This window comes from Promicromonospora iranensis (assembly GCF_028994805.1).
GTDB classification, from domain to species: Bacteria; Actinomycetota; Actinomycetes; order Actinomycetales; family Cellulomonadaceae; genus Promicromonospora; species Promicromonospora iranensis.
The window spans coordinates 1-397,760 of the sequence record NZ_JAJQQP010000006.1; the positions used below are offsets into that span (position 1 = coordinate 1).

The 397,760-nt window shown below is 72.0% G+C and carries 357 protein-coding genes, 2 pseudogenes and 2 riboswitches; of the genes and pseudogenes, 246 read left to right on the top strand and 113 right to left on the bottom strand.

Features of this window, described 5'->3' with window-relative positions:
• The coding region (locus LUM46_RS11030; RefSeq protein ID WP_274993949.1) for an RNA polymerase sigma factor at positions 1 to 513 on the bottom strand (513 nt) is incomplete at its 3' end.
• 463 nt (positions 514 to 976) lie between these two features.
• Between LUM46_RS11030 and LUM46_RS11035 the strand changes: the two genes are divergently transcribed.
• Together LUM46_RS11035 and LUM46_RS11040 are read left to right on the top strand one after the other, a co-directional pair.
• Positions 977 to 3,433: a hypothetical protein gene (locus tag LUM46_RS11035; RefSeq protein ID WP_274993950.1), complete on the top strand. Its 2,457-nt coding sequence runs from the start codon at positions 977 to 979 to the stop codon at positions 3,431 to 3,433.
• A 123-nt stretch (positions 3,434 to 3,556) separates the two neighbouring features.
• Positions 3,557 to 5,707, top strand: a complete 2,151-nt coding sequence (locus LUM46_RS11040; RefSeq protein ID WP_274993951.1) for a hypothetical protein — start codon at positions 3,557 to 3,559, stop codon at positions 5,705 to 5,707.
• A 13-nt stretch (positions 5,708 to 5,720) separates the two neighbouring features.
• On the opposite strand, the gene LUM46_RS11045 is transcribed toward LUM46_RS11040, so the two are convergent.
• Positions 5,721 to 6,059: a DUF192 domain-containing protein gene (locus tag LUM46_RS11045; protein ID WP_274993952.1), complete on the bottom strand. Its 339-nt coding sequence runs from the start codon at positions 6,057 to 6,059 to the stop codon at positions 5,721 to 5,723.
• Positions 6,060 to 6,242: 183 nt separating this feature from the next.
• On the opposite strand from LUM46_RS11045, the gene LUM46_RS11050 reads away from it, so the two are divergent.
• Genes LUM46_RS11050 through LUM46_RS11105 form a run of 12 tightly spaced genes read left to right on the top strand, consistent with a single transcriptional unit; the run spans position 6,243 to position 17,352 of the window.
• Positions 6,243 to 7,055, top strand: coding sequence for a hypothetical protein (locus tag LUM46_RS11050; protein ID WP_274993954.1), 813 nt, complete (start codon positions 6,243 to 6,245; stop codon positions 7,053 to 7,055).
• Positions 7,052 to 7,756 carry a Flp pilus assembly protein CpaB gene (gene cpaB, locus LUM46_RS11055; protein ID WP_274993955.1) on the top strand — a complete coding sequence of 235 codons (705 nt, stop codon included), beginning with the start codon at positions 7,052 to 7,054 and terminating at the stop codon, positions 7,754 to 7,756. Before LUM46_RS11050 ends, cpaB begins: the two co-directional genes overlap by 4 nt.
• A gap of 2 nt (positions 7,757 to 7,758) precedes the next feature.
• Positions 7,759 to 9,372, top strand: coding sequence for a hypothetical protein (locus tag LUM46_RS11060; protein WP_274993956.1), 1,614 nt, complete (start codon positions 7,759 to 7,761; stop codon positions 9,370 to 9,372).
• A 1-nt stretch (position 9,373) separates the two neighbouring features.
• The gene (locus LUM46_RS11065; protein ID WP_274993958.1) at positions 9,374 to 9,730 is read left to right on the top strand and encodes a TadE/TadG family type IV pilus assembly protein; all 357 of its coding nucleotides are present in this window, start codon (positions 9,374 to 9,376) and stop codon (positions 9,728 to 9,730) included.
• A gap of 18 nt (positions 9,731 to 9,748) precedes the next feature.
• Complete coding sequence (locus LUM46_RS11070; protein WP_274993959.1) at positions 9,749 to 11,077, top strand: TadA family conjugal transfer-associated ATPase; 1,329 nt, start codon at positions 9,749 to 9,751, stop codon at positions 11,075 to 11,077.
• A complete protein-coding gene (locus tag LUM46_RS11075; protein WP_274993960.1) occupies positions 11,074 to 11,997 on the top strand; it encodes a type II secretion system F family protein in 924 nt (307 codons plus the stop codon). The genes LUM46_RS11070 and LUM46_RS11075 overlap by 4 nt, the downstream gene beginning before the upstream one ends.
• A gap of 1 nt (position 11,998) precedes the next feature.
• Positions 11,999 to 12,880 carry a type II secretion system F family protein gene (locus LUM46_RS11080; RefSeq protein WP_274993961.1) on the top strand — a complete coding sequence of 294 codons (882 nt, stop codon included), beginning with the start codon at positions 11,999 to 12,001 and terminating at the stop codon, positions 12,878 to 12,880.
• Positions 12,867 to 14,114 (top strand): sensor histidine kinase, encoded by a 1,248-nt coding sequence (locus LUM46_RS11085; RefSeq protein ID WP_274993962.1) that lies wholly within the window; start codon positions 12,867 to 12,869, stop codon positions 14,112 to 14,114. Before LUM46_RS11080 ends, LUM46_RS11085 begins: the two co-directional genes overlap by 14 nt.
• Positions 14,114 to 14,797 (top strand): response regulator transcription factor, encoded by a 684-nt coding sequence (locus LUM46_RS11090; protein WP_274993963.1) that lies wholly within the window; start codon positions 14,114 to 14,116, stop codon positions 14,795 to 14,797. The genes LUM46_RS11085 and LUM46_RS11090 overlap by 1 nt, the downstream gene beginning before the upstream one ends.
• Before the next feature lie 10 nt (positions 14,798 to 14,807).
• Positions 14,808 to 15,119, top strand: a complete 312-nt coding sequence (locus tag LUM46_RS11095; RefSeq protein ID WP_274993964.1) for a hypothetical protein — start codon at positions 14,808 to 14,810, stop codon at positions 15,117 to 15,119.
• A gap of 35 nt (positions 15,120 to 15,154) precedes the next feature.
• A complete protein-coding gene (locus tag LUM46_RS11100; RefSeq protein WP_274993965.1) occupies positions 15,155 to 16,714 on the top strand; it encodes an OmpA family protein in 1,560 nt (519 codons plus the stop codon).
• A gap of 2 nt (positions 16,715 to 16,716) precedes the next feature.
• Entirely contained in the window at positions 16,717 to 17,352 is a 636-nt protein-coding gene (locus tag LUM46_RS11105) for a pilus assembly protein TadG-related protein (RefSeq protein ID WP_274993966.1), read from the top strand.
• Between the two features lie 9 nt (positions 17,353 to 17,361).
• Here LUM46_RS11105 and LUM46_RS11110 read toward each other — a convergent pair whose 3' ends face one another.
• On the bottom strand, positions 17,362 to 18,402 hold the full coding sequence (locus LUM46_RS11110; protein ID WP_274993967.1) for an alpha/beta fold hydrolase: 1,041 nt from the start codon (positions 18,400 to 18,402) through the stop codon (positions 17,362 to 17,364).
• A gap of 97 nt (positions 18,403 to 18,499) precedes the next feature.
• On the opposite strand from LUM46_RS11110, the gene LUM46_RS11115 reads away from it, so the two are divergent.
• Positions 18,500 to 18,973 (top strand): MerR family transcriptional regulator, encoded by a 474-nt coding sequence (locus tag LUM46_RS11115; RefSeq protein WP_274993968.1) that lies wholly within the window; start codon positions 18,500 to 18,502, stop codon positions 18,971 to 18,973.
• A 45-nt stretch (positions 18,974 to 19,018) separates the two neighbouring features.
• Here the strand turns inward: LUM46_RS11115 and LUM46_RS11120 are convergent, their stop codons facing one another.
• Positions 19,019 to 20,278, bottom strand: a complete 1,260-nt coding sequence (locus tag LUM46_RS11120; RefSeq protein WP_274993969.1) for a nucleotide disphospho-sugar-binding domain-containing protein — start codon at positions 20,276 to 20,278, stop codon at positions 19,019 to 19,021.
• Positions 20,279 to 20,417: 139 nt separating this feature from the next.
• Between LUM46_RS11120 and LUM46_RS11125 the strand changes: the two genes are divergently transcribed.
• Both LUM46_RS11125 and LUM46_RS11130 read left to right on the top strand, forming a co-directional pair.
• A complete protein-coding gene (locus LUM46_RS11125) occupies positions 20,418 to 21,578 on the top strand; it encodes an alpha/beta hydrolase family protein (protein ID WP_274993970.1) in 1,161 nt (386 codons plus the stop codon).
• 161 nt (positions 21,579 to 21,739) lie between these two features.
• A complete protein-coding gene (locus tag LUM46_RS11130; protein WP_274993971.1) occupies positions 21,740 to 22,189 on the top strand; it encodes a YbaK/EbsC family protein in 450 nt (149 codons plus the stop codon).
• 13 nt (positions 22,190 to 22,202) lie between these two features.
• Here LUM46_RS11130 and LUM46_RS11135 read toward each other — a convergent pair whose 3' ends face one another.
• The 5 genes from LUM46_RS11135 to LUM46_RS11155 form a co-directional block, all read right to left on the bottom strand.
• A complete protein-coding gene (locus tag LUM46_RS11135) occupies positions 22,203 to 23,096 on the bottom strand; it encodes an SMP-30/gluconolactonase/LRE family protein (protein ID WP_274993972.1) in 894 nt (297 codons plus the stop codon).
• 353 nt (positions 23,097 to 23,449) lie between these two features.
• Positions 23,450 to 24,001 carry a cysteine hydrolase family protein gene (locus tag LUM46_RS11140; protein ID WP_274993973.1) on the bottom strand — a complete coding sequence of 184 codons (552 nt, stop codon included), beginning with the start codon at positions 23,999 to 24,001 and terminating at the stop codon, positions 23,450 to 23,452.
• Entirely contained in the window at positions 23,998 to 25,422 is a 1,425-nt protein-coding gene (locus tag LUM46_RS11145; RefSeq protein WP_274993974.1) for a purine-cytosine permease family protein, read from the bottom strand. The genes LUM46_RS11140 and LUM46_RS11145 overlap by 4 nt, the downstream gene beginning before the upstream one ends.
• A gap of 121 nt (positions 25,423 to 25,543) precedes the next feature.
• Positions 25,544 to 26,350, bottom strand: coding sequence for a C40 family peptidase (locus tag LUM46_RS11150; protein ID WP_274993975.1), 807 nt, complete (start codon positions 26,348 to 26,350; stop codon positions 25,544 to 25,546).
• Positions 26,350 to 26,506: riboswitch (cyclic di-AMP (ydaO/yuaA leader) on the bottom strand. It overlaps the preceding gene by 1 nt.
• Before the next feature lie 232 nt (positions 26,507 to 26,738).
• Complete coding sequence (locus LUM46_RS11155) at positions 26,739 to 27,269, bottom strand: peptidoglycan-binding domain-containing protein (RefSeq protein ID WP_274993976.1); 531 nt, start codon at positions 27,267 to 27,269, stop codon at positions 26,739 to 26,741.
• A 273-nt stretch (positions 27,270 to 27,542) separates the two neighbouring features.
• Here LUM46_RS11155 and LUM46_RS11160 point away from each other — a divergent pair, with 273 nt between their 5' ends.
• The 3 genes from LUM46_RS11160 to LUM46_RS11170 are packed head-to-tail and all read left to right on the top strand — an operon-like array spanning position 27,543 to position 31,629.
• On the top strand, positions 27,543 to 29,573 hold the full coding sequence (locus tag LUM46_RS11160) for a serine hydrolase domain-containing protein (protein ID WP_274993977.1): 2,031 nt from the start codon (positions 27,543 to 27,545) through the stop codon (positions 29,571 to 29,573).
• Between the two features lie 2 nt (positions 29,574 to 29,575).
• Positions 29,576 to 30,967 carry a sensor histidine kinase gene (locus LUM46_RS11165; protein ID WP_274993978.1) on the top strand — a complete coding sequence of 464 codons (1,392 nt, stop codon included), beginning with the start codon at positions 29,576 to 29,578 and terminating at the stop codon, positions 30,965 to 30,967.
• Complete coding sequence (locus LUM46_RS11170; protein WP_274993979.1) at positions 30,964 to 31,629, top strand: response regulator; 666 nt, start codon at positions 30,964 to 30,966, stop codon at positions 31,627 to 31,629. Before LUM46_RS11165 ends, LUM46_RS11170 begins: the two co-directional genes overlap by 4 nt.
• On the opposite strand, the gene LUM46_RS11175 is transcribed toward LUM46_RS11170, so the two are convergent.
• Entirely contained in the window at positions 31,605 to 33,125 is a 1,521-nt protein-coding gene (locus LUM46_RS11175; protein ID WP_274993980.1) for a flavin-containing monooxygenase, read from the bottom strand. The genes LUM46_RS11170 and LUM46_RS11175 overlap by 25 nt on opposite strands.
• Positions 33,122 to 35,551, bottom strand: coding sequence for a 7,8-didemethyl-8-hydroxy-5-deazariboflavin synthase CofG (cofG, locus tag LUM46_RS11180; protein ID WP_274993981.1), 2,430 nt, complete (start codon positions 35,549 to 35,551; stop codon positions 33,122 to 33,124). The genes LUM46_RS11175 and cofG overlap by 4 nt, the downstream gene beginning before the upstream one ends.
• Before the next feature lie 212 nt (positions 35,552 to 35,763).
• Between cofG and LUM46_RS11185 the strand changes: the two genes are divergently transcribed.
• Positions 35,764 to 37,026 carry a cellulase family glycosylhydrolase gene (locus LUM46_RS11185; RefSeq protein ID WP_274993982.1) on the top strand — a complete coding sequence of 421 codons (1,263 nt, stop codon included), beginning with the start codon at positions 35,764 to 35,766 and terminating at the stop codon, positions 37,024 to 37,026.
• A gap of 266 nt (positions 37,027 to 37,292) precedes the next feature.
• On the opposite strand, the gene LUM46_RS11190 is transcribed toward LUM46_RS11185, so the two are convergent.
• Genes LUM46_RS11190 through LUM46_RS11205 form a run of 4 tightly spaced genes read right to left on the bottom strand, consistent with a single transcriptional unit; the run spans position 37,293 to position 41,757 of the window.
• Entirely contained in the window at positions 37,293 to 38,006 is a 714-nt protein-coding gene (locus LUM46_RS11190; RefSeq protein ID WP_274993983.1) for an ABC transporter ATP-binding protein, read from the bottom strand.
• 1 nt (position 38,007) lies between these two features.
• Entirely contained in the window at positions 38,008 to 39,702 is a 1,695-nt protein-coding gene (locus tag LUM46_RS11195; protein ID WP_274993984.1) for a branched-chain amino acid ABC transporter ATP-binding protein/permease, read from the bottom strand.
• A complete protein-coding gene (locus LUM46_RS11200; RefSeq protein WP_274993985.1) occupies positions 39,702 to 40,577 on the bottom strand; it encodes a branched-chain amino acid ABC transporter permease in 876 nt (291 codons plus the stop codon). Before LUM46_RS11200 ends, LUM46_RS11195 begins: the two co-directional genes overlap by 1 nt.
• Positions 40,578 to 40,587: 10 nt before the next feature.
• Positions 40,588 to 41,757: an ABC transporter substrate-binding protein gene (locus LUM46_RS11205; protein WP_274993986.1), complete on the bottom strand. Its 1,170-nt coding sequence runs from the start codon at positions 41,755 to 41,757 to the stop codon at positions 40,588 to 40,590.
• 210 nt (positions 41,758 to 41,967) lie between these two features.
• On the opposite strand from LUM46_RS11205, the gene LUM46_RS11210 reads away from it, so the two are divergent.
• The 7 genes from LUM46_RS11210 (at position 41,968) to clpX (ending at position 49,758) form a co-directional block, all read left to right on the top strand.
• Positions 41,968 to 43,245, top strand: a complete 1,278-nt coding sequence (locus tag LUM46_RS11210) for an ABC transporter substrate-binding protein (RefSeq protein ID WP_274993988.1) — start codon at positions 41,968 to 41,970, stop codon at positions 43,243 to 43,245.
• Positions 43,242 to 44,162 carry a carbohydrate ABC transporter permease gene (locus tag LUM46_RS11215; RefSeq protein ID WP_274993990.1) on the top strand — a complete coding sequence of 307 codons (921 nt, stop codon included), beginning with the start codon at positions 43,242 to 43,244 and terminating at the stop codon, positions 44,160 to 44,162. Before LUM46_RS11210 ends, LUM46_RS11215 begins: the two co-directional genes overlap by 4 nt.
• Entirely contained in the window at positions 44,159 to 44,968 is an 810-nt protein-coding gene (locus tag LUM46_RS11220; protein WP_274993992.1) for a carbohydrate ABC transporter permease, read from the top strand. Before LUM46_RS11215 ends, LUM46_RS11220 begins: the two co-directional genes overlap by 4 nt.
• Before the next feature lie 189 nt (positions 44,969 to 45,157).
• On the top strand, positions 45,158 to 46,558 hold the full coding sequence (gene tig, locus LUM46_RS11225) for a trigger factor (protein ID WP_274994377.1): 1,401 nt from the start codon (positions 45,158 to 45,160) through the stop codon (positions 46,556 to 46,558).
• Between the two features lie 231 nt (positions 46,559 to 46,789).
• Positions 46,790 to 47,425 (top strand): ATP-dependent Clp protease proteolytic subunit, encoded by a 636-nt coding sequence (locus tag LUM46_RS11230; protein ID WP_374726936.1) that lies wholly within the window; start codon positions 46,790 to 46,792, stop codon positions 47,423 to 47,425.
• A 43-nt stretch (positions 47,426 to 47,468) separates the two neighbouring features.
• Positions 47,469 to 48,188 (top strand): ATP-dependent Clp protease proteolytic subunit, encoded by a 720-nt coding sequence (locus LUM46_RS11235; protein WP_274993993.1) that lies wholly within the window; start codon positions 47,469 to 47,471, stop codon positions 48,186 to 48,188.
• 280 nt (positions 48,189 to 48,468) lie between these two features.
• Positions 48,469 to 49,758: an ATP-dependent Clp protease ATP-binding subunit ClpX gene (gene clpX / locus LUM46_RS11240; protein WP_274993995.1), complete on the top strand. Its 1,290-nt coding sequence runs from the start codon at positions 48,469 to 48,471 to the stop codon at positions 49,756 to 49,758.
• 150 nt (positions 49,759 to 49,908) lie between these two features.
• Here the strand turns inward: clpX and LUM46_RS11245 are convergent, their stop codons facing one another.
• Entirely contained in the window at positions 49,909 to 51,738 is a 1,830-nt protein-coding gene (locus LUM46_RS11245) for an AMP-dependent synthetase/ligase (protein ID WP_274993996.1), read from the bottom strand.
• A 152-nt stretch (positions 51,739 to 51,890) separates the two neighbouring features.
• On the opposite strand from LUM46_RS11245, the gene LUM46_RS11250 reads away from it, so the two are divergent.
• From LUM46_RS11250 to LUM46_RS11260, 3 genes are all read left to right on the top strand, one after another.
• Positions 51,891 to 52,238 (top strand): chorismate mutase, encoded by a 348-nt coding sequence (locus tag LUM46_RS11250; protein ID WP_274993997.1) that lies wholly within the window; start codon positions 51,891 to 51,893, stop codon positions 52,236 to 52,238.
• A 201-nt stretch (positions 52,239 to 52,439) separates the two neighbouring features.
• Positions 52,440 to 53,621 (top strand): baeRF2 domain-containing protein, encoded by a 1,182-nt coding sequence (locus LUM46_RS11255; protein WP_274993998.1) that lies wholly within the window; start codon positions 52,440 to 52,442, stop codon positions 53,619 to 53,621.
• A 174-nt stretch (positions 53,622 to 53,795) separates the two neighbouring features.
• On the top strand, positions 53,796 to 54,302 hold the full coding sequence (locus LUM46_RS11260) for a DUF1877 family protein (RefSeq protein WP_274993999.1): 507 nt from the start codon (positions 53,796 to 53,798) through the stop codon (positions 54,300 to 54,302).
• Positions 54,303 to 54,420: 118 nt separating this feature from the next.
• On the opposite strand, the gene valS is transcribed toward LUM46_RS11260, so the two are convergent.
• Positions 54,421 to 57,174, bottom strand: a complete 2,754-nt coding sequence (gene valS, locus LUM46_RS11265) for a valine--tRNA ligase (protein ID WP_274994000.1) — start codon at positions 57,172 to 57,174, stop codon at positions 54,421 to 54,423.
• Positions 57,175 to 57,245: 71 nt separating this feature from the next.
• The gene (locus LUM46_RS11270; protein WP_274994001.1) at positions 57,246 to 60,776 is read right to left on the bottom strand and encodes an ATP-binding cassette domain-containing protein; all 3,531 of its coding nucleotides are present in this window, start codon (positions 60,774 to 60,776) and stop codon (positions 57,246 to 57,248) included.
• Between the two features lie 135 nt (positions 60,777 to 60,911).
• Here LUM46_RS11270 and LUM46_RS11275 point away from each other — a divergent pair, with 135 nt between their 5' ends.
• Together LUM46_RS11275 and LUM46_RS11280 are read left to right on the top strand one after the other, a co-directional pair.
• The gene (locus LUM46_RS11275; RefSeq protein ID WP_274994002.1) at positions 60,912 to 61,640 is read left to right on the top strand and encodes a DUF6597 domain-containing transcriptional factor; all 729 of its coding nucleotides are present in this window, start codon (positions 60,912 to 60,914) and stop codon (positions 61,638 to 61,640) included.
• A gap of 10 nt (positions 61,641 to 61,650) precedes the next feature.
• Positions 61,651 to 62,538, top strand: a complete 888-nt coding sequence (locus LUM46_RS11280; protein WP_274994004.1) for a hypothetical protein — start codon at positions 61,651 to 61,653, stop codon at positions 62,536 to 62,538.
• On the opposite strand, the gene LUM46_RS11285 is transcribed toward LUM46_RS11280, so the two are convergent.
• On the bottom strand, positions 62,480 to 63,415 hold the full coding sequence (locus LUM46_RS11285; RefSeq protein ID WP_274994005.1) for a LysR family transcriptional regulator: 936 nt from the start codon (positions 63,413 to 63,415) through the stop codon (positions 62,480 to 62,482). The two genes, LUM46_RS11280 and LUM46_RS11285, sit on opposite strands and share 59 nt — an antisense overlap.
• Positions 63,416 to 63,559: 144 nt before the next feature.
• Here LUM46_RS11285 and LUM46_RS11290 point away from each other — a divergent pair, with 144 nt between their 5' ends.
• Positions 63,560 to 64,399 (top strand): SDR family NAD(P)-dependent oxidoreductase, encoded by an 840-nt coding sequence (locus tag LUM46_RS11290; protein WP_274994006.1) that lies wholly within the window; start codon positions 63,560 to 63,562, stop codon positions 64,397 to 64,399.
• 30 nt (positions 64,400 to 64,429) lie between these two features.
• On the top strand, positions 64,430 to 65,422 hold the full coding sequence (locus LUM46_RS11295) for a TIGR03557 family F420-dependent LLM class oxidoreductase (RefSeq protein WP_374726935.1): 993 nt from the start codon (positions 64,430 to 64,432) through the stop codon (positions 65,420 to 65,422).
• Positions 65,423 to 65,435: 13 nt separating this feature from the next.
• On the opposite strand, the gene LUM46_RS11300 is transcribed toward LUM46_RS11295, so the two are convergent.
• Positions 65,436 to 66,968: a serine/threonine-protein kinase gene (locus LUM46_RS11300; RefSeq protein WP_274994007.1), complete on the bottom strand. Its 1,533-nt coding sequence runs from the start codon at positions 66,966 to 66,968 to the stop codon at positions 65,436 to 65,438.
• A 107-nt stretch (positions 66,969 to 67,075) separates the two neighbouring features.
• On the opposite strand from LUM46_RS11300, the gene cofE reads away from it, so the two are divergent.
• Complete coding sequence (gene cofE / locus LUM46_RS11305) at positions 67,076 to 67,924, top strand: coenzyme F420-0:L-glutamate ligase (protein ID WP_274994008.1); 849 nt, start codon at positions 67,076 to 67,078, stop codon at positions 67,922 to 67,924.
• On the opposite strand, the gene LUM46_RS11310 is transcribed toward cofE, so the two are convergent.
• From LUM46_RS11310 to LUM46_RS11320, 3 genes are read right to left on the bottom strand one after another with little or no spacing between them, the layout of a single operon-like run.
• Positions 67,883 to 71,794, bottom strand: a complete 3,912-nt coding sequence (locus LUM46_RS11310; protein WP_274994009.1) for an ATP-binding protein — start codon at positions 71,792 to 71,794, stop codon at positions 67,883 to 67,885. The two genes, cofE and LUM46_RS11310, sit on opposite strands and share 42 nt — an antisense overlap.
• On the bottom strand, positions 71,791 to 72,513 hold the full coding sequence (locus LUM46_RS11315) for a DUF4194 domain-containing protein (RefSeq protein ID WP_274994010.1): 723 nt from the start codon (positions 72,511 to 72,513) through the stop codon (positions 71,791 to 71,793). Before LUM46_RS11315 ends, LUM46_RS11310 begins: the two co-directional genes overlap by 4 nt.
• Positions 72,510 to 74,024, bottom strand: a complete 1,515-nt coding sequence (locus LUM46_RS11320) for a DUF3375 domain-containing protein (protein WP_274994011.1) — start codon at positions 74,022 to 74,024, stop codon at positions 72,510 to 72,512. The genes LUM46_RS11315 and LUM46_RS11320 overlap by 4 nt, the downstream gene beginning before the upstream one ends.
• 178 nt (positions 74,025 to 74,202) lie before the next feature.
• Between LUM46_RS11320 and LUM46_RS11325 the strand changes: the two genes are divergently transcribed.
• The 6 genes from LUM46_RS11325 (at position 74,203) to LUM46_RS11350 (ending at position 81,670) form a co-directional block, all read left to right on the top strand.
• Positions 74,203 to 74,514, top strand: a complete 312-nt coding sequence (locus LUM46_RS11325) for a helix-turn-helix domain-containing protein (protein ID WP_274994012.1) — start codon at positions 74,203 to 74,205, stop codon at positions 74,512 to 74,514.
• Positions 74,515 to 74,616: 102 nt separating this feature from the next.
• On the top strand, positions 74,617 to 75,300 hold the full coding sequence (locus LUM46_RS11330; protein ID WP_274994014.1) for a YdcF family protein: 684 nt from the start codon (positions 74,617 to 74,619) through the stop codon (positions 75,298 to 75,300).
• A 118-nt stretch (positions 75,301 to 75,418) separates the two neighbouring features.
• Positions 75,419 to 79,177, top strand: a complete 3,759-nt coding sequence (locus LUM46_RS11335) for a S8 family serine peptidase (protein ID WP_274994015.1) — start codon at positions 75,419 to 75,421, stop codon at positions 79,175 to 79,177.
• Between the two features lie 93 nt (positions 79,178 to 79,270).
• Positions 79,271 to 79,666: a DUF1232 domain-containing protein gene (locus LUM46_RS11340; protein WP_274994016.1), complete on the top strand. Its 396-nt coding sequence runs from the start codon at positions 79,271 to 79,273 to the stop codon at positions 79,664 to 79,666.
• 51 nt (positions 79,667 to 79,717) lie between these two features.
• Complete coding sequence (locus LUM46_RS11345; RefSeq protein ID WP_274994017.1) at positions 79,718 to 81,001, top strand: NAD(P)/FAD-dependent oxidoreductase; 1,284 nt, start codon at positions 79,718 to 79,720, stop codon at positions 80,999 to 81,001.
• An 81-nt stretch (positions 81,002 to 81,082) separates the two neighbouring features.
• Positions 81,083 to 81,670: a 1-acyl-sn-glycerol-3-phosphate acyltransferase gene (locus tag LUM46_RS11350; protein ID WP_274994019.1), complete on the top strand. Its 588-nt coding sequence runs from the start codon at positions 81,083 to 81,085 to the stop codon at positions 81,668 to 81,670.
• 63 nt (positions 81,671 to 81,733) lie between these two features.
• Here LUM46_RS11350 and LUM46_RS11355 read toward each other — a convergent pair whose 3' ends face one another.
• Both LUM46_RS11355 and LUM46_RS11360 read right to left on the bottom strand, forming a co-directional pair.
• Positions 81,734 to 82,297: a redoxin domain-containing protein gene (locus LUM46_RS11355; RefSeq protein WP_274994020.1), complete on the bottom strand. Its 564-nt coding sequence runs from the start codon at positions 82,295 to 82,297 to the stop codon at positions 81,734 to 81,736.
• Positions 82,298 to 82,356: 59 nt separating this feature from the next.
• Entirely contained in the window at positions 82,357 to 83,088 is a 732-nt protein-coding gene (locus LUM46_RS11360; protein WP_274994021.1) for a TetR/AcrR family transcriptional regulator, read from the bottom strand.
• A gap of 93 nt (positions 83,089 to 83,181) precedes the next feature.
• Here LUM46_RS11360 and LUM46_RS11365 point away from each other — a divergent pair, with 93 nt between their 5' ends.
• Positions 83,182 to 83,559, top strand: a complete 378-nt coding sequence (locus tag LUM46_RS11365; RefSeq protein ID WP_274994022.1) for a VOC family protein — start codon at positions 83,182 to 83,184, stop codon at positions 83,557 to 83,559.
• A 107-nt stretch (positions 83,560 to 83,666) separates the two neighbouring features.
• Here LUM46_RS11365 and LUM46_RS11370 read toward each other — a convergent pair whose 3' ends face one another.
• Positions 83,667 to 84,143, bottom strand: coding sequence for a TIGR03668 family PPOX class F420-dependent oxidoreductase (locus tag LUM46_RS11370; RefSeq protein ID WP_274994023.1), 477 nt, complete (start codon positions 84,141 to 84,143; stop codon positions 83,667 to 83,669).
• Between the two features lie 33 nt (positions 84,144 to 84,176).
• On the opposite strand from LUM46_RS11370, the gene LUM46_RS11375 reads away from it, so the two are divergent.
• Positions 84,177 to 85,298 (top strand): P1 family peptidase, encoded by a 1,122-nt coding sequence (locus LUM46_RS11375; protein WP_274994024.1) that lies wholly within the window; start codon positions 84,177 to 84,179, stop codon positions 85,296 to 85,298.
• On the opposite strand, the gene LUM46_RS11380 is transcribed toward LUM46_RS11375, so the two are convergent.
• The 3 genes from LUM46_RS11380 to LUM46_RS11390 are packed head-to-tail and all read right to left on the bottom strand — an operon-like array spanning position 85,268 to position 87,702.
• Positions 85,268 to 85,954, bottom strand: coding sequence for an SIMPL domain-containing protein (locus LUM46_RS11380; protein WP_274994025.1), 687 nt, complete (start codon positions 85,952 to 85,954; stop codon positions 85,268 to 85,270). The two genes, LUM46_RS11375 and LUM46_RS11380, sit on opposite strands and share 31 nt — an antisense overlap.
• A gap of 52 nt (positions 85,955 to 86,006) precedes the next feature.
• Entirely contained in the window at positions 86,007 to 87,095 is a 1,089-nt protein-coding gene (locus LUM46_RS11385; protein WP_274994027.1) for a winged helix DNA-binding domain-containing protein, read from the bottom strand.
• Positions 87,079 to 87,702 (bottom strand): DUF4126 domain-containing protein, encoded by a 624-nt coding sequence (locus tag LUM46_RS11390; protein ID WP_274994028.1) that lies wholly within the window; start codon positions 87,700 to 87,702, stop codon positions 87,079 to 87,081. The genes LUM46_RS11385 and LUM46_RS11390 overlap by 17 nt, the downstream gene beginning before the upstream one ends.
• A 201-nt stretch (positions 87,703 to 87,903) precedes the next feature.
• Here LUM46_RS11390 and LUM46_RS11395 point away from each other — a divergent pair, with 201 nt between their 5' ends.
• Genes LUM46_RS11395 through LUM46_RS11405 form a run of 3 tightly spaced genes read left to right on the top strand, consistent with a single transcriptional unit; the run spans position 87,904 to position 90,384 of the window.
• Positions 87,904 to 88,359, top strand: coding sequence for an anthrone oxygenase family protein (locus tag LUM46_RS11395; RefSeq protein ID WP_274994029.1), 456 nt, complete (start codon positions 87,904 to 87,906; stop codon positions 88,357 to 88,359).
• A gap of 41 nt (positions 88,360 to 88,400) precedes the next feature.
• A complete protein-coding gene (locus LUM46_RS11400; RefSeq protein ID WP_274994030.1) occupies positions 88,401 to 89,456 on the top strand; it encodes a diaminopropionate ammonia-lyase in 1,056 nt (351 codons plus the stop codon).
• 37 nt (positions 89,457 to 89,493) lie between these two features.
• Positions 89,494 to 90,384: a methyltransferase domain-containing protein gene (locus tag LUM46_RS11405; protein ID WP_274994032.1), complete on the top strand. Its 891-nt coding sequence runs from the start codon at positions 89,494 to 89,496 to the stop codon at positions 90,382 to 90,384.
• A 96-nt stretch (positions 90,385 to 90,480) separates the two neighbouring features.
• On the opposite strand, the gene LUM46_RS11410 is transcribed toward LUM46_RS11405, so the two are convergent.
• On the bottom strand, positions 90,481 to 91,071 hold the full coding sequence (locus tag LUM46_RS11410) for an HhH-GPD-type base excision DNA repair protein (RefSeq protein WP_274994034.1): 591 nt from the start codon (positions 91,069 to 91,071) through the stop codon (positions 90,481 to 90,483).
• Between the two features lie 95 nt (positions 91,072 to 91,166).
• Between LUM46_RS11410 and LUM46_RS11415 the strand changes: the two genes are divergently transcribed.
• Positions 91,167 to 91,826, top strand: a complete 660-nt coding sequence (locus LUM46_RS11415; protein ID WP_274994035.1) for a hypothetical protein — start codon at positions 91,167 to 91,169, stop codon at positions 91,824 to 91,826.
• Positions 91,823 to 92,596: a hypothetical protein gene (locus LUM46_RS11420; RefSeq protein WP_274994036.1), complete on the top strand. Its 774-nt coding sequence runs from the start codon at positions 91,823 to 91,825 to the stop codon at positions 92,594 to 92,596. Before LUM46_RS11415 ends, LUM46_RS11420 begins: the two co-directional genes overlap by 4 nt.
• Before the next feature lie 38 nt (positions 92,597 to 92,634).
• Here the strand turns inward: LUM46_RS11420 and LUM46_RS11425 are convergent, their stop codons facing one another.
• The 8 genes from LUM46_RS11425 to LUM46_RS11460 form a co-directional block, all read right to left on the bottom strand.
• Positions 92,635 to 93,156 carry an alpha/beta fold hydrolase gene (locus LUM46_RS11425; protein ID WP_274994037.1) on the bottom strand — a complete coding sequence of 174 codons (522 nt, stop codon included), beginning with the start codon at positions 93,154 to 93,156 and terminating at the stop codon, positions 92,635 to 92,637.
• Entirely contained in the window at positions 93,156 to 94,121 is a 966-nt protein-coding gene (locus LUM46_RS11430; protein WP_274994038.1) for a GNAT family N-acetyltransferase, read from the bottom strand. The genes LUM46_RS11425 and LUM46_RS11430 overlap by 1 nt, the downstream gene beginning before the upstream one ends.
• A gap of 142 nt (positions 94,122 to 94,263) precedes the next feature.
• Entirely contained in the window at positions 94,264 to 94,752 is a 489-nt protein-coding gene (locus tag LUM46_RS11435; protein WP_274994039.1) for a GNAT family N-acetyltransferase, read from the bottom strand.
• Positions 94,753 to 94,771: 19 nt separating this feature from the next.
• Positions 94,772 to 95,254 carry a GNAT family N-acetyltransferase gene (locus LUM46_RS11440; protein ID WP_274994040.1) on the bottom strand — a complete coding sequence of 161 codons (483 nt, stop codon included), beginning with the start codon at positions 95,252 to 95,254 and terminating at the stop codon, positions 94,772 to 94,774.
• Between the two features lie 81 nt (positions 95,255 to 95,335).
• Positions 95,336 to 95,731, bottom strand: a complete 396-nt coding sequence (locus LUM46_RS11445; RefSeq protein ID WP_274994041.1) for a nitroreductase family deazaflavin-dependent oxidoreductase — start codon at positions 95,729 to 95,731, stop codon at positions 95,336 to 95,338.
• A 79-nt stretch (positions 95,732 to 95,810) separates the two neighbouring features.
• Positions 95,811 to 96,620 (bottom strand): ATP-binding cassette domain-containing protein, encoded by an 810-nt coding sequence (locus LUM46_RS11450; RefSeq protein WP_274994042.1) that lies wholly within the window; start codon positions 96,618 to 96,620, stop codon positions 95,811 to 95,813.
• A gap of 41 nt (positions 96,621 to 96,661) precedes the next feature.
• On the bottom strand, positions 96,662 to 97,696 hold the full coding sequence (locus tag LUM46_RS11455; protein WP_274994380.1) for a putative F420-0 ABC transporter permease subunit: 1,035 nt from the start codon (positions 97,694 to 97,696) through the stop codon (positions 96,662 to 96,664).
• Between the two features lie 23 nt (positions 97,697 to 97,719).
• Entirely contained in the window at positions 97,720 to 98,721 is a 1,002-nt protein-coding gene (locus LUM46_RS11460) for a putative F420-0 ABC transporter substrate-binding protein (RefSeq protein ID WP_274994043.1), read from the bottom strand.
• Between the two features lie 331 nt (positions 98,722 to 99,052).
• On the opposite strand from LUM46_RS11460, the gene LUM46_RS11465 reads away from it, so the two are divergent.
• From LUM46_RS11465 to LUM46_RS11475, 3 genes are all read left to right on the top strand, one after another.
• Positions 99,053 to 99,304: a DUF6480 family protein gene (locus tag LUM46_RS11465; protein ID WP_274994044.1), complete on the top strand. Its 252-nt coding sequence runs from the start codon at positions 99,053 to 99,055 to the stop codon at positions 99,302 to 99,304.
• Positions 99,305 to 99,328: 24 nt separating this feature from the next.
• Positions 99,329 to 100,132 carry an SDR family oxidoreductase gene (locus LUM46_RS11470; RefSeq protein WP_274994046.1) on the top strand — a complete coding sequence of 268 codons (804 nt, stop codon included), beginning with the start codon at positions 99,329 to 99,331 and terminating at the stop codon, positions 100,130 to 100,132.
• A 235-nt stretch (positions 100,133 to 100,367) separates the two neighbouring features.
• The gene (locus tag LUM46_RS11475) at positions 100,368 to 101,939 is read left to right on the top strand and encodes a molybdopterin-dependent oxidoreductase (protein ID WP_274994047.1); all 1,572 of its coding nucleotides are present in this window, start codon (positions 100,368 to 100,370) and stop codon (positions 101,937 to 101,939) included.
• Between the two features lie 156 nt (positions 101,940 to 102,095).
• On the opposite strand, the pseudogene LUM46_RS26625 reads toward LUM46_RS11475, so the two are convergent.
• Positions 102,096 to 102,320, bottom strand: a pseudogene (locus LUM46_RS26625) (hypothetical protein); the annotation flags it as partial.
• Here LUM46_RS26625 and LUM46_RS11485 point away from each other — a divergent pair.
• A complete protein-coding gene (locus tag LUM46_RS11485) occupies positions 102,319 to 102,645 on the top strand; it encodes a hypothetical protein (protein ID WP_274994048.1) in 327 nt (108 codons plus the stop codon). The pseudogene LUM46_RS26625 and the gene LUM46_RS11485 overlap by 2 nt on opposite strands.
• Before the next feature lie 4 nt (positions 102,646 to 102,649).
• Here LUM46_RS11485 and LUM46_RS11490 read toward each other — a convergent pair whose 3' ends face one another.
• The 4 genes from LUM46_RS11490 to LUM46_RS11505 form a co-directional block, all read right to left on the bottom strand.
• Positions 102,650 to 103,102 (bottom strand): MarR family winged helix-turn-helix transcriptional regulator, encoded by a 453-nt coding sequence (locus LUM46_RS11490; protein WP_274994049.1) that lies wholly within the window; start codon positions 103,100 to 103,102, stop codon positions 102,650 to 102,652.
• Between the two features lie 87 nt (positions 103,103 to 103,189).
• The gene (locus LUM46_RS11495) at positions 103,190 to 103,837 is read right to left on the bottom strand and encodes an FMN-dependent NADH-azoreductase (RefSeq protein WP_274994050.1); all 648 of its coding nucleotides are present in this window, start codon (positions 103,835 to 103,837) and stop codon (positions 103,190 to 103,192) included.
• Positions 103,838 to 104,027: 190 nt separating this feature from the next.
• Positions 104,028 to 104,822: a hypothetical protein gene (locus tag LUM46_RS11500; RefSeq protein WP_274994051.1), complete on the bottom strand. Its 795-nt coding sequence runs from the start codon at positions 104,820 to 104,822 to the stop codon at positions 104,028 to 104,030.
• Positions 104,819 to 105,415 carry a SigE family RNA polymerase sigma factor gene (locus LUM46_RS11505; protein WP_274994052.1) on the bottom strand — a complete coding sequence of 199 codons (597 nt, stop codon included), beginning with the start codon at positions 105,413 to 105,415 and terminating at the stop codon, positions 104,819 to 104,821. The genes LUM46_RS11500 and LUM46_RS11505 overlap by 4 nt, the downstream gene beginning before the upstream one ends.
• Positions 105,416 to 105,744: 329 nt before the next feature.
• Between LUM46_RS11505 and ileS the strand changes: the two genes are divergently transcribed.
• A complete protein-coding gene (ileS, locus tag LUM46_RS11510; protein ID WP_274994054.1) occupies positions 105,745 to 109,077 on the top strand; it encodes an isoleucine--tRNA ligase in 3,333 nt (1,110 codons plus the stop codon).
• Between the two features lie 90 nt (positions 109,078 to 109,167).
• On the opposite strand, the gene LUM46_RS11515 is transcribed toward ileS, so the two are convergent.
• The 4 genes from LUM46_RS11515 to LUM46_RS11530 form a co-directional block, all read right to left on the bottom strand.
• On the bottom strand, positions 109,168 to 110,427 hold the full coding sequence (locus LUM46_RS11515; RefSeq protein ID WP_274994055.1) for a chymotrypsin family serine protease: 1,260 nt from the start codon (positions 110,425 to 110,427) through the stop codon (positions 109,168 to 109,170).
• A 51-nt stretch (positions 110,428 to 110,478) separates the two neighbouring features.
• Positions 110,479 to 111,147, bottom strand: a complete 669-nt coding sequence (locus tag LUM46_RS11520) for a hypothetical protein (RefSeq protein WP_274994056.1) — start codon at positions 111,145 to 111,147, stop codon at positions 110,479 to 110,481.
• 120 nt (positions 111,148 to 111,267) lie between these two features.
• Positions 111,268 to 112,533, bottom strand: coding sequence for a folylpolyglutamate synthase/dihydrofolate synthase family protein (locus LUM46_RS11525; protein WP_274994058.1), 1,266 nt, complete (start codon positions 112,531 to 112,533; stop codon positions 111,268 to 111,270).
• Between the two features lie 12 nt (positions 112,534 to 112,545).
• On the bottom strand, positions 112,546 to 114,417 hold the full coding sequence (locus tag LUM46_RS11530; RefSeq protein WP_274994059.1) for a hypothetical protein: 1,872 nt from the start codon (positions 114,415 to 114,417) through the stop codon (positions 112,546 to 112,548).
• 84 nt (positions 114,418 to 114,501) lie between these two features.
• On the opposite strand from LUM46_RS11530, the gene LUM46_RS11535 reads away from it, so the two are divergent.
• The 28 genes from LUM46_RS11535 to dprA all read left to right on the top strand — a co-directional run bounded on the left by LUM46_RS11535 (position 114,502) and on the right by dprA (position 143,894).
• The gene (locus tag LUM46_RS11535; protein ID WP_274994060.1) at positions 114,502 to 115,845 is read left to right on the top strand and encodes a bifunctional folylpolyglutamate synthase/dihydrofolate synthase; all 1,344 of its coding nucleotides are present in this window, start codon (positions 114,502 to 114,504) and stop codon (positions 115,843 to 115,845) included.
• A 140-nt stretch (positions 115,846 to 115,985) separates the two neighbouring features.
• On the top strand, positions 115,986 to 116,981 hold the full coding sequence (gene dhaK / locus LUM46_RS11540) for a dihydroxyacetone kinase subunit DhaK (RefSeq protein WP_274994061.1): 996 nt from the start codon (positions 115,986 to 115,988) through the stop codon (positions 116,979 to 116,981).
• 33 nt (positions 116,982 to 117,014) lie between these two features.
• A complete protein-coding gene (gene dhaL, locus LUM46_RS11545) occupies positions 117,015 to 117,698 on the top strand; it encodes a dihydroxyacetone kinase subunit DhaL (RefSeq protein ID WP_274994063.1) in 684 nt (227 codons plus the stop codon).
• Positions 117,695 to 118,471: an HPr family phosphocarrier protein gene (locus LUM46_RS11550; RefSeq protein ID WP_274994064.1), complete on the top strand. Its 777-nt coding sequence runs from the start codon at positions 117,695 to 117,697 to the stop codon at positions 118,469 to 118,471. The genes dhaL and LUM46_RS11550 overlap by 4 nt, the downstream gene beginning before the upstream one ends.
• Positions 118,472 to 118,529: 58 nt before the next feature.
• Positions 118,530 to 119,198 (top strand): TetR/AcrR family transcriptional regulator, encoded by a 669-nt coding sequence (locus LUM46_RS11555; protein ID WP_274994065.1) that lies wholly within the window; start codon positions 118,530 to 118,532, stop codon positions 119,196 to 119,198.
• 56 nt (positions 119,199 to 119,254) lie between these two features.
• A complete protein-coding gene (locus tag LUM46_RS11560; RefSeq protein WP_274994067.1) occupies positions 119,255 to 120,868 on the top strand; it encodes an MDR family MFS transporter in 1,614 nt (537 codons plus the stop codon).
• A complete protein-coding gene (locus LUM46_RS11565; protein WP_274994068.1) occupies positions 120,865 to 121,305 on the top strand; it encodes a DUF4233 domain-containing protein in 441 nt (146 codons plus the stop codon). Before LUM46_RS11560 ends, LUM46_RS11565 begins: the two co-directional genes overlap by 4 nt.
• A gap of 60 nt (positions 121,306 to 121,365) precedes the next feature.
• On the top strand, positions 121,366 to 121,839 hold the full coding sequence (gene ndk, locus LUM46_RS11570; RefSeq protein WP_274994069.1) for a nucleoside-diphosphate kinase: 474 nt from the start codon (positions 121,366 to 121,368) through the stop codon (positions 121,837 to 121,839).
• 176 nt (positions 121,840 to 122,015) lie between these two features.
• Positions 122,016 to 125,852 carry a chromosome segregation protein SMC gene (gene smc / locus LUM46_RS11575; RefSeq protein WP_274994070.1) on the top strand — a complete coding sequence of 1,279 codons (3,837 nt, stop codon included), beginning with the start codon at positions 122,016 to 122,018 and terminating at the stop codon, positions 125,850 to 125,852.
• A 194-nt stretch (positions 125,853 to 126,046) separates the two neighbouring features.
• Positions 126,047 to 126,586, top strand: a complete 540-nt coding sequence (locus LUM46_RS11580; protein WP_274994071.1) for a hypothetical protein — start codon at positions 126,047 to 126,049, stop codon at positions 126,584 to 126,586.
• 51 nt (positions 126,587 to 126,637) lie between these two features.
• Positions 126,638 to 127,813 (top strand): signal recognition particle-docking protein FtsY, encoded by a 1,176-nt coding sequence (ftsY, locus tag LUM46_RS11585; protein WP_274994072.1) that lies wholly within the window; start codon positions 126,638 to 126,640, stop codon positions 127,811 to 127,813.
• 173 nt (positions 127,814 to 127,986) lie between these two features.
• Positions 127,987 to 129,249 (top strand): ammonium transporter, encoded by a 1,263-nt coding sequence (locus LUM46_RS11590; protein WP_274994074.1) that lies wholly within the window; start codon positions 127,987 to 127,989, stop codon positions 129,247 to 129,249.
• Positions 129,250 to 129,292: 43 nt separating this feature from the next.
• Positions 129,293 to 129,631 (top strand): P-II family nitrogen regulator, encoded by a 339-nt coding sequence (locus tag LUM46_RS11595; protein WP_274994075.1) that lies wholly within the window; start codon positions 129,293 to 129,295, stop codon positions 129,629 to 129,631.
• Between the two features lie 20 nt (positions 129,632 to 129,651).
• Positions 129,652 to 131,469, top strand: a complete 1,818-nt coding sequence (locus LUM46_RS11600; RefSeq protein WP_274994076.1) for a [protein-PII] uridylyltransferase family protein — start codon at positions 129,652 to 129,654, stop codon at positions 131,467 to 131,469.
• Positions 131,470 to 131,503: 34 nt separating this feature from the next.
• Complete coding sequence (gene ffh, locus LUM46_RS11605) at positions 131,504 to 133,141, top strand: signal recognition particle protein (protein ID WP_274994077.1); 1,638 nt, start codon at positions 131,504 to 131,506, stop codon at positions 133,139 to 133,141.
• A gap of 134 nt (positions 133,142 to 133,275) precedes the next feature.
• A complete protein-coding gene (locus LUM46_RS11610) occupies positions 133,276 to 134,400 on the top strand; it encodes an amidohydrolase family protein (protein ID WP_274994078.1) in 1,125 nt (374 codons plus the stop codon).
• 166 nt (positions 134,401 to 134,566) lie between these two features.
• Positions 134,567 to 134,992 (top strand): 30S ribosomal protein S16, encoded by a 426-nt coding sequence (gene rpsP, locus LUM46_RS11615; RefSeq protein WP_274994079.1) that lies wholly within the window; start codon positions 134,567 to 134,569, stop codon positions 134,990 to 134,992.
• The gene (locus LUM46_RS11620) at positions 134,992 to 135,231 is read left to right on the top strand and encodes an RNA-binding protein (RefSeq protein WP_274994080.1); all 240 of its coding nucleotides are present in this window, start codon (positions 134,992 to 134,994) and stop codon (positions 135,229 to 135,231) included. The genes rpsP and LUM46_RS11620 overlap by 1 nt, the downstream gene beginning before the upstream one ends.
• Positions 135,232 to 135,397: 166 nt before the next feature.
• Positions 135,398 to 136,000 carry a ribosome maturation factor RimM gene (gene rimM, locus LUM46_RS11625; RefSeq protein WP_274994081.1) on the top strand — a complete coding sequence of 201 codons (603 nt, stop codon included), beginning with the start codon at positions 135,398 to 135,400 and terminating at the stop codon, positions 135,998 to 136,000.
• A 1-nt stretch (position 136,001) separates the two neighbouring features.
• Positions 136,002 to 136,793, top strand: a complete 792-nt coding sequence (trmD, locus tag LUM46_RS11630; RefSeq protein ID WP_274994381.1) for a tRNA (guanosine(37)-N1)-methyltransferase TrmD — start codon at positions 136,002 to 136,004, stop codon at positions 136,791 to 136,793.
• Positions 136,794 to 137,041: 248 nt separating this feature from the next.
• Positions 137,042 to 137,389 (top strand): 50S ribosomal protein L19, encoded by a 348-nt coding sequence (gene rplS, locus LUM46_RS11635; RefSeq protein ID WP_274994083.1) that lies wholly within the window; start codon positions 137,042 to 137,044, stop codon positions 137,387 to 137,389.
• A 224-nt stretch (positions 137,390 to 137,613) separates the two neighbouring features.
• Positions 137,614 to 138,381 carry a signal peptidase I gene (gene lepB, locus LUM46_RS11640; protein ID WP_274994084.1) on the top strand — a complete coding sequence of 256 codons (768 nt, stop codon included), beginning with the start codon at positions 137,614 to 137,616 and terminating at the stop codon, positions 138,379 to 138,381.
• Complete coding sequence (locus tag LUM46_RS11645) at positions 138,382 to 139,074, top strand: ribonuclease HII (protein ID WP_274994086.1); 693 nt, start codon at positions 138,382 to 138,384, stop codon at positions 139,072 to 139,074.
• Between the two features lie 7 nt (positions 139,075 to 139,081).
• The gene (locus LUM46_RS11650; protein WP_274994087.1) at positions 139,082 to 139,381 is read left to right on the top strand and encodes a DUF2469 domain-containing protein; all 300 of its coding nucleotides are present in this window, start codon (positions 139,082 to 139,084) and stop codon (positions 139,379 to 139,381) included.
• A gap of 130 nt (positions 139,382 to 139,511) precedes the next feature.
• Positions 139,512 to 140,399 (top strand): glycoside hydrolase family 16 protein, encoded by an 888-nt coding sequence (locus LUM46_RS11655; RefSeq protein ID WP_274994089.1) that lies wholly within the window; start codon positions 139,512 to 139,514, stop codon positions 140,397 to 140,399.
• Between the two features lie 201 nt (positions 140,400 to 140,600).
• The gene (locus LUM46_RS11660; RefSeq protein WP_274994092.1) at positions 140,601 to 141,032 is read left to right on the top strand and encodes a YraN family protein; all 432 of its coding nucleotides are present in this window, start codon (positions 140,601 to 140,603) and stop codon (positions 141,030 to 141,032) included.
• The gene (locus LUM46_RS11665; protein ID WP_274994093.1) at positions 141,032 to 142,579 is read left to right on the top strand and encodes a YifB family Mg chelatase-like AAA ATPase; all 1,548 of its coding nucleotides are present in this window, start codon (positions 141,032 to 141,034) and stop codon (positions 142,577 to 142,579) included. The genes LUM46_RS11660 and LUM46_RS11665 overlap by 1 nt, the downstream gene beginning before the upstream one ends.
• Complete coding sequence (gene dprA, locus LUM46_RS11670) at positions 142,572 to 143,894, top strand: DNA-processing protein DprA (protein ID WP_274994094.1); 1,323 nt, start codon at positions 142,572 to 142,574, stop codon at positions 143,892 to 143,894. Before LUM46_RS11665 ends, dprA begins: the two co-directional genes overlap by 8 nt.
• Before the next feature lie 56 nt (positions 143,895 to 143,950).
• Here dprA and LUM46_RS11675 read toward each other — a convergent pair whose 3' ends face one another.
• Positions 143,951 to 144,292 (bottom strand): zinc-binding dehydrogenase, encoded by a 342-nt coding sequence (locus LUM46_RS11675; protein WP_274994095.1) that lies wholly within the window; start codon positions 144,290 to 144,292, stop codon positions 143,951 to 143,953.
• A gap of 89 nt (positions 144,293 to 144,381) precedes the next feature.
• A pseudogene (locus LUM46_RS26630) lies at positions 144,382 to 144,939 on the bottom strand (quinone oxidoreductase family protein); the annotation flags it as partial.
• A gap of 127 nt (positions 144,940 to 145,066) precedes the next feature.
• Here LUM46_RS26630 and LUM46_RS11680 point away from each other — a divergent pair.
• Positions 145,067 to 145,975 (top strand): tyrosine recombinase XerC, encoded by a 909-nt coding sequence (locus LUM46_RS11680; RefSeq protein ID WP_274994382.1) that lies wholly within the window; start codon positions 145,067 to 145,069, stop codon positions 145,973 to 145,975.
• Positions 145,976 to 145,994: 19 nt separating this feature from the next.
• Here LUM46_RS11680 and LUM46_RS11685 read toward each other — a convergent pair whose 3' ends face one another.
• Complete coding sequence (locus LUM46_RS11685) at positions 145,995 to 146,705, bottom strand: M23 family metallopeptidase (protein ID WP_274994096.1); 711 nt, start codon at positions 146,703 to 146,705, stop codon at positions 145,995 to 145,997.
• 522 nt (positions 146,706 to 147,227) lie between these two features.
• Between LUM46_RS11685 and rpsB the strand changes: the two genes are divergently transcribed.
• The 7 genes from rpsB (at position 147,228) to LUM46_RS11720 (ending at position 153,530) form a co-directional block, all read left to right on the top strand.
• Positions 147,228 to 148,262, top strand: a complete 1,035-nt coding sequence (gene rpsB, locus LUM46_RS11690) for a 30S ribosomal protein S2 (RefSeq protein WP_274994097.1) — start codon at positions 147,228 to 147,230, stop codon at positions 148,260 to 148,262.
• Positions 148,263 to 148,367: 105 nt separating this feature from the next.
• Positions 148,368 to 149,207: a translation elongation factor Ts gene (gene tsf / locus LUM46_RS11695; protein ID WP_274994099.1), complete on the top strand. Its 840-nt coding sequence runs from the start codon at positions 148,368 to 148,370 to the stop codon at positions 149,205 to 149,207.
• A gap of 321 nt (positions 149,208 to 149,528) precedes the next feature.
• Positions 149,529 to 150,248: a UMP kinase gene (gene pyrH, locus LUM46_RS11700; protein WP_274994383.1), complete on the top strand. Its 720-nt coding sequence runs from the start codon at positions 149,529 to 149,531 to the stop codon at positions 150,246 to 150,248.
• Between the two features lie 123 nt (positions 150,249 to 150,371).
• Entirely contained in the window at positions 150,372 to 150,929 is a 558-nt protein-coding gene (frr, locus tag LUM46_RS11705) for a ribosome recycling factor (RefSeq protein WP_274994100.1), read from the top strand.
• 50 nt (positions 150,930 to 150,979) lie between these two features.
• Positions 150,980 to 151,822 (top strand): phosphatidate cytidylyltransferase, encoded by an 843-nt coding sequence (locus tag LUM46_RS11710; protein WP_274994101.1) that lies wholly within the window; start codon positions 150,980 to 150,982, stop codon positions 151,820 to 151,822.
• Positions 151,822 to 152,982: a dual-specificity RNA methyltransferase RlmN gene (gene rlmN / locus LUM46_RS11715; RefSeq protein ID WP_274994103.1), complete on the top strand. Its 1,161-nt coding sequence runs from the start codon at positions 151,822 to 151,824 to the stop codon at positions 152,980 to 152,982. The genes LUM46_RS11710 and rlmN overlap by 1 nt, the downstream gene beginning before the upstream one ends.
• Before the next feature lie 5 nt (positions 152,983 to 152,987).
• Positions 152,988 to 153,530 carry a DivIVA domain-containing protein gene (locus tag LUM46_RS11720; protein WP_274994384.1) on the top strand — a complete coding sequence of 181 codons (543 nt, stop codon included), beginning with the start codon at positions 152,988 to 152,990 and terminating at the stop codon, positions 153,528 to 153,530.
• Between the two features lie 113 nt (positions 153,531 to 153,643).
• Here the strand turns inward: LUM46_RS11720 and LUM46_RS11725 are convergent, their stop codons facing one another.
• Positions 153,644 to 154,066, bottom strand: coding sequence for a MerR family transcriptional regulator (locus LUM46_RS11725; RefSeq protein WP_274994104.1), 423 nt, complete (start codon positions 154,064 to 154,066; stop codon positions 153,644 to 153,646).
• A 32-nt stretch (positions 154,067 to 154,098) separates the two neighbouring features.
• On the opposite strand from LUM46_RS11725, the gene LUM46_RS11730 reads away from it, so the two are divergent.
• Complete coding sequence (locus tag LUM46_RS11730) at positions 154,099 to 155,385, top strand: MFS transporter (protein WP_274994105.1); 1,287 nt, start codon at positions 154,099 to 154,101, stop codon at positions 155,383 to 155,385.
• Positions 155,386 to 155,477: 92 nt separating this feature from the next.
• Here the strand turns inward: LUM46_RS11730 and LUM46_RS11735 are convergent, their stop codons facing one another.
• Positions 155,478 to 156,776: a hypothetical protein gene (locus LUM46_RS11735; RefSeq protein ID WP_274994106.1), complete on the bottom strand. Its 1,299-nt coding sequence runs from the start codon at positions 156,774 to 156,776 to the stop codon at positions 155,478 to 155,480.
• 154 nt (positions 156,777 to 156,930) lie between these two features.
• Between LUM46_RS11735 and LUM46_RS11740 the strand changes: the two genes are divergently transcribed.
• A complete protein-coding gene (locus LUM46_RS11740; RefSeq protein WP_274994107.1) occupies positions 156,931 to 157,203 on the top strand; it encodes a hypothetical protein in 273 nt (90 codons plus the stop codon).
• A 34-nt stretch (positions 157,204 to 157,237) separates the two neighbouring features.
• Here LUM46_RS11740 and LUM46_RS11745 read toward each other — a convergent pair whose 3' ends face one another.
• Positions 157,238 to 158,521: a DUF418 domain-containing protein gene (locus LUM46_RS11745; RefSeq protein ID WP_274994108.1), complete on the bottom strand. Its 1,284-nt coding sequence runs from the start codon at positions 158,519 to 158,521 to the stop codon at positions 157,238 to 157,240.
• A gap of 55 nt (positions 158,522 to 158,576) precedes the next feature.
• Positions 158,577 to 160,727: a DEAD/DEAH box helicase gene (locus LUM46_RS11750; RefSeq protein ID WP_274994109.1), complete on the bottom strand. Its 2,151-nt coding sequence runs from the start codon at positions 160,725 to 160,727 to the stop codon at positions 158,577 to 158,579.
• Between the two features lie 129 nt (positions 160,728 to 160,856).
• On the opposite strand from LUM46_RS11750, the gene LUM46_RS11755 reads away from it, so the two are divergent.
• Entirely contained in the window at positions 160,857 to 161,567 is a 711-nt protein-coding gene (locus LUM46_RS11755; RefSeq protein WP_274994110.1) for a hypothetical protein, read from the top strand.
• A 107-nt stretch (positions 161,568 to 161,674) separates the two neighbouring features.
• Positions 161,675 to 162,844, top strand: coding sequence for a 1-deoxy-D-xylulose-5-phosphate reductoisomerase (gene dxr / locus LUM46_RS11760; protein ID WP_274994112.1), 1,170 nt, complete (start codon positions 161,675 to 161,677; stop codon positions 162,842 to 162,844).
• 189 nt (positions 162,845 to 163,033) lie between these two features.
• Here the strand turns inward: dxr and thiD are convergent, their stop codons facing one another.
• Both thiD and LUM46_RS11770 read right to left on the bottom strand, forming a co-directional pair.
• Positions 163,034 to 163,963, bottom strand: a complete 930-nt coding sequence (thiD, locus tag LUM46_RS11765; protein ID WP_274994113.1) for a bifunctional hydroxymethylpyrimidine kinase/phosphomethylpyrimidine kinase — start codon at positions 163,961 to 163,963, stop codon at positions 163,034 to 163,036.
• Positions 163,953 to 164,050, bottom strand: a riboswitch (TPP riboswitch). Its footprint overlaps the gene before it by 11 nt.
• Before the next feature lie 151 nt (positions 164,051 to 164,201).
• Complete coding sequence (locus LUM46_RS11770; protein WP_274994114.1) at positions 164,202 to 164,789, bottom strand: TetR/AcrR family transcriptional regulator; 588 nt, start codon at positions 164,787 to 164,789, stop codon at positions 164,202 to 164,204.
• 122 nt (positions 164,790 to 164,911) lie between these two features.
• Here LUM46_RS11770 and LUM46_RS11775 point away from each other — a divergent pair, with 122 nt between their 5' ends.
• Positions 164,912 to 165,940 (top strand): aldo/keto reductase, encoded by a 1,029-nt coding sequence (locus LUM46_RS11775; RefSeq protein WP_274994115.1) that lies wholly within the window; start codon positions 164,912 to 164,914, stop codon positions 165,938 to 165,940.
• Between the two features lie 41 nt (positions 165,941 to 165,981).
• The gene (locus LUM46_RS11780) at positions 165,982 to 166,977 is read left to right on the top strand and encodes an SDR family NAD(P)-dependent oxidoreductase (protein WP_274994116.1); all 996 of its coding nucleotides are present in this window, start codon (positions 165,982 to 165,984) and stop codon (positions 166,975 to 166,977) included.
• Here the strand turns inward: LUM46_RS11780 and LUM46_RS11785 are convergent.
• Positions 166,955 to 169,261: a hypothetical protein gene (locus LUM46_RS11785; RefSeq protein ID WP_274994117.1), complete on the bottom strand. Its 2,307-nt coding sequence runs from the start codon at positions 169,259 to 169,261 to the stop codon at positions 166,955 to 166,957. The genes LUM46_RS11780 and LUM46_RS11785 overlap by 23 nt on opposite strands.
• Before the next feature lie 137 nt (positions 169,262 to 169,398).
• On the opposite strand from LUM46_RS11785, the gene LUM46_RS11790 reads away from it, so the two are divergent.
• From LUM46_RS11790 to LUM46_RS11800, 3 genes are all read left to right on the top strand, one after another.
• Positions 169,399 to 170,721 (top strand): M50 family metallopeptidase, encoded by a 1,323-nt coding sequence (locus LUM46_RS11790; RefSeq protein ID WP_274994118.1) that lies wholly within the window; start codon positions 169,399 to 169,401, stop codon positions 170,719 to 170,721.
• Positions 170,722 to 170,793: 72 nt separating this feature from the next.
• Positions 170,794 to 171,936, top strand: coding sequence for a flavodoxin-dependent (E)-4-hydroxy-3-methylbut-2-enyl-diphosphate synthase (gene ispG, locus LUM46_RS11795; protein ID WP_274994385.1), 1,143 nt, complete (start codon positions 170,794 to 170,796; stop codon positions 171,934 to 171,936).
• A gap of 26 nt (positions 171,937 to 171,962) precedes the next feature.
• A complete protein-coding gene (locus LUM46_RS11800; RefSeq protein ID WP_274994119.1) occupies positions 171,963 to 172,922 on the top strand; it encodes a GNAT family N-acetyltransferase in 960 nt (319 codons plus the stop codon).
• A gap of 169 nt (positions 172,923 to 173,091) precedes the next feature.
• Here the strand turns inward: LUM46_RS11800 and LUM46_RS11805 are convergent, their stop codons facing one another.
• The gene (locus LUM46_RS11805) at positions 173,092 to 174,015 is read right to left on the bottom strand and encodes a DNA-formamidopyrimidine glycosylase family protein (protein WP_274994121.1); all 924 of its coding nucleotides are present in this window, start codon (positions 174,013 to 174,015) and stop codon (positions 173,092 to 173,094) included.
• Positions 174,016 to 174,128: 113 nt separating this feature from the next.
• Between LUM46_RS11805 and LUM46_RS11810 the strand changes: the two genes are divergently transcribed.
• Positions 174,129 to 175,955 carry a proline--tRNA ligase gene (locus LUM46_RS11810; protein WP_274994122.1) on the top strand — a complete coding sequence of 609 codons (1,827 nt, stop codon included), beginning with the start codon at positions 174,129 to 174,131 and terminating at the stop codon, positions 175,953 to 175,955.
• 78 nt (positions 175,956 to 176,033) lie between these two features.
• Here LUM46_RS11810 and LUM46_RS11815 read toward each other — a convergent pair whose 3' ends face one another.
• Entirely contained in the window at positions 176,034 to 176,999 is a 966-nt protein-coding gene (locus tag LUM46_RS11815; protein ID WP_274994123.1) for a DUF4439 domain-containing protein, read from the bottom strand.
• Positions 177,000 to 177,291: 292 nt separating this feature from the next.
• Here LUM46_RS11815 and LUM46_RS11820 point away from each other — a divergent pair, with 292 nt between their 5' ends.
• The 10 genes from LUM46_RS11820 (at position 177,292) to LUM46_RS11865 (ending at position 187,706) form a co-directional block, all read left to right on the top strand.
• A complete protein-coding gene (locus tag LUM46_RS11820; RefSeq protein ID WP_274994124.1) occupies positions 177,292 to 177,885 on the top strand; it encodes a ribosome maturation factor RimP in 594 nt (197 codons plus the stop codon).
• Position 177,886: 1 nt separating this feature from the next.
• Positions 177,887 to 178,936, top strand: coding sequence for a transcription termination factor NusA (nusA, locus tag LUM46_RS11825; RefSeq protein WP_274994125.1), 1,050 nt, complete (start codon positions 177,887 to 177,889; stop codon positions 178,934 to 178,936).
• A 144-nt stretch (positions 178,937 to 179,080) separates the two neighbouring features.
• A complete protein-coding gene (locus tag LUM46_RS26635) occupies positions 179,081 to 179,290 on the top strand; it encodes a YlxR family protein (RefSeq protein WP_338109891.1) in 210 nt (69 codons plus the stop codon).
• Between the two features lie 177 nt (positions 179,291 to 179,467).
• Positions 179,468 to 182,512, top strand: a complete 3,045-nt coding sequence (gene infB, locus LUM46_RS11835) for a translation initiation factor IF-2 (protein WP_274994126.1) — start codon at positions 179,468 to 179,470, stop codon at positions 182,510 to 182,512.
• A gap of 92 nt (positions 182,513 to 182,604) precedes the next feature.
• Positions 182,605 to 183,045, top strand: a complete 441-nt coding sequence (rbfA, locus tag LUM46_RS11840; protein ID WP_274994127.1) for a 30S ribosome-binding factor RbfA — start codon at positions 182,605 to 182,607, stop codon at positions 183,043 to 183,045.
• Positions 183,042 to 183,221 (top strand): hypothetical protein, encoded by a 180-nt coding sequence (locus LUM46_RS11845; protein WP_274994129.1) that lies wholly within the window; start codon positions 183,042 to 183,044, stop codon positions 183,219 to 183,221. Before rbfA ends, LUM46_RS11845 begins: the two co-directional genes overlap by 4 nt.
• Before the next feature lie 20 nt (positions 183,222 to 183,241).
• Positions 183,242 to 184,318: a tRNA pseudouridine(55) synthase TruB gene (gene truB / locus LUM46_RS11850; protein WP_274994130.1), complete on the top strand. Its 1,077-nt coding sequence runs from the start codon at positions 183,242 to 183,244 to the stop codon at positions 184,316 to 184,318.
• Positions 184,319 to 184,421: 103 nt separating this feature from the next.
• On the top strand, positions 184,422 to 185,444 hold the full coding sequence (locus tag LUM46_RS11855; protein WP_274994131.1) for a bifunctional riboflavin kinase/FAD synthetase: 1,023 nt from the start codon (positions 184,422 to 184,424) through the stop codon (positions 185,442 to 185,444).
• A 43-nt stretch (positions 185,445 to 185,487) separates the two neighbouring features.
• Positions 185,488 to 186,168, top strand: coding sequence for an ABC transporter ATP-binding protein (locus tag LUM46_RS11860; RefSeq protein WP_274994132.1), 681 nt, complete (start codon positions 185,488 to 185,490; stop codon positions 186,166 to 186,168).
• Positions 186,165 to 187,706 (top strand): DUF6297 family protein, encoded by a 1,542-nt coding sequence (locus LUM46_RS11865; protein WP_274994134.1) that lies wholly within the window; start codon positions 186,165 to 186,167, stop codon positions 187,704 to 187,706. The genes LUM46_RS11860 and LUM46_RS11865 overlap by 4 nt, the downstream gene beginning before the upstream one ends.
• Positions 187,707 to 187,769: 63 nt before the next feature.
• On the opposite strand, the gene LUM46_RS11870 is transcribed toward LUM46_RS11865, so the two are convergent.
• Entirely contained in the window at positions 187,770 to 188,570 is an 801-nt protein-coding gene (locus LUM46_RS11870; RefSeq protein WP_274994135.1) for a class I SAM-dependent methyltransferase, read from the bottom strand.
• A gap of 208 nt (positions 188,571 to 188,778) precedes the next feature.
• Between LUM46_RS11870 and rpsO the strand changes: the two genes are divergently transcribed.
• The 5 genes from rpsO to LUM46_RS11895 all read left to right on the top strand — a co-directional run bounded on the left by rpsO (position 188,779) and on the right by LUM46_RS11895 (position 194,261).
• Positions 188,779 to 189,048: a 30S ribosomal protein S15 gene (gene rpsO, locus LUM46_RS11875; RefSeq protein WP_020016810.1), complete on the top strand. Its 270-nt coding sequence runs from the start codon at positions 188,779 to 188,781 to the stop codon at positions 189,046 to 189,048.
• A 212-nt stretch (positions 189,049 to 189,260) separates the two neighbouring features.
• Entirely contained in the window at positions 189,261 to 191,522 is a 2,262-nt protein-coding gene (locus LUM46_RS11880) for a polyribonucleotide nucleotidyltransferase (RefSeq protein WP_274994137.1), read from the top strand.
• A gap of 1 nt (position 191,523) precedes the next feature.
• Positions 191,524 to 192,852 carry a M16 family metallopeptidase gene (locus LUM46_RS11885; RefSeq protein ID WP_274994138.1) on the top strand — a complete coding sequence of 443 codons (1,329 nt, stop codon included), beginning with the start codon at positions 191,524 to 191,526 and terminating at the stop codon, positions 192,850 to 192,852.
• Positions 192,853 to 192,942: 90 nt separating this feature from the next.
• The gene (dapB, locus tag LUM46_RS11890; protein WP_274994139.1) at positions 192,943 to 193,716 is read left to right on the top strand and encodes a 4-hydroxy-tetrahydrodipicolinate reductase; all 774 of its coding nucleotides are present in this window, start codon (positions 192,943 to 192,945) and stop codon (positions 193,714 to 193,716) included.
• A gap of 86 nt (positions 193,717 to 193,802) precedes the next feature.
• Positions 193,803 to 194,261 carry a tetratricopeptide repeat protein gene (locus LUM46_RS11895; protein ID WP_274994387.1) on the top strand — a complete coding sequence of 153 codons (459 nt, stop codon included), beginning with the start codon at positions 193,803 to 193,805 and terminating at the stop codon, positions 194,259 to 194,261.
• A gap of 79 nt (positions 194,262 to 194,340) precedes the next feature.
• Here LUM46_RS11895 and LUM46_RS11900 read toward each other — a convergent pair whose 3' ends face one another.
• Positions 194,341 to 195,303 carry a TIGR03557 family F420-dependent LLM class oxidoreductase gene (locus LUM46_RS11900; RefSeq protein WP_274994140.1) on the bottom strand — a complete coding sequence of 321 codons (963 nt, stop codon included), beginning with the start codon at positions 195,301 to 195,303 and terminating at the stop codon, positions 194,341 to 194,343.
• A gap of 149 nt (positions 195,304 to 195,452) precedes the next feature.
• Between LUM46_RS11900 and LUM46_RS11905 the strand changes: the two genes are divergently transcribed.
• The 6 genes from LUM46_RS11905 (at position 195,453) to LUM46_RS11930 (ending at position 201,276) form a co-directional block, all read left to right on the top strand.
• Positions 195,453 to 195,980 (top strand): hypothetical protein, encoded by a 528-nt coding sequence (locus LUM46_RS11905; protein ID WP_274994141.1) that lies wholly within the window; start codon positions 195,453 to 195,455, stop codon positions 195,978 to 195,980.
• A complete protein-coding gene (locus LUM46_RS11910; RefSeq protein ID WP_274994142.1) occupies positions 195,977 to 197,206 on the top strand; it encodes an Nramp family divalent metal transporter in 1,230 nt (409 codons plus the stop codon). Before LUM46_RS11905 ends, LUM46_RS11910 begins: the two co-directional genes overlap by 4 nt.
• Complete coding sequence (locus tag LUM46_RS11915; RefSeq protein WP_274994143.1) at positions 197,203 to 197,646, top strand: hypothetical protein; 444 nt, start codon at positions 197,203 to 197,205, stop codon at positions 197,644 to 197,646. Before LUM46_RS11910 ends, LUM46_RS11915 begins: the two co-directional genes overlap by 4 nt.
• Before the next feature lie 10 nt (positions 197,647 to 197,656).
• Positions 197,657 to 198,016, top strand: coding sequence for a PRC-barrel domain containing protein (locus LUM46_RS11920; protein ID WP_274994144.1), 360 nt, complete (start codon positions 197,657 to 197,659; stop codon positions 198,014 to 198,016).
• A gap of 69 nt (positions 198,017 to 198,085) precedes the next feature.
• Positions 198,086 to 199,432, top strand: a complete 1,347-nt coding sequence (locus tag LUM46_RS11925; protein ID WP_274994146.1) for an APC family permease — start codon at positions 198,086 to 198,088, stop codon at positions 199,430 to 199,432.
• A gap of 221 nt (positions 199,433 to 199,653) precedes the next feature.
• Positions 199,654 to 201,276 carry an MFS transporter gene (locus LUM46_RS11930; protein WP_274994147.1) on the top strand — a complete coding sequence of 541 codons (1,623 nt, stop codon included), beginning with the start codon at positions 199,654 to 199,656 and terminating at the stop codon, positions 201,274 to 201,276.
• A gap of 25 nt (positions 201,277 to 201,301) precedes the next feature.
• On the opposite strand, the gene LUM46_RS11935 is transcribed toward LUM46_RS11930, so the two are convergent.
• The 7 genes from LUM46_RS11935 to LUM46_RS11965 all read right to left on the bottom strand — a co-directional run bounded on the left by LUM46_RS11935 (position 201,302) and on the right by LUM46_RS11965 (position 206,975).
• Positions 201,302 to 202,597: an MFS transporter gene (locus LUM46_RS11935; protein WP_274994148.1), complete on the bottom strand. Its 1,296-nt coding sequence runs from the start codon at positions 202,595 to 202,597 to the stop codon at positions 201,302 to 201,304.
• Between the two features lie 83 nt (positions 202,598 to 202,680).
• Entirely contained in the window at positions 202,681 to 203,220 is a 540-nt protein-coding gene (locus tag LUM46_RS11940) for a GNAT family N-acetyltransferase (RefSeq protein WP_274994150.1), read from the bottom strand.
• 22 nt (positions 203,221 to 203,242) lie between these two features.
• Positions 203,243 to 203,710: a hypothetical protein gene (locus LUM46_RS11945; RefSeq protein ID WP_274994151.1), complete on the bottom strand. Its 468-nt coding sequence runs from the start codon at positions 203,708 to 203,710 to the stop codon at positions 203,243 to 203,245.
• A 101-nt stretch (positions 203,711 to 203,811) separates the two neighbouring features.
• A complete protein-coding gene (locus LUM46_RS11950; RefSeq protein ID WP_274994152.1) occupies positions 203,812 to 204,315 on the bottom strand; it encodes a GNAT family N-acetyltransferase in 504 nt (167 codons plus the stop codon).
• Positions 204,316 to 204,375: 60 nt separating this feature from the next.
• A complete protein-coding gene (locus LUM46_RS11955) occupies positions 204,376 to 204,696 on the bottom strand; it encodes an AzlD domain-containing protein (RefSeq protein ID WP_274994153.1) in 321 nt (106 codons plus the stop codon).
• The gene (locus LUM46_RS11960; RefSeq protein WP_274994155.1) at positions 204,693 to 205,430 is read right to left on the bottom strand and encodes an AzlC family ABC transporter permease; all 738 of its coding nucleotides are present in this window, start codon (positions 205,428 to 205,430) and stop codon (positions 204,693 to 204,695) included. Before LUM46_RS11960 ends, LUM46_RS11955 begins: the two co-directional genes overlap by 4 nt.
• Before the next feature lie 72 nt (positions 205,431 to 205,502).
• Positions 205,503 to 206,975, bottom strand: coding sequence for an NAD-dependent succinate-semialdehyde dehydrogenase (locus LUM46_RS11965; RefSeq protein WP_274994156.1), 1,473 nt, complete (start codon positions 206,973 to 206,975; stop codon positions 205,503 to 205,505).
• 87 nt (positions 206,976 to 207,062) lie between these two features.
• Here LUM46_RS11965 and rraA point away from each other — a divergent pair, with 87 nt between their 5' ends.
• The 5 genes from rraA (at position 207,063) to LUM46_RS11990 (ending at position 211,310) form a co-directional block, all read left to right on the top strand.
• A complete protein-coding gene (rraA, locus tag LUM46_RS11970; protein ID WP_274994157.1) occupies positions 207,063 to 207,527 on the top strand; it encodes a ribonuclease E activity regulator RraA in 465 nt (154 codons plus the stop codon).
• Positions 207,524 to 208,066, top strand: a complete 543-nt coding sequence (locus tag LUM46_RS11975) for a P-loop nucleotide/nucleoside kinase family protein (protein WP_274994158.1) — start codon at positions 207,524 to 207,526, stop codon at positions 208,064 to 208,066. The genes rraA and LUM46_RS11975 overlap by 4 nt, the downstream gene beginning before the upstream one ends.
• Before the next feature lie 36 nt (positions 208,067 to 208,102).
• Positions 208,103 to 209,098 carry a 4-hydroxy-tetrahydrodipicolinate synthase gene (gene dapA, locus LUM46_RS11980; RefSeq protein WP_374726934.1) on the top strand — a complete coding sequence of 332 codons (996 nt, stop codon included), beginning with the start codon at positions 208,103 to 208,105 and terminating at the stop codon, positions 209,096 to 209,098.
• A gap of 37 nt (positions 209,099 to 209,135) precedes the next feature.
• The gene (locus LUM46_RS11985) at positions 209,136 to 210,821 is read left to right on the top strand and encodes a ribonuclease J (protein WP_274994161.1); all 1,686 of its coding nucleotides are present in this window, start codon (positions 209,136 to 209,138) and stop codon (positions 210,819 to 210,821) included.
• Positions 210,822 to 210,944: 123 nt separating this feature from the next.
• Complete coding sequence (locus tag LUM46_RS11990; RefSeq protein WP_274994162.1) at positions 210,945 to 211,310, top strand: DUF998 domain-containing protein; 366 nt, start codon at positions 210,945 to 210,947, stop codon at positions 211,308 to 211,310.
• A gap of 48 nt (positions 211,311 to 211,358) precedes the next feature.
• Here the strand turns inward: LUM46_RS11990 and LUM46_RS11995 are convergent, their stop codons facing one another.
• Entirely contained in the window at positions 211,359 to 213,647 is a 2,289-nt protein-coding gene (locus LUM46_RS11995; RefSeq protein WP_274994163.1) for a tetratricopeptide repeat protein, read from the bottom strand.
• The gene (locus LUM46_RS12000) at positions 213,644 to 215,494 is read right to left on the bottom strand and encodes an HSP90 family protein (protein ID WP_274994164.1); all 1,851 of its coding nucleotides are present in this window, start codon (positions 215,492 to 215,494) and stop codon (positions 213,644 to 213,646) included. The genes LUM46_RS11995 and LUM46_RS12000 overlap by 4 nt, the downstream gene beginning before the upstream one ends.
• Before the next feature lie 155 nt (positions 215,495 to 215,649).
• Here LUM46_RS12000 and LUM46_RS12005 point away from each other — a divergent pair, with 155 nt between their 5' ends.
• The gene (locus LUM46_RS12005) at positions 215,650 to 216,483 is read left to right on the top strand and encodes a DUF4328 domain-containing protein (RefSeq protein WP_274994165.1); all 834 of its coding nucleotides are present in this window, start codon (positions 215,650 to 215,652) and stop codon (positions 216,481 to 216,483) included.
• Positions 216,484 to 216,515: 32 nt separating this feature from the next.
• Positions 216,516 to 217,529 carry an adenosine deaminase gene (add, locus tag LUM46_RS12010; RefSeq protein WP_274994167.1) on the top strand — a complete coding sequence of 338 codons (1,014 nt, stop codon included), beginning with the start codon at positions 216,516 to 216,518 and terminating at the stop codon, positions 217,527 to 217,529.
• 28 nt (positions 217,530 to 217,557) lie between these two features.
• Here the strand turns inward: add and LUM46_RS12015 are convergent, their stop codons facing one another.
• Entirely contained in the window at positions 217,558 to 218,145 is a 588-nt protein-coding gene (locus LUM46_RS12015) for a TetR/AcrR family transcriptional regulator (RefSeq protein WP_274994168.1), read from the bottom strand.
• Between the two features lie 92 nt (positions 218,146 to 218,237).
• Here LUM46_RS12015 and LUM46_RS12020 point away from each other — a divergent pair, with 92 nt between their 5' ends.
• Together LUM46_RS12020 and LUM46_RS12025 are read left to right on the top strand one after the other, a co-directional pair.
• Positions 218,238 to 218,648 carry a hypothetical protein gene (locus LUM46_RS12020; RefSeq protein ID WP_274994169.1) on the top strand — a complete coding sequence of 137 codons (411 nt, stop codon included), beginning with the start codon at positions 218,238 to 218,240 and terminating at the stop codon, positions 218,646 to 218,648.
• A gap of 334 nt (positions 218,649 to 218,982) precedes the next feature.
• Positions 218,983 to 221,595, top strand: a complete 2,613-nt coding sequence (locus tag LUM46_RS12025; protein ID WP_310242949.1) for an FtsK/SpoIIIE family DNA translocase — start codon at positions 218,983 to 218,985, stop codon at positions 221,593 to 221,595.
• 4 nt (positions 221,596 to 221,599) lie between these two features.
• Here LUM46_RS12025 and LUM46_RS12030 read toward each other — a convergent pair whose 3' ends face one another.
• Positions 221,600 to 222,877 carry a CapA family protein gene (locus tag LUM46_RS12030; RefSeq protein ID WP_274994171.1) on the bottom strand — a complete coding sequence of 426 codons (1,278 nt, stop codon included), beginning with the start codon at positions 222,875 to 222,877 and terminating at the stop codon, positions 221,600 to 221,602.
• A 91-nt stretch (positions 222,878 to 222,968) separates the two neighbouring features.
• Between LUM46_RS12030 and pgsA the strand changes: the two genes are divergently transcribed.
• From pgsA to LUM46_RS12045, 3 genes are all read left to right on the top strand, one after another.
• Positions 222,969 to 223,559 carry a CDP-diacylglycerol--glycerol-3-phosphate 3-phosphatidyltransferase gene (gene pgsA, locus LUM46_RS12035; protein ID WP_274994172.1) on the top strand — a complete coding sequence of 197 codons (591 nt, stop codon included), beginning with the start codon at positions 222,969 to 222,971 and terminating at the stop codon, positions 223,557 to 223,559.
• Complete coding sequence (locus LUM46_RS12040; protein ID WP_274994173.1) at positions 223,556 to 224,077, top strand: CinA family protein; 522 nt, start codon at positions 223,556 to 223,558, stop codon at positions 224,075 to 224,077. The genes pgsA and LUM46_RS12040 overlap by 4 nt, the downstream gene beginning before the upstream one ends.
• A gap of 246 nt (positions 224,078 to 224,323) precedes the next feature.
• Complete coding sequence (locus LUM46_RS12045) at positions 224,324 to 224,677, top strand: helix-turn-helix domain-containing protein (protein ID WP_129783430.1); 354 nt, start codon at positions 224,324 to 224,326, stop codon at positions 224,675 to 224,677.
• 148 nt (positions 224,678 to 224,825) lie between these two features.
• Here the strand turns inward: LUM46_RS12045 and LUM46_RS12050 are convergent, their stop codons facing one another.
• Positions 224,826 to 225,623 carry a DNA-formamidopyrimidine glycosylase family protein gene (locus LUM46_RS12050; RefSeq protein WP_274994175.1) on the bottom strand — a complete coding sequence of 266 codons (798 nt, stop codon included), beginning with the start codon at positions 225,621 to 225,623 and terminating at the stop codon, positions 224,826 to 224,828.
• Positions 225,624 to 225,833: 210 nt separating this feature from the next.
• Between LUM46_RS12050 and LUM46_RS12055 the strand changes: the two genes are divergently transcribed.
• Positions 225,834 to 226,589 (top strand): DUF998 domain-containing protein, encoded by a 756-nt coding sequence (locus LUM46_RS12055; protein ID WP_274994176.1) that lies wholly within the window; start codon positions 225,834 to 225,836, stop codon positions 226,587 to 226,589.
• Here the strand turns inward: LUM46_RS12055 and LUM46_RS12060 are convergent.
• Entirely contained in the window at positions 226,555 to 231,672 is a 5,118-nt protein-coding gene (locus LUM46_RS12060) for an Lhr family helicase (RefSeq protein ID WP_274994177.1), read from the bottom strand. The two genes, LUM46_RS12055 and LUM46_RS12060, sit on opposite strands and share 35 nt — an antisense overlap.
• Before the next feature lie 73 nt (positions 231,673 to 231,745).
• Here LUM46_RS12060 and LUM46_RS12065 point away from each other — a divergent pair, with 73 nt between their 5' ends.
• The 3 genes from LUM46_RS12065 to LUM46_RS12075 all read left to right on the top strand — a co-directional run bounded on the left by LUM46_RS12065 (position 231,746) and on the right by LUM46_RS12075 (position 234,130).
• Positions 231,746 to 231,982, top strand: coding sequence for a DUF3046 domain-containing protein (locus tag LUM46_RS12065; RefSeq protein ID WP_274994178.1), 237 nt, complete (start codon positions 231,746 to 231,748; stop codon positions 231,980 to 231,982).
• Between the two features lie 260 nt (positions 231,983 to 232,242).
• Positions 232,243 to 233,463 carry a recombinase RecA gene (gene recA / locus LUM46_RS12070; RefSeq protein ID WP_274994179.1) on the top strand — a complete coding sequence of 407 codons (1,221 nt, stop codon included), beginning with the start codon at positions 232,243 to 232,245 and terminating at the stop codon, positions 233,461 to 233,463.
• A 34-nt stretch (positions 233,464 to 233,497) separates the two neighbouring features.
• Complete coding sequence (locus LUM46_RS12075) at positions 233,498 to 234,130, top strand: regulatory protein RecX (RefSeq protein ID WP_274994180.1); 633 nt, start codon at positions 233,498 to 233,500, stop codon at positions 234,128 to 234,130.
• A 130-nt stretch (positions 234,131 to 234,260) separates the two neighbouring features.
• On the opposite strand, the gene LUM46_RS12080 is transcribed toward LUM46_RS12075, so the two are convergent.
• The 4 genes from LUM46_RS12080 to LUM46_RS12095 form a co-directional block, all read right to left on the bottom strand.
• Complete coding sequence (locus tag LUM46_RS12080) at positions 234,261 to 235,136, bottom strand: amino acid ABC transporter permease (protein WP_274994181.1); 876 nt, start codon at positions 235,134 to 235,136, stop codon at positions 234,261 to 234,263.
• Positions 235,133 to 235,822 (bottom strand): amino acid ABC transporter permease, encoded by a 690-nt coding sequence (locus LUM46_RS12085; RefSeq protein ID WP_274994182.1) that lies wholly within the window; start codon positions 235,820 to 235,822, stop codon positions 235,133 to 235,135. The genes LUM46_RS12080 and LUM46_RS12085 overlap by 4 nt, the downstream gene beginning before the upstream one ends.
• A gap of 142 nt (positions 235,823 to 235,964) precedes the next feature.
• Positions 235,965 to 236,813 carry a glutamate ABC transporter substrate-binding protein gene (locus LUM46_RS12090; protein WP_274994184.1) on the bottom strand — a complete coding sequence of 283 codons (849 nt, stop codon included), beginning with the start codon at positions 236,811 to 236,813 and terminating at the stop codon, positions 235,965 to 235,967.
• Positions 236,814 to 236,872: 59 nt separating this feature from the next.
• Positions 236,873 to 237,688 (bottom strand): amino acid ABC transporter ATP-binding protein, encoded by an 816-nt coding sequence (locus LUM46_RS12095; RefSeq protein ID WP_274994186.1) that lies wholly within the window; start codon positions 237,686 to 237,688, stop codon positions 236,873 to 236,875.
• Positions 237,689 to 237,837: 149 nt separating this feature from the next.
• Between LUM46_RS12095 and miaB the strand changes: the two genes are divergently transcribed.
• Positions 237,838 to 239,496, top strand: coding sequence for a tRNA (N6-isopentenyl adenosine(37)-C2)-methylthiotransferase MiaB (gene miaB, locus LUM46_RS12100; protein WP_274994187.1), 1,659 nt, complete (start codon positions 237,838 to 237,840; stop codon positions 239,494 to 239,496).
• Positions 239,497 to 239,531: 35 nt separating this feature from the next.
• Here the strand turns inward: miaB and LUM46_RS12105 are convergent, their stop codons facing one another.
• Together LUM46_RS12105 and LUM46_RS12110 are read right to left on the bottom strand one after the other, a co-directional pair.
• Positions 239,532 to 240,116: a type III secretion system chaperone family protein gene (locus tag LUM46_RS12105; protein WP_274994188.1), complete on the bottom strand. Its 585-nt coding sequence runs from the start codon at positions 240,114 to 240,116 to the stop codon at positions 239,532 to 239,534.
• Positions 240,113 to 240,712, bottom strand: a complete 600-nt coding sequence (locus LUM46_RS12110) for a type III secretion system chaperone family protein (protein ID WP_274994189.1) — start codon at positions 240,710 to 240,712, stop codon at positions 240,113 to 240,115. Before LUM46_RS12110 ends, LUM46_RS12105 begins: the two co-directional genes overlap by 4 nt.
• A 111-nt stretch (positions 240,713 to 240,823) precedes the next feature.
• Between LUM46_RS12110 and LUM46_RS12115 the strand changes: the two genes are divergently transcribed.
• The 3 genes from LUM46_RS12115 (at position 240,824) to dapF (ending at position 243,485) form a co-directional block, all read left to right on the top strand.
• A complete protein-coding gene (locus LUM46_RS12115) occupies positions 240,824 to 241,435 on the top strand; it encodes a hypothetical protein (RefSeq protein ID WP_274994190.1) in 612 nt (203 codons plus the stop codon).
• A 68-nt stretch (positions 241,436 to 241,503) separates the two neighbouring features.
• Entirely contained in the window at positions 241,504 to 242,523 is a 1,020-nt protein-coding gene (miaA, locus tag LUM46_RS12120) for a tRNA (adenosine(37)-N6)-dimethylallyltransferase MiaA (protein ID WP_274994191.1), read from the top strand.
• Positions 242,520 to 243,485 (top strand): diaminopimelate epimerase, encoded by a 966-nt coding sequence (gene dapF, locus LUM46_RS12125; RefSeq protein ID WP_274994192.1) that lies wholly within the window; start codon positions 242,520 to 242,522, stop codon positions 243,483 to 243,485. Before miaA ends, dapF begins: the two co-directional genes overlap by 4 nt.
• 67 nt (positions 243,486 to 243,552) lie before the next feature.
• On the opposite strand, the gene LUM46_RS12130 is transcribed toward dapF, so the two are convergent.
• Both LUM46_RS12130 and LUM46_RS12135 read right to left on the bottom strand, forming a co-directional pair.
• The gene (locus tag LUM46_RS12130; RefSeq protein WP_274994193.1) at positions 243,553 to 244,152 is read right to left on the bottom strand and encodes a class I SAM-dependent methyltransferase; all 600 of its coding nucleotides are present in this window, start codon (positions 244,150 to 244,152) and stop codon (positions 243,553 to 243,555) included.
• 239 nt (positions 244,153 to 244,391) lie between these two features.
• Complete coding sequence (locus LUM46_RS12135; protein WP_274994194.1) at positions 244,392 to 244,808, bottom strand: hypothetical protein; 417 nt, start codon at positions 244,806 to 244,808, stop codon at positions 244,392 to 244,394.
• Between the two features lie 188 nt (positions 244,809 to 244,996).
• Here LUM46_RS12135 and hflX point away from each other — a divergent pair, with 188 nt between their 5' ends.
• The 8 genes from hflX (at position 244,997) to LUM46_RS12175 (ending at position 255,968) form a co-directional block, all read left to right on the top strand.
• Positions 244,997 to 246,538 (top strand): GTPase HflX, encoded by a 1,542-nt coding sequence (gene hflX, locus LUM46_RS12140; RefSeq protein ID WP_274994195.1) that lies wholly within the window; start codon positions 244,997 to 244,999, stop codon positions 246,536 to 246,538.
• Positions 246,539 to 246,640: 102 nt separating this feature from the next.
• Positions 246,641 to 247,660 (top strand): LacI family DNA-binding transcriptional regulator, encoded by a 1,020-nt coding sequence (locus tag LUM46_RS12145; RefSeq protein WP_274994196.1) that lies wholly within the window; start codon positions 246,641 to 246,643, stop codon positions 247,658 to 247,660.
• A gap of 53 nt (positions 247,661 to 247,713) precedes the next feature.
• The gene (locus tag LUM46_RS12150) at positions 247,714 to 249,390 is read left to right on the top strand and encodes a glycoside hydrolase family 13 protein (protein WP_274994197.1); all 1,677 of its coding nucleotides are present in this window, start codon (positions 247,714 to 247,716) and stop codon (positions 249,388 to 249,390) included.
• Between the two features lie 87 nt (positions 249,391 to 249,477).
• Positions 249,478 to 250,851: an ABC transporter substrate-binding protein gene (locus tag LUM46_RS12155; protein ID WP_274994198.1), complete on the top strand. Its 1,374-nt coding sequence runs from the start codon at positions 249,478 to 249,480 to the stop codon at positions 250,849 to 250,851.
• Positions 250,852 to 250,912: 61 nt separating this feature from the next.
• Positions 250,913 to 251,887, top strand: a complete 975-nt coding sequence (locus tag LUM46_RS12160; protein ID WP_274994199.1) for a carbohydrate ABC transporter permease — start codon at positions 250,913 to 250,915, stop codon at positions 251,885 to 251,887.
• Position 251,888: 1 nt separating this feature from the next.
• Positions 251,889 to 252,824 (top strand): carbohydrate ABC transporter permease, encoded by a 936-nt coding sequence (locus LUM46_RS12165; protein WP_274994200.1) that lies wholly within the window; start codon positions 251,889 to 251,891, stop codon positions 252,822 to 252,824.
• A gap of 69 nt (positions 252,825 to 252,893) precedes the next feature.
• Positions 252,894 to 254,969, top strand: coding sequence for an ATP-dependent DNA helicase (locus tag LUM46_RS12170; protein WP_274994202.1), 2,076 nt, complete (start codon positions 252,894 to 252,896; stop codon positions 254,967 to 254,969).
• Between the two features lie 9 nt (positions 254,970 to 254,978).
• Positions 254,979 to 255,968 (top strand): L-lactate dehydrogenase, encoded by a 990-nt coding sequence (locus LUM46_RS12175; protein ID WP_274994204.1) that lies wholly within the window; start codon positions 254,979 to 254,981, stop codon positions 255,966 to 255,968.
• 123 nt (positions 255,969 to 256,091) lie between these two features.
• On the opposite strand, the gene lexA is transcribed toward LUM46_RS12175, so the two are convergent.
• The gene (gene lexA / locus LUM46_RS12180; protein WP_274994206.1) at positions 256,092 to 256,865 is read right to left on the bottom strand and encodes a transcriptional repressor LexA; all 774 of its coding nucleotides are present in this window, start codon (positions 256,863 to 256,865) and stop codon (positions 256,092 to 256,094) included.
• Positions 256,866 to 257,115: 250 nt separating this feature from the next.
• On the opposite strand from lexA, the gene LUM46_RS12185 reads away from it, so the two are divergent.
• From LUM46_RS12185 to LUM46_RS12195, 3 genes are all read left to right on the top strand, one after another.
• Positions 257,116 to 257,574 carry a LysM peptidoglycan-binding domain-containing protein gene (locus LUM46_RS12185; protein WP_274994207.1) on the top strand — a complete coding sequence of 153 codons (459 nt, stop codon included), beginning with the start codon at positions 257,116 to 257,118 and terminating at the stop codon, positions 257,572 to 257,574.
• A 119-nt stretch (positions 257,575 to 257,693) separates the two neighbouring features.
• Complete coding sequence (gene nrdR / locus LUM46_RS12190; RefSeq protein WP_274994208.1) at positions 257,694 to 258,164, top strand: transcriptional regulator NrdR; 471 nt, start codon at positions 257,694 to 257,696, stop codon at positions 258,162 to 258,164.
• A 147-nt stretch (positions 258,165 to 258,311) separates the two neighbouring features.
• Positions 258,312 to 258,539 carry a DUF5302 domain-containing protein gene (locus LUM46_RS12195; RefSeq protein ID WP_274994209.1) on the top strand — a complete coding sequence of 76 codons (228 nt, stop codon included), beginning with the start codon at positions 258,312 to 258,314 and terminating at the stop codon, positions 258,537 to 258,539.
• 75 nt (positions 258,540 to 258,614) lie between these two features.
• Here the strand turns inward: LUM46_RS12195 and LUM46_RS12200 are convergent, their stop codons facing one another.
• Complete coding sequence (locus LUM46_RS12200; protein ID WP_274994210.1) at positions 258,615 to 259,544, bottom strand: cold-shock protein; 930 nt, start codon at positions 259,542 to 259,544, stop codon at positions 258,615 to 258,617.
• Positions 259,545 to 259,731: 187 nt separating this feature from the next.
• On the opposite strand from LUM46_RS12200, the gene LUM46_RS12205 reads away from it, so the two are divergent.
• The 4 genes from LUM46_RS12205 (at position 259,732) to LUM46_RS12220 (ending at position 263,771) form a co-directional block, all read left to right on the top strand.
• On the top strand, positions 259,732 to 260,532 hold the full coding sequence (locus LUM46_RS12205; RefSeq protein ID WP_274994211.1) for an alpha/beta fold hydrolase: 801 nt from the start codon (positions 259,732 to 259,734) through the stop codon (positions 260,530 to 260,532).
• The gene (locus LUM46_RS12210; RefSeq protein ID WP_274994212.1) at positions 260,529 to 262,193 is read left to right on the top strand and encodes a PP2C family protein-serine/threonine phosphatase; all 1,665 of its coding nucleotides are present in this window, start codon (positions 260,529 to 260,531) and stop codon (positions 262,191 to 262,193) included. Before LUM46_RS12205 ends, LUM46_RS12210 begins: the two co-directional genes overlap by 4 nt.
• 99 nt (positions 262,194 to 262,292) lie before the next feature.
• On the top strand, positions 262,293 to 262,979 hold the full coding sequence (locus LUM46_RS12215; RefSeq protein ID WP_274994214.1) for a PAS and ANTAR domain-containing protein: 687 nt from the start codon (positions 262,293 to 262,295) through the stop codon (positions 262,977 to 262,979).
• A 132-nt stretch (positions 262,980 to 263,111) separates the two neighbouring features.
• The gene (locus LUM46_RS12220) at positions 263,112 to 263,771 is read left to right on the top strand and encodes a GAF domain-containing protein (RefSeq protein WP_274994216.1); all 660 of its coding nucleotides are present in this window, start codon (positions 263,112 to 263,114) and stop codon (positions 263,769 to 263,771) included.
• A 16-nt stretch (positions 263,772 to 263,787) separates the two neighbouring features.
• Here LUM46_RS12220 and LUM46_RS12225 read toward each other — a convergent pair whose 3' ends face one another.
• A complete protein-coding gene (locus tag LUM46_RS12225) occupies positions 263,788 to 264,813 on the bottom strand; it encodes a fatty acid desaturase family protein (RefSeq protein WP_274994217.1) in 1,026 nt (341 codons plus the stop codon).
• A gap of 153 nt (positions 264,814 to 264,966) precedes the next feature.
• On the opposite strand from LUM46_RS12225, the gene LUM46_RS12230 reads away from it, so the two are divergent.
• Both LUM46_RS12230 and LUM46_RS12235 read left to right on the top strand, forming a co-directional pair.
• Entirely contained in the window at positions 264,967 to 265,326 is a 360-nt protein-coding gene (locus LUM46_RS12230; protein ID WP_274994218.1) for a hypothetical protein, read from the top strand.
• The gene (locus tag LUM46_RS12235; RefSeq protein WP_274994219.1) at positions 265,311 to 265,466 is read left to right on the top strand and encodes a hypothetical protein; all 156 of its coding nucleotides are present in this window, start codon (positions 265,311 to 265,313) and stop codon (positions 265,464 to 265,466) included. Before LUM46_RS12230 ends, LUM46_RS12235 begins: the two co-directional genes overlap by 16 nt.
• A 105-nt stretch (positions 265,467 to 265,571) precedes the next feature.
• Here the strand turns inward: LUM46_RS12235 and LUM46_RS12240 are convergent, their stop codons facing one another.
• From LUM46_RS12240 to LUM46_RS12255, 4 genes are all read right to left on the bottom strand, one after another.
• Positions 265,572 to 266,456, bottom strand: a complete 885-nt coding sequence (locus LUM46_RS12240; RefSeq protein ID WP_274994221.1) for a PhzF family phenazine biosynthesis protein — start codon at positions 266,454 to 266,456, stop codon at positions 265,572 to 265,574.
• A gap of 151 nt (positions 266,457 to 266,607) precedes the next feature.
• On the bottom strand, positions 266,608 to 267,354 hold the full coding sequence (locus LUM46_RS12245) for an ABC transporter permease (RefSeq protein ID WP_274994223.1): 747 nt from the start codon (positions 267,352 to 267,354) through the stop codon (positions 266,608 to 266,610).
• A gap of 4 nt (positions 267,355 to 267,358) precedes the next feature.
• Positions 267,359 to 268,111, bottom strand: coding sequence for an ABC-2 family transporter permease (locus LUM46_RS12250; protein ID WP_274994225.1), 753 nt, complete (start codon positions 268,109 to 268,111; stop codon positions 267,359 to 267,361).
• Positions 268,108 to 269,007 carry an ABC transporter ATP-binding protein gene (locus tag LUM46_RS12255; RefSeq protein WP_274994226.1) on the bottom strand — a complete coding sequence of 300 codons (900 nt, stop codon included), beginning with the start codon at positions 269,005 to 269,007 and terminating at the stop codon, positions 268,108 to 268,110. The genes LUM46_RS12250 and LUM46_RS12255 overlap by 4 nt, the downstream gene beginning before the upstream one ends.
• Before the next feature lie 134 nt (positions 269,008 to 269,141).
• Between LUM46_RS12255 and LUM46_RS12260 the strand changes: the two genes are divergently transcribed.
• The gene (locus LUM46_RS12260; RefSeq protein WP_274994228.1) at positions 269,142 to 270,341 is read left to right on the top strand and encodes a sensor histidine kinase; all 1,200 of its coding nucleotides are present in this window, start codon (positions 269,142 to 269,144) and stop codon (positions 270,339 to 270,341) included.
• Positions 270,338 to 271,036: a response regulator gene (locus LUM46_RS12265; protein ID WP_274994229.1), complete on the top strand. Its 699-nt coding sequence runs from the start codon at positions 270,338 to 270,340 to the stop codon at positions 271,034 to 271,036. Before LUM46_RS12260 ends, LUM46_RS12265 begins: the two co-directional genes overlap by 4 nt.
• Before the next feature lie 19 nt (positions 271,037 to 271,055).
• Here the strand turns inward: LUM46_RS12265 and LUM46_RS12270 are convergent, their stop codons facing one another.
• On the bottom strand, positions 271,056 to 271,463 hold the full coding sequence (locus tag LUM46_RS12270) for a VOC family protein (RefSeq protein WP_274994230.1): 408 nt from the start codon (positions 271,461 to 271,463) through the stop codon (positions 271,056 to 271,058).
• A 72-nt stretch (positions 271,464 to 271,535) separates the two neighbouring features.
• Between LUM46_RS12270 and LUM46_RS12275 the strand changes: the two genes are divergently transcribed.
• From LUM46_RS12275 to LUM46_RS12285, 3 genes are all read left to right on the top strand, one after another.
• Positions 271,536 to 272,114, top strand: a complete 579-nt coding sequence (locus LUM46_RS12275; protein ID WP_274994231.1) for a TetR/AcrR family transcriptional regulator — start codon at positions 271,536 to 271,538, stop codon at positions 272,112 to 272,114.
• A gap of 154 nt (positions 272,115 to 272,268) precedes the next feature.
• Entirely contained in the window at positions 272,269 to 273,720 is a 1,452-nt protein-coding gene (locus tag LUM46_RS12280; RefSeq protein ID WP_274994233.1) for a GntP family permease, read from the top strand.
• The gene (locus LUM46_RS12285; protein ID WP_274994234.1) at positions 273,717 to 274,223 is read left to right on the top strand and encodes a gluconokinase; all 507 of its coding nucleotides are present in this window, start codon (positions 273,717 to 273,719) and stop codon (positions 274,221 to 274,223) included. Before LUM46_RS12280 ends, LUM46_RS12285 begins: the two co-directional genes overlap by 4 nt.
• Before the next feature lie 24 nt (positions 274,224 to 274,247).
• On the opposite strand, the gene LUM46_RS12290 is transcribed toward LUM46_RS12285, so the two are convergent.
• Positions 274,248 to 275,543, bottom strand: coding sequence for a cytochrome P450 (locus LUM46_RS12290; protein ID WP_274994235.1), 1,296 nt, complete (start codon positions 275,541 to 275,543; stop codon positions 274,248 to 274,250).
• Between the two features lie 170 nt (positions 275,544 to 275,713).
• Between LUM46_RS12290 and LUM46_RS12295 the strand changes: the two genes are divergently transcribed.
• A complete protein-coding gene (locus tag LUM46_RS12295) occupies positions 275,714 to 276,913 on the top strand; it encodes a sulfotransferase family protein (RefSeq protein ID WP_274994236.1) in 1,200 nt (399 codons plus the stop codon).
• A 75-nt stretch (positions 276,914 to 276,988) separates the two neighbouring features.
• On the opposite strand, the gene serA is transcribed toward LUM46_RS12295, so the two are convergent.
• Complete coding sequence (gene serA, locus LUM46_RS12300) at positions 276,989 to 278,227, bottom strand: phosphoglycerate dehydrogenase (RefSeq protein ID WP_274994237.1); 1,239 nt, start codon at positions 278,225 to 278,227, stop codon at positions 276,989 to 276,991.
• A 147-nt stretch (positions 278,228 to 278,374) separates the two neighbouring features.
• Positions 278,375 to 280,645 (bottom strand): HelD family protein, encoded by a 2,271-nt coding sequence (locus LUM46_RS12305; protein ID WP_274994238.1) that lies wholly within the window; start codon positions 280,643 to 280,645, stop codon positions 278,375 to 278,377.
• A 121-nt stretch (positions 280,646 to 280,766) separates the two neighbouring features.
• Between LUM46_RS12305 and LUM46_RS12310 the strand changes: the two genes are divergently transcribed.
• The 5 genes from LUM46_RS12310 (at position 280,767) to LUM46_RS12330 (ending at position 285,893) form a co-directional block, all read left to right on the top strand.
• Entirely contained in the window at positions 280,767 to 282,149 is a 1,383-nt protein-coding gene (locus LUM46_RS12310; RefSeq protein ID WP_274994239.1) for a PP2C family protein-serine/threonine phosphatase, read from the top strand.
• A complete protein-coding gene (locus tag LUM46_RS12315; protein ID WP_274994241.1) occupies positions 282,146 to 283,795 on the top strand; it encodes a sensor histidine kinase in 1,650 nt (549 codons plus the stop codon). The genes LUM46_RS12310 and LUM46_RS12315 overlap by 4 nt, the downstream gene beginning before the upstream one ends.
• A gap of 94 nt (positions 283,796 to 283,889) precedes the next feature.
• Positions 283,890 to 284,309: a response regulator gene (locus LUM46_RS12320; protein ID WP_274994388.1), complete on the top strand. Its 420-nt coding sequence runs from the start codon at positions 283,890 to 283,892 to the stop codon at positions 284,307 to 284,309.
• A gap of 119 nt (positions 284,310 to 284,428) precedes the next feature.
• Positions 284,429 to 285,358: a proteasome assembly chaperone family protein gene (locus LUM46_RS12325; protein ID WP_274994242.1), complete on the top strand. Its 930-nt coding sequence runs from the start codon at positions 284,429 to 284,431 to the stop codon at positions 285,356 to 285,358.
• A gap of 331 nt (positions 285,359 to 285,689) precedes the next feature.
• Complete coding sequence (locus LUM46_RS12330; RefSeq protein WP_116674592.1) at positions 285,690 to 285,893, top strand: cold-shock protein; 204 nt, start codon at positions 285,690 to 285,692, stop codon at positions 285,891 to 285,893.
• A gap of 125 nt (positions 285,894 to 286,018) precedes the next feature.
• On the opposite strand, the gene LUM46_RS12335 is transcribed toward LUM46_RS12330, so the two are convergent.
• A complete protein-coding gene (locus LUM46_RS12335; protein WP_274994245.1) occupies positions 286,019 to 287,008 on the bottom strand; it encodes a spermidine synthase in 990 nt (329 codons plus the stop codon).
• Between the two features lie 139 nt (positions 287,009 to 287,147).
• Here LUM46_RS12335 and LUM46_RS12340 point away from each other — a divergent pair, with 139 nt between their 5' ends.
• The 3 genes from LUM46_RS12340 to LUM46_RS12350 all read left to right on the top strand — a co-directional run bounded on the left by LUM46_RS12340 (position 287,148) and on the right by LUM46_RS12350 (position 289,429).
• Complete coding sequence (locus LUM46_RS12340) at positions 287,148 to 287,576, top strand: SAV_6107 family HEPN domain-containing protein (RefSeq protein WP_274994248.1); 429 nt, start codon at positions 287,148 to 287,150, stop codon at positions 287,574 to 287,576.
• Positions 287,577 to 287,658: 82 nt separating this feature from the next.
• Positions 287,659 to 288,900: a DNA polymerase IV gene (dinB, locus tag LUM46_RS12345; RefSeq protein WP_274994249.1), complete on the top strand. Its 1,242-nt coding sequence runs from the start codon at positions 287,659 to 287,661 to the stop codon at positions 288,898 to 288,900.
• 106 nt (positions 288,901 to 289,006) lie between these two features.
• Positions 289,007 to 289,429 (top strand): DUF3040 domain-containing protein, encoded by a 423-nt coding sequence (locus LUM46_RS12350; RefSeq protein ID WP_274994252.1) that lies wholly within the window; start codon positions 289,007 to 289,009, stop codon positions 289,427 to 289,429.
• 170 nt (positions 289,430 to 289,599) lie between these two features.
• Here LUM46_RS12350 and LUM46_RS12355 read toward each other — a convergent pair whose 3' ends face one another.
• The 3 genes from LUM46_RS12355 to LUM46_RS12365 are packed head-to-tail and all read right to left on the bottom strand — an operon-like array spanning position 289,600 to position 294,274.
• Positions 289,600 to 291,894: a transglutaminaseTgpA domain-containing protein gene (locus tag LUM46_RS12355; protein ID WP_274994253.1), complete on the bottom strand. Its 2,295-nt coding sequence runs from the start codon at positions 291,892 to 291,894 to the stop codon at positions 289,600 to 289,602.
• Positions 291,891 to 293,204: a DUF58 domain-containing protein gene (locus tag LUM46_RS12360; RefSeq protein ID WP_274994254.1), complete on the bottom strand. Its 1,314-nt coding sequence runs from the start codon at positions 293,202 to 293,204 to the stop codon at positions 291,891 to 291,893. The genes LUM46_RS12355 and LUM46_RS12360 overlap by 4 nt, the downstream gene beginning before the upstream one ends.
• 20 nt (positions 293,205 to 293,224) lie before the next feature.
• Complete coding sequence (locus LUM46_RS12365; protein WP_274994255.1) at positions 293,225 to 294,274, bottom strand: AAA family ATPase; 1,050 nt, start codon at positions 294,272 to 294,274, stop codon at positions 293,225 to 293,227.
• Between the two features lie 401 nt (positions 294,275 to 294,675).
• On the opposite strand from LUM46_RS12365, the gene mraZ reads away from it, so the two are divergent.
• The 4 genes from mraZ (at position 294,676) to LUM46_RS12385 (ending at position 298,969) form a co-directional block, all read left to right on the top strand.
• Positions 294,676 to 295,146 (top strand): division/cell wall cluster transcriptional repressor MraZ, encoded by a 471-nt coding sequence (mraZ, locus tag LUM46_RS12370; RefSeq protein ID WP_274994256.1) that lies wholly within the window; start codon positions 294,676 to 294,678, stop codon positions 295,144 to 295,146.
• Positions 295,147 to 295,356: 210 nt separating this feature from the next.
• Complete coding sequence (rsmH, locus tag LUM46_RS12375; protein WP_274994257.1) at positions 295,357 to 296,400, top strand: 16S rRNA (cytosine(1402)-N(4))-methyltransferase RsmH; 1,044 nt, start codon at positions 295,357 to 295,359, stop codon at positions 296,398 to 296,400.
• Positions 296,397 to 296,825: a cell division protein FtsL gene (gene ftsL, locus LUM46_RS12380; RefSeq protein ID WP_274994258.1), complete on the top strand. Its 429-nt coding sequence runs from the start codon at positions 296,397 to 296,399 to the stop codon at positions 296,823 to 296,825. The genes rsmH and ftsL overlap by 4 nt, the downstream gene beginning before the upstream one ends.
• Complete coding sequence (locus LUM46_RS12385; RefSeq protein WP_274994260.1) at positions 296,822 to 298,969, top strand: peptidoglycan D,D-transpeptidase FtsI family protein; 2,148 nt, start codon at positions 296,822 to 296,824, stop codon at positions 298,967 to 298,969. The genes ftsL and LUM46_RS12385 overlap by 4 nt, the downstream gene beginning before the upstream one ends.
• A gap of 21 nt (positions 298,970 to 298,990) precedes the next feature.
• On the opposite strand, the gene LUM46_RS12390 is transcribed toward LUM46_RS12385, so the two are convergent.
• Positions 298,991 to 299,638 carry a TetR/AcrR family transcriptional regulator gene (locus LUM46_RS12390; RefSeq protein WP_274994261.1) on the bottom strand — a complete coding sequence of 216 codons (648 nt, stop codon included), beginning with the start codon at positions 299,636 to 299,638 and terminating at the stop codon, positions 298,991 to 298,993.
• Between the two features lie 91 nt (positions 299,639 to 299,729).
• Here LUM46_RS12390 and LUM46_RS12395 point away from each other — a divergent pair, with 91 nt between their 5' ends.
• From LUM46_RS12395 to LUM46_RS12520, 26 genes are all read left to right on the top strand, one after another.
• Positions 299,730 to 302,363 carry a beta-d-glucosidase gene (locus LUM46_RS12395; RefSeq protein WP_274994262.1) on the top strand — a complete coding sequence of 878 codons (2,634 nt, stop codon included), beginning with the start codon at positions 299,730 to 299,732 and terminating at the stop codon, positions 302,361 to 302,363.
• Positions 302,364 to 302,413: 50 nt separating this feature from the next.
• On the top strand, positions 302,414 to 304,087 hold the full coding sequence (locus LUM46_RS12400) for an ABC transporter substrate-binding protein (protein ID WP_274994263.1): 1,674 nt from the start codon (positions 302,414 to 302,416) through the stop codon (positions 304,085 to 304,087).
• Complete coding sequence (locus LUM46_RS12405; RefSeq protein ID WP_274994264.1) at positions 304,087 to 305,175, top strand: ABC transporter ATP-binding protein; 1,089 nt, start codon at positions 304,087 to 304,089, stop codon at positions 305,173 to 305,175. The genes LUM46_RS12400 and LUM46_RS12405 overlap by 1 nt, the downstream gene beginning before the upstream one ends.
• Positions 305,172 to 306,155, top strand: a complete 984-nt coding sequence (locus LUM46_RS12410) for an ABC transporter permease (protein WP_274994267.1) — start codon at positions 305,172 to 305,174, stop codon at positions 306,153 to 306,155. The genes LUM46_RS12405 and LUM46_RS12410 overlap by 4 nt, the downstream gene beginning before the upstream one ends.
• The gene (locus LUM46_RS12415) at positions 306,152 to 307,069 is read left to right on the top strand and encodes an ABC transporter permease (RefSeq protein WP_274994269.1); all 918 of its coding nucleotides are present in this window, start codon (positions 306,152 to 306,154) and stop codon (positions 307,067 to 307,069) included. Before LUM46_RS12410 ends, LUM46_RS12415 begins: the two co-directional genes overlap by 4 nt.
• Positions 307,066 to 308,145, top strand: a complete 1,080-nt coding sequence (locus LUM46_RS12420; protein ID WP_274994270.1) for an ABC transporter ATP-binding protein — start codon at positions 307,066 to 307,068, stop codon at positions 308,143 to 308,145. The genes LUM46_RS12415 and LUM46_RS12420 overlap by 4 nt, the downstream gene beginning before the upstream one ends.
• Before the next feature lie 219 nt (positions 308,146 to 308,364).
• Positions 308,365 to 308,733, top strand: coding sequence for a hypothetical protein (locus LUM46_RS12425; protein WP_274994273.1), 369 nt, complete (start codon positions 308,365 to 308,367; stop codon positions 308,731 to 308,733).
• A 197-nt stretch (positions 308,734 to 308,930) separates the two neighbouring features.
• On the top strand, positions 308,931 to 310,532 hold the full coding sequence (locus LUM46_RS12430; RefSeq protein ID WP_274994275.1) for a UDP-N-acetylmuramoyl-L-alanyl-D-glutamate--2,6-diaminopimelate ligase: 1,602 nt from the start codon (positions 308,931 to 308,933) through the stop codon (positions 310,530 to 310,532).
• A 77-nt stretch (positions 310,533 to 310,609) separates the two neighbouring features.
• Positions 310,610 to 312,070 carry a UDP-N-acetylmuramoyl-tripeptide--D-alanyl-D-alanine ligase gene (locus LUM46_RS12435; RefSeq protein ID WP_274994277.1) on the top strand — a complete coding sequence of 487 codons (1,461 nt, stop codon included), beginning with the start codon at positions 310,610 to 310,612 and terminating at the stop codon, positions 312,068 to 312,070.
• Positions 312,067 to 313,149: a phospho-N-acetylmuramoyl-pentapeptide-transferase gene (mraY, locus tag LUM46_RS12440; protein ID WP_274994279.1), complete on the top strand. Its 1,083-nt coding sequence runs from the start codon at positions 312,067 to 312,069 to the stop codon at positions 313,147 to 313,149. The genes LUM46_RS12435 and mraY overlap by 4 nt, the downstream gene beginning before the upstream one ends.
• Entirely contained in the window at positions 313,146 to 314,636 is a 1,491-nt protein-coding gene (gene murD, locus LUM46_RS12445; protein WP_274994280.1) for a UDP-N-acetylmuramoyl-L-alanine--D-glutamate ligase, read from the top strand. Before mraY ends, murD begins: the two co-directional genes overlap by 4 nt.
• 55 nt (positions 314,637 to 314,691) lie before the next feature.
• Positions 314,692 to 315,924 carry a putative lipid II flippase FtsW gene (gene ftsW, locus LUM46_RS12450; RefSeq protein ID WP_274994390.1) on the top strand — a complete coding sequence of 411 codons (1,233 nt, stop codon included), beginning with the start codon at positions 314,692 to 314,694 and terminating at the stop codon, positions 315,922 to 315,924.
• Positions 315,925 to 316,038: 114 nt separating this feature from the next.
• Positions 316,039 to 317,202 (top strand): undecaprenyldiphospho-muramoylpentapeptide beta-N-acetylglucosaminyltransferase, encoded by a 1,164-nt coding sequence (gene murG, locus LUM46_RS12455; RefSeq protein WP_374726932.1) that lies wholly within the window; start codon positions 316,039 to 316,041, stop codon positions 317,200 to 317,202.
• Positions 317,199 to 318,710, top strand: a complete 1,512-nt coding sequence (gene murC / locus LUM46_RS12460; protein ID WP_274994282.1) for a UDP-N-acetylmuramate--L-alanine ligase — start codon at positions 317,199 to 317,201, stop codon at positions 318,708 to 318,710. The genes murG and murC overlap by 4 nt, the downstream gene beginning before the upstream one ends.
• Complete coding sequence (locus tag LUM46_RS12465; RefSeq protein WP_274994283.1) at positions 318,710 to 319,771, top strand: cell division protein FtsQ/DivIB; 1,062 nt, start codon at positions 318,710 to 318,712, stop codon at positions 319,769 to 319,771. Before murC ends, LUM46_RS12465 begins: the two co-directional genes overlap by 1 nt.
• Positions 319,772 to 320,066: 295 nt before the next feature.
• Positions 320,067 to 321,416 carry a cell division protein FtsZ gene (gene ftsZ / locus LUM46_RS12470; RefSeq protein WP_274994285.1) on the top strand — a complete coding sequence of 450 codons (1,350 nt, stop codon included), beginning with the start codon at positions 320,067 to 320,069 and terminating at the stop codon, positions 321,414 to 321,416.
• A gap of 37 nt (positions 321,417 to 321,453) precedes the next feature.
• The gene (gene pgeF / locus LUM46_RS12475) at positions 321,454 to 322,245 is read left to right on the top strand and encodes a peptidoglycan editing factor PgeF (RefSeq protein WP_274994287.1); all 792 of its coding nucleotides are present in this window, start codon (positions 321,454 to 321,456) and stop codon (positions 322,243 to 322,245) included.
• Positions 322,246 to 322,512: 267 nt separating this feature from the next.
• Entirely contained in the window at positions 322,513 to 322,983 is a 471-nt protein-coding gene (locus tag LUM46_RS12480; RefSeq protein WP_274994289.1) for a cell division protein SepF, read from the top strand.
• 179 nt (positions 322,984 to 323,162) lie between these two features.
• Entirely contained in the window at positions 323,163 to 323,444 is a 282-nt protein-coding gene (locus LUM46_RS12485; protein WP_374726931.1) for a YggT family protein, read from the top strand.
• A 263-nt stretch (positions 323,445 to 323,707) separates the two neighbouring features.
• Complete coding sequence (locus LUM46_RS12490; RefSeq protein WP_274994292.1) at positions 323,708 to 324,352, top strand: DivIVA domain-containing protein; 645 nt, start codon at positions 323,708 to 323,710, stop codon at positions 324,350 to 324,352.
• A 181-nt stretch (positions 324,353 to 324,533) separates the two neighbouring features.
• On the top strand, positions 324,534 to 325,001 hold the full coding sequence (locus LUM46_RS12495; protein ID WP_274994294.1) for a TraR/DksA family transcriptional regulator: 468 nt from the start codon (positions 324,534 to 324,536) through the stop codon (positions 324,999 to 325,001).
• Between the two features lie 295 nt (positions 325,002 to 325,296).
• Positions 325,297 to 325,824, top strand: coding sequence for a hypothetical protein (locus LUM46_RS12500; RefSeq protein ID WP_274994295.1), 528 nt, complete (start codon positions 325,297 to 325,299; stop codon positions 325,822 to 325,824).
• A 233-nt stretch (positions 325,825 to 326,057) separates the two neighbouring features.
• Positions 326,058 to 326,750 carry a signal peptidase II gene (locus tag LUM46_RS12505; RefSeq protein WP_274994297.1) on the top strand — a complete coding sequence of 231 codons (693 nt, stop codon included), beginning with the start codon at positions 326,058 to 326,060 and terminating at the stop codon, positions 326,748 to 326,750.
• On the top strand, positions 326,750 to 327,679 hold the full coding sequence (locus LUM46_RS12510) for an RluA family pseudouridine synthase (protein WP_274994299.1): 930 nt from the start codon (positions 326,750 to 326,752) through the stop codon (positions 327,677 to 327,679). Before LUM46_RS12505 ends, LUM46_RS12510 begins: the two co-directional genes overlap by 1 nt.
• A 61-nt stretch (positions 327,680 to 327,740) precedes the next feature.
• Entirely contained in the window at positions 327,741 to 331,292 is a 3,552-nt protein-coding gene (gene dnaE / locus LUM46_RS12515; protein WP_274994301.1) for a DNA polymerase III subunit alpha, read from the top strand.
• Positions 331,289 to 331,804 (top strand): NUDIX hydrolase, encoded by a 516-nt coding sequence (locus tag LUM46_RS12520; RefSeq protein WP_274994303.1) that lies wholly within the window; start codon positions 331,289 to 331,291, stop codon positions 331,802 to 331,804. The genes dnaE and LUM46_RS12520 overlap by 4 nt, the downstream gene beginning before the upstream one ends.
• A 156-nt stretch (positions 331,805 to 331,960) precedes the next feature.
• On the opposite strand, the gene hisD is transcribed toward LUM46_RS12520, so the two are convergent.
• On the bottom strand, positions 331,961 to 333,286 hold the full coding sequence (gene hisD, locus LUM46_RS12525) for a histidinol dehydrogenase (protein ID WP_274994305.1): 1,326 nt from the start codon (positions 333,284 to 333,286) through the stop codon (positions 331,961 to 331,963).
• 36 nt (positions 333,287 to 333,322) lie between these two features.
• On the opposite strand from hisD, the gene LUM46_RS12530 reads away from it, so the two are divergent.
• Entirely contained in the window at positions 333,323 to 333,586 is a 264-nt protein-coding gene (locus LUM46_RS12530) for an RNA-binding S4 domain-containing protein (protein ID WP_374726930.1), read from the top strand.
• Positions 333,587 to 333,608: 22 nt separating this feature from the next.
• Here LUM46_RS12530 and LUM46_RS12535 read toward each other — a convergent pair whose 3' ends face one another.
• Complete coding sequence (locus tag LUM46_RS12535) at positions 333,609 to 334,013, bottom strand: pyridoxamine 5'-phosphate oxidase family protein (RefSeq protein WP_274994309.1); 405 nt, start codon at positions 334,011 to 334,013, stop codon at positions 333,609 to 333,611.
• 130 nt (positions 334,014 to 334,143) lie between these two features.
• On the opposite strand from LUM46_RS12535, the gene LUM46_RS12540 reads away from it, so the two are divergent.
• Positions 334,144 to 335,469 carry a carbohydrate-binding protein gene (locus tag LUM46_RS12540; RefSeq protein WP_274994310.1) on the top strand — a complete coding sequence of 442 codons (1,326 nt, stop codon included), beginning with the start codon at positions 334,144 to 334,146 and terminating at the stop codon, positions 335,467 to 335,469.
• Between the two features lie 92 nt (positions 335,470 to 335,561).
• Here LUM46_RS12540 and LUM46_RS12545 read toward each other — a convergent pair whose 3' ends face one another.
• Positions 335,562 to 336,236: a class I SAM-dependent methyltransferase gene (locus LUM46_RS12545; protein WP_274994311.1), complete on the bottom strand. Its 675-nt coding sequence runs from the start codon at positions 336,234 to 336,236 to the stop codon at positions 335,562 to 335,564.
• An 83-nt stretch (positions 336,237 to 336,319) separates the two neighbouring features.
• Here LUM46_RS12545 and LUM46_RS12550 point away from each other — a divergent pair, with 83 nt between their 5' ends.
• From LUM46_RS12550 to LUM46_RS12580, 7 genes are all read left to right on the top strand, one after another.
• A complete protein-coding gene (locus LUM46_RS12550) occupies positions 336,320 to 338,902 on the top strand; it encodes a RecQ family ATP-dependent DNA helicase (RefSeq protein ID WP_274994313.1) in 2,583 nt (860 codons plus the stop codon).
• Between the two features lie 81 nt (positions 338,903 to 338,983).
• The gene (locus tag LUM46_RS12555) at positions 338,984 to 340,171 is read left to right on the top strand and encodes a histidinol-phosphate transaminase (protein WP_274994392.1); all 1,188 of its coding nucleotides are present in this window, start codon (positions 338,984 to 338,986) and stop codon (positions 340,169 to 340,171) included.
• Entirely contained in the window at positions 340,168 to 340,767 is a 600-nt protein-coding gene (gene hisB, locus LUM46_RS12560) for an imidazoleglycerol-phosphate dehydratase HisB (protein ID WP_274994314.1), read from the top strand. The genes LUM46_RS12555 and hisB overlap by 4 nt, the downstream gene beginning before the upstream one ends.
• Positions 340,768 to 340,772: 5 nt before the next feature.
• Positions 340,773 to 341,375: a hypothetical protein gene (locus LUM46_RS12565; RefSeq protein WP_274994315.1), complete on the top strand. Its 603-nt coding sequence runs from the start codon at positions 340,773 to 340,775 to the stop codon at positions 341,373 to 341,375.
• Positions 341,376 to 341,377: 2 nt separating this feature from the next.
• Entirely contained in the window at positions 341,378 to 342,022 is a 645-nt protein-coding gene (hisH, locus tag LUM46_RS12570; RefSeq protein WP_274994316.1) for an imidazole glycerol phosphate synthase subunit HisH, read from the top strand.
• A 125-nt stretch (positions 342,023 to 342,147) separates the two neighbouring features.
• On the top strand, positions 342,148 to 342,891 hold the full coding sequence (priA, locus tag LUM46_RS12575) for a bifunctional 1-(5-phosphoribosyl)-5-((5-phosphoribosylamino)methylideneamino)imidazole-4-carboxamide isomerase/phosphoribosylanthranilate isomerase PriA (protein ID WP_274994317.1): 744 nt from the start codon (positions 342,148 to 342,150) through the stop codon (positions 342,889 to 342,891).
• Positions 342,888 to 343,616 carry an SseB family protein gene (locus LUM46_RS12580; protein ID WP_274994318.1) on the top strand — a complete coding sequence of 243 codons (729 nt, stop codon included), beginning with the start codon at positions 342,888 to 342,890 and terminating at the stop codon, positions 343,614 to 343,616. The genes priA and LUM46_RS12580 overlap by 4 nt, the downstream gene beginning before the upstream one ends.
• Before the next feature lie 25 nt (positions 343,617 to 343,641).
• On the opposite strand, the gene LUM46_RS12585 is transcribed toward LUM46_RS12580, so the two are convergent.
• The 3 genes from LUM46_RS12585 to LUM46_RS12595 are packed head-to-tail and all read right to left on the bottom strand — an operon-like array spanning position 343,642 to position 345,313.
• Positions 343,642 to 344,391: a S1C family serine protease gene (locus LUM46_RS12585; protein ID WP_274994319.1), complete on the bottom strand. Its 750-nt coding sequence runs from the start codon at positions 344,389 to 344,391 to the stop codon at positions 343,642 to 343,644.
• Positions 344,388 to 344,936, bottom strand: a complete 549-nt coding sequence (locus LUM46_RS12590) for a hypothetical protein (RefSeq protein WP_274994320.1) — start codon at positions 344,934 to 344,936, stop codon at positions 344,388 to 344,390. Before LUM46_RS12590 ends, LUM46_RS12585 begins: the two co-directional genes overlap by 4 nt.
• Entirely contained in the window at positions 344,936 to 345,313 is a 378-nt protein-coding gene (locus LUM46_RS12595) for a DUF1844 domain-containing protein (protein WP_274994321.1), read from the bottom strand. The genes LUM46_RS12590 and LUM46_RS12595 overlap by 1 nt, the downstream gene beginning before the upstream one ends.
• 94 nt (positions 345,314 to 345,407) lie before the next feature.
• Between LUM46_RS12595 and LUM46_RS12600 the strand changes: the two genes are divergently transcribed.
• From LUM46_RS12600 to LUM46_RS12620, 5 genes are all read left to right on the top strand, one after another.
• On the top strand, positions 345,408 to 348,467 hold the full coding sequence (locus tag LUM46_RS12600; RefSeq protein ID WP_274994322.1) for an alpha-mannosidase: 3,060 nt from the start codon (positions 345,408 to 345,410) through the stop codon (positions 348,465 to 348,467).
• A gap of 201 nt (positions 348,468 to 348,668) precedes the next feature.
• Positions 348,669 to 349,961, top strand: coding sequence for an ABC transporter substrate-binding protein (locus LUM46_RS12605; RefSeq protein WP_274994323.1), 1,293 nt, complete (start codon positions 348,669 to 348,671; stop codon positions 349,959 to 349,961).
• Positions 349,958 to 351,007, top strand: a complete 1,050-nt coding sequence (locus tag LUM46_RS12610) for a LacI family DNA-binding transcriptional regulator (protein WP_274994325.1) — start codon at positions 349,958 to 349,960, stop codon at positions 351,005 to 351,007. Before LUM46_RS12605 ends, LUM46_RS12610 begins: the two co-directional genes overlap by 4 nt.
• A complete protein-coding gene (locus LUM46_RS12615) occupies positions 351,004 to 354,177 on the top strand; it encodes a GH92 family glycosyl hydrolase (protein WP_274994326.1) in 3,174 nt (1,057 codons plus the stop codon). Before LUM46_RS12610 ends, LUM46_RS12615 begins: the two co-directional genes overlap by 4 nt.
• A gap of 49 nt (positions 354,178 to 354,226) precedes the next feature.
• Positions 354,227 to 354,733 (top strand): RDD family protein, encoded by a 507-nt coding sequence (locus LUM46_RS12620; RefSeq protein WP_274994328.1) that lies wholly within the window; start codon positions 354,227 to 354,229, stop codon positions 354,731 to 354,733.
• Positions 354,734 to 354,749: 16 nt separating this feature from the next.
• Here LUM46_RS12620 and LUM46_RS12625 read toward each other — a convergent pair whose 3' ends face one another.
• The 3 genes from LUM46_RS12625 to LUM46_RS12635 form a co-directional block, all read right to left on the bottom strand.
• A complete protein-coding gene (locus LUM46_RS12625) occupies positions 354,750 to 355,703 on the bottom strand; it encodes a glycoside hydrolase family 18 protein (protein WP_274994330.1) in 954 nt (317 codons plus the stop codon).
• A 206-nt stretch (positions 355,704 to 355,909) separates the two neighbouring features.
• The gene (locus LUM46_RS12630; protein ID WP_274994331.1) at positions 355,910 to 357,358 is read right to left on the bottom strand and encodes a catalase; all 1,449 of its coding nucleotides are present in this window, start codon (positions 357,356 to 357,358) and stop codon (positions 355,910 to 355,912) included.
• Between the two features lie 90 nt (positions 357,359 to 357,448).
• On the bottom strand, positions 357,449 to 357,880 hold the full coding sequence (locus LUM46_RS12635) for a Fur family transcriptional regulator (RefSeq protein WP_274994332.1): 432 nt from the start codon (positions 357,878 to 357,880) through the stop codon (positions 357,449 to 357,451).
• Between the two features lie 323 nt (positions 357,881 to 358,203).
• Between LUM46_RS12635 and infC the strand changes: the two genes are divergently transcribed.
• The 13 genes from infC (at position 358,204) to LUM46_RS12700 (ending at position 371,696) form a co-directional block, all read left to right on the top strand.
• The gene (gene infC / locus LUM46_RS12640) at positions 358,204 to 359,346 is read left to right on the top strand and encodes a translation initiation factor IF-3 (RefSeq protein ID WP_274994333.1); all 1,143 of its coding nucleotides are present in this window, start codon (positions 358,204 to 358,206) and stop codon (positions 359,344 to 359,346) included.
• Positions 359,347 to 359,450: 104 nt separating this feature from the next.
• Complete coding sequence (gene rpmI, locus LUM46_RS12645; RefSeq protein ID WP_274994335.1) at positions 359,451 to 359,645, top strand: 50S ribosomal protein L35; 195 nt, start codon at positions 359,451 to 359,453, stop codon at positions 359,643 to 359,645.
• A gap of 68 nt (positions 359,646 to 359,713) precedes the next feature.
• On the top strand, positions 359,714 to 360,097 hold the full coding sequence (gene rplT, locus LUM46_RS12650) for a 50S ribosomal protein L20 (protein WP_274994336.1): 384 nt from the start codon (positions 359,714 to 359,716) through the stop codon (positions 360,095 to 360,097).
• A 62-nt stretch (positions 360,098 to 360,159) separates the two neighbouring features.
• On the top strand, positions 360,160 to 360,996 hold the full coding sequence (locus LUM46_RS12655) for a TrmH family RNA methyltransferase (RefSeq protein ID WP_374726929.1): 837 nt from the start codon (positions 360,160 to 360,162) through the stop codon (positions 360,994 to 360,996).
• Positions 360,997 to 361,015: 19 nt separating this feature from the next.
• The gene (locus LUM46_RS12660) at positions 361,016 to 361,576 is read left to right on the top strand and encodes a VanZ family protein (RefSeq protein ID WP_274994338.1); all 561 of its coding nucleotides are present in this window, start codon (positions 361,016 to 361,018) and stop codon (positions 361,574 to 361,576) included.
• Complete coding sequence (locus tag LUM46_RS12665; RefSeq protein WP_274994339.1) at positions 361,577 to 361,738, top strand: hypothetical protein; 162 nt, start codon at positions 361,577 to 361,579, stop codon at positions 361,736 to 361,738. It begins immediately after the preceding gene.
• Between the two features lie 9 nt (positions 361,739 to 361,747).
• Positions 361,748 to 362,344 (top strand): RNA 2',3'-cyclic phosphodiesterase, encoded by a 597-nt coding sequence (thpR, locus tag LUM46_RS12670; protein ID WP_274994340.1) that lies wholly within the window; start codon positions 361,748 to 361,750, stop codon positions 362,342 to 362,344.
• 500 nt (positions 362,345 to 362,844) lie between these two features.
• The gene (gene pheS, locus LUM46_RS12675; RefSeq protein WP_274994341.1) at positions 362,845 to 363,912 is read left to right on the top strand and encodes a phenylalanine--tRNA ligase subunit alpha; all 1,068 of its coding nucleotides are present in this window, start codon (positions 362,845 to 362,847) and stop codon (positions 363,910 to 363,912) included.
• 1 nt (position 363,913) lies between these two features.
• Entirely contained in the window at positions 363,914 to 366,490 is a 2,577-nt protein-coding gene (gene pheT / locus LUM46_RS12680) for a phenylalanine--tRNA ligase subunit beta (RefSeq protein WP_274994342.1), read from the top strand.
• A complete protein-coding gene (locus tag LUM46_RS12685; protein ID WP_274994343.1) occupies positions 366,483 to 367,355 on the top strand; it encodes an SDR family NAD(P)-dependent oxidoreductase in 873 nt (290 codons plus the stop codon). Before pheT ends, LUM46_RS12685 begins: the two co-directional genes overlap by 8 nt.
• A 98-nt stretch (positions 367,356 to 367,453) precedes the next feature.
• Positions 367,454 to 368,701 (top strand): hypothetical protein, encoded by a 1,248-nt coding sequence (locus LUM46_RS12690; RefSeq protein WP_274994344.1) that lies wholly within the window; start codon positions 367,454 to 367,456, stop codon positions 368,699 to 368,701.
• Positions 368,702 to 368,763: 62 nt separating this feature from the next.
• Positions 368,764 to 370,650, top strand: a complete 1,887-nt coding sequence (locus LUM46_RS12695; protein ID WP_274994345.1) for a glycoside hydrolase family 15 protein — start codon at positions 368,764 to 368,766, stop codon at positions 370,648 to 370,650.
• Positions 370,650 to 371,696 carry a glucose 1-dehydrogenase gene (locus LUM46_RS12700; protein ID WP_274994346.1) on the top strand — a complete coding sequence of 349 codons (1,047 nt, stop codon included), beginning with the start codon at positions 370,650 to 370,652 and terminating at the stop codon, positions 371,694 to 371,696. Before LUM46_RS12695 ends, LUM46_RS12700 begins: the two co-directional genes overlap by 1 nt.
• 35 nt (positions 371,697 to 371,731) lie before the next feature.
• On the opposite strand, the gene LUM46_RS12705 is transcribed toward LUM46_RS12700, so the two are convergent.
• Positions 371,732 to 372,511 carry an LLM class F420-dependent oxidoreductase gene (locus LUM46_RS12705; RefSeq protein WP_274994347.1) on the bottom strand — a complete coding sequence of 260 codons (780 nt, stop codon included), beginning with the start codon at positions 372,509 to 372,511 and terminating at the stop codon, positions 371,732 to 371,734.
• A gap of 151 nt (positions 372,512 to 372,662) precedes the next feature.
• Between LUM46_RS12705 and LUM46_RS12710 the strand changes: the two genes are divergently transcribed.
• The gene (locus tag LUM46_RS12710) at positions 372,663 to 373,088 is read left to right on the top strand and encodes an SRPBCC family protein (RefSeq protein WP_274994348.1); all 426 of its coding nucleotides are present in this window, start codon (positions 372,663 to 372,665) and stop codon (positions 373,086 to 373,088) included.
• A 42-nt stretch (positions 373,089 to 373,130) separates the two neighbouring features.
• On the opposite strand, the gene LUM46_RS12715 is transcribed toward LUM46_RS12710, so the two are convergent.
• The 3 genes from LUM46_RS12715 to LUM46_RS12725 form a co-directional block, all read right to left on the bottom strand.
• Positions 373,131 to 373,889: a methyltransferase domain-containing protein gene (locus LUM46_RS12715; protein ID WP_274994349.1), complete on the bottom strand. Its 759-nt coding sequence runs from the start codon at positions 373,887 to 373,889 to the stop codon at positions 373,131 to 373,133.
• A 168-nt stretch (positions 373,890 to 374,057) separates the two neighbouring features.
• A complete protein-coding gene (locus LUM46_RS12720) occupies positions 374,058 to 375,503 on the bottom strand; it encodes a family 43 glycosylhydrolase (RefSeq protein WP_274994351.1) in 1,446 nt (481 codons plus the stop codon).
• Between the two features lie 431 nt (positions 375,504 to 375,934).
• Positions 375,935 to 376,918, bottom strand: a complete 984-nt coding sequence (locus LUM46_RS12725) for a quinone oxidoreductase family protein (protein ID WP_274994353.1) — start codon at positions 376,916 to 376,918, stop codon at positions 375,935 to 375,937.
• A gap of 81 nt (positions 376,919 to 376,999) precedes the next feature.
• On the opposite strand from LUM46_RS12725, the gene argC reads away from it, so the two are divergent.
• The 12 genes from argC to LUM46_RS12785 all read left to right on the top strand — a co-directional run bounded on the left by argC (position 377,000) and on the right by LUM46_RS12785 (position 388,906).
• Positions 377,000 to 378,082 carry an N-acetyl-gamma-glutamyl-phosphate reductase gene (argC, locus tag LUM46_RS12730; RefSeq protein WP_274994354.1) on the top strand — a complete coding sequence of 361 codons (1,083 nt, stop codon included), beginning with the start codon at positions 377,000 to 377,002 and terminating at the stop codon, positions 378,080 to 378,082.
• On the top strand, positions 378,079 to 379,275 hold the full coding sequence (argJ, locus tag LUM46_RS12735) for a bifunctional glutamate N-acetyltransferase/amino-acid acetyltransferase ArgJ (protein WP_274994355.1): 1,197 nt from the start codon (positions 378,079 to 378,081) through the stop codon (positions 379,273 to 379,275). The genes argC and argJ overlap by 4 nt, the downstream gene beginning before the upstream one ends.
• A complete protein-coding gene (argB, locus tag LUM46_RS12740; RefSeq protein WP_274994356.1) occupies positions 379,272 to 380,186 on the top strand; it encodes an acetylglutamate kinase in 915 nt (304 codons plus the stop codon). The genes argJ and argB overlap by 4 nt, the downstream gene beginning before the upstream one ends.
• A complete protein-coding gene (locus tag LUM46_RS12745) occupies positions 380,183 to 381,496 on the top strand; it encodes an acetylornithine transaminase (protein ID WP_274994357.1) in 1,314 nt (437 codons plus the stop codon). Before argB ends, LUM46_RS12745 begins: the two co-directional genes overlap by 4 nt.
• Positions 381,493 to 382,440, top strand: coding sequence for an ornithine carbamoyltransferase (argF, locus tag LUM46_RS12750; RefSeq protein WP_274994358.1), 948 nt, complete (start codon positions 381,493 to 381,495; stop codon positions 382,438 to 382,440). Before LUM46_RS12745 ends, argF begins: the two co-directional genes overlap by 4 nt.
• Entirely contained in the window at positions 382,440 to 382,949 is a 510-nt protein-coding gene (locus LUM46_RS12755) for an arginine repressor (protein WP_274994359.1), read from the top strand. The genes argF and LUM46_RS12755 overlap by 1 nt, the downstream gene beginning before the upstream one ends.
• Before the next feature lie 50 nt (positions 382,950 to 382,999).
• Positions 383,000 to 384,229 carry an argininosuccinate synthase gene (locus LUM46_RS12760; RefSeq protein WP_274994360.1) on the top strand — a complete coding sequence of 410 codons (1,230 nt, stop codon included), beginning with the start codon at positions 383,000 to 383,002 and terminating at the stop codon, positions 384,227 to 384,229.
• A gap of 65 nt (positions 384,230 to 384,294) precedes the next feature.
• A complete protein-coding gene (gene argH / locus LUM46_RS12765; protein WP_274994393.1) occupies positions 384,295 to 385,722 on the top strand; it encodes an argininosuccinate lyase in 1,428 nt (475 codons plus the stop codon).
• A gap of 105 nt (positions 385,723 to 385,827) precedes the next feature.
• Positions 385,828 to 386,388, top strand: coding sequence for a uridine kinase family protein (locus tag LUM46_RS12770; RefSeq protein WP_274994361.1), 561 nt, complete (start codon positions 385,828 to 385,830; stop codon positions 386,386 to 386,388).
• A gap of 73 nt (positions 386,389 to 386,461) precedes the next feature.
• Positions 386,462 to 386,824 (top strand): PadR family transcriptional regulator, encoded by a 363-nt coding sequence (locus LUM46_RS12775; protein ID WP_274994363.1) that lies wholly within the window; start codon positions 386,462 to 386,464, stop codon positions 386,822 to 386,824.
• Positions 386,824 to 388,170, top strand: coding sequence for a permease prefix domain 1-containing protein (locus LUM46_RS12780; protein ID WP_274994364.1), 1,347 nt, complete (start codon positions 386,824 to 386,826; stop codon positions 388,168 to 388,170). Before LUM46_RS12775 ends, LUM46_RS12780 begins: the two co-directional genes overlap by 1 nt.
• 22 nt (positions 388,171 to 388,192) lie before the next feature.
• Entirely contained in the window at positions 388,193 to 388,906 is a 714-nt protein-coding gene (locus LUM46_RS12785; RefSeq protein WP_274994366.1) for a DNA-3-methyladenine glycosylase, read from the top strand.
• A 71-nt stretch (positions 388,907 to 388,977) separates the two neighbouring features.
• Here the strand turns inward: LUM46_RS12785 and LUM46_RS12790 are convergent, their stop codons facing one another.
• Both LUM46_RS12790 and LUM46_RS12795 read right to left on the bottom strand, forming a co-directional pair.
• Complete coding sequence (locus LUM46_RS12790) at positions 388,978 to 389,955, bottom strand: ATP-grasp domain-containing protein (RefSeq protein WP_274994368.1); 978 nt, start codon at positions 389,953 to 389,955, stop codon at positions 388,978 to 388,980.
• A 166-nt stretch (positions 389,956 to 390,121) separates the two neighbouring features.
• Complete coding sequence (locus tag LUM46_RS12795) at positions 390,122 to 391,510, bottom strand: MFS transporter (RefSeq protein ID WP_274994371.1); 1,389 nt, start codon at positions 391,508 to 391,510, stop codon at positions 390,122 to 390,124.
• 129 nt (positions 391,511 to 391,639) lie between these two features.
• Here LUM46_RS12795 and LUM46_RS12800 point away from each other — a divergent pair, with 129 nt between their 5' ends.
• The 4 genes from LUM46_RS12800 (at position 391,640) to glmS (ending at position 397,028) form a co-directional block, all read left to right on the top strand.
• On the top strand, positions 391,640 to 393,322 hold the full coding sequence (locus LUM46_RS12800) for a PP2C family protein-serine/threonine phosphatase (RefSeq protein ID WP_274994373.1): 1,683 nt from the start codon (positions 391,640 to 391,642) through the stop codon (positions 393,320 to 393,322).
• 165 nt (positions 393,323 to 393,487) lie between these two features.
• Complete coding sequence (gene tyrS, locus LUM46_RS12805) at positions 393,488 to 394,747, top strand: tyrosine--tRNA ligase (protein ID WP_274994394.1); 1,260 nt, start codon at positions 393,488 to 393,490, stop codon at positions 394,745 to 394,747.
• Between the two features lie 155 nt (positions 394,748 to 394,902).
• A complete protein-coding gene (locus LUM46_RS12810; RefSeq protein ID WP_274994374.1) occupies positions 394,903 to 395,166 on the top strand; it encodes a hypothetical protein in 264 nt (87 codons plus the stop codon).
• A 38-nt stretch (positions 395,167 to 395,204) separates the two neighbouring features.
• Positions 395,205 to 397,028, top strand: a complete 1,824-nt coding sequence (gene glmS, locus LUM46_RS12815) for a glutamine--fructose-6-phosphate transaminase (isomerizing) (RefSeq protein WP_274994376.1) — start codon at positions 395,205 to 395,207, stop codon at positions 397,026 to 397,028.
• Positions 397,029 to 397,760: the final 732 nt, after the last annotated feature.

Below are 397,760 nucleotides of genomic sequence, written 5' to 3' on the forward strand. Positions count from 1 at the left end.
GACGGTTTGGGCGTGGGCGGCGGCGAAGGCGCCGGCGAGGCGTTCCTCGGCGCGGCGTAGTCGCATGGTCACGGCGTGGGGGCGTACGCCCAGGCTGGTGGCGATGTCGGCGACGGCGCGGTCGTGGACGTGGCGTTCCAGCAGGAGCTGGCGGTCGTCGTCGGCCAGGTCGGACAGGGCGGTGCGGAGCATGGTGACGTCGGCCTGGCGTTCGGCGTCGAGCTCGGCGCCGGCGACGGGGGGTGTCAGGGCGGCGAGGGTGTCGTCCTGGACGGGGTGGGCGCGGCCGGTCTCGCGGGTCATGGAGATGGCTTCGTTGACCGCGGCACGTCGCCAGTAGGGGGCGGGGTCGGTGATGGTGCCGCCGGTGGACACGATGCGGACCATCTTCTCCAGCGCGCGGCTGGTGGCTTCCTCGGCATCGATCCCGGGCACGCGGGCCGCGACCGAACGCACGACGTTGGGACGATGCACCACCCAGCCCTCGGCGCCCTGGCTCCCGCTGGTGGTCACGCGGTCCTGCCTCTCTCTGTCGCGCACGTTTGTGTGCTTTCCCATCGGAGATCACCCGAAGAGCCGTGATGAGGCGCAGCCGTCCGGGCCCAAAGGTCAAAGGCGTCTATTGCTCGCGCGGCATTTATCCGGAATATCCTTAAAGGTGATCCGGTGCGCCTGCCCGGTGTGCTCAGCATACGAAAGAGCGGTACGTGCTCCTACTCCTGGCGCGAGGAGGTGGTCCGGGGTCGCCCGTGATATTGCGCACCGGTGTTCAGGCCCACGAGGTGGGCGTAAGACATTCTGCTCGTCTGCGGGAATACCTCTCGTGACCCGCGGGCACAGCTGGTGATTCCGCACGGGGAAATTGCCGGACGCCGGTGTCGGCGGGTCCGAACGGGCCCGTGGGCCCAGCGTCCTGGGTGCACAGCTGGGTCGCCGGGCCGTCGTGGCCTGCGGCGTCGCTCTCTAGGTTGGCTGGGTGACCAGCATCGACCTCCGTACCCGCCGTCGCGGCACGGTGACGCCGCGCTCCGTCCGGTCGCGTCGTGACGGTGAGGCCGGGCAGGCACTGACCGAGTACGTGGCGGTCATCGGCGTGCTCCTGCTCGTGGTCGGTGTGGTGTTCGCCGCGGCGACGCCGGTCGCGGCGGACGTGAGCGAGCAGCTGCTGTGTGCGGTGGACCCCATCGTCAAGGAGGATGGGGCGCAGGCCTGCGGCGAGCCGGACGGCGGGTCCGAAGGCCCTGGGGGTGAGGACAACCCTGGCGACGGATACGAACCGCCGTCGGGCGACTGCGAGCAGGACGTCACCTTCGACTCCGTGGACAACCCGGACTCGGAGTCGGACACCTCCGTGGTGCAGATCGACTGCGTCTGGTACCCCGGTCCGAGCAGCTGCTTCGCGGACAACCTGCCCGAGGGGCACGCCGACCGGAGCGCCGGCGACCGCGTGTATCTCGAGACGGAGATCCAGGACTTCGTCGACTGCGTGCTCGACGGGCAAGGTGGTCCGAAGGACGACCCGAACGACGAGAGCTGTGTCAACGCGATGCCGACCAGCGGGGAGCTCGACGAGGACGCGCCCCCCAAGGTGCAGGTGGGCTGCCGTGAGCTGCCGGTGCCCAAGGGCTGCGAGAAGGAGTGGAAGGCCTACGAGGACGCCGCGCCCGGCAAGGACCGCGCGGCCCGCTCGGGCGAGCTGGCCAACTGCATCACCACGAAGTACACCAGCATGGAGCCGCCGTGCGTGATCGAGGCCACGGGCCATGTCGAGAGCGAGAACGTCCAGTTCCTGTTCTTCCGCTGGGGAGACAGCAACGGCACGCTGATCGAGAAGCTCGGCGACGGGCGCATCCGCATCCACATCCTGAGCGGCGTCGAGATGGGGGCCGGGGTGAGCGGTAGCGACGTGGGCGGTACGCCCGTGGCGTTCGACATCGCCGGTATCACGGGCTACGCCAAGGACAAGACCTACGAGTTCACGGACATGCAGAAAGCTCAGGACTGGATCGACTGGTACAAGAAGTACGACGAGGTCAACGGCAAGCAGAACACCTGCTCCGCAGCCAGGCAGAACTGGACCGGCGGCTGTGGCAGGAACCCTTACTTCGAGCAGGCCGAGGAGCTCCGGGGCCAGGAGCCCGACCACCACGAGCTGGCCGAGGCCGACAGCAGCATCAAGAGGGTCAAGCTCAAGGGAGGCCTGAAGTGGGGCCCGCAGACCGGTGCCACCGCGCTGAAGGGCGCGGTCGAGGGTGGCTACGAGGGCGAGGTCCAGGTCGAGGACCGCCGGTGGTCAGACGGGAGCCGGCAGGCGACGTACACGTCGTCCGACATCGGTGGATTCCTGATCGGCGCCGAGCTGTCCGGCAAGCAGCCGTTCACCAAGAACAGCAACGGCGCGGGCAAGGGCAAGGGGCAGGTCGGCGCCGAGTGGAAGGGCACCACCAGCACCTCGGTGGTGTGGAACAAGGACGGCGAGCTGTCCCGCCTCATCATCGCCATGGACGACCAGGTCATGCGCACCCTCTACAAGGCAGGCGTCGACGTCGACGTCGTGCTGCCGTACGGCTTCAAGGTCACCGGCGGGTACAGCAGCCAGGGCGAGGAGGGCACGCTCTCCAAGCGCGAGCTGATCATCGACTTCAACCAGTACCCGGAGCTGCGCGAGAAGCTCGGCCCCAAGATCGACGAGGTCTTCCCCCGCGACCGCGAGGGCAACCTCATCAAGGGCGACGTCGAGATCAACGGTCAGGACGGGGAGGGCGGCGAGCTGTACGAGGCCGCCGAGGACCACGCCAACGTCCGCAAGCTGACGTACGACATGGACCGGGTCACCGGGAGCGGCGGGTTCGGACTCAAGTGGCAGGGCCTGGACCTGTTCAAGGTCGACTTCACGACGGTCGACGAGAACCGCAAGCTGTCGGAGTCGTCGTTCGAGGTGACCGACGTGGACGGCAACCGGCAGACGACATCGCCCGCACCACAGTGCCGGGCCAAGGACTTCGAGCAGCCTGAGGGGTACTACAGCAACGACTTCTCCGACCCGCACACCAGCCGTGCCGACTCCCGGCACGACATCGGTGCGCAGTACGTCGACAACGAGACGCCGCAGTACACCGAGGGCACCTACCCGGGCACCGACTACTCCGGCGACGTGCCCGGTGACCGTGCCGACCGGGTGCGCTCCCTGCTGGACGAGTACGGCAAGGCGTTCCCTGACAAGAACATCCTGGTCGTCAAGGACTTCGAGAAGTTCTCCTTCAGCAACCTGTTCGGGTTCGTCCACCTGGCCACCGTCGACGGGATGGACGTGATCGCCATGAACTCCGGCACGGTCAAGAACAAGGGCGACGGCGGCTGGATCAACTGGGGCTTCAGCGGCAGCTACGACTACGACCCCGAGACCAAGATCGTGAAGTTCAAGCAGAAGTGAGGTGCGGGCGCCGCACAGCGGACGAGGCGATGCGTCGGTAGGCCCGGGGGCCTACCCGTTCTGGGCGCACAGTTGGGTCGCCGGACCGTCGTGACCTGCGGTTCTGCTCCCTAGGTTGGCCTGGTGACCCATGCCGAGGCCCCCAGCCGCCGTAGCGCCGCGTCGCCGCGTGCCCGCAGGCCGAGGCCGGACGGTGAGGCCGGGCAGGCGCTGACCGAGTACGTGGCGGTCATCGGTCTGCTCCTGCTCGTGGTCGGTGTGGTGTTCGCCGCGGCGACGCCGGTCGCGGCGGACGTGAGCGAGCAGCTGCTGTGTGCGGTGGACCCCATCGTCAAGGAGGAGGGGGCGCAGGCCTGCGGCGAGCCGGACGGCGGGTCCGAAGGGCCGGGTGGTGGGGACGGTCCAGGCGACGGGTACGGCCCGCCGGCGGGCGACTGCGAGCAGGACGTCACCTTCGACTTCGTGGACAAGCCCGATTCCCAGTGGGACACCGCCGTGGTGCAGATCGACTGCGTCTGGTACCCCGGGCCGACGATCTGCTTCTCGGCGAACATGCCGGACGGGCACCTGGCCCGGGACCGCGACGACCGCGTGTATCTCGAGACGGAGATCCAGGACTTCGTCGACTGCGTGCTCGACGGGCAAGGTGGTCCGAAGGACGACCCGAACGACGAGAGCTGCGCCAACGCGATGCCGACCAGCGGGGAGCTCGACGAGGACGCGCCTCCCAAGGTGCAGGTGGGCTGCCGTGAGCTGCCGGTGCCCAAGGGCTGCGAGACGGAGTGGGCCGCGTACGAGGACGCGGCGCCCGGCAAGGAACGGGCCGCGAGGTCCGGGGACCTGGCCAACTGCATCGCGGAGAAGTACGCCTCGATGGAGCTGCCGTGCGTCGTGGAAGCCACCGGGCACGTGGACAGCACGAACGTCCAGTTCCTCTTCTTCCGCTGGGGAGACAGCAACGGCACGCTGATCGAGAAGCTCGGCGACGGGCGCATCCGCATCCACATCCTCAAGGGTGTCGAGTTCGGCGTGGGCGCCAGCGGCAGCGACGTGGGCGGTACGCCCATCGCGTTCGACATCGCCGGCATCACCGGCTACGCCGAGGACTACACCTACGAGTTCACGGACATGCAGAAGGCTCAGGACTGGATCGACTGGTACAAGAAATACAGCATGTCCGCTGAGATCGTGGCCAGCGGCGGCGGCCGGAACTGTCCGCCCCCGATGATGACCAGCTACTGTCCGCCGCCGCCCGACCACATGCCCGACGTCGGCGACGTGATGCAGCTCCAGGACGACGAGCCCGACCACCATCTGGTCGCCACCTCGACGAGCGACATCAAGAAGGTCAAGTTCAAGGGCGGCCTCAAGTGGGGCCCCCAGACCGGTGCCGTCGAGCTGAAGGGCAGCGTCGAGGGCGGCTACGAGGGCGAGATCCAGGTCGAGGACCGGCAGTGGTCGGACGGCAGCATGACGGCCACGTACACGTCGTCGGACATCGGTGGGTTCCTCATCGGGGCGGAGCTCAGCGGCAAGCAGCCGTTCACCAAGGACAAGAAGGGCAAGGGAGACAGCTCGGGCAAGGGGAAGGGCAAGGGGCAGCTCGGCGCCGAGTGGAAGGGCACCACCAGCACCTCGGTGATCTGGGACAAGGACGGCAAGCTGTCCAAGCTCACCATCGCCATGGACGACCAGGTCATGAAGACGCTCTCCAAGGCGGGGATCGACCTCGACCTGGTGCTGCCCTACGGCTTCAAGGCCACCGGCGGGTACAGCAAGCAGGAGGAGGAGGGCACGCTCTCGAAGACGGAGCTGATCATCGACTTCAACCAGTACCCGGAGCTGCGCGAGAAGCTCGGCCCCAAGATCGACCAGATCTTTCCTCGCAACGACGACGGCACCCTGAAGAAGGGCGACGTCGAGATCAACGGGGAGGACTCCGAGGGCGGCGAGCTGTACGAGGCGGCCCAGGACCACGCCAACGTGCGCCGGCTCGACTACGACATGGACCGGGTCACCGAGGGGGGCGGGCACGGGCTCAAGTGGGAGGGCCTGGACCTGTTCAAGGTCGACTTCACGTCGGTCGACGAGACCAGGACCCTGTCGGAGTCGTCGTTCGAGGTGACCGACGTGGACGGCGACAGGCAGACGACGTCGCCGTCTCCGCAGTGCCGGGCCAAGGACTTCGAGGCGCCCGACGACTACTACAGCACCGACTTCTCCGCCCCGCCGACCCCGACGTTCCGTGGGGGTCAGAGCTACGGGGTGCCATGACCCGGCCGGCGCGCTACTCGTGGACCAGGGCGACCTGGCTGTCCGGCCGGAGCCCCCAGCGGGCGAAGCTCCCTGCCGGCGCCTCCAGCACCTGGGTGACCCCTCGGCGGGGCGCGGTCATGCCCCACGGGCGCAGCACCTGCGTGTGCACGACCCGCAGGTCCGCGGAGAGCAGGGCGACGTCGAGCGGTACCCGCATCCACGCGCCGTGCACCGACGTGCACGGTCGCAGCAGCAGGGCCTCCGGCAGCACGCGGCGGAACAGCAGCCCGCGCGCTCGGGTGAGAACGGTGTCGGCGACGACGGCCTCGGCGGCGGGACGTCCGTCCACCACGAGCCTGACCTGCTGCATGGTGATGCTCCCCTCGGTGGTGGTTTCGGGCCTGGGAGCGAGGTTCACCCGCTCGGGTGAACGGCTTGGGAACTTTCCCCCAAGCCATGGCCAATATGAGGTGATTTACGCCATTTGGGTGTGAGGATCGCAGGAACGAGTTGCTCCTGGTTGCTTTCGAGCCGTTCGAAGAGAGGAACGTCCTTGCAGGTCATCGCGATCGGTGGGCCGGAGGGTGTGCACCCGGCCGTACATCGGGCGGAGCGCGCGCTAGGCGCTGTCGTCGACGCCGTGGCCGAGCTCCCGGCCGACGACGTGGTGCTCGCCACGCGGGACGAGCAGGCTCGGAAGATTGCCCGGGCCGCCCGTCTGGTGCTCGGGCCGGAACGGGTAGGTGTGCTCCACGTCGACGCCCCCTGCACGGCGTGGGCAGTGATGCTGGCGGGCATCTCGGCGCCGGGCCTGACCGCGTCGTCCGCCCGCGCGGTGGCCGACGAGGTGCTCGCCCGCACCACGACGCGAGCCCTCGTGTCGAGCGTCGCCTCGCTGCACCGCCCCGCGCCGACCTTCCGCCAGCACGCGGGCAGCTACCTGCCGGGCACGGCGTTCGTGGTCGACGCCGGCCGGGCCACGGTCGGCCGGTTCCGCGGGAGCCTCGGGGTACCGGACGGCGGCGACGTGCTCGTCGTGGCCCGCTCCGCCCGGCCGGTGGTGCGGGAGGAGGACGGCGCGCTGCTGCCCCGTACGCCGGACACCGAGCTGACCGGCGTCGGCGACGGTTGGCCCGCGGCGCGCTGGCTGGAGGCGTCGACGATCGACGGCTCGCTGGGCACGGCGGTGACGACCGCCCTGTCCCGCTCGTACCTGTGGGGTGCGTGCGATGCCTGTGGCCGCGCAGTCACCGCGGCCTGCATCTTCTGCGACATCGGGGAACGCCGTCCCCGAGCGGCACGACCCGACATCCAGCCCGAGACCCAGCCCGACATCCAGCCCGACCCCCAGGGAGCGATCAGTTGAACCCGCGTCAGCGCCGGGGAGTGCTCTTCCTCGTCGTCACCTCGATCCTCGCGGTCGCCGTCTTCGTCGGCGTCCTCTCCTACGTCAGGACCGTGAGCTCCCAGGTGGGGCCCATGGTGACCGTGCTCCAGCTCAACCGGTCGGTGGATGCCCTGGAGCCCGTCGACGAGTCCATGCTGGACCGGGTGACGGTCCCGGAGCGCTGGGTGCCGCGGAGCGCCGTGCGGGACGTGGCGGACGTCGACGACCTGGTGGCGGCGACCGAGTACGAGAAGGGCTCGCTGCTGCAGGGCGGCATGCTGGTCGAGCGGCCGGGCGTGCAGCCGGGGTTCCGCGAGGTGGCGATCATCGTGGACGCCGAGACCGGCGTGGCCGGCAAGGTGGCGCCGGGCGACCACGTCGACATCATCGCCACCATGGGTGGCACTGGTGACGTGAAGCCGGTCTCCCGGGTGTGGGTCTCGAACGTGCTGGTCCTCGAGGTCGGCCTGCCGCGGACGCTGGAGGACCCGGACGACCTGTCCACCAGCAGCGGCCTGCCGGTGACGTTCGCGCTCAGCACCGAGGACGCGCTGACGCTCGCGTACGTCGAGTCCTTCTCCGTGAAGATGCGCCTCGCCCTACGGGGTGCGGGCGACGAGGACATGCTCCCGGCCGAGCAGCGGGTCTATGACGGATCGACTCCGAAGGGACAGGGCTGAACATGGCGACCAAGGTGCTGCTCGCGACGCCGTCGCCCGAGGTCAGGGACCACATCGGCCACGTGTTCGCCGAGTCCGACGGCTTCGAGCTCGCCGCGGCGGTCTCCGACGGCGCGGGCGTGCTGACGGCGCTGGACCGGCAGCCAGACATCGGGATCGTGGTCGTCGACGAGGCCGCCGACGACGGGCACGGGCACGCGGTGGCCCGCGCCGTCGGTCTGGCCACGCCGCTCACCGGCATCGTCATGGTCGTGGACGCCCACGGCCCGGCCGAGATGAGCCGGGCCATGGCCGCCGCCATGGAGGTCGGGGCTCGCTCGGTGATCGCCCGGAACGCGGGGCTGGAGGAGGTGCTGACCCGGCTCGAGGCCGTGGCGTCGTGGTCGGCCATGGCCCGCGCCTCGATCGCCGCGGAGCGCAACGGCGGACGCAGCGGCCAGGTGGTGGCGATCGCCGGGGCGAAGGGTGGCGTCGGGACGTCGGTGCTGGCCCTGCTGCTCGCCCGGGCAGGGCGCGCCGGCGACACCGTGCTCGTGGACCTCGACCTGGGCGCGGGCGACCTCACCGCCTATACGGGGGTCCGCACCCGCCGTTCCGTGGTGGACCTCGCCGCGGTGGAGGGCGAGATCACCGGGCGCATGCTCCGTGAGACCACGTACGAGGTGCCCGGAGGCCTGCGGCTGCTGTCCGCCCCGAGCGAGGGCGAGCGCGGCGAGGAGATGACGGCGGTGGCGGCCCGGTCCGTCGTGAGCGCCCTGCGGTTCGAGTCCGGCCTCGCGGTGATCGACGTGGGCACCCACCTGGACGAGCCCCGCGCCACGGCCCTGGAGTTCGCGGACCGGGTGCTGCTGGTCACCACGCCGGACCTCCCGGCGCTGCGGGCCGCACGCCGCAGCCTGGCGCAGTGGGACAGGCTGGCGATCCGGCGCCCGTCGACGGTGGAGCTGGTGCTCAACCGCCGCACCTCGCGCGACGAGGTGACGCCCGCGCTGGTGGAGCGGATCGTGGAGCGCCCGGTCGCGTTCACCGTGCCCGACGGCGGCCCGGCGTTCTCCGGCGCGGTCAACACCGCGACGCTGCTGGAGACGCCGACCGCCGTGCACACGGCGGTGGCCAAGGTCGGCGTCGCGGCGCTCCGGACGGAGCAGGGCTCCACCCAGGCGGGCGGTGCTGACGGCCCCACGGAGGTGGAGGCGCTGGTCACCGGGTCGTCCCGCCGGACGGGCCGGCGCAAGGGCGCGGACCCCGAGGCGGGCCAGTCCACCGTCGAGCTGCCCGTGATGATCCTGCTGGTGCTCATGGCGCTCGTGCTCTGCGTGCAGGGCATCGGATGGGCGTCGGGCCTGCTGGCGGCACGGGCCGCGGCGCAGGAGGGCGCGCGGACGGTCGGCGTCATGGGGTACTACGACGACGGCGGCCGGCCCCGCGACGACGTCGTCGACCAGGTGCGGGACGACGTGCGCGAGCGTCTGCCGGACGCCTTCCGTTCCGCCGTCGCCCCGACGGACATCGAGGTCTCGCCCGAGACCGTGAGCGTGCGGGTGACGGTCTCGACGATCCTGCCCGGTGTCGACCTGTCGGCGTCCTCCTCTGCCGCCGTGTTCCGGGAGGGTTGAGGTGCCCGGGCAGTCCCGCCGCGAGTGCGGGCAGGCGTCCGTCGAGCTGGTCGGCCTGGTGTTCGCGATGCTGCTCGTGGCGCTCCTGGCGATCCAGGGCATCACCGTGGCGCAGACCGCGTCGATCGCGCAGGAGGCTGCCCGCAACGGGGCCCGCGCGCTGAGCCTGGGCCAGGACTGGGAGGCAGCGGTGGAGCTGACGATCCCCGACGGGCTGAGCCTGCTGGACAAGACCCCCCACGTCGACGACGGGACCGCACGCGTGCGGGTCGAGGTGTCGGCGCCGCTGGGCCTCGCAGGCATGGAGATCGTCGACGTCGCACTGACCCGGACCGCCGCGTTCCCGGTGGAGGACTGATCTTGGTGGAGGACCGACATGGCGCTACGTGACCGGCTGGCCGCCGACCAGCGGCACGACGAGGACAACGACCTCGCGAAGGTGTACCGCGAGCGGCTGCTGGAAGAGATCGACGTCGACGAGCTCGCCCGGCTCTCGCCGTCCCAGCGGCGCGTGCGGCTGGAGCGGGTCCTGTCCCGGATCCTCTCCGTCGACGGGCCCGTGCTGTCGGCGCGCGAGCGCAGCGCGCTGGTGCAGCGGATCACCGACGACGCGCTCGGGCTGGGCGTGCTGGAACCGCTGCTCGCCGACGAGTCCGTCACCGAGATCATGGTGAACGGGCCGCAGGACGTGTTCGTCGAGCGCTACGGCAAGGTCGAGCGGGTCCACGCGCGGTTCGCGTCCGTCGAGCAGCTGTACCAGACGATCGACCGCATCGTGTCCCAGGTGAACCGCCGCGTGGACGAGTCCTCGCCGATGGTGGACGCGCGGCTGCCCAGCGGCGAGCGCGTGAACGTGATCATCCCGCCGCTGGCCCTGGACGGGCCCACCCTGACGATCCGCCGGTTCCCCACGCCGTTCCGGATGGGCGAGCTGGTGGACCGCGGCACGCTGGACCTGACCACGGCGAGCCTGCTGGGCGCGTGCGTGCGGGCGCGGCTGAACATCGTGGTGTCCGGCGGGACGGGCTCCGGCAAGACGACATTCCTGAACGCGCTGTCCGGCCTCATCCCGGACCACGAGCGGATCGTCACGATCGAGGACGCCGCCGAGCTGTCCCTCCAGCAGGGGCACGTGGTGCGGCTGGAGTCCCGTCCGGCGAACGTGGAGGGCCGGGGCGCCGTCGCCATCCGTGACCTGGTGCGCAACGCACTACGCATGCGCCCCGACCGCATCATCGTGGGCGAGGTGCGCGGCGGCGAGACGCTGGACATGCTGCAGGCGATGAACACCGGCCACGACGGCTCGGTCGCCACCGTGCACGCGAACACGGCGCGGGACGCGCTGGGCCGGCTGGAGACGCTCGCGTCGATGAGCGAGCTCGACCTGCCGGCCGCGACCCTCCGCGACCAGATCAACTCGGCGATCGACCTGGTGGTGCACCTGGAGCGGGCGCAGGACGGGTCCCGCCGGGTCACCGAGGTGCAGGCGGTCACCTCGCAGCGGCGCGAGGAGTACGCGCTGACCCCGCTGATGGAGTTCGTCCCCGACCTCATCGGCCCCGACCGCTCCGTGACCGGCCGGTTCGTCGCCTCCGCCCCGCCGCCGGAGCTGCTGGACCGGCTGCACCGGGCGGGCGAGACGGCGCCCACGGTGGCCGCGGCCCCGGTGGCCGTGCCGGCCGAGACCCGTGGTGAGGTCCGATGACGTTCCTGCTCATCGCGCTCGGCCTGCTCCTGACGCTGCTGATGGCCGCCGCCACGGTGGCGACCATGGTCAGCAACGCCGAGACCGAACGCCGCATGGTCGAGACCGCCGACCTGGACCAGCCGCCCGGCGTACCCGTCTTCGCCCGGCTCGACGAACGGCTGGTCCGCCTCCCGTGGGGGCAGCGCCTCGTGGCGCTCCTGGCCGGGGCGGGCCTGCCGACGTGGTCGCCCTCCCTGTTCCTCAGCGGGTCGTGCGCCGCGGCGGTCGCGGCAGGGCTGGTCGTCCTGCCGCTCTTCGGCTGGGCGACGGCGGCGCTCGCGGTGCTGATCGTCGCGGTGGGCGCCCGGCGCTGGCTGGACCGACGGCGCACGCAGCGCGTGGACAGGTTCGTGGCGCAGCTGCCGGAGCTGGCCCGGCTGCTGGCCAACGGTGCGTCGGCCGGGCTGGCGGTGCGCCGGTCGCTGGAGATGGCGGCGGAGGAGATGACCGAGCCCGCGGCGTCCGAGGTGGCACAGATCGGCGCCGAGATGGCGGTGGGCCGGTCCCTCCAGGACGCCCTGGCGAGCCTCACCGAACGACTGCCCTCCCGGGAGCTGTCGGTGCTGGTGCAGACCCTGGCGATCCAGGGCCGCTCGGGTGGTGAGCTGGTGACCGCCCTGGCGGGGATCGGCCAGACGCTGGAGGAGCGGCGGCGGCTGCGGCGCGAGGTGGTTACGTCGACGATGGGGGCCCAGTTCTCGGGGTACACGGTGATCTTCCTGGCGTTCGGCGCGGTGGCGCTGATGAACGCCTTCAGCCCCGGCGTGGTGGACGAGATGATCACCAACTTCGCCGGCCAGGTGGTCCTGCTCGTCGCGACCGGGCTGTTCACCATCGGGTACCTGCTGGTCCGCCGGCTGTCGAGGGTGGAGGTGTGACGTGCTGGAGCTGCTGATCGCGGCGGGCGCCGCGCTGCTGGCGGTGCTGGGGATGGTCGCCGGGCGGCTGCTGACCAGTACCGGCCTGGAGGACATCGAGGCGGAGTACGCGCCGGAGGAGGAGCCGCGGCAGCGCGGGTTCGTCGCCGTGCTCGACCGCGTGGGCGCGCCGCTGCTCCCGCTGGCGGTGCGGCTGCACGGGCGGCAACGGCTGCAGCGGCTCGACACCGTCATCCGGCGCGCGGGCCGTCCCGAGGGCGTGACCCTGACGATGTTCGTGCGGCGGGAGTCAGGGCTCGTGCTGTTCGGCGTCGTCTTCGGTCTCCTGTTCACGCTTCAGGACCTCTGGACGGTCGGCGCGCCGATGGCCGTGGTGCTGTGCGGGTGGATGCGCCTGTGGCTGTACACCGAGGCCGCCAAGCGGCGCCGGCAGATCGACGCCGAGCTGCCCGACTTCCTCGACGTGCTGGCCGTGACCGTGACGGCCGGGCTGGGCTTCCGCCAGGCCCTGGAGCGGGTGTGCGAGTTCCACGGCGGTGCGCTGGCCGCCGAGATGCGCACCGCGCTGCAGGAGATGAACGTCGGCGCCTCCCGGCGGCAGACCTTCGTGGCGCTGCGCGAGCGCAGCCGGTCCGCCGCGGTCGGCACGTTCGTGACGGCGCTGCTGCAGGCCGAGGAGCTCGGTGTGCCGCTGGCGGACGCCCTCACGGGCATCGCGTCGGACGTGCGCCGCGAGCACGCCGAGAACGTGCGTCAGCGTGCGGCGCGCGCGGTGCCCATGGTGTCGCTCGCGGTGACGATGACGATCCTGCCGGGTGCGCTGATCCTGATCGTGTCGGCAGTGCTCGTCGCGAACGCGGGGGTGCTCGGTGGGCTTTTCTGAGCGGCTGAGCCCGCCCCGCGCGATGGACGCGCTGACGCAGCGCGCCATCGGCCCCGCAGTGCGCCTGCTGTGCCAGGTCCGGCTGGTGATCCTGGCGTTCGCGCTGGTGCTGGCCCTGCTCGACGGCGCGGGCTGGCTCGGCGTGTTCCTGGTGGTGCTCGCGGCGCCGTTCTCGTTCGTGCCCGCGCTGAACTGGGACACCCGGGGCCGGTTCTACGCCCGCAACGGGATCCTGCTGGCGGGCGACACCGCCGTCGCCGTCATCGCGCTGCTGCCGCTGGCCGGGTCGCCGCTCATGGCGGTGTACGCCGCTGCGACCGCCGCGCTGTGGGGCCTGTTCGCCGGCCTGCGGCTCGCGCTCGTGATGGCGGCGCCCCTGTGCCTGTACCAGCTCACGGCGTACAGCGACGGCTGGCGCGGCATGGTCACCGGTGCGGCCGGTGCGGCGCTCACCGTCATCATGGCCTGGACCGGCACCCACCTGGGCCGCCGGCTGCGGCGCCAGGCCGTCCAGTCGGCCCAGCTCGCGGCCGCCCGCGCCGACCAGGCGGCCCTCGCCGAACGGCTGAGCCTGGCCCGCGACCTGCACGACACGGTGGCGGGCGACCTGGCGGGGCTCGCCCTGGCCACGCGCGGGCTGGCCGACCGGCTGGAGCGGGAGGGAGCGGCGCCGGGCACGGTCGGGCTGGCGCGCGACCTGGGCGTCGCCGTCCGGACGACGCACGACCACACCCGCCGCGCCCTCGGCGAGCTGCGCGACGACCCCGACGGCGTGGCGGCCCAGGTGACCGAGGTCGCGCGGCGCTGGACCGAGCGCACGGGGATCCCCACCGCCGTCGACATCGCTCCCGAGGTCGACGAGGTGGCCGGAGCGGGCCGTGCCCGGCACGTCCGGGCCATGGTGACCGAGCTGCTGGAGAACGTGCGCAAGCACGCGCACGCCTCCCGGGTCGGGCTGGTCGTGTCGGCGGCGGGCGACGTCGTCGAGCTGGTCGTGTCCGACGACGGCACCGGGCTCGGTCCCGCGGTGCCCGGCGGCGGCCGGTACGGGATGCGCGGCGTCCGCGAACGCGCGGAGCTGTGCGGCGGCGAGGCCGGGTGGACTCCAGGACCGGACGGCGGGACCACCGTTCGCGTCGTGCTGCCCGCGGAGCCGTCCGGCGAGGCCGCGCGGGCGCCGCGTCCGGGAAGGGCACGGACCGAGGACCGCGCGACGACAGCTGAGGTGGCCTGATGCGGATACTCGCCGTGGACGACAACCCCATCATCCGGATGGGCCTGCGGACGCTGCTGGACGGGACGCCCGGTGTCACGTCCGTGATCGACACGGGCGACCCCGACGAGGCGGTGGCGTACGTGCGCGCCGGGCAGGTCGACGTCGTGCTGCTGGACGTCCGGATGCCCCGCATGAGCGGGCTGGAGCTGCTGCCCCGGCTGTCCGGCGCCACGGTCGTGATGCTGACCCACACCGACGACCCGGCGACCGTGTCCGAGGCGATCGCCGCCGGTGCGGCCGGCTACCTCGTGCACGGTGCGCTGGAGCCGGCGGCGATGGTCGACGCCATCCGGCTCTGCCGGAACGGCAGCCAGGTGGTCTCCGGGGTCGCCGCGGCCCCCGCCGTGCGCGACCGGGGACCGTCGGTGCGCGAGCTCCTGTCGCGGCGCGAGGCCGAGGTGATGGACCTCGTGGCCGAGGGCCTCTCGAACGGCGAGGTGGCGGCACGGCTGTTCATCTCCGAGAAGACCGTGAAGAACCACGTGAACAGCCTCTTCGCCAAGCTTGGCGTGACCACGCGGAGCCAGGCCATCGTGCGCTGGCTCCACGAGGGCCCGAACCGCGGTAGTGCCACGGGCCCAGGCAGAAACGGGCCTGCACCGGGTCCCCGCGCCCTGGGACCGGCCACCGCGGCTCCGTAGGTTTGCAGGCGTGGTCGAGGTCCGCAGGGCCCACGGCCGGCACCCGGACACCAACGTGGAGGTCACCATGAACAAGCTGATGCACAAGGCAGTCGCGGCCAGGACCGCGCTCGTGAACGTCGTCGAGCGTGCGGCGCGCCAGGCACACGACGACGAGCGCGGACAGGGCACCGTGGAGTACGTCGGCGCCGTCCTGCTGGTGGTCGCCGTCGTCGGTATCGTCATCGCCGCGGCGAGCGACGTCGGCGACGCGATCGTCCAGCAGCTCACCGACGCCGTCAACGACATCGCCGGCGCGGGCGGTGGCGGTGGCGGCGAGTAAGGCCACGCCCACCTGAACCACGACGGAGGTACTGGATGCGTCAGGCACACCGGGCGGCGCTCGCCGTCGGTCTCGTCGGCCTGCTGGCCGGCTGCGGGCCCATCGGGCCCGACCGGACCGATGCGGTGACGCCGTCCCCGCCCGACGCGTCGGCATCCTCCACCTCGTCCGGAGGCACCACGCCTCCGGACGAGGTCGTCTCCGTGGAGCGGGAGTGGCACGAGGCGCGGGTGCGCTTCGACCTGCGCCCGGTCGAGGTCGACGACGACCTGGCCGTGCTGCGGTACGAGTTCACCGCGGAGCCGGCCGGTGACGACCGGCTGCGCTTCTCGACGGTCACGCTCAGCCTCGGCGGGCTCGGCAAGTCGGTCACCGACGGTCGCGGCGTCCGTCTCGTCGACACCGCCGCCGGCGTCGTGCACCCCGTGGCCACGGCGGCCGACGGATCCGCCGCCGCGCTGATCGAGCAGGTCGGGCGCGGGTCGGGCGACGAGACGCTGCGCGGCTCCGCTGTCGCCGTCTTCGCGGCGCCCGCCGGCGACTCGGTGGACGTGCTGCTGCCCGGGTACGGCGCCGTCACGCTGCCCGTCGCCGCTGCAGGTGACGACCTCGCCGAAGCCGTCGAGCAGGTCGGCGGTGTCGAGCAGACGACGACGAAGCCGCTGCGCGCCTTCACCCAGGGATACGACGCCGAGTCGGCGACGTCCGCCGAGGAGGAGGACGTGACCGTCACGCTGGCCTCCGACGTCCTGTTCGCGACCGACGAGCACACGATGTCGCGCGCCGCGCGGGGCGTGGTCGAACGGGCCGCCGCGTCGATCGTCGAGCAGGCCGACGCCGGCGAGGTGCACGTCGTGGGGCACACCGACGACGTCGACACCGACGCGTACAACCAGGCCCTGTCCGAGCGCCGGGCCCGGTCCGTCGCCGAACGCCTGCGCGCCGACCTGGGCGACGGGTTCACCGTGACCGAGGAGGGCCGCGGCGAGTCGGAGCCCGTCGCGGAGGGAACGGGCGACGAGGCGCGGGCCGCCAACCGGCGCGTCGAGATCCACTTCGAGGGGCACCTCGTGATCGAGTCCGAGGAGGCCCGGAACGATCTCCCGGGGACCGACGCCCCGACGGCACGGAGCGCCGCCGTCACCATCGCGACGGACGACGGCGAGTACACGGTCGAGGTCGAGTCCATGGTGCGTCGCCCCGGGGCGATCGTCGGCACGCTCGTCGCGGAGCGAGCCACGGGCACCGCCGTCGACCCGGCCTGGTTCCTCCCCGCTCATCTCAAGCTGTTCGGCGACCGGAAGTTCGGCACCCTGGCCGAGGTGGCCGGGCCGCACAACCTCTCCCTGCTCGCCCCGCAGGAGCGGGTGCTGCCGTTCGACTACGTGGCCGAGACGAGGTCCGGCGGGTTCGTGCTGCGCCGGCTGGCCGGGGACGAGGAGGTCCAGACCCTGGACCGGGGCCAGTCGACGGCGATCACCGTGGTGTGGCCGGACACCGGGCAGGACACCGTGACCGTCGACGGGCCGGACCGGTTCCGTATCACCGACGTGCCCGTCACCGACCCACCCGTCACCGACCAGGCGGGGGAGTGACCATGACACGCCGGCCGGCCAGGATGCGCCCAACGGCCGACGACCGTGAGCGCGGCTCGATGCACGTGATGACGATCCCGATCGCCGTCGGCATGCTGACCGCCGCGGTGCTGGTCGTCACGATGCTGGGCTCGGCGACCAACGACCGCCGCCAGGCCGGGACGGCCGCCGACGCCGCGGCGCTCGCCGCCGCCCAGGAGTGGAACGAGCACCTGGGCCTGCTCCACGGGCTGCACCTCGGGATCTCCGAGCCGGACGCGTTCTGGGGGATCGCCGAGCAGGCCCTGCTCGGCCCGGACCTCGAGGACGAGATGAACGAGGCGGCCCGGGCGTACGCCGAGCGCAACGGGGCGGAGCTGGTGGGGGAGGTCAGCATCGACCCGGAACTTCTGCAGGTGACCGCGCACGTGCGGCACGACGAGAGCGTGCCGGGCACCGAGTTCCGCTCGGAGGCGACGGCGACGGCGGGCATCACGCTGCGCGGTGGGCTGTGCCTGGGCGACGACGGCCTGGGCTGGCTGATCGACGGGCTGTGCCGCACCGAGCCGGAGCCGGAGGACCCGCGGGACGATGACGAGCCCGCCTGGACGCCGCCCGACGTCGACGGCTACTCCGGCGCCGTCGTGCTGGTGGACTGACGCCGCTCGTCATTCATCGAGGAAGCCCAGCAGCTCGGTCGTGACGAACCCGGGGTTCTCCTCGACGAGCCAGTGCCCGGCGTGCGGCACGTCCACGGCGCGCACGATGTTGGTCATGCGTGGCGCTGCCGTGCCCCGGACGGCGTCGAGCTGCCCCTCGGCGGACATGAGCAGGGTCGGGACGTTCACCGGGTCCGCCGCCGTGGCGTCCCGCACGTCCTGGTCCAGGGCTCGGTAGAGCTCGAAGCCGCCGGTCAGGGCCTCGGGCCTGCTGTAGGTCCGCGCGTACTCGTCGACCTCGGCGTCGGTGAACGGGGAGCGCTCCGAGGTGCCGCCGAACGCCGTCCCGCCGAACGCCACCTGGGGGTAGAACATCGCCAGGTACTCGCGGACGTCGTCATCGACCAGCGCCTCGGGGACGTCTCGCTGGGAGTGGAAGGCGATGTGCCAGCTCAGTGAGCGATAGGTGGGTGCGTCGAGGGCAGGTCCCGGGAGCGGGAGGTCGAGGTACCCGAGGCGTGCGGTGTCCGCGGGGAACTGGGCGGCGTACTGGAACGCCACCGCCGCGCCCAGGTCGTGCCCGACGACCTGGGCGTCGCGCACCCCGAGCTGCTCGGCGACGAGGCCGTGCACGTACCGCGCGAGGGTCGCCTTGTCGTAACCGTCGGGTACCCCCGTGCTGTCGCCCAGCCCGGGCAGGTCGACGGCGTACACCGTGTGGTGTTCGGCGAGCTCCGGCATGATCGACCACCAGCTGAACCACGTCTGCGGCCAGCCGTGGAGCAGGACCACCGGCGAGCCGCTCCCACCGGTCACGTAGTGCATCCGGACTCCGTCGACGGTCGCGAACTCGTGCCGGAAGCTGTCCTGGAACTCGGGGTCGTCCTGCGTCGCGGCGACATGAGCCGGAGGGTCGGCGACGTGCGTGGCGTCGGCTTGCGGAGTGCACGCGGCGAGACCGACGGTCAGGAGCAGGGCGAGCGTGGCGGTCGCCGCTGCCTGCGGGCGGTGGGAAGCGTGGCGTGGGGCGCGTCCTGGTGCGGAGGTCATGGGGTTCCTGTCCTGGCGAGGCGTGGTCGGCACCCGGTCGGGGCGTCCGGCCCGTCGGGGCTTGCGGGCAGCGCCCAGCCTGTGACTTCATGTCCACATGAAGTCAACCCTCGTGTCCGGAGACGAGTCGGTCTGGTCGGTCGGCGACCTCGCCGCGCGGTTCGGCCTGGAGACGCACGTGCTGCGCCACTGGGAGGCCATGGGCCTGCTCAGCCCGACGCGTGACGGTGCCGGACGGCGCCGCTACGGCACCGACGACGCCTTCCGGGTCGCCACGATCATCCGCAGCAAGGCCGCGGGCATGAGCCTGGAGCAGATCCGTGTGCTGCTCGACGGCGGCGCGTACGACCGCCACGTCATCCTCGAGGCGCACATCGCGGACCTGGAGCAACGGATGGCCGAGATGGAGCTGTCCCGCGAGATGACGCGCCATGCCCTCGAGTGCCGCGCCCACGACATCACCGCGTGCCCGAACTTCCGTGCGCACGTCCAGGACATCGTCGACGGGAAGGTCGGCCAGGGACCGACCCTGGCGGAAGCGCTGCGCAGCGGCCACAGGCAGCCGTTCTGAGCGGGGGATCCACCTGACGCGGCTATTCCGCGTAATGTCCGACGGTCAGTCGGTGAACCGCTCCAGCTCCGTGACGAGGAGCCCGCCCTCAGCGTCGCGTCGTGCTGCCACGCCGAGCGCCTCCGCCGCCCGTGCATAGGCCGGATCCTCCACGACCTGCCGGACGGCGCGCGCGACCGCCGAGGACGGTGCCGTGCGGCGTACGGCGACACCGGCACCCCTGGTGGTCACGCGCACCGCGTTGTCCGCCTGGTCACGCCCGTGGTGCAGCACGACGGCAGGGAGCCCGGCCGCGAACGCCTTGACGAGGGTGCCGTGCCCGCCGTGGGTCACGACGAGAGCGGCCTGCCGCATCACGTCGCGGTGCGGCGCGGAGGCGACGACGGTCACGTTCGACGGTGCGCGCAGGTCGGTCGGCGAGAGCGCCGGCCCGGTCGTGACCAACCCGCGGACCGGGAGGCTGCCGAGAGCGTCGATGATGCGCTGCAGGCACGCGGCCTGGTCCTGGAAGGTCGACGAGAGCGCGACGAGGACCAGGGGAGCGTCGCCGGGCGGTGCGGACCAGGCGGTGTCGACGGCCCAGGCCGGGTCGTCGAGCACGGGGCCGACGTACCGTGCGTTCGAAGGGAGCTGGGCCGGGAAGTCGAACTCCTCGCTGGTCAGGAGCAGCAGACGCCGAGCTCGGCGCACCTGGTCCCAGGTGTGGTCCACCGGTGCCAGCCCGTACTCACCGCGCACGGCATTGAGCCGGGGGAGCACGTACTTGTCGACGAGGCGCGTGCTGGCACCGTTCACCAGCCGGTCCCGGAGCCTGCCCAGGGGCCCGCTGGCCGGTCGTAGCCCCATGCCCATCGGCGGCATCCCCGGGGCAGGCATGGTGTAGATGTTGGGCAGCAGGACGTCGAACGGGATGCCCTCCGCGTCGGCGGCGAGCATCGCGCCCAGCGCGACGAACGACGTGACGACCAGATCGGGCCGCTGCCGCTCGACGGCCGCCGTCACGTCGAGCGCCTGGCCCGCCGCGGGGCCGACCAGCATGTGGTCGGCCATCCCGCGGGCCTGAGCGAGCGGGCTCCTGATCTCCCAGTCACGGTAGCGGGTGCCGTCCGGGCTTCGGTCGGACCGGTTGGGGGCGGCTTGCCAGGGCATGAACGCAGCACCGGCGGCGGCGACCTCCGGGGCCATGGAGTCCTCGCCCAGGACCGTCACGCGATGCCCCCGCTCGACCAGGCGCCGCGCCGCACCGAGCTCGGGTGGGACGGTCCCGCCCCCGTCGGTCAGGGCGAAGAGATAGGAGTGCGTCATCGGCCCAGGCTAGGGGCTCGAACCGGGTCGAACGAGCGTTTTTGCTGGACAGGGGTTCGTTCAGGGATCTCCCTGGCTCGTCCCTGGAACCGCCCGGGAACCCTTGGCCCGCGGGTCGGCGCCGTGAAATAACCCAGACATGAAGACACGTAGACGCATGGTTCCGACAGCACTCGTCGCCACGGCACTCGTGGCCTGCGCGGCGCTCGCCGCACCGAGCGCGTCGGCCGGCCCGACGTCGGGCACCGTGCCGTCCGCCGACGCCGTCCCGAACCTCTCGCTGCCCGAGCCGACCGGCCCGTTCCCCGTCGGCATGAAGCCGGTCCATCTCGTCGACGCCGACCGGGCCGACCCGTGGCGCCCCGAGGAACGTCGCGAGCTCATGGTGTCCGTCTGGTACCCGGCGGTGCCGTACGGCGACCCCGCGGCGTACACGTCGGAGACGGTCTCGGCGGCGATCGTCGAGAGCGCGAACCTGCCGGTGCCGCCCGACGTCCTGACGACCGTCGCCACCCACTCCCGCGACCGGGCCCCCGCACTGCCCGGCCGGCGGCCGCTCGTGGTGCTGTCGCCCGGCGCGGGCCTCAGCCGCGAGTCGCTGACGTCGCTCGCCGAGGACCTCGCCTCACGGGGGTACGTCGTGGCCGGCATCGACCACACGTACGAGGCCCGCGCCGTGGTGCTCCCTGACGGCAGGGTCGCCGGCTGCCTGCTCTGCGAGCGAGAGAACAGCGCAGAGGTCGGCGCCTGGGTCACCCGAGGGCGGGCCCTCGACATCAGCTTCGTCCTCGACGAGCTCACGCACGGCAGGCTCTGGCGGCACGGTCCGGCCGTCGACGCACGGCACATCGCCGTCGTCGGCCACTCGCTCGGCGGCTCGGCCGCCGCGGCGGCGATCGTCGACGACCGGCGCGTGGACGCCGGGGTGAACATGGACGGCACGTTCCAGGTGGACTTTCCCGAGACGGGGACGGACCGGCCGTTCCTCATGCTGGGCAGCGCCTCGCACGAGCCGGGCGCCAGCGACGGGACCGACTGGCCGGACAACCGGGCTCGCCTGGGCGCGACGGGCCTGTGGCTGCAGGTTCCGACCGCCAACCACGGGTCGTTCACCGATCAGCTGATGTTCCTCGACCAGCTCGGTGTGCCGCTGCCGGGCGGGTTCGTCGCCGGCGCCCGGGGCGTGGAGATCACCAACGCCTACGTGGGCGCGTTCCTGGACCGCCACCTGCGCGGAGCGGACGCGCCGCTGCTCGACGGCCCGTCGGACGCGTACCCGGAGGTCGAGTTCCGCGGCTGACCGGCCGTGCTCCGTGCCGACCCCGCGGTTCGGCCCAGAACTGACCTGGTTCCGGGCCGAACCGCAGGGCTGGCGCGTCGAACTGCCGCTGACGTCGGCCCGAACCGTTGCCTAGGATCTGGCGCACGTCAAACACAGCAACGCACGCCGCCGTCGAGAAGTTGACCGCCGCGCTCGCCGGGGCCGGCGCCACCGGCCCGGTCCGGTGGCTGGACGACGCCGCGACCACCGCGGCGCTCGCCGCCGAGCACCTCGGCATCACCGTGGGCCAGATCGCCAACTCGCTCGTGTTCTTGTTCGACGGCGTGCCCACGCTCGTGCTGACCTCCGGCGCACACCGTGTGGACACGGCGTGGCTCGGGGAGCAGGTGGGCGCCACGATCACCCGAGCCTCGAAGGAGCAGGTCAAGGAGGCGACCGGTCAGGTCATCGGCGGCGTCGCGCCCGTGGGGCACCCCGCGCCCGTGCCCACCTACGTCGACACCGCGCTCGCCGCGCACGACGAGGTGTGGGCGGCCGCGGGTCACGCCAGGACGGTGTTCCCGACGACGTTCGACGAGCTGGTCCGGATCACCGGCGGCACGCCGACGGCGGTGGCGCCGCACGCCTGAGCGGGGGCCCGGCCTAGCGGATCCCCGCCACGGTCACGCGGACCGACAGCAGCATGTTCGTCGCCGTCACATACAGGACGTTCCGCTTGGGGCCGCCGAAGGTGAGGTTGGAGCAGACCTCGGGCAGCAGCAGCTTGCCGAGCAGGGTGCCGTCCGGGTGCCAGCAGTGCAGGCCGTCGTGGGCGGCCACCCAGAGCCGGCCGCCGTCGTCGACCCGGACGCCGTCGTAGCCGCCGGCGTCGGACGTGCCGAGCACCTCGCCGCCGGACAGCGACAGGTCGGCCCCCACGTCGAAGCGGCGCAGGTGCCGGTGGTGGGTGTCGACGAGGTAGAGGGTCCGTTCGTCGGCGGAGAAGGCGAGGCCGTTGGGGCGTTCGAAGTCGTCGGCGACCCGGGTGACCGAGCCGTCCGGGTCGATGCGGTAGACGTGGCAGCCGTCGATCTCCGGCGTGGCGCGGTGGCCCTCGTAGTCGTTGAGGATCCCGTAGGGCGGGTCGGTGAACCACACCGTCCCGTCGCTGTGCTCGACCACGTCGTTCGGGCTGTTGAACCGCTTGCCCTGCCACCGGTCGGCCAGCACGGTCACCGTGCCGTCCGGCTCGGTCCGCGTCACCGCTCGGTTGCCCTGCTCGCACTGGATCATCCGGCCGGCCCGGTCGATCGTGCGGCCGTTGGCGTATCCGCCGGGGCTGCGCCAGACGCCGATCCGGCCGGTCGCCTCGTCCAGCGCGAGGACCCGGTCGTCGGGGATGTCGCTGAACAGCAGCGTGCGCCAGGCAGGCGAGTAGGCGGGCCCCTCGAGCCAGCTGCCCTCGTCGTAGAGCACCCTGACGTGCTCGTCCCCGTTGACCGCCGCGAATCGCTCGTCGTGGCGCTCCCACTGGGCGCGGATCCTGGTGAGGGTCATGGTCAGCTCCTGGGTGCTCGGGCGCGTCGGCCACGTGGACGTGACGAGGACATCATGGGACCTGCAGCGACCCTGCACCCAATGCGCAGGACTGGCGCCGGTCTCCGGCGGCGCCGCGTCGTCGGGTGTACTCGTACAGCAGGTGCCAGCTCTGGTTGGCTTTGTTCGCCGTGGCCCTGCCAAGTTCACGTCAGCTGAACTGTTCAGCACAGCCCGTATCTGAGGGCCGCAGCCGAACGAAGGCCAGCACACCTGGCACCTGTCGAAACAGAGCTGCGCGCCCCGCCGGTCCCTATCGCTGATCCTCATCGCCGGTCGTCGTCGAGCCGAGCCGCGCCCAACGGAGCCCGGGATCAGCTGACCGCGAGCAGCTCGGCGGCCGTCGTCACCTCGATGAGCGGCGCGTACAGGCGCATGACCGCCAGGGCCCGCTCGTGGTTCTCCGGGGTCGAGCCCGCGCAGGCGTCCGCGACCACGAGGACGCGGCGGCCCGCGTCGGCGGCGGCGAGCGCCGTCGAGATGACGCAGCAGTCGGTGGCGACGCCCGCGAGCACGAGCTCGCCGGCGGACCGGGTGGCGGCCTCGAGCTCGGGGCCCCACTTGCCGAAGGTCGTGCGGGTGACGACGGGCGCCCCGGACGCGACGACGTCGGCCAGATCGGTGATCTCGTAGAGCGGGTCGTCCTCGGGCACGAGCGCGAACGGCCACTCGTCGAAGTAGGCGCGCCAGGCGCCGTCGGGCACCGCGGGGGCGACGTACCTGGTGAGGACGGTGCGGCCCGCGAAAGCGGGGAGCAGGCGGCGGGTCCCGTCGAGCGCTGCGGGGTAGTCGGGGGAGGCCCACGGGCTGGGCGGGCGCGCGAAGACGTCCTGCATGTCGATCACGACCAGGGCCGAGCCCGTCATCGCTCCTCCTGCCGACGTACCGCGCGGGCGCTCAGCAGGAGCGTGCCCACGAACCCGATGGCCAGCGCGACCAGCACACCGAGGTTGGCCCACGCCCAGTTGCCCTCGACCCCGCCGAGCGGCCCCAGCAGGTACCCCTGCCAGGCGAGCCACGGCGCGTAGGTGTTGGTCACGAGCCCCCAGCCGACGGCGGTGCCGGCCAGCACCAGGAGCACGGCCGCCCAGTTCACGGATCCGTACCGGCCAGCGGCGTCGTACAGGTCGGCGTCGGTGTAGTCGCGGCGGCGCAGCAGGATGTCGGCGAGGAGCACGCCGCACCACGCGGCGACGGGGACACCCAGGGTGATGAGGAAGCCCTGGAAGGGGCCGATGAACGAGTCGGCGACGAACACGACGTAGACCGCGCCGACGACCATGAGCCCGCCGTCGATGGCGGCGGCGACCCAGCGCGGCGCGGGCAGGCCCAGGGAGAGCAGGGCGAGGCCGGAGGAGTAGATGTCGAGCGCGGCGCCGCCGATGAGGCCGGCGAGGGCGACCACGACGAACGGGATGAGGAACCAGGTCGGCAGGAGGGTGGAGAGGGCGCCGATCGGGTCGGTCCCGATGGCCGCGTTCAGGTCGGGGTCGGAGCCGGCGAGCAGCAGGCCGAACACGAGCAGGACCACGGGGGCCAGCGAGGCGCCGAGGGTGGTCCAGCCCACGATCCGCGGGCCGGAGGCGGAGCGCGGCAGGTAGCGGGAGTAGTCGGCCGCCATGTTGACCCAGCCCAGGCCGAAGCCGGTCATCATGAACACGAGCCCGCCGATCACCTGCGGCGTGCCGCCCGCGGGGATCGCGGCGACCGTCGCCCAGTCGACGTGGTCGGCCACGAGGATGATGTAGACGACGGTCAGCACGGCCGTGAGCACGGTGATGATCACCTGCAGCCGCATGACGAGGTCGAACCCGAACACGCCCGCGGCCACCACGATGCCCGCGACGACCACGAGGGCCACGACCTTGGTGACCGTCCCGCCGCCCCAGCCGAGCGCACCGAGCACGGTCGAGGTCGCGAGGGTGGCCAGCGCCACCAGCACGGTCTCCCAGCCCACGGTGAGGATCCACGACAGGAGCGAGGGCAGCGTGTTGCCGCGCACACCGAACGCGGCACGCGAGAGCACCATCGTCGGTGCCGAGCCGCGCTTCCCGGCCAGGGAGATGAATCCGCAGAACAGGAACGAGACGACGATGCCGACCATGCCGATGACCGTCGCCTGCCAGAACGACACGCCGAACCCGAGGAGGTACGAGCCGTAGCCCAGGCCGAGCACCGACACGTTGGCCCCGAACCAGGGCCAGAACAGGTCGCGCGGCGTGCCGCGCCGCTCGGACTCGTCGATGGTGTTCAGGGCGTTGGCCTCGACGGCCGCGGGAACGCTCATGGCCGTGATCATGCCACCCGGCCGGGCAACGCACGAGGGCCCGCACCGTGTCGGTGCGGGCCCTCGTGGTCTGCGCTGCGCCTCCGGCTCAGCCTCTATCCATGTCGGCTGAGCCTGCGGCTCAGCCGACGCGGATGAAGGTCGGGCTGTCCTGCCAGATCTCCGTGTAGCGCACGGTCTGGCCGGGGACCGGCGCCTCGACCTGCATGCCGTCGCCGGCGTAGATGGCGATGTGGCCGGGCGACCAGATGAGGTCGCCGGGCTGTGCCTCGGCCGCGGAGACCGCGGTGCCTGCGTAGCGCTGCTCCGAGGAGGTGCGCGGCAGGTCGATGCCGGCCTGGGCGTAGACGTACGAGGTGAACCCGGAGCAGTCGAACCCGGCAGGCGTCGAGCCGGCCCAGACGTACGGCACACCGAGGTACTGCATGGCGATGGAGACGATATCGGACCCTGCGGCCGCAGCCGGGACGGCCTGCTCCACGGCTTCCTCGACGGGTGCCTCCGCGACCGGCGCTGCGGTCTCGACGACCTCCTCGACGACGGGCTCCGGCTCCGGCTCGGGAACGGGCTCCGGCTCGGGGGCCGGCGTCACCTCGATGGTGCCCGTCTCCAGCGTGAACTTGCTGTCGGCCGCGACCTGCACGGCGGGGGCGGTGGTCACGGCCTGTGCGGCAGCAGCCTGGGAGACCGAGCTGCGGGAAGCCTCGGTCAGGATGTCCAGCTCGGCGGTGGACGGCCCGTGGTCGACCACCGGCGCGGCGTCGGCGGGGGCGCTGAGCAGGGAGACGGCCAGGCCCGAGCCGGCGGCGACGAGCGCGCCACGGCGGGCGGCGCCGGAGATGCCCCGCGCCGCAGCACGGGAGATGGGGGTCAGCGGGGTGATGGGTCTGCGGGCAGCACGATGGCGCCCAGGCGTGCGAGTGGTCAAGAGGTTCTCCTGACGCCTACGAGGTGAGCTGTCGGATTCGGATCGGAGAATGACCCGGCCGCGTACTACCTGTGCGGCTTCACCCCAAGGACACCGTCGGTGCCCACTTACGTGGTTCCCCCGTCCCTGTCTTTTCGGTCTGTGCAGATCTTGGGGCGGTGACAGGGCTCGGCGCCCGCCTCAAGTGCCCGCGGCCTTCCCGCGAACCGGAGTGACCGTAACCCCGACCGACCCCAAAGTCACAATCGCGTTACGGCTTCCGGGTCGGCCGGGGTGCCACTTGACCGTATTGTCCGACATGAGATACGTCACTCGACCGCCGCCACGTCGTCGGCCGTGGCCGTCCCGAGGAGGTTCGAGCAGGCGCCGTCGACGTGTGTGACGCGGGTCAGCAGCTGTTGGAGCGGTACGCGGCGGTGCGATGGGCACCGTCGCCCTCGTGCCACCAGAAGTGACGGCCCTGGGTGTTGCGGTAGACCGTGAAGTCCGAGCTCACGCCGTCGTACCTCGCCTGCGCGCTGCCGTTGGTGGAGTCGATGATCCGCGTGAACTTGTTGTCCGCCTTGCCCCAGGTGTTCGGGCCGGCCTTGCCGTCGTTCTCGAGGTCGCTGTACCGCCTCTGGAAGCTCTCCGTCGCCGTCCTCGTGTTGGGGCCGAAGTGTCCGTCGATGCCGGAAGCGCTGAGCAGCCCTTCCGCGTGCAGCACCTGCTGCCACAGGCACGTCGCGGTGGAAGAGGAGTAGGAGGTGGTCGAGATGGTGCCCTCGTCTCCCCAGTCGTCGCTCATGGTGCCGGCACCGCTGACGTAGCCGTCGTTCGTGTTGGCCGACGCCGGTGCGGCGGTCGCCAGCATGCCGCCGGCCAGGACGAGGCCGGTGAGGGCGGCGATGGTTCCGGTCGCGAACTTTTTGTTGCGCACGTGGTACTCCCGTCGTCAGGTGGCCACACGTGTGGCCGAGGACCACTCAACTCCGGAAAGCCCTGGCGGAGAACGATTTGCGCCTCAGCGCAATCGGCGTCCATCGGCGCTGGACTGACGGACGACGCCGGACAGCGCGCCTCCACCAAAGGTCGTAGGCGAAGTGGGCACTCGTGCCCGATGTGGCGCGGCGGCCTGCCCGACAGGCTGGTCTCGTCCGGAAGAAAGCCTCCGGACCAGCCCGAACACCTGCCGAGCGCGAGGAGCGCGACGATGATCCCGACCTATGACCTACCCACCGAGCGGCCCGACGGCCGCCCCCGGGGTCCCCGCCGCGCAGCTGCGACGTTCGCCGCACTGGGCATCCTGACGATCAGCCTCGCGGCTGCCGTGCCGGCTGCCGCCGCGGCTGCCGAGCCCACCCCGGCTCCGCCGATCTCGGCCCCGGCGGGCGCACATACGCTCGGGCAGGCCGACGTCGACGCCTGGCTCGACGGCCTGCTGCCGGCCGCGCTGGAGACCGCGGGCATCGCCGGCGGCGTCGTCACCGTGGTCGACGACGGCGAGATCGTCACCACCCGCGGCTACGGCTACGCCGACACCGGCACGACGGGCGGCGAGGCCGTGCCGGTCGACGCCGAGCGGACGCTGTTCCGGCCGGGCTCGGTGTCCAAGCTCTTCACCGCCACCGCCGCCATGCAGCTGGTCGAGAGCGGCGACGTCGACCTCGACACCGACATCGCCGCGTACCTCGACTTCGACGTCCCGCGGTCGTTCGACGGGCCGGTCACGCTCCGGCACCTGCTCACCCACACCGCCGGCTTCGAGGAGCGGCTCGCTGGGCTCATCGGCGCGGGCGACACGTCGCCGGTGCTCCGCGACGAGCTCGCCGAGGAGCCGCCGGAGCAGGTCTACGAGCCGGGCACCGTCCCCGCCTACTCGAACTACGGCAACTCGCTGGTCGGTTACATCGTCGAGCGCGTGAGCGGCGTGCCGTTCGAGGAGTACGTCGAGCGCGACATCCTCACGCCCGCCGGGATGACGTCGTCGACCTTCGCCCAGCCGCTGCCCGACGCCTTGCGCGACCGGATCTCCCAGGGCTATGCCACATCGGCCGACGCCCCCGGCCCGTTCGAGATCGTCGGGACGCCGCCCGCCGGGGCGCTGACCGCGTCCGCGCCCGACATGGCGCGCTTCATGCTGGCCCAGCTCGGCGAGCCCGGCACCGGCTCGATCCTGGAGCCGAGGACGCTCGACCTGATGCACGCCCCGGCGCTCGACGAGAGCTTGCTGGGCAACCTCGCCGCGGCCTCGCGGATGACGCTCGGCTTCTTCGACGAGAGCCGCAACGGGCACCGCATCATCGGCCACGGCGGCGACACCAACTACTTCCACTCCCACCTGCAGCTCTACCCCGAGGAACGCACCGGCGTCTTCGTCTCGCTGAACAGCACGGGCAGCAGCACCCTCGCCACCCTGGAGCTGCGCGACGCGGTCCTGCACGGCTTCACCGACCGGTACTTCCCGGCCGACGCCGCCCCGGTGCCCAGCACCGTCGACGAGGGGACCGCCACGGAGCACGCGGCGATCGCCGAGGGCAGCTACGTCGCCGCACGCGGCATGCAGAGCACGTTCCTGGCCTCGCTGGAGGCCTTCAGCGCCACACAGATCACCGCGCGGGAGGACGGCCGCCTGCTCATCACACCGGGCCCGCTCAGCGACTCGCCCGCCCTGTACGAAGAGGTCGAGCCGTGGGTCTGGCGCGAGGTCGACGGCCAGCGCACCATCACCATGCGGGTCGCCGGTGACCGGGTCGAGGCGATCGGGATCGAGGGCGCCTTCACCATGCTGCCCGCCCAGCCGGAACGCACCCCCGGCGTCGCGCTCCCCGTGCTCGGCGTGTCCGCGCTGATCCTGCTCGTGGCGGCCGTCGCCTGGCCCGTCGGCGCGATCGTGCGCCGGGTCCGGCACCGGTCCCTCCCCGAGGGCGCCCGAGGCCTGAGCAGGATCCTCACCAAGGTCGCCGGCGTCTGCGCGGTGCTCGCCCTCGGCGGCTGGACCGCCACGCTCCTGACCGTGATGGGCCTCGAGGACGTCTCGGAGTTCTCCCTGCGCCAGCTGCAGGTGGTCCAGGCGATCGGCGTGCTGGGGATCGTCCCCGCGGTGCTCCAGGTCGTCGGCGCCGTCCGCCACCGTCACGGCTGGCGCCGGATCCTCGGCACGGTGCTCGTGGTCCTCGCGCTGGCCGGAATCGCCTGGTTCGCGATCGAGTTCCGCCTCCTCGCGCCGTCTGTATCGTACTGACGATGCCCACGACCGACGGTTCCACCGTGCTCGACGACGTTCGTGTCCTGCCGCGGGTCAGCGGGCTCGACACGATGCTCACCCGGCTCGGCGTGACGAGCGTGCGGGGCCGGGACAGGCTCTTCGCGGCCGTCGTCCTGCTCCTGACGGTCGGCGTGCTGGTGGTGCTCTTCGAGTACGTGCTCGGCACCGTGGGTCTGACGGTGGGCCCGGTGCAGGCGGGGGTGCTCATGGTCGCCGTGTGCGTCCAGGCGCTGCCCCTCGCCCTGCGCCGGACCCGGCCGGTCCTCTGCCTCGGCCTCGTCGTGGCCTGCCAGGTGGTCATCATCGCGACCTCGCCGGCCGACCTCTCGCTCGGTGGCATACCGCAGGTCGTCGCCGGCTACACCGTCGGCACCCTGCTGCCCGCCCGCCGGGCGCTGGCGGTGACGGGTGCGGCGGTGCCGGTGGCGGCGCTCGCGGCGACGGTGACGGCTCTCGTCTCGGGGAACGACCTGCTGGTGCCGGTCGCCAACCACGTCGTCTCGGCCGTCGGGACCTACGTGGTCAGCGCGCTCATCGGCGGCGCGGTCGCGACGCGCCGCCGCTACGTCGAACTGCTCCGCCTCCGGGCCGGCGAGCTGCTCCGGACCCAGCAGGTGAACACCCAGGCGGCCATCGTCGCCGAGCGGTCCCGCATGGCGCGCGAGCTGCACGACGTCGCGGCCCACCACCTGTCGGGCCTGGTCGTGCAGGCCGCCGCCGTCGAGCGCCAGATCGACAGCGACCCGGAGACCGCGAAGAAGGGCACGGCGTGGATCCGGGCGCAGGGCAAGGAGACGCTCGACAGCCTCCGGCTCATCGTCGGCGTGCTCCGCGAGCGGCCGGGCGCCGACGGGCCCGGTGCGGACGCGCACGACGCCCCACCGCCCGGGCTGGGGGCGCTCGACGGGCTCGTGCAGACGGCGCGCGTGCTGGGCTCCGCCGTCGACCTGGTCCGGGTGGGCCGGCCGCGCGAGCTGGCCCCCATCGCGGACGCCGCGTTCTACCGGGTGGCCCAGGAGTCGCTCTCGAACGCTCGCCAGCACGCTCCCGGCGCGCCGGTGCGGATGACCGTGCGGTTCGACGAGCGGGCGGTCTCGCTCGAGGTCGTCAACGGGCCGGTCGCGGGTGGCGCCTCACAGGGCTCGGCCCGTGACCCGGCTCGGCAGGGCATGGGGCTGATCGGGATGGGGGAGCGGGCGCAGCTCGTGGGCGCGACCCTCACCGCCCGACCGACGCCGTCCGGCGGCTGGCGGGTGCTGCTGACGCTCCCGCTGCACCATGAGCAGCACGGGCACGACGAGCAGCGCGCGAGCCAGGAGAACCAGGAGCCCGCGCAGTCCGCGGCGCTCGTCGAAGGGGGACAGGAATGATCAGGGTCTTGCTCGTCGACGACCAGGCGGTGGTCCGGGCAGGTTTCCGGTTCCTCCTTGAGCAGGCCGACGACATCGAGGTGGTCGCCGAGGCCTCGAACGGTCCGACGGCGGTCGAGCTCGCCCGTCGGCACAGCCCCGACGTCGTCTGCATGGACGTGCGGATGCCGGGCGGTGATGGCCTCGCTGCGACGCGCGAGATCGTCGCGAGCGGCGGCCCCGACGGCGCGACACCTCCGGCGGTGCTCGTCGTGACGACCTTCGACCTGGACGAGTACGTCTTCGGCGCCCTGGAGGCGGGGGCCGGCGGCTTCATCCTCAAGGACTGCGAGCCCGAGGAGCTGATCGACGCCGTCCGGCGGCTCGCCGACGGGCACGGCCTCATCGACCAGGCCGTGACGCGCCGCGTGATCGCCGAGTTCGCCCGGCGCAAGGCGCCGCCGGAGCAGGCGTCGGACATCGCGCCGCAGCTCACGGCCCGCGAGTCCGAGATCGTGCGGCAGCTGGCCCGTGGGCTGTCGAACGCGGAGATCGCCCACGAGCTGGTCGTGGAGACCAGCACCGTGAAGTCCCACCTCGGCCGCGCGATGGCCAAGGTGGGCACGCGCGACCGCCTGCAGACGGTGGTGTGGGCCTATCAGAACGGGCTCGCACCACACTGAGGAGAACACACGGCTGCGTCGTTGCGGGCGAAGGGGGCCGGGTCGAAGACGCCGAACCGTTCGCGGTACTCGGCCGCCCGGCCGGGCCACAGGAGCGTGAGCCGGCCCGAGCGCTCGTCGACGTACCAGCTGCGGCACCCCCCGCGCAGCCACACCGTCCCGGCGGCGCGCTCGTCGATCTCCCGCGTGTACGCGGCCTCGGCCGCGGCGGACACCTCCAGCGGCCCGCCCGTCTCGTCCTGGTGGTCGAGCGCGCCGAGCACGTAGTCGATCTGCGCCTCGATCACCTCCAGGGCGGAGTGGTGGCCCAGCCCGGCGTTGGGGCCGTCCAGCACGAACAGGTTCGGGAAGCCGTGCACCACCGTGGAGGCGTGGCTGGTCATGCCGTCGGCCCAGTGCTCGGTGAGCGTCTGTCCGCCGCGGCCGGCCAGCAGGTGGGCGAACGGCGGCCGGGTGGTCTCGAACCCCGTGGCCAGCACGAGCACGTCCACCTCGTACCGCGCGCCCGACGCCGCGACCAGCGTCGATCCTTCGACCGCGACCGGCGGGCCGGGCTCCAGCGTGACGTGCGGCTGCTGCAGCGCCGGGTACCAGTCGTCGCTGAACAGGGCGCGCTTGCAGCCCACCGCGTAGTCCGGGGTGAGCAGAGCGCGCAGCGCGGGGTCCGGCACCTGGGCGCGCAGGTGTGCCTCCGCGCGCTCCCGCAGCTCGGCCTCCGCCGTCGTGCCGGCCACGCGCGCGTCGAACAGCCGGTCGGCCTCCTCCGCGAGCGCCGCCCGGTCCGGCCGGGCCTCGCCGGGGGCGTAGGCGCGGTCGCCGCGCGGGAGCACCCAGGGCGGGGTGCGCTGCAGCACGACGACGGACTCCGCCCGGCGGGCCAGCTCGGGGACGAGCTGCACGGCGCTCGCGCCCGTGCCGACCACACCGACCCGCAGCCCGGCCGGCAGGTCGCGGTCCCAGCGGGCGGAGTGGAACACCCGGCCGGGGAACGTGCCGAGCCCCGGGAGGTCGGGCACGCGGGGCTCGCTGAGCCGGCCGACCGCCGTCACCAGCACGCGTGCGGTCAGCGGGCCGCGGGACGTCGTCAGGTGCCACGCCGCCTCGTCCTCGTCCCAGCGCGCGCCCGTGAGCTCGGTGCCGAGGCGCAGGTGCGGGACCAGCCCTTCGGACCGCGCGACGTCCCGGACGTACCCGTGGATCTCGGCGCCCGGCGCGAACACGCGTGACCAGGCCGGCTGGGGCAGGAAGGAGTACGAGTACAGGGCGCTCGGGATGTCGCACGCGACGCCCGGGTAGACGTTGTCGCGCCAGGTCCCGCCGACGTCGTCGGCCCGTTCCAGGACCACGAAACCCGTGCGTCCGGCGCGGCGCAGCCGGGCGCCGAGGCCTACCCCGGCGAGCCCTGCGCCGACGACCGCCACGTCGACGGCGGTGTCCGGTCCCGGCCCCGTGCCGCTGCCGGGGTCCGAGCGTGTGGCCTGGTGCGTTCCCGTCACCCCACCTGCCCGTACGTGGTCGTGCGCTGCCGGACCGGACGGCCCAGCTCGCCGGCGAGCCGGGTCACGTCGGCGACCGTCAGCTCCCGCCCCTGCTCGGGGCCGGCGTCCGGGTCCAGGACGCCGTCGAGCAGCACACCGCCCAGGTCGTCGGCGCCGCCCGCGAGCATGCGCTGCGCGCCGCGCATGCCGAGCTTGGTCCATGCGGCCTGCACGTGGTCGATCCGCCCGGCGAGCATCAGCCGTGCCACCGCGTGCAGGGCGCGGCTCTCGCGGAGGGTCGCCGTCCGGGCACCGGGCACCGGCACCGGTGACTCCGACGCCAGCCACGGCATCGGGATCAGCTCGGTGAACCCGCCGGTCGCGTCCTGCACGAGCGCCAGCCTTCGCAGGTGTCGTACCTGGTCGCGTGCCGACTCGACGTGCCCGTACACGATCGTCGCGGTCGACCACAGGCCCGCCGTGTGCGCGGTGGTGACCAGCTCGACCCAGCGCTCGGCGGGGATGTCGGTGCCGCCCGTGAGCAGGTCCCGGATCCGGTCGTCGAGGATGCGCGCGCCGGTGCCGGGCACGGTGTCGACGCCGGCCGCGCGCAGCTCCGTCAGCCAGTCGGCCAGCGGGAGGCCTGCACGGGCGGCGCCGTCGGCCAGCTCCGCCGGGCGGAAGGCGTGCAGGTGCAGGCCCGGCCCGCCCTGCTTCACGGCGCGCGCCAGGTCGAGGTAGCCGTCCGCGCCCGCCGACGTCGGCGGCACGCCCTGGGCGCACACCTCGGTGGCGCCGAGCTCGACGGCCTCTGCCGCCAGGTCCGCGACCCGCGCGGGGGAGAGCCCGAGGGACGCGTCGATGTTCCGGTTCACCGCGTACGTCACCGCGTCGCCGACCCGCCCGCGGCGCACCTGGTCCGCGAGCGCGCCGAGCTCCTCGAGGTCGGAGCCGGACGCGCCGAGCAGCTCCACCCAGGCGGCGTCGTCGACCCCCGCGGCATCCGCGGCGACGTCCGCGATCAGCCGCCGAAGCCGCCCACCCCCACCCCCACCCCCACCCCCACCCGTCCCGTTGAGTGCTGGGTATTTGCGGTCTGCGGGCTCGGAATCGCGCAGATATCCCGCACTCAACGAGGTGGAGGCGGGGAACTCGCCGAGCAGGGCGTCGTGGCGGGCCAGGCCGTAGTCGTCCGCCAGGGTTAGCACGCGGGTCCGCAGGCGGTCGTCGAGCCACTCGGCTCCCGCGCGGGCCTCGCGCAGGTAGTGCGGGTGCGCGGTCAGACGCTCGCGCAGCGTGTAGCCGCCCTCGCCGGTGAGCCGGGCCAGGTCCTCGATCTGCGGCCAGGGCCGCTCGGGGTTCACATGGTCGGGGGTGAGCGGGCTGACGCCGCCCCAGTCGTCGATGCCGGCACGCACGAGGAGCTGGAGCTCGGCGGCGTCGGTCAGGTTGGGCGGCGCCTGGACACGCATGCCCGGGCCGAGCAGCACCCGGGTCACGGCGACGGCGGCCGCGTACTCCTGGGTCTCCAGGTCCGCGGCGCCCATCATGGCCGTGGCCGACTTCGCGCGGAAGTTCTGGACGATCACCTCCTGCACGTGGCCGTGCCGGGCGTGCGCGTCGCGCAGCGCCAGCACCGAGTCCACGCGTTCGGCGTAGTTCTCGCCGATGCCGAGCAGCACACCGGTGGTGAAGGGGATGCGGGACCGGCCGGCGTCGTCGATCACGCGCAGCCGCAGGGCCGGGTCCTTGTCGGGGGAGCCGTAGTGCGCCTCGCCCTTCTCGGTCCACAGCCGCGAGGAGGTGGTCTCCAGCATCATGCCCATCGAGGGACCCACCGGCTTGAGCCGCTGCATCTCCGCCCACGACATGACGCCGGGGTTCAGGTGGGGGAGCAGGCCGGTCTCGTCCAGGATCAGCCGGGCCATGTGGCCCACGTACTCGAGCGTCGAGGAGTAGCCGTGGTCGTCGAGCCACTGGCGGGCGACCGGCCAGCGGTTCTCGGGGCGGTCGCCGAGCGTGAGCAGGGCCTCCTTGCAGCCCAGCGCCGCGCCCTGCGCGGCGACCTCCAGGACGGCGTCGGCCTCCATGTACGGCGAGATGCCCGCCTTGGCGAGCTTGCCGGGCGACTGCACGAAGATGCAGTAGTGGCACCGGTCCTGGCACAGGTGCGTCAGCGGCACGAAGACCTTGCGCGAGTACGTGATGACGCCGGGCCGCCCGGCCTCCTGCAAGCCCGTGTCGCGCATCGTGCCCGCGACGGCGAGCAGACGGTCGAGATCGGCGCCGCGGGCGTGCAGCAGCGCCTCGGCGTCCACCCGGTCGGGCGATGTGCCGCCGCCGTCCTCCAGGCGGTCGAGGGCCGCGTCCAGGACCGCACGGTCCGGGGATTGTGGCTGGTCGGCGCCACGCGAGGGCATGCGCAGGGTCAGGGGAACAGTCATGGGCCCACCTCGGGTGCGGGAACCGGATCGGGATGGTCCGGAGGGGACGGGCCGACACTATGTCATCGGGCAGCCGGGTCTCTCGCGGCTCGTCATCGTGTGGCAATCCCTCATTTCGCCCGACTGCGCGGGTTGCTAGCGTCATGGCGACCAGCAGGCCGGCAGCGTCGCCGCGACCTGCTCCGGCTCCGTACGCGAACTGAGGTGGTCCCGTGAAGGTCTCCCGCCGCGCCCCGATCGTCGTCGCTGTTGCCACGGCCGCGATGCTGGCGCTCGGAACGGCTGTCGTTCCTCTGGCGCCGGCCACGGCCGTCGCCGCCGAGTGCTCCGCACCCGCCTGGGCAGAAGGATCGAGCTACGGTGCAGGCCAGCAGGTCACCTATGAGGGAAGCAGCTACACCGCGACGATGGCGCACACCGCGCACCCGGGCGCGGGCTGGGACCCGGCGTCCACCCCGACGCTCTGGACCCTCGACGGTACGTGCGACGGCGGGCCCGCGCCCGAGCCGACGCCGACGGATCCGCCGACGGATCCGGAGCCGGAGGCCGACACCCCGGTCGCGGCCAACGGCCAGCTGGCCGTCTGCGGCGTGGGGCTGTGCAACGAGCAGGGCAAGCGGATCCAGCTGCGGGGGATGAGCACGCACGGCACCCAGTGGTACTCGCAGTGCGTGACCGACGGCTCGCTCGACACGCTCGCGTACGACTGGAACGCCGACGTCGTGCGGATCTCGACCTACGTGCAGGAGGGCGGGTACGAGACCGACCCGGCGCGCTTCACCGCGCTGGTGAACCGCTACATCGACATGCTCACGGCGCGCGGCATGTACGCGATCGTCGACTGGCACATGCTCGAGCCGGGCGATCCCAACTTCAACCTGGAGCGCGCCAAGACGTTCTTCACGGCCATCGCCGAGCGGAACAACGGCAACAACAACATCATCTACGAGGTCGCGAACGAGCCCCACGGCGTGTCGTGGCAGACCATCAAGGGCTACCACGAGCAGATCATCCCGGTGATCCGTGCGAAGGACCCGGACGCCGTCGTCCTGCTGGGCACACGAGCGTGGTCCTCGCTGGGCGTGTCGGAGGGCTCGAACGAGTCCGAGGTGGTCAACAACCCCGTCAACGCCTCGAACGTGATGTACACGTTCCACTTCTACGCCGCGTCGCACGGGCAGGAGTACCTGGACGCGCTCTCGCGGGCCGCGGACCGGATACCCCTGTTCATCACGGAGTTCGGCACCCAGGACTACGCGGGCGAGGGAGGCAACGACTTCGCGATGTCGCAGCGGTACCTGGACCTGGCGGCGTCGAAGAAGATCAGCTGGGTCAACTGGAACTTCTCCGACGACCACCGGTCGGGCGCGGTCCTCACCGAGGGCAGCTGCGCGAGCGGCTCCTTCGGGACGGGGAACCTCAAGGAGTCGGGGCGATGGATCCGGGACCGGATCCGGACAGCGGACGACTTCTAGGTCCTGCGGTCCTGCGGTCCTGCGGCCCGGCCGGGTCTGGTCGAGGGCACGGTAGACCTGACGGGGACGTGCCAGGTTCGGTGAAATTCGTTCGGCTCAGCCCTGCCTGATTCACCTCAGCTGAACTGTTCGGCTGAGGCGAATCATGCGGGCCCAGGGTGAACGAAGTTCAGCCCACCTGGCACCTACCGCACGGCACTACCGACTTTGTCGGCGCCCCAGCAGGACCTCTGTCGGCGCCCCGGCAGGACCGCGGCGCTGCCCGTTCAGGCCGTCCCGAGGTACGCGCGCACCACGTCGTCGTCCGCCAGCAGCTCCGCCGCCGGACCCGAGCGCACCACCTGGCCCGTGCGCAGCACGTAGCCGTCGGAGGCGGCGCGCAGGGCCCGGCGGGCGTTCTGCTCGACGAGCACCACGGTCGTGCCGGTCGCACGGATCTGCTCCACGACGTCGAACACCTCGTTCACCACGAGCGGCGCCAGCCCCATGGACGGCTCGTCCAGGAGCAGCAGCACCGGCTCAGCCACGAGCGCCCGGGCGATGGCGAGCATCTGCTGCTCACCCCCGGAGAGCGTGCCCGCGGGCAGGTCGCGCCGCTCGGCCAGCACCCCGAACCGCTGGTACATCTCGTCGATGGTGCGAGCCGCACCCCGGCCCCGGTGCCAGCCACCCATCGCGAGGTTCTCGGCCACCGTCAAGGACGCGAGGATCTGCCGGCCCTCGGGCACCTGGACCAGGCCTCTTGCCACCAGCTTGTGGGCGGGCGCGCGCGTGATGTCGGCCCCGCGGAACCGGACGCGGCCGCTGTGCGGCCGCACGATGCCCGACACCGCGTTGATGATCGTCGACTTCCCGGCGCCGTTCGCGCCCACGAGCGTCACCAGAGAGCCCTCCGCCACGCTGAACGACACGTCGCGCACCGCCTCGACGCGGCCGTAGCGGACCGAGAGGTTCTCGACCTCGAGCACCGGTTCGGTCATGTCAGGCCTCCGTCCCGAGATATGCCTCGACCACCCGGGGGTCGGCGGCGACTTCTGCCGGCACGCCGGCGGCGATGACCTCGCCGAAGTTGAGCACCACCACCCGGTCGCAGATCTGCCGCACGAGCCCGACGTTGTGCTCGATGAGCAGCACGGCGAGGCCGTCGTCGGCCAAGGACCGGATCAGGTGGGCGAGCTCGCCCGCCTCCACCGTGTTCATCCCGGCGGCGGGCTCGTCCAGGATCAGCAGGCTCGGGTCGGCGGCGAGGGCTCGCGCGATCTCGAGCCGTCGCTGGTCGCCGTACGAGAGGGCGCCCGCGCGAGCCGTGGCGGCGTCGAGCATGCCGACACGGCGCAGGCACCGGGCGGCATGCGTGAGCGCGGCCTGTTCGTCGCGTCGCGCCGACGGCAGCCAGGCCAGCCGCCGCAGCAGCGTCGGCCGGGTCACGAGGTGCCCACCGACCAGCACGTTCTCCAGCGCGGAGAGCCGGTCGAAGAGCTTGGAGTGCTGGAACGTGCGGCTCACGCCGGCGGCGGCCACGCGGTGCACCGGGGTGCGTCCCGCGGTCACGCCCAGCACGCTCGCCTCGCCGGACGACGGCGCGACGAGCCCGCTGATCATGTTCACGAGCGTCGTCTTGCCCGCGCCGTTGGGGCCGATCAGCCCGAGCAGCTCGCCGCTGTGGATCTCCAGGTCGACGTCGCGCACCGCGTGCACGCCGCCGTAGTCCTTGCTCAGCCCGCTCAGCCGGGCCACGACGTCGCCCCGCGGGGCGTGCTCGCGCGTGCGCAGGTCGGTGCTCCCGCCGTCGGCGTCGGACCCGGCGTCGCTCCCGCCGGAGCCACCGCCCAGGTTCGGCACCCGGATCCGCCGGGGGATCCGGCCCGCGAGCCCGCCCGGCAGGAACAGGATGACGACGAGCAGCAGCAGGCCCGCGACGAACGGCCGGATCCAGCCGGCCTCGACGCCCAGGGCGCGCTGGATCTCGGGGATCACCGTGAGGAACGCGCTGCCCACCACCGGCCCGATGAACATCGTCGTGCCACCCACCATGGCGGTGACCAGCCCGTCGATGGCGGCGGTGAACCCGAAGTCGGCCGGCGCGACCAGGCGGACGGTGTACGCCCACAGGACGCCGTAGAGCCCGGCGACGGCGCCGGCCGTCGCGAACGCGCCGAGGCGGTGCCTGCCGACGTCGATGCCCATGGCGCCGGCGGCGAGCTCGTCCTCGCGGATGGCCTCCAGGGCACGGCCGTACCGGGTGGGACCGGACCGCCAGAACCAGTAGGCGACCAGCGCCAGCACCATCCAGGCGATCGCCGGAGTGACGATCTTGGGCACGGACATGCCCTGTGCGCCGCCCGTCCACTCGGCGTTGAGCAGAAAGATGCGCACCGCTTCGGCGAACCCCAGGGTGGCGATCGCGAGGAACACGCCCCGCAGGTGCATGGTCGGCAGTCCGAGCACGACGGCGGCCGCCGTGCCGACCGCCGCACCGACGACCAGGGCGATCAGGAGGGCGGGAACGTCGCCCACGACGTCGGGGTCGGGTGCGACGAGCACGGAGGTGTAGGCGGCGACCGAGGCGAAGCCGGCCTGGCCCAGGCTGAGCTGCCCCGCGTTGAGGACGGCGTAGAACGAGAAGGCGAAGATCGCGCCGAGCGCGATGAACGTGACGGTCGACTCGGTGAACATCAGACCTGCCGGGCCTTGCGTCCGCCGAACAGGCCCTGCGGCCGCAGCAGCAGGATCCCGAACAGCAGCGCGAACGCGACGAGGTCGCGCCACGCCGAGCCCAGGTACTGGACGGCGAACACCTCGGCCACCCCGAGCAGGAGCCCTCCGACGAGCGCACCGGGCAGGGAGCCCATGCCGCCCACCACGATCACCGCGAGTCCCTTGAGCTCGATCGCCGACCCCATGCCGAGCTGGGCCGAGCTCACGTTCATCGCGAACAGCGCACCCGCCACCGCCCCGAGCGCTGCCGAGATCGCGAACGTCGTGGCGGTGACCCGGTCCACGTTCACGCCGAGCACCCGCGCCGCCGTCGGGTTCTCGGCCACGGCCCGCATACCCCGGCCGAGCCTGCTGCGTGCCACCAGCCAGGTCAGGCCTGCCACGAGCGCGAGGCAGACCGCGACGATCACCACCTGCAGCAGCGTGACCTGGGCGCCGAGCACGTCGAACCGCGTCGCGGGGAACGTGTCCGCGGGGAACCGGCGGGTCTCGGCGCCGTACCGCCACTGGAGCAGCGCGATCAGCATGCCCGCCACGGCGATCGACGAGATCAGGCCCGCGAAGTGGGCGTCGGCCCGGCCCTTGAGCGGCCGGAACGCCACCCGCTCCACGATCAGTCCCAGGAGCGCGCCCACGACCGCCACGGCGGGCAGGGCCGCCCAGAAGGGCAGCCCGCCCACGGTCACCAGCTCGATGCCGATGAAGGCCGACGCCGCGAACACGGCCGGATGAGCGAGGTTCAGCCGGTCCAGGATGCCGAACACGAGCGCGAAGCCCACGGCGAAGAGCGCGTAGATCGAGCCGATGAAGAGCCCGTTGAGCAGCTGTTGCATGGCGGTGTGCTCAGTCGAGCACGGCGAACGCGCCGTCTTCGACGATCTGCACGACAGCCTCGTGCTCGGCGTCCCGCGCGTCGTTGATGGTCAGCTCACCCAGCACCGTCGGCACGCCGTCGATGGTGCCGAGGCCCTCCTTGATCGCGTCCCGCTCGCCCGAGCAGGTGGACCGCACGGCGGTGTCGATCAGCATCAGGCCCGTGTACGCCTGGGCCGCGAACTGGTCGGGCGGCGTCCCGTACTTCTCCTCGAAGTCGGCGAGGAACGCGGTGTTCTCCGGGTTGTCGGACGCCGAGTTCCACGCCGCCCCGACGACGACGCCCTCGGCGGCGTCCCCGGCGTCGGCCATCAGCTGCGGGTTGTTGAAGCCGTTGCCGCCGACGATCGGGACGTCGATGCCCAGCTCGCGTGCCTGAGTGACCAGAGGGATCGCCGCCTCGATGAGGGCGGACACGACCAGCAGGTCCGCGTCGGCGGACCGGGCCTCGGTGAGCAGGGCGCGGAAGTCGGTGTCCGACGTGGAGAACTCGAGCGTCTCGGCGACCTCGATGCCCTCGGCGTCCAGCGACTCGGCGAACACCTCGTAGCCCGCCTCGGTGAAGGCATCGTCGTTGCTGTACATCACGACGGCGCTCTCGGCCCCGTAGACCTCCTTCGCCTTCGCGATGGTCTGCGGGATCACCTGGGCCTCGGTCAGCGAGTCACGGAAGATGTAGTCGCCCTGCTCGGTGATGCCGTCGGCGGTGTTCGAGATCGCGAGCACGGGAACGCCTTCCTCCTGCGCGATCGGCTGCGCCTGGAAGCCGCCGTTGGAGAGGGTGGGGCCGATGATCACGCTCACGCCGTCGTCCGCCGTGAACTGCTCGAAGACCGCGATGCCCTGGCGGGGGTCCGTCTGGTCGTCCTCGATGGTCAGCTCGTACTCGACGCCGCCGTCGGCGTTCAGCTGCTCGGCCGCGAGCTCGAGCCCCATCTGCTGCGACTCGCCGTAGCTGGCGGCCGCGCCCGTGAGGCTGAGTGCCGCCCCGACCGGCACGGGTGACCCGATGGTGCAGTCGGCACCGGTGCCCTCGCCGACCAGGCTGGCGTCGTCCCCTCCGCCGCCGCCCGACGTACAGGCGGCGAGGGTGACGGTCACGGCGGTAGCGGCGAGAAACGCACGAGCGCGATGCGACATACAGGTCTCCAAAGTGTGGACGAGGCCGTCGGTTGCAGTGGAAGAGATGGTCGAACATGCCGGTAGCGGGGGAAATTCTGGCACTGATGTGGTTTGTATCACACCCGATACCGACCAGGACGCGACGTATCGATTCAGCGCAAATGCTTGACACCCCGGGCCCGGGGAGGAAACGTCCGGCGCATGAACCGCCGAACCACCCTCGCAGGAGTGACCACAGCCGCCGTGGCACTGACCCTCGCGGCCTGCGCGCCGACGTCGGGCAGCCCGGAGCCTGGTACCGCAGCGGGGGAGGGGTGCGACGGCGACGCGGTCGCGCTCGACGTGTGGTCCTGGCGTACCGAGGACGTCAAGACGTACGAGCAGATCTTCGACGTCTTCGAACAGGCCAACCCGTGCATCACGGTGAGCTTCCAAGCCCACCTCAACACCGAGTACGACCAGATCCTGCGCACCGGGCTGACCGGATCCGACGGGCCCGACATCGCACAGGTGCGGTCCTACGGCCTGCTCCAGCCGCTCGTCGAGGGCGGCAACCTGGAGCCGCTCGAAGACCTCGTCCCGGCGCTCGGCGACTTCGACGACGCCATGCTCGACGGCGCTCGCGGACGCGAGGACGGGGCGGTCTACGGCGTGCCGCTGGCCTCCCAGACGATCCAGGTCTACTACAACACGGCGATCTTCGAGGAGAACGGCCTGGAGGAGCCCGAGACCTGGGACGACTTCATGGCGATCAACGACGAGCTCCTCGGGGCGGACGTGACGCCCCTCGCCGTCGGCGCCCGCGACGGCTGGTTCGTGCCGACCGTGCACGACGCCCTGACCGCTGCCCAGTACGGCGGCGCGGACTTCCAGCAGGCGCTGCGCGACGGCGACACCGACTTCACCGACCCGGCCTACGTCGACTCGATCCAGACGCTCAAGGACCTGCAGGAGTACATGCCCGAGGACGTGACCGGCGTGGCGTACACGGACGCGCAGGTGCTGTTCACGTCCGAGCAGGCGGCGATGTTCGCCGGCGGCTCGTACGAGCTGGCGTTCTTCCAGGAGGCCAACCCCGACCTCGACCTCGGCGTGTTCCAGGTGCCCCCGCCGCCCGGGTCGGCCCTCGACCACCCGGTCACCGCGGGGTACGCCGACGGCAGCTGGGGCCTCTCGGCCACGACCGAGCACCCCCGGGAGGCGGAGACCCTGCTGAACTGGCTGGCCACGCCCGAGTTCGGGCAGCTGGTCGCCGACGAGCTCAAGCAGTTCTCGCCGGTCCCCGGCGTCGAGTACTCGGACCCGCTCCAGCAGGAGATGTGGGACCTGTACCAGGAGAACCCCGCGCCGTACCTGCTGCTCGTCGACTACCGCTACGGCGACCCTGTGGGCACGGACCTCATGGGTGAGGCGGGTCAGAAGCTGTTCCTCGGCGACGTCGACGCCGAAGCAGCCGCGCAGATCGTCCAGGACGGCCTGTCGGCCTGGTGGACGCCGGGCGAGTGAGCGGCCGTCGCACAGCGGCGCTGCCCACCCCCGTAGCACTGCTCTTCCTGCTGCCCGCAGCAGCGCTGTTCGGCATCTTCGTGCTCTACCCGATGGCGACGGCGCTGACCTACTCGCTGTTCTCCTGGCGCGGCACCGCGCAGGAGGCGTTCGTCGGGCTGGACAACTTCGTCGCGCTGTTCACCACCGAGCCGTACCGCAGCCAGCTGCCACGCGCGTTCGCGCACAACGCGCTGCTGTTCGCCGGCGCGATGGTCGTGCAGAACTCCGTGGGCCTGCTGCTGGCGTACGTGCTGCACCGGCGGGAGCGCGTGCGCCGGCTCTTCCAGGTGCTGTACACGATGCCGTACCTCGTCTCGCCGCTGGTCGTCGGGTACCTGTGGTCGCTGCTGCTCTCGCCGCTGTTCGGCCCGGTGAACGCCGTGCTGCGCGCCGTCGGCCTAGAATCCGTCGCCCAGCCGTGGCTGGGCGACCCGGACACGGCCCTCTGGGTGGTCGTCCTCGTGACCGCCTGGCAGTGGGTGGGGTTCCCGCTCCTGATCTACGGCGCCGCACTCGGGTCGCTGGACCCCACGATGGAGGAGGCCGCGATGCTCGACGGCGCGACCTCCCGCCAGCGGTTCTGGCACGTCACCCTGCCCATGCTGCTGCCGGTGATCGGCACGGTGAGCGTGCTGACGTTCATCTTCTCCATGGAGGCGTTCCCGATCCCGTACGCCCTGGGCGGCTCCAACGGGAGCCCCGCCGGCGCGACCGACGTCATGTCGCTCCTCTTCTACCGCACCGCGTTCAGCTCGGGGGCCTCCAACGCGATAGGCATCTCGTCCGCGGTGGCGATCGTCCTGTTCGTCGTGATCGTCGGGGTGTCGGTGCTGTTCACGCGCTGGTTCCGCAAGGTCGAGCGGGGCCTGACGTGAAGCGCGCCGCGGTGCACGTCGTGCTGTGGGGCTACGCCGCCGTCGCGCTGCTGCCGCTGCTGATCATGGTGTGGAACTCGTTCCGGACCGACCAGGAGCTGGTGGCCGAGCCGCTCGGGCTTCCGGTGAGCCCGTCGTTCGACGCCTACCGGGAGGCCTGGGTCGAGGCGTCGTTCTCGACGTACTTCCTCAACTCGGTGCTCGTCACCACGGCCTCGGTGGCCCTGTCCACTGCTGTGTCCCTGCTGGCGGCGTACGCGCTCGCCCGGTCGCGCTCACGGCTGATGGGGGTGATCGAGCAGGTCTTCGTCTCGGGCCTGATGATGCCCGTGTTCCTCATGATCGTGCCGATCTTCTACCTGCTCGACACGATAGGGCTCGCCTCCACCCGGACCGGTCTGATCCTGGTGTACTCGGCGGTCTCCATCCCGTTCTCGGTCTTCGTCCTGGCGACGTTCCTGCGCCAGCTGCCCGTCGAGCTGGAGGACGCCGCCCGGATCGACGGCGCCGGCCCGCTGCGTACCTTCTGGTCGGTGCTGCTCCCGCTCGTGCGCCCCGCCGTCGCCACGGTGGTGGTGTTCCGGTTCGTGCCCATCTGGAACGACTTCTTCTATCCGCTGATCCTGGTGCGCGACCGCGCCCAGTACACGCTGCCGGTCGGCCTGACCACGTTCTTCGGCGAGTACCAGACGTCGTGGTCCACGCTGTTCGCCGGCCTCGTCATTGCTACGCTCCCCTTGGTGCTCCTCTTCCTGGTCGCCACCCGGCAGATCGTCGCCGGGCTCACGGCAGGGATGGGACGTTGACGGTGTGCGGCACGACACCAGGTTGCATTCGGCGCCTGTGGTCGTGGGGCGTACCATTGACGGGTTGCCCGTGCGCCTGGCGCACATCGCTCTCAGCGAGCAGCCGCAACTGAGTTGAGCATCCCCGCGCCACCCCGGGACGCAGTACGCCGGCGTGCGCGCACCCCCGACATTCTGGAGACCATCGAAGTGAAGAGCGCCGTCGAGACCCTGGAGCCCACCAAGGTCAAGCTGACCGTCGAGGTGGACTACGACGAGCTCAAGCCGAGCATCGATCACGCCTACGAGCACATCGCGGAGCAGGTGAACATCCCCGGTTTCCGCAAGGGCAAGGTCCCCCCGCGCATCATCGACCAGCGGGTCGGCTGGGGCGCCGTGATCGAGCACGCCGTGAACGACGGCCTCTCCGGTTTCTACCGTGACGCGCTCGGCGAGACCGACCTGCGTCCGCTCGCCCAGCCGGAGATCGACGTCACCGACATCCCGGCCAAGGCCGGCGAGGGCCAGCTGAAGTTCACGGCCGAGGTCGAGGTGCGCCCGGAGATCGAGCTGCCCGACCTGTCCGCCGTCGACCTGACCGTCGAGTCCACGCAGGTCACGGACGAGGACGTCACGGAGCGGATGGACGCCCTGCGGGAGCGCTTCGGCACCCTGGTCGGCGTCGACCGTCCGGCTGTCGAGGGCGACTACATCGTCATCGACCTGAAGGCCGTCATCGGTGACGAGGAGGTCGACTCCGTGTCGGGCGTCTCGTACCAGATCGGCTCCGGCAACATGCTCGAGGGCCTGGACGAGGCCCTGACCGGCCTGTCCGCCGGCGAGACCACCACCTTCAAGGCGCCGCTCGCCGGCGGCGACCACGAGGGCAAGGAGGCGGACGTCACCGTCACCGCCACCTCGGTCAAGCAGCGCGACCTCCCTGAGGTGGACGACGACTTCGCCCAGCTCGCCTCGGAGTTCGACACGCTCGACGAGCTCAAGGAAGACCTGAGGACGCAGGTCGCCGGCATCAAGACCTCCAACCAGGCCGTCACCGCCCGTGACGCCCTCATGGAGAAGCTGCTGGAGACCGTCGAGGTCCCCGTGCCCACCGGTGTGGTCCAGGCCGAGGTGCACCGTCACCTCGAGTCCGAGAGCCGCCTGGAGGACGACGAGCACCGCGCCGAGGTCACCGAGGACGCCACCAAGGCGATCAAGAACCAGATCCTGCTCGACACCCTCGCCGAGAAGCTCAAGGTGCAGGTGAGCCAGGGCGAGCTCGTCGAGTACCTGGTGAGCGCCTCGCAGCAGTACGGCATGGAGCCGAGCGAGTTCATCCAGACCCTCGAGCAGGGCGGTCAGATCCCCGCCATGGTCGGCGAGGTCGCGCGCTCGAAGGCGCTCGCGGTCGCGCTGCGCCAGATCGACGTCAAGGACTCCGACGGCAACGTCGTCGACCTGAGCGAGTTCATCGGCTCGGAAGAGGCCGACGATGCCCAGGCCGCCCTGAACGACGCGATGGCGCAGGCTCAGGAGGCGGCTGACGACGAGGCGTCCGAGACGCCCGCCGAGGGCTCCGAGCCGGAGTCGTCGGAGCCCGCGAAGGCCTGACGCACACCCGGCCCGACAGGGCCTGAGCACGACGCCGGACGGCGGTCCGCACCCTCGGCGTGAGGGTGCGGACCGCCGTCCGCGTTACCCCCGACTTCGCCGTGGGCAGCACCGATGCGCTGTAGGCGAAACGGGCTCCGAATCAGGACTTCCGGCGGGTGGGGGCACGTTAGGGTCGAGCGACACGACGTCGTAGGGCGTGGTCCAAAGACGAGAGTCAGAACCGAGGAGATGGACGTGAACGATCTGCTGCGGATGGATGCTGGGCCGGTAGCGCGGACGGAGGGTGCTGGCTTCGGGCTCAACGACTCCATCTACAACCGGCTGCTCAAGGAACGCATCATCTGGCTGGGGTCGGAGGTGCGCGACGAGAACGCGAACGCGATCAGCGCCCAGATGATGCTTCTCGCGGCCGAGGACCCCGAGAAGGACATCTGGCTGTACATCAACTCGCCCGGCGGCTCCATCACGGCCGGCATGGCGATCTACGACACGATGCAGTTCATCAAGCCGGACGTGGCGACCGTCGCGATGGGTATGGCCGCCTCCATGGGGCAGTTCCTGCTGTCCTCCGGTACGAAGGGCAAGCGGTACATCACGCCGCACGCCCGCGTGCTGATGCACCAGCCGTCGGGCGGTGTCGGCGGAACCGCGACCGACGTGCGCATCGGTGCGCAGCTCATCATGCACATGAAGAAGGTGCTCGCCGAGCTGACGTCCGAGCAGACCGGTCAGCCGATCGAGAAGATCATCAAGGACAACGACCGGGACAACTGGTTCACGGCCTCCGAGGCGCTGGAGTACGGCTTCGTCGATCACGTCGTCGAGACCGCCGCGCTGGCCGGCGGCGGCGGCATGGCCAGCTGACCGCCCGGAAACGCATACTGACCTTTATTGCGAGGAGACCATCGTGAGTCCTGAAGCCCAGTTCGTCGCAGCCGCAGAGCGCCTTGCCGGCGCACGTGCCCACTCGGGCATGGGGCTGCCGTATGCCACCGCCGGCGCCACGCCGTCCGCGCGCTACGTGCTTCCGCAGTTCGAGGAGCGCACCGCGTACGGCTTCAAGCGCCAGGACCCGTACACCAAGCTGTTCGAGGACCGCATCATCTTCCTGGGCGTCCAGGTCGACGACGCGTCCGCCGACGACGTCATGGCCCAGCTGCTGGTCCTGGAGACCCAGGACCCGGACCGTGACGTGATGATGTACATCAACTCGCCGGGTGGCTCGTTCACGGCCATGACGGCGCTGTACGACACCATGCAGTTCATCAAGCCGCAGATCCAGACCGTGTGCCTCGGCCAGGCGGCGTCGGCCGCGGCGGTCCTGCTGGCCGCCGGCCAGCCGGGCAAGCGCCTCGCGCTGCCGAACTCCCGCGTGCTGATCCACCAGCCCGCGATGGAGGGTGGCGGCTACGCGCAGGCCTCGGACATCGAGATCCACGCGAACGAGCTCATCCGCATGCGGGAGTGGCTCGAGCTGACGATCGCGACGCACTCCGGCAAGTCGCAGGAGCAGGTGCGTGACGACATCGAGCGCGACAAGATCCTCACCGCGGCACAGGCCAAGGACTACGGCCTGATCGACGAGGTGCTGGAGTCGCGCAAGCCGGTCGCGGTCGTGCGGAACTGATCTCTCGGTTTCGTCGAGGCCGCTTCCTGACGCCGGGGCATGCCACCTATACCGGTGGACGACACGCCCCGGCGTCGGGCATGGTGGGACACGCTGCACAGAACATGACAAAATTGTCATGATCTGGTGAATATCGGTCATGCGACCCGCCGGGCCGCCGGGCTGACAACAGGCCACCGGTGGTGTGGAATGGATCTAAGACCGCTCGACGTTGCGGATCTGCTGGGTCAACCGGCCTGTGCGGGACTCCGTGAGGGTGCACAAGGCGAGGAGACAGGTAGTGGTGCGAATCGGTGACGGCGCGGAACTGCTCAAGTGCAACTTCTGCGGTAAGTCGCAGAAGCAGGTGAAGAAGCTGATCGCCGGGCCGGGCGTGTACATCTGCGACGAGTGCATCGAGCTGTGCAACGAGATCATCGAGGAAGAGCTCGGCGAGGCGGCCGAGCTCGGGCTGACCGAGCTGCCCAAGCCGCGCGAGATCTTCGACTTCCTCGAGCAGTACATCATCGGCCAGGACCCCGCCAAGCGCGCCCTGGCCGTTGCGGTCTACAACCACTACAAGCGCATCCAGGCCGGTGAGGCCGGCCGGTCGATCGGCCCGGACGACCAGGACCCGGTGGAGATCGCCAAGTCCAACATCCTGCTCATCGGCCCCACCGGCACGGGCAAGACGTATCTGGCGCAGACGCTGGCCAAGATGCTCAACGTGCCGTTCGCGATCGCTGACGCGACCGCCCTCACCGAGGCCGGCTACGTGGGCGAGGACGTCGAGAACATCCTGCTCAAGCTGATCCAGGCCGCGGACTACGACGTCAAGAAGGCCGAGACGGGCATCATCTACATCGACGAGGTCGACAAGGTGGCCCGCAAGGCGGAGAACCCGTCGATCACGCGTGACGTGTCCGGCGAGGGTGTCCAGCAGGCACTCCTGAAGATCATCGAGGGCACCACGGCATCGGTGCCGCCGCAGGGCGGGCGCAAGCACCCGCACCAGGAGTTCATCCAGATCGACACCACGAACGTGCTGTTCATCGTGGCCGGCGCGTTCGCGGGCCTGGACGACATCGTGGCCGCCCGGTCCCGCAAGCGCGGCATCGGGTTCAGCGCCCCCATGGAGTCCATCGCGGTCGACGAGGACCTGTTCGCCGAGGTCCGGCCCGAGGACCTGCAGAAGTACGGTCTGATCCCCGAGTTCATCGGTCGGCTGCCCGTCATCGCGTCCGTCTCGCCGCTCGACCGCGACGCGCTGGTACGGATCCTCACGGAGCCCAAGAACGCGCTCGTGAAGCAGTACAAGCGCATGTTCGAGATCGACGGTGTGGAGCTCGAGTTCGACGAGCCCGCCGTCGGTGCCATCGCCGAGCAGGCCCTGCTCCGCGGAACCGGCGCACGCGGGCTGCGGGCCATCCTCGAAGAGGTGCTCCAGCAGGTCATGTTCGACGTGCCGAGCCGCGACGACATCGAGCGTGTGGTCATCACCCGCGACGTGGTGCTCGACAACGTGAACCCGACCGTGGTGCCGCGCAAGAACCCCGTGCGCGGCCGTCAGCCGCGCGAGAAGAGCGCGTAGCCGCCCGCAGGGGCGGCCAGGAGCGAAAGTACGCCTGGCCGGTCTCGACGGGCTCGATCCTTGCGGTCGAGCCGGTCGAGACCGGCCAGGCGTTTTGCGTTCCGCTCGGTCAGGCCCAGCGGGCAGCTGGGCCGTGCGGTTCGGCCGCGATCAGCGTGCGGCGGTGGCCCGGGTCTGCGGCACCGGGGCGTACAGGGCGTCGACGGTGCTCGCGAAGTCGACGAGCACCTTGGACCGCTTCACCTTGATGGACGGTGTGAGGTAGCCGTTGGCCTCGGTGAAGTCGATGTCGAGCACCATGATCTTGCGGATCGACTCGGCCTTGGACACCGCCTCGTTCGCGTGGGCGACGGCCTTGTCGAGCTCGGCCAGCACCTTCGGGTGCACGCGAGCCTCCGCCACCGACAGCTGGGGCAGTCCGTTCGCCGCGCACCAGCCGGGCAGCATCTCGGCGTCGAGCGTGACGAGGGCTCCGATGAACGGACGCTGGTCGCCGACCGCGACCACCTGGCTCACGATGGGGTGGGCACGCATGCGGTCCTCGAGGACGGCCGGGGCGACGTTCTTGCCGCCTGCCGTCACGATGATCTCCTTCTTGCGGCCCGTGATGTGCAGGTGCCCGTGCTCGTCGAGGCGGCCGAGGTCACCGGTGCGGAACCAGCCGCCGGCGAAGGCCTCGTCGGTCAGCTGCGGCTCGTTGCGGTAGCCGCGGAAGATGTGCGGGCCGCGCAGCAGCACCTCGCCGTCGTCGGCGATGCTGATGTCCGTGCCGAAGAACGCGGGGCCCACCGAGCCGATCACGATCTGCCCCGGCCGGTTGACCGCCGTCGGCGCGGTGCTCTCGGTCAGGCCGTAGCCCTCGAGGATCGTGACGCACGCGCCGCGGAAGAAGTGGCCGAGGCGTTCGCCGAGGGGCGCGCCACCGGAGACCGCCCACGTCAGCTGGCCGCCCATGGTCGCCTTGAGCTTGCTGAAGACGAGCTTGTCGGCGATCGTGTGCTTCGTCCTGAGCGCGCGGCCCGGACCTTCCGGGACGTCCATGGCTCGGGACCAGTCCTCGGCGACCCGGGCGGACCAGGCGAAGATCTTGGCCTTGAGGCCTGACGACGCCTTCTGCTCGGCGCTGTTGTAGACCTTCTCGAACACGCGCGGCACGGCGAGCAGGTAGGTCGGGCGGAAGGAGCCCAGGTCGGCCACGAGGTTCTTGATGTCCGGGGCGTGGCCGAGCACGGCGTCGCCCGCGATCGTCGCGACCTCCACGAAGCGCGCGAAGACGTGCGCGAGCGGCAGGAACAGGAGCGTGCGGGCGTTCTCGGCCTGCAGCAGCTCCGGGATGCCGACGGCAGCGTTCATCGCGAGGTGCGCGAAGTTGCCGTGCGTGAGCTCGACACCCTTGGGCCGGCCCGTGGAGCCGGAGGTGTAGATGATGGTCGCCAGGTCGTCGCGGCGGACGGCGTCGCGACGGTCGGCGACGATGCCGGCGGAGAGGTTGGTGCCGGCCTTGCGCAGGTCGAGGACGGCGTCGTCGTCGATGAGGAGGATGTCCTCGAGCGTGGGCAGGCTGGCGCGCACGCTGCGGACGGTCTCGGCGTGCGCAGCGGACTCGACGACGACCAGGCGCACGTCGGCGTCGGACAGGATCCACTGGACCTGCTCGGCCGAGGAGGTCTCGTAGACCGGCACGGCCACGGCGCCGGCGGCCCAGATGGCGAAGTCGATCAGGGTCCACTCGTAGCGGGTGCGCGCCATGATCGCCACGCGGTCGCCGGCCCCGACGCCGCGGGCCACGAGGCCGCGCGCGACGGCCAGGACCTCGTCCTCGAACTGGCGGGCAGACACGGCGGTCCAGGGGCCGTTCGGGGTCTCGCGCCGCTCGATGAGCGCCTCGTCTCCGGAGCGGGCCACGCGGTCCGCGAGGATCGTGTTGATGCTGGTGCCCTCTGGCACCTCCACCAAGGCCGGCGACGTGGCGAGTGTCATCTGCTGCTCTCCGTTGAAGTCTTGAAGAGGTGAAGCCACAGTTCTGGGCCTTCACCAAGTTGCGTGCCTGCTCGGCAGACTGTAGCCGATACACGTTGCAGGTCGGAACAGTCTTCGCCGGTGATGCCCTTCGGGCGGGTTAGCCTCTTCCTGTGTCTGACAACGAACCGACCAGCGCTCCGGTGCCGTCCGAGATCATCCGGCTCCGGGGGAGCATCGACAACATCGACGCGGCACTCGTCCATCTGCTCGCCGAGCGGTTCAAGATGACGCGGAGGGTCGGGGAGCTGAAGGCCGTGGGTGGCCTCCCTCCGGCGGACCCGTCACGCGACCAGCAGCAGATCGCCCGGCTCACGGCGATCGCTGAGGACTCCGGCCTCGACCCCGAGTTCGCCGTGCAGTTCCGCCAGTTCATCGTGAGCGAGGTGATCCGCCACCACGAGCTGATCGCCGCGCAGCACAAGGGCGACAACCTCCCTGAGGTCGACACATACGCTTGAAGGGGTTAGCACTTGTCGGGGCTTTGCTCACTCCTGGGCATTAATCGACACGTGGTGGTAGAAACTTGGTGCTCCGGTCACCGGTCATTCGGCCCTGGGGGTGGCGTGTGCCCGCGATTCGTCGTTTCCTGGAGGGAACGCCGGGGCGAGGTCGTGCGGTAGGGCATCACTTCGACCTCGGCGGGAGATGCGGAGGTTCGAATGAAGATCGACTGGCTCAAACCCCTCCTCGGCCACCCTGGCCCCTTTGCGACACTGCACCTGGACGCGACGCCGTCCGAGCAGGCCGCCGACCGTGATGTCGAAGGCCGCTGGAACGCGGCGCGCAAGGATCTGGCGCAGCAAGGGGCGCCGAACGCCGTACTGGACGCGATCCAAGAGGTGGTGCTGCGGCCCACGAGGGTCCCAGGGCCGCACGGCCGTGTCGTCATAGCGGACGACACGGGCGTGCTCGTGGACCGCGTGGTGAACAACCCGCCGACCGCGACGACCGGCTCGTGGGCACCGGTGCCGGCGCTGCTGCAGGCGGCGCTCGCGGCCGACGAGTCGGTGGAGCTGCTCACGGTGGCGGTGGACCGACAGGGTGCCGACTTCCTGCGGGCGGGGCCGGGTGGCAAGGAGCAGAGCACGTTCCAGGCGCCGCACGACGAGATCGAGAAGTCCGGGTCCAACGCGGTCAAGCGTGCGCGCATCGAGTCCCGTGCCGAGGACTCGTGGGAGCGCAACGCGGCCGCCGTGGCTGCCGAGATCGAGCGGCACGTGACCGAGTCCAGGCCGGAGCTCGTGCTGCTCACGGGGGACGTGCGGGCTGTTGCCCTGGCCCGCGCCGCGCTGGGCGCGCCGGTCGTCGAGAAGGTGGTCGAGGTGCCGGGCGGCGGCCGCAGCGGCGGCGGCGTCCACGAGGGCGCGTTCGCCGAGCGCGTCGGCGAGGCGCTCGACTCGTACCGGGAGCGCCGCCGGGAGCGCGTGCTGGCGGAGCTGCGGCAGGAGCTCGGGCGTGAGTCGAACGCGGTGACGTCGGTGGGCGACGTCGTCGCGGTGCTCGCCCGAGGGCAGGTCAAGGAGCTCGTCCTTGCCGAGGAGTACGGCACGGGGAACCCGCCCCTGAACGGCCGCAAGCTCTGGATCGGCCCGGACCCGATGCACATCGCGTCGTCCCGGTCCGATCTCGAGGCGCTGGGCGTGACGGAGCGGCTCGAGGAGCTGCCGGCCTCTGCGGCGCTCGTCCGTGCCGCAGTCGGGCAGGATGCCGGCCTGACGTTCGCGCCGGAGGGATCGGTCGAGCTCATGGACGGCGTCGCGGCGACGCTGCGCTGGCGTGACGAAGGCACGCCAACGGAGGCGCTCATGAGCATGTCGGGGGATGATCGAAGGTTGCACTGACGCCCCACGTGAATTCGGTGTGAATTCTGGTGCCCGTTCTGGGGGATTAAGACCCCAGAACGGGCACCCGTTCGTATGGAATTTCCGTTTTACCGCGTATGGGAAAATGTTGCATCGAAACGTGTCCGTTTTGCCCATACACACGGAAACGCATTATCGGTACGGTCACGGGCCATGGGGATGATTCATTGTGAGTACGCGCGGCTTGCCGCCGACGACTTCGACAAGGCACGGACCGATCCGACATGGGCGCTGGAGCACATCGACGAGCTCGCGGGCGAGTGGGTGCAGATGGACCTTCCGGCACAGGAGGCGAGGTACTTCAGCATCGGGACCGTCTGGGGTCCGCTGCACAACGTGCTGCGGACCCACGGCGAGATGCCCGTCGACCCGGTCCAGGGCGGTGCTGCGCTGGGATCCGCCAAGGGGATCACGCCGGTGCGCTATCTGGGCCCTGAGGACGTGGAGAAGGCGGCCGCGTTCCTGGTCGGCACGTCGTTCGACACCCTCGCACCGCTCGCCGACACCACCCGGGTGTGCGACGAAGAGGTCTGCCCGGACCCGAGCGAGCACGCCACCGAGACGGACGCCGAGCGCCTGGGGCAGGCGTACGGCGAGCTGGCCGCGTTCTACGGTGCGGCCGCCGAGGCGGGCGACGCAGTGGTGCTGATGCTCAACTGACATGCCGGCAGCGGCGCGGAGACATGAGAGCGGGGCGGTGGTGCTGATCAGCACCACCGCCCCGGGTTCGTCTCGCCGCGGTTCTACCTCGCCACGGTTCGACGGCGAGGGACCGGCGTCAGCCCTTGTTGCGGGGCGGGGCCTCGCCGAGCTCGCTCGATGTCACGACCATCCCGCCCTGGACCGCCTGGTCACCCTGGCCCTCGGCGGTCGCGGCCAGGTCGAGCACACCGGTGACGCGGCCCGCGGCCTTGATGTCCTCGACAGCGGTCTCGACGGCGGTCAGCGATGCCGCAGGCACGGCCAGCGACGCCGCCAGGATCGGTGTCCGCATCGACGCCTTGGCCTCGGACTTCACCTTGCGCAGCGCCGCCAGGGCATGGCCGGCCGCCGCGAGGTCTGCGGGGTCGGCGTCGCCGGACGCCGCGCGCAGCGGCTCCGCGACGGGCCACTCCGCACGGTGCACCGAACCCTCGCGCCACCAGGACCAGACCTCTTCCGTGGCGAACGGGAGATAGGGCGCCAGGAGCCGCAGCATGGTGTCGAGTGCGATCGCCAGGGTGGTGCGGGCCGACGTCGTCTCGGGGGAGACGTCCGCCGAGTCGGCACCGGCGCCGTAGGCACGGTCCTTGACGAGCTCGAGGTAGTCGTCGCAGAACGCCCAGAAGAACGTCTCCGTGAGCTCGAGCGCGCGCGTGTGGTCGTAGCTCTCGAGCGCCGCGGTCGCCTGCTCGACGACGCCTCCCAGGCCGGCGAGCATCGACCGGTCGAGAGCGACGGTCACGGCCGCCGGGTCCAGCACGATCTCGCTGCCCGCGCCGCCGCCGAACGACAGCGCGAACTTCGAGGCGTTGAGGACCTTGATCGCCAGGCGGCGACCGATCTTCATCTGCCCCACCTCGAACGCCGCGTCCGTGCCCAGGCGAGCGGACGCCGCCCAGTACCGCACCGCGTCCGAGCCGTGCTCCACGAGCAGGTCCGCCGGCGTGACGACGTTGCCCTTGGACTTGGACATCTTCTTGCGGTCCGGGTCAAGGATCCAGCCGCTGATCGTGGCGTTCTTCCAGGGCAGCACCTTGTTCTCCAGGTGCGAGCGGACCACCGTGGAGAACAGCCACGTACGGATGATGTCCTGGCCCTGAGGGCGCAGGTCCATCGGGTAGACCCGGTCGAAGAGGTCCTGGTCCCGCTCCCAGCCGGCGACGATCTGCGGGGTCAGGGACGACGTGGCCCAGGTGTCCATGACGTCGGCGTCGCCGACGAAGCCGCCGGCCTGGCCGCGCTGGTCCTCCGTGTAGCCCGCGGGCGCCTGCGAGGTCGGGTCGACGGGCAGCGACTCCTCGGCGGGCACGATCGGGTGGTCGTAGTCGACCTCGCCGTTCGCGTCGACGGGGTACCACAGCGGGATCGCGACGCCGAAGAAGCGCTGGCGGCTCACGAGCCAGTCACCGTTGAGGCCGTTGACCCAGTTCTCGTACCGCACCCGCATGAAGTCGGGGTGGAAGTCGAGCTCCTTGCCCCGGGCCAGCAGCTCCTCGCGCAGGTCCTTGTCCCGGCCGCCGTTGCGGATGTACCACTGGCGCGAGGTCACGATCTCGAGGGGCTTGTCGCCCTTCTCGAAGAAGTTGGCCTTGCGCTGCGTGGCGACCGGCTCGGTCGGCATGTCGCCCGACGCCGTGAGCGCGTCGACGATCGCCTTGCGGGCGCTGAACGTCGTCCTGCCGGCGACCTCTGTCTCGAACAGCTCGGCGCCCGGGCTGCCCGCGAGCCACTCCGGCACCTCGCGCGTGATGCGGCCGTCGCGGTTGATGATCGAGCGCGTCGGCAGCTGCAGCTCGCGCCACCACTGCACGTCGGTGAGGTCTCCGAAGGTGCAGCACATCGCGATGCCCGCACCCTTGTCCGGCTCGGCCAGGTGATGGGCGAGCACGGGAACCTCGACGCCGAACAGCGGTGACTTCACCGTGGTGCCGAACAGGTGCTGGTAGCGCTCGTCGTCGGGGTGCGCGATGAGCGCGACGACGGCGGGGATCAGCTCCGGGCGGGTGGTCTCGATGTACACCGGCTCGCCGCCGGCCTGGTGGAACGCGACCTTGTGGAAGTGGCCGGGGTAGTCCCGGGCCTCCAGCTCGGCCTGCGCCACGGCGGTCTGGAACGTGACGTCCCACAGGCCCGGTGCCTCGGCCTGGTAGGCCTCGCCGCGCTGCAGGTTGCGCACGAACGCACGCTGCGCCGTGGCGCGCGAGCTGTCGCCGATGGTCTGGTACGTCTGGGCCCAGTCCACCGAGATGCCGAGGCGGCGCCACAGCTCCTCGAACTGCTTCTCGTCGTCGGCCGTCAGGCGCTCGCACAGCTCGATGAAGTTGCGGCGGCTGACCGGGACCTGGTCGGCGGCCTTGACGCTCTTGCCCGTGCCCTCGAACGGCGGGGTGAAGTCCGGGTCGTAGGGCAGTGACAGGTCGACGCGCACGCCGTAGTAGTTCTGGACGCGGCGCTCGGTCGGCAGGCCGTTGTCGTCCCAGCCCATGGGGTAGAAGACCTCGAGGCCGCGCATGCGCTTGTAGCGCGCCACGATGTCGGTGTGCGTGTAGCTGAACACGTGCCCCACGTGCAGGGAGCCCGACACCGTCGGCGGCGGCGTGTCGATCGAGTAGACCTCGTCACGGGTCTTGGTGCGGTCGAACGCGAAGGTCTTCTCGGCGGACCAGCGCTCGTCGAGCTTGGCCTCGAGCCCGTCGGCGGTGACCTTGTCGGGTACCTCCTTGACCACCGCGCGTACGACGTCGGCGCCGGTGACCTCGGCGGTCGAGGAGTCGAGGGCGGGTGTGGTCGCGGCCGGGTCCGTCGGCCCGGAGGAGGCAGGGATGCTCATGCGCACCAGTGTCCCAGATTCGAGCAAGCCGAGGTGCACGTCCTCCACAGCCGGACGGTCCGCGGGCCTCGTCACCCGGCCAGGTGGGACCAGCGTGATTCCAGGTCCCGCCAGTGCCCGACGGCGGCCATGCGCCCGCCGTCGAGCACCACCACCCGGTCGGCGGTCGCCAGGGTGGCGGCGCGGGACGTCGTGCCGAGCACCGTGGTCCCGGCGGCCCGCAGCCCGGACCACACCTCCGCCTCGGTGACGGCGTCGAGAGCCGAGGAGACGTCGTCGACGAGGAGCAGGTCTGAGCCCGTGGCGAGCGCCCGGGCCAGACCGAGCCGTTGCACCTGACCGCCCGAGAGCCGCAGGCCCCGGTGCCCGACCAGGGTGGCGGTGCCGCCCGCCTCGGTGACGTCGCGGCCGAGCCCGGCAGCATCGACCGGGCCGTCGACCGGGCGGTCGTGGTCGAGTCGCACGTTGTCCGCCAGAGTGCCCGACACGACGTGCGGTACCTGCGCGACGTGCGCCACTCGGGGCGGGCGCAGGAAGGTCTCCGGATCCCTGACGTCGGCGCCGTTCCAGGTCAGCCGACCACTGACGTCGACGAGGCCCGAGAGGGCTCCGAGCAGCGACGACTTGCCGGACCCGACCCGGCCCACCACCAGGACGAGCTCGCCGCGCCGCACGGTGAGGTCCACGCCCGCGACGCCCACCGTGCCGTCGTCGTGCGTCGCACTCACGCCGTCGAGCCGCAGCTCCCGCAGCTCGCTCGGCACCGCGGGTGCCGGCGCCGGAGGACTGGCCGTACCGGCGAACAGGTCGAGGTCGTCGGGGACGTCGGCGAGTCGCTCGGTCCCGGCGTACCGGGACGTCACCTCGACCCAGCGGCGCGCGGACGCCCCGCTGGTGACGAGCTGGCCCAGCCCGTACCCGATCCAGCTGAACGTGCCGATCGAGGTGCTGACCAGGAGGGTGGTCCCCAGGGACCACGTGCCGTTCAGGTGCAGCGTCCATGCCAGGACGGTCGCGACCCGGCTGAGCACGGAGGGCGCCAGCCCGACGAGGAAGTCGGTCCGCTCCTCGCGCAGGGAGGCCTGCACGCGGCGCCCGTCCACCCGGGCCACCTGAGCGAGGACGCCGGTGGTCGCGGCCCCGAGCTTGACGGTGCGCACGGCGTCGAGGGCCGACCCGAGCAGGCGACCCAGCTCCGCGGCGGCGTCGCCCGCCCGGCGTGCGGTGGCCGCGACGGACCGGCTGCCCAGCACCTGCGCCGCGAACATCACCGCCGCCATGGCCAGGCCGATCGCACCGGCGAGGAGGCTGCCGCTCAGCACCACGAGCAGCGCCAGCGTGAACGGCGCGGTGAGGACCTCGCGCCAGGCCTGGGTATGGCCGGTGAGCCGGTACTCCTCCTGGGCCCGCGCGGCGATCTCGCCGGGTGCGTCGCGAACGGTACGGCGCTGCGCCGTCTGACCGCGCAGGACGGCGAGCCGGAGCCGCAGCCGCGAGTCGGCCCACCAGCGCGCGCTCGTCAGCCGGACCGTGAACGGCAGCAACGTGTTGGCCACCACCGCGGCCAGGACGGCGCACGCGAGCAGCCAGGGCGCCGAGCCCCGCTCCAGGTCGACGACGAGCGAGGCCCACAGCCATCCGACGATCAGGCCGGTCGAGGTGAGGTAGTCCGCGAGCTCCCACACGACCGCCGGGAGCAGCAGGCCGAGCGGACGGGCGCGCAGCGTGCTCCACACGGCGCGCACCATCGACGTGCGCGGCGGCGGTGCGGGGTCACGGCGCTGCCCGGACGGGGCGGCGCTCGCTGCGCGGTCCGCGCCGACCGCACCGGCCGCATCACCGGGAGTCGGCCGGTCCGTCCGCTCGCCGTCCACCTCCCCGAGCCCGGCGGCGGCGACGAGCCGGGCGAAGTGCCCGTCCGACTTCGCCAGCCGGTCCCAGGGGCCGTGCTCCACGAGACGCCCGCCGTCGAGCACCGCCACGGTGTCGGCATGCCGTGCGGTGGGCAGCCGGTGCGCGACGACCAGCGCCGTCCGGCCCGCCAGGAGCGCCCGGGCGGCGAGGGTGACCCGCTCCGCCGTCGCCGGGTCCATCCGGGCGGTCGCCTCGTCGAGCACGACCACCTCGACGTCGCGCACCAGGAGCCGCGCGAAGGCGACGAGCTGCTCCTCCCCGGCTGACAGGGTCACACCGTCGGACCCGAGGCGGGTGTCCAGGCCGTCCGGGAGCGACGCGACCCATGCCCGCAGGCCGAGCGCGTCCACCGCCTGCTCCACCCGTTCCGGCGGCACGGGCGCCCAGAGCGTGATGTTGTCGGCGAGCGTCGCGGCAAGGATCTCGGTGCGCTGCCCCACGACGCCGACTCGTTCGCGCAGCCCGTGCACGTCCAGGCCGGTGACGTCCTGGCCGTTCAGGAAGACGCTGCCGACGGGCGGCTCGACCGCGCGCGACAGCATCTTGGTCAGCGTCGTCTTGCCCGAGCCTGTCCGCCCCACCAGCGCACAGGTGCTGCCCGCCGGGACGGTGAGGGACAACGGGCCCAGGGTGAAGCCGCCGCCGTACCCGAAGGCCAGGTCGCGCAGCTCGATGTCGACGCCCGCGTCCCGGCCGGGGAACGCCGCCCCGCCGATGGGTTCCTGGGGTACGGCCAGCAGCTCGCGGACACGCTGGAACGTGCCGATCGCCTCCTCGACCCGGGGCAGGAGGCGGCCCAGGACGTCCACCCGGCCGACGAACCCCGTGACGAGCAGCCACAGCGTGACCAGCCGCGCGACGTCGAGCGTGCCGCCCGTGACCGCCCACACCCCGCCGACGAGCACGGCGCCGACGAGCGCGTCCAGCGGTAGCTCCGTGCGCAGCCGCACGCGGGAGAACACGACGGACCACTCCTCACGGAGCCGGATCTGGCGTGCCGCCAGCTCGGCGTAGCGGCGCAGCACGTACCGCTGGCCCTGGGCGGTGCGCAGGTCGTCCCGGGCCGCGACCGCCTCCTCGAGCTGCGCCATGTGGTCCGAGACGGCCTCGGAGCTGCGCCTGCTCAGGTCGCGCAAGGGCCGCGCCGACCGCCGCGCGAACAGGAGCACCACGGCGGCCATCAGGGGGAACGCCAGCCAGGCCGGCCACCACACCAGACCGGCGGCCACCCACCCGACCACGAGGCTGATCGCTGCCTGCCCCAGGGTGATGCCGATGCCGCTGATCGCCCGGGTGAGCCGTTCGGGATCACCGTTGACGCGGTCCAGGAGCTCGCCCACCGCCTGCTCCTCGAGCGCGGGCAAGGGCTGGCCCAGGGCCGCGGCGGCGAGATCCGACCGGAGCGTGGCCTCCGCACGCGCCACGGCGCGCTGCACGACCAGCCATGTCACGGCGTCCAGCACGACCACGGCCGTGCTCACCGCCGCGAGCACGATCAGCGTGTCCCGGGCCGGTTCGGCGGCCATCCGGCCCGTGATCACCGCCGCGTACGACGAGGCCCCGGCCGCCAGCAGCGCGGCCGGGACCGCGACGGCGGCCACCCGCAGCGCGCGGCGGCGCCACGGGGTGCGGCGCTGGTCACGGGACGGGTCGTCTCGACGGCTCGGCCGAGCCGGGATGTGGGGCACGGATCGACTCTGCCACCCGTCACCGACACTCGGCCCGTCCCGGGACGCCCGCCGCTCGGGGTGCACCGGGGGTCGGGGCGAGCCACCGGTCCGGCACGAGAGCACGTGTCGGAGGCTCCACGTAGCGTTGTTCTCGTGACCTACCGCGAGCTCGCGCCGCCCACCGGCCTGCTGCCGGTGGTGGCCTGCCTGTGGGAGCACGACGTACCGCCCGGCCGCGAGCAGCGGATCATCCCCGACGGCTGTGTGGACCTGGTGCGGCTCGACGGCGAGCTGGTGGTCGTCGGTGCCGACACGGGGCCGGTCCTGTCCTGGTCCGGCGCCACGCCGTCGGACCGGATCAGTGGCATCCGGCTGCGGCCCGGTGCGGCGGGCGCGGTCCTCGGCCTCCCGGCATCCGAGGTTCGCGACCAGCGCGTGCCGTTGGCCGTCGTGTGGCCCGACGTCGGCCCGGCGCTTGCCGACGCACTCAGCACGGCGGACCCTGCGGGGCGGCTGGACCTGCTCGCCCGCGCGGTGCTGCGGCGCACGGCGGAGCGCGACGGGCTCGTCGCGGCGGCCGCACGGCGCCTCGGTGTGCCGGGCTCGCGGATCTCCGGGGTCGCCCAGGAACTCGGCGTGAGCGAGCGGCACCTGCATCGCCGTACGGTGGACGCCGTCGGCTACGGGCCGAAGACGCTGGGGCGGGTGGCCCGGTTGCGCCGGCTGATCGGTCTGTCCACCGGTCGGGCGCCGTCGCCCCTCGCGGAACGCGCGGCGGCGGCGGGCTACGCGAGCCAGGCGCACATGTCCGACGAGGTGCGCCGGTTGACGGGCCTCACGCCCGTCCGATTTCTGGAAGACGCCGTGCTGACCGCTGCCTAGCGTCGGAGCCATGAGCACGACGACGAAGATCGACATCGGAGCCGCCCAGCGGTTCATCTACGCCGACGCCCGGCTGCTGGAGCGGCACCGCCTCGCGGTGCTGTCCGGCGACGCAGCAGCCGGACGTGTCCTGGACGCGCTGCGTCCTTACCGGAACGACGACGGCGGGTGGGGCCATGCCCTGGAGCCCGACCTGCGCGGACCGGACAGCCAGGTCTCGAGCGCGCTGTCGGCGCTCGAGGTGCTCGCCGAGCTGGGCACCGACGCCGCCCCGGAGGTCATGCGTCTGGTCACCGAGACGGCCGACTGGCTGGCCTCGGTGGCGCTGCCCGACGGGCGCGTGCCACAGGTGCTCCCGAGCGCCGCCGACCATCCGGCCGCGCCCTGGATGCAGCCGAACGACAACGGCTTCCTCACGTTCGCGACCGCCGCCCGGCTGTGGGAGGTGAGGGCCCACCACCCGTGGCTCGACGCCGCGACGACGTGGTGCTGGGGCCAGCTCGACGGGGAGACCCCCGTGGGCGGGTACGCCGTCCTGTTCGCGCTGGGCTTCCTCGACGCGGTGCCGGAACCGGGCCGGGCGGCGGAGGCCGTCGAACGGCTGCGGCCCGCCCTGAGCGACGACGGGACCATCGCCGTCGAGGGTGGTCAGGACGACGAGAGGCTGAGGCCCCTGGACCTGTCGCCCCGGCCCGGCGCACCGAGCCGGGCGCTGTTCTCCGAGGCTCAGATCTCCGCGGAGCTGGACCGGCTGGAGCAGGAGCAGCTGGACGACGGCGGCTGGGACTTCGACTTCTTGCACTGGTCGCCCGGGCAGACCGTGGAGTGGCGCGGCATCGTCACCCTCGGAGCGCTGCGGACACTTCGGCAGCACGGGCGGCTTCCGCAGCTTCCGTAGCCTGCTCGGTCGTGTGCCGCACGAACCTCGCCACGTCGGGCGACGTCGCGGTGCACGACCAGGCGATCCGGAGCTCGCTGCCCGAGAGGCCGACGACCGGCACGACCACCGTGCCGTCCGTCGGTGGGGCGGGCACGTGCACGTTCGGCATGAACCCCACGGCCTGGCCGAGCCGGATGCTCCCGGTGTACTGGGCGGCGTCGCGCACCACCGGGCCGGGCTGCCAGACGTGGTGGTCGAGGTCCGTGCCGGTCCAGAACGCCATGGCTGCTGGCGTGAGGTCCGGCCAGACGGGGAATGTCTCGCCCGCCAGCTCGCTCCGGTGGATCGAGTCCCGCCCGGCCAGCGGATGAGACGCGGGCAGTACAGCGACCCGGGCATCGATGCTGATGAGGTCGCTGTCCAGGCCGCGGTCGTCGAACGGGCTCCGCAGCAGCGTGAGATCCGCACCCCCCGCGCGGACCTCGCCGGCCTGGGCCCCGACCTCGGCGATCGCCGCGCGAGCCGGGAGCTCGTCCGAATACCGCTGGTTGTACGAGTCCACCAGTCGCTGCAAGGGCTCGACGTCGCACGCGCGCGCTGTCACCCGCAGGTGCGGCTCCGCGCGCCCGAACCTCGCCGCGCGGGTCAGTGCCGCCTCGGCCGCCTCGACGACACCACGGGCATCACCGCTGAACTGTCGCCCGGCCTCGGTGAGGATGACGCCCTGCGGCTGCCGCACGAACAGCGCGGACCCGATGGCGTGCTCCAGCGTCCGGATCGCCCGGGACAGCGCGGGCTGCGTCATCCCCAGACGCTCGGCGGCGCGGGTGAACGTGCCTTCGTCCGCCACCGCCACGAAGTAGCGCATGTGCTTGAGATCGACCTCTGGTATCACCCCGTGAGCATGGCACGCCCGCGCGCACGATCCATGCCGCCAGGGCATACCCCCATGCCACCCGGGCCTTGGATCATTCCTCGCGACTCCGATGTGCTGTGAACCGGGCCGGACGACCGGCCGCACACAGCGAGGGAGTGAACGATGGCGCAGAACGCAGTTGTGACCGCAGGAACCCGCGGGATCGGCGCGGAGGTGGCGAAGGAGCTGGTACGGCGTGGCTACGCGGTGACGATCGTGGGCCGCGACGCGGAGCACGGTGCGGAGGTGGCTCGCCGGATGGGCGGCGCGCGATTCGTCCAGGCTGACCTCTCGGTGCTCGCCGAGGTCCGCGCGCTCGGCGAACGGCTCGCCGCGGAGGGTCCGCTCCAGCTCCTCGTGAACAACGTCGGCGGCATGTGGTCCGAGCGCTGGGAGACGGCGGACGGCATCGAGGCAAGCTTCGCGGTCAACCACCTGTCCCCGACGGTGCTGACCGAGACGCTGCTCGACGCGCTGCGCGCCGGCGGCCCCAGCCGGATCGTCGACGTCACGTCGTCGTCGATCGGCACGCTGACCGGTCCGCCCGTCTACGACGACGTCGAGCCGGACGAGTACTACGGCATGGCGGTCTCCGGCCGAGCCAAGCTGGCACACCTCGCGTACAACCTTGACCTGGCAGACCGCCTGCGTGGCACCGGTGTCTCGGTGTTCGCGGCGGACCCGGGCGCCGCTGCCACGCCCAACGCTGCCGCGATGACCCCCGAGATCCTGCCGCCAGCCCTGCGTCCGCACTGGCAGCAGATCCTGGAGATGCAGCGTCCGGCCGCCGAGGCCGCCCGCTCGGTGGTGTTCGCCGCCACCGACCCGTCCTTGGCCGACCGGACGGGCATCGTCCTCGACCCGGAGTGCCGGCCGTCGGACGCTCTGACCGGCGGGATCACGCCCGACGTGCTGGCCACGTCCCAGGCACTCACCGAGCGGGTGCTCACGGTGAGCCGCTGACCACGGGCCGGCCCGTCTAGGCTGTCGGGCGTGGTGACCATCGGCTATGCCGCGATGCTCGAACAGTTCGCGCCCCGGACGGCCGTGGAGCTGGCGGCGCTCGCTGAGGCGCACGGCTTCTCCGGCGTCATGGCTGCGGACCACTTCCAGCCCTGGACCCCGCACCAGGGTCAGGCAGGCTTCGTCTGGAACGTGCTCGCGGCAGCTGCCGAGCACACGACGGGCGACCTCGGGCCGGTGACGGCGCCGACGTTCCGCTGGCATCCAGCGGTGGTGGCCCAGGCGTCGGCGACCCTCGCGGCGATGAACCCGGGCCGGCACTGGCTGGGTGTCGGTTCGGGGGAAGCCCTCAACGAGCACGTGGTGGGCGGCTACTGGCCGGAGGCCGCCGAGCGGATCAACCGCATGTTCGAGGCGGTCGAGATCATCAAGAAGCTCTTCGCCGCGTCGCTGGCCGGGCGCGACGTGAAGCACTCGGGCACGTACTTCAAGCTGGAGTCGACACGCCTGTGGACCATGCCGGAGGTGGCTCCCGAGATCCTGGTCGCGACGGCCGGCCCCGTCACCGCCCGCCGCGCCGGGCGGACGGCGGACGGGCTGATCACGCAGGCCGCGCCCCTTGACCGCATGACTTCGCTGCTGACCAGGTTCGCCGACGGCGCCCGCGAGTCCGGCCGTGACCCGGGGCAGCTGCCGAAGGCGCTGCAGCTGCATCTCTCCTGGGCCCCGACGCACGACGAGGCGGTCACGAACGCCCTGACGGAGTGGCCGGTCGGCGGCATGCGGTTCCCGCGCTCGGACATCCGGTCGCCGCACGACTTCGCGCAGCTGGCCCGGATGGTGCGCGCGGAGGACTTCGAGGGGCGGGTGCTGATCTCCGCCGACCCGGACGAGCACCGGGCATCGATCCAGCGGTACGTGGACCTCGGGTTCGACCGCATCTACCTGCACAACGTGGGCCGCAACCAGCGTGAGTGGATCGAGACGTTCGGCCGGGAGGTGCTGCCTCAGCTCGTGCGGTGACGCGTCGGTCACCTCAGGGCGTGACGCCCCAGTACGAGCCGTAGCCCTCGTCGTGCTGCACCAGCACGGTGGCCAACGGCCCGACGTCCGGCAGCGTGACGGTCGTGGTCACGGGTGTGGCGTCCGAGAGGTTCCCCAAGGTCCAGAACGTGTCCTGCGCGGTCGCTTCCGCGAGCTTGCTCCGCCGGGTGGTCCCGTCCTGCCCGATGGCGAACACACCCAGCCACTCGTGCGGCGTCGGGTTCCTGTAGAGCGTGGTTCCTGCCTGGTCGCACGAGAGGGTCAGGGTGGCGAGCCGCCCCTGCACCTGGTCGACGCTCGCGATCCAGCACGAGCCGCTGTCGAGCCTGTGCTCGCTCCCCAGCGTCCACGGCTGCTCCGGGGTGCCGTCGGCGACCACCGACGGGGCCGGGGCCGGGCTCTCCTCCGCCGGCGCGCTCGTCCGTGTCTGCGGCAGCGCCTGCGGCGCGCCACCGCCGGGCTCGTCGTCGCCGGTCAGCAGCGTGAAGACGCCGAACGCGGCCCCGGCGAGCACCGCCGTCCCGGCGACGGCCGACCCCACGACGACCCGGGCGCGTCGTCGCCGACGCGGTGTGCGCGGCTCGGCGCCCGCCGCGCGCCCTGGTGCGCCTGCCTGGGCTCGCGCACGAGCCTGGGCCCGCGTGCGGAGCAGAGCCACCGGGAGGGTGGTGGCGCCGGGGTCGGGAACGCCGAGGGAGTGCAGGATGGCATCGATCGACGGGCGGCCGGCCGGGTCCCTGACCAGGCACGCGTCGAGGAACGGGCGCAGGTACGCGGGGCAGTCGTCGTACGCGGGCGCCTCGGCCGAGACCCGGTACAGCACCACTGCAGGATGGTCCCCGTCGAAGAGGCGGTTCCCGGTGGCGGCGTAGTAGGCGAGCGCGCCCAGCGCCCAGACGTCCGCGGCCGACGTCGCGCGGCTGCCCGCGGCCTGCTCCGGCGCCATGTACACCGGGGTGCCGACCGGCTGCCCGGTCAGGGTCAGCCGCGTCGCGTCGATCGTACCGACCACACCCAGGTCGATCAGGCGAGGTCCGTCCGGTCCGAGGATCACGTTGGCCGGCTTGACGTCCCGGTGCACGAGCCCGGCGCGGTGCATCTCGTGCAGTGCCTCCGCGACCCCCGCGACCAGGCGCAGCACCTCCGCCTCCGGCAGCGGGCCCTGAGCTGCCAGCGCCTGCGCGAGGGTGGGGCCCGGCACGTACTCGGTGGCGAGCCAGGGGAGCTCCGCGTCGGGATCGGCGTCGATCAGGTTCGCGATGAACCGGCTGCGTACCTTGGCCGCGGCGCGCACCTCCCGACGGAAGCGCGCGCGGAACTCGTCGTCGTCGAGCTGCGCCCCCCGGATCAGCTTGATGGCCACCTGCTGCCCGCGCCGCGAGGTGCCGAGGTAGACGTCGCCCATGCCGCCGCTGCCGAGCCGGCTGCGGACCCGGAACGGACCGATCGTGCGTGGTTCGCCGGGTCGCAGGGCGGCGGGTTCGGGTACGGGAACCGTCCTCTGGGCGGGCGGGTCGTGCAACACCGGACCTCTTCCCCCTGTTGATCACCGCACGAACCAGGCATACGTGGCGTGGACGCGTGGCAGATTACCGCACCGGGACGGGCCCGCGCGGGTGTGAGGATGGTCCGGTGGAGAGACTCAGCATCTGGGCCCCCGACGGGCTGCCCGAGATCACACCCGGCGACGACCTCGGCGAGCTCGTCGCCGACCTCCTGGCCGGTCTGGACGAGCCGGACCGGCCGCGGGACGGCGACGTCGTCGTCGTCACGTCGAAGATCGTGTCCAAGGCGGAGGGGCGCGTGGTGGCCGCCGACGACCGCGAGCAGGCCATCACCGACGAGACGGTGCGGGTCGTCGCCCGGCGGGAGCGTCCGGGTCTGCCGCCGCTGCGGATCGTCGAGAACAAGCTCGGCCTGGTGATGGCCGCCGCAGGCGTGGACGCCAGCAACACCCCGGCGGGCACGGTCCTGCTGCTGCCGGTGGACCCGGACGCCTCCGCCCGCACGATCCGCGCGGCGCTCACGCAGCGGCTGGGCCTGGGCCGCATCGGGGTCGTCGTCACGGACACGGCAGGACGGCCCTGGCGCGACGCGCTGGTCGACATCGCGATCGGCTGCGCGGGCATCGCGCCGACCGACGACCTGCGGGGCAGCACGGACGCCCACGGCCGCCCGCTCGACGTGACGGTCACCGCCGTCGTCGACGAGATCGCCGCGGCCTCGGAGCTGGTCCGGGGCAAGTCGAGCGGACGCGCGGTCGCCGTCGTGCGCGGCATGGGTCACCACGTCTCCGCCGACGACGGCCCGGGCGCTCGCGTCCTCGTGCGGAGCAGCGCCGACGACCTGTTCCGCGAGGGCTCCGCGGAGGCCTATGCCCGCGGCGTCGCGGACGGACGCCGGGGGAGCACCGACCTCCCGGGCCAGGCCCGGGAGGTCCTAGAGCGACGGGCGGCGGGTGGTCATCCGGGCGACCGGTGACGTGTCGTCCCGGTCCTCGGGCGTGACGGTCACCGACCAGTCCAGGTCCGGCTCGCCGGTGTCATCCGCGCCACCCGTGTCGCCGGTTCCGCCGGAGTCGGGCGGCGGAGCCTGCTCCGAGGCCGAGGCCGAGGCCGAGGCCGGGGCCGGGGCCGGGGCGGGCGGCGGAGGGGGCGGCGGAACGGCGGGGAGGCCGCGTGCCGGTGTCGCGGTGCCGGCCGCGCCGGAGGCGCCGAAAGCACCCGGCGGCGTGGCCGCGGAGTGCGCTCCGCCGCTCGGCAGGTGCGCCGGAGCGGCCGGTGGAGTCACGGCCTGCGGCTGCGGCGTCTCGCTCGGGGCCGACGCCCACGCCACCTCGGGCGCCGCCGACGCGCCCCCGCCCGTGCCGTCCCGGGTCGGGGAGGGAACCGGGTCGACGTCGGGCAGCGGGGACTCCAGCAGGACCACGTCCACGCGCGACTCCCGCATCTCCCGGCAGGTCGCGAGGCCGATGCCGCCAACGTAGTCCTCGAGGGTCTGCAGCAGCTTGAGCGGCGTGGCCAGGATCATGTGGAACCCGAACGCCGCGAACGTGTCCATGGCGGTGCGGGTGAACGCCGTGTCCGCCTTGTCGAAGGCCTCGTCCAGGAGGATGGAGCCGAAGGCGGGCGTCGCGGAGTCCGAGGCTCCGGCGAGCTGGTACCGCAGGGCGGCCGCCAGGCAGAAGACGACGAGCTTCTGCCGCTGGCCGCCGGACAGCCCGGCGGAGGAGTCGTGCACGGCCAGCGAGATGCCGCCTGCCGTGACCTCGACGCCCGTGAAGTGCACGTGTCGTCGGGTGTCCAGGCACAGGGCGCGCCAAGCCCGGTCGGCGGGGTCGCTCGACCCGAGGCGACGCACCAGCCGCTCCAGCACCTCGTACTCCGGCTCGGTGTCGCCCGTGAGCGCGTCGAGGGTCGCGAGGAACTCCTCCACGGCCGCGGGACGACGCTCCTTGACGCGGATCTCGAGGAACCGGTCCGTGTCGAAGGGGGAGCGGCGCAGGGACGTGTTGACCCCGACGATCCGTTCGCGGATGGCCGCGGGCGCCTGCCGGATCTCGGCGGCGAGCTTGCGCAGGGCCCGGCGTGCCTGGTCGGTGAGGAGGTCGGAGAACCGTGCCTCCTGCTCCGGCAGGCGCGACGTGCGGATGCGCTCCAGCACCTCGAGGTACCGCGACCGGTCGCCCACCTGCGCCGTCAGGTCGCGGGTGATGGCGGGCCAGCGGCGGCGGAACTCGGCCAGCAGCCCGACGATCTCCCGCTCGGCCGCGCCGGAGGTGCGCAGCCCGGCCTCCCGCTCCGCGTCGAGCGTGCGGGACACGGTGAGCGAGACGTCGTCGATCACCTCGTGCGTGACCGTCGTGCGGACGGCGGCATACCGCTTCTCCAGCTCCTCGCGGTGCGCGAGCGGGATGGCGTGGGGCGGGGCGTCGCCGAGCTCGGCGACCACGCGCTCCAGCGAGCGGCGGTGGGCACGTGCCTCGGCCAGGGTGTCGGCGGCCACCGCCGCGGCCGCCCGGGCCTGGTCCAGCCGGGTCTCGGCCGCCGCGACGTCCTGCGACGCCTGCAGCAGGTCCATCGTGCCGTCGAGCAGCCGGTCGAACGACGCCTGGGCGTCGGTCAGGTCCGCCTCGGCGGTCTCGATGTCGACCTCGCGCCACTCCCGGCGCGCCACGTGCCGCAGCGTGAGCTGCCTGCGCACCGCCTCGCGCTGCTCGGCGACGGCGTCGGCCACCGCGGCGTCGGCCTCCGCGAGGCGCGCCTGCGTCGCGCGCGCGAGCTCCAGGAGCTGGTCGAGGCGGTCGTCGGCGTCCCAGCCGAGCGCCCAGTCCTCGACGTCCGGCAGCAGCGGCTGCTCGATCTCCTCGGGCCCGTGCTTGATCAGTCCGTCACGGGTCACCGCGCGCTCGTGCCGGTCCAGCCCGGACGGGTCGTCCACGCACAGGTAGTCGTACTGCTCGGACAGGCGCCGGTGCAACCAGCCCGCCATCGGGCCGTCCTTCACCTCGACCTTGTGCACCAGCGACGCGTCGTCCGCGGAGCGCGGCGCGTCGTTGCGCACGCCGACCACGCGGTAGCGCAGGCCGGGCCCCGCCTCGACGGCGCTCGCGACGGCCGCGCGGTGCGCGGGGGCCACGAGCACGAGCGTGGCCAGCGGCCGCAGGACGTCCTCGATCACCGGACGCCACTCGGCGTCCTCCTCCCGGACCCGCAGCAGCTCCGCCGCGAACGGCAGCACCGAGATGTCCAGCCCCGCGGCCTCGGCCACGGCCCGGCGGGCCGCGGCAAGGTCAGCGGGCACGTTGGTCTGGGTCTGTCGGACCGCCTGGATCCGCGTCGCGAGGGCCTCGTGCCGCAGCCCGACGGCGGAGCGCGCCGCCAGGGCCTCCCGGATGTTCGCGTCGAGCGCCTCGGGCGCGCGCGACCGCCCGACGGTGGCGACGGCGCCGGTGGCGACCGAGGGCAGGGCACCCGTCGAGGGCCCGGCCGCGGACGGGACGGCCCCGGAGACCGCAGGCACCTGCCCCGTCGCGTGCGCCGGGACGTGACCCGTCGAGTGCGCCGGAGCCACGGCGGGCAGGGCGCCCGTCAGGGTCGGGACCGAGCCGGTCGCCAGCGGCTTCGCGCCGCCGAGCTCCCACCGGGCCTTCTCCTTGAGCGCCGCGAACTCCGCGAACGTCTCGGGCATGTTCATGCCGACCGACTGCAGGTCGGTGGCGAGCTCACCACGCCGCGTGCGGACGAGCGCCGCGATCTCGCCGGCCCGCTGGAGGCGGTCGGCCTGGGTGGCGAGCGCCTGCCCGCCGCGCGCGCCGAGCACGTTCACGGCCTGCTGGTGCGTGTTCGCCGCGACGTCGACCTCGGTGTCGGCCGCCTGGCGGTGGTGCTGCGCACGCTCCTCGGCCGCCCGGGCCTCCGCCAGCGCGCCGTGCGCGAGGTCGAGCTTCCACGCATCCTTGAACGTCTCCAGCGACCCGCGCAGGGTGGCCGCGCGCACGCCTGCCGCCGAGCCCTCGTCGTACGCCTTGGTCAGGGTCGCGAGGCGGCTCAGGTGCTCGATCTGCTGGCGCGACGTCTCGATGTCGGCGTAGGCGCGCGCGACGTCGGCGAACTGCTCCACCGCCTGGGCGGCCAGCTCGAACGTGCTCGGCTCGTCCAGCATGTGACCGCGGAACAGGTCGTCCAGGCTGCCCAGGTTCTTCGCCGACTGCGTGCGGTGCAGCAGCACCAGTGCCTGCTCCGAGCCGATCCCCAGCACCTGGGTGAACGCCGCGGCGAACGGGCCGTGCCGCTCGCTCACCGTCGCCGCGGGCCAGGCGGCGGTCACCCCCGCGACGTCCGGGCCGGACCGGACGTACCGCTCGAACTCCAGCAGCCCCACGTCGTCGGGCAGCACCACGTGCAGCGTCGCCGGCGTCGACGAGCCGCGCGTGAGGTGGAACAGCCGCACCAGCGTCACGGTGCCGTCGGGCGCGTCGGTGCCGTTCGAGTACTGCAGCAGCACGCCCGCCCACGTGGCGCCCGGACGCAGGTGGTCCGCCACCACCTCGCCGGTGCTCTCGTCGGTGCGGTGCCGCCACGCGCCGCGCACGTACGAGACGACGTCACGGTCGCCCGCCTCACGCTCGGTCGCGCCCGTGCCGGCGGCCGCCACGTTGAACCGCAGGTGCTCCGGCGGTGTCAGGACCGCCGCGACGGCGTCGACCAGCGACGACTTGCCCGAGCCCGAGTGCCCGGTGAGCAGGAAGCCTGCACGCGGCACGGGCACCACGTGGTGCCCCGAGAACGTGCCCCAGTTGACCAGCTCGACGCGCGCCAGGCGCCACTGTCCGGGGTGGGGCGTGTTCATGCGCTCTCCTTCGCCAGTCGTGCGTACTCGGCGCTCAGCGCCGCTACCTGGTCCGCGCCGAACACGGTCCGCAGCACGGGCGAGACCACGCACCGGTCCCCGCTGAGCGGCTCCAGCATGCCGGACTCGATCAGCCGGGCCCACGTCGCGTCCAGCTGCCGCGTGAAGTCCATGGGCGAACCGCCGCCGCGCCGCCGGTACATGCCGAGATGATCGGCCGCCTCGTCACGGCTGATCGCCACGCGCCCGTCCGACGAGTCCAGCAGCAGGGCGCGCAGGTGCAGCAGCAGCGCGGTGTCCAGGAACGTCAGGGTCAGCTCGCGCACCACCGGGGGCGTGTCCGCGGCCGGCACGTCGCGCACGAACGCGACCTGTGCGTCGGGGTCGACCACCAGGTCCAGGTATTGGTCGCAGAGGCGCTCGCGGACCACGTCCTCGTGGGTCAGCAGCGCGCGCCACACGTCCGGGTCGGCGTCGGCGGCCAGGTACGGGCCGCGCACGAGGCGGGCCAGCGCGAGGCGGGCGGGAGCGGGCAGCGTGCCGTGGTCACCCGGCCAGAGGTGGGCCCCCGCACCGGCGTCGCCGCCGGTCTCCTGACCGCCGCGCCCGGTGGTCGACGGCGTCGGGACGCCGCCCGCGGGCCGCCCGGGACGGGCGCTACGGAGGTCTGGGGTGCCGGGCCTTGTCGAGCCGGGCCGGGTCACGTCGGGATCGGTCACGGGACATGCTCCTCGAACTGGTGCTGGGGTAGTACGGCCCGCCGCGCGACGCCGCGCGAGGACCGCCAGTTCACGTCTTCGTCCTTGCCGGTGGCCACGCCGTTCTGCTCGGCGAGCGTCAGCAGGCCGACCACGCTCGCGGCGCCCTGCGTGGCCGGGTGAGCGGCGAGCACCGACGCGACGGTGGCACGGCCCACGGCGCCGACCCGCTCGTTCACGTGCCCGCGCAGCTCGTCCACGTCGATCTCGGAGTCGCGGGCCATGGCCCGCAGCGCCGTGAGCGAGACGACCCGCGGCGGCGCCGCCGGCGCGGCGGGTGGCGCCTCGGCGTCCTCCCCGCCCGGGTTGTGCGGCACGAAGCCGCCCACCGACCGGGGGGCGACGGTCCCGAGGGGCAGCCGGAGGCGCATCTCGGCGCCGGGCGGGACCTCGGGGGCCGCCGCGAGGGCGGCGTCCTGTGCCTCCCCGAGCAGACGGCGCAGGGCACGCTCGGCCGGCAGCTCGCCGGACCGGACCATGCGCTGCAGCGCACGGCGCAGGGTGGCCATGGTGTCGGTGAGCTCGTCGGCCGCGTCCTGCAGCGTGGGCAGGAGGCGGCGCAGGGCCGACGCCTCCGCGGGCGCCAGGTGGACGGTGTCGAGCACGCGGCCGACGTCGTCCTGCGCCGCGTGCTCGGCCTGCCGCAGCAGGTCACGGAACGCGACGAGGCCTCGTCCGGCCTCGGACTCGGCCAGGTGGTCCACGCCGCGGTAGATGTCGTCGAGGAACGTGTCGCGCGAGCCGTCGGACTCGAGGAGCCGGCGGCGCAGCTCGCGGTCCGTCCGCTCCAGCTCGGTGCGCACGCGGGCCAGGTCGGCGGGGATGTCGCCCGCGAGGGCGAGGATCTCGCGGGCGCGCTCGGCGGCCGCGTCCGGCGGCAGGGGCTCGTCGTCGCCCCGGCGGGCACGCTCGATCCTGGCGTCGAGGGCCGCGCGCTGCTCCAGCAGCGACGCGAGCCGCGCCTCGGGGTCGGGATCGGCCTCGTCGGCGAGCGTGTGCAGGCCGTCGAGCACGGTGCCGAGCCGGGACGGCGTCACGGCCGGGTGGGGCCTGCTCAGCCGGGAGACGAAGCGGATGGCGAGGAGGGCGCCGTCGGACAGCTCGAGGGTCTCGGCGCCCTGCTCGCCCGCGGCCTGGGGCGCGCGCCGCCGCACGAGCACGCCCTCGTCGATCCACTCGGAGACGTAGAAGTAGCCGGAGTAGGGCAGCTCGAAGCCCGCGCGGCGCAGCTCGGGGAGGTCGTCGTCGATCCGGTCGGCGAGCTGCTCCACGGGCAGCCTGCGGCGGGCACCGAGGTTGCGGTCCAGCAGCACGACGGCGGCCGCGGCGTTCCTCGACCGCAGCAGCACCCACGCGGGGTGCTCCTGGAGAAGGGCGCGCACGCCGCGCGCCGCCTGGCCGCGACGACCGGACCCGTGCCCGGCGGCCTGCCGGGACACGGCGGCGTCACCCGGTGAGCTCGCTGTACCCATGGGGGCTGAGAGTAGTAGGCCAACGTGTCGGTGCGGCACCCCGGGAGGAAACACGCGACACATGCGCTGTCGATGAGCCGCGACGGCCATAGACGTATAGAGTCTGTCGCACAGGGCTTGCCGGAAAAAAGATCTTCACTTTCCGGGGGGCCCTGTCGTGCGTCACGGCACGTTCTTGATGGCCGAGCCTCGACGGGAGGGCGCCTTGCTCACCACCGCAGCCCAGATCGTTGTCAGGATCCGTGCCGAGCGGGAGCTCAGCATGAGTTCACTGGCAGTGCTCGCAGGCGTACCCACATCGACGATCAGCCGTATCGAGTCGGGCCAGGTCGAGCCCACGCTCGGCATGATCCGGCGTATCGCCCTGGGGGCCGGCTACCACCTGCACCTGCAGTACTACGACCTGTTCTCGGGCAAGCTCGAGGACCACGTCGTCGGGGCCACGGCGGCGGAGCGGGCGAGCGAGGCCGAGGACGATCCCGACCGATAGGGGTCTCGCCGGTTGTGACATAGCGCGCAATTACCGCAGAATCGCGGCGCGTACCCACACTCAGGTTGTGCCGGTCATTCCTCTGAGCAATATGGTCGTCATATGCCGAACGTCATGATCCCCGCCGAAGTGCGGGAGGACGTACAGACACTGTGGGCGTTCCACGACCTGCAGCACGAGCCACGACCTGTCGACGTCTGCATCGGGCTGGGCGGTCACGACCTGGGCGTGGCGGACTACACGGCCGACCTCTACCTCGACGGGCTGTTCGGGCAGATCGTCTTCACGGGCGCCAACGCTCCCACCACCGTCGACGCCTTCCCGGAGGGCGAGGCGCTCGGCTACCGCGACCACGCCATCGCACGAGGTGTGCCCGGTACCGCAGTGCTCGTCGAGCCGGCTGCCACCAACACCAGCGAGAACCTGGAGTACAGCCGCAAGCTCCTTGCCGAGCACCAGATCGAGCCGTCCTCGGTGCTCCTCGTCTCTCACCCGTACCAGCAGCGACGCGCGTTCGCGACGTGTCGGGTCGTGTGGCCCGACGTCGACGTGCTGTGCGTGTCCCGCCCGCTGCCGCTCGACGCGTACCTCCGGACGATCGGCGACGCCGACCGGGTGATCGACATGCTCGTCGGCGAGACCCAGCGCCTCACCCTGTACGCGGAGCTCGGCTTCATCGCCCACGAGGAGGACGTGCCGGACGACGTCGTCGTCGCCTACGACCGGCTCGTGGAGGCCGGGTACACGTCGCGGCTCGTGGAGGACCGGCGCCCGATCGACGTCTGACCGGCGTCCGACCGGTGTCCCCATGGCCCGGGTGACTTTCGTGGTGCGGGCTGCTTCGTCCGGATAACTTCGGCGCAGGTCGCGCCCGGACCGGGCGCGTTTGACGGAGAGGCTCCACATGCGCCGCGTCGCTGTTGCCGCACTGTCCGCGCTGCTCCTCGGGGGGTTGCCCGCTGCGGCACTCACCCCGTCCGCCGAGAGTCCACCGGGCTCGGGATCCGGCGCCTCCTCCACCACGCAGACCGCCGCGACCGCTCCGGCGACGCACAGCGTCACGCTGCTCACCGGTGACCGGGTGGCGGTGAGCGGATCGGGGGACGCCCGTACCTTCACGCCGGTCGCCGCGCCCCGGCCCGACGGCCGCACCGTGACCTTCCGCTCCGTCCGACAGGGCGACGCGCACTACGTGTTCCCGTCGGACGTCGCGCCCCTGGTCGGGGACACCCTCGACCTCGCGCTCTTCGACGTCGCCGGCCTGGTCGAGGCGGGGTACGACGACGCCGCGCTCGCCGCAGCGGGCCGCGCCTCCCTGCCGGTCATCGTGCAGTCCACCCCCTCCAGGGCCCGGACCACGGACGCGGCGGACTGGGCCGACCTCGGCCTCAGCCGTGAACGGACGCTGCAGTCCATCGGCGCGGTCGCGGGCACCGTCGACGTCGGGACGGGCGACGGCGACCGGCCCGCCAAGGCGTGGGGCCTGCTGCGCGCGGTGGGCGCCGACTCTGCCACCGGGGACGGCGCGCGGGCCCAGACCCGGTCCGGTGTCACCAAGGTGTGGCTCGACGGGCGGGTCGAGGCTCTCGATGCCGACTCGACGCCGCAGGTGGGCGCGCCCGAGGCCTGGGCGGACGGGTACACCGGGGAGGGCGTGACCATCGCCGTCGTCGACACGGGCGTCGACACGACGCACCCCGACCTGGACGAGAACGTCGTCGCGGAGCGTGACTTCACGGGTGGCGACAACCCGTCCGACGGGTTCGGGCACGGCACCCACGTCGCCTCGATCGCCGCGGGAACCGGTGACGCCGACCCGGACATGACCGGGGTGGCCCCGGGCGCCGACATCATCAACGCCAAGGTCCTGGACGACCAGGGCTTTGGTGAGTGGTCGTGGATCATCGACGGCATGGAGTGGGCGGCCCAGGAGGGCGCTCAGGTGCTGAACCTGAGCCTGGGGGAGCCGGGCAGCTACACCGACGGCACCGACCCCGCGTCCCAGGCGGTGAACGCGCTCACCGAGCAGTACGGGGTGCTCGTGGTCGCAGCGGCCGGGAACGAGGGGCCCCGGGCGGGGACCGTCTCGCCGCCCGCGGTGGCGGACTCCGCTCTCGCCGTCGCCGCCGTGGACGACGACGACGCGCAGGCGGCGTTCTCCAGCGCCGGCCCCCGGGCCGGGGACGGCGCCCTGAAGCCCGAGATCGCCGGTCCGGGTGTCGACATCGTCGCGGCCCGGGCGGCCGGGACCAGGATGGGGGAAGCCGTCGGCGACTCGTACGTCACCGCCAGCGGCACCTCGATGGCGGCGCCGCACGTCGCGGGCGCTGCCGCGGTGCTGCTCTCCGCGCACCCGGAGCTGACCTGGCAGGAGATCCGGTCGACGCTCATGGCCTCGGCACAGCCGGGCGGCAACTCGGTCTGGCAGGAGGGTTCCGGCCGGGTCTGGATCCCGGGCGCGATCGAGCAGCAGGTGACGGCGAGCCCGGCGTCGGTCTCCCTCGGTGGCTTCGAGTTTCCGCAGGACGACCTGGAACCGGTCACGAAGACCCTCACGTACACGAGCACGGGGGACGCGGACGAGACGCTCGACCTGACCGTCGACGTCACGTCGGGCGGTGAGCCCGCGGCCGCCGCGGTGACCCTGAGCGCGGACAGCGTGACCGTCCCCGCCGGCGGCAGCGCGACCGTCGACGTCACCGCGCACCCGGCCGACCTCGGCGTGGGTGACTTCGGCGGCGTGATCACGGCGACCGGTGCCGGTGGGACGGTGCGCACGGCCGTCGGCTTCGTCAACCAGCCCGAGCTGTTCGACCTGACGATCAGCGCCACGGACCTCGACGGGAGCCTTGCCGAGGAGGACGACTTCTTCGTGGTCCAGGGGATCGACGACCCGGACTACTTCACCTTCACGGAGTTCGACGAGGACGGCACCTCCACGTCCCGCGTACCGGCGGGCAGGTACACCGTCAGCGGCTTCACCTCCGTGTCCGACGAGGCGTTCGGCCTGCTGAGCACCACGTCGGCGGCGTTCCCGCTCGTCGACGTCACCGAGGACACCGCGCTGACGGTCGACGGCGAGGCGGCGCAGCCCGTCACGATCGACACGGCCCGCGAGACCGGCACCGGCACGACCTCCGTGGACCTGACCTTCGAGGCCGACGGGACGGGGTTGAGCAACGGGTTCTTCGGCGAGCTCGGTGACCTGTACACCCTGCCCGTCCCGGAGCCCGCAGAGGGCCACTACCGGCAGACGTGGACCTCGTTGCTGGACGAGAAGACGCTCGACGTGCGGGCGGACGACCTCGGTCTGGACCTGGACCTCGTCCTGCTGGCGCTCACCGAGCCGGTGACCGGCACCTCCGAGGTGCCGCTGGTGGACGCGGGCCTCGGCGAGGACTTCTCCGGCGCCGAAGGCTCGTGGGCGTTCGTGGAGCACGCCGGACCGGAGACGCTGCAGGACGTGGTCGACGCCGCGGCGGCGGACGGCGTCGAGGCGCTCCTGGTCGCGGGCAGCGAGACGGGCAACGTGAACGACTGGGTGGAGTCGGCCCCGCTCCCGGTCTTCGGGGTGCCCTCCGCGCAGGCGGAGTCGCTGCGTGCGGCGCTCGCAGCCGGCCCGGTGACGCTCTCGGTGGCCGGCAAGGCCGCGCCGTCGTACTCGTACGCGCTGGCCTTCGGCAGGGACGGCTCGGTCCCCGACGAGCCCATCTCGTACGTCGCCGACCGGTCCACCACCGGGTCGGTGCAGGTCTCCGTGACGGCCCCCGCGCCGGGAGCCGCCCCGTACGTGGGAAGCTCGGTGTCGATCTGGGGCATCGGGGTGGGCATGTTCAGCCGGGCCCCGGCGCCGCACACCCGCACCGTGTTCGTGTCGGCGGACGAGGACGTGACCTACACGCCCGCCGCCTCGGTCACCGAGGACGACCCGTTCGCCGGGATGTTCGAGGGGCCCGGGCGCAGCCTCGCTCCGGGGGAGAAGACCTCCGACCGCCTGCTCGCGCCGGTGTTCCACGGTGGGGCCGGCAGCAGCGGCGGCGCCCTGCGGGCGGAGGACGCCATGGAGGTGTACCTGCCGGCCTACGTGGACGACGCCGGCCACAGCATCTGGGGCCTGCCGGGCGAGGACGCGCAGACCCGCCTGCGGCTGTGGGCGGGCAAGGAGCTCGTCGCCGACGCCGACGGCTCGACCTACGTGTCGGCGGAGGGCCTGCCGGCCGCACGGACCCCGTACCGGCTGCGTCTGGACACCACATTCTCCGGCGACTGGTGGAGCACCTCCACCGACGTCAGCACCGACTGGCGGTTCCGGTCCGCCGCCGCCGGCGGTGACGGGTTCGCGTCGATCCCGCTGCTCCAGGTCGACTATGGCGTGCCGGCGGCGCTCGACGGGACGGTGCCCCGCACGGCGCGGCTCACCCTGTCGGCCGACCACCAGCCGGGCGCCGAGGGCGGGGACGTCACGGGCATGCGCCTGTGGGCCTCGTCCGACGACGGGAAGACGTGGCGCGAGATCGACGTGCGGCGCGGCAAGGGCGACACGTTCCGGGCGACGGTCAGGGCCGCGCGCGGCGCCGAGTTCGTGTCGCTCAAGGCCCAGGCCGTGGACGACGACGGCGGGCGGGTCACCGAGACGGTCGTGCGGGCGTACCGGGTCGAGTGAGGCCGGGCAAACCGCTCGAATGAGGTAGACGTCACGAACCGGGCGACTCGCACATCCCTGGCGAGTCGCCCGGTTCTCCGTTACGTTCCGGGCATGGGCGAGGAAAAGAAGCGCGGCAAGGATCCCAGGAAGTTCACCTGGCAGGAGATCCTGACCTTCATCGCGGGTGCCGGCTACGTGGCCAGCCCGTTCGACCTCATGTCCGAAGCCGTTCTCGGTCCGCTCGGCCTCGGCGACGACGCCATAGCGGTCATCATCGCCGGCGTCACCCTCTTCAAGGCGCTGCAGCGGTTCCGGCAGCACCGGCCGGAAAAGGGCACCGCGGGGGACGCAGCGCCGGGCACCACGGGCACGGGCACCTCCACGCCGGGCGGGGCGACGCCGAAGCCCGCGCCGTCGGACACCGGCAAGCCGGGCAGGTACGCGACGGACAAGACGATCCCGGGTACCGCCGAGGACGTGACGCCGGACCGCAGGCCCCAGCGCTGACGGTGTCGCCTGCCCTGGCTCGTCGGCCGCAGCCGGTCTAGGGTCGAGCACGTGGCCGGAGACGACGCACCGCGGATCCTTGTCGTGGGTGGTGGCCCCACCGGTGCCGCGACGGCGATCGCGCTGCGCCGCGAGCTGCCCGGTGCACACGTGACGCTGGTCGACAAGGCGACGTTCCCCCGCGACAAGACATGCGGGGACGGCCTGGGTCCCGGCGCCAGGAGGGTGCTCGACGGGCTCGGTCTGACAGGGCTGCTCGAGCAGTTCCACATGCCGATGTCGGTGGCGATCAGCGGCCCGGGCGGGGTCGAGGCGGTCGCGCGCGGACCGATCATGGAGGGCCGCGACCTCGCCGGGTACGTCACGCCCCGGCTCGCCCTGGACGAGCTCCTCCTCACCGCGGTGCGGGAGCGCGGCGCGGAGGTCCACGAGGGCGTCGCGTTCGAGGGCATGACGCCGACGGGCGTGGGCGAGCTGGTCACCCTCTCCGGACGCGAGGAGGTCTTCGACCTGGTGGTGGGCGCGGACGGCGCCTACTCCGGCGTCCGGCGCGCGATGGGCGTCGAACGCCCTGCGATGCGGCACACCCACATCGCCATGCGCGCCTACGGGACGGTGACCCACCCGGACAAGCCCGTGAGCGACACGCTCCGGTTCGACTTCCTGGAGACGCTCCTGCCGGTCTACGGCTGGGTCTTCCCGCTGCCGGACGACGGTGCGAACCTCGGCGTCGGCATCCCGGTCGACCACCTCAAGCGACAGACCGCGCGGCACGGACGCACGCTGCGCGACCTCTTCGACCTGTACGTCGAGGACCTGGAGCGGCGCGGTTTCGCCGTGTCCGGGCTGGAGCGGGTCGCCGCCCACCAGCTCCCGCACGCCGCGGCCCGCACCCCGATGACGGCGCGGGGGCGGTCGGCGGTCCTGCTGGGTGACGCCGCAGCGACCATCAACCCACTGAGCGGCGAGGGCATCTTCTACGGCATGGCGGCCGGGGTGCAGCTCGCGGAGCATCTCGGGACGCTGGACCGGGTGGGCGAGACCTGGCGGGGCGACGGGCTCGCCGCCGCACTGACCGGGTTCGAACGCGCGCACCGGCGCCGGTTCGGGCGGCACTACCGGGAGTGCTACCTGGCGCAGCAGCTCATGAGGTCCCGGTTCTGGGCGGGCATCGCGACCCGCGCCGTCGCGGCCTCCGACGACGCGATGGCCCACGTGGCGCTCATGCTCTTCGACGAGCAGTCGGCGGGTTCGCGCGGCCTGGTGCGCCTCGCGGCGAACAGCCTGCGTCCGCTGCTGCCGGGCCGGGAACGGGCGGTCCGGGCGGGGCGTTGAGCGTGCGCCGGATCTGTCAGAATGAGGATTCTGCGTTTTTCCTGAGGTTTCACCCGATCCATCTTTGACTCGAGGACGACGATGTCACGCACCATCCGCCGGGCCGTCGCGCGACTGATCTGGGCCGTCACCGGCTACCGGATGCGCTCGGAACCCGCCCCGACCCGGCCCACGGTGTTCATCGGCGCACCGCACACGTCCAACACGGACTTCTTCCTCATGCTGGCCATCGCGTTCGAGCTGGACCTCAAGATCCGGTTCCTCATCAAGGACTCCTGGTTCAAGGGCCCCATGGCGGGCCTCATGCGGTCGCTGGGCGGCATCCCCGTCGACCGCAACGACCCGGCGAGCATCGTCGAGGAGATCCTCGGCGCCGTCGAGCGGGGCGAGGAGTTCCACCTGGTCGTGACGCCGGAGGGGACGCGCGGCGCCGGTTCGGGCTACTGGAAGTCGGGCTTCTACCGCATCGCGCTCAAGTCCGGGTTCCCGGTGACGCTCGGATACGTGGACGGCGTGGCCAAGGTCGCCGGCCTCGGTCCGAGCGTCCAGCTCACCGGCGACGTCCGTGCCGACATGGGCGTGATCCGCGCGTTCTACGCGGACAAGTCCGGCGTCCGGCCGGCCAACCGCACGGAACCCCGCCTCCGCTCCGAAGACCAGGACGGCTGAGTGCTGGATATCTGTGGGATCTGAGCCGTAGAACCCACAGATATCCAGCACTCAACGGGTGGGTCACATGGTGAGCGAGGTGACCTCGTCCGGGATCTCCATGGGGTCCATGGGGCCGTGGTGGGTGACCTCGCCGTGGTCGTCGATCAGCACGACGTCGCCGTCTGCCATCACACCGAAGTGCGAGGCGAGGTCACCCATGCCGTCCTCGAGCTGGGTGACGCCGCTGACGTCGGCGAGCGGGTCGTCCATGGGGTCGCTGTCCTTGCCGGCGACGGAGAGCAGCTCCACGCCGTCGACGTCGGAGAGGGCGGCGGCGGTGTCGGCGCACGTGTCGCACATCTCGGACCAGAAGAAGACGACGGCGGGGCTGCCCGCGAGCTCGGTTCCCTCGAAGGTGTCGCCGCTCGCGGTGGTGGCGGTGAAGTCGAGGGCGTCGGACATCATGTCGTCCTCGGCCATCTCGCCGTCCATCGGGGACTCCGACATGTCATCCATCGGGCTCTCGGACATCATGTCGTCGGACGCCTCGCTGCCGCCCGGCTCCTCGGCCGAACCGCACGCAGCAAGGGTGAAGGCGCAGGTCAGAGCTATGGCGGCGACGGCGCCGCGGCGTAGTGTTCTCATGCCGCCGACGCTAGGCGCGCTCCGCGGCGAACAACCCTTACGGCCTGCTTACCGGCTCCTTACGCGCCCGGCCCGGCGGCGGCCTGACCCAGCGAGTCGAGCACGCGGGCCAGCCCGAACTCCCAGGCATGGGCCGGGCTGGAGGCCGCGTTCATCTCCTGGCCGGCGGCGCCACCGACTCGCTGGGCCAGCGGGTAGCCGTCGCCCAGGTACTCCGCGAGCCGGCCGGCCCACCGGGCCCAGGTCTGCGGCATCTCGTCGGCCCGCGGGGCGCGACGGCGCGCGCGGGCGGCGGCCCGCACGAAGTCGAGCACGAAGGTGAGGGCCGCGTCGCGGGCGACGTCGTCCAGGGGCAGCGGGTCCAGGGCGTGCAGCTCGTGGTCGTACTTGGCGATGGTGCCGGGACCGAACGCCGTGCGGTCGTCGTCGATCTCCAGCAGCCAGGGGTGCTCGAGGTGGAGCGCCAGGTTCGTGTCCGCGACCTGGCGCACGCGGGTGCGCCAGCTCGCCGTCCCGTAGGCGGGCCGCAACATGCGCGCGGAGACGGCGTCGGCCATCAGGACCAGCAGGTCGTCGCGGCCGTTCACGTGCGTGTAGACCGACATCGTCGAGATGCCCAGGGCGTCGCCGAGGCGCCGGACGGTGACGGCGGCGAGGCCCTCGGCGTCGGCCAGCGCGCAGGCGGCGTCGACGACGGCGCCCGTCGTCACGCGCGACCGCGGACCGCGCGTGCCGCCCTGCGGGGCGGCCGGGTGATCGCGCCAGAGCAGGTCGATCAGCTCGCGGGGCATGGGTCTCCAGGATCGGGGTGACAGGCCGGGAACATTCTGCAATCATCCTACGTTGTACGCCGTACGAAGTTAATCTCGACGCGAGGAGTTCGCTTGAAGATCACCGAGACCGCCCTGTCCCTCAACGTGCCCGACGTCGCCGCGTCCGCCGAGTTCGCGAAGCAGCACTTCGGGTTCACCGAGGCCATGTCCGCAGACGGCTTCGTGGCGCTCACGCACCCCACGGCGGGCGTCAACATCGTGTTCCTCCGTGTCGGCCTGGGCACCTTCAAGCCCGAGCGCATCGCCGGACCTGCCGGGCAGGGTCTGCTCGTCGCGTTCGTCGTGGAGGACGTCGACACCGAGTTCGCGCGCATCTCCGCCGCGGGGGCGGAGGTCGTCACGCCGCCCGAGACCGAGCCCTGGGGTGAGCGCTACTGCCAGTTCGCCGACCCGAACGGGATCGTCTGGCAGCTCGTCCACTGGGTGTGACGGGCCGGCTCTTCCCCTTCGAGGTCAACCCTGCTCCCTTCTGAAGCGTTTCAGAACGGAGAAACTTTGGCCTCGAAGGGGAAGGCTCCGCCCCGTGCGGGCGGCGGCTACCCGTGAGCCCAGCCGGACCACCGGGTCACCCGAACCCTGATCAGCGGGCCGTCCGGGCGGTGGTCGCGGTACTGCGGGTACCGCGCGGCGAGCGCATCGAGCGCCGCCGCGCGGGCCCGGCCCTCGTGCTCGACGGCCGCCGGCCCGTCGGCGCGGACCCACCACAGCTGCGCCCAGTCGTCGTCGTACCGGTCCACGAGGAACGTGACCCGCGGGTTCTCCGTGAGGTTGCGCAGGCGCTTCAGGTCGCTGGTGGCCTTGGGCTTGTGGTCGACGGCGACAACGATCTCGTCCGCCGTCGGCGCGCCCGCCCCGGCGTCGGCCGTAGGGCCGTGCGCAGGCGGGCGTGCGGCGCTGAGCAGGGCGAACGTCACCGGCACGAGGTGCGGCACACCGTCGGCGTCGGCGGTGGCGAGGTAGGCGTGCCGGGCCGCGGCGAAGCGGGAGCGGCAGTCGTCGGCATGGAGGCGCACGCTGCCATTGTGCCGATCACCGATGCTGTAGCCATGGGAGACGACGGACAGCGCCCCCGGCGGGCGCGCGACCTCGGGATCGTCGTGGGCGCGCTGCCCACCGGACCGCACAACGCCCTGACCGACGTGCCCGGCGTGCGCGTGGGGCACACCACCATCGTGGACGCGCCTCGGCTCCACACCGGGGTCACGGCGATCGTGCCCGAAGCCCTCGGCCCGGACCGGCGCACCCTGCCGTGCGGGCTGTTCGTCGGCAACGGGTTCGGCAAGCTGGTCGGCGCCACACAGGTCGCCGAGCTCGGTGCGATCGAGACGCCGATCCTGCTGACGGCGACACTCAGCGCCTTCCGCGTCGCGGACGCGCTGGTGACGTACATGCTCGCGCAGCCGGGCCACGAGGAGACCCGCACCCTCAACCCCGTGGTCGGCGAGACCAACGACGGCCGTCTCAGCGACATCCGCGCCCGGCCCGTCACGGAGGCGCACGTGCTCGCCGCGCTCGACGGCGCGACGTCCGGCCCGCCCGACGAGGGCTGCGTCGGTGCCGGGACGGGGACCATGGCTCTCGGGTTCAAGGGCGGGATCGGCACCTCGTCGCGCGTGGTCGACGGCTGGACGGTGGGTGCCCTGGTGCAGGCCAACTTCTCGGGCACGCTGACCGTGCGGGGCGTCCTGGTCCCGGCCGACGGCGCCGACGTGGCGCCGTTGTCTGCCGGCCAGCCCTGCTCCGCCGGCCGGCCTGCCTCCGCCGAGCAGCCCGAGGGCAACTCCTGCATGATCGTCGTCGCCACGGACGCGCCGCTGGACGCGCGGCAGCTCGGCCGGGTGGCACGCCGGGCGGTGTTCGCGATGGCGCGCGTCGGGTCCGACTTCGCGGGCGGCAGCGGCGACTACGCGCTGGCGTTCAGCACGCCGGGCGCACCGCCGTCGGACAGCACCGCGGACGCGGGCAGCGTGGACGAGCACGGCCTGGACCCCATCTTCGCCGCGACCATGGACGCCGTGGAGGAGGCCTTGCTCAACGCCCTGCTGCGGGCCACCACCACCGTGGGGCACCGCGGCACAGCGACCGCCGTGCCCCACGACCTGGTGCTGAGCCGTCTGCGCGCGGCCGGCGTGCTGCCTCAGCCCTCGGCGGGCGCGCCCGCCTCGTAGTCGGCGGACAGTGTGATCTCGACGTCGATGTCCCGGGGCTGGAGCTCGACGTGCGGGCCGCCGCCGGCCTCGGCCATGGCGCCGGCCCGCATGGCGTACATCGGGCCGTTCCCGCCGCCGTTGCCGCCACCGCGCAAGCCCGCCTCGTAGATGGCGACGGGTGCCACCGGGCCGAGGCCCAGGGCGTCCGCGTACGACTGCGCGCGCACCACCGTCTCCTCGGCGGCCTCGATCCGGGCCTCGGCCTGGAGCGCCTTGCGGGTCTCGTCGGTCAGGTCCCACCTGATCCGGTCGACCTCGACCCCCTCGACGTCCATGACGTCGGCGAGCCAGGTCGACAGCGTCTCGAAGTCGCGGAACGTGACCGACAGCCGTGCCGACGCGCGGAACCGCCGCACCCGCTGCTTGCCGCCCGTCTGGGAGCTCTTGACCCGGTCGTCGTAGACGTACGAGTGCACCGAGTCCGCGTCCCACCGTTCGGCGGCGCCCGTCGAGACGTGCTCCTTGACCTGGTCCACGAGGATGGTGTGGGTCCTGGCCACCTGGTCCACCACGTCGTTCCGGAGCGTGCCCGAGAACGCGACGTGCAGGTTGACGGTGCCCCGCTCCGCGGGGTGCGAGCGCGTGGCCTGGCCTTCGACGGCGATGCGAGTCATGTGCGGAGTCTGCCGACTACGCCCCGACCTGCGCCACCCCGGCGGCCGGGCGTCAGCCGATCGTGCCCTTGGCCACCGGGCCGCGCGCCAGGGTCGGCTCCAGCCCGCAGAACTCCCCGTAGCGGGCGGCCTCGGCCTCGATCGCGGCCCACACCTCGGGTGCCGGCTCCTCGGTGAGATCGACGGTGATGTCCACGCTCTGCGCCGTGAGGGTCCGGGACCAGCCTCCGGCGATCATCCCGTCCACCGTGACGAGCCCCGTGTACAGCCAGCGGCTCGGCATCGCGTCCCGGGCCAGCGGGGGCCAGCCCTTGAAGTCGTGGCAGAAGAGCTCGTCGTACACCGACAGCAGCCGGACGGTGCCTACCGGAGCGGGTTCGGGCAGGCCGCCGTCGGTCCAGAGGGTCAGGCCACCCAGCTCGTGGCGCGTGAGTCCGGCGTCGGCCACCGCGGCGCGCGCCGCCGTCTTGGTGAGCGTGCCCCACCAGGCGGCGTCCTCGGCGCGGCACGGGCCGTGGCCTCGCACGTACGCGCGCACCAGGTGGATGCGCGCCTCGTCCTCGTCCCATGCCTTCTGCTCCGGGAGCAGCCGGTACGTGGCCTGCTTGCCCCGCATCGGTCCGCTCGCGACCAGCAGGTCGAGCTCCGCGTGCATCATCACCTGGCCCAGGTGCCAGGTGTCGAGCGGTGCGCCCTCCGCCTCGGCGAGCACCACCCCGATCTCCTTGCGGGTGAGCGGTCCGCCCGTCAGCGCCTCGGCGATCACCGCGTGCCGGCGGGGGAGGAGCGAGTGGTCGAAGCCGCGTGGCCGCTCCGCCGACAGCATCGCCCGGCGCACCCGCGGCGCGGTGGCGGTCATCAGGGGTGCGAGGTCCTCGGGCACCACGTAGTGCCAGGTGGGGCGAAGGACGTGGGTGCGCACGATCGAGCCGTCGGCGAGCGCGGCCTGGACGTCGGCGAGCGGGGCGGGGGTGGCCAGGCGCTGCGCCACGCCCCACGCGGAGGAGTGCAGCTCCTGCGACTGGACCGCGCCCAGCCGGGCGATGACGCCGGGGACGCCGTCGGCCGGACGCAGCGCGCCCAGGCCCACGGAGGTGAGCCGGGCGCGCTGGATCGCACGGACGTCAGACGTAGTAGGCATCTTCGCCGCCGTGACCGGCCGCCCGGGCGCGCCGGTGCTTCACCAGGCTTCGGATCAGCATGATCACACCGATCACGAACAGGATCATCACGGGGATGATCGCGAGCGGGGCGAGGACGGACAGGAAGCCGAGGCCGATGCTCGTGACGTCCTCCGCGGCGCTCACCGCGGGAGCCGCGGTGCCGCCGGAGACGGTGTTGGCCACCACCCGTCCACCTGCCTTCGCGGCATGCGTGCCGAGCGCCAGGACGATGCCCGAGACGATCGGGATCCACTGCCCGGACTGCACGAACGTGCTCGGGTCGGTGACCGTGGTCGTCTCCGACATCGAGCCGGCCCCGAACGCGATGCCGCCCGCGGTGGGTCGGATGAACGTCTGCACCACGTCGTTGATCGAGTCCAGCACCGGGATCTTGTCCGCCGCGAACTCGAGCACCAGGAGGACGGTCAGGATGGCGAGGACCCAGCCGTTCTCCAGCCACGCCCACGTACCCGGCAGCTGCACCAGGTCCGTGAAGCGCGACAGCACGCCGAGGAAGATGAGCGGGATCCATGCGTTGAGGCCCGCTGACAAGGCGAGTCCGGTTCCGGTGGCAATTTCGAGCATGACTCGAAGTGTTCCACGGCATACCGACACTCTGGGGGTCGAAAGTGTCCGGTGTGCCCGATCTGTTATCAGAGTGCCGCGTGCGGCCCACGCCCGGCCGGGGTGCGCTCCGGGGATGCCCGTAACGCCTGGAACATGCGCTCCCGCCGTGCAAGAGTTGCTCCCGTTCACCGCACTGGTGTGCTGACCGGGAGGCAGCTGATGGTCTGGACGATCTTCGCCGTGGCATCGGTGGTGCTGCTGGGGGTCTCTGCGGGTGTGTTCTACGGGTTCTCGTCGTTCATCATGAGCGGCCTCGCCCGTGCCTCCGACGACGCCGCCGGCGCCGGGATGAGCGGTATCAACGAGACGGCGCTGCTGCCGCCGTTCATGAGCGTCTTCTTCGGCGCGCTCCTCGTCCCCGCGGGGACCGGCATCTGGGGCCTCGTCGAGGGGCGCGACGGCGGCGCGTGGGTCCTCGCGGCCGCCGCCGTGTACCTGGTGGGCACCTTCGGCGTGACCGCGGCCCTGAACGTGCCCCTCAACAACCGGCTCCTCGGCGCCCACGACAAGGGCGCCGGCTGGCGCGCCTACTGGCGGCCGTGGACGGCGTGGAACCACGTGCGCACTGGCGCGGGCATCGTGGCGACGGTGCTCGCGGCGGTCGGGCTGCTCTGACGGGTCGGCCTCCGGTGGTGGCGTCGGGGACAATCGATCTCATGTCCCCTCTCGACTTCCACCGCAGCCTGCCCGGATACCGGCCGACCCCGTTGCGGGACGTACCCCGGCTCGCGGCAGAGCTCGGCGTCGGGCGGGTGCTGGTGAAGGAGGAGTCGAGCCGGCTGGGGCTGCCCGCGTTCAAGGTGCTCGGCGCCTCCTACGCGACGGCGCGCGCCCTGGCGGAGCGGTTCGGCCTGCCCGCGGCCACGCTGGACGCGGTGCGCGCCGCAGTCCGCGGCAGCACCGTCCGGCTGTACGCCGCGACGGACGGCAACCACGGCCGCGCCGTCGCGCACGTGGCCGCCATGGTCGGGGCCGGCGCGACGATCTACTACCCGCCGGGCATCACGGAGGCGGCCAAGAAGGCCATCGCCACGGAGGGCGCGCGGGCTGTCGAGGTCGACGGCGACTACGACGACGTCGTGGCCCGCGCCGCCGCCGACGCGGCCGCCGACCCGGAGGCGGTGCTGGTGCAGGACACGTCCTGGCCCGGGTACACGGACGTCCCGCAGTGGATCGTCGACGGGTACTCGACGTTGTGCCGGGAGGCCGACGACCAGCTCGCCGCCCTCGGCGTCGCCGGGCCCGACCTGGTGGTCGTGCCGGTGGGCGTTGGCTCGTTCGCCCAGGCGGTGGTCGCTCACTACCGCGGACCGGGGGCCGACGGCGGCACGCTGCTCGCCGTCGAGCCCGACCGTGCCGCCGGGCTGGTCGCGTCGCTGCGCGCCGGCAGGCTGGTGACGGCCCCGACCGGCGACACGATCATGACCGGGCTCAACTGCGGCACCGTCTCCGCGCTCGCGTGGCCGGTCCTGCGGGACGGGCTGGACGGAGCCGTCACCGTCTCCGACGACCAGGCGGCCACAGCCGTCGAGGACCTGGCGCGGCTCGGCGTCGACTCGGGGCCCTGCGGCGCGGCGACCCTGGCGGCGGCGCGCCTGGTGCTGGGACAGGCCGGGTGGCGCGAGGCGATCGGCCTGCGCCCCGACGCCGTCGTGCTGCTCCTGTCGACCGAGGGCCGGGCGGCGAACCCGGTCCCGGAGGACCGGGTCTGACCCGGTACTCCCCAAACACCGCTGCCAGGAGCTGCTCGTGCCCGTCTCCCTTCCCGCCGCCCTCGACCCGATCCTGCCCCTGCTGCGCTGCCCGTCCTGCGGCGAGGGGCTGTCGTCCGGTGACGGCGCCCTGCACTGCCCGCGACGGCACAGCTTCGACCTCGCCCGGCACGGGTACGTCGGCCTGCTGACCGGCGCCCGGGCGACCAGCGGTGACGACGGGCCGATGGCCCGCGCCCGCCGGGACTTCCTGGCCGCCGGTCGTTATGCGCCCGTCCGGGACGCGGTGGCCGGGCTCGCCAGCGAGGCGGGGCGCTCCGGGCGCTCCGGCGGCTCCGCGGTGGCCGGCCGGGCGGCACGGCCGGCCACCGTCGTCGACGTCGGCTGCGGCACCGGCTACTACCTCGCGGGTGTGCTCGACGCCCTGCCCGACGCCGTCGGCCTCGGCCTGGACACCTCGGCGCACGCCCTGCGCGTGGCGGCCAAGGCGCACGCGCGCGCAGCGGCGGCGACGTGGGACGTCTTCCGGCCGTTCCCGATCGCGTCCGAGCAGGTGGACGTGGTGCTCGACGTGTTCGCGCCGCGCAACCCCGCCGAGTTCCACCGGGTGCTCCGTCCGGGCGGTGTCCTGGTCGTGGTGCGTCCCTTCGGCGGCCACCTGGCCGAGCTGCGCAGCCAGGTCACACAGATGGTGACCGTGGACCCGGACAAGGAGCGGCGCCTGCACCAGGCGCTGGACCCGTACTTCGAGGCGGCGCGCACGGTGGAGGTCGAGTACACGACACCGCTGACCCGGCAGGAGACAGTCGACCTGGTGCTGATGACGCCGAGCGCGCGCCACGTCACGGCGACGGAGCTGGCCGACGACGGCGACCTCCCCGAGCAGGTGACGGTGTCGGTGCTGGCGACGGCCTACCGGCGGCGGTGACCTGGCGGCGTGCTCGGCGTGCGACCTCGTCCGCGCTCGGCGCGATCACGACGCTTCCTTGTGCAGAGGTGCCCTGTCTTCCTGCGGCCGGCTCCGTCAGGACTCTTTCGCCGCGGCCTTCTGCGCCTTCTTGAACGCGCGGACCTCCAGCAGTGCCTCGGCGCTGGTCACGTCTGCGATCGAGCGGTGCGAGCCCTCCTCGCCGAACTCGCCCGCCGCCTCGCGCCAGCCCTCCGGCTGGACGTCGCGCTGCTTGCCGAGCAGGGCGAGGAAGATCTTGGCCTTGCGCTCCCCGTAGCCGGGCAGGGCGTTGAGCCGCCCCCGCACCTCGCGCCCGGTCGGGGCGCCGCCGTCGGCGCCGGGTGCGGTCCAGATCTTGGCGGCGTCGCCGTCGTACTCCTCGACGATCGTGCGCGCGAGCTCCTGCACCCGCCCCGCCATGGACCGGCCGTACCGGTGGATCGCCGGGGGAGTGGTCGCCATGGTCGTGAACTCGTCCGGATCGGCCTCCGCGATGGCATGCACGTCGAAGCCGCCCATGCGCTCGCGGATCTTGGCCGGTCCGGCGAACGCATGCTCCATGGGGAACTGTTGGTCCAGCAACATGCCGACAAGGAGCGCGAACGGGTCCTCGCTCAGCAGCTTGTCCGTGTCGGGGTCACCGGTGATCCAGAGCTGGGTAGCCATGTCTCCATCTTGCCTCGTATCCGAGCGGTTGGTGACGGGTCGGAGCGGGAGGCGTCGCATTGACAGTTAAATTCGCATAGGCGAAACTATCTGTCATGTCGTTGCTCGCTGTGGGTGAGGTTGCGGAGCGCCTGGGTATCTCAACCCGTCAGGTGCAGCATCTGGTTGCACACGGTGAGTTGCGCCAGGTTGCCAGAGGCGTCCTAGACGAGACGTCGGTCGACCAGTTCCTCGCGGTGCGCGGTAACGCGGCTCGGACCCAGGCATGGTCTGAGCCGACGGCGTGGGGAGCCATCGCGATCTTGTCCGGTCAGGTGCCCCAGTGGATGGGCGGCACCCAACGTTCCCGCCTCAAAGCACGTCTTCGAGGCATGTCAGCCGCCGGGCTGGTCGAGCGCGCACGGAATCGTGCCGAGGCTGTCCGATTCGCCGGGCATCCCGCGGGCATCGAGAGGATTCGGGCCGAGATCGTCGACACCTCGCGTGTGGCAGTGGTGCTTGGGCTTGCTACGACTACGACCGTCGATGGCTACGTCGCTCGTGAAGACCTCAACAACATCCTGGTCCGGCACGGTCTGATGCAGGACACTTCCGGGCAGTTCATCCTGCGTGCGACGGCGATGGACCTGACCGTCGTCCGTGACCTTTCCGAAGGCGGCGTTGTCCTTGCTGCTCTCGACCTTGCTGGGTCGCTCGACTCGCGTGAGCGCGCGGTAGGCCGTGCGGCCCTCGACAAAGCGCTGAGGCAGCTGTGACTGGTCGATCTGTCATCGACGTTGCGGCACCGCCGGGCGGATGGGGTGCCCCCTGGTCGAATGTCGCCGAGATCGAGGGCGCGCTCTCTCACGAGAAGTGGACGCTGGTCGGTGGCCTGATGGCGCAACTGCACGCGATCCATTCCGGCATCGACGCGATCCGACCGACCAACGACGTCGACATCGTCCTTCATGTGGAGACGACCCGTGGCGTTGTCTCCACTGCCGCCTCGGCGCTGGAAGGTCTTGGCTACTCGCTGAGCCCGTCGTTCGATCCACGAGAGCGGATCGCCCACCGATTCACGCGCGGCGAGGCCAAGGTGGATCTTGTCACCAGCGCGCCCGACGTTGTTGACGTTCTCGTGGCGGACCACCATGCCCCGAGCGTCGCAGAAAAACTCCATGGACACGAAATGGTCGCTATCGAAGGCGGTACCCAGGCTCTGAATCGCACGGTCAATGCACGCTTGGTCATCAGCCCCGAGCGCACAACAACAGTCAGCGTGCCTGGCGTCTTCGGTGCGATCGTGCTCAAGTCGGCCGCCTACCAAGTCGACTCCCGGGACCCTGACCGCCATCTGCGAGACGCGGCGCTCCTGCTGTGTTGTCTCGCTGACCCATATGCGGAGCGCGAGCACTTCGCAGGCTCGGACAAGCAGCGTTTGCAGACACTCGTCCGAAACTTGCCGGATGACGCCCGTGCTTGGCGCGCTATACCCGCCGAGCAGCGACGTAACGGTCAAGCTGCGCTTCGCATTCTGGCAACGTGAGTGCGCACGAGTGAGGCCGCGACGTCTGGTCGGCGCACTCAGGGAATCAGCCGGTCCACGAGCTCCAGGGTGTCCGAGGTGAAGTGCCCGTCGTCGCGCACCACGAGCGTGCCGCCGAGCCGGTCGAACAGGGCCCGGCCCTGGTCGGCGTCGCAGCCGAACTCGTCGGTCACCGAGTTGAGGAAGACCAGCTCCCGGGCGTGCGACCGGATCGCCTCCCAGTCGTAGGCGCCCTGCAGCACCGGCTCGGGCTGGTCGTTCGGCGGCGTCGAGTACCCGGCGACGAGCACCGCCTGCGCCACGGTGACCTCGAGGTGCTCCAACAGCGCCAGCAGCAGGGCGGCCCCTCCCGAGTGCCCCACCAGCACGGTGTCCTCGGTGAACGTGTGCGCGGCCAGGACCTTCGGCAGGAGCTCGGCGACCGGCTCGACGTTGGTGCCCGGATGGTGCGGCGTCTCGACGTCGTACCCACGCGTGCGCAGCCGGTCCGCGAGCCACGGGTACCAGATCCAGCCGGGCTGCGCGCCGGTCCCGTGGAAGATGATCGCCCGGCGTCCCATCAGGCCTCCCTCGCCGCGGGAGCCGGAGCCGGGCCGGAGGCCGGCGCAGGAGCCGCCACCGGCTCCACGACCAGGTTGATCTGGTCCAGCACCGGTTCGAAACCGATCGCCGCGTACACCCGGTTCGAGACCGGGTTGTTCCGGTCCGTGTAGAGGCAGACCCGGTCGCCGGCGTCGAGCGCCCGCTGGGCCACCTCGGCGACCAGCGCCCGGGCGTACCCGCGCCCCCGGTGCGCGGCGGGCGTGTAGACCGGGCCGATCCGGACCACACCGAACGCCGGCGGGCGCAGGCCCGTCAGGTGCACCACCTCGCCGTCGACGTCCCACAGCCAGACGCTGCCCTCCTCGATCCAGCGCGGGGCACCCTCGATGTGCAGCGGCTCCTCCTCCGGCGGCCGCCCCGCCTGGGCGTCGGCCTCCGCGTGGAACACGGCGAACCACGCGCTGACCACGTCGAGGTCGGCGATCGTCGCCTGGCGCGCGCGGCCCGACGGCGCCGGGTCCGGCCGGGTGATGCGCGTCGCCTCCCAGAGCCGGTCGGGACGGTCCTCACGCACGGTGCCGCCCGTGGTCCGCAGCACCTCGCCGGTGAATGCTCGTACCGCGGAGACCGGCCCGTTCGCCGAGGTCAGCGGAGGGTCACCGGCCCGCGCGGTGTGTTCGAGGGCGGTCCGGGCGAGCAGGCGCGCGGCGTCGTCGGGCATGGCCGGGACCCAGACCGTGTGCGGCGCGTGCGGCATCGTCCGCATCGACACGGCGACGACGACGTCGTCCGGGTCCCGCACGACCGCCCACCACATCGGGTGCTCCGGACGAGGGCCACCGGGGGTGAACGTCCGCGCGGCGTAGTGCGTCACGGACGAGACGACGCTCGAGAGCACCGGCTCGGCGGCCAGCAGGTCGCCCGCCACGTCGAGGACGGCCGCCGGATCATCGAGGAGCTCGACGCGGTATGCGGTGGTCATGCGGGAGATCCTGGCACGCGCCACGGTGCGGATCGAGCTGTTTCGCGAGCGAGTCAGAGTGGTCGGCAGGACGTCAGGTGATCGGTACCTCGGACTGCCGATCACCTGACGTACTGCCGACCACGAAGTCTTGCCGGGAGCGTCAGCGCACCAGGCGGACCTCGAGGATGCCGGTGTCCGGGTCCGTCGCCGTGACGCCGTCGGGCAGGAAGCCGGCGCGCTGGAAGAACTTGCGGGCACGCGGGTTGGAGGCGAACGTCCAGAGCTGGGCGGGCGTGCCGGGCGGGAGGATGTTCTCCAGCAGGGCGTGGCCGACGTTGGTGCCGTGGAAGTTCGGGTCGGCGTACAGCTCGTGCAGCTCGACGGCGCGGGCGGGCGGATGGCCCAGGTGGGGCCCGGACGGGTTCTTCATCGCGAACCCGACGATCTTGTCGCCGACCTCGGCGACGAGTGCCTTGTTGCCGGCGGCGAGGATGCGCATCCAGCCCTCGGTACGGGTGCCGAGCGTCTCGGTTTTCCAGTGCTCGGGCGGCAGGAGCTCGCCGAAGGCCGCGCGCCGGGTGGTCCAGTGCACCGCGGCGATGCCGACGGCGTCGTCCGGGGTCGAGGCGCGGATGTGGAAGTCAGACATGAGGGGAACCGTAACCCGACTACCTGACCATCCGTACCTCGGCGAGGTCGGCGGTGGTCGTGTCGACGATCCGCGTGCCCTCCATGACGAACCCGTTGCGCTCGTAGAAGCGGCGAGCGCGCGGGTTGTCCTCCGCGACCCACAGCTGAGCACCCGAACCGGGCGCCACGACGGCGTCGAGCAGCGCCTGTCCGATGCCGGTCCCGTGGTACGCCTCGAGGACGTACAGCAGGTACAGCTGCCGCCCGCGCACCGGCAGGACGTCGTCCTGCTCGACGGCGTCGCCGGACATCGCGATGCCGACCACCTCACCGCTCACCTCCGCGACGACCGGTGCGGCGCCGTTGGCCAGCCACCGCTCCCACGTCGTGGTGCGGCGCTCCAGCGTCGCAGTGGCCCAGAACTCGGGCGGGAGGATGTTCCCGTAGGTGGTGACCCAGGTCGTGTGGTGCACCCGGGCGACCGCGGCGGCGTCGGACAGCGTGGCTGTGCGCAAGTTCACGACGCGAAACATACTCCCGCGCGGGGCCGGTCGATGACACGCGACCGCCCCCGCGGGAGATTCGCGGGGAGCAGCGGGGGATCAGGCCGGGTGCAGCGTCCCGACCAGGCAGTCCTCGATACCGACGGCCGACAGCAGCATCGACGGCACCGAGGCGAGCCACCCCACCGCCTCGTACGCGGGCACGAGCCGTACGTCCTTGACCACGAACTCCTTGCCGCCACGCGTCAGCCGCACCGTTCCCGCGCTCATCGTGTTGCGGGCCCAGTCGGTGCCGGAGCCCCACGGCAGCGGCAGCACGGCGACGATCTCCTGCTCGGGCCGGGCCGCGAACGCGACCAGCGGCGTGCGGTACCCCGTGCCGGACCGGCGTCCCACGTGGTGCAGCACCACCCACGGCGGGACGCGCCCAGCGACGCGGAGCATCCACGGGTTGACGATTTTGCCTGCCTTGACGACGAGATCGGGAGCGGCCATGGCCCCCATCATGGTTCAGGGACGCGGATCCGTCAGCCCGGGACGCGACCCCGCGGGGTCCGGGTGCCCGGCCAGCACCTCAGCCCCGGTCGAACGAGAGCACCGGCCGCCCGGTCCGCGGGTGCGTGAGCACGTCGACCCGCACCCCGTATACCGGCTCCAGCACCGCCGGGACCAGCACCTCGCCGACCGGGCCCGCCGCGACGACCCGGCCGCCGTCCAGCAGGACCAGGTGGTCGCAGGTCGAGGCGGCGAGGTTCAGGTCGTGCAGCGCGGCGACCACGGTCACGCCGTCCGCCGCGAGGTCGCGCAGCACCCGCATGGCGTGCAGCTGGGCTGCGATGTCGAGGTGGTTGGTCGGCTCGTCGAGCAGGATCAGGCGCGGCCGCTGGGCCAGGGCACGGGCCATGTGCACCCGCTGGCGCTCGCCGCCCGACAGGGTGCCGACCTCACGGTCCGCCAGCTCCTGGGCGCCCGCGGCGGCGAGCGCCGTGTGGGCGGCGGCACGGTCGGCGTCCGAGTCGCCGGCCAGCAGGGAGCGGTGCGGGATGCGGCCCAGGAGCACCGCGTCCAGCACGGTCAGCGGCAGGTCCGTGCCGGCGTCCTGCTCCACGAGCGCGAGGACCCGCGCGCGCTCGCGGCGGGGCAGCGCGCGCAGGTCGGCGCCGTCGAACGTCGTCGTGGGACCCGGGCCGGACGCCGCCTGCCGCCCCGCCTGCTGCACCCCCGCCAGGACCCGCAGCAGCGTGGACTTGCCGGAGCCGTTCGGGCCGAGCAGCCCGGTGACGGCGCCGGCCGGGGCGAGCACGCCGACGTCGTCGAGGATCAGCTGCCCGTCGATGCCCCACGAGACCCGCTCGGCCGTCAGCCCACGCTGCGTGGTGGGCATCCGTCCGGTCGAGGGCGCCTGAGCGGGTGAGTATCCAGCACTCAACGGTGGTTTCCTCTCCAGAGCAGGAACGCGAAGACCGGGGCGCCGATCGCCGCCGTGACGATGCCGACCGGGAGCTCGCGCGGCTCGAAGACGGTGCGGGCCAGGGTGTCGGCCCACACCAGGAACGAGCCTCCGGCCAGCGCCGACAGCGGCAGCAGGAGCCGGTGGCGCGCCCCGGTGAACAGCCGCACCGCGTGCGGCAGGATCAGCCCGACGAAGCCGATGGACCCGCTCTGGGACACGAGCGCCCCGGTCAGCAGCGCGACGCCGATCAGCAGGATCCATCGCGCCCGGTTCACGGGCACCCCGAGCGCCGCGGCCGCCGTGTCGCCGAACGTGAACGCGTCCAGCACGGACCCGGTGAGCGCCAGCAGGGTGCCGAGGACGAGGACGGCGCCCCCGGCGACCGCCACCGACGTCCACGTCGCCGACGCGACCGAACCCATGAGCCACGAGAGCACCTCGCGGAACGCGTCGCCCTTGGCCGACCAGAAGATCACGAACGACACGGCGGCCGCGCAGAGCTGGCTGATCGCGAGTCCCGCCAGCACGGTGCGGGTGGGCGTGATCGTCCCGAGCGCGCCCGCCAGGGAGAGCGCGAGGGCGAGCGCGCCGACGGCGCCGACGAACGCCGCGACCGGCAGCAGCAGCGGGACGCCCGCGAGCAGCACGAGCACCGCACCGAGCGACGCGCCCGACGAGAGCCCCAGCAGGTACGGGTCCGCGAGCGGGTTGCGCGTGAGGGACTGCATGACGGCGCCGCACACCGCCAGGCCCGCGCCGACGGCGGCCGCCGTGAGGATCCGTGGCATGCGCAGCTGCCACACCATGCCGTCGCGCAGGGCGGACAGCGGCTCCAGGCCGAGCGCGCCGCCCACCCCGAGGTGCGTCGCCACCGACCGGCCGACCTCCGACAGGGTGAGGTCCGCCGGTCCGATGGTCACCGCCACTCCGATGCTGACCACGAGCACGAGGGCTGCGAGGGGGAGAGCGAGCCATGGTCTCGACGGGCTCGTCCCCCGGGTGGGCAGGCGCGACCTCCGGATGGCCGGGCTCACCGGTCGAGGTCCGCCAGCTGCTCCACCACCGAGGCGACGGCGTCGACGTTCCGGACGCCGGCCTCGGTGGCCGGGAACGGCACCACCACGTAGCGCCTCTCCTTGACCGCCGTCATCTCGCGGGTGGCGGGGTTGGACTCCAGCGTCTCGATCTTCGTGTCCGCGGGGTTCCACGCGGCGTCGACCAGCACCAGGACGTCCGGGTCGGCCTCGACGACGTTCTCCCAGCCGAGCGAGGTCCAGGTGTCGTGGACGTCGGCTGCGACGTTGGTCAGCCCGGCCGCCTCCATGATCATCTGCGGTGCGCCGATGCCGGCGCCGACGTACGGGGCGTCGTCACCGGAGGACCACCACAGCGCGGTGCGGCCACGGTCGTCGGGCTCGATCGCGTCGAGTGCCGCGCGCTGCTCGTCCACGAGCCGCGCCGCGGCATCCTCCGCGCCGAACAGGGAGCCCACTTCCGCGATCTCGTCGAACACCGTGTCGAAGGTGAGCGGGTCGGGCATGTACCCGTCTTCCTTGCAGGCGGCGGGGGAGACGTACGTGGCGACGCCGAGCCGGGCGAGGGTCTCGCGGTCGCCCGCGGTCTCCGCCGTCAGGTTGGACTCCCAGCCCGCGTAGACCAGGTCGGGCTCCAGCTCGAGCGTGGCCTCGGAGCCGGGCGCCTCGGCGGCGAAGGGCTCCTCGACAGCGGGCACGGTCTCCAGGGAGTCCGGCACCGGCCCGTCGAGGAACGCCGAGCCGACGATCCGGTCACCCAGGCCGAGCGCCAGCAGCATCTCCGTGGTCGACGACTTGATGGTCACGACACGCTCCGGCGGCGCCTCGACCTCGGTCTCGAACCCGCAGTTGTCGAGGCTGACGGGAAAGCTGCCCGGCGGCGTCGCGTCGTCGGTGGCGGTCTCGCCCGAGGCGGTGGGTGAGCACGCGGCGAGAGCGAGCGCCGCGACGGCGGGCAGGGCGAACGCACGAGCAGGACGGACGCGGTGGGGGTGCACGCGAGGGCTCCAGGGGTCGACGAACAGCCCACGGCCAGGACGGCCACGGGGTGAGCAGCGACGCGCCATCTCGCGTCCAGGCGGGAAGCGGCTCACAGTGAGAGCCGCATCAGCGGGCCAGAGCAGGCCCGCGACCCGCCGTCACGATACACCGGCGGTCCCGCGCGACTCCTGCGGTTTTCGCTCTCGGCGTCGCCGCCGGTCCTGCCGTCGCGGCCGCGGTCCGCGCCACCCGACGTCGGCGAGAGACGCCCGGCGCGCGACTGGCCACCGGCGTGCCTACGGTGGAGGCGACCCCAGGCCAGGCAGAGACAGGGCAGGGAGATCCACGATGACGAACGACCCCGAGGACCAGGCGGCGTACAACCCGGACCCCGAGCCGGACGGTCGCACGATGCCCCTCAGCGGCGACCTCCAGCCGGGTGAGACCCCACCCGAGTCCTCCCAGGTGAGCGCGCCGCAGGGCCACGAGGAGCACGGCCCGCCGCGCTGGGTGCCGTGGGCGTGGATCGTCGCGATCCTGGTCGTGACGGGGCTGGTCGTCGCACTCTTCGGGGGCTATGCGGCCGGCCTGCTCCGCTGACGGGGGAAGCACTACAGTGCGGCCATGAGCGACAGCACCGCCCCCGGAACCAGCCCCGAGACCACGCCGAACCGCCACGCCCTGGTGACCGGGGCGTCGTCGGGCATCGGTGCCGCGACCGTGCGCCGGCTGCGCGCCGACGGCTGGGCCGTGCTGGCCGCCGCCCGTCGAGCCGACCGCCTCGAGGCGCTCGCCGCGGAGACCGGCTGCGAGGTCTACGCCATCGACCTCACCGATGACGACGCCGTGGGCGCCCTCGCGGCCCACCTCACCGAGACCGGCGGGCTCGACGCCGTCGTGAACAACGCGGGCGGCGCGCTCGGCCTGGACCGCGTGGAGGACGCCGACATCGACGGCTGGCGTCGCATGTACGAGATCAACGTGCTCGGCACGCTGCGGGTCACCAAGGCGGTGCTGCCCCTGCTGCGCGCGGCGGGCGCGGCGAAGGGCGTCGCCGACGTCGTGAACGTGACCTCGACCGCCGCGCAGGGCGCCTACGAGGGCGGCGCCGGCTACACCGGTGCCAAGCACGCCGAGCACATGCTGTCCCAGACGCTGCGCTGGGAGATCGCCGGTGAGCCCGTGCGGGTCATCGAGGTCGCCCCGGGCGCCGTGGCCACCGAGGAGTTCTCCCTGGTCCGGTTCGGCGGCGACGCCGAGAAGGCCGCCGCCGTCTACGAGGGCTACACCCCCCTGGTCGCCGCGGACATCGCCGACACCATCGCCTGGACCCTGTCCCGGCCCGACCACGTCAACATCGACCTGGTGACCATCCGACCGCGCGCGCAGGCGCACAACTCGAAGATCGTGCGCGGCACGGGAGTCTGAGTTCGGTCCTTTGGTGGCTCCGTCTGATGACTTCGGTCGGTTGGTATGAGATCGGTCAATCAACCGACCGATCTCATACCAACCGACCGAAGTCGCGTACGGGGTGGGTGCGACTGACCGAAGTGGCGTGCGCGGTGGGCGCAACCGACCGAATTCGCCGCTCATGTCCTTACAGGCTCATGACGGTGCACGTCCGGACCCCGGCCAACTCGCCTCCGCGTGCCAGGCTGGGCGTATGACCCAGGCAACCGAGAGTCCCACGACACCGCGGGCCGGCCGCTCCCCGCGCGACACCTGGTGGGCCGCCCTGGCCGGCGTCCTCGCTGGTGCGGCAGGGCTGGCCGTCGCGGAGCTCGTCGCGGCACTCGTCGCACCCGGCGCGAGCACCCTGTTCGTGGGCGGCGCCGCCGTCGTCGACGCCGTGCCGCCGTGGCTCAAGGACTTCGCCGTGGAGGCGTTCGGCACCAACGACAAGGCGGTCCTGCTCGGGTCGATGGGCGTGGTGCTGGCGCTCGGCGCGGCGCTCGCGGGCTGGCTGGAGCTGCGGCGCCCGCCGTGGGGCGCGCTGCTGATCGGCGCGGTCGGCGTCGTCGGGGCGATGGTCGCCGTGCTGCGCCCGGGCGCGACGCCGCTGTGGGCGCTGCCCAGCATCGTCGGGATCGGGGGCGCGGTGCTCCTGCTGCGGTCGGCGGTCGCGAGGCTGCGGCCGGCCACGGACCTGCGGGCCGAGGCGGGCACCGCGGTCGACCGGCGTGGCTTCCTCGTGGTCAGCGGGATCGCCGCCGGTGTGGCGGTGCTCGCCCTGGCGGGCTCGCGGGTCGTGTCGGCAGGCTCGGCCGCCGTGAACGTCGTGCGCGAGAAGATCCGCCTGCCCGCCGCGCGTGAGACGGCGCCGCCGGTCCCGGCGGGCGCCGACCTGGAGCTCGACGGCCTGGCGCCGTACGTCACGCCGAATCCCGACTTCTACCGCATCGACACGGCGCTCCGGGTACCGCAGCTGGACCCGGCGGAGTGGTCGCTGGAGGTGCACGGCATGGTGGACGAGCCGTTCACGATCACCTGGGACGAACTGCTCGCGCTACCGCTCGAGGAGCACCACGTGACGCTCGCGTGCGTCAGCAACGCCGTGGGCGGTGACCTCGTCGGCAACGCGCTCTGGCTCGGCTACCCGATCCGGGCGCTGCTGGAGCGGGCCAAGCCGCAGGCGGGTGCGGACATGGTGCTGTCCCGCAGTGACGACGGGTTCACCGCCGGGACGCCGCTGGACGTGCTGCAGGACCCGGACCGGGCCAACCTGCTCGCGATCGGCATGAACGGGGAGCCGCTCCCGGTGGACCACGGCTTCCCCGCGCGGCTCGTGGTGCCGGGCCTGTACGGGTACGTGTCGGCCACGAAGTGGGTCACCTCGCTCAAGGTCACCACCTTCGACGCCGACCAGGGCTACTGGACCCCGCGCGGCTGGTCGGCGCTGGGCCCGATCAAGGTGCAGTCCCGGATCGACGTGCCGCGCGGGTCGGTGGCGGCCGGTGCGGTGACGGTGGCCGGCGTGGCATGGGCCCAGCACACGGGCATCGGCAAGGTGGAGGTCCGGGCCGATGACGGTGACTGGGTCACCGCCGAGCTCGCCGAGACCACGGGCTCCGACACGTGGCGTCAGTGGCGGGTGTCACTCGACCTGGACGCCGGCGACCACACCCTCGCGGTCCGTGCCACCGACGCCGACGGCCTGGTCCAGACCGACGCCGAGGCGCCGCCGGCCCCGGACGGCGCGACGGGCTGGCACACGGTCGACGTGTCGGTGGGCTGACGTCGGCGTCCTGTAACCGGGCCACGGGCAGCGAGCGCACCTCCGCACGCACGTCGGTGACGCCGTCGCCGAGCAGGGCGCGCACGTGCGCCTCGTCGCCCCACCGGGCCGTGTGACCCGGAGCAGCTCGTCGTCGGCGGTCTCGTGGAACGGGGCGAACATGACCCCGACGCAGGACAGCACGCGGTCGAACGACGAGTCGTCGTAGGGCAGGGCGTGGGCGTCGGCCTCGGCCCACGGGCGACCCGGACCACCTCGTGCTGCGTCTGTACCGGGTGAGGTTCTCGTTCTGTACTGGTGCGGGGTCCAGGCCGGGCGTTGACTGGGACGTGCGGGGACCGGCGAGGCCGACCTGGACCCGCACCTCCTGATGTGGGACATGCGGCGGACGGTGCCCGTCGATGCCTGGCCGCGCGAGCGCACCGTCGTCGCCTTCCGGCTCGACGGCGTCCCCGCGCCCGTCGCCCACTGGTGGCTGGTGGTCCGCGACGGCGAGGTGGACATCTGCGACTACGACCCCGGGTTCGAGGCGACGGTGACGGTGTCGGCGGCGCTGCGCACCCTGGTCCGGGTGTGGCGTGGTGACCTGTCGTGGCAGGTGGCGCTGCGCGGCGAGGCGGTGAGCCTGGACGGGCCCGCCGACGCGCGCCGGGAGCTGCCGCGGTGGCTGGGGCAGTCGGCGCTGGGGGCTGTGCAACGGCCGTAACGGGTCAGCAGTACGGTTCGGAGCCGGACGACGTGCTGATCACGAGCAGGTCGTGGAGCTGGCGGCGCTGCTCGGGAGAGAGCGCCTCGAAGACCTCGTCCTCGATGGCGGAGAGCGCCGTCTCCGCCTCGCAGAGCAGGCGGAAGCCTTCCTCCGTGAGGGAGACGACGTGCCGGCGCCGGTCCTCCGGTGAGCGCCGCCGCTGGGCCAGGCCCTTGGTCTCCAGCTCGTTGAGCAGCCCGACGATGTTGGTGCTGTCGAGCACGAGCGCCGTGGCGAGGTCGCGCTGCGTCACGTCGCCGCGGTCACGGAGCACCGTGAGCGCCACCAGGTGCCGGGAGCGCAGGCCGAGCGGGGTCAGCGCGGACTCGGAACGTCTGCGCAGGTGGCGGGCGAGATAGTCGATGAGCGCACCCGAGCGGCGTACCGACTGGTCCAGCACCCCCGGCTCATCCACGGCAGCTCCTTCGTCGTCCCGACCCCGCGCGACCACTCTACGGGAGCGCGGGGTCGAGACGCGCGGACCTACGCCGTCAGCAGCGCCTCAGGCACGGGCCACGGCGGGCACCCAGAGCTCGTCGATCGCGGCCTCGGCCTGGCGGCGGCTCTCCTCGTGGAGCGGCACCAGCTCGGCCATCCCCGGGGTCACGGGTGCGAGCGTCAGCTCGGTCGTGATGAAGCGCGGCTCGATCCCGACCAGCGACAGCCCGTGCGGGAGCCATGCCGACGCGTGGTCCCAGCCGTGCCGCGGGGTGCCCTCACCGTAACCGCCACCGCGGGAGACGACGACGATGAAGTCGCGCCCGCCCAGCAGGCCCTGTCGTGTCTCGGGGTCGACGGCGAGGCCCGGCGCGATCAGATGGTCCAGCCAGGCCTTCACGGTGCTCGGGGCGCCGTAGTTGTAGATGGGCAGCCCGAACAGGACGGTGTCGGCCGCGGCGATCTCACCGACCAGCGTCTTGATGAGAGACCAGGACCTGGCCTGGGCCGGGGTGTGCTGGTCCGACGGGAGGCCGCGGCTGAGGTTGGCCGTGTTGTCGAAGTGCGGCACCGGGTCGGCCCCGAGGTCGCGGTACGTGACCGTTCCGCCGGGGTGTGCCGCGCGCCAGGCATCGGCGGCGCGAGCGGTCAGCCGCCTGCTCACGGAGCTGTCGCCCTGGATGCTCGCGTCGATGTGCAGCAGTGTTGCCATGGTCGGGTCCTCCTGGAGATTCCTCGGGTATGTCGAAGTGGACTCCTCCATCAATCATTTGTGGGTCACAAAGTATTTCCCCAGCGCATGTGATCTGGGTCACGGTCCGGCCACCGCGATGCGACCGACGACCATGCGCTGCTGCCAGGTTGGCTCCCGTCCTGGCAGCAGGCGCGTGGTCATCCGCTGCTCACTCCAGGGACAGCGTCGCCAGGAAGTCCTCGACCAGCTCGGAGTTCTTCTCCGGCAGGGTCATCGTGATCATGTACCTGCCCGCGCCGTCGGCCCGGTGGACGAGAATCCTGACGAAGTCGCCGTGCACATCGGACCCGGCAGGGGCGCCCGCGATCTCGCGCAGCTCCGGCGTTCCCTCCTCGACGGACGCCAGGCTGGACCCGGGCAGCTCGAACGACGTGGCGCCGTCGGCCGGGAAGCTGGTCAGACCGCCGGCCTTGGTGTCGTAGAACTCGTAGTCCGGGGTGAGGTAGGCGACCCGGATGTACGGCGGCACGTCCTCGCCCTTGTTGAACCAGAAGTCGGCGAGGATGCCGGGCTCCTGCTCCACCCGCTCGCCGTTGCGCGTGATGTCCGGCGGGAAGGCGTACGTGAGGCCCTCCAGCTCGTGCACGTGCCATCCGGCGGGCACCTCCGGCGCCGCACCGGACGGGCCCGCCGATGCCTCCGCCGACGCCGAGACGTCCGCCGATGCCGATGCCGTCGCCGACGGCGCCCCGCCCGGGAGCAGCACGCCCGGCGTCGCCGGGACGCCGAGGGCAAAGGCTGTGCCGGCGACGGCGGCTACCGTCATGACGCCGCCGCCGGTGGCGAGGACCGCGCGGCGGGTCCGGGTGCGCCGGATCGCTACCCGGGACATGACGTGCGGGTTCGCGGAGGTCGGCGGCTCGATGCCGGAGCTGAGCTCGCGCACGTGCGCCACCCAGGCCTCGTCGACGGGCTCGATCGTGGAGCGGTCGTTCCTGGTCATGCTTCCTGTCCTTCCGAGAGCAGCTCGCGCAGGCGGGCGAGGCCGCGTGCGCCTTGGGACTTCACGGTTCCGACGCTGACGCCGAGCTCCTCGGCGACCTCGGCCTCGGACCGGTCGAGCAGGTGGCGCAGCACGACCACGCGGCGCTGACCGGGGCCGAGCCGGCGCAGCGCCCGTACCAGGCGTTCCCGCTCGGCGACCTGGGCTCCGTCGTCAGGACCGGGGGAGCGGCTCGCCTCGTGTGCGACGACGACGTCCTCGGGTGTCTGCAGGACCTCTCGGCGGGTGCGCCGCCAGCCGTCGATCCGCGCGGTGGCGAGGACCCGCCGGGCGTACGCGAAGGGGTTGCCGTCCTTGATGCGGGACCAGTGCCGGTAGGTTCGCTCGAGCGCGATCTGGGTGAGGTCGTGGGCACGGTGGTCGTCGCCGCACAGCAGGTAGGCGATGCGGTGCAGGGCGGCCGTGCTCTCGACGGCGAAGAGCCGGAACTGCTCCTCCGCGGAGGCCCCGGTGCGGACCACCGAGAACTCGGGCGCGCCGGCGTCGACCGCCGTGCCGGACGGCGGGCCGGTCGCTTGGCTGATTGCGTTCATGACCACAGGACGCACGCCGGGGGCGATGAGGTTGCACGCCGGACTTTTCCGGTTGCCGCCGCCCGGTACGATTGCTCCACAGGCATCGACCCGGCCATCACCGGTGAGCCTCCGGAAGAACAGGTCATCCCACCGCCCTCGGGCCGCGGGAACCCCCAGTAGAACCGGACGGGTAGGCCCGTCACAGCCGTCAACGAGCGGCCGCACGCGGGAGCGAGCGGCAAGCGGGGTGGTACCGCGGCGCACCCAGGTGCGGCGTCCTCGCAGCAGAAGCACCACCGATGTCCACCTGCTGCCGAACCGCTGAACCGCCAGGAGCCAGAAGAATCATGGCCTATCCGCTGCACCGTCCGAGCGACGCCACCACCCCCGTGCCCGCATCGCCCAGCCTGCCCGACCTCGAGCGCGACGTCCTCGAGTACTGGGAGAAGGACGACACCTTCCGCGCGTCCGTCGAGGCCCGACCGGCCGGCGAGAACGGCAGCAACGAGTTCGTCTTCTACGACGGCCCGCCGTTCGCGAACGGCCTGCCGCACTACGGCCACCTGCTGACCGGGTACGCCAAGGACGTCGTACCGCGCTACCGGACCATGAAGGGGCAGCGGGTCGAGCGCCGCTTCGGCTGGGACACGCACGGCCTGCCCGCGGAGCTGGAAGCGATGAGCCAGCTCGGGATCAAGACCAAGGACGAGATCGTCGAGCTCGGCATCGACAAGTTCAACCAGGCCTGCCGTTCCAGCGTGCTCAAGTACACCGACGAGTGGCGCACGTACGTGACGCGCCAGGCCCGCTGGGTGGACTTCGACAACGACTACAAGACCCTGAACCCGACGTTCATGGAGTCGGTGCTCTGGGCCTTCAAGTCGCTGTTCGACAAGGGCCTCATCTACGAGGGCTTCCGCGTGCTGCCCTACTGCTGGAACGACCAGACGCCGCTGAGCAACCACGAGCTGCGGATGGACGACGACGTCTACCAGCAGCGGCAGGACCCGGCGGTGACCGTCGGGTTCGCGGTGACGGAGGCCCCGGCGGGCTCGTCCACCGGGGACGACGCGGTCCGCGTCGGCGACCACCTGCTCATCTGGACCACCACGCCGTGGACCCTGCCGTCCAACCTGCTCGTCATGGTGGGCCCGGACGTCGACTACGCGATCGTCGAGTCGTCCTTCACCGGCACCCCCCAGCGGTACGTGCTCGCGGAGGCCCGCGTGGACTCCTACGCGCGGGAGCTGACGGACGAGGGCGCCGAGGCGCCGAACGTCGTCGGACGGCTCAAGGGCAGCGACCTCCTGGGTGCCGCCTACGCCCCGCCGTTCTCGTACTTCGCGGGCCACGAGGGTGCGCACCGCGTGGTCGAGGCCGACTTCGTCACCACCACCGACGGTACCGGCCTGGTGCACAACGCCGGCGCCTTCGGTGAGGAGGACAAGCAGGTCAGCGACCGCGAGGGCGTCGAGCCGGTCATCCCCGTGGGCGCCGACGGGCGGTTCACGTTCCCCGTCGAGGAGTACGCCGGGCTGCAGGTGTTCGACGCGAACGCCTCGATCATCGACCACCTCAAGGCCCGCACGCGGGGTGTGGACGGCGCCGAGGCGGGACGGACGTCGTCGGGCACCGTGCTGCTGCGGCGCGAGCAGTACGCGCACTCCTACCCGCACTGCTGGCGCTGCCGGCAGCCGCTCATCTACATGGGCGTGTCCTCGTGGTTCGTCGAGGTCTCGAAGTTCAAGGACCGCATGGTCGAGCTGAACGAGCAGATCACCTGGGTGCCCGACCACATCAAGCAGGGCCAGTTCGGCAAGTGGCTGGAGAACGCGCGCGACTGGTCGATCACCCGGAACCGCTTCTGGGGCTCGCCCGTGCCGGTCTGGAAGTCCGACAACCCGGCCTACCCCCGCATCGACGTCTACGGGTCGTTCGCTGAGATCGAGCGCGACTTCGGGCGGCTGCCGCAGGACCAGGACGGCAACCCCGACCTGCACCGCCCGTTCATCGACGACCTGACCCGGCCCAACCCGGACGACCCGTCGGGGCAGTCCACCATGCGCCGCGTCGAGGACGTCCTGGACGTCTGGTTCGACTCGGGCTCGATGCCGTACGCCCAGGTGCACTACCCGTTCGAGAACGCCGACTGGTTCGAGCACCACTACCCGGGCGACTTCATCGTCGAGTACATCGGGCAGACGCGCGGCTGGTTCTACACGCTGCACGTGCTGGCCACCGCCCTGTTCGACCGACCGTCCTTCCAGACGGCGCTGTCGCACGGCATCGTGCTGGGCTCCGACGGCCGCAAGATGTCGAAGTCGCTGAAGAACTACCCGGACGTGAACGAGGTCTTCGACCGCGACGGGTCCGACGCGATGCGCTGGTTCCTCATGGCCTCGCCGATCCTGCGCGGCGGCAACCTCGTGGTCACCGAGGAGGGCATCCGCGACGCGGTGCGCCAGGTGCTGCTGCCGTTGTGGAGCACGTACTACTTCTTCACCCTGTACGCCAACGCCGCAGACGACGGCGCCGGCTACTCCGCGCAGCCCCTGACCGCGGAGCGGGTCGCCGGGCTGCCCGTCATGGACCGGTACCTGCTCGCGCGCACGCGGAAGCTGGTCGGGGACGTGACCGAGCAGCTCGACACGTACGACATCGCGGGTGCCTGCGACTCCGTCCGGCAGTACCTCGACGCCCTGACCAACTGGTACGTGCGCACGCAGCGTGACCGGTTCTGGGCGGAGGACGCCGACGCGTTCGACACCCTGTCGTCGGCGCTCGAGGTGCTGTGCCGCGTGATGGCGCCGCTGGCGCCGCTGCTCACCGAGGAGGTCTGGCGCGGTCTGACCGGTGGGCGCTCCGTGCACCTGGCGGACTGGCCGTCGCTGGGCACCTCGGGGGACGTGGGGGAGACGTTCGTGGCCGACGACGCCCTCGTGGCAGCCGTCGAGTCCGCGCGGGCCGTGGTGTCGCAGACGCTTGCGCTGCGCAAGGCGAACAAGCTGCGCGTGCGGCAGCCGCTGCGCTCCCTGGTCGTGGCCGTGGCGGACCCGGACGGCGTCGCGCCGTTCACCGGGCTGCTGGAGACGGAGCTGAACGTCAAGGAGGTGCGGCTCGTCGCGTTCTCCCCGGAGGTCGCCACCGAGTACGGCATCTCCGAGCGCCTCGCGGTCAACGCCCGGGCCGCCGGCCCGCGCCTCGGACGCGGTGTGCAGGCGGTGATCAAGGCCGCCAAGTCCGGCGCCTGGTCCAAGACCGACGCCGGGGCCGTGGTCGTCGCGACGGACGGCGGCGACGTCGAGCTGCTCGAGACCGAGTACGAGCTGACGACGGTGGTCGCTCCCCGGGAAGCTCAGGACCCGTCCTCCGCGGGCGCCGAGCCCGCGGAGACCGCTGCGGCGGTCCTGACCGGTGGCGGCTTCGTCGTGCTCGACCTCGCGCTCGACGACGCGCTGCGCGCCGAGGGCTACGCCCGCGATGTCGTCCGCGACGTGCAGGACGCCCGCAAGGCCGCCGGCCTGCAGGTCGCCGACCGCATCGCGCTCGAGCTCACGGTGCCGGCCGAGTGGGTCGCCGCCGTCGAGGAGCACCGCGAGCTGGTGACGCGCGAGACACTGGCGACGTCGCTCGCCGTGACGGCAGGGGCCGAGCGGACGGTGTCGGTGACGAAGGCCTGAGCCTTCGCCGGTCCGTCGGCCGAGCTCCTCGGTCCGTCGGTCGAGCGTGTCGGGACCTGGTCCCGGCACGCTCGGCCGACGCCCCGCGGGTCAGCTGTAGAGGCGCGCGTCCCAGGCGTCGAGGATGTCCACCATCGGGATGCCGTACACGTACGAGAAGCACTGCGTGGGCACCGACGTCCGGCCGCAGCTGCGGCGGTTCGAGCCGCCATCGATCATGCCGCGCGCGTAGGCCCGCCCGCCGACGAGCCCGTAGATCGGTCCGCCGCTGTCCCCGCCCCCGACCACGACGCCCCCGTCGTCGCGGCTCGCCCGGAACCCGTGGCAGGTGCGGTCGCCGCAGCTCCACGCCACGTTGGTGGCCCGGATCCGCGCACCACAGTGCTCGCCCGTGACGGCTCCGGAGGTGCAGACCACCTGCCCGACGGCGGGCCGCTGCACCCCGGCGACCCGGAACCGGTAGCGCGAGTCGGCGGGCCTCGCGTTCCACGGACCGCCGAACACCGCGCCGGTCGTCCGCGGGGCGTCGAACGGCGCGATGGCCTGGGCATCGAGGGCGAGCGAGCGGTGCGTGACCTTGCCCAGCCGCTCGCCTGCGCCGTCGCGGACGATCGACCCGACGCGGCGGTTGCAGTGCGCGGCGCTGATGATCCGGTGCTGCCCCGCGGCGTTGATGATCGAGAAGCCCGTGGTGCAGTAGTCGGTCCCGTCCCGTGAGGCCATGGCCCCGCCGGCGTTCCACGGGGCGTCGTCGTTGCGCCGCGTGGCGGCGGTGGGCTGCACCTCGGCGTCGACGACCTCCACCCGGACAGGGACCCCGGCGGCCTGCTCCAGCCTGGCGGCCAGGCCGGTCGTCCGGGCGGCGGCGGAGTCGTGGCTGACCTCGGCGACGAGGCCGGTGTGGTCCTCCGCAGGGAGTGCGGCGATCACGGCGCCGGAACCGTGCAGCGCGCGCTGGCTGTCCATCAGCCTCGTGCTCGCCGCACGCAGGTCGGCCTCGCTGAGCGCGGCCCGCTCGACGTCGACGGTCACGCCGTCGGGTACCCGTGTCGCCAGGGCGCCGACAGCGGGCGGTGCCTCGCCCTTCCAGGAGACGGTCACCTTCCCGGCGGCGTAGTCGACGGCGACGCCGGCAAAGCCCGGGACGAGCGCGAGCTCGGTGGCAGCGCCGGCCGCATGATCCACGGCGGACTGGACCGCTGTGTGGATTTCCGTGGACATCTGCTCGGGATTGTTCGCCAGGGGCGGGCTGACGGCGGTGGTGCCTGCCGTTGCCGGCACGGCGAGCGCGGCAGTCAAAGCCATCGTTCCGATGAGCATCGCGCGCTTGACCGTGCTGTTTCGCCACATGCCGCGGTTTCCCCCTGGTGGACCGGAGCACCGCCGGCCGACGATGCGGTGTCATCGTTCTTCACCGGGTGAAATGCCGCAACACGTCCCGTGATGTGCGGGGACTGCAACGGGTTCTGCCAGAAAGGCTGCTGCTTGCACAACGTCAAGGCGCCCGTATCGTGGAGAACGCGATGGGCAATAGCCCTGAGAAGTGAGCCCGGGAGCCTGCCCGATTAGGCGGGTGGCCCGGGCTTCGCGCTGTCTAGCGTCGGTCGGGCGACTGTGGCTGTGCATCGACCTGTCGCGGTGCTCGTAGCGCACGGAGGTCTTGCTCAGCTCCTCGAACAGCCAGCGGCGGTCGCTGCGTTCGACCGTCTGGTCGCGTTCCAGGACGATCAGTGAAGCTTCACGGTGCAACGCCTGCTGGGCGAGAGCACGGATCGATGCCTCACGAGGTCGCTTCTTCGGGTGGGTGCGGTTCGTGATGATCACAGCATTCGTGCCGTGAGCCGTCAGGGTTTCGATCACGGCGGCCCGCTGGGAGTTGTTCGCCTTGTGAAAGTGAATGCTCCGGCTGCCACGCGCCCGCAACTGAAGCAGCGCGGCGCGGAGCTTGTGGACGTCTCGGGGCGGCACGAAAACCACGGCGAGGACATATCCGCGTGCCTTGGTCTCATCGACATAGACGTTGCAGCCCAGCGGGATCTTGGTTGCGTCAGTCTGCCCGGCCTCTGCCACGGTTCGTGTCCTTGCAGGAGTGAAATGACGAGAAGGCGAGCCCCGCACCAGGGGTCTCGCCTTCTCGTAGGTCTTTCCACGATCCTACCGAGGTCCAGAGGAGTTGTCGCGACGGGCCGATCAGGGGAGCGGCGGCACGAACGCTGTCTCGGTGTCGGCGCCCAGCATGTCAAGAGCGAGGCCGACGTAGGACTGTGTCCCGACCATGAGGCATCCCCCCTGCGCCTCGCGAGCTGAGTCGATACCCAGAGCGACAGCGGTCCGTGCGTCCGACACCGTGCCGTGCAGGGCTTCCGCCCTGGTGAACGTCAGGTAGTCGTCCGCGCCCGCGGGGATCACGTGCTCGAAGCCGTGCAGCTCGGCGAAGCACGCCTCGACGTCCTTGGTGTCCGGGAAGCTGGCCGACACGGTGTCCAGGCGACCATGCCACTTCAGGTACTCGGCCACGGTAGCCGCGACACCGTCGGGCGAGATGGCCCCGTCGACCATCACCGGGACTCCTTGATGCAGGTGCCGGCTCAACCTGCCCGGCACACGGACGCTCGCCAGCGCCGCGGCGACCCGGTCGGCCTGCGCCGGCCAGTGGAGCAATGAAGCCAGCGCCAGGCCCGCCGCCTCACCGGCCATGGCGTTCAGCCGCGTGATCGGCGAGAGGCCGGTCGGCGCCGATGTCGGCGTACCCGGGGTCACCGTCACCAGGTCCGCTCCGAACGTCGTTGCCGTCTCCTCGACGATCGCCATCACCTCGGCGTCCTGCTCCACGGTCACGATCGTCCGCGTCCGCGGTCCGACGACGCCGAGCAGGTCGCGCGCCACGTCGTTGAGCGTTGGTCCGAGCTGTTCGCCGTGCTCGTAGAACACCTTTGTCACCGCGACGACGTTCGGCTCGAACAGGCTCACCTCGTCGGACCGTCCGCCAAGCCCTTCTTCCAGCACGAGTACGTCGGCGCCCCGGCTCGTGGCCCAGGCGGCACCGGCGATCGTGAACGAACCGGTGGGCGACAGGTACCCGTGATCAGTTTGAGGGACCGCTGCGCGAGCGCGTGCCAGGGAGCCCGCGACCTGCTCGTACTCGCCGTGCGTGACGGCCCGTCCGTCGAACCTCATCCGTTCCCGGTTGGTACGCAGCCCGGGCGAGGTCACCAGGCCGACGTGCGCCGGTCGGCCATCCCCGATGAGAGCGGCCGACAGGGTCGCGGCAGCGTGCACCGCCGTCGTGCCCTTGCCCTTGGAACCCACGATGGCAAGCACGGGTGGTGTGCCGTCCCATGTGCCGAGGGCTTCACCCACGGCCCGTGCACGTGCGAGGGAACGGCGTGTGCCGGGCTGTCTGTCGTTCCACTCCTCGAAGAAGGCTGCGTCTCCGGGAAGGTGCTGGGCGGTCACGCGCCTACCTTCTCACCGCTCGACGGTCTCCGGACCCGGAGCTCCTGTCGCGCCGGGCATCTGCTCCACCCAGCTCTTGTCGACCCGTGCTCGGCTCCGGGGTTGCGGGATACGGAGGCGGGCGAGCGCGAACACGGACATCAGGGCAGTGCCGAGCCCGAGGGCGGGCCAGTGCGGATCGGGCAGCGCGGCTCCGGCGAGCACCAGGCTCGCCAGCGGGACGACCAGCGAGTTGAGATTCTGCACGAGCACCGGCCGCATGCGTCGCCGCACCGTGACGACGGTGGCCACAGGTGCGCCGAGCTGGTCACGAAGTCGGGTCGACAAACGGACCGTGACGTGGGGGGAGATCCCCTCGGGCAGGTCAGGCCACAGCCGGTTGACCCGCTGCACCTTCTTCATGGACGGGGTCGGTGATCCGGCGATCGGAGGATCGTGGTCCGCGACGGCGAGCGCGACCACCTCACGGCCGCCCCACCGGACGAGGACCTGCTGACCGGACTGGACGCCGATGCGGTCGAACACGGCGGTGTGGAGAGTGACGATCGAGGCGCCGTCGTCGCCCGCGTGCGCCTGGACCACGCGCGCAGAGAACTCGGGGGCACGAAAGAGGGCGCGCCACAGGCGCTCCATGGTGCGGTCGACGGCCTCGCTCGCCCGCACTGCCCGGCGTGACGGCAAGGTGTGCTCGACCACTTCAGGTGGGGCCGCGACGAGAGCCACGTGCGAGTTGTCCGTCGCGCCGTCGGAGGCCGTCAGGAGACGCAGCTGGTAGGCGAGCCGCACGGCACCCCGACGGACGTGGTCGCGGGGTACGGCACGCACCCATGCGGTGACGCCGCCCTGCACCAGGAGATACGAACCAGGGCGGACGTCCGCGGGGTTGACCTGTACCTCGTCCGCACTCGGCATGTCGTCGACCAGCGCTGAAAGAGTCCGTAGCGCCGTGATCGGGGGCACCCGCAGGCCGACCGAGGGCGCGTCACCCACGGCAGCCCGCAGCCGACGGCTCACGCCGACCTGGCCGAGGGAGAGCTCGCGGGCCGGCCCGGGAATCCCGTCAGCTGCCGCGCTCCATGCCCATGCCACAGTCGTTCGATCACCCGCGCCGACCGTGACCGGGACGGGCCCGTCCGTCCCGGGCAGCATGTCGGGGTGCACGACGGCCGTCGGCAACCCCGAAGCGATCGTGACGGGCACTGTCGTCATGCCGGACGGCGTGGTCAGCTCTGGCTGCTCGATCGCGGTCGCCAGGGCCGTGACGAGGCGAACGAGTTCCGGGGCGGTACCTGTCGGCAGTCGCAGGTGTGCCCCGATCTCGACCTGCACCGCGGCCGTACCGAGCGACTGGGCGAAAGACGTCACGGTCGTCGCGCGCATGGCGTCGAAGACCTCGTTGGTCGTCACCAGCAGGCCACTGGCGTCCAGCGCGGTCCTCACACCGGACGGAACCGGTCCTGTGCCGGTACCGAGGTCGATGTCAGACTCCGGACGGCTCCGCATGCCGTGCAGGTCGATCACGACTGCTGGTCGCAGCTCGGCCAGACGCGCCTTGAGCGGGTGTTCCTCGTCGTAGTTCGCGTCGCCGGGCGTGCTCAACGCGACGAGCGCGGTGCAACCCGTGAGCTGGGCGAGCAGGATCGCGAGCCCGCCCGTCCCACGGTCCGCGACTTTCGTGCCGCCGGCGCGCTCGTGGTTGGTGGCATGCCCCGCGGTGACGACGACGTTCGGGCGGCCGGAGCCGGTGATCTCGAGCAGCCCTGGTGTCGGCTCCGACACACTCCCGGCGATCGACGAGGGCAGGCTCGGCTCCCCGCCGTCGTACCCGTCCTGGCTGAAGATCTGCTCGAAGCCCAGCCACCGGGCCGTGAGATCGTCCGACACGGTCGACGCCTCCTGCTCGTCCGACACCTGCTGAGCCCCCGCACGAGATCGGCAACGTTGATCCGGGAACCCTATCCTCGTCACGTGGACGAAGCCTTTGAAGCAGTACGCCGCGAGATCGCGGCACGAGCCCCCGAATTCGACATCGACCCCACCATGGCCCGCGTCGAGCGCGTCCTGGACCTGCTGGGCGACCCGCACCGCGCCTACCGGACCGTCCATGTCACCGGGACCAACGGCAAGTCCTCCACCGCGCGCATGGTCGAGCGCCTCGTGCGGGAGCACGGCCTGCGCACCGGCCGGTTCACCTCCCCGCACCTGACCAGCGTCACCGAGCGCATCGCCATCGACGGCGAACCCCTCACCCAGGAGCGGTTCGTCGAGGTGTTCGAGGACGTCGCGCCCTACATCGGCGTCGCGGACCGCGAGTCCCAGGAGAACGGCGGGCCGCCCCTCAGCTTCTTCGAGGTGCTCACCGTCATGGCGTTCGCCGCCTTCGCGGACGCGCCCGTCGACGTCGCGATCATCGAGGTCGGCATGGGCGGCAGGTGGGACTCCACCAACGTGGTCGACGGCGAGGTCGCCGTCATCACCCCCATCGCGATGGACCACGAGCGCTGGCTCGGCTCCACCCTCGACGAGATCGCCACCGAGAAGGCGGGGATCATCAAGGACGGCGCCGTCGCCGTGGTCGCGGACCAGCGCGACGCCGCCTTCGAGCCCATCCTCGCGCGCACCCAGAGCGTGGGCGCCCACCTGATCCGGGAGGGCGTGGACCTCGAGGTGGTGGACCGGCGGGTCGCCGTCGGCGGACAGCTCGTCGACCTGCGCACGCCCGCCGGCGTCTACACCGAGATCTTCCTGCCCCTGCACGGCGCCCACCAGGCGCACAACGCGCTGCTGGCGCTCGCGGCCACCGAGGCGCTGATGAGCGGCGGGCGCGCGCTCGGCGCCGAGATCGTCGAGGCGGCGTTCGGCGACGTCGACGCGCCGGGCCGGCTCGAGGTCGTGCGCACGAGCCCCACCGTGGTGGTCGACGTCGCGCACAACCCGGCCGGCGCGGAAGCCCTGGTGGAGGCGCTCGAGGAGTCGTTCAACCTGGAGCACATCGTGGCCGTCGTGGCCGTCATGGCGGACAAGGACGCCGAAGGGCTCCTCTCCGTCCTGGAGCCGACGGTCGCGGAGATCGTGGTGACCAGGAACTCCTCGGAGCGGTCGGCCAACCCGGAAGACCTCGCGGTGGTCGCCCGCGAGGTGTTCGGGGAGGAGCGCGTGCACCTGGCGGGACGCCTCGACGAGGCGCTCCAGCTCGCGGCCGACCTCGTCGAGGCCAACGACAAGCACGGCGGCGGCGTCGGGACCGGCGTTCTGGTCACCGGGTCCGTCGTCACGGTCGCGGACACCCGCATCCTGGTCGGCCGCGGCTGACCGCCGTCCCGGGCGACCCGGCACAACCACGGAGGGCGGCGCTGTACGCGCGACAGCGTTCTGGTGTTACATGAACCTCAGGGACTCGTGTGCGGGCCCGGCGCCGGCGCCGGGTCGAACAGCCCCGCGAGGAGGTCGTTGTGAAGAAGCTGTTGAACGATCCAGCCGATGCCGTCGCCGACTCCTTGGCCGGCTTTGCGCTCGCCCACGCCGACCTGGTCCGGCTCAGTCCGGCGCCCGTGTTCGTCGTCCGCGCGGGTGGTGCGGTGACCGGCAAGGTGGGCCTGGTCAGCGGTGGCGGTTCGGGGCACGAACCGCTGCACGCCGGGTTCGTGGGTGACGGCATGCTCGACGCCGCGGTCCCGGGCGCCGTGTTCACCTCCCCGACGCCGGACCAGATCCTGCCCGCGGTCCAGGCGGCCGACGGCGGCGCCGGTGTCCTGACGATCGTCAAGAACTACACGGGCGACGTGCTCAACTTCGAGAGCGCGGTGGAGCTCGCGGTGGAGGAGGGCATCGAGGTCGCCTCGGTGCTCGTGAACGACGACGTCGCCGTCGAGGACTCGCTCTACACCGCCGGCCGGCGCGGGGTGGCCGGGACGGTCGCCGTCGAGAAGATCGCGGGAGCCGCCGCCGACCGGGGTGCCGACCTCGCCGGGGTCACCGCCGTCGCCGAGCGGGTCATCGCGAACGTGCGGTCGATGGGCGTGGCACTGGCGGCGCCGAGAGTGCCGCACGTGGGCCGCCCGAGCTTCGATCTGGCCGACGACGAGATCGAGGTGGGGATAGGGATCCACGGCGAGCCCGGCCGCCGCCGGGTCCCCGCCGCCGACGCCGACGCGGTCACGGAGATGCTGCTCACGCCCGTCGCGGACGACCTGGCTCTGGCCCGTGGCGAGCGAGTGTTGCTGTTCGTCAACGGTATGGGCGGGACACCGCTGTCCGAGCTCTACGTGGTCTATGGTCGAGCGCGGCGCCTTCTCGAGGAGCGCGGCGTGACGGTCTCTCGTTCGCTGGTGGGCAACTACGTGACGTCCCTCGAGATGCAGGGGGCATCGGTCACCGTCCTCCGTCTGGACGACGAGCTGGAAGCCCTCTGGGATGCGCCTGTGAACACTGCAGCTCTCCGGTGGTAGCTCGCCGGCGATGAGACGAGAAGGGTTCCGGACATGGCGTTGGACGCGGACTGGGCGGAGCGATGGGTACGCCGCACGGCGGACGCGATCGCGGACGCGAAGGACGAGCTCACCGAGCTCGACCGGCAGATCGGCGACGGCGACCACGGCGAGAACCTGGACCGCGGTTTCAAGGCGGTGGTGGCACGGCTCGACGACGCGGCGGCCGAGCCGGAGCCGGCGGGTGAGCGCACCGTCGGGGACGTCCTGAAGCTCGTCGCCACCACGCTGATGTCCACGGTGGGTGGTGCGTCCGGCCCTCTGTACGGCACGGCCTACCTGCGGGCGGCCAAGGTGTCCGGTCGGCCGCAGATCGACCCGCCCGCGGTCGTGGCCGTGCTCGAGGCAGCGCTCGAGGGTGTGGCCTCGCGCGGCAAGGCGACGGTGGGGGAGAAGACGATGGTCGACGCGTGGCACGCGGCAGTCGAGGCGGCCGAGGCCGCCGCGGGTGACGGCGGTTCCGAGGTGGACGTCCTGCGGGCGGCTGCAGCGGCCGCCGACACGGCGGCGACGGCCACCATCCCGCTGGTCGCGACCAAGGGTCGCGCCTCGTATCTCGGTGAACGCAGCGCCGGGCACGAGGACCCGGGTGCGCGGTCCACCGCGCTGGTGCTGGGTGCGGCGATGGCCGCGGCCTTGTCAGGACCGACGCCGGCCGACCCCCGCAGCGCGGCATGACGGCGCGCGTCGCCCTGGTCCTCGTCTCGCACTCCGCCGAGCTGGCCCGCGGCACCGCGGAGCTCGCCGAGCAGATGGCGCCCGACGTCCTGATCCGCGGTGTGGGCGGTGGCCCCGACGGTGGTCTCGGCACCTCGCTCGACGCGGTCCAGAAGGTCCTCGGGGAGGTGCTGACCACGCTGGCCGACGACCCGTCCGTGGGCGTGGGCGACCTCGGCGCGGGCGACGGCGGTACCGACGACGGCGGTGTCGTGGTGCTCGGGGACCTCGGGTCGTCGGTGCTCACCGTCGAGGCGGTGCTGGAGCTCGACGAGTCCCTGGCCGAGCACGTGGTGCTGGCGCGAGCGCCGTTCGTCGAGGGTGCCGTCGCCGCGGCGGTCACCGCGCACGGTGGCGCGGACCTGGCCACCGTGCTGGAGTCGGCGAACGCGTCGGTCCGGATGTTCGCCGCGATCGAGGCGGCGCAGTCGCCCGAGGCGAGCGGGACGACGTCGGGCGGTGAGCCGGACGGCGGGAGCGGGAGCTCGCGGACCGTGACGGTGCGCAACCCGCTGGGCCTGCACGCGCGGCCGGCGGCGCTGGTCTCGCGCAAGGTGGCCGAGCTGGGCGCCGCGGTGACCATCGACGGCGTCGACGCCTCGAGCGTGCTGCAGCTCATGGCCCTCGGGGCCACGCAGGGGCGGGAGCTCCGTGTGGAGGCGACGGGGGAGCGCGCGGCCGAGGCGGTGGCCACGGTGGTGGAGATGATCGACGCCGGCTTCGGCGAGGTGTGAGCGCCGTCTCATCTTATTGCAGTAGATGAAATTTTGCGTGGGGTGCAAGAATTGAGGCATGGTCCCCACCCCCTCGCGCGCCACGGCTGCGCCCGCTGACGCCGACCCCGCCGCGGGGTCGCCCGCGGAGGAGGGCCTGCGCGAGCGGAAGAAGCGTGCCCGGCGTGCTGCCCTGATCGACGCGGCGCAGATGCTCGTCGCGGAGCACGGCCTGGACGCCGTGACCGTCGAGATGATCAGCGCCGAGGCGGGCGTCTCGGCCCGCACCTTCTTCAACTACTTCGAGTCCAAGGACGACGCGGTGCTCGGCGCGGAGGACTCCGGCCTGCCCGAGGACGTCGTCGAGGCGTTCGTCGCCGGCGGCCCCACCGGCCGGCTGCTGCCCGACCTGGAGGCCCTGGTCGCCTCCCTGCTCAGGCCGCACGCGGAGGCCCACGACCGGGTGGTGCGGGCCATGGACCTCATGCAGCAGGAGCCGCGCCTGCTCCAGCGCCACGTGCTCTGGATGGACCGGCACAAGAACCGGCTCGTCGAGCTCTTCGAGGCCCGTCGGGCCAGCGCGCCCTTCAGCACGGACAACGAGCTGCTCACGATGCTCGTCCTGCTCCTGATCCGCACGGCGCTCGTCGCCTGGGAGCACGCCGGCTACACCGGCGACCCGGCCGACCACCTGCCCGCCGCCGTCGCGCAGCTGGTCGACGTCGTCACGCACGACCTCGACTCCTGACCTCCCGCCGCACCTCTTTCTTCAGCTGTACCTGATCCTCAGAAAGGCACCATCCCATGAGCCACGCCGTGACCACGGCGCCGGACAAGCCGCTGGTCGTTCTCAACCAGCGCACGATCTGGCTGATCTTCGGGGCCCTGATGGCCTCGATGTTCCTGTCCTCCCTGGACCAGACCATCGTCGGCACTGCCATGCCGACCATCGTGGGCGAGCTGCACGGCGTGGAGCACCAGGGCTGGGTCATCACCTCCTACATCCTCGCGATCGCCATCGCGATGCCGCTCTACGGCAAGTTCGGTGACCTCTACGGGCGGCGCTGGCCGTTCTTGGTGGCGGTCGGTCTGTTCGTCGTCGCCTCCGTCGGTGGCGGCATGGCCCAGACGTTCGAGTCCCTGGTGGCCTGGCGCGCCGTGCAGGGGCTCGGCGGCGGCGGCCTGATGATCCTGTCGCAGGCGATCATCGCCGACATCATCCCGGCGTCCGACCGCGGCAAGTACATGGGTCCCATGGGCGCCCTGTTCGGCATCTCCGCCGTCGCCGGGCCGCTGCTCGGCGGCTGGCTCACCGAGGGCCCCGGCTGGCGCTGGACCTTCTGGATCAACGTGCCGATCGGCATCGCCGCATGGTTCATCGCGTACTTCGCGCTCAAGCTGCCCTCGCACCGGTCCAGCAAGCCCACCGACTGGGGCGGCATCCTGACCATGGCGCTGGGCACCACCGGCATCGTGCTGCTCACCAGCTGGGAGTCGCTCGGCAACGACGGCTACGACTGGTCCGACCCGATGCTGCTCGGCCTGCTGGTCGGCACCGCTGTGGTGGTCGGCCTGTTCGTGCTCATCGAGAACCGGGTGTCCGAGCCGCTCATCCCGCTGCGGCTCTTCAAGAACCGCACGTTCACCATCACCACCCTCATCGGCCTGGTGCTCGGCATGGGGATGTTCTCCGCCATGTCGATGCTGCCGACGTTCCTGCAGATGTCGAGCGGCGCCGGCGTCACCGAGTCCGGCCTGCTGATGCTCCCGATGATGGCCGGCGTGATGCTGACCTCGATCCTGTCCGGCTTCGCGATCTCCCGGACCGGTCGCTACAAGATGTTCCCGGTGGCCGGCCTGGCGATCACGATCCTCGGCATGATCTCGCTGACGCGCCTCGAGGGTGACATGTCCCTGTGGCTGTTCGGCGTGATGATCTTCGTCCTGGGCGCCGGCATGGGCCTCATCATGCAGACCATCGTGCTCGCGGTGCAGAACTCGGTGGACCCGCACGAGCTGGGTACGGCGACGTCGTCGAACAACTTCTTCCGCGAGATCGGTGCCGCTGTCGGTACCGCGGCGTTCACCACGGTGTTCACGTCGCGCCTGACGGAGAACCTGCAGGGCGTCTTCGCCGGTCTCCCGGAGGGCGCCGCGCCCGTCGGCGGTGGTTCCGGGCTGACGCCGCAGATCGTGGACCAGCTGCCCGAGCCGCTCCGCAGCGGCGTGGTCGACGCGTTCGCGGACTCGCTCGCCCCGGCGTTCTGGTACCTGGTGCCGCTGGTCGCGATCGGTCTCGTGCTCGCGCTCTTCCTCAAGGAGGTCAAGCTGTCCAACGAGGCAGGCATGGTCGCGCGCGGTGAGGCGGTCGTGGAGGAGCCCGCCGATCCCGAGGAGACGGATACCCTGGTCCGGTGAGCAAGGACCGACCCGCCCCCGGTGACCCCATCAAGCCCAAGAAGTCCGCGCTGGTGCAGTTCACGTCGACCACGCTGCTGCTCGAGGTCTTCCTCGTGATCTTCGCGACCCTGGCGGTGTGGGGGCTGCGCGACTCCGAGTTCGGCCGCGGGCCGCTCCGGATCGAGTCGAGCACGGCGATCTGGGTGCTGGGCGGTGTCCTGGCGCTGGTGCTCGTGATCCTGTCCCGGGCGCAGGGCTCGGCCGCCGGCCGGGCGGCGGGCACGGTGGCGCAGCTCCCGGTGCTCGCCATGGGCCTGCTCGTGCCGATGATGTTCCTGGTCGGCGGGATCTTCGTGGTGCTGTGGGTCTACGCCCTGCGCCTCGGCGCCCGCGTGGACCGGGAGCGGGCGGAGTACGACGCGGCCCACCCGGAGACCGCCCCCAACGGCGGCTGATCTCTCGACGAGGGGGCGCCTGGTCACACCGGTGCGTCTCGCCCGGATAGGGTTTGCCCCATGACCGACGTCGCAGAGAAGACCCTGCCCACGGAGGCCTCGACGCAGCCCGTGGCCGAGCGCACCCTCGTCCTCGTCAAGCCGGACGGCGTCCGCCGCGGCCTGTCCGGCGAGATCTTGCGCCGCATCGAGGCCAAGGGCTACACGCTGCGGGCCGTGGAGCTGAAGGATGCCACCACCGACCTCCTCGCCGCGCACTACGCCGAGCACGAGGGCAAGCCGTTCTACGCGCCGCTGGTCGAGTTCATGATGTCGGGCCCGGTCCTGGCCGTCGTGGCCGAGGGCGAGGGAGTCATCCCCGGGTTCCGCTCGCTGGCGGGGGCCACCAACCCGACCGAGGCCGCCCCCGGCACGATCCGCGGTGACCTGGGCCGCGACTGGGGCACCAAGGTGCAGCAGAACCTGGTGCACGGCTCCGACTCGACGGAGTCCGCGGCACGCGAGATCGCGCTCTGGTTCCCCGAGCTCGGCTGACCTGCCCCCAACCCCTGTCGCCGAAGTAGTCACACAGCGAAGTCACACAGCGAGGTAGTCGCCCAGCGCACGCTGGCTGACTACCTCGCTGCACGACTACTCCGCCAGATGACTACTTCGGCGTTTGCCTGCCGTACGTCCGACGTTCGACGGCCAGACACAGTTAGGCTCACCGCGTGCACCTCAAGACGCTCACGCTCCGGGGATTCAAGTCCTTCGCGTCGGCGACCACCCTCGAGCTGGAGCCAGGTATCACCTGCGTGGTGGGCCCCAACGGCTCCGGCAAGTCGAACGTGGTCGACGCGCTCTCCTGGGTGATGGGCGAGCAGGGTGCCAAGTCGCTCCGCGGCGGCAAGATGGACGACGTCATCTTCGCCGGCACGTCCGGCCGTGCCCCGCTGGGCCGCGCGGAGGTGGCGCTGACGATCGACAACACCGACGGTGCGCTGCCCATCGACTACACCGAGGTCACGATCTCCCGCACGCTGTTCCGCAGCGGCGGTTCCGAGTACGCGATCAACGGCAACAGCTGCCGCCTGCTGGACATCCAGGAGCTCCTGAGCGACTCCGGCATCGGGCGCGAGATGCACGTGGTGGTCGGGCAGGGCCAGCTCGATGCCGTCCTGCGTGCGACGCCGGAGGAACGGCGCGGCTTCATCGAGGAGGCTGCGGGTGTCCTCAAGCACCGCAAGCGCAAGGAGAAAGCGCTCCGCAAGCTCGACGCGATGCAGGGCAACCTCGCGCGCCTGGGCGACCTGACCGCTGAGCTCCGCCGACAGCTCGGCCCGCTGGGCCGGCAGGCAGAGGCGGCCCGCAAGGCGCAGACCGTGCAGCGCGACCTGCGCGACGCGAAGTCCCGCCTGCTCGCCGACGACCTCGCGCAGCTCACCGCCCAGCTCGAGCAGGAGCGCGCCGACGAACGCTCGCTCAAGGAGCGACAGGCCGAGACCGAGGCCGCCCTGACGGAGGCCCGCGGCCAGCTGGCTCGTCTGGAAGCGGCGATGTCGGCGGAGTCGCAGCAGGTCAACCAGGCCGGCGACACGGTCTTCGCGCTGTCCCAGACGCGGGAGCGCCTGCGCAGCCTGCAGTCCCTGGCCGCGGAGCGCGCCCGGCTCCTGGGCACCGCGGAACCGGCCCACCAGGGACAGGACCCCGACGACCTCGAGGCACAGGCGGCCCGGGCGCGCGCGAGCGAGGAAGAGCTGGTCACCGAGGTCGAGATGGCCCACGAGGTGGTCGAAACCGCCGTCGACGCGCGGGCCGAGGCGGAGGCGGCCGCCCAGGCCGCCGAGCGTTCGCACGCGGCGCTGCTGCGCGCCGCCGCGGACCGCCGCGAGGGGCTTGCCCGCCTGGCGGGGCAGGTCGCCGCACGCCGCAGCCGGGTCGAGGCGGCGCAGTCCGAGCTGGACCGGCTGCGCGAGGCACTGCTGGAGGCGGAGCAGCGCGTGGAGAGCACGTCGCGCGAGCTCGGCGCGCTCGAGTCCGAGGTCGGCGGGGGCGGCGAGGACGGTGCGGAAGGGCTCGAGGTCGCGCACGAGGCGGCGTCGGAGGTGCTCGAGCTGGCCAAGGCCGAGGTGCGGCACCTCCAGGAGCAGGTGACCACCGCGCAGCGGGACCGCAGCTCCGCGGCGGCGAGGGTCGAGGCGCTGGAGCTGAGCCTGGACCGCAAGGACGGCGCGGGCACGCTCCTGGCCGCCGACCAGGCGGGAGTCCTGGGCTCGGTGGCGGCGCTGCTGGGCATCGAGGCGGGCTTCGAGGACGCGGTGGCCGCCGCGCTCGGCCCGGTGGCGGACGCCGTCGCTGTGGCCGGCATCGACGAGGCCGTGGACGCGCTGCGCCTCCTTCGCGACGAGGACGCCGGGCGCGCCAGCCTGGTCGTCGGCTCGGACGGTCCGGCGCCCGCCGTCGGCACCGATCGCCCCGTGGTCGACCTCCCCGCCGGAGCCCGGTGGGCCACCGACGTGGTGCAGGTCGCGGGCCCGGCGTCGGCCGCGCTGCGCACGATCCTCCGGGACGTGGTCGTCGTCGACGACCTCGCACGGGCCCGCGCCCTGGTCCGCGACCAGCCGGTGGTCGCGGTGACGCGCGCCGGCGACCTCCTGGGCGCCACCCGCGCCTGGGGCGGGTCGGCGGCGGCACCCAGCGTGCTGCACCTGCAGTCGGCGCTGGACGAGGCGAAGGCTGCTCGTGACGAGGCGGCGGCCCGAGAGACCGACGGGACGGCGCACCTGGAGCGTGCCCGGGCCGAGCGGGCGGCGGCCCAGGAACGGTACGACGAGACGCTCGCCCGGCTCGGCGAGGCGGACGCCGCACGCGCAGCGGCCGCCGAGCAGCTCGGCTCGCTCGGCGCGGCCGCTCGTGCGGCCCAGGCGGAGGCGGACCGGCACCGCGCCGCGCTGGAGCAGGCGCAGGCCCGTCGCGCGGAGGACGAGATAGAGCTCGAGGCGCTCGTCGAGCGCATGACGATCGCCGAGGAGGAGCCCGAGGAGGGCGAGGGCTCGATCGACGACGTGCAGGCCCGGCGTGACGAGGCGGCCGCGGCCGCCACTGCCGCCCGGGCGCGCGAGACAGAGGCTCGGCTGGCGCTGCGGACCGCTGAGGAGCGAGCCCGTGCCGTGTCGGGGCGTGCGCAGGCGCTGGCGGCCGCCGCCGAGCAGGAGCGGGCAGCCCGGGCCCGGGCCGCCGAGCGCGAGGAGCTGCGACGGCGTGACGCCGCGCGCGCGACGCTGGTGCAGCAGGCGGTAGCGGTCGCGCTCGAGGCGATAGCACGGTCGCTGGACCGGGCGGTGGCCGAGAAGGCTGCCGCGGAGGAGGCCCGTGCCGCAGGGTCGGAGCAGCTGGTCGCCGTCCGCGGAACCGTCGAGTCGCTGACCGGTGAGCTGCGCGAGCTCACCGACGTCGCGCACCGGGACGAGGTCGCCCGAGCGCAGCAGGTGCTGCGACTGGAGCAGCTCCAGTCGCGTGCCACCGACGAGCTGGGCATGGACCCGGACGCGCTCATGGAGGAGTTCGGCCCGCACCAGATGGTCCCGGTGTACGAGGGAGACGCGGCGGTCCGCGGGCGCAGGCGCCGGGCGGTGGTGGAGCGCGACGACGAGGGCAACCCCATCCGGTACGAGGGCGACCCCGCGCTGCCGCGCGGCGCCGCGGCGCGTGAGGACGCGCTCATCGCACGCACGCGTGCCCTGCACGAGGCGGGCCTTCGGCCCGATGACCCCGCCGCGACCGCGGTGGTCGTCGCGGCCGCCGGCGCCGAGCCGGAGGAGGGTCCCGTGGAGGGCGAGGCCTCCACCGGCGAGGACCAGAACCCTGGTGAGCCGCAGCCCGACCGGCTGGTCCCGTACGTCCGCGAGGAGCAGGAGACGCGCCTGGCGAAGGCCGAGCGCGCGCTGTCCCGGATCGGCGCCGTGAACCCGCTGGCGCTGGAGGAGTTCGCGGCGCTCGAGGAGCGGCACCAGTTCCTGGTGGACCAGCTCGCCGACCTGAAGAAGTCGCGCGAGGACCTCCTGCAGATCGTCGACGACATCGACGAGCGGGTGCAGCAGGTGTTCGCCGAGGCGTTCCAGGACACGGCGGCGAAGTTCCTCGAGATCTTCCCCCGGCTCTTCCCCGGTGGCGAGGGCAAGCTGACGCTCACCGAGCCGGACAACCTGCTCACCACCGGCATCGAGGTCGAGGCGCGCCCGGCCGGCAAGAAGGTCAAGCGGCTGTCGCTGCTGTCGGGCGGTGAGCGTTCGCTGGCCGCGGTGGCGTTCCTCGTGTCGATCTTCAAGGCTCGCCCCAGCCCGTTCTACATCATGGACGAGGTCGAGGCGGCGCTCGACGACGTCAACCTCGGCCGCCTCATCGAGATCTTCAAGGAGCTGCAGAAGGACAGCCAGCTCATCGTGATCACGCACCAGAAGCGCACGATGGAGGTGGCGGACGCCCTCTACGGCGTGACGATGCGGGGCGACGGTGTCACCACCCTGATCAGCCAGCGTATGGGGGACCGCGAGACGGTCACCGCCTGAGGCCGGGCCGGCGCCCGCGCCCTACGACCACGCGGGTGTGGGCGTCCGAGGCGCGTGCCCCGGGTGAATTCTGGCGCCTCCCGGCCGGGAAACTGCGGGTGTGAGGGATTTCTCCTGCTGAAACCGCGCGTGTTGCGCGGCGTGTCGCGGCGCTCTGCGCGGCAGGACCGGACAAGACACGACACAATAGGGCCATGTGGTGGTCGGTCATTCTGCTCGTGGTGTGTCTGGTACTGGCGGTAGGCGTCTTCGTCGTTGCCAGCCAGATGGACGCGCCGTCGAACAGGACTGAGGAGTTCTCGTTCCTTCAGTGGTTCCGGTCCGGCATCGCGCATCTTCGTGGTGACACCAAGCGGCGCAAGGACGGCCGACGGCGCGGCGCCTCCGCCGTCGCGACGCACGCGGTCGGTGCGCCGTCCGTCTGGGTCGGCAAGCCGCCGGTGATCAAGCCGGACACCAAGCCGGTGGACATGGGCATGTCCGAGTTCTTCGCCGCGACCATCGAGTCCAAGCCCGGCTACGTCGATGCCGAGGAGCTGACCGACGTGCTGAACCGGGCGCGCGACCAGGCGCAGAAGACGCTGCACGTGCCGCTCGGTCCGGTGCCGCTCAAGCCCGCCACCGTGGTACCCGGCCAGCTTCGGGCGGTGCGTCCGGCGCGGACGGTGCGTCCCGTGCGGCCGGTCACGCAGGAGCCGCCCGCGGAGGAAGGCCCGGCCCAGGCCGCGAGCTAGTTCTGAGCCGAGTGCCCGCACCGCCGTCCGCGGGATGGAAGAATCTGGGGCGTGAACGAGCTTCCCTGGATCGAGATCATCTCTGCCGTCGTCGTCCTCGCGGGTGGCGGCGGTGTCGCCGGCCTCCTCGTGGCCCGACGCCGGAGGCGCACCCAGGACCAGGGTGGCGGCCAGGCGACGGTCGAGCGCGAGCCGACGACGCGGCCGGAGGCCGCACCGGAGGCGACGGTCGAGCCCGGACCGACCACCGAACCGGTCGAGACCCGCGCGCCGACCGTCGAGACCCCCGCTCCCACCGCCGGCCGTCTGGTGCGGCTGCGTGACCGCCTCGCGCGCTCCGGCTCCCCGCTGGGGGCCCGGCTGTTGTCCGTCCTGTCCCGTGACTCGCTCACCGAGGACGACTGGGACGAGATCGAGGAGGAGCTGCTCCTCGCGGACGTCGGAGCCGGTCCCACCACCGAGCTGCTGGAGGCGCTGCGCACCAAGGTGCGCGTGCTGGGCGTGCGCGAGCCCGCCGCGGTGCGCGACCTGCTGCGCTCCGAGCTCGTGGCACTCCTGGACCCGGCGCTGGACCGCACGCTGAGGACCGAGCCGACCACCGCGGAGGACGGCACCCACCTGCCCGCCGTGACGCTCGTGGTGGGCGTGAACGGCACGGGCAAGACGACGACGGTCGGCAAGCTCGCCCGGGTGCTGGTGGCGGACGGCCGCAGCGTCGTCCTGGGTGCCGCCGACACCTTCCGTGCCGCCGCGGCGGACCAGCTCACGACGTGGGGCAACCGCGTGGGCGTGCCGACGGTGCGGTCCGACCGCGAGGGCGCCGACCCTGCGTCGGTGGCGTTCGAGGCGGTCGCGCGCGGGCGCGACGAGAAGATCGACGTGGTGCTCGTGGACACCGCGGGGCGCCTGCAGAACAAGGCGGGCCTCATGGACGAGCTCGGCAAGATCGTGCGGGTCTCGAGCAAGGTCGCCGCGCCCAGCGAGGTGCTGCTGGTGCTGGACGCGACCACCGGGCAGAACGGCCTCTCGCAGGCGCGCGTCTTCGCGGAGGTCGCCGGTGTCACGGGCATCGTGCTGACCAAGCTGGACGGGACCGCCAAGGGCGGCATCGTGGTGCAGGTGCAGCGCGAGCTCGGGGTGCCGGTCAAGCTGATCGGTCTCGGCGAGGGGCCCGACGACCTGGCGCCGTTCGACGTCGACGAGTTCGTGGACGGAATTCTCGGCTGAGAGCGGGTTCTTTTCGCCCGGTGACCCCACCCTGGTCCCGGTGTGAAACGAGACGTTAACCCTCCTCCGGTCTGCTTCACGTTCCCGTAACGCCAGGGTGTGCCCGGTGAAACGGTCCTTCGCGACTGTGTTGCGAGCCCAGCACTCCGAGCTGGGCAAGAGAGGATCGTCATATGGAACTGGACACCGGAGCCACAGCGTGGATGCTGACGTCAGCGTCACTCGTGCTCCTGATGACTCCCGGCCTCGCCCTCTTCTACGGCGGGATGGTCCGGGGCAAGTCCGTGCTGAACATGATGATGATGTCGTTCGGTGCCATCGCCGTGACCGGTGTCGTCTATGTGCTGTGGGGCTGGTCGATGTCGTACGGCGCCGACGTGGCGGGCATCGTCGGCAACCCCTTCGACCAGTTCGGGCTCGCCGGCGCGATCTACGACGGTGCGGGTGAGTTCCTCATCGACGACTACGGGGTACCCGCGATCGTCGGCATCGGTTTCCAGGCGACGTTCGCCATCATCACCGTCGCCCTGATCTCCGGAGCGATCGCCGACCGCGTGAAGTTCGGCTCCTGGCTCGTGTTCGTCGCGCTGTGGGTCACGCTCGCGTACTTCCCGATGGCGCACATGGTCTGGGGCGGCGGCCTCCTCTCGCCCGACGGCCCGTTCGCGAGCATCGCGACGCCCATCGACTTCGCCGGCGGCACGGTCGTCCACATCAACGCCGGTGCGGCGGCCCTCGTGCTCGCCCTGGTCATCGGCAAGCGGAAGGGCTTCGGGTCGGAGCCCATGCGCCCCCACAACCTGCCGCTCGTCATGCTGGGCGCCGCCCTCCTGTGGTTCGGCTGGTTCGGCTTCAACGGTGGCTCCGCCTTCACCGCCGACGGGTTCGCCGGTCTCGCCTGGGTGAACACCACCGCCGCCACCTCGGCCGCGATCCTCGGCTGGCTCGTCGTCGAGAAGCTGCGTGACGGTGCCGCCACCTCGCTCGGTGCCGCCTCCGGCGTGGTCGCCGGCCTCGTCGCGATCACCCCGGCGGCCGGCTCGGTGAGCCCCGTCGGATCGGTCGTGATCGGTGTGATCGCGGGTGCCCTGTGCGCCTTCGCGGTGAGCCTCAAGTACCGGTTCGGTTTCGACGACTCGCTCGACGTCGTGGGCGTGCACCTGGTCGCCGGCCTCTGGGGCACCGTCGCCATCGGCTTCTTCGCCACGGAGAGCGGCCTGTTCTACGGGGGCGGCGTCAGCCAGCTCGCCGTCCAGGTGATCATCGCGGTCATCGCGGTCGTCTTCTCCGGTGTCATCACCCTGGTCCTTGCCCTCGCGATCAGGCCGTTCGGCTGGCGGGTCACCGAAGAGGCCGAGGTCAGCGGTATCGACGCGGCGGTCCACGGCGAGACGGCGTACGAGAACTTCGGCTCTACCATCACCGAGGTGCGCTGACCGTGACCGCGGGACAGCAACCGACTCTCAAGGAGGTACGCGCATGAAGCTTGTCACGGGGATCGTCCAGCCCCACCGGCTCGACGACGTGAAGACGGCGTTGGAGAGTGCCGGTGTTCGCGGGATGACAGTGAGCGAGGCCAGCGGCTACGGCCGGCAGAAGGGGCACACCGAGGTCTACCGCGGTGCCGAGTACACCGTCGACCTCGTGCCGAAGGTGCGCGTGGAGGTGCTGGTGTCCGACGCCGACGTCACCGCGGTGACGGACGCTATGGTGGGTGCGGCTCAGACCGGCAAGATCGGTGACGGCAAGGTCTGGGTCGTGTCGGTCGACGACGTCGCCCGCGTGCGCACCGGCGAGCACGGCGACGCAGCCCTCTGACCGGGAGCGATCTACGACGCATGACAGGTGACCCGGTGTCCGAGGACGCCAGGGAGCAGGCGCAGGCCCCTCACCCCGTGGACGGGGTGAGGGGCCTGCGCGAGCAGCTCCTCACGATCGCCGCGGACCTCACCGGCCCTGGTCGGTCGGGCCAGGCCAGGCGGTCCGCCGTCGGGCAGCGGGTCACGGACCTCCTCGGCGGGCTGTTCGCCGAGGCGACCAGGGACGTGGTGCCGACCGGTATCGCCCTGGCGGCGGTCGGCAGCCTCGCCCGCGACGAGCTCGGGCCGCTGAGCGACCTCGACCTCGTGCTGGTGCACGACGGACGCACGCACGGCGCCGAGGAGCTCCAGCGGGTGGCCGAGCGGCTCTGGTACCCGCTGTGGGACTCCGGGGTGGACCTCGACCACGCGGTGCGGTCGCTGAACCAGTGCCGCCAGGTGGCGGCCAGCGACCTTCCGGCGGTGATCGGCTGGCTCAGCGTGCGTGCCGTCGCGGGTGATCCCGCCGTCGTGCACCGGGCGGCGTCGGTGGTGCTGAAGGACTGGCGCGCCGCGGCCCGCCGTCGGATGCCCGAGCTCATCTCCTCCGCGCGCGAGCGCGCGCAGCGCGCCGGAGAGCTCGCGTACCTCATCGAGCCGGACCTCAAGGAGGCGCGCGGCGGTATCCGGGACGCGGTGCTGCTGTCCGCGCTGGCCGCGACCTGGCTCACCGACCGCCCGCACGGTGCGGTGGACGCCGCCGCCACCCACCTGCTCGACGTGCGCGACGCCCTGCAGGTCGTCACCCGACGGCGGACCAGCCGCCTGCTCCTCGCGGACCTGGAAGAGGTGGCGGAGCACACGGGCTACGACGACGGGGACGACCTGCTGGCCGGGCTGGCCGAGTCGGGACGGACCATCTCGTACGCGCTCGACATGACGATCCGTCGGGCCCGTCAGGCACTGACACGTCCCGTGGGCGTCGGCAAGCCGCTCATGGTGCGCGGCCGGCGCACACCGCCGCGGTTGCGGGTCGTGGGGGAGGGCCTGGTGGAGCACGACGGCGAGCTGGTGCTGGCCGTGGGCGCCCAGCCGGCGTCGGACCCGCTCCTGCCCCTGCGGGCGGCCGCGACGGCGGCCCGGACCGGGCTCGTGCTCTCGCCCGTGACGATCGGAAGCCTCGAGCAGTGTCCGCCGCTGCCCGAGCCGTGGCCGCCGCCCGCACGCAAGAGCCTGCTCTCCCTGCTGGCCGCCGGGCAGGCACAGGTACCGGTGTGGGAGGCGCTCGACCTCGCGGGGGTCGTCACCACGTGGATCCCCGAGTGGGCGGACGTGCGCAACCGGCCACAGCGAGCGGCGATCCACCGGCACACGGTGGACCGGCATCTCGTGGAGACGGCGGCCGAGGCCGCCCGGCTGCGTCGTGGGCTGCCCGGCGCGCCGACGGGATCCGGACAGCGCACCGGCGCGGCTCCTGGTGACCTCCTCCTGCTCTCCGCGCTGCTGCACGACATCGGCAAGGTCCGCGGCGCCCCGGACCACTCGGTGGAGGGGGCCCGGAGGGTCCCGCGGATCCTGGGCCGCGCGGGCTTCGCGCGCCCGGTGGTCGACGACGTCGCGCGGCTCGTGCGCCACCACCTCACGCTCGCGGACCTGGCCGTACGGGCCGATCCCGACGACCCGGAGACGGTGACCGCCCTGCTCGCTGCGGTGGACCACCGCAGCGACCTGCTCCATGTCCTGCGCGCCCTGACCGAGGCGGACACGACGTCCCTCGGGCCGAAGGCGTGGACGGGCTGGCGCGCGCAGCTCGTGAACGGGCTCGCCGAGCGAGGGCTCGCGCGGCTGTCCGGATGAACGCGACGTGACGGGTCTCGATTAGGCTGTGTCCGTGTTCAATTCCCTGTCCGACCGGCTTACCTCGACGTTCAAGAACCTGCGCACGCGGGGCCGTCTCTCCGAGGCGGACATCGACGCGACCGTGCGGGAGATCCGCCGCGCCCTCCTCGATGCCGACGTCGCGGTCCCCGTGGTGCGCGAGTTCACCGGGGCGGTGCGCGAGCGCGCGCTCTCGTCCGAGGTCTCCGGTGCGCTGAACCCGGCCCAGCAGGTCGTCAAGATCGTCAACGAGGAGCTCGTCGGCATCCTCGGCGGGGCCACGCGCCCGCTCACGCTGGCCAAGACGCCGCCCACCGTGATCATGCTGGCAGGTCTGCAGGGTGCCGGTAAGACCACGCTGGCGGGCAAGCTCGCCCACGCGCTGAAGGGGCAGGGACACACGCCGGTGCTGGTCGCCGCCGACCTGCAGCGCCCGAACGCCGTGACCCAGCTGTCGGTCGTGGCCGAGCGCGCCGGCGTGCCGGTGTTCGCGCCGCACCCCGGCAACACGTCGGAGGCCGACGACCCGGCAGCGGACGCGCCCCTGATCGGCGACCCGGTCGGCGTCGCCCGGGACGGCGTGGCCTACGCCAAGGAGCGCCAGCACGACGTCGTGATCGTCGACACCGCCGGCCGCCTCGGCATCGACGAGGTGCTGATGCAGCAGGCCTCGGACATCCGCGCCGCGGTGAACCCGGACGAGGTCCTGTTCGTCATCGACGCGATGATCGGCCAGGACGCGGTGAACACCGCCAAGGCCTTCGCCGACGGCGTCGACTTCACCGGCGTGGTGCTCTCGAAGCTGGACGGTGACGCCCGCGGTGGTGCCGCGCTGTCGGTCGCCAAGGTGACCGGCCGGCCGATCATGTTCGCGTCCACGGGCGAGAAGCTGACCGACTTCGAGGTCTTCCACCCCGACCGCATGGCGAGCCGCATCCTCGACATGGGTGACGTGCTCACCCTCATCGAGCAGGCCGAGAAGGTGTTCGACGCCGGCGAGGCCGAGAAGATGGCGGCCAAGGTCGCCAGCGGCCAGGACTTCACGCTCGCGGACTTCCTGGTGCAGATGCAGCAGCTGAAGAACATGGGCTCGATGAAGAAGATGCTCGGCATGCTGCCGGGCATGGCCCAGATGCGCGAGCAGCTCGACCAGTTCGACGAGCGCGAGGTGGGCCGCATCGAGGCGATCATCCACTCGATGACGCCCGCCGAGCGCGAGAACCCGAAGATCATCAACGGCTCGCGCCGCGCCCGGATCGCCAAGGGCTCCGGCACCACGACGACGGCTATCAACCAGCTCCTGGAGCGGTTCGAGAACGCCCAGAAGATGATGCGGCAGATGTCCAAGGGCGGCGGCATGGGACCCGGCGGGATGCCCGGGATGCCGGGCGGCCCCGGCATGGGCATGGGCAAGAAGTCGCGCGGCAAGACACCGCCGCCGAAGAAGGGCAAGAAGGGCAAGTCCGGGAACCCGGCCAAGCGCGCCCAGCAGGAGAAGGAAGCCATGGAGCGCGCGCTCGGCGGCGGTCCCGCGAGCGCACCGTCGGCCCCCGCCGGATCCTCCTTCGGCGTCGCACCGAAGAAGGACGAGGCGCCCGACCTGAGCACGATCGAGCTGCCGCCGGGCCTGGAGAAGTTCCTGGGCCGGTGACGGCGGCCGGTAGTTCCGGCGGGTGACCCGCGCGGGCGGGTTCCGCGGGTGGTCCCCGACGGGCGCGGTGGGCCGGCGGTGGTGCGGGAGCAGGGCTTTTCCACTGTGTGAGTCGGGGAGAACGAAGGAGCCGGATGTCTGCGCTGGAAGGTCCGACCGCGACGATCCGCGGACGCATCCTGCTGGGTGACGACCGCGAGGCCGAGGAGATCTGGGTTCGCGGGGGCCGTGTCAGCCTGACGCGCCCGTCGGCGCAGGGCACCAACATGCAGGTCCTGGAGGGCTGGGCGGTGCCCGGCCTGGTGGACGTGCACTGCCACATCGGGCTCGCCGCCGACGGCGCCGTGCCGGTGGAGGAGGCCGAGAAGCAGGCGGTGGCCGACCGCGACGCGGGAGTGCTGCTGATCCGTGACGCGGGCTCGCCGCTGGACACCGCCTGGGTGCACGACCGGGGCGACCTACCGCACCTGCTCCGCTCCGGCATGCACCTGGCGCTGCCCAAGCGCTACCTGCGCAACTACGGCCTCGAGCTGGAGTCCCCGGACCTGCTTCCCGAGGCCGTGCGCACGCAGGCCCGCCGCGGCGACGGCTGGGTCAAGCTCGTGGGCGACTGGATCGACCGCACGCTCGGGGCCGACGGCGACCTGCGCCCGCTGTGGCCGGAGGACGTGCTCACGGAGGCGGTCGCCGTCGCGCACGCCGAGGCGGCGCGGGTCACGGTGCACGCCTTCGCCACGGAGACCATCGACGGGCTGCTGGCCGCCGGGGTGGACTGCATCGAGCACGGCACCGGCATGACCGCCGAGCACATGGCGGTGGCCGCCGAGCGCGGGATCGCCGTCACGCCCACCCTGCTGCAGGTCGGCCAGTTCGACAGCATCGCGGCGCAGGCCGACGGCAAGTACCCCGTGTACGCGGCGCGGATGCGCGCCATGTACACGAACCGTTACCAGCAGGTCCGCGACCTGCACGAGGCGGGCGTGCGGCTGCTGGTCGGCACCGACGCCGGCGGGACCATCGCGCACGGGCGGATCGCCGACGAGTGCGCCGAGCTGGTGGCGGCGGGCATCCCGGCGGCCGAGGTCGTGGCGATGGCGTCCTGGCGGGCCCGTGACTACCTGGGCTTCGGCGCGGTCGTCGAGGGTTCCAGCGCGGATCTCGTGGTGTACCCGGCGGACCCGCGCGAGGACATCGAGGTGCTGCGGCACCCCACGGCAGTGGTGCTGCGCGGCGTCGTCTACCCGACCGCGCGCGTGTGACGCAGACGCGGTTGGTGGGCGCCCCCGCGGTCTGGCACAATATGCAGGTACTCGGCGTGCCCGGGCCCCTCTCACCCGGCCAGGCTGCGTCTCGGTCCCACCCACTGCTTCACCCCACGTCGCGGTGCTCGGGACCACCCCATCAGAAACCAGGAGAGACCACTTCGTGGCTGTCAAGATTCGTCTCAAGCGCCTCGGCAAGATCCGGGCCCCGTACTACCGTGTCGTCGTCATGGACTCGCGCGTCAAGCGCGACGGCCGTGCGATCGAGGAGATCGGCAAGTACCACCCGACCGAGGAGCCGTCGCTCATCGAGATCAAGTCGGAGCGCGCACAGTACTGGCTCGGTGTCGGCGCACAGCCGACCGAGCAGGTCGCCGCACTGCTCAAGGTGACCGGTGACTGGCAGAAGTTCAAGGGCCTGCCGGGTGCCGAGGGCACGCTGCGGGTCAAGGGCGAGAAGGCCGACGCGACTGCCGCGATCGAGGCCGTCAACGCCGACGCCGAGAAGGCCAAGGCCAAGGCTGCCGAGAAGGCTGCCGCCGCCAAGGCCGAGGCTCCGGCTGCGCCGGCCGAGGGCGACGAGGCCTGATGCTCTCGGAGGCCCTCGAGCACTTGGTGCGCGGCATCGTGGACAATCCGGACGACGTTCGCGTCTCCGCGAAGACGCTGCGCCGTGGTGACCTGCTCGAGGTCCGCGTGCACCCTGACGACCTCGGCCGAGTCATCGGCCGGGGCGGTCGCACGGCTCGCGCGCTGCGCACCGTGATCGGTGCGCTCGCCGCGGAGGGCCCGGTGCGGGTCGACGTCGTGGACGTCGACCGGCGCTGAGCGTTCGCCTGCTCTGCACGACGACGAGGCCCGGTCCGAACGTGGACCGGGCCTTGCTCGTCCCCGGTGCCTGCGGGAGATCCGCCGGCCGAGCCGAACGGCCGGTGGTACGCAACCGTTGGTCGAGCTTGTCGAGACCCCTGACTTCATTCTTTCGAGGAGACACATGCAGCTGACCGTCGCCCGCGTCAGCAAGGCGCACGGGCTCAAGGGCGAGGTGGCCCTCGACCTGCGCACGGACGACCCGGAGACCCGGCTCGCCGTCGGCGAGCGGCTCGAGACGCTGCCGCCCGACGTCGGGCCGCTGACCGTCACGCACGCGCGCGAGCACCAGGGCCGGTGGCTCGTCACGTTCGCCGAGATCACCGGCCGGACCGCTGCCGAGGAGCTGCGCGGCACCGAGCTCGTCGTCGAGGTGGACGTCTCGGACGAGGAGGACGCCTGGTACCCGCACGAGCTCGCGGGCCTGCGCGTCGAGCTCGAGGACGGCACGGTGATCGGCAAGGTCGTCTCCCTGGAGTACATGCCCGCGCACGAGGCGCTCCTCATCGAGGAGACCCTGCCCGACGGCGGCACCACCCGCACGCTGGTCCCGTTCGTCCTGGCGATCGTGCCGGTGGTCGACGTCGAAGGTGGTCGCGTCGTGCTGACCCCGCCCGGGGGGCTGCTGGCGCGCGACGCCGACGCCGCGATCGTCGACAGTGCCGATGATGTCGACGCGGTCGACAGTGCTGAAAATGCCGACGCGGTCGACCGTGAAGACAGCTGACGTGCGCGTCGACGTCATCTCGATCTTTCCCGACTACCTGGCGGCGCTCGACCTGTCGCTCGTGGGCAAGGCGCGGCAGCGCGGCCTGCTCGACCTGCGGGTCCATGACCTGCGCGACTGGACCACCGACCGGCACCGCACGGTGGACGACACCCCGTTCGGCGGGGGAGCGGGCATGGTCATGCGCCCCGACGTCTGGGGCACCGCCCTCGACGAGGTGCTCGGTGCCGGCACGGAGGGAGCGCACCTGATCGTGCCGACGCCGTCGGGCGAGGTGTTCACCCAGCGGCACGCCGAGAGGCTGGCGACCGCCGAGCAGCTCGTGTTCGCGTGCGGGCGGTACGAGGGCATCGACGCGCGCGTGGCCCAGCACTACCGGGACGCCGGCGTCACGGTGCACGAGCTGTCGATCGGCGACTACGTGCTCAACGGTGGCGAGGTCGCCTCGCTGGTCATGATCGAGGCGGTGGCGCGGCTCATCCCCGGCATGGTCGGCAACCCGGACTCGCTGGTGGAGGAGTCGCACGGCGCGGCCGGCCTGCTGGAGTACCCGGTGTACACGAAGCCGCCGTCCTGGGCGGACCTGGAGATCCCCGAGGTGCTGCTGTCGGGCCACCACGCGAAGATCGAGCGCTGGCGCCGGGACCGCGCCCTGGAGCGGACGGCGCGCCTGCGGCCCGACATGATCGCCGCGCTCGACGTGGCGAGCCTGGACAAGCACGACCTGGCGCTGCTGGGAGAGCTCGGCTGGGCTCCGGACCCGGACGACGACGGGACGCTGGCCCGCGGTTGAGCCGGCTCCGAGCCCGCGGCTGAGGTCACACCTGCTCGGGGCGTCGATCCCCGCGCTCGTGTGGCAGAATGAGCCGTCGGTGCGTCGCCGGTCAGGTCTCTGCCACAGGGGACGGCCGGGGCGGGCAACCGCCCCTGACCGGGTAATGCCGCACCTTCCATCCTCACCCTTCCGGGACCCGACGGCCAACAGGCCGAGGCGGGGCCCACGATATTCGCGCCTGACCTGTGGCAGGCCCGGAGAGAACAATGCAGAAGCTCGACATGATCGACGCAGCCTCGCTGCGATCCGACATCCCGGAGTTCCGCGCCGGTGACACGGTCAAGGTCAACGTCAAGGTCGTCGAGGGCAACCGCTCTCGTATCCAGGCGTTCCAGGGCGTCGTGATCTCCCGCCACGGCGGCGGGATCGGCGAGACGTTCGCTGTCCGCAAGGTCAGCTTCGGTGTCGGCGTGGAGCGCAAGTTCCCGCTGCACGCGCCGTCGATCGAGTCCATCGAGGTCGTCAGCCGTGGCATCGTCCGCCGCGCGAAGCTCTACTACCTCCGCGACCTGCGCGGCAAGAAGGCGAAGATCCGCGAGAAGCGCGACAGCTGACGCGTCCAGCACTTCAGCACGCACCAGGCAGCGGCCGCCGTCCTCAGCACCGAGGGCGGCGGCCGACGCCGTACGTGCTCCGTGACCTGCGTCTGTGGGGATATCAGACGGGGGTCGTGTGCGCCCGCGAGGCTATTTCGCCGCGGGCGCCCCGAGGTGACAGAGTTACCCTCGTGACGAGTTTCGACCGGGTGGCGCCGCCCACCCCTATCGATGGGACGCCCTTGAGCGCAGCAGAACCGTGGGAGAACAGCGGGGCGCATCGTCGGGGCGGAGCCGCGCACGGTCGTGAACCGCGCAAGCAGCAGTCCGGTTTCCTCGCGATGCTCAGGGAGATCGGGATCATCGTCGTCAGCGCGCTGATCCTGTCGTGGCTCATCAAGACGCTGCTGGTGCAGCCGTTCTACATTCCCAGCGCGTCCATGGAGGACACGCTGACGGAGGGCGACCGCGTGATGGCGTCCCGCCTGACGCCGGGGCCGTTCGACCTGGAGCACGGGGACATCGTCGTCTTCGTCGACCCGGGTGACTGGCTGCCGCCGTACCCGGCGCCCGACCGCGGCCCCGTGGGCAACGCGGCCGTGTCGTTCCTGACCACCGTGGGTCTCCTGCCGCAGGACACCGGTGACCACCTCATCAAGCGCCTGGTCGGGCTGCCCGGTGACACCGTCGTGTGCTGCGACGCCGAGGGGCGTGTGTCGGTGAACGGCGCGGCCATCGACGAGACGTACATCAAGCCCGGCTCGGAACCGAGCCAGGACCCGTTCGAGGTCACGGTGCCCGACGGCATGCTGTGGGTCATGGGTGACAACCGCCAGAACTCGCAGGACTCGCGCTACAACCGCGGCAAGCCGGGCGGCGGGTTCGTGCCCGTCGACAACGTGGTGGGTACCGCCTTCGCCACCGTGTGGCCCCTGGACCGGCTGGACTGGCACAGCACCCCGAGCCACGTCTTCGCCGGCGTCCCGGACGCGCCTCCCGCGGAGCAGTAGGTGGTCCGCGCGGTGCCCACGCTGCGACACGAGAGGGCGCTCCTCGCCTCCGGCGCCCGCCTCGTCGCGGGCATGGACGAGGTGGGGCGCGGGGCCCTGGCGGGCCCGGTCAGCGTGGGCGTCGTGGTGGTCGACGCCGCCACCCGCACCGGGCCGAAGGGCGTCGCCGACTCGAAGCTGCTGACGCCGGTCGCCCGGGAGGCCATCGCGCCCGCGGTGCGCCGCTGGGCGGTGGCCTGGGGCGTCGGCCACGCGGGGCCGGCCGAGATCGACGAGGTCGGGATCATCGCGGCGCTCCGGCTGGCCGGCCGGCGTGCGCTCGCCCAGGTGCGCCTGATGTGCGGCGACGTCGACGTCGTCGTGCTGGACGGCAAGCACGACTGGCTCTCCACCCCGTCGCTCGACCTGTTCGCGGCGGCGGACGCGCCCGACGACGGCGTCCCCGACCCCGCGGTGCGGACGCTGGTCAAGGCCGACATGACCTGCACCTCGGTGGCGGCCGCGAGCGTGCTGGCCAAGGTGGAGCGCGACGCGATCCTCGTCGAGCTGGCACAGCGGCACCCGGAGTACGCCTGGGACCAGAACAAGGGCTACAGCGCGAAGGCTCACATGGACGCCCTGGGGCTGCACGGACCCACCCCGCAGCACCGCAGATCCTGGAACCTGCCCGGAACCGCCGCGTCGGTGGGATGATGTCGTCGTGAGCGCCGAAGACCTCGAGAACTACGAGACCGAGATGGAGCTCGCGCTCTATCGCGAGTACCGCGACGTGGTGGGCCTGTTCTCCTACGTGGTGGAGACCGAGCGCCGGTTCTACCTGGCCAATCAGGTGGACCTGCAGGTGCGGTCCGCAGCGGGTGAGGTGTACTTCGAGCTGCGGCTCGCCGACGCCTGGGTGTGGGACGTCTACCGCTCCGCGCGCTTCGTGAAGTCGGTGCGTGTCGTGACGTTCAAGGACGTGAACGTCGAGGAGCTGTCGAAGGCGGAGCTGGCCCTCTGAGGTCGCCCGTCTGACTCGTTCCCCCGTCCAGGTAAGGGATTCACCCACCATCCGGCCGTTGCCTTGACGGCGCGCTCGCGGAGCGGGCAGCCTCGCAATTGGTAAATATTGATTACCAATGGAGGTAGAGATGCGCATCCCGGCGATCCTTGCGACGACATCCGTAGCGGCCGTGCTCGTCGCCGGGACGGTGGTCCCGGCGGACGCCGCACCGACGGCGGAGCTGTTCGACGACTTCAGCTACAGCGGTCCGGGCGACCCGCTCCTCGCCCAGCGCGGCTGGTACGTCCGTTCCGGCGGTGGCGGCCCGGGGGTGCCGGGCGCGGTGTGGTCGAGGGACCACGTCTCGTTCCCCGCGGCCGACGGCGGCCAGGCGCTGGAGCTCAAGGCGTCCACCGAGGGCCCCGCCGGCGCCACCGTGCAGTCGGAGGTCTCCCACCAGCGCAAGTTCGCCGAGGGCACCTATGCCGCCCGGGTACGTTTCGCGGATGCCCCGGTCAGTGGTCCGGACGGCGACGAGACCGTCCAGAGCTTCTTCACGATCACGCCGCTCGACGCGCCGATGGACCCTGACTACGGCGAGCTCGACTTCGAGTACCTGCCGAACGGCGGCTGGGGTGAGAGCGGTCCGACGCTTTTCATGACCACGTGGGAGACCTACCAGCCCGATCCGTGGCTCGCGGACAACGTCCATGGCACGGTCTCGGCAAGCCTGGACGGTTGGCACGACCTCGTGATCCAGGTCGCCGACGGCCGGGTGACCTACTACCTAGACGGCACCGAGGTGGCCGACCACGGCGACAAGTACTACCCGGAGACGGACATGGCGATCAGCTTCAACCACTGGTTCATCGCCGGTGGCCAGGTCGCCGACCCGACGCCCCGTGACTATGTCGAGCAGGTCGACTACGTCTACTTCGCCCAGGACGAGGTCGTCCCGCCGGCCGAGGTGACCGCCCGGGTCCAGCAGTTCCGGGCCGAGTCGGTGAGCTGGACGGACACCGTCCCGGCCGGCTGACCTGATCAGGGGCGGCCCGGGGCCACCGGCGCCGGGCCGCGCCCAGAAGTCGTCCCGGCTTGCCATGTACCCCCGTGGCGGAGTCCCAGCGGTCCGAGCGCTACGTCGGGCCTGTGGATCGTCGATCTGTGCACAGATGGGCCGCGGACGCCGTCGGACGGTCCACCTCCGTGACCAAGGTTGGTCACGGAGGTGGACGCGATGGCGAAGAAGGACGGCGTGGGCCGGTACGGCGAGCGGGTAGCGCTGCAGCATGTGAGGGCACGCGGCTGGGAGGTGCTCGACACCAACTGGCGGGGCAAGGACGGAGAGCTCGACATCGTCGCGCTCGACGGCGACGTGCTCGTGGTGATCGAAGTCAAGACCCGGTCCGGCCACGGGTTCGGGCACCCGGCAGAGGCGGTCACGCCGCGCAAGCTGGCGCGCATCAAGCGGCTGACGGGGCAGTGGCTCACCGCGTTCCGGGAACGGCTGGCCGCGGCGCGGCTCCAGGAGGAGGCGGCGCCGGGCAGCGCGGTGCCGGTGCTGCCGAACGTGCGGACGCGCTTCGGCGGGATCCGGATCGACGTGGTGGCGGTGACGCTGCAGGCCCAGGGGCGCGCGGTCGTCGAGCACCTCGAGTCGGTGGCCTGATGGGGACGGCGACCACACGGGCGGTCTCGCTCGTGGGGCTGCAGGGGCACGTGGTGGAGGTGCAGGCACACCTCGCGGCGTCGGTCCCCGGGTTCACGCTGGTGGGGCTGCCGGACGCCGCCCTGAGCGAGTCCCGCGACCGGGTCCGGGCGGCGGTGACCAGCACGGGCCTGCAGTGGCCCGTCAAGAAGATCACCGTCAACCTCTCGCCCGCGTCGCTGCGCAAGCAGGGCAGCTCGTACGACCTGGCGATAGCGGTGGCGATCCTGGCCGGTGCCGAGGGGCCGTCGTCCGCGGGCCTGCGGCGGGAGGGGCTGGACCGGGTGGTCCACCTGGGCGAGCTGGGGCTCGACGGGCGGCTGCAGCCGGTGCGCGGGGTGCTGCCCGCTGTCGCGGCGGCGGTGGACGCGGGATACCGGGACGTCGTCGTGGCGGCCGGGGACCGTGACGAGGCGGGCCTGGTGCCGGGCGCCCGGGTGGTGGGCGCGGCGAGCCTGGCCGAGGTGGTGGCACTGCACGGCGGGCCGCACGAGCTGGTGCGGGAGGTGGTGACCGTGCGGCCGACCCGGTCGGCGCTGCCCGCACGGCTGCCGGGCGACCTGGCCGACGTGCTGGGGCAGGAGCGGCCGCGTGCAGCGCTGGAGGTGGCTGCTGCGGGCGGTCACCACCTGCTGCTCGTCGGGCCGCCGGGAGCAGGCAAGACCATGCTGGCGTCCCGCCTCCCGGGGATCCTCCCGGACCTCACCGACCGGGAGGCCGTCGAGGTCACCGCGGTGCACTCCGTGGCGGGCACGTTCGACCCGGGTGGCGGGCTGATCCGTCGGCCGCCGTTCGAGGACCCGCACCACACGGCCACCCCGGCCGCCGTGGTGGGTGGTGGGTCCGGCATCGCTCGCCCGGGCGCGGTGTCGCGGGCCCACCGCGGGATCCTGTTCCTGGACGAGGCCCCGGAATTCGGCGCGCGGGTGCTGGAGACGCTCCGGCAGCCGCTGGAGCAGGGCGAGCTCGTGATCCACCGGTCGGGCGGCGCGGCGCGCTACCCGGCCCGGTTCCAGCTCGTGCTGGCGGCCAACCCCTGCCCCTGCGGCCTCGCTGTGGGCAAGGGGCTGGAGTGCAGCTGCTCGCCGACGGTGCGGCGCCGGTACTTCGCCAGGCTGTCCGGTCCGCTGCTGGACCGCGTGGACGTGCAGGTCGAGGTGCAGCCCGTCGACCGGGTCGAGAGCATGGAGGGCAGCTCCGAGCCGACGTCGGTCGTGGCCGCCCGGGTGCTCGCCGCGCGGGAGGCCGCACGGGCCCGGCTGGCCGACACCCCCTGGTCCACCAACGCGGAGATGCCGGGGCGGTTCCTCCGCGACCTGCTCCGGCCGCACCCCGGTCTGCTCGGCCCGATCGAACGCGCGATGACCGACGGGCGGCTCAGCCTGCGCGGGGTCGACCGGGTCCTGCGGATGGCCTGGACCATCGCGGACCTCGCGGGGCGTGCCGCGCCCACGGTGTCCGACGTCGGCAACGCTCTGCTGCTGCGCACCGGAGGCGACCATGGGTGAGCCGCTCTTCGACCTGCCCCCCACGGGCCTCGGGTTCGACGTGGACGACCCGGTGCTGGCACGGGCGGCGTGGAGCCGCATCGCCGAGCCGGGGGACCCGGTGGCGGGCGCCCTGGTGGGCAACCTCGGCCCGGTCGGTGCGCTGGGCTGGCTGGTGGAGGCTGCCCGGTCCCCGGAGAGAGCGGGGGCGGCGCTCCGGCGGATCGGCGGCGGCCGGGCGCTGGACGACGTGCCGGGCCGCGGGCCGGCGACGTACTCGGGCAGCCGGGCCGACGCCCCCGGCCGCGTGCTCGGGCCTGCTGCCGAGGGCCCTGCCGCCGGGGGAGGAGCGTCAGGCGCGCGAGCGGCGGGCCTGGTCGTGGCCGCCGTGCGGCGCTGGGCGCCGCGGCTCGAACGGCTCGACCCCGAGGGTGAGCTCGCGGTGCTCGACAGGTACGGCGGAACGTTCCTGGCGCCGGACGACCCGCGCTGGCCGGCGGGGTTCGCCGACCTGGGCACCGGCGCGCCGCTGGCCCTGTGGGTGCGTGGTGACCCCGACCTGACCCGGCTGGCGGTGCGCTCGGTGTCGCTGGTCGGCTCCCGTGCCTGCACCGACTACGGCATCCGTGTGACGCGGACCCTGGCGTGCGGCCTGGCCGACCGCGGGTTCACCGTCGTCTCGGGCGGCGCCCACGGCATCGACGCGGAGGCGCACCGGGGCGCGCTGGTGTCGGGGTCACCGACCGTGGCCTTTCTTGCGGGAGGTGTCGACCGCCTCTATCCCGCGAGCAACACCGACCTGCTGCGGCGGGCCATGGAGCGGGGCGCCGTGGTGAGCGAGGTGCCGCCGGGATCGGTCCCGGGCAAGCAGCGGTTCCTCAAGCGCAACCGGCTGATCGCGGCACTCACGTCGGGCACGGTGGTCGTCGAGGCGTCCCTCCGGTCCGGTGCGTTGTCCACGGCCAACCACGCCGCGACGCTGCTGAGGCCGCTGGGCGCGGTGCCGGGTCCGGTCACCTCGATGGCGTCCGCCGGCTGCCACGAGCTGCTGCGGCGCGGCGCGGCCGTGTGCGTCACGGATGCGGCGGACGCCGCCGAGCTGGTGGGCGACCTGGGCGAGAGCGCGCCGGAACGCCGGGGCGAGACCCGGCCCGGCGACGACCTCGACGCCGCAGGCAAGGCCGTGCTGGACGCGCTACCCGTACGGAAGGCGGCGCACGAACGCTCGATCGCCCGGGCGGCGGGACTCGCGCTCGGCGACACGACGGGTGCGCTCGGGCTGCTGGAGCTCATGGGTCTCGCCGAGCAGAAGGACGGAGGCTGGCGCAGACGCTGACGAGGAGCCGCCGTGCACGGCCGCGGAGCCCGCCCCCGGGCAGGCTCCGCGGCCGGTCAGCGCGTCGGGTCGAGCAGGAGCTTGCCGACGGTCCCGCGCGAGCGCAGCGCCTCGTGGGCAGCGCGGGCGTCGGACAGTGCGTACTCGCCGCCCGCCACGACGCGGAGCTCGCCCGACCGTGCGAGGTCGAACAGCTCGGCCAGGGCGGTGCCGTAGAGGTCGCCGGGCAGGCGGAACACGTGGGGCAGCCACATGCCGGTGACGGTGGTGCTGTGGCCGAGGAGGTTGCGCAGATCGATGGGCATGGGCGGCTTGCGGCCGGCCATGCCGTAGAAGACCAGCCGGCCGAAGGGCGCCAGCGCCGCGACGCTCTGGTCGGTGGTGGTGCCGCCGACCATGTCGAGCACGATGTCGACGCGGCGCCGTTGGCGTCGAGCAGGGTCGCTGTCATGTCGTCCGCGCGGGAGTCGACGGCGACGTCGGCCCCGAGCTCGAGGGCCAGGGTGCGCTTCTCGTCGCTGCTCGCCGTCGCGACGACGCGTCCGGCGCCCCAGGCCTTGGCCAGCTGCACGGCTATCGTGCCGACGCCGCCGGCCGCGGCGTGCACGACCACCGACTCACCGGGCTCGAGGTGGGCGTTCTTGCGCAGCAGGATCCAGGCCGTGGTGCCCTGCACCAGCATGGAGAGCGCGGTGAGATCGTCCACGTCGTCGGGCACGGGGAAGGTCATGGCCTCGTCGGCGACGGCGCGTTCGGCGTATCCGCCACCACCGGTCAGGAGAGCGACGACGCGCCTGCCGTCCTGCGTGCGCCCGACGACCTCGCCGCCCGGGACGAACGGCAGCGTGGTCGGAGTCTGGTACGAGTTCTCCACCTGGTGCGTGTCGGCGTAGTTCAGGCCGATCCGCGAGACGTCGATCAGTACCTGTCCCGGCCCTGGTGCCGGTTCGGGCACCTCGACGGGCGCGAGCACCTCGGGCCCGCCGAACTCGGTCACCTGTACAGCACGCATCGTGACGTCCTCCTGTGCTCGTCCGACCGTCATACTCGCAGAACCGGGTGGGTACGGGCGAAAAATGCGGCGCGCCTTCTTCGTCGCACAGCGGGGGAGTTGCACACTGGCAAACGTGGACCTTACCGACCTGTCCGGCTTGCCTCGGCTGCCCGAGCAGATGTCTGATGCCGTGTCCCGGTTCGGCAGCTACCTCGACGCGCAGCGTGGGCACTCCGCCCACACGCGGCGCGCCTACGTGGCGGACGTGACCGACCTTCTCCGGTACGCGATGCGACACGGCACCACGCGGCTCGACGCCATCGATCTCACGCTGCTGCGCGGCTGGCTCGCGTCGCAGTCCGACCGCGGGCTCGCCCGTTCCACGCTGGCCCGCCGAGGCGCCTCCGCCCGTGCGTTCCTGCGCTGGGCGCACCGTTCGGGGCTGGTGCCCGTCGATCCGTCGGCCCGCCTCGCGAGTCCCAAGGTGCCGCGCACCCTGCCCACCGTGCTCGACGTCGACGCGGCAGGCCGCCTGCTCGACAGCGCCCGGGCCGCGGCGGAGGAGGCGGACGAGGCGAACCGGCCGGTGGCACTGCGCTCGTGGGTCGCCGCGGAGCTGCTGTACGGCGCGGGCATCCGGGTGGGCGAGCTGGTGTCCGTCGATGTCGGGCACGTGGACGCCAGGGACCGGCTCGTGCGGGTGCTCGGCAAGGGCGGCAAGGAGCGTGTGGTGCCGTTCGGCATCCCGGCGGCGCGTGCGGTGGAGGCCTGGCTGGCCGACGGCCGACCCGAGCTGGCGACCGCTACGACCGGCGACGCGCTGCTCGTGGGCGAGCGGGGCGGCCGCTGGGGCCAGCGTCAGGTGCGCGAGGCGGTGCACCGTCTCGCGGCGCAGGCCGGCGTCGAGGACGTCGCGCCGCACGCGCTCCGGCACTCCGCCGCCACCCACCTGCTGCAGGGCGGCTCGGACCTGCGCGCGGTGCAGGAGGTGCTGGGGCACGCGAACCTCGCGACGACCCAGCGCTACACGCACGTGGACGCGGAGCGGCTGCGCAGCGTCTACGCCCAGGCGTTCCCGCGCGCGTGACGCGACCGTCCCGGGCGGCTCAGCGGTCCGGCAGGAGCACGATCGGCGGGCGGTCCAGGAGCGACAGCGGGTCGATGTAGCGTTCGCCCCGCCGGACACCCCAGTGCACGCAGGACCGGGGCGCGCAGTGGTTCGGCGGCGTGCCGCCGTCGGTACCGCCGCCCTCGACGACGCCGATCGCGGCCCCGGCGACGACGGTGGTCCCGACCGGCACCGAGACGGTCACCGGCTCCAGGCTGGTGCGCAGGCCGTCCGGGTGCGTGACCACCACGACCCCGCGCCGTGCCACCTGTCCGGCGAAGGTCACGACACCCGCCCCGGGGGAGAGGACCTGGGCGCCGGCAGCGGCGACCAGGTCCACGCCGCGGTGCCCGGGTCCCCATTCCTGCTCGGGCGGGTCGAACAGGCGCTCCACGCCCGACGGCGGGTCCACGCCCGCGACGGGCGGTACGTACCCGGTCGCTACCGGCGGAGGCCCGGCGTCGACCGGCGCAGGTCCCGTGCCGATACCCGCCCGCAGCTCGACGGCCGACCCGGTACCCACCGCGATGTCGGGCCCGGTGCGCACCGCGGCCGCCGGCACAACAACTGCGGGCGCAGCTGCCGCGGGCGCAACGACGGGGCCGGCGACCAGGGCGATCGTGACCAGCACGGCCAGCAGTGCGGTGGAGGGCCGGCCGAGCACACGGCCGTGCGGGGGCCCGGGAGGACGTGCGGCAAGAGATCTCATGCCGCGAGCATTCCCCGATGCCGGGGGCCCGGGGCGCGCACGGATCCCCGCTGTGCACGGAGGCCCGCACGGCCCGGCTGTGGTCGCGCTCGCTTCCAGGAGGGGCCGTCGCGAGGGTCTCGGCGTCGCTCCGAGGAGCCTCCCGGGCCGGGCCGGGACAGGCCCCGCCGGACGAGCGGGCGACGTCACAGTCGCGGCACGACCGCCGGGTCCTCGGTGCAAGGGCAGGTCGGGTAGACTTCCACCCGCGACCGGCATGCGCTCCCGAACCGGCAGACGGACAGCCTGGCTGACCGTTGGCCAGGCAGGGGGAGCACCCGATCGACAACGCGCGTCACAGCAAGTCACGTCCGGCAGCGGTCCGGCCCACTGGGTCGGCGTCGGGCACGACGTGGCGCCAGGGGCACCGAAGCAATGCGGTGCCGATCCAACCCAACCGCGGCCCGGGCTGTCAGCCTGGTGCCGCCTGAAATGTGTGCGGAGGACCCGAGTCGATCTCGGGCCGCACCGAAAGGACGTGTCATGGCCGTCGTGTCCATGCGCCAGCTCCTCGAGAGCGGTGTCCACTTCGGACACCAGACCCGCCGTTGGAACCCGAAGATGAAGCGGTTCATCTTCACGGAGCGCAACGGCATCTACATCGTCGACCTGCAGCAGTCGCTGCACTTCATCGACAACGCCTACGACTTCGTCAAGGAGACGGTCGCCCACGGCGGCTCGATCCTCTTCGTCGGCACCAAGAAGCAGGCCCAGGAGCCGGTGGCCGAGCAGGCCGCCCGTGTCGGGATGCCCTACGTGAACCACCGCTGGCTCGGCGGCATGCTCACGAACTTCACCACCGTGCACAAGCGCCTTCAGCGGATGAAGGAGCTCGAGGAGATCGACTTCGACGACGTGGCCGCCTCCGGCCTGACGAAGAAGGAGCTCCTGGTCCTGCGCCGCGAGAAGGACAAGCTCGCGCGCACGCTCGGCGGTATCCGTGACATGGCCAAGGTTCCCTCGGCCGTCTGGATCGTCGACACGAACAAGGAGCACCTCGCAGTGGACGAGGCCCGCAAGCTGGGCATCCCCGTCGTCGCGATCCTCGACACCAACTGCGACCCCGACATGGTCGACTACGCGATCCCGGGCAACGACGACGCGATCCGTTCCGTCACGCTGCTCACCCGCGTGATCGCGGACGCCGCCGCCGAGGGCCTCATGCAGCGCCACTCGGGTGGTAGCAAGACCGGTGCCGAGACCGAGGTCGCCGCCGAGCCCCTGGCCGAGTGGGAGCGCGAGCTCCTGGCCGGTTCCGAGGGCACCGTGGAGGCTCCGGCCGAGACGAGCGAGGGCACCGTTGCCGCGGCGTCCGCCGAGGCCGCTGAGGCCGCCACCCCGGCCGCTCCCGCCGAGGTCGTCGAGGCCGCGGAGGCGGTCGAGGCTGCTCCCGCCGCCGCGCCCGAGGTCACCGCACCCGCCGACGAGGCTCCGGCCGCCGCCCCCGAGGCGACCGAGGCCGCCGCCGCGGTCGCTCCCGAGGCCGCTGAGGCCGCTGAGGCCGAGACCGAGAAGTGACGTGCTGCGCTGGCCGGGTCCGGTTCGTCCGGACCCGGTCAGCGCGCCGCCCCTCGGGTCGCACGACCTCCCACGAACAACACGACTGCACGGAGGACCAGAACAATGGCGAACTACACCGCCGCTGACATCAAGGCGCTGCGTGAGCGGACCGGCGCCGGCATGCTCGACGTCAAGAAGGCACTGGACGCTGCCGACGGCGACGCCGAGAAGGCCATCGAGATCATCCGCACCAAGGGCCTCGCCCGCGCCGCCAAGCGTGAGGGCAACACCGCCTCCGAGGGCCTCGTGGCCGTCAAGGTCGAGGACACCGCGGCCGGCCAGGTCGCCACGATGATCGAGCTGAACGCCGAGACCGACTTCGTCGTCAAGAACGAGAAGTTCATCTCGCTGGCCGAGGCCGTGCTCGAGGCAGCGGCCGCCGCCGGCGCCTCCGACGAGGTGGCGGCCACCGCCGCCCCGTCCGCCGAGGGCACCGTCGCCGACCTCATCGCCGCACAGGGCGCCACGCTGGGCGAGAAGATCGTCCTGCGCCGCGTCGCGCGGGTCGAGGGCCCCAAGGTCACGACCTACCTGCACAAGACGGCCAAGGACCTGCCGCCGTCGATCGGTGTCCTCGTCGTCACCGACGAGGCGGGCGCCCCGGTCGCCAAGGACGTCGCGCAGCACGTCGCGGCGATGGCCCCGAAGTACCTCACGCGTGAGGACGTCCCGGCGGACGTCGTCGAGAAGGAGCGTGCCATCGCTCTGGAGACCTCGAAGAACGAGGGCAAGCCGGAGGCCGCGCTGCCCAAGATCGTCGAGGGTCGCCTGAACGGCTTCTTCAAGGAGGTCGTGCTCGTCGACCAGCCGCTGGCCAAGGACCCGAAGACCACGGTCGGCAAGCACGTTGCCGCCGTGAACGGCTCCCTGACCGCGTTCGTGCGTTTCCGCGTCGGTTCCTGACGCAGCTTGGTCGGCCCGGTCCGCGCTTCGGCGCGGGCCGGGCCGACCCGTACGCGGGTCGGCCACTTCTCCACGTGCCGGCTCGCACACCGGGCTCCGTCAGGGGCACGGTAGGACTTCGATGCATCTGATGCGGTCTAGAGCCAGACGGGCTCGAGACCGCACCAGGGGTCTCGAGGTCGACCCGGACGCCTCTGCCGCGCGCAGAGGTGTGTTGCCCGCGAGTCGGGCAGTATTCCGGGAGAGCCAGTTTCCCGGTAGTGACGACCGAAGGGTGACGGACCAGTGAGCGACGAGGCGACCCAGGACTTCGCGGTGGACATGGAGGGCAAGCCGGCCCGGCGTGTGCTCCTGAAGCTGTCGGGCGAGGCGTTCGGCGGCGGCAGCGTAGGGCTCGATGCCGACGTGGTCCGGCGCATCGCGAAGGAGATCGGTGTAGCGGTGCGCGACGGCGTGCAGGTCGCCATCGTCGTCGGCGGGGGGAACTTCTTCCGCGGCGCCGAGCTGAGCGTCGCGGGCATGGACCGTGCCCGTGCCGACTACATGGGCATGCTCGGCACGGTCATGAACTGCCTGGCCCTCCAGGACTTCCTGGAGCAGGCAGGCGTCAAGACTCGCGTGCAGACCGCCATCACCATGGGGCAGGTCGCCGAGCCGTACATCCCGCTGCGCGCGATCCGGCACATGGAGAAGGGCCGCGTCGTCATCTTCGGCGCCGGCGCCGGCATGCCGTACTTCTCCACCGACACCGTCTCGGTGCAGCGCGCGCTGGAGACGCACTGCGAGCAGGTCGTCATGGGCAAGAACGGCGTCGACGGCGTCTACGACTCCGACCCGCGCCGCAACCCTGACGCGAAGAAGCTCGACCACCTCACGTACACCGACGCTCTCGTGAACCGACTCGGCGTCATGGACGACACGGCGCTGGCCATGTGCCGCGACAACAACGTCGAGATGCGCGTGTTCGGCATGGAGGGCGAGGGCAACGTGACCCGCGCGCTGGCCGGCGAGCCGATCGGTACGCTGATCACGTCACGCTGATCACCTCGTGCCGAGCAGTGCGCGCCCCGGCGAGTCCCGGGAAACGCGCGAACCTTTCGGTAGCCGGGCGAAGTGTCCGTAGAGTGGCCCCGGCACCACCCGTAGACGAATGAAGGAGCAGTGGTGATCGACGAGACCCTCCTCGAGGCCGAGGAAAAGATGGAGAAGGCGATCGAGGTCGCCAAGGAAGACTTCGCGGGTATCCGTACCGGTCGCGCCAACGCGGGGATGTTCAGCAAGATCACCGTCGACTACTACGGTGCGCCGACGCCGCTGCAGCAGCTGGCGTCGTTCAACATCCCCGACGCCCGCACCGTGATGGTCGCCCCGTTCGACAAGAGCTCGCTGCCGGCCGTCGAGAAGGCGCTGCGCGACTCCGACCTGGGCGTGAACCCCGCGACCGACGGCAACGTCGTCCGCGTCGTGCTGCCCTCCCTCACCCAGGAGCGCCGCCGCGACTACGTGAAGCTCGCCAAGACCAAGGCCGAGGAGGCGCGCGTCTCGGTGCGCAACATCCGGCGCAAGGCCAAGGACGAGCTGGACCGCGTGGTCAAGGACGGCGAGGCCGGCGAGGACGAGGTCGCCCGCGCGGAGAAGGAGCTGGACAAGCTCACCAAGAGCCACGTCGAGGTCATCGACCAGCTGCTCTCCAGCAAGGAGAGCGAGCTGCTCGAGGTCTGATGTCCGCACCGCCTCGAGACAGAACAGAGCTAGACGATGCGCACACCGCCGTGAGCCCCGAGCCCGAGCCCGTACCGGCCCCGAAGCAGTCGCGCGCAGGCCGCAACCTTCCTGCAGCGATCCTGGTCGGCGTCGGCCTGCTCGGTGTCGTCGGTGCGTCGTTGTACTGGCGACCGGAGCCGTTCGTCCTCTTCGTGGTCCTGCTGCTGTGGGCAGGGCTGTGGGAGCTGCGCCAGGCGTTCGCGCGCCGTGACCTGCGCCTGCCGATGGTGCCCCTGTTCGTGGGGACCGCCGGCATGGTCGTCTCCGCCTACCGGGGCGGCGCGGAGGCGTTGTTCGTCGCCTTCGTGCTGACGGTGGCGGCTGCGGTGGTCTGGCGCGCGCTCGACGGTTCCGGGCTCAGTGCCGTACGCGACTCCGCGGCGGCGGTCTTCGCCGCCGCCTACGTCCCGTTCCTGGCCGGCTTCGTCGTCCTCATGCTGGCGCAGCCCGACGGCGAGATCCGCGTCGTCCTGTTCGTCCTCCTGGCGGTCGCCAACGACACGGGCGGCTACATCGCGGGAGTCATGCTGGGCCGGCACCCGCTCGCTCCGACCGTGAGCCCCAAGAAGTCGTGGGAGGGCCTGGCCGGCTCGATCGTGCTCGCCACGGTGGTGGGCGTGCTCGGGGCGGTCTACGGGCTGGGCGAGAGCCCGATCCTCGGGATCGCGCTCGGCGTCATGACCGCCATCACGGCAACTGTGGGCGATCTCGCGGAATCGCTGCTCAAGCGTGACCTAGAATTGAAGGACATGGGCTCATTGCTCCCGGGGCACGGGGGCGTGCTGGATCGCCTCGATTCGATGATCATCACAGCGCCCTTCGTCTATCTTGTGCTCTCGGTGGTTGCCTGATGAAAACTCCCCTCGCCCAGCCGACCGTCCGGCCTTCGGACGAGACCCCTGCTATCCCGCTCCAGATGGCGCCGAAGCGCCGCGGCAAGCCGCCGAAGCACTTCGCCGACCTCACTCCCGAGGAGCGAGTGGCCTCCGTCGTCGAGGCGGGTGAGCCGGCGTTCCGGGCCAAGCAGCTCGCCACGCACTACTTCACGCACTACACGAGCGACCCGGCGAAGATGACCGATCTCCCGGCGAAGTCCCGGGACGCCCTCGCGACGACCATGTTCCCCGAGCTGATGCGGCCGACGCGCAAGCTCGAGGCGGACGGCGGCACCACGGTCAAGACGCTCTGGCACCTGTTCGACGAGGCCAAGGTCGAGTCGGTCCTGATGCGCTACCCGCAGCGCACCACGCTCTGCGTCTCGAGCCAGGCGGGCTGCGGCATGGCCTGCCCGTTCTGCGCCACGGGCCAGCTCGGCCTGACGCGCAACCTCTCGACGGCGGAGATCCTGGAGCAGGTCCGCGCGGCGTTCCGCTCGCTGGCCGACGGCGAGATCCCCGGCGGTGTCACCCGGCTGAACAACCTGGTGTTCATGGGCATGGGCGAGCCGCTCGCGAACTACAAGGCAGTGATCGAGACGGTGCGGGCGCTGGTGGCGCCCCAGCCGGAGGGCTTCGGCATGTCGGCCCGCAACATCACCGTCTCCACGGTGGGCCTGGTCCCGGCGATGCAGAAGCTCACCAAGGAGGGCATCCCGGTGACGCTCGCACTCTCGCTGCACGCGCCCGACGACGACCTGCGCTCCGAGCTGGTGCCGATCAACACGCGCTGGAGCGTCGACGAGACCCTCGACACCGCGCGGAACTACTTCGAGGTGACCGGCCGTCGCGTGTCCATCGAGTACGCGCTGATCAAGGACATGAACGACCACGGCTGGCGGGCCGACCTGCTGGGCGAGAAGCTCAACGCCCGCGGGCGCGGCTGGGTGCACGTGAACCCGATCCCGCTCAACCCCACGCCCGGTTCGATCTGGACCGCGAGCGACCGTGAGGTCGAGGACGAGTTTGTGGCACGATTGCGCGGTCACGGGATCCCGACCACGATCCGTGATACCCGCGGGAGCGATATCGACGGGGCCTGCGGGCAGCTTGCGGCTGAGGAGGACGACGAGTGAGTGGGATGTTCAACAGCGTTCCCGCGCTGCGCACCGGGTACGACAAGGACGAGGTCGACGAGTTCTTCGAGCACGCACGGCAGGCGTACGAGGGACGTACCGCGGACCGGCTGACGAGTGCCGACATCCAGGCGTCCACGTTCGACCTGACCCGTGGTGGGTACAACACCCACGAGGTCGACGCGGCGCTCGACCGGCTCGAAGCGGCGTTCATCGCCCGGCAGCGCGCGGAGTACGCGGCGGCGCACGGCCAGCAGGCCTGGATGAACGCGCTCGCAGAGCGCGCACGGTCGCTCTACGGACGGCTGGGCCGGCCTGACGGCGAGAAGTTCGCGCCCGCGGACCGCGGCTCACAGGGTTACGACAAGGACGACGTCGACGACCTGTGCGACCGGCTCATCGGGTACTTCGACCGCCAGGAGCCGCTGACGGCCGGCGACATCCGGTCCGCCACGTTCGGGCGCGCCCGCGGTGCGGACGCCTACGACGAGGCCTCGGTGGACGCGTTCCTCAGCCGCGCGGTGGAGGTCCTGCTCGGGGTCGAGTGACCCCACGCGGAGGTAGAACTCTGGCGAGGTAGAACCGTGGCAGCACGGTTCTACCTCGCCACAGTTCTACCTCGCGACAGGGAGTGAGGCGCCCGGCACCCACCCGCACCGGGTCAGACGGCGGTCGCGGGCTCCCGCTCCTCGCGCAGCAGGACCTCGTGCTGCGTCGCCGTCAGGAAGTTGCGGATCGAGTCCCGGCTCCTGGTGAGGCAGTCGATGCGTGCCTGGACGCCGACCAGCTCCGTCGCGAGCTGTTCGGCCACCTCGCGGGGGCACGTCGGCTCGTCGCGGGCCGCGGCGTCCTCGGTGTCGAGCAGCACCTTGACCAGCCGCGTCGGGATGCCGGCCTGGACCAGGCCCGCCACGCGGGACACGCGCTCGACGTGGGCCTCGGTATAGGTGCGGTACCCGTTGGGCGCGCGGTCCGCCTCGAGCAGGTCCTGCTGCTCGTAGTAGCGGATCAGACGCGGTGTGACACCGGTTCGCGCGGCCAGCTCGCCGATCTTCATGGGCGCCTCCGAGCGCAGACTTGACATTGACATCAGTGTCAAACTCTAGCGTTGCCGACATGGAGACAACAGGTATGACACCAGGCCAGCCGGTCGCCGTCGAACCACCCCCGAGCGGGCTCCCCGTGGCGCCGTCCGCTGACGTGCTGCCCTGGCCCTCGCTGCTCGTGCTGGGCGCCGGCACGCTCCTCATGGTCACCGCCGAGATGCTGCCGACGGCGGTGCTCGAGCAGATGAGCACCGGCCTGGGCGTCGCCGAGTCGAGCACCGGCATGCTGGTCTCGCTGTGGGCAGCGGTGGTCGTGGTGCTCAGCTTCCCGCTGGTCCGGCTGACGCGTGGCCGTGACCGCCGTGCGGTGATCGCCGGTGGGCTGGCGGTCCTCGCCCTCTCGTCGGCCCTCACGGCCCTCGCCCCCACGTTCCAGCTCGCCGTCGGCGCGCGGATCCTCGGCGCGTCCGCCGTGGGGCTGCTGTGGGCCACCACCAACGCGCACGTCGCCGACCTGGTCTCCGACCGTCTGCTCGGGCGCGCGGTCGCCGTGGTGCTGGGCGGGGCGACCCTCGGGATGGTGGTGGGCACGCCGCTGGCCCGGCTGGTCGCCGACGCCGCCGGGTGGCGGGCCGCGTTCTGGGCCCTCGCGGTCCTCGGCGTGCTGAGTGCCGTCGCGGTGCGGCTGGTCGTCGCCCGTGCGGCAGTCCCGGCAGCCGCGGCCCTGGTCACCTCGACGGGAGCCGGTGAGCCGACGGCGGGTGGCCCGGCGCCGGGCTCGGGCGGCCCGACGGGCGTGGCCCGGCGCGGCATGGGGCAGCTGCTGACGGTGACCGCGCTCGTCGCGCTGGTCCTGGTGGGTCACTACGGCGCGTACACCTACATCACGCGCCTCACGGAGGTGCCGGCCGACGCGCTGCCGGGCGGGATGAGCGCGCTGCTGCTGGTGTTCGGGCTGGCCTCCGCGGTGGGCGTCGCCCTGGCGGGCCGCCTCGGCGACCGGACCGGGTCTGCGCTCGTCGTCAGCGTGGCCGCGACCGCGCTCACCGTGCTCGCGCTCGGCGTCGTCGACACCAGCCCCGCGGTGGGGATCGCCGTGGTCGTGGCGTGGGGGGTCGTGTCGGGCGGCATGCCGCCCTTCGCCCAGACGCTGATCCTGCGGCTGGCCGGACCCGAGCGGCGCTCGTTCGCGGGTGCGCTGATCCCGGTGCTGTTCAACGGCGGTATCGCCGTCGGGGCCGCGCTGGCGTCGTGGGTCGTGGCCGGCGAAGGCGTGACGGCGCTGCCGCTGCTCGGTGCGGTGGTGGTCGGCGTCGCGGCGGCAGGCCTGGCGGTGTCGCTCCGCCGCGCGGTGTGACGTGCCCGGGGTGGTGCTCCGGCGCGACGCGCGCGGGAGCACCACCCCGTTCTCGACGTTGCCGGGTCATGTTGCCGGGTCACGTCGCTGGGTCAGCAGGCGGGAGCCACCGGGCTGGACGAGCCGGTGTTGACGTAGGCGTCCGAGACCCAGTTGCCCGGCCCGATCCGGTTCCACAGGTCGGTGGTGCCGTAGGTCCCGGTCACCGTCGTGCCGCGCGCGGTGCACTCGATCACCACGTTCGCGTGGTTGCCGGCCTGTCCGACGGCGGCCTTGCCGGTGCCCGGCCCGGAACGCACGGTGAGCGGGCCGCCGCTGGTGCGGACGACCCCCTTCGGGCCGGACCCGGTCCAGAGGTAGGTCACGGTGGTCCAGGCGTTGTCCGTCAGCCCGACGCCGTCCCAGAAGGTGCCGTCCCCGAGGTCGATCCCGGCGGGGTTGGCGACCCGGCGGCCGAACCCGTCGAGCCCGCCGTTGTAGCCGTCCTGGTGGGCGGCCTGGGCCTGCGGGCGGCCCTGGGGCAGGTCGGCCCACGACTGGCGCGTCCCCGCGTCGTTCCAGTAGTCGTCGGTGGTGTTCCACGGACCGACGTCCCAGACCGGGGCGTACGCGCAGCGCCCGGTGCGCTCGGCGCAGACCCGCACCGAGTAGCTGCCCGAGCTCTTCGAGGACAGCCCGCGCCGGGAGGGCAGCGCGACGAAGTGGTCCCGGGACGTGATGACGTGCCCGTTGGCGGTGGTTCCGCCCACCAGGCCCTCGCGGGTGGCGAAGACGCGGTACGTGTCCGCGGCGGCGGTCGGAGCGGCCTCCAGCTCCGCCTCCTGCAGCGACTGTGCCCGGGGGGCCTCGGGCGTGAGCGTCACCTCCCGCACGGCCGGGCTCGTGCCGTCCTCGCCGAGGAGCGTGACACGCGCCTGGACCGTCTCGGACGGGGCGGGGAGCGGCGAACCGGCGGGTACCCACTCGGTCCAGGAGTCGGGGCCCTGGTCGGCGAGCCGGCCGCGGACGTCGATCAGCACGGAGGTGCCGGCCGGCGCGGTGGCGTCGACGTCGGCGGCGACGACGCTCGCGGGGGAGTCGAGGTCCGTCGGCTCGGCGACCAGCTGGCCGGACGTCTCCTGGTGCGCGCCGGAGCCGGAGCCCGGGCCGGTGTCGCCGGCGGTGTCCAGGCGGAGCGCACCGTCGGCGTGGCGCACCCCGGCGTCGTCGTCGGTCCGAGCGGTGAGGTCGACGGACCAGGCCTGTGCGGCAGGGCCGGGCCCCGAGCCGTTGCCCGAGCCAGTTGCGTGGCCGACCGCCGCGACGGCCGTGCCCGAGGCGATCACGAGGGCGCACGTGGTGGCGGCGAGCAGCGCGGCGCTGCGCCGGGTCTTGCGTACCTGGGTCAGCATGTGCTGAATCTATGCGTCGTGGTATTTCACCCGCGAGGGGAAGAGGGTGAAATCTCGGGATGTCGGTTCTTCGGCACGGGTACCCGGGCAGCACGCAAGGTGGTGCATGATCGGGGGAGCACCCAGAGCAGCTGTGACGAGCAAGGAGAACCACGTGTCCGAGTTCCTGGCCGACAAGCCCGGCAAGTACGACCTCGACGGCGACGGCATCCCCGACGTCGAGGTGGCAGACACCGACGGCGACGGCGTGGTGGACGCCCAGTTCGAGGACTACGACGCCGACGGCGTCCCCGACGTCGAGCTGCACGACACCACCGGTGACGGGCGGCCCGACGTCGTCGTGGAGACCGCCGGCGGCACGCGGACGATCTCCGTGGACACCGACGGCGACGGCGAGGACGACGCCGTGGACTCGTTCCCGGCCTGAGCCGGCGGGTCCGCCCACGGCTCGCGCCGGAGGGCTAAGCCTTGACCGGTGCCTGCGCCGGCCGGCCGTAGACCAGCCGGCGCAGCAGCACCTCCGCCGGGCCGCGCCGCCCCGTGCGCTCCTGCCAGACGGCGAACAGCACGGTGAGCCCCCACACGACCACCGCGAACACCAGCATGCTCCATGAGGTCAGGTGCTGGCCGAGGCCGAAGCCCCAGGCGGCGAGGATCGGGGCGCACAGCACCGACTGCAGCAGGTAGGACGTGAGCGAACGCTTGCCGACCGCCTGGACCGCGCCGACGAAGGGGCCGTCCGTGACGAGCAGGTTGCGCGACGGCGTACCCGTGCGGCGCTGCGCGACCCGGTGGCCGATCAGGCCGAACAGGGCGACGTAGCCGAGGCCGCCGAAGAAGCCGGTCAGGAACTGCACCGGGTAGAAGACGATGGCGGCGTGGTCCGGCACGTCGATGAAGCCGACGTGGTCGAACGCGGACGGCAGCGGCCCCAGCCAGCCGATCGTGATGCCGACCACGGCGACCCGCCGCAGCAGCGGCAGGTGCTCGCCCGGGTTCTCCAGGATCCGGCGCCGGCCGGCCCAGAACGCGAGCAGCAGCATCATCGGTACGACCAGGACGAGCAGCCCCTGGAGCACCGTGCCGAGCGACCAGTAGCCCAGACGCTCGGCGATGGAGTCGAGGTAGGACGTCTGCTCCATGGACGCGGTGTCGGGGGCGAAGCTGCCTGCGATGCTCTGCGCCTCCGGGTGGTCCGCGGGCAGCTGGGCCAGGAACCACCCGCCGACCACGGAGAACGCCGTGCCGATCGTCAGCAGGCCACCGAACACCCACGTCCAGACGATGAGAGTGACGTCCTTGGCCTGGAAGAAGAGCCACACCATGATCAGGCCGGCGAGCCCGTAGGCGCCGAGCACGTCGCCCATCCAGAGCAGCGCCGCGTGCACGAACCCGAAGACGAGCAGCCAGACGTTCCGCTTCTGCAGGAGCTTGCGGGCCGCCTTCTCGGCGGTTCCGGAGGCCACCTGACGGTTGTAGAGCTGCATCATGCCGTAGCCGAACAGGAACGCGAACATCGGGTAGGTCCGCAGGTCCACGACGGTGATGATGAGGAAGTCGACCGCCTTGTCGACGGTCGAACCGTCGACCGGGTGCGACGCGCCGGGGTTCATCTCCCGGCCCCACAGGTAGTAGGGCGTGTTCGCGATGGCGATCAGCAGCAGCATGAAGCCGCGCGCGAGGTCGGGCGCGGGCGAGCGCTCAGCGGCCTGGACGGGACCCCTGGTCAGGGCGGTGGTGGGCATGGGTCCATCTCAGCAGGCCGCCGGCCCTACCGCGAGCAAAAGGGCAGGATCCGGGCTACGCCGCCGGCTCGGCGAGCCGGGCGCGCTCCTCCTCGACGATGCGCCGCGCGAGCTCGGCGTCGGCGACGTCGGTGGCGCCCGGCGCCACGGCCACCGTCGAGCGGCCGGCGTACTCGGCGAACAGCTCCGCCTTGGTGCCGAGGATCTCCAGGAGGCGCTCGTCCACGCTGTTCTCGACGAGCAGCCGGTGCACCTGGACGGTGCGGACCTGGCCCATCCGGTGCGCCCGCGCGATGGCCTGTGCCTCGACGGTCGGCTTGACCTGCGGCTCGCACAGGATCACCACGGAGGCGGCCTGGATGTTCAGCCCGACGCCGCCGGCCTCGATCTGGCTCACCAGCACCTTCGGCTCTGGCGCGCTGGTGAACTCGTCGACCAGCTCCTGCCGTCGTCGGGCGGGGACCGAACCCGTGATGGGGCCGACCGCCAGCGGGCCCAGCTCGGCCAGCACCGTCTCGATCACGTCGCGGAAGAACGAGAAGACGACCACCTTGCGGTTGTTGTCCATCGCCTCGGCGACGATCTCGCGCAGCCGCACCAGCTTCGCCGTCGGCTCGGGGGCCTGGACGAACGCCGCCCGGCGCATGTCCGCGAACGAACGCTTCAGCACGGCCCGCCGGTAGGCGGCGCCGTCGTGCTTGCCGAACCGCTCCCACTCGTCCACCTGGACCAGCTCGGGCAGCTCCGTGAGCACGTCCTCCTGGTTGCGCCGCAGGTAGACCGTGGCCACCGACCGGCGGAACGCCGCCGCACCGGCCAGGCCGGCCGCCGGGTCGATCGAGTCCGCGACGTCGGGCTTGAGGTAGCGCACGAGGCTGCGGAACTCGTCCACGGTGTTCTCCATGGGGGTGCCCGACATGAACAGCACGCGCTCGGCGGTCCGGGCCCATTCCGCCGTCCGCTCCGAGCGCTGGGCGGCCGGGTTCTTCACGTAGTGCGCCTCGTCCACCACGAGCAGCGCGGGCCGGGGCATCCCCGCTGCGCGCAGGTGACCGAGCTGCGGGAAGGTGACGATGCCGACGCCGCCGTCGGCCACCCAGGCGCGGATGCCGGCGTCGCGCTCGTCACCGTGCAGCACCTGGACCGCCAGGCGGGAGTGCGCGGCGACCTCACGCGCCCAGTTCGAGGCCACGCTCGCCGGGCAGACCACGAGGAAGTGCCGTCGACCGCGAGCGGCGAGGTGCGCCATCGCGGCGATCGCCTGGACGGTCTTGCCGAGCCCCATCTCGTCGCCGAGGATGGTGCGGCGCTGCACCAGCGCGTAGCGGGCACCGAACGCCTGGTACCCCCGCAGGGAGACGGTCAGGAGCGAGGTGTCCAGGTCCTGGGCCGAGACCTGGTCGACGACGTCCTCCGGCAGGTAGCCCTCCGCCGCCTCCACGTCGACGCCGAGGTCGACGAGCTCGCCCAGCGCCGTGTAGTAGGCGGCGGCGCGGGCCTCGTAGTCCTGCCACACCTCCGCGTCCGACGTCCCGGTCAGCGTGCCGTCCAGCCGCCGCAGGGCATCGGTGACGCCCGAGGCGTCCAGACCGTCGACGGCCGCACGGAGAGCGGTCAGGGCGGCGTCGGCCGCCGCCGTGCGCGCACGACCCGCGAAGAGCCGCTTGACGAGGGTGGTGCGCAGGGCGCCGGCCTCGGCCAGGCGAGCCAGCTGCGGGACGTCGACGTCGAGCCGCTCGCCCCAGGCGTCGAAGAACCGGGCGACCTGCTCGTGGGTGTGCAGAGCGCGCACCAGGTCGGTGACGAGGGGATCGGCCGGGTCGGGCTCGATCCGGAAGGTGAGCGCGTCGTCGACGGCGTCGTAGATCTGCCGGGCGGCCTCCCGCAGGAGGCGTGCGGTCCGGGGACCGACGCCGCCGATCGCCTCGAGCTCCGCGGTGGTGGCCCCCAGCACCTGGGCCACCGTGCGGAACCCGGCCGCCTCGACGGGCCCGACCCGCACCCGACCGGTGCTGACCTCACGGATCCGGTCGACGGGCACCTCTGCCAGCTCTGCCAGCACCCGGGCGTCGCGCAGGCCGCGGTAGGCGACGCGTACCCGCTCGGGCGCGGCGCCACGCTCGGTCAGTGCGTCGGCGCCCAGGGCGTGCCGGGCACGGGCCTCCTCGAGGAGGTCGCGGGAAGCGCCGCGGGACCAGGTCTCCATGGCGGCTGACGGTACTGGGTGCGCGCGGCTCCGAGGTACCCGCACACGCCGTCGTCACCACCCCCGTGGCGCATACCGGACTGAACGCCCGTTCTGGTAGTTTCATCGCACCGTGGACAGGAGGAACGAGTGAGCACGGACGCACTGCCGCAGGAGGCACAGGCGGCGCAGGTCACCGCAGCAGGGGAGACAGCGCCCGAGATGACGCCGCACGCGGCACCGGTCGCCGTCGAGCACGACGCGGGCCCGGAGCAGGTGACGAGCCCGGAGCAGGTGACGAGCCCGGAGCAGGTGACGGACCCCGAGCAGGACGGGACGCCGGAGCCGGCCGAGGTGCCGGAGCCGGCCGAGGCGCCGGAGCGCGAGGACAACCTCGAGACGCGTACCGCCGCAAGGCTGCACGAGCTCGTGGTCTCGGGCGCGGAGAGGCTGCCGGGCGAGACCGGGAGCACCGTGTCGAGGCTGGCCGTGGCGCTGCTGTCGTTCGGCAGCCAGGCCGCGGCGAAGGAACAGGACAAGCCGGCGACCAAGCTCGTCGGCGAGGCCGTCCAGCTGTACAAGAGCCTGGACGACGACGACCCGACCAAGCAGCGCGAGGTGCTCGAGCACGCGCTGGAGACGTTCACGACGTCGGCGATCGGTGGCAAGGAGCGCTCGCAGGTGCTCGAGGTCGCCGAGGAGGCGATGAACCTGTGGGGCAAGCTGCGCGGGACGTCGTCGGACCTCGTGAAGTCCGACGCCGCCGCCTCGATGCGCTCGCTCACCAGCGTGCTGCGCAAGGAGGGCCGCGACGAAGAGGCGGACGAGACGGAGAACGAGGCCAAGCGCCTCGAGTCCTGACCCTCCACTCTCGTTGAGTGCTGGATATCTGTTGGTCTGCACCGCACGATCCAACAGATACCCAGCACTCAACGAGGACGACGCCGAGGGCTGACAGGATGTGCACCATGCGAAGCGTCACCCTCCTCGGCTCCACCGGCTCCATCGGCACGCAGGCCATCGACGTCATCGGGCGCAACCCCGAGCGGTTCCGGGTGGACGCGCTGTCCGCCGGCGGATCCGACCTGCCCGCCCTCGCGCGGCAGGCCGCCGGCCTCGGCGTCCGCACCGTCGCGGTGGCCGACGCCGCCGCGCGCCCCGCGCTCACCGCCCTCCTCGACGAGGCCGGCGCCCACGGCGTCGAGGTGCTCGCCGGCCCCGAGGCCGCGACCGAGCTGGCCGGCCGGGGGAGCGACGTCGTGCTCAACGGCATCACCGGGTCGGTGGGCCTGCGCCCCACGCTCGCGGCGCTCGCCGCCGGGTCGACGCTGGCGCTCGCGAACAAGGAGTCGCTGGTGGTGGGCGGCGCCCTCGTGCAGGCCGCCGTGCGGCACGAGGGGCAGATTGTGCCCGTCGACTCGGAGCACTCCGCCATCGCGCAGTCGCTGCGCTCGGGCGCGTCGTCCGAGGTTCGCAAGCTGGTGGTGACCGCGAGCGGCGGGCCGTTCCGCGGCCGTTCGCGGGCCGAGCTGCGCGACGTGACGCCCGCGCAGGCGCTGCGCCACCCCAACTTCTCGATGGGGCGCGTCGTCACCACCAACTCGGCCACCCTGGTGAACAAGGGGCTCGAGGTGATCGAGGCGCACCTGCTGTTCGACCTGCCGTTCAGCGCGATCGACGTGGTGGTGCACCCGCAGCAGATGATCCACTCGATGGTCGAGTTCGCCGACGGCTCCACCATCGCCCAGGCCGGGCCGCCGCGGATGCTCGTGCCGATCGCGCTCGGCCTGTCCTGGCCCGACCGCCTGCCGGACGTCGACGTGCCCATCGACTGGACCAAGGCCGCCACCTGGGAGTTCGCGCCCCTGGACGACGACGCCTTCCCCGCCGTCCGCCTGGCCCGGCAGGTCGGCGAGGCCGGCGGTACTCATCCGGCCGTCTACAACGCGGCGAACGAGGTGTGCGTGGACGCGTTCCACGACGGGGCCATCGGCTTCCTCGAGATCGTCGACACGGTGGCCGCCGTCGTGGAGGCGCACGCGACGACCGGTGCGGGCGACGCAGGCTCGGTCGAGGGCGTCCTGGAGGCCGACGCCTGGGCCCGCGCCCGTGCGGCGGAGATCCTCAAGACCGCCTGACGCCTCCCTGCTCTGGCCTGCCCGCTCTGTCGGCCTCCCGTCCGGCCTCCCGTCCGGCCTCCTCTCCGAGGCCTAAGTTTCTCCGCTCTGAACCGATTCAAAACGGAGCAACTTAGACCTCGAAGGAGAGGGCTCTCGGCCGGCGTCGGCCGGGCGTCGGCCGGGCGTCGGCCGCGCGTCGGTGGGTCGTCAGCCGGACGTGCGGGTGGCGTAGCCGTGGTGGACCGGGCCGTGGCCGCGCCACGGGCCCGGGTCCGTGCCGGTGCCACCGATGACCAGGTCGTCGGCCGCCCGGAGCGTCGCCGTCAGGTAGTCCTTCGCGGCGCGCACCGCGGGCTCCCACCCGTCGTGCAGCGGCCGCAGGACGGCGCACGCGGAGCTGAGCGTGCAGCCCGTGCCGTGGGTGTTCCGCGTGGGGACCCGCGGGGCGGTCAGGGCGACGACGCCGTCCGGTCCCGCGCCCCACGCCGCGCCCTTACCGGTCCCCGGGCCCGCGAGGTGGTCGACCGACTCCGCCGAGTCCAGGTGCCCGCCCTTGACCAGGGCGAACTGCGTCCCGAGCTTCAGCAGGGCACGGGCCTGGTCGGCGGCCTCGGCGTCGTCCCGGGCCTGCTCGACGCCGAGCAGCACGGCGGCCTCGGGCAGGTTCGGCGTGACCAGGTCGGCCAGGGGCAGCAGCTCGTCGCGGAGCACCGCCTCGGCGTCGGCCTCCAGCAGGCGGTGCCCCGACGTCGAGACCATCACCGGGTCGAGCACCACGTACGGGGCCCGGCCGGCTGACCGCAGCTCACGCAGGGTCGCGGCGATCGCGCCGGCCACGGCGGCGTCCGTCGTCATGCCGATCTTCACGGCGTCCACCGCGACGTCGGCGAACAGGGTCTCGAGCTGTGCGGTCACCATGTCGGCGGGCACGGGCAGCACCCTGGTCACACCGGTCGTGGACTGTGCGGTCAGCCCGGTGAGCACCGCGCAGCCGTAGCCGTCGAGCGCCGCGAAGGTCTTCAGGTCGGCCTGGATCCCGGCGCCGCCGGAGGGGTCCGAGCCGGCGATCGTCAGCGCCACCGCGGGGTGCCCGGGCGGCCGGGTGCGCGCGACGGTATCGGGCAGGTGCGAGCCCATGAGGCGTTCCCTTCGCTAGAACTACCTAGATCAGGTTCCACGGGTGCATCTCAGCCGGGCGGGTGCCCGGCGCCCCGCGCCAGTGCGGCCCACCTTAGACGGCGAAGGGGCGTGCTCGGAAGTGGGTCGGGGCAGGCGGCAGCGCGGCCCACCTTAGACGGCGAAGGGGCGTGCTCGGAAGCGGGTCGGGGCAGGCGGCAGCGCGGGCGGACGCGCGGTCCGGTGGCCCAGCAGGGCCTCAGCAGCCGGTCTTGTCCGCCCCGTGCTGCAGTCCGTCCACGAGCAGGTCCAGCATGCGCCGCCCGTGCTCCGGCTCCTCGTCGCCCATGGGCAGGCTCAGCTTGGACACGGCGTACAGGAGGTCCTTGGGGCTCGCGACGGCGCGGATCTCGCCTGCCTCGACAGCGGCGTCGAGCAGGGAGCCGAGCGCCGGACCCAGACGGCCGAGGAAGTAGCTCGGCAGTGCGTCGAACGCCGGGTCGCCCGAGTGCAGGGCTGACGCGAGCCCGCGCTTCGTCACCAGGAACTCCGTGTACCGGTGCAGCCACTTCTCGAGCGCCATGACGGGGTCGTGCTGCTCCGCGAGCAGGGGAGCGGCGTCGGCGGTGGCGTCGACCTCGTGCTGGAAGACGGCCTTGACCAGGTCCGCGCGCTTGGGGAAGTGCCGGTACAGCGTGCCGACCCCGACGCCGGCCAGGTCGGCGATCTCCTTGGCGGGCGCGTCGACGCCCGACGTCGCGAAGACGCTCTTGGCGGCGTCGAGCAGCGAGTCGATGTTGCGCTGCGCGTCGGCGCGCAGCGGTCGCGGCGCTGTGTTCTGGGTCACGTCACTCCATCCCTTGCTATCCGGAATGCCTTTCCATATAGTTCTGGAAGAGCGTTCCGCTTAGTTCCAGAGTACGGCATCCCCGCGGCGCTCACCAGACCTCTCGACCCCAGGAGGACCCCATGCAGTACCGCAACCTCGGCCGGACCGGCATCAAGGTCAGCCCCTACGCGCTCGGCGCGATGATGTTCGGCGCGGTCGGGAACACCGACCACGACGAGTCGGTCAAGATCATCCACAAGGCCCTTGATGCCGGAATCAACTTCATCGACACCGCCGACGCGTACTCGCACGGCGAGTCCGAGGAGATCGTGGGCAAGGCGCTCAAGGGGCGGCGCGACGGCGTCGTGCTCGCCACCAAGGTGCACCTGCCCATGAGCGACGACCCGAACCACCGCGGCAACTCCCGCCGCTGGATCATCGCCGAGGTCGAGAACTCCCTGCGCCGCCTGGGCACCGACTACCTCGACCTCTACCAGATCCACCGCCCCGACCCCGAGACCGACGTCGAGGACACGCTCGCGGCGCTGACCTACCTCATCAGCTCCGGCAAGGTGCGGGCGATCGGCTCGTCGACGATGCCCGCCGCCGACATCGTGCAGGCCCAGTGGGTCGCCGAGCGGCGCGGCCTCGAGCGCTTCCGGGTCGAGCAGCCGCCGTACTCGATCCTGAACCGCGGGATCGAGCGCGACGTCCTGCCGGTCGCCCAGCAGTACGGCATGGGCACCCTCGTCTGGAGCCCGCTGGCCGGCGGGCTGCTCACCGGGCGCTACCGCAAGGGGCAGGGCAACGACACCCACCGGGCGCAGTACGGCTTCGCGCACCTGCGCGACGAGCAGCGCCTCGACGTCGTCGAGCAGCTCATCCCGGTCGCCCAGGACGCCGGCGTCCCGCTGAACCACCTGGCCATGGCGTTCGCCATCGCGCACCCGGGGGTCACCTCCGCGATCATCGGCCCACGCACCATGGAGCACCTCGACAGCGCGCTCGCCGGCGTCGAGGTGGCGCTCACGGACGACGTCCTCGACCGGATCGACGCGATCGTGCCGCCTGGGACGGACATCGGGCGCCTCGACATGGCCTATGACCCGCCGGCCATCCAGCAGCCGCTCCTGCGCCGTCGGCCCGCCGAGCAGCGCGCGGCGGCCTGAGCCCGCACGATCCCGCACGATCCCGCACGGAAGGAACGGTCATGACCCATCGGCAGCACCCCCTCGGAACGGGTTTCACCGCCGCGTCCACGGTGGACGACGCCCTGGCGGGCATCGATCTGACCGGCAAGAACGTCGTCGTCACCGGCGGCCACTCCGGCCTCGGACTGGTCGCGACCCGTGCACTGTCCGAGGCCGGTGCCTCGGTCACCGTCGGTTCCCGGGACACGGACCGCGCCGCGGCCGCGGTGGCCGGGATCGAGCGGGTGCAGGTGAGCCGGCTCGACCTCATGGACCCCGCTTCGGTCGACGCCTTCGTGGCGCGCTACCTGGAGTCTGACCGCCCGCTGCACATCCTGATCAACAACGCGGGCTTCCTGCCGAGCGCTGAGATCGTGCGGGACGCGCGCGGGTACGAGGCGCAGCTCGCGACGAACCACCTGGGCCACTTCCAGCTCACGCTGGGTCTGCACCCGGCCCTGCGTGCCGCCGCCGGTGCCCGCGTGGTCACCACGACGTCCGGTGCGCAGCGCTTCTCGGACATCCTGTGGGACGACCCGAACTTCACCAGGGGCGGCTACGACCCGGGTCTCGCGTACGCCCAGTCCAAGACCGCGAACGTGCTGTTCACGGTCGAGCTGGACCGGCGGTGGGCGCCCGAGGGTATCCGCGCCTTCGCTGCCCACCCGGGAGTGGTCGCCACGACGTCGTTCAACAGCTCGGTCGGGGCGGCGTCGCAGCGCGCCCAGGGCCTGATCGACGACGCCGGCCGGCCGATCATCGACCCCGAGCTCGGCAAGAAGACCGAGGCGCAGGGCGCCGCCACGATCGTGTTCGGGGCCACCAGCCCGCTGCTCGACGGGCTCGGCGGTCTCTATCTCATCGACAACGACGTCTCACGGCTGAACGACGAGGACCTGCCGCTCACCGCGGACTCGGTCCCGGCGGAGGTCGTCTCGCACTCGATCGACCCGAGGTCGGCCGAGCGGCTGTGGGCACTGAGCGAGCGCCTGCTCAACGTCCCCGCGTCCAGTTGAACACCGCCACGCCCGTGATCAGGGCCCCCACGGTGACCAGCGCGGAGGCGGTGACGGCCTGGAGCGGCCCGATCAGCTCGGCGTCCAGGGCGACCTGGACGGTGCCGATCAGGGCGTAGACGCCCGCGAACACGGTGATGGCGGACAGCGTGCCGTCCATCAGCCGACGCCGCCCGCGCTCGCGCCTCGCCTCCGCGGCCCGCTCCCGGTCGCCGTGCAGGCGTTCGAGGGCGGCCAGCCGCGCGGCGATCGGTTCCTGGAGCAGCTCGCGCAGCCGCCCCAGGACCACCGCCGCCTGCTGCTCGAAGTGCGCCGCCTGGAGCAGCTGGTTCAGCATCCTGGACTCGAGCGCGGAGGCGAGGAACGTGGGTGAGGTGATGGTCGTCAGCGTGGTGCGGACCTCCGACGCGAACTCGTGCAGCCGCAGCTGTTCGCGCGTGAGGCGCTCCTTGCGCTCCGCGAGGTCGGCGCCGTTGTTGACGTCGTGGTCGGCGAGCATCGCCGCGACGATCCGCAGATGGTCCGCGAGCGTGGCGTTCCAGGCGCTGAACAGCCCGTTCAGGCTGGCGACGAACTCGGCGAGCGAGCCGTACTGGGAGATCTTGAAGTGCGCGGTGCCGACCAGGGCGACGGTCGTGGAGTTGGTGGCCACCGCCACGACGTCGCCCAGGTGGCGCACGCCCTCCAGCAGCACCGGGTTGCGCTGGCGCAGCGTCCAGTCGCAGAGCGTGGCGGTGCCGTAGGAGACGGGCTGGAGCAGCACCTGCGAGCCGAACGCGGCGAGCAGCTCGTCGCCCATGTTGACCGGCGTGCGCTCCGCCCGGGGTGCGGCCGGCCCCTGCCCGCGGCTCGCCTCGTAGACGGTGGTGACCACGTGGGCGCGCCCCTGGGCGATCTCGGTGCCCTCGCGGACCAGGTCGGTGGTGGCCCGCTGCAGCAGGTCGGCGAGGTCGAACAGCCGCTCGGGCGGCGGGCTGTCGCCGTGGTCGACGTCGACGGGCGCCCCGTCCGGCCCGATCCACCGCACCCGGATGTCGGCGTGCAGGTTGGACAGCCGGAACCGGGCATCCCGGACCTGCTGCGGCGACTGGTCACGCGCGGAGTAGCGGAACCGGACGTAGTGGTTGCCGAACTCGGTGAGCCGCACGTCGCAGGACAGCTCGGCGATGAACGACCCGTCGGGCTGCTCCAGGCGCACGTTCGGCATGGACAGCGACACCCCGCCGTACGGCCGGGCCGCCCGGTCGACGCTCGCCCAGACGTCGTCCATCTTGAGGCGGCCCCGCACCGCGAAGGCCTGCACGCCGAGCAGCTGGGGCCGTTCGTCGCGGTCGGCGAGGCTCCGGATGGTCGCCACCGCCGCGGTGGGGCTGACGTCCCGCAGGCCGAACGGGTAGATGTACACGGTCCGGAGCCGGTCGAGCGTGAGCCAGGTGGCGCCGAGGTTGCGGTGCAGCTCCGTCAGGTGCATCCGGTACGAACGCAGCTCGCTGGCCAGGATGTAGTTGAGGTGCCGGTCGGTCTCTGCGGCCCGCAGCCCGTCGAGCGCCGGTCCGAGCTGGGCCGGCCTGCCGGACATCGCGTCGTCGGCTGCCCGGGTCGCCTCCGACAGCGCGCGGAAGTACCGGATGCGCGTGACGGCCTGGGGGACCAGCGCGCGGCGGAACGGGGACGTCGGGTCCGGGATGGCGCGGGCCGCCCGGAGCAGGTCCTTGCACCGCTCGCCGGCCTGCGCCGCGGCGTCGGCCACCCGGGGGAGGCTGCCCGCGCTGCGGGCGGCCGAGGTGTGCATCTGGGTGATGAGGGTGCGCAGCAGCACCGCGACGGCGTCGCCCTCGGCCCGGCAGACGTCGTCGGGCGCACCGTCCCGGCACGCCGCCCAGGTCTCGACGAAGGCCCGCAGCGGGACGATGATCCGACCGTGCCGGAAGGTGTACTGCAGGGCGTCGCTCGCCTGCGACCACAGGTAGACGCCGAGCAGGGCGGCCGCCCGGGGCTGTGCGACGACCGCGGTGAGCGCCGCGGCGGTCTCCGGACCGCGCGGGTCGCCCGGCAGCGGGTGGCGGCGGTTCGGCGCCTCGCCGTCCGCGCCCATGTTCCAGCGGGAGGCCGCCCAGACGGCGCTGACGTCGACGCCGATCTCGCGGAGCTGCCGGGCTACCCGGGAGTCGCCGTCCGCGCCGGGCCAGGCCTCGGTCTGGAAGATCGACGTGAGGCTGTCGAGGAGGAAGGCGGGGCCGTGGGTGTGCTGCTCCCGGTGCTCAGGTATGGACGAAACCGACATGCCGTCAGGTTAATGATCGGTAACCGATGTTTCAACGAATCACCATGAATTCGAAAGGAAGTGAATGTCAGGTGGCCGTCCCGGGGGAGACGTGCGCTGCCTTTCGACGGTGTCAAGAGGTGCCGTAGTCTCGGTCCGTGAGCATCGTTCCGCACATCGTTGGTGTGCTCGTCCTCCTCCTGGGCGTCATCGTCTCCGTCGGGCTGCACGAGCTGGGGCACATGATCCCGGCCAAGAAGTTCGGCGTGCGGGTGAGCCAGTACTTCGTGGGGTTCGGACCCACCCTCTGGTCGCGGACCAAGGGGGAGACGGAGTACGGCATCAAGGCGATCCCGCTCGGCGGCTACGTGCGGCTCATCGGCATGATGCCGCCGGCTCCGGCCGGCACGCGGCGCGGCACCGGGTTCTGGAACGAGCTGGTCGCCGACGCCCGCGACGCATCGGTCGCCGAGGTGCGGCCCGGCGAGGAGCACCGCGCCTTCTACAACCTCTCCACCCCCAAGAAGCTGATCGTGATGTTCGGCGGGCCGTTCATGAACCTCGTGATCGCGACCGTCCTGATCGGTGTGGTCCTGGTGGGCTACGGCACGATGGCCGTCTCGACGACGGTCGCCCAGCTCTCGGAGTGCGTGCCCGCGTCCGTCACCTCCGCGGCGTCGGGCGAGGACTGCGAGGGGCAGCCCGCGGCGCCGGCCGCCGCGGCCGGCCTGGAGCCTGGTGACGAGATCGTCGCGTTCGGTGGCACCGAGGTGCACAGCTGGCAGCAGCTGGTCGGCCTCATCAACGAGTCCGCCGGGCGCGCGTCCGAGGTCGCGGTGCTGCGCGACGGCGAGCGCGTCACCCTCGCGGTGACCCCGGCACGGGCCGACCGGCCCGTCGTGGACGAGCAGGGCGCCGCGGTGCTCGGGGACGGCGGCGAGCCCGTCGTCCAACCGGGCGGGTTCGTGGGCTTCTCGCCGCTCCAGGTGCGCGAGTCCCAGCCGTTCTCCAGCGTGCTGCCCGCGATCGGCGAGCAGACCTGGCAGACGGCGACCATGGTCGCCACGCTGCCCGTCCGCGTGGCCGACGCCGCGACCCAGGCCTTCACCTCCGAGGAGCGCGCGCAGGACTCCGTGCAGTCGGTGGTCGGCGTCGCGCGGATCAGCGGCGAGATCATGGCGCTGGACGAGGCGATCCTCGATCGCGTGATGATCTACCTGAGCCTGCTCGCGAGCCTCAACATCGCACTGTTCGTCTTCAACATGATCCCGTTCCTGCCGCTCGACGGCGGGCACCTGGTCAACGCCCTCTACGAGGGCGGCAAGCGCACGCTGGCGCGGGTGCGCGGGGCTGCGGTCCTGCCCGGCCCGGCCGACGTCGCGCGCATGACGCCGGTGGCCTACGTGGTCTTCCTCATCCTCCTCGGAGTGGGCGGCGTCCTCATCGTGGCGGACCTGGTGGATCCGGTGCGGATCACGTGATGCCAGACACGATGTACGACTTGGACCTTCTGAAGCAGGGATACTGATCTCGTGAGCGCAATCAGCCTCGGCATGCCGGCAGCACCCCCGCCGGTACTCGCCCCCCGCCGCAAGACTCGAAAGATCAAGGTCGGCAAGGTGGAGGTGGGCGGTGACGCACCCGTGAGCGTGCAGTCCATGACCACCACGCCCACCACCGACATCAACGCGACCCTCCAGCAGATCGCGGAGCTGACGACGGCAGGCTGCGACATCGTGCGTGTCGCCGTCCCGACCTCCGACGACGCCGAGGTGCTGCCGATCATCGCGAAGAAGTCGCAGATCCCCGTGATCGCGGACATTCACTTCCAGCCGAAGTACGTCTTCCAGGCGATCGACGCCGGCTGTGCCGCCGTCCGCGTGAACCCGGGCAACATCCGCAAGTTCGACGACCAGGTGGGCGCGATCGCCCAGGCGGCCAAGGACGCCGGCGTCTCGCTGCGCATCGGCGTCAACGCCGGGTCGCTCGACAAGCGCATCCTCGAGAAGTATGGCAAGGCGACGCCCGAGGCGCTCGTGGAGTCAGCGGTGTGGGAGGCGAGTCTCTTCGAGGAGCACGACTTCCACGACTTCAAGATCTCGGTCAAGCACAACGACCCGGTGATCATGGTCCGCGCCTACGAGCTGCTCTCCGAGCGTGGCGACTGGCCCCTGCACCTCGGCGTCACCGAGGCGGGCCCGGCGTTCCAGGGCACCATCAAGTCGGCCACGGCGTTCGGCGCGCTGCTCAGCAAGGGCATCGGCGACACGATCCGCGTCTCCCTCTCGGCCCCGCCGGTCGAGGAGGTCAAGGTCGGCAACCAGATCCTGCAGTCGCTCAACCTGCGGCCTCGCAAGCTCGAGATCGTGTCCTGCCCGTCGTGCGGCCGCGCCCAGGTGGACGTGTACACGCTCGCCGAGAAGGTCACCGCCGGCCTCGAGGGCATGACCGTGCCGCTGCGCGTCGCCGTCATGGGCTGCGTGGTGAACGGCCCGGGTGAGGCCCGCGAGGCCGACCTGGGTGTGGCCTCCGGCAACGGCAAGGGCCAGATCTTCGTCCGGGGCGAGGTCATCAAGACCGTCCCGGAGGCGATGATCGTCGAGACGCTCATCGAAGAGGCGATGCGGATCGCGGATGAGATGCCTTCGCCGGAGAATGATGTGCAGGCCGGTCCGCCGGTCGTCTCGGTCGGCTGAGAACCTGAGTTCGAACGGAGCAGAGCATGGCTCGCTGGCGTACCCCGGTTTCCGCCGGGGCGCGCCCCGACGGGCATGCTCAACCGGGCGAACGGGACATTCTGCCGCGTCGTGACCGGCCGGACGCCGCACGCGCGCTGACCCGTGCGGACCTCGCGCAGGCCCTCGCGGTCTGCGCCGTCGACCCGGTCTCGTCGGTGCTCGCCACGGCACGGCTGGAGATCGCGGCGCGCGCCGGCTTCGGCGCCGCCGCGGGCCAGGCCTGGGGCTTTCCCGACGTCGGACCGCTCGAGGCGGTGTGCTGGGCCGGCGCGAACCTGGTCCCGGTGATCCCGCTCGCCGACCCGGACCGGCGCGCCCAGGCAATCGCTGCCTTCGCCGAGGTGGCGCGTGTGCACGGACGGCGGTCGTCGTCGATCGTGGGGGAGCAGTGGGCGGCGCTGGCGCTCTGGGAGCACCTGTCGCCGCACTGGCCCCCGGCCCGCGACGTGCGCGCTGACCAGCCCTCCATGGCCATCGGGACGGCGCCCACGCTGGCTCCCGAGCCCACCGTCCGCCGCTCAGTGCCCGCCGAGCTCGGCCTCGTGCTGCCCGCGTGCGTGCGGATGTTCACCGAGGAGGTCGGCTACTCGCCGGTCGCGACGGGCGGGTCCGCGTACGCCGAGCGGGTGCGGGCCCTCATCACCGAGGGGCGCTCGTTCGTCCGCGTGGTGCCCGACGGCGGTGGGCAGCCCGCCGTGGCGTTCAAGGCCGAGCTCGGCGCGGTGGCCGGCGGCGTCGCCCAGGTCCAGGGCGTCTGGGTGGAGCCGGCGTTCCGCGGTCGTGGCTGGTCCGAGTCGGGCATGGCGGCGGTGGTCGCCGCGACGCGCGCGTCCGTCGCCCCGGTGGTGTCGCTGTACGTGAACGCCTACAACGAGCGCGCGGTGGCCGCCTACCGCCGGGTGGGCTTCGAGCAGGTCGGCACGTTCGCGACGGTGCTCTTCTGACCTGCTGGCTGTCTGACTGTCCGCCGCCGGCCCGGCCTGCCCCTGCCGGCGCCGTCCGGCTCGCCTGTTGTCTTCGAGGTCTAAGTTTCTCCGCTCTGAATCGATTCACGGCGGAGATACTTAGACCTCGAAGAGGATGAGGGAGCAGGGGAGCGGTGGAGGGCGCGACTCAGCGCAGCAGCTTGGACATCCGGCGGTCCGCGAGCGGCTTGCCGCCCGTCTGGCACGTGGGGCAGTACTGCATGCTGCGGTCGGCGAACGACACCTCGTGCACGACGTCGCCGCACGGCGTCCCGTCCCACCCCGGGCACGGCAGGCCGGTGCGTCCGTGCACGCGCATCCCGGCGCGCTTGGCGTCCTTGAGCTCCTTGGCCGGCTTGCCCGACGCCGCCGTGATCGCCTCCGTGAGCACGTCACCGATCGCGGCGTGCAGCCGGGCGGTCTCCTTCGGGGTGAACGACCGGGTCAGCTTGTAGGGGCTGAACCGACCCGCGTGCAGGATCTCGTCGCTGTAGGCGTTGCCGATGCCCGCGATGGCGTGCTGGTCGCGGAGCAGGCCCTTGACCTGCTGGTTCTTCGCCGAGAGCAGGTCGGCCAGGACGTCGGTGGTGAACTCCGGGGAGAGGGGTTCGACACCCAGCGACGCGATCATGCCGATCTCCGTGGGGTCGCGGACCACGTGCACGGCCAGCCGCTTGCGGGTCCCCGCCTCGGTCAGGTCGAACCCGGAACCGTCGTCGAGCCGCACGCGCAGCGCGAGGACCGCGCCCCGGCCCGAACCGCCGAGTGACGGTCGCACCGGCGTGGTGGACAACGCGTCCGACCAGCGCACCCACCCACCCCGCGAGAGGTGGAAGACCAGGTGGAGCGGGGCGCCGTCGGGCACCGGGCCGGCCGGGGCGGAGACCACGACGTCCAGCCACTTGCCGTGCCGTGCGACGTCCGTCACCGCGCCCCCGGTCAGTGCGTCGGTCGGCGGGTCGAAGGTCTTGAGCGCGGCGATCGAGCCGACCTCCACGCCGGCGACCGTGCGTCCGGACGTCCGCGTGCGCAGGAAGTCGGCGAGTGCGGCGACCTCGGGCAGCTCCGGCATGCGCCAATCCTCCGAGACTTCCCGACCCTCGGCAAGGCCGCCGGCGCAGGGCCTCCGGTCCGGCGCCGAATTTCCGGCGAGCCGCAGCGGCGTGCGCGGATAGGCTGTGCCCCATGTCTTCCGCACGCCTCATCCAGGGCGACGTGCTCCGCATGTCGTCCCTCTTCGTCCGTACCCTGCGCGAGGACCCGGCCGAGGCCGAGGTCGCCAGCCACAAGCTCCTCGTGCGGGCCGGGTACATCCGCCGCGCCGCCCCGGGCATCTACTCGTGGCTGCCGCTCGGCCTGCGTGTGCTGGCCAAGATCGAGGCGATCGTCCGCGAGGAGATGGTCGCCATCGGTGGCCAGGAGGTGCACTTCCCGGCGCTGCTGCCGCGGGAGCCCTACGAGGCCACCGGCCGCTGGGAGGAGTACGGCCCCAGCCTGTTCCGCCTCAAGGACCGCAAGGAGGGCGACTACCTCCTCGCGCCGACGCACGAGGAGATGTTCGCGCTCCTGGTCAAGGACCTGTACTCCTCGTACAAGGACCTGCCCGTCACGCTCTTCCAGATCCAGACCAAGTACCGCGACGAGGCACGCCCCCGCGCGGGCCTGATCCGCGGGCGCGAGTTCATCATGAAGGACTCGTACTCGTTCGACGTCAAGGACGAGGGCCTCGAGGTCAGCTACCAGAAGCACCGCGAGGCGTACGAGAAGATCTTCCAGCGCCTCGGGCTGGAGTACGTGATCGTCTCCGCGATGTCGGGCGCCATGGGTGGGTCCCGCTCCGAGGAGTTCCTCTCGCCGTCCCTCATCGGCGAGGACACCTTCGTGCGCTCGCCCGGCGGCTACGCCGCCAACGTGGAGGCCGTGGTCACGCCCGTCCCCGAGGCGATCCCCTACGACGACGCGCCCGCCGCGCACGTCGAGGACACCCCCGACACCCCCACGATCGCCACGCTGGTCGCGCTCGCGAACGAGAGGTTCCCGCGCGCCGACCGGCCCTGGACCGCCGCCGACACCCTGAAGAACGTGGTGCTCGCCCTCGTCCAGCCCGACGGCACCCGCGAGCTGGTCGTGGTCGGCCTGCCCGGCGACCGCGAGGTCGACCTCAAGCGCATCGAGGCCGCGCTCAGCCCCGCCGAGCCGGAGGCCGCGACCGAGGAGGACTTCAAGAAGTTCCCGCAGCTGGTCAAGGGCTACATCGGCCCGCAGGCGCTCGGCCCGCAGGGCGAGCAGATCGAGGGACCCGACGGCGAGAAGGTCCCCGCGATCCGCTACCTCCTCGACCCCCGCGTGGTGCCCGGCACCCGGTGGATCACCGGCGCCAACGAGCCCGGCAAGCACGTGTTCGACCTCGTCGCCGGCCGTGACTTCACCGCCGACGGCACCGTCGAGGCCGCCGAGGTGCGCGCCGGCGACCCGGCTCCCGACGGCTCCGGCCCGCTGGAGCTCGCCCGCGGCATCGAGATGGGCCACATCTTCCAGCTCGGCCGCAAGTACGCCGAGGCGCTGGGTCTGGTCGTGCTCGACGAGAACGGCAAGCAGGCGGTCGTCACCATGGGCTCCTACGGCGTCGGCGTCACACGCGCGCTCGCGGCCCTCGCGGAGGCCAACCACGACGAGCGCGGGCTGGCCTGGCCGGCTCACGTGGCCCCGGTGCACGTGTACCTGATCGCGACCGGCAAGGGCACCGAGGTGTACGAGGCCGCGGAGTCCATCGCGACCGACCTCGCAGCCCGCGGTGTCGAGGTGCTGTTCGACGACCGGCCCACCAAGGTCTCGATGGGCGTGAAGTCCAAGGACGCCGAGCTGCTGGGCGCCCCGCTCGTGGTCGTGGTCGGCAAGGGCCTGGCCGACGGCGTCGTCGAGGTCCGGCCGCGTGCCGGCGAGGCGGAGCAGCTCCCCGTGGCCGACGTCGCGGCAGCGGTCGCGGACAGGGTGGCGACTCTCCTCGCCTGACCCCCTTGGTTGTGGGTGCGATCGTTGTCACGACGTGCCCGTCCTCGGCGCAAAGTTCACGCCCACAACCAACGTCTGTCAGGCGCGTTCCGGGAGGCCTGGGAACGGGACCGCCGGGGCGCCCCACTGGGCGCCGGCCAGGGTCGAGTCGGTCAAGAGCGCGACCAGGACGGCGCGCGTTCCCGGCTCTGCCACACCGACGAGCGTCGCGTAGTTCTGCGCGAGGCCGTCCTCGAGCCCGCGGGCCAGGTCCGGCGTCGCCGTATCCGGTCCGGGTACCGCGTAGGCGACCCGGCGCGGGTCCTGGTCGGTCTCCTCGACGTCGGCCACGACCGCCCAGGCCTGGGCCCGCGCACGGTGCAGGCGGGCTCGGTCGTAGGCCCGGGTGCGGACCTCGCCGTCGGCCTGCGCCGCGCGTACCTCGAGCGCGTAGGCGGCGGTGTCCTCGGCCAGGACGAGAGCGCTGAGCTCCTCGGCCGACAGCCCGGTGGGGACGGCGGTGGGGCCCTCCTCGGCGGAGGCCGGCGTCGCCGGTGCCCGCTCGGCTTCGCTCGGCTCGGCGCTGAACTCCGTGGGCTCGGGGATCTCGGTCGGGGGCAGCACCGGCCCGCGTGCTCCCGTCACCCGTGCGAGGTCCTGTGCGTACCGGGTCTGCGCGGCGGAGATCGATCCGAGCAGCCGGCCGAGGGGCCCGACCTGTGCCTGGTCGGCGGCGGCACGGGTCCGGGTGGCGGCGTCACGCAGGGAGGTGAGGACCGCGCGCGGCGTGTGCTCCGGGGTGGTCGCCGACGGCGAGGCGCCGGACCGTTCGGCGACGATGTCACCCAGGCCGGAGTCGTACTCGCCCCCGAGCTGCTCTGCCTGCAGTGCCGCGGCCTCGGCGATGACCGTCAGCTCGGCGGCGACGTCGGGCCGGACCCGGTCGGACGCCGCGGCGGCCTCGGCCTGGTCGGCGACGAGCAGCGCGTCGGCGACGGCGGTGCGGCGCACCACCTCCGCCGCGTCGGGCACGGGCTCGGTGGGTGGCGGCGAATCGAGCCGCACGCCGCAACCTGAGAGAATGATCGCGCAGGTCAGGGCCAGCGCGGTCAGGGCTGACCGGCTTCGGGTGCGGGCCCTTGGGCCGTTGGGGTTCATCGTGGCCGATGATGCCATGTTCCAGAAGCCGATTCGTGCCTGACCGATTGCGGTCGGGTCACGGACATCACGTTCTACGCGAAGTGCTGAGGTCCGGCGCTTCGTTACGCTTGACGCAGACAACAACAGCACATCGGTCGAACCGTTCTGGCTCGAACCGTGCCCCCGCGCACGTGGGGGAGCCGACGGAAGGCAGTCGATGACACAGCAGGCGGATGCGGTCCGCACGGTAGTAGCTCCGGTGGTCGAGGCCGCGGGGCTGAGCCTCGAGGCGGTCAGCGTCTCCTCGGCGGGCAGCAAGTCGGTGGTACGGATCACCATCGACCTGCCGGAAGACGCCGTGGGCAGCCTGGACTCCGACTCGCTCGGAGACGCGTCCCGCGCGATCTCCGCGGCGCTCGACACGGACGACGTCGTCGCCGGCGCCTACACGCTCGAGATCTCGACGCCGGGCACGTCCCGGCCGCTGACCGAGCTGCGGCACTTCAAGCGCGCCCGGACCCGGCTGGTCACGCTGAAGATGATGGACGGCAGCAGCGACGGAGGCCGGCTGACGGACGCGCTCGCGAACGACGACGGCGACGTCCTCGTGCTCGACGGCGACCGCCGGATCCTGCTGGGTGACGTGCGCCGCGGCAAGGTGGAGGTCGAGCTCAAGAAGCTCGACGACGTCCAGGATGCCGAGGCATCGGAACTGGGCGAGAGTGCAGGTGAAGACACCGACGACGACTCGGACGGTGCAGGTTCGGACAACGCGACCGAGGGTCACCCCGGCCGCAACGAGGAAGGCTGACATGGACATCGACATGACGACCCTGCGGATGCTGGAGCGCGAGAGGGACCTCAGCCTGGACATCCTCGTCGCGGCCATCGAGCAGGCGCTCCTCTCGGCCTACCACCGGACCCCGGACGCCTACAACCGCGCCCGCGTCGAGGTGGACCGCTCGTCGGGCCACGTCACGGTCTGGGCGCGCGAGGAGCTGCCCGTGCCGGCCGACCCCGAGGACCTCGAGGCGCGTCCCACCGTGGAGTTCGGGCCCGAGTTCGACGACACCCCGCAGGACTTCGGCCGCATCGCCACCGCGACGGCTCGCCAGGTCATCGTGCAGCGGCTGCGGGACGCGGAGGACGACCAGGTGCTGGGCACCTTCCGCGGCAAGGAGGGCGAGGTCCTGGCCGGCGTCATCCAGCAGGGCCGTGACCCGCGCATGGTGCTGGTGGACGTCGGCGGCACCGAGGCGATCCTGCCGCCGCACGAGCAGGTGCCGACCGAGCAGTACGTGCACGGTGAGCGCCTGCGCGCCTACGTGGTCGAGGTCAGCCGCGGGATGAAGGGCCCCCAGATCACGTTGAGCCGCACGCACCCGAACCTCGTGCGGAAGCTCTTCGAGCTCGAGGTCCCGGAGATCGCGGACGGCTCGGTGGAGATCACCGCCATCGCCCGTGAGGCGGGCCACCGCACCAAGATGGCCGTCCGTACCCGGGTGGCCGGGCTCAACGCCAAGGGCGCCTGCATCGGCCCGATGGGTGCCCGGGTCCGCGCGGTGATGGCCGAGCTGCACGGCGAGAAGATCGACATCGTCGACCACAGCGACGACCCCGCGGCCTTCGTGGCGAGCGCCCTGTCGCCCGCACGTGTGTCGTCGGTCACAGTCGTCGACGCCGATGCGCGCGCCGCGCGTGCGGTCGTACCCGACTATCAGCTGTCGCTCGCGATCGGCAAAGAGGGGCAGAATGCCCGTCTCGCCGCGAAGCTGACGGGTTGGCGCATCGACATCCGCTCGGACGAGGCAGCCGACGCCGACGCAGGTGGCGCAGCTGCCGACGCGCAGGGCGGCCGGTAACGCCCGGTGGGTCGGCACGGTAGACTGTCCGAGTCTGGGCCACGCGCCCGTCTTTCGACATACCCCGTTCCGCCCGTCAAGGGTCCGGTGCGCACGTGCGTCGGATGCCGGGGGCGTGACCAGCGGTCTGCACTCCTGCGTCTGGTGCTGGACGACTCGGGGCATGGTGGTGCCGTGGCAGGTTCACGGCGCATCGTGGTCGACGTCCGTGCCTGCCTGCCGGGTCGCGGTGCCTGGGTTCACCCGGAGCCGCGGTGCCTGGAGCTCGCTGAGCGTCGCAGGGCCGTGCCGCGTGCACTGCGCGTCGACGGGCCCCTCGACCTCGACGAGGTACGAGCACACCTCGGCCAGTGAGTGCGTGGGCCGCAGGACCGTCCCGACCGGACGCAACAGAGTGTCCGGCCGAACTATGCGATTCGTCGACAAGGAAGCGGGTCAGACGCCGATGGGCACCCGATGAGCCCCCAGCGATGAGTACTCAGTACTAACGGTGGTCCTCCCTGTCTTGGGACGGACCGAGACAGGAGAGTTGTGGCTAAAGTCCGCGTCTACGAGCTTGCCAAAGAGCTCGGAGTGGAAAGCAAGACCCTGCTTGGCGAGCTGAAGTCGGCAGGCGAATACGTTCGCTCGGCGTCCTCGACGCTCGAGCCGCCCGTCGTGCGGCGCATGCGCGACAAGTTCCCCGCCGGCGGCGGTGCCTCCGGCCCGTCCGACAAGGACGCGGCGAACCAGGACGCGGCGAAGCCCGCGAAGAGCGCACCCAAGCCTGCCGGGAAGCCCGCGGCACAGAAGCCGGCCGAGTCGACCCCGACTCCGGCCCCGGCTCCCGCGCCGGCACCGAGCAAGCCCCAGGCCGAGGCCACGCCGACTCCGGCGCCCGCCCCGACCCCCGACCCGACTCCGGCTCCGAGCCCCGCGCCGGAGGCACCCGCCCCGGCCCCGGCCCCGGCGGCCGACGAGAGCCAGGCAGCGCCCGCGGCGTCCGCCCGGCCCGCAGCAGGCCCCAAGCCTGGTGCGCCGAAGCCCGCCGCGGCACCCAAGCCGGGTGCGCCGAAGCCGGCCGCAGCGCCCTCCGGCAACCGTCCGGGGCGTGACGGCGGCCGTGACGGCGGCCGTGGTGGCCGTCCCGGTGGCGGCAACCCGCGTCCGGGCAACAACCCGTTCGCGACCAGCCAGGGCATGCCCCGTCCCGGTGGCGGCCGTGGTCGCCCGGGTGCAGCGGGCCCCGGCGGCAGCGGCGGTAACGACCGTCCCGCAGCCGGCGGCAACCCGCGTCCGGGCAACAACCCGTTCGCGCCCAGCCAGGGCATGCCGCGTCCGGGGCAGCGCCCCGAGCGCACCGAGGCCCCCAGCGGCGACCGCTCCGGCGGTCCCCGTCCGGGTGGTCCCCGTCCTTCGGCGCCCCGTCCCGGTGGCACCGGTGGCGGCGGCCCGCGTCCGAACCCCGGCATGATGCCGGGCAAGACCTCCATGCCGCGTCCGGGCGACCGCCCGGCTCCGGGTGGCGGTCGTGGCCGCCCCGGTGGCGGCGGTGGCCGTCCTGGCGCCGGTGGCGGTCCTGCCGGTGCCGGTGCTCCGGGTCGTCCCGGCGGCGGTGGCGGCTTCGGCGGCCCGCGTCGCGGTGCCGGTGGTCGCGGTGCGACACAGGGCGCCTTCGGGCGCGCCGGCGGCAAGCCGGTTCGCGGGCGCAAGTCGAGGCGAGCGAAGCGCCAGGAGTTCGAGGCCATGCAGGCCCCGTCGCTCGGTGGCGTGCAGGTCCCTCGTGGCAACGGCACCACCGTCGTCCGGCTGCGCCACGGTGCGTCGCTGAACGACTTCGCGGACAAGATCGACGCCAACCCCGCGGCGCTCGTGACCGTGCTGTTCCACCTGGGCGAGATGGCCACGGCCACGCAGTCGCTCGACGAGGACACGTTCGGCACGCTGGCCACCGAGCTCGGCTACCAGATCGAGATGGTCTCGGCCGAGGAGGAGGACCGCGAGCTGCTCGGGGCCTTCGACATCGACCTGGCGGCCGAGGCGGCCGACGAGTCCGACGAGGACCTGGCGGCGCGTCCGCCGGTCGTGACCGTCATGGGTCACGTCGACCACGGTAAGACGAAGCTGCTCGACGCGATCCGCAAGTCGGACGTCGTGGCGGGCGAGCACGGCGGGATCACGCAGCACATCGGTGCGTACCAGATCACGCACGAGCACGAGGGCGCCGAGCGCGCCATCACGTTCATCGACACTCCGGGCCACGAGGCGTTCACCGCCATGCGTGCCCGTGGTGCGCAGGTCACGGACATCGCGATCCTCGTGGTCGCGGCCGACGACGGCGTGATGCCGCAGACGATCGAGGCGGTGAACCACGCGCAGGCAGCAGGTGTGCCGATCGTGGTCGCGGTCAACAAGATCGACGTCGAGGGTGCCAACCCGGCGAAGGTGCGTCAGCAGCTCACCGAGTACAACCTGGTGGCCGAGGAGTACGGCGGCGACACGATGTTCGTCGACGTCGCGGCGAAGCCGGGCATCGGTATCGACGGCCTGATCGACGCCGTCCTGCTGACCGCGGACGCGTCGCTCGACCTGCGGGCGAACCCGACCAAGGACGCACGCGGTGTGGCCATCGAGGCGAACCTCGACAAGGGTCGCGGTCCCGTGGCGACGGTGCTGGTCCAGGCCGGCACCCTGGTGGTCGGCGACGCGATCGTCGCGGGCACGGCCTACGGCCGCGTCCGTGCGATGTTCGACGAGCACGGCAACTCGGTCGAGGCGGCCACCCCGGCCCGCCCGGTCCAGGTGCTCGGTCTGACCAGCGTCCCGGGCGCCGGCGACACGTTCCTCGTGGCGCCCGACGACCGGACCGCTCGCCAGATCGCCGAGAAGCGCCAGGCGGCCGAGCGCGCAGCGACGCTGGCCAAGCGTCGCAAGCGGATCAGCCTCGAGGACTTCGACGTCGAGCTCAAGAAGGGCAAGGTCGAGAGCCTCAACCTCATCCTCAAGGGCGACGTGTCCGGTGCCGTCGAGGCACTGGAGGACGCGCTGCTCAAGATCGATGTGGGCGAGGAGGTCGAGCTGCGCGTCATCCACCGTGGTGTGGGTGCGATCACGCAGAACGACGTCAACCTCGCGACCGTCGACAGCGCCGTGATCATCGGCTTCAACGTGAAGTACGGCGAGCGCGTCGAGGAGCTGGCGGAGCGCGAAGGCGTCGACGTCAAGTTCTACTCGGTCATCTACCAGGCGATCGAGGACGTCGAGGCAGCCCTCAAGGGCATGCTCAAGCCGGAGTACGAGGAGGTCCAGCTCGGGACCGCGGAGATCCGCCAGGTCTTCCGTTCCTCGAAGTTCGGCAACATCGCCGGTTCGATGGTCCGCTCGGGCAGCATTCGCCGTAACTCCAAGGCGCGTGTGCTGCGCAACGGCACGGTCGTGGGGGACAACCTCACCATCGAGTCGCTGCGTCGTGAGAAGGACGACGTCACCGAGGTCCGCGAGGGCTTCGAGTGTGGTATCGGTCTCGGGTCGTTCAACGACGTGAACGAGGGCGACACCATCGAGACCTTCGAGATGCGCGAGAAGCCGCGCGCCTGACGCTGATGGTTCATTGAGTGCGGGGTATCCGCCCGGCCGGCTCGTCCGGACCGGGCGGATACCCCGCACTCACGCTGAAAGGATCAATGCTCATGGTCGACACCCCGAGATCTCGTAAGCTCGCCGACCGCATCAAGGTGATCGTCGCGGAGATGATCGATACCCGGATCAAGGATCCGCGGCTCGGTTTCATGACGGTCACGGACGTCCGGGTGACCGGTGACCTGCAGAACGCCTCGGTGTTCTACACGGTCTACGGCTCTGACGAGGACCGGGAGGGTACGGCCGCGGCGCTGAAGAGCGCTACCGGCCTGATCCGCTCGGAGGTGGGCAAGCAGACCGGTATCCGGCTGACGCCCACCCTCGAGTTCCACCTGGACTCCGTCCCGGACACCGCCGCCAACCTCGACGCCGCCCTGATCGAGGCTCGCAAGCGCGACGCCGAGCTCGAGGCGCTGCGTGCCGGTGCTCGGTACGCGGGCGACGAGGACCCCTACAAGAAGCCGCGCGAGGACGACGCCGAGGCGGAGTGACCTCCTGCGACCTCACGCTCGCGCGTGACATCGACGCCGCCTGCCGCCTGACCGGGACGTTCACGCTCCGGTCAGGACAGGCGGCGTCGGAGTACCTCGACAAGTACCTCGTCGAGACCGGTCCCGCACTGCTCGCCCGGGGTCGCGCGGACCTGGCCGCCGCGCGCGCCGGCTGAACCGCGAGAGACTGGACCTCATGACCTCCCCGACCCCTCAGGCGCCGGTGCGCCGCCCGACCGCCGCCGACGGGTTCGTCGTCGTCGACAAGCCGCAGGGCTGGACCAGCCACGATGTCGTCGGGCGTATGCGGCGCCTGGCCGGGACACGCAAGGTCGGCCACGCCGGGACGCTCGACCCCATGGCGACCGGCGTTCTTGTGCTGGGTATCGGCAAGGCGACCCGTCTGCTCACGTACGTGGTGGGCGCCGACAAGGACTACGACGCCACGATCCGGCTGGGCATCACCACCACCACCGACGACGCCGAGGGCGACGTCCTGTCCGTGGCCGGCCCCGGTGCCGTCGAGCAGGTCGACCGGGCCGCGCTGGACGCCGCCGTCACCGACCTCACGGGGGACATCCTGCAGGTGCCGACCTCGGTGTCCGCGATCAAGGTGGACGGCAAGCGCGCGTATGCGCGGGTCCGGGCGGGGGAGGAGGTGGCGCTGCAGGCGCGGCCCGTCACGGTGTCCCGGTTCGACGTCCTGGACGTGCGCGCGGTCACGGCCGCGGTGCCCGACGTCGATCTGGTCGGCACCTCCGTCGAGGACCCCGCCGACGGGAACCCCGACGCGGAGCCGGGAGTCGCCCCGACCCTCGCCGATCCGGGCGACCACCCGACCCGGGACGTGCCGGCGGTCGACGTCGACGTCCGCGTCACCGTCTCCTCCGGGACGTACGTGCGCGCCCTGGCGCGCGACCTGGGTGCCGCCCTCGGAACCGGCGGGCACCTGACGATGCTCCGCCGCACCCGGGTGGGCGGTTACGACCTGGCCGGCGCCCGCACGCTCGAGCAGCTGGAGGCACAGGCCGACGCCGACGGGACGCTCGCCACCCTGCCGATGGCCGAGGCCGCCCGGAGCACCTTCCCGGTGCGTGAGCTCGACGAGGTCGAGGTGCGCGCGCTCGGCTACGGCCAGTGGGTGGAGCCGTCGGGGCGGTCCGAGGTCGTGGCGGCGCTGTCGCCGTCGGGCGAGCTCGTAGCCCTGCTGGAGGACACTCGGCGCCGGGGCGACAACCTCGCCAAGCCGGTGCTGGTGCTCGCGGCGCACTGAGCACCGGCGCTCCTGGCTGCGGCTAGGCTTTTGACGATCGGTGCGGGCAGTCGCGTGTGCGACAGCCGCACCCGCGCCACCCGATTCATGAGGAGCAACCCGCGTGCAGCTGTGGACGGACCTGGAACAGGTTCCCCCGGGATTCGGGCCATCAGTGGTGACGATCGGCAACTTCGACGGCGTCCACCGCGGCCATCAGGCGGTGCTCGACCGCATCCTCCGTCTGGCCCGGAGCGACGGGTCCAGCGCCGTCGCGGTGACGTTCGAGCCGCACCCGTCGGCCGTGCACCGGCCCGAGTCGGCCCCGGAGCTGATCACCGGCCTGGAGGACCGCCTGGCGCTCATGGAGCGCACGGGCCTGGATGCGACGTTGGTCGTGAACTACACGCTCGACTTCGCCGCCCAGACGCCCGAGGAGTTCGTCTCCCGGTACCTGGTGGACAGCCTCGGCGCCCGCACGGTGGTGGTGGGCCACGACGTGCGCTTCGGCAAGCAGAACGCCGGCACGCTGGCCACGATGGTCGAGCTCGGCGGCCAGCACGGCTTCGAGGTGGTCGCCATCGACGACGTCGGCGACTTCGTGCAGCCCGAGGGCGACGGGCACCAGCGCTGGTCGTCGACGGCGGTGCGCGCGCTGCTCGCGGAGGGCGACGTCGACCAGGCCGCCGACGTGCTGGGGCGGCCGCACCTGGTGCGCGGCACGGTGGTGCACGGCGACGCCCGCGGCCGGGAGATGGGCTTCCCGACCGCCAACCTCGGTGACATCACGGGGCTCGTCCCCGCCGACGGCGTCTACGCCGGGTGGTTGCGCCGCGGCACGGCAGCCACCTGCGCGAGCCTCGCCGGACCCGAGGGCGACCGGGCCGCCGTGTCCGGCACGGGGATGGGGCAGGAGGAGATCCTGCCCGCGGCGATCTCCGTCGGCACCAACCCCACGTTCGACGGCGTCGAGCGCCGCGTCGAGGCGTACGTGCTCGACCGCACCGACCTCGACCTGTACGACCAGACGGTGGCGCTCGAGTTCGTGGCGCACCTGCGGCCCACGCTGCGGTTCGACGGCATGGAGCCGCTCATCGCCCAGATGAACGACGACGTGGCGCGCGCCCGGAAGATCCTGCGGTCCTGAGCGGCCCGGGAGAACCAGCCGTGGTTCGTGCGTTGAGGTGGGCATGACGCTCCTCGAACTGTCCGACCTGTCGGTCGGGTACGGCGGCAACGCCGTCTGCCCGCCGGTATCGCTCACGCTGGCCGCTGGTGACGTCGTCGCCGTGATCGGGACCAACGGCACCGGCAAGTCCACCCTGCTGCGCACGGTGCTCGGCCTGCAGGACCCGCTGTCCGGGACGGTCAGGGCGTTCGGGCATGCCGTGGACGAGCGGGAGCGGCACTTCCGCGCCCGCGTCGCGGGCGTGCTGGACGACGACGCGTTCTTTCCCGGCGTGACCGTCCGCGAGCACCTCGTGCTCACCGCGCGCGGCCATGGCGTGCCCGACGCCGGAGCGGTCACCGACCAGGTGCTCGACCACGTGGGCATCACCGGGCACGGCGGCGCCATGCCGCACACCCTGTCGTCCGGGCAGCGCCGCCGGTTCCTCCTGGCGAGCGCCCTGGTGCGGCCCCGCGACCTGCTCGTGCTCGACGAGCCCGAGCAGCGCCTGGACACCGCCATGCGGGGCCGGCTCGCCGGCATGCTGCGGGCCGAGGCGGACGCCGGCACCGCCGTCCTGTTCGCCACGCACGACGACCGGCTCCTCGCGGGCACGGGCGCGAGCGCGCTGTACCTGTCCGACGACGGCGCCGTGCTGCTGCCGGCGGACGAGGCGCCGGGCGTGCTGGCGGGCTTCCGGTGACCGGCGGGCCCGCCGACACCGCCGTCGGTCCCGTGCTCCCGCGGCTCGTCGGGGACGAGGAGGAGCGCCTCACCGGCGCCGAGCTGCGGCGGCTGACCGCGCGGGTGCGCGCCCACAACGTGCCCGCCCAGGCAGGCCGGGTGGCGATGGACGTCGGTGAGGTGGTGATCTCGCTCGCGATCGTCGCGCTGTACGTGTGGGGGTTCGGTGCGCCCCTGCGGGAGCTGCTGGAGTCCGACGCCACCCGGTTCGGGCTCGGCCCCGGACTGGTCCAGGCGCTGGTCCTCGGGCTGGCGACCCTCGCGGGAACCGTGGTCGCACTCCGGCTGGGCCCAGCGGGTCTGCCGGCCGCCGGGGTGCGCTGGTGGGTACCCACCCCGGCCGACCGGACCGGCCTGGCCTCGCCGTCGGTGGTGCGGTCGGTGCTGATCGGCGTCGGCGCGGGACTGGTCGTGGGCGGCGTCCCCGCTGCGTTCGTGGGCGTCAGCGTCCCCGGGATCCTCGCCGACGCCGCGCTCGGCGCCGCGCTCGGCCTCCTCGTCGTCGCGGGCGCCGGCGTGCTGCAGGTGACCGGGGCGGCGTCGGGCCCGCTACCCGGGCGGGTGCTCAACGCCCTGCTCGCCGCCGTCCCGGTGGCGGGGCTCGCCCTGGCCCTCTGGGCGCCCGAGTGGGCTGCCTGGGCCGCGCCGTGGCCCGTGCTGGCCGTGCTCGCGGGGCTGGGCGGCGTCGCACTCGTCTTCTGGGCCACCCGCCTGGAGCGGCTCCGGGCCGGCGAGCTGCGGGCGCGTGCGTCCGCGGCGATGCAGGCGTCGGTCGCCCTGCTCTCGCTCGACAGCGGCGGCATGAGCCGGGCGCTCGGCGGGGGTCCGACGGCGTCGCGCGTGCTGCCGTGGCTGCCCGGCACGGCGCGCGGTCCCGCGGGCGCCCTGCTCGCCGCCGACGCCACGCTCCTCGCGCGCTCGCCCTCCGCGCTCGCCGGGCTGGTCGCCCTCGCCGCGACAGGGGCCTTCATCGTGCAGGTGCCCGCTATGGCCGGGGGGATCGGGCTCTGGGCGGTGCTCGTCGGAGCGGGGTACGCCGGGGCCATCTCGGGCGCCGTCGGCCCGCGCTCGGCGGGGGAGAACCCGCGCCTGGACTCCCTGGTCCCGCTGGGGGCCCGGACCACCCGTGCGGTGCGGACGGTGTGGCCGGTCCTGACCGCGGCGGTGGTGCTGCTGGCGATCGCCGTCGCGGTCGGTGGTGGGCAGTGGCTCGTCACCGGAGGGCTCGCCGTCGTCGTGCTCGGGGCCGCGGCCGTCCGGGCCGCCTACCGCGGGCCGGTGCCGTGGGACGTCCCGATGATCGCCACGCCGGCGGGCGGGCTGCCGACAGGGCTCGTCCTGCACCAGCTGAAGGGGGTCGACCTGGCGGTCCTCGGCACGCTACCGCTCGCCTGGGCGGTGGTCTCCGGGGCGGCGGGGCCGGCGGTGATCGGGCTGCAGGTGGTGTTCTCCCTCGGGGCGGTGCTCTGGGCGGCACACGTCAAGCGTTCTGCCTGACCCGGATCACCTGTGATGCGGGTGCCCGGACACGCGCGCGGTGAACCGCTCGGGCTCGTAGGGTCAGTGGCGGTGCGTCGCCACCGCCACTGACCGGTAGGGCATCACCACCGTGCCGCCGGCCTCGTCGACCACCTCGCCGAGGCCGGCGAGCAGCTCGGCCAGCACGGGCTCCGGGAACCGGCCGTGCCCGCCCGCCGTCCGCACGTGGTCCAGCCACTCGTGGCGGGTGTATGTGCGGGCCGAGTCGAACAGCCAGTGCTCGGGCTCGGCGAGCTCGCCGGACTCGCGCATGCCGGCCGCCGCCTTGATGCACATCTCGTCGTAGGCGTCCGCCAGCTGAGGTGCCCAGGGCCGGAACGGCAGCTCCGGGAGCACCCGCTCGTAGACGGCGCCGAACGCCGCGGCCAGCTCGACCGGTGGGCTGGCAGCGTTCCAGAAGACCACCAGCAGGCCGCCAGGCCGTAGCGCCCGGACGGCGGCGGAAGCGCCGGCGACCGGGTCGATCCGGTGCCACGACTGACCGGCGACCACGGCGTCGAACTGTTGGCCCTCCGGGTCCCAGTCCTCGAACCGGCCGGCGTCGACGGCGAAGCCGGCCCCGCGTGCGACCTCGGCCACCCGGACGTCGGCCTCCACGCCGGTGACCGCGCACCCGGCGTCCCGCAGCTGACCTGCGGCGATCCCCGTGCCGATCCCGGCGTCCAGGACGTCGCCGCCCGGCGAGCGCTGGACGATCGCCCGGATCAGGGAGTCGGGGTACGCCGGGCCCGCCCGGTCGGCGTGCTCGGCGTCGACGCCGAACAGCCCTGCGGGTGCGCGGAGCTCGTGGGAACGGTTGACGTCAGGATTCGTCTCGGCCACATGTTTACGCTAGGCGCGGACAGCGACAGGGGAAGGGTGGTTCGCCAGGAGCGGACGCTGCGCCTGATCTCACAGGTGGGGCGGCCTCCGCCGTCGGGCAGCGAGGCCTGGCACTGGTAATGTTGGATCGCCGTCTGAACGGCCGCGGATCGAGAGCGCCCCGGTGAACAAGTCCCGGAGCACCGCGCAACGACACTGAAGGAGAGCCATGCCGCTCGACACTGCCACGAAGCAGCAGATCATTTCCGAGTACGGAACCAAGCCGGGCGACTCGGGCTCGCCGGAGGTGCAGATCGCGCTCCTCACGCAGCGCATCAAGGACCTGACCGAGCACCTCAAGGAGCACAAGCACGACCACCACAGCCGTCGTGGTCTGCTGCTCCTCGTGGGCCAGCGCCGTCGTCTCCAGGGTTACCTCAAGGGGATCGACATCGAGCGCTACCGCGCCCTCGTCGACAAGCTCGGCCTGCGCCGCTGACATGACGCCCACCAGCCCGGCCCCCGCTGCGGGGGCCGGGCTGGTCTGGTGAGATGCTGTAGTACGACAAGCGCCGCCCGTGACCTCGTCCGGTCCTCGGTAGTGGCTTCCCGAATCCCTCGCCCTCGGCGAGCGGTGGTTCGGTAGGCCTCGATCGATGACCGTCGGGCACGGGGGCGTTCCCAGAGAACACCAACAGAAGGAGGGCACCCGTGGAGGGTCCCGAGATCCAGTTCGCCGAGGCCGTTATCGACAACGGTCGCTTCGGCACCCGTACCGTCCGGTTCGAGACCGGACGGCTGGCCAAGCAGGCCGCCGGCGCCGTCGCCGCCTACCTCGACGGCGAGACCATGCTGCTGTCGACCACCGCGGCCGGCAAGCACCCCAAGGACCAGTTCGACTTCTTCCCCCTGACGGTGGACGTCGAGGAGCGGATGTACGCCGCCGGGCGCATCCCCGGCTCGTTCTTCCGTCGTGAGGGTCGCCCGTCGACCGACGCGATCCTGACCTGCCGCCTGACCGACCGCCCGCTGCGCCCCCTGTTCGTCAAGGGCCTGCGCAACGAGGTCCAGATCGTCATCACGGTCATGGCGCTGCACCCGGACGACGCGTACGACACCCTGGCCATCAACGCCGCGTCGGCGTCGACCCAGATCTCCGGCCTGCCGTTCGACGGCCCGGTCGGTGCGGTCCGCATCGCGCTGGTCGACGGCCAGTGGGTCGCGTTCCCCAAGTACTCCGACAAGGAGCGCGCGGTCTTCGACATGGTCGTGGCCGGTCGGACCGTGCAGGGCGCCGACGGCTCGGCCGACGTGGCGATCGCCATGATCGAGGCCGAGGCCACCGACAACGCGTGGAACCTCATCAAGAACGAGGGCGTCGCGGCCCCGAACGAGACGGTCGTCGCCGAGGGCATCGAGGCGGCCAAGCCGTTCATCAAGGCCCTGTGCGACGCGCAGGCGCAGCTCGCCGCGCAGTCGGCCAAGGAGACCAAGTCCTTCCCGCTGTTCCCGGACTACCAGGACGACGCGTTCGCCGCTGTCGAGTCCTCGGTGACCGAGCCGCTGCGTGAGGCCCTGGCCATCGCGGACAAGCAGGAGCGCGAGAACCGCCTCGACGAGCTCAAGGACCGCATGCTGGGCGACCTGCAGGCGGGCTTCGACGGCCGCGAGAAGGAGCTGTCGGCCGCGTACCGCTCGCTGCAGAAGCAGCTCGTCCGCCAGCGCGTGCTCACCGACGGTGTCCGCATCGACGGCCGTGGGCTCGCGGACATCCGCACCCTCTCGGCCGAGGTCGAGGTGCTGCCGCGCGTGCACGGCTCGGCGATCTTCGAGCGTGGCGAGACCCAGATCCTGGGTGTCACCACGCTGAACATGCTCCGCATGGAGCAGCAGATCGACTCGCTCGGTCCGGAGACGCGCAAGCGCTACATGCACAACTACAACTTCCCGCCGTACTCGACCGGTGAGACGGGCCGCGTGGGCAGCCCGAAGCGCCGCGAGATCGGCCACGGTGCGCTCGCCGAGCGTGCCCTCGTGCCGGTCCTGCCGAGCCGCGAGGAGTTCCCGTACGCGATCCGCCAGGTGTCCGAGGCTCTCGGCTCCAACGGCTCGACGTCGATGGGCTCCGTCTGCGCCTCGACGCTGTCGCTGCTGAACGCGGGCGTGCCGCTGCGCGCGGCCGTCGCCGGCATCGCGATGGGCCTCGTGTCCGACACCGTGGACGGCGAGACCCGCTATGCCGCGATGACGGACATCCTGGGCGCCGAGGACGCGTTCGGCGACATGGACTTCAAGGTCGCCGGTACCAAGGAGTTCGTCACGGCCATCCAGCTCGACACCAAGCTCGACGGCATCCCCGCCTCGGTGCTGAGTGCGGCGCTGGGCCAGGCCCGCGACGCGCGCCTGACCATCCTCGAGGTGCTCGACGAGGCGATCGACACGCCGGACGAGATGTCCCCGAACGCCCCGCGCGTCATCACGGTGAAGGTCCCCGTCGACAAGATCGGCGAGGTCATCGGCCCGAAGGGCAAGATGATCAACCAGATCCAGGAGGAGACGGGCGCGGACATCTCCATCGAGGACGACGGCACCGTGTACATCGGTGCCACCGACGGCCCGTCGGCCGAGGCCGCCCGCGCGGCGATCAACGCGATCGCCAACCCGCACGTCCCCGAGGTGGGCGAGCGGTTCGTCGGCACGGTCGTCAAGACGACGTCGTTCGGCGCCTTCATCTCGCTGTCCCCGGGCAAGGACGGTCTGCTGCACATCAGCCAGATCCGCAAGCTCGTGGGTGGCAAGCGCGTCGAGAACGTCGACGACGTGCTGTCGATCGGCCAGAAGGTCCAGGTCGAGATCGGCGAGATCGACCCGCGCGGCAAGCTGTCGCTGGTCGCCGTGACCGACGAGGACGAGTCGGCCCCGGCCGACGCCGCCGAGCCGGCCACCGAGGCCACCGCATCCGCGGACGCCTGACATGGCGTGGCACCTGCCGCTCGTCCCGACGGGCGAGCCCGGTGCCGAGCTGACCGCCGGGCAGGACGGGGCGACCATTCGTCGCTCCGTCCTGCCCGGCGGTGTCCGTGTACTCACCGAGCACATGCCGGGCCAGCGCTCGGCGACGATGGGTGCATGGATCGGCGTCGGCTCGCGGGACGAGACCGACGGCCACTTCGGCTCGACGCACTTCCTGGAGCACCTGCTCTTCAAGGGGACCACCCGGCGGTCCGCGATGGACATCGCCGAGGCGTTCGACGCCGTCGGCGGTGAGGCGAACGCGGCCACCGGCAAGGAGCACACCTGCTACTACGCGCGGGTGCTGGACTCCGACCTGCCGATGGCGGTCGACGTCATCTCCGACATGGTCACCTCCGCGCGTCTGGACACCGACGAGCTCGAGACCGAGCGCGGCGTCATCCTGGAAGAGCTCGCGATGAACGACGATGACCCCACCGACGTCGTGCACGAGCAGTTCTCCGCCGTCGTCCTGGGCGACCACGCGCTGGGCCGCCCCATCGGCGGCACGCCCGAGACGATCAACGCCGTCCCACGGGACGCCGTCTGGGACCACTACCGCTGGAACTACCGGCCGGAGACCCTCGTGGTCACGGCCGCGGGCGGGATCGACCACGACAAGCTGGTGCAGCAGGTCACCCAGGCGCTGTCCGACGGCGGCTGGGACCTCGACGCAGCCACCGCGCCGTGCGACCGCAGGGTCGCCACCGAGGACCGCACGGGTGTGCCGGACGCGGGCGCGGAGCTGACCGTCACGCGGCAGGTCGAGCAGGCCAACATCATCGTGGGCTCCACGGGCATCGCGGCGACGGACGACCGGCGCTTCGCGCTGTCCGTGCTGAACGCGGTGCTGGGCGGCGGCATGTCGTCCAGGCTGTTCCAGGAGATCCGCGAGAAGCGGGGCCTGGCCTACTCGACGTACTCGTTCGCCTCCGCCCACGGCGGCCTCGGCACCTTCGGCCTCTACGCGGGCTGCGCGGCCGCCAAGGCGGACCAGGTCACCGACCTGCTCGTCGAGGAGCTCGAGAAGCTGGCGAACGACGGGATCACCGAGGCCGAGCTCAAGCGGTCCGTGGGCCAGCTCTCCGGCGGCACGGTGCTCGGGCTGGAGGACTCCGGGTCGCGGATGAGCCGCCTCGGCAAGGCCGAGCTCGTGTACGGCGACCTGCTGTCGTTGGCGGAGTCGCTCGAGCGCATCCAGGCGGTCACGGCGGCGGACGTCCAGGCCTTGGCCGAGGACCTGGCGGCCCGCCCGCGCTCGATAGTCCGTGTAGGCCCTTTCAACAACTGAACCTCCGTTGAGTGCTGGGTATCTGTCGATTCGGGCCTTCTGATTCGACAAATACCCAGCACTCAACGAAGAACCAGAGGGTGGTAGATCGTGAGTGACATCAAGGTGGCCGTGCTCGGCGCGGCCGGGCGCATGGGCGCCCAGACGTGTGCGGCGGTCGAGGCCGCGGACGGCCTCGAGCTGGTCGCCCGGCTGGACCACGGCGACACCATCTCCGGCGAGTCGCTCGCGGGGGCCGACGTCGCCGTCGACTTCACCGTCCCGACCGTCACCGAGGCCAACGTGCACGCGGTGCTCGACGCCGGCGCGCACGCCGTGGTCGGCACCACCGGCTGGGACGACGACTCGCGGGCGCGGGTGGCAGCCCACCTCGCCGAGCTCTCGCCCCGGGGGACCGGCGGCCCGGGATCCCTCGGCGTGCTCATCGCCCCGAACTTCGGGCTGTCCGCGGTGCTGGCGATGACCTTCGCGGCGAAGGCCGCGCGCTACTTCGAGTCCGCCGAGGTCATCGAGCTGCACCACCCGAACAAGGTGGACGCGCCGTCGGGCACCGCCCGGCACACCGCCGCGGCGATCGCCACGGCCCGTGCCGAGGCCGGCCTCGGGCCGTCGCCCGACGCGACCGAGGCGGGCTGGGAGGCACGCGGCGCCGACGTCGACGGGGTGCGCGTGCACGCCGTGCGGCTGCGTGGCCTCGTGGCGCACGAGGAGATCCTCTTCGGCAACGAGGGGGAGCAGCTGGTGATCCGCCAGGACTCCTTCGACCGGGCGTCGTTCATGCCGGGTGTGCTGCTCGCCATCCGCTCGGTGGTCTCCCGCCCGGGCCTGACCGTAGGCCTTGAGCACGTGCTGGACCTGTCGTGAGCGAGCCGGGACCCAGCCACCACGCCGGCGGAGCGGACGAGCCGCCCGCCGACCGGTCGGCCGAGCGGCCGGCGTCGGGCCGAAGGCTGCCCAAGGGGCTGCCTGGCTCGCTGGCCGTGACCCTGCTGCTCGTGCTGTACGTCTGGCAGATCGCGGGGCGGGGCATCGCGATGGTACGCAGCGGCGAGCTGGTGCTGATCGCCATCGGGCTGTCGGTGCTGATCATCCCGCTGCTGGTCATCGGCTTGATCGCGCGTGAGTACCGGCTGGCGGCGACCGTGCAGACCATGGCCGACACGCTGTTCGCCGAGGGCAACCTGCCCGTGGACGACCTGCCGCGCTCACCCGGCGGCCGCATCGACCGGTCGGCGGCGGACGAGGCCTTCGAGCCGCGCCGTGCGGCGGTCGAAGCCGCGCCCGACGACTGGCGCGCCTGGTACCACCTGGCTTTCGCCTACGACGCGGCGGGCGACCGCCGCCGGGCGCGGGAGTCGCTGCGGAAGGCGGCCGGCTTCTACCGGACCAGGACCGCCCCCGCGGCTTAGGGCCCGGCCTTCCGCCTGCACCGCCGGGCGGCCCGTTCGCGTCCGATCGACAGGAACGCCGTGCTCGGCAGCGGGCGCCCTACAGCGCCCGGACGCGTTCCAGCAGCGGTCCGGCCGCCTCGGCGAGGAACCGCTCCTGGTTGTGGTCGCCGATCTGCACGAACGCGAGGTCGGTGAAGCCGGCGTCCAGGAACGGGCGGGCGCTCTCGGCGAGCTTGTCCAGGTCCGGCCCGCAGGCGATCGACGACGCGACGTCCTCCGGCCGCACGAACTGCGTGGCGCCGGCGAAGCCGGCGGGCGTGGGCAGGTCCGCGTTCACGGACCAGCCGCCGCCGAACCAGCGAAACTCGGAGTGGGCCCGCTCGATCGCCTTCTGCTCGTCCGGGTCCCAGCAGATCGGCACCTGGCCGAACACCCGGGACCCGCCGGGGTGCTTGTCGTTCCAGCCCTGCACCACGTCGCCGTCTGGCATCGCCTGGACGAGGTGGTCCGCGAGCGGGGCGAACCGCTTGATGCCCTGCTCGCCGGAGAGGGCGACGCCGACCTCGACCCCGGCATCCGGCACGTCCCAGAGCCGCGCGGAGTCGACCCGGAAGTGCTGGCCCTCCCAGGTGATCAGCTCACCCGTGAGGAGCTCGCGGATGATGTGCATCGCCTCCTCGAGCATGTCGTGCCGCATGTCGATGCTCGGCCAGCCCTCACCGATCACGTGCTCGTTCAGGTTCTCCCCGGAGCCCAGCCCGAGGGTGAAGCGGCCGTCGGCCACGAGCTGGAGGGTCGCCGCCTGCTGTGCCACCACGGCCGGGTGGTAGCGCATCGTCGGACATGTCACGAAGGTCATCAGCTCGACCCGGTTCGTCGCCTGGGCGACCGCCCCCAGGAGCACCCAGGCGTTGGGCGCGTGTCCCTGCTCCGTGAGCCAGGGGCTGTAGTGGTCGCTGGAGAGCTCGAAGTCGAACCCTGCCTCCTCGGCGCCGACGGCGTACCGCAGCAGCTCCCGCGGCCCGCTCTGCTCGGTCATGAGGGTGTACCCGAAACGCATGGGTCGCTCCTTCCGATGTCCTGGGACCTTCCGTGCCTCCCTGCCGACGATACGCACGGGTGGTCGTCGCTCGCCCCTCGGGTACTGCCCGGCCCTGCCGAAGTTTCACCCGGCGTGCGGGAGCCGCAGATCCGCGCGAGCATTCGAACGTGACGAACCGTCCCGGCCGCTCGCCGATCTGCTCGCGCGCCGTCGCGCCGCTGGTCCTGGCGCTGATGGTCGTGCTGGCGGGATGCGCACCGGCGGCCACCCGGGCCGACGACGCGGTGGCTCTCAGCAGCGTGTCCGACCACCTCGACGACGCGAGCTCGGCGGTCGCGACGGCGGAGCTCGCCGTGCGGTCGCGCGCGGCCGGCCGGCTGCCGGCGGTGACCGCCGACGTGGCGGCCGACGACGCCGTCGAGACGGCCACCGGGGCGGTGCACGGCATCGGAACCCTGGTGATCGCCACCGACGACGCCGACCGGGTGCGGGAGGAGGCGCTCGACGCGGCGTCGGCCGCCGTCGGACCGGTAGCCGCTGCCCGCACCTGGCTGGGGCGGCCGCCGTCCCCTGCCGGCGACGTGCTACGTGCTCTCGACGACGCCTCCAGCACGCTCGACGACGCCAGCGGGGCGGTCGAGCAGGCGGAGGCGGAGGCCCGGCCCGAGGCGCAGGTCGGGCGGGCGGTGCCATGAAGAGTCGCCTGCTGACCGTCGCCCTCGGCATCCTCACCGCGATCGGCGGCTTCCTCGACGCCGGGGACCTTGTCACCAACGCCGTCGTCGGCTCGCGGTTCGGGCTGTCCCTGGCCTGGGTGGTCCTCGTCGGTGTGGTGGGCATCTGCGTGTTCGCGCACATGTCCGGCAAGGTCGCGGCCGTGTCCGGGCGGGCGACGTTCGAGGTCATCCGCGAGCGCCTCGGGCCGACGACCGCAGGGCTGAACCTGGCGGCCAGCCTCGCGGTCACCGTGCTGACCCTCGTCGCGGAGGTCGGGGGCATTGCCCTCGCCCTGCAGCTCGCGAGCAGCGTGGACCACCGGCTCTGGGTGCCCGTGGCGGCGCTGGCGGTGTGGCTCGTCCTGTGGCGCGTGAAGTTCAACCTCATGGAGAACGTCACGGGTCTGCTGGGGCTGACGCTCGTCGGGTTCGCGGTGGCGGTCTTCCTGCTCGGACCGGACTGGGGTGACCTCGCCGCGCAGCTCGTCCCGCAGGTGCCCGTGCAGGAGAGTGCCGCGGTGTACTGGTACTTCGCCGTGGCGCTGTTCGGCGCGGCGATGACGCCGTACGAGGTGTTCTTCTTCTCGTCGGGCGGTGTCGAGGACGGCTGGACGGTGAAGGATCTCGCCTCGTCCCGGCTGAACGTGATGGTCGGGTTCCCGCTCGGCGGCCTGCTGTCGGTCTCGATCGCCGCGTGCGCCGCCATCGTGCTGCTGCCCGCCGGGATCCAGGTCGACTCGATGTCCCAGCTCACCCTGCCGATCGCGGAAGCCGGCGGGACGCTGCTCGTCGCGGTGGTCATCGTCGGTCTGGTGGCGGCGACGTTCGGCGCGGCGCTGGAGACGGCGCTGTCCACGGGCTACACGCTCTCGCAGTACCTGGGCTGGTCGTGGGGCAAGTTCCGGCGCCCCGCGCGGGCACCGCGCTTCCACCTGGCGATGATCCTGGCGCTCGTCGTCGCGGTCGGCGTCCTGATGACCAACGTGGACCCGATCGCCGTCACCGAGTACTCGGTGGTCTTCTCCGCGGTGGCGCTGCCCCTGACCTACCTGCCCATCCTGGTGGTCGCGAACGATCCCGAGTACATGGGCGAGCACGTCAACGGGCGGTTCATGAACGTGCTGGGCACGGTGTACCTGTTCATCCTCGTCGTGGCGGCCCTGGCCGCCATCCCCTTGATGATCGTGACGGAGGCGGGCGGATGAGACGGACGAGAACGGGCCCCCGTGACGTCTCCCGGGAGCCGGAGCCGCGGCAGCCGGGCCGGGTCCTGGACGCCCGCCTGCACCTCCTGGACCGTCAGGTGCTCGACGTCGACGGCATGCCGGTGTGCACGCTCGACGACCTCGAGCTCGAGGCCGTCGACGGCAGGTCCGCGGTGGACGAGCGGATCGACGGCAGCGTCCCCGTGGTGATCACCGACCTGCTGACCGGCCCCGTGCTCGGCACCAGGGTGTTCGGCGGACGCCCGCCCGCCTCGCGCTGGCACCGCCTGCCGTGGGCGCACGTGGTGGACATCGGCACGGCGGTGCGCCTGAGCGTGCGCAGCGGTGACCTCGACGCGACCTGGCTCGAGCGGTGGACCCGCGACCACATCATCGGCCGCATCCCGGGTGGCAACCACGATCCGGAGAGCTCGGGATGAGGAGGCCACGATGATCGCTTCGGACCTGCTCGACGTCCCCGTCCACGACGAGGCCGGGGCCCACCTCGGCTGGGTGGTCGACCTGCGCTTCGTGCTCGACGGGGCGCCCGACACGTTCCTCGCCCGCGCGCGGCTGCACGCCCTCGTCGTGTCCCCGCGCACCCGTACGTCGTTCATGGGGTTCGAGCGGTCGAGCGTGCGGCACCCGTGGCCGGTCGCCCCGATCCTGCGGTGGTGGCACCGGGGCACGTTCCTCGTGCACTGGCCCGACGTCGCGCGGGTACCGGACCCGGACGCCGGCGCCGGGCCGGAGGACACCGCGGCCATCGTGCTGCGCGCCGAGTTCACCGCCTACGAGCCCGGACTCTGACGTCGTGCGTGCCGGAGTGGGCGGCCCTCGCGCGCTGCGAGTCGACGCTACAGGTGCCAGCCTCTAGCCATGACGACGAGCCAGGCCGACCCGGAGACCCGTCTTTCCCGCACCGTCAGCGGACGGCTGCTGTACCTGTTCATCCTCGGTGACGTGCTCGGAGCAGGCGTCTACGCCCTGGTGGGAGAGATGGCCGGAGAGGTGGGCGGGCCGGTGTGGCTGCCGCTGCTGGTAGCGCTCGGCCTTGCCCTGCTCACCGCCGGCTCCTACGCGGAGCTGGTCACGAAGTACCCGCGGGCCGGGGGCGCCGCCGTCTTCGCCGAGCGCGCGTTCCGGCAGCCGGTGATCTCGTTCCTCGTCGGGTTCTCGATGCTCGCCGCCGGTGTCACCAGCGCGGCAGGGCTCTCCCTGGCGTTCGCCGGTGACTACTTCGGCACCTTCGTCGACGCGCCCGAGCGCCTGGTGGCCGTGCTGTTCCTGCTTGCCGTCGCCGCGCTCAACGCCCGAGGGATCCGCGAGTCGCTCGGCGCGAACGTCGCCATGACGGTCATCGAGGTGAGCGGTCTCGTGGTCATCGTCGTCCTCGCGCTCGTGGTGCTCGGCCGCGGCGACGGTGACCTCGCACGCGCCACCCGGTTCGCCGACGACACCACGCCCGCGCTCGCGGTGCTGTCGGGGGCGATCCTCGCGTACTACTCGTTCGTCGGCTTCGAGACGTCGGCGAACGTGGTCGAGGAGGTCCGCGACGTGCGGCGGGTCTACCCGCGGGCCCTGTTCGGTGCCCTGCTGACGGCCGGCGCCGTCTACGTCGCGGTGGGCGTCGCGGCTGTCGCGGTCGTGGAGCCCGACACGCTCGCCGGCTCCAGCGGCCCCCTGCTCGAGGTGGTCACCCGGACGGGTGCGGTACCCACGTGGCTGTTCTCCCTGGTCGCCCTCGTCGCCGTGGCGAACGGCGCGCTCCTGACCATGATCATGTCGAGCCGCCTGGCGTACGGCATGGCCGAGCAGCGGCTCCTGCCTGCCGCGCTCGGCCGCGTGCTGCCTCGCCGGCGCACGCCCGGCGTCGCCATCGTGGTCACCACGTTCGTCGCCGTGGGGCTGGTCTTCACGGGCGACCTCGCGTCGCTGGCGGAGACCGTGGTGCTCCTCCTCCTGCTGGTGTTCATCAGCACCAACGTGGCGGTGCTCGTGCTGCGCCGCGACCCGGTGGCGCAGCCACACTTCCGGGTGGCGACGGTGGTGCCGTGGCTCGGTGTCGGGAGCTGCGTGCTGCTGCTGACCCAGCAGTCGGGGGAGACCTGGCTGCGCGCGGGCACGCTGCTGCTGCTCGGCCTGCTGCTCTACGTCACGATGCGGGCCCTGCGGGGCCGGGACGGACGCACGGGTGCGACCGAGGACTCCTCGGCGGCCGGCTGACGGCTGCCACGGCCCGTGCGGCCGCCGGCACCAGAGACCGCGGTCACCTGCGACCTTGGTCACGAAGGGCCACCGGAGGTAGAGCGCACCCCGAACCGGTTGTTTGAATTGTCGCCGCTGCGATCGGCGGCAGTCGCCGGCGGCGTCCCCCTCCACTGAAAGCTCCCGTGTTTCTCCCTGCCCTTTTCAGCGCGCCCCTGCGTGCTCTGCGCGCGAAGTCCGTGCCTTCCAGCTCTGCCCCTGACCGCTCCCCGTGGCGTGCCCTGCGCCATCCGGCGATGCGCTGGTGGACGGGTGCCAACCTCGTCTCGAGTGCCGGCACGTGGATGCAGATGACCGTCCAGAACCTCCTCGTCCTCCAGATCACCGGCTCCCCGGCCGCGACCGGGCTCTCGCTGGCCGTCCAGGCCGCTCCGGGCCTGCTCTTCGGCGTCGCCGGCGGCGCCGTCGTGGACCGCTGGCCCCGCAAGGTGGTGGTCGCCGTGAGCCAGGCGGTGCTCGGCGCGGTCGCGCTGGTGACCGCCCTGCTCGTCGGGCTCGACGTGCTCAACCTGCCGCTCCTGCTCGCCCTGTCGGCCGTCACCGGGCTGGTGGCCGCCGTGGACGGTCCCGCCACCTCGCTCCTCGGCAACGACCTCGTGCCGCCCGACGACGTGCCCTCCGCCATCGGGCTGGGCTCCGTGACCAACAGCGTGGGCCGGCTGGCCGGCGTCGGTATCGCCGGTGCCCTGCTGGCGCTCACGGGTCCCGCTGCCGCGTACCTCGGCAACGGCATCTCGTTCCTCGCTGTGGCGGCCCTCGTGCCGTTCCTGCGGCTGTACACGCGGCGCCATCACGACGTGCTGACGGTGGAGCCCGTGCCGCCCGCCGAGCTCGTGGCGCAGGCCGCGCCCGTGCCGCCGGTCGAGCCGGCCGCTCCGGCCGAGCCGACGGCGCCGGCCGGAGCGCCGGAGCTCGGTCAGCCGGCCGCACCACGCCGACGGCGGTCGAGCTCGCTCGACGGCATCCGGTACTTCTGGAGCCGCCCGCGGCTGGTCGCCCTGCTGTCCGTCACCGCCGTCAGCGCGGTCTTCGGCCGCAACTACTCGCTCACGCTCGCGGTTCTCGTCACCGGCGCGCTCGCCGGCACCACGCAGGACTTCGCGACGGTCGCCTCGGTGCTGGCCGTCGGCGGGATCGTCGGAGCGTTCCTCGCCGGGCGCCTGCGCCGGCCCACGGTGCGGATCGTCGCGGCGCTCGCGGCGGGCGGCGCGCTGCTCCAGGTGCTCGCGGGACTGTCGCCCACGTTCGCGGTCCTGCTGGTGGTCGTGGCTCCCATGGCGGTGCTGGAGTCGCTCTCCGACACGGCCGGGGCCACGGTGCTGCAGACGGACCCGCCCGCCGCCATGCGTGGCCGGGTCCTGGGCGTCTGGCGCAGTGCGAGCACCGCGTGGGGTCTGGCCGGTCCGCCGCTCCTGGGACTGCTCATGGAGCTGGTCGGCGTGCGGGCCGCCCTCGTGGCCGGTGGGCTGTTCGTCCTCGCGACGATCGTGGCAGGCACGGTCCGCAACCGGGTCCGCAACCGGGCCCGCACGGCGCGCTCCGCGCGCCCCGGCTCGGAGCGTTCGTCCCGGCAGCGGACGACGGCGGAGCCGAGCCTCTCCTACGTCCCGACGGCGCCCGCGCGCCACTCCCGGCGGGGGAGTGCCGTGGTACTGACCTCGCCCTCGCGCGCCTGGGTCAGCGCCGTGACGACCAGTGCCGAGGCGATGCCGTGGCCGCGCAGCCCTGCGACGGTCCAGAGCCTTGCGGTCGCCGACCGGCCCGCCGTGGGCGGGACCAGGGAGCTCGTCGGCACGTCGTGAGCCACGGGCCACGGGCCGGCCGGGATCAGGCGGGGTGGGACGCCACGGCCTCCGCGTCCGGGTGGGTCGGCACCCAGCGCACCAGCACCACCACCAGTCCGACGACGAGCAGCACGGACGTGAGCACGAACGGGTAGGTGCGGTCGATCCCGGACAGCCAGCCGGAGATCCAGCCGAACGGGGCCGCCGCGAGCATGATGCACGTGCGTTGGAGCGCCATCACCCGCGAGCGCTCGGCCTGGTCCACGTGCAGCGCGACGAGCGACTCCGAGAGCATGAACAGGAGGCCCGCACCGAAGCTGTCCAGCAGCAGGCACAGGCCGAGGAACGCGTACGTCGACCCCGTGGCGGCGCCGTCGGACGCGGGGATCGCGACCAGCACGAGCTGTCCGGCGAGGTGCACCCCGAACCCCCACACGGTGGCGCGCCTGAGGTCGACGGCGGTGGTCAGGAGCGGGATGAGCGTGAAGAAGAAGAGCACCGAAAGCACCGAGCGGACCATCGGGAAGAAGGGCAGCAGCGCGTCCGGTACGTTCAGGTGCTGGCTGGCCACCACCTGCCAGAACGTGCCGTTGACAAGCGTGACCGCGGCGGTGAGCGCGGCCACGGCCAGCGCGAGCAGCGAGCCGCGCGAGCGCAGCAGCAGCCCGAGCGCGCCGCGGTACCCGGCCAGCAGCCGCCACACGCTCTGCCCGCGGGTGGCAGCCATGCGGACCTCGCCCTGGCGGGTCTCCCGCGACCACCGGTAGAGCCAGACGATCTTGGCGGTCATCACCACCGCCGCGTTGACGTACAGGATGCGGACCGCGGGCTCGAGCCCGAGCTGGGAGACCAGGACGGCGGCCAGCGGCGCGAACAGGGCCGAGCAGTCGGACGCGACCTTGACCAGCGAGTAGATCCGGGTGATCTGGCCCCGCTCGGCGTCCTCGACCATGAGGCAGTCCCACGAGTTCTGCGTGACCTGCAGTGCGCCGTTCACGAGCGACGCGGCGAGGAAGAACCAGAAGTTTTCCGCGAACGCCCACAGCACGCACGGGATCACCCAGGCGACCACGTCGAACCACGCCGTCGTGGCGCGCCGGCCGAGCCGGTCGGTGATGATCCCGCCGGCCAGCCCGAAGACGACCTGGGAGAGCATGGCGACCGTCGCGAGGAAGCCGATCTGCTCGTCGTGCAGGCCCAGTGCCAGCATGAACACCGACGCGTACGGCAGCACGAGGGCCATGGACAGCCCCCACAGCGGCTCGGTCCACACGCAGGCGCGAGGGTTGCCGCGGAGCTCGACAAAGGTCCGCCAGAGCGGGTTGCGGGTGCGGTTCACCGGAAGATTGAAGCACCTCCGGGGTTGCGGTCACGCCAGCAGTCCGTGCCTGCTCAGCGCATGACTGCTCAGCGCGTGCCTGCTCAGTGCGTGCCGGCCGGCAGGACGGCACGCTCCAGGCACACCAGGTCGTCCCGTTCGTCCCAGGAGTCGACGACGGCGAAGCCGAGCGTCTCGTACAGGCGGATCGCCCCGGCGCGCCAGCTCCAGACGGACAGCGCGACGGTGCTCACGTCGCCCTCGTGCGCCGCGGTCAGCGCCGTCTCGACCAGCATCGACGCGATGCCGCGGCCGCGGGCCTCCGGCTCGGTCCAGAGCCGCTTGATCTCCGAGCGGCCGGACACCGGTGCGGTCAGCACGAGGCAGCCCGCCGAGACGTCACCGCAGCGCGCGACGAGCACGACGTCCTCGGCGAACGCGCGGCGCGGATCCGTCGTCTCCGCCCGGTAGCGGGCCGGCAGCGCGTCCGCGCCCGTGACGGGTGTGCCCTTCTCCGCCTCGGTCCGCAGGTGGTAGGCGGTCAGGAGCGCGCTCAGCCCGAGCCCGGCCGGGCAGTCCCGGCCGAGCCGGCGGACGACCGCCGGTTCGGCCCACGCGGCGGGGGGCACGGCAGCCGTGCTCATTCGGTGAGGCTCCTTCGGGGGCTCACTCGGTGAGGCTCGTCCAGCAGTAGAGCCCGTGCCCCAGGTCCGCCGCCCGCGTGGCGAGCGCCGCGAGCGGCAGCAGCGCGGCGGCGAGCTGGCGCGGCGGGACGGCGTGCGGCGCGGTGGCGGACCACTCGCGGGCGGCCCGGGCCAGGCGGGTGGGGGCGGCGGAGGCGAGGTCGTCCGCCAGCGTCTGGGAGACGGTCACGATCCAGGGGCCCTCGTCACCTCCGCTGCAGACGAGGGTCCCGTGCCGCGGGTGTGCGGTGACCTCGCCGTACGGGCGGCCGGACAGCACACCTGCGAGCCCGCCGAGCATGATGAACGGGTCCATCGACGGCACCGCGACGGCGTCGAAGCGCGGCAGGTCGGTGCGTTGGTCCGGGTCGGCCGGCCCACCGGGTGTGCGGAGCGCCGTCGCCGCCACCTCGTCGGAAGGTGCGGCGAAGTACTCCGTGCGTATCCCCATGACACCGATGGTCGCAAGGTCGTGTCACGGGACTGTCACGTCGGCGTGAACCCTGGGGTTCTTGTCGCGAGCGCCCCGGTCGCCGCCGGTTGGTGCCGGCGTCAGATCGCGGCGGACCAGCGGTGCTCGACGATCTCGCGGACCCCGGTCGCCAGCGTGCGGCTGCGGCCGTCCTCGCCGAGCCCGCTGGCCGCGAGGAAGGCGGCGCGTGCCGTGTCGTCCACGAGCGACCACGTGGTCACGGTCTCCGAGCCGTCGGCGCGGAGCCGGTCGACGGCGGCCGTGAGCAGGCGGGACCCGTGCCCGGCCCGCTGCGCCTCGGGCAGGACCTCGAGCGACAGCACCTGGCCGGGGGAGACGGCGGCGAACCCCACGACGTCGGGCCCGTCGAGCGCGACGAACACCGCGAAGTCCGGGCCGGGCGGGGAGTTGATCGCCGACGACCAGCGCTCCCGCATGGCCGGGACGTCGAGCGCGTCGATGACGCCCTCGCCCAGCACTCCCGTGGCGCGCCACGCGGCAACCTGCACATCGGTCACGGCGGACTCGTCGCCGGCGATCGCTGGGCGGACGGACACATCGGCGGTCTCGCGAAACAGTGCCACCGCACCACCCTAACCGCCGCCGCCCGCCGAGGGATCCGCTCCCCGCCGGAGACGGCCGCCTCAGCCCCAGCCGAGCGCGCGGAGGCCGGCCGCCGTGGCCGCGGCGAGCACCACCACCAGGATGAAGGGCGCGCGCAGGGCGAGGGCCAGGGCGGCGACCGCGAGTGCGGGAACGCGCGCGTCCACGGTCAGCGCGGACCCGTCGGCGAAGCCCTGGACCACGACGAGGGACACGAGCAGCGCCACGGTCACGAGGGTGGTGATGCGGGAGACCCGCTCGGCCGCGAGCCAGGACCGGGGGACCAGGTGGCCGCCGAGCTTGAGGGCATAGCAGGCCAGGGACGCCACCAGCACGGTGACCCAGAGCGTGGTGGTGGTCATCGGACGGACTCCTTCTCGGCCGGGTCCACGGCGTCCGGGGCGTCCGGGGCGTTGGGCGCGTTCGGCGTGACCAGCCCGACGACCACGGCCACCGCCGCCGCGGCGAGCACGGGGATCCCCGGCGGCACGAACGGGATCAGGGCGGCGGTCGCCACGACGGCGAGCCCTGCGACGAGCTGGGCACGGCGGGGTGCGAGCCGGGGCCAGACCAGTGCGAGGAAGGCGGCGGCCGCCGCGGCGTCGAGCCCCCAGGCGCGTGGGTCGCCGAGTGCGTCGCCGGCGAGCGCCCCGAGCAGCACGAACGCGTTCCAGAGCACGAAGACGCCGACACCCGTGACCCAGAACCCGATGCGGGACGCCGCGGGCTCGGGCTGGGCGACGGCGACCGCCGTCGACTCGTCGATGGTGACGTGCGCCGCGGCGAGGCGGCGCCAGCCGCGCACCTGGAGCAGCGGTGAGACCACCGCGCCGTAGAGGGTGTTCCGCAGGCCGAGCAGCGTCGCGGTGGCGATCGCCGCGACGGGTGTGCCCGCGGCGCCGATGACGCCGATCAGGGCGAACTGCGAGCCGCCGGAGAACATGAGCAGGCTGAGAGCCATGGTCGGGCCGAGACCGACACCGGCGGCGACCGACAGGGCACCGAACGAGATGCCGTACAGCCCGGTCGCCACCGAGACGCTCACGCCCTGGCGGACGGCGGCGCGGGCCGCCGGGTCACTGGGGAGGACGTTCACGCACCGAGGCTACGTCGTCGCCGGGCGGTCCGGGACACCCCCCGTCCGCCGGACGAGGACCTGCCCCGAGACCTACAGCGCCACGTACACGGTCTCCTGGTACTCCTCCATGCCCGCCTCGCCGCCCTCACGGCCCAGGCCGGAGGCCTTGACACCGCCGAACGGTGCGCTGGCGTCGGAGACCAGGCCGCGGTTGATGCCGATCATGCCCGCCTCGATCTCGTCCATGGCGCGCCGGGCCCGGGCCAGCGACGTCGTGTACGCGTAGGCCGCAAGACCGAACGGGGTGCCGTTGGCCAGCTCGAACGCCTCGTCGTCGGACCCGAAGGCGACGATCGGGGCGACGGGCCCGAAGATCTCCTCGGTCACGATCCGCGCGTCGGCGTCGACCCCGGTGAGCACCGTCGGCTCGAAGAAGTGGCCGGGGCCGTCGAGCCGCGCGCCTCCGGTGAGCACCTGGGCGCCGTGCGCGACGGCGTCGTCGACCAGGCCGGACACCTTCTCCACCGCCGCCTCGTCGATGAGCGGGCCCACCTCGGCGCCGGGACGCGTGCCCGGCGCGGTCACCTTCGCGCCCACCGCCGCGGCGAACCGGTCGGCGAAGGTGCGCGCGACGGCGTCGTGCACGAGGAAGCGGTTGGCGGCCACGCAGGACTGTCCGGAGTTGCGCAGCTTCGCGACCAGCGCGCCCTCGACGGCGGCGTCGACGTCAGCGTCCTCGAACACGACGAAGGGCGCGTTGCCGCCCAGCTCCATCGAGCTGCGCAGCACGTTCTTCGAGGCCTGGGCCAGCAACGCCTGGCCCACGCGGGTGGAGCCGGTGAACGAGACCTTGCGCAGCCGGGGATCCTCGAACAGCGGCTCGGTGACCGGACCGGCCTGCGTGGTCGGGACCACGTTGACGATGCCCGCGGGCAGGCCGCGCGCCTCCGCCTCGGAGCGAATGATCTCCGCGACCAGGAGGGTGGTCATCGGGGTCAGCGAGGCGGGCTTGACCACCACCGTGCACCCCGCGGCGAGCGCCGGGGCGATCTTCCGCGTCGCCATCGCGATCGGGAAGTTCCAGGGCGTGATGAGCAGGGACGGTCCCACGGGCCGGCGGCTCACGTACTGCGCGTTGCCCCCCGACGGCGCCATGCGCACCAGCCCGTCGGCGCGCACGGCCTGCTCGGCGAACCAGCGCAGGAACTCGGCACCGTAGAGCACCTCGGCGCGGGCCTCGGCCAGTGGCTTGCCGGCCTCCGCGGTGATCAGGGCGGCGATGTCGTCGGCGCGTGCGACGAGGCGGGCGAAGACGGCGCGCAGCAGCTCGGAGCGCTCCCGTGGCGGCACGGCACGCCAGGCGGGGGCGGCGGCGTGCGCGGCGTCAAGGGCGCGGACGGCGTCGGCGGGGATGGCGTCGGAGACGTCGAAGATGGGCTCGGCGGTCGCCGGGTCGGTGACCTCGAACGTCGCGCCGCCAGCGGCGGGGCCCCAGTGCCCGCCGACGAGGATGCCGGTGGGCAGGTGCGCCACGAAGGCGGGGGAGAGCATCGTCGCCGTCATATCTCGAGTATCCACCTCGGCGCGCTGCTCGCCCGGGCAGACCGCCGGGTATGGTCTCGCGCAACGCCACCGGACGAGAGGACCACCATGACCGCGACGGCCGACCTGTACGACGAGCACGGCGAGGCGCTGGCCTCGCTCTCCGTCCAGCTGCGGGACTTCGGCGGCGTCCGTGCCTTCTCCGGGCCGGTGCGCACCGTGCGGTGCTACGAGGACAACGGCCTGGTCAAGGCGGTGACCCGGACGCCGGGCGAGGGCGCCGTCCTGGTCGTCGACGGCGGCGGCTCGCTGCGCAGCGCCCTGATGGGCGACCTCATCGCGGCCGCGGCGGTCGAGAACGGCTGGGCCGGCGCGATCATCCACGGCGCGGTCCGCGACTCGGTGGCGCTCGGCGGGTTGCGCCTGGGCGTCAAGGCGCTCGGCACCAACCCGCGCAAGTCGTCGAAGACGGGCGCGGGCGTGCTGGACGAGGCGGTGGAGATCGGCGGCGTCGTGTTCCGGCCGGGCGCCACCGTGTACGCCGACGAGGACGGCGTGCTGGTCGAGCGGTGACCCGTGACGAGGCGCGGCTGGTCCTGCTCAACGGTCTGCCCGGCGTGGGCAAGTCCGCCCTCGCGGCGGCCTGGTCGGCCCGGCACCCCGGCACGCTCGACCTCGACATCGACGTCGTCCGGTCGCTGATCAGCGGAGACGCCCGGGAGACCGCGGAGCCGGCCCGGGCCCTCGGCCTCGCCATGGCGGTCGAGCACCTGCGCGGCGGGCACGACGTCGTCGTGCCGCAGCTCGTGGCGCGGACCGACCAGGTGCCACGCTTCGCGGACGCCGCCGCTACCGCGGGCGCACGGTTCGTCCACGTGCTCGTGGAGGCGCCGGAGGACCTGGTGGTGCGACGGGTGGCCGCGGACGCCGCACCCCACCGGCGCGAGCTGGACGCGGCGGCGCTCGCCGCCTACAGGGCAGGGCTGCACGAGGTGGCCCTGCAGCGCGGCGTGCGGCGCCTGATGAACGACGACGTCGGCGCCGCCGTGGACCGGCTGGAGCAGTTGCTGAGACCGGCGGGAGGCCAGGCCAGGAGCCCGGCGGGCCGATGAGCGCGAGGCCCGTCACAGGGCGGTAAACGGTACGGTATGCCTATGGTTCTTCCCGCTGACTCTGCGCGCCCGTTCGGCGCGGTCCTGACCGCGATGGTCACCCCGATGACGCCCGACGGCGCCGTGGACCTGAAGGCAGCGGTCAAGCTGGCGAAGAAGCTGGTGGACGACGGCAACGACGGCCTCGTCCTCTCCGGCACCACCGGCGAGTCGCCGGTGACCCACACGCCCGAGAAGGTGGAGCTCGTCGCCGCCGTCGTGGAGGCGGTGGGCGACCGGGCCGCGATCCTGGCCGGTGCCGGTTCCAACGACACCGCGCACGCGATCCGCATGGCCACGCAGGCCGCGGACGCGGGCGCTGACGGCCTGCTGGTCGTGTCGCCGTACTACTCGCGGCCCACGCAGGAAGGGCTGTACCAGCACTTCGCTGCCGTGGCGGACTCCACCGAGCTGCCCGTGATGCTGTACGACATCCCCGGCCGCTCCGGGGTGCGTATCGCGCCCGAGACCTTCGCGCGCATCGCGGAGCATCCGCGTGTGGTGGCCAACAAGGACGCCACCGGTGACGTCTGGTCGGCCGAACAGCTCATCGAGACCACCGGCCTCGCCTGGTACTCCGGCGACGACGGACTGCTGCTGCCCTTCCTCAGCGTGGGCGGCGCCGGGATCGTGTCGGTGTCCGCGCACGTGGTGGGCCAGAGGTTCGCCGAGGTCGTGCGCCTGTGGGACGCCGGCGACCACACCGGTGCGCTGCGGGTCTACCGGACGACGGTGCCGGTGGTCAACGCGCTCAACGGAGCCGGCGCGCAGGCCGTGATGGCCAAGGCCGCTCTGCAGGCGCAGGGCGTCCTCGAGCACCGGACGCTACGACTGCCGAACGTTGCCGCGAGCGACCACGAGGTGGCCCACCTGCGTGCCGTCCTCGTCGCCGGCGGCGTGATCCCCGCGAGCGCGCACCCTATGTCACCGCCGGAACTGCCGGAGGACGCCTCCGCCGTCATCGGGCACCCGGCGATCGCGACGCCGCGCTAAGAACTTTCTCTGTCAGTAACGAGGCCTTGGAGGCCAAGTGAGTCACCCTCACCCCGAACTGTCCCTGCCCCCTGCGCTGCCTGAAGGTGGCCTGCGTGTGGTCGCCCTCGGCGGCCTGGGCGAGGTGGGACGCAACATGGCGGTCCTGGAGCATGCCGGAAAGCTGCTCGTCATCGACTGCGGCGTGCTGTTCCCCGAGGACAACCAGCCCGGCGTCGACCTGATCCTGCCGGACTTCGACTACATCAAGGACCGTCTCGACGACATCGAGGCGATCGTGCTGACGCACGGTCACGAGGACCACATCGGTGCCGTGCCGTACCTGCTGCGGCTCCGCAAGGACATCCCGCTCGTCGGCTCGCGCCTGACGCTCGCGTTCATCGAGGCGAAGCTCAAGGAGCACCGCATCAAGCCCTACACCCTCGAGGTGAAGGAAGGGCAGCGCGAGCAGCTCGGCATCTTCGACTGCGAGTTCGTCGCGGTCAACCACTCCATCCCGGACGCGCTCGCCGTGGCGGTCACCACCGCCGCGGGCACCGTGCTGCACACCGGCGACTTCAAGATGGACCAGCTGCCCCTCGACGGCCGCATCACCGACCTGCGTGCCTTCGCCCGCCTCGGCGAGAAGGGCGTCGACCTCTTCATGGTGGACTCCACCAACGCCGAGGTGCCCGGCTTCGTGACGCCCGAGGCCGAGATCGGCCCGGTGCTCGACGACGTGTTCGCCCACGCGGACAAGCGGATCATCGTCGCGTCGTTCTCGTCGCACGTGCACCGCGTGCAGCAGGTCCTCAACGCCGCGCACGCCCACGGCCGGCGGGTCGCCCTCGTCGGCCGCTCCATGGTGCGCAACATGGGCATCGCCGCCGACCTCGGCTACCTCGACGTTCCGCCGGGCGTGCTCATCGACCTGAAGAAGGCCGACTCGCTGCCCGACGACCGGATCGTCTACATGTCCACCGGCTCGCAGGGCGAGCCGATGGCGGCGCTCTCGCGCATGGCCAACGGCGACCACAAGGTACAGGTCGAGTTCGGCGACACGGTGATCCTCGCGTCGTCGCTCATCCCGGGCAACGAGAACGCGGTGTTCCGCATCATCAACGGCCTGACCCGCCTCGGCGCGCGCGTCGTGCACGGCGGCAACGCGAAGGTCCACGTCTCCGGGCACGCGTCCGCCGGCGAGCTCATGTACTGCTACAACATCCTCAAGCCGAAGAACGTCATGCCGGTGCACGGCGAGGTGCGTCACCTCGTCGCCAACGGGGCGCTCGCGGTGAAGACCGGCGTGCCGGCCGACCGCGTGGTGCTCGCCGAGGACGGCGTCGTCGTGGACCTCGTGGACGGCAAGGCCTCCGTCGTGGGCGCCGTGCCGTGTGGTTATGTGTACGTCGACGGCTCATCGGTCGGCGAGATCACCGAGGCCGAGCTCAAGGACCGCGTGATCCTGGGCGAGGAGGGCTTCGTGTCCGTGTTCGCGGTCATCGACACCGCCACGGGCAAGGTGCTCGCACCGCCGCAGGTGCTGGCCCGGGGCATGGCCGAGGACGCCTCGGTGTTCGACAAGGTGATGCCGGAGGTCACCGCGGCGCTGGAGAACGCGATCGCGGGTGGGGCCACGGACACCCACCAGCTGCAGCAGATCATGCGCCGCACCATCGGGCGCTACGTGGCGACGCGGCTGCGCCGCAAGCCGATGATCGTCCCGGTGGTCCTGGAGGCCTGACCGAACTGGTCCGGTGGTTCGGTTCGGTGGCGAGCCCTACACACTGCACGTCATCGCCGGCGTGTCGCGTGCAGCGTGCAGGGCTCGACGGTTCGGGGAGATGTAGGCGTCTACGGTGCGGCGATGGTGGCGAGCGCGATCTTCCCGCCGGACCCGATGCCCGGATTCCCGCCGGGGCAGGACGGAGCCACGACGATGAGCGTCTCCGGTGTCCTGCACTTCGCCTTCGGCGGTATCGGGTTCGTCGCGTTCGCGGTGGCGGCCTTCCTGTTCGGCGGGTGGCTCGCCCGGCACGGTGAGCGCGGTCGCGCGGCCTGGTCGCGGGTTGCCGGTGCCGTGATCCTGGTGGGCTTCGTCGGTGGGGCCGCGCTGGGCCCTGCCGGGATGGGTGGGCTGTGGCTGGCCGTGGTCGTCGGCTTCGCCTGGCTGCTGCTCGCGTCGCTCCGCCTGTACCGGGCCGTGCCGCACACGGTGGTGGCGCACCGCTGACCTGAGGCGCACCGCCGGACCGGGTCCTGGCCGGGCGGCGCGCCGCGCTCAGGCGGTCACCCGCTCGCGGATCCAGCCGGCGTGGCCGCCGAAGCCGCTGAGCTCGTCGACGCCCTGGATCCTTGACTCCACCTCCGCGACGAGCTCCAGGCCTCGGACGGTTCCACCGGCCTCGACCGCCAGCTCCGCGGCCAGGAGGGCGCTGCGACACCAGCGTGCGACGTCGTCGGACTCCCGCAGGAGCGACTCGGCCCGGCTCGCCAGCTCGGCCGCCTCCTCCAGGGCGCCTTCGTAGAGGCCACCGAACCGGGAGGTGCCCTCGTCCTCGTCGGCGATCACGCGGGCATGCTGTTCGAGCGTCTCGGGGAGCTCTGCCCGCAGCACGGCCAGCTCGTCCGGATCGGTCGCGTCGGCGAGCGCCGCCTCGCACGCACGTGTCGCCCCGGTCATGATGCGGCTCGCCTCCGTGACGTCGCGGTTCCGCACGGCCCACGCCCACGCCCGGGTAGCACGGATCTGGCGCATGGCGTCGCCGAGCCCGGCCCACAGGTCCGCGGCGCGCTCGTACGCCAGCTCTGCGGACAGCTTCTCGCCGGCCCTGTCCAGGGCCTCCGCGGCGAGGTTCGCGAGCACCGCGTGGTCGTCCTGCTCCGGCCAGTGCTGTGCGACCTGGGCGGCGGCGAGCCAGTGCTGGGCCGCCTCCGCGTGCTCGTACCTTGCCGTCGCGCAGTCGCCGAGCCACCAGCGCACCTGCACCAGCGTTCCGTCGCCGTGCACCTCGGGGGAGGGGTCCAGGTCCGCCAGGGCCTGCTCCAGCACGGGCGCCGCCTCGTCGAAGCGGCCACCGGACATCAGGTACCCGCCCAGCCGTGCCCGGGCGACGACGGCGGTGGGCCGGTCGACCAGGTCCGCCCAGGCCACTGCCTCGAGCCCGTGGTGCACGGCGCCGGCCGGGTCGCCGTCGGCGGCGAGCACCTCGGCGAGCTGCAGGTGTGCCGCCAGGAGCCACTCGGGTGCGGCGGTGTCGCCGGCCCGGTCGATCGCGTCCGCCATGCCCGACCGCATGCCCGCCAGGTCCTGGGTCTCGCAGGCGGCGTTGTACCGGTCGACGGCCTCCCGGACACCGGCGGGCATGACCGTCGCGTCCGCCTCGGCATCCTGGCTGTGGTCGGCCGCGGTCCGGTGCGGTGCGGCGGGATCCGGAACCGGCGGTCCGGCCGTCGGCAGGACCGCGCGCAGCCCGAGCGGCAGCCGGTCGAGCAAGGGCTCGGCATCCAGGCGTGCCCGGACCCGCTCGCCGACCGCCGTCGTGCCGTTGCGCTCGTCGAACCGGGCCGCCAGCGCGAGCGCCTCCGTCCTCGCGTGGTGCGCCAGCTCGGCGGCCGTCCAGGAGCGGTGGGCGGGACCAGGGACCTGGAGCCCTCCATGACCGAGCACCACCAGCCGGTCCATGAGCAGCGCAGTGACCGCGAGGTAGCCCATGCGAGGCTCCGGCTCGCGGTCGGCATCGAAGTAGGCGGGGGTGTCGGCCAGGAGCTCGAGCCCGCGTGCCTCGTTGCCGGTGAGCGCGCAGAACTCGATGTGCCTGGCCACCGACGGCATCAGGCTCTCGGAGCCCTTGACCATCGGATAACCGCGCAGGTGGTTCCTCCGGGCCTCGTCGAGCCGGCCCAGCCGAACCAGGGGGAGCAAGGAGTGCGCCAACGCCCGGTGGGGCTCCTCGGCGCACGTCTGCCGGCCGGCGAGGACGGGTTCCCAGTGCTCCACGGCCTTCGTGTCGGCACCGTTGTCGGCGAAGAACTCGCCCTGCCGCGCGGTCTCGCAGGCGTGGCAGTCGGCCATCTCGCCGCGCTCGGCCGCGAGCCAGCCCTCGAACGCCTGCTGGGCCCGCTCGGTGTCGCCCACGTGGTCGGCGACGTAGAACTCGGACATCCGCACGGCCCGCTCGGTGTGACCGGCCAGGCGGTAGCGGCGGTCCATCTCCGCGAGCCAGTTCTCGATGGCGTCCAGCGGCACCTGGGGCAGGTCGAGCATGCCGGTGGTCATCCACTTGAAGTCCCAGAACAGGGACCGTGTGCTGGCGTGGTCGAAGACGCTCGGGTCCTCGTCCCAGAGCCGCAGCGCCCGCACGAAGGGAACCAGGGCCTTCGGCCGGTCCGCGCTGAACTCGTACGCGTTGATCAGATGGAAGAGTGCTCTGACCTCGGCCTGCGGCCCGATCTGCGTCGCTCGGTCGAGGATCTTCTCGGCGGCTGCCGCCTGAGAGATCCCGTGCGGGCGCTGCCGGTTCTCCCAGATGGCTGCCTGCAGTGTCACCAGGTCGGTGATCTCGGTCATCGGTTCGTCTCCGGGGAATCGTCGGCCTGGTCGCCACGCGCCGTCAGCGGTGCCGGCGTCGCCCACTCGAGCAGCTCGCCGAACGCACGGTTCACGAGCGCCTGGTCGACGGGCCGCAAGGGGCGCCGGGCCTGGAGCAGCGACTGCCCGTAGAGCGCTTCGGTCGCCACGCCGGCGAGGTCGGCGTCAGGCAGTGCGGCGATACGCCGCACCAGCGGGTTGAGATGGTTGAGCACGAGCCGGGCACGCGGCGCCTCGTCGCGCAGGGAGCCGAGGATCCCGGCCCAGAGGTCGTCGGCCTGGCCCTCGGCGTCGGCCCGGGCACGCTCGTGGCGGGCGGACCGGTCGTCCAGGTGGACGGCGGCCAGGGCCGCGGGGTGGAACGCACGCACGACGACGTCGCAGTCCAGCGGGTCGAGCCGAGCGCGGGCGGTGGCGAGGAACGGCGCCAGCGCGAGCTCGGCCGCGGGGTCGAGGTGGTCCAGGTGCGCCGTCACCACCGACGCGTCCAGCTCCTCCACGGTGACTCCGGGCCGGACGTGTGGCAGCGCCTCGACCAGCGCCGCGTCGTACGTGTAGCCGCCGTTGACGACGGCCATGCCCTGCGCCGCCGCGATGGCGGACACCTGCCGGAACTCGTCCACCGTGCGGGTGAAGTGCACGGTCCGGTGCCGACGCGCGAGGTCGTCGAGCGTGAGCTCTCCCTCGGACGTCTCGAAGGGCAGCCACGGCAGCATGGTGCGGAGCACGTCGGCGTCGTGCAGCGCGAGAGCCTTGACACCCAGGTGGTGCACGGCCAGGAAGCGCCGCAGGCGCTCCGGCGACGTGGTCGCGAGCTGCGCGAGCCAGCCGCGGACCCGGTCCCCGAGCGCGTCCCGCACCGCGGCCAGCGTCTCGTCCTCGTAGAGCTGCTCACGGCTGGCCGTGGGACGCAGCGAGTCGGTGTCGAGCACGCAGCGCACGAAGAACGCCCAGTCGGGCAGCAGGGTCTCCGCGCGGTCGGTGAGCAGCATCCCCTTGAGATGAACGCGGTGCCCGCCACGCTGCGCCGGGCTGACGACTCCGGGCAGCACGTAGGCGACGCCCCGGATACCGACCAGCGGCAGGTCGAGCTCGATGGAGTCCAGCGGCGCGAAGCCGAACGTGTCCTGGCAGTATGCCGACAGGGCCGCGGCCCGCGCCGTGGGGCCGGTGTGCTCGTACTCCCACGGTGGTCTCCGACCGGTGACGGGCTCGTCGCCCACCCGGACGTCGTAGGGCAGCAGCGCCCCGAAGTCCGCCGCGAGGCCGGCCACCGTGGCCGCCTCGAACCACTGCTCGCTCCCGTGGCGGGCCACCAGGTCCACCGTCGTACCGGGTTCGGGGTGCTCGGACGCCGCCAGCGTGCGGACCGTGTACGAGCCGTCGCCGCGGGCGACCCACTCCACGGGCAGCGCGTCCGGGGTGCGCGCCGAGCGGCTCACCACCCGGATGTTCTCGGCCACGACGAAACAGGCCAGCAGGCCGATGCCGAACTGGCCGAGGAACTCCTTGCGCGCCTCCCGGAGGTTGTCCCGCTTGGAGCTGCGCCCGATCGTGGCCAGCAGCTCGTGCACCTCAGGCTCGCTGAGGCCGACGCCCGAGTCGGTGACCCGCAGCGCCGACCCGGTCGCCTCGATCCGCACCGTGCCCGGTGCGTCGGGGTCGAGGGCGCGTCGCGCCGTGATGGCGTCGACCCCGTTCTGCAGCAGCTCGCGCACGTACACCCGTGGGCTGGCGTACAGGTGCTGGGACAGCAGATCGACCAGCCCACGGAGGTCTACCTGAAAAGTGTGCGGTGATTCCGCAGAGGTCTCTTGCGTCGTCATGGTGTGCGAAATGCTAGTGGCGCCCTCTGACAGTCCCCAGGAAAGTCCCCGTCCGTGCACCCGGTCCCGATCAGTCGACGCGGGTTCACCCTCAACTGGTGGGTACCGGACATAGCGGTGTGAGTACGGTGGCGGGAACACACCGGAGGCCATTGATGTCCGATCCGCGAACTCCCCACCAGAACGGTGCCGCCCGCTGGGCAGAGCCCGGCTCGCCCCAGGGCCGCCAGCCCTACCCGGAGCAGCTGGGCAGCCCCGCGCACCCGCAGTCCCCGTACGCCGAGCCTCAGTACCCCGAGCACTACTCCGGCGCGCGCACCGGGCAGCACACCGCGCAGCACACGCCCGTCGCCGGGCAGCCGCGAGTACCCGTCGACCAGGCGTACCCGCCCGCACGCCGCCGGGCGCCCGGCAAGCCACTGCCCGAGCCACCCGCCGGCCTGGCGGTCGGGACGATCGTCGCCGCGTGCTGCATGCTCTTCGTCGAGCTGGCCGGCCTGGCGATCCTGCTCGTCACCGGCGACCGGGGCGAGTCCGCCGGTATCGACGTCGGCCTGGGCCTCCGGGTGGACCCCAACGGCGGCACCGTGACCGTCCTGTTCGGCCTGGCCGCGTACGTCGCCGCCTGCGTCTGGCTGCAGGCCAGCCGGACGTTCGCCGAGGCCGCGGACCCCGCTGCGCGGTTCGCCCACGGGCGGGCCTGGACCTGGCTCGGCTGGCTGGTCCCCGTGGCGTTCCTCTGGGTCCCCTACCAGGTGGTCCGCGACATCCGCGGCGCAGTCGTGCCCGGCGGGCAGCGTCGGGTCGCCCTGGGCCTGTGGTGGACCCTCTGGCTGCTGTCCGGCCTGCACGTCCTCACCTCGATCTGGGTCGACGCCGAGGTCATCGCCCGCTCCGTCGCGGCGGTCGCGCTGACCATCGCGTTCATCTACTGGGTCCGGATCGTGCGTGAGACCACCAGGGCCCAGGAACAGCTCGCCGGGTTCTGACAGGGGCGGCGACGGGAGCTAATCTCCCCGGCATGACCACTCCCGCTCCGTCGACACGGCCACCTCGTGCCGAGCTGCACGTGCACGTCGAGGGCACGCTGGAACCGGACCTGGCGTTCGAGCTGGCGGCCCGCAACGGCGTCGGGCTGCCGTATCCCGACCCGGAGAGCCTGCGGGCCGCCTACGAGTTCGAGGACCTGCGGTCCTTCCTCGACCTGTACTCGGCGGCCATGTCGGTGCTCCGCAACGAGGCCGACTTCGCCGACCTGACCAGCGCCTACCTGACGCGCGCGGCCCGGGCCGGGGTGCGCCACGCGGAGATCAGCTTCGACCCGCAGGCGCACCTCGTGCGCGGCGTGCCGCTGGAGGCCGTCGTCGACGGCATCGCCGGCGCCCTGCGGCGCAGCGAGGTCGAGCACGGCGTCACGACCCTGCTCATCGCCGCGTTCCACCGCGACCGCGACAGCGCCGAGGCGCTCGACATCCTGGAGCGGCTGCTCGCGATGGACGCGCCGATCGTGGGCATCGGGCTGGACAACGCGGAGATCGGCTACCCACCCGGGCCGTTCCGGGACGTCTACGCGCGCGCGGAGGAGGCCGGGCTCCGGCGCACCGCCCACGCGGGGGAGGAGGGCCCGGCGCAGAACGTCCGGGACGCCCTCGACCTCCTGCACGCCGAGCGGATCGACCACGGCATCGCCGTCGTCCAGGACCCGGAGCTCGTCGCGCGCGTCGTGGCGGAGCAGGTCCCGTTCACCGTGTGCCCGGTCTCCAACGTGCGGCTGCGCGCCGTCCCTGCCCTGGCCGAGCACCCGCTGCCCGCGATGATCGAGGCGGGCATGCTCGTCAGCATCAACTCCGACGACCCGCCGTACTTCGGTGCCTACGTGGACGACGTCGACGACGCGGTCACCGCCGCGTTCGGCCTCACCCGGGACCAGCGGGCGGCGCTCGCCGCGGCGTCGTTCCGCGGGTCGTTCCTGCCCCCGGACCGGGTCGCGGCGCACCTGGCCGACGTCGAGGCCTGGCGTCTGGCGGACGGCTGAGCTACCGCTCGCCGGCCGTCGCCCGGTGTCAGGGTGCGAGCAGCGCACGCCCGACCGTTCCGGCGGCCTGGTCGAACGCCGCCGCGCGTGCCCTCTCGTCGCCCGGCAGCAGCCCGGCCAGCTCGAGCGACACCAGGCCGTGCACCAGCCCCCACAGGCCGACGGCGGCACTCAGCACGCGCTCGGCCGGCGCGCCGGCGAGAACCCTGCCGACGGCGTCGTGCAGCACCCGGAAGGTGGGGCGGTCGACGGCGGGCGCCGGATCGCGGTCGGCCGGTGACACCGCGCGGTAGAACATGACGCGGTAGAAGTGCGGGTCCGCGAGGGCGAACGTGCGGTAGGCGCCGCCGAGGGCGCGCAGGTCCTCCGCCGGGTCCTGGCCCTGGCCGACGGCGGCCAGGTGCTCGGCGAAGCGTCGGAACCCCTCGTCGCCGACCGCCTCGACCAGTGCCTCGCGCGAGCCGAACAGCGCATAGACCGCGGAGGCGCTCGTGCCCGCCGCGGCGGCGACCCTGCGCACGGTGACGGCGCTCTCGCCGTCCGACGAGATCACCCGCGACGTGACCTCGAGGAGCCGGGTGCGCAGGGCGTCGTCGTGCAGTCGTGGTCGAGCCATGCCGTGAGTGTAGAAGCCTTGACGCCAGTTTGCGAACGTTGTTTGATAACAGTGTTACGAAACCATCCACCATCTAGTCCCTGGAGGACGTCGTGCTCGAGCTCTCGGATCCGGCCCGCATCACAGCGGGCATCGTGCTGCTGACCGTCGTGGGGGTCGAGTCGGGCGGGTTCTTCCTGCTCAAGGTCTTCGGCGGCAGGCTGGTCACAACCGACCTGCAGAAGAGCTTCTACCGGGCGGGCCACGCCCACGCGGGCGTGCTGGTGATCCTCGGGCTGCTCTGCGTCCTCCTGGCGGAGGCGACGAACCTGACCGGGTTCGCGCACTGGCTGGCCGCCACCGGTGTCCTGTGGGCGGCGATCCTGATGCCGGCCGGGTTCTTCCTCTCCGCGATGGGAGAGGGGCGGACGACGCCCGGCCGCGCCGTGGTCCTGCTCCCGGTCGGGGCGACGGTCCTGGCCGCCGGTGTGGTGATGCTGGCGGTGGGGCTGCTCCTGGGCTGAGTCGCTGCGCCTGCCGGCCGAGCCTGCCGGCTGATCCGCCTAGCGGGCATAGCGCAACACACCGGACAACGGCCCGGTCCGGGACACACCGCGAGACGTCCTGGGCGGGGCCGTCGTCGCCGGTTACGGTGGCGACATCATGGCGACCCGCACGTCGGCCCGGCGAAGTTCCGGGAAGGGATCCGGGCAGGGCGCGAAGAGCGCCAGGCCCAAGGCCGCAGCGTCGAAGCGATCGACACAGCGCCGGGGGGCTACCCGCCCGGCGTCCAAGGCTGCGTCCGCGCCGTCCCGCCCACCATGGCCGGTCCGTGCGCTGCGCGGGATGTGGATGGGCATGGCGCACGCCGTGGGCGGCGCCACACGGGCCGCCGGGCCGCGGACGGCACAGGACACGTCGGACCGGGGCACGCAGAAGGCAGAGCAGCAGGGAGGGCAGGAACTGGAACCGGACCACCGGCGCGACGGCGTCGGCTTCGCGCTGCTCGCGGTGGCGGTGATCGTCGCCGCGCGCGAGTGGTGGGGCATCGACGGCGCCTTCGGCGACGGCGTGCACGCCGTGGTGGCGGGCACGTTCGGCATCGCCGGCGTGGCTCTGCCCGTGCTGCTCGTGTGGCTCGCGTTCCGCGTCATGCGCCATCCCGAGCGCGCCCAGCAGAACGGCCGGGTGGCGATCGGACTCAGCTTCCTGGTGGTCGCCACGTGCTCCCTCGTGCACATCAGCGCCGACCTGCCCTCGCCCGCCGAGGGCTTCACGCCGGTGCAGGACGCCGGCGGCGTGATCGGTTTCCTCTTCGCGACACCGGTGGTCACCGGACTGACGCAGTGGTTCGCGATCCCGCTGTACATCCTGGCCGGGTTCTTCGGCGTCCTGATCGTGACGGCGACACCGGTGCACCGGATCCCGGCCCGCCTGCGCGGCCTGTACGACCGGCTGACGGGCAACCACGGCGAGCCGTCAGCCACCGACGAGGACGGGCTCGCGCTGGCCGAGGGCGTCTCGCCGCACGACGGTGCCGCCACGGGTACGAAGCGCCGCAAGCGCCGCACCAAGCAGGAGATCGCCGCCGAGAAGGAGCGCCTCGCCGGTTTCGTGGGTGACGAGGCCTTCGAGAAGGCCGCAGAGGTCGAGGCCGCCGAGCGGGCCGCCAAGGCGGGCAAGCTCATGACGCAGCGCATCCCGACCGGCGAGTCGGCGGGCAAGGTCACCGGCGCGCCCGCCATCGGCCCCGGCGTCCTGAGGTCGGACGCCGAGCCCGGCAAGGCGGCCGACGGGCCCCGGCCACCGCAGGGCGGCGAGCCGATGCCGCGCGGCGTGCAGCCCATGCTGGAGGGCGACACGGTCTACCTGCTGCCCGACGAGGACCTGCTGGTGCAGGGACCGCCGCACAAGGCGCGGTCGGCCGCCAACGACCGGGTGGTCGAGTCGCTCACGGGCGTGTTCGAGCAGTTCGGCGTCGACGCCAAGGTGAGCGGGTTCAGCCGCGGACCGACGGTCACCCGGTACGAGGTCGAGGTCGGTCCCAAGACCAAGGTCGAGCGCATCACGTCGCTGTCCAACAACATCGCGTACGCGGTGGCGAGCGCGGACGTGCGCATCCTGTCGCCCATCCCCGGCAAGTCCGCCATCGGTATCGAGATCCCGAACACCGACCGCGAGACCGTCGTGCTGGGTGACGTGCTCCGCTCGGGGGCCGCACGGCGCACCGAGCACTCCATGGTGATGGGCGTCGGCAAGGACGTCGAGGGCGGCTACGTCGTCGCGAACCTCGCGAAGATGCCGCACATCCTCGTGGCGGGCGCCACCGGCGCCGGCAAGTCGAGCTTCATCAACTCGATGATCACCTCGATCCTGATGCGCGCCACTCCCGAGCAGGTGCGCCTCATCCTGGTGGACCCCAAGCGCGTGGAGCTCACGATCTACGAGGGTATCCCGCACCTCATCACGCCGATCATCACCAGCCCCAAAAAGGCCGCCGAGGCCCTCGACTGGGTGGTGCGCGAGATGGACTCGCGGTACGACGACCTCGCGACGTTCGGCTACAAGCACATCGACGACTTCAACACCGCCGTCCGGGCGGGCAAGGTCAAGCCCCCGGCGGGCTCGGAGCGCAAGATCGCGCCCTACCCGTACCTGCTCGTGGTGGTCGACGAGCTCGCCGACCTCATGATGGTGGCCCCGCGCGACGTCGAGGCCTCGATCCAGCGCATCACACAGCTGGCCCGTGCCGCCGGCATCCACCTCGTGCTGGCGACGCAGCGCCCGTCCGTCGACGTCGTCACGGGCCTCATCAAGGCGAACGTACCGTCGCGGCTCGCGTTCGCGACCTCGTCGGTCACGGACTCGCGCGTGGTGCTCGACCAGCCCGGTGCCGAGAAGCTCATCGGGCAGGGTGACGCGCTGTTCCTGCCCATGGGTGCCGCGAAGCCCATGCGCGTGCAGGGTGCGTGGGTGACCGAGTCCGAGGTGCACCAGGTCGTCGAGCACGTCAAGAGCCAGCTCAAGCCCGTGTACCGCGAGGACGTCGCGGCGCCCGCCGCGGCGAAGAAGCAGGTCGACGAGGACATCGGTGACGACCTGGACCTGCTGCTGCAGGCCACGGAGCTCGTGGTCACCACGCAGTTCGGCTCGACGTCCATGCTGCAGCGGAAGCTCCGCGTGGGCTTCGCGAAGGCCGGGCGGCTCATGGACCTGCTGGAGTCCCGCGAGATCGTGGGCCCCTCGGAAGGGTCCAAGGCGCGCGACGTGCTCGTGTCCGCGGACGAGCTGCCTTCGGCACTTGCTCTCATCCGCGGCGAGCAGCCCCCGCAGGTCTTCGACCAGGCGGAGGCTGACCGGGGTGCGGACGGTGGGGCTCGTGCCTCCGGCGACCAGTACGCGGAGGGGACGGACGGCCACATGCCGCCCGTGGCCACCGACTACCACGACGACGCCGAGGCGCTGCGCTGACAGGTCAGCGGGCGCGAGGGACCACCAGCGGCGGCTCGCCCGCCGGACGGGACGGGCGGCGCTGCTCGTCCGCGGTCGTCCCGGCGGCGTCCCGCGCGATCTCGAGGCGCTCCCGCAGGTCGGTCTCGGAGAGCCGGCCACGGCCCGGCCTCGCGAGTGCGTCGCGGGTGGCCCGCAGACGGTGTCCGGCGGCGAGGTCGACCGTGGTCGCCGCCCAGCGCACGTCGGTGACGCGGGCCCGCCCCTCCGGGGGCTGTACGACGTCCGCGACCAGCAGGAGCCCGACGGCGGACGCGGTTCCGCCGCAGCAGCCCGGCCCCTGGTTGGAGAGCAGGTTGCCGAGGCCGTAGCTGACCCACATCCCGTCACCCTCCGGGCCACCGCGCAGGCGGGTGATCGGCTGCGGTACGTGGGCGTGGTGGCCGATCACGAGGTCCACCTGACGGGAGCGAGCCAGCGCGCGAGTCACGTCCTGCTGGTGCGGGGTGGGCTCGGTGACGTACTCATGGCCGTCGTGCAGGCTCACCACGACGAGGTCCGCACCGGCGGCCCGGGCCGCCCGCGCCTGCTTCGCGATCCGCCCGGTGTCGACGACGTCCACCGACCAGTCGCCGCGGGGAGGCGTGAGGCCGTTCAGGCCGTACGTCGTGGCCAGGTGGGCGACGGTGACCGTCCGGTCGCCCCGGTGCAGCTCGTAGTACTGGGGCCTGCGTGCCTCCCGTCGGTCCCGCGCGGTCCCGACATGGCCCATCCCGGCCTGGTCGAGCGCACCGAGCGTCGCCGTAATGCCGTCGTACCCGGCGTCGGCCGAGTGGTTCGACGCCGTGGAACAGCCGTCCCAGCCCTGCTCGCCCAGGTCGCGGACCAGCTCCCGGGGCGCTGCGAACACGGGGTAGCCCGACGGCTCCACGCCAGGCGGGGCGACGGGTACCTCCAGGTGGCACAGTGCGAGGTCCGCCGAGCTGACCCACCGGTCGAGTCCCGACAGCAGCGGGGAGTAGTCGATGCCGTCGGGCCTGGTGGCGGAGTCGTTCACGGGCCCGTGGGGCAGGATGTCGCCCCCGGCGAGCAGGGTGAGCTCGACGTCCGGCTGCGGGCGGGCGGGGGTGGCGGACGGCGTCGTCGGCTCGCTCTGCGCGGGGGTGGCGCTCGTGTCGCCGGCGCGGGTAGTGCTCGGCGCGGTGACCGGGCCGGGGGCCGGCGTGCAGCCTGCGGCCGTGGCGAGGAGGACCCAGGTCAGTGCAGAGGACGAGAGGAACCGCAGGACGCGGGCGGAGGTCACCCCCCGGATGTTATGGCAGGTCGGCCACGGTGGCGAGCATTCGGCGCGGGAGGCGGTCGGGCCGCAGGTGAACCGCAGTTAGGCTTGAGCAATGGTCAACGACGCTCCGTCGCCCTGGAATATTGCGAACTTCGTCACGATGATTCGCATCGCCATGGTCCCGTTCTTCGCCTGGGCACTTCTCGTCGAAGGTGGGGACGACACCACGTGGCGGCTCGTGGCGACGGCGATCTTCGTGGTCGCGGCGGTGTCGGACAAGGTGGACGGCTACCTGGCCCGGTCGCGCGGTCTCATCACCGATCTGGGCAAGCTGCTCGACCCGATAGCGGACAAGCTGCTCATCGGCGCCGCCCTGATCCTGCTCTGGATCCCGCTCGGCGAGGTGCCGTGGTGGATCCCGGTGGTGATCCTGGTGCGCGAGCTCGGCATCACGTTCATGCGCATGGGCATGCTCAAGTACGAGGTGATGCCGGCGTCGCGGGGCGGCAAGCTCAAGACCGTGCTGCAGTCCGTGGCGATCTCGATGTTCCTGCTGCCGCGTGACGGCTTCGAGTGGTTCACGGTGCTCGCCTGGATCGTGCTGATGGCTGCGTTCGTGCTGACCGTCGTCACCGGCATCGAGTACGTGTACCAGGGCTGGAAGATCCGTCGCGACGCCCGAGCCAGGATGCGGAGCGTATGACCGCGCCTCGTCTGCTCGCGGAAGCGGCCGCACGGGGCTGGACCATCGGCGTGGCCGAGTCGCTGACGGGCGGCCTCGTCACGGCGGCGCTCGTCTCGGTGCCGGGCGCGTCGCGGGTGCTGCGCGGCGGCGTCGTCGCCTATGCGACGGACCTGAAGGCCGAGCTGCTCGGTGTGGACGCCGACCTGCTCGCCGAGCGCGGCGCCGTCGACGAGGCGGTCGCCGCTCAGATGGCGGCCGGGGCGCGTACCGCCACGGGTGCCGACGTGGGCCTCGCGACGACCGGGGTCGCAGGACCTGACCCGCAGGATGGTCAAGAGCCGGGTGTGGTTTTCGTCGCAGTGAGCACCCCGGTAGCGTCCGAGGTGCACCGGCTGGACCTCGACGGCGATCGGTCCCAGGTGATCGCCGACGCCGCGCGTGGGGCGCTCGAGCTGGCATGGGCGCTCGTCAGCGAGTCGCCGGGTGAAAATCGCGACACACCCTCGAAGATATTTCCTGAAGTTACAGACAAGTGAAACTTCTTGGTTTAATCTTGCACAGGACTTGACGCGGATGCCGTTCGGGAACAAGGCTCATATCCACGACGTTGTCCCGGTGTGATCATGAACAGGCCGACCACCCGGAGCCGGCGCAAGAACTCTTCGAGCGCGGGGTACGGTAGAACGAACTCCACGCACGGAGCACGCACCACACGCAAGACGCGTCCGGTCCAGGTAGGGCAGGGCGTGAGTTCAGGGACAGGCACTGAAAGGGGGCGCGAGATGGTCGTACTACGGCGAGAAATCGGAGACGTGCTGCGTGACACGCGGCAGCGTCAGGGGCGCACCCTGCGCGAGGTTTCGTCGGCGGCGCGCGTGTCGCTGGGTTACCTCAGTGAGGTGGAGCGAGGGCAGAAGGAGGCGTCGTCCGAGCTGCTGGGCTCCATCTGCGAGGCGCTCGACGTGCCGCTGTCCTTGGTCCTGCGTGAGGTGAGCGACCGCGTAGCGGTGGCCGAAGGTTTCCAGATCCCCGACACGATCCCGGCGGACTTCGTCGCGGGACTCCTCGCCAGGGGAGGCGACCGGACCGCAGCGCGGCGGGACGTCGCGCAGTCGGACCTCGCACCTGTCGGCTGACAGCCGGCGGGCAGCAAGGCAGCACTTCTGGCAAGGCAGAACGACCACGGCTGGGGCGGGACATCACGTACCTGATGTCCCGCCCCAGTCCTGTCCCGCCGCGAGCCTGTCCCGCCGTCGTGCCGGCTGGCCTGTCGTGCCGGCTGGTCTAGCGTGCGGTCGGTGCCTGGCAGGTCGAGCACCAGAACACCGGACGTTCGTAAGGCTTCTCGTTCGCCGAGCCGACGCTGACCGGGGTGCCGCACCGGTGGCACGGCCGGCCGGCCCGGCCGTGAACATGCATCTCCACGGCGCCCAGACCGCGCGCCCGGCCCACAGCCACGCTGCGCTCCATGAGCCTGCGGGCGGTGCGGAGCAGGTCGTCCCGTTCATCCTCGGCGAGGGCCCCGGCCGGCGTCCACGGGAACAGGCGCCGCGCGAACAGTGACTCGGCCATCCAGATGGTGCCGATGCCCGCGACGGTGCGCTGATCCAGCAGGGCGACGCACAACGGCCGGTCGGGCTCCCGGCCGAGCCGCACCGCCGCCTCCGACAGTCCCGTGGTGGGAAAGTCGACGCCGAGCACGTCCGGCCCCAGCCCGTTGAGGATCCGCTGCTCGTCGTGCGTGCGCAGCAGGTCGAGCATCCCGAGGTGCCACCCGGTAGCGGTCCAGGCGTCGGTGGCGAGCACCGCACGGATCGCGGGATTCCGCGCCGACGCGTCGCGCGAGCCGGTGCGGTGCACCTTCCACGTCCCCTCCATGCGCAGGTGCGTGTGGAGCGTGCGCCCGTCGTCGAGCCGGGTCAGCAGGTGCTTGCCGTACGCGCTGGTCTCCAGTGCCGTGGCACCCGTCAGGTCCGCAGCGCCCGCGCTGGGCCAGCGCAGCTCGGCTCGCACGAGGGGAAGACCGCGGAGCGCCGCGGTGAGGCGCTCGGCGGTGAGGCGTAGCACATCGCCTTCTGGCACGTATGCTCCCCTCGTCGTCGGGCTTCAGCGTAGTGTGCGCCAGGGCCGAGGTACGCCGCACAAGCGGCATATCACCCACCCGACACGGCCTGTCCGGCTTCCGTCCGGACGGTCGTCCATGCCGTATCAGGGATCGCCCGCGGAAAGATCAGGGCGCGATCAGGGGTAAAACTGATGGTTTCCGCGCGTCCGCTCCAGGACCCTAGTCTCATGACCGTCGCTGCTGCTGACCTGGAGAGACACCTTGACGTGCCGCCTGTGCCCGGAGACCCGCGCAGCACGCGGACCGTCGGCTGGTTCGGCGCGACGGCCCTGCTGCCGATGGTCGCCGCGCACGTGGTGGGCGCGTCGGTCGTCGACCCGGTCCTCGACCCGATCAGCTGGTACGCCTTCGTGCCCGGCGGCGGCGAGCTGATCCTGGCCGGCGGTCTGATCCTGGCGGCGCTCGGCCTGATCCTCACGGTCCGGATGTATCGCTCCGGCCTGGCGGTCGGTCCGGTCCCCGCCGTCGCGATGATCCTCTTCGCCGTGGCGATGGTCCTGGTCGGCGCGTTCCCGACCGACCCGCCCGGGACACCGGCGACGTTCTCCGCCACGGTGCACCGCGTCAGCGCCGCGGCGGCGTTCTGTGTGCTGCCGATCGTCGGGCTGAGTCTTGAGCGGTCGATCCGGCAGCCCCGATCGGCGCTCCCGCGGGGTCTGCGGTCGGCGGCCACGGCCCTGGGCGTGGTGGTCGCGCTGTTCCTCGTGGTGCACCTCTCGCTGGTCTTCTTCGCCGATTCCGGGGTCATGGCGTTCGGGCTCATCGAACGCGTCGGGTTCGTGATCATGATCGGCTTCCTGTTCCTGCTCGCCGCCACGATCGACCGGGAGAGCCCGACTGCGGAGCCCGAGATCGCCGGGTACCCGGCGGACGAGCCGGCGTTCCTGATCAGCGAGTCGAGATCCGCAGGCCTCGTGGGGTGACCGCGAAGCCCGCCTCCACGAGCGCGCGTGCCACCGGCTGGTGCCGCGCGGCCTCCAGGGCGGGTATGCCGTCGACCCGCTGGACCACGAGACGGCCCAGGCGGCCTTCGCGCACCGTGCGGGCCAGTGCGGCGGCGGCGACCGCGAGCCGCGCGGGGCTCTGGGTGAACGACAGCACCGTGCGCCCACCTCGCTCGACGAACAGCGTGAGGTCGCCGTGGGTGAGTACGACGACGGCGCCGGCCTTGCGCCCGGGCCGGTGCGCCGTGACGTGCCTGTTCCCGGAGCTCCCGTCCGTGGCCGGGCCTCGCTCCGCGGCCTGGTCGACGACGAGCCCGGTGCCGGCGGACATGGTGCCCACCGAGCTCCCGGACCCGCCGGCGGCCGTCCCGGAGGGCGTGCCGTCCGATGCCGGCCCCGGCGGCCACGCGAGCGCCGCACCGTACGGGTTGGCGGGGTCCATCGCGGCCAGGACCACCGCGCCGCTCGTGCTGCTGGCGCCCGTGGCGGTCGCTACCGCCGCTGTCCGCTCGGCGACCTCCAGCTCGGCCTCGACGATCCGGGTGCGGTCCTGCGCGTCGACCCGCAGGCGGTCGACGGCGCCGGGCAGCGCGAACTGCGAGCCGCCCAGGTGCTCGACGAAGTATCCGCGGCGCACTGCCCCGCGTTCCTCCAGGCCGGACAGCACGCGATACACGTCGCGGTAGCCCGCGCCGACCCCCTCGGCCGCCGCACCGGAGCGCGTGAGGACGCCGTGTCGTTCGAGCAGCACCTGGGTCAGCGCGTGGGCCCGCACGGTCGGGTCGGCCTCCCTCGTCGGGAGGGCCGCCCAGCGGCCTCCGCCTCCCGGGACGGAGGCGCTGGCCCGCAGGGCCGAGGCGGGCCGCCCCGGCGACACGGCGAACCGTGACCGCCGCACCGGCCGGGCGCGCGCGGCCGTCCGCGGTGCGCGATGGGCGCCGGCGCCGCTGACCCGTTCCCGGAGGGCACCCAGCCCGTCGTTGGTGACCTGCCCGGCCCAGACGAGGTCCCACAGCACCTCGAGCACGGCCTCCGGCTCGGCGCCGGTGAGCTCGGCGACCCGGGGGAGGAAGAAGCCGCCGGAGCCGGTCAGCAGGTCCAGCGCCGCCCGGTGCAGCTCGGAGTCGATCGGGCCCTCCTCCTCGACCGGTTCGAGCGAGGGCAGGGTGAGCGGGGCGCCGTCGGCCAGGTGGAGGGAGACCAGGCCGTCCCCGCCGCCGGAGCCGGGCAGGCGCGAGTGTCCGGCCCACAGCACCTCCCCGGCGACCGTCAGCTCGTCGAGCAGGGCGGGGGAGTAGTCGGTCACGCGTGCGGGCAGGACCAGTGTCTCCAGGGCCGACGCGGGGACGGCAGCACCCGCGAGCTGCTCGATCGCCTGGACGAGACCGTCCGCGCCGCGGAGCAGACCCGTGGAGACGTTCTGCCAGCGGGGCAGGAAGGCACCGAGGGCCTCCTGCTCGACGGGCTCCACCTCGGCCCGCAGCACCGCCAGCGACCGCCGTCGGAGCAGGCGAAGGACCCCGGGGTCACACCACTCGTCACCCGTGCCTCCGAGCGAGCCGGGGCGCAGGCTCCCGCGTGCGAGCACGCCGTCGGCCTCCAGCCGGGCCAGCCCGTGCGCGACGATCGCGACGCCCAGCCCGAACCGCTGGGCCACCGCGACGGCGCCGAACGGCCCGTGCGTGCGGGCGTGCCGGCGCAGGAGGTCGCCGAGCGGGTCCGGCACGGGTTCGGTGAACGTCTCCGGGATGCCCACCGGGAGCGCCACGCCGAGCGCGTCGCGCAGACGTCCCGCGTCCTCGGCGACGGCCCACTGCTCGACACCGGCGAACCGGACGCGGATCACGCGGCGGGTGGCCTCGAGCTCGTCGAGCCAGTGCTCCACGGCGTGCCGGGCCTCCTCGCGGGTGCGAGCCTCCAGCGCGTCGAGCGGGTGCGGTCCGGTCCGCCGGAGCAGGTCCCACAGGCCCTCCGCGTCACGGGCCTGGCGGTCCGGTGCCAGGCCCGCCAGCTCGGCCTCGGTGCGCTCCACGGCGCCGGGGTCCAGGAGGTCTGCCAGGTCGGCCGAGCCCTGCTCACCGAGCAGCTCGGCGAGGAGCTCCGGGTCGAGCGACAGGGCGGCGGCGCGGCGCTCGGCCAGCGGCGCGTCGCCGTCGTACAGGAACTGGGCCGTGTAGCCGAACAGGAGCGACTGGGCGAACGGTGAAGGGGTCGGTGTCGTGACCTCCACGACCCGGACGCCGCCGGCAGCGATCGCACGCATGAGGTCGGCCAGCGCGGTGACGTCGAAGTCGTCCTGCAGGCACTCGCGGGCGGCCTCCAGCACGATCGGGAAGTCGGGGAACTGGCTGGCCACCTCCAGCAGCTGGGCCGACCGCTGACGCTGCTGCCACAAGGGCTGCCGCTTGTCGGGCCGGCGCCGGGGGAGCAGGAGCGCCCGAGCCGCCGCCTCGCGGAACCGGGCCGCGAACATCACCGACGAGCCCAGCTCGTCACGGACCGCACCGAGCACCTCGTCCGGGTCCAGCAACAGGTCCTCGAGCGTGACCCGGCCAGGGGTGTGCTCGGCCTGCTCGGGCTGCGCACCGGAGTCGCCGCCCTCGGGTCCGGCGGCGCCCATGCCCCACGGGTCGCCGTCCCAGCCGCCGCCGGAGTCGGGCAGCCGCAGCACTATGCCGTCGTCCGAGTGCATGGCGGCGACATCGAGGCCGAACCGGGCTCTGAGCCGGGCGGAGATCACGAGGGCCCACGGCGCGTGCACCCGTGCGCCGAGCGGCGAGTGGATCACCACGCGCCAGTCGCCGAGCTCGTCGCGGAACCGTTCCACGACGACTGTCCGGTCGTCGGGCACGCGCCCCGTACCCAGTCGCTGCTCGGTGAGGTAGGCGGCCAGGTTGTCCGCCGCCCAGGCGTCGAGCCCGGCCTCGCGCAGGTGCTTGCGTCCGGCCTCGGGGTCGGCGGCCAGGGCTGCGTCGGCCTCGCGGACGAAGGCGCCCACCGCCCGCCCGAGCTCGGCCGGCCGGCCCTGCGCGTCGCCCTTCCAGAACGGCAGGCGTCCGGGCAGACCGGGAGCCGGGGTGACCAGTACCCGGTCGGTGGTGATCTCCTGGATGCGCCAGGTGCTCGACCCGAGCGTGAACGTGTCACCCACCCGGGACTCGTAGACCATCTCCTCGTCGAGCTCCCCGACCCGCTTGCCGCCGCGCATGCGGGCGGACCCACCGGTCACGGCATCGGTGAGGGCGTCGCCGGGTGCGCCGCCGTCGGGCGCGTCGGTGGCGAGGAAGACGCCGTAGGCGCCCTTGTCCGGGATGGTGCCGCCGCTCGTGGCGGCCAGGCGCAGCGCGCCGGGCCGCCCCCGCAGCATGCCCGTCGCACGGTCCCAGGTGATGCGGGCCCGCAGCTCCGCGAAGTCCTCGCTGGGATAGCGGCCGGCGAGCATGTCGAGCACGGCTCGCCAGGTGGCATCGCCGAGGTGCGCGAACGGTGCGGCCCGGCGGACGAGGGCCAGCAGGTCGTCCTCGGCCCAGTCGTCGACCGCGAGGGCCGCCACGATCTGCTGCGCCAGGACGTCGAGGGGATTGGCGGGGACGTGCATGTGCTCGATCTCGCCGGCGCGCATGCGCTGGGCGATGACGGTGGCCGGCACGAGGTCACCGCGGAACAGCGGGAAGACGATGCCCTTGGACACCGCGCCCACCTGGTGCCCGGCACGGCCGATGCGCTGCAGCCCGCTCGCCACGGACGGCGGTGCCCCGACCTGGACCACGAGGTCCACCGCGCCCATGTCGATGCCGAGCTCCAGGGACGACGTGGCGACCACCGCGGGCAGCCTGCCCTCCTTGAGCTCCGTCTCGGTGCGGGTGCGCTCCGCGCGGCTCATCGAACCGTGGTGGGCGCGCGCCAGGACCGTCTCGCCCTGACCGGTGGCGTCCCGGCCGGGCACGGCCTCGGGCATGCCGCGCTGTCCGGGTGCTGGCCGGGGAAGGCCCGCGCTGGTGCCCGACTGGCCGGGCACCAGGGCGGCCCACGTGCTTGCCGGGTCGGCGATCTCCAGGCCTTGGCGCTGCGCCCACACCTCGTTCATGCGGGCCGTCAGGCGTTCGGCCCCTCGCCGGTTGTTGGTGAAGACGATGGTCGAGGTGTGGTCGGCCACGAGGTCGACCACCCGTTCCTCGACGTGCGGCCAGACCGAGGCCCGGCGCAGCGGCCGCGTGGCCTCGCCCGAGAGGTCGACCTCGTCGTCACCCGGGGAGGGCGTGGCGTCGGACGGGCCGGTGGCAGGCGCGCTGTCGAGGTCCGCGAGGTCAGGGACCGGCACGACGACGTCGATCGCCCACTCCTTGTGCGACGGCGGCTGCACGACGGCCACCTCACGTGCCGAGCTGTCGGCCCGTCCGCCACCGAGGAACCGCGAGACGGCGTCCACCGGGCGCACCGTGGCGGACAGGCCGATCCGCTGCGCGGGCCGGTCGAGGAGCGCGTCGAGGCGTTCCAGGCTGAGCGCCAGGTGGGCGCCGCGCTTGGTGCCCGCGACGGCGTGGATCTCGTCGAGCACCACGGTCTCCACCCCGGCGAGACCGGCGCGGGCCGACGAGGTGAGGATGAGGAACAGCGACTCCGGGGTCGTGACGAGGATGTCCGGGGGACGGGTGGCGAACGAGCGCCGCTCGCTCGCGGGCGTGTCACCGGTGCGCATGCCGACCGTGACGTCCGGGACCTCCACGCCGTCCCGGGCCGCCGCCTGGCGGATGCCGGTGAGCGGGGAACGCAGGTTGCGCTGCACGTCGGCGGCGAGGGCCTTGAGCGGCGACACGTACAGCACGCGGCAGCGGTGGGCCCGGTCCTCGGGCGGGGGAGCGTGCATGATCCGGTCGATCGACCAGAGGAACGCCGCGAGCGTCTTGCCGGACCCGGTCGGCGCGACCACCAGCGCATGCTGGTCGCGGGCGACGGCTTCCCACGCGCCGGCCTGGGCGGCGGTGGGCTGTGCGAACGCCCCGGTGAACCAGGCGCGGGTGGCAGGTCCGAACCGGGAGAGCGGGTCGTCGGGCGTGGGCATGGACCCATTCTGTCCCTGACCACTGACATGGGCTGGTTGTCAGGGCGGGCCAGGGGCGACGTAGGGTTGACGGGTGCGCGAACGGGATTTCTGGCAGCTGATCGACGAGGTGTTCGGCTCTGCCTACGGGCGTGCCCTGGCGCGCGAACAGGTGCTGCCCGCGCTCGACGGCCGGACCCCGGCCGTCGCGCTGGACGAGGGCGACGAGCCGCGCGACGTGTGGCATGCGCTGTGCGACGCGCTGGACGTGCCGGACGCCGAGCGGTGGGGCGAGGACAAGCACCGGCAGGCACCGCCGCCCCGCCGCTGAACCGGTGCGGCGGTGAACGCGAGAGTCCCGGGCTGACAGTCGCCGGACCGGCGAGATGTCCTGCGACACACCGATGTGTCGCGCCTTGCCTCGAACAGGCGTTCGGCTAGACTTTGACCACAGACACGGATTTCGGAACGTCGTCCACAGGCGGCGGCCGGAGAAGGCGTTCGTGTCAGTGGCTCCGCGTACGGTCGGCAACGACGTACAGAGCCATCCATGCCGGCGCACAGAGCGCCCTGAAACCGAAGGTGTTGCACATGCCCGCACCAGCAGATCGCGACAAGGCCCTCGAAGCGGCCCTCGCCCAGATCGACCGCAGCTTTGGCAAGGGCTCGGTCATGCGCCTCGGCGACGAGATCCGCGCACCCATCGAGGTGATCCCGACCGGTTCGATCGCCCTCGACGTGGCGCTCGGCATCGGTGGCCTGCCCCGTGGCCGTGTCGTCGAGGTATATGGGCCCGAGTCCTCGGGTAAGACGACCATCGCGCTGCACGCGGTGGCGAGCGCGCAGCGCCAGGGCGGCATCGCGGCGTTCATCGACGCCGAGCACGCGCTGGACCCGGACTACGCCAAGAAGCTCGGTGTCGACACCGACGCCCTCCTGGTCTCGCAGCCGGACACCGGTGAGCAGGCGCTGGAGATCACCGACATGCTGATCCGCTCCGGCGCGCTCGACATCATCGTGATCGACTCCGTCGCCGCGCTGACGCCCAAGGCCGAGATCGAGGGCGAGATGGGCGACAGCCACGTGGGTCTGCAGGCCCGCCTCATGTCGCAGGCTCTCCGCAAGATCACGGGTGCCCTGAGCTCGTCCGGCACGACCGCCATCTTCATCAACCAGCTGCGCGAGAAGATCGGCGTGTTCTTCGGCTCGCCCGAGACCACCACCGGTGGCAAGGCGCTGAAGTTCTACGCGTCGATCCGTCTCGACATCCGCCGCATCGAGACCCTCAAGGAGGGTACGGACGCCGTCGGTAACCGCACCCGGGTGAAGGTCGTCAAGAACAAGATGGCGCCGCCGTTCAAGCAGGCGGAGTTCGACATCCTGTACGGCCACGGCATCTCCCGCGAGGGTGGCCTGATCGACATGGGCGTGGAGCACGGCTTCGTGCGCAAGTCGGGCTCGTGGTTCACCTACGAGGGCGACCAGCTCGGCCAGGGCAAGGAGAACGCGCGAGCGTTCCTCCGGGACAACCCCGACCTCGCCAACGACATCGAGAAGCGCGTCAAGGAGAAGCTGGGCGTGGGCCCGAAGGTCGACGCACCGGCAGTCGAGGGTGCGGGCGCCGCCACGGCGACACCTGCCGCAGAGACCGCACCGGCCGCAGGCGCCGTCGCGGCGGCGAGCTCGTCCTCGCGGACGACCGCCACGGCGAAGGCGACCAAGTCGACCAGCGCACGTTCGAAGGCCACCAAGCCGGCGGTGTCGAAGACCGCCGAGAAGGCGGAAGCGGCCGCCGAGAAGGCGCCGTTCTGACGTGCAGTACGGTGATCCAGCGGATGGTCCCGGCGTGGGGAAGCGTCGGGGCCGTCCGGCCGCTCGGGACGGTGGCTGGACGAGCAGCCGCGGAGGGCGCAGCAGCGCCGACCGTGCACCACGCAAGTCCGTCGCGGAGCGCCTGGAGGCCGGCGAGATCAGCCGGGACGAGGCCGTCGAGAAGGCTCGTGAGGTAGTCCTGAAGACCCTGACGGCGGCACAGCGGTCCCGGCGCGAGCTGGAGCAGTCGCTGGCCCGCAAGGGCTACCCGGAGGACGTCGTCGAGCAGGTGCTCGACAGGTTCGACGAGGTGGGTCTGGTGGACGACGCGACCTACGCGGAGACCATCGTCCGCACCCGCCATGCCGAGCGGGGTCTCGCGCGCCGTGGCATCGCCGCCGAGCTGCGCAGGCGGGGCATCGACGAGGACACGGCCACGGAGGCCCTGGATCAGCTCGACCCCGACGACGAGCGCGTGGCGGGTGCCAAGCTGGCCACCAAGCTGATCACGCGCACGCGCAGCCTGGACCGCCAGGTGCGGGTCCGTCGCGCCGTCGGCTCGCTCGCGCGAAAGGGTTACGCGCCCGGGCTGGCGTTCGAGCTGGTGCGGGAGGCGCTCGCCGCGGAGGGCGAGGACACGGACGACCTCGACTACGCCGCGGACTGAGGGAGTGCTGGCTTGACGCGGCGCCCGAGCGGTAGGTCGGTAGGTCGGTAGAACGTCAGGTGGTCGGTAGCTCGAGCTACCGACCACCTGACGTTCTACCGACCTACCGTCATCGACTGGCGCGCGCCAGTCACACCCTGGACCCTCCGGCGACCGCTGTCGGGTTGCCGATGCCGGTTCCTTCGAGCGGTGCCGCGGCGGTCCGGCTGGACAGCAGCTTGGACAGCCGGTGTGCCACCACCGTGAGGAGCACGTTCAGGAGGATGAAGACCACGGCCACGGCCGTGAGCACCTGCAGCGGGTTGCCGTCACCGGAGTAGACGATCTGCCCGGCACGAAGCAGCTCCTGGTAGCCGATGATCTGGCCGAGCGCAGAGTCCTTCAGCACCACGACGATCTGCGACACCATGGCGGGCAGCATGGCTACGAGCGCCTGTGGAAGCTGGATCGACCGAAGCGCCTGGCCCTCCGTCAGACCGACCACCAGACCGGCCTCGCGCTGACCGCGGGGCAGGTTTCCCACGCCGGACCGCACCAGCTCGGCGATGACGGACCCGTTGTACAGGATGAGGGCGACGACGACGGCGAGGAACGCCTTGTCACTCACACCCGGCAGCAGCACACCGAACAGCCCGTAGAAGAACACCATCATGAGCAGGACGGGTACGGCACGCAGGAACTCGACGAACACGCCGCACACCCAGCGCACGGGGGCGAGCTGGGACAGCCGGCCCATGCCGAACAGGAGCCCGAACACGAGAGAGCCGACGATCGCGAAGGCTGCAGCGCGCAGTGTGTTCACCAGGCCGGGGAGCAGGTAGTACTGCCAGGTACGGGTGGAGAACACCGGTCCCCACAGGTCCCACGAGAGCTGGCCCTTGGCGTTGAGCTGGATCAGCACCCAGACGGCCACGCCGATCGCGACGACAGCGCCGAGCACGTTTCCTGCGAATGTCCAGGCGCGGGCCCGGGGTCCGGGGGCGTCGAAGAGGACTGATGCGCTCATCGCTGCACCGCCAGTCGCTGGGACAGCCAGGTGGTCAGCACGCCGATCGGGATCACCAGGATCACGTAGCCGAGGGCGAACATCGCGAAGATCCCCCAGAGGTAGTTGGGATTGAACTCGATCATCGTCTTCATCGTCGAGGCGGTCTCCCAGGAGACACTGGCCGCGGCGGCGACGGTGGAGTTCTTCAGCAGCGCGATCAGCGTGTTGCCGAGCGGCGCGATCGCGCCGCGAAACGCCTGAGGCAGGATGATGAGGCGCGCAGCAGGCAGGAACGACAGTCCGATCGCGCGTGCCGCCTCTGCCTGCCCGAGCGGAACGGTGTTCACGCCGGAGCGGATCGACTCGCACACGAACGCCGCGTGATAGACAGCCAGGCCGACGACCGCCAGGCGGAAGAAGTTGCTCTCGAACGTGTCGGCCAGCTGGAGCTGGAGTGCGGTCCACACACCCATCACCATGAAGGTCATGATGATCGTCAGCGGCGTGTTGCGGAGGATGTTCACGTACGTGGCACCGACCCACCGCAGCGACGCGATGGGGGAGATGCGCATCAGCGCGAGCACGGTGCCGAGCACCAGGGCGATCAGCGCGCCCCAGAACGTCAGCTGGATGTTGGTCCAGAACGCCCCGAGCACGTCGTACCGCTCCACGAGCGAGCCGAGCCCGGACAGATAGTCGTTCACGGGTCACCTTTCGGGTGAGGTGCGCCCTTGGCAGGCGCACCCCGGTCGGTCAGGTCTCAGACGGCAGGAGTGCCGCCCCCTCAGCGAACGGGATCGCGCCTCGCACGGCAGGCGCGATCCCGTTTCACTACGAGTGGAGACGTCAGGCGCAAGCCTCCGGCGTCGGCGGGTTGAGGTCCGCGTTCGGCGTGTAGTCAGTACCTTCGGTGTTCGCGGCCACTGCGTCTTCCCACGCACCCTCGTCGATCATCTTGGTGATCGCTGCGTTGATGTCCTCGCACCGGTCGTCACCCTTGGGGAGGCCGACCCCGTAGTTCTCCTCCGAGAACGGGTTGCCGACGACCTTGAGGTTGCCGTCACCGTTGGCCGCCGCGAGACCGGCGAGGATGATGTCGTCGGTCGTGACGGCGTCGACCTGGCCGGCGGAGAGGGCAGTCACGCACTCGGCGTAGCCCGGACGCTCCAGGAGCTGGACGCCCTCGGCGTAGTCGGTCTTGATCTTCTCTGCCGAGGTGGAGCCGGTGACCGAGCAGAGGTTCTTGCCCTCGAGGTCCTCCGGGCCGGTGATGTCGGTGTTGTCGGCGGCGACGAGGAGGTCCTGACCGGCGACGAAGTACGGGCCGGCGAAGTCGATGACCTCCTTGCGCTCGTCGGTGATCGAGTAGGTCGCGAAGATCATGTCGACGTCACCGTTCTGGAGCATCGCCTCGCGGTTGGCCGAAGGCGTCTCCTTGAAGGTGATCTGGTCCTCGCTGTAGCCGAGCTCGTTCGCGACGTACTTGGCGACGTCGACGTCAAAGCCCGTGTACTCGGCACCGTCCTGCAGGCCGAGGCCCGGCTGGTCGTACTTGATGCCGATGGTGATGCCTTCGCCGCCGGCCGCGGTCTCCTCGCCTTCCGACTCGCCCCCGACCTCGGCGCCGCCACAGGCAGAGAGTGTGAGAGTGGTCGCTGCCGCCATTGCCAGCAGCCCCATGGTGTGCTTACGCATGATTCCCCTTCGGTAAGTGCGGGATCCGGTACGGAACCCTTGGCTCAGTCAGTGAAAGATCAGTGGGTGAGGATCTTCGAGAGGAAGTCGCGGGCCCGCTCGCTCTTGGGAGCGGTGAAGAACTCCTCGGGGGGAGCCTCCTCGACGATCTGGCCGTCCGCCATGAAGACGACGCGGTGGGCAGCCTTGCGGGCGAAGCCCATCTCGTGCGTGACCACGATCATGGTCATGCCCTCCTCGGCGAGGGCGACCATGACATCGAGCACCTCGTTGACCATCTCGGGGTCGAGTGCCGACGTCGGCTCGTCGAACAGCATCACCTTGGGCTGCATCGCGAGAGCCCGTGCGATCGCCACGCGCTGCTGCTGACCGCCGGAGAGCTGGGCGGGCATCTTGCCCGCCTGGTTTCCGACGCCCACCCGGTCGAGCAGGGTGCGTGCCAGCTCCTCGGCGTCCTTCTTGCTCATGCCGCGCACCTTGCGCGGCCCGAGGGTCACGTTGTCGAGCACGGTCTTGTGTGCGAACAGGTTGAACGACTGGAAGACCATGCCGACCTCGGCCCGCAGCTGGGCAAGAGCCTTGCCCTCCTCGGGCAGGGTCTTCCCGTCCACGGCGATGCTGCCGTCGTCGATCGTCTCGAGGCGGTTGATCGCGCGGCACAACGTCGACTTGCCGGACCCGGACGGGCCGATCACGACGAGTACCTCGCCCTTGTGGACGGTGAGATCGATGTCCTGCAAGACGTGCAGCTCACCGAAGTGCTTGTTGACGTGGTTCAGCTCTACGAGGGGCGCCCCGAGGACGCGGTCCGACGTCGGAGCGTCCACGGTCTCGTCGGCCGCCGGTTGGCCGGTGGTCGGGGTGCTCTGGTCCATCCCTTGAACCTAACGATCCGATGTTTCAAGGACCAAGTCGACGGGTCATCGGGGCACAACGTTTCGGTAACAGATGCCCGCTATGGCCCGCTCTGGTGGTGAAACTTCGTGGTTCGGCATGCCTCGACAGGGGTCGTAAAATCGTCGGGATGTCCACGACCGCCCCCGCCCCAGCCCTGCCCGACGCCGCCGCGACCGACCGCTGGACCGATCCAGCCGTCCACGACGAGGCTCCGGAGCAGCCGCAGCGTACCTATATGGTGCGCACGCTGGGCTGCCAGATGAACGTGCACGACTCCGAGCACATGGCCGGGATGCTCGAGGAGGCCGGCTACACCCGCGCGTCCAGCCAGGACGAGGCCGCGAACGCCGCCGACGTCGTGGTGATCAACACGTGCGCCGTGCGCGAGAACGCCGCCAACAAGCTGTACGGGAACCTGGGCCAGCTCGCCAGCATCAAGGCGGCCCGGCCGGGTATGCAGATCGCCGTCGGCGGGTGCCTGGCCCAGAAGGACCGCGGCGACATCGTGGCGAAGGCGCCGTGGGTCGACGTCGTCTTCGGCACGCACAACCTCGACGCCCTGCCCGTGCTCCTGGAGCGCGCGCGGCACAACGAGGCGGCGCAGGTCGAGATCGCGGAGTCCCTGCAGGTCTTCCCGTCCACGCTGCCGACCAAGCGCGAGTCCGTCTACGCCGGCTGGGTCAGCATCTCGGTGGGCTGCAACAACACGTGCACCTTCTGCATCGTGCCGCACCTGCGCGGCAAGGAGCGCGACCGTCGGCCGGGAGAGGTCCTCGCGGAGGTCGAGGCGCTCGTCGCCGCCGGCGCCATCGAGGTGACCCTGCTCGGCCAGAACGTGAACAGCTACGGCGTCGAGTTCGGCGACCGGGGGGCGTTCGCCAAGCTGCTGCGGGCCTGCGGCCGGATCGAGGGCCTGGAGCGGGTGCGGTTCACGTCCCCGCACCCCGCCGCGTTCACCGACGACGTCATCGCCGCCATGGCCGAGACCCCCAACGTGATGCCGCAACTGCACATGCCGCTGCAGTCCGGATCCGACCGGATCCTGCGCGCGATGCGCCGCTCGTACCGCTCGGAGAAGTTCCTGGGGATCCTCGACCGCGTGCGCGACGCGATGCCCGACGCCTCGATCACCACCGACATCATCGTCGGCTTCCCGGGTGAGACCGAGGAGGACTTCGCCGAGACGCTGCGCGTCGTCGAGGCGTCCCGGTTCAGCTCGGCCTTCAGCTTCCAGTACTCACCACGCCCGGGCACGCCCGCCGCGACGATGGCGGACCAGTTGCCCAAGGCGGTGGTGCAGGAGCGGTTCGAGCGCCTGCTGGCCCTGCAGGAGCGCATCGGCGCCGAGGAGGCCGACAAGCAGATCGGGCGCACGCTCGAGGTGCTCGTGTCCGAGGGCTCCGGCAAGAAGGACGGCGCCATGCACCGCCTCTCCGGGCGAGCGGAGGACAACCGGCTGGTGCACGTCGGCCTGCCTGCCCCGACGCTCGAGCTCACCGGCGCCCCGGCGAGCCTCGACGACCTGCGCCTGGCCGCCGTCGTTCCCGAAGGGCTGCCGCGACCCGGCGACATGGTGACCGTCACCGTGACGAAGGCCGCCCCGCACCACCTGATCGCCGACCCCGTGTCCGCGGGGCCCCTCGTGGTGCGGCGCACCCGCTCCGGTGACGCGTGGGCGCAGCGTGAGAAGGTGCGCCTCGGCGGCGGGGAGGACACCCACTCCCACGGCACGCCGGCGCCGTCGGGCCCGGTCTCGCTGGGCCTGCCGGCCCTCCGCGGGAAGTAGGACCGCGGGAGCGGGACCAGGGTCCTACTTCGGTCCTACTTCGCGGTGTCGCCCGGCTCCGCGTCCGGACCCGGTTCGGTGTCCGACGGCGGGGCGAGCGAGGCGACCGTCGAGAAGAACTGGCTGGCCGTGACCAGGCCGCACGAGACCGTCTGGGCGAGCTGGTCGTCCGTGGCGCCGTGCTCGAAGTCCACCGACACCTCGGCGTACAGGGCGAGCCCTGCCGCCTCCTCGCGCGTGTAGACCTTGGGCCAGATGCGCTCGCGGTTCCAGTCGTTGGCGGCCTGCAGCACAGCGAGGCGCGCCCCGCCGGGCAGCGTGCCCGCCCAGCGGCCGCGCACCTGCAGGATCTCGTCGTGCTCGCCGAGCAGCAGGAACCAGAACCGGTTGCCGTCCCAGGTGCCGGTGACGTCGCCGTCGTCGTCGATGCGGAACCGGTAGCCGCGCCGCGAGAGGTCGTCGCCGACACGCTGCGTGCTCAGCGGCCGGGGCTTCTCGACCTGGACGTTGGCGATGGTCCGGGTCTGCATGCCCGGGGAACGCCGGGCCGCCGCCGGGCGCGGGTTCAGCAGTCGTGCGAGCCAGCGGCTGGCGCCGCCCCCGCCGGGTGCGCGGCTCATGGCGCAGACCTCAGCGGGTCGGGGAACGTCTCGTCGAGGTGCTCGAAGAACATGGAGCCGGTCGTCAGCCCGCACTGCAGGAGCTGGTCCAGCTGGTCCTCGGTGACACCGTGCTCCAGGTCGACGGTGACCTCGGTGTAGACGAGCACCGCTCCGTTGTCGCGGACCCGGACGTACGTCTTGGGCCAGATGCGCTCGGCGTTCCACTCGTTGCAGAGCTCGAGGATCTCCTCGAGCCGCTCGATGGTGAGGTCGCGGTGCCACTGCCCGCGTACCTGCAGCACCTCGGAGCTCTCGCCGACCATCAGGAAGTAGAACAGCCAGCCGTGCCACAGCCCGCCGACGTCGCCCTCCGAGTCCACGAAATAGCTGAACCCGTTCTCACCCAGCCACTCGACCACGCGGTCGCGCGTCAACGGCTCAGGGATGGAGGAGGGATCGTCGAGACCGCCCGTCAGCTCTCGAAGCAGAACGCCTTCGACCTGTGCCCGCAGCTCGTCATCGTCGAGTTCCCTGGGCTCGGGCTGTTGCGGGCCGGTGGCCGCACGGTCGCCGTCGCCCGCCGTGTTCCGGCGTCGTGACCCGAAGAACCTCACCTGCCCACAGTACCCGCCAGACCCCTGACCTCGCTGCGTCGATCGCGTGAGAAAGGGGTGGAATCTCCCGGGAACGGCTTGAGGCCGGGCCTCCTGCTAGTTTCATGGATCGTGCGCGCCGTCATCCTGCCTGCGACCCCCCTGCTTCTCGACGGGGTGGCCCCTGGCCTGCGGCGGGACCCGTTGGCGCCGGTTCGTGCCGCGGTCCGCGCCGCCCTGGCCGAGCTCACGGCCGAGCTCACCTCCGGCGGCGGGCTGCCGTCGGTCCTCGCCCACGGCCCGGCGCTCCGGCAGGGCCGGCTGCGGCCCTCGCTGGCGGGGTCCGGCATCAGTGACCGCTGGTTGCCGGATGCCTCGACGGGACGGCTCACCCCGGCGCCCGACGACGGCCTGCCGCCTGCCGGGACCGGTGCGTCGGTGGCCCTGCTCGCGCTCGCGGAGGTGCTGGGTGCGCGGACCGCCGACGTCGAGACGCTGGAGGTACCGCCGCACGGCGCGGTGCTGGACGAGCGCGCGGCCGGCCTGCTCCGCCGCACCGACGGCCTGGTCGTCGCGGGCGGGGGAGCGCCCGGTGGGCCGGACAGCAGCCCCGGCGCGCTCACGGACGGGCTGCGGGCGGCACTGCGGGCGGCGGGGGCGGACGGGTGGACCGCGGACGTCCAAGTCTTCGAGGTGTCCCACGACCACCTGCCCCCGGAGTACCGGGTGACGATCCTGTCGTGATGCCGACAGGCGCCGACGTCCCGCCCGACCGCAAGGAGGTCGCGGGAGGCGACCCGTAAGGTGGCCGCGTGATAGTCGTCGCCGTCGTGGGTCCCACCGCCACCGGGAAGTCGGACCTCGCGCTCGACCTCGCCGAGGCGCTGGGTACCCCAGAGTCCGGTACCGCAGGGTCCGGCACCGCAGAGACCCGTCCCGCGGAGATCGTCAACGCCGACGCCTTCCAGCTCTACCGCGGCATGGACGTCGGTACGGCCAAGGTGCCGCCGGCCGAGCGGCGGGGGATCACGCACCACCAGCTCGACGTGCTGGACCCGTCCCAGGACGCCTCGGTGGCCCGTTATCAGGAGTCGGGGCGCGCCGACCTGGACGCGATCGCCGGGCGGGGGGCGCGCGCCGTCGTCGTGGGCGGCTCCGGGCTCTACGTGCGGGCGCTGCTCGACGCCATGGACTTCCCGGGCACCGACCCGGAGATCCGGGCCCGGCTCGAGGCGCGCGCCGAGGCCGAGGGCCGCCGCGCCCTGCACGCCGAGCTCTCCGGCCTGGACCCGCAGGCCGCGACAAGCATCGGGCCGCACAACACCCGCCGCATCGTGCGAGCGCTGGAGGTCATCGAGATCACCGGCCGCCCCTACACGGCCAACCTGCCCCGGCAGGAGTACGTGCGGCCCGCCGTACAGATCGGCCTCGACTGCTCCCGAGAGGTGCTGGACGCGCGCGTCGCGTCGCGCGTGGACCGCATGTGGGAGGCCGGTCTGGTCGACGAGGTGCGGTCCCTGGCGAGCCCTGAGCAGGGCGGGACGGGGGCCGGCCTGGGCGTCACCGCCGTCCGCGCCGTCGGCTACGCGGAGGTGCTCGCCTGGTGGCGTGGCGAGACCACCGAGGCGGAGGCGCGGGAGGCCATCACCGCGAACACCCGGCGGCTGGCGCGCAAGCAGATGGGCTGGTTCGGGCGCGACCCGCGCGTGCACTGGCTGGACGCGGCCGCCCCCGACCTGCTCGACGCGGCCCTCGCGATCGTCGCCGACGCCGACGCCGACGCCTTGCCGCTTGCGGGGACCGAGCCCGTGCGCCGTAGCCTGGGGTCATGACGCAGCCCGCGACCAGCTCTGTGCCCTCCGCCCCGACGCCCGACACCCTCGCCTTCACCAAGGGACACGGCACGCAGAACGACTTCGTGCTGATCGCGGACCCCGAGGGAGTGCTCGAGCTCGGACCGCAGGAGGTGCGCAGGCTGGCCGACCGGCGCAGCGGCGTCGGCGGCGACGGCGTGATCCGGCTCGCCCCGACCGCGGCGCTCGCCCGCGCCGGCGAGCAGGCCGCCCAGGACGCCCTCGCCGAGGACCCGACGGCCGAGTGGTTCATGGACTACCGCAACTCCGACGGCTCCGTGGCCGAGATGTGCGGCAACGGCGTCCGGGTCTTCGCGGCCTTCGCCGAGCAGCAAGGGCTCGCCGACCTGTCCGCCGGCCCGCTCAGCCTCGGCACGCGTGCCGGCGTCAAGCGGGTCACCAAGGAGCCCGGCGGCTGGTACGCCGTCGACATGGGGCCCTGGTTCCTGCCCGGCGGCGAGTCCGCCGCGGCCGACGGGTACGATGCCGCGGTCGCGGTCCACGGATGGACCGCGCCCCGCCCCGCCCTGAGCGTGGACCTCGGCAACCCGCACACGGTCGTCGCCCTTGCGAGCCTCGACGAGCTGGAGTCCCTCGAGCTCTTCCACGCCCCCGAGGTCGCGCCCCTGCCCCCGCGGGGCACCAACGTCGAGCTCGTGGTGCCGCTCGGCGAGGAGGAGGGCCCGGACGGCGTCGTCGGCCGCCTCCGCATGCGGGTGCACGAGCGCGGTGTGGGCGAGACGCCGTCGTGCGGCACGGGCGCCTGCGCCGCGGCGCTCGCGGTCCGGACCTGGCAGGCAGGGTCGTCCGGCGCCGGCGCGCCCGACACGTGGATCGTCGAGGTGCCCGGCGGCGAGGTGCGGGTGCGGCTCCTGCCCAGCGGCAACGTCGAGCTGGCGGGCCCTGCGGCGCTGGTCTACTCCGGGCAGGTCGCTCGCTAGGGTGCCTGCGGCGCGCAGCTCCGAGCGAGCTGCCCGGTCGGGGGAGAGGCGCGGCGGGCGTGCGGCGTCAGCCCGCCACGCGCAGGATGCGGAACCCCTTGGACGACGCCTCCCGGGCGACCTGCAGCCCGAGCGTGTCGGTGATCCAGCGCGCCAGCGAGTCGGATCCCAGGTTCTTCTGCACGACGAGCCAGGCCTCGGCGCCGTCCGCGAGCCGGGGGAGCCAGCGCGTGAGGAGGTCGTGGAGTGCCTGCTTGCCGACCCGGATCGGCGGGTTGGACCAGCACGCGTCGAACTCGAGGTCCGCAGGCACCTCGTCCGGCAGGGCCGCCCGGACGTTGCCCAGGCCGAGCCGCTCGGCGTTGCGACGCACCAGGTCGAGGGCGCGTTCGTTGACGTCGACGGCCCACACGGTGGCGTGCGGTGCCTCCAGCGCGAGGGAGATCGTGATGGGCCCCCAGCCGCACCCCAGGTCGAGCAGGTTGCCCGACGGCGGGGGCGTGGGCACGCCGTTCAGCAGCACCGCGGTGCCCTTGTCGACCCCGCTGGGCGAGAAGACTCCCGGTGCCACCTCGACCTCCAGCTCCCGACCGGCGAGGTGGACGGTGCGGGTGCGGCGCTCGTCGTCCGAGGCGGGCTGCGCGGTGAAGTAGTGGTCGGTGGACACCGCACGATCCTAGGCGCTTGCCGGGCAGGACGACCGGTGCGAGCCTTCCGCCACGGAGATCGTGCCGGTGTCACTCCCACGGGCCGGACCCAGGCGTACCGGCCGGTGCCGAGACCCACTCCTTTCGACCAGCGGTGGAGCCACTCGTCGAGGTCCCGCAGCACGGCGGGCTCGCGGAGCCCGGTGAGGTACCTCTCGTGGGACCTGACGACCTCCGGGGCCAGACCGCGCTGCCTGACCTAGCCGACGAGGCGTCCGCGGAGCTCGGCCGTCACAGCGCGGTCGTCCAGCAGCACACTGTGCGTGATGCCGACGAGGTCGTCGTCCACCAGTCCCGTGACGCCCGTCCGGACGATGTCCGGCGGACGGACCACCGGTCGCGGGGCCGGCGTCAGGAGCATGTTCGCCCGCCAGTCGTAGCCCGGGTCGCGCAGGTGGTCGCGCAGGGCGGACACGATCATGTCCGAAGGGCACGAGCGATGCTCCAGCGGCAGCATCCGGCGCAGCCGGTTCAGCACCGAGGCCACGCCTCGCCGGACCTGGGCCGCGATGGCGTCGGCATCGGCACCGCCGCGCGCCAGGGCCACCATCTCCGTGGTCTCCTCGTCGGTCCACGGGTGGCCCGACCGGGTTCGTTCCTGGTCCTTCTCGAGCATGGCTCTACCGCCCCCTGCGTGTGGTGATCGTTGCTCGTCCAGTCTGGCAGCGCAGGCTGTCGGCACCGGGTAGTTATCCACAGGCAGGCGGTCCGCGGTCCTCGGTGCGGGAAAGACATAGCCGTGGGACTTTCGGGCGTGGGATCCTTGTTGTGCAGAGGGAAGAACCATCGAGAGTTAGGTAATACATGACCCACACCCCGACAGAGCCCGAGCTCCCCGCAGAGGAGACGCCCGAACTCCGCGCAGTCCAGGCAGATGCCCAGGCGATCGCGAACGATGTCGTGGCACGGGTTCTCGCTCGGGCGGGGACCGCACGTGCCGACGGCCGCACTGTGCACACCGCGGCGGACGGCGACCAGATCGATCTCGAGGAGCGCACGGCGCTCCGCCGCGTCGCCGGTCTGTCGACCGAGCTCGAGGACGTCACCGAGGTCGAGTACCGGCAGCTGCGCCTGGAGAAGGTGGTGCTCGTCGGCCTGTTCACCGGTGGTGAGCGTGCCGCCCGTGACGCGGAGATCTCGCTGCGCGAGCTCGCCGCGCTGGCCGAGACGGCCGGCTCCCAGGTGCTGGACGGCATGCTGCAGCGCCGGCAGAAGCCTGACCCGGGCACGTACCTGGGGTCCGGCAAGGCCCTGGAGCTCGCCGAGGTGGTCCTGGCGACGGGAGCCGACACCGTGATCGTCGACAGCGAGCTGGCGCCCTCCCAGCGCCGTGCGCTCGAGGACGTGGTCAAGGTCAAGGTCGTCGACCGGACGGCCCTCATCCTGGACATCTTCGCGCAGCACGCCAAGTCGCGTGAGGGCAAGGCCCAGGTCGAGCTCGCACAGCTCGAGTACCTCCTCCCGCGCCTGCGCGGCTGGGGCGAGTCGATGTCCCGCCAGGCCGGTGGCCAGGTGGGCGGCGCGGGCGCCGGTATGGGTTCGCGCGGTCCCGGTGAGACCAAGATCGAGCTGGACCGGCGGCGCATCCGTGACCGGATGGCCAAGCTGCGGCGGGAGATCGCCGCGATGAAGCCGGCCCGCGAGACCAAGCGGCTCAGCCGCAAGCGCAACGCGATCCCAGCGGTCGCGATCGCGGGCTACACGAACGCGGGCAAGTCCTCGCTGCTCAACGCGCTCACCGGCGCGGGTGTGCTGGTCCAGAACGCGCTCTTCGCCACGCTGGACCCGACCGTCCGCCGCACCAAGACCGAGGACGGCCGCGTCTACACCTTCACGGACACGGTCGGGTTCGTGCGGCACCTGCCGCACCAGCTCGTCGAGGCGTTCCGGTCCACGCTGGAGGAGGTCGGCGAGGCCGACATCCTGCTGCACGTGGTCGACGCGTCCCACCCGGACCCGGAGGGACAGATCGCCGCAGTCCGCGAGGTGCTGTCCGAGATCCCGGCCTTCGAGAACGTCCACGAGATCGTGGTGCTGAACAAGGCCGACATCGCCGACCCGACGGTCGTCGGTCGCATACAGCGACGGGAGCGGCACACCGCCGTCGTCTCGGCGCACTCCGGCGAGGGCATCGCCGAGCTGCGTGCCCGGATCGCCGCCGAGCTGCCGCGGCCGGGCATCCAGATCGACCTCGTCGTCCCGTACGAGCGGGGCGACCTGGTGCACCGGGTGCACGAGCACGGTGACATCGAGCTCACCGAGCACGTCGCGGCGGGCACGCACCTGCGTGGCCGCGTCGACGAGCAGCTCGCCACCGAGCTGCAGCGGGTCGCCGTCGCGTCCTGACCCGGACGCACCCGGCACCGAACGGCAGAGATACGCAAACCGCTTGCAGGAGCATGAAATCCCTGCAAGCGGTTTGCGTTGTTCGTGACTAGGATCGACGTCATGTCGAGACGGTTAGCGGATGTGGCGAAGAAGGTAGGGGTCAGCGAGGCGACGGTCAGCCGTGTCCTCAACGGCAAGCCCGGGGTGTCCCAGGGCACGCGGGACGCGGTGCTCACGGCCCTCGACGTGCTGGGCTACGAGCGGCCCACCAAGCTGCGGGGCAGTCGCGGCAAGCTCGTCGGGCTGGTCCTGCCGGAGCTCGTGAACCCGATCTTTCCCGCGTTCGCGGAGGTGATCGGCGGCGCGCTCGCCCAGCAGGGGTACACGCCGGTGCTCTGCACGCGCACGGCCGGCGGCGTCACCGAGGCCGAGTACATCGATCTCCTGCTGCAGCAGCAGGTCTCCGGCGTGATCTTCGCGGGCGGCTTCTACGCGGAGCGAGAGGCCGACCACTCCCACTACCGGCGGCTGGAGGACCTCGGGCTGCCGGTGGTGCTCATGAACGCGTCGATCGAGGACCTGGGCTTCCCGCGCGTCGCCACCGACGACCTCGTGGCGATCGAGCAGGCGATGGGCCACGTCGCGTCGCTGGGCCATCAGCGGATCGGTCTGCTGCTGGGCCCGGCCGACCACGTTCCCTCGGAGCGCAAGCTCGCCGCCGCCCGCCGGTTCGCGGAGCGGCACGACCTCGCGCTCGACGCCGACCTGGTGGTGCACTCGCAGTACTCCCTGGAGAGCGGCCAGGCCGCGGCCAACCGCCTGATCGAGCGGGGTGCCACCGCGATCGTCTGCGCCAGCGACCCGCTCGCCCTCGGCGCGATCCGGGCGGTGCGGCGCGTCGGGCTCTCGTGCCCGGCGGACGTGTCGGTGGTCGGCTTCGACGACTCGGCGTTGATGAACTCCACCGATCCGGCCCTGACGACGGTGCGCCAGCCGATCGAGCCGATGGGCCGTGCCGCCGTCGACCTGCTCGCCGCACTCATCGACGGCAGCGACGTGCCGCGCGACGAGCTGCTCTTCGAACCGGAGCTCGTGGTCCGTGCCTCCACCGCTGCGGCGAAGGTTGTCACGAATCGATAAGGTTACTGTCGAGTTCTTGCGCTCCCGTTGTCATGTGACTTACGGTTCACCGCATGACGACGACGTCCGAGCCTGCAGCAGAACTGCCCACCGCCGGGCCCGAGTGGTGGCGCAGTGCGGTGATCTACCAGATCTACCCGCGCAGCTTCGCGGACGGGAACGGCGACGGCACCGGTGATCTCGCCGGTGTCCGTTCGCGGCTCGGCTACCTGCGCGACCTGGGTGTGGACGCCATCTGGTACACGCCCTGGTACGCGTCGCCGCTCGCGGACGGCGGCTACGACGTGCGGGACTACCGCCGGATCGACCCGGCGTTCGGCACCCTGGACGACGCCGAGGCGCTGATCGCCGAGGCCCGCGAGCTGGGCATCCGGACCATCGTCGACGTGGTCCCCAACCACGTCTCGGCGGAGCACGAGTGGTTCCGCGCCGCGCTGGCGGCCGGCCCCGGCTCGCCGGAGCGCGAGCGGTTCTGGTTCCACGACGGCGGGGGACCCGACGGGGCGCGGATCCCGACGGGCTGGGTGTCGAGCTTCCAGGGGCAGACCTGGACCCGCACGACGAACCCGGACGGCACACCCGGCCAGTGGTACCTGCACCTGTTCACCCCCGAGCAGCCGGACCTGAACTGGAACCACCCCGACGTCCGGCAGGAGCACGAGGACGTCCTGCGGTTCTGGTTCGACCGGGGCGCGGCAGGCATCCGGATCGACTCGGCGGCCCTGATCGTCAAGGACCCCGCGCTGCCGGAGGTGCCGGAGACGGTGGGCCCGGGGGAGCACCCGCACCTGGACCGCGACGAGATCCACGACATCTACCGCGGCTGGCGGCGCGTCGCCGAGTCCTACGCCGAGCCGCGTGTGCTCGTCGGCGAGGTGTGGCTCGCGGACCACGAGCGGTTCGCCCAGTACCTGCGCCCCGACGAGATGCACACGGCGTTCAACTTCGACTTCATGGCCCGGCCCTGGGACGCCAAGGAGCTGCGCGAGTCGATCCGGATGACCCTCGAGGCGCACGCCCCCGTGGGCGCTCCCGCCACGTGGGTGCTGTCGAACCACGACGTCACGCGGCCCGTGTCCAGGTACGGGCGAGAGGACTCGTCCTTCGACTTCGCGACCAAGCGGTTCGGCACGCCGTCCGACCTGGAGCTCGGCGCCCGCCGGGCGCGGGCCGCCGCACTGCTGGTCGCGGCGCTGCCGGGTGCCCTGTACGTCTACCAGGGCGACGAGCTCGGCCTGCCCGAGGCGGACGTCCCGCGCGAGCTCATCCAGGACCCCATGCACTTCCGGTCGGAAGGCGTCGATCCCGGCCGGGACGGCTGCCGCGTGCCGCTCCCGTGGACCCGCACCGGCACGAGCCTCGGCTTCGGGCCCGACGGCGGCAGCACGCCCTGGCTGCCCCAGCCCACCGACTGGGCGGACTACTCGGTGGAGGCCCAGGACAGCGACCCGGACTCGATGCTGAGCCTCTACCGTCGCGGGCTGCACCTGCGGCGCGGCCTCCCCGCGCTGCACACCGAGGAGCTCGCGTGGCTCGACCTCGGTCTGGACCTGGACGACGAGGGCGACCACGTCCTCGCGTTCACCCGCGGCGCGCGCTTCGCGTGCGTCGTCAACCTCGGGGCGGCTCCCGTCCCGCTGCCCGCCGGAGCCGCGGTGCTCCTGGCGAGCGCTCCCGTCGACGGCGCCGTCGGACCGGACACGGCCGTCTGGCTCGACCTGCCGTCCTGACCCCGGTCTTCCCCTGCCCAACGGTCTTTCCCCAGCAGTGCCTGCCCCAGAGGTGCCGCCCCCGCGGCACACGACCAAGGAGTGACAATGAAGTCAGCACAGAAGCGCGCAGCGATCGCCCTGGTGGGCGTCCTGTCCGTCGCAGGAACCCTCACGGCCTGCGGCTCGTCCGAAGAGCCTGCCGCCGAGCCCACCGGGCCGGTGACCATCGAGGTCGCCATCGACGCCGGTCTGGAGCCGGAGGCGATCGCCGCGTTCGAGGAGCGGGTCCTGCAGTTCGAGAAGATGAACCCGGACATCCAGGTGGCGACCAAGGAGTTCACCTGGTCCGGCACGACCTTCGCCGCCGAGCTCGCCGGCGGCACGCTGCCCGACGTCTTCCCGATCCCGTTCACCGACGGCCGCGCCCTCATCGAGCGCGAGCAGATCGCCGACATCAGCGACCTCGTCGCGGAGCTGCCCTACGCGGACCAGTTCAACCCCACCATCGCCGAGGCCGGCCAGGACGCCGACGGCGGCATCTGGGCCGTCCCGATCTCCGCCTACAACCAGGGACTGCACTACAACCGCACGCTCTTCGAGGAGGCCGGGCTCGACCCGGACAACCCGCCCGCTACCTGGGACGAGGTGCGCGCGGCCGCCCAGGCCATCGCGGACGAGACCGGCCAGGCCGGCTACGCCCACATGACGCAGAGCAACACGGGCGGCTGGATCCTCACCACCGAGACCTACGCGCTCGGCGGCCGCATCGTCGAGGGTGAGGGCGAGGAGGCGACCGCCACCGTGGACAACGACGCCACGGTGCAGGCCCTCGAGATGCTGCAGGAGATGCGCTGGGAGGACGACTCCATGGGCGCGAGCTTCCTGTACGACTGGAGCACCATCAACCAGGACTTCGCCGCCGGGAAGATCGGCATGTACGTCTCAGGCGGAGCGAACTACCCCAACCTGTTCACACAGAACCAGATGAATCCCGACGAGTACGGCGTGACGGTGCTGCCGCTGGAGGGCGACGACGCCGGCACGCTCGGCGGCGGCACGCTCGCCGCGGTGAGCTCTGCGGCGTCCGAGGCCGAGCAGGCAGCAGCGGTGAAGTGGATCGACTTCTACTACATCTCCAAGCTCACCGACCAGGAGGCCGCCGTCGCCGAAGCTGAGATCGCTGCCAGGACCGACCAGCCCGTCGGCGCACCGGCCCTGCCGATCTTCGACCAGGCGACCTACGAGCAGCAGCAGAGCTGGATCAAGGACTTCGTCAACGTCCCGCTGGAGAACTTCCAGCCCATGACCGAGCAGATGTTCGACCAGCCGGTCATCCCCGAGCCCGCCGTCGCCACCCAGGACGTGTACGCGGCGCTCGACCCGGTGGTCCAGGCGGTGCTGACCGACAAGGACGCGGACATCGACGCGCTCCTCGCCGACGCGCAGACCCAGATCCAGGGCCTGCTCGACCGCAGCTGACCTCCCCGTTGGCCGAGCTCGTCCACCGGGCGAGCTCGGCCACCGAAGCGAAGGATCCACGATGACGACCATCTCCAGCCCGCTGCGAGCCACGGCTCCGGCTCCACCACCGCCGTCGCCCCCGAGGCCCCACCACTCCCGGCGCCGTACCCCCCGCCAATGGCTGCGCGACGGCGGTCTGAGCACCCTGATCATCGCGTGTCCGATGATCCTCGTGTTCGGCGTCTTTTCCTGGTTCCCGATCGGCCGCGCGCTGGTCATGAGCGTCCAGGAGACCAACCTCGTCACGGCCCCCGCGTTCGTGGGGCTCGACAACTTCGTGTTCGTGCTGCAGGACCCGCTCCTGGGCAAGGCCGTCACGAACACACTGTGGTTCGCCCTGCTCGCACTCGTCTTCGGGTACCCGCTGCCGCTGGCCGCCGCGGTCCTGATGAGCGAGGTGCGCCGGATGCGAGGCCTGTTCTCCGCGCTGGCGTACCTGCCCGTCGTCGTGCCGCCCGTCGTGGCGGTGCTGCTCTGGAAGTTCTTCTACGACCCGTCGGACACCGGCGTGTTCAACACCATCGCGGGCTGGGTCGGGCTCGGCCCGTACCCGTGGCTCCAGGACGCCACCAGTGCCATGCCGTCCCTGGTCCTCGAAGCGACCTGGGCTGCGGCCGGCGGGACCGTCATCATCTACCTCGCCGCGCTCGTCGGGGTGCGCACCGAGCTCTACGAGGCAGCGGAGGTCGACGGCGCGGGCGTGTGGCGCAAGATCTGGCACGTGACGCTGCCCCAGCTGCGCGGCGTCCTCTTCATCACGCTCATCCTGCAGGTGATCGGTACCGCGCAGGTGTTCCTCGAACCGTTCCTCTTCACCGGGGGCGGGCCCAACAACGCCACCCTCACCGTCCTGATGCTGATCTACGACTACGCGTTCGGGAGCAGCCTCGGCGGCAACTACGGCGCCGCGACCGCCCTGAGCCTGATGCTCGCGGGCGTCCTGGCCGTCCTCTCCGCGGTCTACTTCCGCGTGACCCGACCCTGGAGCAGCTGACATGGCCGCGAACACCCGGACCCCGTCCGTCGCCCGCCGGCGCGCCACCCGGCCCGAGCTGCCCGCACGGGGCATCGTCTCCTCCCACGACCGGCGCCGGCCGAGCGTACGAGGCTCCCTCGGGATACTGCAGGGCGGTCTGCTGGTCGCCCTGGTCGTCGTCGGGCTCGGGCCGATCCTCTGGCTCGCGAAGGCCGCCGTCACCCCGACCCAGGAAACCCTGCGCGACCCCCTCGGTCTGTTCCCCACCGGGGTCGACTGGGCGAACCTGGCCACCGCGTGGACCAGGGCCGAGATCGACCACTACTTCGTCAACACGCTGATCGTCGCGGTGGGGGCCTGGTTCTTCCAGATCCTCGTCGCCACCACCGGCGGCTACGTGCTGTCGGTGCTGCGGCCCAGGTACGGCAACGTGATCTTCGGGCTCGTCCTGGCGACGCTCTTCGTGCCGTCCGTCGTGCTCCTCGTGCCGCTGTACCTGACCATCCTCGACCTGCCGATCGTCCACGTCAGCCTGCTCAACACGTTCTGGGCCGTCTGGCTGCCCATGGGCGCCAGCGCGTTCAACGTGCTGCTCGTCAAACGGTTCTTCGACGGACTCCCGCGCGAGATCTTCGAGGCCGCCCGCGTCGACGGCGCCGGACCCTTCCGGCTGCTCTGGAGCATCGTGCTCCCGATGTCCAAGCCGATCCTCGGCGTCGTCTCCGTCTTCGCCGTCATCGCCGCGTGGAAGGACTACCTCTGGCCGCTGCTGGTGCTCCCCGACCCGGCCCACCAGCCGCTGTCCGTCCGGCTGCCGGCCATCGCGCCCTACCTGGAGCTCGACGTGTTCCTCGCGGCGCTCGCGATCTCCACGGTGCTGCCGATCGCCCTCTTCCTCGCCTTCCAGCGCCTGTTCCTCAGCGGGGCCGGCCTGGGCGGGGCGGTCAAGGGGTAGCCCGCCCAGCCACCGACGCCTGTGGACGACGTGGGGTGCATGTCGGTGGTCCGGCCTAGGATCGAACGTGTGACCAGCCTTCCCGACGCCCCTACCGCAACCACTACCGCCGAACGGATTCCCGAGGTCGAGGAGCTCCTCGACCTCGCCGTCGGTGAGCTGGGCGGAGGGCGCCGGGACGGTCAGCACCGCATGGCGGTGGCGGTCGGCGAGGCCATCGAGAAGGGCGAGCACCTGCTCGTCCAGGCGGGCACCGGCACCGGCAAGTCGCTCGGCTACCTGGTGCCCGCCGTCCGGCACGCGGTGGCCGCCGGCAGCAAGGTCATCATCTCGACCGCCACCCTGGCCCTGCAGCGCCAGGTCATCACCCGCGACCTCCCGCTCGTGGCGAAGGCGGTGACGCCCCAGCTCCCGCGCGAGCCGCGGATCGCGCTCCTCAAGGGCTGGCACAACTACCTCTGCGTCCACAAGGTCGGCGGCGGATACCCCGCCGACGAGCCCACCCTGTTCGACCTGCCCGGCGGCGAGGACCACCCGCGCACCGAGGAGCCCGCGGCCGCCGGAGGCGCTCGGGGCCGGCGCAAGGACGATGCGGCGACGCTCGCCGACCACGTCCGCCGGCTGCACGAGTGGGCGGGGGAGACGGAGTCGGGCGACCGGGACGACCTCGTGCCGGGTGTGCCCGACCGGGCGTGGCGCCAGGTCTCGGTCACCGCGATGGAGTGCCTGGGCGGCAAGTGCCCCATGCTCGCCGAGTGCTTCCCGGACAAGGCGCGCGCCACCTCCCGGGAGGCGGACGTGGTGGTGACCAACCACGCGATGTTGGGCATCGCGGCCACCGGCAGCCCGGGCATCCTCCCGGAGCACGACGTCGTGGTGGTGGACGAGGCGCACGAGCTCACGGACCGGGTCACGTCGTCGGCCACCGTGGACCTGTCCATGGCCTCGGTGGAGAGCGCCGCACGCCTGGCCCGGCGGCACGCCGGAACGAACACCGACGCTCTCGACCAGGCGGCGCAAGCCCTCGGGACCCTGCTGGTCACGGCACCGGCCGAACGGTTCCCCGAGGGTCTGCCGGACGAGCTGCGCGCAGCGGTCGGCGCGGTGCGCGACGCCGCCCGCGAGGTACTGAGCATGCTGAAGCCGGAGGCGGGCGGCGGCAAGGGGCAGCCCGCCGGACAGCCGGAACCAGGGCTGAAGATGGCGCAGGGCGCCATGCTGCAGCTGTTCGAGACGGCCGAGCGCATGGCGTTCAAGGACACGACCGCCGACGTGCTGTGGTGCTCGCGCCCGGACAACGGCTGGGGCGGGTTCGGTGACAGCGTGACGCGTCTGCACGCGGCGCCGCTGCACGTGGCCGGGCTGATCCGGACCCACCTGCTGGGCGAGGCGACCGGCGTGTTCACGTCGGCGACGCTCGCGCTGGGCGGCACGTTCGAGCCGGTGGCGGCGACGCTCGGGCTCAAGGGCGAGGACGCCCCGCCGTGGCAGGGCCTCGACGCGGGCAGCCCGTTCGACTACCCGCGCCAGGGCATCCTGTACGTCGCGCGGCACCTGCCGGCCCCCGGCCGCGAGCCGACGACGGAGGCGCAGCTCGACGAGATCGCCGAGCTCATCACCTCCGCCGGCGGACGCACGCTCGGCCTGTTCTCGTCCCGGCGCGCGGCCAACGCGGCGGCGGAGGCCATGCGCGAGCGACTGGACGTCCCGATCCTGGCACAGGGCGACGACCAGCTGCCCACGCTGGTGCGGCAGTTCGCCGAGGACCCGGCCACCTGCCTGTTCGGCACCTTGTCCCTGTGGCAGGGCGTCGACGTCCCGGGGCCGTCGTGCCAGCTCGTGCTCATCGACCGCATCCCGTTCCCGCGCCCGGACGACCCGGTCAAGGCGGCGCGTGCTCGCGCGGTCGAGCAGGCGGGCGGCAACGGGTTCATGGCGGTCTCCGCGCAGCACGCGGCGCTGCTGCTCGCGCAGGGTGCCGGGCGCCTCGTGCGGAGCATGGACGACCGGGGAGTGGTGGCCGTCCTGGACCCGCGGCTCGCGACCGCCCGCTACGCGTCGTTCCTGACCCGTTCGATGCCGGGGTTCTGGCCCACCACGGACTCCGCGCTGGTCCGCGCCGCGCTGGCGAGGCTCGACACATAGCCTGGAGGCATGGCAGCCCTTTCGGACGTCCCGGCCACACAGCCCTCCGGTTCCCGCACCACCAAGCTCGCCGTGGTGGGTGCGGGGGCCGTCGGGTCCACGCTGGCGTTCGCCGCCCTCGCGCGCGGATCGGCACGGACCATCGCCCTGCACGACATCAACCGGTCGAAGGTCGAGGCCGAGGTGCTCGACCTCCAGCACGGCCTGATGTTCACCTCCCAGGCGCAGGTCATCGGCTCGGACGACGTCGCCGTCTGTGCTGATGCCGACGTCGTCGTCGTGACCGCGGGGGCGAAGCAGAAGCCCGGGCAGACCCGTCTCGACCTCGCCGAGGGGACCATCGGGCTGATGCGCGAGATCCTGCCCGGCCTGGTCGACGTCGCGCCCGACGCGATCTACGTGATGGTCACCAACCCGGTCGACGTCGTGACCTACGCGGCGCTCCAGATCTCCGGACTGCCGCGCGAGCAGATGTTCGGCAGCGGCACGGTCCTGGACTCGTCCCGGTTGCGCGTGGTGCTCGCCGAGCGGTGCGGTGTGGCGGTCGGGAACGTGCACGCCTACATCGCCGGCGAGCACGGCGACTCGGAGATCGCCCTGTGGAGCTCCGCGTCGATCGGCGGTGTCCCGCTCCTCGACTGGGAGCCGCTGGGCGACAACCCGCCGCTCGACGCCGCGATGCGCGCGGAGGTGCACCACGAGGTGGTCGAGTCCGCGTATCGGATCATCGCAGGAAAGGGCGCGACCAACTATGCGGTCGGCCTGGCCGGGACCCGCATCATCGAGGCGGTGCTCAAGGACGAGCGCCGGATCATGCCGGTGTCCTCGCTGCTGGACGACTACTACGGCATCAGCGACGTGTGCCTGTCCGTGCCGTCGCTCGTGGACCGGCGTGGCGTGACGGACAACGTGCGGGTGCCGATGTCCGACGAGGAGCTGGCCGGCCTGCGCGCGTCCGCGGACGGCGTGCGTGCGGTGCAGAAGCGTTTCGGCTTCTAGCGCACTGCGGGCTCTGGGAGGAGTGGGGAGCAAGAAGGTCCCGACATGCTCGACCGGCGGTGGCCGAGGGCCATCCGCCGGTCGAGCATGTCGAGACCTGTCTGTCGCTGCTGGTCCAGAGCCTTACAGGCTGCGCAGTACCGCGACCACACGGCCCAGGATCTGGGCCTCGTCGCCCGGGATCGGCTCGTAGGCCGGGTTCTGCGGCAGCAGCAGCACGTGGCCGTCGGCCTGCTTGAACGTCTTGACCGTGGCCTCGCCGTCGATCATGGCGGCGACGATCTCGCCCTGCTCGGCGACGTTCTGGCGCCGCACGACCACCCAGTCCCCGTCGCAGATCGCGGCGTCGACCATCGAGTCACCGGCGACCTTGAGGAGGAACAGCTCGCCGTCGCCCACCAGCTGGCGGGGGAGCGGGAACACGTCCTCGACGACCTGCTCGGCAAGGATGGGGCCACCGGCCGCGATGCGGCCGACGAGCGGGACGTACGACGGCGGCGGAGTGCTGGCGTCGTCCGGCACCGAACCACCCCAGTGGACCTGGCCGCTGCGTCGCGGCTCGGGCCAGTGGATCTCCCCGCGGGTCGGCTTGTCGACCTGGTCGGCCAGTGGCTCCACGAGTTCCATGGCACGCGGCCGGTTGGGGTCGCGGCGCAGGAAGCCCTTCTTCTCGAGCATCTGGAGCTGGTGCTTGACGCTCGACGGGCTGGCCAGCCCGACGGCCTCACCGATCTCACGCATCGACGGCGGGTAGCCCCGCGTCTCGAACGACTGCCGAATCGTGTCCAGCACGAGGCGCTGCCGTTCGGTGAGGCGGTCTGTCGGCGAGATCGTGTGCACGTCAGCGACCGCCTTGTCGCCTGCCGTGCCCAACGTGGCGATGCCAGGGACTGTCATGTCGACAGCTAGTGCCGTGTCGACGGCTCTCGTGTCGCTGGTCCCGTCCCGTCCCGTCATGCCCGTGCCCCTCCCGTTCCGACAAATGTTCTCCCGTGCGTGACCCACTCTAGATCACAAACCCGCTCGGCTCAAACGAATGTTCGAGCGTGTCTCGACATCGACGGTGTCCCGTGCTACACAATGGTACGGGCGTTCGACGAACGCTTGTATGAACGACAAGAGCTCAGTCACTCTTCGAGGAGGGGCCATGGGGGACGTGATCCCGCTGCGGCAGTACACCCCGACGTACGGGCAGGCGTACGGGCAGGCGTATGCGCCGTCGTACGGCAGGGCGTACGCGCCGGCGGCCCGACCGGCCGCGAGCCCGGCGTGCGCCCCGGCGGAGGCGCGGACGCTGGCCGGCCGGCTCGGCCTGTCCGGCCTGCGGCTCACGAGGCGGGGCCGCGTGGTCCTGGTCCTGCTGGCCATGTTTCTTCTGGCACCGATGGTCACGTGGGGCGCGACGGCGGTCGCCAGCTCTCCGGGTGAACCCACGGAGGTCCGGGTGCACGCGGTGCAGCCGGGGGAGACGCTCTGGGGCTTCGCCCAGGAGATCGCGAAGCCCGGTGAGGACGTGCGGCACGCGGTCGGCAGGCTGCAGGACCTGAACGAGATGTCGACCGGTACGCTCCGGGTCGGGGAGCTGTTGCTCCTTCCCAAGGAGTGATGAGAGGCCGCGATTCGTCGTCAAATGGTGCGGCGATGTTGCATGGGGGTGGTTTGCCCGCTTACCGTCGGGGCGCGACCGGAGGCCTCCGGTCGGTGGTCGACCACGCAGGAGTGAGCATGCACTGCCCGTTCTGTCGCCACGCCGACTCGCGCGTGGTGGACTCGCGGACCGCCGACGACGGCCTGTCGATCCGGCGCCGGCGGCAGTGCCCGAACTGCAACCGACGGTTCACCACCGTGGAGACCGCGAGCCTGTCCGTGGTCAAGCGCTCCGGCGCCACCGAGCCCTTCAGCCGCGACAAGGTCGCCGCGGGTGTGCGCAAGGCGTGCCAGGGCCGTCCGGTGAGCGACGACGACCTCGCGATCCTGGCCCAGCGGGTCGAGGAGACCCTGCGCAGCAACGGCAGTGCGGAGATCGACGCCTACGAGGTGGGTCTCGCCATCCTGGGCCCGCTGCGGGAGCTCGACGAGGTGGCCTACCTCCGGTTCGCGAGCGTCTATCAGTCGTTCGACTCGCTCGAGGACTTCGAGAGCGCCATCACGTCGCTGCGCGCGGAGCGCGCCGAGCGGGCTGCCGCCCAGGGATAGCGGTTCGCGCGGGCGCTCGGCGCGCTCCGGTGGCGCCCACAACTCGGCCGTGCGCAAAAATGTTGGCACCCGACAGTGCCGTGGTGCAGGCTGGGGCCGACGACGGACCCGATCGAGGGACCCCCGAAACAAGAGGAGGTGATCGGTGTGACGGACGAGAAGCCCAATGCCGAGGCGGCCGAGACCCAGGGCACGGAAGAGCCCACGGTTGCGACGGCGCCGAGCACGGACGCGAAGGCGAAGTTCAGGGAAGCGCTGGACCGCAAGAACGCGGCTCGGCGCCGGACATCCGCCGGCGATGTGAACACCGGTGCGGTGCACGGCTCGGAGACGACCGGCCCCGTGCAGAAGATGTTCCGCCGCAAGTCCGGCTGAGACGGTTCGACCGAGGCCGTCGACCGGGTATCTGACCTGGTCGGCGGCCTTTGTCGTCTCGCGGGACACCACGGCTCACACCAGTTCGACACTGTCGGCCTGCGGCCCCCGGTCACTCTGACGCACCTTGAACCGGACCCGGTCACCCTCCTCCAGGACCTCGTTGCCCCGCACGACCGAGACGTGCACGAACAGGTCCGCGCCCCCGGCATCGGGGGTGATGAAGCCGAAACCGCGCTCCGCGTCGTAGCGCGCGACGGTGCCCTCACCTCCACGCACGGGCCCGCCCGATGCCGCAGGACGGCCCGACCGACCGCGGTCCGTGGCCGCGCGCGGACTCCCGGAGCCACGCACGAGCTGCACGTTGCGGGCGTTCGGCCCCTTGTCGCCGTCGACGACGTCATACGTCACGCGGGCACCTTCGGAGAGCTCGGTCACACCCGGGCCGAGCGCACTGACGTGGACGAAGACGTCCTCGCCACCTGCGTCGGGAGCGACGAACCCGAAGCCCTTGGTGTCGTCGTACCAGGACACCGTGCCGTCTGCGCCGTCGGACGCCGACCGTGCAGCCGCCGCGCCGAGCGGTAGCAGATGTTCCGCCTGCGGCCCCTTCTCCCCGTCGACGACCAGGAACGCCACCCGCTGCCCCTCCGAGACCACGCCGCCCCCGACGATGGCCGAGCTGTGCACGAAGATCTCGTCGCGACCGTCGTCGGGCGTGACGAAGCCGTATCCCTTGGCCGGCTCGTACCAGGTGACGGTGCCGAGCACACCCACGGGCGCGTCGGCGGCCCGGTCGCCCGTGACACGGACGCGGCGCGCCTGTGGACCACGCTCACCCTCGCCTACCTCGAACTCGACGGCCTGCCCCTCGCGGAGCAGCTTCGGTCCGTCGTCACCGACGATCTCGGACGCATGCACGAACAGGTCCTCGGCCTCGTTCCCGAGGTCGATGAAGCCGAACCCTCGGTCGGCGTCGAACCATCGGACAGTTCCCTGGGGCACCTAGAACTCCTCATCTCGTCAGACCTTGCTGTCGTCCAGTGTCCCTGACAGAACCCGGACGGGCGGTCCAGCCGCTTCCGGCGTAGTTCCTGCTCGCCCGGTCGAGGGCTGTGACGGAGCCACCCGGTACCCTGGGCCGGTGGATGCCTCAGCACCGGGGACTGCAATACGAGCGGAACGTGGCCCGATGACCGCCACCGCCCGCCACAACGTGCAGATCTCGGGTGCGCCGGAGGGCGCCCCGGCCATGGTGCTCGCGCACGGCTTCGGCTGCGACCAGTCGATGTGGTGGCTCGTGGCCCCGGAGTTCGAAGCGGACTACCGCGTCGTCCGGTTCGACCACATCGGTGCCGGCGGGTCGGATCTCGCTGCGTACGATACCGACCGGCACGCGTCCCTCGAGGGCTACGCGGAGGACGTGGTCGAGCTGCTGGAGGAGCTGGCGCTCGGCCCGGTCGTGTTCGTGGGCCACTCGGTGAGCGCCACGATCGCGCTGCTCGCCGCCGCGCGGCGGCCGGAGCTCTTCGACCGCCTCGTGCTGGTCGGCCCCAGTCCGCGCTACATCGATGACGAGGGCTACCGCGGCGGGTTCACGGCCGAGGAGATCGACGAGCTCCTCGAGACGATGGACGCCAACTATCTCGGCTGGTCCGAGTTCATCGCGCCGGTGATCATGGGCAACCCGGACCGGCCGCAGCTGGGCGAGGAGCTGACCAACTCCTTCTGCCGCACCGACCCGGCCATCGCCAAGCGGTTCGCCCGTACGACGTTTCTTTCCGACAACCGCGCCGATCTCGCCGTCGTCCGCACGCCGAGCCTCGTGGTCCAGTGCCGCGAGGACGTCATCGCCCCCGTCGAGGTGGGTCGGTACGTCCACGAGCACCTCGACGACAGCGAGCTCGCCCTGATCGACGCCGTCGGCCACTGTCCCAACCTCAGCGCACCCCAGGCTCTGATCACCGCGATGCGCGAGTACCTCTCGCCGTGACGCCGCTGGGTCGTGCCCGCTCGTGGGCCTCCGCTCCCGTCGCCCTGCTCCGCCTCGACGGCGCGGGGGCGATCCTTGACGCCAACGACACGTTCCGCGGCTGGCTCGACGACGGCACCGCACGTGACCTGCTGGGCACGCGGCTGAGCTCGCTGCTGTCCGTGGGCGGCCGGATCTACTGGGAGACGCACCTCGCCCCGCTGCTGCGCCTGCAGGGCCGGGTCGAGGAGATCGCGGTCGAGCTCCGCGCAGGTGACACCCCGCGCCCGCTCCTGCTCTCCGCGGAGCTGCACGGCGACGCCGGGGAGAACGACGGCGCCACGCTCATCGACGTCGCCCTGTTCGACGCCCGGGAGCGGTCACGGTTCGAGCGTGAGCTGGTCGCGTCCCGCGCCGAGGCGGAGCGGTCCGCGGCGAGGGTCCGCACGCTCCTGGTCACGACCACAGCCCTTGCCCGGGCCGCAGGAGTCGATGGTGTCTGCGAGGCGCTCGTGCACGCGGCGGTCCGCGAGTTTCGTGCGGAGGCTGCCGTGGTCTGGCTCGTCGACGACGAGGGGACGCCGACCCTGCGTGCGCGGTCGGGGGACGCCGCTTCGATCGAGGAGCCGTCCACGTCGCTCCTGGCGGCGCTCAGGTTCACCGCAGGTGCTGGCGGCTCGCCCGCTGTCGCGGATGCCGTGGCGGATGCCGACGCGGACATCGTGGAGCTGCTCGACGGCCACGTCGCGGTGCCACTGCCCGGAGCGGACACCCTCCACGGTGTTCTGGTCCTCGTGCCGCGGCTGCGGGCGGGTGACGACACGCTGGACCGCGGCGCACTCGCCGCCACCGGACAGCAGGGCGGCGTCGCGCTCGATCGCGCGGTGCTGCACGAGCGGAGCATCTCGGTGGCGCGCCAGCTACAGCGAGCGATGCTCACCGACGAGCTGCCGCAGCCGGAGCGTGCCCGTATCACGACGGACTACCGGCCCGCGGAACGCTCGCTGGAGATCGGCGGCGACTGGTACGACGCGTTCTGGGTGGACGACGTGACTCTTGCCCTGGCGGTGGGCGACGTCGTCGGGCACGGCCTGCAGTCCGCGACCGCGATGGGGCAGCTGCGGACGGTCGTGCGCAGCGGTGCGGAGAGCGGCGTCGGCCCGTTCGGGGTGCTGGGGCACGTCGACCGCTTCGTCCGTCGGCGCGGAGTCGGCTTCGGGTCGACGCTCGTGTACGCCGAGCTGGACGTCATGACCGGGCGGCTCGTCTTCGCCTGCGCCGGGCACCTTCCGCCCCTCGTGACGCGGTCCGGCGGCGAGGCAGAGTTCCTGTGGCACGGGCGCTGGGCACCCCTGGGTGTGGCCACCTCGACCGTGGCTCAGGCGGTGCTCCCACGGACGACCCCGCAGACGACCCCGCAGACGACCGAGACCGAGCCGGGCGAGCTCGAGCTCCGTCGCGGTGACGTGCTGTGGCTCTACACCGACGGGATGGTGGAGCGGCGTGACCGCAGCCTGCGGCAAGGCTTGGAGGTGTTCGCCCGGGCAGCCGCCGGCAGTTCGGGAAGCGTCGACGAGGGCCTGGTCTCGTCCCTGCTGAGCGGCGATCTCAACGAACATGACGACGCATGCGTGCTGCGGCTCGAATGGGACGCACCGGTCCACGCGGAGCGATTTCCCTAGCCTGCGAAGTATCTTCAACGCGATATTCTAGCCGCTGTCGTTGGTGTTCTCCCCAACGGGCCACGTGGCCGCATCATCTGGCATCAGCAGAGGACCTTCATGAACCCCACACCCGAGACCGGCCGACCGCAGACGGACGGCGAGATCGAGAAGGCACTGGGAGCCGGCGCCAGGCCACCGGTCGGCGGCTACCGGCTCGACCTCGCGACGGGGCAGTGGACGTGGTCCGACGAGGTGTACGTGATGCACGGCTTCGAACCGGGCGAGGTCGTGCCGACCACGCCCCTGATGCTGTCGCACAAGCACCCGGACGACCGGGGGAGGGTCGACGGCGTGCTGCGGCGGGCGGCGGAGACCGGGCAGCCGTTCAGCTCCGTGCATCGCATCGTCGATGCGGCAGGCAACACCCGTACCCTGGCCGTGACCGGCCAGGGGCGACGCGACCCCGGCTCCGGCCAGGTGACCGAGCTCGTCGGATACTTCATCGACGTCACCAAGTCACAACGTGAAGCGGCAGCACGTGAGGCGTCGGCGTCGATCCAGGCGTCCTCGGAGCGCCGGTCGGTCATCGAGCAGGCCAAGGGCGTGCTCATGGTCATTCACGGCGTCGACGAGGAAGCGGCGTTCGACCAGCTGCGGGAGGCGTCCAACCAGTCGAACATCGCCGTCCGGGACATCGCCTGCTCCCTGGTGCAGCTGTTCTCGGGGCCGGAGGTCACCGAGTTCCCCACGCGTGATGCCGTGGACGAGTTTCTCGCCGACCCGATCCGTCCCGACGACCTCTGACACCCTCGGCCCGAAGCACGCCACCGAGCCGCCCACCGTGTCCTCGTGTCGTGGGGCCGTGACGAAGCGGGCAATGCGACTGGGAAGTCCTGGTGCAAGGGTGGGAACAAGGCACGGGGGGAGGTGTCAGTGATGGACCCACCGCAACTTCTGAACCTGCTCGCTCGATCTCTCGCCCACGACACTTCCCGCCCATGGGCGATGCGGCTCTGCGAGGCCTGCGTCGACGTCTTGAAGGCACAGGGCGGAGCTTTCACCGTCTCGATCGGTCCGGACGAGCGCGTAGCCGTCAGCACGCCAGGGGCGTTCGAGGAGCTCGAGCCGCTCCAGGAGGTTCTCGGCGAAGGTCCGGTACATCAGGCGATGGCCGAGGACCGGCTCGTCGTCACCCACCTCGGCGCCGTGGTCGACGAGTACCCGGTCTTCTCCCAGATCGTCGCACCGGCCCAGGGCGGGGCGACGCTGTACGCGGCGCCGATGCGGGCGGGCGGTCGCGTCGTCGGGGTGTTCAGCCTCTACGTGACGACTGATCCGCAGGCTCGTGGCAGCCAGGACCTGCAGCTCCTCGCCGACATCGTCGGCGCGTCCTTGCTCGGGAACGCGGAGCGGCTCGACTGGTCGGGGCGGGCATGGCTCCACCGAGCGGCCGGAATGGTCATCGCCCAGCTCGGGATACGCCCGGACGATGCCCTCGCGGTGATCCGCGCGAAAGCCTTCTCACGATCGATGAGTCTGCGATCAGTCGTGGTCGATGTGCTCGAACGACGTCTGACGTTCTCTCGCGATGAATAGCAACGGCGCCCCTGCTTCAGCCGCGGTACCGGCGCACGAGCGGGCAGGTGTAGGGGTCGCGGTTCTTCAGCCCGACCTGGTTCAGGTAGGCGATGATCGTGCGGAACGCTCCGCCGAGCGAGGTCTCGGTGTAGGGGATGTCGTTCTCGGCGCAGTACCGACGCACGATCTGTCGCAGGGCGGGCAGGTTCGGACGGGGTGCCCTGGGGAACAGGTGGTGCTCGACCTGGTACTCGAGGCCGCCCATGAAGAAGTGCACGAGCGGTCCGCCGCGGACGTTGCGCGACATGTAGATCTGGCGGCGTAGGAAGTCGATGTCGGCGTCGTGCGGGACGGTGGGCATGCCGATGTGGTTCGGCGAGAACGCGCCGCCCAGCAGGAACCCGAACACGGCGACCTGCACGACGACGAAGGCGACCGCCATCCCGGGCGGGAGGACGATGAACAGCAACGCGAGGTAGCCGAGCACCCGGATCCCGACGAAGAGGATCTCGGTCCACCGGTGCGTGACGCCCTTGCCCGCGAAGATGGCCCGGAACGAGCTGACGTGCAGGGAGAACCCCTCGAAGAGCAGCAGCGGCAGGAAGTAGTAGCCCTGGCACCGGGCGAGCCGCGCGGCCAGGCCGGTGCGCTCGTCGGTGACGGTCGGCGTGAAGGACACGACCCCGGCCTTGACATCGGGATCCGCTCCGTCCTTGTTCGGGTTCGCGTGATGGCGGCCGTGCTTGTCCACCCACCAGCCGTAGCTGAGTCCGGTGAACAGTCCGGACAGCACACGGGCCGTCCATTCGTTCCAGCCCTGTGAAGCGAAGATCTGCCGGTGGGCCGCTTCGTGCCCGAGGAACGCCAGCTGCGCCATCGCCAGGCCGAGCAGGGCTGCCAGCAGCAGCTGGAACCAGGTGTCACCCAGCATGGACACGCCGACCAGGATCGCTACCGTGAACAGCGTCCAGAACAGCATCACGGTCCAGTAGAACCCGTATCGGCGGCGCATCAGGCCGGCCTCGCCGGCCTCGGCGGTCAGTTCTCGAAATGCTTCCACGCACCGGTTGCCAGGCGTGGTCGTCCTCTGGGGCGTCGTCGGCGTTCGAGCGGAGCGAGCGGGCATGGATCTCGTCCTTCGTGTCGGCAGCGGCGTGGCGTGAGGGCGGCTGTTCACCGTGCGAGGCTAAATAGAGGCTCATGTACTCGCAACGTGATGTCCCTGGTCTCGTGCCTGCCGAGCTTCTTTCGCGGGCGGCGGGCCGGACGTAGCCCTCGCGGGGCGCCGCCACTGAGCGAGCACCGCGACGGCACCGATGGCCACGGGGATCAGGAGCAGGACTCCGCAGAACAAGAGCACCACACCGAGGAAGAGGGACGCCACGACGGCGTTCCAGCGCTGCCGTCCGCGCAGCAGCCGGACACCGGTGAGAGTGCCCGTGAGGGTGACCGTTGCGAGCAGCGCGGACGTGGCGCGGACCAGCTCGTCAAGCGTGACGACACCGCCGACGACGGGGACGGCGACCAGGAAGCAGCAGGCGGCGAGGAACGCGCTTCGTGTGCGCTGTCGTGATCGCCGGCCACCGGGCCGCCCTGGACGGCTGGCAGTCGGCGCCCGGCGCTGCGACGACAGCGAACCGCGCCGAGCTGTGCGCGCTGATCCGGGCATCACTCGCTGCCGCTCCGGCCGCGCTGGAGATCACGCTTCCATGACGACGGGGTCAGGCCCCTCCAGCCTCGTTCATCCCCCGGAGGGCTCGCCATCCCGCTGATGGTCGGCGCCGGGCCGGCGCGCACCGTCCCGGCGCCGAGGCGGTGTCAGAGGTGAAGCACCCCCTCGGCGGCCAGGATCCCCGTGCCGGTGATCGTGACGAGCGGTCCGTCGACGCTCAGGAGGATCCGGCTGGGGCGGCCGAGCCGGCGCCCCTGCTCGATGACGATCCGTCCGTGGTCGGGGACGAGCCCGTCGCGGACCAGGACGGCAGCGAGCGGGCCGGCGGCGGTGCCCGTCGCAGGGTCCTCGGCGATCCCGACCGTCGGGTTGAAGAACCGAGCAGAGGCACTGACCCCCGCGGCAGGGTCGAGGGCGACCGTGTAGAGGTAGCAGCCCTCGGCGCCGGCCTCGGCCAGCAGCTTCCGCAGCCCGGCGGTGTCCGGTTGTGCGGCGTCCACCGCCTCGATGCTTCCCACGGGCACGAGCAGGTGCTCCGCCCCGGTGGAGGCCACCTCGGCCACACGGTCACCGGCGAGGTCCTCGGCGCGGAGACCGAGAACCGCGGCCAGCGCCTCCCGGTCTTCCACACGGCCCAGGAACCGTGGAGCTGACTGCTCCATCGACACCTGGGCACCGGTCGAGGACCGCCCGGACACCCGGACCTTCAGCAGGTCGTCCCCGATCTGCTGCACGAAGGTGTCCCGGTCCGGGTCCAGGCGACCGGACTGCGCCAGCCAGATCCACGCGCCCATCGCGTTGTGCCCGGCGCCGAAGACCTCGACGCCCGCCGGGGTGAACGAACGCAGGCGCTGGTCGGCACCAGGACGCTCCGGACGGACGACGAAGGTGGTCTCGGACTGGTTGAACTCCCGTGCGATCGCCTGCATCGTCTCGTCCGGGAGCGCGTCCGCATCAGGAACGAGGGCGAGCGGGTTTCCCGCCAGGGCGGTGGTCGCGAAGACATCCACCCAGAAGAACTGCACGTCCATGTTCTCGGCTCCTTGACTGTCGGTCGACGACGAATGCCCCGGTCCAGGAGCCGCCGCCTCCGAGGAAGTGTGCCGTGTTTTCCCGCGCCCACGGTGCGAAGGTGCGCGCGGGGCTCCCCGTGACCCCCCTGGACCGTGGGAAGAACCCGCCCTAGCGGAGCTTCACCCGGCGGATCGCCGCGACGCCGAGAGCCACGCAGACGGCGGCGAGGCCGAGCGCGGTGAGCAGGATCGGGAGGACGCCATCGGGGGTGAGGCTGCCGGAGCCGGCGAGTGCGGTGGAACCGAGGTTGAGCGCGCGCGTGTTGATCGCCTGCGGCAGCACGTGGCTCAGTGGTCGGAGGCCGACGGACGTGACGGAGGCGACGCCGAGCACGCACCCGGCGAGGCACACGGCGACCGGTGCGGCGAAGGACTTCAGCAGCATCGACAGGAGGGACTGCACGACGACGAGCGGGAGTGCCGCGATGATCGCGATCGCTCCGACGACCACGAGCTGCCAGGGGACTCCGCCGTCGAGCCGGAGGACGAAGGCACCGGAGACCAGCGTTCCCACGACGAGCACCGCCTGCATGAACGCGACCGACACGGCGGTCGCGGCGACCTTGGCCAGGATGAGCGCGGCGGGCCGCCTCGAGGTCGTGAGCAGCAGGTTCCAGTTCGTGCCCCGGTGCTCTGCTCGCCAGGTCGTCGCGGCGAGCAGGCCGATGCCGAGCGAGAAGAACAGCAGCCCGTAGAACAGGACGACCTGCGAGTTGAAGGCGACCCAGCCGCCGGTCAGCTGGTCGGCGTTGTTGGCGTAGTTGATGGTGCCGGTGGTGACCGCCAGCAGCGGCAGCGCCAGGGCGATCGGCCAGACGGCGGATCGCCGGAGCTTGATGAGTTCGGCGCGGAGCACGGTTCTACCTCTCGATCCGGTCCAGGCGGCGCGTGACGAAGGCATACACGGCGCCGACAAGTATCAGGAAGCCTGCGATCCAGGCATAGGACGGGGACTGATAGGCGACGACGTCGCCGTCCTGCGCGGCGTGCGCGATGACCGCGTAGTAGCCCCACGGGATCAGCCGTGAGACGGCGCTCGGTAGCAGCAGGGTGAAGGCCGCCAGGAACGCGCCGAGCATCCCGATCCCGACGCCGACGAGCTGGTTCTCCACCGTGGCGGCGAGCCAGACGTGCAGGGCCAGGAAGGCGACGTCGAGCAGGAACAGCAGCGTCGTGTAGCCGATCCAGGGGCCGGGGTCGAGCGGCACGCGGATGCCGGCCGCCGTCCCCGCACCGATGACCAGCAGGCTCTGCAGGGCGACCGCGGGCAGCAGCACGAGGCTGAGGGCCACCACCTTGGCGCGGCACAGGACACCTGGCGTGTACCCGGCCGTGGCCGCGAGCGTCCAGCCGGCGCCCGCGTGCTCGATGTCGGTCTGACGGCTGGCGAGCACCGCCGTGAGGAGGGGCGAGGTCATCGCGGCCATCATCGTGTAGGTCAGCAGGAGCGCCGCCCACGGTGCGGCGGTGGGGTCGTCGAAGGTCTCCCGGGTCCCGCCCGAGAACTGCGACGCGCTGCTGAGCGCGGCGACCGCGAGCACGAGGAGGACCACGATCGGTCCCGTGCGCAGGCGCCGCATCTTCCGGAGCTCCAGGACGACGGCGCGGGTCACAGCAGGCCTCCACGCCCGGTGAGGTCCATGAACACGTCCTCGAGGCTCTGCCGCACCCGGCGAACCTCGTGGATCGGTACTCCGGCGACCGCGAGACGACGGACCACCTCGGCGGTCTGCTCCTTGGTGATGCCGCTGAGGCGGAGGCCCTCCAGGACCGGTGTCGCGGTGATGCCCAGCGCGAGCGCGGCCCCCGGGTCGGGCGTCTCGATGATCAGGTCCGGGGTGGAGTGCTCGAAGAGCTCGCCACGTGTGCCCTGGAAGATCAGCTTCCCGCCGGAGAGGATGCCGAGGACGTCGGCCATCCGGTCGATCTCGTCCAGAAGGTGGCTGGAGACCATCACCGTGATGCCCTCGCTCGCCAGCTCGACCAGGAGCGTCCGGATCTCCTCGATGCCGGCGGGGTCGAGCCCGTTCGTCGGCTCGTCCAGCACCAGCAGGGCAGGCTCACGGGCCAGCGCCATGGCCACGCCGAGGCGCTGCTTCATCCCCAGGGAGTAGTTGCGGACCAGCTTGTCCCGGTGTGCGGTCAGGCGGACCGTGGCCAGGGCGTGGTCGATCTGGGTGTCCGCGAGGTCGAGCATGTGCTGGACGATGCGCATGTTCTCCAGCCCGGTGAGGTGGCCGTAGCCGGGCGGCGCCTCGATCATCGAGCCGATCGACCGCAGCAGGTCGGTGCGCGACGCAGGCGTGAGCGGCCGGTCGAACAGCGTGATCCCGCCGCTGGTCGGCCGGGTCAGACCGAGCAGCATCTTCATGGTCGTCGACTTGCCCGAGCCGTTCGGCCCGAGGAAGCCGTAGACGACACCCTGGGGGACGTACAGGTCGAGGGAGTCGACGGCGGTCTGGTTCCGGAAGGTCTTGGTCAGGCCATGAGTGGTGATGACGGCGCTCATCGGCGCCTCGTTCCGCGGTTCATGCCCACCACGATCCCGAGCGGCCGGCGGCCTCGGATCATGCCTGGGTATCGACGACATCTCATCCCACGGCATGAGGACTCGCCGGGACGGCCGACCTACGCTTGCCGGGTATGGACCTCCGACCAGCCGCACCTGCCGTCGGCAGGTGGCTGACCGACGACGCCCGGCGCCTCCTGGCCGACGTCGCCCTCGCCGCGGCCGTGGTGCTGATCGGGCAGCTCGGTCAGCCGGCCGTCTCGTCGGCGTCGGACCGGGCCTGGTACGGGGTGGTCGTCGCCGGCTGCAGCATCGCCATGCTCGCCCGGAGCCGCATGCCGCACGTCTGCCTGACCGCCCTGGCGGGGTTCCTGCTGCTCCACCTGGTCCTGACCGAAGAGCTGAGCGTGTTCGCCGCCGCGGTCTGCCTGGTCGCCGCCTACATCTCCCAGACGCAGCTGGAACCGCCGGGGCGCTGGGTCTACCTCGCCCTCACCTATACCGGCGCGATGGTCGCGATCCTGACTCCCGACCCGATGCTGGGCGAGTCCCGGCAGGGTCGCTGGGCCGTCGCCGCGTTCGCCTGCGCGATGATCACGGTGGCGGCGCTCGCGGGCACGCTTCGCCGTCGCAGCCGCGCACGCGTCGAGCTGGCGCTCGACCGGGTGGCGATCCTCCAGGCGCAGCAGCACACCGAACGGCGTCTGGCGGCCTCGGAGGAACGGACTCGCATCGCCCGGGAGGTGCACGACATCCTCGGGCACTCGCTCGGTGCGATAGCGGTGCAGGCCGAAGGCGCCCGGTACGTGCTCACCACCGATGCGGCGGCGGCCGACCGCGCGCTCGCCGACATCGGACGCCTCAGCCGCGGCGCGGTCGGGGAGGTCCAGGAGCTCGTCGACGTGCTCCGGGCGGACGACGAGCCGGCGGCCCTCCGTCCGACCCCGACGCTGCGCGACCTTCCCGAGCTCGTCGGGACGTTCCAGCACCCCGGAGGGAGTGTCCGGCTGCTGCTGGACGGCGAGACCGGGGACGTCCCGGCGCACGTGGGGGTCGCCGCGTACCGGATAGTGCAGGAGGCGTTGACCAACGTGCTCAAGCACGCCGGTCGGGTGCCGGTCATGATCCGGGTGCGCGTCGCGGAACGTCGCACCGACCTGCTGGTGCTCAACGGCAGACCGACGCGACCGCGTGGCACGGCGACCGTCCTGGGGCACGGCCTCACCGGGATGAAGGAGCGCGTGCGTGCGCTCGGCGGCACGTTCGACGCCGGACCCGACACCGCGACCGGCGGATGGCGGGTCGCCGCGACCCTGCCCTGGGAGCGCCCATGATCACCGTCGGTCTCGCCGACGACGACCCGCTGTTCACGGCAGGCCTGTCGATGATCCTCGACGCACAGCCCGGCATCCGGGTCGGCTGGCAGGCCGGTGATGGTGCCGAGGCCCTGCGGCGGCATGACCTCGACCCCGTCGACGTGCTGCTCCTCGACATCCAGATGCCGGGCACGGACGGGCTCACGGCGACGAAGCGGCTGGTCACGAGCCAGGCGCCCGGCAAGGTCGTGATCGTCACGACGTTCGACACGGACGACTACGTCCTGACCGCGATCGAGGCCGGAGCGGCCGGGTTCCTCCTGAAGAACACGCCGCCCGACGAGCTGGTCGCCGCCGTGCGCACGGTCCACCGGGGCGACGCGGTCATCTCGCCCGGGCCTACCCGGAGGCTCGTCCAGCGGGTCCGGGCGAGGCCCGCTCCCGCCGCCCCGGCCCAGGTTCTCTCCGCGGCCGAACGGCGGGCCGTCGACACGTTGACCGAGCGGGAGCGTCAGGTCCTGACCCTGATCACGCAGGGACTGACCAACCAGGAGATCTGCGACCGGCTGTGGCTGTCCATGCCGACCGTGAAGACTCACGTCGGCAACCTCATCGCGAAGACGCACGCCCGGGACCGGGTGCAGCTCGTGCTGTTCGCGCTGCGCACGGGGCTGGTCGGCATCGGCGACGCGCTCCAGCACGCCGTCCGATGACCTGCGCCGGTCCTGCGGCTCACACCTCGGCGTAGGCCTCCGCGTACTCGGCCGTGGGCGGGATCGGCTGTATGACGTCGAGCAGGACGCCGTCGGGCCCGGCCACGATGAAGTGGCGCTGGCCGAAACCCTCGTCGCGCAGCGGCAGGAGCGGCTCCAGCCCGGTACCGGCGGTCAGCCGGGCATGGACGTCGTCGACGTCGTCGACCTCGAGGTTGACGATCACTCCCTGCGGCAGGGCGCGGTGGCCTGCCGGGATCGTGGCGTGGTCGTGTGCGACCAGCGCGAGCTCGAACGCGCCGAGCCGCAGGCTGACGTACCAGTCGGAGTCGTAGGTCGTCTCGAAACCGAGCCCCTCGCGGTAGAAGGCGGCTGCGGCGGCGACATCCCGCGACATGAGGACCGGGTAGAGGCTGGTGACGGCCATGGTGAGCTCCTTTAAGTACAGTGCGTATGTAAGAACCAGATTACATACGCTCCGTACGTAAAGGAAGTGCCCGTGCCTCGCGCCTCAGCGGCTGACGCCGCCCGGACCGCCTGGGACATCCTTGTCTCGGCCACCGACCTGTTCGCCGCACGCGGCTTCGCCGCGGTCTCCCTCGACGACGTCGCCGGCGCGGCCGGGGTCACCCGCGGCGCGGTCTACCACCACTACCGGAGCAAGGCAGGGCTCTTCCGCTCCGTCGCGGCGAAGCTCCAGTCGGATGTCGCCACGGCTGTCGTCGTCGCTGCCGAGGGCGCCGGGACCGACCCGCGGGAGCAGCTGCGGGCGGGCTGCCATGCGTTCCTGGACGCCATCACCGCGGCCCCCGCGGTGCGGGTCCTGCTCATCGATGCCCCAGCCGTGTTCGGCTGGGAGCAGTGGCGCCGGCTCGACGCGGAGCACTCGGTGGTGCACCTGCGCGAGGCGCTGGCCGGCGTCGGCGTCCCGGACGACCTGCTCGACGCGACGACCGCCCAGCTTTCGGGTGCCATGAACGAGGCGGCGCTCTGGATCGCCCAGCAGCCGCGCGGACCGGAGGCGCGGGACGCCGCGCACCGCGTCCTCGACCGGGTGCTGGCGGCCGCGATCGCGTAGCTCGTGGTGCGGCCGGTGAGGGAACCGCGCACCGTGTGGAGTCCCTTCGACCACCTGGCAAAACGCTCGTCGACGGCCCTCCCCGCTCGACGCCGTCCGCCCTGCTAGTGTCGTTGCGATCTTGTGAGGCAGCACCGACCGCGAGGAGACGGTAATGACCGAGATAGAACCGGTCTACGGGGCGGGCACCCTGCTCCTGATAGCGGCGGCCGCGGTCGCCCTGCTCCTGTTCCTGATCATTCGGCTCAAGCTCCACGCGTTCGTCGCACTCGTGCTCGTCAGCCTCCTCACGGCGGTCGCCGCCGGGATCCCGATCGCGGACATCCCCGACGCACTGCTGACCGGGTTCAGCGGGACGTTGGGGTCGGTGGCCCTGCTCGTGGGCTTCGGCGTCATGCTCGGCCGGCTGCTGGAGATCACCGGCGGCGCGCAGGTCCTCGCCGACACGCTCATCGCCCGGTTCGGGGAGAAGCACGCGCCGCTCGCGCTCGGCGTCGCCGCCCTGATCTTCGGCTTCCCCATCTTCTTCGACGCCGGCCTCGTGGTGTTCCTGCCGATCATCTTCACCGTCGCGCGCCGCTTCGGGGGCGGCATCCTCCGCTACGGGCTGCCGACGGCCGGGGCGTTCGCCGTCATGCACGCGGTGGTCCCGCCGCACCCCGGACCGGTTGCCGCCGCCAACCTGATGGAGGGGAACATCGGGCTCACGCTCGTCGTGGGCCTTCCGGTCGCGGTCATTGCATGGTTCCTCGGCGTCCACCTCGTCGCCCGCTACCTGAGCGCGCGCTACGTCATCGACGTCCCGACCGCGGTGTTCGGCCGCATGAACGGCGGCCGTGACCAGGGTGGCGCCGACGGCGGCACGGAGGACGGAGGCACCGGAGCGGGCGGCGTGTCGACGACCACCGCTACCCAGGCACCTCCGCGGTTCGGCACCGTCCTGCTCCTCCTGCTCCTGCCCCTGCTGCTGATCTCGCTCAACACGGTGATCAGCACCCTGATCACGGCGGAGGTCATCGCTGAGGACCAGGTCTGGGCCAACACCCTGATCTTGATCGGCCAGACCCCGATCGCCCTGCTGATCACCGTGCTCGTGGCGCTCGCCGTGCTGTCCCGTGGCCGGTTCACGATGGGCCAGGCCACCGGCATCCTCGACGACGCGCTCGGGCCGATCTGCTCGATCATCCTCATCACCGGGGCCGGCGGCATGTTCGGCGGGGTGCTGCGCGCCAGCGGCATCGGCTCGGCGCTCACCGACGCGCTGTCCGGCCTGGGCATGCCGATCCTCCTGCAGGCCTTCGTCATCGCGACGGTGCTGCGCGTCGCGCAAGGCTCGGCGACCGTCGCCCTGACCACGACGGCCGGGCTGATCTCGGCACAGGTGGCGGCGGAAGGCCTGAGCGACATCAAGATCTCGCTCCTGGTCTTCGCGGTCGCCGCGGGTGCCACGGTCCTGTCGCACGTCAACGACTCCGGGTTCTGGCTCGTGAGCCGGTTCTTCGGCATGGACGTCAAGACCACGCTCAAGACGTGGACGGTGCTGGAGACCACCCTCGGCCTCGCCGTCTTCCTGATCGCCGCGCTGCTCTGGCTCGTGACCGGATGAGCGCGCCGCGCCACATCGTCGTCATGGGCGTCACCGCGACCGGCAAGACGACGGTCGGCCGGGCGCTCGCGGCGGAGCTCGGCGGTGTGTTCGTCGAGGGCGACACGTTCCACCCGCCGGCCAACATCGAGAAGATGTCGGCGGGGATCCCGCTCGACGACGACGACCGGCGGCCCTGGCTGCGCTTGCTCGCGGCCGAGATCGCCCGGCTCGACGGCGCCGGCGAGATCTCCGTGACCGCTTGCTCGGCACTGCGCCGGGTGTACCGGGACTGGCTCCGGGAGGGGCATCCCGGCCTGTTCTTCGTCCACCTCGACTCGACGTCCGAGGTGCTGCTCGAACGGATGGAGCGCCGGACCCACTTCATGCCGCCGTCGCTGCTGCAGTCACAGCTCGACACGCTGGAACCGCTGGAGGCGGACGAGGCGGGTGTCGTCATCGACGACACGCCGCCGGCCGACGTCGTGATCGCCACCAGCCTCGCCGCCGTCCGGGCGGCGTGACGGCAGGCCCAGCCGCGACAGGGCCTACTGCATGAGCTCCTGCGCGCCGGGCGGCCAGGCGCCGGGCGTGGGCTGCTGGAGCGGGGACGGGAACGTCACCGGCAGCCGGGCGGGGAAGCGCATCCACGGGCTGGTCGCCCACTCGACCTTGTCGGGGTCGCCGTCGAGGGTGACCTGCAGGCGCTGCAGCAGCTCGGCGACCGCGATGCGAGCGATGACCCGCCCGAGGCGCGGGGCGGGGCACCGGTGCGGACCCGCGCCGAACGACAGGTAGGCGCGGTTGCCCACGGTGTCCCACGGATCGTCCGACTGGATCAGCGGGTCGTGGTTGGCCGCGTGCACCCCGACGATCACCGCCGCCCCGCGCTCGATCAGCTTGTTGCCGATGGTCACCTCGCGGGTGGCGAACCGGGGCATGAGGTTGGGGTTCGTCGTCGAGCGCCAGAGCACCTCGTCGAGCGCGTCGTCGATGTGCAGCCGGCCCCCGGAGACCCGGTGGGAGAACCGCGGGTCGCTCAGGACCAGGGCGAGCGTCTGTGCGATCCAGGCCAGGAGCGCCTCGTTGGCCGCCAGCGTGATGGCGGTGAGGGTCTGTGCCCGTTCGAGGTCGCTCTCGAAGTTGCCGTGCACGGCGAGGATCCCCGCGATGTCCCGGGTGCCCAGCGCCCTGCTGTGGGCGATGTGCTCGGTGACGATCCCCAGCAGCTCCACGGTTCGCTCGCGCGCCGCGGCACCGGACTCGAAGATGGCCCGGGTGATCTCCTGCAGCCGCTGCGCCTGTCCCGGTTCCAGCCCGTCCAGCTCGGACAGGACCAGGAACGGGACGACCGCCGCGTACTCGGCGACCAGGTCGGCGCGGCCCCGGTCCTCGAACCGGTCGATGAGCATGCCGCACAGCCGGCGGGTGATCGCGCCCGCACGGGCCTCGTCGACCTGCGACAGCGCGTCGTCGACGGGTGGCCGCATCCGAGCGTGCTTGGCCCCGTCGGCGTCGGCGAGAGTGGGCTTCGGGGCGCGGGGGAGCACGAGGTGGAGTGCCGACTGCGGGCCCAGCAGGTTCTCGGCGTGCCCGTGCCAGATCGAGGGGTCCTTGATGAAGGTGCGGTCGTCCCGCAGCACCCCGACCGCCTCGTTGTGGCCGAGCACGAGCCACGCCGGCACGCCGGGCTCGAGGTCCACCGGCGCGACCGGACCCCACTCGCGTCGTAGCCGCTCGTAGACCTCGTTCACGTCGGCGGCCGCGGTGGTCTCCAGGAGGAGCGTGCGGTCGGTGACGTCGCGTAGCCGCACCGGCGGGTCCGACGGCGGTCGTGCGGTCACGATTCCCCTCTCGTCGACAGCCTGGCCCGGCGATGTGACGCCGCGCACAAGCACTCGCTCCGGATGTTAGTGGACGAACGCTCCGGATTGGCGAAAGCGCCGCGTCACGTTCCGGGCGGGTGGTGGCCGACGGCTTGTCGCCGCCCGCCGGTATGGGCAGGATGTGCGCCATGCCCCAGGCCACACCGCTGCTCCGACTCCTCAACGTGCTGCTCGTACCCGGCACGCGCACCCGCAAGGACCCCGACGCCGTCTACGAGCGCCTGCTCCAGGAGGTGCAGCGCGGACGTGTCCCGCTCGGCGCCGACGACCTCGCCGCGCTCGACGGCCTGCGCCTGCTCCTCGCCGACCACGCCGCCAACCCCGACCTGAGCGCCTTCGGCTGGATGAGCACCCAGCAGCAGATCCGGGAGCGGCTCGACAACCGTGCCGTCGTCCGCGACATCCAGGCGAACCACCCCGAGGTGCGGGACGAGCCGGTGACCGCCCCCGTGTTCGTCGTCGGCCTGCCGCGTACCGGGACGACGGTGACGTACAACCTGATCGCGCGCAGCCCCGGCAACCGCGGCCCGAAGCTGTGGGAGATGACCAACCTGGGCCTCCCGCGCCCGGCGGCCGAGCGCGAGCGGCTGATCGCCCAGGCCCGCAAGCGGTTCGCGACCGTGGCGAAGCTCAGCCCCGCGTGGGCGCACCTGCACCCGCTGATCGCCGACAGCGAGGAGGAGGACTTCATGCTGCGCGCCCACACGGAGATGTACGCGACGTGGGGCCCCGCGCCGCGCTACCTGGACTACGTGGCGGACGCCGACCTCACCGACGACTTCCTGTTCCTCCGCGATGCGCTGCAGGTCATGGCGGCGGGGGAGGCGCCGGAGCGCTGGGTGCTCAAGCACCCCATGGACCTGTGGCGGCTGCCCGAGATCCTGCGCGCCTTCCCGGACGCGCGGTTCGTCTGGACGCACCGCGCGCCCGGGTCCGCCGTCGCCTCCGGCTGCTCGATGGCCGAGGCGACGCACACGATGTACATCAAGCCGGGCCGGATCGACCTCGACCGGATCGGCCGGGAGTGGCTGGGGATCTCCGCCGGAGGGGTCGAGCGCGCGACCAGGCTGCGCGAACAGTTGCCCGACGACGCGGTGATCGACGTCGTCTACGACGACCTGCTCGCGGACCCGGCGACCGTGCTGCGCGGGGTCTTCGACCGCCTGGACCTGACCTGGGGCGCGACGGACGACGCCAACCTCGCCAAGGCCCTCGACCGGACCGGCCACCGCCCGCACGTGTACTCGCTGGAACGGTACGGCCTGGACGAGACCCAGGTCGCCGAGGCGTTCCGGTCGTACCAGATCCCGGCCTCGTCCCTGACCTGACCCGAACGGTTGAGTGCGTGGTATCTGCGCCGATCACACGGTCAACGGCGCAAATACCACGCACTCAACGAGGGGTCAGCGGGCGGCCGGGCCCGGCGGGAACTCGGGGCGCTCGAAGGCGTCGCGGATGCGGAGGCGGATCGTGCTCTCCAGTGCCTGGAGCTTCTTGGACGCGCCGCGCTCGGTCACGTCCGAGATGTCCGTGACCACGTAGCCGACGTCGCCACGGGTGGCGAGCATCTGCCCCTCGATGTTGGCGCCGTGGTCGGCGAAGATCTGGTTCACCGTGGCCAGCACGCCGGGCACGTTGCGGTGCAGCAGCTTGATGCGGCCGACGCCGGTGTGCTCCAGCTGAAGGTTGGGCAGGTTGACGCTGAGCATCGTCGAGCCGGTGGTCACGTAGTCGCTGAGCTTCTTGGCGACGAACTGGCCGATCGCCTCCTGCGCCTCCTCCGTGGAGCCGCCCACGTGAGGCGTGAGGATCACGTTCGGCAGGCCGCGCAGCACCGACTCGAAGGCGTCGCCGCGCTTCTTGGGCTCCGCGGGGAAGACGTCGACGGCGGCGCCCGACAGGTGCCCGGACCGGATGTGCTCTGCCAGCGAGTCGACGTCGACGACAAAACCGCGGCACAGGTTGAGGAAGATCGAGCCCTGCTTCATGCGCGCGAACTGCTTCTCGCCGAACAGGCCGGCGTTCCCGGAGCGACCGTCGACGTGCAGCGTCACGATGTCGGCGGTCTCGAGGAGCTCGTCGAGCGTCTCGGCACGGCGGGCGTTGCCGAGGGCCAGCTTCTCGGCGGTGTCGAAGAAGATCACCGACATGCCCAGGTTCTCGGCGAGCACGGAGAGCTGCGAGCCGATGTTCCCGTAGCCGACGATGCCAAGGGTACGGCCGCGCACCTCGTGCGAGCCCTCCGCCGACTTGTCCCAGACGCCGTCGTGCAGGGCGCGGTCGCGCTCCGTCATCCGGCGGGTCAGGGAGATGATCTCGGCGATGGCCAGCTCCACCACGGACCGGGTGTTGGAGAACGGCGCGTTGAACACCGCGACGCCACGGTTGGCGGCAGCCGTCAGGTTGATCTGGTTCGTGCCGATGCTGAAGGCGCCGACGCCGACGAGGCTCGTCGCCTCGGACAGGACGCGCGCCGTGACCTCGGTCTTGGAGCGGATGCCCAGGAGCTGGACGCCGTCGAGGGCGGCGATCAGCTCGTCCTCGTCAAGGGCTCCCTTGCGGTAGTCGACCTCGTACCCGGCCGATTCCAGGATCGGGACGGAGGTGGGGTGGACGTTCTCGAGGAGAAGGGCTCGCTGCACGCACCCATGGTGCGCCAGGGGAGGTGCCAGCAACAAACGGATGCCCCCCACGTCCCGCCTGCTGGGACGTCCCTTTGTGGTGAGCGCGACCGTTGCGCCTAAGTTGCGCCTCAAACGGACAGGTAGGCGCAACGGTCGCGCTCACAGCTAAAACCCTTCGGGGAGGTCCCGGGAGTGCACGACGACCAGGCGTTGCGTGGGGCGGGTCATCGCCACATAGAGGTCGCTGGTCCCGCCCGCGCCCTCCGCGATCGCCGCGGGCTCGACCAGCACGACGGCGTCGAACTCCAGCCCCTTGGTCTGGCGCGGGGCGAGCACCGTCACCTGCGCGTCCTCCGGACGCTGCGCCGAGAGCCGGGCCGCCTCCGCCGCGCCGACCGCACCGGGCAGCGCCGCGGTCAGGGCGGCGGCCAGCCGCGCGACCCTGGCTCCCGGCGTCACGATCGCCACCCGCCCGGCGTCGGGCCCCACCAGCTCCTTGACGAGGCCGAGCGCCTCCGAGAGCACCGTGTCGTCGTCCGGCAGGCCGTCCGGGCCCGGGGCGGTGCGCACCGCGGTGAGGGAGCCCTCGACGTCGCGCGCCGCCCGCAGCTCCGAGACGGGCAGCCCCGCGGCCCGCGCCACCGCCTGGGCGGTGTCGGCGACCGTGGACGGCGTGCGGTAGGAGACGGTCAGCTCGGCGAGCCGCCACCCGTCGTGCAGCAGCGGCGTGAGCATGCGGTCCCAGTTGCGCGCACCCGCCGCGGACGACGTCTGCGCGACGTCGCCGACGATGGTCATCGACCGGGTGGGCACCCGGCGCACCAGCGACCGCCAGGCCATGGGGGAGAGCTCCTGCGCCTCGTCGACCACCACGTGGCCGTAGGTCCAGGCCCGGTCGCCGGCGGCGCGCTCCGCGGTCGTCAGGGACGGTCCGCTCGCCGCGAAGCGGGAGGCGAGCGTCTCGGCGTCCACCAGGCCGTCGCCGGCGCCCGTCGAGGACAGCACGTTGCGGGCGTACTCGATCTCCCGCGCCTGCTCGGCCTCGCGGTTGCGCGCCTCGGCAAGAGCCACCGAGTCGTCCTCACCGAGGAGCTCGTACGCCTCGTCGAGGATCGGCACGTCGGACTCCGTCCACGGCGCGCCGGGCTCCCGCAGCAGGAGACGGCGCTCGCGGGCGGTGAGCTCCGGCGCGGCCTCGGCCAGCCGGTGCGGCTTGGCGTACAGGTCGCTGACCAGCTTCTCGGGGGTGATCGGCAGCCACGCGATGTTCAGCGCCACGCGGACGTCGCGGTCCGAGCGGAGGTCCTCGAACACCGACGCACGGTCCTCGCCGGACAGGGGTGCGTCCGTGAAGTCGCGGTACTGGTCGGTGAGGCGGTCGAGCATGTCGCGCACGAACGACACACGCGCCAGGTTGTGCGGCTTGTGCGTGCGACGGGCACGGGCGATAGCGTCGCTGATGTCCCGGGGACGGATCACGAAGTCGTGCCCCTCGACCCGCACCGCGACCTCCTGCTCCGGCACGCGCTCGCGTGCGCGCACGGCCCGGCGGATGATCTTGCGCCACAGGAGCAGACCCTTGAGCCGGGCCACCTGGCCCTCGTCGACGGCGGTCGCCCGGATGCCCGGGACGAGGTCGCCGATCGTCGTGGAGACCACGCCGGTCTCGCCGAGCGAGGGCAGCACCTGGTCGATGTAGCGCAGGAACGCGCTGGACGGGCCGACGACGAGCACGCCGGAGCGTTCCAGCAACCGCCGGTGGGCGTACAGGAGGTAGGCGGCACGGTGCAGCGCCACCGCCGTCTTGCCCGTTCCCGGGCCGCCCTGGACCACGAGCGCGCCCGACAGGTCGGACCGGATGATGCGGTCCTGCTCGGCCTGGATGGTCGCCACGATGTCCGACATCCGGCCCGTGCGGCCCTGGGCCATCGCCGCGAGCAGGGCGCCCTCGCCGGAGAGCGCGTCGGGGTCGATCTCGGTGTCGAGGTCCAGCACCTCGTCCTCGAGGCCGGTCACCGAGCGGCCCTTCGTCACGAGGTGCCGACGCCGTCGCACGTCGCCCGGGTGCAGGGCCGTGGCCCGGTAGAACGCCTCGGCCGCCGGCGCGCGCCAGTCGGTCAGCATCGAGCGGTGCTCGACGTCGGTCAGGCCGATGCGCCCGACGTACCGCGTCACCGTGCCGTCGGCTGACCCGTCCGAGAGGTCGAGCCGCCCGAAGACCAGCCGGTCCTCGACGGCGTCGAGCTGCGCGGCCCGGTCCTCGTAGAGAGTGGCGAACGCGTCCCGCTCGCTGCGGTTCTGGTGCGTGCCGCTGGCGCCCGCCAGGCGGACGTCCCGCAGGCGGTCCGCCGTGGTGCCCCGAAGGGTGTCCAGACGGACGTACATCGTGTCGACGACTGCCTGCTCGTGGGCGAGCTCGCCCGCGATTCCCGTCACGCCATACCTCCGTGGTTCACCAGCGAAAAAACCTCGGTCAGAATCAACCGGCCGACCATTATCGCGCACCTGTCGGCCTGTCCGCTGACACGGCGTCATCTCGCTGGATAGGATCGCCGCCATGGCACTGGGCGGGGCAGGTACTGCGGGGCCCGGGAGCGGGCCCGGACCCGACGCGCGCCCGTCCTGGATCGACGGTCCCATCTCGGTCCTCCTCGTCGAGGACGACGACGCCGACGCGTTCCTCGTGAGCGAGCTGCTCGCGGACGCCGACGTGGAGGCGGACCTCCGGGCCGACCTGCACCGGGCCCGGTCCGTCGACGAGGCGCTCGGGGTGCTGTCGATGGTGGCCGTGGACTGCCTGCTCCTCGACCTGGGGCTGCCCGACGCCGAGGGGCTCGGCGCCCTCCGGCGCATCATCGACGGTGTCGACGTGCTGCCGGTCCAGCCCGCCGTCGTCGTGCTGACGGGGAACACCGCGCACGACCTGGGCGCGGCCGCCGTCGCCAACGGTGCCGACGACTACCTGGTCAAGGGCGAGGTGGACGGCGACGCGCTCGCCCGCTGCCTGCGGTACGCGACGCTCCGGCGCCGGTCCGCCGCCCAGCAGATCGCCCTGTACCGCAGCGAGGTGCGCGCCGCCGAGACCACCCGCCTGGAGCGCGCACTGCTGCCCAAGGAGCTGGTCACCGACGATCGCGTCTCCGTCATGGTGGGCTACCTGCCCGGCGGGAACGGCCTGCTCGGTGGTGACTTCTTCGACACGGTGGAGCGTCCCGACGGCACGCTCGTCACGGTCATCGGCGACGTCGCCGGGCACGGACCGGACGAGGCGGCGCTCGGTGCCGCCATGCGCACCGCGTGGCGCACGCTCGTGCTGGCGGACACGCCCGCCGACGACGTCCTGCCGCTCCTGGAACGGGTGCTCCTCGCGGAACGCGGGCGTCCCGAGGTGTTCGTCACGATCTGCCAGGCGGTGATCTCGCCGGACCGCACCCGGATGGACGTCTACCTCGCCGGGCACCTGCCGCCGCTGCTCGTGGTGCCCCGGACCGCGACGGATGCCACGACGCCGGTCACGCACCACTGCGAGGAGCTGTCGTCGGCACGGCGCGGCCGCGCCCTGGGCATCCCCGTGGACGGCGGCTGGTCGGCGCACACCGTCGAGCTGCCGGAGGTGTGGACCGCCGTGCTCTACACGGACGGGCTCGTGGAGGCGGCCGTCGGGGCCGACCCGAAGGGCACCCCCGTCCTGCCACCCAGCGCCCACGGACGCATGCCCCGGCTCGGGGCGCGCGGGCTGCGCAGCGTCGTGGAGCACGAGATGGACCAGGGCACCGACGAGGTGGTGACCCGCGTCCTGCGCCGCGTGCGCGAGCTGCACGGCGGACCCCTGGTCGACGACGCCGCCCTGCTCTTCGTCGGCTGGGCGGGCGCCGGCGCGACCGGCCCGGCGGAGCGGACCTCGACGCTCGCGGACTCCGTGGAGTGGTCGCGGGCATGACACTGGTGCCCGACGAGCACCGGTTCTCCGGTGTGTCCATGCGTCGCCGGCTCGCGCGGCTCCTGGGTGCGGTGGCGGCCATGCTCGTCATCGCCCTCGCGGTGGCCGTGCTCGCGCTGGTCCAGTCGCGCAGCCTCGACCTCCGGGCCGACGGGCCGTACTACCGGGCGCTGGTCGACGGCGAGCGCGCGTCGTTGGCGCTGGGCGACGCCGAGGCCTCGCTGCGGGCGTACCGGGCGACGTGCGACGACGCGGCGCTCGAGCCCTGGACGCGCGCGGTGGGGTCGAGCGGCCGCATCATGCTCCTGGCCGACGTCGAACGGCGCGAGCTGGCCTCCGACGCCGAGGTCGCGCAGGCCTACGAGGAGGCGATGCGCCGCACCGACGCCTGGTTCGACGAGTACGCCGAGCCCGTGGTGGCCGCCGTCGAGGCAGCGCCGGCGGGCCAGATGGCGTGCCGCATGGAGCTCCTCGGTACCGCCCCGTCGTCCGCGGAGGGCGACGAGCTGTACGAGAGCGCGCGCACCGCCGTCGTGCAGTACCTGGCGAAGCTGAGCGCGCAGCGCGACGAGATCGTGGCGACCCGGGCGATGTGGGAACAGCTCCTGCTGGGCGCGGTGGTGACGCTGGTGCTCGTCGTCGTGCTCATGGGCACGATGATGTGGCTGGCCCTGGAGACGTGGGTGATCCGGCCGCTGACCGCGCTGACCGCCGCCGTGCGGGTGGTGAGCAGCGGTGTGCTCGGCCGCGAGATCCGCCCGGTGGGTGCGGGGGAGGTGGCCCTGCTCGCCATGCACGTGGAGACGATGCGCCGCGAGCTGGTGCACCAGGTGGAGGAGATCCGGCTGTCGCACCAGGAGGTCGAGAACGCGCACGGACTGCTCAGCGAGCAGGCGCGCGAGCTGGAGCGGTCCAACCGCGACCTGGAGCAGTTCGCCTACGTGGCCTCGCACGACCTGCAGGAGCCGCTGCGCAAGGTCGCGAGCTTCACCCAGCTCCTGCAGAAGCGGTACGGCGGCTCGCTCGACGAGCGTGCCGACCAGTACATCGACTTCGCCGTGGACGGCGCCAAGCGCATGCAGCGGCTCATCCAGGACCTGCTGAGCTTCTCGCGGGTGGGCCGGACGGGCGTGCCGCGCGAGGACGTCGAGCTCGAGGGGGTGCTGACGGCGGCGCTGTCCGAGCTGTCCGACCGGGTCGAGGAGACGGGCGCCGAGATCGTGCACGACCCGATGCCGGTGGTGCACGGCGAGCGTGCGCTGCTGCAGCAGCTGTTCGTGAACCTGGTGGGCAACTCGCTGAAGTTCCGGCACCCCGAGCGCGCGCCCCAGGTGCGCATCGAGGTGCGGAGCATGCGTGCGCACTGGGAGATCTCCGTGGTGGACAACGGGATCGGCATCGACGCCCAGTACGCGGAGCGGGTGTTCGTCATCTTCCAACGGCTGCACTCGCGCGAGCAGTACGCGGGCACCGGCATCGGCCTCTCGCTGGTGAAACGGATCGTCGAGTACCACAAGGGCCGTATCTGGATCGAGCCGGCGGCGGGTGGTGGCACCATCGTGCGGTTCACCCTCGCGCGGCGGCAGGGGCAGACCGGCGGAGGGCGTCTTTCGACCGAGCGTGCGCAGTCGACTACGCTCGGATGAGGCGGCCTGACCAGGGCCGACGGCGGGTCGCGACGACGGGGTCCGTTGCTGCTGAATCCAGGGGACGGGTACGGACGTGAGCGGTCACAAGGTGATGGAGATCCTCCTGGTGGAGGACGACCCGGGCGACGTCCTGATGACCCGGGAGGCGTTCGAGGACCACCGCGTACCCAACAACGTGTCGGTGGTCGGCGACGGTGTCAGCGCACTCGAGTTCCTGCGCAAGCAGGGGCAGTACGCCAAGGTCCCCACGCCGGACCTGGTGCTGCTGGACCTCAACCTGCCGAAGATGGACGGCATGGAGGTGCTCGCCGTGGCGAAGGGCGACCCCATGCTGCGGCACATCCCGGTGGTCGTGCTGACCACGTCGGACGCGCAGGAGGACGTGGTGGGCTCGTACTCGCTGCACGCCAACGCGTACGTGACCAAGCCCGTGGACTTCGACCGCTTCATCGACGTGGTCCGGCAGATCGACGACTTCTTCGTCTCCGTGGTGCGTCTTCCCGGTCGATGAGGTGCCCGCGACGCTGAGGGCGTAACGGGAAGACACCAGGCCGTCGTGGCGTTGGACCTGAGCAGACACCCGCAGTACCGGGTGATCGCCGAACCACTCCGACGAGCGAGGGAGCGCACGTGCTTGACCCCCAGGGCATCTACGACGTCGACGAGACAGCGGTCGAGCGCACGCTGGGTCGCAGCGTGCCCGGAAGCACCGACGGGCCTGTTCTGCTGCATGCCGTCCGCGGCTTCGTGGACGCAGGCAGCGCGGGCGATCTCGCCGTCGAGCACCTCATCGACGAGTTCCGTGTCGAGCGTCTCGTGACGTTCGACGTCGACCAGCTGCTCGACTACCGCTCCAAGCGAGCGACCATGACCTTCGACTCCGACCGCTGGGTGGACTACCAGGCCCCCTACCTCGCGATCGACCACGTGACCGACGCCGAGGGCACCGGCTTCCTGCTGCTGCACGGCTCCGAGCCGGACCTGCAGTGGGAGCGCGTGGTGGCCGGCGTGATCCAGCTGGTCGAGCGGTTCGGCGTGAGCCTCGTGGTCGGCATCCAGGGCATCCCCATGGGCCTGCCCCACACCCGCCCCCTGTCCCTGACGGCGCACGCGACGCGGCCGGGCCTCGTCGACGACTACACGTCGTGGTTCGGCAGCGTGAAGGTGCCGGGCTCCCTGGCCGCGCTGCTGGAGTACCGGCTGGGCGAGGCGGGGCACGACGCGATGGGCTTCACGATCCACGTGCCGCACTACCTCTCGCAGTCGCAGTACCCGCCGGCCACGGTGGTCGCGCTGCACCACACCGAGCGGGCCACAGGTCTCGACCTGGCGATCCCAGCCCTGGAAGAGGCAGCCACCGACGCGAAGATCGAGGTGGAGAAGCAGGTCGCCGACTCGGCGGAGATCGCGGCGGTGGTGAAGGCGCTGGAGGAGCAGTACGACGCCTTCGCTCGCTCCGTGGGTCGTCCGAGCCTGCTCGCCGAGACCACCCCGATCCCCAGCGCGGACGAGCTCGGCGCGGAGTTCGAGCGGTTCCTCGCTCAGCAGAACGGCGACTGAGCCGTGGCGCCGCGGGGCGCGCGCCCGGGGAACGGAGCACGCGCGCCACGCGGCAACCGCAGGCCTGAGCCGCACAGCGACTGCTCGAGCCGGAGGCTGAAGCGCACACCAGTTCTTCCCGAATCGGGCATGCGGGCCCGGTGTGTCATACCTGCGGCAGAAATGTGCCTGTTCCATGGCACATTTGAGTGGTCCATGCCACACTGGCGCACGTTGCAGTGACGTACCAAGGCCACGTCCGCCGTGTCGTGTGCAAGCGGGGAAAGCATTGCGGCACGGGGGCGGGCAACGGGCCCGCCGTCGGATCCCGGACGGAAGGTCGAAGGACAGCATGGCGCAGGGTTCTGTGAAGTGGTTCAACGCGGAGAAGGGCTTTGGGTTCATCGCCCAGGACGGCGGCGGCGCCGACGTCTTCGTCCACTACTCCGCGATCCAGTCCAACGGGTACCGGTCTCTCGAGGAGGCCCAGCGGGTCGAGTTCGAGATCACCCAGGGTCCCAAGGGTCCGCAGGCGGAAGCAGTCGTCCCGCTCTGAGGCACTCGTGAGAGAGGCCGTCGCCCCTGGGGCGGCGGCCTCTGTCGTGTCCGGGGGCCGGGGGCCGGCGCTGCCAGGTCGAGGGCCCGCCGTGCGCCCGACCTGGTCACGACGTCTCCGACCGGTCAGGCCGCGGGTGTCTCCAGCGGCGCCGCCGTGCCCGCGAACGCCGTGGCGTCGTCGCCCACGAGCAGCGTGGCCGGCACGGCCAGCGTCCGCAGGGCACGCCCCAGGCGGGCGTCCCGCAGGTCCGGCCGGACGACGACGTCGGCGGGCGCCGCAGGGGCTCTGGCGGCCTCCTGTGCGGCGCCCTGGGTGGTGTCGTGCGGCTCTTCCCCGTGCAGGCCCGCCGACGGGTCCTCGGGCAGCTCACGGACTGCCGCGAGGACCAGGTTGCCGTAGCGGCGCCCCTTGAGGATCGCGGGCTCGGCGACGGCGGCGAGCCGGCCGGAGGACGCGGCGTCCGGCCCGAAGGCGCCGGCGAGGCTCGCGACCTCGCGGCGGGCCGTGGCCAGGGGCGGCTTGTCGGCACAGTTCACCAGCAGGATGCCGCCCGGGCGGAGCACGCGGTGGGCCTCGGCGGCGAACCCGGTGCCCACGAGGTGCGCGGGCGTGCGGTCCCCGGCGAAGACGTCGCGCACCACCACGTCGTAGGACTCGTCACGAGCGGACGCGAGCGTGTGCCCGGCGTCGTCGGCGCGCAGACGGAGCAGCGGCGAGCGCGGGAGGGCGAACCACTCCCGGACGAGCTCGAGCAGCCGGGCGTCGAGGTCGACGCCGAGCTGCCGGGAGCCGGGACGCTCGTGCTCGACGTGCCGGGCGAAGGCGCTGCCGGCCGCACCGAGGTGCAGCACCCGGAGCGGGCCCGGTGGCAGCAGGGCGACGAAGGCAGCCATCTGCTGCATGTACTCGAAGTCGAGGAAACCGGGGTCCGCCAGGTCGAGGCTCGAGCTCGGCACGCCGTTGACGTGCAGCGTCACCCGCTGCGGGAAGTCGGGGTCGCGGATCACCTCCGCCGTGCCGGTGTCGATCGGCACGGGGCCGACGGGCAGCTCGGCGGGGAGTGTCAGTGGTGCGGAGGAGGATGGGCGGCGTCGGGTGGAGCGGCGGGCCATGAGGACAGTGTCTCCCGGGTTCACGCGCCGCTTGACAGGATAGAACGTATGTTCGATAGTGTCGCACAAGGGGTTCGATCGGAGGTTCGAGATGGGCACCATGCACTCTCAGGGCGCGCGAGACGTTGTCTCTGCGCGAATGCTCGTGCCGCGCGCGGTCCCGCCGGGCGTCAGCGCTCTGCTGCGCAAGGCGGACGCGGAGCTGGCCGAGGCGGCACGTTCGGCCGATCCGGGGGACCGGTTCGTGCACGCGCACCTCGCGGCGATCCGCTCGGCGGCCGCGGTCGTGGCGCTCCGTGGGCGGCCGTCGGCGCGCTCCGGTGCGCGGACGGTGTGGGACATGCTTGCGCACGCCGAACCGGAGCTGGCGGCCTGGTCCGGCTACTTCGCGGCGGGGGCGCCCCTGCGGGCGGCCGTCGACGCGGGCCGCCCGGAGCAGGTCGAGCCCGCCCGTGCGGACGAGCTGCTGGCGTGCGCCGAGGACTTCCGCGACGAGGTGGCGATGCTCGTCGACCCGCAGGCAGGGTTCTCGGCGCAGCGTCTCGCCCTGGTGCCCGAGGCGTCGTAGCGGCAGGTGCGCGGCGGGGGTGGGCACGTCCCGTCCGGGCGACACTCGGAGCACTGAGCAACAGCAGGAACGGAGCACGTTCGTGAGCAAGGGGCCGCGGTCAGCGGCGGCAAGACGTCACTGGGGGTCGGACGAGTCCGGCTGCTCGGTGCTGCACCTGGACATGGACGCGTTCTTCGCGTCCTGCGAGCTGGCCCGGCGGCCGGAGCTGCGCGGGCTGCCGGTGATCGTCGGCGGGCAGGACCGTGGGGTGGTGCTGGCCGCCAGCTACGAGGCGCGTGCGTTCGGTGTGCGGTCAGCGATGCCGATGACGCGGGCGCGCCTGCTGTGTCCGCAGGCGACGGTGATCCCGCCCGACCAGGCCCTGTACCACGACGTGTCCCGTTCGGTCATGGGCCTGCTCCAGGAGGTCACGCCCCTCGTGGAGCAGATCAGCGTGGACGAGGCGTTCCTCGACGTGAGCGGCGCTCGACGACGGCTCGGCCCGCCCACGGTGATCGGAGCCGAGCTGCGCCGTCGCATCGAGGCGGAGCACGGGGTGACGGCATCGGTGGGCATCGCGCGGAACAAGTTCGTGGCGAAGCTCGCCTCGACGCACTCCAAGCCCGACGGGCTGATGCTGGTGCCCGCCTCGGCCACGGTGGACTTCCTGCACACGCTGCCTGTCGGTGCCCTGTGGGGTGTGGGGGAGAAGACCGAGAAGTCGCTCGCCGCGTGGGGGATCACCACCGTCCAGGAGCTGGCGCACACGGACCTGGCGAGCCTGCAGACCGCCGTCGGTCGCGTGAGCGGTGCACACCTGCACGACCTGTCGTGGGGGCGCGACCCTCGCCCGGTCGTACCGGAGCACCGTGAGCACAGCATCGGGGCCGAGACCACCTTCGGCACCGATCAGGACGACACCGTGGCGGTGAGCCGGCGGGTGCTGGAGCTGTCCGACCGGGTCGCTGCCCGGATGCGGCACCAGGGTGTGATGGCACGCACGGTGTCCGTGAAGGTTCGTTCGAGCGACTTCGCCACATTCACCCGATCGCGAACACTGGACGGGCCCACCGACGTCGCCCGGGAGATCTACCTCGTCGCGCGGGAGCTCGTCGCGGGGGTGGATCTGGGTGGTCTGCCGGTGCGGCTGGTCGGCGTACGGGGCGAGAATCTGCAGCAAAGAGACGGATCCGTGCAGCAGCTGACGCTCGAGGAATCGGTCGATCCGCGCTCCGGAGCCCAGCGAGAAGCCGAGCTTGCGCTCGACGCGGTGCGTGAGAAGTTTGGAAAAACTGCGATCGACCTGGGTGTACATCACAAGAACGGCGCACATCGATACTGATCTGCCCCTATAGTCGCTGGTATGCCCGGGATGTCGACTACCACCGACGGCCGGGTCGTCCTATCCTGGAAGGGACACTGTTCCTTTGCGAGATCCGGGGGTCTCGATGCCTCTGTCCGAGTACGAGCAGCGGGTGCTGGAGCAGATGGAGCGTGCTCTGACGTCAGACGACCCGCGGCTTGCTAATACGCTTCAGTCCACAGGTCGGGGTAACGCGCTGCGCTATGTGCTGTCCGGGGCCGGCGTTGTCGTCGGCCTACTTCTTCTTGTCGTCGGTGCGGCAACGTCACAGACCTGGCTCGGTGCCATCGGCTTCGTGCTGATGTTCGCTGGTGTGGTCTTCGCGTTCCTTGGACCGCGCAAGAAGCAGCAGGACGGTCCGGTCGGCGTCGTCGGCGAAGACGGCACGGTCCAGCCGCCGCAAGGGGGAGCACCCAAGCCCCGAAAGCGGCAGGGTGGCCGCTCAGGCGGCCTCCTGGCCCGCCTCGAAGAGCGCTGGGAGAACCGGCGCAACGAGGGCGGTCGCTAGCCGACCGACCAACCAACGTCGGTGGTCCGGTACCGGACCACCGGCCCTGTGCGCGTCAGGCACGGCGACACGTGCCTGACGCGGCCACATGAACAGGAGCTGGGCCCCGTCCGGGGCCCAGCTCCTGTTCGTTCGCACCCGTCTCGCGGGACCCGCCCGCAACGAGCCGGTCAGGGCTTGCCGCGCGCCAGGACCTCGGTCAGCTCCGTCGTCACAGCCGTGGTGAGCTCCTCGAGCTCCTCGGCCGTGGGCGGCGTCGAGTGCCGGGCGTAGCGCTCCTCCTCCGCGGCGTCGGCCAGCGCCGTGAGCCGCTCTGCGACGTCGTCGGGCAGGGGTGCGCCCGTGCGGGTGTGCACCTCGTCCGCGATGAAGGCCGGTGCCCTCCGCAGCGTGACCGACGGGCCGAGACGGACGTCCTGCTCCGCGAGCAGCGCCAGGACGCGGGACCACGCCCGTTCGGGGTCGAGCACCTCCACCTCGGTGCGACGGCGCAGCAGCAGCCAGGCGGCGCCGACGAGCACGCCGAGCGCGACGATCACCGCGACCGCCCAGGCCCAGCCGGGCAGCGTCTGGTCGGACACGTCACGGCCGGTCGTCGCGTCGGACGTGGCCGCAGGGTCCGACTGCCCGGCGTCCCGCGTCGGCTGCTGCGTCGGTACCTCGTTGGCGCGCGTGGGTGTGGGGGCGGCGCTGGGTGCGTTGCCGACACCCGGGTTCGCGTACGCGGGGAGCGGGCCGGTCTGGATCTGAGGTGTCGGCTCGAACCGGACCCACCCGACCGTCGGGAAGTAGATCTCGGGCCAGGCGTGCGAGTCCTGGCCGGTGACCCGGTACCCGCCCTGGCCGTCCGGCCGTCCGGGCAGCCACCCGATGCCGATGCGTGCGGGGATGTCGAGGCTGCGCGCCATCACCATCATCGAGAGGGCGTACTGCGTGCAGTACCCCTCCTTGTTCTGCAGGAAGTCCCAGACGGTGTCGGACGAGCCCCGGTAGTCGGCGTCCGGGTTGTACACGAAGCCCTCGCCGGACCGCAGGTGGTTCTGCAGCGCGACGGCCGCGTCGAACCGGGTGGAGGCGTCGCCTGCGACCTGCTGGGCGTAGGCGGCGATCTCGTCCCGATGCTCGGTGTCGGGCACCTCCGTGTAGCCGGCGGACCGGGGGTCTCCGGACGTCGGTGCAGAGCGCAGCCGGTCCGGCGTGAGCTGCCGGTCGATGATCTCCACGGTGTACGGGGCTCCGGGCTCCGCACCGTCGGAACCGCGCACCTCGTCACGGAGCGCGTCGTAGGCCCAGTCGCCGCGTACGTCGACGGTGCGGGGCTCGAGCGGCAACGGCAGCTCCGTGCCGGTGAGCTGGCCGATCCGGACGTTCATCTGGCGGCGATCGCCCACCGCGCTCTCGCCCTCGGGCGCCAGGACGGTGGTCGGGTCGAACTCGGCCAGGCCTCCGTCGGGCACTGACCGGCGCGTCTGGACGCCGTCGAACGCCGTGAGGGTCATGACGCGCAGCGGACCCGCCGGGTCGTCGTCGGCCATCGTGTACGTGAGCACGGTGCTGGTGGAGCGAGCGCTCAGGGGCTGGCGCATGTCGAGCTCGGACGACAGCTCGACGGTGTCGGACGGTGTGGAGATGAGCTGGTTCCACGTCCCGGCCAGCGCGGGAAGCGCGGCCGTGCCGGTGGCGACGCCCAGCGACGTGGCCGCCACCGCCACCGCCGTGGCCGCGGTGATCCAGGAGCGGGACCGTTGTGCGCGGCGCACCGCCACGGAGTCGGACTCGTTGTGCCGGCCGGGCGTCACGCCCACCGGGTCGACGGTGAGCAGGAGGAGCACCGCCGTCACGCTGATGACGAAGACCGGCCACGGCACCTCACCGATCAGCGTGAGGGGAGGCGTCCACAGGAGCAGCAGGGGCACCCCGGCGAAGCCGGGCATCCGGGCGCCGGCGAGCGAGTCCACCACGAGCAGCACCAGCAGCGTGCCGCCCACGGCCACCATGCTGATGGCTTCGCCGGGACCGACCGGAGCGACCTCCGTGCTCATGGTCTCGGTCGCCTGGCGGAACCGTTCGAGGACCTGGCCCATGGAGTCCGGGCCGACGAACGGCTCGAACCGTTGGCCGGGACCGCCGTACCGCGCCAGCACGTACCAGAAGGCGACCGCCACGCCGGCCGCCGTCGCGACGAACGAGGCGCTGCCCGACGCGCGGTCGGCGGCCCGGTCGGCGCTCGGACCCTGACCCGCGGCCCGCCGGACGGCAGCGCGGTCCACGGCGGCCCGGAGCAGGAGATACCGCACCACACAGCTGGTGGTCGACACGAGGACGACGCCGGTGGTGCCCGCGGTGAGCCACGGGCCCGGGTCGATGACCAGGGTGAGCGCATGCATCGACGCGATGACGGCAATGGCGACCAGGACACCGGAGGCGACCGTGCGGACCAGCGGTCCGCGGTGTGCGGGGATCACAGGGCACGCTCCGCGAGCAGGGCCCAGGCGCGTTCCGGGTCGGTCCGGGCCTCGGACGTGCTGACGTGCCAGCCGGACGTGCGCAGCTCGGCGGCGGTCTCGTCCATCTCGTGCTGGAAGCCAGCTCCTCGGGGGGTGACCAGGAGGGCCCAGCACGTGCCTTCGGCGCCCAGGGCCGCGAGGTTGTGGCGGGCGTCGGGGTCGTGCGGGCCCAGCACCGCTATGACGATCTCGCCGGGTTTCCGGTCGAGCCGGAGCGCACGCGCGGTGGTGCTCGTCGCGTGGTTTCCCTCGGCGGCTCCGCGATGGCCGCGGATGTCCACGCAGGCGTCGAGCAGGGTCGCTCGGCTCGCTCGGGTCGTCGCGAACCGCTCACCCTCGAGCCGGGGGGTCACGGCGGTCGTCAGGAGGCGCGTCGGGTGGCCGGCGTCCAGGAACGACGTGGCGATCGAGGCCGAGAGCTCCACGGCCCACTCGCCGTCGTCCACCGCCGCCGGGCGGCGGGGGTTCCCGGACTCCTGCCAGTGGGGCAGCAGCGAGCGGTCGAGCAGGACCGTCACCGGGCGCACCCCTGCGCTCTCGTCGGCCCGGACCATGAGCTGGCCGCGGCGAGCGGCACTCGCCCAGTGGACGCGGCGCGGGTCGTCGCCCGCCACGTACTCGCGCAGCACCGAGTCGTCGGAGGACTGGAGGCGCGCGCCGGTGGCCGAGTGGTCGACGTCGCCCACCGAGCGGGTGCGTACGGCGAGCTCGACCGTGCGCGGCCACACGGGCACGTGCGTCGGGCTGCCGAGCGGCTGGGTCGCGCGAACCAGGCCGAACACGTCGGTGCGGGTGGTCAGCAGCGGGCCGAGCGACCAGCGACCGCGCCGTGTCGGGGTCAGCGAGTAGTGCACGCTGATCCGGTCGGCGCGGGCCGACACGCGGGCCCGGATGCCCTGGTGGCCCGCGAGCTCGTGCGCCGCCTGCTCGGAGAGCCGCAGCCGGGACAGCCGTTCGTACGCGGCGCCGCTGGCCTGCTGCGCGGCGACCAGCAGGCTCACGTCCGCCGTCCGGTCGCGGACGACCGGGTTCGGGGCCACCGCACGGGTCACGTGCAGGGCGCCGCGCCCGGACTCGAGCCGCTGGGTCCCGATGGCCACCCAGGCCACCGCCACGGCGAGCAGCGCGGCGGCACCGAGTCCGATGAGGTCGGGCAGGGTGAGCACCAGGCCGAGGGGGACCAGCGCGCCGCCCAGACAGGCCGCTCCGATACCACGGGGGGTCAGCCGGACCCGGCTGATCCGGACGAACGTGTCACGCCATCTCATGTGCTTGCTGTCCTGGCCGGTCAGAACGTGCGCCGGTCGGCGGGCTCGAGCGCCGGCACGGGTGTGCGCTGCACCAGCTCGTCCACGAGCGTCTCCGGGGTCACACCGCTGAGGCGGGCCTCGGTGGTGAGGATGAGGCGGTGCGCCAGGACGGGCCGGGCGAGCCGCTGGATGTCGTCGGGCAGCACGTGGTCGCGCCCCGTCATGGCGGCGATCGCCTTGGCGGCACGCAGCAGCTGGAGCGATGCACGGGGCGAGGCGCCGAGGCGCAGGCCCGGGTGCTCGCGGGTCGCCCCGACGAGGGCCACCACGTACCGCTTCACCGACGGCGACGCGTAGAGGGACCGGGCGAGCTGGGAGAACCGCAGCATCGAGCGTCCGTCGGTGACGGCCTGCAGGTGCGACAGCGGGGTGCTGGCCTCCTGCCGGTCGAGCATCAGGATCTCGGCTTCGGTGTCGGGGTACCCGACGGTGATGCGGGCCATGAAGCGGTCCCGCTGCGCCTCGGGCAGCGGGTAGGTGCCCTCCATCTCCACGGGGTTCTGCGTGGCGACCACGAGGAACGGGCGCGGCAGCTGGTGGGTGGTGCCGTCCACGGTGGTCTGGCCCTCCTCCATGCACTCCAGCAGCGCGGACTGCGTCTTCGGAGAGGCGCGGTTGATCTCGTCGCCGATCACGATGTTGCTGAACACCGGGCCTGGTCGGAACTCGAACTCGTGGCTGCCGGTGCGGAAGATGTTGACGCCGGTCAGGTCGCTCGGCAACAGGTCGGGCGTGAACTGGATGCGGCCCACGTGGCAGTCGATGCTGCGGGCGATCGCCTTGGCGAGGGTCGTCTTGCCGACGCCGGGCACGTCCTCGACCAGCAGGTGGCCCTCGGCCAGCAGGACGGCGAGCGTGATGTCGGCGAGCCCTGGCCGGCCGGTCACGACCGACTCGACCGCTCCGCGGACGCGAGCCATGGTTTCCACCAGCTCGTCGAGCGCACCCGGTCCGGGCGCCGCCTGTGGGGCGGCCCCGCCGCTGTAGTGAGTTTCCGCGAGGCCGGGCGCGGCGGGTTCCGTGTGCACAGGTGGAGACCTCCATCAGGGCCGAGGTAGCAGGCCGATCTTCTGGCGCGTGGACGCGCCGAGCGGGAGCCGGGCGGCTGGCGCTGCCCGGCTGGCCCAGCCTAGTAGAGATGTAAAGCACTCTGTTGTATGCATCACGCGGTCTTCACAGAACCCAGAAACTGATTTGCCCTGCCTGATCTGCCCTCTGACAGGCCGGGGGACCGTTGCGGCAGTGCGGCTCGGCGACGGTTACCCCGACATTCCACGCCACGCCAGACACCAATTCCCTCCACCCGCTCTTTACCTCTTTGACCTGCACATTGAGGGTCTGTGGGTAGTTCTCCCCATCGTTTTTCCGAGTGGGGTGGTGGAAAGTGGAGTAGCGTGGAGCGTGCGGGAGCGAGAGGAGGTGCTGGCCCATGACTGCGATGGCAGAAGGTTTCGCGGGTCTGGGTCTGCTCCTCGGTACGTACACCCCGAAGCTGGACGAGAAGGGCCGGTTGATCCTTCCCGCCAAGTTCCGGGGGCGTCTGTCCAGCGGTCTGGTCATGACCAAAGGGCAGGAGCGGTGCCTCTTCCTTCTCCCGATGGACGAGTTTCAGCAGATCTATACCCAGATCCGGCAGGCGCCGGTGACGAGCAAGGCTGCACGGGACTACACGCGAAACTTCCTCGCGGGAGCGAGCGACGAAGTACCGGACAAGCAGGGCCGGGTCTCCATCCCGACACACCTGCGCGAGTACGCCGGCCTGGACCGCGAAGTGGTCGTGATCGGGGTCGGCACCCGCGTGGAGGTGTGGGACGCGCAGGCCTGGTCGACATATCAGGAGCAGACCGAACCCGACTACATCGATCAGGCCGAGGAGATCTTTCCCGGGCTGAGCTTTTAGAGGGGCTTCCAGGGCAGGGCGAGGCGGTTGGCCGTACGGCCAGGCCTCCTCCCGCAGGATCCGGCGCACTTCCCCGCCGCCGGAACCGTGCGGAGGGAGACCTGACCGGACGGCCCTCTCCCGTAGGACCGGCCGGTTCAGCAGTTCAGCGGCATGGCAGGTGCAGCACCACAGCAGGGCACGACGCGCGACGCACGAGAGGAGACACCGATGAACGCGACCGACAACCGTCCAGGCACCCACAGCGACGCTGCCGACCGCCACCTCCCGGTGCTGCTCCAGCGGTGCGTCGACCTGCTCGCGCCGGCGCTCGCCGAGCCCGGCTCGGTGCTCGTGGACTGCACGCTCGGCATGGGGGGCCACACCGAGGCCGTCCTCGAGCAGGTCCCGACGGCCCGCGTGATCGGCATCGACCGTGACCCGCAGGCGCTCGCCCTGGCGGGCAAGCGACTGGCTCGGTTCGGCGACCGGTTCACCCCGGTGCACGCGGTGTACGACGAGATCGTCGAGGTGGTCGACGAGCACGCCGGCGGTGCCGTGCAGGGCGTGCTCATGGACCTCGGCGTCTCCTCGCTGCAGCTCGACGAGACCGAGCGGGGCTTCGCGTACGCGCAGGACGCACCGCTCGACATGCGCATGGACTCCACCCAGGAGCTGACGGCGGCGGACGTGCTCAACACGTACGACGAGCGCGATCTGGCGCGGATCCTGCGGGAGTACGGCGAGGAGCGGTTCGCCGGCCGGATCGCGAAGGGCATCGTCCGGCGTCGTGCGGAGCGACCGTGGGACCGCAGCGGCGAGCTCGTCGACCTGCTGCGGGCCAGCATCCCCGCGGCCACGCGCAAGACGGGCGGCCATCCGGCCAAGCGCACGTTCCAGGCACTTCGGATCGAGGTGAACGGCGAGCTCGAGGTGCTCGAGCGCGCCGTGCCCGCCGCGATCGAGGCGCTCGCCGTGGACGGCCGGATCGTCGTGGAGTCGTACCAGTCCCTGGAGGACCGGATCGTCAAGCGTGCCATCGCGCAGGGCACGACGTCGTCCGCGCCGTCGGGGCTGCCCGTGGAGCCGGAGACGCACCGGCCCTACCTCGAGGCGCTCACCCGGGGTGCGGAGGAGGCGGATGCCGAGGAGCTGGAGCGCAACCCGCGCTCCGCGTCGGTCCGGCTCCGCGCCGCCCGGCGTCTGCGCCCCACGCCTGACCACCTGCGAAACCGCACCACCAAGCACCACACCGCGAAGGAGGACCGCCGATGAGTGCCACGACCGCTGCGACGGCCCGCGCTGCCCGTCCCGCCGAGCTGCCCCGTACCCGCCGCGCCCCGCTGACCGCCATCTCGGGGGGTGCCGGCCAGCGCAGCCGCCGCCTCGATGCCGTTCGCGCGCCGCTGCACGCGAAGAGCCGCGTGCCCTTCCTCATGCTGTGCGCCACCCTGATGATCGTCTCGCTCGTGGCGGTACTGGTCCTGAACACGACGCTCGCCCGCGGTTCCTACGAGATGTCGCAGCTGCAGGGTGAGGTCGCGCAGACAGCCCAGGACGTGCAGGGCCTCCAGGAGGACCTGAGCGCGGCCGAGACGGATCTGCCGGAGAAGGCCCGCAGCCTCGGCATGGTTCCGGCGGAGAACCCGACGATGGTCAGTCTCCGTACCGGCAAGGTGGTGAAGGGGGCAGGTCAGTGACCCGGCCGACGTCGGGTTCGGACCGGCGGCGCACCCCGAGCGGGCGCGCCGCCGGACCTCGTTCCGCTCAGCCGCGCGCTGCCCAGCCGCGTTCCGCCCAGCCCGCCCGGAGCGACGGCAAGCCCCGGCAGGGCGCCGCTCCGCAGCGCAAGCAGGGCGCCGCCGCCCAGCCGAGGAAGCCCCAGGCCGGCAAGGCCCAGCCCAAGGCTCAGCCCAAGGCTCAGCCCGGCCGGTCCACGAAAGCCCGGTCCAAGAGCAAGTCCCAGCCGAAGAAGACCCAGCCGCGTGCGACCAGCACGCGGCTGGGCCTGCAAGCGCCCGAGGGGGGCAGGACGGGCCCTGCCCCGGCCCGTCCTGCGCAGGCTCCCGCCCGCTCCCGGGTGGCCCGCCCGCTGCCGCCGCGGCCCGGTCGGCCGGAGATCCGGCAGCGCTGGCTCGTCGGTATCGCGGCGGTGGTGGTGCTGGTCTTCCTGGTGCGGCTCTTCCACGTGCAGCTCATCGAGGGTCCGAGCCTCGCCGCGCAGGCCGAGGCGGTCCGCACGGCCACCGCCGTGACCCCTGCGCACCGTGGTGACATCACGGACGCCAACGGCGTCGTGCTCGCGACGTCGGTGGACCGGTACACGGTGATCGGTGACCCCGTGGCGATCAAGGACTTCCGCGGCTCGTCGCGCGGCGTGGAGGACGGCGCGCTCGGCATCGCCCAGCAGCTCTCGCCGATCCTCGACATCCCGAAGAACGAGCTCGCGGCCATGCTCGTCGGCGAGTCCCGCTACAAGGTGCTCGCCAAGAACGTGGTGCCCGAGGTCCAGCGAGCCATCGCCGAGCTGGACATCCGTGCGTACGTCCGGACCGACCTCACCTCGCGGCGCACCTACCCGTCGGGCACGGTGGCGGGCTCGCTCGTCGGCTTCGTGGACGACGAGCAGACCGGCCAGGGCGGTATCGAGCGGGCGTACGACGACCTGCTGGCCGGCACCGCGGGCTCGGACACGTACGAGCGCAGCCTCGACGGCCTGCGGATCCCGGCGGCCGGGCAGGAGTCCGTCCCGGCGGTGCCGGGCAACGACGTCCAGCTCACCCTGGTGCACGACATCCAGTGGAAGGCGCAGGACGCCATCGACGAGGCGAAGCGGAGCAGCGGCGCCGAGTACGGCATAGCGATCGTCCAGGACGTGCGCACCGGTGAGATCGTGGCGCTCGCCGACTCGGGCGCGGTGGACCCGAACGACCGGTCGACGTCGGCGGTCGCGGGCGGGTCGCGCGCGGTGAAGGACGTCTTCGACCCGGGCTCGACGGGCAAGGTGATCACCATGGCGGCGGCGCTGGAGGGCGGCTACTGGAACCCGAACAGCCGGTTCACCGTCCCCGACAGGTACACGGCGCCGAACGGTCAGAGCTTCCGCGACTCGCACGACCACCCGGTGCAGCGGCTCACGCTGACGGGGGTGCTGGCGCAGTCGTCGAACACCGGGACCGTCCAGGCGGGGGAGAAGATCCCCCTGGAGGAGCGGCAGGAGTACCTGGAGAAGTTCGGCTTCGGCCAGCCGACCGGCCTGGGCCTGCCGGGCGAGTCGTCGGGCCTCATGCCGCCGGACGACGTCGCCGACTGGGACGGCCGCACGCAGTACGCCGTGCTGTTCGGGCAGGGCCTGTCCGTCAATGCCATGCAGGCCACGAGCGTGTTCTCGACGGTGGCGAACGGTGGCGTGCGGATGAAGCCGACCCTGTTCGAAGGTTCCAAGGACCCCGACGGCACGGTGACGCCGGCCGAGCGCGAGCCCGGGCAGCGAGTCGTCTCGGAGAAGACCGCCGACACCGTCGTCGAGATGATGGAGGCGGTGACCGAGGACGGTGGCACCGGGACGAACGCCAACGTCCCGGGCTACCGGGTGGCCGGCAAGACCGGCACCGCCCAGATGCCGACCGGGAGCGGCTGGACCTACATGGCGTCGTTCATCGGCGTCGCGCCGGCCGACGACCCCCGGTACACCGTCGCCGTCTTCCTCAAGAGCCCGAAGAGCTCCATCTTCGGCGGCGACGTCGCGGCCCCCGTGTTCAGCGACATCATGGGGTTCACCCTGCAGAAGATGGACGTGCCGCCCAGCGACCGGGACACGCGGCGCCTCAAGACCGAGTGGTGAACCGGGCGGTGGCCCCGGCGGTCAGGCGCTCGTGATCTCCACGGTGCCGCCCAGCGTCGCCGTCAGGATCGACTCGATGGCGAACCTGGTGGCCTCCGCGAGGTCCACGGCGTCCGGGTCGAGCAGCCACTGCAGCTGAAGGCCGTCCATGACGGCGATGACAGCGTTGGCCGCGCGCTCGGCCTCGCCGTCGGGCAGCCGCACGTCGCGCTCGGTGGCCAGCTCGAGCACCGCCTGCGAGATCTCGCCGCGCAGCACGGAGAACCGGTGCCCCACCCAGCTGGACGCCGGGTGCCCGTCGGTCACCGACTCGCCGGTGAGCACCGCGTACGCCTGCACGATGCCGCGTCGGTCGGCGTTCAGGCGTGCGGTGGTGACCAGGTGCCGGAACAGGTCCATGCCGCCGGGGATGTGCTTGCCCTCGAGGTGCTGCACGTCCACGCGGTCGCGGTACTCGAGCACCTCCCACAGCAGCTTGTCCTTGCTGCCGAAGTGGTGCAGCACCCCGGCGTGGGTGATGCCGACCTGTGCGGCGACGTCCACGAGCGAGCCCTGGTGGTAGCCCTTCGAGCCGAACACCCGCGTGGCCGCGGCGAGGATCTCCTCCCGCCGGTGCGCGCGGGTGGGTCGCTTGACCTTCGGGGCAGCCTGCTCGATCGCTTCGGACATGTCCCTACGATAGAGGGTGAGCGGGCTTACTAACCAGTAAGTAAGTGTGGTTGAATGCGTGGCAGCCGTCCGACGCTGAACGGAGCACACGTTGTCATCGCAGGCCATCACGCCACAGGCCATCACGCCGCGGGCCATCGCCGCGGAAGCCATCACCACGCAGGCCACCGCCCCGGAGCCCGAGCTGCTCCGCCTCCTCGACGAACTGTCCGCCGAGGAGAAGGTGTCGCTCGTCGTGGGCGCCTCCATGTGGGCGACCACGGCACTGCCACGCCTCGGGCTGGAGCCGGTCGTGATGTCCGACGGCCCGGTCGGTGTGCGCGGCCCGGACGGCGGGACGTCCGCGATGTTCCCGGCCCCGTCCGCCCTGGCGGCCACCTGGGACCTGGACCTCGCCCGCCGGTCCGGTGCCCTGTTCGCCGCCGAGGCCAAGCGGCACGGCGTCGACGTCGTGCTCGCCCCGCAGGTGAACCTGCAGCGCACCCCGGTGGGCGGAAGGCACTTCGAGTGCTACTCCGAGGACCCGCACCTGACCGCCGAGATCGCGGTGGCGCTCGTGGGCGCCGCGCAGGAGCGGGGCGTCGGGATGTGCGTCAAGCACTACGTCGCGAACGACTCGGAGACCGAGCGCACGCGCTACCTCGCGCGCCTCGACGAGCGCACGCTCCGTGAGGCCTACCTGGCCCCGTTCGAGCGGCTCGTGCGCGACGTCGTCCCGTGGTCCGTGATGGGCGCCTACAACGGCGCCGAGACCGGCGGCGTGGCCGCCCGTCTCCTGGAGCACCGCCCCCTGGTGGTCGACCTCCTCAAGGAGGAGTGGGGCTACGACGGCCTGTTCGTCAGCGACTGGGTGGCCACCCAGTCCGTGGCACCGGCCGTCCGCGGCGGTCTCGACCTGCAGATGCCCGGGCCCGACGGCGCGTGGGGGGACGGTCTGCTCGACGCCGTCCGCTCCGGCGAGGTCGCGGAGTCCGAGCTGGACGACAAGGTGCTGCGCCTGCTGCGCCTCGCCCATCGCACGGGCCGGCTCACGCTGCCCGACGACGGCGCGGGCGACGGCACGGGAGTCGCCGCCGCGGGCGTCCACGCCGCCATCGACCTCGCCGCCGCGACCATCGCCGAGCCCCCGGCCGAACAGCTCCTGCGCGAGCTGGCCGCGCGCTCCGTCGTCGTGCTCAAGGACGACGCGGGACTGGTGCCGTTCACGCTCGACCGGGCCCGGCCGCTGCGCGTCGCCCTGCTCGGCCCCGCCGCCGTGGAGCCGTTCTTCCAGGGCGGCGGCTCGTCGTTCGTCCACCCCGACCGCCTCACCTATCCCGCCGACGAGCTGCGGGCCGCCCTGCCGCAGGGGTCCGAGGTGACGCTGCTGGCCGGTGCCCGCGCCCTGCGCAACCCCCCGGAGCTCGACGTCGACCGGTGCACCGACCCGGCGACCGGTGAGACCGGGCTGCGCGTGACGCTGCTCGCGGCCGACGGCAGCACGCTCGAGGAGTACACGGCCCACGAGTGGACCGGCTGGCTGCACGACGTCCGGCCCGACGCCGACGCCGTCCGCCTGCGGGCGCACGTCCGCCTCGACGAGCCGGGCGACCACGAGCTGGGTGTCGGCACCGTCGGCGTGCACCGGGTGCACGTCGACGGCGCCCGGGTCGCCGCGGGCGGCCTCCGCGTGGACGAGGACATCGTGCTCTCCTCGGGGCACAACCACCCGATCGCCGAGGTCGCCACGGCGGCCGGCACCGCCGTCCTCGACGCGACGCTCCAGGTGGTGCACGCGGTGGGCTACGGACACTTCGTGCGCGCCGCCCTGGTGCACCGGCTGCCCGGCCCCTCCGTCCAGGACGAGCTGGCCGGCGCGGTCGCCGCGGCTGCGGCCGCCGACGTGGTCGTCGTCCTGGTCGGCACCACCGCCGAGGTCGAGTCCGAGGGCTACGACCGCCCCGACCTCGACCTGCCGGGCAACCAGGACGAGCTCGTGCGCCGCGTCGCCGCGGCCAACCCGCGCACCGTCGTCGTCGTCAACGCCGGCGCGCCGGTGCTGCTGCCCTGGCTCTCCGACGTGCCGACGGTGCTGTGGGGCTGGCTGCCGGGCCAGGAGGCGGGCACCGCGCTCGCCGACGTGCTGACCGGCGTCACCGAGCCGTCCGGACGCCTGCCCTGGACCCTCCCCGCATGCTTCGAGGACGTCCCGGTGCCGCACGCTCGGCCCGTGGACGGGGTCGTCGACTATGCCGAGGGCACCGACATCGGCTACCGCGCCTGGGAGCGCCGGCGGGAGGGCGGGCCCGAGGGCGCCGTGCCCGCCGCGCCGTTCGGGCACGGCCTCGGCTGGACCACCTGGGAGTACGAGGACGCCGTCCTCGCCTGGGGCGAGGCCCACGACGCGCCGGCGAGCCTGACCGTGTACGTGACGGTCCGGAACACCGGCCGTCGTGCGGGCCGCGAGGTCGTCCAGGTGTACGTCGAGGCGCCCGCCGGCGGCCCGAGCCGCCCCGTGCGGTGGCTCGGCGGCTTCGCGGTGGCCGACGTCCCCGCCATGGGGAGCGCCACCGTCCGCGTACCCGTCCCGGCCAGGGCTCTGCAGGTCTGGGACCCGCAGGCCAAGGGCTGGGCCACGCCGCCGGGCACCTACCGGCTGCGTACCGGCAGGTCCGTCGCGGACCTGCGACTGACCAACGAGCTGACAGTCCGGCCCGGGGAAGAGCCCGGCGCCGGAGCCAGGTGAACACAGACCATCCGTCCCGCACACGCGGGAGGAGTGCAAGGAGGCACACCGTGAGGATTCACAAGCACGTCGCCGCGGCGGCAGCCGCGGCAGCCATCGCGCTGCTGGCCACGGCCTGCGGCGGAGGAGGCGGCGGAGGCACCACCGAGACCGAGGGCGGCGGCGAGACCCTGACCGTCGGCATGCCGAACGGCGTCCAGACGGAGAACCACAGCCCGTTCGCCACCGGTTCGTCCGCGCTCTCGCTCGGCTACGCGTTCGTCATCTACGAGCCCCTGATGATGCGCAACCAGGCGCGCCCCTCGGAGGAGCCGTCCCCCTGGCTCGCCGAGAGCGTCGAGTGGAACGAGGACTTCACCGAGGCCGTTATCACGCCCCGCGAGGGCGTCACCTGGTCGGACGGCGAGGAGTTCACGGCCGACGACGTCGCGTTCTCGATCCAGCTGCGCAAGGACTTCGAGGCGCTCAACACCGGAGCCCTGCCCTACGACACGATCGAGACGGACGGCGGCACCGTCACCGTCACGTTCACCGCCGGGCAGTTCGTCAACCAGGCCAAGCTCTACGACCTGGTCATGGTGCCCGAGCACGTCTGGGCCGACATCGAGGACCCGACGACGGACACCAACCCCGACCCGGTCGGCACCGGCCCGTACACCCTGAAGTCGTGGACGCCGCAGGCCGCCACCGTCGTGGCCCGCGACGACTACTGGGGCGGCGAGCCCGCGGTCCCCGAGATCCGCTACTCCTCGTACAACGACAACAACGCCCTGACCACGGCGCTCACCACCGGTGAGGCGCAGTGGGGCTGGACGTTCATCGCGGACTTCGAGAACGTCTACATCGCCCAGGACCCCGAGCACTACCACCAGTACGCCGCCGGCGGCCTCGGCATCGACGTCCTCTACCTGAACAACGAGACCAAGCCGTTCGACGACAAGGCGTTCCGGCAGGCGCTCAACATGGTGATCGACCGCCAGGAGCTCGTCGACGTCGCGACGTCCGGCGTGAACCCCGCGCTGACCAGCGTCACCGGCCTGCCCCTGCCCGCCGGCGAGGAGTTCCTCGCGGAGGAGTACGCCGGCGAGGAGTTCGAGGTCGACGTCGAGGGCGCCCGCGCCCTGCTCGAGGACGCCGGCTACACCTGGGAGGGCGAGAAGCTTGTCGACCCGGACGGCGAGGAGGTGACGTTCGAGCTGGTGAACCCGGCCGGCTGGAACGACTACCTGACCGCCCTGGACCTCATCAAGAACTCGGCCGCCGAGCTCGGCGCCACGGCAGAGGTCAACCCCGTCAACCAGGACGGCTGGTTCGCCGACATCATCCCCGGCGGCGACTTCCAGGCGACCCTCCACTGGACCGACGGCGGCGCCACCCCCTGGGACATGTACTCCGACATCATGGACGGTGCGCACTACAAGAAGCTGGGTGAGCCGGCCACCTGGAACTTCGGCCGGTTCCAGAACGAGGACGCCACGCGGGCGCTCGCCGACTACGCCGCGGCCGCCGACGACGCCACGCGCACCGAGTCGCTCGCCACCATCCAGGAGGTCTTCGTCGAGGAGGTGCCGGGCATCGCCATCTGGACCCGCCCGGCCACCGCGCAGTACTCGACGCAGAACTACGTGGGCTGGCCGTCCGAGGAGGACCCCTACAACCAGCCGCAGCCCACCGGCGTGCAGGCCGCCCAGATCCTGATGAACCTCGAGCCTGCGGACGGCTGATGAGTCAGAGCACACCGGTGCTGGCCGCGCACGGCCTCACCAAGCACTTCCGGGCGGGTGGACGCCGCATCGCCGGCCGTCCGCCCGCCCGGGCGATCCACGCGGTGGACGGCGTCGACCTCGAGCTCCACCGCGGCCAGGTACTGGCCGTGGTGGGGGAGTCGGGCTCCGGCAAGTCCACCGTCGCCCGCCTGCTGGCCGGCCTGATCCCGATCACGGACGGCCGCGTCCTGCTGGACGGCGCCGAGGTCCGCGTGCGCGGCCGGCGGGCGTTCCGCGCGTACGTGCGACGCGTGCAGATGATCTTCCAGGACCCGTTCGCCTCCATCAACCCCGTGCACCCGGTGCGCCACACGCTCACCCGGGCGCTGCGCCTGCACCGCCGCCAGTCGACCGGCGGCACGCTGCGGGGTGCCGAGCTGGAGGAGGCCCTGACCGAGCTGCTGGAACGGGTGCACCTCACGCCCGCCGAGCGGTACGTCGACAAGTACCCGCACGAGCTGTCCGGGGGACAGCGGCAGCGCATCGCCATCGCGCGGGCGCTCGCCGCCGACCCCGAGGTGCTGCTCGCCGACGAGCCCGTCTCGATGCTCGACGTCTCGATCCGGCTCGGCATCCTCAACCTCCTGGCCGACCTGCGTGACCGGCTCGGCATCGCCGTCCTGTACATCACGCACGACATCGCCTCCGCGCGCTACTTCGCCGACCGCACCACCGTGCTGTACGCGGGCCAGGTCATGGAGACCGGGGACAGCGAGTCGGTTACCCAGGAGCCGCTGCACCCGTACACCCGGCTGCTCGTGGCGTCCGCGCCCGACCCGGACGACCTGGCGGGCGCCGGTGCGGCGGCCGTGCGGGACCAGGGGACCGGCGGCGAGCCGCCGAGCCTCGTGGATCCGCCGCCCGGCTGCCGGTTCGCGCCGCGCTGCCCGTACGCGAGGGACCTGTGCCGGCGCGAGACGCCGGAGCTGATCGAGGTCACGCCCGGACGGTCGGCGGCCTGCTGGGGGTACAGCGACCGGGAGGACCGGCCCGAGGTGGGGCGCGTCTCGACAGGCTCGACCCGTGGTGGGGAGGCGGGCGCATGAGGTTCCTGCTGCGCAGGGTCGTGTTCTACGCGCTGACCGCGTGGGCCGCGATCACCATCAACTTCTTCATCCCGCGCATGCTGCCCGGCGACCCGGTCACGGCGCTCCTCGGCCGCATGCAGGGCCGCATCGACTCCCGTGCCGAGAACTCGCTGCGCGTGCTGTTCGGGCTGGACCAGGACACCAGCCTGTGGCAGCAGTACGTCGACTACTGGGGCCTGCTCCTGCGGGGCGACCTGGGGCTGTCCTTCACGCACTTCCCGACGCCGGTCGCGGACATCGTGAGCCAGTCGCTGCCGTGGACGGTGGGGCTGGTCGGGGTGGCGACGGTGATCGCGTTCGTGATCGGCTCGCTCATCGGCACGTTCCTCGGCTGGCGCCGCGGCACATGGGCCGACGGGCTGCTGCCCGCCGCGACGTTCTTCCAGGCCGTGCCGTACTTTTGGCTGGGCCTGATCACCATCGCGGTGTTCTCGGTGAACCTGGGCTGGTTCCCCTCGAGCGGTAGCTACGACCGCGGCATGGTGCCCGCGTTCACCGGGGAGTTCATCGGTTCGGTCGTCTACTACGGGTTCCTGCCGGCGCTGACCGTGGTGCTGTCGTCGGTGGCCGGCTGGGTGCTGGGCATGCGCAACATGATGGTGACGGTCTCCTCGGAGGACTACGTCACCGTGGCGCATGCCAAGGGCCTGCCGGAACGCCAGGTCATGTTCGGCTACGCCGCGCGCAACGCGGTGCTGCCGCAGGTCTCCAGCTTCGCGCTGTCCCTCGGCTTCGTGGTGGGCGGCACGCTGATCATGGAGATGGTCTTCTCCTACCAGGGCATCGGCTACACGCTCTTCCAGGCGGTCTCCACCCACGACTACCCGCTGATGCAGGGCTGCTTCCTGGTCATCACGCTGTCCGTCCTCGTGGCGAACATGGTGGCCGACCTCGCCTACGCCCTGCTCGACCCCCGCACCCGGACGGAGGACCGATGAACAACCAGCTGATGTTCCTGCGCAACGGCAAGGTGACCGCGGGTCTGGTCATCCTCGGCTTCTTCACGCTGCTCGCACTGCTGGGCCCGTGGGTCGCGCCGTACGACCCGAACCAGGTGAGCGACGCGCTGCTCAGCCCGCCGTCGGCCGCGCACTGGCTCGGGACCGACCACACCGGCCGCGACATCCTGTCGCAGCTCGTGGTCGGCACCCGCGGTGTGCTCGTCGTCGGCCTGGTCGCCGGGGTGAGCGCCACGGTGGTGGGCGTGCTCGTGGGGGTGACCGCCGGGTTCGTCGGCGGCGTCGGCGACGAGTCGCTGTCCGCGCTGTCGAACATGTTCCTCGTGATCCCGCAGCTGCCGCTGATCATCCTGATCGCCGCGCAGCTGCCGTCGGCGGGCGGGCTCACGGTGGCGCTGGTCATCGGGGCCACCGGCTGGGCATGGGGCGCGCGCGTGCTGCGGGCCCAGACGCTGTCGCTGCGCAAGCGCGACTTCGTGGAGGCGGCCCGGGCCAACGGGGAGCGCACGTGGCGCCTCGTCCTCGTCGAGGTGATGCCCAACCTGACGGCGGTGATCGCCTCCGGCTTCGTCGGCACCGTGACGTTCGCGGTGCTGTCCCAGGTCACGCTGTCGTTCATCGGCATCACGCCGGTCAGCGAGTGGAACTGGGGCACCATCCTGTTCTGGGCGCAGAACAACCTCGCGCTGCAGCGTGGCGCGTGGTGGTGGTTCGTGCCGGCCGGTGCCTGCATCGCCCTGCTGGGCATGGCCCTGACGCTGGTCAACTTCGGTATCGACGAGATCGTCAACCCCCGCCTGCGGTCCACCGGCCTGCACGCGCGCTCGCTGCGTCGCCGGGGCATCCGGCCTCGTGTGGGGTTCACTCCGGTGGTGCGGGAGGCACGGTCATGAGCCAGACGGACACGAGCACGCAGGCCGGCACGCCGACGGCGGCGGTGCCTGCGGAACCGGTGCTGGAGATCCGGGACCTGAGCGTGGACTACGGGTTCGGCGACGATCCCACGCACGTGCTGCGGGAGGTCTCGCTCACTCTCCACCGTGGTGAGGTGCTGGGGCTGGCGGGGGAGTCGGGCTGCGGCAAGTCGACCCTCGCCTATGCGGCCACCCGGCTGCTGTCGCCGCCCGGCCTCATCACGGGCGGCGAGGTATGGCTCACGGGCCGCGACGGCAAGCGCGCGGACCTGCTCTCCCTGTCCGACGCCGAGCTGCGGGCCGCCCGCTGGCGGGACATCGCCATCGTGTTCCAGGGCGCGATGAGCTCGCTCAACCCGGTGTTCCGGGTCGAGCGCCAGCTCGTCGACGGCATCCTGGCGCACCGGCCCGGTATGCGGCGGGCCGAGGCCACGGAGCGGGCGGCGGAGCTGCTCCGGCTGGTCGGCATCTCGGCGGACCGGCTGCGGTCCTACCCCCACCAGCTCTCCGGCGGCATGCGGCAGCGCGTCATGATCGCGATGGCGCTCGCCCTGGAGCCGCAGGTGCTCATCATGGACGAGCCCACCACGGCGCTCGACGTCGTGATGCAGCGCCAGATTCTGGAGCAGGTGATGGAGCTGCGCGAGCGGCTGGGCTTCTCCGTGGTGCTCATCACGCACGACGTGTCCCTGCTGGTCGAGGTCGCCGACCGGATCGCCGTCATGTACGCGGGCGAGATCGTGGAGACGGCGGTCGCGCGGGACGTCTACACGAAGCCACGGCACCCGTACTCGGCCGGTCTGCTCGGTTCGTTCCCACCGCTGCACGGGCCGCGGCGGGAGCTGACCGGTATCCCGGGCTCGCCGCCGGACCTGTCGAAGCGGCCGCCGGGGTGTCCGTTCGCGCCGCGGTGCGCACACGCCATGGACGTGTGCCGTACGGAGCTGCCGGTGCTGGGGCGGACGGCGCAGGCCGAGGAGGGGCGGCTGGTGGCGTGCCACCTGCACACCTCCGGGCTCGTGGACGGTGTGCTGCCGGGCCTGCTGGCGCGGTAGCGAGCCGCTGCCGCCTGGACCGACCGGCGGAAGGTGTAGGTCCGCGGGGTGCGTTGCTGTGAGTAGACGTCGTCGACTCACGGCAACACACCCCGCGTGCGTAAACAGGACGGAACGTGATGCGCATGGAACAGGCGTTACCTGGCCGACGGGTCCGCTGGTCGGGAGGGATCCTGGTGGCATGGGATCGCAGGGCCGGCCTGAACGGCGGATGATCTGGTGACCGAGTTTCGAACTGAATGGTTCGACTTCAGGATGTCCACTGAGGTTGCCGCTCTGGTGATAGACATCCTGGAGGAGCTGATCGGCAGGAACGGTCTGGCTCTGCCCGAGGCTGTGGCCCGGATCAATGCGCAGTGGGGCGGCTCCGACATGATCGGTCCGACGGATCTCGTGCTGCATGAAACCGGCTTCTACTGGTCGACCGTCATCTTGTACGAGGAGCCGATCCCGGACTGGTGGGAGCAGGCCGACCGCTCGTCGTGGACGCGTCGTGTTGCTCCCTCGGTCGATTCGGACTGCTGGACGGTGGAGGGTGCCGCCGATCCCGCGAGTTCAGAAGGGCCGGGCACATCGGTGTGCTGGTAGCTGGCGCTCCGCCTATGGAGACCGTAGATCCGCCATGTGTGTTGCTGTGAGTGGACGATGTCTACCCGTGACAACCCACCCCGCGCGCGTAGTCGTTCCGGCCCGGACCCCGGTTGTGCCCGGACCACCCCACAACCACCACCCGAGACCCACAGACAGGACAGGCCCCTACCCTCGGACGCGGTAGGTTCTACTCCGTGACATCCCCGTTCGACCGGATCCGTCCGGCGGCCACCACCGCGCGCCAGGTCTCCGACCTCGCCGTCGCGTTCGGCCTCACCATCGCCCCAGGTCATCCCGCCGATGCCGCAGTCACCTGCGTGGCCTCGGACAACCGGGTCGCCAGGCCGGGAGACCTGTTCGTGGCCGTCCCCGGCGCCCGCGCACACGGTGCGCAGTTCGCCGCCGACGCCGTCGCGCGTGGTGCCACCGCCGTCCTCACGGACGCACGCGGTGCCGAGCTGATCGCCGCCGACACCACGGTGCCCGTCCTCGTCGCCGACGAGGACCCCCGCGCCATCCTCGGTCAGGTCGCCGCCTGGGTGCTGGGCAACCCCGCCGAGGAGCTGATGACGTTCGGCGTCACCGGCACCAACGGCAAGACCACCACCACCTACCAGCTGGACCACCTGCTGCGGGCGCTGGGGTGGAAGGGCGGCCTGATCGGCACCGTCGAGACCCGCTCCGGCGACCGGGTCATCCCGAGCGTCCTGACCACGCCCGAGGCCGCGGACCTGCAGGCCCTCCTCGCCGCGATGCGTGAGGACCACGTGCGCACGCTCGCGATGGAGGTCTCGTCCCACGCGCTCGCGCAGCACCGCGTCGACGGCGTCGTGTTCGGCGTGGCCGGGTTCACCAACCTGACCCAGGACCACCTCGACTTCCACGGCGACTTCGAGTCGTACTTCGCCACCAAGGCCGACCTGTTCACGCCCGCCCGCGCCCGCCGCGGCGTCATCACCCTCGACGACACCTGGGGCGAACGCATGGCCGAGGTCGCACAGGTCCCCGTCGCGACGCTCACCACGCTCCCCGGCAAGGACGCCGACTGGACGGTGACCGACGTCGCGCCGTCGGGCACCGGGTCCGCCTTCACCCTGACCCACCGTGACGGGCGCACCCTGCGCACCTCCACCTCGCTGCCCGGCGGCTACAACGTGGCCAACGCGGCGCTCGCGGTGACGATGGTGCTGGAGGGCGGCTCCGACATCCGGGACGTGACCGACGCGCTGGCGGCGGGCCACGGCCTGAGCGCCACCGTCCCGGGCCGCATGGAGGTGCTCGCCACCGCGCCACGCGTGGTCGTGGACTTCGCGCACAACACCGAGGCGCTCGAGCTCAGCCTCGCGGCCCTGCGCCCGACGACGACCGGCCGTCTCGCCGTGGTGTTCGGCGCCACGGGCGACCGCGACCCCGGCAAACGGCCGTTCATGGGCGCCGCCGCCGTCCGCGGCGCGGACGTGGTCTACGTGACCGACGACGACCCCCACGACGAGGACCCCGCGAAGGTGCGGGCCGAGGTCCTCGCCGGGACCGGGCCGAACGGCACGCCCGAGCGCATCGTCGATGCGGCGGACGGCGGCGGCTCGCGTACCGTGGAGGTCCGCGAGGTCGCCCCGCGCGCGGACGCCATCCGCGCAGCGATCCTCGCCGCCGGCCCGGACGACACCGTGCTGGTCGCGGGCCGCGGGCACGAGACCGTCCAGGAGATCGCCGGCGTGGACCATCCGCTCGACGACCGTGTCGAGGCGCGCGCAGCGCTGGCCGCCCGGACGGGGCAGCCTCAGCAGAACGTGTAAACCCGGCAGCACGACGTGCGACGCCGGCGGTACGTGTAACCCGAGCAGTACCCCATGCAGGAGAGGACACCACAGGCATGATCGAGCTGACTGCGGCACAGGTCGCCGCAGCCACCGGCGGGCGGCTGCACGCCGACCCGGACGTGACGGTCACGGGGGCGGTGATCACCGACTCGCGCGACGCCGGGCCCGGTGCCCTCTTCGTGGCCCTGCCGGGCGAGCGGGTGGACGGCCACGACTTCGCGGCCACCGCGGTGGCCGCGGGCGCCGCGCTGGTGCTGGCGTCCCGCGAGCTGGACGGCCTGCCGACCGTCGTGGTGGACGACCCGCAGACGGCCCTCGGCGAGCTCGCGCGGTACGTCCTGGCGACGGTGCGCAGCGGGGCCGACGGCGACGTCGTGCCCCAGGTGGTGGCCGTGACCGGCTCTGTCGGCAAGACGACCACGAAGGACCTGCTCGGCCAGCTGCTGACGCCCGAGGCCGGCAACGAGCACGCCATCATCGTCCCCAAAGGCTCGTTCAACAACGAGATCGGCCTGCCGCTCACGGTTCTCCGGGTCACCGCGGCGACGCGCTACCTGGTGCTCGAGATGGGCGCCGACCGCGTCGGCAACATCGCCTACCTCACGCGCATCGCGCCGCCCGACGTCGGTGTCGTGCTCGCGGTCGGCGTCGCGCACGTCGGCCACTTCGGCAGCATCGAGGCCATCGCCCAGACCAAGGGCGAGATGGTCGAGGGCGTGGTCGACGGAGGTTCGGTGGTGCTCAACGCCGACGACCTGCGCGTCGTCGCCATGGCGAACCGCGCCGCCCCCGGCACCACCGTGCAGACCTTCGGCACCATCCCGTCCGCCGACGTCCGCGCCGAGGACGTCACCGTGGACCCCATGGGCCGGGCGAGCTTCACGCTCCGCGTCGCCCGCACCGGCGAGGCCGACGAGCAGCGCGCCGACGTCGCGCTGCAGCTCGTGGGCGCGCACCACGTGAGCAACGCCCTCGCCGCCGCGACGGTGGCGCTGCGCCTCGGCGTGCCGGTGCCCGACGTCGCGAAGCGGCTCTCCGAGGCCACCGCCCTCAGCCCGCACCGCATGGCCGTCACCGAGCGGCCCGACGGTGTCACCGTGATCGACGACGCGTACAACGCGAACCCGGACTCGATGAAGGCGGCGCTGCGCACCCTCGCGGTGGTCTCTGGCCGGACCCGCCGCTCGGTGGCGGTGCTCGGCGAGATGCTCGAGCTCGGCGACGGCGCCCGCGCGGCGCACGACGAGATCGGCCGGCTCGTGGTCCGGCTGAACATCAAGCAGCTCGTCGTGGTCGGCGAGGGTGCCTACCACATCCACGAGGGCGCCATGCAGGAGGGGTCCTGGGGCTCGGAGTCGATCTTCGTGCCGGACATCGCCGCTGCCCGCTCGATGCTGGACGAGTCGCTGGAGCCCGGCGACGTCGTGCTCGTGAAGTCGTCCCTCGGTGCCGGGCTGACCGAGCTCGGGGACCACCTGTCGATGGCTCGGACCGTAGAGGACAACAACAAGTGATCGCGATCCTGGTCAGCGCCGCAGTGGCGCTGCTCGTCGCCCTGCTGGGCACCCCGGTCTTCATCCGGTTCCTGGTCCACAAGAACTACGGCCAGTTCGTCCGCGAGGACGGCCCCACGGGGCACTTCACCAAGCGTGGTACGCCCCAGATGGGCGGCGTCGTCATCATCGCCGCGACCGTGATCGGGGTCGCGGCCTCGATGCTGGTGTCCGGCCGGCTGCCGAGCGTGTCGGCGCTGCTGGCGCTCTACCTCATGGCGGGCCTGGGCCTGATCGGGTTCCTCGACGACTTCACCAAGATCCGCAAGCAGCGCTCCCTCGGCCTGACCCCGCGCGCCAAGCTGATCGGGCAGGGCGTGGTCGGCGTCTCCTTCGCGGTGCTCGCGCTGCAGTTCCCCAACGAGAACTCGCGCACCCCGGCGTCGACCAAGATCTCGTTCCTGCGCGACACGGAGTTCGACCTGGCGTTCGCCGGCGCCACCGTCGGTCTCATCCTCTTCGTGATCTGGGCCAACCTGCTGGTGTCCGCCTGGTCCAACGCGGTGAACGTGACCGACGGTCTGGACGGCCTGGCCACGGGCGTCTCGATCATCACGTTCGGCGCCTACGTGCTGGTCGGCATCTGGCAGCTCAACCAGTCGTGCCAGTTCCTGGCCACCGCGGGACCACGCTGCTACGAGGTGCGTGACCCGCAGGACCTCGCCATCGTGGCCGCCGCCGTCACGGGCGCCTGCGTCGGGTTCCTGTGGTGGAACGCCAACCCCGCCAAGATCTTCATGGGTGACACCGGATCGCTCGCCCTGGGCGGTGCGCTGGCCGGCCTGTCGATCCTGTCGCGGACCGAGCTCCTCGCGGTCATCATCGGCGGCCTGTTCGTGCTCATCGTCTCCTCTGTCGTGATCCAGGTCGGATACTTCAAGATGACGGGCAAGCGCGTGTTCAAGATGGCCCCGCTGCAGCACCACTTCGAGCTGTCGGGGTGGGGCGAGGTCACGATCGTCATCCGGTTCTGGCTCATCGCCGGCCTGCTCGCGGGCCTGGGCATGGGCATCTTCTACGCCGAGTGGGTCGCCTCGTGACCGAGGCGTCCGGTGCTCGCACGTCCGGTGCCGACACGTACGGCGCCGTCGAGCCGCGCGTCCCGCTGGGCGAGGCGCGGGTGGTCCTGGCCGGCCTCGGTGTCACCGGGCGCTCCCTCCAGCGCGTCCTGACGCCGCGTGTCGCGTCCCTGGTCACCGTCGACGACAAGGCGGACGACGCCGACCACAGCGGCCTGGGCTCCGACGGCGCGGCGGCCGTGCTGGCCGAGGCGGACCTGCTGGTCGCCTCACCGGGGTTCGCGCCGCACCACCCGGTCGTCGCCGCCGCGCTGGCCGCCGGCGTGCCCGTGTGGAGCGAGGTCGAGCTGGCGTGGCGCCTGCGGGTCGACCGGCTGGGCTCCGAAGGGCCCGCGGAGTGGCTCGGCATCACCGGGTCCAACGGCAAGACGACCACCGTCGAGATGCTGGTGGCGATCCTGCGCGCCGCGGGCCTGCGCACCGCCGCCGTCGGCAACGTGGGCCGGTCCCTCGTGGAGGCGGCCCTCGACCCCACGCTCGACGTCGTCGCCGTGGAGCTCTCGAGCTTCCAGCTCCACTTCACGCACACGATGTCCCTGGAGGCCGGTGCGGTCCTCAACGTCTCGCCCGACCACCTCGACTGGCACGGCTCCATCGACGCCTACACGCGCGACAAGGGCCGTATCTACGAACGCGTCCGGACGGCCTGCGTCTACAACGTCGCGGACCGGACGACCGAGGACCTGGTGCGCGAGGCAGACGTCGTCGAGGGCGCGCGCGCCGTCGGCTTCGTGGCGGGCACGCCCGGTCCGGGCGACCTCGGCCTGGTCGACGACGTCCTGGTGGACCGCGCCTTCCACACCGCGAGCGACGACCCCGACCGCCGCAAGAGCGCCGCGGAGCTCGGCACCCTGGCCGACCTGAAGCAGCTGGGCGACCAGGGCGGCGTCGTGCCGACGCACATCGTGGCCGACGCCCTGGCCGCCGCCGCCCTGGCGCGTGCGCACGGTGTGCCGGCGTCCGCCGTCCGCGACGGTCTGCGGTCCTTCGGGCCGAGCGAGCACCGTATCCAGCGGGTCGCCGAGGCGGACGGCGTCACGTACGTGAACGACTCCAAGGCGACGAACACGCACTCCGCGGCCGCCTCGCTGGCCGGCTTCGCCCACGGCACGGTCGTGTGGATCGCCGGCGGGCTGTCCAAGGGCGCCACGTTCGACGAGCTCGTCTCGTCCCGCGCCGACCGCATGCGCGCCGCCGTGGTGATCGGCGCCGACCCCCGCCCGCTGGCCGACACGCTGGCCCGACACGCGCCGAAGATCCCGGTGGTGGTGATCGATCCCGGTGACACTGGGACCGTGATGCGCCGGGCGGTAGCCGCAGCGCGGGACCTGGCCCAGCCGGGGGACACCGTGCTGCTGGCCCCGGCGGGTGCGTCGCAGGACCAGTTCGCCTCGTACGCCCAGCGCGGCGAGGAGTTCGCACGCGTGGTGCGTGAGCTCACCTCCTGAGCTGCGGGCTCGGGAGCTGACGGCGCTGCTCGCGCACGGGGCAGGAGGGACAGGGATGGCCACGACGGGAACGAGCCGGAGGGCTCCTGCGCGTTCCTGGCTGGGCCAGTGGAACTCGGACGTCTCCAGCTACTACCTCCTGGTGGGCACCACCGGTCTGCTGACCGTGATCGGTCTGATCATGGTGCTGTCCAGCTCGACGGTGACGTCGATCGCCGCGGACCAGTCGCCGTACGCGGCCTTCCTGGTCCAGGCGCAGTACGCGCTGATGGGCCTGCCCGTGCTCCTGGTCGCCGCGCACCTGCCGGTCCGTTGGTACAAGCGGCTCGCGCTGCCCGGGCTCGCCGTCGCGATGGTGCTGCTCGTCGCGGTGATCTTCATGGGGGAGATCGCCAACGGCCAGCAGAACTGGCTGGTGTTCGGACCGGTGCGTTTCCAGCCGTCCGAGCTCGCCAAGCTCGCTCTCGCCATCTGGCTCGGTACGGTGCTCGGTCGCAAGCAGGCCCTGCTGGGCAGCTGGTCGCACGCGATCCTGCCGGCCGTGCCGGGCGCGGTGGTGGTCCTCGGCCTGGTGCTCGGCGGAGGCGACCTCGGTACGGCGCTCGTGATGGGCCTCCTGGTGGCCGGCGCCTTCTTCGTGGCCGGCGTGCCCATGTCCCTCATGACGCTCGGCGGCGCGCTGGGAGCCTTCGTGGTCGGGTACGTGTTCATCCTGCAGCAGGACGGCGGCGACCGGCTGCGGCGGATCGTGGCCACCTACGGCGCCGAGTGCGACAAGTCCTCCGACTGCTACCAGTCCCTGCACGGCCTGTTCGGGCTGGGCACCGGCGGGCTGTGGGGAGTGGGCCTGGGCGCGAGCCGCGAGAAGTGGAACTACCTGCCCGAGGCGCACAACGACTTCATCTTCGCCGTGATCGGCGAGGAGCTCGGGCTGTTCGGCACGGTGCTGGTGCTGGCGCTGTTCGCCGTGCTCGGCCTCGCGATGAGCCGCGTGATCCGGCGGCACACCGACCCGTTCGTCAAGGTCGCCACCGCCGCCGTCGCCTGCTGGATCGTGGGCCAGGCCTTCGTGAACATCGGCGTGGTGATCGGCGTGCTGCCGGTGATCGGCGTGCCGCTCCCGCTGGTGTCCGCGGGCGGGTCCGCGCTCATCACGACGATGGCGGCGCTCGGGATGGTGATCTCGTTCGCCCGGACCGAGCCAGGGGCTGCCAAGGCACTGGCTGCACGCGGTAGCGTCGTGCGCAAGTCACTGGCTGTGCTGGGCGGCGCGGTTCGTAGACGGTAGAAATGTGCACGGTGGCTCCAGCTGTGGACGAGTTCCGGCACCTCGGGTCTCGCACGGCGGAGCGCTGCGCACCGACCCGCCCGGGCCGTTCGTCCGGGCGACGACGAGAAGGTGATGATGAGCTCAGCAGTTGTGTCGGTGGTGCTCGCCGGTGGCGGTAGCGCGGGACACGTGAACCCCCTGCTCGCGGTGGCGGACGAGGTACGGCGTCGGGAGCCCGGTGCGCGCGTGCTCGCGCTCGGCACCACGACCGGCCTGGAGGCCGAGCTCGTGCCGGCCCGCGGCTACGAGCTGCGGCCCATCCCGCGCGTGCCGCTGCCGCGGCGTCCCAGCCCGGACCTGCTGCGGCTGCCGGGCAGGCTGGCGGCCGCGGTGAGGTCGGCGGAGGAGGCGATCGACGAGATCGACGCGCAGGCCGTGATCGGTTTCGGCGGGTACGTGGCGACGCCCGCCTACCTCGCGGCCCGGCGCAAGGGCGTGCCGATCGTGATCCACGAGCAGAACGCGCGGCCCGGCCTGGCCAACCGCCTGGGCGCCCGGTGGGCGGCCCGCGTGGGCCTCACCTTCCCCGGCACACCGCTGCGCGGGGGCGTCCTCACGGGTCTGCCGCTGCGGCAGGCGATCGCGGCGCTCGTGCAGGAGCGCGAGGCCGACGCCGCGGGCGCCCGCGCCCGTGCCGCCGCAGAGCTGGGCCTCGACCCGGCGCTGCCGACCCTCGTCGTGACGGGTGGCTCCCTGGGCGCGGTGAACCTGAACCGCGCGGTGTCCGGTGTCGCCGCCCAGATCCTCGCCGCCGGGGCGCAGGTGCTGCACCTGACGGGCAAGGGCAAGGGTGACGAGGTGCGCGCGACGCTCGCGGCCGTCCCCGCGCTCGACGACCGGCGCTACCAGGTCCGCGAGTACCTGGAGCAGATGGAGCTCGCCTACGCGGTCGCCGACCTGGTGGTCTGCCGCTCCGGCGCCGGCTCCGTGGCCGAGCAGGCCGCGCTCGGTATCCCTGCGGTCTACGTGCCGCTGCCCATCGGCAACGGCGAGCAGCGGCTGAACGCCGCGCCGCTGGTCGGGGCGGGCGGCGGTCTGCTGGTGGACGACGCGGACCTGACGCCCGACTGGGTGTCGCGAGAAGTTCCTACGCTGCTCGCGGACCGTGAGCGGCTCGGTGTCATGGCGAAGGCCGCGCGGTCGGCCGGCACCACCGACGGCGCCGCACGTGTCGTCGATCTCGTCGAGCAAGCCGTACGGTCAGCAGGTACCGACACCACGGAGGTCAGGTCATGAGCACCACGGTCACGGATCAGATGACAGATCAGGTCGCGAAGCTCGGACGCGTCCACATGATCGGCATAGGCGGGGCCGGCATGTCCGTCGTGGCCCGCCTGCTCGCCGGGCGCGGCGTGCCCGTGCAGGGCTCGGACGCCGCAGAATCGGAGACGCTGGAGGCCTTGCGGGCCGAGGGCGTCAAGGTGTGGGTCGGTCACGATCCGGCCCACCTCACGGGGGTGGACTCCGTGGTGATCTCGAGCGCCGTGCACGAGGACAACCCGGAGCTGGCCGCTGCCCGCGCCCGCCGCCTGAACGTGCTGCACCGCTCGCAGGCGCTGGCCGCGCTGATGGAGGGACAGCGCGGCATCGCCGTCGCCGGCGCGCACGGCAAGACGACGACGTCGGCCATGATCGCGACGATCCTGCGCGAGGCGGGCCTCGACCCGTCGTACGCGATCGGCAGCACCGTCCGTACCGCCAACGGGTCGACACCGGGTGGTCACCTGGGGACGTCCGACGTGCTCGTGGCCGAGGCCGACGAGTCGGACGGCTCGTTCCTGAACTACACGCCGACCATCGCGGTGGTGACGAACGTCGAGGCGGACCACCTGGACCACTACGGCACCCCGGAGGCCTTCAACGGCGCGTTCATCCGGTTCGCGCGCCGCCTGGTGTCCGACGGCTGGCTCATCGCCTGCGCCGACGACGAGGGCTCGCTCTCCGTGGGGGCCACGATCTGCGCCACGGGCGGCCACGTCATCACCTATGGCACGAACGACACGGCGCGGGTGCGCGTCACCGACATCTCGACGACGCCCGAGGGCACCACCGCGGTGCTGCGCGGCGACATCCTGGGCACCAACGAGCAGGTGGCCGACGGCGCCGGCGTGTCCGGCAACGTGCCGGGCATCCCGATGCGGCTCTCGGTCCCGGGCAAGCACAACGTGCTCAACGCGACCGCCGCCGTGATCGCCGCGGTGAAGCTGGGTGTGTCGCCCGAGCAGGCGGTCGCCGGCGTCGGCGCGTTCGTCGGCACGGGCCGCCGCTTCGAGGAGAAGGGCATCGCCGACGGCGTCCGCGTGATCGACGACTACGCCCACCACCCCACGGAGGTCCGGGTCATCCTGACGGCCGCGCGCGAGATCGCGGACGGCGGTCGCGTGCTCATCCTGTTCCAGCCGCACCTGTACTCGCGCACCAAGACCTTCGCCGAGAGCTTCGCCAAGGAGCTGTCGGCCGCCGACGAGGTGGTGGTCACGGACATCTACGGGGCCCGCGAGGAGCGCGACCCGTCGGTCACCGCGAACACGATCGTCGACCTGATGGCCGACCACGGCGCCGCCTACGCGGTGCCGGACCGGCTGGACGCCGCGCACGCGATCACCGACCTCGCCCGGCCGGGCGACGTGGTGCTCACGGTCGGCGCCGGTGACGTGACGCAGCTCGGGCCGGCCGTCCTGGCGCGCCTGAACGGCCGCGTCGCCACGGGCTCGGCCGCTGCACCGGGGCTGGGCGAGGACTGATGCGACCGCCCGCGCGTCCTCGCGCCGCGGGCACGGCACGGCCGCGCCCCGCAGGTGAGGGCTCGGTACAGCAGGGAAAGAACGGCCAGGAGGCCCCGGGCGCTACCGCCCGGGGCGCCAAGGGCCAGGGCCCGGCGCAGGAGCCCGCTCAGCGGGCCACCGCGCCGGCCCGGCCCGGTCGCACGACGTCCGGTGCGCAGGCTCCGGGTAGGCGGCAGCCGGCGTCGCAGCCGGTGCCGCAGGGCACGGCCCCGCCGAGGACCTCGGCGAGCCGCCCGGACACGGCTCGCACGTCGCCGTCGGGCACCCGGCACGACGTGGTGTCGGACCAGCTGGCCGACCGTCTCGCCGAGCGCACGGCGATGGCCCGCTACCGGGTGTGGCGCCGGATCGGCTGGACCGCCCTGACACTGGCGGTCGCCGCGGGGCTGGTGTGGGCGACGTTCTTCTCGCCGCTGCTCGCGCTCGACCCGGAGCAGGTCCGGGTCGCCGGGCAGGGCACCACCGTCGACGTCGGGCAGGTGCGCGAGACGGTGACGGACCAGGCGGGCGTGCCGCTGCCCCGGATCGACACCGTCGGCCTGCGCGAGGAGATCCTCGCGATGAACGCCGTCAAGGACGTGGAGATCACGCGCGCCTGGCCCGACGGTCTGACGGTGCGGCTCACCTCCCGGGAACCGGTCGCCGCAGTCCCGCAGCAGGGTGACGTGTACGCCCTGATGGACGCGGAGGGCGTGCGGGTCGGCACGGCGGAGGACGTGCCCGACAACCTGCCGTCGATCGTCGTCTCGCTGGCCGAGGGCGAGGCCGGCCGGCGGGCCATGAACGCGGCGCTGGAGGTGCTGGGCGCCCTGCCGCAGAAGCTTGCGGGCGACATCCAGACGGTCAGCGCCGCGACGCAGGACGACGTGCGGACCACGCTGTCGGACGGTCGCGTGATCCGGTGGGGGAGCGGGGCGCAGGTCGAGCTCAAGACCAAGGTCGCGCAGACCCTGCTGCGCGCGGAGCCGTCGGCGACGACCATCGACGTGTCGTCACCCGACCTGCCGGTCACGCGCTGACCGCCGCCTGTCGGTCCCGCCCTCGGGCGGGGGGACGGTCCCGGGGGTCGCGCGTGTGATGTCGCTGGTCGGGCGTCCGGGACGGATGCCGCCCTGCCGCGCCTGAAAATGACATCCGTGTGATTTCTCGCGTGCATCGTTGCGCGACACGCGCAACGATGTCTTCGACACAGTTCGACGCCGCACTTACCGTCGAACTCAGCAGCAACCTGACATAACTCTAACCCTCTACCTCAACCTGAGACTTCGGGAGGGACGAGAGTCGGGACTCGGGACCCGATCGAAAGGCGACGACGTGGCAACTCCGCAGAACTACCTGGCAGTAATCAAGGTGGTCGGTATCGGCGGCGGTGGTGTGAACGCCGTCAACCGCATGATCGAGGTCGGCCTCAAGGGCGTCGAGTTCATCGCGATCAACACGGACGCACAGGCACTCCTGATGTCGGACGCCGACGTCAAGCTCGACGTCGGACGTGAGCTCACGCGCGGCCTCGGTGCCGGCGCGGACCCTGAGGTCGGCAAGAAGGCGGCCGAGGACCACGCCGAGGAGATCGAGGACGTCCTGCGCGGCGCCGACATGGTCTTCGTCACGGCGGGCGAGGGCGGCGGCACCGGCACCGGCGGCGCTCCCGTCGTAGCACGCATCGCGCGCTCGCTCGGCGCGCTGACGGTCGGCGTCGTGACGCGGCCGTTCACGTTCGAGGGCCGGCGCCGTGCGGTGCAGGCCGAGAGCGGCATCGAGAACCTCCGCGACGAGGTCGACACGCTGATCGTGATCCCGAACGACCGGCTCCTGTCGATGTCGGACCGGAACGTGTCGGCCATCGCGGCGTTCCACTCGGCCGACCAGGTGCTGCACTCCGGTGTGCAGGGCATCACCGATCTCATCACCACGCCCGGCCTGATCAACCTGGACTTCGCGGACGTGAAGTCGGTCATGCAGGGTGCGGGCTCCGCGCTCATGGGCATCGGCTCGGCACGGGGCGAGGACCGCGCGGTGCAGGCGGCCGAGCTGGCGATCTCGTCGCCGCTGCTCGAGGCCTCGATCGACGGCGCGCACGGCGTGCTGCTGTCGATCCAGGGTGGCAGCGACCTCGGTCTCTTCGAGGTGCACGAGGCCGCGCGCCTGGTGCAGGAGGCCGCGCACCCGGAGGCCAACATCATCTTCGGTACGGTCATCGACGACGCGCTCGGCGACGAGGTGCGGGTCACCGTCATCGCCGCGGGCTTCGACGGCGGCCTGCCCAAGGAGCGCAAGGACAACCGGGCCCTCGGTCAGGTGGCCGGAGCGGTGGCGAGCCCCGCGGCGACGCGGAGCCCCGCGACGGCGCCGGTGCCGCTGCCCGACGTCTCCGACGCGGCGCGCCGCGCACCGGAGCACCACAGCGGGAACGGCATGCCCCCGTCGGTCCCGCCGGCGCACCAGCAGCCGTCCCCGGTCTCCACGCTGCCTCGCGTGATCGACGACGAGGGTTCGGACGACGTGCCGCGCACGCTGGACGAGCCGGCCGTCGTGGTGCAGGGCTCGTTCAACCGGCAGGACGTCTCGCGCGAGCAGGGCGAGCGCGTGGAGGTCCCGCCGCTGTACGACGAGAACCCGCGCCGGACCTCCGAGGACCTGGACGTCCCCGACTTCCTGAAGTGACCGGACCCGCGATCGTCCGCCGGGTACTCTCGCACACGTGAGCGACACCCGGACTCTTGCAGGCGTGCACCCCGTCGATCTCGGCGACGGGGTGCACGCCTTTTTCACGGCCGGCACGGGCGGTGTCTCGCCCGCCCCCTGGTCGCCGTCGGACGGCGGCGGGCTGAACCTCGGCCTCAACGTGTCCGACGACGCGGCGCGGGTGGCGGTCAACCGGTCACTGGTGGCTGAGCGGCTCGGTGCGCCGGTGGCCTTCGCCACACAGGTGCACGGCGACGTGGTGCTGGAGCTCGGGCCGGCCGAGCGCGTCGCGTGGGCCGCGCACCGGCCACCCGCGTCGGCGGGGGAGGGCGACGCCCTGGTCACCGCGGAACGCGGGCTGGGGCTCGGGGTCCTCGTCGCCGACTGCGTACCCGTGCTGCTGGCCGACCCGGAGGCACGCGTCGTCGCGGTCGCGCACGCAGGGCGCAAGGGCGTGCTGACCGGTGTGGTGCACCGGGCCCTCGACGCGCTGGTCGCGCGCGGTGCCGACCCGGCACGCGTGCGCGCCGCGGTCGGTCCGGCGGTGTGCGGGCGGTGCTACGAGGTGCCCGGCGCGATGCGCGACGAGGTGGCCGCCGTGGTGCCGGAGACCCGTGCGACGACCAGCGAGGGTACACCCGGCCTGGACCTGCCCGCGGGAGTGGTCGCGCAGCTCGCCGTGCGCGGCGTGGCGGCGACGCGGGTCGAGCGGTGCACGCTCGAGGATGCGAGCCTGTTCTCGCACCGTCGGGCCAGCGGTGTCGGTACCACAACCGGCCGCCAAGCCGGAATCATCGCGCTCATTTGACGTCAGCGCCCGGATAGTCCTTCCGCGACACGCCGACAGCAACGCGCTGACCTGCAAAATCACACGGATGTCGTTTTTAGCGAGCAATCGCTGAACAACTTTGGCAAAGTTGTTCGTGGCACGGCGTGTCGCACTTCCGGGTCGGATAGCGCCGGGCTACTTTTGTCAAGGCGACCTCGATCAGGGGTCAAGGTCGGACCTGTTGTACGGGCCCGCTGGACACCGAGGCAGAAGGACGCACAGCAGGCGACGAACGGAGAATGAGCGATGGCCGGAGCGCTTCGCAAGACCATGCTGTATCTGGGCCTCGCCGACGATCAGGGCGAGCAGGAGTACCTCGACGACTACGACGAGGGCCTGGAGGAAAACGTGGAGGATCACCGGCACGCACAGGTCACGCCGCTGCACCGCGATGGTGTGCCGCGTGAGGCCCTGTCCTCCTCGGACCTGCGCCGCATCACGACGGTGCACCCCCGGTCGTACAACGACGCACGGAATATCGGCGAGGCTTTCCGCGCCGGCACTCCCGTCATCATGAACCTCTCCGACATGGACGACGCCGACGCCAAGCGCCTGGTCGACTTCTCCGCCGGCCTGATCTTCGGTCTGCACGGCTCGATCGAGCGAGTGACCAACAAGGTCTTCCTGCTCTCGCCCGAGCACGTGGAGATCGCTGCTGAGGAGCAGGTTGCCACCGAGAAGCCGAACGGACGCGGCGGCTTCTACAACCAGAGCTGAGTCCGGCACGCCAGGACGACGCAACACAGGACGATGTATGAGGGGCGGTCGCTGCGGCGGCCGCCCCTCACGCGTGTCCGGCCGTTCGCAGCCGTCCGCCTGTTCGTGACCGGACTCGCGCGGCACCCACACCAGGCACTTCCCGCTGTACCTTGCCGGAACAGGTTAGGTTGTCCCTTGTGATCTGGGACTTCATCGGCTTCGTGCTGTGGCTCTTCCTGCTGTTCCTCATCGGACGGCTCATCTTCGACTGGGTGCAGTTCTTTGCCCGGGACTGGCGACCCCGTGGTGTGCTGCTCGTGATCGCCGAGGCGATCTACACCGTCACGGACCCGCCTCTGCGGTTCCTGCGCCGCCTGATCCCGCCGTTGCGGCTGGGCCAGGTGCAGCTGGATCTCGCGTTCATCGTGCTGTTCTTCGGCGTCTCGCTGCTCTCGTCGCTCATCGGAGGTATCGGGTAGGCGAGTCGGCCTCGTGGTGAATCTGTGCTGGTTCGGAGCGACCCGGCCGGCACCGGGGCGTCGGTCCCGCGGAAACATTGACCGGGGCATGGATGGAGCCTGGGGTGACACGGCACACTCTGTGAGGAAATCGTGCCCGGGGGTGCTCCCGGTGTCCCACGCCGATGTCGTCCGCTACCGTGGGTTTCGACGGAGGGCGCGCGGCTGGGCAGCGCCGACGTCCGAGTTCTGCGTTCCTACGTTCTAACTTTCGAGGTGACACGATGGCACTGCTTACTGCAGAGGACATCCTCAACAAGAAGTTCTCCGCGACGAAGTTCCGCGAGGGCTACGACGTCGAGGAGGTCGACGACTTCCTCGACGAGGTCGTGCGGACCCTGACCAACGTCCAGGAGGAGAACGAGGGCCTCCGGCAGAAGGTCGCCGCCGCCGAGCGGCGTATCGCCGAGCTCTCGCGGAACGAGGCCGCCGGCCCCGCCCGCGCACAGGCCGCTCCGGTCGCTGCCCCGGTCATGCCGACCGGCCCCGCCGCCGGCCCCAAGGGCAACGGCCCCGAGCCGGAGTCGGCGACCGGGATGCTCCAGCTGGCCCAGAAGCTGCACGACGACTACGTGCGCTCCGGCCAGGAAGAGGGCGACCGGCTCATCAGCGAGGCCAAGACCGAAGGTGCGCGTATCGTGCGCGACGCCGAGGAGACCTCGCACCGCACGCTCTCCCAGCTCGAGCAGGAGCGTTCGCTCCTGGAGCGCAAGATCGACGAGCTGCGTCTGTTCGAGCGTGACTACCGCACCCGGCTGAAGAGCTTCCTGCAGAACCTGCTCGGTGACCTCGACGCCCGGGGCTCTGCTCTTCCGCCGCGCAACAACCAGCAGTCCGGCCGCCCGGCCGAGATGGCACAGGGCATCTGACAGCAGTTTCCATCGAGCACGGCGGCCGGGCGTCCCCACCTCACGCCCGGCCGCCGTGCGCGACGAGCCAGTCGCATCCATGATTGGGGCACGCCACGTCGGCGTGCCCCGTTGTGCGTCCGGCCGCTTGTGCTTACGCTTCGTGGACTTGACCACCGGGGGCGATCGTGAAGGGGAACCCATGACCAAGATCTCGACCGCGACGCGAACCGCGATCAAGCAAGAGTTCCCGAACCTGACGCGTGACGTGAAGAAGTTCCCCGTCCGCGAAGGTGAAGAACCCTGGACCGCACGTGAGGTCGAAGAGCTGGCCGCGCTGCTGCTCGAGGACAAGGAGCGGCTGGAGCGCGAGCTGGAAGCGGCTGACCGCGAGCTGTCGGACCTTCTGCGGAACTCCGGGGACGGGGCGGGCGACGACCAGGCCGACTACGGCTCGAGCGCCCTGGAACGCGAACAGGAGCTCACGCTCGTCAACAACATGCGTGACCTCCTGGACCAGACGAACCATGCGATCGACCGCATCCGTAAGGGCACGTACGCCACGTGCGAGCTCACCGACCTGCCGATCGGCAAGGCGCGGCTCCAGGCCTTCCCGAGGGCGACGCTGTCGGTCGAGGCCAAGGCGCGCGAGGAGCGTCGCGGGGCCTGACCGGCTTCCGCTCTGAACCCCGCGGCTGACCTCATCGAAAATCCGATATCAAGACTGTGATGTCTGGCTTACGGGTATTCCTGGCGTAATGCCGCGGGGTTCGGTCCTGGAATGTCGCCTTTTACTCGGTGCGCGCCTCGATGCGTTCGAATTGACAGGGTGAAATTCTCGCCGGATGCTCGTCGAGATGAATCACACACGTGTGGTTCATCGCTATTTCGTCTGAGCTATTCGAGGGGGATACACAATGATCCGAGGATTCCGTGCAACCTGCCGTGCAGGGGCAGCCGTAGTCATGTCGGCCGGTCTGGTCGTCGGCGCGGCAACGGGTGCGAGCGCACTGGTGACGGGCGACGAGCCGATCAGCGCGCCGGCCGCCGGCAGCGCGACGGAGGTGGCCGACGGCGCTGCCGCTGCGGCCGACGTGCTCGGCACCGCGAGCCCGCTGGGTGTCGTGGGTACGGACGGCGCGCTGGACGTGCTCGAGGGCTACGGCACCTCGGAGCTGCCCGCGGGCGTCGACGGTGCGATGGTCCCCGAGGAGGTCGCCACCACCGGTGAGGTCGTCGAGATCGAGAGCGACGGCAGCTTCAACGCGCTGAACGACGTCTGTGTCGCTCCCTGGTACTGGGAGGGTCCGGGCAACGTGGGCAGCACCGCCAACGTGACCGACTACCAGGCCTGCAACGACGGTGACTACGAGCTCGGTGGCGACGGTTCGGTCAACGTCCTGAACAACGTGTGCGTCGCGCCGTGGCACTGGGACGGCCCGCTGAACCTGTTCAACACGGGTAACGTCACGAAGTACGCGGCCTGCAACTGACGCTTTCGTCAATTGACTGCTGTCGTGCGGTGACGCGACGGTAGTGCTGCACCAGGCGAGGCCCTTTCCCGGATATCGGGAAAGGGCCTCGCTGCATGTGTCGGACCGTGCCGCTCTCTTGATGAGCAATCAATGGCGGGATGGCGCGGAGAACGTCACCGGCACGGCCGTACGCCGCCCGGCCTCCGGGCGCGCGGGCCCGCGCGCGTCCGCGGCATGGGACACTTTGCCTGATGTCTACTCCCGCTGAACCCTCCGCCGTGGCCGGCGGCGAGACGGATCCCGCAGCAGCCACGCCCCCGTCGTCGGGCAGCCGTGTGCTGGTCGTCTGGACCGTCGTCCTCGCGGCCTTCGTCCTGGCCGCCGACCAGCTGACCAAGTGGTGGGCCGAGTCCGCGCTCACCGTGGGTGGTGAGCCGATCCCGCTCGTCGGCGAGCTGCTGCAGCTGCGTCTGATCTACAACCCGGGTGCGGCTCTCTCGATCGCCTCGGGCTACACCTGGATCCTGACCATCGTCGTGACGGTCGTCGTGGTGTTCATCATCCGGGCGATCGGGCGCCTGGGCTCGCGTGGCTGGGCCGTCGCGCTGGGCCTGCTGCTCGGTGGCGCCGTCGGCAACCTCGTGGACCGCCTGGTGCGGGAGCCCGGGTTCGCGCGCGGCCACGTCGTGGACTTCATCGACTACGCGGGCTTCTTCGTCGGCAACGTCGCCGACATCGCCGTCGTCTCGGCAGCCGTGCTGATCGCGCTGCTGTCCCTGCGAGGCATCGGCCTGGACGGCAAGCGCCACACGGACGAGAAGTCCGGCGACCAGCTCGACGACGAGCCCGGCGACCAGCTCGCCGACAAGCCCGGCGAGAAGCCAGGCGACGAGCCCGGCGACGAGCCCGGCGGGCGGCCGGCCGGCCAGGGCGACCCCGCCTGATGGCGCTCCGCACGCTGCCCGTCCCCGACGGGCTGGCAGGTGACCGTGTCGATGCCGCGCTGGCACGCATGCTCGGGCTCTCGCGGACCCGTGCGGCCGAGCTCGCCGAGGCGGGTGCCGTGCGTCTCGACGGGCGTCAGGTGCGCAAGTCGGACCGGGTGCTGCCCGGCGGCTGGATCGAGGTGGACCTGCCCGAGGAGCGGCCCGCCGTCGAGGTGGTGGCGGAGCCCGTGCCCGGCATGGGCATCGTGTACGACGACGACGACCTGGTGGTCATCGACAAGCCGGTCGGCGTGGCGGCGCACCCGTCGCCGGGCTGGACCGGGCCCACGGTGGTCGGGGCGCTCGTCGCGGCGGGCTACCGCGTGTCGACGTCGGGCGCGGCGGAGCGGCAGGGCATCGTGCACCGGCTCGACGTCGGCACGTCGGGACTGATGGTGGTTGCGAAGTCCGAGCTCGCCTACACCGGCCTGAAGCGCGCCTTCAAGGAGCGCACCGTCGACAAGATCTACCACGCCCTGGCACAGGGGCACCCGGACCCGACGTCGGGCACGATCGACGCCCCCATCGGGCGCCACCCCAGCTCGGACTGGAAGTTCGCCGTGACCGCCGAGGGCAAGCCGTCGGTGACGCACTACGAGACGCTCGAGATGCTGTCGGCGGCGTCGCTGCTGGAGGTGCGCCTGGAGACCGGGCGCACCCACCAGATCCGCGTGCACCTCGCCGCGCTGCGCCATCCGCTCGTGGGCGACCTGACCTACGGTGCGGACCCCGTGCTGGCCTCCAAGGTAGGTCTGACGCGCCAGTGGCTGCACGCGCACCGGCTGGGGTTCGAGCACCCTACGACCGGGCGGCGGGTCGAGGTCGAGTCCGGCTACCCGGCCGACCTCGCGGCCGCTCTCGAGGTCGTGCGGGGCGCGTACACGTGATGTGAGCTTCCGCTCGGCGTTGCTGGGCGAGAGTGTCGGTGGCTCGTTTTAGACTCGCCGCATGCCCACCGCCACCGCTGCCAAGAGCGACGACTTCGTCCACCTCCACGTCCACACCGAGTTCTCGATGCTGGACGGCGCGGCGAGGATCGGCGACCTCATGGAGGAGGTCGGGCGGCAGGGCCAGAAGGCCATCGCGACGACCGACCACGGGTACCTGTTCGGCGCGCACGAGTTCTGGGCACAGGCGCAGAAGGCCGGTATCAAGCCGATCATCGGCGTCGAGGCGTACGTCACGCCGGGTACCAGCCGGTTCGACCAGACGCGCGTGCGCTACGGCGAGGCGGGCCAGGAGTCGGACGACGTCTCGGCGCGCGGTGCGTACACCCACATGACGTTGCTGAGCAAGAACAACACCGGCATGCACAACCTGTTCCGGGCGTCATCGCTGGCCTCTCTGGAAGGCCAGATGGGCAAGTGGCCGCGCATGGACAGGGACCTGCTGGAGAAGTACTCCGACGGACTCATCGCGACGACCGGCTGCCCGTCGAGCGAGATCCAGGTGCGGCTGCGGCTGGGCCAGTGGGACGAGGCGGTCCGGCAGGCGGGCGAGCTGCAGGAGATCTTCGGCAAGGAGAACTACTTCGTCGAGCTGATGGACCACGGGCTCGACATCGAGACCCGCGTGACCAAGCAGCTCATCGAGCTGAGCAAGACGATCGGCGCGCCGCTCGTGGCCACCAACGACCTGCACTACGTGCGCGAGGAGGACGCGACCAGCCAGGAAGCACTGCTCGCGATCAACTCCGGATCCACCCTGGACGACCCGAACCGGTTCCGGTTCGGCGGCACCGGCTACTACGTGAAGTCGGCCGCCGAGATGCGGCAGATCTTCAAGGAGCTCCCTGAGGCGTGCGACAACACCCTGCTCATCGCCGAGCAGTGCGAGGTCTCGTTCAACGACAAGGCCAACTACATGCCGCGCTTCCCCGTGCCCGAGGGGGAGGACGAGATCTCGTGGTTCATCAAGGAGGTCGAGGCAGGACTGCTCCGCCGGTACCCGAACGGGTACTCGGACGAGGTGCGCAAGCAGGCGGACTACGAGGTCGAGGTCATCATCCAGATGGGCTTCCCTGGGTACTTCCTCGTGGTCGCCGACTTCATCAACTGGTCGAAGCAGCAGGGCATCCGCGTGGGACCGGGCCGCGGTTCCGCCGCCGGGTCGATGGTGTCGTACCTGATGGGCATCACCGAGCTGGACCCGCTGGTGCACGGCCTCATCTTCGAGCGGTTCCTGAACCCCGAGCGCGTCTCCATGCCTGACGTCGACGTGGACTTCGACGAGCGCCGGCGCGGTGAGGCCATCCGGTACGTCACGGAGAAGTACGGCGACGACCGCGTGGCGATGATCGTCACCTACGGCACCATCAAGGCCAAGCAGGCGGTCAAGGACTCCGCACGCCTGCTCGGGTTCCCCTTCGCGATGGGGGAGAAGCTCACCAAGGCGATGCCGCCTGCCGTCATGGGCAAGGACATCCCGCTGTCGGGCATCTTCGACCCGAAGCACGAGCGGTACTCGGAGGCGTCGGAGTTCCGCCAGGTGCACGACACCGACCCCGAGGCGCAGCGGGTCGTCGAGCTCGCGCGCGGTATCGAGGGCCTGAAGCGGCAGTGGGGCGTGCACGCGGCCGGCGTCATCATGTCGAGCGACCCGCTGATCGACATCATCCCGATCATGAAGCGCCCGCAGGACGGCGCGATCATCACGCAGTTCGACTACCCGACGTCCGAGGGCCTCGGCCTCATCAAGATGGACTTCCTGGGGCTGCGTAACCTCACGATCCTCGACGACGCGCTCGAGAACATCGTGATGAACGGCAAGGACCCGGTCGACATCGAGCACGTCGAGCTCGACGACAAGGCCACCTACGAGCTGCTCGCCAGCGGCAACACGCTCGGCGTGTTCCAGCTCGACGGAGGGGCCATGCGCTCCCTGCTGCGGCAGATGCGGCCCGACAGCTTCGAGGACGTCTCCGCCGTCATCGCCCTGTACCGGCCCGGGCCGATGGGCATGAACTCGCACATCAACTATGCGCTGCGCAAGAACGGGCAGCAGAAGATCGAGGCGATCCACCCGGCTGTCGAAGAGCCGTTCGCGGAGATCTTGGACGAGACGTACGGCCTGATCGTCTACCAGGAGCAGGTGCAGCGCGCCGCCCAGATCATGGCCGGTTACTCGCTGGGCCAGGCCGACCTGCTGCGCCGGGCCATGGGGAAGAAGAAGCCAGAGGTGCTGGCCAAGGAGTACGTCAACTTCGAGAAGGGCGCCAAGGACAAGGGATACAAGCCCGACGCGATCAAGGCGGTCTGGGACACGCTGGTCCCGTTCGCCGGGTACGCGTTCAACAAGGCGCACTCCGCCGGCTACGGCCTCGTTGCGTACTGGACCGCCTACCTCAAGGCGAACTACCCGGCCGAGTACATGGCCGGACTGCTCCAGTCGGTGGGCGACAACAAGGACAAGATGGCGCTCTACCTCAACGAGTGCCGTCGCATGGGCATCACGGTGCTCCCGCCGGACGTCAACGACTCGTCGGCGAAGTTCACGGCCGTCGGGGGAGACATCCGCTTCGGCCTCACCGGCGTGCGGAACGTGGGCCGCAACGTCGTGGACGCGATCGTGGCGGCCCGTGAGGAGAAGGGCGTCTACACGTCGTTCCAGGACTTCCTCGACAAGGTGCCCGCGCCGGTCTGCAACAAGCGCACCATCGAGTCGCTCATCAAGGCAGGGGCGTTCGACTCGCTCGGGCACACGCGGCGCTCGCTGCTCGTGGTGCACGAGCAGGCCGTCGACTCCGTGATCAGCGTCAAGCGCAAGGAAGCGGAGGGTCAGTTCGACCTCTTCGCCGACTTCGGCGGCGGGGGCGACGACGACGCCGGCATGGGCTTCTCCATCGAGGTCCCGGACCTGCCCGACTGGGAGAAGAAGCAGAAGCTGCAGTTCGAGCGGGAGATGCTCGGCCTGTACGTGAGCGACCACCCGCTGTCCGGGCTGGAGCACGTGCTCCAACGGGCAGCCGACACGTCGATCGCCTCGCTGATCACCGACGAGCACCGGCCGGACAACTCAGTGGTGACCGTCGCGGGCCTGCTCACCTCGGTACAGCGCAAGATGAGCAAGAACGGCAACCCGTGGGCCGCGGTGACCGTGGAGGACCTGGAGGGCGCCGTCGAGGTCATGTTCTTCGGCGAGACCTACCTTGCGTACTCGACGATGCTCGCGGAGGACCAGGTGGTGGTGCTGCGCGGCAAGGTGCGGCGCCGGGACGAGTCGATGTCGCTCCAGGCCATGGAGGTCGCGCTGCCCGACATCACCGTCGGGTCGGACTCGCCGCTGGCCGTCACCGTGCCGCACAGCCGGGCCGTCGAGCCCGTCATCGTGCGGCTGCGGGAGGTGCTGGCGACGCACCCGGGATCGGCCGAGGTGCACGTCGTCGTGGCCGAGCCGGGCAAGAAGACCCTGGTGCGGGCCTCCGACAGCCTGCGTGTGGAGAAGTCGCCCGCCCTCTTCGGTGATCTGAAGGCGCTGCTCGGGCAGGGCTGCCTCTCGTGACCGAGGCCGGGGACGTCGGGACCGACCGCTACCGCGAGGCCGATCACGACCGTTTCGCGCTTGTGCCCGCTGCCTACGTCTTCTTCCGGCGGGAGGGCCAGGTGCTGCTCCAGCTACGACAGGGCACCGGCTACCGCGACGGGTACTGGGCCTGCGCGGCGGCCGGTCACGTCGAGGAGGGCGAGTCGGTGATCGACACCGCGGTGCGCGAGGCCCACGAGGAGCTCGGCGTGGTCGTGGCGCCGGAGGACGTGCGGCCGCTGACCGTCCTGCACCGCGGCGAGCCGGGCGGACCCGCCATCGAGCAGCGCGTCGACTTCATGTTCGAGGTCACCCGGTGGACCGGTACGCCGTCGATCCAGGAGCCCGAGAAGGCTGCCGACCTGGCGTGGTTCCCGTTCGTGGCGCTCCCGGAGCCGCTCGTCCCGCACGAGGCGGTGGTGCTGCGGGCAGTGCACGACGCCGGCCGGCACGGCACCGAGATGCCGCGCCTGCTGACGTACGGCTTCTGACCGGCCCCCAAGGTGCCCGTGCCCTCGTACGGGGCCCGGTTTGCTCCTCCCACCGTCTCTTCGAGGTCTAAGTTTCTCCGTTCTGAAACGGTTCAGAGCGGAGAAACCTAGACCTCGAAGAGGTGGGGCAGCGGTCGAACGGCTCCTCGCGGACCGTCAGTGGAACCTGCCCCGGACCGCCTCGCCGTGCGCGGGCAGGTCCTCGTCGTTGGCGATGGCGACGATGCGGTCGGCGAGCTCCTCGAGGGCGTCCCGCGTGTACTCGACCTGCTGCACCGACTTCAGGAAGCTGTGCACGCCCAGGCCGCTCGCGAAGTGCGCGGTGCCTCCGGTCGGCAGCACGTGGTTGGACCCGGCCATGTAGTCGCCCAGCGACACCGGCGACCACGGTCCGACGAAGATCGCACCGGCGCTGTGCACACGTGAGGCGACCCGGGCGGCGTCGGCCGTCTGGATCTCGAGGTGCTCCGCGCCGTAGGCGTTGACGACGGCCACACCGGCGTCGATGTCGTCCACCAGGACGACCGCGGACTGAGGGCCGTCGAGGGCACGCGCCACGCGGGTGGAGTGCTTGGTGGCCGACGCGAGGTCCAGAACCCGCGCCTCGACCGCGGACGCCAGCTCGACCGAGTCGGTGACCAGCACGGACGCGGCCATCGGGTCGTGCTCGGCCTGGCTGATCAGATCGAGGGCCACGTGCCCGGGGTCGGCGCTGCTGTCGGCGAGGACGGCGATCTCGGTGGGTCCGGCCTCGGCGTCGATCCCGACGATGCCGCGCACGAGCCGCTTCGCCGCGGCGACGTAGACGTTGCCGGGGCCGGTGATCACGTCGACGGGTTCGCACAGCGTCTCGCCGTCCTGCGGCTCGCTCCCGGCGACGCCGTACGCGAACATCGCCACCGCCTGTGCGCCGCCGACCGCGTAGACCTCGTCCACGCCCAGGAGCGCGCACGCGGCGAGGATCGTCGGGTGCGGCAAGCCACCGTTGTCCTTCTGCGGCGGTGAGGCGACGGCGAGGCCGGGCACGCCCGCCTCCTGCGCCGCGACGACGTTCATCACGACCGACGACGGGTACACCGCCAGCCCGCCCGGCGCATAGAGGCCGACCCGCTGGACCGGAATCCAGCGCTGCCGCACGACGGCGCCCGGCGCGAGGTCGGTCACGTGGTCGGCGGGGAGCTGCTCGGCGTGCGTCCGGCGGACACGGCGGATCGACTCCTCCAGGGCGCGACGCACCAGCGGCGTCAGGCTGTCAAGAGCATCCGTCAGCGCGGTGGTGGGCACCCGCAGGTGCTCCGGCGCGATCCCGTCGAACCGCAGACCGATCTCACGCAACGCAGCCGCGCCGCCCTCGCGGACCTGGCGCAGCAACGGCTCGACCACATGGACGGCCTCGTCCACTCCGGCCTCGGCACGGGGTAGGACGTCGAGGAGGGCGCGCCGGCCGAGTGGTCGGCCGCGTAGGTCGATGCGTTGGATCACCTGACCAGTCTATGGCGGCGAGCGGGAGACAATGCTGTGGTGTCCAACTCTGCATCCCACCCAGCATCCGATTCCGGCTCCGTACCCGAGGTCCCGATCCGGGACGACGTCATCCGCCTGGGCCAGTTCCTGAAGCTCGCCGACCTCGCCGAGGACGGCGCGCAGGCGCGTGACCTCATCGCCGACGGCGAGGTGCGGGTCAACGGCGAGGTCGAGACCCGCCGTGGCCGCCAGCTCGTGCGCGGCGACGTGGTCAGCGTGGCGCTGGCGACGGGCGACGAGCAGGCAAAGGTCAGCTGACCCACAACCAAGGTGGTGGGTGTCAGGAGGCCATGTAGGTCGAGGCCATCACCTTGTCGACGGTCACGCGCAGGACCACGCGCTCCGGGTTCGGGCTCAGCTGGCGGTAGCGGCGCGCGTACCGTGCGACGGCGTCGGCGATCTCGGCCTCGTCCTCGCTGACGGCGATGGTGCCCTCGAGCGTGATCCAACGGCCGCCGGCGACCTGGCAGAGCGCGGCGCGCGGGGGTCCGCCGTCGGGCAGGGGGGTGGCGTTGCGGGCCTTGAACGAGGTGCGGTTCGTCGTGATCCGCGCGACCCCGGCGTCGGCGTCCCAGGTGAAGGCGACGGGGACCACGTGCGGGGTCCCGTCGGGGCGAAGGGTGGTGAGGGTCGCGAGGTGGCGCTCGGTGACGAAGACGAGCTGCTCGGGGTTGAGTCGGATCACGACGCGAGTCTAGGTCGGGGTGGACGTGCGCCCAGCGGCGGGGGTGTGGGTTCCCCGTATTCCCCGCGGTACCGGACCTGGCTAGCGTGCCTGACACATGCGCCACCCGGCGCGCGACCCGAGGAGTGCCATGAGACGGCGTACATCGTTCCTGGCGGCGGGCGTCGCCGCCCTGCTCGTCAGCGGACTGGCGATACCGGCTGTCGTCGCGCAGACCGGGCCGGTGGCACAGGCGGCCGTTGCCGGCTGCGCGGCGGCGACATGGGCCGAGGGCAGCACCTACGCCACCGGCGATCAGGTGACCCACCTCGGCCGTGGGTATACCGCGCGGGTGGGGCACACCGCGCACGTCGGCGCCGGCTGGACGCCCGGCACCACGCCCAGCCTCTGGACCGACGACGGGGCGTGCGCCACCCAGCCCGACCCGGACCCGACCGATCCGACGCCCGACCCGGACCCCGATCCCACCGAGCCGACACCGGACCCCGAGCCCACGCCCACCGACTGCGGCCAGCGTCCGCGTCCGTCGGGCAAGGTTCTGCAGGGCTACTGGGAGAACTGGGACGGGGCGAGCAACGGCGTGCACCCCGGTCTCGGGTGGATCCCTGTCACGGACTCGCGCATCACGCAGCACGGCTACAACGTGGCGACCCTCGCGTTCCCCGTGATCCGGTCCGACGGCACGGTCCTGTGGGAGGACGGCATGGACTCCGGTGTGCGCGTGCCCACGCCCGAGGAGATGTGCGCGGCGAAGGAGAACGGGCTGACGATCCTGATGTCGATCGGCGGCGCCACCGCCGGGATCGACCTGTCCTCGCAGGCGGTGGCCGACCGGTTCGTCGAGACGATCGTGCCGATCCTGCGCGAGTACAACTTCGACGGGATAGACATCGACATCGAGACGGGCCTGTCCGGCAGCGGCTCGATCACCCAGCTCTCGACGACGCAGGCCAACCTGATCCGGATCATCGACGGCGTGCTCGCCGGCATGCCCGCCGGGTTCGGGCTCACCATGGCGCCCGAGACGGCGTACGTCACCGGGGGCAGCGTCGTCTACGGCTCGATCTGGGGCTCCTACCTGCCGATCATCAAGAAGTACGCAGACAACGGGCGGCTCTGGTGGCTCAACATGCAGTACTACAACGGGTCGATGTACGACTGCTCCGGCAACTCCTACGCGGCCGGCACCGTCGAGGGCTTCCGGGCGCAGACCGACTGCCTGGACGCAGGGCTCACCATCCAGGGCACGACCATCCGCGTGCCCTACGACAAGCAGGTCCCGGGCCTGCCGGCCCAGCAGGGCGCGGGCGGCGGGTACATGGTGCCGTCCCTGGTGAGCCAGGCGTACGGCTCCTACGACGGGGCACTCAAGGGCCTCATGACCTGGTCGATCAACTGGGACGGCTCGCGCGGCTGGACCTTCGGCGACAACGTGAAGGGTCTGCAGGGGCGGTAGCGCCGGCGGCGTGGGTCCACCCGTCCGCCGTCGGGCAGCGCCCTGAGCCCCGGCGTTCTGTGCGAGCGCCGGGGCTCAGCGGGTCGCCGACATCAGGGGCGCGGGCTGAGCGCGCGTACCACCGCGTACTGATAGCGGTGGCCGCTGCCCGGGCGGCTCAGCCGTGTCCACCACGACTCGACCTCGCCGTGCTCCCCGAGGCGCTCGCGGACCATCGCGTCGGTGCGGCGGTGGAAGTAGCGGGGCGGGCCGTAGTCCTCGTCGGGCTTGGCCGCCGGGCCGACGGTCAGCTCCGACGCGCCCCACATGCCGACCGCGAACAGCCCGCCCGGCACCAGCACCCGGATGATCTCCGACAGTGCCGCGTCCAGCTCGGTGTCGTCGAGATGCATCAGGGTGCTCATGGACCACACCGCGTCGAAGCTATGGTCCTCGAACGGCAGGTCGGTCGCCGACGCGACGTGTGCGTCCAGGCTCGCCGCGCGGGCGACCTCGACCATGCCGGGGGAGAGGTCGGCTCCCGTGTACGCGAAGCCGGCGGCGGTGAACGCCGCACCGTCCAGGCCCGGTCCGCAGCCGACCTCCAGCACGGTGCGTGACCGCTCGTCCGTGAGCCGGGCCAGGAACTCCTCCCGGGCGGCGTCGCGCCACGATGGCATCGGCCGCAGGGCCCGGTCTGCGGCTTCCGCGTCGTAGTAGGCCCGGAAGTCCGCACGGCGCGCTTCCCGGTCCGCCGGTGGGTCGGGCGTGCTCGTGGTGGAGGTCACAGGACGTGATTCTAGGTACCGCGGACGCGGTCGGTGTGGATAACCCGCTCGCGGTGTCGGTGGCTGCTCTTAGGATCGATGATGTGACCAAGGACCCCTTCGCAGATCTGCCCTTCAACGTGGAGGAGCCGCCGGACGACGCAGCGTTCCTGACCGAGGTCGGTGACCCGGCGCCTCCGCCGTCCGCCCGGAACACGCCGGAGGCACAGGCCGCCAAGCTGCAGATGCTGCGCGGGCTGCTGGACGAGGGAGCGGCTGCGGCGGCTGCAGCGGTCGCTGCAGCCCCGCCGACGCCCGAGCGCACGGCCGCACCCGAGCCGACGCCGGTGCCGGTGCCGGTGCCCGAGCAGACCGATGCGGTCGACACCGCCGAGGCCGAAGCGGCCGACGAGGCCGCCGCACCGAGCGAGCCGGCCGCCATCCCGGTCGCCGCGGCCGCGCCGGGCGCCTCGCTGCGGGAGGAGGCCGAGGCGGCACTCCGCGAGCTGGTGGGCCGCGAGGACGCGCGCCTGCGCGACGACCAGTGGACCGCCATCGAGGCGCTTGCCGCGTTCCACCGCCGGGCGCTGGTGGTGCAGCGCACGGGGTGGGGCAAGTCGGCCGTGTACTTCGTCGCGACCAAGCTGCTGCGGGCGCGTGGCGCCGGGCCGACGGTGATCGTGTCACCGCTGCTGGCGCTCATGCGCGACCAGATCTCGGCCGCCTCCCGTGCGGGCATCCGGGCGGTGACCATCAACTCGGCCAACATGACCGAGTGGGACGAGGTGCACGCGTCCATCTCGCGGGGCGAGGTGGACGTGCTGCTGTGCTCGCCGGAGCGCCTGAACAACCCGGGCTTCCGGGACGAGGTGCTCCCGCGGCTGGCGGCCGACGCCGGGCTCGTGGTCATCGACGAGGCGCACTGCATCTCCGACTGGGGTCACGACTTCCGCCCGGACTACCGGCGCATCCGCACCCTCCTGGCCGACCTGCCCACGGGGATCCCCGTGCTCGCCACGACGGCCACCGCGAACGAGCGCGTCACGCAGGACGTCGCCGAGCAGCTCGCGGTGCACGCGGACGGCGCGGGCTCCGATGACGTGCTGGTGCTGCGCGGCGGACTCGACCGCGAGTCGCTGCACCTGGCCGTGCTGGAGCTCGGCGACCAGCCCACCCGCGTGGCGTGGCTGGCCGAGGCGCTGCAGGACATCGACGGTTCCGGCATCGTCTACTGCCTCACCGTGTCGGCGGCGGAGCAGGTCGCCGAGCAGCTGCGCGGCTACGGCCTGGCGGTCGCGGCGTACACCGGGCGGACCGAGCCCGCGCAGCGTGAACAGCTGGAGGTGGACCTCAAGAACAACGAGGTCAAGGCGCTGGTCGCGACCTCCGCCCTGGGTATGGGCTTCGACAAGCCGGACCTGGCGTTCGTCGTGCACCTCGGTGCGCCGTCGTCACCCATCGCGTACTACCAGCAGGTGGGTCGTGCCGGACGTGGTGTCGACCAGGCGCTCGTGGTGCTGCTCCCGGGCGTGGAGGACAAGGCGATCTGGGACTGGTTCGGCGAGCAGGCGTTCCCTGCCGAGAGCCAGGTACGGGCGACGCTCGACGCGCTGCGTGACGGCGGCACCATGTCGACGGCCGTGCTGGAGACCCAGGTGGACCTGCGCCGGTCCCGCCTGGAGACCATGCTCAAGGTGCTCGACGTCGACGGCGCCGTGCGGCGGGTCCGCGGCGGCTGGGAGTCCACGGGCCAGGAGTGGTCGTACGACGCCGAGCGGTACGCCCGGGTCTCTGCCAGCCGCGCCGCGGAGCAGCAGGCGATGGTCGACTACGTGGGCACCCAGGGCTGCCGCATGGCGTACCTGCGGGCCCAGCTCGACGACCCGGAGCTGACGCCGGGCTGGCGGTGCGGCCGCTGCGACCGGTGCGGCGGGATGGCGCTGCCGGAGCCTCCCGACGCCGAGGCGGTCGCCGCGGCGCGTGCCGAGATGGACCGCCCGGGCGTCGAGGTCGAGACCCGCAAGATGTGGCCCACGGGCCTGGCCTCGATCGGCCTGGACCTCAAGGGCAAGATCCCGCCGGCCGAGCTCGCCGAGCCCGGACGGGCGGTCGCCCGGCTCGACGGCCTGGGCTGGTCGGGTCCGTTGCGCGACCTCCTCGCCCCGACGGCGGGCGACGGGGAGCTCCCGGTGCCGCTGCGCCGGGCCGCCGCGCGCGTGCTGGACGAGTGGAGCGCTCTCCGTCCGGTGGCCGACGCCGTCGATCCCGCCGAGGCGGGCACCGGCGAGACCGGTGAGCCGGGCGGTACGGGGGAGCCGGCGGAGCCCGGCCCCCTCGTGATCGAGGCGGTGGTGGCGGTCCGGTCCATCACCCGGCCGCAGCTGTCGTACCACCTGGCCACCGGGCTGGCGAAGTACCTCGGCGTGCCGATGATCGGCGCCATCGGTCCGGTCGCCGGGCAGGAGCAGCCCGGCCGCCACGACGTGAACTCGGCGATGCGGCTCGCGGGCGTGGCCCGGCGGCTGCAGCTGCAGCTCGGCGAGGGCGCGCTCCGCGGCCTGCCGGGCCGCACCGTGCTGCTCGTGGACGACTACACCGACTCGGGCTGGACGCTGACGGTCGCCGCACGGCTGCTCCGCCAGGCCGGCGCGGCGGCCGTGTACCCGTTCGTGCTGGGTGTGCGGTGATCGCGCCGTGACGTTGCCCACGCGCCCGGTGGGCGGACTCGCACCAGGTCGGTGCCGCACGGTTCGTAGACTGGTCCGGTGATGACCCACGCCGTCGACCAGCACAGCGCGGAGGACAGCGCGCCCTCGGTGCGTCTGCCGCTACGCCCTGAGCTGGCGAACGAGAAGCCGTACGGCGCGCCGCAGCTCGACGTCCCGGTGCTGCTGAACGTCAACGAGAACCCGTACCCGCCCGGCGACGAGGTGGTGGCGACCATCGCCGAGGAGGTGGCGCGCGCCGCTCGCGGGATGAACCGCTACCCCGACCGCGACGCGACGGTCCTCCGCCAGGACCTGGCGGACTACCTCGCCGTGGAGACCGGCGTCGACCTGGAGCATCTCGACGTGTGGGCGGCCAACGGGTCCAACGAGGTGATGCTGCACGTGCTGCAGGCCTTCGGCGGGCCGGGCCGCACGGCTCTGTCGTTCGCGCCCACGTACTCGATGTACCCGGAGTACGCGCGCGACACGCACACGGCCTGGGTGGTGGGCCGTCGACAGGAGAACTTCACGCTCGACCCGGTCTACGCCGCGGAGACCATCCGTGAGGTGCGCCCGTCGGTGGTCCTGCTGGCCAGCCCCAACAACCCGACCGGCACGGCACTGCCGACGGCCACCGTCGAGGCGGTCTGCGAGGCGGCCCTGACCGTCGACCTCGACGGCGCGCACCCCGTCGTCGTCGTGGACGAGGCCTATGCGGAGTTCCGGCGTCCGGGCACACCGTCCGCCGTGGCACTGCTGGCGCGGTACCCGAACCTGGCGGTCACGCGCACCATGTCCAAGGCGTTCGCCGCGGCCGGTGCCCGGCTCGGCTACCTGGTCGCGTCGGGCGACTTCGTCGACGCGCTCCGGATCGTGCGGCTGCCCTACCACCTGAGCGCCATCACGCAGGCCGCGGCAGGCGCCGCGCTGCGCCACCGCGAGTCCCTCATGGCACAGGTCGCCACGCTGCGCGCCGAGCGCGACGCATGCGTCGCCTGGCTCCGTGAGCAGCGGTTCCCGAGCGGCCTCCCGTTCGACGTCGCCGACACCGACGCCAACTTCGTGCTGTTCGGCAGGTTCAGCGATCGGCACGCCGTGTGGCAGGGTCTCCTGGACCGCGGTGTCCTGATCCGCGAGACCGGCCCCGAGGGCTGGCTGCGGGTGTCGATCGGCACGTCCGCCGAGATGGCCGCGTTCCGTGCGGCGCTCACCGAGGTCCTGCGGGAGCAGGGAGAGGAACAGCCATGAGCAGGACAGCACGCGTGGAGCGCGCCACGTCCGAGTCGAAGGTGCTGGTCGAGCTGGATCTCGACGGCACCGGGCGGACCGAGATCAGCACGAGCGTGCCGTTCTACGACCACATGCTCACCGCGCTCGGCAAGCACTCGCTGATCGACCTCACCGTGCAGGCGACCGGCGACACCCACATCGACGCCCACCACACGGTGGAGGACGTCGCCATCAGCATCGGCGAGGCGCTGCGTCAGGCGCTCGGCGACAAGGCGGGCATCTCCCGGTTCGGCGACGCTCTGGTGCCGCTCGACGAGGCGCTCGCCCAGGCCGTGGTGGACGTGTCGGGCAGGCCCTACCTGGTGCACGAGGGTGAGCCCGCGGGCCAGGAGTACCACCTGATCGGCGGCCACTTCACCGGTTCGCTGACGCGGCACGTGCTCGAGTCGATCGCCCACCACGCCGGCATCTGCCTGCACGTGCGGGTGCTCGCGGGCCGGGACCCGCACCACATCGTCGAAGCTCAGTTCAAGGCGCTGGCGCGTGCGCTGCGCGCCGCCGTCGCCGTCGACCCGCGGGTCGACGGCATCCCGTCCACGAAGGGTGCGCTCTAGCAGCCATGTCCGACAGCACCAGGCCCGAGAACGACGGGTCCAGCAGCAGCACGCCGGCCGGCGACGACCTGCCCGACTTCGATCTTGACAACCTCGAGATCCCGGACGACCTGTCGTCCCTGACCGGCAGCGGTGAGCCGGAGTTCGCCGCGCTCATCACGCAGATCGCCGGCGCCGAACCGCTCGCGGCGGCCAGCTCCCTGGCACAGCTCGACCTCGACGCGGTACCCACCTCCGTCGGCGCGGTCGGGGTCCTCAAGGACCTCACGGGCGACGCTCCGGAAGAGGCTGCCGCGGCGATCTCGCAGCTCGTGCGGGGGGTTCCGCTCGTCCTGGTGACCCGCACGGGCGAGCAGATGACGGCGGTCCGGTTCGCCGACGGCGTCCGCGGCGACGAGCTCGCCCCCGGTCTCGTGCTGGGCGGCGCCCCCGAGAACGTGGTCGACCTGCTGACGGGCGCCACCAGCGTGGCCGACCTGGACGGCGTGGTCGCCTCGACGTCGATCAGCAAGTTCAAGGCGGTGCGGATGCTGACGTCCGCGGCGCGCAAGGCCCGCAAGAGCATGGGCAAGGGCGAGCCCGGTCCCGGCAGCACGGACGGGGCCTGAGCATGGGCGCGAGGGTCGTCGTCCTCGACTACGGCTTCGGCAACGTCCGGTCCGCCGTCCGCTCCCTGGAGCGGGTCGGCGCGGACGTGACGCTGACCGCCGACCGGTCCGCGGCGCAGGAGGCCGACGGTCTCGTGGTGCCGGGCGTCGGTGCGTTCGCCGCGTGCATGGACGGCCTCAAGGCCGTTCGCGGGCACGAGGTGGTGGGCCGCCGGCTGGCCGGCAACCGTCCGGTCCTCGGCATCTGCGTGGGCATGCAGGTCATGTTCGACGCCGGCGTGGAGCACGGTGAGCGGGCCGACGGCATGGGGGAGTGGCCCGGCGTCGTCGAGCGGCTGCAGGCCGCCGTCGTGCCGCACATGGGCTGGTCGCCGGTGGAGGTGCCTGACGGCTCGACCCTCTTCGAGGGGATCGCCGACGAGCGCTTCTACTTCGTGCACTCGTACGCCGCGCAGACGTTCGCCAAGGGCCACGACGAGAAGGCGGTGGGGATCTTCTCGCCGCCGAAGGTGACCTGGGCCGACCACGGCGGGCGCTTTGTCGCTGCGGTGGAGGACGGCCCCCTGGCGGCGACCCAGTTCCACCCCGAGAAGTCGGGCGACGCCGGGGCGCGGCTCCTGGAGAACTGGGTCCGCTCGCTCGCCTGACCGCACCACTGCACGACCACACCACCGCACCACCCGCTGAGTGCTGGATATCTGTCGGCCTACGAGGGCCGATGCAACAGATACCCAGCACTCAGCCCAGAGACAGACACAGACCTTGGAGAGACATGACCGACCGCCTCGTGCTCCTGCCCGCCGTCGACGTCGCCGACGGCCAGGCCGTCCGCCTCGTCCAGGGCGAGGCCGGCTCGGAGACCTCGTACGGTGACCCCCTGACCGCCGCCCTGGACTGGCAGTCCGGCGGCGCCGAGTGGGTCCACCTCGTGGACCTGGACGCCGCCTTCGGGCGCGGTTCCAACGCCGAGCTGCTCGCGCGGGTCGTCGGTGAGCTGGACGTGCAGGTCGAGCTGTCGGGCGGCATCCGCGACGACGAGTCCCTCGAGCGGGCCCTCGCGACCGGCGCGCGCCGCGTGAACCTGGGCACCGCTGCGCTCGAGGACCCGGCCTGGACGGCCAAGGTCATCGCCGAGCACGGTGACCGCGTGGCCGTCGGGCTCGACGTGCGCGGCACGACGCTCGCCGCCCGCGGCTGGACCAAGGAGGGCGGCGACCTCTGGGAGGTCCTCGCCCGCCTGGACGAGGCGGGCTGTGCCCGCTACGTGGTCACCGACGTGACCAAGGACGGCACGCTGCGCGGCCCCAACCTGGAGCTCCTGTCCGACGTCGCCGCGCGCACCACCGCGCACGTCGTCGCCTCGGGCGGCATCTCCTCGCTCGACGATCTCACCGCCCTGCGTTCGCTCGGCACCATCGAGGGCGCCGTGGTCGGCAAGGCGCTGTACGCGGGGGCGTTCACCCTGCCCGAGGCGCTCGACGTCGCCGGCCGCCCGGGTGCCGAGGCCGGAGAGTGAAGTCGATCCAGCCGTCCAGCCAGTTCGCGGACGACGACGGCTCGGCCGACGAGGAGCTGACCCGGCTGCTCGCCGGCTACACGACGGGGACCACCCCGCTGCGCGACGTCGTCCTGCGGCTGGCCGAGACCCGGGTGCTCGTGCCGGTCCTGGCCGAGCTCGGCGTCGCCGAGCAGAACCCGGACGGCCTCACGGTCGACAAGGAGGCGTCGTCCGGCGTCGTGGCGCTGGAGGCCCCGGACGGCCGCCGGGCGCTGCCCGTGTTCACGTCGGTGGCGGCCATGCAGGCGTGGCGGGCCGACGCGCGTCCCGTACCGGTCGAGGCGTCGCGCGCGGCCCTGTCCGCGGTCAACGAGAACTGGGCGCTGATCGTCGTCGACCCCGCGGGGCCGTCGACGGCGCTCGTGCCGCGGCCCGCCGTCTGGGCGCTGGCGCAGGGCAAGGAGTGGCGGCCGGCGCTCGTGCCGCACGAGGACGGCCTGGCGGTGGACCCGGAGGTCGCCGCGGAGGTGGCCGTCGCGGCCGCGCCGGTGCAGCACGTGGTGCGGGCGCACGCCGAGCCGGGCCGCAAGGCGGAGGTCGCGGTGGTGCTCGGCCTGAACCCGGGCCTGGACCGGGCCGGCCTCGATGCGGTGCTGGCCCAGGTCAACGCCCGGCTTGCGGCGTCAGAGGTGATCTCGTCGCGCGTGGACTCGCTGGAGCTGCGGATCGGCGCCGCACGCTGATGACGGCAGAGCGGACCAGCGCCGCTCAGCAGCCCTTCGCCGGCGTGAACGCCGTGTCGTCGGCCAGCATGTCCTGGAGCGTCGACAGGGGCACGAGCAGGCTGTTGTCGTCCGCGGTCTTCGCGTAGACGACGCCGATCACCCGCCCCTTGTCGTCCAGTGCCGCCGACCCGGACGAGCCGGGCTCGACCGGAGCATCGGTGAGCAGCACCTCGCCGAGGTTCGCGTTGAGCGGGTCCCGCGTGGTGCCCATGACCTCGCCCTCCGTCACGGTGAGCTCGCCGCCTGCCGGGTAGCCCACCACGGTGACAGGGTCGCCGGACTTCGGGTCGGACCCGGCGAGCTTCGGGAACGACGGCAGGGGGTCGGTGGTCCGCACGACGGCGAGGTCCGCGAGCCCTGCCGTCGAGGTGGCGCCGACGGTGATGTCATGCCCGTCGTACGTGCTGACCTCGAGGTCCTTCGAGTCGGCGACCACGTGCTTGTTGGTGATCAGGGTGTGCTCGTCGATCGCGAAGCCGGAACCCGTGGACAGCTCCTCGCAGCCCACGTTGCGGATCCGGACCGCCATGCGCTCGACGGCGTCGAAACCGTCGGGGCTCAGGGCGTCGCCGCCGGCCGCGGGGGAGAGCTCGACCGGGGTGGACGGGACGATGTCGCTCGGCACCGGCTCCGGCATGGGCGGCAGCACACCACAGCCGCCCAGCGAACCGGTCAGGAACAGCGTCCCGACGACGAGGGCGTGCCCCGCACGCGAACGGTGCCCCGACCTCACGGGCGCAGCTCCTGCTGCAGTGCCTCGTTCGCCTGCTCGGCGTCCTCGCACAGCGCGCCCACCTGACGCTCGTAGCGGCTCAGGTCGGCAGCCTCGTACTGGTCGGCGTCCTTGAGGTAGCCGACCAGCTGCTCCTGGCCCGACACGCACTGCCCGAGCGCCGAGGCCACGGTGGCCGCTGCCGCGCTGACCTGCGTCTGGTAGTCGAGGTACTGCTGCGACGCCACGTTCTCGTCACCGAGCTGGGCCTTCTCGTTCGCCAGGTCCGTGATCCGCGCCGTCGCGGTGGACAGCTGGTCGCGGGCCGCCTGCAGCTCGTTGTTGACGCCGTCGAGCTGCATCCGCAACGACGCCACCTCCTCGGCGTACTCGTGCGCCTTGCCCTCCCACTCGGCGGAGCTGCGCTGCCAGCGGACGGTCGTCACCCACAGGTAGGCGCCCACGGCGATCGTGGCGACCAGCAGTACGGCGAGCCAGCGTGAACCACGGCGCGGCCCCGGTGCCCGAGCAGGGCCGGGGGCCGCCACGACGGGAGCCTCGGTCATCAGACGACGGAACCCGTGTACTTCTCGCCCGGCCCCTCGCCCGGAGCGTCGGGGATGACCGACGCCTCACGGAACGCGAGCTGGAGGCTGCGCAGGCCGTCGCGCAGCGAACGGGCGTGCTGGTTGCCGATGTCGGGCGCGCTCGCGACCACCAGCGCGGCGAGCGCGGTGATCAGCTTGCGGGCCTCGTCGAGGTCCTTGAGCTCCTCGGCGTCGTCCCCCTCGGCCAGGCCGCACTTCACGGCGGCGGCACTCATGAGGTGCACGGCGGCGGTCGTGATGACCTCGACGGCCGCGACCTCGGCGATGTCGCGTGTTGCCTGGTCAGTGCCCACCGGAGCCTGGATGTCGGTAGGGGTCTCGTCGCTGGAGCTCATGGGGACCATCTTTCCATCCCGACAGGGGTGCGGGTGAACATCCCTTCTGGGCTAGCCTGCCACCGTTCAACGGTGACACAGGGGAGGCCTTTTGATGCATGACGACATCACACTGACCACCGGGCGCGCACAGCGCGTGCTGACGGAGCGCATCTGGCCGGCGGTCCACGGGACGTCCGTCCCGCTCGGCGTCGAGTGGCACGTGCTGCCGGGGGAGCCGATCCCCCCGCAGGAGGGCCTGGCCCTCGCCATGGAGCCCTACGAGGTGGGCACGCCGTGGGGCAGGGCCTGGGGCACCACCTGGTTCCGGCTGACCGGGTCGGTGCCCGCCGAGTGGGCGGGCCGTGCCGTCGAGGCGGTGGTCGACCTCGGCTTCGACACCAGCATGCCGGGCTTCCAGGCCGAGGCACTGGTCTACCGGCCGGACGGCACCACGGTGAAGTCGATCAACCCGCGCAACCAGTACGTCCCGGTGGCCGACGCCGCGGCGGGTGGCGAGCAGGTCGAGCTGCTCCTGGAGGCGGCCTCGAACCCGGTGCTGCTCGGGCACGACATGTTCCGGCAGACCCAGGAGGGCGACACCAGGACGTCCTCACCGCGCCCTCTCTACACGACGCGGCGCATGGACCTCGCGATCTTCGAGGCCGAGGTGCACGGTCTCGCGCTCGACGTCGAGGTGCTGCTCGAGCTGCAGGCCGAGCTGCCCACGGGCCGGCGCCGCATGCGGATCCTGCAGGCCCTCGACGACGCCCTCGACGTGCTCGACCTGCAGCGCATCCCCGAGACGGCGGCGGCGGCCCGGGCGGAGCTCGTGGACGTGCTCGCCAGCCCCGCGGAGGCGAGTGCCCACGAGATCTCGGCGGTCGGGCACGCGCACATCGACTCCGCCTGGTTGTGGCCGGTGCGGGAGACGATCCGCAAGGTCGCGCGGACGACGTCGTCCATGGCGGACCTCATCGACCGCACCGACGACTTCGTCTACGGCATGTCGTCGGCGCAGCAGTACGCGTGGGTCAAGGAGCACCGGCCCGAGGTGTGGACCCGGACCAAGGAGGCGGTGGCGTCCGGGCGGTTCCTGCCGCTGGGCGGCATGTGGGTCGAGTCCGACACCGTGATGCCGTCGGGCGAGGCGCTCGCGCGCCAGTTCTCCCAGGGGCAGCGGTTCTTCGAGCGTGAGTTCGGCCTGCGGTCGCACGGTGTCTGGCTGCCGGACTCCTTCGGCTACTCGCCGGCATTGCCGCAGCTCGTGCGCCGCGCCGGGTTCGACTGGTTCTTCACGCAGAAGATCTCGTGGAACCAGGTCAACAAGTTCCCGCACCACACGTTCTGGTGGGAGGGCATCGACGGCTCGCGGGTGCTGACCCACTTCCCGCCCATGGACACCTACAACGCAGAGCTCTCGGGCGAGGAGGTCGCCCGGGCGACGCGCCAGTTCAACGAGTCCCGGCACGCCACGGGCTCGATCGCACCGGTCGGCCATGGCGACGGCGGTGGCGGCACGACCCGTGAGATGACCGGCAAGGCCGAGCGGCTCGCCGACCTCGAGGGCAGCGCGAAGGTGCGCTGGGAGCACCCGGACGCGTTCTTCGAGCGTGCTCGCACGGAGCTGGCCGCGCACGCGACCAGTGACAGCGCTGTCTGGGTGGGCGAGCTCTACCTGGAGCTGCACCGCGCCACGCTGACCTCGCAGCACAAGACCAAGCAGGGCAACCGGCGCAACGAGCACCTGCTGGTCGAGGCGGAGGCGTGGGCGGCCACGGCGTCCGTCCGCACCGGTGCGGACTACCCGTACGACGAGCTGGACTCGCTGTGGCAGCAGGTGCTGCTGCTGCAGTTCCACGACATCCTGCCCGGGACGTCGGTCGCCTGGGTGCACCGGGAGGCCATGGAGCAGCACGCGGCGATCACGGCGGGTGCGCAGGAGATCATCGAGCGCTCCCTGCGGACGCTGGTGGGCGAGGGCGACACCGCCCTGCGGGCGAACCCCGCGGTGTTCGCCCAGGCGGGCGTGCCGGCCCTGGGTGTGGCCCCGGCGTCGGCCCCGGCCGCGGCGGCCAGCACCCTGACCGAGCTGCCCGGCGGCGGCTACGTGCTGGCGAACGACCTCGTCCGGGTCACGCTCGACGGGGCCGGGCACGTGACGTCCGCGATCGACCTCGCCACCGGCCGCGACGCCGTCGCGCCCGGCCGCGAGGCCAACGTGCTCCAGCTCCACCAGGACTTCCCGAACAAGTGGGACGCCTGGGACGTCGACCGGTTCTACCGCAACTCGGTGACGGACCTGCGCGCGGCCGAGAAGGTCACCGCCACGGTCGACGAGGGCGTGGCGGTCGTGACCGTGCGTCGGACGTTCTCCTCGTCCAGTCTCGAGCAGGTGATCACCCTCGCGCCGGGCAGCCGGACCCTCGAGGTCGCCCTGGAGACCGACTGGCACGAGGCCGAGAAGTTCCTCAAGGTCGCCTTCCCGCTCGACGTGCGCGCCGAGCACATGGCGGCAGAGACCCAGTTCGGGTTCCACAAGCGGGTGACCCACACCAACACCAGCTGGGAGGCGGCCAAGTTCGAGACCTCCATGCACAAGTGGGTGCTCGCCGAGGAGCCAGGCTTCGGCGTCGGCCTGGTCAACGACTCGGTCTACGGGTACGACGTGACCCGTGAGGTGTCCGACGACGGGGTGGCGCCGGCGCCGGGGGCCCCCGACGTGACGACCACCGTGCGCCTGTCGCTGCTGCGGGCACCGCGGTTCCCCGACCCCGAGACGGACCAGGGGAGCCAGACCCACCGCTACGGCCTGGTGGTGGGTGTGGACACCGCGGCGGTGACCGAGGCGGGCGCGACGTTCGGCGCGCGGCCGCGGGAGCTGCGCGGTGGCGCCGGGTTCGAACCCCTGGTCAGCGTGTCGGGCGGCGTGACGCTGTCGGCCGTCAAGCTCGCCGACGACCGGTCGGGCGATCTCGTGGTCCGCGTCTACGAGGCGCTGGGCCGCCGGGCGTCGGGCACCGTCACGGTGGCCGCGCCGGTGTCCGGTGCGCGCACCGTGAGCCTGATCGAGGACGACCTCGAGGGTGGTGCCGCGGACGTCACGGCGGCCGGCGCCGTCACCGTCGAGCTCAGCCCGTTCGAGGTCCGCACCCTGCGCTTCACGCGCGCATAGCTGGACCGGGCGGAGAGCAGGTGGTCGGCAGTTCGTCAGGTGGTCGGTAGTCCGAGCTGCCGATCACCTGACGGACTGCCGACCACGCGGGCCTGCCTTGACAGCACCGGGGGCGCGCGGGAGGCTGGCGGGCTAAAGCGCTTTAGTCGACATCGCAGCACCACGCAGGACGCGACGAAGCATCTGCTGGAAGGAACTGTCATGACGATCACGAGGATCGGGGCCGCGGGAGCCGCCCTGACCGTGCTGGCCGCTCTCGGTGGCTGCACCGTCGACGGTGCCGACGGCACGACGGCCGAGCCGGCCGCGGACGCGGCCGCGGCGGCCGACGTGACCGGGGAGGTCACGCTGCAGACCTGGGCGCTCGAGCCGCGCTTCACCCAGTACGTCGAGGGAGTCATCGCCGGCTTCGAGAAGACGTACCCCGGCACCTCGGTGACCTGGCTCGACCAGCCGGGCGACGGGTACTCGGAGACCGTGCTCTCGCAGGCCGCCGCCGGCGAGCTGCCCGACGTCACGAACCTGCCGCCCGACTTCGCCTTCTCGCTGGCGCGCGAGGACCTCCTCACGGACCTCACCACCGTCGACGACGAGCTCGCGGACACGTACGTGCCCGGAGCGCTGGAGGCCTACGAGTACGCAGGCATCGAGGGCACGTTCGGGTACCCGTGGTACCTGACCACCGACCTGAACTACTGGAACACGGAGATGTTCGAGGAGGCGGGCCTCGACCCGGCGGCGCCGCCCACCACGCTCGACGAGCTCGTCGAGCAGGCACGCACGATGAAGGAGGTCACCGGCGGCTACCTCATGAGCCGCAAGCCGGGACTGGGCGACTTCGCGGCCGAGGGCGTCCCGGTGCTGTCCGAGGACGGCACGACGTTCACGTTCAACACGCCGGAGGCCGCCGGGCTGCTCGACGTCTACCGCGACGCGTACGCCGACGGGCTCATGCCCGACGACGTGCTCACCGACGCCTACCTCGGCAACAGCCAGCTGTTCACCGAGGGCGAGGTGGCGTGGTCCACGGGTGGTGGCAACTTCATCAGCACCGTGCTCGAGAACAACCCGTCGCTCGAGGGGAAGATCGTCCCCTCGCCGTACATGGGCACCACGCCGCTGTACGTGCAAGGGCTGTCGGTCTCGAACCAGTCGGCCAACCTGCCGACCGCGGTGGCGCTGGCGCGGTTCATCACGAACGCCGCCAACCAGGAGGCGTTCGCGGCGGAGGCGCCCGGCGTCTTCCCGTCGACCACCACGTCGCTGGAGCAACCGGAGCTCGGCGAGAGCGACGGGACCCCGCAGGGCGCGGCCAAGCAGATCGCGTTCACCAGCCTCACCACCGCGCGGGTGCTGCAGCCGGTCGAGGTCAGCGAGGCGATGACGACGATCGTCAACCAGCAGCTCGCGGCGGCGATAGCGGGGGACACGACGTCGCAGGAGGCCCTGGACGCGGCGGTCGAAGAGTGCAACAAGCTGCTCGCCGACCAGTGACGTCGTTCGCCGAGCGCGCGGGCCGCCGCCCCACCATCGCCGACATCGCCGCGCAGGCGGGCGTCTCCCCGACGGCGGTGTCGTTCGCGCTCAACGACCGCCCGGGAATCAGCGAACAGACCCGGACCCGCATCCTCGCCGCCGTCACGGAGCTCGGATGGCGGCCGAACGTGGCCGCCCGCGCCCTGGGCGGACGGCGGGCCGACACGGTGGGCCTGGTCGTCGCGCGCCCCGCGCGGACGCTGGGCGTCGAGCCGTTCTTCGCCCAGCTGGTCTCGGGGCTGCAGGCACGGCTGTCGGCCGACCTCGTGGCCCTGCAGCTGCTCGTCGTGGAGGACGTCTCCGCCGAGCTCGACGTGTACCGCCGCTGGGCCGCGGAGCGGCGCACGGACGGGGTGGTGGTGCTCGACCTGAAGCAGGACGACCCGCGCCCCGAGGCGCTGGGGCGGGCAGGACTGCCCGCCGTGCTGGTGGGCGGTGACGGTACGCCAGGCCCCGTGCCGGCGGTCTTCGCCGACGACCACGCCGCCGTGACCGTGCTCGCGGAGCACCTGGCCGCGCTGGGGCACGCGCACGTCGGCCACGTCGGCGGCATCCCCGCCTACGTCCACTCCGCGCGGCGGGTCGCCGCGCTGCACGACGCCGGGGCGCGCCTCGGTCTGACCATCACGACAGTGCCGACGGACTTCTCGCAGGACGAGGCCGCGGCAGCCACCCGGGCCCTCCTGGCCCGCGACGAAAGGCCTACTGCAATCGTCTACGACTCCGACGTCGCCGCGCTCGCGGGCGTCACCGTACTGGCCGAGGCAGGACTCAGCGTCCCCGGGGACCTCTCGGTGGCCTCCTTCGACGACTCCGAGCTCGTGCGCCTCGCGCACCCACCGCTCACCGCCATGACCCGGGACACCTTCGAGCTCGGCGAGCTCGTGGCCGAGACCGTGCTGTCGCTGGTCCGGGGCCGGGCGGTGCCCGACGTCGTCAGCGCTCCCACCTCGCGGCTGACCGTGCGGGGCAGCACGGGCCGCGTGCCGGAGGTGGTCGCATGACCGGCCCCGCACACGTCCCGGCCGGCCTGCCCGGTGTCGGCCTGACCAGGCAGGACGCACGACGGATCGACCACAGCGGCGAGGGCCGCACGGTGGTGCTCGACGGTCTGGACGTGCCGGTCGAGTCGGGTACCGAGCTGCGCTGGACGCTCCTGCCGGTGCTCGACCAGGAGCTCACCTATCGCTCGACCTACGTGGCCGTCGACCTGCTGCTCGACGACGGGACCTGGCTCTCGCAGACCGCGCCCGGCCGCGCGCTCACCGACCAGCACGGCATGCTCGCGACCGCCGTCGGGCAGGGCGAGGCCCGGATCCTGGTACCCGACCACTGGAACGCCGTCCGCGTCGGCCTGGACGACGTGGCCGAGCGGCTGCCCGGCCGCCGCGTGCGCGCCGCCGCAGTCGTGACCGCGCCGCCGGACGGCGGGGACACCGAGGTGTGGCTCGACGCCGTCACGGTCGGACCGCGTCCGGAACGGACCGTGACCGGCCGCACCGACCTCGTCGACACCCGCCGCGGCACGCACTCCTCGGGCACGTACTCGCGCGGCAACAACGTGCCGGCGGCGGCCGTGCCGAACGGCTTCACGATGTGGGTGCCGCTGACCGACGCGTCGTCGGCGAGCTGGCTCTACTCCTGGGCAGCGCACAACGGGCCCGGCAACCGGCCGCGTCTGCAGGGCGTCGGCATCTCGCACGAGCCGAGCCCGTGGATGGGGGACCGCAACCAGCTCGCGTTCCATCTGGTCCCGGCCCTGCCGGACGGGGACGGCGTGCCGGACGCGGGCCTGGAGGCCCGCGCCGTCGGCTTCTCCCACGACGACGAGACCGCCCGCCCGCACCGGTACACCGTCGACCTGGACGGCGGTGCGCGGGTCGACGTCGCCGCGGCCGACCACGGTGGGGTGCTCCGCTTCACGTTCCCGCCCGGAGCCACCACCGGCCACCTGATCGTCGACGCCGTGAGCGACGCCGGCGCCGCCGGCCCGCCCGTGGCCGTCACCGTGCACGACGACGGCACGCTCACCGGCTGGAGCGACCACGGCAGCCCGCTGTCGGTGGGCCGCAGCCGCATGTACGTGGTGGGCCAGGTCTCCCGGCCGGTCCTGCGCACCGGCCGGGCGCACGGCCGGGAACACGCCACCTACGCGACGGTGGCGCTGGACCCGGCGGCCGCACCCGGTGACCAGCCGGACCGCACGGTAGAGGTGCGCGTGGCGACGTCGTACATCAGCGAGGACCTCGCCTGGCGCGCCCTGGACCGGGAGGTGAGCGGATCCTTCGACGACGTGGCCGAGCGCGCCCGCGCACAGTGGGAGGAGCGCCTGGGCGTGCTCGACGTCGCGGGCGCGTCGCCGGAACAGCAGGTCACGCTCTACTCCAACCTCTACCGCCTCAACCTCTACCCCTCCTCGTACACCGAGGTCGGGACCGACGGCCAGCTCGTGCACGCCTCGCCGGTGCTCGACGGCGCACCCGTCGTACCCGGCGAGATGTTCGTCAACCACGGCTTCTGGGACACCTACCGCACCTGCTGGCCCGCCTACGCGCTGCTCTACCCGGAGGTCGCCGCACGGCTCGCCGACGGGTTCGTGCAGCAGTACCGCGAGGGCGGCTGGGTCGCGCGGTGGTCGTCGCCGGGCTACGCGGACCTGATGACGGGCACGTCGTCCGACGTCGCCTTCGCCGACCTGTACCTCCGCGGTGTCACCCTGCCCGACCCGCTCGCGACCTACGACGCGGGCCTGCGCAACGCGACGGCGCTGCCCACCCGGTCCGGCGTGGGCCGCAAGGGCCAGGACTTCGCCCTCACCCACGGGTGGGTGCCACGCGACGTCGACGAGTCGGTGTCCTGGAGCCTCGAGGGCTACATCAACGACGCCGGCCTGGCGCGGATGGCCGAGGCGCTCGCGGACGCACCAGGGACTCCCGAGGAGCGCCGCCGTACGCTGCGGGACGAGGCGGCCTACCTGCGGCAGAGCTCTCACGGGTACGTGCACCTGTTCGACCCGGAGACGGGGTTCTTCCGCGGGCGCGGCCGGGACGGCGGGTTCGGCTCGGAGCCGTTCGACCCGGACGTGTGGGGCGGCGACTACACCGAGTCGGACGCCTGGAACTTCCTCTTCCACCCCGTGCACGACGGGGCCGGCCTGGCCGCGCTGCACGGCGGCCGTGCCGGGCTGGAGCGCCTGCTGGAGACGTTCTTCGCCACACCCGAGCGGGCGGACAAGCCCGGGACGTACGGGTTCGTGATCCACGAGATGGTCGAGGCGCGCGACGTGCGTCTGGGCCAGCTCGGCCAGTCCAACCAGGTGTCGCACCACATCCCGTACGTGTGGCTGTACGCCGGTCGCCCGGACCGCACGCAGGAGACGGTGCGCGAGATCCTGGCCCGGCTGTGGACCGGCAGCGAGATCGGGCAGGGCTACCACGGCGACGAGGACAACGGTGAGATGTCCGCCTGGTACCTCCTCTCGGCCCTGGGCCTCTACCCGCTGGAGATCGGCTCGTCGCGCTGGGCCGTGGGCTCGCCGCTCTTCGAGCGGGCGGTGGTGCACCGGCCCGACGGCGACCTGGTGGTCGAGGCCCCCGGTGCGGCGGACCGCTGGTACGTGGCGGGCCTGGAGGTGGCCGACGGCGCCGGTGCGACCCGGGCGGTCACGTCGCCGTCGGTGGAGCACGGCGAGCTGACCGGGGGAGCGACCCTGCGGTTCGCCCTGTCCGAGGCACCGACCCGCTGGGGCGCGGCTGCGCCGTCGGGCGCCCCGGTGGACGGTGAGGTGGGCGGCCCCTGGCAGCGGGCCGACGGCGGCTGGCACAGCACCGCGGGCCCTGTGCCGGGTCTGACCGACGGCGACCTGACGACCGCCGTCGAGGTAGCGGGGACGCTGGAGTGGCTGCCGTCCGGGGAGGCGCCGGAGGGCGCCGTGCTGCGCGCCTACACGCTGACGTCGTCGACGCGGGCGGCTGGAGCGGACGGGAGGCCGCCGTCGACGTGGCGACTGGTCGCGGACGACGGCCGCGTGCTGGACGAGCGGTCCGGGCAGGAGTGGCGCTGGCCGGGCCAGCTGCGGCCGTTCGTGCTGGCCGAGCCCGTGGCGCTGACCGGCCTCCGGCTGGAGCTCCGTGACGGCGGGGCGCTGGCCCAGGTGGAGCTGCTCGTCGGCTGAGCCGGGACATCGATGGGCAGCACAGCTCCTGCGGAGTACCGTCTGCCTGATGAATGCCGAGGCGTGGCGCCGCATCGCCGCATGGCTGGTCGACTGGCTCTGCTTCCTCGTGTGGCTCGGGCTGCTCGCGGCGGTCGGGATCCCGCTGTACCTCTCCGGAGTGACGGGCCAGTGGTCCGCCCTGACGACGAACGTGATGTCGGCGCTCGTCACGGCGGTGCCGCTGACGGTCTTCCTCGCCGCTCTCGAGTCCGGCACGCGGCAGGCGACGATCGGCAAGCGCGTGCTGGGGCTCAAGGTGGTGGGCGCCAGGGACGGCGAGCGGCTCTCGTTCGCCGCTGCCCTGACCCGGAACGCGCTCAAGATCGCCGTGCCGTGGACGATCGGTCATGCCGCGGCGATCGGCCTCGTCAGAGCGTCGGAGATCGGCCCCGGCCTCGCGGTCCTCACGGCTGCGGCGTACGTGCTCCCGATCGTGTACGTCATCACCCTGTTCGCCGGCGGGGGCCGCACCCCGTACGACCACGCCGGCGGAGCCAGGGTCGTCCGCGCCTGACCCCGGCGTCGGTCCGTCAGGAGCTGACGACGTCCGCCACGTGCGCGAACCAGCTCTCCCGGCCGCCGCCGGCGTACCCGACGGAGTTGAAGTACTCCCAGCCGAAGACGCCGCCGAAGTCCGGGTGCTGCGCGACCAGGGAGCCGATCGTGGCGTCGAAGGTGGGCCAGTCGACGTACCCGCTGCAGTTCGCCGGGTTGGTGACGGTGCCCGCCACCACGCGGTCGGGCGTGAACCCGTTCGCGAGGATCTGGTCGTAGACCGTCGTGGTCCGCAGGTCGCCCCAGCCGCAGTAGAACTGGGTGTTGTACCAGTCGATCCGGTCGCCGGCACGACGCTCGAGCTCGGCGTAGGAGAAGCCGCCCGAGAAGCTCGTCCGCCCGGCCATGTCGGTGGCCACGGGCGTCAGCGTGATCACGAAGTCCGGGCCGAAGTCCGCGCGCAGCGTGTCGACCAGGTGGATCGTGTCCGCCAGCGAGAACGTCTCCTCGATGTCGAGGTCCACGCCGTCCAGCCCGTAGGTGCGCAGGAAGTCCCGCAGGACCGGGTAGTACCGGTCGAAGTCCTCGCGCAGGTACCGGTAGGTGCCAGGGGCGGCCCCGCCGAGGAACGCGCTGACCGTCACGCCGCGGTCCTGCATGGCCGCCAGGTCGTCCCACATGACGCCGAGCTCGGGGTGGTCCGCCGGGATGTCGTTGACCGTGAGGGACGCGTCGGCGTTCAGGTGGATGGCGCCCACGTTGACGTCCGTGACCGAGCCGAGGAGCGGCTTGGGGTCGACGTAGCGGCGGACGCCGTCGGAGCCGGTCTCGTAGATGGTCTGGTAGAAGGCGAGGACGCGGTGGGAGGCGGAAGCGGGTTCCTGCTTCGGGCCCTGCTCCGGTGCTGAGGCGGCCGGGCCGGCCGCCGCCGTCAGGGCCAGCACTCCGGCCACGAGAGCGGCGCCGATCCGGGTGAGCGAGCGAGACATCGTTGACTCCCTTTGTTCTTGTTGCGGTCAGGTGAGCATCCCGCGGCGCCGACGCGCTCCATGGCGCCTTCGGACCGTAGCGGCAGCGACTGCCGTCGGGCAACGGTGCCCTCCCGACCATGGGGATATCCCTGATGCGGACCCGGCGTGGGAACGGCCGAGGCCGGGCCCCCGACGGGGACCCGGCCTCGGCCGCAGCAGGTGGATCAGGCGGAGACGGCCGCGCGCAGCTTGGCGCCCAGCTCCTGGTCCACGTTGGTCCAGTACTGGAAGAAGCGCTCACGGATCTCGTCGATCGTGATCGCCTGGCCCTGACCGGTCAGGGTCTCCAGCAGACGGGCCTTCGCGCCGTCGTCGTAGACCTCACGGTAGAGCGTGCCCGGCTGGCCGAAGTCGCTGTCCTCGCTGTGCAGCGTGGCAGCGGTGCGCACCAGCTCGCCGTCCGACTCCCAGGCGCCGTCCTGGCCACGGGCAGGGTCGGCGACGGGGCCACCGAACGAGTTCGGCGCGTAGTTCGGGACGCCGACCTCGTTGAAGTGGTGGCGCTGCGAGCCGTCCTGCGAGTAGTTGTGCACCGGTGCGGCGTGCGGCTGGTTGACCGGGACCGACTGGTAGTTGGTGCCCACGCGGTAGCGCTGCGCGTCCGGGTAGGAGAACACCCGGGCCATCAGCATCTTGTCGGGCGAGATGTCGGTGCCCGGGACCTGGTTGGCCGGGGACAGCGCGATCTGCTCGATCTCCGCGAAGTGGTTCTTCGGGTTGCGGTTCAGCGTGAAGTTCCCGAAGTGGATCAGCGGGTAGTCCGCGTGCGGCCAGACCTTGGTCAGGTCGAACGGGTTGAACCGGTAGGTCTTCGCGTCGTCGTACGGCATGACCTGGACCTTGATGTCCCACGTGGGGTTGTCCCCGCGCTCGATCGCGTCGTACAGGTCGCGCCGGTAGTAGTCGGCGTCCTGGCCGGCGATCCGTGCCGCCTCGTCGTTGTCGAGGAACTTCACGCCCTGGCGGGAGATGAAGTGGTACTTGACCCAGAACTTCTCGCCCTCGGCGTTGGTCCACATGTAGGTGTGCGAGCCGTAGCCGTTCAGCTCTCGCCACGAGGACGGCAGACCGCGGTCGCCCATGAGGTAGGTGACCTGGTGCGCGGACTCCGGCGACAGGGTCCAGAAGTCCCACTGCATGTCGGCGTCGCGCAGGCCCGACCACGGGAGACGCTTCTGGGAGTGGATGAAGTCCGGGAACTTGATCGCGTCGCGGATGAAGAACACCGGGGTGTTGTTGCCGACGATGTCGAGGTTGCCCTCGGTCGTGTAGAAGCGCAGGGCGAAGCCGCGCACGTCGCGCCAGGTGTCGGGGGAACCCATCTCACCGGCGACGGACGAGAAGCGCAGGGCCACCTCGCCCTTGGCGCCCGGCTGGAAGGCCGCGGCACGGGTGTACTGCGACACGTCACCGGTGATCTCCCACTCACCGAAGGCGCCACCGCCCTTGGCGTGCACGATCCGCTCCGGGATGCGCTCGCGGTTGAACTGCGCGAGCTTCTCGACCAGGTAGCGGTCGTGGAGGACCGTGGCGCCGTCGGCGCCGACGGTCAGCGAGTGTGCGTCGCTGACGACCGGCGTGCCGGTCTGGGTGGTGGTGTAAGGAGTTGTCATCTGTGGACGTGCCTTCCTCTGCTGCTTACGGGGTTCTTGGGGGTTCGGCATGGTCGGCGAAGTCTCGGCGCCCGGCTCTCCGGGCGAGCCTCAGGCGCTGCAGTCGGGACACAGGCCCCAGTAGGTGACCTCGGCGGTCTCGACCACGAACCCGTGGTCGTCGCTCGGGGTCAGGCAGGGGGCGTGGCCGACCGAGCAGTCCACGTCGCCGATGGCGCCGCACCTGCGGCAGACGACGTGGTGGTGGTTGTCGCCCGTGCGGCGCTCGTAGCGCGCGGGGTGGCCGGCGGGCTCGATGCGGCGCAGGAGGTCGGCGCCGGTCAACGCGTGCAGGACGTCGTAGACCGCCTGGACCGATACCGTGCCGAGCTCTGCGCGGACCGAGCTCAGGACGTCGTCCGCCGTGGCGTGCTGCTGGTCGCCCACGGCGTGCAGGGCTGCCACCCGGGCAGCGGTCACACGCAGGCCGGCACCGCGGAGGAGATCCTCCGGCGTGGCGGCGGTGGGGGCGGTCGACGTCATGTCCAGCAGCCTAGACCCTAAACTGGAATGATTCCAGTTGAGGTCACCGACCGGTCGGCCCCGGGAATCCGTCCGGCGGCGGGGGTCGAGGCGGGCGGCCGACCTCACACCGGCCGGTATGGCGGGCGGCCTCGGCATGCTGCTATCGTTGAGCCACGACCGACCCGGTGTGAGCCGGGTGCACAAAGTGGATCACCATCCCACCCGAGTCACGACAGAGCGCCGCAAGGTGCCGACAGAGTCCGGGTCCTAGGTCGGGTGCAGAGGTTGGGCAATGTTTCTCGTCCAGCCCGTGCACCCTTTCCTTGTGATGGCTTCCACCTGTGTTCAGGGCGGGAGCCATTTCTCGTTCCTGGTGGTCAATCAAACGACTTCTGAGGAGCATCACCATCACCGAGCCTCGCATCAACGACCGGATCCGTGTCCCCGAGGTCCGACTCATCGGTCCTGGCGGGGAGCAGGTCGGCGTGGTTGCCACGGCGGTCGCCCTGAAGCTCGCCCAGGACGCTGACCTCGACCTCGTCGAGGTTGCCCCGGACGCCCGCCCGCCTGTCACCAAGCTCATGGACTTCGGCAAGTTCAAGTACGAGTCCGACATGAAGGCGCGGGAAGCGCGGCGCAACCAGGCGAACACGGTTCTCAAGGAGATCCGGTTCCGTCTGAAGATCGACCCGCACGACTACGAGACCAAGAAGGGCCACGTCGTCCGCTTCCTCTCGGCAGGCGACAAGGTCAAGGTCATGATCATGTTCCGCGGCCGTGAGCAGTCGCGCCCCGAGATGGGCCGTCGCCTGCTCGAGCGCCTGGCGGAGGACGTCGCCGAGCTCGGCTTCGTCGAGTCGATGCCGAAGCAGGACGGCCGCAACATGACCATGGTCCTCGGGCCGGTCAAGAAGAAGGCTGACGCCAAGGTCGAGCAGCGCAAGCGCGCGGACGAGGTCAACGCCGGTCGGATGACCAAGTCCGAGGCCAAGGCGCGGGCCCGCGCGGCTGACGAGCCCGAGGTCGACGAGCTGGTCGAGGACCAGGTCGAGGACCAGGTCGAGGACCAGGTCGACGAGACGGTCGAGACCACGGTCGAGGAGCCGGCCGCGGCGCCGGCTCCTGAGCCCGTCGTCGCGGAGCCCGAGCCCGTCGCGGAGCCCGAGCCCGTCGCGGAGCCCGAGCCCGTCGCGGAGCCCGAGCCCGTCGCAGAGGCCGAGCCCGTCGCGGAGCCCGAGCCGGAGCCCGTCGTCGAGCCGGAACCTGTCGTCGAGCCTGAGCCTGTTGCCGAGGCCGAGCCGGAGCCCGTCGTCGAGACGCCCGCCCCGGAAGAGCCGAAGCCGGCCACCAAGCCTGCGGCCAAGACTGCCTCGAAGCCGGCAGCGAAGCCGGCCACCAAGGCGGCTCCGAAGCCTGTCTCGGCCCCCAAGCCGGCGCCGAAGCCCGTGGCTCCCAAGCCGCGCGCCCCGCGCAAGGCCGGCTGAGGCAACGGTCCCCAAGACCACTACGACACCGGGCCGGCCTACCGGCCCAGGTACAACGTCGCCGCTCCAGCAGCGGTCGACCGACATGAGGAGACACGGCAGTCATGCCGAAGAACAAGACGCACTCCGGCTCGAAGAAGCGGTTCAAGGTCACCGGTAGCGGCAAGATCATGCGCGAGCAGACCAACGGTCGCCACTACCTCGAGCACAAGTCCAGCCGTCGCACGCGTCGTCTGGCCATGGACCAGGCCGTTGCGCCGGCCGACGTCAAGAAGGTCAAGAAGCTGCTCGGTAAGTGACCTTTGTGGCGTACGCCTGACGGGCGTCGCCAAGAACCTTTTCAGCCCCGAAGTACAAGGAGTCTCACGTGGCACGCGTGAAGCGGGCAGTAAATGCCCAGAAGAAGCGCCGTACAACCCTCGAGCGCGCCGCCGGTTACCGCGGCCAGCGCTCGCGCCTCTACCGCAAGGCGAAGGAGCAGGTCACCCACTCGCTCGTCTACGCCTACCGTGACCGGAAGGCGCGCAAGGGTGACTTCCGCAAGCTGTGGATCCAGCGCATCAACGCTGCGTCCCGCGCGCAGGGTCTGACCTACAACCGCCTCATCCAGGGCCTCAAGGCCGCTGGTATCGAGGTCGACCGCCGCATGCTCGCGGAGCTCGCGGTCAACGACGTCGCGGCGTTCAACGCCCTCGTCCAGGTCGCCAAGGACGCGCTGCCGGCGGATGTCAACGCCCCGGCCGCTGCCTGAGGTTGAGCAGTTCATCGGACGCCCGGCCAGTTTCCTCCTCGGAGGCCCGACCAGTGCTTGATGTGACGCTCGCGAATCCGCGAGCCGACCGCATCAAGCAGGTACGGGCACTGGCCGGGCGTTCGGCGCGCTCCCGGCACGAGCTGTACCTGGTCGAAGGGCCGCAGGGCGTGCGCGAGGCGGTCCGGCACGCGCCGTCGTCCGTCCGGGACGTCTATCTGACGCCGGCCGCCGCCTCCCGGTACGCGGAGATCGTCGACGACGCCCGCGCGGCCGGGCTGTTCCTGCATCTCGGCACCCCGGAGGTGCTCGAAGCGATGAGCGCCGACGCCCAGGGTGTGCTCGCCGTCGTGCGGTCCTCCGCGCCGTCGCTGGGGGAGGCGCTGGACGCGCGAGACCCGGAGCGTGCCGGGCGGCCGCTGCTGGCCGCCGTGCTCGCCACCGTCCGCGACCCCGGCAACGCGGGCACCGTCATCCGGGCCGCCGACGCGGCCGGCGCCGACCTCGTGGTCCTCGCGGGGGAGAGTGTCGACGTGCACAACCCCAAGGTGGTGCGTTCCACCGCCGGGTCGCTGTTCCACCTGCCGGTCGTCACCGGGCTGTCGCTGGAGGCCACGGTGGCGCAGCTGCGCGCCGTGGGCTGCCACGTCCTCGCGGCGGACGGCAGTGGACCGCTCGACCTGGACGACCTCCTGGATTCCGCGGGGTCCGGTGCGTCTCCTGACCTGGCCGGCCCGACGGCCTGGGTGTTCGGCAACGAGGCCTGGGGCCTGCCGGAGGAGGACCGGGCGCTGGCCGACGCCGTCGTGCGGGTTCCGATCCGCGGCAAGACCGAGTCGCTCAACCTGGCGGCGGCAGCGACCGTCTGCCTGTACGCGAGCAGCCGGGCCCAGCGCTGAGCGAGCGGCGGAGCGGCGGATGACGGCCGGCGTCTGGGGCGAGTGGGGCCATGTGGTGCGCCCGGCCCTGCTCTGTCTCCTCGCCGCCGTGCTGGCGATCCGCGTGCTCGTGCGGCTACGCACCCTGCGCGGGGTCCCCAGGCAGCGCGCGTGGCGGCACTCCGTCGCCGAGGTCGGCATGGTCGTGGGGACCGCGCCCTGGGTCTGGATGATCCTCACGCCCAGGCCTCGCGACAGCTCGCTCTCGCTGGTCCCCTTCCGGGACCTCGCGGACCAGCTCGGCGGCCCGGTCGCCGGGGCGGTGGTCCAGGTGGGCGGCAACCTCCTGGTCCTCGCCGCCCTCGGCTTCTTCCTGCCGATCCGTTTCCGGCTCGCGCCCGACGCCGGTCACCGCACGGCGGCGGTCCTCGCCCGTGTGGCCCTGCTCGCCGCCGGGATCTCGGTGACCGTCGAGGTCCTCCAGCTCGCGCTCGGCCTGGGCCGCGTGAGCTCGGTCGACGACGTCCTGGTCAACACCGCGGGTGCGGTGCTCGCCGCGCTGTGCTCGCGCAGATGGTGGCCCCAGGTCGCTGGTCCGTAGGTGCGCGGACCTCACGCACCTGATCTGAGCCGCATCAGCGAGTCGCTGGCCGAAGCCATCGGTGCCGCCTCGCAGGTGGGGCTCCGGCTGGACGGGTCGGGCCGGTCGCCGGCGCGGACCGTCGACGAGATCAGGTCTCGCCCGGACGAGACGGTCGCCTAGGATCGCCGGGTGCGGTTGTTCACGGCGGTCTTCCCGCCCCAGCGTGTCAAGGACCATCTCGGGCTCGCCATCGACGGCGTACCGGCCTCTCCCCGTTGGGTCCCGCGGGAGAGCCTGCACATCACCCTCGCGTTCTACGCGGACCTGCCCGAAGGAACGGTTCCCGAGCTGCGCGACGAGCTGACCGACGTCGCGCGCAAGCACGGCCCCATCGATCTGCGGTTGCGCGGCGCGGGGTCGTTCGGCGCCCGCGTCCTGTGGATCGGCGTCGACGGCGGGACCGCCGCGCTGAAGAGTCTGGCGACGGACTGCCTGGCGGCCTCGCCCCGCGAGGTGCCGGAGGACGTCAAGCCGCACCGGGCGCACGTCACCGTCGCCCGCGCCCGGGCCGGCCAGGTCAGGCCGCCGCGAGGGCGCGACCGCTGGGGCAGGAGCGGGGGCGGCGAGCCGCGGTCCGCTCTGGAGCCCGCGGCCCGTGCGCTGTCCGTCTACGCGGGGCCGGACTGGACCGCGAACTCGTTCGCGCTCGTCGAGTCGCACCCGGGGGAGGGGCCGCAGGGCGGCCCGCGGTACGAGATCGTGGAGACCTGGGACCTCGAGGGCTGATCGTTCGAGGTGCCCATGGTCCTGTCCATCGGCTCTGTCCACCGGCTCTGTCCACCGTCTCCGCGGCCGGGGCCAGGGCCGCCCCGGCCGCGGAGACCTGGTTGTCCGAAGGTGAGCGTCGAGCGACGTGCGGCGCGCCAGGGAAGAGGCCGGAAGCCGGCCAACGCGCTCCGCTCGCTCCACACCGTTCTTCGAACATGTGTCGCACCGTAGTCGAGCCCACTGACAACGCATAAAAAGTGTGCCAAGCGCTCCATGTCGACGCGTGCGAATCGACGTTGCCGGCACGGGCGAGGCCGTGCAACGATGGCGCCATGCAGCCGTTGACCCGCCGATTTACGCAGCCCGCCATGGGCTGTGCGGCGAGTGCTGCGCGCGGGCACTGAGCTGCCCTGTGGACAACGCGTCCTGAGCCCTGGCGGGCACCTAGACTTCAGATGCCGGTACGGGTCCCCAGGCAGGGGACCGGTCCGGCTCCCGAATCCGCCAGGAAGGCAAGCATGTCCACGCCCGATGAGAAGGCACCCATCGATCCGCTCGACGAGGCGGCGCTCGACGCCGCGGTCAAGGCCGCCCTCGACGACATCGCCAAGGCCGGCGACCTCGACGCGCTGAAGGCCGTCCGCACCCAGCACACCGGGGACCGCAGCTCGCTGGCCCTCGCCAACCGGGGCATCGGCGCGCTGCCCGGCCCGGACAAGGCGAAGGCCGGCAAGCTCGTGGGCCCGCGTCGCGGGCAGATCAACCAGGCGATCGTGGCCCGGCAGTCCGAGCTCGAGGCCGAGCGCGACGCGCGCGTGCTCGCGGAGGAGACGGTCGACGTCACCCTGCCGGTCCAGCGCACGACGGCGGGTGCACGCCACCCGATCGAGCTGGTCCAGGAGCGTATCGCCGACTTCTTCGTCGGCCTCGGCTGGGAGATCGCCGACGGCCCCGAGGTCGAGGCCGAGTGGTTCAACTTCGACGCGCTGAACTTCGGACCGGACCACCCCGCCCGCCAGATGCAGGACACGTTCTACGTCGCCGGCGAGGGTGACGAAGAGTCGAACCTCGTGCTGCGCACGCACACGTCCCCGGTCCAGGCGCGGTCCCTGCTCGAGCGCGGTGTGCCGCTGTACATCGCCTGCCCCGGCCGGACGTTCCGCACCGACGCGCTGGACCAGACCCACACCCCGGTGTTCCACCAGGTCGAGGGCCTGGCGGTCGACAAGGGCCTGACGATGGCGAACCTCGTGGGCACGCTGGACGCGTTCGCCAGGGCGATGTTCGGACCAGAGGCCAGGACGCGCCTGCGCCCGGCGTTCTTCCCGTTCACCGAGCCGTCCGCCGAGATGGACCTGTGGTTCCCGCAGAAGAAGGGCGGCGCGGGCTGGATCGAGTGGGGTGGCTGCGGCATGGTCAACCCGAACGTGCTGCGCGCCGCGGGAGTCGACCCGGAGGAGTACACGGGCTTCGCGTTCGGCATGGGCATCGAGCGCACGCTCATGCTGCGCCACTCGATCGCGGACATGCACGACATCGTGGAGGGCGACGTGCGCTTCTCCACTCAGTTCGGGACGGAGATCTGAAGTGCCCCTCATCGTGAAGGACTGGCTCGCTGACCACGTCGAGGTGCCCGCGGACCTCACCGCCGAGCAGCTCGCGGCCGACCTCGTCAAGGTAGGCCTGGAAGAAGAGGCGATCCACGGGGCGGCCGTGACCGGCCCCCTCGTGGTCGGCCGGGTGCTCGAGATGACGCCCGAGCCCCAGAAGAACGGCAAGACGATCAACTGGTGCCGTGTCGACGTCGGCCCCGACCACAACGACACCGAGGGCGCGCGCGGCATCGTCTGCGGTGCGCACAACTTCGCGCCCGGTGACCTCGTGGCCGTGGCGCTGCCCGGCACCGTGCTGCCCGGACCGTTCCCCATCGCCGCCCGCAAGACCTACGGGCACGTGTCCGACGGCATGATCTGCTCGGTCCGGGAGCTCGGGATCGGGGAGGACCAGGACGGCATCCTGGTGCTGACCCGGCACGGGTTCGCCGAGGAGGACCTCAACCCCGGCCAGGATGCGATCGCGCTCCTCGGCCTCGGCGAGGAGGTCCTGGAGATCAACGTGACGCCGGACCGCGGGTACGCCTTCAGCTACCGCGGTGTGGCGCGCGAGTACGCCCACTCCACGGGCGCGAAGTTCACGGACCGCGGCCTGCCCACGGGTGCCGAGCCCGTCCCGACGGCCGACGGCTTCGAGGTCCAGGTCCGGGACGACGCGCCGATCAACGGCGTGGTGGGCTGCGACCGGTTCGTGACGCGCATCGTGCGGGGCATCGACCCGGCCGCGCCCACGCCCGCGTGGATGAAGCACCGGCTCGAGGGCTCCGGCATGCGGTCGATCTCCCTGGCGGTCGACATCACGAACTACGTGATGCTCGACCTCGGGCAGCCGCTGCACGCCTACGACCTCGCCAAGGTCTCGGCCCCGATCGTCGTCCGCCGCGCGACCACGGGCGAGCGCCTCACCACCCTGGACGACGCCGACCGCACGCTGCACGCTGAGGACCTCCTGATCACCGACTCGCCCGCCGGAGCGGGCAGCCGCGTGCTGAGCCTGGCAGGTGTGATGGGCGGAGCGTCCTCCGAGATCTCTGGGACCACGGCGGACGTGCTGATCGAGGCCGCGCACTTCGACCCGATCACCGTGGCCCGTACCGCGCGCAGGCACAAGCTCCCGACCGAGGGCGCCAAGCGCTGGGAGCGCGGCGTGGACCCGCTCCTTGCCCCGGTCGCGGCACAACGTGCTGTCGAGCTCCTGGTCGATCTGGGCGGCGGCACCGCCGACGCCGCGGTGGGCGACCTCGACGACACCGCGGGCACGACCCCGCAGAAGGCGATCGCGCTCAAGGTCACCGAGCCCACCCGGCTCTCGGGCGTCGAGTACACGCCGGAGCAGGTGCGCAGCACCCTCGAAGAGATCGGCGCCACGGTGACCGAAGCCTCCGCGTCGGTCGAGCCTGTCGAAACCCTCCTCGTCACCCCGCCGTCCTGGCGCCCCGACCTCACCGGCCCGGCCGACCTGGTCGAGGAGGTCGTGCGCATCCAGGGCTACGACCAGGTGCCGTCGGTGCTCCCGGCCGCGCCGGGTGGCCGCGGGCTCACGGCCGAGCAGCGCACGCGCCGTTCGGTCGCGCGAGCACTGGCCGAGGCGGGCTTCGTCGAGACGCTCAGCTACCCGTTCGTCGGCACCCCTGAGTACGACGCGCTCGGTCTGCCCGCCGACGACCCGCGCCGCGTCTCGCTCCGGCTCGTCAACCCGATGGCCGACGACAAGCCGCTGATGCGGTCGAACCTGCTGGTGACGCTGCTCGACACCGTGCGCCGCAACGTCTCGCGCGGGCTGACCGATCTCGCGGTGTACGAGATCGGCCTCGTCACCCGCCCGACGCCGGGCGCCCCCGCGGCGCCCACGCTGCCCGGCGGGGTGCGGCCCAGCGACGAACAGCTCGCGGCGCTCGCCGCGGCGGTCCCCGAGCAGCCGCGACGGGTCGCCGGCGTGCTGACCGGCAAGCGGGAGCTCGCCGGCTGGTGGGGCGTAGGCCGCACGGCCGGCTGGGAGGACGCCCTCGCGGCGGCCCGGCTGGTGGCAGAGCGGGCCCGGGCCGAAGTCGTCGTGGTCCCGGACCCCGAGCACCTGCCGTGGCACCCCGGTCGTTGCGCGCGCCTCGAGCTCGCGGACGGCACGCTCGTCGGCCACGCCGGTGAGCTGCACCCCAAGGTCGTCGAGACGCTGGGGCTGCCCGCTCGTGCCGCGGCGTTCGAGGTGGACCTGAGCGTCCTCGTCGCTGCGGCGTCGAGCGAGCCCGTCGCAGCAGTGCCCGTGTCGGCGTTCCCGGCTGCCAAGGAGGACTTCGCCTTCGTGGTCGACGGCGGTGTGCCGGCCGAGGCCGTTCGGTCGGCGATCGTGGCGGGTGCCGGCGAGCTGCTCGAGGATGTCGCGCTGTTCGACGTCTTCACGGGGGAGCAGGTGGGCGAGGGCAAGAAGTCGCTCGCGTACTCGCTCCGCCTGCGTGCGGCGGACCGCACCCTCTCCGCCAAGGAGGTCCGCGCGGTGCGCGACGCCGTCGTGGAGTCGGCCGCGGAGAAGGTCGGGGCGGTACTGCGTGGCTGAGCCGCACCAGGCGGCCGGAGCCGGCGCGACCCCGCCGGCGCGCACGGCGCTCGTCACGGGCGCGTCGCGCGGGATCGGCCGGGAGGTCGCGCTCGGTCTCGCGCGAGCAGGGCTGGACGTCGCCCTGCTCGCGCGGGACGCGGGGCGGCTCGCAGCCGTGGCCACGGAGGTCCGGGCCGCGGGGGTGACGGTGGTCGAGCTGACCGCCGACGTGACCGACCCGGCGGCGGTGCGTGCCGCCGTCGGGCAGGCCGAGGAAGCACTGGGATCGATCGACCTGCTGGTGAACAACGCCGGCGCGATCGAGTCGGAGCATCCCCTGTGGGAGGCCGATCCCGACGAGTGGTGGTCCGTGTTCGAGACCAACGTGCGTGCGCCGTTCCTGTTCAGCCGGTACGCCGTGCCGGGCATGATCGAGCGTGGCGGCGGCCGGGTCATCGACCTGGCCTCCGGTGCGAGCTCGCACGAGATGGCCGGCGGCTACTCCGCGTACAACGCGAGCAAGACCGCGCTGGTACGGATGGGGGCCAACCTCCACGGCGACGGCTTCCGGCACGGGATCCGCGTCTTCGAGCTCGCTCCCGGTGTCGTGAAGACCGACATGTCGACGGGCATGTCCCTGCACGAGGGCCGCACCGACTGGACCCCGGTCGAACGGGTGACCGACGTCGTGAACGCGGTGGCGGCCGGCGAGCTCGACGCCTGCTCGGGCTGGTTCCTGCGCGTCAGCGACGACACCCCCGAATCGCTGAGGGCGTTGGCGGCAGGTGCCGCGGAGCAGGGCTCCGCGGCGACGGCGCGCAGGCTGCGCGTGCTTCCCGCGGGCGGCGGCGACCCGCTGGCGGACACCCTCACCCGGCGCTGACCGGCGGCCATCGGACGTTCATCCGGTGGTACTGGTGTGAGGGGACGGGCACTCCCTACGGTGTGCAAGCAACCGTCCCCTCACGCAAGGAGACCACCATGCGCCATCGTCGTCGCCCCGCGTTCGCCGTCGCGAGCCTGGGACTGTGCGTCCTGCTCGCCTCCGCGGGCCAGGCGGTCGCCACGGAGCCCGCGAGCGAACAGGCCGGGCCCTCGGCGGCGGCCGCCGCGACACGGCTCACGGCCAGCAACTTTCGCTACACGCTGTCCGAGACGTCGTCGTCCCTGGTCGGAGCGCTCGACTCGGCGCTGCCGAACGTGACCATGGGTGCGGTGGCCGACGACGCCAACCGCACGCCGAGCTGCGGCAGCGCGCCGTCGGTCACGCACCGCACCGCGTACTACTGCTGGAACGACGGCGACCAGGACACCGCCGCGTGGTACCCGCAGGGCATCACCACCAGCTCCGACGCCTACGGGGCGGGCACCTACGACGGCAAGCGCCTCAACCTGGTGAGCTGGTACGACCACGCCGAGGACGGCATCGACAAGGGCGTTCGTATCAGCGTGTCCAACCTGTCCGCGAGCGCCTCGGCGCCGCCGTACCGGCACATCCTGCTGGTCGAGCCGAGCGGCACCACGAGTGCGCCGTCGTACCGGCCGGTCAACATCCATGCGGGCGGCATCATGTGGTACGGCAACCTGCTGTACGTGGCGGACACGAGCGGTGGTTTCCGGGTGTTCGACCTGGATCACCTGTGGCGGGTCTCGACGGGCCGCTCGTCGGCGATCGGGCGCCAGGCGGACGGCTCGTACCACGCGTTCGACTACAAGTACGTGCTGCCGCAGACGGCCAAGTTCACGGACTCGACGGCCGGCGGGTACGCGCAGCTGCAGCACTCGTCGGTCGCGCTCGACCGGACGAGCTCGCCGGACTCGGTGATCGTGAGCGAGTACCGGAGCCCGTCGGCCGTCGACGCCGGTGCCCAGGTCCGGACGATCCGGGTGCCGATCGACTACACGAACCGGTACCTGAAGGCGGCGGCCGACGGCATCATCAAGGCGACGGAGGCGTACCGGACCGACCTGGAGAGCGTGCAGGGCTCGACCGCCATCAACGGTGAGTTCTTCTTCTCGCAGAGTGACGGCTCGAACCACTCGGACCCGAACTCGGACGGTGACCTGCACACGTTCGCGGCGCCGTCGGGGCCGATCGTGCGGCACGGCAACGCGCTGACGGTGGGTGCGGAGGACCTCTCGTACGACCCGACCCGGGACTACCTGTGGTCGCTCGGTGAGTATCCGGGTTACCGCTGGGTCTATGCGGCGGACGCCTCGTCGTTCTGACCTTCCCGTTCCGGGACGACACAGGCCTGCGGACTTTGCGCCGCGCACCTAGTCTGAGAGCGATGACCAGCCGAATTGAAGATTACGGAATTGTCGGAGATCTCCAGACCGCGGCGTTGATCGGTCGTGATGGTGCGGTCGACTGGATGTGCCTGCCGCAGTTCGACTCCCCGGCCTGTTTCGCCGCGCTCCTCGGGGACGAGCAGCACGGGTCGTGGCGCCTCGGCCCGGAGTCGGGTGGTGAGTGCACCAGCCGGAGCTACCGGGACGGCACCCTCGTCCTCGAGACGGAGTGGGACCTGCCGGAGGGTCGGGTCCGGGTGATCGACCTGATGCCGCCGCGCAGCGGCCAGGCCGACCTCGTCCGGATCGTCGAGGGGATCAGCGGGAACGTCCCGATGACCACCGAGCTGCGGCTCCGGTTCGACTACGGGAACGTCGTGCCCTGGGTCACCCAGGAGCGTGACGGCCTGCGTGCGGTGGCCGGACCCGACTCGGTCCACATCGACGCGGGCGTCGACCTCACCGCAGAGGGGGTCGCCGACGACGCTGTCCACCGGGCCCACTTCACCGTCGGACCGGGTGACCGGGTGCCGTTCGTCCTGACCTACCACGCGTCCCACCTACCGATCAAGCCGCCCGTCGGAGTGGAGACGGCGCTGCGGGAGACCGAGGAGTTCTGGCGGTCGTGGATCGCGAAGTCGACCTACGACGGCCCGTGGGCCGACGCCGTGCACCGGTCCCTGATCACGCTGAAGGCTCTGACCTACGCCCCGACGGGCGCCATCGCCGCAGCGGCCACGACCTCGCTCCCCGAGGAGATCGGCGGCTCGAGAAACTGGGACTACCGGTTCTGCTGGCTGCGGGACGCGGCGTTCACGCTGCAGGCCCTCGTCGGGACGGGGTTCATCGACGAGGCGCGTGCGTGGCGCGCGTGGCTCCTGCGCGCGGTGGCCGGCGACCCGGCGGACCTGCAGATCATGTACGGCCTCGACGGGCGACGGCGGCTGCCCGAGTACACGCTCGACTGGCTACCGGGCTACGAGGGCTCTGCTCCGGTGCGGATCGGCAACGGCGCGGCCGGTCAGCTCCAGATCGACGTCTGGGGCGAGACTCTCGACGCCCTGCACCTGGCGCGGGAGGCGGGACTCGAGACCGACCATGAGGCATGGAACCTGCAAAAGGCGCTCCTGGAGTATCTCGAAGAACACTGGGACGACCTCGACAACGGGCTCTGGGAGGTGCGCGGTCCGCGACGTGCGTTCGTGCATTCCCGGGTCATGGCGTGGGCCGGGTTCGACCGGGCGGTGCGTGCCGTCGAGGAGCACGGGCTCGAGGGTCCCGTAGAGCGGTGGCGCGAGGTGCGCGACCGCATCCATACCGAGGTGTGCACACAGGGGTTCGACGCCGAGCGGAACACGTTCACGCAGTTCTACGGCTCGGAGGGTCTGGACGCCGCCCTGCTGCTCATCGGGCAGGTCGGATTCCTGCCCTGGGAGGACCCGCGTGTCATCGGCACGGTCGACGCCGTCCAGCGGGAGCTCAGCCAGGACGGTCTCCTGCTGCGCTATCACACGCACGCCGACGACAGGGTCGACGGCTTGCCGGGAGAGGAGGCCACGTTCCTGGTGTGCAGCTACTGGCTCGTCGACGCCCTGCACGGGATCGGCCGGGTCGACGAGGCCGTCGCGCTGTTCGAGCGCCTGCTCTCGCTGCGCAACGACCTCGGGCTGCTGAGCGAGGAGTACGACGTGCACACGGGACGCCACCTCGGTAACACCCCCCAGGCGTTCAGCCACCTCGGTCTGGTCAACAGCGCGCTGCGGCTCGGCCGGGGCGTCACGGCGCGCGACGTGGAGTCCGGCGTGGCCGACCGCGTGGCCGTTCCTGCCGCCGTCCCGCACACCGGTGTGCCCGCTGCTCGCCCGTCCACGGAGGAGGTCGCCTGATGCGCGCGCTGACCGTTGTCCCGCAGACCTCGGACAGCCTGGCCGTCACTGACGTCGACGAGCCGGTCCCCGGAGACGGCGAGCTCCTGGTCGACGGCCTGGCCGTCGGGGTGTGCGCCACGGACCGCGAGATCGCCGCGGGCGAGTACGGCTGGGCGCCGCCCGGGCGCGAGCGGCTGGTGCTCGGCCACGAGTCGCTCGGCCGGGTCCGCTCGGCGCCCGACGGCTCGGGCTTCGAGGCCGGTGACCTGGTGGTGGGCGTGGTCCGCCGCCCGGACCCGGAGCCGTGCGGTGCGTGCGCTCGCGGCCAGTTCGACATGTGCCGCAACGGTGAGTACACGGAGCGGGGCATCAAGGCGATCGACGGGTTCGCGTCCGAGCGGTGGACCGTCGAGGCCGACTACGCCGTCCGCCTCGACCCGGCGCTCGCCGACGTCGGCATGCTGCTCGAGCCGACATCGGTGGTCGCCAAGGCGTGGGAACAGATCGACCTGGTCGGCGGCCGCGCCTGGTTCGAACCGAGGGTGGCCCTGGTGACGGGTGCCGGCCCGATCGGCCTGCTGGCCGCGTTGATCGGCGTGCAGCGGGGTCTGGAGGTGCACGTGCTCGACCGCGTCACCGACGGTCCGAAGCCACAGCTGGTCCGGGACCTGGGCGCCGAGTACCACACCACATCTGTCACGGACGTGGCTGCCGCCGTCCGCCCAGGCGTTGTGATCGAGGCGACCGGCGCGAGCCCGGTGGTGCTCGACGCCTTGTCCGCGACCAAGAGCTACGGCGTCACCTGCCTCACGGGTGTCACTACCGCAGGGCGGCAGTTCACGATCGACGCCGGGGCGCTCAACCGGGAGATCGTGCTGGAGAACGACGCGATCATCGGTTCGGTGAACGCCAACCTGGGCCACTATCGGGCCGCGGCGGAGGTCCTGGCCCGGGCCGATGCCGAGTGGCTCGGCCGCATGGTGACCCGCCGGGTGCCGCTCGAGGACGCGGTGGAGGCGTTCGCGGGCGACCCCGGCGGGATCAAGACGGTACTGGAGCTGTAGCGCCGGCCCGGTCGCCGGGCCGGCGCGAGCTCGGCTCAGTGGCGCTCGTCGCGCCAGTCGACCCAGGCCTGGGCGGTGCTCAGGTCGTAGTCCGGCCCGCTCGACCCGATGGTGAACAGGGTCGCGCCGGCCGCCACGAGAGCCTCACCGGTCGCCTCCGGCGCGCCGCTGACCCCCACCGACCGCTCCACCAGCGCGGCGGTGTCGCGTCCGACGGCAGCGCCGTGCTCGTCGAGGATCGCGGACTTGGTCTTCAGGACGTCGACGTCGCCGAAGCTGTGCCAGACGTCGGCGTGCTCGGCCACGATGCGCAGGGTCTTCTTGACGCCGCCGCCACCGATCAGGAGGGGGATCTCCCGCTCGGGTGCCGGGTTGCCGGCGGCGAGGCGGGACTTGATCCGCGGCATGGCGTCGGCCAGGCTCGCGATACGGGACCCTGCGGTACCGAACTCGTAGCCGAACTGGTCGTAGTCCTTCTCGAACCAGCCGGCGCCCAGGCCCAGGATCAGGCGCCCGCCGGAGATGTGGTCGACGGTGCGTGCCATGTCGGCCAGCAGGTCCGGGTTCCGGTACCCGATCCCGCTCACCAGCGCGCCGATCTCGACCCGCTCGGTCTGCTCGGCCCAGGCGCCGAGCATGGTCCAGGCCTCGAAGTGCTTGCCGTCCGGGTCGCCCGTGAGCGGGTAGAAGTGGTCCCAGTTGAAGATGACGTCGACCCCGATGTCCTCGGCGCGGAGCACCGCGTCGCGGATGGCGGAGTAGTCGGCGTGCTGCGGCTGCAGCTGCAGGGCTATGCGGATGGGGCGATCAGTCATGTCCGCAGCCTATGACCAGGACGAGCGTGTCGCGCCGCGGCCGCAGCCGGCGGGCCCCGCATGCGTGTCGGTCACCTCGCGCCACCCGCCCCCGGGCCGAGACTATGGGTGCGCCGCCGGTCGGCGACAACCGGAGATGACAGGAGCACGCATGCCGAACTACAGCACGTCCGCAGAGATCGATGCCTCACCGGAGGCCGTATGGGCTGTCCTGTCCGACGTCGAGCACATGCCGGACTGGACGTCGTCCATGACGTCGGTGTCGATCATCGACGGGCCGAACCCGCCCGACGTCGGCACGCAGGTGCGGATCGAGCAGCCGAAGATGCCCCTCGCGGTCTGGCTGATCGACGAGTGGGACCCGCCGCGGCACTTCGCGTGGATCAGCGAGGCACCCGGCGTGACCACGCAGGCGGAGCACCTCGTGGAGCGGCTGCCCGACGGTCGCTCCCGGGTGACGCTCGCGATCACGCAGACCGGCGGCCTCGCATGGCTGATCGGCAAGCTGGCCATGGGCCGCACCCGTCAGTACGTCGACACCGAGCTCGCCGGGCTGCGGGCCAGGATGAGCTCGTAGCCGGCCTTCCTGACGCCCGGCGCCTCGCCCGGAGCTCAGGGATCAGGCCCGGGTCGTCACCGCGAAAACCCTACGGAACGCCAGCGGCGTGCCGTAGGCATGCTCCGGGTAGGCCTCGCGCAGCGCCGCGCCGAGCTCCTCCTCGAACCGGGCGCGCAGAGCCGGGTCCTTGGCCTCCAGCGCCTGCAGAGTGGGCTGCGCGCCGGTGGCCGAGATCCAGCGCAGCACGGGATCCGGCCCGTGCAGCAGGTGCGTGTAGGTGGTCTCCCACGCGTCGACCGTCCAGCCCGGCCGGGCGAGGCGGTCCAGATATTCGGCGGGGTCGGCGGTGGCCCGCCGTTCGACCGGTCCGACGACGTCGGCGAACGGCTCCCGTGCGGCGACCTCGCGCAGCAGGACGTGGCTGGGCGCGTCGTGGTTTCCCGGAACCTGGAAGGCGAACGACTGCGCCGCCCGGTCGGCGAGCGCCGTCAGCAGCTCGCGATGCCCGGGCACCCACTGGAGTGCGGCGTTGCTGAGGACGAGGTCGGCGGTGTGGTCGTCGGTGCTGAGGTCGGCCAGCACGTACTCGGTGCCGGGATCGGCGGCGCGTGCGCGCTCGATCATGGCGGGGGAGGCATCGACGCCGGTCACCTGAGCGCCGGGCCAGCGAGCGCGGAGCACCGCCGTCAGGTGCCCGGGGCCGCACCCGAGGTCGACGATCGTCGCGGGCGTCCCGGGAACCCGGGCGACCAGCTCGGTGAACGGGCGGGACCGCTCGTCCGTGTACTGCAGGTACGCGCCAGGATTCCAGTCCGCCACCGTCAACTCCTCGCCGTCGAGTATCTTGATATCAAGATACATGACTGGGGCCGGTCGGGGGACGAAGTCGTGCCGCCGCCCAGCGATTGCGCCCGGAACGTTGAGGCGTCGGGCGCAATCGCTGGGCTGCGGCGTCCGCGGAGATCGGGGCGGCTCGGCTGGTCGTGCCTAGGCGACCTCGATGTAGTCGACCTCCGTGAACGCCGTTCCCTTGCCGAGGCGGATCGTGTTCCAGCCCGCCTGGAGAGTCACGTCCTTCGTCGCCTGCCGCCAGGTGTCCCAGCCGGTCACCGGATAGCTGATCGACCCGGCGGCCGCCCCGTTCACCGTGACCGTGTGCGAAGCGGTCCCGGCCGAGCCGTTGGCGTAGCCGACGTGCAGCGAGTAGCTGCCGGTGGTGGGTACGTAGATCGAGCCGACGTCGACGAAGCTGTCGGCGTGGTCGATGTATGCGACGACCTTGCCGTCCGAGGCCCCCGCGGCGTTCTCGCGGACGGAGCAGTTGTTCAGCGTGCCGCGCTCGGCCTCGTAGCGGACGCGGCTGCCCCGCACCACGGGGTACCCGTCGGCCCAGCCGAGGTCGGCGACGTACATGCCGCGACCACCCGCGGCGCGGTGCCCGTGGAAGACGAGCTTGTCGCCCCCGGCGTCGCGCAGCACGTCGGCGCCGCCGGGCCCGCCCACCGCGCCGTCGAGCGAGTCGGTGGTCATCAGGAAGCGGAACGCCTTGGTGTAGGGCCCGGTGATCGAGCTCGACACCGCATAGCTCGTGCCGTACTGGTTGGTCGTGTACGGGCCGGCCGAGTAGAACAGCACGTACCGGCCGCCGACCTTGGTGATGACCGGCGCCTCGATGATGCCCGCCTCGTCGGCCCGGTCGTTGCGCAGCACCTGGGTGGCACCGCCCTGGAAGGTGATGCCGTCCGCCGCGACCCGCTGCACGTGGATCCAGGTCGTCGCGCCGATGGCGTTGCCGTCGTTCTTCCAGACCAGGTACCGCGTCCCGTCGGTGTCGACGAAGCTGGACGCGTCGATCGCGCCGCCCGCGTCCAGCGGGCAGACGAGCGGCTGCGTGCCGACCGGTGCGAACGGGCCGCCGGGGGAGTCGGAGAGAGCGGCGCCGATGCACTGCCGGTCGGACGCCGCGTGCCAGGCCGTGTAGTAGAGCAGGTAGCGGCCGTCTGACCGCCGGGAGACGTCGGGCGCCCAGGTGCGCCCCTCCTTCGCCCACGCGCCGAGGTCTGGCAGCGCGTCGGTCGACCGGTAGGTCCACGGGCCGTCGGGGTCGGGCGCGGTGGCCCAGGGCAGGTTCTTCCCCTCGTTCGTCGCGTACGCGTAGTAGGTGTCCCCGAACTTCGACACGTCAGGGTCGGGGAAGTCGCGGTCGAGCACGAGGCTCGGACGCACGGTCGCCTGGGCGGCGACGTCGTCGCCCGCTGCGGCGGCGACATCGGACGACGCCGCGGCGCCGGCGGCGGGTGTGGCGGCGGGTGTGGCGGCAGGGCTGGGCGCGGCTGCGGGTGTGGCGGCGGCGGAGCCGGTCGTGAGGAGCCCGAGTGTCAGAGCGGCGACAGCCGGACCGGCGACAAGGGCGCGGGAGAAGGCACGAGACATGCGGGGAAGTACCACGTTGAACCTCCGGGCGAGAGAAAACTCGACGGGTGAATTGTCGCCACCGGGCTGCTCTGTGTAAAGAGCGTGGTCCAAGAGTTGTGCCGCCCGCGCGCCTCCCGATCTAACGTTGGACCGCTGACGCTGTGCTGGGTGCTGGGTGCTGGGTGCTGGGTGCTGGGTGCTGGGGGAGCGGGTGCCGGTGCGGTCTGCGTCGAGATCGGTCATTTGCTTGAGATCGGTCCATTGCTTCGAGATCGGTCCTTCAATGGACCGATCTCGAAGCAAGTGACCGATCTCGGTTCTGGCGGTGCAGCAAGTGACCGATCTCGGTTCTGGCGGTGCAGCAAGTGACCGATCTCGGTACTGCCGGCGCTGCAACGGACCGCCCTCACCGTCACCAGCCCACCACCCGAGCACCCTCACCGCGACCGTCAGGGAACGAGCAGCACCTTGCCCGTGGTGTCCCGGCCCTCCAGCGCCGCGTGCGCCGCTCCGGCGTCGGCCAGCGGGAGCGTGGACCCGATGTGGACGTCCAGGTCACCCGACGCGGCGGCACCCAGCACCTCGGACGTGCGCCACTCCAGCTCGTCGCGAGTCAGCGCGTAGTGCGCGATGGTCGGCCGGGTGAGGAACAGGGAGCCGGCCTTGTTGAGGCGCTGCGGGTCGAAGGGCGGAACCTGCCCCGACGCTCCGCCGAACAGCACGAGCATCCCGCGCGGACGCAGGGAGGCGAGCGAGGCCTCGAAGGTGGCCCGGCCCACGCCGTCGTACACGACGTGCACGCCCTGGCCGTCGGTGAGCTCGCGCACGCGGGCCGGAAGCTCGGTCGTGAGGTCGTCCATCGCCGCGTAGTCGATGGTGTGCGCGGCGCCCGCCGACGCCGACAGCTCTGCCTTCTCCGCCGTCGAGACCGTGGTGATGACCTGCCCGCCGCGCGCGACGGCGAGCTGGGTGGCCAGCAGGCCGACGCCGCCGGCGCCCGCGGTCAGCAGGACGTCGTGTCCCGGGCCCACCTCGAACGTGGACCGTACGAGGTAGTGCGCGGTGATGCCCTGCAGGGGCAGCGCGGCGGCGGTGGTGAGGTCGAGCCCGTCGGGTACCGGCACGACGCCCGCGGCGTCCACGGCCACGAGCTCCGCGTAGGAGCCGTGCCCGTCGTGCCAGGCCACGCGGTCTCCGACCGCGAATCCCATGACGTCGTCGCCGAGCGCCTCCACGGTGCCGGCGCCCTCCACGCCCACCACGTGGGGGTACTCCATGGGATAGACGCCGGAGCGTCGATAGGTGTCGATGAAGTTCACGCCGGCTGCTGCGACGCGGACCAGGAGCTGCCCCCGGCTCGGCGTCGGGTTGGGGAGCTCTGTGTAGGACAGGACCTCGGGGCCGCCCGCCTCACGGGCTACGACTGCGTGCATGCACCGAGCCTATGTCGCAGGGTGAGAAGGGCGTCGAGCACCGGGTTTCGCCGGACTGCATAATTATGTACACTGCGGAATATGTCCAGCAGCCAGCTCATCCGAGTCGCCGTCGCCGGCGCGTCCGGTTATGCGGGCGGGGAGGCTCTGCGCCTCCTGGCGGCCCATCCCTTCGTGGAGATCGGCACGCTCACCGCGCACTCGAACGCAGGGTCGAGCCTCGGGGAGGTCCAGCCGCACCTGCGCGGACTCGCGCACCGCATCCTCGAGCCCACCACGCCGGAGACGCTCCAGGGACACGATGTCGTCCTGCTCGGTCTGCCGCACGGGGCGTCCGGCCAGGTCGCGGCGCAGCTTCCGGACGACGTCCTCGTCATCGACCTCGGCGCCGACCACCGGCTGGAGTCCGCGAGCGACTGGGAGCAGTTCTACGGGTCCACGCACGCGGGGACCTGGCCCTACGGCCTGCCCGAGCTGATCCATGCCGCGACACCCGGCGTCGACCTCACGACCGCCGCCCGGCAGCGCGACAAGCTGGCCGGCGCGCGCCGCATCGCGGTGCCCGGCTGCAACGTCACGGCGGTCACCCTGGGCCTGCAGCCCGGCGTCGCGGCGGGCGTGGTGGAACCGACCGACCTCGTGGCGGTGCTGGCCAACGGGTACTCCGGCGCGGGCAAGGCGCTCAAGCCGCACCTTCTGGCGAGCGAGGCGCTCGGCTCCGCGCAGCCGTACGCCGTGGGCGGCACGCACCGGCACATCCCGGAGATCCAGCAGAACCTGCGGGCCGCCGGGGCGCCCAAGGTGACCATCAGCTTCACGCCCACCCTCGTGCCGATGGCCCGGGGCATCCTCGCGACGGCGACCGCCCCGCTGGCCAAGGGCGTCGACCCCGAGCAGGTCCGCGCCGCGTGGGAGACCGCGTACGCCGACGAGCCGTTCGTGCACCTGCTCCCCGAGGGCCAGTGGCCGAGCACCGCGATGACGCTGGGCGCCAACACGGCATGCGTGCAGGTCGCGGTCGACGCCGCGGCCCGCCGGGTCGTCACCATCACCGCCCTCGACAACCTGGTCAAGGGCACGGCGGGCGCCGCGATCCAGTCCATGAACCTCGCCCTGGGCCTGCGGGAGACCGCCGGCCTCATCACCGAAGGAGTCGCACCATGACCGACCCCGCAGCGGGCGTCACCGCGGCACAAGGGTTCCGGGCGGCCGGGGTCACCGCCGGCCTCAAGGCGTCCGGCACACCGGACCTGGCACTCGTCGTCAACGACGGCCCCGAGCACACCGCCGCCGCGGTGTTCACGAGCAACCGCGTGGTCGGTGCGCCCGTGATGTGGTCGCGCCAGGCGGTCAAGGACGGCGTCGCCCGTGCGGTCGTGCTCAACTCCGGCGGCGCCAACGTGTGCACCGGCCCGGGCGGGTTCCAGGACGCGCACGCCACCGCCGAGAAGGTCGCCGACGAGCTCGGGATCGGTGCCATCGACGTGCTCGTCGCCTCCACCGGCCTGATCGGCGTGCGGCTGGCCGCGGACAAGCTGCTGGCCGGTATCCCCGTCGCGGTCGGCGAGCTCTCGGCCGACGACGCCGCGGGCCAGGCTGCCGCCACCGCGATCATGACCACCGACACGGTGGCCAAGACGGCGGTCCGCACCGTCGAGACGCCGTCGGGCAGCTTCACCGTCGGCGGCATGGCCAAGGGTGCCGGCATGCTCGCGCCCGCCCTCGCGACGATGCTGTGCGTGGTGACCACGGACGCCGTCGTCGACGCCGGGGACGCCGACGCCGCCCTGCGGGCCGCGACCCGGGTCACCTTCGACCGTGTCGACTCCGACGGCGCCATGTCCACCTCGGACACCGTGGTGCTGATGGCCTCGGGCGCCACTGGCGTGACGCCGGATCTCGACACGCTCACCGAGGCGGTCACGGCGATCTGCGCCGACCTGGCCCGCCAGCTCGTCGCCGACGCCGAGGGCGCGTCCCACGACATCGCCATCACCGTCACGAACGCCACCACCGAGGACGCGGCGCTCGCCGTCGCCCGCGCCGTGAGCCGGTCCAACCTCGTCAAGGCGGCGGTCTTCGGCAACGACCCCAACTGGGGCCGCATCCTGTCCCAGGTCGGCACCGTGCCGGAGGAGGTCGCTCCGTTCGACCCGGCCGAGCTCGACGTGAGCGTCAACGGCGTGCTCGTGTGCAAGGCGGGCGGCGCCCACGAGCCGCCGGAGAAGGTCGACATGGCCGCGGCGCGGGACGTCACGTTCACCATCGACCTGCACGCGGGCGACGCCGAGATCACCCTCTGGACCAACGACCTCACGCACGACTACGTCCACGAGAACAGCGCGTACAGCTCATGAGCAGCGACATCGTCAACGGGTTGCGGCCCGACCAGAAAGCAGAGGTCCTCATCGAGGCCCTGCCCTGGCTGCGGGAGTTCTCCGGCGCCCTCGTCGTCGTCAAGTACGGCGGCAACGCGATGCTCGACGCCGGGCTCAAGGCGGCCTTCGCCCAGGACATGGTGTTCCTGCGGCAGGTGGGGCTGCGCCCCGTCGTCGTGCACGGCGGGGGACCGCAGATCAACGCCATGCTCGACCGCCTCGGCATCGCGTCCGAGTTCAAGGGCGGCCTGCGCGTCACCACGCCCGAGGCCATGGAAGTGGTCCGCATGGTCCTGACCGGCCAGGTCAGCCGCGAGCTGGTCGGCCTGATCAACGCGCACGGCCCGGTCGCCGTCGGTCTGTCCGGCGAGGACGGTGGGCTGCTCGGCGCCGAGCGCCGCCACGCCGTCGTGGACGGCGAGCCCGTCGACGTCGGGCTCGTGGGCGACGTCGTCCAGGTGGACCCGCGCGCCGTGGAGGACCTGCTGCAGGCCGGCCGCATCCCCGTGGTGTCCACGATCGCACCCGACAAGGACGACCCCACCCAGGTGCTGAACGTCAATGCGGACACCGCGGCGTCGGCGCTCGCGGTGGCCCTGGGCGCCAAGAAGCTCATCGTGCTGACGGACGTCGAAGGGCTGTACACGTCGTGGCCCGACCGGGGCTCGCTGGTGGAGCGGATCACGGCGCCCGAGCTGTCCGAGCTGCTGCCCAGCCTGGAGTCCGGGATGGTCCCGAAGATGGAGGCCTGCCTGCGCGCGGTCGAGGGCGGCGTGGCCGCCGCGACGGTCATCGACGGACGCCAGCCGCACAGCGTGCTGCTGGAGGTCTTCACCACGCGGGGCAACGGGACGATGGTCGTCCCGGCCAAGGAAGGTCTCACACCATGAGCACGGTCATCCCCCAGGACGCCTCCGCCCTGTCCGCGCACGGCTCGGTCGCCGCGTGGACCGAGCGGTACACGGGTGCGGTGATGGACACGTTCGGCCCGCCGCAGCGCGTGCTGGTGCGTGGTGAGGGCGCCTACGTGTGGGACGCGGACGGCAAGCGGTACCTCGACCTGCTCGGCGGTATCGCGGTGAACTCGCTGGGCCACGCCCACCCGACCCTCACCGCGGCGATCAGCGCCCAGCTCGGCACGCTCGGGCACGTCTCGAACTTCTTCGGCACCCCCGCCCAGATCGCGCTCGCCGAGACGCTGCTGCGTGCGGCCGAGGCACCGGAGGGGTCGCGGGTGTTCCTGACCAACTCGGGCACCGAGGCGGTCGAGGCGGCGTTCAAGATGACGCGCCGGGTCGCGTCGTCGTCCGGGTTGGGGACCCGTACGCGGGTGCTCGCGCTGGAGGGCGGCTTCCACGGCCGGTCGATGGGCGCGCTCGCGCTGACCGCGAAGGCCGCCTACCGGGACCCGTTCGAGCCGCTGCCCGGCGGTGTCGAGCACCTGCCGTTCGGCGACCTCGCCGCCCTGGACGCCGCGTTCTCGCCGCAGGCGATCGCCGAGCGTGGCGAGGTGGCGGCCCTGGTCGTCGAGCCCGTGCAGGGGGAGGCCGGCGTGCGGTCCCTGCCGCCGGGCTACCTCGTGGCCGCCCGCCGGCTCACCACCACGCACGGCGCGCTGCTCGTGCTGGACGAGGTCCAGACCGGCATGGGCCGGTGCGGTTCCTGGTTCGCCTACCAGCAGGCGGAGATCGGCGGGGGCATCGTGCCCGACGTCGTCACCGTCGCGAAGGGCCTCGGCGGCGGGTTCCCCGTGGGCGCGGTCATTGCGTACGGCGCCGCTGCGAACCTGCTGGGACGTGGGCAGCACGGCAGCACGTTCGGCGGCAACCCCGTGGCTGCCGCGGCGGCGCTGACGACCATCGGCGTGATCGAGCGCGACGGCCTGCTGGCCAACGTGCGGGAGGTTGGGGCACTGCTGCGCCAGGAGATCGAGATGTGCGGCAGCCCGCTCGTGAAGGAGGTCCGCGGGCGTGGTCTGCTGCTCGCGATCGTGCTCCACGAACCCGTGGCGCCGCAGGTGGCCAGGACGGCGCTGGAGGCCGGGTTCATCGTGAACGCCGTGGCCCCCGACACGATCCGGCTCGCGCCGCCCCTGATCCTGACCGCGGAGCAGGCGATGGACGCCGCCCGCTTCTTCGCGACCCTGGTGGTCGAGCCCGTCGAGACCCTTGCCGACCAGTCCGAGGAGGACGACGCATGACCCGCCACTTCCTGCGCGACGACGACCTCACGCCCGCCGAGCAGAGGGCCGTCCTGGAGCTCGGTCTCGCCCTGCGCGACGACCGGTACCTGAGCTTGTCGAAGGACGGCCGCCGCCCGCTGGAGGGGCCGCGCGCTGTCGCGTTCATCACGGACAAGCCGACGCTGCGTACCCAGGTCTCGTTCGCGGCAGGCATCGCCGAGCTCGGCGGTTTCCCGCTCGTCGTGGACGGCAACCTCGCCAGGATCGGAGTGCGCGAGTCGATCGCGGACACCACCCGGGTGCTCGACCGGCAGGTCTCCGCGATCGCGTGGCGCACGTTCGGGCAGGAGCGCATCGAGGAGATGGCCGCCGTCTCGCGGGTCCCGGTCATCAACGCCCTGACCGACGACTTCCACCCGTGCCAGATCCTCGCCGACCTGCTCACGGTGGCGCAGCACCGCGGGCTCGACGCGCTCCCGGGCACCACGTTCGCCTATGTGGGCGACGCCGCCAACAACATGGCGAACTCGTACCTGCTGGGCGGCGCCACCGCGGGTCTGCACGTGCGGGTGGCCGGCCCCGAGGGCTTCCTGCCCGACGGCGCGATGGTCGCCCGGGCACGCGAGATCGCCGGTGAGACGGGCGGCTCGGTGACCGTGACGACGTCGGCCAAGGAGGCGGTCGAGGGCGCCGACGTCGTGGCGACCGACACCTGGGTGTCGATGGGCGACGAGGCGCAGGCCGAGGAGCGGGCCAAGCCGTTCTGGGACTACCAGCTGAACGCGGAGCTGCTCGCGAGCGCGGCCCCGGACGCGCTCGTGCTGCACTGCCTGCCCGCCTACCGCGGCAAGGAGATCACCGCCGACGTGATCGACGGCCCGCAGTCCGTGGTCTGGGACGAGGCCGAGAACCGCCTGCACGCGCAGAAGGCGCTGCTGGCCTGGCTGCTGGAGCAGGGCTGATGGTCACGCGGCAGACGGCGACCACCGCCACCACGAAGGCTGCCCGGCACGCCCGCATCATCGAGATCGTGCTGCGCAACGCCATCCACTCGCAGGCGGAGCTGGCCGACGCGCTGGCGGCCGACGGCGTGAGCGTCACGCAGGGCACGCTCTCGCGTGATCTCATCGAGCTGCAGGCCGAGAAGGTGCGCGGCTCGGACGGCACGCTCGTCTACGCGGTTCCCGGTGAGGGCGGGGACCGCAGCGCGCAGTCGGACGCGAGCGAGGAGTACCTGTCCGCACGGCTGACCAGGCTCGCCAAGGAGCTGCTGGTCTCCGCGGAGTCGTCGGGCAACCTCGTGGTGCTCCGCACACCACCGGGGGCAGCGAACCTGCTGGCCTCGGCGATCGACCACTCAGTGTTTCCGGGGATGCTCGGCACCATCGCGGGCGACGACACGATCCTCGTCATCGCGCGGGACGCCGACGGCGCCGCGCTGGCGGGACGCTTCCTCGCGCTCAGCACCTGAGAACACACCACAATCGCACTGACACCACCACCGGAAAGAGATCGTCAATCATGACTGAACGCGTCGTGCTCGCCTACTCGGGCGGCCTGGACACCTCCGTCGCCATCGGCTGGATCGCCGAGGCCACCGGGGCCGAGGTGGTCGCCGTGGCCGTCGACGTCGGCCAGGGCGGCGAGGACATGAACGTCATCCGCAAGCGCGCGCTGGACTGCGGCGCCGTCGAGGCGTACATCGCCGACGCGCGCGACGAGTTCGCCACGGAGTACTGCATGCCCGCGCTGCGGGCCAACGGCATGTACCTCGACCGCTACCCGCTGGTCTCCGCCATCTCCCGGCCGGTCATCGTGAAGCACATGGTGGCCGCGGCCCGCCAGTTCGGCGCCTCGACCGTGGCGCACGGCTGCACCGGCAAGGGCAACGACCAGGTCCGCTTCGAGGTGGCCACCACCTCGCTCGCGCCCGACCTGAGGTCGATCGCCCCCGTGCGCGACCTCGCACTGACCCGCGAGAAGGCCATCGACTACGCGGAGAAGCACGACCTGCCGATCGCGACGACGAAGAAGAACCCCTTCTCCATCGACCAGAACGTGTGGGGCCGCGCCGTCGAGACGGGCTTCCTCGAGGACATCTGGAACGAGCCCACCAAGGACGTCTACTCCTACACCGACGACCCGACGTTCCCGCCGGTGGCGGACGAGGTCATCATCACCTTCGAGCAGGGTGTGCCCGTGGCGATCGACGGCGTCGCCGTCACCCCGCTGCAGGCGATCCAGGAGATGAACCGCCGCGCCGGCGCGCAGGGGGTCGGCCGCATCGACATCGTCGAGGACCGGCTCGTGGGCATCAAGTCCCGCGAGGTCTACGAGGCGCCCGGTGCGATCGCGCTGATCGCCGCGCACCAGGAGCTGGAGAACGTGACGGTCGAGCGCGAGCAGGCGCGCTTCAAGCGGCAGGTGGAGCAGCGCTGGAGCGAGCTCGTGTACGACGGCATGTGGTTCTCGCCGCTGAAGAAGTCGCTCGACGTCTTCATCGACGACACCCAGAAGTACGTCTCCGGCGAGATCCGCATGGTGCTGCACGGCGGCCGGGCCACCGTGACCGGGCGCCGCTCGGAGCAGTCGCTGTACGACTTCAACCTCGCGACCTACGACGAGGGTGACGCGTTCGACCAGTCGCAGGCCCGCGGGTTCATCGAGATCTACGGCCTCACGGCGAAGCTCGCCGCCGCGCGTGACGAGAAGTTCGGCAACGGCGTGGACCTGGGGGTCGGGGCACTGTGACGGAGAACGACGGCACGGGTCACGACGGCGCAGGGAAGGACGTCGCGCAGCCGGCGTCCGGCACCGTGGGCGCGCACTCCGGCGAGAAGGTGGCCCTCTGGGGCGGCCGGTTCGCCGGCGGGCCCGCGCCGGAGCTGGCCGCGCTCTCCCAGTCGACGCACTTCGACTGGAAGCTCGCGCCCTACGACGTCGCCGGCTCGAAGGCGCACGCCCGCGTCCTGGCGGGTGCGGGCCTGCTCACCGAGCCCGAGCTCGCCCGGATGATCGACGCCCTGGACATGCTGGAGCAGGACGTCGCCTCGGGTGCGTTCCTCCCGGTGCTCGACGACGAGGACGTGCACACCGCCCTCGAGCGCGGCCTGCTGGAGCGTGCGGGGGACGAGCTGGGCGGCAAGCTCCGCGCCGGCCGCTCCCGCAACGACCAGATCGCCACGCTGGTGCGGCTCTACCTGCGCGACCAGGCACGGGTCATCGCCGCGCAGGTGCTGGACCTGGTGGACGAGCTGATCGCCCAGGCGGACGCCGCGGGTGACGCCCCCATGCCGGGCCGCACGCACCTGCAGCACGCCCAGCCCGTGCTGCTGGCGCACCACCTGCTCGCGCACGCCTGGCCGCTGCTGCGCGACGTCGACCGCTTCCTCGACTGGGACGTGCGCGCCTCGAAGTCGCCCTACGGCTCCGGCGCGCTCGCGGGCTCGTCCCTCGGCCTGGACCCGGCGGCGGTGGCCGCCGACCTGGGCCTGGAGGGTGGCCCCGTCGAGAACTCGATCGACGGCACCGCATCGCGCGACGTGGCGGCGGAGTTCGCGTTCGTCGCGGCGATGATCGCCGTCGACCTGTCGCGGATCGCGGAGGAGGTCATCCTCTGGAACACGAAGGAGTTCGGGTTCGTCCGTCTGGACGACGCGTACTCGACGGGCTCGTCGATCATGCCGCAGAAGAAGAACCCGGACATCGCCGAGCTCGCCCGGGGCAAGGCCGGCCGGGTGATCGGCGACCTCGTGGGGCTGCTGACCACGCTCAAGGGCCTCCCGCTCGCGTACAACCGCGACCTGCAGGAGGACAAGGAGCCCGTGTTCGACCAGGTGGCGACGCTCACCACGGTGCTGCCCGCGTTCTCGGGCATGGTGCGGACGATGGTCTTCGACACGGACCGCATGGCGGAGCTCGCCCCGCAGGGCTTCTCGCTCGCCACCGACATCGCCGAGTGGCTCGTCCGGCAGGGCGTCCCGTTCCGGGTCGCCCACGAGGTCGCGGGCACGTGCGTGCAGCAGTGCGAGGCGCGCGGTATCGAGCTCTGGGACCTGTCCGACGAGGACCTCGCCGCGATCTCGGTGCACCTCACGCCCGAGGTGCGCGGCGTGCTGTCCGTCGAGGGCTCGCTCGCCTCGCGCGACGCGGTAGGGGGCACCGCCCCCGCCCGGGTCCGGGAGCAGATCGAGTCGGCCAAGGAGCGCTCGACGGAATACCGGTTCTGGGCCCAGCCGGAGTAGTCCCGTCCCGCTTCGCCGCCCGCCCAGGGTTTGTGCCCGGAACCCACGCGGGTTCTGGGCACAAACCCTGGGTGGGCGGATCAACTCGGAAGGGAGAGCGCGCCGATGAGTGTGTCACCCTCGGTTCTCGGCACCCTGCTGGACCGGATCCGGACCTCCGGCGCGCGGCTCGTGTGCGTCGACGGGCCCGCAGGCTCGGGCAAGACGACCCTGGCCGCCCAGCTGGCCGACGCGCTGGAAGCGCCCGTGGTGCACATGGACGACCTCTACGAGGGCTGGGCCGGCGGCCCTGATGCCGGCGCGGCGAACCTGCGCCGGTGGGTCCTGGAGCCGCTGGCGGCGGGGGAGCCCGTCCGGTACCGCCGGTACGACTGGGTGGTGGACGACTGGGCCGAGTGGCACGACGTCCCGCCGTCGGCTCACCTGGTGGTGGAGGGCTGCGGCGCGGCCGCACGCCAGGTGGACATGCTCGGCGCGTTCCGCGTCTGGGTGGAGGCCGACGACGCCGAACGGCTGCGGCGCGGTCTGCAACGCGACGGCAGGGAAGCGCGCGACCACTGGCTGCGCTGGATGGTGGACGAGTCGGCCCACTATGCGCGCGAGGCCACACGGCAGCGCGCTGACCTGCGGCTCGACGGGTTCGGTGAGCCTGTCGACGAGGCGTAGATCCAATACATAGATCTGCTAGGCCTAGGTCTGCTAGGGTTCCAACCCTAGAAGACCTAGGCATAGGAGTGCTATGCACATCGACAAGGATCTGGTGGCCGCCTCGGCCACCCCGCTCGTCCTCGGCATCCTGGCCGACGGCGAGTCGTACGGCTACGCGATCGTCAAGCGCGTCAACGAGCTCTCCGGCGGCCGCATGCAGTGGACCGACGGGATGCTCTACCCCCTGCTGCACCGGCTGGAGCGGCTCGGGTACGTGGAGGCGAGCTGGGGCACGTCCGAGGCCGGACGCCGCCGCAAGCACTACGCGATCACGCAGGCCGGCCGGGAGACCCTCGCTGACCGGCAGCAGCAGTGGTCGGTGGTCGCCGACGCCCTGAAGCAGGTGTGGCAGGACGTCCAGCGCCCGCCCGCCGTCGTCGAAGGGTGGGCATGATGAGCACCAACCCCCAGCTCGAAGCACAGATCGACCAGTGGCGCGGCTACGTCCAGCGCCGTCGGGCCATCTCGGCGAGCGACATCGAGGAGATGGAGGACCACCTGCGCGAGCAGGTGACCGATCTGACCCGCACCGGGCTCGACGACGACGAGGCCTTCCTGGTCTCGGTCAAGCGCATGGGCAACCTCGACGAGGTGTCCCGCGAGTTCGCCCGCGAGCACTCCGACCGGCTGTGGAAGCAGCTCGTCCTCGTCCCCGAACCGTCCGACGGCGGCGCGCGGTCCTGGCGTGAGCTCGGCGTCGTCCTGTCGCTGGCCGTCGGCGCGGGGATCGCGGTCAAGACCGGCGTCGAGCTGTTCGGCGACGAGACGGTGGTGATGCGCAACATCGGGCTGCTCGTGCTCCCGTTCCTCGCCGGCTACTTCGTCTGGAAGCGCAAGCTCACCTGGCGGGTCGGCGCGGCGCTCCTGGTGCCGTTCGCCCTGCTCGCGGTGGTGCTGAACGTCTACCCGTTCGACCCGGACGGCTCGACCCTGTTCCTCGCCGCCAGCCACTCGATCGTCGCCCTGTGGGCCCTGGTCTCGGTCGTGTACGCGGGCGGCCGGTGGCGGTCGGACGCACGCCGCATGGACTACGTGCGCTTCACCGGCGAGCTCGCGATCTACTTCGTGCTGATCGCGCTCGGTGGGGGAGTGCTGATCGGGCTCACGCTCGGCACCCTCGGGCTGGTCGGCGTCGACTTCGAACCGGTCCTCGAGTCCTGGATCCTGCCGTTCTGCGTGCCCGGCGCCCTCATCGTCGCGGCCTGGCTGGTCGAGGCCAAGCAGAACGTCGTCGAGAACATCGCGCCGGTCCTGACCCGCGTCTTCACGCCGCTGACCATCGTGATGCTGCTGGTCTTCCTCGGCGTCTTCGCGACGACCGGCGGCCTGCTCGACGTCGACCGCGAGCTCCTCATCCTCATGGACATGGTGCTCGTGCTGGTCCTGTGCCTCCTGCTCTACTCGATCTCCGCCCGCGACTCGCTCGCGCCTCCCGGGCTGTTCGACGTGCTGCAGCTCGTGCTCGTGGTCGCGGCGCTCGCCGTCGACGCGGTCACCCTGAGCGCCATGCTGACCCGCATCGCCGAGTTCGGGTTCAGCGCCAACAAGGCGGCGGCCCTGGGGCTGAACCTGGTGCTGCTGGTGCACCTGGCCTGGTCGGCCTGGCTGTCCGTCGGGTTCCTGCGGGGCAAGCACCCGTTCGACCCGATCGAGCGGTGGCAGACCCGGTACCTGCCCGCGTACGCCGGGTGGGCGCTGGTGGTCGTCGTGATCTTCCCGCCAGTCTTCGCGTTCGCGTAGCGGGTCCGTGCATGATCGGGGCATGAGCTCTCCCGACGGCGCCCCCAGCAGTGTCTCCGGCGGTGTACCCGGCAGCGTTCCCGGCAGTGTTCCCGGTAGGGACTGGTACGCGCGGCCAGTTCTCGACGTCGCCCGGGACCTGCTGGGGGCCACGCTCACCCGGCGCACCGCCGACGGCGTCGTCTCCCTGCACCTCACCGAGGTCGAGGCGTACGACGGCGCCACCGACCCGGGCTCGCACGCCTATCGCGGCCGCACCCGGCGCAACGCGACGATGTTCGGCGAGCCCGGTCGGCTGTACGTGTACCGCCACCTGGGCCTGCACCACTGCGTCAACGTCGTGTGCGGTCCGGACGGGGAGGCGTCGGCGGTGCTGCTGCGGGCCGGGGAGGTGGTCGGCGGCGCCGACCTGGCCCGCTCGCGCCGCCTCGCCTCCGGCGTCGCCCGGACCGACCGCGACCTCGCACGCGGCCCGGCCCGCCTGGCGGTCGCCCTGGGCCTCGACCTGTCCGACGACGGTGCCGACGTCACGGCACCCGACGGTGCCGTGGTGCTCGGCCGCCCGCTGGCCGAGTCGCGCCCGCTGGCCGATCCTGTCGAGGCCCCCGTCGTCCGGACCGGCCCACGAGTCGGCGTGAGTGGCGACGGAGGCCGTGCCGACCTCTTCCCCTGGCGCCTCTGGCTGGACGGAGAACCGACGGTCTCGGTCTATCGAGCAGCTCCGGTGCGCACCTGATCGGTCGGACGCGTTCCGCGGTCGATGAGTTCGGTCGGTCGGCGACCGCGCGCGCCGTCGGAACCGGACCGTCAGACCGGGTACGTCTCCTGCAGCACGCGGGCCAGGTGCCGCACGATCTCGCGCGGGCCCGACCGCGCGGTGTTCTGCTCGACGTCGCTGTTGTAGTTCGTGTTGGTGTTCACGTCGTACGTCAGGACGCGGCCGTCGGCAGTGCGGATGTTCTCGATGCCGGCGATCTCGATGCCGTGCCGCTTCGTGAACTCGAGGTACCTGGCCACCACCGGGTCGTCGTAGCCCTCGCGCTCGGAGAACAGGCCCCACTCCTCGTCGGGTGCCATGGAGATGGTCGCGCCGACCGGCGGGATCGGACGGCCGGTCTCCGGGTCGATGGCGCAGGCGTCGGCCGGGCAGAGCTGGAACCCGCCGCGCTCGGTGTCGCCGCGTACGGCGTAGATCATCTCGCCGCCCACGATCTCCACGCGGGTGATGCCGCCGTCGGCCGCGACGACGTACTCCTGGATCAGGGTGATGCCGTCCACGGGCTCCTCGTACTCGTCGGACCCGACGTAGTCGGCGAGGTCGTCGAACGAGTCGAACTTGCGCACCCCGAGGCCCTTGCCGCCCTGGTTGTGCTTGGTGACGAACGGGGTGGGGAATCCCTGCGCGGCCTTCAGCACCTGGTCCCGGCCGACGGCGGCCACCGTGCGCGGCGTGTCGATCCCGGCGGCGCGCAGCGCCGTGAGCTGGTCCACCTTGCTGACCTCGAGCTCGAGCACGCGACGGCCGTTGACCGTCCGGCGGCCGTACGCCTCCAGCCAGGACAGCACCGCGCGCGAGTAGTCCTTGGTGAGGCCGTGATCGCGCGTGTGGCTGCTCGCCGAGATGCGGGACCAGAAGATGCCCTCGGGCGGTGCCTCGTCGAGGTCGAGCACACCGTCGGTCAGCAGCCACTCCTCGTACTCGACACCCTCGGCCGCGAACGCCTCGGCGAAGGGCGGGAACCACTCGGGGTTCTCGTGCAGGGCATAGATCTTGGGAGTGCTCACAGGGACCTTCCGAAACGCACGGCTGCCGTAGGGAACACATCAATACTGGCACGCGGTCCGCGCTGATCGGCTGTGTCCTGCGGCACACGAGCGGCGGGCGGTGCCGGACCGTGGAAACCGCCTCGGCGGGTCCTCCGGGTCCGGCGCCGCCCGCGTGCTGCTCGGGCTACCGGCTGTCGGATCCTGGTGCCGCGGCGGCGTCGACCGGCTCGCCGACGGTCTCGGCGACCGTGTCGCCGATCGGACCACCGGCCGCGCCACCGTCCGTCCCGGTCGCCGTCGGTTCAGCGGCCTCGCCGGCCGTCTCCCCGTCCGGCTCCGGCGCCGTGTCGACCTGTGCGAGGGAGCGCCGCGCCGCCGGCAGCGCCAGGATCGCAGCCAGCACGACGACCAGGAGGAGGCCCGCGAGGACCAGGAGCGACTGCACGGAGTACCGGTCCGCCAGCGGCCCGAACACGACCATGGACAGCGGCATCGCCACCGTCATGACGATCCCGACGAAGCCGAACACCCGGCCCTGCATCTCCGGTTCGACCCGCTCCTGGATGATCGTGAACGCCGGGGTGTTGAGCGCCGAGAACATGATGCCGATCAGCAGACCGAGGCTGAAGAAGACCCACATGTTCGTGGACACGCCCAGGCCGGCGACCAGCACACCCGTCAGGAGCACGGAGCCGACCATGAGGCGCACGCGGCGCTTGATCCGCGGTCCGAAGCTGGCCATGAGCAGCCCGCCGAGCAGCATGCCGCCGCCCCAGAACAGCTCGTTGGCGGTCAGCTTCCACACCTCGTCGCCGAACGTGCGCGTGACCATCAGCGGCGTCAGGTAGCTCGGCGCCCCGACGAGGAACATGACCAGTGCGAACAGTGCGACCAGCCACTTCACGGGGGCGTTCGAGCCGATGTACCGCACGCCCGCCACGAGGTCACCGAAGTAGCTGACCGGCCCGTCCTGGGCGTCGGACCGGACGAGCCGCGGCACGGTGACCATCGCGAGCATGCCCACGCCGATCAGGGCGGTCGCGGCGTCGACGAAGAACACCGCGACGATGTCGAAGGACGCGTAGACCACCGCGGCGAGGGCCGGCGCGAGCAGCATCATCCCGGACTGGATGGACTGGAACATGCCGTTGACGCGCATCAGCTGATCGGCCGGCGTGATCTGCGGGATCATCGCGCCCACCGCCGGCGTCTGGATGCCGGCGAACACGGAGCGGACGGCGAGCGCCAGGTAGATGACCCACAGGTCGTCGACGCCGCTGAGCATGAGCAGCGCCAGACCGAGGGTCACGACGGCGATCGTCGTGTCGGCGCCCATGATCAGGAGCTTGCGCGAGTGCCGGTCGGCCCACACGCCGCCGAAGATCGACATGAACGCCTGCGGCAGCATGCCGAACACGATGCTCATCATGAGCACCGAGCCGGACCGGGTCTCGATGGTCAGGTGCCACATGACCGCGAACATCACGAGCATCGACCCGAGAAGGGAGACGGTCTGCCCGGTCAGGAACAGCGCGACGTTCCGCTTCCAGTGGGGCATGTCGATGTCGCTCATGGCTCCAGCCTGCCTGGCGAGGTTGCGGATCGCTGAGGCTTTTTCGTCTCCATGCGATACCTGACGGCGGAGCGTCCACGAAATCATCGGTGTGTCGGTCGACGACCGTGCTGTCGTTAACATTCGCTCGTGAAAGCTGAATGGTTCGAGGAGGCGACGGCACTCAGCGCCGTCGGCCGCGAGGCCCGGGCGGTGGCGTGGGACGCCACACCGCTGGGTCCGCCGAGCTCGTGGCCGGAGTCGCTGCGGCATGCCGTGCGGCTCTGCTTCTCGACACGATTCCCGGTGATGATGGTCTGGGGCCCGGACCTGACGCTGATCTACAACGACGGCTACCGGGAGATGCTCGGCACCGACAAGCATCCCGGCGCGCAGGGTGCGCCTGCACGGGTGGTCTGGGCCGAGATTTGGGACGACATCGGCCCCCTCTTCGACACCGTGCTCACGACGGGGCAGCCGACGCTGAGCAGGGACATGTTCCTGCTCATGAACCGGTCCGGCTACGCCGAGGAGACCTACTTCACCTTCTCCTACAGCCCGTTGTCGGACGACGACGGTCGCATCGTGGGTCTGCTGGACATCGCGACCGAGACGACGCACGAGGTCGTGGACCACCGGCGTCTGGCGACGCTCGGCGAGGTGCACGGGGCCCTGCCGACGACGTTCACCGACCTGCGGAGCTTCGCCCTGCCCGTGCTGGAGGCGCTGTCCCGGAGCGCGGACATCACCCGTGCGGCCGTCTACGACGCGAGCGGCCGTCGGGTGGTGCTGGATGCCGGGGCCGCCCCGGAGCCGGACGAGCGGGACCTCGTGGCCCGCGCGCTCCGGTCCGGGCTCCTGGAGGTCGTCCCCGGCATGGTGGTCAAGCCCGTGCGTTCGGGTGAAGGGGACGGCATCCTCGCCGTCCTCGTCCTGCGTGGGGCCGCCGTCAGACCGTGGGACGCCGCCTACGTGCGGTTCATGGTGGTTCTCTCGAAGACGATCGGCGCCGCGCTGCGTGACGTCGTCCGGCGTCGGGCCCACGAGGACGCGCTCCGGCTCCGGGCGGCTCGCTCGGAGGAGGCACGGAGCAGGGCGACCGAGGTCTCGCTGGCGCTCCAGCGGGCCGTGCTGACCGAGCCGCCGCAGCTCGACGAGCTGCAGGTGGTCGTGCACTACCAGCCGGCCGCGGTGGAGCGGGACATCGGCGGCGACTGGTACGACGCGTTCGCCACCCGGGACGGTGCCACGACTCTCGTGATCGGCGACGTGATCGGCCACGACCTCGGCGCAGCGGTGATGATGGGCCAGCTCCGAGCCCTCGTGCGGGCCATCGGGTACGACAGCCAGGACACACCCGCGCGGGTGCTGGAACGGGTCGACGCCGCGATCGACGGCCTCGCGCTGGGGAACAAGGCGACCGCCACCGCGCTCGTGGCGCGCATCGAGCAGACCCCCGACCAGCGTCGGGAACGGATCCGGACGGTCCGGTGGTCCAGTGCGGGCCACCCGCCGCCGATCCTGGTCCGGGCCGACGGCAGGAGCGAGATCCTGCGAGTCCGCAACGACCTGCTGCTCGGGATGGATCCGGGGGCGCCTCGGCGGGACCACACGGTCGAGATCGGCCCCGGCGACACGCTGGTGCTGTACACCGACGGGCTGGTCGAGACGCGGGACAGCGGCCTGCGCACCCGCCTCGACCAGCTCGCTGCGGTCCTTGAGGGGACCCACCGCGCGGACCTGGACTCCGTCGTCGAGACAGCCCTGTCCGGCATGCTCTCTGCGACAGCCGACGACGACGTCGCGATCGTGATGGTGCGGGCCAACCCCTAGCTGGGCACCGCCGGCGCCGAGGGCGACAGGGCACGCCGGGACGACGGGACCGGGCCGGACGATGGTGAGGCGGACACCGCCGTCGGGCAGACTATGGCCGTGGGCGATCCCGCCCGCCGCGCTGCCCGCCCGGGCGGCGTGCTGCCCGAGCAAGGAGCAACCACGGTGACCGACATCCTCGACGAGCTGCAATGGCGAGGCCTGGTGGCACAGTCCACCGACGAGGCCGCGCTGCGTTCTGCACTGTCGGAGGGCACCGTGGACTATTACGTGGGCTTCGACCCCACGGCGCCGTCCCTGCACATCGGCAACCTGGTCCAGATCCTGACCGCGCGCCGGCTGCAGGACGCCGGGCACCGCCCCACCGCACTGGTCGGCGGCGCGACCGGGCTCATCGGCGACCCCAAGATGGCCGGTGAGCGCACGCTCAACGACCCCGAGGTCGTCGCCGGATGGGTGGAGCGGATCCGCAGCCAGATCGAGCCGCTGCTGACCTGGGACGGGCCGAACGCGGCCAAGATGGTGAACAACCTCGACTGGACCTCAGGCCTGTCGGCGATCGCGTTCCTGCGCGACATCGGCAAGCACTTCCGGATGAGCACCATGCTGGCCAAGGACACGGTGGCGCGGCGGCTGGGCTCCGACGAGGGCATCAGCTTCACCGAGTTCAGCTACCAGGTGCTGCAGGGCATGGACTTCCTCGAGCTGTACCGCCGGCACGGGGTGACCATGCAGACGGGCGGCAACGACCAGTGGGGCAACCTGCTGGCCGGGGTCGAGCTGGTCCGCAAGGCGGAGGGGGTGAGCGCGCACGCGCTCACGACACCGCTGATCACCAAGGCGGACGGCACCAAGTTCGGCAAGACGGAGGGCGGCGCCGTCTGGCTCGACCCGGACATGACCAGCCCGTACGCGTTCTACCAGTTCTGGCTCAACCAGGCCGACGCCGATGTCGTGAACTACCTCAAGGTCTTCACGTTCCGGTCGCGCGACGAGATCGCGGAGCTCGAGCGCGAGGTGGCCGAGCGCCCCTTCGCGCGCGAGGCCCAGAAGGCGCTCGCGGGCGACGTCACCACCCTGGTGCACGGCGCCGGTGCGACGGAGGCGGTCATCGCGGCGAGCCAGGCGCTGTTCGGCCGCGGTTCGCTCGAGGACCTCGACGCCCGCACGCTCGACGGTGCGGTGTCCGAGCTGCCGCGCGTGACGGCCAAGGCCGGTGACCTGATCGTCGACCTGCTCGCGGGCTCGGGGATCGTCTCGTCCAAGGGTGAGGCGCGCCGTGCGGTCAAGGAGGGCGGTGCGTACGTGAACAACGTCAAGGTCACCGTCGAGGACCAGGCCCTGACGACGGAGGACCTGCTGCACGGCAAGCACGCCGTGCTCCGTCGGGGCAAGAAGACCCTGGCGGTCGCGACGTCGGAGTGACGTCCTCCGACCGGGGGTGCCGGTAGAGCGACGGCGGTCGCTCGCTGACAAGCGGGCGGCCGCCGTTCGTCTGCCCGGACACTGTTGCGTCTGTTCTTGCCCGATTCCGGGCAAGAAATTGCTCTTGGTGATCTGGATGGGCCAGGCTCCTCGGCATGAGGACGTCTTCCGACCTCGTCGCCCACGTGGCGGCGACCACAGGACTCACGCCTGCCGAGGCGGCGAGGGTGATCGGCGACGTCGTCGCGTACTACGCCACGCCGGTCGAGGACGTCGTCCGACGCCGGCATGCCGAGCTGAGGACCCACGGCGCCAAGAACCCCGAGATCTTCGCGCGCATCGCCGCCGAGCTCGAGCACCGCGTCGTCGCGGCACCGCGGTTCAGCGAGCGACAGCTGCGCCGGATGATCTACGGCTGAGCCGGCTCGGCCGAACACCCTCCCGAAGGAGCAACAGCATGTGCGGAATCGTTGGTTACGTCGGCGGCCAGAGTGCGGCCCCGCTGCTCGTCGAGGCGCTCGGGCGGCTGGAGCACCGGGGGTACGACTCGGCGGGTGTCGCCGTGGTCGGATCCAGGACGCGGGTGGCCAAGCGGGCAGGGCGGGTCCGCGACCTCGCCGAGGTCCTGCCCAAGCGCATGTCCGGCCAGGTGGGGATTGGCCACACCCGCTGGGCGACCCACGGCCCCGCGACCGACGTCAACGCTCATCCGCACACCGACGAGAGCGGGGCGGTGGCGGTGGTGCACAACGGCATCGTCGACAACGCCGCCGCGCTCCGCGCACGCCTCGCCGACCAGGGCGTGACGCTCGCGAGCGACACCGACTCCGAGGTATTCGCGCATCTCGTCGCGCTGTCTGGCGCGGACACGCTGGAGGGCAAGGTCGTCGACGCCCTGGACGCCGTGGAGGGCACCTACGGCCTGGCCGTGGTGCACGCCGACTTCCCGGACCGGGTGGTCGTGGCCAGGAACGGGAGCCCGCTGCTGGTCGGGGTCGGGGACAAGGAGATGTTCGTGGCCTCCGACCTGGCGGCGCTCGTGCGCCACACGACGACGGTGGCGCACCTGACCGACGGGGAGCTGGCGACCGTCACGGCGTCGGGCTTCACGACGTTCCGCCGTGACCTGACCCGGACGCAGACCACGGCGCGCGAGGTCGACGTCGACCCCAGCGCCTACGAGCACGGGCTGGTCGACGGCCGTCCGCGCATGTACACGGAGATGCTCGAGCAGCCGGCCAGCGTGGAGCGTGCGCTGCGCGGGCGGCTCGACGAGCGGTTCGCCACGGCCCACCTGGGCGGGCTCGAGATGGACGCCCGTGAGCTGCGCGCCGTCCGACGGGTCAAGATCCTGGGCTGCGGCTCCGCGTACTACGTGGGCCAGATGGGGGCGTCGCTCATCGAGGAGCTCGCCCGCATCCCCGCCGACGCCGAGGCCGCCAGCGAGTTCCGGTATCGCAGCCCGGTGATCGAGCCGGACACCCTGTACGTGGCGGTGAGCCAGTCGGGCGAGACCATCGACACGCTCCTGGCCGTGGAGGAGATCCGCCGCAAGGGAGGCCGGGTCATCGGCCTCGTCAACGTGGTCGGGTCCGCGATCGCCCGCGCCTGTGACGGGGGGATCTACCTCCACGCGGGGCCCGAGATCGCCGTCGCCTCCACGAAGGCGCTCACCACCATGAACGCGTGCTTCGCCCTGCTCGCGCTGCAGCTCGGGCGTGTGCGGGACCTGTCCGTCGCGGACGGACGCCGGCTGGTGGCCGGCCTGCAGAACCTGCCGGCCCAGATCGAGCAGGTGCTCGAGGGTGAGGAACGGATCGCGCAGGCGGCCGAGGCGCTCGCGACGGCGGAGAGCCTGTTCTTCGTGGGCCGGGTGCGCGGGTACCCGGTCGCGCGCGAGGGCGCGCAGAAGTTCAAGGAGATCAGCTACCGGCACGCCGAGGCGTACCAGATGTCGGAGCTCAAGCACGGGCCTCTCGCGCTCATCTCGCCCGAGGTGCCGACCGTCGCCATCGTGCCCGACGACGAGCTGACCGACCGCAACGTGGCGGCACTGCACGAGATCGCCGCCCGCGGCGGCCCGCTGGTCGTCGTGACGCACCCCGGTGTCGACCTGGGGGAGCTGCGCGCCGAGCGGATCGACGTGCCCCGGAACGAGCGGGAGCTCGACCCCTTGCTCCTCACGGTGCCGCTGCAGCTGCTGGCGTACCACGCGGCCCTGACCCTCGGGCACGACGTCGACAAGCCGCGGAACCTGGCGAAGTCCGTCACCGTGGAGTGACGGCGGTCCCGCCGTGGCATGCCTGGCGCGGCGGGCCGTGTGCCGCGGGCCGTGTGCTGCGGCGCGACCAGGGTGGGCGCACGGATTAGTCGGGGCCCCGCGCGATGGCGTCCCCGGGCCGATCTCTGGTGGCTTCTGGCCCGGCGTGGGGCCACTGGACGAGCCGATTTGGCGGGACGGCCGGTCGCTGTGTACTGTTCCGGTTGTTCGCCCGGCAGGGAGGCACGGACAGGAAGCGCGAGCAGCGCAACTGGCCGGTCCCGGGGTGGAAACCAACCCAGATCTCGTAGTAGCCTTGTGCGCTCCGGAACTGGGCGGGGGCTTGTCGGATCGCCTCCCCAGACTCGGATCCTGAACAGGATCCTTGCGGCGGGGAACGTGATAGGGTAAGTTACACAGGTTGCCTCCGAACGGCAGATCGAGCGGCTAGCGCCGCGAACTGCTGGGAGGCGTCCCTACCTCGCCAGATCGTCGAAGCTAACGCTTCGTACGGTGGCTAAAATGGGTGCCGGAATTCATTCGGACAGTCGAAGAATTCCCTCGGCCAGCAGGCCGGCGGGGATTTGGAAAAGTCCGAAAGAGCCTGGTAAGTTAGAGGAACTGCCCCGGACAGGGAAGCGATCGGAAAGATTGCGACTCTGACGGTGTGCGTCGGTTGTTTGAGAACTCAACAGTGTGCTTGATAGTCAATGCCAAAGTTTTAACCCTTGTCGGGTGTGGCTTCGCTGACCG

Bases quoted from the DNA above. Each gene is read 5' to 3' on its own strand.
- LUM46_RS11045 (WP_274993952.1), bottom strand. From the start codon at position 6,059: ATGCAGCAGGTCAGGCTCGTGGTGGACGGACGTCCCGCCGCCGAGGCC.
- LUM46_RS11060 (WP_274993956.1), top strand. From the start codon at position 7,759: ATGGCGACCAAGGTGCTGCTCGCGACGCCGTCGCCCGAGGTCAGGGAC.
- LUM46_RS11070 (WP_274993959.1), top strand. From the start codon at position 9,749: ATGGCGCTACGTGACCGGCTGGCCGCCGACCAGCGGCACGACGAGGAC.
- LUM46_RS11075 (WP_274993960.1), top strand. From the start codon at position 11,074: ATGACGTTCCTGCTCATCGCGCTCGGCCTGCTCCTGACGCTGCTGATG.
- LUM46_RS11090 (WP_274993963.1), top strand. From the start codon at position 14,114: ATGCGGATACTCGCCGTGGACGACAACCCCATCATCCGGATGGGCCTG.
- LUM46_RS11100 (WP_274993965.1), top strand. From the start codon at position 15,155: ATGCGTCAGGCACACCGGGCGGCGCTCGCCGTCGGTCTCGTCGGCCTG.
- LUM46_RS11105 (WP_274993966.1), top strand. From the start codon at position 16,717: ATGACACGCCGGCCGGCCAGGATGCGCCCAACGGCCGACGACCGTGAG.
- LUM46_RS11110 (WP_274993967.1), bottom strand. From the start codon at position 18,402: ATGACCTCCGCACCAGGACGCGCCCCACGCCACGCTTCCCACCGCCCG.
- LUM46_RS11115 (WP_274993968.1), top strand. From the start codon at position 18,500: ATGAAGTCAACCCTCGTGTCCGGAGACGAGTCGGTCTGGTCGGTCGGC.
- LUM46_RS11120 (WP_274993969.1), bottom strand. From the start codon at position 20,278: ATGACGCACTCCTATCTCTTCGCCCTGACCGACGGGGGCGGGACCGTC.
- LUM46_RS11125 (WP_274993970.1), top strand. From the start codon at position 20,418: ATGAAGACACGTAGACGCATGGTTCCGACAGCACTCGTCGCCACGGCA.
- LUM46_RS11135 (WP_274993972.1), bottom strand. From the start codon at position 23,096: ATGACCCTCACCAGGATCCGCGCCCAGTGGGAGCGCCACGACGAGCGA.
- LUM46_RS11140 (WP_274993973.1), bottom strand. From the start codon at position 24,001: ATGACGGGCTCGGCCCTGGTCGTGATCGACATGCAGGACGTCTTCGCG.
- LUM46_RS11145 (WP_274993974.1), bottom strand. From the start codon at position 25,422: ATGAGCGTTCCCGCGGCCGTCGAGGCCAACGCCCTGAACACCATCGAC.
- LUM46_RS11160 (WP_274993977.1), top strand. From the start codon at position 27,543: ATGATCCCGACCTATGACCTACCCACCGAGCGGCCCGACGGCCGCCCC.
- LUM46_RS11165 (WP_274993978.1), top strand. From the start codon at position 29,576: ATGCCCACGACCGACGGTTCCACCGTGCTCGACGACGTTCGTGTCCTG.
- LUM46_RS11170 (WP_274993979.1), top strand. From the start codon at position 30,964: ATGATCAGGGTCTTGCTCGTCGACGACCAGGCGGTGGTCCGGGCAGGT.
- cofG (WP_274993981.1), bottom strand. From the start codon at position 35,551: ATGACTGTTCCCCTGACCCTGCGCATGCCCTCGCGTGGCGCCGACCAG.
- LUM46_RS11190 (WP_274993983.1), bottom strand. From the start codon at position 38,006: ATGACCGAACCGGTGCTCGAGGTCGAGAACCTCTCGGTCCGCTACGGC.
- LUM46_RS11195 (WP_274993984.1), bottom strand. From the start codon at position 39,702: ATGTTCACCGAGTCGACCGTCACGTTCATCGCGCTCGGCGCGATCTTC.
- LUM46_RS11200 (WP_274993985.1), bottom strand. From the start codon at position 40,577: ATGCAACAGCTGCTCAACGGGCTCTTCATCGGCTCGATCTACGCGCTC.
- LUM46_RS11205 (WP_274993986.1), bottom strand. From the start codon at position 41,757: ATGTCGCATCGCGCTCGTGCGTTTCTCGCCGCTACCGCCGTGACCGTC.
- LUM46_RS11230 (WP_374726936.1), top strand. From the start codon at position 46,790: ATGGACGTGAACGATCTGCTGCGGATGGATGCTGGGCCGGTAGCGCGG.
- LUM46_RS11245 (WP_274993996.1), bottom strand. From the start codon at position 51,738: ATGACACTCGCCACGTCGCCGGCCTTGGTGGAGGTGCCAGAGGGCACC.
- LUM46_RS11255 (WP_274993998.1), top strand. From the start codon at position 52,440: ATGAAGATCGACTGGCTCAAACCCCTCCTCGGCCACCCTGGCCCCTTT.
- LUM46_RS11260 (WP_274993999.1), top strand. From the start codon at position 53,796: ATGGGGATGATTCATTGTGAGTACGCGCGGCTTGCCGCCGACGACTTC.
- valS (WP_274994000.1), bottom strand. From the start codon at position 57,174: ATGAGCATCCCTGCCTCCTCCGGGCCGACGGACCCGGCCGCGACCACA.
- LUM46_RS11280 (WP_274994004.1), top strand. From the start codon at position 61,651: ATGAGCACGACGACGAAGATCGACATCGGAGCCGCCCAGCGGTTCATC.
- LUM46_RS11290 (WP_274994006.1), top strand. From the start codon at position 63,560: ATGGCGCAGAACGCAGTTGTGACCGCAGGAACCCGCGGGATCGGCGCG.
- LUM46_RS11310 (WP_274994009.1), bottom strand. From the start codon at position 71,794: ATGAACACGCCCCACCCCGGACAGTGGCGCCTGGCGCGCGTCGAGCTG.
- LUM46_RS11320 (WP_274994011.1), bottom strand. From the start codon at position 74,024: ATGGGTACAGCGAGCTCACCGGGTGACGCCGCCGTGTCCCGGCAGGCC.
- LUM46_RS11325 (WP_274994012.1), top strand. From the start codon at position 74,203: ATGGCCGAGCCTCGACGGGAGGGCGCCTTGCTCACCACCGCAGCCCAG.
- LUM46_RS11330 (WP_274994014.1), top strand. From the start codon at position 74,617: ATGCCGAACGTCATGATCCCCGCCGAAGTGCGGGAGGACGTACAGACA.
- LUM46_RS11335 (WP_274994015.1), top strand. From the start codon at position 75,419: ATGCGCCGCGTCGCTGTTGCCGCACTGTCCGCGCTGCTCCTCGGGGGG.
- LUM46_RS11340 (WP_274994016.1), top strand. From the start codon at position 79,271: ATGGGCGAGGAAAAGAAGCGCGGCAAGGATCCCAGGAAGTTCACCTGG.
- LUM46_RS11350 (WP_274994019.1), top strand. From the start codon at position 81,083: ATGTCACGCACCATCCGCCGGGCCGTCGCGCGACTGATCTGGGCCGTC.
- LUM46_RS11355 (WP_274994020.1), bottom strand. From the start codon at position 82,297: ATGAGAACACTACGCCGCGGCGCCGTCGCCGCCATAGCTCTGACCTGC.
- LUM46_RS11360 (WP_274994021.1), bottom strand. From the start codon at position 83,088: ATGCCCCGCGAGCTGATCGACCTGCTCTGGCGCGATCACCCGGCCGCC.
- LUM46_RS11375 (WP_274994024.1), top strand. From the start codon at position 84,177: ATGGGAGACGACGGACAGCGCCCCCGGCGGGCGCGCGACCTCGGGATC.
- LUM46_RS11380 (WP_274994025.1), bottom strand. From the start codon at position 85,954: ATGACTCGCATCGCCGTCGAAGGCCAGGCCACGCGCTCGCACCCCGCG.
- LUM46_RS11385 (WP_274994027.1), bottom strand. From the start codon at position 87,095: ATGCCTACTACGTCTGACGTCCGTGCGATCCAGCGCGCCCGGCTCACC.
- LUM46_RS11390 (WP_274994028.1), bottom strand. From the start codon at position 87,702: ATGCTCGAAATTGCCACCGGAACCGGACTCGCCTTGTCAGCGGGCCTC.
- LUM46_RS11395 (WP_274994029.1), top strand. From the start codon at position 87,904: ATGGTCTGGACGATCTTCGCCGTGGCATCGGTGGTGCTGCTGGGGGTC.
- LUM46_RS11400 (WP_274994030.1), top strand. From the start codon at position 88,401: ATGTCCCCTCTCGACTTCCACCGCAGCCTGCCCGGATACCGGCCGACC.
- LUM46_RS11410 (WP_274994034.1), bottom strand. From the start codon at position 91,071: ATGGCTACCCAGCTCTGGATCACCGGTGACCCCGACACGGACAAGCTG.
- LUM46_RS11415 (WP_274994035.1), top strand. From the start codon at position 91,167: ATGTCGTTGCTCGCTGTGGGTGAGGTTGCGGAGCGCCTGGGTATCTCA.
- LUM46_RS11425 (WP_274994037.1), bottom strand. From the start codon at position 93,156: ATGGGACGCCGGGCGATCATCTTCCACGGGACCGGCGCGCAGCCCGGC.
- LUM46_RS11430 (WP_274994038.1), bottom strand. From the start codon at position 94,121: ATGACCACCGCATACCGCGTCGAGCTCCTCGATGATCCGGCGGCCGTC.
- LUM46_RS11435 (WP_274994039.1), bottom strand. From the start codon at position 94,752: ATGTCTGACTTCCACATCCGCGCCTCGACCCCGGACGACGCCGTCGGC.
- LUM46_RS11445 (WP_274994041.1), bottom strand. From the start codon at position 95,731: ATGGCCGCTCCCGATCTCGTCGTCAAGGCAGGCAAAATCGTCAACCCG.
- LUM46_RS11450 (WP_274994042.1), bottom strand. From the start codon at position 96,620: ATGCCCACCACGCAGCGTGGGCTGACGGCCGAGCGGGTCTCGTGGGGC.
- LUM46_RS11465 (WP_274994044.1), top strand. From the start codon at position 99,053: ATGACGAACGACCCCGAGGACCAGGCGGCGTACAACCCGGACCCCGAG.
- LUM46_RS11470 (WP_274994046.1), top strand. From the start codon at position 99,329: ATGAGCGACAGCACCGCCCCCGGAACCAGCCCCGAGACCACGCCGAAC.
- LUM46_RS11475 (WP_274994047.1), top strand. From the start codon at position 100,368: ATGACCCAGGCAACCGAGAGTCCCACGACACCGCGGGCCGGCCGCTCC.
- LUM46_RS11485 (WP_274994048.1), top strand. From the start codon at position 102,319: ATGCGGCGGACGGTGCCCGTCGATGCCTGGCCGCGCGAGCGCACCGTC.
- LUM46_RS11495 (WP_274994050.1), bottom strand. From the start codon at position 103,837: ATGGCAACACTGCTGCACATCGACGCGAGCATCCAGGGCGACAGCTCC.
- LUM46_RS11500 (WP_274994051.1), bottom strand. From the start codon at position 104,822: ATGACCAGGAACGACCGCTCCACGATCGAGCCCGTCGACGAGGCCTGG.
- LUM46_RS11505 (WP_274994052.1), bottom strand. From the start codon at position 105,415: ATGAACGCAATCAGCCAAGCGACCGGCCCGCCGTCCGGCACGGCGGTC.
- ileS (WP_274994054.1), top strand. From the start codon at position 105,745: ATGGCCTATCCGCTGCACCGTCCGAGCGACGCCACCACCCCCGTGCCC.
- LUM46_RS11515 (WP_274994055.1), bottom strand. From the start codon at position 110,427: ATGTGGCGAAACAGCACGGTCAAGCGCGCGATGCTCATCGGAACGATG.
- dhaL (WP_274994063.1), top strand. From the start codon at position 117,015: ATGGCGTTGGACGCGGACTGGGCGGAGCGATGGGTACGCCGCACGGCG.
- LUM46_RS11550 (WP_274994064.1), top strand. From the start codon at position 117,695: ATGACGGCGCGCGTCGCCCTGGTCCTCGTCTCGCACTCCGCCGAGCTG.
- LUM46_RS11555 (WP_274994065.1), top strand. From the start codon at position 118,530: ATGGTCCCCACCCCCTCGCGCGCCACGGCTGCGCCCGCTGACGCCGAC.
- LUM46_RS11560 (WP_274994067.1), top strand. From the start codon at position 119,255: ATGAGCCACGCCGTGACCACGGCGCCGGACAAGCCGCTGGTCGTTCTC.
- ndk (WP_274994069.1), top strand. From the start codon at position 121,366: ATGACCGACGTCGCAGAGAAGACCCTGCCCACGGAGGCCTCGACGCAG.
- LUM46_RS11580 (WP_274994071.1), top strand. From the start codon at position 126,047: ATGTGGTGGTCGGTCATTCTGCTCGTGGTGTGTCTGGTACTGGCGGTA.
- LUM46_RS11590 (WP_274994074.1), top strand. From the start codon at position 127,987: ATGGAACTGGACACCGGAGCCACAGCGTGGATGCTGACGTCAGCGTCA.
- LUM46_RS11595 (WP_274994075.1), top strand. From the start codon at position 129,293: ATGAAGCTTGTCACGGGGATCGTCCAGCCCCACCGGCTCGACGACGTG.
- LUM46_RS11600 (WP_274994076.1), top strand. From the start codon at position 129,652: ATGACAGGTGACCCGGTGTCCGAGGACGCCAGGGAGCAGGCGCAGGCC.
- LUM46_RS11610 (WP_274994078.1), top strand. From the start codon at position 133,276: ATGTCTGCGCTGGAAGGTCCGACCGCGACGATCCGCGGACGCATCCTG.
- LUM46_RS11620 (WP_274994080.1), top strand. From the start codon at position 134,992: ATGCTCTCGGAGGCCCTCGAGCACTTGGTGCGCGGCATCGTGGACAAT.
- rimM (WP_274994081.1), top strand. From the start codon at position 135,398: ATGCAGCTGACCGTCGCCCGCGTCAGCAAGGCGCACGGGCTCAAGGGC.
- rplS (WP_274994083.1), top strand. From the start codon at position 137,042: ATGCAGAAGCTCGACATGATCGACGCAGCCTCGCTGCGATCCGACATC.
- LUM46_RS11655 (WP_274994089.1), top strand. From the start codon at position 139,512: ATGCGCATCCCGGCGATCCTTGCGACGACATCCGTAGCGGCCGTGCTC.
- LUM46_RS11660 (WP_274994092.1), top strand. From the start codon at position 140,601: ATGGCGAAGAAGGACGGCGTGGGCCGGTACGGCGAGCGGGTAGCGCTG.
- LUM46_RS11665 (WP_274994093.1), top strand. From the start codon at position 141,032: ATGGGGACGGCGACCACACGGGCGGTCTCGCTCGTGGGGCTGCAGGGG.
- dprA (WP_274994094.1), top strand. From the start codon at position 142,572: ATGGGTGAGCCGCTCTTCGACCTGCCCCCCACGGGCCTCGGGTTCGAC.
- LUM46_RS11675 (WP_274994095.1), bottom strand. From the start codon at position 144,292: ATGGTCGGCGGCACCACCACCGACCAGAGCGTCGCGGCGCTGGCGCCC.
- LUM46_RS11680 (WP_274994382.1), top strand. From the start codon at position 145,067: ATGTCTGATGCCGTGTCCCGGTTCGGCAGCTACCTCGACGCGCAGCGT.
- LUM46_RS11685 (WP_274994096.1), bottom strand. From the start codon at position 146,705: ATGAGATCTCTTGCCGCACGTCCTCCCGGGCCCCCGCACGGCCGTGTG.
- rpsB (WP_274994097.1), top strand. From the start codon at position 147,228: ATGGCCGTCGTGTCCATGCGCCAGCTCCTCGAGAGCGGTGTCCACTTC.
- tsf (WP_274994099.1), top strand. From the start codon at position 148,368: ATGGCGAACTACACCGCCGCTGACATCAAGGCGCTGCGTGAGCGGACC.
- pyrH (WP_274994383.1), top strand. From the start codon at position 149,529: ATGGAGGGCAAGCCGGCCCGGCGTGTGCTCCTGAAGCTGTCGGGCGAG.
- rlmN (WP_274994103.1), top strand. From the start codon at position 151,822: ATGAAAACTCCCCTCGCCCAGCCGACCGTCCGGCCTTCGGACGAGACC.
- LUM46_RS11720 (WP_274994384.1), top strand. From the start codon at position 152,988: ATGTTCAACAGCGTTCCCGCGCTGCGCACCGGGTACGACAAGGACGAG.
- LUM46_RS11725 (WP_274994104.1), bottom strand. From the start codon at position 154,066: ATGTCAAGTCTGCGCTCGGAGGCGCCCATGAAGATCGGCGAGCTGGCC.
- LUM46_RS11730 (WP_274994105.1), top strand. From the start codon at position 154,099: ATGGAGACAACAGGTATGACACCAGGCCAGCCGGTCGCCGTCGAACCA.
- LUM46_RS11735 (WP_274994106.1), bottom strand. From the start codon at position 156,776: ATGCTGACCCAGGTACGCAAGACCCGGCGCAGCGCCGCGCTGCTCGCC.
- LUM46_RS11745 (WP_274994108.1), bottom strand. From the start codon at position 158,521: ATGCCCACCACCGCCCTGACCAGGGGTCCCGTCCAGGCCGCTGAGCGC.
- LUM46_RS11750 (WP_274994109.1), bottom strand. From the start codon at position 160,727: ATGGAGACCTGGTCCCGCGGCGCTTCCCGCGACCTCCTCGAGGAGGCC.
- dxr (WP_274994112.1), top strand. From the start codon at position 161,675: ATGCGAAGCGTCACCCTCCTCGGCTCCACCGGCTCCATCGGCACGCAG.
- thiD (WP_274994113.1), bottom strand. From the start codon at position 163,963: ATGGGCTCGCACCTGCCCGATACCGTCGCGCGCACCCGGCCGCCCGGG.
- LUM46_RS11775 (WP_274994115.1), top strand. From the start codon at position 164,912: ATGCAGTACCGCAACCTCGGCCGGACCGGCATCAAGGTCAGCCCCTAC.
- LUM46_RS11780 (WP_274994116.1), top strand. From the start codon at position 165,982: ATGACCCATCGGCAGCACCCCCTCGGAACGGGTTTCACCGCCGCGTCC.
- LUM46_RS11785 (WP_274994117.1), bottom strand. From the start codon at position 169,261: ATGTCGGTTTCGTCCATACCTGAGCACCGGGAGCAGCACACCCACGGC.
- ispG (WP_274994385.1), top strand. From the start codon at position 170,794: ATGCCGGCAGCACCCCCGCCGGTACTCGCCCCCCGCCGCAAGACTCGA.
- LUM46_RS11800 (WP_274994119.1), top strand. From the start codon at position 171,963: ATGGCTCGCTGGCGTACCCCGGTTTCCGCCGGGGCGCGCCCCGACGGG.
- LUM46_RS11805 (WP_274994121.1), bottom strand. From the start codon at position 174,015: ATGCCGGAGCTGCCCGAGGTCGCCGCACTCGCCGACTTCCTGCGCACG.
- LUM46_RS11810 (WP_274994122.1), top strand. From the start codon at position 174,129: ATGTCTTCCGCACGCCTCATCCAGGGCGACGTGCTCCGCATGTCGTCC.
- LUM46_RS11820 (WP_274994124.1), top strand. From the start codon at position 177,292: ATGACACAGCAGGCGGATGCGGTCCGCACGGTAGTAGCTCCGGTGGTC.
- nusA (WP_274994125.1), top strand. From the start codon at position 177,887: ATGGACATCGACATGACGACCCTGCGGATGCTGGAGCGCGAGAGGGAC.
- rbfA (WP_274994127.1), top strand. From the start codon at position 182,605: ATGGTCGACACCCCGAGATCTCGTAAGCTCGCCGACCGCATCAAGGTG.
- truB (WP_274994130.1), top strand. From the start codon at position 183,242: ATGACCTCCCCGACCCCTCAGGCGCCGGTGCGCCGCCCGACCGCCGCC.
- LUM46_RS11860 (WP_274994132.1), top strand. From the start codon at position 185,488: ATGACGCTCCTCGAACTGTCCGACCTGTCGGTCGGGTACGGCGGCAAC.
- rpsO (WP_020016810.1), top strand. From the start codon at position 188,779: ATGCCGCTCGACACTGCCACGAAGCAGCAGATCATTTCCGAGTACGGA.
- LUM46_RS11885 (WP_274994138.1), top strand. From the start codon at position 191,524: ATGGCGTGGCACCTGCCGCTCGTCCCGACGGGCGAGCCCGGTGCCGAG.
- LUM46_RS11900 (WP_274994140.1), bottom strand. From the start codon at position 195,303: ATGCGTTTCGGGTACACCCTCATGACCGAGCAGAGCGGGCCGCGGGAG.
- LUM46_RS11910 (WP_274994142.1), top strand. From the start codon at position 195,977: ATGAAGAGTCGCCTGCTGACCGTCGCCCTCGGCATCCTCACCGCGATC.
- LUM46_RS11915 (WP_274994143.1), top strand. From the start codon at position 197,203: ATGAGACGGACGAGAACGGGCCCCCGTGACGTCTCCCGGGAGCCGGAG.
- LUM46_RS11920 (WP_274994144.1), top strand. From the start codon at position 197,657: ATGATCGCTTCGGACCTGCTCGACGTCCCCGTCCACGACGAGGCCGGG.
- LUM46_RS11925 (WP_274994146.1), top strand. From the start codon at position 198,086: ATGACGACGAGCCAGGCCGACCCGGAGACCCGTCTTTCCCGCACCGTC.
- LUM46_RS11940 (WP_274994150.1), bottom strand. From the start codon at position 203,220: ATGAGCACGGCTGCCGTGCCCCCCGCCGCGTGGGCCGAACCGGCGGTC.
- LUM46_RS11945 (WP_274994151.1), bottom strand. From the start codon at position 203,710: ATGGGGATACGCACGGAGTACTTCGCCGCACCTTCCGACGAGGTGGCG.
- LUM46_RS11955 (WP_274994153.1), bottom strand. From the start codon at position 204,696: ATGACCACCACCACGCTCTGGGTCACCGTGCTGGTGGCGTCCCTGGCC.
- LUM46_RS11965 (WP_274994156.1), bottom strand. From the start codon at position 206,975: ATGACGGCGACGATGCTCTCCCCCGCCTTCGTGGCGCACCTGCCCACC.
- rraA (WP_274994157.1), top strand. From the start codon at position 207,063: ATGACCGCGACGGCCGACCTGTACGACGAGCACGGCGAGGCGCTGGCC.
- dapA (WP_374726934.1), top strand. From the start codon at position 208,103: ATGCCTATGGTTCTTCCCGCTGACTCTGCGCGCCCGTTCGGCGCGGTC.
- LUM46_RS11990 (WP_274994162.1), top strand. From the start codon at position 210,945: ATGGTGGCGAGCGCGATCTTCCCGCCGGACCCGATGCCCGGATTCCCG.
- LUM46_RS11995 (WP_274994163.1), bottom strand. From the start codon at position 213,647: ATGACCGAGATCACCGACCTGGTGACACTGCAGGCAGCCATCTGGGAG.
- LUM46_RS12000 (WP_274994164.1), bottom strand. From the start codon at position 215,494: ATGACGACGCAAGAGACCTCTGCGGAATCACCGCACACTTTTCAGGTA.
- LUM46_RS12005 (WP_274994165.1), top strand. From the start codon at position 215,650: ATGTCCGATCCGCGAACTCCCCACCAGAACGGTGCCGCCCGCTGGGCA.
- add (WP_274994167.1), top strand. From the start codon at position 216,516: ATGACCACTCCCGCTCCGTCGACACGGCCACCTCGTGCCGAGCTGCAC.
- LUM46_RS12015 (WP_274994168.1), bottom strand. From the start codon at position 218,145: ATGGCTCGACCACGACTGCACGACGACGCCCTGCGCACCCGGCTCCTC.
- LUM46_RS12025 (WP_310242949.1), top strand. From the start codon at position 218,983: ATGGCGCACGCCGTGGGCGGCGCCACACGGGCCGCCGGGCCGCGGACG.
- pgsA (WP_274994172.1), top strand. From the start codon at position 222,969: ATGGTCAACGACGCTCCGTCGCCCTGGAATATTGCGAACTTCGTCACG.
- LUM46_RS12040 (WP_274994173.1), top strand. From the start codon at position 223,556: ATGACCGCGCCTCGTCTGCTCGCGGAAGCGGCCGCACGGGGCTGGACC.
- LUM46_RS12045 (WP_129783430.1), top strand. From the start codon at position 224,324: ATGGTCGTACTACGGCGAGAAATCGGAGACGTGCTGCGTGACACGCGG.
- LUM46_RS12055 (WP_274994176.1), top strand. From the start codon at position 225,834: ATGACCGTCGCTGCTGCTGACCTGGAGAGACACCTTGACGTGCCGCCT.
- LUM46_RS12060 (WP_274994177.1), bottom strand. From the start codon at position 231,672: ATGCCCACGCCCGACGACCCGCTCTCCCGGTTCGGACCTGCCACCCGC.
- recA (WP_274994179.1), top strand. From the start codon at position 232,243: ATGCCCGCACCAGCAGATCGCGACAAGGCCCTCGAAGCGGCCCTCGCC.
- LUM46_RS12080 (WP_274994181.1), bottom strand. From the start codon at position 235,136: ATGAGCGCATCAGTCCTCTTCGACGCCCCCGGACCCCGGGCCCGCGCC.
- LUM46_RS12090 (WP_274994184.1), bottom strand. From the start codon at position 236,813: ATGCGTAAGCACACCATGGGGCTGCTGGCAATGGCGGCAGCGACCACT.
- LUM46_RS12095 (WP_274994186.1), bottom strand. From the start codon at position 237,688: ATGGACCAGAGCACCCCGACCACCGGCCAACCGGCGGCCGACGAGACC.
- miaB (WP_274994187.1), top strand. From the start codon at position 237,838: ATGTCCACGACCGCCCCCGCCCCAGCCCTGCCCGACGCCGCCGCGACC.
- LUM46_RS12105 (WP_274994188.1), bottom strand. From the start codon at position 240,116: ATGAGCCGCGCACCCGGCGGGGGCGGCGCCAGCCGCTGGCTCGCACGA.
- dapF (WP_274994192.1), top strand. From the start codon at position 242,520: ATGACGCAGCCCGCGACCAGCTCTGTGCCCTCCGCCCCGACGCCCGAC.
- LUM46_RS12135 (WP_274994194.1), bottom strand. From the start codon at position 244,808: ATGCTCGAGAAGGACCAGGAACGAACCCGGTCGGGCCACCCGTGGACC.
- hflX (WP_274994195.1), top strand. From the start codon at position 244,997: ATGACCCACACCCCGACAGAGCCCGAGCTCCCCGCAGAGGAGACGCCC.
- LUM46_RS12145 (WP_274994196.1), top strand. From the start codon at position 246,641: ATGTCGAGACGGTTAGCGGATGTGGCGAAGAAGGTAGGGGTCAGCGAG.
- LUM46_RS12150 (WP_274994197.1), top strand. From the start codon at position 247,714: ATGACGACGACGTCCGAGCCTGCAGCAGAACTGCCCACCGCCGGGCCC.
- LUM46_RS12155 (WP_274994198.1), top strand. From the start codon at position 249,478: ATGAAGTCAGCACAGAAGCGCGCAGCGATCGCCCTGGTGGGCGTCCTG.
- LUM46_RS12160 (WP_274994199.1), top strand. From the start codon at position 250,913: ATGACGACCATCTCCAGCCCGCTGCGAGCCACGGCTCCGGCTCCACCA.
- LUM46_RS12165 (WP_274994200.1), top strand. From the start codon at position 251,889: ATGGCCGCGAACACCCGGACCCCGTCCGTCGCCCGCCGGCGCGCCACC.
- LUM46_RS12175 (WP_274994204.1), top strand. From the start codon at position 254,979: ATGGCAGCCCTTTCGGACGTCCCGGCCACACAGCCCTCCGGTTCCCGC.
- lexA (WP_274994206.1), bottom strand. From the start codon at position 256,865: ATGACAGTCCCTGGCATCGCCACGTTGGGCACGGCAGGCGACAAGGCG.
- LUM46_RS12185 (WP_274994207.1), top strand. From the start codon at position 257,116: ATGGGGGACGTGATCCCGCTGCGGCAGTACACCCCGACGTACGGGCAG.
- nrdR (WP_274994208.1), top strand. From the start codon at position 257,694: ATGCACTGCCCGTTCTGTCGCCACGCCGACTCGCGCGTGGTGGACTCG.
- LUM46_RS12205 (WP_274994211.1), top strand. From the start codon at position 259,732: ATGACCGCCACCGCCCGCCACAACGTGCAGATCTCGGGTGCGCCGGAG.
- LUM46_RS12215 (WP_274994214.1), top strand. From the start codon at position 262,293: ATGAACCCCACACCCGAGACCGGCCGACCGCAGACGGACGGCGAGATC.
- LUM46_RS12220 (WP_274994216.1), top strand. From the start codon at position 263,112: ATGGACCCACCGCAACTTCTGAACCTGCTCGCTCGATCTCTCGCCCAC.
- LUM46_RS12240 (WP_274994221.1), bottom strand. From the start codon at position 266,456: ATGGACGTGCAGTTCTTCTGGGTGGATGTCTTCGCGACCACCGCCCTG.
- LUM46_RS12255 (WP_274994226.1), bottom strand. From the start codon at position 269,007: ATGAGCGCCGTCATCACCACTCATGGCCTGACCAAGACCTTCCGGAAC.
- LUM46_RS12260 (WP_274994228.1), top strand. From the start codon at position 269,142: ATGGACCTCCGACCAGCCGCACCTGCCGTCGGCAGGTGGCTGACCGAC.
- LUM46_RS12265 (WP_274994229.1), top strand. From the start codon at position 270,338: ATGATCACCGTCGGTCTCGCCGACGACGACCCGCTGTTCACGGCAGGC.
- LUM46_RS12270 (WP_274994230.1), bottom strand. From the start codon at position 271,463: ATGGCCGTCACCAGCCTCTACCCGGTCCTCATGTCGCGGGATGTCGCC.
- LUM46_RS12280 (WP_274994233.1), top strand. From the start codon at position 272,269: ATGACCGAGATAGAACCGGTCTACGGGGCGGGCACCCTGCTCCTGATA.
- LUM46_RS12285 (WP_274994234.1), top strand. From the start codon at position 273,717: ATGAGCGCGCCGCGCCACATCGTCGTCATGGGCGTCACCGCGACCGGC.
- LUM46_RS12295 (WP_274994236.1), top strand. From the start codon at position 275,714: ATGCCCCAGGCCACACCGCTGCTCCGACTCCTCAACGTGCTGCTCGTA.
- LUM46_RS12310 (WP_274994239.1), top strand. From the start codon at position 280,767: ATGGCACTGGGCGGGGCAGGTACTGCGGGGCCCGGGAGCGGGCCCGGA.
- LUM46_RS12315 (WP_274994241.1), top strand. From the start codon at position 282,146: ATGACACTGGTGCCCGACGAGCACCGGTTCTCCGGTGTGTCCATGCGT.
- LUM46_RS12320 (WP_274994388.1), top strand. From the start codon at position 283,890: ATGGAGATCCTCCTGGTGGAGGACGACCCGGGCGACGTCCTGATGACC.
- LUM46_RS12330 (WP_116674592.1), top strand. From the start codon at position 285,690: ATGGCGCAGGGTTCTGTGAAGTGGTTCAACGCGGAGAAGGGCTTTGGG.
- LUM46_RS12335 (WP_274994245.1), bottom strand. From the start codon at position 287,008: ATGGCCCGCCGCTCCACCCGACGCCGCCCATCCTCCTCCGCACCACTG.
- LUM46_RS12340 (WP_274994248.1), top strand. From the start codon at position 287,148: ATGCTCGTGCCGCGCGCGGTCCCGCCGGGCGTCAGCGCTCTGCTGCGC.
- LUM46_RS12350 (WP_274994252.1), top strand. From the start codon at position 289,007: ATGCCTCTGTCCGAGTACGAGCAGCGGGTGCTGGAGCAGATGGAGCGT.
- LUM46_RS12360 (WP_274994254.1), bottom strand. From the start codon at position 293,204: ATGAGATGGCGTGACACGTTCGTCCGGATCAGCCGGGTCCGGCTGACC.
- mraZ (WP_274994256.1), top strand. From the start codon at position 294,676: ATGACTGCGATGGCAGAAGGTTTCGCGGGTCTGGGTCTGCTCCTCGGT.
- rsmH (WP_274994257.1), top strand. From the start codon at position 295,357: ATGAACGCGACCGACAACCGTCCAGGCACCCACAGCGACGCTGCCGAC.
- ftsL (WP_274994258.1), top strand. From the start codon at position 296,397: ATGAGTGCCACGACCGCTGCGACGGCCCGCGCTGCCCGTCCCGCCGAG.
- LUM46_RS12390 (WP_274994261.1), bottom strand. From the start codon at position 299,638: ATGTCCGAAGCGATCGAGCAGGCTGCCCCGAAGGTCAAGCGACCCACC.
- LUM46_RS12405 (WP_274994264.1), top strand. From the start codon at position 304,087: ATGAGTCAGAGCACACCGGTGCTGGCCGCGCACGGCCTCACCAAGCAC.
- LUM46_RS12410 (WP_274994267.1), top strand. From the start codon at position 305,172: ATGAGGTTCCTGCTGCGCAGGGTCGTGTTCTACGCGCTGACCGCGTGG.
- LUM46_RS12415 (WP_274994269.1), top strand. From the start codon at position 306,152: ATGAACAACCAGCTGATGTTCCTGCGCAACGGCAAGGTGACCGCGGGT.
- LUM46_RS12420 (WP_274994270.1), top strand. From the start codon at position 307,066: ATGAGCCAGACGGACACGAGCACGCAGGCCGGCACGCCGACGGCGGCG.
- LUM46_RS12435 (WP_274994277.1), top strand. From the start codon at position 310,610: ATGATCGAGCTGACTGCGGCACAGGTCGCCGCAGCCACCGGCGGGCGG.
- ftsW (WP_274994390.1), top strand. From the start codon at position 314,692: ATGGCCACGACGGGAACGAGCCGGAGGGCTCCTGCGCGTTCCTGGCTG.
- murG (WP_374726932.1), top strand. From the start codon at position 316,039: ATGATGAGCTCAGCAGTTGTGTCGGTGGTGCTCGCCGGTGGCGGTAGC.
- murC (WP_274994282.1), top strand. From the start codon at position 317,199: ATGAGCACCACGGTCACGGATCAGATGACAGATCAGGTCGCGAAGCTC.
- LUM46_RS12465 (WP_274994283.1), top strand. From the start codon at position 318,710: ATGCGACCGCCCGCGCGTCCTCGCGCCGCGGGCACGGCACGGCCGCGC.
- LUM46_RS12480 (WP_274994289.1), top strand. From the start codon at position 322,513: ATGGCCGGAGCGCTTCGCAAGACCATGCTGTATCTGGGCCTCGCCGAC.
- LUM46_RS12490 (WP_274994292.1), top strand. From the start codon at position 323,708: ATGGCACTGCTTACTGCAGAGGACATCCTCAACAAGAAGTTCTCCGCG.
- LUM46_RS12495 (WP_274994294.1), top strand. From the start codon at position 324,534: ATGACCAAGATCTCGACCGCGACGCGAACCGCGATCAAGCAAGAGTTC.
- LUM46_RS12500 (WP_274994295.1), top strand. From the start codon at position 325,297: ATGTCGGCCGGTCTGGTCGTCGGCGCGGCAACGGGTGCGAGCGCACTG.
- LUM46_RS12505 (WP_274994297.1), top strand. From the start codon at position 326,058: ATGTCTACTCCCGCTGAACCCTCCGCCGTGGCCGGCGGCGAGACGGAT.
- LUM46_RS12510 (WP_274994299.1), top strand. From the start codon at position 326,750: ATGGCGCTCCGCACGCTGCCCGTCCCCGACGGGCTGGCAGGTGACCGT.
- dnaE (WP_274994301.1), top strand. From the start codon at position 327,741: ATGCCCACCGCCACCGCTGCCAAGAGCGACGACTTCGTCCACCTCCAC.
- LUM46_RS12540 (WP_274994310.1), top strand. From the start codon at position 334,144: ATGAGACGGCGTACATCGTTCCTGGCGGCGGGCGTCGCCGCCCTGCTC.
- LUM46_RS12555 (WP_274994392.1), top strand. From the start codon at position 338,984: ATGACCCACGCCGTCGACCAGCACAGCGCGGAGGACAGCGCGCCCTCG.
- hisB (WP_274994314.1), top strand. From the start codon at position 340,168: ATGAGCAGGACAGCACGCGTGGAGCGCGCCACGTCCGAGTCGAAGGTG.
- LUM46_RS12565 (WP_274994315.1), top strand. From the start codon at position 340,773: ATGTCCGACAGCACCAGGCCCGAGAACGACGGGTCCAGCAGCAGCACG.
- hisH (WP_274994316.1), top strand. From the start codon at position 341,378: ATGGGCGCGAGGGTCGTCGTCCTCGACTACGGCTTCGGCAACGTCCGG.
- priA (WP_274994317.1), top strand. From the start codon at position 342,148: ATGACCGACCGCCTCGTGCTCCTGCCCGCCGTCGACGTCGCCGACGGC.
- LUM46_RS12590 (WP_274994320.1), bottom strand. From the start codon at position 344,936: ATGACCGAGGCTCCCGTCGTGGCGGCCCCCGGCCCTGCTCGGGCACCG.
- LUM46_RS12595 (WP_274994321.1), bottom strand. From the start codon at position 345,313: ATGAGCTCCAGCGACGAGACCCCTACCGACATCCAGGCTCCGGTGGGC.
- LUM46_RS12600 (WP_274994322.1), top strand. From the start codon at position 345,408: ATGCATGACGACATCACACTGACCACCGGGCGCGCACAGCGCGTGCTG.
- LUM46_RS12605 (WP_274994323.1), top strand. From the start codon at position 348,669: ATGACGATCACGAGGATCGGGGCCGCGGGAGCCGCCCTGACCGTGCTG.
- LUM46_RS12615 (WP_274994326.1), top strand. From the start codon at position 351,004: ATGACCGGCCCCGCACACGTCCCGGCCGGCCTGCCCGGTGTCGGCCTG.
- LUM46_RS12620 (WP_274994328.1), top strand. From the start codon at position 354,227: ATGAATGCCGAGGCGTGGCGCCGCATCGCCGCATGGCTGGTCGACTGG.
- LUM46_RS12625 (WP_274994330.1), bottom strand. From the start codon at position 355,703: ATGTCTCGCTCGCTCACCCGGATCGGCGCCGCTCTCGTGGCCGGAGTG.
- LUM46_RS12630 (WP_274994331.1), bottom strand. From the start codon at position 357,358: ATGACAACTCCTTACACCACCACCCAGACCGGCACGCCGGTCGTCAGC.
- LUM46_RS12635 (WP_274994332.1), bottom strand. From the start codon at position 357,880: ATGACGTCGACCGCCCCCACCGCCGCCACGCCGGAGGATCTCCTCCGC.
- rpmI (WP_274994335.1), top strand. From the start codon at position 359,451: ATGCCGAAGAACAAGACGCACTCCGGCTCGAAGAAGCGGTTCAAGGTC.
- LUM46_RS12660 (WP_274994338.1), top strand. From the start codon at position 361,016: ATGACGGCCGGCGTCTGGGGCGAGTGGGGCCATGTGGTGCGCCCGGCC.
- pheS (WP_274994341.1), top strand. From the start codon at position 362,845: ATGTCCACGCCCGATGAGAAGGCACCCATCGATCCGCTCGACGAGGCG.
- LUM46_RS12690 (WP_274994344.1), top strand. From the start codon at position 367,454: ATGCGCCATCGTCGTCGCCCCGCGTTCGCCGTCGCGAGCCTGGGACTG.
- LUM46_RS12695 (WP_274994345.1), top strand. From the start codon at position 368,764: ATGACCAGCCGAATTGAAGATTACGGAATTGTCGGAGATCTCCAGACC.
- LUM46_RS12700 (WP_274994346.1), top strand. From the start codon at position 370,650: ATGCGCGCGCTGACCGTTGTCCCGCAGACCTCGGACAGCCTGGCCGTC.
- LUM46_RS12705 (WP_274994347.1), bottom strand. From the start codon at position 372,511: ATGACTGATCGCCCCATCCGCATAGCCCTGCAGCTGCAGCCGCAGCAC.
- LUM46_RS12710 (WP_274994348.1), top strand. From the start codon at position 372,663: ATGCCGAACTACAGCACGTCCGCAGAGATCGATGCCTCACCGGAGGCC.
- LUM46_RS12720 (WP_274994351.1), bottom strand. From the start codon at position 375,503: ATGTCTCGTGCCTTCTCCCGCGCCCTTGTCGCCGGTCCGGCTGTCGCC.
- LUM46_RS12725 (WP_274994353.1), bottom strand. From the start codon at position 376,918: ATGCACGCAGTCGTAGCCCGTGAGGCGGGCGGCCCCGAGGTCCTGTCC.
- argC (WP_274994354.1), top strand. From the start codon at position 377,000: ATGTCCAGCAGCCAGCTCATCCGAGTCGCCGTCGCCGGCGCGTCCGGT.
- argJ (WP_274994355.1), top strand. From the start codon at position 378,079: ATGACCGACCCCGCAGCGGGCGTCACCGCGGCACAAGGGTTCCGGGCG.
- argB (WP_274994356.1), top strand. From the start codon at position 379,272: ATGAGCAGCGACATCGTCAACGGGTTGCGGCCCGACCAGAAAGCAGAG.
- LUM46_RS12745 (WP_274994357.1), top strand. From the start codon at position 380,183: ATGAGCACGGTCATCCCCCAGGACGCCTCCGCCCTGTCCGCGCACGGC.
- argF (WP_274994358.1), top strand. From the start codon at position 381,493: ATGACCCGCCACTTCCTGCGCGACGACGACCTCACGCCCGCCGAGCAG.
- LUM46_RS12755 (WP_274994359.1), top strand. From the start codon at position 382,440: ATGGTCACGCGGCAGACGGCGACCACCGCCACCACGAAGGCTGCCCGG.
- LUM46_RS12760 (WP_274994360.1), top strand. From the start codon at position 383,000: ATGACTGAACGCGTCGTGCTCGCCTACTCGGGCGGCCTGGACACCTCC.
- LUM46_RS12770 (WP_274994361.1), top strand. From the start codon at position 385,828: ATGAGTGTGTCACCCTCGGTTCTCGGCACCCTGCTGGACCGGATCCGG.
- LUM46_RS12775 (WP_274994363.1), top strand. From the start codon at position 386,462: ATGCACATCGACAAGGATCTGGTGGCCGCCTCGGCCACCCCGCTCGTC.
- LUM46_RS12780 (WP_274994364.1), top strand. From the start codon at position 386,824: ATGAGCACCAACCCCCAGCTCGAAGCACAGATCGACCAGTGGCGCGGC.
- LUM46_RS12785 (WP_274994366.1), top strand. From the start codon at position 388,193: ATGAGCTCTCCCGACGGCGCCCCCAGCAGTGTCTCCGGCGGTGTACCC.
- LUM46_RS12795 (WP_274994371.1), bottom strand. From the start codon at position 391,510: ATGAGCGACATCGACATGCCCCACTGGAAGCGGAACGTCGCGCTGTTC.
- LUM46_RS12810 (WP_274994374.1), top strand. From the start codon at position 394,903: ATGAGGACGTCTTCCGACCTCGTCGCCCACGTGGCGGCGACCACAGGA.
- glmS (WP_274994376.1), top strand. From the start codon at position 395,205: ATGTGCGGAATCGTTGGTTACGTCGGCGGCCAGAGTGCGGCCCCGCTG.